This is a genomic window from Actinomycetota bacterium (assembly GCA_041658625.1).
In the GTDB taxonomy this organism is placed as follows: Bacteria; Actinomycetota; JAHEXW01; order JAHEXW01; family JAHEXW01; genus JBAZZW01.
Genome location: JBAZZW010000001.1, coordinates 1 through 461,373 on the forward strand (window position 1 = coordinate 1; position 461,373 = coordinate 461,373).

At 53.5% G+C, this 461,373-nt stretch carries 436 protein-coding genes, 9 tRNA genes, 3 pseudogenes, 1 riboswitch and 1 other annotated feature (1 of these 450 only partly in view); of the genes and pseudogenes, 72 read left to right on the forward strand and 376 right to left on the reverse strand.

The genetic code is table 11. The annotated features are described in order from the left end of the window. From WC891_00005 to WC891_00020, 4 genes are all read right to left on the reverse strand, one after another. Positions 1-238: zinc ribbon domain-containing protein (locus WC891_00005; GenBank protein MFA5866337.1), on the reverse strand; the 238-nt coding region annotated here is incomplete at its 3' end. 8 nt (positions 239-246) lie between these two features. Continuing rightward, entirely contained in the window at positions 247-774 is a 528-nt protein-coding gene (locus tag WC891_00010; GenBank protein ID MFA5866338.1) for a zinc-ribbon domain-containing protein, read from the reverse strand. A gap of 69 nt (positions 775-843) precedes the next feature. Then, a complete protein-coding gene (locus WC891_00015; protein ID MFA5866339.1) occupies positions 844-1,653 on the reverse strand; it encodes a zinc ribbon domain-containing protein in 810 nt (269 codons plus the stop codon). Positions 1,654-1,667: 14 nt separating this feature from the next. Then, complete coding sequence (locus WC891_00020; GenBank protein MFA5866340.1) at positions 1,668-4,181, reverse strand: sigma-70 family RNA polymerase sigma factor; 2,514 nt, start codon at positions 4,179-4,181, stop codon at positions 1,668-1,670. Between the two features lie 337 nt (positions 4,182-4,518). Between WC891_00020 and WC891_00025 the strand changes: the two genes are divergently transcribed. Next, on the forward strand, positions 4,519-5,010 hold the full coding sequence (locus WC891_00025) for a tetratricopeptide repeat protein (GenBank protein ID MFA5866341.1): 492 nt from the start codon (positions 4,519-4,521) through the stop codon (positions 5,008-5,010). Positions 5,011-5,070: 60 nt separating this feature from the next. Continuing rightward, positions 5,071-5,145 (forward strand) — tRNA-Val (locus WC891_00030). Between the two features lie 15 nt (positions 5,146-5,160). Here WC891_00030 and WC891_00035 read toward each other — a convergent pair. The 19 genes from WC891_00035 to WC891_00125 all read right to left on the reverse strand — a co-directional run bounded on the left by WC891_00035 (position 5,161) and on the right by WC891_00125 (position 27,235). Further along, positions 5,161-6,288 carry a site-specific integrase gene (locus WC891_00035; GenBank protein ID MFA5866342.1) on the reverse strand — a complete coding sequence of 376 codons (1,128 nt, stop codon included), beginning with the start codon at positions 6,286-6,288 and terminating at the stop codon, positions 5,161-5,163. Then, positions 6,278-6,520, reverse strand: a complete 243-nt coding sequence (locus WC891_00040; protein MFA5866343.1) for a helix-turn-helix domain-containing protein — start codon at positions 6,518-6,520, stop codon at positions 6,278-6,280. Before WC891_00040 ends, WC891_00035 begins: the two co-directional genes overlap by 11 nt. 756 nt (positions 6,521-7,276) lie before the next feature. After that, positions 7,277-8,428 carry a glycosyltransferase gene (locus WC891_00045; protein ID MFA5866344.1) on the reverse strand — a complete coding sequence of 384 codons (1,152 nt, stop codon included), beginning with the start codon at positions 8,426-8,428 and terminating at the stop codon, positions 7,277-7,279. Continuing rightward, a complete protein-coding gene (gene asnB, locus WC891_00050; protein MFA5866345.1) occupies positions 8,406-10,031 on the reverse strand; it encodes an asparagine synthase (glutamine-hydrolyzing) in 1,626 nt (541 codons plus the stop codon). The genes WC891_00045 and asnB overlap by 23 nt, the downstream gene beginning before the upstream one ends. A 1-nt stretch (position 10,032) precedes the next feature. Further along, entirely contained in the window at positions 10,033-10,755 is a 723-nt protein-coding gene (locus tag WC891_00055) for a prenyltransferase/squalene oxidase repeat-containing protein (protein ID MFA5866346.1), read from the reverse strand. A 43-nt stretch (positions 10,756-10,798) separates the two neighbouring features. Beyond that, complete coding sequence (locus WC891_00060) at positions 10,799-13,999, reverse strand: MBL fold metallo-hydrolase (protein ID MFA5866347.1); 3,201 nt, start codon at positions 13,997-13,999, stop codon at positions 10,799-10,801. Positions 14,000-14,014: 15 nt separating this feature from the next. Beyond that, a complete protein-coding gene (locus WC891_00065) occupies positions 14,015-14,188 on the reverse strand; it encodes a hypothetical protein (protein ID MFA5866348.1) in 174 nt (57 codons plus the stop codon). Between the two features lies 1 nt (position 14,189). Beyond that, positions 14,190-14,486, reverse strand: coding sequence for a PqqD family protein (locus WC891_00070; protein ID MFA5866349.1), 297 nt, complete (start codon positions 14,484-14,486; stop codon positions 14,190-14,192). After that, positions 14,477-15,541, reverse strand: a complete 1,065-nt coding sequence (locus tag WC891_00075; protein MFA5866350.1) for a radical SAM protein — start codon at positions 15,539-15,541, stop codon at positions 14,477-14,479. The genes WC891_00070 and WC891_00075 overlap by 10 nt, the downstream gene beginning before the upstream one ends. A gap of 789 nt (positions 15,542-16,330) precedes the next feature. After that, positions 16,331-16,480 (reverse strand): hypothetical protein, encoded by a 150-nt coding sequence (locus tag WC891_00080; GenBank protein MFA5866351.1) that lies wholly within the window; start codon positions 16,478-16,480, stop codon positions 16,331-16,333. A gap of 140 nt (positions 16,481-16,620) precedes the next feature. Next, positions 16,621-17,175: a PIN domain-containing protein gene (locus WC891_00085; protein MFA5866352.1), complete on the reverse strand. Its 555-nt coding sequence runs from the start codon at positions 17,173-17,175 to the stop codon at positions 16,621-16,623. Then, positions 17,168-17,935 (reverse strand): hypothetical protein, encoded by a 768-nt coding sequence (locus WC891_00090; GenBank protein MFA5866353.1) that lies wholly within the window; start codon positions 17,933-17,935, stop codon positions 17,168-17,170. The genes WC891_00085 and WC891_00090 overlap by 8 nt, the downstream gene beginning before the upstream one ends. Positions 17,936-18,146: 211 nt before the next feature. Next, positions 18,147-18,563 carry a hypothetical protein gene (locus WC891_00095; protein ID MFA5866354.1) on the reverse strand — a complete coding sequence of 139 codons (417 nt, stop codon included), beginning with the start codon at positions 18,561-18,563 and terminating at the stop codon, positions 18,147-18,149. Positions 18,564-18,665: 102 nt separating this feature from the next. After that, the gene (locus WC891_00100; GenBank protein ID MFA5866355.1) at positions 18,666-19,265 is read right to left on the reverse strand and encodes a DUF4145 domain-containing protein; all 600 of its coding nucleotides are present in this window, start codon (positions 19,263-19,265) and stop codon (positions 18,666-18,668) included. A 144-nt stretch (positions 19,266-19,409) separates the two neighbouring features. Further along, positions 19,410-20,294, reverse strand: a complete 885-nt coding sequence (locus tag WC891_00105) for a DUF5655 domain-containing protein (protein MFA5866356.1) — start codon at positions 20,292-20,294, stop codon at positions 19,410-19,412. 112 nt (positions 20,295-20,406) lie between these two features. Beyond that, a complete protein-coding gene (locus WC891_00110) occupies positions 20,407-20,607 on the reverse strand; it encodes a hypothetical protein (protein MFA5866357.1) in 201 nt (66 codons plus the stop codon). Between the two features lie 74 nt (positions 20,608-20,681). Next, a complete protein-coding gene (locus WC891_00115) occupies positions 20,682-22,304 on the reverse strand; it encodes a hypothetical protein (protein ID MFA5866358.1) in 1,623 nt (540 codons plus the stop codon). Further along, positions 22,291-25,317 carry an N-6 DNA methylase gene (locus WC891_00120; protein ID MFA5866359.1) on the reverse strand — a complete coding sequence of 1,009 codons (3,027 nt, stop codon included), beginning with the start codon at positions 25,315-25,317 and terminating at the stop codon, positions 22,291-22,293. The genes WC891_00115 and WC891_00120 overlap by 14 nt, the downstream gene beginning before the upstream one ends. A 643-nt stretch (positions 25,318-25,960) precedes the next feature. Beyond that, entirely contained in the window at positions 25,961-27,235 is a 1,275-nt protein-coding gene (locus WC891_00125; protein MFA5866360.1) for an ATP-binding protein, read from the reverse strand. A gap of 340 nt (positions 27,236-27,575) precedes the next feature. On the opposite strand from WC891_00125, the gene WC891_00130 reads away from it, so the two are divergent. Continuing rightward, entirely contained in the window at positions 27,576-28,226 is a 651-nt protein-coding gene (locus WC891_00130) for a plasmid pRiA4b ORF-3 family protein (protein MFA5866361.1), read from the forward strand. Between the two features lie 9 nt (positions 28,227-28,235). Here the strand turns inward: WC891_00130 and WC891_00135 are convergent, their stop codons facing one another. Both WC891_00135 and WC891_00140 read right to left on the reverse strand, forming a co-directional pair. Continuing rightward, positions 28,236-29,765, reverse strand: a complete 1,530-nt coding sequence (locus tag WC891_00135; GenBank protein MFA5866362.1) for a Fic family protein — start codon at positions 29,763-29,765, stop codon at positions 28,236-28,238. Positions 29,766-30,116: 351 nt separating this feature from the next. Further along, positions 30,117-31,184 carry a replication-relaxation family protein gene (locus WC891_00140; GenBank protein MFA5866363.1) on the reverse strand — a complete coding sequence of 356 codons (1,068 nt, stop codon included), beginning with the start codon at positions 31,182-31,184 and terminating at the stop codon, positions 30,117-30,119. Between the two features lie 215 nt (positions 31,185-31,399). Between WC891_00140 and WC891_00145 the strand changes: the two genes are divergently transcribed. Then, positions 31,400-32,077: a hypothetical protein gene (locus WC891_00145; GenBank protein ID MFA5866364.1), complete on the forward strand. Its 678-nt coding sequence runs from the start codon at positions 31,400-31,402 to the stop codon at positions 32,075-32,077. 194 nt (positions 32,078-32,271) lie between these two features. Beyond that, positions 32,272-33,942: a Stk1 family PASTA domain-containing Ser/Thr kinase gene (gene pknB / locus WC891_00150; GenBank protein MFA5866365.1), complete on the forward strand. Its 1,671-nt coding sequence runs from the start codon at positions 32,272-32,274 to the stop codon at positions 33,940-33,942. 33 nt (positions 33,943-33,975) lie between these two features. Here the strand turns inward: pknB and WC891_00155 are convergent, their stop codons facing one another. The 6 genes from WC891_00155 to WC891_00180 form a co-directional block, all read right to left on the reverse strand. Beyond that, on the reverse strand, positions 33,976-34,854 hold the full coding sequence (locus WC891_00155; GenBank protein MFA5866366.1) for a transposase: 879 nt from the start codon (positions 34,852-34,854) through the stop codon (positions 33,976-33,978). 166 nt (positions 34,855-35,020) lie between these two features. Next, the gene (locus WC891_00160) at positions 35,021-35,398 is read right to left on the reverse strand and encodes a hypothetical protein (GenBank protein ID MFA5866367.1); all 378 of its coding nucleotides are present in this window, start codon (positions 35,396-35,398) and stop codon (positions 35,021-35,023) included. Positions 35,399-35,436: 38 nt separating this feature from the next. Continuing rightward, positions 35,437-36,519, reverse strand: coding sequence for a glycosyltransferase family 4 protein (locus tag WC891_00165; GenBank protein MFA5866368.1), 1,083 nt, complete (start codon positions 36,517-36,519; stop codon positions 35,437-35,439). Further along, complete coding sequence (locus tag WC891_00170) at positions 36,516-37,583, reverse strand: glycosyltransferase family 4 protein (protein MFA5866369.1); 1,068 nt, start codon at positions 37,581-37,583, stop codon at positions 36,516-36,518. The genes WC891_00165 and WC891_00170 overlap by 4 nt, the downstream gene beginning before the upstream one ends. Next, positions 37,564-39,081: a glycosyltransferase gene (locus WC891_00175; protein ID MFA5866370.1), complete on the reverse strand. Its 1,518-nt coding sequence runs from the start codon at positions 39,079-39,081 to the stop codon at positions 37,564-37,566. Before WC891_00175 ends, WC891_00170 begins: the two co-directional genes overlap by 20 nt. A 174-nt stretch (positions 39,082-39,255) precedes the next feature. Then, a complete protein-coding gene (locus WC891_00180) occupies positions 39,256-39,768 on the reverse strand; it encodes a hypothetical protein (GenBank protein MFA5866371.1) in 513 nt (170 codons plus the stop codon). 108 nt (positions 39,769-39,876) lie between these two features. On the opposite strand from WC891_00180, the gene WC891_00185 reads away from it, so the two are divergent. Beyond that, positions 39,877-40,374 (forward strand): hypothetical protein, encoded by a 498-nt coding sequence (locus WC891_00185; protein ID MFA5866372.1) that lies wholly within the window; start codon positions 39,877-39,879, stop codon positions 40,372-40,374. Between the two features lie 13 nt (positions 40,375-40,387). On the opposite strand, the gene WC891_00190 is transcribed toward WC891_00185, so the two are convergent. The 7 genes from WC891_00190 to WC891_00220 form a co-directional block, all read right to left on the reverse strand. Then, positions 40,388-41,563, reverse strand: a complete 1,176-nt coding sequence (locus tag WC891_00190) for an FprA family A-type flavoprotein (GenBank protein ID MFA5866373.1) — start codon at positions 41,561-41,563, stop codon at positions 40,388-40,390. A 12-nt stretch (positions 41,564-41,575) separates the two neighbouring features. Then, positions 41,576-41,737: a rubredoxin gene (locus WC891_00195; GenBank protein MFA5866374.1), complete on the reverse strand. Its 162-nt coding sequence runs from the start codon at positions 41,735-41,737 to the stop codon at positions 41,576-41,578. 5 nt (positions 41,738-41,742) lie between these two features. Next, on the reverse strand, positions 41,743-42,528 hold the full coding sequence (locus tag WC891_00200; protein ID MFA5866375.1) for a thiamine pyrophosphate-dependent enzyme: 786 nt from the start codon (positions 42,526-42,528) through the stop codon (positions 41,743-41,745). Next, positions 42,525-44,093 (reverse strand): 2-oxoacid:acceptor oxidoreductase family protein, encoded by a 1,569-nt coding sequence (locus tag WC891_00205; GenBank protein MFA5866376.1) that lies wholly within the window; start codon positions 44,091-44,093, stop codon positions 42,525-42,527. Before WC891_00205 ends, WC891_00200 begins: the two co-directional genes overlap by 4 nt. 90 nt (positions 44,094-44,183) lie before the next feature. Beyond that, positions 44,184-44,567: a hypothetical protein gene (locus WC891_00210; GenBank protein MFA5866377.1), complete on the reverse strand. Its 384-nt coding sequence runs from the start codon at positions 44,565-44,567 to the stop codon at positions 44,184-44,186. Positions 44,568-44,639: 72 nt separating this feature from the next. After that, the gene (locus WC891_00215) at positions 44,640-45,305 is read right to left on the reverse strand and encodes a DUF5667 domain-containing protein (GenBank protein ID MFA5866378.1); all 666 of its coding nucleotides are present in this window, start codon (positions 45,303-45,305) and stop codon (positions 44,640-44,642) included. After that, positions 45,305-45,853, reverse strand: coding sequence for a sigma-70 family RNA polymerase sigma factor (locus WC891_00220; GenBank protein MFA5866379.1), 549 nt, complete (start codon positions 45,851-45,853; stop codon positions 45,305-45,307). The genes WC891_00215 and WC891_00220 overlap by 1 nt, the downstream gene beginning before the upstream one ends. Before the next feature lie 53 nt (positions 45,854-45,906). Here WC891_00220 and WC891_00225 point away from each other — a divergent pair, with 53 nt between their 5' ends. Together WC891_00225 and WC891_00230 are read left to right on the forward strand one after the other, a co-directional pair. Then, the gene (locus WC891_00225) at positions 45,907-47,046 is read left to right on the forward strand and encodes a PQQ-dependent sugar dehydrogenase (GenBank protein MFA5866380.1); all 1,140 of its coding nucleotides are present in this window, start codon (positions 45,907-45,909) and stop codon (positions 47,044-47,046) included. Between the two features lie 117 nt (positions 47,047-47,163). Beyond that, on the forward strand, positions 47,164-47,373 hold the full coding sequence (locus WC891_00230; protein ID MFA5866381.1) for a DUF2769 domain-containing protein: 210 nt from the start codon (positions 47,164-47,166) through the stop codon (positions 47,371-47,373). A 478-nt stretch (positions 47,374-47,851) separates the two neighbouring features. Here the strand turns inward: WC891_00230 and WC891_00235 are convergent. The 10 genes from WC891_00235 to WC891_00280 form a co-directional block, all read right to left on the reverse strand. Next, a tRNA-Cys gene (locus WC891_00235) sits at positions 47,852-47,927 on the reverse strand. Between the two features lie 311 nt (positions 47,928-48,238). Then, positions 48,239-48,313: transfer RNA gene (locus tag WC891_00240), tRNA-Gly, on the reverse strand. Positions 48,314-48,382: 69 nt separating this feature from the next. Beyond that, positions 48,383-48,763, reverse strand: coding sequence for a response regulator (locus WC891_00245; GenBank protein ID MFA5866382.1), 381 nt, complete (start codon positions 48,761-48,763; stop codon positions 48,383-48,385). 11 nt (positions 48,764-48,774) lie between these two features. Then, a complete protein-coding gene (locus WC891_00250; GenBank protein MFA5866383.1) occupies positions 48,775-50,274 on the reverse strand; it encodes a CheR family methyltransferase in 1,500 nt (499 codons plus the stop codon). Further along, complete coding sequence (locus WC891_00255) at positions 50,271-51,299, reverse strand: chemotaxis protein CheB (GenBank protein ID MFA5866384.1); 1,029 nt, start codon at positions 51,297-51,299, stop codon at positions 50,271-50,273. Before WC891_00255 ends, WC891_00250 begins: the two co-directional genes overlap by 4 nt. Before the next feature lie 26 nt (positions 51,300-51,325). Further along, complete coding sequence (locus tag WC891_00260; GenBank protein ID MFA5866385.1) at positions 51,326-53,113, reverse strand: methyl-accepting chemotaxis protein; 1,788 nt, start codon at positions 53,111-53,113, stop codon at positions 51,326-51,328. Between the two features lie 18 nt (positions 53,114-53,131). After that, the gene (locus tag WC891_00265) at positions 53,132-55,390 is read right to left on the reverse strand and encodes a hybrid sensor histidine kinase/response regulator (GenBank protein ID MFA5866386.1); all 2,259 of its coding nucleotides are present in this window, start codon (positions 55,388-55,390) and stop codon (positions 53,132-53,134) included. 5 nt (positions 55,391-55,395) lie between these two features. Further along, positions 55,396-55,899 (reverse strand): chemotaxis protein CheW, encoded by a 504-nt coding sequence (locus tag WC891_00270; GenBank protein MFA5866387.1) that lies wholly within the window; start codon positions 55,897-55,899, stop codon positions 55,396-55,398. After that, positions 55,883-56,374, reverse strand: a complete 492-nt coding sequence (locus tag WC891_00275; protein MFA5866388.1) for a chemotaxis protein CheW — start codon at positions 56,372-56,374, stop codon at positions 55,883-55,885. Before WC891_00275 ends, WC891_00270 begins: the two co-directional genes overlap by 17 nt. Continuing rightward, positions 56,364-56,654: a MerR family transcriptional regulator gene (locus tag WC891_00280; GenBank protein MFA5866389.1), complete on the reverse strand. Its 291-nt coding sequence runs from the start codon at positions 56,652-56,654 to the stop codon at positions 56,364-56,366. The genes WC891_00275 and WC891_00280 overlap by 11 nt, the downstream gene beginning before the upstream one ends. 230 nt (positions 56,655-56,884) lie before the next feature. Here WC891_00280 and acs point away from each other — a divergent pair, with 230 nt between their 5' ends. Next, entirely contained in the window at positions 56,885-58,894 is a 2,010-nt protein-coding gene (acs, locus tag WC891_00285) for an acetate--CoA ligase (GenBank protein ID MFA5866390.1), read from the forward strand. Between the two features lie 55 nt (positions 58,895-58,949). Here the strand turns inward: acs and WC891_00290 are convergent, their stop codons facing one another. Genes WC891_00290 through hemE form a run of 6 tightly spaced genes read right to left on the reverse strand, consistent with a single transcriptional unit; the run spans position 58,950 to position 64,381 of the window. Further along, the gene (locus tag WC891_00290; protein ID MFA5866391.1) at positions 58,950-59,252 is read right to left on the reverse strand and encodes a DUF1540 domain-containing protein; all 303 of its coding nucleotides are present in this window, start codon (positions 59,250-59,252) and stop codon (positions 58,950-58,952) included. Further along, complete coding sequence (locus WC891_00295) at positions 59,249-60,055, reverse strand: ABC transporter permease subunit (protein ID MFA5866392.1); 807 nt, start codon at positions 60,053-60,055, stop codon at positions 59,249-59,251. The genes WC891_00290 and WC891_00295 overlap by 4 nt, the downstream gene beginning before the upstream one ends. Continuing rightward, positions 60,052-60,936 carry an ABC transporter ATP-binding protein gene (locus tag WC891_00300; protein ID MFA5866393.1) on the reverse strand — a complete coding sequence of 295 codons (885 nt, stop codon included), beginning with the start codon at positions 60,934-60,936 and terminating at the stop codon, positions 60,052-60,054. Before WC891_00300 ends, WC891_00295 begins: the two co-directional genes overlap by 4 nt. Positions 60,937-60,972: 36 nt before the next feature. After that, positions 60,973-62,445: a protoporphyrinogen oxidase gene (hemG, locus tag WC891_00305; GenBank protein ID MFA5866394.1), complete on the reverse strand. Its 1,473-nt coding sequence runs from the start codon at positions 62,443-62,445 to the stop codon at positions 60,973-60,975. Then, positions 62,442-63,356 (reverse strand): ferrochelatase, encoded by a 915-nt coding sequence (gene hemH / locus WC891_00310; GenBank protein ID MFA5866395.1) that lies wholly within the window; start codon positions 63,354-63,356, stop codon positions 62,442-62,444. Before hemH ends, hemG begins: the two co-directional genes overlap by 4 nt. Then, a complete protein-coding gene (gene hemE, locus WC891_00315) occupies positions 63,353-64,381 on the reverse strand; it encodes a uroporphyrinogen decarboxylase (GenBank protein ID MFA5866396.1) in 1,029 nt (342 codons plus the stop codon). The genes hemH and hemE overlap by 4 nt, the downstream gene beginning before the upstream one ends. A gap of 83 nt (positions 64,382-64,464) precedes the next feature. On the opposite strand from hemE, the gene WC891_00320 reads away from it, so the two are divergent. Both WC891_00320 and WC891_00325 read left to right on the forward strand, forming a co-directional pair. Beyond that, entirely contained in the window at positions 64,465-64,854 is a 390-nt protein-coding gene (locus WC891_00320; protein MFA5866397.1) for a prepilin-type N-terminal cleavage/methylation domain-containing protein, read from the forward strand. Between the two features lie 15 nt (positions 64,855-64,869). Continuing rightward, positions 64,870-66,192 (forward strand): glycosyltransferase family 87 protein, encoded by a 1,323-nt coding sequence (locus tag WC891_00325; GenBank protein ID MFA5866398.1) that lies wholly within the window; start codon positions 64,870-64,872, stop codon positions 66,190-66,192. Here WC891_00325 and WC891_00330 read toward each other — a convergent pair. Genes WC891_00330 through WC891_00345 form a run of 4 tightly spaced genes read right to left on the reverse strand, consistent with a single transcriptional unit; the run spans position 66,179 to position 69,706 of the window. Continuing rightward, complete coding sequence (locus WC891_00330; protein ID MFA5866399.1) at positions 66,179-67,381, reverse strand: PQQ-dependent sugar dehydrogenase; 1,203 nt, start codon at positions 67,379-67,381, stop codon at positions 66,179-66,181. The genes WC891_00325 and WC891_00330 overlap by 14 nt on opposite strands. A gap of 17 nt (positions 67,382-67,398) precedes the next feature. Further along, a complete protein-coding gene (locus tag WC891_00335) occupies positions 67,399-68,745 on the reverse strand; it encodes a radical SAM protein (GenBank protein ID MFA5866400.1) in 1,347 nt (448 codons plus the stop codon). After that, the gene (locus tag WC891_00340; GenBank protein ID MFA5866401.1) at positions 68,742-69,479 is read right to left on the reverse strand and encodes a hypothetical protein; all 738 of its coding nucleotides are present in this window, start codon (positions 69,477-69,479) and stop codon (positions 68,742-68,744) included. Before WC891_00340 ends, WC891_00335 begins: the two co-directional genes overlap by 4 nt. Before the next feature lie 5 nt (positions 69,480-69,484). Then, the gene (locus tag WC891_00345; GenBank protein MFA5866402.1) at positions 69,485-69,706 is read right to left on the reverse strand and encodes a hypothetical protein; all 222 of its coding nucleotides are present in this window, start codon (positions 69,704-69,706) and stop codon (positions 69,485-69,487) included. 359 nt (positions 69,707-70,065) lie between these two features. Between WC891_00345 and WC891_00350 the strand changes: the two genes are divergently transcribed. The 6 genes from WC891_00350 (at position 70,066) to WC891_00375 (ending at position 74,786) form a co-directional block, all read left to right on the forward strand. Then, positions 70,066-72,027 (forward strand): cation-translocating P-type ATPase, encoded by a 1,962-nt coding sequence (locus WC891_00350; protein MFA5866403.1) that lies wholly within the window; start codon positions 70,066-70,068, stop codon positions 72,025-72,027. Between the two features lie 76 nt (positions 72,028-72,103). Then, positions 72,104-72,793, forward strand: coding sequence for a hypothetical protein (locus WC891_00355; GenBank protein MFA5866404.1), 690 nt, complete (start codon positions 72,104-72,106; stop codon positions 72,791-72,793). Positions 72,794-72,805: 12 nt separating this feature from the next. Continuing rightward, a complete protein-coding gene (locus WC891_00360) occupies positions 72,806-73,396 on the forward strand; it encodes a Fe-Mn family superoxide dismutase (GenBank protein ID MFA5866405.1) in 591 nt (196 codons plus the stop codon). 12 nt (positions 73,397-73,408) lie between these two features. Beyond that, the gene (locus WC891_00365; protein ID MFA5866406.1) at positions 73,409-74,131 is read left to right on the forward strand and encodes a ZIP family metal transporter; all 723 of its coding nucleotides are present in this window, start codon (positions 73,409-73,411) and stop codon (positions 74,129-74,131) included. Positions 74,132-74,144: 13 nt separating this feature from the next. After that, positions 74,145-74,336, forward strand: a complete 192-nt coding sequence (locus WC891_00370) for a ferredoxin (GenBank protein MFA5866407.1) — start codon at positions 74,145-74,147, stop codon at positions 74,334-74,336. A 111-nt stretch (positions 74,337-74,447) separates the two neighbouring features. Continuing rightward, positions 74,448-74,786, forward strand: coding sequence for a metalloregulator ArsR/SmtB family transcription factor (locus WC891_00375; GenBank protein ID MFA5866408.1), 339 nt, complete (start codon positions 74,448-74,450; stop codon positions 74,784-74,786). 54 nt (positions 74,787-74,840) lie between these two features. Here the strand turns inward: WC891_00375 and WC891_00380 are convergent, their stop codons facing one another. The 3 genes from WC891_00380 to WC891_00390 form a co-directional block, all read right to left on the reverse strand. Continuing rightward, positions 74,841-76,196: an OFA family MFS transporter gene (locus WC891_00380; protein ID MFA5866409.1), complete on the reverse strand. Its 1,356-nt coding sequence runs from the start codon at positions 76,194-76,196 to the stop codon at positions 74,841-74,843. 277 nt (positions 76,197-76,473) lie between these two features. Next, entirely contained in the window at positions 76,474-78,105 is a 1,632-nt protein-coding gene (locus WC891_00385) for an NAD+ synthase (protein MFA5866410.1), read from the reverse strand. 81 nt (positions 78,106-78,186) lie between these two features. Next, positions 78,187-78,999 carry a hypothetical protein gene (locus tag WC891_00390; GenBank protein ID MFA5866411.1) on the reverse strand — a complete coding sequence of 271 codons (813 nt, stop codon included), beginning with the start codon at positions 78,997-78,999 and terminating at the stop codon, positions 78,187-78,189. Positions 79,000-79,092: 93 nt separating this feature from the next. Between WC891_00390 and WC891_00395 the strand changes: the two genes are divergently transcribed. Next, positions 79,093-79,608 (forward strand): CvpA family protein, encoded by a 516-nt coding sequence (locus tag WC891_00395; protein MFA5866412.1) that lies wholly within the window; start codon positions 79,093-79,095, stop codon positions 79,606-79,608. Continuing rightward, complete coding sequence (locus WC891_00400; protein MFA5866413.1) at positions 79,586-80,281, forward strand: HAD family hydrolase; 696 nt, start codon at positions 79,586-79,588, stop codon at positions 80,279-80,281. Before WC891_00395 ends, WC891_00400 begins: the two co-directional genes overlap by 23 nt. A 5-nt stretch (positions 80,282-80,286) precedes the next feature. Here WC891_00400 and WC891_00405 read toward each other — a convergent pair whose 3' ends face one another. The 14 genes from WC891_00405 to WC891_00470 all read right to left on the reverse strand — a co-directional run bounded on the left by WC891_00405 (position 80,287) and on the right by WC891_00470 (position 98,157). Then, positions 80,287-82,845: a cation-translocating P-type ATPase gene (locus WC891_00405; protein MFA5866414.1), complete on the reverse strand. Its 2,559-nt coding sequence runs from the start codon at positions 82,843-82,845 to the stop codon at positions 80,287-80,289. Positions 82,846-82,866: 21 nt separating this feature from the next. Continuing rightward, a complete protein-coding gene (locus WC891_00410) occupies positions 82,867-83,424 on the reverse strand; it encodes a TMEM165/GDT1 family protein (GenBank protein ID MFA5866415.1) in 558 nt (185 codons plus the stop codon). A 62-nt stretch (positions 83,425-83,486) separates the two neighbouring features. Continuing rightward, on the reverse strand, positions 83,487-84,173 hold the full coding sequence (locus tag WC891_00415) for a pseudouridine synthase (protein ID MFA5866416.1): 687 nt from the start codon (positions 84,171-84,173) through the stop codon (positions 83,487-83,489). Beyond that, positions 84,170-84,601 (reverse strand): peptide-methionine (S)-S-oxide reductase MsrA, encoded by a 432-nt coding sequence (msrA, locus tag WC891_00420; GenBank protein MFA5866417.1) that lies wholly within the window; start codon positions 84,599-84,601, stop codon positions 84,170-84,172. The genes WC891_00415 and msrA overlap by 4 nt, the downstream gene beginning before the upstream one ends. A 13-nt stretch (positions 84,602-84,614) precedes the next feature. Continuing rightward, positions 84,615-86,747, reverse strand: coding sequence for a diguanylate cyclase (locus tag WC891_00425; GenBank protein ID MFA5866418.1), 2,133 nt, complete (start codon positions 86,745-86,747; stop codon positions 84,615-84,617). 42 nt (positions 86,748-86,789) lie between these two features. Beyond that, positions 86,790-88,061, reverse strand: a complete 1,272-nt coding sequence (locus WC891_00430) for an ABC transporter permease (protein MFA5866419.1) — start codon at positions 88,059-88,061, stop codon at positions 86,790-86,792. Continuing rightward, complete coding sequence (locus tag WC891_00435) at positions 88,058-88,747, reverse strand: ABC transporter ATP-binding protein (protein MFA5866420.1); 690 nt, start codon at positions 88,745-88,747, stop codon at positions 88,058-88,060. Before WC891_00435 ends, WC891_00430 begins: the two co-directional genes overlap by 4 nt. Further along, on the reverse strand, positions 88,737-89,222 hold the full coding sequence (locus WC891_00440) for a MarR family transcriptional regulator (GenBank protein MFA5866421.1): 486 nt from the start codon (positions 89,220-89,222) through the stop codon (positions 88,737-88,739). Before WC891_00440 ends, WC891_00435 begins: the two co-directional genes overlap by 11 nt. Positions 89,223-89,361: 139 nt before the next feature. Next, a complete protein-coding gene (locus tag WC891_00445; GenBank protein MFA5866422.1) occupies positions 89,362-89,955 on the reverse strand; it encodes an aminodeoxychorismate/anthranilate synthase component II in 594 nt (197 codons plus the stop codon). Next, the gene (locus tag WC891_00450; GenBank protein ID MFA5866423.1) at positions 89,952-90,758 is read right to left on the reverse strand and encodes an aminotransferase class IV; all 807 of its coding nucleotides are present in this window, start codon (positions 90,756-90,758) and stop codon (positions 89,952-89,954) included. Before WC891_00450 ends, WC891_00445 begins: the two co-directional genes overlap by 4 nt. Then, a complete protein-coding gene (locus WC891_00455; protein ID MFA5866424.1) occupies positions 90,725-92,182 on the reverse strand; it encodes an anthranilate synthase component I family protein in 1,458 nt (485 codons plus the stop codon). Before WC891_00455 ends, WC891_00450 begins: the two co-directional genes overlap by 34 nt. A 134-nt stretch (positions 92,183-92,316) precedes the next feature. Beyond that, entirely contained in the window at positions 92,317-92,982 is a 666-nt protein-coding gene (locus tag WC891_00460; GenBank protein MFA5866425.1) for an ABC transporter ATP-binding protein, read from the reverse strand. A gap of 1 nt (position 92,983) precedes the next feature. Further along, positions 92,984-94,381 carry an FtsX-like permease family protein gene (locus WC891_00465; GenBank protein MFA5866426.1) on the reverse strand — a complete coding sequence of 466 codons (1,398 nt, stop codon included), beginning with the start codon at positions 94,379-94,381 and terminating at the stop codon, positions 92,984-92,986. Positions 94,382-94,554: 173 nt separating this feature from the next. Further along, positions 94,555-98,157, reverse strand: coding sequence for a hypothetical protein (locus WC891_00470; GenBank protein ID MFA5866427.1), 3,603 nt, complete (start codon positions 98,155-98,157; stop codon positions 94,555-94,557). A gap of 1,245 nt (positions 98,158-99,402) precedes the next feature. Here WC891_00470 and WC891_00475 point away from each other — a divergent pair. After that, positions 99,403-100,125, forward strand: coding sequence for a hypothetical protein (locus tag WC891_00475; protein ID MFA5866428.1), 723 nt, complete (start codon positions 99,403-99,405; stop codon positions 100,123-100,125). A gap of 243 nt (positions 100,126-100,368) precedes the next feature. Here the strand turns inward: WC891_00475 and WC891_00480 are convergent, their stop codons facing one another. Further along, a complete protein-coding gene (locus tag WC891_00480) occupies positions 100,369-101,208 on the reverse strand; it encodes a GGDEF domain-containing protein (GenBank protein MFA5866429.1) in 840 nt (279 codons plus the stop codon). A gap of 125 nt (positions 101,209-101,333) precedes the next feature. On the opposite strand from WC891_00480, the gene WC891_00485 reads away from it, so the two are divergent. From WC891_00485 to WC891_00495, 3 genes are all read left to right on the forward strand, one after another. Then, entirely contained in the window at positions 101,334-101,855 is a 522-nt protein-coding gene (locus WC891_00485) for a hypothetical protein (GenBank protein MFA5866430.1), read from the forward strand. Between the two features lie 651 nt (positions 101,856-102,506). Beyond that, a complete protein-coding gene (locus WC891_00490; protein MFA5866431.1) occupies positions 102,507-103,061 on the forward strand; it encodes a nitrilase-related carbon-nitrogen hydrolase in 555 nt (184 codons plus the stop codon). Between the two features lie 60 nt (positions 103,062-103,121). Continuing rightward, complete coding sequence (locus tag WC891_00495) at positions 103,122-104,117, forward strand: hypothetical protein (protein ID MFA5866432.1); 996 nt, start codon at positions 103,122-103,124, stop codon at positions 104,115-104,117. Between the two features lie 279 nt (positions 104,118-104,396). Here the strand turns inward: WC891_00495 and WC891_00500 are convergent, their stop codons facing one another. The 9 genes from WC891_00500 to WC891_00540 form a co-directional block, all read right to left on the reverse strand. After that, entirely contained in the window at positions 104,397-105,365 is a 969-nt protein-coding gene (locus WC891_00500) for an NHL repeat-containing protein (GenBank protein MFA5866433.1), read from the reverse strand. A 119-nt stretch (positions 105,366-105,484) separates the two neighbouring features. Then, the gene (locus WC891_00505) at positions 105,485-106,786 is read right to left on the reverse strand and encodes a cytochrome c3 family protein (GenBank protein ID MFA5866434.1); all 1,302 of its coding nucleotides are present in this window, start codon (positions 106,784-106,786) and stop codon (positions 105,485-105,487) included. Positions 106,787-107,093: 307 nt separating this feature from the next. After that, a complete protein-coding gene (locus tag WC891_00510) occupies positions 107,094-107,738 on the reverse strand; it encodes a response regulator transcription factor (GenBank protein MFA5866435.1) in 645 nt (214 codons plus the stop codon). Positions 107,739-107,899: 161 nt separating this feature from the next. Further along, positions 107,900-108,598: a DUF5667 domain-containing protein gene (locus WC891_00515; GenBank protein MFA5866436.1), complete on the reverse strand. Its 699-nt coding sequence runs from the start codon at positions 108,596-108,598 to the stop codon at positions 107,900-107,902. Next, on the reverse strand, positions 108,595-109,140 hold the full coding sequence (locus tag WC891_00520) for a sigma-70 family RNA polymerase sigma factor (GenBank protein ID MFA5866437.1): 546 nt from the start codon (positions 109,138-109,140) through the stop codon (positions 108,595-108,597). Before WC891_00520 ends, WC891_00515 begins: the two co-directional genes overlap by 4 nt. Before the next feature lie 1,025 nt (positions 109,141-110,165). Beyond that, a complete protein-coding gene (locus tag WC891_00525; protein ID MFA5866438.1) occupies positions 110,166-111,092 on the reverse strand; it encodes a nucleotidyl transferase AbiEii/AbiGii toxin family protein in 927 nt (308 codons plus the stop codon). Beyond that, complete coding sequence (locus WC891_00530; GenBank protein MFA5866439.1) at positions 111,089-111,691, reverse strand: type IV toxin-antitoxin system AbiEi family antitoxin domain-containing protein; 603 nt, start codon at positions 111,689-111,691, stop codon at positions 111,089-111,091. Before WC891_00530 ends, WC891_00525 begins: the two co-directional genes overlap by 4 nt. Before the next feature lie 298 nt (positions 111,692-111,989). Next, on the reverse strand, positions 111,990-114,128 hold the full coding sequence (locus WC891_00535) for a Z1 domain-containing protein (protein MFA5866440.1): 2,139 nt from the start codon (positions 114,126-114,128) through the stop codon (positions 111,990-111,992). A gap of 370 nt (positions 114,129-114,498) precedes the next feature. Beyond that, complete coding sequence (locus tag WC891_00540) at positions 114,499-114,885, reverse strand: hypothetical protein (GenBank protein MFA5866441.1); 387 nt, start codon at positions 114,883-114,885, stop codon at positions 114,499-114,501. A gap of 478 nt (positions 114,886-115,363) precedes the next feature. On the opposite strand from WC891_00540, the gene WC891_00545 reads away from it, so the two are divergent. Then, on the forward strand, positions 115,364-116,170 hold the full coding sequence (locus tag WC891_00545) for a DUF3800 domain-containing protein (GenBank protein MFA5866442.1): 807 nt from the start codon (positions 115,364-115,366) through the stop codon (positions 116,168-116,170). Between the two features lie 950 nt (positions 116,171-117,120). Here WC891_00545 and WC891_00550 read toward each other — a convergent pair. Then, entirely contained in the window at positions 117,121-117,255 is a 135-nt protein-coding gene (locus tag WC891_00550) for a hypothetical protein (GenBank protein ID MFA5866443.1), read from the reverse strand. A 33-nt stretch (positions 117,256-117,288) separates the two neighbouring features. Next, on the reverse strand, positions 117,289-117,798 hold the full coding sequence (locus WC891_00555) for a hypothetical protein (protein MFA5866444.1): 510 nt from the start codon (positions 117,796-117,798) through the stop codon (positions 117,289-117,291). Positions 117,799-119,034: 1,236 nt separating this feature from the next. Here WC891_00555 and WC891_00560 point away from each other — a divergent pair. Further along, entirely contained in the window at positions 119,035-119,403 is a 369-nt protein-coding gene (locus WC891_00560) for a hypothetical protein (GenBank protein ID MFA5866445.1), read from the forward strand. Continuing rightward, positions 119,388-120,143, forward strand: coding sequence for an ATPase domain-containing protein (locus WC891_00565; protein ID MFA5866446.1), 756 nt, complete (start codon positions 119,388-119,390; stop codon positions 120,141-120,143). Before WC891_00560 ends, WC891_00565 begins: the two co-directional genes overlap by 16 nt. Here WC891_00565 and rpoD read toward each other — a convergent pair whose 3' ends face one another. From rpoD to WC891_00635, 14 genes are all read right to left on the reverse strand, one after another. Beyond that, positions 120,144-121,409 carry an RNA polymerase sigma factor RpoD gene (gene rpoD / locus WC891_00570; GenBank protein MFA5866447.1) on the reverse strand — a complete coding sequence of 422 codons (1,266 nt, stop codon included), beginning with the start codon at positions 121,407-121,409 and terminating at the stop codon, positions 120,144-120,146. It lies immediately after the preceding gene. Next, positions 121,402-123,243 (reverse strand): DNA primase, encoded by a 1,842-nt coding sequence (dnaG, locus tag WC891_00575; GenBank protein ID MFA5866448.1) that lies wholly within the window; start codon positions 123,241-123,243, stop codon positions 121,402-121,404. Before dnaG ends, rpoD begins: the two co-directional genes overlap by 8 nt. 67 nt (positions 123,244-123,310) lie before the next feature. Further along, positions 123,311-124,312: a deoxyguanosinetriphosphate triphosphohydrolase gene (locus WC891_00580; protein MFA5866449.1), complete on the reverse strand. Its 1,002-nt coding sequence runs from the start codon at positions 124,310-124,312 to the stop codon at positions 123,311-123,313. 23 nt (positions 124,313-124,335) lie between these two features. After that, on the reverse strand, positions 124,336-126,726 hold the full coding sequence (gene ppsA, locus WC891_00585) for a phosphoenolpyruvate synthase (GenBank protein ID MFA5866450.1): 2,391 nt from the start codon (positions 126,724-126,726) through the stop codon (positions 124,336-124,338). A gap of 71 nt (positions 126,727-126,797) precedes the next feature. Next, positions 126,798-127,613: a pyruvate, water dikinase regulatory protein gene (locus WC891_00590; protein ID MFA5866451.1), complete on the reverse strand. Its 816-nt coding sequence runs from the start codon at positions 127,611-127,613 to the stop codon at positions 126,798-126,800. Continuing rightward, positions 127,613-129,700 (reverse strand): glycine--tRNA ligase subunit beta, encoded by a 2,088-nt coding sequence (gene glyS, locus WC891_00595; protein ID MFA5866452.1) that lies wholly within the window; start codon positions 129,698-129,700, stop codon positions 127,613-127,615. Before glyS ends, WC891_00590 begins: the two co-directional genes overlap by 1 nt. Continuing rightward, a complete protein-coding gene (gene glyQ / locus WC891_00600) occupies positions 129,693-130,583 on the reverse strand; it encodes a glycine--tRNA ligase subunit alpha (protein ID MFA5866453.1) in 891 nt (296 codons plus the stop codon). Before glyQ ends, glyS begins: the two co-directional genes overlap by 8 nt. Before the next feature lie 122 nt (positions 130,584-130,705). Next, positions 130,706-131,452, reverse strand: coding sequence for a DNA repair protein RecO (recO, locus tag WC891_00605; protein MFA5866454.1), 747 nt, complete (start codon positions 131,450-131,452; stop codon positions 130,706-130,708). Positions 131,453-131,455: 3 nt separating this feature from the next. Next, on the reverse strand, positions 131,456-132,145 hold the full coding sequence (deoC, locus tag WC891_00610; protein MFA5866455.1) for a deoxyribose-phosphate aldolase: 690 nt from the start codon (positions 132,143-132,145) through the stop codon (positions 131,456-131,458). Positions 132,146-132,158: 13 nt separating this feature from the next. Next, a complete protein-coding gene (gene era / locus WC891_00615) occupies positions 132,159-133,058 on the reverse strand; it encodes a GTPase Era (protein MFA5866456.1) in 900 nt (299 codons plus the stop codon). Then, positions 133,058-133,522, reverse strand: a complete 465-nt coding sequence (locus WC891_00620) for a GNAT family N-acetyltransferase (GenBank protein ID MFA5866457.1) — start codon at positions 133,520-133,522, stop codon at positions 133,058-133,060. Before WC891_00620 ends, era begins: the two co-directional genes overlap by 1 nt. Continuing rightward, positions 133,506-133,916 carry a cytidine deaminase gene (gene cdd, locus WC891_00625; GenBank protein ID MFA5866458.1) on the reverse strand — a complete coding sequence of 137 codons (411 nt, stop codon included), beginning with the start codon at positions 133,914-133,916 and terminating at the stop codon, positions 133,506-133,508. The genes WC891_00620 and cdd overlap by 17 nt, the downstream gene beginning before the upstream one ends. Beyond that, the gene (locus WC891_00630) at positions 133,916-134,491 is read right to left on the reverse strand and encodes an MBL fold metallo-hydrolase (protein MFA5866459.1); all 576 of its coding nucleotides are present in this window, start codon (positions 134,489-134,491) and stop codon (positions 133,916-133,918) included. Before WC891_00630 ends, cdd begins: the two co-directional genes overlap by 1 nt. Before the next feature lie 13 nt (positions 134,492-134,504). Further along, positions 134,505-136,682 (reverse strand): bifunctional (p)ppGpp synthetase/guanosine-3',5'-bis(diphosphate) 3'-pyrophosphohydrolase, encoded by a 2,178-nt coding sequence (locus WC891_00635; protein MFA5866460.1) that lies wholly within the window; start codon positions 136,680-136,682, stop codon positions 134,505-134,507. Between the two features lie 123 nt (positions 136,683-136,805). On the opposite strand from WC891_00635, the gene WC891_00640 reads away from it, so the two are divergent. Beyond that, positions 136,806-138,224: a carboxypeptidase-like regulatory domain-containing protein gene (locus WC891_00640; GenBank protein ID MFA5866461.1), complete on the forward strand. Its 1,419-nt coding sequence runs from the start codon at positions 136,806-136,808 to the stop codon at positions 138,222-138,224. An 88-nt stretch (positions 138,225-138,312) separates the two neighbouring features. Here the strand turns inward: WC891_00640 and secF are convergent, their stop codons facing one another. From secF to WC891_00740, 20 genes are all read right to left on the reverse strand, one after another. Further along, positions 138,313-139,482: a protein translocase subunit SecF gene (gene secF / locus WC891_00645; protein ID MFA5866462.1), complete on the reverse strand. Its 1,170-nt coding sequence runs from the start codon at positions 139,480-139,482 to the stop codon at positions 138,313-138,315. A 1-nt stretch (position 139,483) separates the two neighbouring features. Next, entirely contained in the window at positions 139,484-140,836 is a 1,353-nt protein-coding gene (gene secD, locus WC891_00650; GenBank protein ID MFA5866463.1) for a protein translocase subunit SecD, read from the reverse strand. 27 nt (positions 140,837-140,863) lie between these two features. Further along, on the reverse strand, positions 140,864-141,541 hold the full coding sequence (locus tag WC891_00655; GenBank protein MFA5866464.1) for an HD domain-containing protein: 678 nt from the start codon (positions 141,539-141,541) through the stop codon (positions 140,864-140,866). Continuing rightward, positions 141,531-141,833: a preprotein translocase subunit YajC gene (yajC, locus tag WC891_00660; GenBank protein MFA5866465.1), complete on the reverse strand. Its 303-nt coding sequence runs from the start codon at positions 141,831-141,833 to the stop codon at positions 141,531-141,533. The genes WC891_00655 and yajC overlap by 11 nt, the downstream gene beginning before the upstream one ends. Then, the gene (gene tgt / locus WC891_00665; GenBank protein MFA5866466.1) at positions 141,818-142,909 is read right to left on the reverse strand and encodes a tRNA guanosine(34) transglycosylase Tgt; all 1,092 of its coding nucleotides are present in this window, start codon (positions 142,907-142,909) and stop codon (positions 141,818-141,820) included. The genes yajC and tgt overlap by 16 nt, the downstream gene beginning before the upstream one ends. Further along, entirely contained in the window at positions 142,909-143,457 is a 549-nt protein-coding gene (locus tag WC891_00670) for a flavin reductase family protein (protein MFA5866467.1), read from the reverse strand. Before WC891_00670 ends, tgt begins: the two co-directional genes overlap by 1 nt. 10 nt (positions 143,458-143,467) lie before the next feature. Continuing rightward, entirely contained in the window at positions 143,468-144,364 is an 897-nt protein-coding gene (locus WC891_00675; GenBank protein MFA5866468.1) for a histone deacetylase, read from the reverse strand. Between the two features lie 280 nt (positions 144,365-144,644). Then, a complete protein-coding gene (locus WC891_00680; protein MFA5866469.1) occupies positions 144,645-145,040 on the reverse strand; it encodes a hypothetical protein in 396 nt (131 codons plus the stop codon). Continuing rightward, positions 145,041-145,601, reverse strand: a complete 561-nt coding sequence (locus WC891_00685; GenBank protein ID MFA5866470.1) for a hypothetical protein — start codon at positions 145,599-145,601, stop codon at positions 145,041-145,043. Continuing rightward, positions 145,598-146,623: a tRNA preQ1(34) S-adenosylmethionine ribosyltransferase-isomerase QueA gene (queA, locus tag WC891_00690; protein ID MFA5866471.1), complete on the reverse strand. Its 1,026-nt coding sequence runs from the start codon at positions 146,621-146,623 to the stop codon at positions 145,598-145,600. Before queA ends, WC891_00685 begins: the two co-directional genes overlap by 4 nt. After that, positions 146,620-147,147, reverse strand: a complete 528-nt coding sequence (locus WC891_00695) for an epoxyqueuosine reductase QueH (protein ID MFA5866472.1) — start codon at positions 147,145-147,147, stop codon at positions 146,620-146,622. Before WC891_00695 ends, queA begins: the two co-directional genes overlap by 4 nt. Then, positions 147,144-148,166: a Holliday junction branch migration DNA helicase RuvB gene (gene ruvB / locus WC891_00700; protein ID MFA5866473.1), complete on the reverse strand. Its 1,023-nt coding sequence runs from the start codon at positions 148,164-148,166 to the stop codon at positions 147,144-147,146. Before ruvB ends, WC891_00695 begins: the two co-directional genes overlap by 4 nt. A 31-nt stretch (positions 148,167-148,197) precedes the next feature. Continuing rightward, positions 148,198-148,794, reverse strand: coding sequence for a Holliday junction branch migration protein RuvA (gene ruvA, locus WC891_00705; protein ID MFA5866474.1), 597 nt, complete (start codon positions 148,792-148,794; stop codon positions 148,198-148,200). Beyond that, positions 148,791-149,291 carry a crossover junction endodeoxyribonuclease RuvC gene (gene ruvC / locus WC891_00710; GenBank protein MFA5866475.1) on the reverse strand — a complete coding sequence of 167 codons (501 nt, stop codon included), beginning with the start codon at positions 149,289-149,291 and terminating at the stop codon, positions 148,791-148,793. The genes ruvA and ruvC overlap by 4 nt, the downstream gene beginning before the upstream one ends. A 32-nt stretch (positions 149,292-149,323) precedes the next feature. After that, positions 149,324-150,082 carry a YebC/PmpR family DNA-binding transcriptional regulator gene (locus WC891_00715; protein ID MFA5866476.1) on the reverse strand — a complete coding sequence of 253 codons (759 nt, stop codon included), beginning with the start codon at positions 150,080-150,082 and terminating at the stop codon, positions 149,324-149,326. A gap of 89 nt (positions 150,083-150,171) precedes the next feature. Next, positions 150,172-150,756 carry a pyridoxal 5'-phosphate synthase glutaminase subunit PdxT gene (gene pdxT / locus WC891_00720; protein ID MFA5866477.1) on the reverse strand — a complete coding sequence of 195 codons (585 nt, stop codon included), beginning with the start codon at positions 150,754-150,756 and terminating at the stop codon, positions 150,172-150,174. Positions 150,757-150,765: 9 nt separating this feature from the next. After that, the gene (gene pdxS, locus WC891_00725; protein ID MFA5866478.1) at positions 150,766-151,650 is read right to left on the reverse strand and encodes a pyridoxal 5'-phosphate synthase lyase subunit PdxS; all 885 of its coding nucleotides are present in this window, start codon (positions 151,648-151,650) and stop codon (positions 150,766-150,768) included. A gap of 58 nt (positions 151,651-151,708) precedes the next feature. After that, positions 151,709-152,875, reverse strand: a complete 1,167-nt coding sequence (locus WC891_00730) for a DUF3048 domain-containing protein (protein MFA5866479.1) — start codon at positions 152,873-152,875, stop codon at positions 151,709-151,711. A 6-nt stretch (positions 152,876-152,881) separates the two neighbouring features. Further along, positions 152,882-153,910 (reverse strand): glycosyltransferase family 4 protein, encoded by a 1,029-nt coding sequence (locus tag WC891_00735; protein MFA5866480.1) that lies wholly within the window; start codon positions 153,908-153,910, stop codon positions 152,882-152,884. 150 nt (positions 153,911-154,060) lie between these two features. After that, positions 154,061-154,459 carry a hypothetical protein gene (locus WC891_00740; GenBank protein ID MFA5866481.1) on the reverse strand — a complete coding sequence of 133 codons (399 nt, stop codon included), beginning with the start codon at positions 154,457-154,459 and terminating at the stop codon, positions 154,061-154,063. A gap of 143 nt (positions 154,460-154,602) precedes the next feature. Between WC891_00740 and fusA the strand changes: the two genes are divergently transcribed. Then, positions 154,603-156,669 carry an elongation factor G gene (gene fusA / locus WC891_00745; protein MFA5866482.1) on the forward strand — a complete coding sequence of 689 codons (2,067 nt, stop codon included), beginning with the start codon at positions 154,603-154,605 and terminating at the stop codon, positions 156,667-156,669. On the opposite strand, the gene WC891_00750 is transcribed toward fusA, so the two are convergent. From WC891_00750 to WC891_00775, 6 genes are read right to left on the reverse strand one after another with little or no spacing between them, the layout of a single operon-like run. Continuing rightward, positions 156,670-157,623 (reverse strand): hypothetical protein, encoded by a 954-nt coding sequence (locus WC891_00750; protein ID MFA5866483.1) that lies wholly within the window; start codon positions 157,621-157,623, stop codon positions 156,670-156,672. It abuts the gene before it with no gap. Next, positions 157,620-158,585 (reverse strand): gluconeogenesis factor YvcK family protein, encoded by a 966-nt coding sequence (locus WC891_00755; protein MFA5866484.1) that lies wholly within the window; start codon positions 158,583-158,585, stop codon positions 157,620-157,622. The genes WC891_00750 and WC891_00755 overlap by 4 nt, the downstream gene beginning before the upstream one ends. Continuing rightward, a complete protein-coding gene (gene rapZ / locus WC891_00760; protein ID MFA5866485.1) occupies positions 158,582-159,490 on the reverse strand; it encodes an RNase adapter RapZ in 909 nt (302 codons plus the stop codon). The genes WC891_00755 and rapZ overlap by 4 nt, the downstream gene beginning before the upstream one ends. Continuing rightward, the gene (locus WC891_00765; GenBank protein MFA5866486.1) at positions 159,484-159,768 is read right to left on the reverse strand and encodes an MGMT family protein; all 285 of its coding nucleotides are present in this window, start codon (positions 159,766-159,768) and stop codon (positions 159,484-159,486) included. Before WC891_00765 ends, rapZ begins: the two co-directional genes overlap by 7 nt. Positions 159,769-159,797: 29 nt before the next feature. Then, entirely contained in the window at positions 159,798-161,621 is a 1,824-nt protein-coding gene (gene uvrC, locus WC891_00770; protein MFA5866487.1) for an excinuclease ABC subunit UvrC, read from the reverse strand. Continuing rightward, complete coding sequence (locus WC891_00775; protein ID MFA5866488.1) at positions 161,618-161,848, reverse strand: DUF167 domain-containing protein; 231 nt, start codon at positions 161,846-161,848, stop codon at positions 161,618-161,620. Before WC891_00775 ends, uvrC begins: the two co-directional genes overlap by 4 nt. Before the next feature lie 49 nt (positions 161,849-161,897). Between WC891_00775 and WC891_00780 the strand changes: the two genes are divergently transcribed. Further along, complete coding sequence (locus tag WC891_00780) at positions 161,898-163,208, forward strand: MFS transporter (protein MFA5866489.1); 1,311 nt, start codon at positions 161,898-161,900, stop codon at positions 163,206-163,208. Between the two features lie 2 nt (positions 163,209-163,210). Here WC891_00780 and WC891_00785 read toward each other — a convergent pair whose 3' ends face one another. Genes WC891_00785 through WC891_00795 form a run of 3 tightly spaced genes read right to left on the reverse strand, consistent with a single transcriptional unit; the run spans position 163,211 to position 165,689 of the window. After that, positions 163,211-164,443 (reverse strand): divalent metal cation transporter, encoded by a 1,233-nt coding sequence (locus tag WC891_00785; GenBank protein MFA5866490.1) that lies wholly within the window; start codon positions 164,441-164,443, stop codon positions 163,211-163,213. Between the two features lie 3 nt (positions 164,444-164,446). Beyond that, on the reverse strand, positions 164,447-165,178 hold the full coding sequence (locus tag WC891_00790; GenBank protein ID MFA5866491.1) for a hypothetical protein: 732 nt from the start codon (positions 165,176-165,178) through the stop codon (positions 164,447-164,449). Between the two features lie 7 nt (positions 165,179-165,185). After that, on the reverse strand, positions 165,186-165,689 hold the full coding sequence (locus WC891_00795) for a rubrerythrin family protein (protein MFA5866492.1): 504 nt from the start codon (positions 165,687-165,689) through the stop codon (positions 165,186-165,188). Between the two features lie 158 nt (positions 165,690-165,847). On the opposite strand from WC891_00795, the gene WC891_00800 reads away from it, so the two are divergent. Continuing rightward, a complete protein-coding gene (locus WC891_00800) occupies positions 165,848-166,504 on the forward strand; it encodes a hypothetical protein (protein ID MFA5866493.1) in 657 nt (218 codons plus the stop codon). A gap of 5 nt (positions 166,505-166,509) precedes the next feature. On the opposite strand, the gene hisG is transcribed toward WC891_00800, so the two are convergent. After that, positions 166,510-167,382: an ATP phosphoribosyltransferase gene (gene hisG, locus WC891_00805; GenBank protein MFA5866494.1), complete on the reverse strand. Its 873-nt coding sequence runs from the start codon at positions 167,380-167,382 to the stop codon at positions 166,510-166,512. 144 nt (positions 167,383-167,526) lie between these two features. Between hisG and WC891_00810 the strand changes: the two genes are divergently transcribed. Next, positions 167,527-168,267: a matrixin family metalloprotease gene (locus WC891_00810; protein MFA5866495.1), complete on the forward strand. Its 741-nt coding sequence runs from the start codon at positions 167,527-167,529 to the stop codon at positions 168,265-168,267. A gap of 49 nt (positions 168,268-168,316) precedes the next feature. Next, on the forward strand, positions 168,317-168,610 hold the full coding sequence (locus WC891_00815) for a DUF3467 domain-containing protein (protein ID MFA5866496.1): 294 nt from the start codon (positions 168,317-168,319) through the stop codon (positions 168,608-168,610). Between the two features lie 460 nt (positions 168,611-169,070). Here WC891_00815 and uvrA read toward each other — a convergent pair whose 3' ends face one another. From uvrA to WC891_00905, 18 genes are all read right to left on the reverse strand, one after another. Next, positions 169,071-171,887, reverse strand: a complete 2,817-nt coding sequence (gene uvrA, locus WC891_00820) for an excinuclease ABC subunit UvrA (protein MFA5866497.1) — start codon at positions 171,885-171,887, stop codon at positions 169,071-169,073. Continuing rightward, positions 171,888-173,885, reverse strand: coding sequence for an excinuclease ABC subunit UvrB (gene uvrB / locus WC891_00825; GenBank protein ID MFA5866498.1), 1,998 nt, complete (start codon positions 173,883-173,885; stop codon positions 171,888-171,890). 19 nt (positions 173,886-173,904) lie between these two features. Further along, the gene (locus tag WC891_00830; protein MFA5866499.1) at positions 173,905-174,714 is read right to left on the reverse strand and encodes a zinc ribbon domain-containing protein; all 810 of its coding nucleotides are present in this window, start codon (positions 174,712-174,714) and stop codon (positions 173,905-173,907) included. Between the two features lie 7 nt (positions 174,715-174,721). After that, the gene (locus tag WC891_00835) at positions 174,722-175,345 is read right to left on the reverse strand and encodes an HAD family hydrolase (GenBank protein ID MFA5866500.1); all 624 of its coding nucleotides are present in this window, start codon (positions 175,343-175,345) and stop codon (positions 174,722-174,724) included. Continuing rightward, the gene (gene coaE / locus WC891_00840) at positions 175,338-175,958 is read right to left on the reverse strand and encodes a dephospho-CoA kinase (protein MFA5866501.1); all 621 of its coding nucleotides are present in this window, start codon (positions 175,956-175,958) and stop codon (positions 175,338-175,340) included. The genes WC891_00835 and coaE overlap by 8 nt, the downstream gene beginning before the upstream one ends. A gap of 4 nt (positions 175,959-175,962) precedes the next feature. Then, positions 175,963-177,741 carry a 30S ribosomal protein S1 gene (rpsA, locus tag WC891_00845; GenBank protein ID MFA5866502.1) on the reverse strand — a complete coding sequence of 593 codons (1,779 nt, stop codon included), beginning with the start codon at positions 177,739-177,741 and terminating at the stop codon, positions 175,963-175,965. Positions 177,742-177,814: 73 nt separating this feature from the next. Further along, on the reverse strand, positions 177,815-180,436 hold the full coding sequence (gene polA / locus WC891_00850) for a DNA polymerase I (protein ID MFA5866503.1): 2,622 nt from the start codon (positions 180,434-180,436) through the stop codon (positions 177,815-177,817). A gap of 64 nt (positions 180,437-180,500) precedes the next feature. Beyond that, positions 180,501-181,052 (reverse strand): transposase, encoded by a 552-nt coding sequence (locus tag WC891_00855; GenBank protein ID MFA5866504.1) that lies wholly within the window; start codon positions 181,050-181,052, stop codon positions 180,501-180,503. Positions 181,053-181,202: 150 nt separating this feature from the next. Further along, on the reverse strand, positions 181,203-182,570 hold the full coding sequence (locus tag WC891_00860; GenBank protein MFA5866505.1) for an HD domain-containing phosphohydrolase: 1,368 nt from the start codon (positions 182,568-182,570) through the stop codon (positions 181,203-181,205). 50 nt (positions 182,571-182,620) lie between these two features. Beyond that, positions 182,621-183,886 carry an ATP-binding protein gene (locus WC891_00865; GenBank protein MFA5866506.1) on the reverse strand — a complete coding sequence of 422 codons (1,266 nt, stop codon included), beginning with the start codon at positions 183,884-183,886 and terminating at the stop codon, positions 182,621-182,623. 139 nt (positions 183,887-184,025) lie between these two features. Continuing rightward, entirely contained in the window at positions 184,026-185,255 is a 1,230-nt protein-coding gene (locus WC891_00870; GenBank protein ID MFA5866507.1) for a PocR ligand-binding domain-containing protein, read from the reverse strand. A gap of 103 nt (positions 185,256-185,358) precedes the next feature. Continuing rightward, on the reverse strand, positions 185,359-186,099 hold the full coding sequence (locus WC891_00875; GenBank protein ID MFA5866508.1) for a hypothetical protein: 741 nt from the start codon (positions 186,097-186,099) through the stop codon (positions 185,359-185,361). Beyond that, positions 186,096-187,361, reverse strand: coding sequence for an FAD-dependent oxidoreductase (locus WC891_00880; protein MFA5866509.1), 1,266 nt, complete (start codon positions 187,359-187,361; stop codon positions 186,096-186,098). The genes WC891_00875 and WC891_00880 overlap by 4 nt, the downstream gene beginning before the upstream one ends. Position 187,362: 1 nt before the next feature. Continuing rightward, positions 187,363-187,839, reverse strand: a complete 477-nt coding sequence (locus WC891_00885; GenBank protein ID MFA5866510.1) for a 4Fe-4S dicluster domain-containing protein — start codon at positions 187,837-187,839, stop codon at positions 187,363-187,365. Positions 187,840-187,895: 56 nt separating this feature from the next. After that, a complete protein-coding gene (locus WC891_00890) occupies positions 187,896-189,410 on the reverse strand; it encodes a glutamate synthase-related protein (protein MFA5866511.1) in 1,515 nt (504 codons plus the stop codon). Beyond that, positions 189,395-190,495 carry a glutamine amidotransferase family protein gene (locus WC891_00895; protein MFA5866512.1) on the reverse strand — a complete coding sequence of 367 codons (1,101 nt, stop codon included), beginning with the start codon at positions 190,493-190,495 and terminating at the stop codon, positions 189,395-189,397. The genes WC891_00890 and WC891_00895 overlap by 16 nt, the downstream gene beginning before the upstream one ends. Before the next feature lie 96 nt (positions 190,496-190,591). Further along, positions 190,592-191,923 (reverse strand): glutamine synthetase family protein, encoded by a 1,332-nt coding sequence (locus WC891_00900; protein MFA5866513.1) that lies wholly within the window; start codon positions 191,921-191,923, stop codon positions 190,592-190,594. A 26-nt stretch (positions 191,924-191,949) separates the two neighbouring features. Beyond that, the gene (locus tag WC891_00905; protein ID MFA5866514.1) at positions 191,950-192,735 is read right to left on the reverse strand and encodes an SdrD B-like domain-containing protein; all 786 of its coding nucleotides are present in this window, start codon (positions 192,733-192,735) and stop codon (positions 191,950-191,952) included. A gap of 73 nt (positions 192,736-192,808) precedes the next feature. Between WC891_00905 and WC891_00910 the strand changes: the two genes are divergently transcribed. Continuing rightward, a tRNA-Leu gene (locus tag WC891_00910) sits at positions 192,809-192,895 on the forward strand. Positions 192,896-192,961: 66 nt separating this feature from the next. On the opposite strand, the gene WC891_00915 is transcribed toward WC891_00910, so the two are convergent. The 10 genes from WC891_00915 to trpE all read right to left on the reverse strand — a co-directional run bounded on the left by WC891_00915 (position 192,962) and on the right by trpE (position 203,165). Next, positions 192,962-193,933, reverse strand: coding sequence for an acetyl-CoA carboxylase carboxyltransferase subunit alpha (locus tag WC891_00915; protein MFA5866515.1), 972 nt, complete (start codon positions 193,931-193,933; stop codon positions 192,962-192,964). A 5-nt stretch (positions 193,934-193,938) separates the two neighbouring features. After that, positions 193,939-194,988, reverse strand: coding sequence for an acetyl-CoA carboxylase, carboxyltransferase subunit beta (accD, locus tag WC891_00920; protein MFA5866516.1), 1,050 nt, complete (start codon positions 194,986-194,988; stop codon positions 193,939-193,941). A gap of 130 nt (positions 194,989-195,118) precedes the next feature. Next, positions 195,119-196,477, reverse strand: coding sequence for a TrpB-like pyridoxal phosphate-dependent enzyme (locus WC891_00925; protein ID MFA5866517.1), 1,359 nt, complete (start codon positions 196,475-196,477; stop codon positions 195,119-195,121). Between the two features lie 215 nt (positions 196,478-196,692). Further along, positions 196,693-197,481: a tryptophan synthase subunit alpha gene (gene trpA / locus WC891_00930; protein ID MFA5866518.1), complete on the reverse strand. Its 789-nt coding sequence runs from the start codon at positions 197,479-197,481 to the stop codon at positions 196,693-196,695. Next, on the reverse strand, positions 197,481-198,662 hold the full coding sequence (trpB, locus tag WC891_00935) for a tryptophan synthase subunit beta (GenBank protein MFA5866519.1): 1,182 nt from the start codon (positions 198,660-198,662) through the stop codon (positions 197,481-197,483). Before trpB ends, trpA begins: the two co-directional genes overlap by 1 nt. Then, positions 198,659-199,279: a phosphoribosylanthranilate isomerase gene (locus tag WC891_00940; protein ID MFA5866520.1), complete on the reverse strand. Its 621-nt coding sequence runs from the start codon at positions 199,277-199,279 to the stop codon at positions 198,659-198,661. Before WC891_00940 ends, trpB begins: the two co-directional genes overlap by 4 nt. Beyond that, positions 199,272-200,060, reverse strand: a complete 789-nt coding sequence (gene trpC, locus WC891_00945) for an indole-3-glycerol phosphate synthase TrpC (GenBank protein MFA5866521.1) — start codon at positions 200,058-200,060, stop codon at positions 199,272-199,274. Before trpC ends, WC891_00940 begins: the two co-directional genes overlap by 8 nt. Position 200,061: 1 nt before the next feature. Then, a complete protein-coding gene (trpD, locus tag WC891_00950) occupies positions 200,062-201,090 on the reverse strand; it encodes an anthranilate phosphoribosyltransferase (protein ID MFA5866522.1) in 1,029 nt (342 codons plus the stop codon). Between the two features lie 15 nt (positions 201,091-201,105). Beyond that, positions 201,106-201,687, reverse strand: coding sequence for an aminodeoxychorismate/anthranilate synthase component II (locus WC891_00955; GenBank protein MFA5866523.1), 582 nt, complete (start codon positions 201,685-201,687; stop codon positions 201,106-201,108). Beyond that, the gene (gene trpE, locus WC891_00960) at positions 201,678-203,165 is read right to left on the reverse strand and encodes an anthranilate synthase component I (protein MFA5866524.1); all 1,488 of its coding nucleotides are present in this window, start codon (positions 203,163-203,165) and stop codon (positions 201,678-201,680) included. The genes WC891_00955 and trpE overlap by 10 nt, the downstream gene beginning before the upstream one ends. A gap of 36 nt (positions 203,166-203,201) precedes the next feature. Next, positions 203,202-203,530: a binding site (T-box leader), on the reverse strand. Positions 203,531-203,987: 457 nt separating this feature from the next. Here trpE and WC891_00965 point away from each other — a divergent pair. Continuing rightward, entirely contained in the window at positions 203,988-204,410 is a 423-nt protein-coding gene (locus tag WC891_00965; GenBank protein ID MFA5866525.1) for a VanZ family protein, read from the forward strand. Here the strand turns inward: WC891_00965 and WC891_00970 are convergent. From WC891_00970 to WC891_01025, 12 genes and pseudogenes are all read right to left on the reverse strand, one after another. Further along, the gene (locus tag WC891_00970; protein MFA5866526.1) at positions 204,385-204,618 is read right to left on the reverse strand and encodes an Lrp/AsnC ligand binding domain-containing protein; all 234 of its coding nucleotides are present in this window, start codon (positions 204,616-204,618) and stop codon (positions 204,385-204,387) included. The genes WC891_00965 and WC891_00970 overlap by 26 nt on opposite strands. Before the next feature lie 37 nt (positions 204,619-204,655). Further along, positions 204,656-204,970 (reverse strand): annotated as a pseudogene (gene hisI, locus WC891_00975) (phosphoribosyl-AMP cyclohydrolase). Positions 204,971-205,053: 83 nt separating this feature from the next. Then, positions 205,054-205,809, reverse strand: a complete 756-nt coding sequence (hisF, locus tag WC891_00980; protein ID MFA5866527.1) for an imidazole glycerol phosphate synthase subunit HisF — start codon at positions 205,807-205,809, stop codon at positions 205,054-205,056. Further along, complete coding sequence (gene hisA / locus WC891_00985; GenBank protein MFA5866528.1) at positions 205,799-206,530, reverse strand: 1-(5-phosphoribosyl)-5-[(5-phosphoribosylamino)methylideneamino]imidazole-4-carboxamide isomerase; 732 nt, start codon at positions 206,528-206,530, stop codon at positions 205,799-205,801. The genes hisF and hisA overlap by 11 nt, the downstream gene beginning before the upstream one ends. A 77-nt stretch (positions 206,531-206,607) precedes the next feature. Continuing rightward, positions 206,608-207,219, reverse strand: a complete 612-nt coding sequence (gene hisH / locus WC891_00990; protein MFA5866529.1) for an imidazole glycerol phosphate synthase subunit HisH — start codon at positions 207,217-207,219, stop codon at positions 206,608-206,610. Positions 207,220-207,342: 123 nt separating this feature from the next. Further along, on the reverse strand, positions 207,343-207,936 hold the full coding sequence (gene hisB, locus WC891_00995; protein ID MFA5866530.1) for an imidazoleglycerol-phosphate dehydratase HisB: 594 nt from the start codon (positions 207,934-207,936) through the stop codon (positions 207,343-207,345). Next, a complete protein-coding gene (locus WC891_01000; protein ID MFA5866531.1) occupies positions 207,937-208,977 on the reverse strand; it encodes an HAD family hydrolase in 1,041 nt (346 codons plus the stop codon). Further along, a complete protein-coding gene (gene hisC / locus WC891_01005; protein MFA5866532.1) occupies positions 208,974-210,056 on the reverse strand; it encodes a histidinol-phosphate transaminase in 1,083 nt (360 codons plus the stop codon). Before hisC ends, WC891_01000 begins: the two co-directional genes overlap by 4 nt. Next, positions 210,050-211,294, reverse strand: coding sequence for a histidinol dehydrogenase (gene hisD / locus WC891_01010; GenBank protein MFA5866533.1), 1,245 nt, complete (start codon positions 211,292-211,294; stop codon positions 210,050-210,052). The genes hisC and hisD overlap by 7 nt, the downstream gene beginning before the upstream one ends. A 74-nt stretch (positions 211,295-211,368) precedes the next feature. Further along, positions 211,369-211,602 (reverse strand): hypothetical protein, encoded by a 234-nt coding sequence (locus WC891_01015; protein ID MFA5866534.1) that lies wholly within the window; start codon positions 211,600-211,602, stop codon positions 211,369-211,371. 3 nt (positions 211,603-211,605) lie between these two features. Further along, positions 211,606-212,550 (reverse strand): hypothetical protein, encoded by a 945-nt coding sequence (locus WC891_01020; GenBank protein ID MFA5866535.1) that lies wholly within the window; start codon positions 212,548-212,550, stop codon positions 211,606-211,608. After that, positions 212,528-215,968 carry a DNA polymerase III subunit alpha gene (locus WC891_01025; protein MFA5866536.1) on the reverse strand — a complete coding sequence of 1,147 codons (3,441 nt, stop codon included), beginning with the start codon at positions 215,966-215,968 and terminating at the stop codon, positions 212,528-212,530. The genes WC891_01020 and WC891_01025 overlap by 23 nt, the downstream gene beginning before the upstream one ends. A 47-nt stretch (positions 215,969-216,015) precedes the next feature. Between WC891_01025 and WC891_01030 the strand changes: the two genes are divergently transcribed. Continuing rightward, complete coding sequence (locus WC891_01030; GenBank protein ID MFA5866537.1) at positions 216,016-216,801, forward strand: PD-(D/E)XK nuclease family protein; 786 nt, start codon at positions 216,016-216,018, stop codon at positions 216,799-216,801. A 64-nt stretch (positions 216,802-216,865) separates the two neighbouring features. Here the strand turns inward: WC891_01030 and WC891_01035 are convergent, their stop codons facing one another. Further along, complete coding sequence (locus tag WC891_01035) at positions 216,866-217,477, reverse strand: TetR/AcrR family transcriptional regulator (GenBank protein MFA5866538.1); 612 nt, start codon at positions 217,475-217,477, stop codon at positions 216,866-216,868. Positions 217,478-217,656: 179 nt separating this feature from the next. Between WC891_01035 and WC891_01040 the strand changes: the two genes are divergently transcribed. From WC891_01040 to WC891_01055, 4 genes are read left to right on the forward strand one after another with little or no spacing between them, the layout of a single operon-like run. Further along, positions 217,657-218,637 carry a MetQ/NlpA family ABC transporter substrate-binding protein gene (locus WC891_01040; GenBank protein ID MFA5866539.1) on the forward strand — a complete coding sequence of 327 codons (981 nt, stop codon included), beginning with the start codon at positions 217,657-217,659 and terminating at the stop codon, positions 218,635-218,637. Next, positions 218,638-219,402, forward strand: coding sequence for an ABC transporter ATP-binding protein (locus WC891_01045; GenBank protein MFA5866540.1), 765 nt, complete (start codon positions 218,638-218,640; stop codon positions 219,400-219,402). It begins immediately after the preceding gene. Then, on the forward strand, positions 219,392-220,132 hold the full coding sequence (locus WC891_01050; protein ID MFA5866541.1) for an ABC transporter permease: 741 nt from the start codon (positions 219,392-219,394) through the stop codon (positions 220,130-220,132). The genes WC891_01045 and WC891_01050 overlap by 11 nt, the downstream gene beginning before the upstream one ends. Further along, entirely contained in the window at positions 220,129-221,025 is an 897-nt protein-coding gene (locus WC891_01055; protein MFA5866542.1) for a 1,4-dihydroxy-2-naphthoate polyprenyltransferase, read from the forward strand. The genes WC891_01050 and WC891_01055 overlap by 4 nt, the downstream gene beginning before the upstream one ends. Before the next feature lie 532 nt (positions 221,026-221,557). On the opposite strand, the gene raiA is transcribed toward WC891_01055, so the two are convergent. From raiA to WC891_01115, 12 genes are all read right to left on the reverse strand, one after another. Next, positions 221,558-222,124, reverse strand: a complete 567-nt coding sequence (gene raiA, locus WC891_01060) for a ribosome-associated translation inhibitor RaiA (GenBank protein ID MFA5866543.1) — start codon at positions 222,122-222,124, stop codon at positions 221,558-221,560. A 340-nt stretch (positions 222,125-222,464) separates the two neighbouring features. After that, positions 222,465-222,725 (reverse strand): flagellar biosynthesis anti-sigma factor FlgM, encoded by a 261-nt coding sequence (locus WC891_01065; protein MFA5866544.1) that lies wholly within the window; start codon positions 222,723-222,725, stop codon positions 222,465-222,467. A 43-nt stretch (positions 222,726-222,768) separates the two neighbouring features. Beyond that, positions 222,769-223,467: a ComF family protein gene (locus WC891_01070; GenBank protein MFA5866545.1), complete on the reverse strand. Its 699-nt coding sequence runs from the start codon at positions 223,465-223,467 to the stop codon at positions 222,769-222,771. Between the two features lie 10 nt (positions 223,468-223,477). Then, entirely contained in the window at positions 223,478-224,392 is a 915-nt protein-coding gene (locus tag WC891_01075; GenBank protein MFA5866546.1) for an AEC family transporter, read from the reverse strand. Next, positions 224,392-225,432, reverse strand: a complete 1,041-nt coding sequence (gene mtnA, locus WC891_01080) for an S-methyl-5-thioribose-1-phosphate isomerase (protein ID MFA5866547.1) — start codon at positions 225,430-225,432, stop codon at positions 224,392-224,394. Before mtnA ends, WC891_01075 begins: the two co-directional genes overlap by 1 nt. Then, positions 225,416-226,000: a class II aldolase/adducin family protein gene (locus WC891_01085; GenBank protein MFA5866548.1), complete on the reverse strand. Its 585-nt coding sequence runs from the start codon at positions 225,998-226,000 to the stop codon at positions 225,416-225,418. Before WC891_01085 ends, mtnA begins: the two co-directional genes overlap by 17 nt. A 342-nt stretch (positions 226,001-226,342) precedes the next feature. Next, complete coding sequence (locus WC891_01090; protein MFA5866549.1) at positions 226,343-226,906, reverse strand: nucleotidyltransferase; 564 nt, start codon at positions 226,904-226,906, stop codon at positions 226,343-226,345. Then, positions 226,888-227,097 (reverse strand): hypothetical protein, encoded by a 210-nt coding sequence (locus WC891_01095; GenBank protein MFA5866550.1) that lies wholly within the window; start codon positions 227,095-227,097, stop codon positions 226,888-226,890. Before WC891_01095 ends, WC891_01090 begins: the two co-directional genes overlap by 19 nt. Positions 227,098-227,336: 239 nt before the next feature. Continuing rightward, positions 227,337-228,593, reverse strand: coding sequence for an adenosylhomocysteinase (gene ahcY / locus WC891_01100; GenBank protein MFA5866551.1), 1,257 nt, complete (start codon positions 228,591-228,593; stop codon positions 227,337-227,339). Between the two features lie 84 nt (positions 228,594-228,677). Further along, a complete protein-coding gene (locus WC891_01105) occupies positions 228,678-229,748 on the reverse strand; it encodes a bifunctional phosphoglucose/phosphomannose isomerase (GenBank protein ID MFA5866552.1) in 1,071 nt (356 codons plus the stop codon). A 15-nt stretch (positions 229,749-229,763) separates the two neighbouring features. Then, positions 229,764-231,032, reverse strand: coding sequence for an oligosaccharide flippase family protein (locus WC891_01110; GenBank protein ID MFA5866553.1), 1,269 nt, complete (start codon positions 231,030-231,032; stop codon positions 229,764-229,766). A 69-nt stretch (positions 231,033-231,101) separates the two neighbouring features. Further along, positions 231,102-231,737, reverse strand: coding sequence for a SurA N-terminal domain-containing protein (locus WC891_01115; GenBank protein ID MFA5866554.1), 636 nt, complete (start codon positions 231,735-231,737; stop codon positions 231,102-231,104). A gap of 273 nt (positions 231,738-232,010) precedes the next feature. Here WC891_01115 and WC891_01120 point away from each other — a divergent pair, with 273 nt between their 5' ends. Beyond that, positions 232,011-233,087: a hypothetical protein gene (locus WC891_01120; GenBank protein ID MFA5866555.1), complete on the forward strand. Its 1,077-nt coding sequence runs from the start codon at positions 232,011-232,013 to the stop codon at positions 233,085-233,087. Positions 233,088-233,207: 120 nt separating this feature from the next. Here the strand turns inward: WC891_01120 and WC891_01125 are convergent, their stop codons facing one another. After that, positions 233,208-234,815, reverse strand: a complete 1,608-nt coding sequence (locus WC891_01125) for a hypothetical protein (GenBank protein MFA5866556.1) — start codon at positions 234,813-234,815, stop codon at positions 233,208-233,210. A gap of 117 nt (positions 234,816-234,932) precedes the next feature. Further along, positions 234,933-235,394 carry a hypothetical protein gene (locus tag WC891_01130; GenBank protein MFA5866557.1) on the reverse strand — a complete coding sequence of 154 codons (462 nt, stop codon included), beginning with the start codon at positions 235,392-235,394 and terminating at the stop codon, positions 234,933-234,935. A gap of 168 nt (positions 235,395-235,562) precedes the next feature. Between WC891_01130 and WC891_01135 the strand changes: the two genes are divergently transcribed. After that, on the forward strand, positions 235,563-236,015 hold the full coding sequence (locus tag WC891_01135) for a tetratricopeptide repeat protein (GenBank protein ID MFA5866558.1): 453 nt from the start codon (positions 235,563-235,565) through the stop codon (positions 236,013-236,015). On the opposite strand, the gene WC891_01140 is transcribed toward WC891_01135, so the two are convergent. The 31 genes from WC891_01140 to WC891_01290 form a co-directional block, all read right to left on the reverse strand. Continuing rightward, positions 235,984-238,407: an alpha-(1->3)-arabinofuranosyltransferase family protein gene (locus tag WC891_01140; GenBank protein MFA5866559.1), complete on the reverse strand. Its 2,424-nt coding sequence runs from the start codon at positions 238,405-238,407 to the stop codon at positions 235,984-235,986. The two genes, WC891_01135 and WC891_01140, sit on opposite strands and share 32 nt — an antisense overlap. Before the next feature lie 84 nt (positions 238,408-238,491). Then, positions 238,492-239,676: a glycosyltransferase gene (locus WC891_01145; GenBank protein ID MFA5866560.1), complete on the reverse strand. Its 1,185-nt coding sequence runs from the start codon at positions 239,674-239,676 to the stop codon at positions 238,492-238,494. Positions 239,677-239,860: 184 nt separating this feature from the next. Continuing rightward, positions 239,861-241,213, reverse strand: coding sequence for a radical SAM protein (locus WC891_01150; GenBank protein MFA5866561.1), 1,353 nt, complete (start codon positions 241,211-241,213; stop codon positions 239,861-239,863). Between the two features lie 118 nt (positions 241,214-241,331). After that, a complete protein-coding gene (locus WC891_01155) occupies positions 241,332-242,081 on the reverse strand; it encodes a class I SAM-dependent methyltransferase (protein MFA5866562.1) in 750 nt (249 codons plus the stop codon). Between the two features lie 4 nt (positions 242,082-242,085). Then, complete coding sequence (locus WC891_01160) at positions 242,086-242,946, reverse strand: methyltransferase domain-containing protein (protein ID MFA5866563.1); 861 nt, start codon at positions 242,944-242,946, stop codon at positions 242,086-242,088. Beyond that, on the reverse strand, positions 242,939-244,129 hold the full coding sequence (locus WC891_01165; protein ID MFA5866564.1) for a glycosyltransferase family 4 protein: 1,191 nt from the start codon (positions 244,127-244,129) through the stop codon (positions 242,939-242,941). The genes WC891_01160 and WC891_01165 overlap by 8 nt, the downstream gene beginning before the upstream one ends. Further along, the gene (locus WC891_01170) at positions 244,110-244,730 is read right to left on the reverse strand and encodes an SIS domain-containing protein (protein MFA5866565.1); all 621 of its coding nucleotides are present in this window, start codon (positions 244,728-244,730) and stop codon (positions 244,110-244,112) included. Before WC891_01170 ends, WC891_01165 begins: the two co-directional genes overlap by 20 nt. Continuing rightward, entirely contained in the window at positions 244,730-245,713 is a 984-nt protein-coding gene (locus WC891_01175; protein ID MFA5866566.1) for a GHMP kinase, read from the reverse strand. The genes WC891_01170 and WC891_01175 overlap by 1 nt, the downstream gene beginning before the upstream one ends. Positions 245,714-245,716: 3 nt before the next feature. Continuing rightward, entirely contained in the window at positions 245,717-246,421 is a 705-nt protein-coding gene (locus tag WC891_01180; protein MFA5866567.1) for a nucleotidyltransferase family protein, read from the reverse strand. Then, the gene (locus WC891_01185) at positions 246,418-246,987 is read right to left on the reverse strand and encodes an HAD family hydrolase (GenBank protein ID MFA5866568.1); all 570 of its coding nucleotides are present in this window, start codon (positions 246,985-246,987) and stop codon (positions 246,418-246,420) included. Before WC891_01185 ends, WC891_01180 begins: the two co-directional genes overlap by 4 nt. Then, positions 246,984-247,949 (reverse strand): NAD-dependent epimerase/dehydratase family protein, encoded by a 966-nt coding sequence (locus WC891_01190; GenBank protein ID MFA5866569.1) that lies wholly within the window; start codon positions 247,947-247,949, stop codon positions 246,984-246,986. The genes WC891_01185 and WC891_01190 overlap by 4 nt, the downstream gene beginning before the upstream one ends. Positions 247,950-247,979: 30 nt before the next feature. After that, positions 247,980-248,993 carry a glycosyltransferase family 2 protein gene (locus WC891_01195; protein ID MFA5866570.1) on the reverse strand — a complete coding sequence of 338 codons (1,014 nt, stop codon included), beginning with the start codon at positions 248,991-248,993 and terminating at the stop codon, positions 247,980-247,982. A 43-nt stretch (positions 248,994-249,036) separates the two neighbouring features. Continuing rightward, a complete protein-coding gene (locus WC891_01200; GenBank protein ID MFA5866571.1) occupies positions 249,037-249,708 on the reverse strand; it encodes a class I SAM-dependent methyltransferase in 672 nt (223 codons plus the stop codon). A gap of 201 nt (positions 249,709-249,909) precedes the next feature. Further along, on the reverse strand, positions 249,910-250,782 hold the full coding sequence (locus WC891_01205) for an FkbM family methyltransferase (protein ID MFA5866572.1): 873 nt from the start codon (positions 250,780-250,782) through the stop codon (positions 249,910-249,912). 23 nt (positions 250,783-250,805) lie between these two features. Next, positions 250,806-252,269 (reverse strand): radical SAM protein, encoded by a 1,464-nt coding sequence (locus WC891_01210; GenBank protein ID MFA5866573.1) that lies wholly within the window; start codon positions 252,267-252,269, stop codon positions 250,806-250,808. Next, complete coding sequence (locus WC891_01215; GenBank protein ID MFA5866574.1) at positions 252,266-253,981, reverse strand: glycosyltransferase; 1,716 nt, start codon at positions 253,979-253,981, stop codon at positions 252,266-252,268. Before WC891_01215 ends, WC891_01210 begins: the two co-directional genes overlap by 4 nt. A 19-nt stretch (positions 253,982-254,000) precedes the next feature. After that, positions 254,001-255,287 (reverse strand): UDP-glucose/GDP-mannose dehydrogenase family protein, encoded by a 1,287-nt coding sequence (locus WC891_01220; GenBank protein ID MFA5866575.1) that lies wholly within the window; start codon positions 255,285-255,287, stop codon positions 254,001-254,003. 172 nt (positions 255,288-255,459) lie between these two features. Next, entirely contained in the window at positions 255,460-256,386 is a 927-nt protein-coding gene (locus WC891_01225) for a UDP-glucuronic acid decarboxylase family protein (protein ID MFA5866576.1), read from the reverse strand. A 98-nt stretch (positions 256,387-256,484) separates the two neighbouring features. Beyond that, the gene (gene galU / locus WC891_01230; GenBank protein MFA5866577.1) at positions 256,485-257,345 is read right to left on the reverse strand and encodes a UTP--glucose-1-phosphate uridylyltransferase GalU; all 861 of its coding nucleotides are present in this window, start codon (positions 257,343-257,345) and stop codon (positions 256,485-256,487) included. Continuing rightward, a complete protein-coding gene (locus WC891_01235) occupies positions 257,342-258,916 on the reverse strand; it encodes a phosphoglucomutase/phosphomannomutase family protein (protein MFA5866578.1) in 1,575 nt (524 codons plus the stop codon). The genes galU and WC891_01235 overlap by 4 nt, the downstream gene beginning before the upstream one ends. Positions 258,917-258,936: 20 nt before the next feature. Beyond that, positions 258,937-260,682: a hypothetical protein gene (locus WC891_01240; protein MFA5866579.1), complete on the reverse strand. Its 1,746-nt coding sequence runs from the start codon at positions 260,680-260,682 to the stop codon at positions 258,937-258,939. A 3-nt stretch (positions 260,683-260,685) separates the two neighbouring features. Further along, positions 260,686-261,654, reverse strand: coding sequence for a DUF362 domain-containing protein (locus tag WC891_01245; GenBank protein MFA5866580.1), 969 nt, complete (start codon positions 261,652-261,654; stop codon positions 260,686-260,688). A 23-nt stretch (positions 261,655-261,677) separates the two neighbouring features. Next, a complete protein-coding gene (locus WC891_01250; GenBank protein MFA5866581.1) occupies positions 261,678-262,631 on the reverse strand; it encodes a GDP-mannose 4,6-dehydratase in 954 nt (317 codons plus the stop codon). A gap of 21 nt (positions 262,632-262,652) precedes the next feature. Then, complete coding sequence (locus WC891_01255; GenBank protein MFA5866582.1) at positions 262,653-263,765, reverse strand: NDP-sugar synthase; 1,113 nt, start codon at positions 263,763-263,765, stop codon at positions 262,653-262,655. After that, complete coding sequence (locus WC891_01260) at positions 263,762-264,247, reverse strand: DapH/DapD/GlmU-related protein (protein MFA5866583.1); 486 nt, start codon at positions 264,245-264,247, stop codon at positions 263,762-263,764. The genes WC891_01255 and WC891_01260 overlap by 4 nt, the downstream gene beginning before the upstream one ends. Continuing rightward, a complete protein-coding gene (locus WC891_01265; protein ID MFA5866584.1) occupies positions 264,244-265,194 on the reverse strand; it encodes a Gfo/Idh/MocA family oxidoreductase in 951 nt (316 codons plus the stop codon). Before WC891_01265 ends, WC891_01260 begins: the two co-directional genes overlap by 4 nt. Then, positions 265,187-266,293, reverse strand: a complete 1,107-nt coding sequence (locus tag WC891_01270) for a DegT/DnrJ/EryC1/StrS family aminotransferase (protein ID MFA5866585.1) — start codon at positions 266,291-266,293, stop codon at positions 265,187-265,189. Before WC891_01270 ends, WC891_01265 begins: the two co-directional genes overlap by 8 nt. Then, positions 266,290-267,219 (reverse strand): NAD-dependent epimerase/dehydratase family protein, encoded by a 930-nt coding sequence (locus WC891_01275; GenBank protein ID MFA5866586.1) that lies wholly within the window; start codon positions 267,217-267,219, stop codon positions 266,290-266,292. Before WC891_01275 ends, WC891_01270 begins: the two co-directional genes overlap by 4 nt. 28 nt (positions 267,220-267,247) lie before the next feature. Continuing rightward, positions 267,248-268,585: an FAD-dependent oxidoreductase gene (locus WC891_01280; GenBank protein MFA5866587.1), complete on the reverse strand. Its 1,338-nt coding sequence runs from the start codon at positions 268,583-268,585 to the stop codon at positions 267,248-267,250. After that, positions 268,585-269,757, reverse strand: a complete 1,173-nt coding sequence (locus tag WC891_01285) for a glycosyltransferase (protein ID MFA5866588.1) — start codon at positions 269,755-269,757, stop codon at positions 268,585-268,587. The genes WC891_01280 and WC891_01285 overlap by 1 nt, the downstream gene beginning before the upstream one ends. Then, complete coding sequence (locus WC891_01290; GenBank protein ID MFA5866589.1) at positions 269,754-270,809, reverse strand: glycosyltransferase family 2 protein; 1,056 nt, start codon at positions 270,807-270,809, stop codon at positions 269,754-269,756. Before WC891_01290 ends, WC891_01285 begins: the two co-directional genes overlap by 4 nt. Before the next feature lie 82 nt (positions 270,810-270,891). Here WC891_01290 and wecB point away from each other — a divergent pair, with 82 nt between their 5' ends. Beyond that, complete coding sequence (gene wecB / locus WC891_01295; GenBank protein ID MFA5866590.1) at positions 270,892-271,977, forward strand: UDP-N-acetylglucosamine 2-epimerase (non-hydrolyzing); 1,086 nt, start codon at positions 270,892-270,894, stop codon at positions 271,975-271,977. Here wecB and WC891_01300 read toward each other — a convergent pair. The 22 genes from WC891_01300 to WC891_01405 all read right to left on the reverse strand — a co-directional run bounded on the left by WC891_01300 (position 271,934) and on the right by WC891_01405 (position 304,239). After that, the gene (locus WC891_01300; protein ID MFA5866591.1) at positions 271,934-272,677 is read right to left on the reverse strand and encodes a hypothetical protein; all 744 of its coding nucleotides are present in this window, start codon (positions 272,675-272,677) and stop codon (positions 271,934-271,936) included. The two genes, wecB and WC891_01300, sit on opposite strands and share 44 nt — an antisense overlap. Positions 272,678-272,690: 13 nt before the next feature. After that, the gene (locus WC891_01305) at positions 272,691-274,082 is read right to left on the reverse strand and encodes a glycosyltransferase family 39 protein (protein ID MFA5866592.1); all 1,392 of its coding nucleotides are present in this window, start codon (positions 274,080-274,082) and stop codon (positions 272,691-272,693) included. Beyond that, positions 274,025-275,023: a glycosyltransferase family 2 protein gene (locus tag WC891_01310; protein ID MFA5866593.1), complete on the reverse strand. Its 999-nt coding sequence runs from the start codon at positions 275,021-275,023 to the stop codon at positions 274,025-274,027. The genes WC891_01305 and WC891_01310 overlap by 58 nt, the downstream gene beginning before the upstream one ends. Further along, positions 275,020-276,006 carry an NAD-dependent epimerase/dehydratase family protein gene (locus WC891_01315; protein ID MFA5866594.1) on the reverse strand — a complete coding sequence of 329 codons (987 nt, stop codon included), beginning with the start codon at positions 276,004-276,006 and terminating at the stop codon, positions 275,020-275,022. The genes WC891_01310 and WC891_01315 overlap by 4 nt, the downstream gene beginning before the upstream one ends. Beyond that, on the reverse strand, positions 275,987-277,237 hold the full coding sequence (locus WC891_01320) for a glycosyltransferase family 4 protein (GenBank protein MFA5866595.1): 1,251 nt from the start codon (positions 277,235-277,237) through the stop codon (positions 275,987-275,989). Before WC891_01320 ends, WC891_01315 begins: the two co-directional genes overlap by 20 nt. A 6-nt stretch (positions 277,238-277,243) precedes the next feature. Further along, entirely contained in the window at positions 277,244-278,233 is a 990-nt protein-coding gene (locus tag WC891_01325) for a glycosyltransferase family 2 protein (protein ID MFA5866596.1), read from the reverse strand. Further along, positions 278,218-279,426, reverse strand: coding sequence for an ABC transporter ATP-binding protein (locus tag WC891_01330; GenBank protein MFA5866597.1), 1,209 nt, complete (start codon positions 279,424-279,426; stop codon positions 278,218-278,220). The genes WC891_01325 and WC891_01330 overlap by 16 nt, the downstream gene beginning before the upstream one ends. Next, the gene (locus tag WC891_01335) at positions 279,426-280,226 is read right to left on the reverse strand and encodes an ABC transporter permease (protein MFA5866598.1); all 801 of its coding nucleotides are present in this window, start codon (positions 280,224-280,226) and stop codon (positions 279,426-279,428) included. Before WC891_01335 ends, WC891_01330 begins: the two co-directional genes overlap by 1 nt. Beyond that, positions 280,223-281,065 carry a dTDP-4-dehydrorhamnose reductase gene (rfbD, locus tag WC891_01340; protein ID MFA5866599.1) on the reverse strand — a complete coding sequence of 281 codons (843 nt, stop codon included), beginning with the start codon at positions 281,063-281,065 and terminating at the stop codon, positions 280,223-280,225. Before rfbD ends, WC891_01335 begins: the two co-directional genes overlap by 4 nt. After that, entirely contained in the window at positions 281,062-282,018 is a 957-nt protein-coding gene (rfbB, locus tag WC891_01345) for a dTDP-glucose 4,6-dehydratase (protein ID MFA5866600.1), read from the reverse strand. The genes rfbD and rfbB overlap by 4 nt, the downstream gene beginning before the upstream one ends. Positions 282,019-282,079: 61 nt before the next feature. After that, positions 282,080-282,436, reverse strand: coding sequence for a four helix bundle protein (locus WC891_01350; GenBank protein MFA5866601.1), 357 nt, complete (start codon positions 282,434-282,436; stop codon positions 282,080-282,082). A gap of 47 nt (positions 282,437-282,483) precedes the next feature. Beyond that, positions 282,484-282,939: a dTDP-4-dehydrorhamnose 3,5-epimerase family protein gene (locus tag WC891_01355; protein MFA5866602.1), complete on the reverse strand. Its 456-nt coding sequence runs from the start codon at positions 282,937-282,939 to the stop codon at positions 282,484-282,486. 89 nt (positions 282,940-283,028) lie between these two features. Next, complete coding sequence (locus tag WC891_01360; protein ID MFA5866603.1) at positions 283,029-284,093, reverse strand: glucose-1-phosphate thymidylyltransferase; 1,065 nt, start codon at positions 284,091-284,093, stop codon at positions 283,029-283,031. 81 nt (positions 284,094-284,174) lie between these two features. Beyond that, the gene (locus WC891_01365) at positions 284,175-285,713 is read right to left on the reverse strand and encodes an FG-GAP-like repeat-containing protein (GenBank protein ID MFA5866604.1); all 1,539 of its coding nucleotides are present in this window, start codon (positions 285,711-285,713) and stop codon (positions 284,175-284,177) included. 43 nt (positions 285,714-285,756) lie between these two features. Further along, positions 285,757-288,552 carry an NlpC/P60 family protein gene (locus WC891_01370; GenBank protein ID MFA5866605.1) on the reverse strand — a complete coding sequence of 932 codons (2,796 nt, stop codon included), beginning with the start codon at positions 288,550-288,552 and terminating at the stop codon, positions 285,757-285,759. Next, positions 288,527-291,430: a glucosaminidase domain-containing protein gene (locus tag WC891_01375; protein ID MFA5866606.1), complete on the reverse strand. Its 2,904-nt coding sequence runs from the start codon at positions 291,428-291,430 to the stop codon at positions 288,527-288,529. Before WC891_01375 ends, WC891_01370 begins: the two co-directional genes overlap by 26 nt. A gap of 10 nt (positions 291,431-291,440) precedes the next feature. Further along, positions 291,441-292,097, reverse strand: coding sequence for a hypothetical protein (locus WC891_01380; protein ID MFA5866607.1), 657 nt, complete (start codon positions 292,095-292,097; stop codon positions 291,441-291,443). 119 nt (positions 292,098-292,216) lie between these two features. Further along, positions 292,217-294,763 (reverse strand): S8 family peptidase, encoded by a 2,547-nt coding sequence (locus WC891_01385; protein MFA5866608.1) that lies wholly within the window; start codon positions 294,761-294,763, stop codon positions 292,217-292,219. 228 nt (positions 294,764-294,991) lie between these two features. Continuing rightward, the gene (locus WC891_01390; GenBank protein MFA5866609.1) at positions 294,992-296,869 is read right to left on the reverse strand and encodes an FG-GAP-like repeat-containing protein; all 1,878 of its coding nucleotides are present in this window, start codon (positions 296,867-296,869) and stop codon (positions 294,992-294,994) included. Positions 296,870-296,912: 43 nt separating this feature from the next. Next, positions 296,913-300,278: a hypothetical protein gene (locus WC891_01395; protein ID MFA5866610.1), complete on the reverse strand. Its 3,366-nt coding sequence runs from the start codon at positions 300,276-300,278 to the stop codon at positions 296,913-296,915. 242 nt (positions 300,279-300,520) lie between these two features. Then, positions 300,521-303,370, reverse strand: coding sequence for a cytochrome c3 family protein (locus WC891_01400; GenBank protein ID MFA5866611.1), 2,850 nt, complete (start codon positions 303,368-303,370; stop codon positions 300,521-300,523). A 5-nt stretch (positions 303,371-303,375) separates the two neighbouring features. Then, positions 303,376-304,239: a hypothetical protein gene (locus WC891_01405; GenBank protein MFA5866612.1), complete on the reverse strand. Its 864-nt coding sequence runs from the start codon at positions 304,237-304,239 to the stop codon at positions 303,376-303,378. Positions 304,240-304,419: 180 nt separating this feature from the next. Here WC891_01405 and WC891_01410 point away from each other — a divergent pair, with 180 nt between their 5' ends. Further along, positions 304,420-305,520, forward strand: coding sequence for a hypothetical protein (locus WC891_01410; protein MFA5866613.1), 1,101 nt, complete (start codon positions 304,420-304,422; stop codon positions 305,518-305,520). A gap of 78 nt (positions 305,521-305,598) precedes the next feature. Here the strand turns inward: WC891_01410 and WC891_01415 are convergent, their stop codons facing one another. The 59 genes and pseudogenes from WC891_01415 to WC891_01705 form a co-directional block, all read right to left on the reverse strand. Then, positions 305,599-306,612 (reverse strand): glycosyltransferase, encoded by a 1,014-nt coding sequence (locus WC891_01415; protein ID MFA5866614.1) that lies wholly within the window; start codon positions 306,610-306,612, stop codon positions 305,599-305,601. A 2-nt stretch (positions 306,613-306,614) separates the two neighbouring features. Next, the gene (locus WC891_01420) at positions 306,615-307,145 is read right to left on the reverse strand and encodes a hypothetical protein (GenBank protein ID MFA5866615.1); all 531 of its coding nucleotides are present in this window, start codon (positions 307,143-307,145) and stop codon (positions 306,615-306,617) included. A gap of 41 nt (positions 307,146-307,186) precedes the next feature. Beyond that, positions 307,187-308,122, reverse strand: a complete 936-nt coding sequence (locus tag WC891_01425; protein ID MFA5866616.1) for an EamA family transporter — start codon at positions 308,120-308,122, stop codon at positions 307,187-307,189. 143 nt (positions 308,123-308,265) lie between these two features. Then, the gene (locus WC891_01430; protein ID MFA5866617.1) at positions 308,266-309,012 is read right to left on the reverse strand and encodes a 4Fe-4S dicluster domain-containing protein; all 747 of its coding nucleotides are present in this window, start codon (positions 309,010-309,012) and stop codon (positions 308,266-308,268) included. 17 nt (positions 309,013-309,029) lie between these two features. Next, positions 309,030-311,510, reverse strand: a complete 2,481-nt coding sequence (locus WC891_01435) for a molybdopterin-dependent oxidoreductase (protein MFA5866618.1) — start codon at positions 311,508-311,510, stop codon at positions 309,030-309,032. A 48-nt stretch (positions 311,511-311,558) separates the two neighbouring features. Then, positions 311,559-312,188, reverse strand: coding sequence for a twin-arginine translocation signal domain-containing protein (locus WC891_01440; protein MFA5866619.1), 630 nt, complete (start codon positions 312,186-312,188; stop codon positions 311,559-311,561). 19 nt (positions 312,189-312,207) lie between these two features. Further along, entirely contained in the window at positions 312,208-313,680 is a 1,473-nt protein-coding gene (locus WC891_01445; protein ID MFA5866620.1) for a cytochrome c3 family protein, read from the reverse strand. A 167-nt stretch (positions 313,681-313,847) separates the two neighbouring features. Continuing rightward, positions 313,848-313,989: riboswitch (molybdenum cofactor riboswitch) on the reverse strand. Positions 313,990-314,319: 330 nt separating this feature from the next. Next, positions 314,320-315,897 (reverse strand): 6-bladed beta-propeller, encoded by a 1,578-nt coding sequence (locus WC891_01450; GenBank protein ID MFA5866621.1) that lies wholly within the window; start codon positions 315,895-315,897, stop codon positions 314,320-314,322. 126 nt (positions 315,898-316,023) lie between these two features. Further along, positions 316,024-316,842 carry a tetratricopeptide repeat protein gene (locus WC891_01455; protein ID MFA5866622.1) on the reverse strand — a complete coding sequence of 273 codons (819 nt, stop codon included), beginning with the start codon at positions 316,840-316,842 and terminating at the stop codon, positions 316,024-316,026. After that, positions 316,815-317,909 carry a hypothetical protein gene (locus WC891_01460; GenBank protein ID MFA5866623.1) on the reverse strand — a complete coding sequence of 365 codons (1,095 nt, stop codon included), beginning with the start codon at positions 317,907-317,909 and terminating at the stop codon, positions 316,815-316,817. Before WC891_01460 ends, WC891_01455 begins: the two co-directional genes overlap by 28 nt. Positions 317,910-317,921: 12 nt before the next feature. After that, positions 317,922-318,848 carry a hypothetical protein gene (locus tag WC891_01465; protein ID MFA5866624.1) on the reverse strand — a complete coding sequence of 309 codons (927 nt, stop codon included), beginning with the start codon at positions 318,846-318,848 and terminating at the stop codon, positions 317,922-317,924. Further along, a complete protein-coding gene (locus WC891_01470; GenBank protein ID MFA5866625.1) occupies positions 318,808-319,626 on the reverse strand; it encodes a cytochrome b/b6 domain-containing protein in 819 nt (272 codons plus the stop codon). Before WC891_01470 ends, WC891_01465 begins: the two co-directional genes overlap by 41 nt. 129 nt (positions 319,627-319,755) lie before the next feature. After that, a complete protein-coding gene (locus WC891_01475) occupies positions 319,756-320,346 on the reverse strand; it encodes a sugar transferase (protein MFA5866626.1) in 591 nt (196 codons plus the stop codon). A gap of 234 nt (positions 320,347-320,580) precedes the next feature. After that, a complete protein-coding gene (locus tag WC891_01480) occupies positions 320,581-320,853 on the reverse strand; it encodes a GIY-YIG nuclease family protein (protein MFA5866627.1) in 273 nt (90 codons plus the stop codon). Between the two features lie 134 nt (positions 320,854-320,987). Further along, on the reverse strand, positions 320,988-322,154 hold the full coding sequence (locus WC891_01485; protein MFA5866628.1) for a DegT/DnrJ/EryC1/StrS aminotransferase family protein: 1,167 nt from the start codon (positions 322,152-322,154) through the stop codon (positions 320,988-320,990). Between the two features lie 100 nt (positions 322,155-322,254). Next, a complete protein-coding gene (locus tag WC891_01490) occupies positions 322,255-322,602 on the reverse strand; it encodes a DUF559 domain-containing protein (GenBank protein MFA5866629.1) in 348 nt (115 codons plus the stop codon). A 213-nt stretch (positions 322,603-322,815) separates the two neighbouring features. Continuing rightward, positions 322,816-323,991 carry a TIGR03087 family PEP-CTERM/XrtA system glycosyltransferase gene (locus tag WC891_01495; GenBank protein MFA5866630.1) on the reverse strand — a complete coding sequence of 392 codons (1,176 nt, stop codon included), beginning with the start codon at positions 323,989-323,991 and terminating at the stop codon, positions 322,816-322,818. Between the two features lie 174 nt (positions 323,992-324,165). Next, positions 324,166-325,143, reverse strand: a complete 978-nt coding sequence (locus tag WC891_01500) for a glycosyltransferase (protein ID MFA5866631.1) — start codon at positions 325,141-325,143, stop codon at positions 324,166-324,168. Between the two features lie 253 nt (positions 325,144-325,396). Beyond that, complete coding sequence (locus WC891_01505) at positions 325,397-327,232, reverse strand: nucleoside-diphosphate sugar epimerase/dehydratase (protein MFA5866632.1); 1,836 nt, start codon at positions 327,230-327,232, stop codon at positions 325,397-325,399. Continuing rightward, positions 327,229-328,503, reverse strand: a complete 1,275-nt coding sequence (locus WC891_01510) for an LCP family protein (GenBank protein ID MFA5866633.1) — start codon at positions 328,501-328,503, stop codon at positions 327,229-327,231. The genes WC891_01505 and WC891_01510 overlap by 4 nt, the downstream gene beginning before the upstream one ends. A gap of 57 nt (positions 328,504-328,560) precedes the next feature. Further along, positions 328,561-328,992: a 3-hydroxyacyl-ACP dehydratase FabZ gene (gene fabZ, locus WC891_01515; protein ID MFA5866634.1), complete on the reverse strand. Its 432-nt coding sequence runs from the start codon at positions 328,990-328,992 to the stop codon at positions 328,561-328,563. A 175-nt stretch (positions 328,993-329,167) separates the two neighbouring features. Then, positions 329,168-330,421 (reverse strand): UDP-N-acetylglucosamine 1-carboxyvinyltransferase, encoded by a 1,254-nt coding sequence (murA, locus tag WC891_01520; protein ID MFA5866635.1) that lies wholly within the window; start codon positions 330,419-330,421, stop codon positions 329,168-329,170. A 129-nt stretch (positions 330,422-330,550) separates the two neighbouring features. Next, on the reverse strand, positions 330,551-330,976 hold the full coding sequence (gene atpC / locus WC891_01525) for an ATP synthase F1 subunit epsilon (GenBank protein MFA5866636.1): 426 nt from the start codon (positions 330,974-330,976) through the stop codon (positions 330,551-330,553). A gap of 70 nt (positions 330,977-331,046) precedes the next feature. Further along, positions 331,047-332,456, reverse strand: a complete 1,410-nt coding sequence (gene atpD / locus WC891_01530; GenBank protein MFA5866637.1) for a F0F1 ATP synthase subunit beta — start codon at positions 332,454-332,456, stop codon at positions 331,047-331,049. Positions 332,457-332,550: 94 nt separating this feature from the next. Next, complete coding sequence (gene atpG, locus WC891_01535) at positions 332,551-333,459, reverse strand: ATP synthase F1 subunit gamma (GenBank protein MFA5866638.1); 909 nt, start codon at positions 333,457-333,459, stop codon at positions 332,551-332,553. A gap of 21 nt (positions 333,460-333,480) precedes the next feature. Further along, the gene (atpA, locus tag WC891_01540; protein ID MFA5866639.1) at positions 333,481-335,019 is read right to left on the reverse strand and encodes a F0F1 ATP synthase subunit alpha; all 1,539 of its coding nucleotides are present in this window, start codon (positions 335,017-335,019) and stop codon (positions 333,481-333,483) included. Positions 335,020-335,030: 11 nt separating this feature from the next. Beyond that, positions 335,031-335,579, reverse strand: coding sequence for an ATP synthase F1 subunit delta (gene atpH / locus WC891_01545; protein MFA5866640.1), 549 nt, complete (start codon positions 335,577-335,579; stop codon positions 335,031-335,033). Next, the gene (gene atpF / locus WC891_01550; protein MFA5866641.1) at positions 335,566-336,063 is read right to left on the reverse strand and encodes a F0F1 ATP synthase subunit B; all 498 of its coding nucleotides are present in this window, start codon (positions 336,061-336,063) and stop codon (positions 335,566-335,568) included. Before atpF ends, atpH begins: the two co-directional genes overlap by 14 nt. Before the next feature lie 45 nt (positions 336,064-336,108). Further along, a complete protein-coding gene (gene atpE / locus WC891_01555; protein ID MFA5866642.1) occupies positions 336,109-336,336 on the reverse strand; it encodes a F0F1 ATP synthase subunit C in 228 nt (75 codons plus the stop codon). A 13-nt stretch (positions 336,337-336,349) separates the two neighbouring features. After that, positions 336,350-337,084 (reverse strand): F0F1 ATP synthase subunit A, encoded by a 735-nt coding sequence (atpB, locus tag WC891_01560; GenBank protein MFA5866643.1) that lies wholly within the window; start codon positions 337,082-337,084, stop codon positions 336,350-336,352. An 8-nt stretch (positions 337,085-337,092) separates the two neighbouring features. Continuing rightward, complete coding sequence (locus WC891_01565) at positions 337,093-337,488, reverse strand: ATP synthase subunit I (protein MFA5866644.1); 396 nt, start codon at positions 337,486-337,488, stop codon at positions 337,093-337,095. Positions 337,489-337,490: 2 nt separating this feature from the next. Beyond that, a complete protein-coding gene (locus tag WC891_01570; GenBank protein MFA5866645.1) occupies positions 337,491-337,739 on the reverse strand; it encodes an AtpZ/AtpI family protein in 249 nt (82 codons plus the stop codon). Beyond that, a complete protein-coding gene (locus tag WC891_01575; protein MFA5866646.1) occupies positions 337,740-338,207 on the reverse strand; it encodes a cytidine/deoxycytidylate deaminase family protein in 468 nt (155 codons plus the stop codon). Between the two features lie 109 nt (positions 338,208-338,316). After that, positions 338,317-339,558 (reverse strand): serine hydroxymethyltransferase, encoded by a 1,242-nt coding sequence (gene glyA, locus WC891_01580; GenBank protein ID MFA5866647.1) that lies wholly within the window; start codon positions 339,556-339,558, stop codon positions 338,317-338,319. Between the two features lie 8 nt (positions 339,559-339,566). Then, positions 339,567-340,016: a ribose 5-phosphate isomerase B gene (gene rpiB, locus WC891_01585; protein ID MFA5866648.1), complete on the reverse strand. Its 450-nt coding sequence runs from the start codon at positions 340,014-340,016 to the stop codon at positions 339,567-339,569. Positions 340,017-340,047: 31 nt separating this feature from the next. Further along, the gene (locus WC891_01590; GenBank protein ID MFA5866649.1) at positions 340,048-340,692 is read right to left on the reverse strand and encodes an L-threonylcarbamoyladenylate synthase; all 645 of its coding nucleotides are present in this window, start codon (positions 340,690-340,692) and stop codon (positions 340,048-340,050) included. A gap of 1 nt (position 340,693) precedes the next feature. Beyond that, positions 340,694-341,548 (reverse strand): peptide chain release factor N(5)-glutamine methyltransferase, encoded by an 855-nt coding sequence (gene prmC / locus WC891_01595; protein MFA5866650.1) that lies wholly within the window; start codon positions 341,546-341,548, stop codon positions 340,694-340,696. Next, positions 341,545-342,612, reverse strand: a complete 1,068-nt coding sequence (gene prfA / locus WC891_01600; protein MFA5866651.1) for a peptide chain release factor 1 — start codon at positions 342,610-342,612, stop codon at positions 341,545-341,547. The genes prmC and prfA overlap by 4 nt, the downstream gene beginning before the upstream one ends. Further along, positions 342,605-343,525 (reverse strand): DUF1385 domain-containing protein, encoded by a 921-nt coding sequence (locus WC891_01605; protein MFA5866652.1) that lies wholly within the window; start codon positions 343,523-343,525, stop codon positions 342,605-342,607. The genes prfA and WC891_01605 overlap by 8 nt, the downstream gene beginning before the upstream one ends. Positions 343,526-343,537: 12 nt before the next feature. Then, complete coding sequence (gene thyX / locus WC891_01610) at positions 343,538-344,212, reverse strand: FAD-dependent thymidylate synthase (protein MFA5866653.1); 675 nt, start codon at positions 344,210-344,212, stop codon at positions 343,538-343,540. Then, entirely contained in the window at positions 344,213-344,434 is a 222-nt protein-coding gene (rpmE, locus tag WC891_01615; protein MFA5866654.1) for a 50S ribosomal protein L31, read from the reverse strand. A gap of 99 nt (positions 344,435-344,533) precedes the next feature. Then, positions 344,534-345,937: pseudogene (gene rho / locus WC891_01620) on the reverse strand (transcription termination factor Rho). A gap of 177 nt (positions 345,938-346,114) precedes the next feature. Continuing rightward, positions 346,115-346,765 (reverse strand): fructose-6-phosphate aldolase, encoded by a 651-nt coding sequence (fsa, locus tag WC891_01625; protein MFA5866655.1) that lies wholly within the window; start codon positions 346,763-346,765, stop codon positions 346,115-346,117. A gap of 9 nt (positions 346,766-346,774) precedes the next feature. After that, positions 346,775-347,689: an ATP cone domain-containing protein gene (locus tag WC891_01630; GenBank protein MFA5866656.1), complete on the reverse strand. Its 915-nt coding sequence runs from the start codon at positions 347,687-347,689 to the stop codon at positions 346,775-346,777. A gap of 1 nt (position 347,690) precedes the next feature. After that, positions 347,691-349,046 carry a 2,3-diphosphoglycerate synthetase gene (locus WC891_01635; GenBank protein ID MFA5866657.1) on the reverse strand — a complete coding sequence of 452 codons (1,356 nt, stop codon included), beginning with the start codon at positions 349,044-349,046 and terminating at the stop codon, positions 347,691-347,693. Position 349,047: 1 nt separating this feature from the next. Continuing rightward, entirely contained in the window at positions 349,048-349,770 is a 723-nt protein-coding gene (locus tag WC891_01640) for a metallophosphoesterase (GenBank protein MFA5866658.1), read from the reverse strand. Positions 349,771-349,778: 8 nt separating this feature from the next. After that, on the reverse strand, positions 349,779-350,708 hold the full coding sequence (sppA, locus tag WC891_01645) for a signal peptide peptidase SppA (protein ID MFA5866659.1): 930 nt from the start codon (positions 350,706-350,708) through the stop codon (positions 349,779-349,781). A gap of 17 nt (positions 350,709-350,725) precedes the next feature. Further along, on the reverse strand, positions 350,726-352,939 hold the full coding sequence (locus WC891_01650; GenBank protein MFA5866660.1) for a glycogen debranching N-terminal domain-containing protein: 2,214 nt from the start codon (positions 352,937-352,939) through the stop codon (positions 350,726-350,728). Between the two features lie 7 nt (positions 352,940-352,946). Beyond that, positions 352,947-354,134: a cofactor-independent phosphoglycerate mutase gene (locus tag WC891_01655; protein ID MFA5866661.1), complete on the reverse strand. Its 1,188-nt coding sequence runs from the start codon at positions 354,132-354,134 to the stop codon at positions 352,947-352,949. Continuing rightward, positions 354,131-355,204, reverse strand: coding sequence for a threonine synthase (thrC, locus tag WC891_01660; protein ID MFA5866662.1), 1,074 nt, complete (start codon positions 355,202-355,204; stop codon positions 354,131-354,133). Before thrC ends, WC891_01655 begins: the two co-directional genes overlap by 4 nt. 32 nt (positions 355,205-355,236) lie before the next feature. After that, positions 355,237-356,574, reverse strand: coding sequence for a homoserine dehydrogenase (locus tag WC891_01665; protein ID MFA5866663.1), 1,338 nt, complete (start codon positions 356,572-356,574; stop codon positions 355,237-355,239). After that, a complete protein-coding gene (lysA, locus tag WC891_01670) occupies positions 356,571-357,869 on the reverse strand; it encodes a diaminopimelate decarboxylase (protein ID MFA5866664.1) in 1,299 nt (432 codons plus the stop codon). The genes WC891_01665 and lysA overlap by 4 nt, the downstream gene beginning before the upstream one ends. A gap of 478 nt (positions 357,870-358,347) precedes the next feature. Then, a complete protein-coding gene (locus WC891_01675; GenBank protein MFA5866665.1) occupies positions 358,348-359,094 on the reverse strand; it encodes an ABC transporter ATP-binding protein in 747 nt (248 codons plus the stop codon). Positions 359,095-359,172: 78 nt separating this feature from the next. Further along, positions 359,173-360,294 carry an ABC transporter permease gene (locus WC891_01680; protein ID MFA5866666.1) on the reverse strand — a complete coding sequence of 374 codons (1,122 nt, stop codon included), beginning with the start codon at positions 360,292-360,294 and terminating at the stop codon, positions 359,173-359,175. Next, positions 360,287-361,426 carry an ABC transporter permease gene (locus tag WC891_01685; GenBank protein MFA5866667.1) on the reverse strand — a complete coding sequence of 380 codons (1,140 nt, stop codon included), beginning with the start codon at positions 361,424-361,426 and terminating at the stop codon, positions 360,287-360,289. Before WC891_01685 ends, WC891_01680 begins: the two co-directional genes overlap by 8 nt. Continuing rightward, a complete protein-coding gene (locus tag WC891_01690; protein MFA5866668.1) occupies positions 361,423-362,202 on the reverse strand; it encodes an ABC transporter ATP-binding protein in 780 nt (259 codons plus the stop codon). Before WC891_01690 ends, WC891_01685 begins: the two co-directional genes overlap by 4 nt. Before the next feature lie 99 nt (positions 362,203-362,301). Beyond that, on the reverse strand, positions 362,302-363,036 hold the full coding sequence (locus WC891_01695; GenBank protein ID MFA5866669.1) for an efflux RND transporter periplasmic adaptor subunit: 735 nt from the start codon (positions 363,034-363,036) through the stop codon (positions 362,302-362,304). Between the two features lie 8 nt (positions 363,037-363,044). Beyond that, positions 363,045-364,706 (reverse strand): arginine--tRNA ligase, encoded by a 1,662-nt coding sequence (gene argS / locus WC891_01700; protein MFA5866670.1) that lies wholly within the window; start codon positions 364,704-364,706, stop codon positions 363,045-363,047. Positions 364,707-364,788: 82 nt separating this feature from the next. Further along, positions 364,789-365,970: a trypsin-like peptidase domain-containing protein gene (locus WC891_01705; protein ID MFA5866671.1), complete on the reverse strand. Its 1,182-nt coding sequence runs from the start codon at positions 365,968-365,970 to the stop codon at positions 364,789-364,791. Between the two features lie 106 nt (positions 365,971-366,076). Between WC891_01705 and WC891_01710 the strand changes: the two genes are divergently transcribed. Then, a tRNA-Sec gene (locus WC891_01710) sits at positions 366,077-366,175 on the forward strand. A 142-nt stretch (positions 366,176-366,317) separates the two neighbouring features. On the opposite strand, the gene selB is transcribed toward WC891_01710, so the two are convergent. The 6 genes from selB to selD all read right to left on the reverse strand — a co-directional run bounded on the left by selB (position 366,318) and on the right by selD (position 372,308). Then, positions 366,318-368,210, reverse strand: a complete 1,893-nt coding sequence (gene selB / locus WC891_01715; GenBank protein MFA5866672.1) for a selenocysteine-specific translation elongation factor — start codon at positions 368,208-368,210, stop codon at positions 366,318-366,320. Beyond that, entirely contained in the window at positions 368,207-369,613 is a 1,407-nt protein-coding gene (selA, locus tag WC891_01720) for an L-seryl-tRNA(Sec) selenium transferase (protein ID MFA5866673.1), read from the reverse strand. The genes selB and selA overlap by 4 nt, the downstream gene beginning before the upstream one ends. A 271-nt stretch (positions 369,614-369,884) precedes the next feature. Next, positions 369,885-370,295, reverse strand: coding sequence for a PIN domain nuclease (locus tag WC891_01725; GenBank protein ID MFA5866674.1), 411 nt, complete (start codon positions 370,293-370,295; stop codon positions 369,885-369,887). Next, on the reverse strand, positions 370,282-370,485 hold the full coding sequence (locus WC891_01730; protein ID MFA5866675.1) for a type II toxin-antitoxin system VapB family antitoxin: 204 nt from the start codon (positions 370,483-370,485) through the stop codon (positions 370,282-370,284). The genes WC891_01725 and WC891_01730 overlap by 14 nt, the downstream gene beginning before the upstream one ends. 466 nt (positions 370,486-370,951) lie before the next feature. Further along, positions 370,952-371,284 (reverse strand): sulfurtransferase-like selenium metabolism protein YedF, encoded by a 333-nt coding sequence (gene yedF, locus WC891_01735; GenBank protein ID MFA5866676.1) that lies wholly within the window; start codon positions 371,282-371,284, stop codon positions 370,952-370,954. After that, positions 371,259-372,308, reverse strand: coding sequence for a selenide, water dikinase SelD (gene selD, locus WC891_01740; GenBank protein MFA5866677.1), 1,050 nt, complete (start codon positions 372,306-372,308; stop codon positions 371,259-371,261). The genes yedF and selD overlap by 26 nt, the downstream gene beginning before the upstream one ends. A 148-nt stretch (positions 372,309-372,456) precedes the next feature. Here selD and WC891_01745 point away from each other — a divergent pair, with 148 nt between their 5' ends. Next, entirely contained in the window at positions 372,457-373,341 is an 885-nt protein-coding gene (locus tag WC891_01745) for a selenium metabolism-associated LysR family transcriptional regulator (GenBank protein ID MFA5866678.1), read from the forward strand. Here the strand turns inward: WC891_01745 and WC891_01750 are convergent. From WC891_01750 to WC891_01825, 16 genes are all read right to left on the reverse strand, one after another. Continuing rightward, on the reverse strand, positions 373,336-374,070 hold the full coding sequence (locus WC891_01750; GenBank protein ID MFA5866679.1) for an acyl-CoA dehydratase activase: 735 nt from the start codon (positions 374,068-374,070) through the stop codon (positions 373,336-373,338). The genes WC891_01745 and WC891_01750 overlap by 6 nt on opposite strands. After that, entirely contained in the window at positions 374,067-375,347 is a 1,281-nt protein-coding gene (locus WC891_01755) for a double-cubane-cluster-containing anaerobic reductase (GenBank protein MFA5866680.1), read from the reverse strand. The genes WC891_01750 and WC891_01755 overlap by 4 nt, the downstream gene beginning before the upstream one ends. A gap of 46 nt (positions 375,348-375,393) precedes the next feature. Then, positions 375,394-375,487: transfer RNA gene (locus WC891_01760), tRNA-Cys, on the reverse strand. Positions 375,488-375,509: 22 nt separating this feature from the next. Continuing rightward, a complete protein-coding gene (locus WC891_01765; GenBank protein ID MFA5866681.1) occupies positions 375,510-375,731 on the reverse strand; it encodes a DUF3343 domain-containing protein in 222 nt (73 codons plus the stop codon). Next, positions 375,721-376,869: an aminotransferase class V-fold PLP-dependent enzyme gene (locus WC891_01770; GenBank protein MFA5866682.1), complete on the reverse strand. Its 1,149-nt coding sequence runs from the start codon at positions 376,867-376,869 to the stop codon at positions 375,721-375,723. The genes WC891_01765 and WC891_01770 overlap by 11 nt, the downstream gene beginning before the upstream one ends. Before the next feature lie 66 nt (positions 376,870-376,935). Next, positions 376,936-377,892, reverse strand: a complete 957-nt coding sequence (locus WC891_01775; GenBank protein MFA5866683.1) for a formate dehydrogenase accessory protein FdhE — start codon at positions 377,890-377,892, stop codon at positions 376,936-376,938. Between the two features lie 105 nt (positions 377,893-377,997). Further along, complete coding sequence (locus tag WC891_01780) at positions 377,998-378,669, reverse strand: cytochrome b/b6 domain-containing protein (protein ID MFA5866684.1); 672 nt, start codon at positions 378,667-378,669, stop codon at positions 377,998-378,000. A 2-nt stretch (positions 378,670-378,671) separates the two neighbouring features. Then, positions 378,672-379,445, reverse strand: coding sequence for a 4Fe-4S dicluster domain-containing protein (locus tag WC891_01785; protein MFA5866685.1), 774 nt, complete (start codon positions 379,443-379,445; stop codon positions 378,672-378,674). A 1-nt stretch (position 379,446) separates the two neighbouring features. Then, on the reverse strand, positions 379,447-382,461 hold the full coding sequence (gene fdnG / locus WC891_01790) for a formate dehydrogenase-N subunit alpha (protein ID MFA5866686.1): 3,015 nt from the start codon (positions 382,459-382,461) through the stop codon (positions 379,447-379,449). A 272-nt stretch (positions 382,462-382,733) separates the two neighbouring features. After that, positions 382,734-382,976, reverse strand: a complete 243-nt coding sequence (locus WC891_01795) for a thioredoxin family protein (protein ID MFA5866687.1) — start codon at positions 382,974-382,976, stop codon at positions 382,734-382,736. A gap of 15 nt (positions 382,977-382,991) precedes the next feature. Further along, on the reverse strand, positions 382,992-383,129 hold the full coding sequence (locus WC891_01800) for a hypothetical protein (GenBank protein MFA5866688.1): 138 nt from the start codon (positions 383,127-383,129) through the stop codon (positions 382,992-382,994). Next, entirely contained in the window at positions 383,129-383,743 is a 615-nt protein-coding gene (locus tag WC891_01805; protein ID MFA5866689.1) for a redoxin domain-containing protein, read from the reverse strand. Before WC891_01805 ends, WC891_01800 begins: the two co-directional genes overlap by 1 nt. A gap of 62 nt (positions 383,744-383,805) precedes the next feature. Continuing rightward, positions 383,806-384,468, reverse strand: coding sequence for a redox-sensing transcriptional repressor Rex (locus WC891_01810; protein MFA5866690.1), 663 nt, complete (start codon positions 384,466-384,468; stop codon positions 383,806-383,808). Positions 384,469-384,529: 61 nt separating this feature from the next. Continuing rightward, positions 384,530-387,259, reverse strand: coding sequence for a UPF0182 family protein (locus tag WC891_01815; protein ID MFA5866691.1), 2,730 nt, complete (start codon positions 387,257-387,259; stop codon positions 384,530-384,532). Position 387,260: 1 nt separating this feature from the next. Then, complete coding sequence (locus WC891_01820; GenBank protein ID MFA5866692.1) at positions 387,261-388,532, reverse strand: glycosyl transferase family 2; 1,272 nt, start codon at positions 388,530-388,532, stop codon at positions 387,261-387,263. Beyond that, complete coding sequence (locus WC891_01825) at positions 388,533-389,666, reverse strand: site-2 protease family protein (GenBank protein ID MFA5866693.1); 1,134 nt, start codon at positions 389,664-389,666, stop codon at positions 388,533-388,535. Positions 389,667-389,775: 109 nt separating this feature from the next. Between WC891_01825 and WC891_01830 the strand changes: the two genes are divergently transcribed. Then, a complete protein-coding gene (locus WC891_01830) occupies positions 389,776-390,876 on the forward strand; it encodes a phosphotransferase (GenBank protein ID MFA5866694.1) in 1,101 nt (366 codons plus the stop codon). Next, a complete protein-coding gene (locus tag WC891_01835; protein ID MFA5866695.1) occupies positions 390,873-391,409 on the forward strand; it encodes an adenylyl-sulfate kinase in 537 nt (178 codons plus the stop codon). Before WC891_01830 ends, WC891_01835 begins: the two co-directional genes overlap by 4 nt. Here WC891_01835 and WC891_01840 read toward each other — a convergent pair. Further along, on the reverse strand, positions 391,406-392,995 hold the full coding sequence (locus WC891_01840) for a GGDEF domain-containing protein (protein ID MFA5866696.1): 1,590 nt from the start codon (positions 392,993-392,995) through the stop codon (positions 391,406-391,408). The genes WC891_01835 and WC891_01840 overlap by 4 nt on opposite strands. A gap of 283 nt (positions 392,996-393,278) precedes the next feature. On the opposite strand from WC891_01840, the gene WC891_01845 reads away from it, so the two are divergent. Next, positions 393,279-394,040, forward strand: a complete 762-nt coding sequence (locus WC891_01845) for a MerR family transcriptional regulator (GenBank protein ID MFA5866697.1) — start codon at positions 393,279-393,281, stop codon at positions 394,038-394,040. A gap of 65 nt (positions 394,041-394,105) precedes the next feature. On the opposite strand, the gene WC891_01850 is transcribed toward WC891_01845, so the two are convergent. The 15 genes from WC891_01850 to WC891_01920 all read right to left on the reverse strand — a co-directional run bounded on the left by WC891_01850 (position 394,106) and on the right by WC891_01920 (position 408,475). Further along, positions 394,106-394,537 carry an ACT domain-containing protein gene (locus WC891_01850; GenBank protein MFA5866698.1) on the reverse strand — a complete coding sequence of 144 codons (432 nt, stop codon included), beginning with the start codon at positions 394,535-394,537 and terminating at the stop codon, positions 394,106-394,108. Positions 394,538-394,632: 95 nt separating this feature from the next. After that, positions 394,633-395,937: a phenylacetate--CoA ligase gene (locus tag WC891_01855; protein ID MFA5866699.1), complete on the reverse strand. Its 1,305-nt coding sequence runs from the start codon at positions 395,935-395,937 to the stop codon at positions 394,633-394,635. A 1-nt stretch (position 395,938) separates the two neighbouring features. After that, positions 395,939-397,240 (reverse strand): phenylacetate--CoA ligase, encoded by a 1,302-nt coding sequence (locus WC891_01860; protein ID MFA5866700.1) that lies wholly within the window; start codon positions 397,238-397,240, stop codon positions 395,939-395,941. 8 nt (positions 397,241-397,248) lie between these two features. Continuing rightward, positions 397,249-397,968 (reverse strand): ABC transporter ATP-binding protein, encoded by a 720-nt coding sequence (locus WC891_01865; protein MFA5866701.1) that lies wholly within the window; start codon positions 397,966-397,968, stop codon positions 397,249-397,251. Next, on the reverse strand, positions 397,961-398,728 hold the full coding sequence (locus WC891_01870; GenBank protein MFA5866702.1) for an ABC transporter ATP-binding protein: 768 nt from the start codon (positions 398,726-398,728) through the stop codon (positions 397,961-397,963). Before WC891_01870 ends, WC891_01865 begins: the two co-directional genes overlap by 8 nt. Next, positions 398,715-399,692, reverse strand: coding sequence for a branched-chain amino acid ABC transporter permease (locus WC891_01875; protein MFA5866703.1), 978 nt, complete (start codon positions 399,690-399,692; stop codon positions 398,715-398,717). The genes WC891_01870 and WC891_01875 overlap by 14 nt, the downstream gene beginning before the upstream one ends. Continuing rightward, complete coding sequence (locus WC891_01880) at positions 399,692-400,567, reverse strand: branched-chain amino acid ABC transporter permease (protein MFA5866704.1); 876 nt, start codon at positions 400,565-400,567, stop codon at positions 399,692-399,694. The genes WC891_01875 and WC891_01880 overlap by 1 nt, the downstream gene beginning before the upstream one ends. Before the next feature lie 15 nt (positions 400,568-400,582). Continuing rightward, positions 400,583-401,758 (reverse strand): ABC transporter substrate-binding protein, encoded by a 1,176-nt coding sequence (locus WC891_01885; protein MFA5866705.1) that lies wholly within the window; start codon positions 401,756-401,758, stop codon positions 400,583-400,585. A 144-nt stretch (positions 401,759-401,902) separates the two neighbouring features. Continuing rightward, positions 401,903-402,328, reverse strand: a complete 426-nt coding sequence (locus WC891_01890) for an ACT domain-containing protein (protein ID MFA5866706.1) — start codon at positions 402,326-402,328, stop codon at positions 401,903-401,905. Beyond that, complete coding sequence (locus WC891_01895; protein MFA5866707.1) at positions 402,321-402,920, reverse strand: indolepyruvate oxidoreductase subunit beta; 600 nt, start codon at positions 402,918-402,920, stop codon at positions 402,321-402,323. Before WC891_01895 ends, WC891_01890 begins: the two co-directional genes overlap by 8 nt. Positions 402,921-402,922: 2 nt before the next feature. Continuing rightward, entirely contained in the window at positions 402,923-404,737 is a 1,815-nt protein-coding gene (iorA, locus tag WC891_01900; protein MFA5866708.1) for an indolepyruvate ferredoxin oxidoreductase subunit alpha, read from the reverse strand. Positions 404,738-404,793: 56 nt separating this feature from the next. Next, on the reverse strand, positions 404,794-406,089 hold the full coding sequence (locus WC891_01905) for an amidohydrolase (protein MFA5866709.1): 1,296 nt from the start codon (positions 406,087-406,089) through the stop codon (positions 404,794-404,796). After that, positions 406,086-406,826 carry an S-methyl-5'-thioinosine phosphorylase gene (locus tag WC891_01910; GenBank protein ID MFA5866710.1) on the reverse strand — a complete coding sequence of 247 codons (741 nt, stop codon included), beginning with the start codon at positions 406,824-406,826 and terminating at the stop codon, positions 406,086-406,088. The genes WC891_01905 and WC891_01910 overlap by 4 nt, the downstream gene beginning before the upstream one ends. 192 nt (positions 406,827-407,018) lie before the next feature. Further along, a complete protein-coding gene (locus WC891_01915) occupies positions 407,019-407,942 on the reverse strand; it encodes a DUF5667 domain-containing protein (protein MFA5866711.1) in 924 nt (307 codons plus the stop codon). After that, positions 407,942-408,475 (reverse strand): sigma-70 family RNA polymerase sigma factor, encoded by a 534-nt coding sequence (locus tag WC891_01920; GenBank protein MFA5866712.1) that lies wholly within the window; start codon positions 408,473-408,475, stop codon positions 407,942-407,944. Before WC891_01920 ends, WC891_01915 begins: the two co-directional genes overlap by 1 nt. Before the next feature lie 267 nt (positions 408,476-408,742). Here WC891_01920 and WC891_01925 point away from each other — a divergent pair, with 267 nt between their 5' ends. After that, positions 408,743-409,828 (forward strand): DUF2130 domain-containing protein, encoded by a 1,086-nt coding sequence (locus tag WC891_01925; GenBank protein MFA5866713.1) that lies wholly within the window; start codon positions 408,743-408,745, stop codon positions 409,826-409,828. A gap of 226 nt (positions 409,829-410,054) precedes the next feature. Here WC891_01925 and WC891_01930 read toward each other — a convergent pair whose 3' ends face one another. From WC891_01930 to WC891_02035, 22 genes are all read right to left on the reverse strand, one after another. Further along, on the reverse strand, positions 410,055-410,543 hold the full coding sequence (locus WC891_01930; protein ID MFA5866714.1) for a putative immunity protein: 489 nt from the start codon (positions 410,541-410,543) through the stop codon (positions 410,055-410,057). Between the two features lie 16 nt (positions 410,544-410,559). Further along, the gene (locus tag WC891_01935; protein MFA5866715.1) at positions 410,560-411,126 is read right to left on the reverse strand and encodes a DUF3795 domain-containing protein; all 567 of its coding nucleotides are present in this window, start codon (positions 411,124-411,126) and stop codon (positions 410,560-410,562) included. 687 nt (positions 411,127-411,813) lie between these two features. Next, positions 411,814-412,227 (reverse strand): HEPN domain-containing protein, encoded by a 414-nt coding sequence (locus WC891_01940; GenBank protein MFA5866716.1) that lies wholly within the window; start codon positions 412,225-412,227, stop codon positions 411,814-411,816. Then, positions 412,170-412,847, reverse strand: a complete 678-nt coding sequence (locus tag WC891_01945; GenBank protein MFA5866717.1) for a hypothetical protein — start codon at positions 412,845-412,847, stop codon at positions 412,170-412,172. The genes WC891_01940 and WC891_01945 overlap by 58 nt, the downstream gene beginning before the upstream one ends. Positions 412,848-413,142: 295 nt before the next feature. Next, positions 413,143-413,421, reverse strand: coding sequence for a hypothetical protein (locus WC891_01950; GenBank protein MFA5866718.1), 279 nt, complete (start codon positions 413,419-413,421; stop codon positions 413,143-413,145). Next, complete coding sequence (arsS, locus tag WC891_01955) at positions 413,418-414,392, reverse strand: arsenosugar biosynthesis radical SAM (seleno)protein ArsS (GenBank protein ID MFA5866719.1); 975 nt, start codon at positions 414,390-414,392, stop codon at positions 413,418-413,420. Before arsS ends, WC891_01950 begins: the two co-directional genes overlap by 4 nt. Beyond that, entirely contained in the window at positions 414,376-414,993 is a 618-nt protein-coding gene (locus tag WC891_01960) for a TIGR04282 family arsenosugar biosynthesis glycosyltransferase (GenBank protein MFA5866720.1), read from the reverse strand. Before WC891_01960 ends, arsS begins: the two co-directional genes overlap by 17 nt. Positions 414,994-415,000: 7 nt before the next feature. After that, positions 415,001-415,678, reverse strand: a complete 678-nt coding sequence (locus WC891_01965) for a TIGR04283 family arsenosugar biosynthesis glycosyltransferase (protein MFA5866721.1) — start codon at positions 415,676-415,678, stop codon at positions 415,001-415,003. After that, the gene (locus WC891_01970; GenBank protein MFA5866722.1) at positions 415,675-416,115 is read right to left on the reverse strand and encodes a hypothetical protein; all 441 of its coding nucleotides are present in this window, start codon (positions 416,113-416,115) and stop codon (positions 415,675-415,677) included. The genes WC891_01965 and WC891_01970 overlap by 4 nt, the downstream gene beginning before the upstream one ends. Further along, positions 416,102-416,518, reverse strand: a complete 417-nt coding sequence (locus WC891_01975) for a C-GCAxxG-C-C family protein (GenBank protein ID MFA5866723.1) — start codon at positions 416,516-416,518, stop codon at positions 416,102-416,104. Before WC891_01975 ends, WC891_01970 begins: the two co-directional genes overlap by 14 nt. Then, a complete protein-coding gene (locus WC891_01980; GenBank protein ID MFA5866724.1) occupies positions 416,515-417,471 on the reverse strand; it encodes a lysylphosphatidylglycerol synthase transmembrane domain-containing protein in 957 nt (318 codons plus the stop codon). The genes WC891_01975 and WC891_01980 overlap by 4 nt, the downstream gene beginning before the upstream one ends. A gap of 2 nt (positions 417,472-417,473) precedes the next feature. Continuing rightward, the gene (locus WC891_01985) at positions 417,474-418,166 is read right to left on the reverse strand and encodes a TVP38/TMEM64 family protein (GenBank protein ID MFA5866725.1); all 693 of its coding nucleotides are present in this window, start codon (positions 418,164-418,166) and stop codon (positions 417,474-417,476) included. Between the two features lie 31 nt (positions 418,167-418,197). Continuing rightward, complete coding sequence (locus tag WC891_01990; GenBank protein MFA5866726.1) at positions 418,198-418,863, reverse strand: YdjY domain-containing protein; 666 nt, start codon at positions 418,861-418,863, stop codon at positions 418,198-418,200. 414 nt (positions 418,864-419,277) lie between these two features. Then, positions 419,278-419,646 carry a DUF1844 domain-containing protein gene (locus WC891_01995; protein MFA5866727.1) on the reverse strand — a complete coding sequence of 123 codons (369 nt, stop codon included), beginning with the start codon at positions 419,644-419,646 and terminating at the stop codon, positions 419,278-419,280. Between the two features lie 99 nt (positions 419,647-419,745). After that, positions 419,746-420,435 carry a DUF2085 domain-containing protein gene (locus WC891_02000; GenBank protein ID MFA5866728.1) on the reverse strand — a complete coding sequence of 230 codons (690 nt, stop codon included), beginning with the start codon at positions 420,433-420,435 and terminating at the stop codon, positions 419,746-419,748. Positions 420,436-420,522: 87 nt separating this feature from the next. Beyond that, positions 420,523-420,600, reverse strand: a tRNA-Pro gene (locus WC891_02005). A 47-nt stretch (positions 420,601-420,647) separates the two neighbouring features. Beyond that, the gene (locus WC891_02010) at positions 420,648-422,534 is read right to left on the reverse strand and encodes a sensor domain-containing diguanylate cyclase (protein MFA5866729.1); all 1,887 of its coding nucleotides are present in this window, start codon (positions 422,532-422,534) and stop codon (positions 420,648-420,650) included. A gap of 753 nt (positions 422,535-423,287) precedes the next feature. Further along, positions 423,288-423,363, reverse strand: a tRNA-Gly gene (locus WC891_02015). Between the two features lie 15 nt (positions 423,364-423,378). Further along, entirely contained in the window at positions 423,379-425,760 is a 2,382-nt protein-coding gene (gene lon / locus WC891_02020) for an endopeptidase La (protein ID MFA5866730.1), read from the reverse strand. 121 nt (positions 425,761-425,881) lie between these two features. Beyond that, on the reverse strand, positions 425,882-426,886 hold the full coding sequence (gene hypE / locus WC891_02025) for a hydrogenase expression/formation protein HypE (protein MFA5866731.1): 1,005 nt from the start codon (positions 426,884-426,886) through the stop codon (positions 425,882-425,884). A 76-nt stretch (positions 426,887-426,962) separates the two neighbouring features. Then, the gene (hypD, locus tag WC891_02030; GenBank protein ID MFA5866732.1) at positions 426,963-428,066 is read right to left on the reverse strand and encodes a hydrogenase formation protein HypD; all 1,104 of its coding nucleotides are present in this window, start codon (positions 428,064-428,066) and stop codon (positions 426,963-426,965) included. Beyond that, a complete protein-coding gene (locus WC891_02035) occupies positions 428,050-428,298 on the reverse strand; it encodes a HypC/HybG/HupF family hydrogenase formation chaperone (GenBank protein ID MFA5866733.1) in 249 nt (82 codons plus the stop codon). The genes hypD and WC891_02035 overlap by 17 nt, the downstream gene beginning before the upstream one ends. A gap of 96 nt (positions 428,299-428,394) precedes the next feature. Between WC891_02035 and WC891_02040 the strand changes: the two genes are divergently transcribed. The 15 genes and pseudogenes from WC891_02040 (at position 428,395) to WC891_02110 (ending at position 442,580) form a co-directional block, all read left to right on the forward strand. Beyond that, complete coding sequence (locus WC891_02040) at positions 428,395-429,126, forward strand: hypothetical protein (GenBank protein ID MFA5866734.1); 732 nt, start codon at positions 428,395-428,397, stop codon at positions 429,124-429,126. 120 nt (positions 429,127-429,246) lie between these two features. Next, a pseudogene (locus WC891_02045) lies at positions 429,247-429,429 on the forward strand (glutaredoxin domain-containing protein). Between the two features lie 13 nt (positions 429,430-429,442). Beyond that, positions 429,443-430,354: an FAD-dependent oxidoreductase gene (locus tag WC891_02050; protein ID MFA5866735.1), complete on the forward strand. Its 912-nt coding sequence runs from the start codon at positions 429,443-429,445 to the stop codon at positions 430,352-430,354. A 1-nt stretch (position 430,355) separates the two neighbouring features. Further along, positions 430,356-433,346 (forward strand): ribonucleotide reductase N-terminal alpha domain-containing protein, encoded by a 2,991-nt coding sequence (locus tag WC891_02055; protein MFA5866736.1) that lies wholly within the window; start codon positions 430,356-430,358, stop codon positions 433,344-433,346. Further along, entirely contained in the window at positions 433,343-434,164 is an 822-nt protein-coding gene (locus WC891_02060) for a DUF166 family protein (GenBank protein ID MFA5866737.1), read from the forward strand. Before WC891_02055 ends, WC891_02060 begins: the two co-directional genes overlap by 4 nt. A gap of 113 nt (positions 434,165-434,277) precedes the next feature. After that, the gene (locus WC891_02065) at positions 434,278-435,285 is read left to right on the forward strand and encodes a DUF362 domain-containing protein (GenBank protein ID MFA5866738.1); all 1,008 of its coding nucleotides are present in this window, start codon (positions 434,278-434,280) and stop codon (positions 435,283-435,285) included. A 158-nt stretch (positions 435,286-435,443) separates the two neighbouring features. Next, the gene (locus tag WC891_02070) at positions 435,444-435,653 is read left to right on the forward strand and encodes a hypothetical protein (protein MFA5866739.1); all 210 of its coding nucleotides are present in this window, start codon (positions 435,444-435,446) and stop codon (positions 435,651-435,653) included. A gap of 13 nt (positions 435,654-435,666) precedes the next feature. Beyond that, a complete protein-coding gene (locus WC891_02075; protein ID MFA5866740.1) occupies positions 435,667-436,374 on the forward strand; it encodes a FoF1 ATP synthase subunit a in 708 nt (235 codons plus the stop codon). After that, a complete protein-coding gene (atpE, locus tag WC891_02080; GenBank protein MFA5866741.1) occupies positions 436,371-436,601 on the forward strand; it encodes an ATP synthase F0 subunit C in 231 nt (76 codons plus the stop codon). The genes WC891_02075 and atpE (WC891_02080) overlap by 4 nt, the downstream gene beginning before the upstream one ends. 23 nt (positions 436,602-436,624) lie before the next feature. Then, positions 436,625-437,134 (forward strand): ATP synthase F0 subunit B, encoded by a 510-nt coding sequence (locus tag WC891_02085; protein MFA5866742.1) that lies wholly within the window; start codon positions 436,625-436,627, stop codon positions 437,132-437,134. Next, positions 437,127-437,660, forward strand: coding sequence for an ATP synthase F0 subunit B (locus WC891_02090; protein ID MFA5866743.1), 534 nt, complete (start codon positions 437,127-437,129; stop codon positions 437,658-437,660). The genes WC891_02085 and WC891_02090 overlap by 8 nt, the downstream gene beginning before the upstream one ends. A 574-nt stretch (positions 437,661-438,234) precedes the next feature. Beyond that, positions 438,235-439,845 carry a F0F1 ATP synthase subunit alpha gene (atpA, locus tag WC891_02095; GenBank protein ID MFA5866744.1) on the forward strand — a complete coding sequence of 537 codons (1,611 nt, stop codon included), beginning with the start codon at positions 438,235-438,237 and terminating at the stop codon, positions 439,843-439,845. Then, on the forward strand, positions 439,811-440,746 hold the full coding sequence (locus WC891_02100; GenBank protein MFA5866745.1) for a FoF1 ATP synthase subunit gamma: 936 nt from the start codon (positions 439,811-439,813) through the stop codon (positions 440,744-440,746). Before atpA (WC891_02095) ends, WC891_02100 begins: the two co-directional genes overlap by 35 nt. Position 440,747: 1 nt before the next feature. Continuing rightward, positions 440,748-442,190 (forward strand): F0F1 ATP synthase subunit beta, encoded by a 1,443-nt coding sequence (gene atpD / locus WC891_02105; protein MFA5866746.1) that lies wholly within the window; start codon positions 440,748-440,750, stop codon positions 442,188-442,190. A 3-nt stretch (positions 442,191-442,193) separates the two neighbouring features. Further along, complete coding sequence (locus WC891_02110; protein MFA5866747.1) at positions 442,194-442,580, forward strand: F0F1 ATP synthase subunit epsilon; 387 nt, start codon at positions 442,194-442,196, stop codon at positions 442,578-442,580. Here the strand turns inward: WC891_02110 and hypF are convergent. The 4 genes from hypF to WC891_02130 are packed head-to-tail and all read right to left on the reverse strand — an operon-like array spanning position 442,560 to position 447,164. After that, a complete protein-coding gene (hypF, locus tag WC891_02115) occupies positions 442,560-444,875 on the reverse strand; it encodes a carbamoyltransferase HypF (protein ID MFA5866748.1) in 2,316 nt (771 codons plus the stop codon). The two genes, WC891_02110 and hypF, sit on opposite strands and share 21 nt — an antisense overlap. Then, positions 444,876-445,364, reverse strand: coding sequence for a metallophosphoesterase family protein (locus WC891_02120; GenBank protein MFA5866749.1), 489 nt, complete (start codon positions 445,362-445,364; stop codon positions 444,876-444,878). 34 nt (positions 445,365-445,398) lie between these two features. Beyond that, a complete protein-coding gene (locus WC891_02125; GenBank protein MFA5866750.1) occupies positions 445,399-446,178 on the reverse strand; it encodes an ABC transporter permease in 780 nt (259 codons plus the stop codon). Further along, a complete protein-coding gene (locus WC891_02130) occupies positions 446,175-447,164 on the reverse strand; it encodes an ATP-binding cassette domain-containing protein (GenBank protein ID MFA5866751.1) in 990 nt (329 codons plus the stop codon). The genes WC891_02125 and WC891_02130 overlap by 4 nt, the downstream gene beginning before the upstream one ends. A gap of 37 nt (positions 447,165-447,201) precedes the next feature. On the opposite strand from WC891_02130, the gene WC891_02135 reads away from it, so the two are divergent. Beyond that, a complete protein-coding gene (locus WC891_02135; protein MFA5866752.1) occupies positions 447,202-447,747 on the forward strand; it encodes a 5-formyltetrahydrofolate cyclo-ligase in 546 nt (181 codons plus the stop codon). Here WC891_02135 and WC891_02140 read toward each other — a convergent pair. From WC891_02140 to WC891_02160, 5 genes are read right to left on the reverse strand one after another with little or no spacing between them, the layout of a single operon-like run. Further along, the gene (locus WC891_02140) at positions 447,744-448,262 is read right to left on the reverse strand and encodes a hypothetical protein (protein MFA5866753.1); all 519 of its coding nucleotides are present in this window, start codon (positions 448,260-448,262) and stop codon (positions 447,744-447,746) included. The two genes, WC891_02135 and WC891_02140, sit on opposite strands and share 4 nt — an antisense overlap. 57 nt (positions 448,263-448,319) lie before the next feature. Then, positions 448,320-449,153, reverse strand: coding sequence for a bifunctional DNA-formamidopyrimidine glycosylase/DNA-(apurinic or apyrimidinic site) lyase (gene mutM / locus WC891_02145; GenBank protein ID MFA5866754.1), 834 nt, complete (start codon positions 449,151-449,153; stop codon positions 448,320-448,322). Beyond that, complete coding sequence (locus WC891_02150) at positions 449,137-449,994, reverse strand: CPBP family intramembrane glutamic endopeptidase (GenBank protein ID MFA5866755.1); 858 nt, start codon at positions 449,992-449,994, stop codon at positions 449,137-449,139. The genes mutM and WC891_02150 overlap by 17 nt, the downstream gene beginning before the upstream one ends. A gap of 13 nt (positions 449,995-450,007) precedes the next feature. Beyond that, positions 450,008-450,583 carry a GNAT family N-acetyltransferase gene (locus WC891_02155; protein MFA5866756.1) on the reverse strand — a complete coding sequence of 192 codons (576 nt, stop codon included), beginning with the start codon at positions 450,581-450,583 and terminating at the stop codon, positions 450,008-450,010. Positions 450,584-450,611: 28 nt separating this feature from the next. Further along, the gene (locus WC891_02160) at positions 450,612-450,935 is read right to left on the reverse strand and encodes a YtxH domain-containing protein (GenBank protein ID MFA5866757.1); all 324 of its coding nucleotides are present in this window, start codon (positions 450,933-450,935) and stop codon (positions 450,612-450,614) included. A gap of 137 nt (positions 450,936-451,072) precedes the next feature. On the opposite strand from WC891_02160, the gene WC891_02165 reads away from it, so the two are divergent. Together WC891_02165 and WC891_02170 are read left to right on the forward strand one after the other, a co-directional pair. Further along, the gene (locus WC891_02165) at positions 451,073-452,332 is read left to right on the forward strand and encodes a PLP-dependent aminotransferase family protein (GenBank protein ID MFA5866758.1); all 1,260 of its coding nucleotides are present in this window, start codon (positions 451,073-451,075) and stop codon (positions 452,330-452,332) included. Between the two features lie 8 nt (positions 452,333-452,340). Further along, on the forward strand, positions 452,341-453,285 hold the full coding sequence (locus WC891_02170) for a D-alanine--D-alanine ligase (GenBank protein MFA5866759.1): 945 nt from the start codon (positions 452,341-452,343) through the stop codon (positions 453,283-453,285). A gap of 303 nt (positions 453,286-453,588) precedes the next feature. On the opposite strand, the gene WC891_02175 is transcribed toward WC891_02170, so the two are convergent. The 3 genes from WC891_02175 to WC891_02185 all read right to left on the reverse strand — a co-directional run bounded on the left by WC891_02175 (position 453,589) and on the right by WC891_02185 (position 455,000). After that, positions 453,589-453,912 carry a hypothetical protein gene (locus WC891_02175; protein MFA5866760.1) on the reverse strand — a complete coding sequence of 108 codons (324 nt, stop codon included), beginning with the start codon at positions 453,910-453,912 and terminating at the stop codon, positions 453,589-453,591. 106 nt (positions 453,913-454,018) lie between these two features. After that, positions 454,019-454,222 carry a hypothetical protein gene (locus WC891_02180; GenBank protein MFA5866761.1) on the reverse strand — a complete coding sequence of 68 codons (204 nt, stop codon included), beginning with the start codon at positions 454,220-454,222 and terminating at the stop codon, positions 454,019-454,021. Between the two features lie 202 nt (positions 454,223-454,424). Continuing rightward, positions 454,425-455,000 carry a hypothetical protein gene (locus WC891_02185; GenBank protein MFA5866762.1) on the reverse strand — a complete coding sequence of 192 codons (576 nt, stop codon included), beginning with the start codon at positions 454,998-455,000 and terminating at the stop codon, positions 454,425-454,427. Between the two features lie 383 nt (positions 455,001-455,383). Here WC891_02185 and WC891_02190 point away from each other — a divergent pair, with 383 nt between their 5' ends. Then, entirely contained in the window at positions 455,384-456,154 is a 771-nt protein-coding gene (locus WC891_02190) for a hypothetical protein (GenBank protein MFA5866763.1), read from the forward strand. Between the two features lie 444 nt (positions 456,155-456,598). Here the strand turns inward: WC891_02190 and WC891_02195 are convergent, their stop codons facing one another. From WC891_02195 to WC891_02205, 3 genes are all read right to left on the reverse strand, one after another. Continuing rightward, positions 456,599-457,357, reverse strand: a complete 759-nt coding sequence (locus tag WC891_02195) for a hypothetical protein (protein ID MFA5866764.1) — start codon at positions 457,355-457,357, stop codon at positions 456,599-456,601. A 31-nt stretch (positions 457,358-457,388) separates the two neighbouring features. Next, positions 457,389-457,844 carry a hypothetical protein gene (locus WC891_02200; GenBank protein MFA5866765.1) on the reverse strand — a complete coding sequence of 152 codons (456 nt, stop codon included), beginning with the start codon at positions 457,842-457,844 and terminating at the stop codon, positions 457,389-457,391. A gap of 114 nt (positions 457,845-457,958) precedes the next feature. Further along, a tRNA-Arg gene (locus WC891_02205) sits at positions 457,959-458,035 on the reverse strand. A 60-nt stretch (positions 458,036-458,095) separates the two neighbouring features. On the opposite strand from WC891_02205, the gene WC891_02210 reads away from it, so the two are divergent. Together WC891_02210 and WC891_02215 are read left to right on the forward strand one after the other, a co-directional pair. After that, positions 458,096-458,455: a hypothetical protein gene (locus WC891_02210; GenBank protein MFA5866766.1), complete on the forward strand. Its 360-nt coding sequence runs from the start codon at positions 458,096-458,098 to the stop codon at positions 458,453-458,455. Beyond that, on the forward strand, positions 458,452-458,916 hold the full coding sequence (locus WC891_02215; GenBank protein ID MFA5866767.1) for a hypothetical protein: 465 nt from the start codon (positions 458,452-458,454) through the stop codon (positions 458,914-458,916). Before WC891_02210 ends, WC891_02215 begins: the two co-directional genes overlap by 4 nt. 40 nt (positions 458,917-458,956) lie before the next feature. On the opposite strand, the gene WC891_02220 is transcribed toward WC891_02215, so the two are convergent. The 3 genes from WC891_02220 to WC891_02230 are packed head-to-tail and all read right to left on the reverse strand — an operon-like array spanning position 458,957 to position 459,832. Next, positions 458,957-459,181: a phosphohydrolase gene (locus WC891_02220; GenBank protein MFA5866768.1), complete on the reverse strand. Its 225-nt coding sequence runs from the start codon at positions 459,179-459,181 to the stop codon at positions 458,957-458,959. A 2-nt stretch (positions 459,182-459,183) separates the two neighbouring features. Then, positions 459,184-459,408 carry a 4Fe-4S dicluster domain-containing protein gene (locus WC891_02225; GenBank protein MFA5866769.1) on the reverse strand — a complete coding sequence of 75 codons (225 nt, stop codon included), beginning with the start codon at positions 459,406-459,408 and terminating at the stop codon, positions 459,184-459,186. After that, positions 459,392-459,832, reverse strand: coding sequence for an Rrf2 family transcriptional regulator (locus tag WC891_02230; GenBank protein MFA5866770.1), 441 nt, complete (start codon positions 459,830-459,832; stop codon positions 459,392-459,394). The genes WC891_02225 and WC891_02230 overlap by 17 nt, the downstream gene beginning before the upstream one ends. A 72-nt stretch (positions 459,833-459,904) precedes the next feature. On the opposite strand from WC891_02230, the gene WC891_02235 reads away from it, so the two are divergent. Further along, entirely contained in the window at positions 459,905-460,096 is a 192-nt protein-coding gene (locus WC891_02235; protein MFA5866771.1) for a hypothetical protein, read from the forward strand. Positions 460,097-460,198: 102 nt separating this feature from the next. Then, on the forward strand, positions 460,199-461,373 hold the 5' end (the start) of the coding sequence (locus WC891_02240; protein ID MFA5866772.1) for a GNAT family N-acetyltransferase. 1,513 nt of this gene lie beyond the right edge of the window; the window shows 1,175 of its 2,688 coding nt (coding positions 1-1,175); its start codon is at positions 460,199-460,201; its stop codon lies beyond the right edge, outside the window.

Consider the following 461,373-nt stretch of genomic DNA (forward strand, 5'->3'; position numbering starts at 1 on the left):
TAGCAGCGGTCTGTAAGATTTTAGGACTCTTGGCCACATTTATGTCTTTTGACAGTACTTGACTGGGCAGAGCGACGCCACATTCATTACAGGCTTTTCGTCCAGGATGATTCTCGGCGCCGCATTTTGAACAATACATAAGTTCGGGCGTTTCAGATGACGCATCTATTTCCCCGCCGCATTTCTCGCAGAACTTCGCGTCTTCTTCGTTTTGGGCCCCACATTTTGGACAAAGCATAGGGTCTCCTAGGTTTCCATTTCTTTAGTGATGCTCCATAAGTTTAAGAATGCACCGACAACCATCGCCAAGAAGCCAAGACTGATCCCATAGAAGCCGATGCCGAATCCCGCTATCTCGTTGCCACCTCGAAATATAATTAGAATCTGTGGTGCGTATAGCATGGCGATGGCAATCGTTGCCGCGGTAGAGAAGAGTTTGGCACTCATTTCTCCAATATGAGTAAGATATGCTAGGCCTACGGCAAGAAGTGCATATATAGGCATCAACCACCACAAACCCCCGACAGTTACAGCATTCGCCCCATTGCCGTAATAGGGCAAGAAGAAGCTGATGATGATTACTACGGCGCTGACGCAAATGGTCTTTGAGCCGGGATAGAGACTCCTGATCAGCTCCACTACGAAGGTCTGTGACTCGCTTGACGCGACTGAGCCGCTAGCCGATGAGTTCATCGCCCCCATCTGATTTCCGCACTTCACGCAAAACTGCGCTATATCAGTATTCTGTTCTCCGCATTTCGTACAAAATGCCATAATGCCTCCCCTGTCATCTTTCTTTTCTATCTATATAACTGGCGCCAATATGTTTTATTACGCATAAGGTTAATCTTTTTCTAGGATTGCTCCGCACTCGCGACAGAAGCCGGCCGTCGGTTTGTTTTGCGTACCACACTCAACACAGAAAAGCGGTTCTTCCGGCGAAGGCGCTTGCTTTGGTTTCGATTTTGTTTTTGGCTTGGCCTTCGGCTTCTTTTCTTCAGCTTTTGGCTCCTCAACCGGTTCGGCCTCTGGTTCCGGCTCCTTAACTACCTCTGGTACTTCTTCAACCGCCTCGAGCTTCATTCCACAGCCTCTGCAAAAAGCAGCATCGGGTTTATTGGCAGCGCCGCATTGTAGACAGAAGTGTTGATCGTCAACCGGTTGAGCATCTTTCTTGTCAGCTTCAACCTTTGAGCCGCAGCTCGGGCAGAACTCCATGCCCTTCGCGATTTGGGTTCGGCATTCCAGGCAATATATTGACCCATCTTCCTTTTTCTTCCGCTCTTCCGGTACATTAACACCGCAGTAAGCACAGAAAACAGAATCTTGCTTAATGTCCTTACCGCATTCCGGGCACGGAAATCCAGTTGTGGACGCTGCGGGCACCTTATCCAGCTCATCGAGTTTGTCCAAGAGCATCCTTTCTTGGTCGTCAAGATCAGCAATGACATCACAGTCTTCTGATAGCGTATCGTTGCCTAGCTTCCCGACAACATACTGGCCGTATGCTTTCTCGCCAAGCAAGACCATTCTTTTTGCTTTTTCAGCTTTGATGTCCTTAATCCCGCTTTTTATCTGCGCGGCCGCGACTGCCCTCTTAGATTTTGAGCTTACATCCACCAAAACATCATCGAATTTATCAAGAATGCCCATTTCGCCTCCCGGTTTTACTTAATCGTTTCATAGTCTCTATCCACATATTTGTATTCGTTATTCTGCCATTTGTAAACGTTGATGAAATTATTTCTTGTCGGATCAGCGCCTGTTTCATAATCTCGCCCGTAGACAAGGAGTTCATCGATTCCATCGCCGTCGCGATCCTTGAACTCAAACCTCGGAGTACTTGATGAAAAGACTTCCATGCTTTTGCCTTCTTGGTTTACTGCATTTAACGGACGATATGCATAACCGTCAAACTGATATAAATACATCTGCATTGCGTGAGCACCGTAAATCCACTTAACTATTAGCTCAACTTTTTTGTCTTTGTTAACATCGCGTGCTTCCAGTGCCTCAAAAGCAGTCGGATGCAGATATGTCTTCTCCCACTGGTGGACATATTTATTCCCCTTCCAGTCAATGACAACAACAATACCGTTTCTACTTTTGTATGAGGAACTTGTGTCAACACCAACAGCTGTCGATGCAGCAACAATAATTTCTTTGTAGTTATCTTGATCAATATCGGCAATCAATTTCTTTGAAACCGTAGCATCGCTTGGAAGAAACTTCGTTATATCAACCGCTTCCGGATCCGGTTGCGGTTTCGGCTTTTTCTTAATATAGGTTGCGGGGGACCAGGAGGGTGAGGAGGCATTATCTAGCAGCTTATCTAGACCTTTACCATTATCATTGACTCTCCATACTTCAGGCTTCTGATTCTCTGGCCTCCCGGCGCCGCTGATAATCTTTTCCATAGCTATTGCCTTTCCATCTTGTGACCATGTTGGATGTTGCCAGGCTCCGTTAATCAACTTGGTGTTGCTTCGTTTATTGATGTCAACAATATAAAGTGGACTCTCGTTACCGCCCCAACCTTCACAAACTACAACTCGCTTGCCGTCTGGGCTGCATTCTGGGTCGGAAAACAGTCTGTTTGTTGGTGAATCGTTGGCCTTGTCGACAATTGTCGTCATTCTATATTTTTCTTCTCCCGGGTATAGTGCAAGTTCACCTCGTATTCCATTATTGCCACTTAGGTCAACGGCCATAACATATTTGTCGCCAACTACATCAAAACCGAGCTGCATCCCAGTAGGCATCTCTATTATCTTCTTCGTTTTCACATTTACCTCACACAGCGAAAACGAAGGGTACTGATACCCTGCGCCAAAATATAGTGCTGAATCAGCCTCTGACCACCTCAAATACTTAAGACTGTCCGTAAAGTCTATAGCGCTTTCTTTATTAACCAAAGTTGCTACTTTCGTACCATCGGCATTTATGATATGTACTTCTGGCATAATGGGCCCAGGCCCGGCAAGCTTTGATATAAAGGCAATCTTTTTTCCATCATGCGACCAGACAGGATTAGAATCATCGGCATCGTCTGTATTTGTTAGCTTCTTTTCGGTGTTCAAGACATGTTTGCCCTCTTCGTCCAAATCAACGACCCAAATATCCCCGAATCTGACAAACGCGATCTTGCTGACTCTCTCTTCTTTGGCAACTGTTCCTGTGCCTGAAAAGAGCTGGACAATCTTGTCTTTGATGTGTGCGGGGCCGATGATGACGGTCGCCGCTCCTGAAACGACGATGGCCGCGGTGCCGATGCCGAGGGCGATCTTCGCTACCAAGGACATCCCGGTCTTGGTGATTGTGGCCGCGGCCTGGGTGGCCGTTCCCGTGGCTTGGCTTGCGGATGTGAAGGTGCCTGAGTTGGAGAGGCCATGGCCTGCGAGAGTGCCTGCTTTGGCGAGCACGCCCGTCTTGATGGCAGCGGGCACGGCGAGCGGGATGAGCGAGCGGTAGGACATGGATGCCTCGGTAATCTCATCCAGGGCGAGCTTGCACAGGGGGCAGTCTTTCAAGTGCTGCTTTACCCGTTTGCGCTCTTCCGGGGTGACCTCGTTGTCGTAGTAGGCGGAGATCAGGGGGAGCATCCGTTTGCATTCTTCAGTTAGGTTGTCTTCGTTAAGTTCACCCATGATATAGGCCTCTTTGAACTTCAGCCGAGCCCGCATGAGCAGGACGCCGACGTTGTTTCTGGTCATCCCCATGACCTCGCCGATGTTCTGGTAATCTAGCTCATGGAGCTCTCGTAAGGTCAGGACGATCTGGTGCCCTTCGGCGAGCGTCTTCGCCACCTTCCGAACCTTGTTTATCTGGTCTTTGAGAAGGAGCGCCCGTTCCGGGTCCTGGTAGACGTTCGTGTCCTCCGCTTCCAAGTCATCTTTGGCCACGACCTTGCCTCGGCGGTTCACTTCATTGATGGCCAGGTTTTGGGCGACCCTGTAGATGTAGGCCTGGAGGTTAAGTTCCTTTTTCTTGGCGAGCTCCCCGGCTTTCTCATAGATCCGCAGGAAAGTCTCTTGTGTCACATCCTGCGCGTCCTCGCGCTTGCCGAGGATCCGGTAGGAAAAGTTGAATATCCTCGGTTGATACAGGTCGATCAGCTCCTCGAAAGCCTTCTGGTCGTCGGCCGCTATTTCGATTAAGAGTTTTGTTGTGTCTTCAGCCATATCAGAGTCGACTCTGTCCTTTGTTTAATTCATATGCGCATGCGTTTCTACTCATATAACTAAATAAGAAGGGATTTATTACAAGCGGAAACATGCGGGTTTTTGTTGCCTTGCTCATGGTGCAGTCGCTTGCAGCCAAAATAGTTGCTCCGGATGCGATTCTTTTAACTAAAAGAAAAAGTTGAACAGCCCCTGGTGCTTGGGCACATTCTATCCATTAACCGCAGTTAGTTCAATGTTTTGGTTCTTTTTTACTGCCTAAATGTAATAAAATGAGCCACACGGATGTTTAATACATAGAGACACAGAATTCTAACTTCAATGAGAGGAGCATAAAATGCCTAATGCTGAGATCAATAAGCTAAAGAATGATGCCATAAACCTGTATGGAGCGAAGAAGTTTGATGAAGCGATTGCCAAATACCAGCAGATACTCAAGTTGGATTCCAAGAATGTCAACGCAATGGCCGGAGTAGCAGCATGTCTTCAGAGTCAGGGATACATCGTTGACGCTAAAAAATGGTACAAGAGTACGCTAAAGATTGACCCTGAATACAAGTTTGCCAAGGAAAACCTCGAAGTCTTGAAGGCGGACGATGCTATAAAGGACCAGTCAGAGGTCAAAGTGAATCCACTGGTATGCCCATATTGCCATTCGCCCTTAATCGCCAAGCAAGACAAGACTGTTGGTATTGTGCTTGCTGTAATAGGAGTCCTAACGATGTGCCTCATCGTTGGCATTCCTATTTGGGTCGTTGGTATGGTTCTGATGATGAACCCAAAGATGGTTTACTACTGCCCAAGATGCAAAAGGAACGTACAATTCTAACTCACTCTCTACGCTGGACAAACAAGGCTGTGCTCTTTAATATTGTTTAAGTGCGAATACGGGTGATTAGCTCAGGGGGAGAGCGCTTCCCTGACACGGAAGAGGTCGAAGGTTCAAATCCTTCATCACCCACCATCTCTCAACTGCATATTATATGAGTTTTAGGTGACTTTCTGATCTCATCTTTTCCTTTTTGCCAACACTTTGCCAACAAAAGTTTTCTTCAACCATCCTATCCAGACGCCTCATCGCCTCGTCTCCGGCAGCCGGAAGCAGGTGTCCGTAGCGGTCGAATGTGACTCTCATCGACGAATGGCCGAGCTGGCTTTGGACGAATTTGAGGTTCTCGCCTTGATGGATCAGCATGGTCGCATACGAATGCCTGAGCGAATGCACCGACACGCTCCGCAACCCCGCAAGCGCGAGAGCCGGCTTCAAGATCCTATTCCGGACGCGATCCCTGTCCAAAGGCGTCCCGACACTCGAGACAAAAACATGGTTCGCCTTTGTGATCGGGCTCGTCAACTGAAAGGTCATCAACTCTCGCTTAAGCGCTTCCGGGAACCTGACGACGCGGCGCGAGCCCGCGGTCTTAGGAGAAGTCGCGACGCCGGCGTGCATGGTCTTTGAGACGTTGATCGTCTGCTTTACGAAGTCGACGTCGTCCCACGTTAGCGCGAGCGCCTCCCCTATCCTCACGCCCGTCGTCGCCAAGAGCATGAGAAGCGCGTGGTCGCGGGCCTTCGGTTCAGCGGCATGAAGAAGCCGGCCGATCTCTTCAGGACTCAAGTAGTCGATTTCGGACTTAGGGATCTTGGGCCGATCGACAACGGCCGCTGGGTTCGAATGGACATACTTCCATTTGACCGCATCGGCCATGAGCTTCCGCATGGTGGCAAAATACGTGTTTACGGTGCTCGGCTTCAGACCGCGCCCGGAAAGCACTGTCAGCCAGCCCTGGATCATCTCTGTGTCGATCCTGCTCACCTGGAGGCTGCCGAACCTCGGCACCAGCTCGTTCTTTATCACCACGATATACTTCGAGTATGAAGATACCTTGAGGTTCGGCTTCTGTTGCTCCAGCCATCTCGGCGCGAACTCCGAAAACAGCATCGGTTTGATGTCGACATACTTGCCGCTGTAGATTTCGTTGTTGATCTTGACCAAAAGCGCGTCGGCGTCACGTTTTAGGGGTCCCGCCACCCTTGAATGCTGTTTTCCGTTTACGCGGAAATACACATGATACGTGTCGCCCCGCTTGCGGATACTACCCGACATGACCGCTCATCCCTTGATCGGGCGGAACGATTTCAAATACGCGGCTTTCGAGGTATTCGTCCAGATACTCTTTCCTGAACATTATTTCCTTGCCGGTCTTTATGAATCTGATCTGCCTGTCTCTGGCAATCTTATACATAGTGCTTACAGCTACGTGAAGGTAAGCTGCAGCTTCAGGTATTGAATAGAATTTCTCGGGTTTAAACGGTAGTACTCCTTGCTTGGTCGCCATACGATCCACCTCCTTAGAATGACTCTTTCCTGGAACGTTGACCTATTTGTGCTTTCTTGTCATTGTGCCTATAATTCCTTCCTTCTGGCCGTTCGAAAACAAAACATTATCGAACATCGATCTAAAGCTAAAAAACAAAAACCCCGCAAAGCAGATGCGCGTCAATCTTGCGCTAATCCCTTGCAGGGCATCCACAATCTATTTTGCCTATCAAAACCGCAAGGGACGTTGCTTATTTCAAACGCCCGTCTCCCTTGTCTCCCACGTTTCGCTATTCTTACACGAATACGTTTCGCCTCACTTGCCGATTTTGGCGACATTTACGAAATTCCGTTGGGCGTTTAACTTCGCAAATGTTATTGCAGCTTGGCCATTATGAATGCTGCATATAGTGTTTGTCAACCAAAACGCGATATTTTTTTAAGGACCTTTATACGGCAAGGCAGCCTGATTAATCTCGAGTGATTCTTCAGCACCGCGCGGAGCCATTGCCTCTCCCTTGATGGGAGAGGATCAAGATGAGGATACCGCTTGCAGAAACAGAAACTAGGCGAGAGGCATACAGGAATGCGTCGTCCTGGGGCGCCCCACAAATCTGCCGCAGGAACTGACACGCCGCCCACTATCCAGGAAAAATCGTGTTTGGTGTATCAAGAGTCGTGCTTTGAAGGTCAGAAACAAAATCCAAAATCAGAAACAGGACCCGGAAACTGATAATTCAAGACGCGACTCCGATCATGCTCATAGATAGCCCGTTTATTTGCTGGCATCAGCAATTACATGTTCGTAGGCCTGTATGTTCTCTTTGATATAGCTTATGTAACTTGATTCTTTGTCAGAATCCCTGATCGTGGATGCCTTGTCTTTTTGTTTGAAGTCTTGAATAAGGTGACCTATATAGCCCGCACATGATGACATATTGCTGAGATCAAGTTGGTGAACACTTTCTCCTGCTGGCAGTTTGCGATTTGTTATTACTTCAGTCCCCGAGGCAAGTGCCTCGAGTACCAAGTTCGACGGATCTTCCATTGGCTCATCGACCGCTAAACTGAATATATAGTCCACTGAAGCAAGTAGCCGAGGCATTTCCCATGGCGGAACAAAAGGTCTGAAGATGATCCTTTGTCGCATTTCTTCGCTAAGTGAGTTTCTAAAATCATCAAGACCTGTGCCTTGCGATACGAATAGTAGCTGCCACTTCAGCGTATCAATACCCTCAAAAAGTTCAGCTATTTTGTCCAAACCCCGGCGACGCCAATGATAATTCACTTTGCCAATATATGCGAAAGTCGGAGCGGTACTTGGTCTAAGTGCCTTGGGTTTAAATATGCGTTCATCGGGGATATATGTTGGTTGAATAGGGGTTCTTCTAGACAACTCACCAAGAACTTTTGCATTGTGCCTATCTGTCACCACAAGGTTGGCGTGTGCAATAGCCTGCTTGAGCAAGAACCTATATTCCGGATGATCTAAGAATTTCGCGAGGTCGCTACCACCATGTCTGACAATATAAGGAATAGATGTTATCTGATTTGCTAAGTAAGCAACTACCCCGTATGGAACAAGATAGCCTGAATCAATCAAATCAAATTGCCGCCTGTCGTGAAGTTGGAGCAAAAGATTGAGTAGTCTTGTCTCAGCATGATCTGAGTTAGGAATGTGCCAAGGGTTACTGCTTTCTATGCTGTGAACTTCTAGATTCTTGATGGTCGCTGGTTGTTTATCAATCTTTTGAATCCCGTATTCTCTCTCGACAAGAGAACTATTGGCTACAACTGTAATATCGAGCCCAGCTTCGGCCAGACCCCTCGACATCCAGTAAGTCTTGGCTGCAATTCCCCCCTCAATTGGAGGATACTTGCTAATCAGGCAGATTTTCACGACATTAGCCCTGCCTAGTTTGGGCAAGCAAGCTTGATTCTCTGTATATATCGAGCTGATCCAACTTAAGATGTTCTATGGCGTTTGGCATTGCTTTCTTTTCTCGGTCAATAATATGCAGCAATCCATACGGCTCAAATATCTTGTTAGCAAGCTTGCGCGATACAATTTTGCTCGTGTGGCGCGTGGCTTTATGCTCCATTGGTAATGACCTTGCAACTTCGACAACTGGGTCATACAAGTATGGCACTCTGACTTCTAGCCCATGCCACATTGATGCCCTATCTACAGCCCAAAGATGGTAATTGCTTAAGCCCGTTCCCAGCAAAAGATCAAATACTCCCTGACGATAACGATCAACATCCTCAGGCTGAGCAAACCACTGCTCCAGTTCTTTTTCAATCATTGTTACGTCTTTTTTTCCCATTCGTCCAAGTCTCTCTCGCAAGGAGTCAACATACCCAAGTGGCCATTTATGCATCCAATACCCACCTGTTAATTCATCCGCCCCCTCACCACATATCGCTACTTTGACATGCTTTGATACATATTTTGATAACAAGAAAAAGCAGAAATCGCCATGCATATCAAATGTACCTTCGCTTGGCGCTGTCTCACACGCTTGAAGAAACGTGGGGTATTCTCGCTCGCATTCATCCTTACACACGATAATCTCATGATGGATTGAGCCAATTGCCGTTGCTACTTGACGCGCGTAACGGACATCGTCGTTCTCTAGCGAATCTCCCAGCGTAAATGTATGTATTGGTATTGATGATTCCTCGTGGCATAGCACGCTAATCAATGACGAGTCTATACCGCCAGATAAGTACAACCCCTTTGGTCGGTCATCTTGGTTCATTATGCGTTGACAACTCTCGCGAAGGGCATTCTCAAATCGATCTACACTGCTCCCAATAGATGTCTCTTGTCGAATTATTCCCGTTTCTTGATCAGGACACTTCTGAGCGTAGATGCATTCTTCGATACGAATAGAGCCATCGTGTAGGGTTGCTGTAATTTCCGAGCCGGGTCTTACTTGTTTTATATTTTCGATTAGCGTATCGCTTTCTGAAAGGACATAGCCAAAAACAGATAGTTCATGCCAGGATGGTTCATGGCGAGCATGACTAACATCTGGATGAGCCAATAAGGCTTTAATCTCTGACGCAAAAATCAGCTGTTGATTGTCGTTCACACTTGCATAGAAGAGCGGCTTTATTCCCATTCGGTCGCGTGCTAAGAACAGCTTTTCACCGTCCCAAATCGCAAACGCAAACATGCCCTTCAAATATTGAACGCAATCTTCGCCCAAGTCCTCATAGAGATGTAGTATTACCTCTGTGTCTGACGATGAACGAAAAACGTGACCATTGGATTCGAGGTTGATGCGCAGTTCGCGGAAGTTATAAATCTCTCCATTGAATACGATGCATATAGTGTGGTCTTCATTCCAAATCGGCTGATCATTCTCCAAAGGCCCCGTGATTTGCAGACGTCTAACACCGACGGATATAAAGCTGTCTAAATAAAATCCTTCACCATCATGACCTCGTCTTTCCATCGCCTGTGTCATGCTCTTGGTCATAATCTCACTCGGTTGTCCGAGGATACCGCAAATACCACACACGTTAACTCCTGTTGGCTTGAAGATACTGCAAGCCTTTGATTAGACCAGATAAGGCCCAAGCACTTCCTTGTTCAATATAGTGTGCCGGCCATAAACCGCTTGGGAGCTGGTTGTCCGTTAACCACTGGACTGCTCTAGTGACTACTTTTTCATCTACAATAGCGGGGTATTCTAAGAGACCAGATAATGCAATTCCAGTATATTCAGCAGAGCTTCCTACTGGCTGATCTTTCCAGGGCCCCCAACCACCGTCATTATTCTGTTCCTTTTGCAGTCTAATAACCGTCTGTTTTACAAGACCGTCATCAGAATCCACCGATTGCCCACCAAGTGCCAATAACACGTATGCGGCCTTATAGCTAAGTACTGGCTCCGAGCGTAAATCATTAGTCCACGTCTCTCTTAGCCATCCAATTGATTTCTTGTTAGCAAGTTCGGGTACTAAGTAGAGCAAGATTCCCGTAATCGGGATCCGTCCTCGATCACGACTACTATAACCCCACGACCCGTCTGAAAGCTGTTGCCTCCGAAGCCACCCTAACGCTCTATCTATGCAAGATTGTTCGTTTGCAGATTTTAGAAACACCGTACACCAAACGGTTTCTTCAACGTCAGACCAACCGCCATCTAGCTGTTGGTCAGCAACAACTAAGCTAGAAATATTATTTAGAAAGTGACCCCTAAGAGAATCGGTAGAGTTGACGCCAACGAGCGATATCGACATACAAGCGCGCTCAACTTCACCCTTTTCAATAGCCAGATGGACGCTACTCTGCAGAAGGGCAGAGATCGCTGTGCGAACATACTTCACCAATGCACTCGGGTCTCGGATGTCCAACCTTTAGCTGTCTCCCTTTTAGGTAGAGCTCTTCTAGCCTTTCATTAATCTGCTGTTCTGAAAAAACTGATCGACATTCATCGCAAACGAAGAAGATGGCTTCTTGGAATCCATGGGCTAAAGGAGATATTGCTGCTCTATTAACAAACTGATCGCAATGATGACAATATACTTGACCATCAGGCAACCCTACACGTAATCCTACATCTCCTGGAAAACATCTTGGTTTATTGTTTCCGGCCCGGTTAGTTGATTCATCCTTGAGCCAATCGTCAAACTTGTGAAACAAATCTATCCTCAATCCTGACTTAAGTTCTTCGCCAAACTCAGAAATAATGACAGCTTTTATCTTCTCCTTGTCCATAATCTGCTTTACTAGTAGCGTCATCCCTGATAAATAGAGATGCTTGCAATCTTTAACCTGCTGCCTAATGCCTTTCTCTATCTGCCTTTTATTGCCCAGCAAATTTCTATTAGAACTGTGTTCCTCTATAGAGCCTTCCTTAAGAAGCCTCTTGTTCTTAAAAATTTCAACGACTGAGCCAAGGTTCGCGCAAACTACATCACATTTAGCAAACTTTTCGGAAATTTCAGGAGTCCATTTCGCATCCCCCGTATAGCCAAATCTAAATATGTCGCGTTCACTGTTTCTCATAATAAAATTAAATCCATAGCTGCGGCTCTTTCCAAGGGCCTCGTGATCTGTAGGTATAGGGTCAATTGAAAATTCTAGATTCCCAAATGAAGCCACATCTGCAGTTTTGTTATTTATTTCTTCGAGAACCCATGTATCCTCAATGGCCTCTTGGGCCATATGAAAGTGTTGTTCAAATGTCTCAAAAACTCCACGTGATACTATGAACTTAATATTCTTCTTCCCAAACTTACTGCGGTAACAGGGTTTCCAATCCCTAAGACGATCATTCATTTCATGAAATAGAGCCAGCAATTGAGGCAGACTGTCGGTATGATCTCCATGATTATGAGAAATCACAACATAGTCTATATCTGCTATCGAGAACCCCTCGGAAAAGAAATTTTCCAGAAAATCATATCCAGGGTCAATTACTACCCCTATCGAAGTTTTTTGATTATCTGAACTCGGCATATATTTTTGTAATTCTCTGCGCTTCATATATAAAAAGAATCCTCCCCCTTTGCTAGGGTCTACCGTACTGGCTAGACTGGGCGTAAACGAATTCCATCTCCTTAGAACTGTTATGAATGCGCTAATGTCGTCAGTTGGAGTTGGAAGAACCTGTCTCGATGATAGTAATAATTTGTCAATGAATGCTTCTGCATTAAGATACATTGTTCTGTCGACAGTATGTGGCTTTAAATACATATATTTGAGCTTGTCCGACTCTTCTGGTATCTCAATATTTCCAGGCATAAAATACTTGTCGAAGAAATCGCGAGCAGATGTAAGATCGACTGGCAGGATTGATATTTTTTCCTTTTGTCTAGTCATTGCGTCGGCTTTTTCGGGTTCACCACCCTGCTTGTAGATTTCTGTTAGCGCAGATTGTATTGCGTGAATTATACTGGGATTTTTACTTTTCCGCTTTTGGTAAAGGTTCAGAAAGTCTTTAAGCAGAATCTCGTTGCCGAACCCACGGATTGCATCCTTTGCGATAGTTCTTGTTTCTGAATCTCGAACCTCGATTAAAAGTTCATCTAATGATTTTGAATCTAGACTATGAAACTCATTGAGTCGATCAAGTGGAGAAGTTGGTTTCATAATTCTATCTTCCAAACACAACTTGAGATATCTATTTAACTCTATCTCTTCTATTTGCTTTTCCCGATCCTTAACATCCTTCAACAATGGTTTTCTTAACTCTAGTCCGTCGACCTGCTTCTTAAGCCATAATCTATTTTGCTTTAGATACCGAGCAAATAATCGGTTAGCATAGTAGAAGTTGCCTCGATCTCTACGTTCGACACAGCCTTCCATGAGTTTATTCAATTCTGTAGTAAGACCGACTTCTGTCGTGACCTTAATGGTTTTTTTTATCCAATCTTCTGCATTTTCACCGTTCTTTCGTCCCCCGTTAAGATCAATACTTCGACCTCTTTCTTCTATTTGGCAGTCAATCCTAGTAAGTTGAGCTTTACGAATAATAAAGGCACCCTTTAATTCTCTCTTCTGCTTAATAATTCCATCTAAATTATGTTTTGCTTCTTTGAAATGTTTTTGGTCCAAAAATGCTGAGGCTTTTACCAGCTCACAGTCATGTTTTCTCCAGTCACCATCAAACAAATGATCTGATTTAAGCAATTCTTGAGCAATATCTAGCTGATTAATTGCCTCAGTGCCGCGCCCTTTATCGACGAGAATTGTAGCTATATATCTTCGAGCCTGAATAATTGTTGATAATCGAGACGAAGGAAAGGTTCTGCAATTTTCTCTATCATGTTCATGATTACTTACTATTTCTTGAAACGATGATAGGGCTTTCGCGGAATCTCGTCCGATGCGCTCAGCCTCACCAATACAGAATCTAATATAGTCTTCGATAGCCTTTTTGATATCCTTCTTCTTTGGCAAACTGCTCGTTTTCAATTCTTTGAACATGCATTCAGCTCTTTGAGCATAACCTAGTGCAAGCGAAGCCTCGGGTATGCCCGAGCAGCAGATACTAAGTTCTAATAAACAGAGCATCTGCATAGCACTACTCAATTTGCGAGGTTTTGCAAAAGGTGCCAACCGTATCGTATTTACAAGCCATACTGCAGTCTCATATTTTTTTTCTCTCGCTTTTGGCTCTTCTTCCTTCATTGCATCAAGCCTTAACTTCTTTACTACGAACAGGAGCCCTAACCTTACGGCGAGAGGTTGTTCTTCTCTGATCCTGTTATTTTTGCTATTTAGCCCCTCGTCATATACATCAGAGAAACAAGGCAAGCGTCCCCCTGATGCTGAAGAACATTCAGTGTAGAATCTCTCGATAAGCATTTCTGCTTTTTTTTGTTTCCTAATATATCGCTTGTAACCGATTGTCGTATTGAGGGCGGTTTTTTTATCTACCTCTAAATATGAATCGAAATCGATACCGTCGAGGATAGCATCCAGGTTGACCGTCGCTTCTATTGCGTCGTTGAGAAGCGCTGTCTTAGTGGTTTTCATAAGGTGGATATCAGATTACCGACAGCCGTGGCAGCCACTGCATTGAATACAGAACTTTCCCGCGTTGAACTTCTCTGCAATCTCTTTGGGGAATTCCATGCTCGTCTTTCGTTCTAGCTTGGGCTTTTGATAACTCGAAATCTTTGTTTCCCCTACTGCTTGTTTGGTTTCTGACTTAATCTTTGCCATTTCAATTGCCTCCCTTTATCAAGATACTTTCTTTAAATGATTTTTCGATTAATGTGTCGAAGTCGTTGATGACTATGCCTCTATCTTCATCAGGATATTCAGCGAGAGTCAGCTCTCGTGCTTTAGCTATAGTATGGCTTCCATTAAATTTTGAGAAAATGAAGAAAGAAACGTTGTTCAGGTCGAAATATGAACCCTCCTCAATATCGAACAACCAGCACATACCGTCATCGACATCAAGTTTGTAGAGGACATACTGGTCGTTTAGGCGAAGCATATCTGAGTCATCTATGCCCAACACTGGGGATCCTCCGCTAAGTAGTCGCCGGTCATTGCATAGGCAGTCGCGCGGCAACCGCCACATCGTGGTATTAGCTCGCATTCATTGCATTTGCCCTTAAGGTTGTCCTTGTTTCTTAGCTGCCAAAGCAAATCCGACGTATACCATATTTTGAACACTGAGTCTTCCAGCAAATTGCCAATAGGTATCCCCAATCGCCGGCACGGGAGGACTGTTGCGTCGGGCAGAATACATAGACTATCGATGCCTATTGAACACATCGCTCCCAGATCAGTATGAACCGGAGTTTCTATTGCTGCTTTCGATCTCTCCGGATCAAGAAGTACCCAAAGGGAGCGGAACTTGAGAATCTTAAGCTTCGTGCCCTTCTCGTATTCTTCGTCAGCCCTACCAGCAACATATTGATAAATATCTCTCAGCTCTGTTGGTGATAAGACGAGGTGAGACAAAGCACTGCCAGATCCAGTTGGAACAAACCGCTCTATCGTAATAGCATCCACGTCCTCTTCGATAGCCAACTCAATGAGACGAGAGATATCTTTAGCGTTCCCGCGATGAATCGTGAACATCAATCTCACGGGGATGTTGTTCGCCCTCAACAAGCGGATGCCGGTAATGGCTTTAGCGAAGGAACCTGTGCCCCTGATTGAATCGTGCGTTTCTTCCGTACCGCCATCTAGTGATATTTGAAAGCTGTGAAACTTGCTGAACGTTTTCAGTAATTGTACGGTTTCAGACGTTAAAAGAGTGGCATTTGATAGAACTTCAAACTGGGCTACAGCAGGGGATTCCTGGAGATACTCAAGAAGTTCGGGTAAGTCATCACGTAAGAGCGGCTCGCCACCAGTAATAGCGATCTTGCCTCTCGCGTTCCATTTGGTCAACGCGAGACAAACTTTGTCGGCGATTTTCTTAAGCTCATCAATGGTCAGCTCGCGAGCGTCCGAATACTCCGTTTGATAGCAGTGTTTACAGCGGAGGTTACAGCGATCAGTTATGTGCCACTGGAAATAGAAATCATTATCGACCTTCGCCAAATCATGAATAGGCACTAATTCAGAACCTCCAATAAAGATTAGATTAGTCCATTCATCAGCACTATTCAAATGTTTTGAGATTTAGTACAGATTTATTTCAGAGAGGCCTGCACGGTTTTTCCTGATAAACCATGCCGTTTTTGATACGTATGAGAAATAATACGAAAACGTTTCAAGAATAATACAGTTCAGGATAGACTGCAGGTCTTAATCTTGATTTCTTCATCGGTAAATCCGTAAAGCTCATAAACGAGCTGGTCGATTTGGCGATATTGGGGCGCTTTTTCATAGATGACCCCGTCCACTAAGAAAGGTTAAAAAGCACGACCTGACCCTTTCAAAAAACAATGCAGAGACAAAATCCAGGGAAAATCGTGTTTAGTGGATCAGTAGCCGTGTGTGATAAACCAAAAATCAAGAATGCTAAAAGTAAAGACGCGACCCCTTATATGCGTGGTGGATCAAGATCAGAAACTTAAAATGTTAAAAGGCACGACATGACCCCGTTTATTAGAGTCTAACGTGGGTTTAGTGTAGAATGCAGCACAGTTGGAATTATTTGGGTTCTGGGGTGGGCGCAATAAGGTGGATAACTAGCTTCGAGACAATTGTTTTACTCGGATTCGTCATTATTACCATGATTTATTCTATCGTTTGTTTCATTCATGGCGATTGGGCTTTGGGAATCTTCTTAGCGCTGGTCTCCTGTATGACTGCCGTTATTGGTCAAGGTCTCCATAAAGATAAAACCGCTCGCGACCTCGCCCAGGGGAAGCATCTACGGGAGTCCGAGTATCCCGATACTTATGATAAACTCACACCTGAAATATCAAAAATGCTAGTAGGGGCAATGACTAAAGTAACTGGGCTATTTGTTTTGACCGTGATAGTTATAAGTTGGCGAAAGGCAACTCCTTGGTCGATTATCTTTTTAAGAGGCATAGTTGCTGCCATAGTATTCCCCCTGGTAAGTTCTTTCCTAGTCTTTGTTGCAGAGTCTCTCCCGCGACTGAAAAAGCACTAAAACCTGATAATTCAAGACCTGGCCCAGTTTACGAGCGACCCCGTTTACAGGTAGTCAAATTGTTGATGTCTCATTTATCTTTTGCGCTTTCAGATGCCTGTAACGCGATGACCGGCGCGCCTGTTTTGTCCGGCAGTGGTGCTTGACCCTTGTTAAATATCGAAATGTCATACCCATCATTGAGAACTATTATGCTTGGCCTATAGAGTTTCGCGTCTGATAATTTCTTTACGTATCTCGCCAAGGTCGATCTGTCCTCTGTAATAATAAAATCAATGCCGCGTGTTTCTGCTTGAGCCATAATTTTTAGGTCATCCTTATATTTGGCCTTGGGTTCTCCTCCTCGTTCCAGACCGCCTAGCTGATACGCGATATCAGCTGCTTTAATCGCATCTTCATAGTTAAACGGCAGAACAATGAAGTTGCCCGTATTGTATATGGGCACAATTGTTTGTTTTTGATGAAATTCGGAAATTACGATAGTTGATAAGAACATGCGGTATGAATTATCACAGAAGTATTTATAATATCTTTTTGCGTCCGCATGGTTACCGCGCGTACTGTCAAACACAGGGACCAAGAAACTTGTATCAACGAGGATCGAGAATGTCTCTCCCTTAGCCATTATTGCCCCTTAAGTCTTCTAGCCACGCTGTAACGCTAGGAACATCCTTCCATGCTAGCTTTGCTTGCTTTTCTATTCTTGAAAACTCATCCTCATCGAACCGTGGGTTATAGTTCTCGAAAGAAATGAACCGCTCGTCCTTAAGTTCGCCTGTTTCAATGTTTCTCATAGCGCTAATTCTAACAAGCTGATTTTTATACAATCGGTTTTGTTTATCCGCCATTAATTCAGATGCTCTTGTGCCTATCTTTACTGTCTTTCCGCCTTCAAGTTCTATATGCACATTCGGAATAGTTTTACCGCCCATGTCAAATACCCTTCCATATAGATACAGCTCAACATCTACCCAATAATCCGGCCCCGCCTTAAAATCTGTGTCTTTAGAAATTGTTATGACTGGGGCGATTGAATTGTCTTCCCCGAGAGAAACCTCATATACGACATCCTCATCGTTTTTCGCTTTCTTTTGCCAGAGCTCGATTACTTTTGCCCTACCCGGGTCTAATACTGTTAAGTCTCTGCCTTCTCCAAGTTTCTCTAGCGCATCAAAAGTACTATCTAATTGCCCTGCGTGGTTGTCGACTACATCAACAGCGACTGAGCCATTTTCCATGCCAGCAATCACTTGTGTTAAGTCGATTCGCTTACCCCCCTTAATAAATTCTTCTATTTCAGATAGAAATTCCTTTACTAGAGGGATTGTGAGATAAGCCAACTCCACGTCTATACCATTTATTTTGTTTTGAAGCCGAAATCTCATCTTCCGAGTATCACTCATATATGTCAGCCTTCCGTAACTTTAAACACGCTTTCACGTCAATAATAGACCAAAGGCAGCATTTTGCCTATTTTTCCTTGGCGATTTATATCGCAGTTCAAGACTAAGATAAGGCCTGCTTGAGGTTTTTCGGTTTGGCGGTCTGGTCTTGGTGATTCAAGATTCAAGACCAGACATCATTTAACTACATGCATTACTCATCATCCCATACGACCGCGATACATTCTTCTCCAAACATCGACTCGATAAGTTCAACTCGCTCAGGATCAGAAGGACGCTTGGGAAAAACAATGCCTGGAGATACATCTTTGCCCTGGCTTAACTGAGATTCGACATATTTCCATATTTGTCGTATTTGTCTTTGCACATTTCGCCTAGCACCTTGCGGCGTCATCGCATCCCAATCACTATCTTTTACCTCAACAACGGCAACAAGGTTTCCATCCGACTCCACATGAATATCGATTCTTCCTCTACCACCACCTGGTTTATGAACAGCCTTCTCTGTCTCAACCGTCCCTTCTGCAGTGTTTTGCCAAGTGTTCTGGAGATCTTTGTGAGCCAATTTGCCTTTCTTCAGACGTACAGGCTCCTCGCGCTTACTGCTCACTTAGTAACATCCTTCCACAATCTTGATTTCGTCGGGGGTTAGGCCGTTAAGCTCATAAACGAGCTGGTCGATCTTCATTTCCCGCGCTCTTTTTTCCAGGTTCTATTGTGTTGGATGATCATATTTAGCAGCAAGGTGCTCCATTTCATATACTAGACGCAATAACTCTGCGGTAAACATTACGGTGCTTTCTGCATGGTCTCCATTGGGCGCTTCAAGAACATGTGTGGCATCGTTTCCATGATCCTTAATAAGAGTTACCCATTTTTTCATAGGTGGGGTGACATATCCTTCTTTTTCAAGATGGCTAATATAGTTAATGAACGTATCTCCTTCTTTTGCACCTTTTTCAACAGCGACGTGCATCAATATCTTTCTACATATGAGTTCTGCAGCGGTAAACGCGTTTACTGACATGCAGCGCCTTGCTTCTCCATAAGCAGCATCGGTCTCGCTGGGCAATCCTTCGATTTGGGGTCCGAAAAGCACACCAGGGTATATCGCTTGATCTAAAGCAAGAACAGACGGATTACCACATTCTGTACACCAAAGCCATTTTATTGTCGGGCCACCTGCAACTATGTCCGCTGCGACAACTGCGCCGGAAACGCGGTTATTGCAAAAACTACAAGTGTATGAGTGCCAAGCATCTGCAGTAGAACCATCATAACGCTGTGTATGAAAGCCCCTGTATCTCTTCATGTTGACTATTCTCCTTCCACAATTCCTATTTCTTCGGCGGTTAATCCGTAAAGCTCATAAACGAGCTGGTCGATTTGGTGATTTAATTCTGGCAATTCAAGATTCAAGACGCGACCCCACTTATTATCTCTTGTATTCTGATGTTTAAACGGTCTGATAGCTCGCGTTAATCAATCTCTTTGCTTCTTCGATGCTTTCTGAACGGTCTACTCGCACTTCAAGGTTTCCGGTCCCAAAGTGGCCAATATTCTTTACATTCCTTGTTATTCTTAGGGGATCATCAATCTGATCCGGCGAAATCTTTAGATATAGCAGGACGTTCTGCTTGTGTATTTCCAGGCAACAGAAGTTCTTCAGTGTTCTGTATGCAATGTAGTCCTTTCGGACTGCTTCCTCAACATCGTCACCAAGGTTCGTTATGTATTCGCGAATTTCTTCAAACAGCGGAATCGTGCTTGCTGACCCTCGTTTAACGTGATCCTCTATTGTGGCCTCACGGTCATTGACCCTTGTCTTCCCTTGCTTCTTTTGGGGTTCGCCTTGCCCTGATTCAACTCGATCAAGAAGAATAATGTCGTTTCTAAAGGATTTATACTGAACGAGCTCAATCGGTCGACCGATTTGTGAAATTGCATATTGGTCATATTTCGTAAAACTTCCAACGACACAAATCACACGAGGGCTGCTCCAATCTATTTTTACACCCTGCCCAAGCTTCTTAATCACCAACAACTCAAAATCGGCTTTATGGTCAAGCAACCAGTCCAAATAGAATAGCGCTTGATTCATTACATTTACGCTTTCTTTTAGCTTGTATTCAATGATCACGGGTGAATTGTTTTCATCCAAACCAAGAGTGTCGATTCTTCCACCGTGTTTATCCCCGGTTGGATGCTCCGTCGCTAATAGCTTGGCAGAAAACAGAAGCTCTAAGTTGTTCTCAACAATGTTTTGCAGTTGTTTTTCAAGCAAAATAGGATTCTTCTCAATCTTCTCCGCGCTTTCCTTTCCTATCTTATACAGCTCCATTGTCTCCCCCTTCTATGGTATTTATAAATACGCCAAGATTTAATTCGTATATGAGATAATCTGCTTTCAACTTCTATTAATCCATAAAGCTCATAAACGAGCTGGTCGAAGTCTATTTATTACTATCCTCTTTTGGTCGATTCTCTATCTTTGCAATAAGTTTCTCGACTTGCATAAGCCTATCTAGGTACAAGTCGGCCTCGCCGTCTGTTATCTTCTTGCCGGATCGCTCAACGTATATCTTCTTCATTTTGTCCCTGAGATTTTTAGAAAAGATATAGGGGTTATTCCTACTGCTGGATATCTCGCCCATCTGTTTTTCCTTCCACTATCTTGATTTCTTCAGAGGCTAGGCGGTAAAGCTCATAAATAGGCCAGCATAATTGCTTATTCAAAATCGTGATAATTTATTGTCATGAGTGGAGACTCTACTTTTATTTTGATGGAATCATCATCATCAAGTGCCCTAATTGTTTTATCCAAACAAGATTTGTCTCCACTGATATTTGCATCGTGAAGCAAAATCTTTGACTTCCCTAGCGGTAGTGAGACACCAAAAAGGTCAACTGAAGACACCGCCGTTTCAATCTCCATTGGCTTTGTGCCGTCTACAACTTTTAGCAATTCAGTTGCACCGACTTTTGTCATGGTTAGGGTTACTGACTGATTGCTTCTGTCAATTCTGCCCGACCGTGATACTTCTGCTAAGGTTGCTAGGGCCACCTTGTCTGAATCGGTCATATCATCCGAAAACGTGATTAACATGCCCGATGAAATCTGAATGTTAAGTGCCGCTATGAGACCTTCCAGAAGCGTCTGGCGCCACTCTGGCCATTCTTGTTTCATATTGATCTCTATTTCAGTACTCATTCCGTTTTGAGTATTGATAATCTTCAGCTTCGACCCTAATGCAAGGGATCTAAGAAACCTTTCGCAGTCAACAACTTCCTTGATGTTATGACCGTCGTACGCAAGCTCCCACGCCAACTCGAGTTTTTTCTTTTTCCGATTCATAACAACGCTGAGGAGCAGAGCAGGTTGTTCTTCTTTGTTGCTGATAGCAAACTCTTGCCGACCCTGCCGTTCAATTTTCATGTTAATAGGACCTAACTGGGTATCTTTGGTTTCACCTGGCTGATCGATAACAAAGGTAAGCAAGATTTTGTCAAAAGCATCTGTCGGTCCCATTCTTACCAAAGCTGGCTTAGCGCCCTTGTTCAGCCCCAGGAGATCCTCTAGGTCAGAAGTCCATTCTGCAATATACTCGCCCGGAATTTCAACTGGTACACCCCGGTCAATAAAATCGGTTAGAGCTTTCTGGTTCTTTCGTCCTTCCGTAGTGTTGGGGAACCGAAAAATCGTGTGAACATTGAGTGGTGGTACACTTTCATTTTCAAAACTTCTTGGCCGAATGGCAATCCGCGGGCCATCTTCGGTGATTGATAAATCATACAAGTAACTTGAATTAAGTTGCTGGAGCGAATCATGAAGAACTTGCGCTCCATCTAAGATATCTGCCGCGCTACCTGAACCCAGCAAACCCTTATCGTCAAGATGAGCATTTAAGATCTTAAGCTGCTCAGTCACATTAGGAAAATAATGATTCTTAATTTCTTGATTAGTGTGAAGCAAGTACTCAAGTCTTCCCGCGCCCCAATAATCGATTTCTATTGGATTAAATATCTCTTTTAGACCGTCAAACCATTGCTTTTCCTTTATCGTAAAATCAATTGGAATACACAGCGTCCACGCTACCGGCTTGTTGAATGTAGCCTTCTGCAAAGAATCATGTATCTGTTTCTTTCTTGATGTGTTTAGACGACCAATAAAATACTTATGTTGAAATACGTGCAGCCCATCTGATTCATTTGACACACAACAGTCGATTCCATTGTCTCCGCCAGATCCATCAATAGGTTTTGCCGACGGATACTTAGCAATAACAATTTGATTGCACATTTCTTCAAATTTCTTTGGGTATCCTAGTGTCGCGAAGTCAAACTTCATCAAATGCTCTCTCTATAATTTTGATTTCTTCGGCGGTTAATCCGTAAAGCTTGTAAACGAGCTGGTCGATTTGGCGGTCGATTGCTATGATTTGTCGCTCGCACAATACTTTATTGTGCTGTGACTGGCTTGCGTCATCCTTGCTGTGGAGGCTAACCATATTGCCCACAAACGCTTCCATCTTCGCAGTAGATTCTTTGTCCATTCGTGGTAATGGAAAATCAGATAATGACGCTTTTCCAAATGCATGGTATCCGCCCCTAAAACCCGACCCGACGTGTTTGACATAATAGGTTAGAATACTGGAGTTTAAAATGCCTAGTATGACCCTTTGACTGTAGCTAGTGTCAGCCTTCAGCCTTATTGCATTACCGCCCGCGGTGCCACCACCAAGAAAATAAAACCTTCCGATTTTATCAAAGGCAAAGTTTCCTTGCTTACTTAAAACTTGGACAAGAATCTTTGGTTGACAATACAACGTAAGGTTCTTGGGGTACGGGTACAGCCACCAATTCCCGAGGTCTGTCTTCGACCTCCCTAGCAACCGTGTTTTACATTTCGAAAGATAATCAAAAGTACGCGGATAATTGTCCTTCAGCGCCTCTTCTGCTATCGGGGAAACTGAACTTCCGGTAACAATATATGGAAATATCACAATATATTTGTACTCTGGGCTTGCATACCTAGATATCTCAGAGCCCTTTAGTAGCGGGCGAAGAAGTTCGGATTCAAGTAGTACAGTCTCGCCGCCAAGTTCCGCTGAAGCACATAGCGACATACCATCTTGTTCATTTTCGACTTGCAAGACAAAAACCGAGTCAGCGCTTGTCGCAAGACCTTGATAAATTTTTTCCACTACATTTGTTAACTTTATTGGCATCGACGCGAGTTTTTGAAAGATGCTCGACCCAGTTAACAAAAACCGCCAAGGCTCCTCACTCATTTCGCTTGCGTTAATTGGGGTCGCATCAACGGCTGGATTACTAATCCAAGCACTTACATTGGTTACGGGTGTGAAAAGGAATGAGTCTTGTTTGGCATTGTTGAGGAACAGCAGGCAGGTGTATGTGGACGCTGCCTGAAATATTTGTTGATCACCAAAGTAAACGATACTGCTTAAAGCTCCGAGTCTCGATATCTCACGTCTTAGTGGTCGTCCATATTGCGTGGTGAAGAATTTATGGGGCAAGATTAAGCCAAGCAAACCGCGTTTGTTGAGAAGCTTCTGTCCCTTTTCTACAAAAAGCACATATATATCATAATTTCCCTCTCCAGATGCTACATATTGCTGCCCATAATAGGTGGACACAAACGAGTTGCTATTAACAAAAGTCTGAGTCCTAACATAAGGCGGATTCCCAATTACGACGTCAAACCCGCCGCGGTCCATGATTTCAGGAAACTCGATTTCCCAGTCCATAGGATTTATACTGTCCATTTCTTCGGGATCAGGAATTAATCTATCAGCAAAATAATCCGTCCCGATCAGAGAGTTACCACACTTAACGTTGCCGCTCAGGTCAGGAAGCACGCGCTTATCAAACAATGTTCGCTGGGTCTCCCCCTCGAGTACTTTTAGTAGTAGCGACAGCTTTGTGACCTCGACCGCTTGGCTGTCGATATCAACGCCGTGGATGTTGTTCAAAAGAATCCGACGCCGCTCCGGCAGAGTGAGCCGATATCCATTGCTGGATTCGTATAGCTTCGGATCTTTCCTTTTCAGCAGTTTGGCCGGCTCGTGATTTGAGTAGTCCTCGAGGTACCAGTCGAGCAAGAACTGATATGCGCCTATCAAGAACGACCCTGAGCCGCAGGCAGGGTCAAGAACTTTCAACTTGTCGACGTCTCCCGGCGTCTTGCCCTCAACCAGCTTCCCTACCGTATTCTTGACGATGTAATCGACGATGTAGGTCGGCGTGTAGTAGACGCCGCCGGCCTTTTTAACCTCTGGTTTATCTTCGACCTTGGCTTGATGTCCTTCGGTGAGACGGATTACCTTACCCAGGAAGCGTTCGTAGACCTGCCCTAAGATATCAGCAGATATGACTGAGAACTCATAAGGGCAGTCCGGGTAGTACAAACGTTTGACGATTGCTTTGAGCGGTTTGTCGTCGATGTTGAGACCGGGCGTCAGGTCGTCCGGTTCCTCAGCATTGTCTTTTTCTTTTTTGAAGTGGAACAAACCGGAGTTATATCGTTCGTCCGCCGCAAGAAAGTGCTTTAGAAGTGTTCGATAGACGTCTGTCCCCGCAGCGATCTTTTGGAGATCCCCATAGCTTTCAATGCCCCGGTCCTCGCAGATACGTAGGAATATGATCCGATCTATGGTCTGTTGGACGGCGTAATTGAGTTGTTCGACCGTGAGCTGGCCGTTCCGCAAGGCGATATTCTTCGCCAGTTGTTCGCGCCAAGACTCGATCTCGGTCAAGAACGCGTCGTCGACCGATTGGGTCCCCCGCTTCTTATCTGACGCGGCGTACTTATCGAAGGCGCCCTTTAAGATGGCGTCTTTTGCGAAGATACCGGCGATCTCGTCCCATTTGTCGGCGTATTCTTTGTAGGAGTAGTAGTTCAGGCGTCCGACGCCAGCCTTGTCGGTCGCAATAGGTTTGGTCCGGCAGTCGTAGACTGCAAACTCTTCGAAATCGGTGATTATGCCCAGCGGGAGTTTGGCCGACCAAGCATAGCGGCGGATTTGAAAAGCGACGCCCGCATCATCTTTTAGATTGACAATCGGTTTCTTGGCTTCAACGTAGAATTTGCGAGTGCCGCCGATGCGGAATTCATAGTCAGGCTTCTTGGCTTGCCCTTCTACCGCAACTGACGCTTCGCGGACGACATCCTTATACTGCTCGGCCATGCCGGCCTTATTGGCAATGTCCCAGCCAAGGGCTTCAAAAAAGGGATCAATGAACTCTGTCCGAAGTTCAGCTTCGCTATAGGCGCCGGCCCGCAACGCTTCCCTGTTTTCCTCAAAGCGCGCGACAAGATCCAGAATCTCTTTTGGAGCCGCCATATAATGCCTTTCATCATGTCTCTTGGATGCATTGCAGACAGCGTTATATTACCATTTTGAAGGTCGGGTTTAATAGGATGCGGCCTACGCCTAACTGCGGCCGCCCCTGCGGGAATTAAGTACTTGCTTAGGTGCGCGCGCCCGCGAGGGCGCTGAGGGGTCATGACAAAAGAGGATTAAAAAGCTTTGCCGGCCGTAGGCCGTTAATTCCTTTTACTTCATAAGTCCTACCCCACTCCCCCTTATCCCTTTTCCTTTCCCGTCCAAAAAGAACCACGAAAGATAAAGGAAGATTTAGAAAGAAGACTTCATCATAACCCTCCGTAATAATCCGTCAGGGACGACCGACGTACTTTGAGTGATTACTCTTACGCCGGCAATAGGTTTTAAACGGAGAAGAACGGAGAAAAATGACGATTAGATTAAAGAAGATATTAGTAGAAAAACCCGGGCCGGAAACAAGAAGAAAGACTTTATATATAAAAGTACGGGGTTCGTGCGCCGACGCCCCATTTCGCGTCTGTCCACTTCAGAAGGCATATCTGGCCTCGATTTAGCTCGTTTATTTGAGATATTGTAAATCTCAACCAAAGCCATAGCATTTTCGATGGATTTTAAATTACAGATGCACAGTATTCTATCTTTATAATACTTTGTCTCCAACGCCTTGAAGAAGAAATCGCCACAGCGGCTCGACATCTATGATTGTGTCGCCATGCGTAAAGGATTTCCCGCCTCTACGCGTTACTATTATCGCTCGCTTTGTGCCTGCATGCTCATCGAGAAATAGCTTTAAACCAAGAAAGCGGCGATCTGTCCAATCAAACTCATCAACGTATTTAGCTTCAATCGGTATCGGTGACTGCGCTTCTCCGAAAACGAAATCAACTTCTCGTTTATCCCGCGTATAGTATCCCGGTTTTATTCCGTCCCGCGTGAGTTTTAGATAAACGGCATTCTCGGCTTTTGCGCCCAAGTCGCCCTTGCCTGTGATTATCGTCTTCATGCCTGTGTCCGTAAGATATATCTTCTTGGCCGTGTAGACACGCTCGGTATGCGATGACGTCCATTTTGTCATAGCGCTAACTAGAAATGCCGCTTCGAAATACCCTATATACTCACGAGCCGTGTCTACTGAGATCCCAAGGGCGCGGGCTAGCTTTGTATAACTGGTCCCCGACCCAACCGATGCCGTAAGTAATTGGTATAGGTCCTTCAGCACGTCGGCTCGCCGTATCTGATACAGACGCATGAGGTCCCTAGCGATTATGTCATCAAGCAAGCCGGCCAGATAATCTTCGCTTGGATTAAGGGCGTTTTCGGGATAACCTCCATCTTGTAGATAGTCCTCGACGAGCTGCTCATACTTGTATTCTTCAGCGCCACTTATGGATTCATTCCTGAAAAGAAGGTACTCCGCAAAGCTTAATGGATAGACTATGCTCACGAACTGACGACCCGTCAACTTTCCCCCTTGACTCATCAGTAGAGAAGCTGTCGATCCCGTGCAGACAACCTTTACATTCTCATGATCATAAAGTGCCTTAAGCTCTATCTCCCAATCCTTGCTTTCCTGGACTTCATCTAACAGCAACACAAGTCGTCGATTTCTATCATGAGCAAATATCGCCCGGAAGTTTCGCAGATGATCAGAAATCGAAACACCGGCCAGTTTGGGGTGGTCTAACGCTAGATAGAAGACATCAGTTGCCTTAACGCCGTGTTCGAGAATCGCCTTGATGAGCTGCTTCAAAACTGTTGTCTTACCCACGCGGCGACTACCTATGATGATATCTATTTGCTTCTTGTCGATATGCTCCGACAAAGGTCTAACGTAGCTAGGGCGCAGGATGCCCGTGTCAAAATGGCTTTCTTCCCACCACGGATTAAGAGCGTAATAAGTTTCCTGAACTGTCATTATTCATCACCTGGTTATCATTATATCAAAACCGTCGATTATATTCGACGGTTTATGGCAAAACCGACGATTACGTTCGTTGCTGGAAGAGCTCGCTAGGCTTTGCTTTTCTTACTCTTTGGAGTTGGTGTTACCCCGTTTCCGTTGATAATTTAGATTGACACCCCGGTAAGATCTCGACCCTTGCAAATCTCCTCACGCAGTATTTAATGGTGGTGGTTAATGTAAACCATCTATCATATGAGACTAATGAAACGTACGATTCTAACTATTGAGAGCGTGAACCCTCACTATAGATTGACCGTAAATACAAACAATAGACTGTACTAGATCGGGGAGCTTGCGAATCACCTTAGTCTCCATTATTCTTCAACCAGTAAGGTCAATTAGGGAGGCAACGATTAAAGACTACGACCGGGTTTTTCAGTTCAAGGTGGCGCTTGACGATATCAAGCCGCCGATATGGCGGCGTATCCAGGTGCCGGAAACATACACGTTTTGGGAATTGCATGTCGCCATCCAGGACGCGATGGGTTGGGCTGACTATCACCTTCATTGTTTTTTCCTTACCGATAATGTGACCCGGCAAATGCAAAATGTGGGGATGCCCGAACTCGATTTGCGCCCAGCCGTTATTCCGGATCAGTCATTTCCTATCGCGAACTGGTTTAACATTACGCGAACGCGCGCCCATTACGAGTATGACTTTGGCGATGGCTGGCGACACACAATCGTCTTCGAGGGAGCCCTGCCACGCGAAGCCGGTGTCGTATATCCTGTCTGCCTCGCGGGTAAACGAGCTTGTCCCCCGGAGGACTGCGGCAGTATTCCCGGTTATGAGCGCCTCTTGGAAATACTCAATAACCCCCAACACGAAGAATATGAAGAGATGATCGAGTGGCTTGGCGACGTGATCGACCTTGAATACTTCGATGCTTCCGAGGTCGTTTTTGATGATTTGGTCGAGCGTTGGAGAATGGCAAACGAATGATTCGGCTGCTTATCCCTCTTTCATTAACGACAATATGAACTTGCCAAATGGCAGAATATCGTTATTCAGATGGCCTTCGTTAAGCGCTTTGAAGTATCGCTCACGTTGCTCAGCTCTAATAGTCATCCATTCGTATCCGGATGTCAGTAATACGTAGTTCATCAAAAGTCGTGCTGTTCTTCCGTTGCCGTCTGCATAAGGATGGATTGCCACAAAGAAGTAATGCGCAAGAATTGCTCTTATGACATCGCTGTCAATTGAGTTAATGGATTGCTCATAACTTTCCATAAGATCAAGCAATTTGCTTTGAGCCGGAGGAACGTAACTGGTTCCACGGATAAACGCCGGAGCGTTCCGATAAATCGCAAGGTCAACCGGTTTCACAATGCCGCTGTCGGCAGAAGGTTTGAATAGCTGATAGTGTGTGTCCTGTACCAATTCTTGAGAAACTCTTGCTCTCCCGAAATCATTCTTGACCTTGCCGATGATAAAATCAAAAGCTTCAGCATAACCTAAGATCGCCATACGATTTTCTATCTCTTTGATGTGCTTGTCCGTATCCTTCACCTTAAATGGAACCTTGCCGAAGATAACGGCATCCACATCTTCGGGAGTTATCTGGTAGCCTTCGAGCGTAGTCGAATGGTAGATGTCGTATCGCTTGTGCTCCACGGCAGTCTTAACCAATTCATCAAGAGTCCTCTTTGGCAGCTCCTGGATTTCGCCAGGAAAGGTCGTTTCAAGGCGCTTTTCAAAGACCTGTATGTGCTCTTCTTGCTGGGAAACCCACGGAGCGATAAGCTCGGGTTCCTTAATTGACGCCGTAGGCTCTTTGGTCTTATTCTTCCTACTCGTACGATATATGGTATTAGTTCTAATGATCTTCTCAAGAGCCGACGCTAAGTCACCTCGTCCAGACTCTTCGGCAATATTGATAACGCGGTTCAAAACGATCGGCTGAGGTCTTGTTAAATAGAGCGCTTCGATGATTCGAACATTGAACTTTGTTCCTCGGATAAAACTCATATAAGCAGACGGGACTTCCACCTTCCGAGAAACAGCGTCTGTGAGCACCCTCTCCGGTACGTCTACAGATAGCTTGCGACCGACCACATCAACCGATTTGGTCAATCGAGAATCAAAGTCCTTGTCTTCAACGACCAAAACCTTAAACCCGAACGGTAGCACAAATGTCCTGTTTATTGGTTTAGCGGACCGAACAAGTAGGTGTTTCTGGTCCTGTTCGTTTCCGACCAAAATCTCAAGTGCGGATTCGGCCCTTATCGACCAGGGCTTGTACCGATCAAGAAATCTTTCAATGATTTGCCAGTAGAGCAAGAGAAATAACTGCTCCGGCTCATCTTCCGGTTTCTTAAGAATAAAGTGTCCGCTTATAACCGGAAACAGAAGCTTTTCACGTTTGAGCAGCTCCCGAACCGCGCGATCGGGAATATTATCCTTAGTTGCGACAATATTTCCTCTTTTTAAATTGTCAGCCCACGCTTTAAGGGCTCGTTCTCTTAGTTTGTATGTTCTCATGCGCAACCTTTAGCAATAGGAGTTGATATTCACTATCAAAAGTGTGTAAATATAGGCTATCAATTCTGCGTTAATATCCACTATCAATTATACAGAGTATCTCAGTAAATTCAAGGACTGGAGAGTCGTCATGTTGCGGAAAGTCGCCACTATTTAATATCTGGTGACTTTACGTAACACTTGCTAACCGTCGATTATAATCGACGGTTTATTGCAAAACCGACGATTACATTCGTCGCAGAAAGAGCTCGCGTTGGCTCTTCTCTTCTTCAAATTCCATATTTATAGTCTTTGTTATGATAGTCAATGTATGGGGTGACTATCATGGCGCAAACTATAAAGAAAATGCTTTCAAGCTGGTTGTCTCTCTTGACGCTGGCGCCGCGTGTTGAGCTCGTGTAGGCGCTTCTCTTTTTCTTGTTCTATTATCGCCTCAAGCCTTATCGTCGCGATTTCTTCCAGCGAGAACCGCTCGGGGTTATGGTTTGTACGCCATATCCTGTCCCCCGCAATCGATCGCACTCCATAGAAAGCCGCCTTGGTCGTGATGCAAGTCGTAAAATAGTGAAGCTTGAAGTCGGTCTCCACCTCGGTCCAACCGTGCAAAGAACTCCTTATCTTAGGGTCCCGGAAATCCTTCATGACCCAATCCATCAGGTCTGCCGCCTCTTCCGCTCTTTTCTCCTTCTCGAATATCCAGCAGACCAAAGGGAACTCGTGCTTCTTGAAAAACCACTGGTCGGAAAGATATGCGGCGATGTAGTAGTCTATCTGCCGGCGGATCTGCCCGAGCTTTTCGGTCCCCCTGTCGACTTCTAGGTAGATCGGCACGCGCTCAGAGGGGTCACCAAGCCGGACATCCATTCGAGCGTCCGGCCGGAGCACCATGCGGTCGGCGTATTCGTCTTCCAAGAGATTCAGGTGAACCGTCTCCGCGGCGTCTTGAGCGATCCATATATCAAAATACCCCCGTCGGAAACCGTTAGGCCGCTCTTTTGAACATTCGAGACGCAAGAACTCGATCACCGCATCGTTGGCGGCGAGTCTATGTATAAGATGAGTCGTATTGCCTGTGGGCATCTTCTTCAAGTGCTGCCGGAAATCAACGAGCCAATCCGCTTTTTCCATGGTTCTCGTGCCTTTCGGGCTGAGTTGATAGACAAACGGATGTGTTCCTTCTTTTCTGTCTCGCGGCGGCCTGTACCTGAGCAGCATCCCATCGTCATAGAGTTTCTTCAAGTGTCGCTCGACGGTCGCTGGGCTTGCGCCGTCCTTGAGGAGCCGGTGCGCGTTGTGCGAAGAGAACCGGCCCGTCAAAATAGCGAGATTCCAGATGTCCCTGTCGATCGGGAGCAGTTGGTTCTCGAAGTACTCGAGCGCGCTGTTTCCGTACTTATTTAATCTGGGTTTCCGTCCCATTTGTAACACTCTCCTTTTGACAGCAATTTGCCAACAAAATTCTGAAAAACGGCCAAAACCGTTACAAACTTAAAGAAACAGTTTAGGAATTTCCGCAGGTGAGAGTTAATGGGTGTAACCGGCTAGTAACACGAATAGTGGCCTGAGCTAACTGACACGGAAGAGGTCGAAGGTTCAAATCCTTCATCACCCACCATCGTTGGGAGGCGATTGATATGGAGAAAAAAGGCAAAGTAATTCTCATCGGGTGCGTGGTTGTCTTTCTGCTTTTCTGTTTGATAGTTGCCGCCATAGGCGCGGCTATCGGAATCCCGGCGTACCTTGAGGAACAACAGGTGCAAGCGGAAAAGAAAGCATATTACAGCGCGGCGAGACTTTGGAACTCGACGGTTCCTGAATACGACCAGGCTAAGGCGGATTTCGGGAACAGCTTAGGGGATGTGGGGGTTTTACGCACCGATTTAACCCTTGCCTTGGTTGATGGAGACAAGACAACTGTGTCGCAAAAGGCAACCGAGCTCTCCAAAGATATGGCAAGCTTGGAAAAGGCTCTTCAAGATATGAAATCATTAAATGACGATCGTAAGACAATCGTATCCGACCTTAAGGCGGCCATGCAGATCAATGAGGGCGCTAACCCCAAGGAAGCCTACGTCGATAAGGCCGACGAAACAACAAAAGACACAGAAGCGTTACTGGCCGAATGCGACAAGTTAGTTGCTCTTATGAAGGAAGAACAGACATGGTATGAAAAATACTTGGTCGGTACGGCGGATACCGTGGCAATAATGAAAGCATTGACCGATCTCGGCACTCAGGTGAATGAACAAATTTTGACCATTCAGAGCGCTACGGAGAAAACGACACAACAAGGCACAATGCCGGTTAATTAATGCCGGCTTTCCAGTTCCCTCCCCGTGTATTAGCCTAAGGAGGCAGCAGGTAAAAGGGGTCGGGGTTTGCTATTCAACCTTTTGGTTTTTGTTTCTGCAAGCGGTATCCTCACGCTAGAATCCACCCTCCCTTTAATTCCCTCCCCTCAAGGCCTTACTCCTTATGTATATACTACTGGCTATAAGGAGGATTCTTGAACGACACGATTTTCAACAAACGCTATAAGGTTATCGAGAAAATCGGCGGCGGCGGCATGGCCGACGTCTACAGGGCCGAAGATCTGGAGCTCGGGCGGATCGTCGCGCTTAAGATCCTGCACAAACATTTCGCCTCCGACGAAGGCTTCTTGGAGCGTTTCCGGCGCGAGGCGCGGGCGGCGGCCAAGCTCAACCACCCCAACATCGTCAGCATTCACGACGTCGGCGAGGAAAACGGCGTCTATTTCATCGTCATGGAGTACGTCCAGGGCGTGACCTTAAAAAAACTGATTCAAAAAGACGCGCCTTTGCTGACCGAAAAGGTCGTTCACATCGCTATGCATATCGCCAAGGCGATGGAGTTCGCGCACCAACATGAAATCATTCACCGAGACATAAAACCACAGAACGTCATCATTACCGACACCGGTGAGATAAAAGTGACGGATTTCGGTATCGCCCGAGCCGGCTCGACCAGCACGATGACTCGGACGGGCGCCGTCTTGGGAACCGCGCATTACGTCTCACCCGAACAAGCACAGGGCGGCGTGGTCGGACCGACGACGGACATCTATTCCTTGGGTGTAGTTATTTACGAAATGGCCACGGGTGAGCTGCCCTTCCGCGGCGAAAACCCGATTGCGGTCGCCCTGAAACACATCAACGATACCCCGTTGCCGCCGCGCCGCGTGTTCGCCGCGGTGCCAGAGAGTCTGGAAGCGGTTACGCTCAAGGCGATGGCCAAGAACCCGGTGGACCGCTACCGGTCGGCCGAGGCGCTGGGCGACGACCTGAAACGCGTCGTCGAGAGTCTGCCGGTCAAGGTCATTGGCGCGGTCCCGGCAAACGGTAATCCATCCGATATGACCAAGACAATGACCGCTCAAACATCTCCTCCGGCTGCGCGACCGGCGCGTAAACCAAAGAAGGGCTTGATTGCCGCTATCATCGCTGTCATCGCTGTCGTCGCTTTATTGATCTTGGGGGGCGCCGCTTTGGTTTACACTCTGCTCAGCGGACCATCGGTCGCCGTACCTGACCTGCAGGGCAAAACGCTTATCCAAGCGCAAAGCGCCGCCGAAGCGGCCGGCCTGAAACTCATTGTCGAGAAGGAAGTCTTTAACGATACCGTGGCCCCCGGCCGGGTGGTTAGCCAATTGCCGGCGGCTGGTGAAAAAACCAAGAAAGGCGCCACGATTAACGTTACTATGAGCAAAGGTTTGGAGACGGGGAACGCGCCGGACCTGACGGGAAAAACCCAAACCGAGGCTGAGACTATGCTGAAATCGGCGGGTCTGGCCCTAGGCAACGTCTCTCAGAATTATAGCGATACGGTAGCCGAGAGCCAAATTATTTCCCAATCGCCAAAGGCCGGCACCAAGATGGATAAGGGCGGCAGTGTTGATATTACAGTCAGCAACGGCATCGAAGGCGTTGAAGTTCCCGACGTCTTCAACAATACTGTTGACGCCGCCACGAGCATTCTAGAAAACGCTGGCTTCAAGGTCAGCCGGTTCGACGACTTCAGCGACACGATCGCCAAAGACCACGTGATGAAACAGAATCCGGCGGCTGGCGATACAGCGAAGAGGGGTTCGACGGTGACTATCACCGTTAGCAAAAAGACAGAAACCGGTCACCCTGATCGACCTGACAAGAAAGAATAAGAGGGTCAGGCTTCCCAGTCCAGTCCAGGGGGGTCACGTCTTGTATCTTAACATGCCCCCGATATCTTTCAGGATCCTACTGACAGAAGCATAATGCATCCCAAGGTATTCAGCTATTTCTTTCTGCCTATATCCATAGTCGAATACCGCTTCATATATCTTCTTGTTTCGATTATTCAGCTCGTAATCCGGTTCGGTCGGCAGCAAAGCCGAAAGAGGCGGCCGATTTATGTGTCTATGCTTACGTCTGATCTCCACAATCTCGTCCTTTTCCCATATAGGTTCATCGAACTGTCTAACGAATTCAGCACGACCAAGGATAGCTCCGCTCACCACGTTCTCAAACGGCCTATCGGCCGCCGCCTCGCTCGACTTTACATACTCCATATACCTCTCCCGCGCCACTTTCTTCGATTTCCCGAATTGCGACAACATCCAATCTGTTTGAAGAAACTCCTCGCCCTTCTCCGCTATCCCCGCTATCTGCCGAAAACTGCTCCATTTCCAATCTCCAGGACTCTCGACCAACCCGGCGCGAACCGGATTGAGCTCGATATAGCGGCAAAGGCAAAGCAGGTATTCATCCTTATCAACCAGAATAGCCTTGTACCTTCCTTGGAATATATGTCCTACCGTTTTATTGCGGGCATTGGAACGCTGAGTATAGACTCCGTTTACGTGCCGCATAGCATCAGACAGGTTGCCGTCGGGCGTTTCGATTAATAAGTGATAGTGGTTCGTCATAAGGCAATAGCCGTGGATCAAGAGGTTGTACTTTTCGTGCGCCTCGGCCAGAACATCGAGGAACAGACGCTTATCTTTTTGGGAACGGGTAATCGACTTGCGAGCGTCGCCGCGGCTCATGACGTGATATACGGCACCTGGATACTCCAAGCGAAGAGGACGAACCATGCGAATAGCCTATCAAAATTTCATTAGTTTGTGAAGATAGAAATGAATCATGCTGGTCAAATCAACCCGACGTTAAGATACAAGACGTGACCCCTTGGCTGCCCCTTGGCCTCGCTGTCGGCTTAGGCCACGCCCTTCGCTCGTGTAGCTACGGCTGGCAGGTCACTTAGAAAGAGATTGAATCGCTGGCTATGATATGCGCGAACGTCCTGTCGTCGAACTCTGCTATCACCCGTGCCGTCCTGTCTGAAAGTCCTTTGTTGTCCTCTGGCGTCTGAGTAAGCAAAACAAGCCTATATCGGTTGAAGCTGTTTTTGTTCCTTTCGTGAACTCCTGCTGTTAGCAGTGTTCTTATGACGCTTTCTTGAACATCTTCTCCATCGGTATCTTCATATATATATACTAGCAGGCGCCTCCCAATCACAATCCTATCGCGCAATATTAACCCACCTTCGATAGGTTCGCCTTTCATGTGTTCGATCTGGTTGAAAACTTCCTCAGGGCAGCCACAACCGAGGGTTTCCTGGACGAATTCCTTAATCAAATGCTCATTCATAAATAAAAAACCTTTCTTAATTGGGGTCAGGGCTTTCCGACCCGCTCCAAATAGAGCTTTTCGTATTGCTCAACCATTCTCTCTGTACTAAACATTCTCTCAACCTTTTCTCTACAATCCTTGCGCTTTATTTTTTGAATATCATTAACTTTTTGAGCCATTTCTTGAACAGTGGAGACAACGTAGCCGGTTTTGCCATCCTCTATAATCTCGCTGACAGAGCCGATGTTGAACCCAATAACCGGGGTTCCGCAAGCCATTGCTTCGACGAGCACCAAGCCGAATGGTTCATGCCAGGAAATAGGGAACAGTAGACATTTGGCGTTACTATAGTAATTGATTTTTTCCTCCGCGCTTACCTCGCCTAGATATACTATCTGGTTGCCGTCTATCAGGGGTTTTACCTCTTTTTCATAGAACCCGATATCTGTACTGTCTACCTTGCCGAATATTATCAATTTCTTTCCCACCATCTTGGCCACTTGTATTGCCTCAATAATCCCTTTTACTTTTGTAAGTCTTCCGGCAAAAAGTAGGTAGTCCTCTGGGACATCGTTATACGTAAGGTATTCTGGGTGGATTCCGTTATATATGACAGTTGAATTAGCTAAGAAAGATAACGGGGCGCGATGGTCTTTGCTGATAAAAACATATTCTGCATCTAGCGTATCCTGATGTGAGCGGTAATACTCGATATTAGCGTCTATATAGGTGGTGTTATGGAATGTGTGTACCTTGGGAACAACTATCTCTGAAAAAAGATTAGTTTCCTTGCCGTTCTCCAAGATTCTACCGATCAGGGGTTCGTAATGGAAATGAATCAAATCAAAATCATGTTGTCTGTCAATTACCGTATGCAATTCTGCCAGCTCATACTCTCGGTTCTTCGTTAGGTCCTTTGTAGTTGGCCAGGGCGAACATGGAACTAGTTGAATGTTCTTCCCGGCTATCTTGGACCCGCCGGCTCCAAACACCGTAACTTTGTGGCCCATATCCGACAACCCTTGGGAAAGATCATTGACGATACTTTCTATACCCCCATATCTTTCTGGCGGTATCTCTACCATCACGGGAGCGACCTCTGCTACCTTTAGTTTTTTCTGGCTCACTTCTTTCCTTTCACTAACTTTTCAAACAAGCCAATGTGGTTATCTACCACAACTGAAATATCGAACCTTACTTCTGCTTCTTTCCTGCAGGACTCTCTAGATAATCCTCCGACCTCCAATATCTTGGATTTGAAATCCTCATAGTTGTCTACTATGTAGCCTGTTTTTCCTTCGATTATTATTTCAGGAACAGCGCCATTACCATAGGCCACTACGGGGGTTCCGTGAGTCAAAGCTTCTATGATAACCAAGCCAAAAGCTTCTTTCCACTGGCTAGGGAACAGCAGTGCCTTGGCGCCCCTCAATAATCTGTTTTTCTCCTTTGTTGTGACTTCACCCAATACTTTTATTTGCTTGCCATCGATATAGGGATTTACCTCTTTCTCATAGAAATCTTTCTCTGTTTCCCTGAATTCTCCCGCTAAAAACAGTCTTATTCCGAGTTCTTTGGCCGCCCTAACGGCTATGTCTACTCCTTTGTTTCTAGTTGATGAGCCCAGGAAAAGATAATAATCGCTGTCTCCTGATAATCTGGGTTCATATTCTGAATTCTGCAAGCCGTGGTATATGGTTTCAACATAGTTCAGATGTGGCGCCAGCTCCCTTTGGGCATTACTGATTGAAACAAAATCTTGATCCTTAAATCTCTCCGCCAGATAAGGATAATCAGGTTCTAGACTACTATGCATGGTTGTTACTATGGGTATGTCTATTAGCGGAGAAAAAGAAAGCAACTGAAACCCGAGATGATTATGTATCAGATCAAATTCTCGATTTCTTATCTTTTCGGCTAAGGCATAGTACATCAGAAATTCGTATGGAGATATAGCGTCCCAGGAAAAACCGCCAGTCAGTTTATATAGCGGTTCTTGAATAACCTCTATCAATTTGCCCTTTGTTTTTGATCCCCCGCAAGCAAAGAGTGTGACATCGTGACCTTTTTTGATTAGGCCCTCAGTTATATTACTGACCGCGACCTCAACGCCTCCGTATTTTTGTGGCGGCACTGTTTTCCACAACGGGGCAATTTGAGCAATCCTCATATCACAGACCTTCCTTGGCAAAATCAGCAATCAGTGATTTTGAGTAGAGTTTGGTTGGTTTAATTTTTAGATGAACATAATATACAGAAAACAGAACGATAAATAGCCAGAAATATACCAATGAGGATATGAAATTACTGGCAATAAGATACTGGACAGATATGAAGAGCGCTAAGAGCCCGAGGATAAATTCACATATAGTATTCTTAAGTAGGTTTGGCATAGTGGGCAAGATGAATTTGTTTGTCCTTTGGAAAGACATAGATTTACTAAGAATCCCTTCCAACCAGGCTACTGCATAGAGCCAGCTCATTCCGATATGCACGAAATAGGCACGAATACTATTGATAAGCTTGCCTTGTCCTTTAAAAACAAACAAAAACGACAGTAACTTCAGCAATGAATATGTTAAAAGAGTCGTTGCCGCGGTCAGATATATAAGGTCATAAACCAAATGGCTCGAGGCTGGAACCGCATATTTTTCATAAAAGAAGATTGCCACAAGAGTCAGTATCGGCAATAGGAGAAAATTAATCCAAGCTGTAAGCTGTGTGAAAAAACCTATCTTCTGAAGAATAGTCATTTCTTTCGCGTTGATGATCATATCTTTTAGATTGTTTCTTAGGATCTGAGCATTACCAGAACACCAACGCGACTTTTGTTTCTTAAAGGCCTCAAGATCATAAGGTATCAATCCTCGCGCTAAAACCTTGTTAACGAATATTCCTTTATAGCCAAACCTATTAATTCTGAGCCCGAGTTCAGCGTCTTCGGTAATACATTTTTCGTTCCAAATCCCAACTTCTTTCATCGGTTCAATTTTGTAGAAGGTTATCGTGCCGGTAGAACTAACACAGTTTAAAATATTAGCCATATTCATAAAGCACAAAAAGAAGAATTGATATTCAAGAGAAATAGGTCGGTTCTTTTTAAAAACGTTGAAATAGGCCTGAGGAAATTGGACAAAGGCAATCTTTTCGTCACTGAAGTACCCCAATGCTTCTTGAACGAACTCCGATTTTACCTCATAATCCGCATCTACCACGGCTTCATATTCCGCCATGGGGTTGACCATTGCTTTGATATAGTTCAAGGCTCCGGCTTTGAACCCGTCTAGTTTGTCCACATGGTAAAATCTGAACTTCTCGCCAAGAAGCTCACAGTATTCTTCAACCGGCTGCCAAACCGTCTTATCTTTTGTATTAGTGTCAATTACAATGACCTGATACTTCTGATAGTCCAAATTTGCCAGAGATCTCAAGGTGTTCTTAAGGATCTCGGGGGGCTCGTTGTAGCACGGAACATGAATAGAAACAAAAGGCGTCTCAACAGAAGGGACCTTTACAATCTTGGCTTTAGGCAAAACAGCGGCTACAAAATGCAGTGATTGCGATCCGATATTAAGTAGAAAGTTGAATATTAGGATTACAAGGAAAAGCCAGGGAAGATAGGCAAATAAAATAAGTAACAGAATGCCAAGAAAAATGATTCTGATTTTTACAATGAAGCTTAAACCCATTGAAATTTAAACATTTATTCGTACCCCGGGCCTTTCCTAACGTTCTGATGACGAGAAGCCATCCCCACAATAGTTCGACCGTAGTCTTCACCAACACTTAGGCCGGTCGTTATTTCTAAGCTTAAGCCAACTATAGTATAAGGCATTCGAGGACTATGGACGCAGGGCGGGCGTCTAAGATATAGTTGTTGCCGCGGTGTTTGAACTGACAGGAGAGGTCAAGCCACCGCCCTCGACGGTAAACTGGGCGCTGATGCTGGCGCCTGACGGCGCTCCCGGAATCATTTGCATGGTAATCGTTATCCAGTAGCTCCCTTTGGGATTGACGGTTCCGGCGTCCCAAATCCAGGTGCTCGTCGCTTCGTCAAAGGCCGGTTGAGACCCGCCCTCCTGGCTCATTTGAGTATCCAGGCCGTTTGGATTCGCGAACTTAAGCTTCAGGCCCTCCATCGGCTTATCGGTATTATTCTTTATGAGCAGGGTATATTTCAGCGACTCGCCGGCCTTGACGGTCGTCTTGTCCACCTTGATTTCGGCCGTTAGAGGCTCGGCCGGCTTGACTACTTTTTTCTCGGTTGTTTTTGTCGTGGTTGTGCCGTTTGAGCAACCCGTCGCACCGACAAGGACCATGATCAAACCAATCAACAGCGCCGCTATCACAACCAGGTTAATCCTTCTTGATTTCATTCCTCCCCCTTTAAGGTCCCAAACTTACTTAGACGACTATAGTCTAGCTTACGAAATGCGGTTTTGATAGGCTGGGCTTGGGGGTATACGAATATAAAGGAGCTGGGCATGAAAGCCGTTGTTGTGTACGAATCTTTATGGGGAAATACGGCCGCTGTCGGCAAGGCGATAGCCGAAAGTATCGGGCCGGAAGCAAAAGCGCTGACGACCGATCAGGCGACCGCCGAGGCCATTACAGACGCCGATTTGCTCGTGGTTGGCTCCCCTCTTATAGCTTTCTCCCTGCCCACAGTTAAGATCCGCGATAATATCGAAAGGACAGAGGGCGGCGGCGCCCATCCGCCGGATTTATCCCATCCCCCGATCCGCTCCTGGCTTGATGCGTTGCCCAAGGGACAAGGCCGCGCGGCCGCGTTCGAGACGCGCATCTGGTGGTCGCCCGGAAGCGCCGCCAAGGCAATCTTAAAGAAACTGGAGAGCGCGGGTTATACCGCCGCCGGGAAGCCGGAAAAGTTTATCGTCACCGGAAAGTACGGCCCGCTAAAAGACGGTGAACTGGAACGCGCGCGCCAATGGGGCGCCGAGCTGGCGGCTTCCCTGAAATAACCGTAAGAACTTGCTACAGAGTCTTGTGCTTGGCCGCGATCGCGTCGGCCAAAGCGTCGATTCTGGCCATATCTTCAGGTTTTGGATAGCCCTTGACGTAGACAGGCTCGATTACCTCTACCGGTAACCCCGATAGGATATTGGCGAGCGTCTCAACTGTCTTGCCGCCCCAGCTGTACGACCCGACAATGGAGACGAATCTGGTCTTGGGCTTTAGGGCCGCGGTCAATGTCGCCGCATAGACCGCCAGCGGGTGCGGACCGGCCAAAACCGTGGGACATCCGATAACCACTGTGGCCGCGTCAATCATCGCCGAAGCGAGTTCTCCGGTATCCGCCCGGCTCAACATAAACGGCTTAACGGCGACGCCTCTATCCATTAGGGCCTTGATTAACCGGTCCACCATCGCCTGGGTGGTGCCATGCATAGAAACATACGGGATGACGACGGTGTTTTTAACGTCATCCGACGCCCATTCCGCGTAAGCCTGCATTATCTTTTCCGGTTCGCCGTAAATAGGACCGTGGCTGGGCGCGATCAATTTGATATCCAGGTCCTTGAGCTTCTCTAAGTTACGGATTATCTGTCCGCGAAACGGCATCATGATCTCGGCGTAATACGTCCTGGCCGCGTGGAAAACGCCTGTATGCAGCTGCGCAATCAAGTCGCTCGTCGCGTAATGCGAACCGAAAAAGTCGCACGATATCAGTATCTTGTCCTCCTCCAGATAGCTGACCATGGTTTCCGGCCAGTGTACCCAGGGCGTCATAATGAACCGGACGGTTTTGCCGCCGAGGTCGAGGGTGTCTCCGTCGGCGACCGTCATGAACCGCTCTTCAGGCAAAGGCAAAAGATCCATAAGGATGGGTTTCGCCTTCGTACTGCAGACTATCGTCGCTTTCGGAAAAGCGGCGACTGCGTCCGGCAAGCTGCCCGAATGATCCTGTTCGCCGTGGTGCGCGATGATATAATCGACGTCCTTTACCTTCAACTCGGCCAGGTTCGCGAACAGCTCGTCGCGTTTGGTCGGATCGACGGTATCGAAAAGAGCCGTTTTGGCGCTTCCTTTAACCAGGTAGGAATTATAGGTTGTGCCGTGAGGCAACGGGATGAGTTCGTCAAATAAACGCCGGTTCCAGTCGATAGCGCCGACCGACCAGATGTTTTCCTTAACCTGCCTGACCGCCATGGCCAATCCCCCTTACGTCACTTTTTCAAAGGCGCTCTTCGGGGCGCCGCATTCGGGACAAATCCAATCGTTCGGGACGTCCGGGAACGCCGTTCCCGGGTTTATGCCGCTATCGGGGTCTCCCATCGCGGGATCATAGATATAACCGCAGACCGTGCACCGATACTTATCCATTAGTCTCACGCTCCTTTGAAGACCGTTTTATCCTTTTGGTAGAAGACGCCCAAGGCTATCGGCGCATCGCTGTTATAGTCCCACTCCCTCGCCTTGTGAATCGCCTCTTCATAGTTGCCCGCGTCGTGATCTGTCAATTCGTAAACCCGGTCGGTGTAATATTCATACTGGTTAAAGAACGTTACACACACCTGCAAAACGTCCACAACCGCAAAACCCTTGTGCAAGATGGCTTCCTTGAAAATCTTCTTCAACATGTCGATGCCGTGCGAATAACCCCGGGCGACATAAGTCGCTCCGGAGGCCAGCAATAGCTCCAGCGGATTGAACGGCATCTCGACCGACCCCTTGGGAGTCGAACGGCCCTTAAAGCCAAGCGGAGACGTCGGTGTATACTGGCCGGTGGTCAGGCCGTAGACACGGTTATTGTGGATTATCATCGTAATATCGATATTGCGTTTGGCGGCGAACAACAGGTGCTCCAGGCCCTCTCCGTAAGCGTCGCCGTCGCCGGCAAAACCGACCACCGTCAAGCCGGGGTCGGCGATCTTTATACCCTCCGCGGCGGGCGTCGCGCGTCCGTGGATGGAATAGAAACTGTTTACGTTGATATAGTCGACTATCTTGGCGTGACAGCCTATACCGGAGACAAGAACCGTCTTGTCCAGGGAGCCCTTTTCGTTCCCCAGGTCAGCTAGCACGGATTTGGCCGCGTTCAGAATGGCGAAATTTCCGCAGCCCGGACACCAGGTGTTTTCCGCGTAAGTGCCGAGATCCTTTGGCAAGATCATTTCGTCCACCCCTTAACGACTTTCTCCAACTCGCCGCGTAGTTCCCCGACGCTGAAAGCGCGCCCGTCGTACTTGCGGATATTGGCGTCGACGTCGAATCCGTACCGGTTGATCAGGCTGACCAACTGGCCGGTCGCGTTATTCTCGACCGCGACTATTTTGGCCACACCAGCCAGCGTTTTCCTATATTCTTCGACGGGAAACGGCGACATCACGATCGGCTGGATAATCCTGAGTCCTAGCGGAACGGCCGCTTCCGTTACCACGCCCTTGTTCGAGCCCCAGCACAAGACAGCGTTTTTGGCTTTCGCGTCCCCAGAGACGCCGACCTGGCGGTACTTTGTAAATTCCTTAGCTATAGCCGGAATTTTAGCCAGACGCTTATCCTGCATTCTTATGGTTACGTCGGAATCCTCCGTGGTTATGCCGTTCTCGTCGTGCTCGTAACCGTTTACTTTAAAGACCTTAGCCGCGTCCCGGATTGTCGGCGCCGCCATCTTAACGGTTCCCGCGCCCGCCTCGTCAAAGCTGAACGCGCCTTCGCCAAGGTTCTTATCAGTCAGGAGGATGACCGGCGTCCGGTATTTTTCCGCCACATCCAACGCGACCTGAGCCCAGTAATAACATTCCTCGGGGTCGCCGGGCGCTATAACGGGCCTGGCGAACTCACCTTGGCCCGCGTTCATGGCGAAATGCAATTCGCTCTGGGAGGAATATGTGGGCAGCCCGGTCGACGGGCCGGGACGCTGACCGAGCGCGACAACGATCGGCAATTCGGCCATCCCAGCTAGACTATATCCCTCAGTCATCAGGCAAAAACCGCCGCCTGACGTGCCGATGGCAACCCTTTGGCCGGTATATGAGGCGCCCAAAGCCATCAGGATAACCCCGATCTCGCTTTCCGGGTGGATAACCTTCAGGCTAAACTCATCCGCATGACCAGCCAGGAAATGCAGCAAGGTAGACATAGGCGTCATCGGATAAGCGAAATAAGCGTCCAGGCCGCCTTTGACGAGACCTAAACCCATGGCCTCGTTCCCGGTAGCCACCGGCGGAACGGTTCGTTTCAGATCCCGCATCGCGAGCTTGGTCTCAGCCTGGTCGTAACCTCTCCGGGCGACGGCCAGATTCTTATCCACGGCTTTCGTCATTTCGGCGCGAAAGACCTCCTCAACAATCACCCAGTCTATCCCCAGCGTCTTGGCCATTATGCCGATCATGACGGAATTCGCCGTAACCGGAGGCGCGTCCTCCTCTTTGATGATGCCGGCGATCATATCAGGATCAAACGCCAAGACGGCTCCAGGTTTCATCCTTCCGGAATGCAGGTCGGCCGTCTCCTGGTTCATCGCCAGAACGACGTCTACCTCGTCAAAATGGGCAAAGATTTTGTCCTTGGAGGCGCGGACAATGGAGAATGTGTGGCCGCCGCGGATTAAAGAGGGATATTCGCGGTAGACATAAATAAAGTACCCGAGTCGCTTGAACAACTTTGCGACGACAAGACTGGCCCGGTCTATGCCGTCTCCCGCTTTTCCGCCGAACAGAATGGAAAACTCGTTCACGGTCTCCCTTTCGCTAGTAGCCCTTATATTAGCAAAGACCGGTGGGGTAAACCACCGGTCTTTTACTAGTTTTGTAACCAGGTTCGTTACTTACTTTTTACCCTGAGCTGGCTGTTTACCAGGCTTGGCCTTCAGCCGCTCCAAACGGTCGCAGACTTTCTTGTAGATCGGCTCCGCGGTCTTACCGTCTTTCTCGATAGCGGCTTTGACCTTCTCCAAACGCACTATCCGCTGCTTGACGCGCTGCACCTGGTTTCCGGCTTTGCCTTTCAAACCCTGCTTACCAGCCTGCTTCCGCGCTTGCGGGCGCGGTTTTACGCGCGCGGCCTGCTTGTCTTTTGCGGGACGCGTCACCTGTTTCTGGCCCCCGGTTAAAGCGCTGGTCGCTTTGTCTATAACTCCGCACGCCGCCGCAGGGAGGGTAAAGGCGACGATGAGGGCCACCGCCAAGATTCTAAACATCATTTTCTTCATGATTGCCACCTCCCTTCTAGACAGAATTCAAGTTGCCCTCTGTCAAATAAAACGCCGGAGGCGGCGAAAAGGTTACGGGCGAGCCTTAAGACTCTGCTTGACCTCCCGGATCATTTCGCGATTTCTTTCTATCCTGGCCAAAGCCCTGACAACGACCGCCCTCGGGACGTTCGTATTCTTAAGGTAAGTCTGTAAGACTCGCATCTGTCTGGCGTTTGCCTTCTCAAGCCGTGCCAACATTCGTTCCCGTCTTTCCGGCGGGATCCTGTTGATCGAAGCCTGGGCCAAGTCATACTCACTGCCCATCAATTGCAGCGTCGCGTCAACATTTTTATTCCGCTTGTTCCTGACCAGCGCCTCCGTTTCGGTAAGCCGCTTGTCGGCCAGGTCGGCGTATATCTCCGCCCGCGTTTCGTCGTTGCGCTCTAGAAAGACTCTTCCTTGTTCAACAGTTCGTTTCACCGGATACAGGGTGTCCCCGGGCAAGCTGTTTGACGACGCCGCGGCCACTCCCGAGAGGGCCAAAGCGAACGCGGCAAAAACCGCGGCTAGGCGAAGACCGACTCTCTTATGAACGGGCAGCGAACCCAGAACGCGCGCCCGAGCCGACGCCTTGAACCGGGGGTCAGGCTCAACCGGCGACGTCGCGGCGGTTTTTAGCGCATCCACCGTTTTGGCGAGGTCTTCGTAATCCTCGTACTCTTTGTATTCTTCGTAATCCTTGTTCTTATCTTTCATTATTCCTTCTCCAATAGTCTCTTGAGCGACTTCAGGGCTCGGTGTTGCAGTGCCTTCACCGACGTCTCACTCCTGCCAAAAAAACCGGCAATTTCACTGATTTTCAGGCCGACAAAGAAACGGAGGATGATAACATTCTGCTGTTCGTCGGTTAGTTCGCCTAAGGCGCCCCAGACCTCTTGTCTCGCGTCCGCTGCGACAGCCGGGTCGGGTTCGCGGGACGCGTTAAGCCCGTCTAGAAGCTCGTCCTCGATGTTGACCGTCCGGCTTCTAGCCTGGCGGCGATAATGGTCGTTTACCCTATTCTGGGCGATGCGGAATAGCCAGGCCGAGAACGGAATGTCTTCCCTTTCTTCATAACGGCCTATGGCCTGGAAAGCGTTTATGAACACATCCTCCGTTATGTCTTCCGCGTCTTGCTTCCGGCCGACCCGGTAGAATACGAACCGGTAGACGCTGTCTACGCATTGGTCGTAGATTCGTCCGAAAGCTTCTCTATCGTTCTTTTTGGCCTGTCGCGCCAGGTCTGCCAGAAGGTCGTTTTTCATATGATTACTCTAACATTTACAACGCTTCATCACGGGTTTTGGATACGCCGACAATGATATACTGGCAAAAAGACATGGGGGCGCTTATGACAAAAGATTCTTCATCCAACTGGTGGATATTTCCCGGATTCACAGTTGAGACGGTCTTATCGGGCCTGGATCTTCCGGCAAACATTGCGTTCGTTCCCAAGCCTAAATCCGGCCCCAAAGATCCGCTGCTCTACATCAACGAACTCTACGGCCAGGTAAAAGTGATGACAAATGACGGCTCCGTCTTTGCCTACGCCGCCGGCCTCTTGAATTATGACCCCGACTATAAATTTCCCGGCACCGGCGAATCCGGCCTGACGGGATTATGCGTCGAACCGTCCTCCGGCGATTTGTTTCTATCCATGCTTTATACAGACAAAGATAAATTCAAGGCCAAGGTAATCCGAACAAAATCCAACGACGGCCTTTCGATGAACTCCTCATCCGTCATTTTAGAGGACGTCCCATCGGTCCATGCCGCCCACCAGGTGCAGGCCGTTACGGTCGGTTTTGACCGAAAATTATATGTAAATTTCGGCGACGGCATGATAGACCCTAACACAGCCCAGGACGACAATGACCTGCGCGGCAAGATACTGCGGCTGGAGTTGGACGGGTCGATCCCGGACGACAATCCGAAATCGGGCAGCCCGGTTTTTGCCAAGGGGTTCAGGAATCCGTTTGGCGCCGTTTGGCGCCGGAGCGACCGCAGTCTTTACATAACCGACAACGGACCGCACGTCGACGATCGTGTCGCTCGTGTCGAAGCCGGTGTTAATTACGGTTGGCCCAAGACCATGAGGCAAAACTCGCTGATGTGGTGGCATTTCTGCCAGGCGCCGACGGCGCTTGATTTCATGCAGGACGAACAGTTCCCCGCGGAGTACAAGAACGAGTTGTTTGTTGCCTTGTTTGGCAGCAGCTACGTTATGGGGCGTCCCGGCAGCAAAGGCAAGAAGATCATTAAGATGCGTCTATCGGCCGATTGTAACGGCCTAAAGAGCTACGACGAGTTTGCCACCTATATAGGCGAAGGACCGGCCGGGCCGTGCGGCCTGGCCTTCGGCCCCGACGGACTTTACTTTACCGACCTGCACGGCGAGTTCGACGGCGGCAAGCAATCCAAGGGTCATTTATTCAAAATCATCCCTGTCGTATCGTGAGGGTTTGTCCAATTAATTGGACAATGGGTATATGCGCCTGATGTGCAATTATGACGTTTTGTAATTACGTTTAGTTCAATTAATTAAACAATAGGTTGTCTCAATAAGGAGGGCAAGATGAAAGTACCCGACACCGCGGAGAACGCCGCAAGATGCATCTGTCCCGGCTGTCCGACCTATAACGGTTGTATGGAGAAAGGCGGCCAGACGCTTTACTGCGCCCGCGGCAAATCCGATTGCGACATCGATTCCATGGGGTGTATTTGCGGAGAGTGCCCGGTGGGCAGCGACTACGCTCTTACCGATCTGTACTACTGCGAGAAGTAAGAAGGCGCCCACAAAATCCTGGTCATAAAATCAAAGTAGTGGCCTGTGGAAAACCACTCCAGCGCTTTGGAGTGCTGGAGTGTTCGTTCGTATCCCTCTCACCCGACCCTCTCCTCTCGGGGGAGAGGGATAGCTTTTGAAGCATGTCGCTGAAACCAACTCTTTATGACGAGGCTAATTCATTAGCTTTAATTATGATACGGCTGGGCGTGGAGCCGCATTCCGCGAAACAAAGGAAGTACGGGGGCGTTTCCGGAGGGAAGCTGGGGTCAGGCCCTTTCTCTTTATGCGATAGGGCCTGACCCCATTAACATAAAGCGAGCATGGTCCACTACAACGCTACGTAGCGTTGTAGTGGTCGTAGGATTTACAGGGAGCGAAGATTTCCCAGCTTAAGGAAATCGAGCGTTCTTCCGATGGATAAGACCGGGACTTGCCACGCGGCGGCTTCAAGTGCCAGCCGCACTATTTTGAGGAATGGAGGCGAGGATCGGATTCGAACCGATGAATAGCGGTTTTGCAGACCGCCCCCTTAACCACTTGGGTACCTCGCCCCATCAGCAAAGAGCCGAGGGCTAAGAGCATATAGTATGAACCGCAAGGATCTGCTCTGCGCACTTCGCTCTTAGCTAAAGAAATGGAGCGGGAGACGGGATTTGAACCGCGCTCCCTCGGGCAGCCGCCTAACCGTCTGCCCTCTTCACGGGGGCAACCAACGGTTTCCCCCGTGAGTTCCCCCTTCCTTAATATAGACTCCGGGGGGAGCTTCTCCCCCCGACGATAACCCCCTACCGGTCGCGGGTTCACAACATGTCGTCATTCCATTTTTATTTCAGGCCTGATTGACCGTGGCCTAAAATAAAAATGGAGCGGGAGACGGGATTTGAACCCGCGACCCTCACCTTGGCAAGGTGATGCTCTACCACTGAGCCACTCCCGCTCGTAAACCAATAGTATAAGGGATTAAAACCGCCTCTTCAAGCCCGTTCTACGCGGCTTGACGTAGCTCTTAGGCTTTTCCGAAGACTTCCCCGATCTTATCTAAAAGTTCCGTGCGGAAGAATGGTTTAACCAAAAATCCGTCGACGCCTTCCAGCTCAAAGAGATCTCTCATCTTGTCTTTGCTGGTAATAATAATCACGTGAACATAGTCTTCGTCGCCGGGTTTAGAATCGCGTCTTAAGGCCTGCAGCACGGAATAGCCGTCCATGTCAGGCATCATTACGTCCAGCAGAACCAGGTCGGGCTTCTCTTCGCCGATCTTCTGCAGCGCCTCGGCGCCGTTGTTGGCGGTAATGATGTCAAAGCCCTCTTCCTTCAGCATCGCCTTGGTAATCTCGACAATCGTCGGACTGTCGTCGGCAATTAATATCTTTTTACCGTCGCCCATACTTCCTCCCGTCAATCGTTGCCTGCCAGCTGGCCAAGGCTTCTTTTACAGGCCTCAACCAGAACGTCTCCTAAGAATCCGCCGGCAAAATCCGCCCAATCGCCCCGCGGCGAATGACCTAGCGCCTCTATGGCGCTATTATACTCCCGCTCCGCTTCCGCCGCCATATATTTACCTTTGTAGATCTCGGCCAGGTTCATGTGGGCTAGCGCAAAGCCGCTGTCCAGACGCAGGACTTGTTTATACTCCGCGACGGCGTCGTCAACGCGGCCTTGGCGCTCCTTGATCAAACCCAGGAGGTAATGACCTTTAGCCGACGTCGGTTCCAACATAAGAACCGTGCGCGCCTCTTTCAGGGCTCTTTCGTTGCGCCCCTGATTTATATAGATGTTCGCCAGGAGCACGTGGCCTTGCGTGCTGTCAGGATCCGCCTTGGCGAATTTAACGGCCAGAGCGGCCGCTTCATCAAATTCTTCCCTGACGAAGTGCTCGTATGCCCGCGCGTACACGCCTTCCTTATCTTCCTCGCGCCGAAATTCGTGTCTCGGCGCCGGCTTAACGAGTTTCCGCGTCTTCACATTAGCCTCCGCACCTTTGTCTTTCTCAGTCGCGATAATCAGCGGCGCGACTCCGGTTTCAGGAGAGGCCGCCCTGGCCGCGAGATCCTTTTTATAGACGTAGGCATGGCCGAGGTGAACCGGGATAAAGTCATCGCTGACCTTATACAAGGATTCCGCGTGCCCGATAAACAAATAGCCGCCATCCCGCAGCGCGTTATAAAAACCCCCGACAACCGCTCGCACCGTCTCCAGCTTAAAATAGATGGTTACGTTGCGGCAAAATATTATGTCCCATCCGCCAAGAATAAGGAGAGGATAGGGCTCTTTAACCAGGTTGTGGTAGTTAAAGGACACCATGTCGACAATCGCCGGGTCCAGACATTGTTTCCCATCCCCGCGGGCTTTGAAATACCTCCTAAGAACTACCGGCGGGATTTCCCTAAGCGCGTGGGCGCCATAGCAGGCTTGCTGAGCGTCGCCCAAAACCTGCCGGCTGATATCCGTGGCCAAAATATCAATACGCCAAGATTTAGGATCGGGCAGCGCTTCCATGAGGGTTATGGCGACTGAATAGGCCTCTTCCCCGGTTGAGCAACCGGCGCTCCAGACCCGGATCGACTTTTCCCCGGCCGCCAGTTTCCGATTGATTATTTCCGGAAGCACATGTCTCTTGAGAACCTCAAACTGCGCCGGATTTCTGAAAAAGCATGTTTCGTTGACAGTTACCAGATCAAGCAGCTTCTTAAACTCTTCGTCCCCGTCTTCGCCTCGCTCCAGAAGCCGGTAATAATCCGCGTACCTGTCTAAATCGTGGGGGCGCATCAGCGCGCGCAAGCTTACCTCGAGCGCTTCCTTCTTATAGTCGTCCAAATAGATGCCGCTGTTGGCATGAATAAAATCCCTGAACAGAGTGAATTCGTCGGTTGTTAAGGGATTAGCCGGGGCGCTCATTTAAACTCCCTCAGAATCTCCCAGCCTATCCTGTCTAAAGGGATGGTGCGGTTGACGGCTCCAATTTCCAAGGCGACTTTCGGCATCCCGAACACGACTGACGTTTTTTCATCCTGAGCTATGGTATAGCCGCCGGCTTTTCTGATCTCTTTCAATCCTTCCGCGCCATCACTGCCCATACCGCTTAAAATTACGCCGACGGCGCGATCGCCATAAACCTGGGCGACGGATTTTAAAAGTTTATCGCACGATGGCCGATGCCCTTTGATGGGCGCCGAATCGTCCAAGAGGATTTTGTCTCCCCTATCGACCGAAATGTGATAACCGTCCGGCGAGATATAAGCTATGCCTGGTCGAATAATCTCGCCGTTCACAGGCTCCTTAACCTTTATTTTCACGGCCCCGGCCAACCAGTCCACCAAACCCTTCGTAAAGCCTTGGGTAATGTGTTGCGCGATGACGATGCCCGCCGGGAAAGTGGCTGGAAGGACTGTCAGAACGGCTTTCAAGGCCATTGGCCCGCCAGTTGACGAGGCAATCGCAACCAGCCGGTTTCGCGAACCGTTTTTGCTTGTCTGGCCGCGCTCCCGTTCCCCGGTTCCGCCGTACACGTGGCTGATGACCTTGATTTCCGAGTAGGTTTTAATCGCTTTGAGAAGCGGTGCGCCGGCGGCCGCGTTGGCTTTCAGGTCGAAATATGACGGCTTTTTGACAACCGTTAACGCGCCGGCGGAAATGGCTTCAAAAGCCAGGGCCGCATTCTTGGTCTTGCCGCTCATAAGAATAACCGGCGTCGGGCAAAGACGCATGATGTCTCTAACCGCGGCGACGGAGTCGGGTCCGAACGTGTCCAGATCCAGTAGAACGGCGTCGGGACAGGTCTTGATGATCTCATCGACTAAGCCGGCTTGATCCTTGGCCGTCCCGGCCAGCGAAAAACCGTGTCCGCCTTTTATCAAGCGAGACAGGGCTTCGAGCTCCGGCGCGCCTCCGATGGCTAGAAAGACCTTTTTGTTTTCTCCCACTCCGGGCCCTTTCCCTAAGTCTTGGGTTAGTCTAACTTAAAGACGCTGATCATATCCTTGAGGTCGCCGGCCATAGTAGCTAAATCTTGAGCCGACTTAACAGACTCCTGGCTGCCCAGCGCCGACTGCCTGGCGACTTCACTCACTTCGCTCATGGTCTGAACAACCTGTTCGCTAGCCGTCCTCTGCTGCTGAACCGCCCCGGAGATCTGCATCGCCAGTTCGGCCGTTCTCTCAGTCAACTGGCCGATCCGTTTCAAACCGTCGCCGGCCTCACGGATTACCTTAACCTCTTCCTCGGTGCGTTTCTGACTTTCCTCGGTCGCCATGACCGAGGAATTCACTGCTGTCTGTATTTCCTTGATTTTTTCAGCAATTTCCTTGGTGGACGAGGTTACGTCCTCGGCCAGATTCCTGATTTCTTGGGCGACAACGGCAAAGCCCTTGCCGGCTTCGCCCGCCCTGGCCGCCTCTATAGCCGCGTTCAAGGCCAGGAGGTTCGTCTGCTCGGCGATGTCGTCGATAATGGCCAAGATGCTGCCGATTTCTTGGCTGCGCTCCTCAAGCGCCATGATCTTCTGGGCGTTACCGAACGTGACCTCTTTAACTTCTTCCATTCCTGAGGCGGCGTCGTCAACCGACTCGGCGCCGCTTTGCGCGCCGTCCAGGGCTTCGTTGGCAGCTTCGCTGACGCTCTCGGCTGCTCTGGCTACTTCTTTGGCGTTTGTAGCCAACTCGTTTATCGCCGCTGTGACTTCGCTAACGCTGGCCGCCTGCTCGTTGGAGCCGGAAGCCTGCTGCTGCGCCGTTACCTCTATCTCCGAGGACGCCGAACTCAAGTGATTGATGACCTCCGCCATCTTCTCCGCCAGGCGGCGCAAGCCTGAAGTCATCTGATTGAAACTCTTAGACAAGACACCAAGCTCTCCCTCGTAGTCCGGAGCCGTGACGGTAAGGTCGCCTTGGGCGGCCTGCTCGGCTAAGGTCGATAGTTCGCTGACCTGGCTTTCCAGTCTGTCTCGGGTTTCCGACTCGTCCTTAATCATTTTCTTTAACCTTTTAGTCATCTCACCCAACACGCCCTCGAGATGCCCGATCTCGTCATTGCCGGTTTTCTCAATGTAGACGGTCATGTCGCCATCGCTTATCATAGTCGCCTGGGCGCCTAAGGCCGCCAACGGCTTGTTTATCGAGCTGGCAATGTACAAACCGAAAATCAAGGCCGTGCCTAAGGTTAGCAGCATCATAACGGCTACGATCACCATGCCGAGGGACCTGGTAGACAAGGCGGCCTTCTCGGCTGCGTCAACACCGTCGGTCCCGAACGCGCGAAGGTCGTTAATCGCCGCTACTAGCGTTCCGTTGGTCGCTTTCAGTTCCTTTTCGGTTGTTACCAGCTCCTCATGGATGGCCGGAGCCGGACCTGCTGTGGCGGTTTTTATCGACGCGTCGTGGTCGCCGTAGGCCACTTTAATCTTCTTGACCAGGTTCTTGCTTTCGGTCGTGTCGGCCAGACTCTCCGCTTCGGCAATCAGACCTTCCATGTTCTTCTGTTCCTTGGCGATCTGCGCCAACGCCGCGGGGTCTTTTATGACTAAGTATTCCCTGGCCACAAGATTTTCGAGAACGGCATTTGTAAGGGCGAGTTCGTCCGCTCCCATTTCAATCTTGTGCGCGGTCGCGCTCTGGTCGAACAACGCCCCCATCCGCAGCAATCCGCCCAGCCCCGCGATACTGCCGATCGCGATAATGGCGAGCGTCAGCCAGACCAATAACGACAATCTGGTTTTAATGGCTATGTTGCGAAAGTTCATTTCGGTCAGCCCCTTTCCTCATCCGGCAGCCGTTAGCTGCTCGATTACGCTTAACAGATTCGCCTGGTCAAACGCGCGCTTAATGATATATGCGTCGGCCCCGGCTTCGATTCCTCGTTTCTTGTCTTCTTCTTTTTCCAACGTCGTAACCATCACGACGGGGATATCCTCATAACGTTGATTGCCCTTTATTTTTTTTGTCAGTGTAAGCCCGTCCATTTTCGGCATCTGCACGTCAACGACCAACAAGTCGTATGCCTTCTTGCTCACTTTGGCCAGGGCGTCAATACCGTCGATTGCTTCGTCAACCTGGTAACCCGCCGATTCCAGGATACTCTTCTCCAAGCCCCGCGTCGTTGCCGAGTCGTCAACAATTAGAATTTGTTTTACTACGGTCTCCTTAGACTCCTCCGCCGCGGGTGCTAATTCCACCGGCAATCCTTTGGCCGCCGCCACAAGATCCGGCGGATTAAGTATCAAGACGACATCGCCGTTGCCCAAAACGGTTGCTCCGGCGATGTTCCTTATCGACGACAAGCGCCTGCCAAGAGTCTTGATAACCACCTCGTGCTCCTCCACCAGCTCATCGACAATCAAACCGACACGGACGCCGCCCAAATTAATGATGACGACCGGCCTCTTGTCTAATATCTGACCGCCGCCATTCGCGCCAAGGATTGAGGCAAGCTTTGTAAGAGGTACGGCGTGGCCGCGCAGAAGCATTGCCTCCCTGTTTTCTACTGTCTTTATGTCCTCGAGCTTCAACCGAAGGGTTTCTTCGATGCTTGTCGTCGGAATGGCATAGACATGTCCGCTTGCTTTGACAAACATTACCCTGGCCATCGCCAAGGTCAGCGGCACTTTGAGCGTTACGGTGGTGCCGCGGCCGCGCTCGGTTTGAAGGTAAACCATGCCCTTTAAGCGTTCGATACTTTGCTTTATGACGTCCATGCCGACGCCGCGTCCGGATATATCAGTTATTATGTCGCTGGTTGAAAAGCCTGGTTTGAAAAGCAGCTGAACAAGCTCCGCCTCGCTGAGCCCGGCCGCCTCCGCCTTGTCGATTAGCTTCCTCTTAACCGCTTTGGTCCGAACTTTGGCTAAATCGATGCCCGCTCCGTCGTCGCTCATCTCGATAACCACGTATTCGCCTTCTTGCCGGGCGTCCAGGTGCAGGCGTCCTCGCGCTGGTTTCCCGGCTTTCTTGCGCGCTTCCGGATCTTCGATACCGTGATCGACCGCGTTCCTGATCATATGGATCATCGGGTCGTGCATAACCTCTATCATCCGGCGGTCAAGCTCCGTCTCCCCGCCGGTGATCGACAACTCGACGTCTTTTTTAAATTGACGTGCCAAATCCCGTACCGGTCTTGAGAATGAATCGAATAAGGTCGACACCGGCACCATCCGGGCGCCTAGGACTTCCTGTTTAAGCTGGTTGACCAGCATTTCAAGTTGGGCGGTGTCTTCCCGCCAACCACGTCTTAACGCCTGCAGCCCCGCGTCCATCAGCCCCCGGGAGGCCTCAAGCCTTTCTATCTCCGAGAAATATTCGTCCGCCAGTTTAAGGCGGTTCATCGTTTCAATCAGGTTGCTTATGGCCAGCTCTTGCTCGCGATGAGTGTCAATCAAAGACCGGATGCCTTGTTCTCTTTCCTTCTGGCGAATCTGGCTGATTACAAGTTCTCCGGTTAAGTTGGCCAGGTCGTCAAGCTTGCCGGCGGCCACGCGAATCGTTTCCTCAGGTTTACCCGCCGTAGTGAGCTTGCCTGCCGTGGCAGGCTTAACCGCTGCTGCTGACTTTGCGGGCGCCGATTTGGTCTCTTCTGTTGTCTTCTCGGCTGCCGGTGGTTGTTCCGCCGACGGGTTATCTGTCCCGGCTTCAGCAGCCCCCGTATAACTATTAAGCTTGTCCGTCAGACCGGCCGTGTCAACGGGTTTGGCTTCCTCTCCGGCGCACGCCTTCAACAGATTGTCCAAACCGTCGAACGACTTGAACAAGTCGTCGAACAAGCCGGTTTCCAGCTTGACGCGGCCCTCTTTTACCTCGCCCAGCAGATCCTCGAGTTTATGCGATAAGACCGCGACGTCTTCGGCTCCCATCATTTTTGCGGCGCCTTTAATTGTGTGCGCCGCCCGCACGATCTCGGCCATCGCTTCCTCGTCGCCCGGATCCTCCTCCAGTTTAAGAAGATCCCTGTTAAGGGCCTCCAGATGTTCGCCGCACTCGGCGACAAACTGTCCCGTGAATGCCGAATAATCAAAATCGTCGGGCATCCGCTTTAAGCCTCCAGAATGTTCGTCAGATTAAGCAGTCCTACCATTTCCTTCTCCAATTTGAACTCGCCAACCAGATGGTCGGCCGCCAGTTTCTCCAGCGTAGTCAGCGGCGGATCGATTGACGCCGCCCGGATATCATAGATGCCGATTACCTCGTCGACCAGTAAACCCGCCGAATCGCGCCCGGTCGCCCCCACCAAGACGCGTCCTTCCTCAAAGGACCCGGCTCTCGCCTCTCCCGTAAGCATGGCCTTTAGGTCGATAACCGTGACGATGTCGCCGCGTAGATTGGTGACCCCTTCAATGTATATTGGCGCGCCCGGCACCGGAGTCAGACGTTCCGGCCGGAAAATCTCCACAACGTGCGCAACCTCCAATCCATACAACTCGGCGCCCAGCCTAAATACGACAACGCGCGTTAAATCCGACGGCGGCTCCTCAACAGGTTGGCTTAATCTTGCCGCGCGCTCTCTAAGTATCTGGGTAAATTCAGCTTCTTTTGACATTGGTTTTCGCTCGCTTCTTGGCTTTTGCTATGACGTCTTGGCCGTTGAAATCCAGAATCTTGCCCAAATCCAGTAGAACCAGCAATCTCTCCCCGTCTTCATAGGCACCCGTGACCAGATCTTCGGGCAGAGGGAGTTCGTCGCACGACGCCAGAACACCTGCTTGCTCGACCGAGATTACGTCAAGAACCTGATCAACAATCAAACCAACCAAATGTTGGGAGACTTCGACGATAACTATCTGAGCGTTCAACTCCTTGCTCGCTTTTCCCAGACCCAACCTAGCCGCCAGATCGATGATTACCGCGATTTCACCCCGGTAATCGATAACACCCTTGAGCCAGACAACCGACTCAGGCACGGGTGTGATCTCTACCAACCGTACGATTTCCTTGACGGTATCGGCCGGAAAGCCATATTCGGCGCCGGCCAACTCAAGCACCAGAATCTGTTTTTGTCCGCTGTTATCGGCCACGCCAAGCCTCCCCTGAGGCGGACAGAACCCGCTGCACGCCGGCCAGGCTAAGCCCGTCGACGTGTAACATCCGCTTGATCTCCAGCACCCTGTCGATGTCGTTATCTGAAAATATGCGGTGGCCGCCCGGTGTCCGCGCGGGCGTTATGATTCCGTAACGAACCTCCCAGGCCCTTAAGGTTCCTTCGCTTACACCGGTAATCTTAGACACGGTTCTAATAGGATAGACCGGTAAGGCGCTATCCCCGTTTCCGCGTCTCGCGCGCCCGTTTCTTGTCATGACCTGCCTTTTCGGCTTTTCGCCACCGCCCAAAAACTTACACCGAACCTCTAATAATCTTGCACTGTATTTGTTCGGCAAACAAGCTGAAAACTTTAGAATAAAATAGTTATTTATTTCACTTGCTTTATTGTTTGTAACGACTTAAAATATCCATTGTGTTTATATTTGTTACATGTGTAACAATGTTACAATATAGGACGTACATAAAGTTCAGGAGGTGTTGCACTGTGTCAGACGACACAAAGAAAGCTGGCGGGTCGACTATTGACTCCCTGCAGCAAGAGGGGTTGAAGTTTCCCCCGCCAAAGGACTTCAGCGCGAAAGCGCGGGTCAAGTCCATGGCCGAGTACGAAGAGATGTACAAGAAATCGATCGAGGACCCCAACGGGTTCTGGGCTGAGCAAGCTGAGGCGCTCGATTGGTACAAGAAGTGGGACGCTGTTGAGGAGTACGATTTCAACGAACTTTATGTTCGTTATTTCCGCGGCGGTAAGCTGAATGTATCCCATAACTGCGTCGACCGGCATCTTAAGAACTCCCGCCGCACCAAGGCGGCTATCGTATGGGAAGGCGAGCCGGGTGATACCAGAACCATCACCTACCAGGAACTTTATCATGATGTTTGTAGATTCGCTAACGTCCTGAAAGCCAAAGGCGTCAAAAAGGGCGACCGCGTTACCCTGTACATGCCGATGATCCCCGAACTGGCCATCGCCATGCTTGCCTGCTCCCGGATAGGCGCTCCGCATAGCGTCGTTTTCGGCGGCTTCAGCTCACAGTCTTTGCGCGATCGTATTCACGACTGCAATTCCAAGATCGTCGTCACGGCCGACGGTGGCTACCGCGGCGGCCGCACGGTTGAGCTCAAAAACAACGTCGACCACGCGCTGGCCGAGTGCCCGAGCGTCAAGACTTGTATCGTTGTCCAACGCACAAAACAGCAGATAGACATGGAGCCCGGAAGGGACATCTGGTGGCATGACGAGATGAACGATTCGTCGATCGGTCTTTCGTGCGAGCCGGAGCAGATGGATGCGGAAGACCTGCTTTTCATCCTGTATACGAGCGGCAGCACCGGCAAACCGAAGGGCGTCATGCACACAACCGCCGGTTACTTGCTGTACACCATGATGACTTTCCGGCTTATCTTCGATTACCGGGACGAAGACATCTTCTGGTGCACGGCGGATATCGGTTGGATCACGGGACACAGCTATATCGTGTACGGGCCTTTAGCAGCCGGCGCGACGTCCTTTATGTACGAAAGCATCCCGAATTATCCTGAGCCGGACAAATTCTGGCAATTGGTCGAGAAGTATGGAATCAACACCTTCTATACCGCTCCGACCGTTATCAGGGCGCTTATGGCCGCCGGCGAGGAATGGCCGGCCAAACGCGACCTGTCGTCACTGAGGCTATTGGGCACGGTCGGCGAGCCGATCAACCCGGAAGCCTGGATGTGGTACTACAAGAATATCGGGCATGAGAACTGTCCTATCGTCGACACGTGGTGGCAGACGGAGACCGGCGGCGTTCTAATCACCCCGCTGGCCGGCGCCATGACGCTAAAGCCTGGGTCGGCCAACCGCCCGCTGCCCGGAGTCGTACCGAAAGTTCTGCGTCAGGACGGCACCGAAGCGGACGTCAACGAGGGCGGCATGCATTGCATCATGAAGCCCTGGCCGGGTATGATGCGAGGCGTTTACAACGACAAAGAAAAAGCCCGCTGGCGCGAGGTCTATTTCTCGATGTTCCCGGGTATCTACTTCACCGGTGACGGCTCCCGGGTCGACGAGGATGGCGATTTCTGGCTAATGGGCCGGATTGATGACGTTATCAACGTGTCGGGGCATCGTATCGGCACGGCTGAAGTCGAAAGCGCTCTGGTTAGCCATGACCTTGTCGCCGAAGCGGCCGTCGTGGGTTATCCTCATGATATCAAAGGTCAGGGCATCTATGCCTATGTAACCTTAGTCAAGGACGCGGAGAAGAGCGAGGATCTTAAAAAGATCCTGGGCGGGCATGTGCGTGAGGAAATCGGTCCGATCGCCAAACCTGACGTCATTCAGTTCGCCGACGGCCTCCCGAAAACCCGTAGCGGCAAAATCATGCGCCGTATTTTGCGGAAGATTGCCGAGGGCGACACAGGCAGCCTGGGCGATACATCGACTCTGGCCGACCCTACGGTCGTTCAAGACCTGATCACCAACGCCACACCTGGCTCGGCTTTGAAGTAACAAAGGAACAAGAAAAAGAAATCAAAACCCCGGGTGCTTTGATTGGGCCCGGGGTTTATTTATTTAGCTTTTTCTCACTGTCGCGGCTGCTAAAGTCACCGCAAATCCCGCCCTTGGGCGTCCCGTCGATAGCAACGGTTTCCCGGGTGCAGCTGGACAGCCGGTTGCTGGCACAACCTGACATGCGGCAAGAGCTGACTTGCGACAAAAAATGAGGGCTGACGTTAAACATTACCGACCTGGTAAAACTCTCACAAGACGCGCCGTCTTTACCGATTTCGATGGCAACCGCGTAACAGTTCCCGTTCTGGTTGTAAGCACAGACCTCGGCTTCGCAACGGTCGATGGGAACCCTCATGCCGGAATATCCTTCTCTCTGAAAACTACGACGGCGACCGTTAGAAACACCAGTGCGAAACCGGTAAATAAGAGCACTGGGCCCCATGGGACAGCTCCGTCTCTTAACGCCTCGCTGGGCTGATAGTAATTAAAAAGCGACAGCCAGCGAAAATCTTTGATCGTGTCGTTGAAATCTCCCAGGCTGTTTAATAGATGCGAGCCGATCAATACGGATACGGATACGATTATGGCCTTACCTCGCTCCATAAATGTTCCCATGGCCAGACTGAAACACTCAATCATTAGATACAGGCTGGAAATCAGGACGGTCACGGCCAGAATGCCGTCCACCTTTAGCGGGAAATCAAACATCTTCGTGCCGAGCCAGATCGAGACCATGGTGACGGCGACCAAACCAAGCATCATTGTTATGTCCGCAACTAGCCTAGCGACCAGATATTCCACCCTGTCGATCGGTTGCGTCAGGAGGAGATCCATCGTGTGGTTGTCGATCTCGCGGGCGACAATCGAAGCCCCGGTCGTCATGACGAATCCGGCGATGATAAGCATCCCCCACAGCTGTAGGAATTCAAGAGAGATAAATCCCTCAGGCGACAACATGTCCACACCGGAGCTTCCGGCCAGTAGGCTAAGCATCGCTTTCGGGTAAGCCTTAATAATCTGCGCAAAGGCCGGATTATTGGCAAACGCCGGATAAATGCCGACGATTATGAACACGTAAGCGATAACGGAAACGGCAACGGTCGGCCAGCTTATCGCTCGGTCTTTGATCGTCCGCCAGTAAAGATTTAGGAATCTCACGCTTCATCCCCGTAAAACTCGAGAAAGATTTCCTCCAACGACGCGTGCTCAAAATCGAGATCAACCAGTTTATGCCGGGCCAATGCCTTAATCACCGGATCGATCTCCCCTTTGATCTTCAATTCAATCGAGCGATCGTTTTGTCTGGTAATGCTTACACCCGGCAAATCGAATTCCCCGGTTTTCACTTCGTCTGAAAATATAGCGGTGACGCGATGCACCTTCTTGCTCTCCAGTTCGTGGACCTTCTCGACCGTGACCAGTTTCCCCTCTTTGATGATCCCGACCCGTTCGCATGTCTTATCTACGTCGCCCAAAATATGCGACGACAGAAGCACGGTTTTGCCCCTCTGGCGAAAGTCCTCCATCAACGAGTAAAACTCTTTTTGCATAAAGGGATCGAGGCCGAGTGTCGGCTCGTCTAGAACCAGAAGGTCGGGGTCGTGCATGAAGGCGACCACAATGGCCAGTTTCTGTTTGTTTCCTCGCGAGTAATCTTTACAACGTTTACTGAGATCCAGGTCAAACCGCCTGGTCAGCTCGTCGCGCAACACCGGTGGATTCCCCGGGCGGAAATTGGCCAGGTAATCGAGCAAATCGTGGCCGGTCATTTTAGGATAGAAGCTAGGGTCTCCGGGGATATAGCCAGTCCTGGCTCGGATGGCTACCGAATCCCGGACAATATCCAGGCCGAAAACGGAAGCGGACCCACCGGTCGGCATGATCAAGCCCAGGAGGCTGCGGATGGTGGTGGTCTTGCCGGCGCCGTTAGGTCCCAGAAAGCCGAAGACCTCTCCTTCGTTTACTTCAAGGTCGAGGCCCTCGATGCCTCTGCTTTTACCGTAATATTTCGTTAGGCTTTTGGTTTCTATAACTGCCATACGCCCTCATTATACGGTTATACGCTTACCTTATAACTACTTTTTGCCGCCTATTTTGACGTATTCCAGCGCTTCCAGCGCCGCCTTGCGGGCATTGTTCATGCAATCGGGAACGCCGACGCCGCCATAGGACGCGCCGGCCAGAAACAGGCCGTCATGGGCGGCCAAGCGCTCGTCTATTTTGGCGAGTCTTTCCGGATAGCCCATCGTATACTGCGGCATCGATTTCTTCCAGCGGAAGATCTTTGTCTTCGACGGTTCGGCGGTGATGCCCATCAGGTCTTTAAGGTCCGACTTAATCAACTTCAGAATCGTGGCGTCGTCTTCGTCAACAATAGCCTGGTTGAACGCCCCGCCGACAAAGGCCCTCAGAAGAACAAAACCTTCGGGGGCGCGGTTCGGCCATTTACTGGACGTCCAGGTGGACGCCATCAAGTTCCGGCCCTCAACCCGCGGCACCAGGAATCCGTTGGCGTCAAGCTCCCTCGGTATATCCTCTGTCCGGTATACAAGGTTGACGGTCGCTGATGAAACGGAATTGATTTCACTTAGCGGAGCGGCCAGTTCCGAATCGAAAGGTTCTACGAGCGCCGCCGTTTGAAAAGCCAGCGTGGTCAGCACGACGGCGTCGGCTTCTATGTCTCCTATGCCTTTGACCTGTAGTTTATATGCGGTCTTTCCGCCGGGTATCGTAATCTTCTCGATCCTTTGGACTTCGGTCTTAAGTTTCAGAACGTCCCGGCCGAGCGCGCGGGCTAAGGCGTCGGTCAATGTCTGCATCCCGTTCTTGAATGACACGAACATCGTCCAGCGTTTCGTGCCTGGTTCGGAGGCGGAAGAGGATGATCTTGAGGAGGACTTTATCGTCTTGGCCATTTTCCGCTTGCTTTTGAACATGGCTAGAATAAGGCTGCGGTCATCCTTTTCCATCTTAAGAAATCTGGGGAATGTGCTGGCCAGACTCATGGTGTCCGGATCGCTGGCGTGAATGCCGCCTATCAGCGGTTCAGCCAGAACGTCAAGGATCTCTTGTCCCAAACGGCGGCGGACGAAGCTGGACAGCTCCTCGTCTTCGTCAAGATTCTTCCGTCTGGGGATGAAAACGTCCATCGCGGCGCGTATTTTTCCCGGCCAGCTTATGAGTTTTGTTTTTATGAAGGGTTTGAACTTGGTCGGGATCATCATCATTACGCCTTCCGGCATCCTGATGAGTTGACCTTTCTTTATGATGTAAGTGCCTCCGGAAGCCGAGCGGGTATTGACCATCTCGTCTTCGATACCCAGTTTCTTCGCGAATTCAAACGTGGTGGGTTTATCGCTGATTACGCAATCCGGTCCGCCCTCTAAGATAAAACCGTCCTCTAAGACCGTCCTTATCTGGCCGCCGGCTTTGTCATTCTTTTCCAGGACTAAAAACTCGATATCCTTGTCGCCCTGCAGGCTTTCCTTAAGCGCGTAACCCGCAGCCAATCCGGCCGCGCCGGCGCCGACTACTACTATCCTCTTCAAGATGGTGTCCCCCCGTCCCGCAACCTCTTTTTCACCGCCGAGGCCATTGCCTTAGCTAGCATTTCGTTATCATTCAAACCGCGCACCCGGAAATAATCAAGTCCGAGGTCATGCGCTTGCCGTTTTAAAACAATATCAAGGTCATATAGTGTTTCTACATGGTCTGATATGAATCCGATCGGCGCGACTATGACCGCTGACGCGCCGTCCGCTTTAACCTCCGCCAACATCTCTTCGGCGGTCGGTTTAAGCCACTCGCCCCGGCCGTGCCCTTCGCTCTGCCAGCCGAAAAGCCATTTATCGAGCCCCGCGGTCTTGGCGATCAGGTCAACCGTCTCCGCAATCCGGGCTGCGTACGGGTCTCCCGCGTCGACCATTGATTTCGGTATGCTGTGCGCCGTAAACAAAACTCTAAAGTCGTCGCCCGCGCCGGCCATAGTCCCTTTTAAGCTAGCAGCAAAAGCCGTGATCAGGTCGGGCTCAGCGTGCCAGTCCTCGACTATTTCGAGCGCCGCGACTATACCGGCCTCCTTGACGGCTGCCGACGCCGCCCTCAAGTACTCTCCCGCGCTCATGTGTGAGAAATATGGAGTCAGGCAGATGGCGACAATCCGATCCGGCTTATCCGCGGCGGCCTCCCCGGCCGCTTCGCTTATTCCCGGATTCCAGTACCGCATACCTAAATATACTTTGGCCTCGAGACCGTCTTGCCGCAGCGTCCGTTCCAAAAGAGCCGCCTGTTTGCGGGATACCCCGCACAATGGTGAACCGCCGCCGATGAGACGGTATTTTTCCACCGCCTCTGCCAACCTTTCGGGAGGCAGTTCCCGGCCGGTTATTCGTTCAATAAACGGGCCCACTTCTTCCAAACACTCCGGCCCCCCGAAACCTAACAGCAATACGGCAATCATTTTCTCTGGCTTAAGGTGTGGACCGCGTCAACAAAGAACCGAGCGTTGGCGACAGAAGTCTCAGGTAGGATACCATGTCCCAGATTGAAGATATGCCCGGGTTTTCCCTTGACTCTTTTTAGGATCTCGGCCACCCGCTTTTCAATTTCCTCGGGCCCCGCCAGAAGGACAACCGGGTCGAGATTACCCTGAATCCCCTTCTCCCCGATGGCCTGCCAGGCGTCGTCCAGGTCGATCCGCCAGTCAACGCCGATAACATCCCCGCCGGCCTGAGCGACCGAGTCTAAGAAAGACCCCGCGCCATTGGCGAAATGAATCACCGGGACCCCTTCCCCTTTCAACGCGTCCAGAACTTTCTTGCTGTAAGGCATAACGCGCCGGCGGTAGTCATAAGGAGTCACGCTCGACGCCCACGACTCGAATAGCTGGACCGCTTGGGCGCCGGCTTCGATCTGAGCTTTCAGATAGATAATGACGACGTCGGCCAGCTTGTTCATCAACTTGTCATATATTTCAGGTTCTTTATACATCATCGACTTGATGTGGGTATAGTTCCGGGAGCCGCCGCCCTCGACGGCGTAACTGGCCAGCGTGTAGGGCGCGCCGGAGAAACCGATAAGCGGCACCCGTCCGGTCAGTTCGCGGCGAAGCTGTCTGATAGCCTCGTACACGAAACCTACTTCTTCGGGATCGATGACTCTGAGGGCGTCTACGTCGGCGGCCGTTCTGATCGGATGGTCCACGACCGGACCCCGCCCTTCCGTGAATTCGATGCCGACTCCCATCGCTTCGACCGGCACCAAAATATCGGAAAACAAAATGGCGGCGTCAACGCCGATGATGTCGACCGGCTGCAGCGTTACCTCAACGGCGAGCTCGGGAGTTTTACACATTTCCCAGAACGAATACATCTCCCGGAGGGCTCGATATTCTTGCAGGTAGCGACCAGCTTGCCGCATCAACCAGACTGGGGTGTAATCCGTCGGTTCGCGACGGCAGGCCTTTAGAAAGGGTGATTCTTGCATATCTTTGCGCACTGGCTTTCAACCTCCGGGCAGGAAAACGGGCGAACCTAAAAATATTACCACAACTTTGGTATTATGGCGGTATGTTATTAAACAACGAAGACGGATACACCCTGCTCGAATTAATGGTCGTCATCCTGATTCTCGGTATCCTGTTTTCGCTTGCCGTAGTCACTTATACCGGGGTGCGTAACAGCGGATTTGACGCGGAGGCAAAAGCCAACTTAAGACACGGCGTCACCGCGGCTCAGGCCTATTACACGGGGAATAACGCGGAATTCACCGGCATGGACGCCATTGAGCTTGAGAAACTCGCGCGCGGAATCGGTTTCCGTGACGGCGATATAAACACCGACAATGACGTCTACATTTCGGACGTTACAAGTACGAGTTATACCCTGAAGTGCCGGAGTCGAAGCGGCATTATCTTTATCGCCACCGGGGAACACATAAAAGTGACCTACAATTTTTAAGACACCTTGATAGCCATGAAATCTAACCGCGTCGTCGCTTATCTGGCCGTTTTGTTTCTACCGTCGCTTGGCCTATACCTCGCGATCGGACGGCTATCCGACCTTACCGTGGACGCCGTAACGTTTGTCTGGCTCTACGCCGCGCTATTCGCCCTTTATGCGTTGGCCGTGGTCCCGGTCCTCCGAACGCGCGGGACAAGCCGCGGCCTGCTGGTCATCATTATCGGCGCCGCAATCGTTTTCCGACTGGTTGCGGTATTCTCACCTCCGTTTTTATCTAATGATGTTTACAGATACGCTTGGGAGGGACGTGTCCAGAAAGCGGGGTTAGCGCCCTATCAATATGCTCCGAACGACAAGGCGCTGGCCAAACTAAGAGCCGAAGGCGGCTACCTGGAGATCCGCAACGCAAAAAAAGGTCGTTCCGTTTATCCGCCGGTCGCGCAGACATTCTTTTACGCCGCCGCGTTTGCCGGCAAATACAATGTAACGACGATCAAGGCGCTTTTGGCTATTCTGGACATCGCCACCATATTCTTGTTGCTGGGCTTGACGAGAAGGTTAAAAAGAGCGGACTCGCTAATAATACTGTACGCGTGGAGTCCTCTAGCCGTTCTTGAGATCAGCGGCACCGGGCACATTGACGGACTGGCCGTTTTCTTCATAACGGCGGCAGCTTATCTGGCGCTATCCAAACGGTCATTTTTGGCGGGCGGACTGGCCGGACTGGCCAGCGCTGCCAAAATATATCCGATCATCGTTCTGCCCGCTTTCACGAATCGTCGCGATTGGCGTCCTCTGACAGGAGCGGCCCTGTTTGGCACTGCCGCTTACCTGCCCTTCATTATTTCCGGCGGGTTATTTTTCCCTATAGGAACCGAAGCCGCCACGGCCGGACCGAAATTCAACGCCGGATTAAAAACAGTCGTCGAGTGGATCTGCGGCGGCCCCGGCCCCGGCGTAGATACGGCCTACATGTTGTTGACATTGGCCGTTTTAGCGGCCGCCTGCGGTTATTTTTGGCTAAAACAAAAAGAGCGCCAAGACATGATCCGCGCCGCTTATATACTGCTAGGGATGTTGATAGTCTTTCTGCCTTTCACCGTGCCCTGGTATCTTGTATTGATCTTACCGTTCGCGGCGCTGGAAGCAGCGCCGGCATTTTTTTACCTTTCGGGCACAGTTATGATGTCCTACCTTTTTTACGCTTACCAGCCATGGTCGCTGCCCGACTGGGTAAGGATGGTGGAGTTCGTCCCGTTTGCCGTCCTAATCGGCTGGGAGATTCTTACCCGCGACCGCGTTGCCAGACGGCTTGAAGAACCTACATTTTCGTAACCTTATAAATCGACCCGGATTTATCGTCCGAGATATAGAGCGAATTGTCCGGACCTTGAATAATATCCACCGGGCGGCCTAAGGCTCCATCAGGCGTCAGCCAGCCGGTAATAAAGTCGCTTTGTTGTCCGACCTGGTCGTATGACGGACCCGTTAAATCATATCTGACTACCTTATAACCCGTCGGCACACTACGGTTCCAAGAGCCGTGATAGGCGACGAAAAGATCGTTCTTGTACCCCGCTCCCCAGGCGTTTCCCGTAAAGAACCGCAAGCCTAGCGGCGCCGAATGGGCTTGAATCTCGATTTTGGGCAGTAACGATCCGGCGGCCTTGGCCGCGTCGTCATACATAGGGTCCGGAATCCGGTTGTCGTAGGCGTAAGGCCAGCCATAGTCGCCTCCTTGCTTTACGATGTTGATTTCATCCGGCGGCAGATCGTCTCCCAGATTATCCCTTCCGTTATCGGTCGCCCATAGCTCTTGGGTTACCGGATGCCAGACTAACCCGACCGAATTCCTTAAGCCCGTCGCGAAAACCTGTTCACCCGAGCCGTCCTCGTTATACCGGGTTATGGCTGCTCGCCGGCGATCGATTTCCGGATTGTTATTGGTTGAGGAACCGGCTGCAACGTAAATATTGTCATCGGGACCAAAGGTTACTGTTCTCGTATAATGGCCTCCCCCGCCCGGCAAGGAGGCCACCGGAACGCCGGACCCGACCGCGATAACTCCGGGCCGAGAGGTCTGATAGGAGTATTTGGCCAGCCGCTCCGTTTCGGCGATGTACAGGAAGCCTTTATGAAAGACCAGGCCGTGCGGATTATCCAAACCGGTCAAGCAGGTGACGGTTTGATCGGCGCGGCCGTTCTTGTCCACGTCCGGAAGCGCGACCACATTACCGCCATCCGTTATCGTCGCGATCAGCGTTCCTTGTTCATCGAAAGCCATGAATCTGACCATCCCGAGACCGGCGGTGAAAAGCTCTATCTTGAAACCGGCTGGTATTGTTAACGGCAAGCCTGTGGTATTCACGGCTCCCGGAATCGGCTTCACGGTTTGACTGGTCACCTTCGGTCTCGGCCCGATGGCCGGCTTTAATCCCGGCCAAATCCGCCAATAAAAATAAGCGGCGGCCGCTAGCGCTATGACCACGAACACGGCAGCAATATAGATGATTGCTTTTTTCAACTCGGCTCGCCTCCGTTCTATTTCAAAATACTCAGAACAGCGTCGGTCGCACGCCGGAAAACCGCTTCCAGACGCCGGCCGGCTCCTCCTCCTCTTTTTAACAACACGCGCTGCGTCAAGCCCTTGGCCATGGCGAACTTTAACTTCAGAATGGAAAAATCACCCTTATAAAGGAGGGAATGGCTGCGAGGCGAGGTCCAGGCCCCCGCTTTGAGTTTGTCTTTAACCTTGTCGTACAGATCGGTCCCGGGTAGCGGATACGGGACTGTATAGGATAAATAATCCAATGGTAAGGCTGATGACTGGTTAACGGTTTTGATGAGCGTTTCGTTCGTTTCGCCGGGATAGCCGAGGATGAAAAAACCGCCCGAGCTTAGGCCATGGCTGCCGGCCAGTTCGACCGCCGCCCGGCCTTCGGCGAACGTCGCGCTCTTGCGCATCGTCTTTAAGACCATATCATCACCGGATTCAAGACCGAAGAATAACCGCGCGCAGCCCGACTCGCGCATAAGGTCCAATACATGAGGCTGAAGGCTGTCCACCCGGCTCAGGCACTCCCACTCGACTTTAAGTCCTCTAGAAATGATGTCCTGGCAAATCTCGGCCGTCCGCTTCTCGTTCAGCGTAAAGCAGTCGTCAGCCATCCAAATACGGTCATAACCAAGCTTTGAGATCCGCTCGATCTCATCGACCACGTTCCCCGCGGACCGTTCGCAAATAACGCTGCCGAACACGGGCTTGCTGCAAAAACCGCATGAAAACGGGCAGCCGCGCGTCGTTATCATGGAAGTCGTCGTGTACCCGTAATTCCTTCTCCAGTACTCCTTATATCCCAGGTTGTCGAACAGTTCCCTAGCGGGAAAGGGTAACTCGTCCAACTCCTTAATCCTGTCGCGGGGGTTCGTCCGGCAGACCCGGCCGTTTTCCAAAAAGGCCAGGCCGTCCACCTCTCGCGGCTTATCCCCGCCGGAATCGAGTGCTGCGACCAACTCCGGCAGCGTCCGCTCGGCTTCGCCAATAATCACATAGTCAAAAGCGTCCAGGAATAAATCCGGATCGGCGGAAGGATAAGGACCGCCGGCTACAACGGCGCCGCAATCCTTTTTTACCTCTCTAGCCAGCGATAACGCCGCTTTTTCCATGGTCATCATGCAGTAGAATCCGACGACCGCCGGTTTGGCCAAGGCGATCCGATCGACCACGGAATCGCGAGAGTTGAAACTGCCGTCTAAAATCTCGACGCCATAGCCGGCCCGGATTAGAGAAGCGGCGAGATAGCCTAAGCCGAGCGGGGGGAATTTAAAGATTGAGCGATCTTTTGTCTCTCCGTAGAAATACGGATAGACCAGTATGACGTCTGTCACAGTTTAACCGTATAATGAAAAATGTCGTCAGGATACCGGCTGACGTCGTATATAAGACCTGACCAAGATAATTCACCATCCAGCGATTCCCTGCCCCGATAAAGCGCCGCGCCCGGCCGCTGACAGATCTCAAAACGTCGCTCGCCGTCGCGGCTTATGAAACCAGCTTTCTCGGCTTTGACAAGGTTCCAGCCGCCGATTGCGTGATCGCGTAGTTCCCGACCGTCGGAGTCCCGGAATAAAGGAAATTCAGCAGCGTCCAGTTCGTTCAGGACATAGACCCGCCTCCGCTCCGGCAAACGGCGGACCTCGGATAAGTCCACGGAAACGTCGATCGACCCTTTGCTTTTCCGGTATTCGACGGCCACGGACGCCAGCGCCTCCGTTTGTTTGAAACCCGCCCTTGTGCCGTTGGCGCGCGACGCCGATCTGGATAGCATCAGCCACCGTTGCGCCCAGGCCGAGGCCTTATACAAGGCACCGCGCGCTTCCAGCCATACATAGTCCGCTAACGCGTTAGTTTCTTGCCCTCGCTTATCCAGCTTTTGGATGGCGTCCAGACGGAAAGTCTTATGAACCGTTTCAGGCAACGACACAGGTTTCTCCTCGGCGGTGAAAGAAAGATAAGTGCGCCAGCCGGTGACTATCGCCGGCACGCCGAAACCCATACCCTCCCCGGATAGATCAGAACCGTTCCGCTCAAGAATCAAGCCCTTGGCCAGCCCGGCGGTCAACACGATTAGAATCCCTGGACTTTTACGTGCAAAACGTACGCTGAAAATGCCAGAAAGCCATGGATGAAACCGACAATTAGGATGGCCCACCCGTTGCGGCGATGCCAGACAAACGGGACAGGCAGCCAACGCTTGGCGATTAACACCTGGATTATTACCATCGTTCCCAAGAGAAGTCCGACCCAGAAGTAAAGCGGTAACCCGAAGAAGCTTGGAATAACGAACATCGTTCCCCCTTTCCTAAGACGACGCTCGGTAGAGATTCTATTTTCAGGTTAACCAAACCCCCAATTATTCTCAAGTTAATAAACATCCAGACCGATACTTGTAATAACAAGGGAAAGAAAGCGGGGAATCGTCATGGTACAGCAGATTCACCGAGCGTTCTATAGGAATAAGAAGAGAATCAGGCTGCTTCACGCGGCCATGATCTTCTCGCTGTGGGTCTTTGTCTTCTCTCCGGGTTGGGTATATTTTAAGTAAAGCTTGAACTCGCGGTTTAAGCGATGTGTCAAGATGTTCGACAAGTCCGAAGCGGGCGTCTTTAGACGGCCGCTTCGGATTCTTTATGTGCTATATTAAAAACATGGCTGACCTTCACGGCGATTCCCCACATGAACATGAGCACGATTTCGGCATTAGCTGCGATGACTGCATAGGCGAGGCCGCCGAGGCGCCCGGAATCAAGCCCTGGTATCGGGAGCCTCGCGTCGTTTTCCTGATCGCGGCGGCCGTCGTAACGGCCATCGGCCTGACGTTGGATTGGCTTCTGCCAGGAGTCTTCGCCAAAGCCGTATTGGGCCTGGCGATCATACTAGGCGTCGTTTACCCAGCTCGCGCGGCCTGGGATTCACTCCTCAAAAAAACTCTTACGATAAATACACTGCTGATAGCGGCCACAACCGGGGCGCTCGCGCTCGATCTCTGGGAAGAAGCCGCCACTTTAGTCGTCGTATTTTCTTTAGGCGGCGTCCTGGAAACCTATGCCGTCGAGCGAGCCCGGACATCCTTAAAACAGCTTGTAGATTTAACGCCGCGTGAAGCGCATGTTATTCGCGGGGGCGTGGAGACTCTTGTCGCCGTCGAGGACATTGGCGTCGGCGAGTTCGTTCATGTCCGTCCGGGCGAGCGGGTTCCCTTGGACGGCCGGGTGGCGGCCGGAGTATCCAGCGTCGATCAAGCGCCTATCACGGGCGAATCCATCCCTGTGTTCAAAAAACCGGGCGACGCCGTTTTTGCCGGTTCGATCAACCAGAAAGGATCTCTGGAAATAGAGGTTTCCAGCCTGTCCAAGGACACGACGCTGGCCAAGGTCATTCAATCGGTGGAGGAACACCAAGCGCATAAATCAACTTATCAACGCTTTGGAGAGAGATTTGGCCGCATCTACACGCCGGCCATGTTTGTCGTAGCTTTGTCCGTTATGACGCTGCCTCCCCTGTTGACCGGCGCGCCGTTCACAGACTGGCTCTACCGGGGCTTGGTTGTCTTGGTTGTTTCCTGCTCTTGCGGGATCGCGCTATCCGTGCCGGTCGCGGTGGTCTCAGCCATCGCCAGCGCGGCCAGGCGCGGCGTTCTTTTTAAAGGCGGCGCGTATCTTGAGCTGCTAAGCGGAGTAAAAAACATCGTATTTGACAAAACCGGTACATTAACTTACGGTGAGCCGATCGTCACGGAAATCATACCCTTTCAAAGCATTCCTGAAAAACGTCTGCTGGCCTTGGCCGGAGCCATCGAGAGCCGAAGCGAACATCCCGTCGCCGGCGCCATCATGGCCGCGGCCAAGGAGCGTTCTGTAGAACCCGCGCCTTCAACGAACTGGCGTTCCATACCCGGGCTCGGAGCCAGGGCGGTCATCGACGGTAAAACATATCATGCCGGTAACCAAAAACTCATCGAAGCCCATAATATTTCGCTATCTCCTGCCGAATCGGCTTTAAAACGATTGGACGAGGCCGGTCAGACACTGGTTTTCGTGACGGAAGGCGACGACCTTATCGGCCTGATAGCCGTTGCCGATACGGTTCGCGAGTCGGCCGCCGCGACGATGCGGGACCTGAAGGCCGCCGGTATCAATAGAGTCATGATGTTGACCGGAGACAACGAGGCGACGGCGAAACACATCGCCCTCGAGGTCGGTTTGGACGACTACCGCGCCGGATTGTTGCCTGACGATAAAGCCGGCATCATCGTCAACTTGATATCAGAGTTCGGTCCGGTCGCCATGGTCGGAGACGGCGTCAATGACGCGCCGGCTCTGGCGGCGTCTACCGTCGGTATCGCTATGGGCGCGGCCGGTTCGGATATCGCCGTTGAAACCGGCGACGTCGCTCTAATGTCGGACGACCTTAGCCGCTTGCCGTTTATCCTGAATCTGAGCCGGCGGACCGTATCAATCATACGTTTTAACATCGGCGCCGCGTTGGCGGTTGTGGCCGTTTTGGTCAGTCTGGCTCTCTTGGGACGGATCGACCTCGTTCCGGGTTTACTGATCAACGAAATCGCCGCGTTCTTTATCATTCTGAATAGTCTGCGGCTGTTGGCTTAGCTTAGTGACTTTGCCTTTCACTAGGGACAATGATAATCTTTTGCCAGTAGCGTGATAGCTTGATCCGGGGGCGATTGTGACTTTTATTCTCGACTTGATTGAATTCGCCGTATACGCAGTTTTGGCCTTGGCGCTGTTGATACACTTCCGGCGCGAGCCCGATTTAAAGCGCCTCCATATTTCACTAGCGTTCGGTATTGCCGCGCTGGGCTTCCTTTTTAATGTCGCGGACGATCTTTTGTATTTTGCCGGCTATATCGAAATCGCCAAGTTCGCCTTTAAATCATTCGATATCCTATTGATGATCGGCGCGTTTTATTTCTTCGTTTTCCTTAGCGACTTTAACGAGCGCCTTAAGAAAATCAAGGTTATTTGGTACGTGGCCTTACTGGGCGTTATCGCAGCCATCGCCTACCTTCAGATCGACTATGTAATTCAAGGGTCGTTTTGGACAGTCGTCAGAAGTCCGGCCGCCGGCCTGGCCCTGGTCTTCTACTGGACCGTAACTTTCGCTATCATCAGCGCTTCTTTTGTCCGATACGCCGCCCTGGCCAAGTCAAGAGTAGCCAAATACCGGATGTGGTTTCTGGCGCTTGGCGGCATCGCCGCCGTTTTGTCTTACTTGTCGGCCGTGTTCTTTAAATTCTCGCTGCCGAACCTTTTAATCGCTTCAGAAATGACGTCCAGCACCCTGGCTGTAGTCGCCGGAATCTTTTTCTATCTGGGAGCGGAAATGCCCGCCCGCCTAAAAAAGGCGTTTGAATAAGGAGGTAAGGTTATGAAAGAAATGACCGTAAAACCGTTAGCCTTCACATCATTACCGGGGTTATCAGAGAAGCTTCTCAGTGAGCATCATGATGTCTTATACGCAGGTTATGTCAAGAAACTAAACGAAATCCGGTCAAAGCTCGAAACCGCCGACCGGGCCGAGGCCAACGCGAGCTACAGCCTCTTCGGCGAGTTAAAGCGTGAGGAGACCTTCACCGCCAACGCCGTCAAGCTGCACGAAGCCTACTTCGACAACCTCGGGGGCAACGGCCAGCCGGACGACGCCATTCTGGAGATGATAAGCCGGGATTGTGGAGGCGTCGATACCTGGCGCGCCGAGATGACCGCCTCCGGTATCGCCGCGCGCGGCTGGGTAGTCGCGGCCTACGACCTCGACCTTGCGTGTTTAATAACCTACATCTGCGACACCCATAACTTAGGCTGTATTTGGAACGCGGTGCCGCTGGTTGTCTTGGACGTCTACGAACACGCCTACTACCTAGACTACGCGACCGGACGCAAGAGCTATATCGAGGCGGTCCTTAACAATCTGAACTTCGCCTATGCCAACGATTTGATAAAGCGCTCGGACCTTAGGTAAGATACGCCCGGTATGAATTTTTCAGGCGTCCTGTTCTTTAGCTTTATTGCCGGTCTGTCGACGGTCGCCGGCGTTTATTTGGTTAGGGTTTTTGGCGCCTGGACCCGGCGGAACTCCCTGTATTTAATCAGTTTTGCCGGCGGCGTGCTGGTCGCGACGGCCTTCCTTGAACTTTTGCCGGAAGCCGCGGTCGAGACAAAGATGTGGCCGACCGCGGCGCTGATCGGTGTGGTCGGGCTGTTCGTAGTCGAGCATTTCATGGCGATTCACGAGTGCCAGGACGAGACCTGCGATATCCACAATATCGGTACGATCAGCGCCCTGGGGATAGGCATCCATTCTTTGATCGACGGCGTTGTCATCGGCGCGGGCTTTCAAGTAAGCGTCGCGCTAGGTCTTATCACGGCGGTCGCGGTAATCGTTCACGAAGTACCGGAAGGCGTTTTCACCTATGGCTTGCTTATCGCAAGCCATGAACCGGAACGCAAATCCCTGATCATCTCCTGGATTGTAGCTTTAGCCACGCCCGTTGGCACACTTCTAACTTACTCCGCCCTACAGGGCTTGGGCCCTGACGTTCTAGGCATTATGTTGGCTTTATCGGGAGGCACCTTTGTTTACGTCGGTACTGCCGACCTGCTTCCCCAGATTCACCGCCGGCCAAACGTTAAAGCCCTCTCGATTATGCTGGCCGGCGTCATCTTCGTTGTCTTGTTGGGTTACTTTTTCGGTTGATGAAAGGAGTTTTATGAAGGTCAGTGTTGACAGGGATCTATGCATCGGCGATGCGAGCTGCGCTGAAATCTGCCCCGAGGTATTTGAGATGCGCGACGACGGTCTGGCATATGTTAAAGACAACGCCGACTACGAGGCTTGCGGCGATAAACTCAAGGACGCGGTAGAGGGTTGTCCGGTCGGAGCAATCATAATCGAGGACTAAGAATCCGCGGTTTATTGACTTCTGCTCTGCTATCGTCATATTATCTATGTGCTTATTATCTATGTGCTTATTAGATTATTTGAATAAACACCTTAAGAGAGGCGGTGCCGTTTGGACAAAGCATTCTATTGTCTGCACTCGGAGTTATGTAAGACACTGGCCAACCCCAAGCGTCAGGAAATCCTGGATATTCTACGAAACGGCGAGAAAACGGTTAACGATCTTGTCGCACTGACCGGCATCCCGCAAGCCAATCTATCCCAGCACCTCGCGATTCTAAGGACAAAAGGCGTGCTTGCCAACCGGCGCCAGGGTGCCAACGTCTTCTACGGAGTCGCAAATCCGAAAATCATTCAGGCCTTCGACCTTATTACAGAGGTTTTGCAAGAACAGCAGGCTAAGACGGACAAGGCTATCGACGAGGGTCTGCACCACGAGTTTTACTCATAAAATTAGGAGCGCGGTACCCGGATACCGCGCTCCAATTGTGAACTTGCCTTGCTTTTAACCTTCCGGAGCAAGCTCCGCTTCTTCCAGAGTCGTCATATCTACGACTTTCGGCGCCCTGACCATTAGGGTCATGGCCGCCGCCAAGACGCATAGACCGGCCGCCAAGGCATACGCGCCGGCGTATGAACTGGTCGCGTCAACTATCGAAGCCGCGGTTTGGGCTCCGAACACGCCGCCTACACCCCAAGCTGTAAAAACTAGTCCGTAATTGACGCCCATGTTCTTGACTCCAAAGTAGTCGCCGGTGGTGGCCGGGAACAGAGTCAGGTTGGCGCCGTAGTTGAAGCCGACGCCGAAGGCTCCGATGACCAGCAATAGCTGGCTGGTACTCTGCCAAAGCACGCCCATGAACAGCGCCTGCGACATGAAGAACAACATCATGGCCATCGTTCGGCCGATTTTATCAGACACCATGCCCGCGACGATCCGGCCGCTGGCGTTGCCTATCGCCAGTATGGCCACCAGGAGAAATCCGAGAGCGGCTTGTTCGGCCGGCAACTGAGCTTTCGCTATCTTGGCCATGTGACCGATGATCATCAAACCGGCAAACGACACAAAGGCATACATAATCCAAAGCGCGTAAAACTGCCAGGTCTTGACCATCTCATGCCAATCGTATTCACGCTTTCCAGCGACAGGAGCCCGGGACGATTTTTCTTTGGTGCTTGTATCCTCCGGAACTACGTATCCCTTCGGCGGATTTTTTATGAATTGAGCGACTAGAACGGTAATAACCAGGAACAAGATTCCTAGAATCAAAAATGTCTTGTTGACGCCTAGCCCGAGTCCCGCTATTTCGGTAAACTTCAAGTCAACCTTCGCGCCAAGCAGCCAGGTGGTCAGCGGTGAGATATAAACCGACGCCAGACCGAAACCGGCCACGACAATGCCCGTGATGATTCCTTTCTTTGTCGGATTAAACCATTTAACCGCTGCCGGCGTAGCCGAGGCATAGCCCAATCCTATACCGGTCCCGCCCAGGACACCGAAGCCGACCACCATCATTGCGATCGTGCCCTTCGGAGTGAAACTGGCGATAATGAGACCCAGACCAATCAGAGCGCCGCCTATCGTGGCGACAATCCTCGGTCCGAATTTGTCCTGGGCGCGGCCTGCGAAGACCATAACGACGGCAAAAACGCCTAACGCCACCGAGTACGGCAATGACGCTTGCGCGGCCGTTAACCCCCATGTTGTAGCGCTGGTCGCGCCGGTGACTGGATCTACTTTCGGCGCCGAGATATAGGCGGCGATAACGCTCCAGGAATATAAAACACCAAGACACAGGTTAATCGCCAAGCCAGCGGCCACGACGACCCAGCCTTTGTTTCTTGATACTTTTGCTATCATATAAGAACTGCCTCCCTTAACCTGTCAGTACTTACTATGGATCATCCGGGCTTGATCATCTGTTAATAATCGTGGTTATCCATTGCCCCCTTCCAGGACCGTTATGATTGTTACGTTCTTTAAAGCGAAGCGTTTAGAAACGCATCACCTGACGTGCCATTCTTCGTTGCATGTGTTACTTAATTATTCGATTATGACCTGATTGATACATAATTGCAAGAGGATTTTTGGATTATTTTCCGCGGGATTTGCCTGTTTTTGGCAGTTACCGGATCGTTTAGTCTTGGCCAAGAAAAAGGTTGGTTATCGGCAGACGGCGATCCTTGCCGAAAGCTTTCGGCGTAATCTTGATCCCCGGCGGCGCCTGGCGGCGCTTATACTCGTTCCGGTCGATCATCCCGACAACGCGGTTCACGGTTTCTCTGTCAAAACCCTTCGCCTCGATCTCATCCGGGCTTAAATCCTGCTCAACATAGGCATTAATGATTGGATCCAGTACTTCGTACGGGGGCAATGAATCAGTGTCTTTCTGATCCGGCCGCAGTTCGGCGGTCGGCGCCTTGTCAATGACGGTATGCGGTATAACCCGGCTGAGGCCGTTGCGATAGTCCGCCAATTTGTAGACCATAGTTTTGGGCACATCTTTGATTACCTCGAAGCCGCCGGCCATGTCACCATAGAGGGTCGAGTAGCCTACAGCAAGTTCGCTTTTGTTTCCAGTGGCCAGGACCATCCAATGGAATTTATTGGCCAAGGCCATTAGCATATTTCCGCGAATCCGCGCTTGAATGTTTTCTTCCGCAATATTAAAGGGAAGATTGCCGAAATTCGGGCGCAGCGCTTTTAAATACCTTTCAAAAATATCGTCTATGCCGATTTCTTTAAACTCCAACCTCAGGTTACCGGCAACCTCGCGAGCGTCTTCCCTGCTTTCATCGGAGCTGAAGCGAGACTGCATATAAACCGTCTTAACACTTTCCGGTCCCAGCGCGTCAGCGGCGATAGCCGCCGCCAAGGCGGAGTCGATGCCGCCGCTTAAACCCAAGACCACTATCTTAAAGCCGTTCTTCCGCACGTAATCGTGCAGACCCAGGACTAAGGCGTGATAAATCTCGGCCGCTTCGCCATACGGCGTAGCCGGTTCTGAAACCGCTTCGGCGCGTCCTTCGTCGGTGTCGATGTCCGCCAGTATCAAGTTCTCTTCAAACTGTTTGCCTCGGGTTACCACACTGCCGCGGGGATCAACCAAAAGGCTCTCCCCGTCGAAAACAAGCTCGTCCTGCCCGCCGACCAGGTTTACATAGACAATGAAAGCGCCGGTTTCCGCCGCCCTGTCTCTTAGCATCATCTCTCGTTCTTTCCCTTTGCCGATATGATACGGAGAGGCGTTTATGTTGAAGATTACCTTGGCGCCCCCGGCCGCCTGATAAAAAGCAGGCCCTTTTTCTTCCCAGATATCCTGGCAGATCGACAAACCGGATGTAACTCCGCCGACATCAACAACTGGATATTCGGTGCCGGGTTTGAAATAACGCATCTCGTCGAATACACCGTAGTTCGGCAAATGTACTTTACGGTAGACGTTCATTATCCGGCCGTTGGCCAGCAAGGCAGCTGAATTCCCGGGTAAACCGCCGGTGGCGGATTCCTCGGCAAAGCCGACTATGGCGTAGATATCACCGATCGATTCGGCCAGTTCCTGTAGCGCTTCCTGTGAGCGCCGCAGAAAATGCGGTTTGAGGAGGAGGTCCTCAGGCGGATAACCGGTCAGACAAAGCTCCGGAAAAATCACTACGTCTGCTCCGGCCTCGACGGCCTTAGAGACATTGCCGGCGATTTTTTCTTTGTTACCTTCTATGTCGCCAACGGTCGCGTTGATTTGGGCCAACGCGAGTCTTAAAACACCCAAGAGAAAGCCCCCTTCCTCGATATCTTATCATATGACCGAAGGGGGCTTTCCATCCTGTCATCTTTAACAGGACGCTGTAAATTAGTCTTCTATGATGTTATACGGGTGACCTCTCGGCGGGGTGTCGTCTTCAGGTTCGTGACATCCCGCGCTGCAAGACGCAGACGGTGGCGGTGTCGTCCCGCCTCCTCCTTCGCTCGGGGGCGGAGTCGAGCCGGTTCCCGGATGTCCGGACGGCAAGCTTCCGCTCCTTGGCGAGTGGCAACCTGTGCTGCACGATGTGTTGGGCGGCGGTGTCGTTCCGCCTCCCCCGCCTGGCGGTGACACTCCATATGGATGTCCCGGCCCCGGCGTTCCTGGTCTGGGCTCATGACAACCGGAGCTGCAAGAACCCGAACCGCCGCCGCTACCGCCTCCGGGCTGCGGTACCGCTCCGTAAGGATGGCCCGCACCTGGTGCGGAGCTGCGGGCGCCGTGGCAACCCGCGCTACAAAATGTTGTGGCGGTTCCGGAGCCGCCCTGGCTGGGCGCTACCGCGCCATACGGATGCCCCGGTCCGGGCGTTCCCGCACGCGCCGCGTGGCATTCTGTGCAAGACCCGACGGCCGCGCCGGTCCCCAACGCCGCTGAGGCCAGATAGCCGATGTGGCTTGCCGGCCGCTGACCTTTCGGAACCGTCTTATGGCACTTCAAACACTCCGTTACCGGAACGTCTTCCGTCTTCGCGGTTTTGGAAATGCCGAAACCTGCTAGGTCTGACAATACCTTAGCTGGAGCGTTTGCCAGTTCCCGGCCGACTTGTCCGGACTTGTCTCCGACAACCGCAACAACACCGCTCAACAGTATGGTCATCGCAATGCCGAAAACAAACGCTTGTTTCTCTAATCTCGTCATGCGTTCCTCCTAGATGAGATTATTAGAATACTCTTATATATATTATCGGGCGGTTTTCACAAGTTCTCAAGCCATTTATGCTAGAATGTCGGTATGAACTGGGTAGATCTTGCAATAATCATCCTGTTTGTTTTGAATATTATTAGCGGTTGGCAAAGCGGTCTGATTGCAGGGGCGGCTGAACTTATCAGCCTTTTGGTTTCGATTTTCTTAGCCGTCATCGCTTTGCCCGTCTTGGCAGGCTTTCTGCATTCGATAGGATTTTCCATTAATATGTCGTTGTTCTTCGGATTCGGATTTGTGTTAATCGCGGTTCAGATAGGTTTGGCCATCGCGACCATGCCTTTTACGAAACGGATTAAGAGGAAATTCAAAGATACGGTGTTCGGCGCGGTTAACCGGGCTCTGGGACCGATTCCGCATCTGATTATGTTTTTTGTCAGCACGTCGTTCATATTAGCAGCTTTCCTGGCGTTCCCGATCTTCGGACCCATGAAATCTTCCATCTCGTCCAGCCGGTTCGGGACAAGCCTGGCCGCCCCGGCTGTCAGAATCTTGAATCCGATAGCCGCCGACCTCAACAAAAATGCTAAAAGCTCTCCTATTTGACCTTGACGGCACTTTGCTGCCGCTGGAATTTAACGAGTTCATTCCGGGGTACTTTGCCGAACTTTCCAGAAAATTCAGTGACATCTTTCCGGACGGCAGCCTGCCCGCCCTGATCACCGCGTCAACGGACGCGATGGTCTTCAACGATGGCTTACAATCTAATAGCGACGCTTTCTGGAGTGATTTCTCCAACCGGACCGGAAAATCCCGGCAGTCGCTGGAGCCATTGTTCGAGGAATTCTACCGGTCGGATTTCAGCCGTTTAGGAGACGGTGTAGGTTCTTGGCCGGAAGCGGCTCGCGTCCTGGATGACGCTAAGTCGGCGGGGGCGACAATGGTCTTGGCGACCAACCCTGTTTTCCCCAGACTGGCCGTAGTGCACAGACTGGCTTGGGCTGGAATCGATCCATCCAGATTCGATCTGATAACCGACTACGACAACATGAGGTACGCCAAGCCAAATCCGGAATATTATCGGCAGATCGCTTCCGATATCGCGAAGCCGCCGGAGGAGTGCTTGATGGTCGGGAACGACGCCGGCCTCGATCTGGTTCCCGCCAAGTCCGCGGGCATGGCCACCTTTATGGTAGAAAACGATTATTCCGTCCGCGACGACGGGTTCACGCCGGATTTCTCAGGCCGGCTCGAAGATCTCCTAGAACTCTTATACTAAAGCCTTTATGCCCCTGATCTTGAATCGACCCAGCGGCGGCCCAGCTTTATAATCTCAAACCACAGAATACTGACCATGCCCGCGCCGAAAGCTGTCCCCAATTGCGACGGATAGATCGATGAAAAATGGAAAACCGTCCTGATGAAGGGCACGTAAAGCGCCAATCCTAAGAAAAGCAAAGCCCCGCCTAAAACCCACCATAAGGCCGGGTTCGGCGAAGACATCGTTCTCCATATGGTTCGGGACCACGATCTGTTGGCCAAGATTAGACCGAGATTGGCGATGATCAGCGTAACAAAGGCCATTGCCCTGGCCGTATCGACGTTGTGCCAGACATTGTTCGCGTAGGCGAAGACGCCCAGGGACGCGGCCAAGGCAAATGAACCCTGTAAGACGCTCATCACTAAAGTCTTCTTGCCGAATAGCCTCGCGTCCATGCGGCGGGGCGGCCGCGTCATGACATCCGCCTCTTCCTTTTCAGCCTCAAAGACGATCGAGCAAGCCGGATCGATGATCAACTCCATAAACACGATGTGGACGGGCAGCAGGATCAGCGGCCACTTGAGCAGAACCGGAATCAGCGAAAGTCCAGCGATCGGCACGTGGACGGCGAAGATATAGGCCATAGCTTTCTTGAGATTGTCATAGATACGCCGGCCAAGCTTTACCGCCGCCACAATGGACTCAAAATCGTCGTCCAGCAGGACAAGCGCGGCCGCCTCGCGGGCGACGTCGGTTCCCCTTCCCCCCATGGCCAGGCCGATATCGGCGGCTTTGAGGGCCGGGGCGTCGTTGACGCCGTCTCCCGTCATGGCAACTGTTTCATGATTGGCTTTTAGCGCTTTAACCAGCCGCAGCTTCTGTTCGGGAACGACGCGCGCGAAGATGTTAACGTTAGCGATGTCCTTAGCCAGCTGCTCGTCGGTCATCTCCGATAGCTTGTCTCCGGTGATGAAATCCTCGGGATTCTTCAAGCCGATCGCCCGACCGATGTATTGAGCCGTACCCGGGTAGTCCCCCGTTATCATAATGACGCGGATACCCGCTCCGTAACATTCACGGATGGCTTGGGGCACCATTTCCCTGACGGGGTCGGCCAAACCGATCAGACCGATAAACCTAAAATCAAAGTCATGCTGTTCGTCAGGAAAGCCGGGGCCCTTGTAATGAGCTTTGGCGACACCCAGTATCCTCAAACCGTCCCGGGCCATCCTCTGAATCCTCTCATCAAGATCCTTGGACTCCGCCGCCGACATATGACAAAGGTCGGCAATGGCTTCCGGCGCGCCTTTCGCGGCAATCACGTATTCAGTTCTCTCCGGCGACGCCCAAACGCGGGATAAGGCCAGCAGCTCCTGGGACAACGGGTATTGATGCTCCAGCTGCCAGTCATCGTGAAGATGCTCCGTCTTGGCCAGGAACTTCTCCCCCATTTCCTTGATTGCCTTTTCCATAGGATCGAAGGGGTCGCGATGACTGGATAAAATACTGTATTCAATCAGCTCGTGGAACGTCTCCGGTAGTTCTTCTCCGTCCTCGGACACCGCATAGAACGCTCCGCCCGCGCCGAGTCTTTCAACTTGCATGATGTTCTTCGTTAATGTTCCTGTCTTGTCGACACAGAAAACGGTTGCCGCTCCCAGGGTCTCAATCGCCGGCACTCGCCTGGTCAACACTCGTTTCTGGGAAATGCGCCAGGCGCCTAGCGCCAGGAATATCGTCAGTACGACGGGGAACTCTTCCGGCAGCATAGCCATGGCCAGGGTCAATCCGGCTAATACGCCCTGCAGCCAGTCTCCCCTGGTCAAGCCGTAGACAACAATTACAATCACGCACAGCATCGCCCCGGTCAAAGCGAGGTTGCGCACCAGCCGCCCGGTTTCCTTTTGGAGTCTGGTCGGTTCCGATTTCACCGATTCCAGCGCTTTGCCGATTTTGCCAAGCTCCGCATGCTCACCGGTCGCCAGAACGCGGGCCACTCCCTTGCCCTGGACGACAAGCGTGCCTGAATAGATAAAAGGCAGCTGGTCGCCGCCGGGTCGGGCGATTTCCATATCCGGAGCGCCGGTTGTTTTATGAACCGAAATTGATTCGCCGGTTAATAGGCTTTCGTCGACCATAAGGTTGTTCACGCTTAACATAACGGCATCGGCGGGGACTCTATCCCCCTCGGCCAACATCATGATATCGCCTCGAGCCACTTCCCGGCCGGCGATACGCATCTCCCGACCGTCTCTGATTACGTGAGCCCGCGGGCTGGAGAGGTCGCGCAGCGCTTCCAAGACCCTTTCCGTACGGCGCTCCTGGTAGAAGGTTATCCCCATAATGACGAACACAAAGCTTAAAAGCATCAGAGCTTCTCGGACGTCGCCTAAAATAAGGTAAAGGCCGCCCACCAGGACCAGCAGAAGAAACATTGGTTCCTTGACGACCTCGAAAGCAATGGCAAACACCGTTCGGGGCTTGGATGAAGGCAGCTCGTTATAGCCATCCTCAGCCAAACGTTTGGCGGCTTCCTGTTGGGATAAACCGGTTATCTCCGCTAAGTTAAGCTCTTCCGTCATTGTTCCTCCGAACCCAGTATATTAGAACAAGCCGAACAGCATAAGTATCCCAAAAAGAATGAACAGCGCCGCGGATGTGTATTTGATGGCTTTTTCAGGTAGTTTCTTACCTAGAAATACGCCGGCCGCGATCGCGATTCCGTCGGCCACAACCATGCCCAGGGTGGAGCCCAACCAGACGCCTATGAACGTTTGATACTTTGCGGCCAGCGATATGGTCGCGAGCTGTGTCTTGTCGCCGAGTTCCGCCAGAAAAAAGGCGATGGCGACGGTCATGAACGGACCCAGGCGCCCGCCTCTTTTTTCTCCGTCTTCGTAGGCGTCACCTTTAAGCGTCCATAAACCAAAACCGATAAACGACAACCCGACGATAATCCTAAGGTAATTCATCGGTATAAAGGCGCTGGTCTGTTCACCTATAACGACCGACAGTAGATGAACGACCAGGGTGGCCGCAAAGACGCCGGCCAGGACCTTCCAGGGGTTGTACTTGGTCGCGAAGGAAAGCGCGACAAGTTGCGTCTTATCTCCCATTTCGGCAACCGTAATAAAAAGGAACGAAGCCCAGAAACCTAGCATATGACTCGCCGAACTCTATTTAAAAACATTAGATGATTATACAGGCGGATAGAGCGTAATTACTAGGACAAAAGAGAGGACGTTTCTTCGGCTGTAAGAGAACGGTAATCGCCCTCCTCAAGGTCGTCCAGCTTTAGCCCGGCGATTCTGATTCTCTCCAGCCGGCGTACGCTTTTCCCGAAATACGCGGCAAACCGTCTAACAACTCTCTTGCGGCCTTCGTGAATAACGACTCGATAATTCTTTCCGCCGGCGGGCTCGATGAAGTCCGGTTTAAGTAAACCGTCTTCCAAAACTACACCCGCTCTGGCCTCGGACAACTCATCGTTGGAAAACGCCGTATCCGTAGTTAAAAGATATTCTTTTTCTTTTCCGTAGCTTGGGTGAGTCAGGCGTTGCGTTAGCTCACCGTCATTTGTCAGAAGAATCAGCCCCGAGGTGTCCCGGTCCAAACGCCCGACCGGCCATACCGGCGGATCATTCGGTACCAGTCGAGTGACCAAACGGTCCGCGTGTTTATCGTCTCGCGAAGACGTATATCCGGCAGGTTTGTTAACGGCGTAGTAGATTTTTCCCTTCGGCGCGACGACGACTCCGTCAAATGTAACCTTGTCAACCGCCTGGTCAATGTTGGTCGCGGGGGTTAATGCGGTTTGTCCGTTGACGGACACCCTGCCTTGCTCGATTAATTTCTCGCAATCCCGCCTGGAGCCCAGACCGCAGGAGGCCAGATATTTTGCCAGCCTCACCCGGTCAAACCTTTCAGCTTCGCGTAGTAATGTTGATGATACTCTTCAGCTTGGTAGAAAGGCCCTGCGGGCTCTATTCTCACCCGCAGGAGCAGGCCGGAGTTCTTCTCTTGAACGGCCTTGGACGCCCGGGCTTTCGCTAATTGTTCTTCCCCGTGGGCAAAAATAGCCGACTCGTATTGCGTTTTGTATCTGCCGGTATGGTCACGATAGCTCCAGAAGTGCCGCAGCAAATCTTCGTAAGAAACTTTGGAGGGATCGAAGATGATTTGAATCGACTCGGTGTGACCGTCCAGGTTGGTATAAGTGGGGTTCTTGCTCGTCCCGCCTGTATAGCCTACTTCGGTTCCGGTGACCCCGGATAACGCGGAGAAATGCCACTCCACGCCCCAGAATCATCCCAGTGAGAAAGTAGCCGTCTCGGTCATAACGCGACCTCCTTTAACTATCTAGAGCCCCGGCTTCTTTTACCTGATTCCTGCCCGCCGCTTTAGCCATATAAAGAGCAGCGTCCGCCGCGTTGATGACCACGCCCTTGTCAGTTCCGTCGCTCGGGTAAGAGGACACGCCGCCAGACAATGTTATAGGGCCGATGTTGATACCGTTGAACAGATACTCGACGGTTTCGGCTCTCTCCCTGATATTCGCGGCCCGCTTAAGCGTGTTCTTCTTGCTGCTCCCGGGAAGCACCAGCAAGAATTCCTCACCGCCGTAGCGGCAGACATAATCTTCCATCCTGACGCTTGTCCTCAGAAACATGCCGAGCGTCTCCAGAACCATGTCGCCGGCGGCATGGCCATAAGTGTCGTTAACGTTTTTAAACAAGTCTATGTCCATCATAATCACGCCGATGCCGGTTTTGCCCCGGTCGGCGCGTCTTATCTCGCGCTCAAACAGATTCTCCATAAACCGTCGATTAAACAGCCTTGTCAGAGAATCCGTAACGGACTGCTCTTTCAATATCGTGCGCAATTCTATATTGGTCAAGGCCATGGCCAAATGCTCGGCGACCGTCTGCGCCATATCATACGTCTCGTCGCCGATCTCGTTCCCCAAAGTCAAATAAAGGATTCCGAAAGCTTCATCTTGCGCCAGCATCGGCACACATATGTGACTTGCCGGCGGAGGCTCGCCGACATGGCCGCACTGTAATGTATCGCGGTCCCGGATATATTTATGAACACTGCTCCGCCTTAACGCGGCGCAGGCGTCACGCCGGAAAGATTCCTCCAGATAACCGCCACCCCACATCGCCCGGATTTCGGCGGTGTCCTTCGGCGCGTTGAGCAGATATACGGCACCGGTCAAATCATTGAATATCAAAGGTACGTAGAGAGATATGGCCTCAAACGCCTCAGCCGATTCTTGGCACGCCTGCAGTTTATCGGACAAATCGGCCAGGTGGGTCAATTCGAGCGCCCGCCGGCCTGACGCCTTGGCCGACAACGTTAGCTCTTCGTTGGATTCTTTGAGGGCAATCTCCGCGCCCTCGACCTCGAGAGTTCGCTGGACCGAGGAAAATAAATACACTGCTAACAGCGCAAGAAATATTATTGAGGAAATGATCGCGTACCAGAATATCCGACCGACTACAAACGGTTCGCTCGGACTGGCGACGATATGCCACGTGCGGCCGTTCTGGTCGACGGCTTTTACCAGACTAACCCCGTCATTACGCTTCGACGATAGGCGTTCATTAGCGCTTGTGGTTCCGTCGGTCAGGTTGACGGCCACCGGCTTATCCGGTTCGGCGCTGCCGCTATCGTAGAGATAAACGTTTATCCCCGCATCATCGCTGTTAATCTGACTAAGCAGCTTTATATAAAGTTGATAACCGACGGCAAATCCTATCGGTGATGAGGGTACGCCGTTGGCTCCGGGCGGTCGCGCGCCCGGAGAATAGATGGGCGCCAGCACCGCATACCCCTGGCCATCAGGCAGTCCTGAAAGGCCGGCTATCGGTCCGGTAACGGCCGCCATCCCGGATAGCGTCGCCTGGGCGATGGCAGACGCGAGGGCTGGCGTTGACTGCGCGTTCTGACCGATATAATGGCCTGTTTGTTCAGCCGGTTCGACAAAAACAACAGGGTAATATTCCGCAGCCTCAGCCGCCCGTGCGGCGTGTCCGGCACTGTCGATTGACGTAATCTGGACTGAAGAACCGGTCTCAGCCGACAACGCCGTTTCAAAGGCAGCCCGGCCGCCGGCTGTAACTTTAAGAATGATATCAGCCCTCGCCAGATCTTGATTGCGACCGCCGATATTGGAGAAAAGCAGGTTTAGTCTGGGTTGGTATTCGTTTCTGGCCGCCCTATCTTGCTGAATCGCCAAAACATATGACTGCGCCAGCGACTCGACATCGGCTTTCCGATCAGTCGCGTCTTCGCCAAAGGTTGATAATTCCTCGGAAGCCGTCACGACAAAACGTTCTTCAGCCACGGCCCTGTCCCTGCTTCCGGCGTACCAGGTACCGGCTGCGGCCAGTATGACCATCAAAATCAATACCGTGAGAGCCGGCAAATATCTTTTCCAGCTCTCCCGAAACGAGCTTCTGAATCTAGGTCGCGTATCCATCCCTAGATTCTAGCAGATGAAACGGGGTATATCTAGAAATTCCTACTCGTATCTCAGCGCTTCAATCGGATCGAGCCTCGCCGCCTTGGCGGCCGGGTAGATGCCGAACAACAATCCTACACCGGTAGATACGCCGACAGCCAAGACAATCGCGTCCAGCGTTATCACCGGCGCGAAGCCTAGCATCCTTGAAGCGACTTCAGCCATGCCGTAACCAGCGGCGATACCCAACAAACCTCCGGTTAAAGTCAGCAGGATCGCTTCGACGACAAACTGGCCGAGGATATCGCCGGTTTTTGCGCCGACGGCCTTCCGCAAGCCGATTTCCCGAGTCCGTTCGGTTACGCTCACCAGCATGATGTTCATGATGCCGATGCCGCCGACAATCAAAGATATGGCCGCAATGCCGGCCAGCAGCGACGTCATTATTCCAGTGATCGTGCTAATCGTGGATAGCAGGTCCGCCGAGGAGTTTACATTGAAATCGGCCAGCTTTTCTTCTTTGATACTGTGGTTATCCATGATCGTCCGTTTGATTGTCTTCTTGGCGACGGCGACGTTTGCCTCGTTATCAGCGAGAGCGGTTAATACGTTGAACTTCTCGACCTTGAAGCTATCGAATGCCGACGTGTAAGGAATAAATATTTGACTGTTCGGGTTACTTAAACCTGTCTCGTCAACCTTCTTAAGCACGCCGATCACTTTGTACATCGAGCCTTCGATGGTCAGCTCTTGCTCGACCGCCGTCTTGCCGCCGTATATGTCTTTGGCCGACTGGTTTCCCATGACGATTACTCTTGCCCTGTTGGTTACATCGGCCGCCGTTATCTGCTCACCCTTGTCAATCTTGTAGCCCTGGATCTTGAAATAGTCCAGTTCCGTTCCCGTGACCGAGAATCTCTTCTCCCCCGAGTCAGTCGTAAAAATGGCCGAACCCGAAACGTTACCGGCGGCCAATTTTACGTGCGAATTCTTCTTCTTGTCACGCAGTGTATTCAAGTCGTCAAGAGTCAAAGTAGAACCGGCGCCGCCCATGCCGCCGCTCCCGCCACTCTGCTGGCCGCCGATATTGCCCCCGCCAGCGTGGGCGGACGATGCCCTCTCGGCAATGCCCTCGCCCGGCATAATGATAAGGTTCCTCGTACCTAGCGTCGCGATACGGCTGGAAATCGATTCCTTAACGCCTGCGCCCAGCGCCATAAGAGCAATAACCGATCCGATTCCGATTATTATGCCGAGAGTCGTTAAGAAACTCCGCCCTTTGTTAGCGACTATGGCTTTCAGCGATTGTTTAAAGATAACAAAGCTTTTCATTCCGCCTCACCCGCGCTTTCACTGGCAATCTTACCGTCGATTATGTTCAATACGCGGCCGGCGTATTTAGCCACGCTGGCCTCGTGGGTTATCAGAACAATGGTGGCTCCTTTGGAGTTGATGTCCTTTAGAAGCTCCATAATCTCATGCGATTTCTTGGTATCCAGGTTGCCTGTCGGTTCGTCGGCTAGGATAATCGACGGGTCCATGACCAGGGCGCGCGCGATGGCGACACGCTGAATCTGACCGCCCGACAGCTGGTTGCTCTTATAACCGGCGCGATCGCCCAGGCCGACCTCTTGAATAAGTTTCTCCGCCCGCGCCGTGGCGCCCTTATCCTTGCCGTAAATGGTCGGCAACATAACATTGTCCCGGACTGTCGTACGGGGAAGCAGGTTGAACTGTTGGAACACAAAGCCGATTTCCTTGTTCCTGATCTCGGCTCGTTTTCCACCGCTAAGCCTGCTGACGTCCTGGCCGGCCAATGAGTAGCCGCCCGCCGTTTGCCTGTCCAACAAACCGATGACGTTCATCAAAGTGGATTTTCCGGACCCGGACGGCCCCGTTACCGCGACGAACTCGCCCTTCTTGACATCAAGATCGATGCCATCCAGCGCGACCGTGTCTTCGTCGCCGGTTTTATAAACCTTTCGGATGCCTTTCAACTCGATAACATTATCCGGCATAATCTCCGCGCTCCCCTTCATCAGCGTGCAGGTTGTTGACTATTTTCCTGTGCAAGTCCCGGTAGGTGCGTAGTTCCTCAACGGTTAGCGGTTCGAGCAAAACCGTTAGATGCCGTTTATGATGCCGCTCAAAGATAGTCATTTTCTCGCGGCCTTTGGCGGCTATACTAACCCGGACCGAGCGCCGATCGTTCTCGTCATGTTCCCTGGTGACCAAGCCCGCTCTGACCAAAGGGTCGACAAGCTGGGTTACGGCGCTGCCCGTTACGCCCATCATTTCTGCAGTTTCCTTAACTGTTAGAGAGTCTCGCGTTTTCAGGATGTGCAGGAGTTCGCCTTGCGCGGGTGATATAAGCGAATGTGCCTTTTTAAGCATCAACTTTCCCGCCAGCTTCGGCCGGCCGAACATCGACCGCCTGAACGCGCCCATGTCCTTGACAATATCACTGATAATCGATTCTCTACTTTCCGCCATGGCTTCTCCTTTATCTTAAGGTACTTATTAGCTTAGTAACTTAGGTATCTTAAGTCAAGACGTAACTTTAAAGGGCGTTGTGATGTATTTGGATTTACTGGCGGCGCTTGGCGACGGAACGGCCGGCTTATCCGGGATGTTATGAATTCGTATCTAACCCAGCCTGGTGAAGAAAATTCCTCAGCAGCGACAGCCCGTCCAGCGTAAGAATCGACTCCGGGTGGAACTGTACTCCCTCAACGTTGTGGCTTTTATGCCGTAATCCCATGACGGCGCCCTCTTTAGTCCAGGCCGATATCTCCAGACATTCGGGGACGGTTTCCCTGTCGACAATCAAAGAATGATATCTGGTTGCGGTAAACGGAGCTTTTATAGCCCCGTAAATCGTCTTCCCGTCGTGAAAGATATCCGACGTCTTTCCGTGAACAGGCGCGCCGGTCTGGACGACATTTGCCCCGTAGGCTTCGCCGATTGCCTGATGACCGAGACAAACGCCCAGTATGGGGAGCTTGTCTCCGAACGCCCTTATTGCGTCAAGCGAAATCCCCGCGTCCCGCGGAGTGCCCGGTCCCGGAGATATGACAATCGCGGCGGGATTCAGGTCACGGATGTCGCCAAGGCCAATCACGTCGTTTCTCCTAACAACTAATGTCTGCCCTAAAGCCCCCAGGTGCTGAACCAAGTTATAAGCGAAGGAATCATAGTTGTCGATGACCAGAACCGGCCGCTTCATACGAGCTCCTTGTATCCCGCTCGCAACAATCCGGCAAGTTCGCCGGGGCGGCCTGAACCGACGCTCTTCCCGTCAACCGCGATTACCGGCATTATCTCGAGCACGCTGTTGGTAATAAACGCCTCTTGAGCTTTGGCCATATCCTGAAGCGCAACAAAGGTCTCCGACAGTGGAATCCCGGCCTCCGCGGCCAGCTTAAGCGTTACGCGGCGCGTGATCCCGGGCAAGATTCCACAGCTCAAGCCGGGCGTCATTAACAGCCTTTCGCTAAGAACAAATACGCTGCTCATTGATCCTTCGGTTATAAAACCGTCGTCGTTGACAAAGATCGCTTCCAGCGCCCCGGCTTTATCGGCAGCCAGTTTCGCCAAACGATTAGGCAGGTAGTTTAACGTCTTATAGGCAGCCAAGGATCCACGCGTATCGAGCCCGGTTATGCAGGTGACTCCGTCTCTATACTGGTCTTCCGTATAGGTAATAGGCCGGGTCGTGATCACCACGGTCGGTTCTTCCGCTCCCCTTGTGACGGTCAGCCTGATAATACACTCATCACGACCGTTGGCGTCTATTGTCTGTATAACAGCCGACGACAGAGCATCCGGGTGCGGCGCGTTTCTGATATCCAGTGCCGCCAAACCTTCACCCAGACGCGCCAAATGGTCCTCGAGTCTGAACGGACATCCGCCATAGGCTCGAAACGTCTCGAAAAGACCGTCGCCGAATAAAAATCCGGCATCACCGATCGGTACCGCGGCTTTTCCGGAGGCAACTATGACGCCGTTGACGTAGGCAAAGTCTCCCACTTCACTTCCTCCCGTTTGACGCCGGCCGCTTCCAGCAACGCGGCCGCCTTGCTAACGGATTCATAATATTCCCGCGCCGGATCGGAGTCGGCGACAATACCGGCGCCGGCTTGGACGTACGCTTCTCCCCCGTTTACCGTAAAAGTCCTGATGATAATGTTGAAATCCGCGTTGCCGCTAAAACCGAAATATCCGATGCTGCCCGTATATGGCCCTCTCCTCGTGGGCTCCAGCTCTTCGATGATTTCCATACACCGGACCTTCGGGCACCCGGTTATGGTCCCGCCGGGAAAAACAGCTCTTATCAGGTCGAACTGGTCTTTGCCTTCGTCCATCTCCCCTGTGATGTTCGACACTATATGGATCACGTGCGAATACTTCTCAATTGTAAACAGCTCTGTCGGCTTGACCGTGCCGTACCGGCATACCCGACCGATATCGTTGCGTTCCAGATCAACCAGCATGACATGCTCAGCCCTTTCCTTTTCATTCAGGATAAGGTCGGCCGTCAGGTCGTCGTCTTCCGACTCATCGCGGCCGCGCCGCCTTGTGCCCGCTATCGGTCTGGTCTCCACAAGACCGTCTCTCAGTTTTACCAGCCGTTCCGGTGACGACGACACCAGCTGCCAGTTGCCGAAATCAAGGTACGAAGAAAACGGTGAGGGGTTTATCTTGAGCAATCTGTCGTATAGAGAAAAAGAATCCGCGGGCGCGGGTACCTGGAAGCGAACGGACAGATTAGCCTGAAAAATGTCGCCCGCAAAAATGTATTTTTTAGCCCGATTGACAATTCTCTCATAACTTCGATTGTCCATATTCGCCGAAACCACCGGCACCTCGTTGTTTTCGGGCCGACAGGTCTCAGCCGGCGTCGGCTCCTCGGCCAAACGCGACCGCGCTTCCTCCAGACGCGCGGTCGCTTTCTTTAAAGACAGCCGTGGGTTTCGACCGCAAACCTCGTTAACGATTAGATACTTCTTCCCTGTCAGATGGGCAAAAACCAAGCACACGCCAGGGAAAATAAAAGTCGTCTCAGGAAGTTTGAGGTCATCGTCAGTTAACACGGGGATTCGCTCGATGTATCGAGCCACATCATACGACAAGAACCCAACGGCGCCGCCCCAAAACGGCAGATCGATCGGAAGGGATCCGGGAGAGAATCGGTTTACGGCGGCTCGCAGCTCAGGGAAGGGATCCTTCCCTTTCGTAGATATTACATGGATTGGATCCCCGCCGACCATGGAATACTCTGAGATAACAGGACTGCCGCCCGCGCTTTCCAGGAGAAACGAATCGGGGCGCGCCGCTAGCCTTCGGTAGGCTTCCCGCGGAGTCAGTGAATTCGGGGGAATCTCCTCAACCAGCGGGACGGCTTTGCCCGGTTTCGCGTATTTTAGAAATTCATCCGGTCCAAAAACGAACATCCCGCGTCTCCGTGATCCATTGAAGAGGCGGGATGCTTCTTTTTGAAGCTAGGGCATACCTCGAGAAGATATTAGCACACAAAACGATTTGGGGTCAGGCACGGGGCCAGGCCCCGTGCCTGACCCCTTTAGGCTTAGACTATCCTTCCATCCTTTAGCCGGAAGGTTTTATCGGTTTGACTGGCAATCTCGGCGTCATGGGTGACGGCCAGGATAGTTGTATCCTCCGTTTTGGCCAGGTCATGCATAAGATCGACGATAAGTTTGCCCGTCTCGGTATCTAGGTTACCGGTCGGCTCATCCGCCAGTATCAATTTCGGTTTATTGGCCAGTGCGCGGGCGATGGCGACTCGCTGTTGTTCCCCGCCGCTCAACCGTCCAGGTTTACGGTTTTGCTTTGACTTATCCAAACCGACCTGCTCTAGTAGGTGCTCGGCTCTCTTACGACGCTCGCCCCGTTTGACCCCGGCGAATTCCATCGGAATCATAACGTTCTGGAGAGCTGATAGGTTTGGAATAAGATTGTAGGATTGAAACACAAAACCGACCTTGTCGCGGCGATACGTGGTCAACTGCCGGCCGCTCATTTTGGCAACATCCTTGCCGTCGATCTCGATGGAGCCGTCGCTCGGTTTGTCCAAGGCTCCCAGCAAGGCAAGAAGGGTGCTTTTTCCGCTGCCGCTTGTGCCGATGATGGAGGCCAAAATCCCCTCCGGCAATTCCAGATCGATGCCGTCAACAGCCTTGACCGTGTTGTCTCGAGTCCTAAAATGCTTTTTTATGTCCTTTACCTTGATCATCTTATTCGCTCCTCATCGCTTCGGCGGGACGTATCCTGGCACTCATCCAGGCCGGAATAGCGCTCCCGATCACTGCTATTACAATCGCAGCCAGCAGTCCGTACAGGAGAAGATCGAAACCGACGTTTGCCTGGATATTCTGCAGGGCGCTGCGTAGCCCAGGTCCGCTCATAAAAGCAACCCGCATCGCGCCCGGGCCGCCACCTGCGCCGGGCGCGGCGGCCTGCGCCGCCGTTGACTGACTATTGTTTACCATTACGTTCAGGATCGGGTTACTCAAGAACACACCCAAAACAGCCCCGAAAGCGCTCCCCAGCAGAGTGAGGACGGTCGATTCCGTTACGAACTGGGTGACTATAGACATATTCGAAGAACCGATCGCCTTCAAAACGCCGATCTCCCGCCGCCTCTCGCGAACGATCATCAACATAGTCAATAGTATGATTACCGCCCCGGCCACCAGCGCGCCGATTAAGCTGTACGTCGCAATAGTCTTGATATTCTCAAGCGGCGCCAACGCGGAACTCGATGTATCGGTCGGCGTCACGATGTCGGCCTTCGTACCGAGCTTCGTCTTGGCCGTCTTGGCGACCGCGTCCACGTTGGTAATCGAATCCACTTGCACTGAAGCCGACGAAATTTCTCCGGGTTTACCGCTTAGCGTCTGCAGAGTCTTTAGCGGCATTACTATTCCGCCGTTCGCGAACGTGTTTCCGGCGTCATATATACCGGCAACCTTAACCGTAGTCCCGTAAAGGGTAAACGTGGAGCCGACTTTAAGGTTGTTCTTGGCGGCCAGCGATTTTCCGATTAAGGCCACGATCGCGCCGCTGGTTCCACTAGGCGCTTTGCCCGAAGTGATTTTGAACTGGCTGCCGCCGGCAACTGACGCGGTTGTCAGGTCACTAGAACCGGTTATCATAATCGGCATGGTAAAAGACCTGGTCGTAGTCGCCGTCCCACCGCTTTGCGACTGCCTGTCGCCCATGTCCGGCGGCGGTTGCTGCGTCTGACCGCTATTGCTATTCGTGAAGTTGCGCTGCCGGTTGCCCAACGTACCCATGTCTATGGACGCGGTCAGACTGATGGTGTCATCCGTTCTGGCCCTGTCGGATAAAGTGTAGGTCGTTTTGGCCACGTGAGCGGCAAAGGCGATTGGCTTTAACTCCGTCTGCGTCAGCGGCTCCCCGCCGCCCTCAAAACCTCGGGCGCCGGCCGGCGAGATGGTGATGTTGTTACCGATCTGACTCTTGACGCTGTCAATCCTGGCTTGTACCGCTTTCAGCGATAAAACCATCACCAGGGCTAATCCGATGCTTAAGCCGACGATCATGATTATGGACAACGTCCTGATAACATTCCGGAAGGCGTTCTTCCCTCCCCGAGCGATAGCGCTCATTTGGCCTCCTTATCGTTCCGACAGCATTTACTGACTTAAAGATAACCCTTTCAGATGAATAAAATATGAAAACGGCGTGCGTATGTGAGGAGTTTCTTAAAAGAGTGAAGAGGCCGTCGCCTTGCCGGCCTCTTCACGGGTCGAACACTATCGCGCCGAAACGGCGCTCTTCCTTAAGGACCAGCGGCTAACGTGAAAGCGGAGTTGGCTGTCTCCCTCGGGAAGTTCGGGAACGGCAAGCCCGTCGAGACCAGTGCCCCAGGCGTGTTGCTGGCCGCCACCCGGTAATACCGGGTTCCGGTGAACACATCCGTGTAATTCACGGTCGTACCCGTCCCGGCCACCGCCGGCACCGTAGTCAGGTAGGCCCCTGGCCCGGCGCTCGTCGGCGCCCACTCGATCGTGAATCCGGTTTCCGTCGTCGAGTTGTCGGTCCAGCTGAGCGCGTGTCCGCCCGGACCGGGCGTCGCGATTAATCCGGAAGGAGGTCCTGCCGGCGCCACCGCGATATTCATCGCGTGCATCATATCCATCTCTTCGTGGCTTAGGATATGACAGTGGTAGACATATTCCCAACCGAAGTTGACGTAGCTGTTAGTTATCGTTGTAGGATTGGAAAGCGGGTCCTGGAATCCCAAAGGTCCGCCGGTCAAAACCGTGCCTTCTGGCTGCGTCGGGTCGATCAGGCGCACGCTGTTCGGAACTGCGAACGGCAGTGTTGGCACGACCGGCCTTAAAGCCACGATCGTATCCTGCAACGGATTCACCCTGACCGTTTCCTTCCACCCCAGCTCGTTGGCGTCGGGCAACCTTATCGCGCCGTCCCAGGCCACCCGGTTGATCATCTGGACATTGAACAGGTGGAAATGGATAGTGTGCGTGTCCACGCCGTTATGCGTTATCTTCCAGATCTGGGTTCCATCGCCCGCGACCGGGGCCATCGGCGTCATGGAATTAACGACGTTATCCACCGGCGGCGACGGGTACGGATAGAGCAGGAAGTTCATGTTCGCGAAGTTGGTGCGCGGTACCTCCAGCCCCAGAAATCCGCTCATTCGGCCGTAGTCCTTCTCAAAGGCCTCGCCCATTTCGTCCTGTATAGATTTGTTATCGAATTCTATGGTCAGGGCATAACTGGCGGTCGCCGCGGCACCCGCTCCGCCCGCGCCGATCGGCGTGAATGACACAGTCGGCAAGGTCAGATACCCGCTGCCTCCGTTCGTGACCTTGACAGTGCTAACACCTCCCGCCGCGGTCGCGACGGCTCCTGTGCCGCCTCCACCCGTAAACGAAACATTGGGCATGGTCGTATATCCTGTCCCGCCGTTAGTGATCGTTACAGCCGTTATTGCGCCGCCGACAACAGTCGCCGTACCGGCGGCCCCAGTCCCTCCACCGCCGGTATATACAACGGTCGGATTGGTGTAGCCGCTGCCGCCAGCAGTAACATTGACGCTTTTGACTGTTAACGTCGACGTCGCCGCGGCGCCGGTCCCGCCGCCAGTGGGCGTAAATACCACAATAGGAGCGTTAACGTAACCGCTGCCACCGGCCGTTACGGCCACGCTGCCCACCTTACCGGTCGTAGTCGCGTTAAGAGGCGTAAAGGTAGACGAGAAGTCAGCTATCCTCGCGTATGGATCCGCGGGCAACAGCTTGTTGTAAGCGCTATTATAGCTGTCGTTAGGAACGATTACCGGATCCTGCGACACGGCAAAAACACCTTGCGTTGTAGCCGTCGAAGCGAACGCCGCATCCAGCGGCGCCTTGTTGAAAGCCGGCGCGGGAGTTGTGTTCGCCACTCTGATCTGCATGATTGTCCGCGTGTTCGGACCGTAACCGGCCAGCGTATACGGGGCGCCGCCCGTATCAGCCTTATCCGGCGAGCCCGTGTAGTAATCGTACCTCGGGTCGAGCGCCGGGAACGGCGCAGGCGAATCATTATACAGGATCAAAGTCTTCCCGGCGTATTGCGAGAAGTCGACGATCACGTCAGCCCTTTCGGCGGTGCCCAGAATAAGAGTGCCGCCGTTTACAAGACCCATGTCGAAGTTAGTCTGATCAAGGTTCCATGTAACCGGCTGGTTCGTCAAGGTCACAGGGGCCGGCAGGAAGCCGCCCTCGTTACCGATCTGAACCATGCTCGGACCGGCCGTCGCGGGATCCGGCACTCCGCCCTCGCGTCCGTCCGTCGGCCACGAGGCCGGAAAGCCGGTCGTAGCTGACGCGGGAACCATCTTGACTTCGGTCAGCGTCCGTCCGTCCGGCGTCGCGACGTTCGAATCGGCCACATAGAGCTGAAAGTTGAAGAACCGATCGTCCGCCGCGTTTAGAATCCGGAACCGGTAAGCCTTCGGCTGGACTTCAAGATACGGGTACGCGGTGCCGTTAACGACCGGGGTATCCATGAACGCTTCCATGCCCATCGACGGGCTGATAAGCCGCGCGTCGGGCGTACCCGGGATAAGCGAGTTCTCCAGCGGCGCACCCACCGGGTCGTAGTAAGGGTTGGGAATAGGTCCGTAAGTTAGATTTGTTGTCGGCGGATGGAACCAGGGGCCATAGAACCAACGACCCATGGCGTTCATCCCGCTGATATCGGCCGGATTCTGATTCGGCATATAGACGTGCGGCATCCAAAGACTTCCCGGACCTCCCCATTTAGCCGTATCCCAGGTGGGATCCTGCGCCACTAACTGAGACACGAAAGTGCCCATGACGCTTGTGTACGGCCTGGTATTATCCGGGACGAACGTCTTGTCCTGGATCACCAGAGGGATCTCGTCCGCGGGAATGGTCCCGGCGGCGATAGACCTACCGCCGATGGTCCCGCCTCTAATCAAGGCGTCTTCGACCGCATCCCGCAGAACGTAAGGCGCGGCCTCGCCGGCGTAAACGTTCAGCCTGGTGATGCCATAGGCGTGGTCGTGATAGAACATCAATCGTGCGCTTTGCTGGTTGGTGTAGTAGAACGTCTGGGACCCGTCCCTAGAGCCAGCGTCAGGCATATCCGGAACATTAACGACGCTGACGCCCTGGGGGTAGTTGGTGTTCTCGCCGGCCGGGGTTATCCATTGGTGAGGTGTCCCATCGCTAATCCATGGAGTTGCTCCGCCATGCAGGTGCAGGGTAGCCCTGTTCTGGGTGTACATTTCCATCGCGCTGCCCATGACCGTCGCAGGACCTAACGGATTGGTTGCCAACGTCACCTGGAAGTGTGTCGCGTCTGGCACAGCCGTGATCATGAACATCCCATTATAGGCAGCGGGGGTAAACCCGTGCATATGAACGCGCTGGCCGGGCAAGAAGTTATGAGGATTCACCGTGGTTACCTGCACGGTTAACCCGGCGAGCGGCGCAGCGGCCATAGCCATCGCCATGTTCGACCCCATACCGGCTCCCATAACGGTTGTATCTACCGGGATGAAAAGATCTCCGCCGGTCCCGGTGGGTAGAGAGTTGGTGAACTTGACGCGCACCGGCTTGTCCCGCTGGGCGACGATCGTCGGCCCCAGATAGTGCGCCGCGGTTCCGCCCATGTTCTTCTGCCGGTAGCCGCGTAGCTTGGTCGCCGGCAAATCAGAGTGCATCTTCTCACTGTACTCGACTAGTTCTATTTCATAGTAATCGTACGTGGGATTAGAGGTATCAGGTGTCGCAACCGGGATGTATTGGCCCAGGTTGTTTGCGTTAGCCGCTCCCAAGCCCGGTAACGAATTAATGAATTTTCTTATGCCGGTGCCGGTTACTACATTGCTGCCCGGATACAATTCCATCTCAGCGGTTAACAAAGTGATAATTCGATCCCACCGATACCGGTAAGAATTAAAGGCCGTCGCCGAGATAAAGGTTCTTCTCTGTGCGTTTTCCAGAAGATATACGCTCGCTGAGACTGACGTTTTAACTAGTGCTCCGTTTGGGTGCGGGATGGACGCTACGCTCGGGCCGTCGGTATATCCCCCGATTTCCGCGTCGCTCATAACGATTATGTCGCTCCAAACGTAGCCAAGCGATTCGAAAACAGCAGCGCTCGGAAAAGCGCGTTTGGAATATGTTCCGGTAAGATAGTCTGTCGTATAAACGGACGGTCCTAAGCCTTTGATAAGCGTACCGGGACGAGCGCGCAGCACAGCGCCTTCAGCATATAGAGCTAACTCAGATGCGGAAATAATCGCGATTCTGTCCCACCTCAATCCGTTCGCGATAAAGGCATTCCCCGAAACGATTGAACGACGGACTCCGCCCTCAATTAAGTAAACAGTGCTGGACAAAGAGGTTTTTACCAGCGCGCCGTTCGGGTGAACCGTATCTGTAAAAGCGACAGGCGCCGCATCTGAATATCGGGCAAGCTCGGCATCAGAAACCGTATATATGTCTGCCCAGTAAAAGTCGAATTTGTTAAATGCCGCAACCGACGCGATAGCCCTTTTTTGGAATACGCCACCAATGTAATCGGTCACATATACCGCAGAATTTGACCCTTTAAGTAAGGTCCCGGGCTGTGCTAGCATGTCGATGTTTGGCGCTATTAAAGGCAGCGAGCTTAATGCATAGTTCGGGTAGATCCCAAAGTAATCGGGTACACTGGTCGGACCAGGCGTGAAGACCGCTTGGGTACTCATGCCGCCGCCCAACGAGGCCGGCGCGTTCAACTTAGGCATCAACTCCCTGGCCGCCTTAGCCCTGTCCGCGGCTGCTTCATGCTCCTCTTGGGTGACAAAACGATATCCTTCTTTGTTCTGGATACCGTTGGCTTTTTTTTCGGCCGCTTGCGCTTTTGGCGCCGCATTGATGTCGGTTGTTAACAAGAGTGCGATGATCATAGTCAGCAATATTGATGTGACAATAATTATCTTGCGCGTACCCATAAAGCCGCTCCTTTGTTTAAGGTGATGGCCAAATCTTATATAATCAACATAGGCTCGGAGTTATTTGATTTTCAAGTAATTACATAAATACTAGGGATTCACCCAGGGGGTTCAATGCGCAAGGCTATTTTTCTTTTTTCTATTGTTGGAATAATGCTATTAAGTCAGCCGGCTGCGCTGGCGGCCGACGCCGTACCGAATAATCTGCTGATATCGTTATGGCCGGAGTATAACAACAGCCAGGTATTCTTCATGCAACAGGTGGAAATACCTGGCGACACGCCGCTACCCGCGACGGTTCGTTTTGCTTTTCCATCGGGCGTGCAAGTTCAATGGACCGGAGAGATCCTGGGGCCGGATATTTCAAAAGACATTCAGTCGACGCCGACCGTAATTCAGAAAGACGGCTACGACGAGGTTGCCATAACCTTAACCAAGAGCCGTATCGGCCAGGCTGAAGCCGTTTGGAACGGCCTAAAGATAGACGGACAGAATCGCCTGCTGACGCTGGCATGGATGCAGAGATACGAGTCAAGAACCACCACGTTCGAGTTTCTGCAGCCCAGCAAGTCATCCGATGTTGTTATGACGCCAAAACCGACCGGAAACAGACAATCCCCGGAGGGTTTTACATTCTACGAGACCGCTCCGAAAAGGATTCCCGTCGGCCAAACCGCGACTTTCAACGTCACTTATAAGCGATCCGTCACCACACCCTCGGTAAACGACGCTACGACGTCGGGCGAGCAGGCCGCAGCCGGTCAGACTGCAGGAACGGCGCAGAACCCTATCAACTACTGGATTTTGGCGGCCGGCTTTCTGGTCATCGGCGTGATCGGGGCGTGGTACTTGTACAAGGAAAGCAAGAAACAGTAGGTCGAACTTGGCTCCCCGGGTTGCGTGTTTTTCAAACATTCAGGGTATTGCATAATGCCAGCTGAGGATGTCTATTACGAGTCAACCGGACCAAAGCCCCATATAATGCCGGCGTCAGCGCTGTGAAAAACTGATAATTCAAGACCTGGCCCTGTAGATTTAGTCGGAGAGGCTCTCTTCATCGGGGTTGTACTCTCGGCGTTCCTTGCCGCCCCGAAGGCTCTTTTCTTCGGGGTTGTACTCTTAAGGACTGTGGCGTAGGCTAGCGTCTTTGGCGGCGTCCTTGCGGCGTTGCTTGGCCGCGAACATCCGTTTGTCGGCGCTTTCTAAGACTTGGTCAACCGATTCTGGCGGTTCCAGGAACTCCGCTAGGCCGATACTTGCGCCTACCGGCCAGCCATTTTCTTTAAATAACTCATCAAGTTTAGCCTGCAGCTTGTCGATGACGACACTTGCTTGTATGCCAACGGTTTCGGGAAGCAGGATCGAGAATTCGTCTCCTCCGATACGCGCCGCCAGGTCGGTTTCTCTAATGTTTTTAGTGATCGCCGAACCAACCTCGATCAAAAGTTCATCGCCCTTTGAGTGACCGAACGCATCATTTACGGTTTTGAAATCGTCGAGATCGATATACGCGACTGACATCGGCAGTTTGTACCTTTTAGCTCTGCGTATCTCGGCCTCAGCGCCTTCCACAAACGCCTTGGCGTTGGCCAGTTTTGTCAAGAAATCAATACGGCCTAGCTGCGCTTCCCGGGTAAGTCCATCGTGCAGCAATCCGACCAGGAGCGACACCAGAACGTAGAACACGAAGACCGCAGCCGCGTTCCAGACATGGTTTATGGGATGTATGTAAAAAACCTTTGTCGGTATGTCGCCGATCAGCAATGCCGTGGCGGATACGAATGAAATTGCCAGCGCTCTCTTTGTCCCTTTAAACCAGGCGACGCCGAACACAGGTATCAGGTAAAAGATTGACAAAGAGAAGGCCGCTCCGGTCGCGTAGTCGATGTAACCTATTGCGAACACGATGATATACGCAAGCGGCTCTATGACATATGAATCCATTACACGGTTGGGCATCTTGGTCTTCTCCACCCTCATATTTAGCTACATTAATCATTTCTTAAGTCCGCGCCGATAGTATCAGTATAGAGGTCCAAATCGTAAACAGGCGGCGTATTGAAATTAAAACGATCAAAATTGATTTGCGTTATCTAAATAAGCTTGTTAGAGAATTACTGGCCGAGTCCGCGGTAGGTTTTGTAGCACTTGCCGTCATAGTAACTCTGATGTCCGTATTCTTGCAGTATGCCGCAGCACCGGTCTTAATGAGACAACTGGCTAAGCCTGCATTCAGAGAGATCAATAAGATACTGCGTCCCATTCCCCTCGTAACCGCAAACCAAGGTTCTCAGGAATTGGAACAACGGGGTATTCTAATTGCCAGTGCCGAACCTTTCATCTTGCCGTCATCTTCCGCCGATCCCAGTAAGAATAATCGCAACGATAACAGCGTGGCCACACGGTCGGTTAGCTCAAAGAATATCCGAGCCGCACAAAAAGAGATACAGGGTGTCATCCGAGATGCTAAAAAGAATCTTATCATCACAAAATCATCTCCCTCTGAGGCCGTTGACAAGAATCCCGAGAACAAATCCTCACCCAAGGCTGATGATGATCATCCGGTCGACAAGGTGAAGCTAAACTCCTCGTACCACAGAGATTAGGAAATATCCTCTCTCCCACGGGGAGAGAACAAAAGTGAGGTAAGCAGGGTCAAGTCTTGAATTATCACTTTTTCGACACATGTTCACATGACCCTTTCCTTGTTGCCGCCTCCGCTGTCGTCAGTCTATTTGACGATAAAGTTCATGTCCATTTGGGGTTAAAGGAATGGACATTTTAGGGGATGTTTGTATACGAAGCAATGGGTCATAGTGCTTGAAGTGCGGTAATAGGCTGGCTCCCCGGGTTGTACGATTTTCGCACATTCAGAGTTTGGCATAAGGTAAGATGAGGATGTCCTTTACAGGATTCGGGACGCTGCTCAGGCAATCTCGATGCTAAAATACAAGACCCGACCCCCTGCCTTGCCGATACTGATCTAGGCTGTAATCACCAAACTTCATCCGTGCCCCAATCTGAGATCTATGACAATTGACTAGATAAACGCAAATACTATTGACGCTAATACATAGGTAATTAACGGTACTGCTGAAAAGATAGTGTCTTGATTCTTATTGGGTCCGTTTCCCCCGGCCCATAGGCCATAGCCGAGTAACGACGCATGTGCTCCTGCACCATAGCCCATAATAATCTTCAGGATCAGGTTAGGATCTTGCCATCCAATCAATAGTCGGTAAACAGCCGCAATCAATATGCCCCAGACTATACTCGTCACCATTAGCACTGATACTGGCGAAAACATAGATATTTTGGTCAGTCCCCAACCAAGTCGGTTTCCAAGAGTCATTAGAGGGTTGCTAACATTCGACAAGCGCGCGACAGCGGGCAAGCCGCCTTTGAGGTTCGAGGTACTTATATGTTCGGAGTCTTTGTATTCGTGGTTGGCGCGGTCTTTAGGGGCCATCCGGGCTGAAGCCCTGTTCGTCCTGACCAACGACGCCTGGTTCTATCAAAGCAACGAGGCGGCGCTGCATTTCGGCGCCAGCCAGTTCCGAGCGGCGGAAACGGGTCGCTACCTGGCGCAGGCGGCCAACACCGGAGAGTCCGGGTTTATCGGGATGACCGGACAGCCTATCCAGCGGACCGAGGTCAACGAGGTAAAAGTCATAACGGCCAAGATCCAAGCACGTTTAAGTCCGACTTTTTACTCCCGTTTCGGCTATCTCTTGCCCATCGCGTTGGCTGTGCTAAGTGTCCTGATGATACCGGGTATAGCCTTGGTGAACAATTGCACAAGACGGAAATAAGCGGGTATAATTAATGTGCAGATAGATAGGATTTCACTAGTATAAACCCAAGGTTGGTATATGGCGGAAACACCCAAACAGGAGCCGGCTAAGCAACCGATCAGACGACCCGTTCGTCGGCGCCCGGCGGAGCGACGCGCTCATCCTCTCTTCCGAAGACTTATCAACATCATGGCCTTTATCGGCGTGGCCGTGCTTATCTTCATCTTTCTGGGCCTGCCGAATCTCGTCACGTACCAGCCTGCTTTCTGCGGTTCGTGCCATCCCGAGGTCTACAAACAGTGGTCTACCTCCACGCACGCCAAGATCGGGTGTATGCAGTGCCATGTTAAAAGCGGTTTCAACAACCTTCTGTTAAGCCGGGTCGGACTATTGCAGCGGATTTATCTAAGGTTTAACGCGGCCGAGTTCAAAAGGATGAAACAGAAGAACGAGAAACCGATCGGCTTTGTCGCGTCGCCGTCGAACGAGATCTGTCTGCCCTGCCACGAAGCCAGGAAGCGCATCTCGCCCAGCGGGGACATCATCATTCCGCACCAGTCGCATATCAAGATCAGGAAGCTGGCCTGCACGGATTGTCACGCCAGCTTTGTTTGCGCCCGGGTCGGCAAGGACAAGGCTATCGTGACGATGGAAGGCTGCTACCGGTGCCACAGCGCGACCAACGAATGTACGACCTGTCACAACACGGAAAAAGGCGCGCCGGGCTACGACCTTAAGGACCTGCGTCGTTATCCGGGCCGCCGAGGCTGGCAAATACAGCGGCGTCATCCTGTGCAAGACCGCCGACGAGATGCGCAAGTTATTACCTTCTATGAAGCGCAGCTGGAAAAATATGACTGGAAACTTGAGGAAGTCGTGGTGACGAAGGACGGCCAGATTCTCAGACTTAGTAAGGGCACGCGCAAGACCTCCATCGACCTCGCCAGCGCATACCTTCGCCTCGGCCGGAAAGACGATGCCATCGCCCAGATTAAGCAGGCTCTGGCAATCAACCCCGGCCGTACCCAAGCCAAAACCTGGCTCAAAACTCTAGAAAGCAACAACACAAATTAGGATTACAAGGAGTACGAGGAGCGCAAGGAGTACGAGGAGTAAGCTGCTATTTGCTTAGACTCTCCTGGAACTTCCGTAGAAGCTTGCCTGTTTGTCGAATCAGGCTATCGATTTCGCCTTCCCGTTTATCAAAGTAACTAAGGTCGCGCGCTAACTCAATAAAATATTCGGTCTCTGCTAAGGATCCCCGGGCTATTTCTATAAAACGTCTTTTATCTTTGTCACTCTTGCGCGCCTTGTACCTCAAGTCTGCATCAACCGCATGCATGAGTCTGATGTTTAGGTTTTTTTGAAAATATACAGGCCGGCAAACCGGTCAATAACGTATAAACGACTGCCATCTAACTTAAGGCCGGCAGGGACTTCAAATATCGTAACCGCTTTTTTGGTGTCTCTTTTCCTCCCGACTACTCCCTTATACTTTCCTTTTTTATCAAACATATGGATTATGCCGAGAAGCCCGTCGGATACCAGTATGCTGCCTTCGGAGTTAACCGTCACATATTTTGGCCGGCCTAAATGGATTTCTTTGGTGTTATCCATGCGCTTGACAAACTTACCGTCACGGTTGAATTCCTGAACTCGAGAATTCATAATATCTACAACATAGAATGATCCGTCGCTTCCGTAAGCTACACCGCACGGAGTATTAAAACCCTTGTTCCCTCTTTCTTTCCTGCCTGTGCCGATTGCCTTGACCTCTTCCCCCGACGCGTTGAACATTATGACGCGGTGGTTGTCGGCGTCAGCGACTATAAACTCTCCCTCTTTGTTTACGGCTATACCGATCGGCCGCGGCTCTTTCGCGTCTCCGGGATTCTTTAACATCTGTATTGCCTGTTGAAAGATGCCGTCAACGGTCACGATAACGACCTGATGACCGAGGGTATCAGCTATGTAAAGATTCTCGCCGAAAGAGGCTATCCCCATCGGGGTGTGCAGGGATATCCTGGGGTCGGAAGCGGCGTCGATCTTCCTGATTGTCTTGCCTGTCTTGTCGATTTCCAGCACTCGGTTATTCAGCGTATCCAACACGAACACGCGTCCGTGAGCGATGGCTAAGTCCGCTGGTTGGCTGACGTCGGCAAGCTTTTGTTTCTTGGTCAACCTATATGGTGCTTCAACAATTTTTTTTGACGCCGGTTTTCGCGGAATAAAGTTAAAGTAATAGTAGACAACGCCTACTTCGATTAGTACGGCCATCAGGACAACAGCGAAGATTATCCAGGAGCGTCGGGTCTTATCCATAAGCTAACACCTTTCTATAAATGTCACCCTATAAGCATAGCAAAAGCCCCCCCAACGATATGGGGGCTTTTGCTCACGTTAAGTCAAATACTCAAACGCCGTTCGTCAACCGGGATCTTCTACGGGTGACAGTTCGTACACAGCGCGGCAGACGTCGCCGAATAATCCATCGTATTCAGCGCCGTTCCCGCAACACCGCCGTGCGCGGTATGGCAAGTTAAGCACTTGACAGAGGTACCACCGGACGTGGTGCCAGCGGCATCGTACAGCCTTGTCCCGCTCATATCCGCGGGCGGAGCAAAGGCCGCGTCGGTCGGTGTCATGCTCGCCACCATGTTGACCTGATGGCCTATGCCTATGTCGCCCGAGTGACAGTCATTACACAGGTTCGCACCTGAAGCGAACGTCAGGAACTTTCCGTAGCTGTTGCTGTGCGGGTTGTGACACGTACTGCACTCACCCGCGTGCTGCGCGTAAGTCGCTGAGAAAGCATACTCTTCATGTGCAATCGTACCGTCGTGGCAGCTATAGCACAGAGCCTTGATTCCGGTGAACGTTGTGCCGACCGGACGGGCCCACAGAAAATCGCCCTGGGCATTATGCGCCACATGGCAATTGGCACAGACTCCGGTGCCGGGTATGGCCAGATTATGCACCGTTCCTGTAACTTGGCTGTAGGCGCCAGTTGGGGTTGGCGGCGGCGTTCCCGCTTGCGTAGTTGCAGTTGACACGTTGCTATATGCAGCAGAATAGTTCAGCGCAGCATCATATGCCCGCACCCTGAACCAGTACGCCGTGCTCGCCGTTAAACCCGCAGCCGAATAGCCGTTCGTGGCGGAGGTTCCGGCCAATGTGAAGGGCCCGCCGACCGCGGTGGCCTTTTCAATCTCGTAACCAGTAACGCCCGTAGCGTCTGTCGACACGGTCCAAGCCAGATTAATCTGGGATGAACTGAAAACCGTCGCGCCTAAGTTGCTCGGATTGGTCGGCGCTGTCGTGTCTGCTGCGCCTGCGGCAGTCGTCACAGTCGTTTTGGCCGTGCCGCCTTTGCCCGCGGGAGTGCCTGCCGCGTTGTCGCTATCGTCGGTCCAGTAAACGGTATAAGTCGCGCCGTCCTTGTTGAGCGTAAACGAGCCCGTTCTGGTTCCCTGTTTTCCGGTCGCTACTCCTGCGCTCGTAAATACGGCCCAACCTTCAGGAGCGTCGAAGGCCGTAGAACCGCTGACGCTATATGTTTCCGTGGTTGTCGTCTGGCCGGTCTTCGTCACAGTAATTGACACGGTTACGTTAAGATTGTGACAATCTGTGCAGACCTGGGTTTTACTCGGATTGGCCATTGCGGTGCCGCCCATCATAAACGCGAAGACTGCTGTACAAGAAACAGCCAAAGCTAGCATTAACGCTAGTTTCTTTGTTTTCATTTTTCTTCACCTCCTCTTTTGTTTAGATACGAATTAGAGCTATGTATCGAGTCTTTCCTGGATTTCATCGTTCTTTACCTCTTCTCTTGTTAGAGCTATGTGTCGAGTCGCGGCGCCTCGAGCCACATATGCAATGCAATCCGGGCGCGCGTGAACTGTGTTGGGGTCGGCAATCCGGGCGCGCGTGAACTGTGTTGGGGTCGTGTATACAAGGATGCTACTAAAGAAAAGGTCGTTAGTTAATCGGGCAGCAGTTCGATTTTCATCGGTACGGAAGACCTACGAGCAATAGGTCGATGGTATGAGCCTAGACCAAACCGTCCTTATATGCCTTGATGGCGGCTTGGGTTCTGTCATCTACGGCCAGCTTGCGCAGGATGTTGGAAACATGCGTTTTTACTGTGCTCGTGCTTATGTAAAGCTCTTTAGCGATTGCGATATTGCTACAGCCGCGCTCCATCGACCGCAGGACTTCGGTCTCGCGGCAGCTAAGGTCGTCCAAAGCTGCTTCCTTTGTTTGGCGGTCGACCGATTTACCGCTAAATCGCCCGGCAATCTTTGACGCGATGACAGGATCAAAAAATGATTCTCCGCTTGCTAAGACATGGACCGCTTTTATCAGGTCGGCGGAATCCAGGTTCTTAAGAACATATCCCTTGGCGCCCGCCTCCAATGAGGCAAACACATCGCATTGTCTATCAAGTGAGCTGATCATAAGGATGTTCGCGGCTGGCCTGATCTTGATAATCTCGCGACAAGCTCTGATGCCATCGAAACCGGGCATGTGAACGTTAAGAATAATGGCGTCTGGACAGTAATCGGCGGCAAGACGTACGGCTTCTTGACCGGAATATGCTTCTCCAACAACCTTAATCCGTGGATCTGATTCCAAAATCACGCGTACTCCCGCGCATATTATCCTGTGGTCATCAGCAATAAGCACATTGACCATTTCATTTCCCTCCCGGGTAAACAGAAAACTCCGCGAGGATTCGCGGATACCAACTATATCGACGCGATTCCGACTACCTTTGCGATCATTTTCTTCATCGTTCTCGTCTCCTTATGGTGCGGGGTTATCTACCATGTAAGTCGGGGGCGAACGCAAAAAGGTTACGGCCGAGAATTATTTTTCTTACTGTCGCCTTCGCTGTTGCTGTTGTTCTTAAAATGCTGGAGCTGTTTCTCGGGTTTGGGATTCTTTCTGTTCTCTTGCTCAAGAGGTTTCTCTTGTTGTTTTTCCAGTATCCGCTGCTTACGGGTTTCCGCTTGCGCGCGTTTCTCTTTCTCTTCCAAATCTTCCAAACGCTTAAGTATTACCTCGCGGCGCACGGCCGGCACCTTGTTCAGAAGCGCTTGGGCCTGCCCGAAATTCCCGCTCATCAGCTTTAACGTCGCTTCTATTCTATCGCGGCGGTTCAGGCGTTTAAGCGCTTCCGATTCATTTAACCTCCGCCCCGCGATCTCAAGATAAAGATTTGCTTTAGCTTCATCATTTCGGGTCACGCGCAACCTGGCTTCCTCGATTCCACGTTTAATCGGATACAGCGCGTCGCCGGGCAAACTGTCGGTGGACGCGAAACCGACGCCCGTCATAAGCAGCAACAACGCCACTACGGCGGCCAGAGTTCTGATAACCAGTCGCCGCGGCCGGAAACGAATCACCCTCGCGGACTCGGGTTCTTTGGCAACCGCATCCAACAACCGCTCCCTAGCCTCCGCCATAAACCCAGCATCAGGCCCGGCCTCCGCCGCTTTTTCCAGGACATCGATCACGTCTTTGTAGTCCTCGTGGTCTTCGTAATCTTTCATGTCTCCATCATCTTCCTTAACGCTTCCAGCGCCCTGTGCTGCAGCGCCTTGACCGCGTTCTCATTCTTACCTAGCATGGCTGCCGTCTCGCTCAACTTCAGTCCCGCCAAAAACCTTAGCGCAATCACGTTTTGTTGGTCGGACGACAACCGCTTTATCAAACCGGCTAAGTCTTCCGCGTACAATCCGGCGGCCAGCTCCATGTGCGCCCTAGGGTCTGACATCGACTCCAGCGCTTCGGCCTCCAGGCCTGTTTCGGTCCTGCGCGGCTGCTTCTTGCGGTAGAAATCCGCCACCGCCGCTCGCCCGATTGTGAACAGCCACGCCGTAAAAGGATTCTCGCGCTGTTCATACCGGCCTATCGACCGGAAAGCCCGTAGAAAAGTTTCTTCTGTCACGTCCTCGGCGTCCAGCCGGTTGCCGATCCGGTAAAACGCATACAGGTAAACCGAACCAACGCATATATCGTAGATACGTCCAAATGCTTCTACGTCGCGCTGTCGCGCTTCGTTCGCAAGTTTTGCCAATACCTGTTGATCCATGCAATCACTCTACCATCTACATCGTCTATAATCCTTGTTTGGATACTGCCGGCGCTGTGATAATATTCAATCACCGAGGTGAATAATATGAACGATGCTGCCTCCGCCAATTGAGAGCTGTTCCCCGGGTTTGGAATAGAAACGGTCGCGACAGGCTTGAGTTTGCCGGCCAACATCGCCTTGGTTCCCCGGCCTCAAGATCGGATATACGACAGATGATAAAGGTGAATATCACGGCCTATATCTGCCAGACGAAGACAGGTCAACGCATCTTTATGTTCTAGGATCGTCGGGAGTCGGCAAGTCAAAAGCAATTGCCAACTGGGTAATTGAAGACATAAAAGAAAAGCGCGGATGCGGAGTAATTGATCCGCACGGCGATCTTATCAAAGACATAATCGGCCAGGTCTTTGACTACGACAATGTAATCCTAGTCGATCTATCAGACCCGGACTACGTCATCGGCTTCAACCCGCTAGAGCTTCAGCCGGGAGTAGACCCCTTCACTCAAACCTTAGAGCTGGTCGAGGTCTTTAGAAAGATATGGGAATTGTCCGATGCGACGACCCCGCGCCTGGAGTGACCCCGTTTCTGTTGACACTTTTACTTGACGCACAGGCGGCTGTCAAAGTGGAAGAAAATAGGTCTATTGCGCCCCATTGAAAAGCCGGTTTCCGCTATGCGACTAGCCTAACGAAATATGGAGATTGATTCAAGAGAAAGGATCGGCTGACACGGGCGACTATGGGTTTGAACTATTGAGAACTTTCCCCGCAACATTTGGACTTACGAAGCACCTACCTGATTTCCGCTCGTCTTCTAAATCAACATTCTTATTGACTTTCTGCCTGATAGGAGGTGGTGGGTGCTAGAGGCTTTGAACCTCTGGCCTCTTCCGTGTGAAAGGGATGTTTGTATACGAAGCAATGGGTCATAGTGCTTGAAGTGCGGTAATAGGCTGGCTCCCCGGATCGTACGATTTTCAAACATTCAGAGTTTTGCATAAGGCCAGCTAAGGGGCCTTGCTAAGTCGTTTTCTTCCACGGTCCGCCGGCAGTCCAGGTCATATGTTCGGCACTTCCATCTAGAATCGCCCCAACAACCGGCATCAAAAAGTCCCTTAGCTCATCCACAATCTCAGCTAATTCAGCACTAGCTCCTTTAAGATTTGTCTTATCAGCTATAAACGAGCGCATCTGGGCGATCTTGTCGGTGTCTGATGAGAATTCGTCCGTCAGGGCCACGGGATTTTCAATTGGTAACGACAATCCGCGGCTCTTGAACGTTGCCTCAATTGCCTCTGCTAGGGACTTACCAGCAAAGTCGAATTCTTGGCTCAATAGCCAGACATCGATGAAGTCCTTCATGCGGCTGTTGGCTATACCCTTCTCAACCATCGCGTGAAACTTCTCGGCAATTACGGTCTCCATAGGATACGCGCGCATAACAGGAGCGGGTTGATCGAGCATCGGCCGTAAGGTGATTTCCTCCAGGCGACCTGGCGCGTCTCCGAAACCTATGTCGACTTGAAGCGTGATTGTCGCTTTCCCGAGACAACACTTTAGCTTGGCCCGCATCCCGCCGTACTCGGCTTCTTCACGAATCGGTTCGACCTGAACGCTGCTGGTATCAAAAACAAGGCCATCTTCCTGTACGTGTGTACCCAAAATATCTTTTATCGCAACTGATATAGCGGCGGCTGAGTTTTCGACGAATCCTAACATATCGACATCGCGTGTCGGCCTGTGCGGTTTATCAATCCAATGGATAAGCAGCATGGCGCCTTTCAGGACAAAGCGGTCAGAAAAGCGTGATTTTGTAAGACGATAGAGAAAACGTTCGCTCGCGTACTGCAGAAGAATAAGGTCAAACGGCTCGCCTGTTCGTCGCTGGAGATTTAGAAGCCGCTGTTTGACTGAAGCGGAAATATCGGTTGGCTCGCGATTACTCATATAATTGCTTCCAGGTACGGCCTCATGATATTTGAGACGCGATCAATCTCCGCGTACTGCCAGACCTCATCGACTGAGCACTTCTTCTGCCTTCTACAGTCCCTAAGCGCTTCCAGTGCGACATCCATCCCGATCTTATTCCTATATTTAAAGCAGTCGGCGACAGTCTTAGCCGGGCTGTACACTCGTACTCGAACATTTTCGATAATTGCCTCTTCGATGCCGCTATTAAAGGCCTGCCCGGAGAACTTCACGATTTTTATGAGGGGTCTGTCAATCTTTGGCGTCCTGCTTGTTCGCTCAACAGCCATCCAGACCTCATATGGCGACGCAGTCGTCAGATCATGATATCGAAGCGCCGACAGCAGGCAGATAATGCCGTTCGGCACCTTTTTACTTGCCTCGGCAAGAGAGAAGTTTTCAGAAACGTCAGCGTCCGGTATCCTGTAGAGTCCTCGTGCTGCTCTCTCAAGGAGACCGCGATCAACCATGCGTCGAAGGTACTCGCGCGCAATCCCGTATTCCTCTAGCTCACGAGGTCGAATCATGCCCTTTTCTCTGACTATTTTGAGCGTCTTCGAGATCTTGTCTTTTGCCATGAGGGCACCTCATATCTGTTACTGATAGTCGCCACTTATCTCTTTCTGGTGACTAATAGTAACACTTATGCACTAGGGTGTCTACATATAATAACGGAAAGATCTTTGTCGATACGGGGTATGGTTCAAAGCCATTGAGGTATGTTACCCTCTCTGACCAGCGCTAATTAGCTGGCTCCCTTGTTGAAACAGTATTCGGAAGATAAGAAATTCGGGCAAGTTCAGAAGTACTTTTTAGATTTCAGCAAGGACTAGGCCTATACAAACAATGGGATTTAGTTCTATCAACTTCGATGGATTATACAGTATCTTCTGCAAAGATTAAGGGGTCAGTTCTCAATGGGTTCATGAGGACAGGCCACCAAAACGGAGCGTTATGCCAACCCTTACTTTGTTCTCCGTTTTCCCTAATCAACATAAGGCAAGGAGTATTCTCCGATATTTCTCTCGCAATAGTACGTGCTGTTCGTCCGCTTCCTCCATCCGGGTCATCAGAGAATCGTCCATCAGCTTTAGTCCTCGCCATGTTCTGATCTTCGCGAATCACAACCCAGACTTTGTCCTTTTCGTGAGGCGCCCTTGAGTTGTGTGAGAGATGCTCAAGACTGGCTTTAAATGTTCGCCAGATCCATGGATATAACTGATTTAGCTCCAAAGTTTTTTCAATAAGATCAACCGCTTCTAGTGCATCAGATAAGTCAACCAATACTGCTTCGTTTCTATTGTTACCTTCAAACCATTTATTTACTCGGTGGTCGATTTGTTGAACTGATTTTTCAATATGAGTTTTATATCCTGTTTGAAATCCAACTGGCAACATTGGTTTATGTGGTCGCAAAGTAGCAATAGACGACAACAACAGTTTGTTAGGTGAACACGGGACCAATCTACCGGTAACATCTTTACGTATGAAATCCACACCTTGATCATTACCGCCCTTTTCAAAGGTTTCACGGAGCGCAGTATCGAATTCATATATGCGTCTCATTACTTCATAGATATCACGTGTCGTATAAAAACGAGTGACTGCTAGATCCTCAATCGGCCTGGCACCATACATCCGGGAGTGTTGCAGAACGGTATCTTGTTGGGATTTCTTGGGATTTCTTCCATAATAAAACCCTATCAATTTATCTATTGTCACACCTCGATCCAAAATCTGACCTCCAATATATATATTCATTGGATTCCGTAATTTCAGCTGGCCCTGACTATCAAGTAATTCTTCAACATCTCCATCGGAATTAACAACAGTAACCATTACGTGCTCTTGTATTAAAGCGGCTTTAGCCTGGTCTTCAATTTCATCTAACGGTGGGATGTAGATACCAGGTATCTTTGAAACTGACAACGTCAGGTCTTCATATGAAGTGCTAATGAGATCTGAGATTATCTTCTCGTCTGTCTTGGCAGCATTTGCAAGAGCAGAAATAAGGGTCATGACGATCTCTGCTTGCCACGCGTGTGAAGCTCGACTAATCTCGCTATGTGCGACAAATGCATATTTCTGAGGCTTGCCACCATGCTTAATTTGTTGCATATGACGTATTGATGCGCCGACAATGAAGTTCATGATGGCTTTCCGTAAGCATGCAATTTTGTCCGATGAAAGCACATCATCTAGCTTAAAGCGACGTGCATCAGGTTGTTTTAGTATTTCTCGTTCTTCGGTTGAGATTTCCTCATATATGTTGTAGGCGACCGAGCTTTCTTCATTACCATCTTCGAAGTAGAATTCGCCGCCCACATACTTGTCATGTTCTGGCAAAAGCACAGTAAATGCGGGTCGTTTCGGTAGAAACAGTGAACAGTCTTCTGATATATCCGGTTGAAGATATAATGAATATGGTGTAGCAGTCACCTGCAAATAATCAACCTCTTTAACAATATTTCTCAACTCATCGATTTGCGATGATATGCGACCAACTTCAACCGCCTCTGCGTGTTTACGAAAGCTAATGCTTGCGTAATCCGCTTCATCATCGATAATGAGCATTTTTTTCTCCCTTAGGTCTGGATAGATGCTAGAAAGTTTGGTCAGAAGTCGCCGCATATTATTCACTTCTTTTTTTACTACAATAATGAGCTTCTTCCTTCTCTCATAAGCAGTTAGATTGTCGGGCATATGCATGATGTCAAATACTTCTGCTTTATCATTCTGTATAAATTCAGAAAAGTCTTTTTCCATACGTTGTACGGTTTGGTTGACCAGGGCTTTTGTCCCTTTTGTCAATATGATTGCGGCATCATAATTATTGTCAAATGCCAGGGCCATGACACCGATGAATGCTCGTGTTTTACCGCTTTGAATCTTACCAAGCAGAATTCCTGGATTATTTGAAGATGTATTGTTGTCCAATATCTGCGAGGCCGTATCTTCCATACAGTTGATGAGGTCTTTGGTGTCTTCTCTTTTCTCTACAAGTTCTTTGAACACTATATCCCTCCATAGATTAGAGCCTTTGTTTCATTATGCTCTTGATAATAAAACAGCTCAAGAGCTGGGGAAATGCTGAGATCGTAAGCCTCGAAGTTCGAGTCTTGTTCGGGGTAGATATAAAAAATGGCTCTGTACAGCCATTGTTTTTTAGCTCCCCGGGTTGTACGTTTTTCGCACATTCCGCGTTTTGCATATTGCTAGCTGGAAGCTGCTGTCGAAGACCTAACCGGTAGAGATGTCGATTATGCTGGGTTTGGCGCCACGAAAAACTGACAATTTGACCCGACCCCAATCATTCAAAAAGACGGGGGCCCGCCAGTACGCCGAGCCCCACATTATCCAAGCTTCCCTTGTACACTTCGTACTCTTATTCCTTGATCCCCAACGCATTTGTAAGCCAGTCGACGATCTTTTGATACGCCGGTGTTTTATCCGAACCGTTAGCTTTTTTCTTAGCCTGAATCTCCTGAAACTTATTGATGCGATGCTCCTTGACCTTTTCTTTGACCTTAGCGCGCTTTTCCGCCTGCGTTTCTTTACGTTTTTCGATACGGGCCTTGCGCTCCTCTGCCTTTTGCTCGTGAAGCGCCTGGCGTTCTTCCTTTAGCGCCTTGTGCGAGTTTTTCTTTTCCTGCTGAACCGTCTGCTTGTCCGCTGCCGATCCGCTTCCCTGCGACGCGGCAAAAGCGGCCCCCGGGAACAACAGCGCCGCGATCAACGCAATTCCGATTGTCTTTGCGACCATCTTCTTCATGGCTCCCGCCTCGTAATGATGTAGAGCATTGTACTGTATATTACGGATGCAGACGTGAAAAGGTTACGGGGAGTTATTATTTTCTGTCTTTGACAACGTACCTCGAAGATCAGATTTTAAATTATTACAGCCGCGACCGAGTGTAACTAGGAGCGACTAAAGGGGGAAAATGTACAAAGCATTTGCGCTAGGATATCTTTCATTTGTAAAGGCTGACCTGAGGTTATACTGACTTTGGCTCCCCGTGTTGCACGATTTTCAAACATTCAGGGTTTTGCATAAAGCCAGCTGAAAGTATTGCCTAAACGTTTACAGGAACATAGATCCCGATAATTCTGTTACCGGCGCCTCGAAAAACTGATAATTAAGGACCTGGCCTCGTAGAAATTGATTCCATTCGTTTGACCAACCTAAATATCAAGACTATCATACACGTACAATTACCATTAAGGCTTATCGAAACGCAGAGAGGGTAGATATGGCAACAAACTATGTTCCCGAACAGAGATTATACATAGATGAAAGCGGTGACCACGGGTATTCCCAAGTCGATCGAATCGAGAATAGGTTCCTGGGTCTGCTTGGTTGTGTATTCGAAAGAAGCAATGACTACATATCTGCCACAAACGCTATGAATCGGATAAAGAACAAGTTCTGGCCCAACAATGATCCAGATAACCCTGTTATTTTTCACCGTGAAGAAATGTTAAGGTGCGAGAATCACTTTACAGTTTTGAAAGATAAGGCAATTAGACAAGATTTCGATAAGGAGATTCTTGAGCTCTTGAGAGAGTCAAAATATACAATAATTAATATTGTATTGGACAAACGCATCCATCAAAATCGCTATGATGTCCCATTCGACCCCTATCACTACTGCCTGACAATCATACTTCAGAGATACTGTGGCTGGTTGAATTACTTTTCAACCACTGGTGATGTTATGGCAGAGAGTCGTGGCAATAGGCCGGATAGCGGGGTAAAGAGCCAGTACAGGAAGATTTATGAGGACGGAACGATGTTTCTCGACAAGTCCCTTGCCCAAGAAACCTTGACGAGTAAGAAGATCAAAATTAAGCCAAAATCTCACAATATTCCAGGACTTCAATTCGCTGATCTTCTAGCCTGGCCTCTAAAAGAGAAGCTTCTTTTTGAGCACGGGATTAGAAAAGACAGGTATATGGGCATGTTTAGTGAGTCTATTTATTGTGCAGTTGAAGATAAATTCAATCGAAGATTCGATACTGGAAAAGTTCTTGGTTATGGGGAAGTTTTTGTTAAGTAACGCAAAAAGCTAGCCGCCGGCTAGCTTTTTACTGATCGCAATCTGCGGTCAACCTCCAATAAATTGGATTACTTCTAGTTTAAACAAACATAACAACCTTGTCAACGTTGCCTAATGAGATCAAGACTCGACCTTTAAAGATATTCTTGATAAACCGACTGCACATTTATTATACCTTGGTTAAGACCGCCCCGGCTTGTATCACTTTGGCTCCAAGCATGTGAGTCAGAATGACTACAATCCAATAAGCATCTCAGCTTAGATATATCTGAGGAATCGACCCCTTGATTCTCGGCCTCCTCAGAGAGCTTGTTAATACCCTTCTTCTGAAATCCTATGACCTTACTTAGTGATGCTCCCTTATCACGTAGAATCTCCATGCACACGGTTTCAATCGACTTTCTTAAGTGACCCCCGCCAGTTTCAAGAGATCTGGCATCCCCTTTATTAACCGCATCTCGGACCAGTTCAAGATAGTCTATGATTCCTCCGCGAGCTTGATTTCTTCGGCGGTTAAGTCATAAAGCTCATAAACAAGCTGGTCGATGCCGTAGTCGATAGGCCGATGCTAAAAGTAAAGACGCGACCCCTTATAATGCTCTTCGAGCGAGGAGCGTAGCGACGAGTCGAGAAGTTGAGGGTGCCACTCGCAGAAACAGAAATCAAAAGCAGAAGCCTATCAGAAACAGTCATCCTGGGTGAGCGCTCTTTGCGAGCGCAGGAACTGACACGCCACTTACTTTACCGGCTAATTTCGTGCATGGTGGATCCGGAACAGAAACCTATACTTCAGAAAATTCGTGCGTGATGAATCGGAAGAAAAATGCTAAAAGTAAAGACGCGACCCCTTTATAATTTCCATTACTAGTCCAAGAGAATTGCATATTGTTTCTCTCCCAAACCAAATATACCACCAAAGGAAAGAATGCCAAAAGCTATTCGCTTATTAGTTATGTTTTCTTTTTGTGTTTAAAATATTCAATCTGTTGCAAACGCTTTTCCGCTTCTTCTTTTGTTGGGTACGTTCCCATATTACGTCCGCTTTCGGAAACCACGCGATAGCCTTCCTTGACTTTTCGAATCACAAGAACCACCTCCTTATCATTCTTTATCCTCTCCTACTTGCTCTTCCGCCTGGCTTGCTGCGCCTTTTCTATATTCTCCATTCGTGCTCGTTGTTGCGCAGGAGTTGGTTTTTCGCTTTCAGGAACATTTGGCCTATCTTTTGCTTCAAAGATGTCAGCTTTAATGTGCTTTGGCTCAGAACCGAGTTTCTCTATTACCTCCCGCGCATCATCAGTGTCAGGAATTAATCTATTACCTTCAATGTGAGCATCTTCCTTACTGATAAGCCATGCCTGCGTATCCCATGAGCCACTGCTTCTTTTTCCTGCTAAGCGTTGAATGTGTCCTGGCTCTCCAATATCTTGATTGCGGAATGTAACAAACTCATCTTTTGACCTTACAACAATTCTGAAGTAATCACCTTCGCCTTTTGTTCCAGGCTTTGCTCTTTCTCGTCCTTCAGGCTGAGCTAAAGAATGTTCCCCTGGTGACATATCTTGCCATTTCTTTTGCGCTTTCTTTATATTTTTCTTTGCTGTTTCAGTTTGTTTTCTCGTTGCCATATATTTTTCACCTCCTTTCATTTATTCATCGTCATATCCAATCTTACTCCTTAATCGTTCAAGTTGTCCCGTTGGTCTTGGTCTTCCCCCGTTTCTGTTGACACTTTTACTTGACGCACAGACGGCTGTCAAAGTGGAAGAAAATAGGTCTATTACGCCCCATTGAAAAGCCGGTTTCCGTTATGCGACTAGCCTAACGAAATATGGAGATTGATTCAAGAGAAAGGATCGACTGACACGGGCGACAATGGGTTTGAACTATTGAGAGCTTTCCCCGCAACATTTGTACTTACTAAGCACCTACCTGATTTCCGCTCTTCTTTTAGATCAACGTTCTTATTGACTTTCTGCCTGATAGGAGGTGGTGGGCGCTAGAAGATTTGAACCTCCAGCCTCTTCCGTGTGAAATGGATGTTTGTATACGAAGCTATGGGTCATAGCACTTGAGCTGCATAAATAGGCTGGCTCCCCGGGTAGGACTCGAACCTACAACACCGCGGTTACGATTGCCCTTGAGGTTTCCCTAAAGGATCGGACTATCTCATCGTCCACTTGGGACGTCGGGCGCTATCCCGGGCCTTATCAGATGGGTTCTTCAGCCCGTAGTCTCTGCACGTTTCCGCTTACTTCTATACCCTTCAGCGGACTTCGCTCAGGATTGCCGTGCCGCAACAGCGGTTTAGGTTTCCCTGAATTCACCCGATTTTCCATCCCGCCTCGCGACAGGACGCTGCATCTCTACAGCCGCGTGCTCTACCGATTGAGCTACCGGGGAGTACAATTTGTTGCTAAAGCCAACTCGTTAATTGTAAATGACATCCTGCTACTCGTCAAAGGCACTTCTTGAGACGAACATGTGTTTGTGTTATATTTTCGCTATGGATACTCGTAAATACTCAGACCGAAGAGAATATCTTATTAAAGCAGTCAAGAAAAGAAGGAAACGAGTTAGGGAAAAGGCCATTGAACAGCTCGGAGGAAAATGCAATAGATGTGGCTATCATAATTGTCAGGAAGCTCTCGAATTCCATCATACAGACGCTGCGAAGAAAGATTTCAGCATTTCTCAGAGCGGTCATTCTCGAAGCTGGGATCGTGTCAAACAAGAGTTGGGCAAATGTGTCTTGCTTTGTGCCAACTGTCATCGTGAGATTCACAACCGTCCTTGACATAAGAGGGGCATGTTCATATAGTTGAATTAATGCTTGTGAACATCCGCACGTAGTTAGGATAGCTATGTCGGGCAATGGAAAAGAACTCAGCGAATCGGAAATCCTCAAGTTCGTTGACGCATACATAGATTCCTTCATCGTTTGGGACATTATCCTTTTTTATTATCACAATCCAAGCGCCGTCGAAAACGCTGCCAGCTTGGCCAGCCGCTTAGGCCGGGCTGACAAAGACGTTAAAGCCAGCCTGGTTGAGCTGGCAAAAAGAGACGTTTTGGTGGCCAGTGACGGAGGCACATTCATATACTCTCCCGCTCCCGAATTAGCAACGCGCATCGAGTGCTTCAACAACGCGCTATCCGTCAGTAGCATGCGCCTGACGATTCTAAGCCAGGTCCTTAGCAAAGGAAAGGGCCGGCCGTGGAAACAAGACTAGAGACGGGTATAAAAGGTCTCGACGCGATGCTCGGGGGCGGCCTTTACGCGGGGACAGTCACCATAGTTCGGGGCGCGCCCGGCACCGGTAAAACCAGCTTCGGGATCGAGTTCCTGGCCAATGGCATTGAAAAGTACAACGAAACCGGTTTGTATGTAACCTTTGAGGAGTTCAGCGAGCAGATATTTCGCGACGCCGCCTCGTTGGGTTTCGATTTTCGCAAATACCAGGAGAGCGGTCAGCTCAAATTCCTATTCTCAAGCCCCCGCGTTTTCGCCAAGCAGCTGCAGGAACCGGGCGGCGAATTCGACCGGCTTCTGCTGGAAGGCAATGTTAAGAGAATCGTCGTGGACTCGATCAACAACGTCATCGAGGACATGAAGCCCAAGGACACCAGGGAGTTTCTTTATTCCTTCATCAACGGTTTGCGGCGGCATAGAACGACTGCCATAATCCTGCAGGAAGATACGCAGTTATTAGGCGACGGGTGTGTCGAGGAATCGGGTTTGTCCTATATAGTAGATTCGTTGATCCAACTTAGGTTCATCGAGATTAAGTCAGCTCTTCAGCGGGCCATTGTAGTCATCAAACAACGGGCGACTAAGAACGACAACCAAATCCGCAAGTTCGAAATAACCGATCGCGGCATCGTAATCGAAATGCCTTTCAAAGGCAAAGAAGGCCTGATGTCGGGTTCCCCCAGAGATATCGCCAAACGTATCGAGGAATTCTACAAGTAGTTATTCCAGGTAATCTTTCAACTTCTGACTGCGCAAAGGATGTTTCAGCTTGGCAAGCGTTTTGGATTCGATCTGCCTGATCCGTTCGCGGGTAACCCCGAACTCCCGGCCGACTTCCTCCAATGTCCTTGGATGCCCGTCCAACAGTCCGAACCGGTATTCGATAACGCGCCGTTCGCGCTCGTTAAGCGTGCCGAGGACCCCGCGAAGGTGTTCCTGCAGAAGCGCGAATGAAGCCGCCTCAAGTGGCACGGTCGCTTCCCGGTCCTCAATGAAGTCACCTATATGGCTGTCCTCTTCCTCGCCAATCGGAGTCTCTAAAGATACCGGTTCCTGCGAGACCTTCAAAACCTCCTGAACCTTCTCGACCGGCATATCCATGGCTTCAGCCAACTCTTCGGGTAAGGGTTCGCGCCCCAGATCCTGCAGTAGTTGACGCTGCGTGCGGCTGAGTTTATTAATGGTTTCCACCATATGAACCGGGATGCGGATTGTCCTGGCCTGGTCGGCGATAGCCCTGGTAATAGCCTGACGGATCCACCAGGTGGCGTAGGTTGAGAACTTAAACCCCCGCCGGTAATCGAACTTTTCGACTGCCCTTATCAGACCCAGGTTCCCCTCTTGAATGAGATCCAGGAATAGCATGCCCCGGCCGACATAGCGCTTGGCTATTGATACGACCAGCCGAAGGTTAGCCTCAACCAGCTTGGACTTAGCCCGCATATCGCCTTGCTCGATGCGCTTGGCCAGCTCGACTTCCTCGGCCGCGTTCAGCAGCGAGACTTTTCCGATTTCCTTAAGATACATTTTGACCGGATCGCCGGCGGCGACCTTAACCGCGCCGTCATCGTGACGGGCGGCGGTCTCCGCGGCACGCAGCTTTGCCGCTTCGCGCTCTTCATCTATTTCTTCCAGGTCCTGCCCCGCGATCGGCTCCAGGACGCTGTCCAGCGGCGTTCCGTGCAAGCCCGGCAGGACCTCAGCCTCCCCCTCCTCGGCTACTTCAATGCCCATATCCGCCAGTCTGGCGTAGATATCCTCTATCTGGTCGGCGTTGAGCTCTATTTCCTTGAACGCCTCGGTGAATTCGTCAACGGTAACGAAACCTTTTTCGCGGCCTGTCTCGATGAGCTCTTTTATCTTCCCGGCCGCCGCCTCTTGAACGGCGGCGCCTTCCGGCACGGCGGGCTCGTTTGGCGCTTTCGCTTTATCTTTGACCTGTGGTTCTTCCTTAGTCTTCGTTTGCTTTTTCTTTTTATCAGCCATTCTGGGCTAATATCTCCCTTCGCTCGGCTTCCAGTTTCAGAAGACGGCTAAATAATTCATCGTGCCTCGCCGCGTCTAACGCCGAGTCGACTTTTTGCATTTCAGCCTTCAATGTATTTATTCGCCGCGCGATTTCAAATTCCTTGATGCGCATCATAATATCCGCCGAAAATCTTTCAATGTCGTTCGTTTTTATGTCCTCCGTCGAAAGCGCCGTTACGGTCTGCCGGTCGCCTTCATCCGATAGTCTGCCAACCAGCCGACCGGCGTCAACGCCACCCTGGCCTGCGTATTCCTCTTTTATCAACTCATATACCGATCTAAGATCGGGGTGGGAAAAGTGTTCCGCGGACAGGTTCTCGAGAATCTGCCCGGAGCGTTCCGGATATTGAAGCGTAAGTTTAAGCACCTCGCGTTCGACATTTCTGGCCGGATCGCGTTTGGCCGGTGTGGCCGCCGGCGCTTGGCCTCTGACCGGTTCTTTCTGGCGTGAGTATTTCTTGAATTCGTCAAAAAGGGACTCGTACGACAATCCTAGAAAGTCGGCCACCCGCTTAAGATACTCTTCCCTGGCAACGGGGCTAGGCAGTACAGCGATTATTTCCATAGCCCTGGCGGCGGTCTTTTGCATGCCGGCGACCGTCTTGGTGTCGGCGCCGACAAAAACAGAGTTCAAACAAAAATCGACCAGCGGTTTGGCGCTTTTGATTAGCGCCTTGAACTCCTCTGCGCCTTTCTCAGTAACGAATTCAGCCGGGTCGGAACCGGGCGGCAGGGCCGCGACAAACATATCGAGATGTCGGCTTTCCGTCAGCTCCGCAAAGCGGCGGAACTCCGGACCCAAATAGAACTCCCTCATAAGATCCAGACCGCGCTCGGCCGCTTTCCGCCCTGCTTCGTCGGCGTCGAAGACAAAAACCACCCGGTGGGTGTATCGGGCGAGTAGTTTCAAATGATCGGCGCCTAAGGCTGTACCCAGTGTCGCGACTACATTCTCAACGCCTTTATCCATGAGGGCAATAACGTCCGTGTAGCCTTCAACGATAATCGCTTCCTTTTCTTTCTTTATGGAGTCTTTGGACCAGTTCAAGGCGTATAACGCCCGGCTTTTATGAAAAACCGGCGTTTCCGGGCTGTTTAGATACTTCGGCGTACCCTCTTCGATAATCCGTCCGCCGAAGCCGATTATCTTGTCAGTCAAATCTAAGATCGGGAATATTACACGTCCGCGAAAGCGGTCGTACGCTCGGTCCGGGTTCTTTTCCGACCTGACAACCAAGCCGGCGTCCATGAGTTCGTTTGTCTTGAATCCTTTGGCCGCCGCAAATTTGGCGAACGCCTCCCATTCGTCCGGGGCGAAGCCCAGCTTGAAACGGTCGATAACCGAGGGGCCGAAGCCGCGGCCGGCCAGGTAACCGAGGGCTTTCTTGCCCGACGGCTTCTTCAGGGCTCCGGAAAAGAACGCCAGCGCCGCCGCATTAGCGGCGTACGTTCTGGCCTGTTTGCCCTCGTCGGCCTTACGCCCCGGTGTTCCCTCGACAAAATGAAGCGTGTAGCCGACCCTGTCGGCAAGAGTCTTGACCGCTTCCGGAAAATCCAGGTTCTCCGTTTTCATTACGAAAGAAATGACGTTGCCACCCTCTCCGCAGCCAAAACAATGATATGTCTGCCGGTCTGGATTGACGACAAAGGAGGGTGTCTTCTCGTCGTGAAACGGGCATAAGCCCTTGAAGGTGCGGCCGGCCTTTTTTAGCTGAACCTGGGCGGATATGATATCGACGATATCGGCTCGTTGCCTGACTTCGTCAATGTCTTCATCTCTTATCAGGGGCAAGAATTATCACTCGCTAACAGTCTCTTGTCAGGTATTTTATTTATTATTTCCTATTTATTATTTAATGTTAGCCTTCCCAGACGCCGGGCATAAACAGATGAGTGTATTTCTTCAGCGCGAACGGATCGGTCATACCGGCCAGATAGTCGATTACTCGCGTGGGGAGATCCGCCCCGACGGCCGCGCCTTGTTCTTCCGGTAGCTGATCTGGATGTTCTATATAGTAAGAGTATAGTGAGCGCAACACGCCAGCGGCTTTCGCCTCCTCGGTCTTGGCTTGGGAGCCGACATAGACGTTTTCGAAAAGATATGCTTTCATGGCTTCCATGCTCTCGTACATCCCCGCACTCATCCGGATATCGTCCTCGTCGGTAGAATTCTTAATCAAATCAAGAACCATGTTGTTTATTCTGACGCTCCCAACAAGGCCGAGAACGGCAATCAAGTCAGCCGGCAAGTCCTTTTCTCTCAAAATGCCAGCCATCAGGGCATCTTCTATATCATGGTTAATATATGCGATCCGGTCGGCCAACCTGACCACCCGTCCTTCTAAAGTCGCGGGCATCAATTCTTCGACGTGGCAGCGAATGCCGTCGACTACTTCCCAGGAAAGATTAAGGCCTTCCCCGCCGTGTTCAAGAACCTGGACGACGCGCACGCTCTGTTCATGATGTTCGAATTTCCTATCTGTATACGGCGGCTGCCAGGCGTCTTCTCCGGTGTGCCCGAATGGGCTATGGCCAAGGTCATGGGCGAGGGCGATCGCTTCCGTTAAATCCTCGTTCAAACTCAGCGCCCGGGAAACGGTTCTAGCTACCTGCGACACTTCCAGGGTATGAGTCAAACGTGTCCGATAGTGGTCGCCTTCCGGGGACAGGAACACTTGCGTCTTGTGCTTCAAGCGCCGGAAGGACTTGGAATGGATGATCCGGTCGCGGTCGCGCTGAAAGCATGCCCTGATGTCGCTTTCAACCTCGGTGCGTTCACGACCTTTTGATTTGGCGCTTAACTGAGCTCGAGGAGAGAGAAACTGGGCTTCCCTCTCCTCGATCATTTCTCTGATATTCAAGTGCAGCCTTTCGTTGCAGATATTTACCAGGTGAGGTCGTCTTTCTCAGCCAACTCGTTGCCCGTTAACTTGTCCACCATAATCCGCTGCTCGACCTGCGCGACCAGTTTCCGTGTCGCTTTGACGGCGTCCGGATTAACGGAAATCGAATCTATCCCTGCTTTGACCAGGAAAACCGTGAAGTCCTCATATACGCTGGGGGCTTGGCCGCAGATGGAAACGGTTTTACCGTCGCGGTGCGCGGCTTCGATAAGATGCTTGATGGCACGTTTGACGGCCAGATTCCTCTCGTCGAAGATATCGGCCACGGTATCGTTATCGCGGTCGCAACCAAGGATCAGCATGGTCAGGTCGTTTGAGCCGATTGAGTAACCGTCGATGTACTTATTAAACTGGTCAGCCAGAATGATGTTGCTGGGAATCTCGGCCATCAGCCAAACCTTGAAGTCGGCGTTTCTTTCCAGACCTTCCTCGGCCATTATTCCGACGATCTTCTCCGCTTCGGCAACCGTCCGGCAGAACGGGATCATGACGTGCACGTTCTTTAATCCAAATTCTTCTCGAACCTTACGGACAGCCTTTACTTCAAGCTTAAAGGCCTCCTCGTATTTCGGATCATAGTAGCGGGAGGCACCGCGCCAGCCCAAAAGAGCCGAGGGCTCTTCCGGCTCGAACTCGTCGCCGCCCTTGAGGTCCCTATATTCGCTGCTCTTAAAATCACTGAAGCGAAGGACGATCGGCCGGGGAGCCATGGCGGCGGCGACCGTCCGGAAGGCGTCCGCCAGCTGGTCGACGACCTTTTCCGGGTGACCTTCCTTGATAAGGTATAACGGGTGCTCGTGAATCGAGGTCGTCCAGATGAACTCCTCGCGCATCAAACCGATACCGTCGCACGGCAGAATAGCGTACTTCTCGGCCAGTTCCGGATCGCCCAGGTTCATATATATCTTGGTTCCCGTTACGGGCGCCTGCTCTGCCGCGACGACTTCGCCGACGGCCGCGGCTGCTTGTTTCTTAACCGCTTCCTCAAGGATGCCTTCATATACGACACCGTTCTTGGCGTCGACCGTAATATCGCCCCCGTTTTTGATCGCTTTTGTCGCCGGCGTGCCTTTGCTCTTTGTTCCGACGATGCAGGGGATGCCCATTTCCCGACTGACTATAGCCGCGTGACAGGTCATGCCGCCTGAGTCCGTAACTATCGCCGAGGCCTTACGCATGGCCGGCACCCAATCCGGCGCGGTCATCTCGGTTACCAATACTTCGCCGTCTTTGAACTCGCCGATCCGGTCGGCGGTCGGGATTAAGTGCGCTTTACCCGCGGCCAAGCCCGGCGATGCCGGCAGGCCTCGAACGATTACCTTTCGGTCGGTGGTTGTCGCCACGGTCGCTTCCTCCGCTTGTGGTTCGCCTGCCCTCGCCCAGACGGTCTCGGGACGGGCCTGCAAGATAAACAGCTTGTTAGTGCGTTCGTCAACAGCCCACTCAATGTCCATGGGACGTTTATAATGCTTCTCAATCGCGTTGGCGAATTTCGCCAGTCCGATAACTTGATCTTCCTGAATGCAAGGAATGTCGGCTTTCTTGGCGGGCACGTCTTTTTCGACGGTGCCGCCTTTCGGATCGCGTAAAAGCATGACCGGTTTGTGGACGATGTTTTGACGGACGATTTTCAGGCTTTTTTTGTCTACGGCGAACTCGTCAGGCACGACATTGCCGCCGACTACATATTCGCCCAATCCATAGCTGCCCTCGATTAGGATCACCGACTGATCACCGTTGCTCACATCAAGCGTAAACATGACGCCAGCCGATTTAGAATAGACCATCATCTGCACCGTCGCGCTCAAACCAACCGACATGTGGTCGAACCCTTTCTGCACCCGGTAGTAGATGACGCGGTCGGTGAACAGTGAGCTATAACATTCCTTGATCTTCTCGACAACTTGGGAGTCGCCGTGAATATTCAGATATGTCTCTTGCTGTCCGGCGAAGCTTGCGTCGGGCAGGTCTTCGGCAGTTGCGGATGAGCGCACGGCCACGAAAGGTTCTTTCTCGCCGGCCTTCTTCGCCAAAGCGCGGTAAGATTCTATGATTGATTTTTCCAGGTCGGCAGGCATCTTGGCGTCCATGATCATCTTCCGGACCGCCTTGCCCACTTTCTGGAGAGCGTCACTATTTTCGATGTCTTTGAGTTCGGCCAGCTTGGCGGTCATTTTTTCCCTCAAGCCAGCCTTGTCGATAAAGTGCCAGTAAGCCGTCGCGGTCGTCGCGAATCCGTACGGCACCGGGACCTTGGTCTTCGAGGTCATCTCACCTAGAGACGCCGATTTCCCGCCAACTAGCGGTACGGCGTCGATGCCGAATTCGTCAAACCACAGAACGTATTCCTTAGCTTTATCGCGTACTACCATGGGCCACCTCCGAATCAAGACACGCGTTTTAGAGACTCATTGTATATCAGGCCAAAGGCCTAAACAAGCATTTACGTCAGCGGTTGAGCGACCGCCGGAAAGCCCATGATTATCTCCTGGGCGATCTCCTCGACGGCTTTGCCCGTCACGTCTATCGTCCGGCAACGCAGCCGCCTCATCAGCTCCGTGCTGAACCTGATTTCCTTCAAGATATAGGTCGGGTCGGCGTATTGCGCGTCGGAGAGTTCGGGCATGACTTTAAGCCGCCGGATACGGATATCGTGCAAGCGTTTGGGGTTGATGGTCAAGCCGATTATCTTCTCCCTGTCCATCTTGAAGAGTTCCTTCGGATACGGCAACCCGTAAACCAGAGGAATGTTGGCGACCTTCCAACCGCGATAGGCCAGATAAATGCTCAAGGGCGTTTTGCCGGTTCGGGACACGCCGACCAGGATAATATCCGCTTTTTTTAGGTCGTCGATTTCGGAGCCGTCGTCATGGCGAACCGTAAACTGAATGGCGTCGATCCACTGGAAATATTCTTGGTCGAGACGAACGATCGGGCCGGGTTCCGTTGACGGCGCTTTGCCCGTGACCGTGTCCAGCGCGTCCAGGGCCGGGCTTAGAACATCCAGCGCGTTTATTCCGGCAGCTTTGATCTCACGGCGGAAGAAGTCGCGGAACTCCGGCTTGACCAGCGTGTAAAAGACCACAGCCTTGTCGATCTTAGCCCGTTTGATGACCGTTTCCAACCGGTCTTTGTTGTTTACGGCCGGCACCATGATGATATTGAAATCGGTGTCGGGGAACTGCCCGGTCGCCGCGCGGGCTACGCGCTCGGCCGTCTCTCCTGAGAAATCAGATACGGCGTAGATGGTTACAGGCACTATTCGCCAATCCTTATGATTTTTGAGAAATCGGCAACGGCCAGATAAAGCCGGGTCGTCTTCTTAAGGAGCGACAGGCGATTGGCCCGGATCTTCTCGTCCTTGTCCATAACCAGGACGTCGTCGAAGTACTTGTCAATGGCCGGCCGCATGTTTGCCAAGGCTTTCATATAGGCCAGGACATTACCGGTCTCCAGGTATTTTTCATACGCCGCTTCGCCGGACTCGGCCGCGGCCAGAAGTTTTCCCTCAGAAGGATGCGTGAACCTGGTCGCGTCGACGTGTCCGTCTTTAGCGGCTTTGGACAGGTTGTGGCACCTCTCAAAACCGGTCAGCACGTCGTCCAAGACCTTGGCGCCGATAAGTCCGTTCAGGACCCGAGCCGTGGACTCCAAAGCCGCCAGGTCGTTCAACTCGCCTTCCAGGACGGCGTCGGCTACGTCGTAACGGTAACCCTTGCTGGTGAAATGGAACTTAAGCCGCCCGCGGAAGAAGGTCTCGATGTCCGCGAACACGTCTCCCGCCGACCGTGTCTTAACCTTTTGTCTTTCATAGAGAAAGAAGGCCTTAGCGATGAGCGGTTCAAGCTCCAAGGGCGATCCCTTGTCGAGGATAACGGAAACAATGGCCTGACCTTGCCGCCTCAGCGCGTAAGGGTCTTCGCTGCCGGTCGGAATCAGTCCGATGGCGAAACAACCCACGATCGTATCCAGCTTATCGGCGATGCTGACGGCAATCCCCGTCTTAGTTGCCGGCAATTTATCGCCGAAGTTGCGAGGCAGATAATGCTCGGAAATGGCACAGGAAACGGCTTTGGGATGCCCCTCGTTCCTGGCGTATTCCTCGCCGATGACGCCTTGCAGATCCGGGAACTCCCTGACCATGCTAGTGGTCAAATCGGCTTTAGCCAGCTCAGCCGCACGTTCGGTTTCCGCGACCTCATCGTCGGCATAGTCTAGCTGGTCGGCGATTTCGGCGGCCAACTTCTTGATACGCTTAGTCTTCTCGAAGACCGTGCCAAGTTTGTCTTGAAAAACGATGCCCTTTAAATCGGCGACCCGATCCGCCAGAGTTTTCTTTCCGTCCTCGTCAAAGAAGAACAAGGCGTCGGCCAGGCGCGCTCTGATGACGCGTTCATGCCCGCTTCTGATCAGATCAGCCGAGTCGACCGGGCCGTTATGGACGACAATGAAACGAGGCAGCAGCTTACCTTTATCGTTCTCTATCGGGAAGTATCTTTGATGGCTTTCCATGGCGGTTACGGTTACGCAACGCGGCAGCTTCAAAAACGTGTCGTCAAAGGTCCCGACGATAGCGTTAGGCGTCTCGACCAGGAAATCGACTTCCTGCAGAACCTTAGTGTCGGCGACGCGGCCGCCGGTTATTTTTGCCGCTTCGTCAATTTTCTTGGCAATCAGCTTGCGCCGCTCAATGTGATCGAGGACGATTCCGGCTTTGGCGATTTTCGTAAGATAGTCCGCCGGATTCTTGACTGTAATTGGCTTGCTGTTTAGATTGCGCGGGCCATAGGTGACCGTGCCGGCGTCGATCATCTCAAACTCAATCGGCAGTTTTGTGTCTCCTAAAAGAGCGACAATCCACCTGACAGGCCGGGCGAAACGCGTTTCGTATCCGGCCCAGCGCATGGACTTGTCAAACTCCAACGACATAGCGAGTTTTCTTAGCGCGCCGGGCAGCACCTCGACGGCCTTTGGCGCCGGCTTTTTCTTAATCGCGAATACATATTCCCCCTTGCCTTCCGTCCTGATGACAAGCTGTTTAGGGTCTACACCCTGGGATTTCGCGAAACCGACGACAGCTTGGGTTATCCGGCCGGCCCCGTCGTAAGCGACAGCCCTGGCCGGACCTTTGACCATAACGGTCGTTGCCTCGCCCTCGGCTTTTACGTTCTTGACCAAAACCACCAGACGCCTTGGCGTCGCCATAACCTTGATCTTCCCATGAGGGACGCCGGTTTCAACCAGCAGATTCGGCGCCTTTTCTATCAGCTGTTTAACGGCCGACTCACAGGCGCCGGCGGGCAGCTCCTCCACGCCGATCTCGAATAAAAGGTCCCGCTCAGCCACTGTTATTCTTCCCGGATTTGGACAGGAGCGGAAATCCCATTTCTTCGCGCTGGGTTAGATAAGCGGCGGCGCAAGCCTTGGCCATCCCGCGCACACGGCCGATGAAGCCCGCCCGTTCGGTCACGCTAATGGCGCCCCTCGCGTCCAGAAGGTTAAAGGTATGCGAGCACTTCAGGCAGTAATCGTACGCCGGCAGGATCAAACCCGCCTTGATGGCCGACTTTGACTCGGCTTCGTACATATTGAATAGGTCGAATAGCATAGACGTGTCGGCGACCTCGAAGTTATAGGTCGACCACTCGACCTCGCTTTGGTGATGAATCTCGCCGTACTTTATGCCCGCCTTCCATTCGATGTCGAAGACGCTGTCGACGCTCTGGATATACATGGCCAACCGTTCAAGCCCGTAGGTCAGCTCAACGCTGACCGGTTTGACGTCTATGCTTCCGACCTGCTGGAAGTATGTAAACTGGGTACATTCCATCCCGTCGATCCAGACTTCCCAGCCCAATCCCGACGCGCCCAGCGTCGGCGATTCCCAATCGTCTTCGACGAACCTGATGTCGTGCTTCTTTATGGCGACCCCCAGGGATTCAAGGCTCCTTAGATACAGGTCCTGGATGTCGTCAGGGCTGGGTTTCATGACTACCTGAAACTGGTAGTAGAACTGCAGACGGTTTGGGTTGTCGCCATAGCGGCCGTCGGTGGGACGCCGGCTCGGCTCGACATAGCAGACGTTCCACGGCTCAGGGCCTAGCGCACGCAAAAACGTCGCCGGATTGAACGTTCCGGCTCCTACTTCCACGTCATAGGGTTGGACCAGCAAGCAACCCTGCTTGGTCCAGTAATCAGACAGCTTGAGGATAATCTCTTGGAAGTTCAAGGGTTATTTAAGCTCCTTTGGTATTGGTAAATAGTAGCAAATCACGTGGTCGTCTGTCGAGAACAGGCGTCTGCACTGGGGTCAGGCACGGGGCCAGGCCCCGTGCCTGACCCCCTTTCGGGTTATATGTCCAGGAGCCTGGGGCTTTTTAGCTTGCGGTCAAGGTGGTAAGCGACGAACATTTCCGTTAACCGGGCGATGCCCTTGACGTTGTCAGCGTTAAAGTCCAGCTCCTGCCATCGCGCCAGCGGCGTATCCAAGGCCTGCTCAATGTGGGCGCGGGTTTCCGGCGAAACCGCTACCGCCTCCGGGTCGCGCGGCAGGCAGCCGTCGCACAGCAAACCGCCGTATTTCAGGCTGAAATACGCTTGCTCTGAGGCCTCCGGCAAAGGCCCGGCGCAAGCGGGACAGCGGGACAAGTGCGGCCGGTATCCCAGAATCACCATCAGCTTCAACTGAAAAACAGTCAATAACGTCCGGTAGTTGCCGGCGGCGTCCTTCAGGCACTGCAGCGCGGCCAGTAACAACGAAAAGGAGTCGTACGATTCCTCGCGCTCCTGGCCGACCTTGTCGATCAGCTCCAGCAAGACCGAACCGTACTTGAGTTTTTCCAGGTCGGCGCGGATTTCCTTAAACGACATGATGATTTCGGCCTGCTGGATGATGTCGAGCGATTTGCCCTCGTAGAACATCATATCCGCCACGGTAAACGGCTCCAGCGTCCCGCCGAATTTGCTCTTGGTCTTCCGGGCGCCCTTGGCGACCGCCCGTATCTTACCCCGGCTGCCGCTGTATAGAATGATGATCTTGTCCGCTTCACCCAGTTTGAAGGTGTTCAGAACAATCGCTTTGGCTTTATAAGTAGGCACTTTCTATTCGGCGCATTCTTCCAAAATAGGGACGGCGTGAGAGGTGCCGATGCGGGTGGCGCCGGCCTCGATGAGCTCGAGCGCTTTGTCGCAGGTTTTGATGCCGCCGCTTGCCTTGACGCCGACGTCGAAACCGACTATTTCCCTGATCAACTTGACGTCTTTGGCCGTAGCCCCGCCCGATCCGAAACCGGTCGACGTTTTCACAAAATCCGCGCCGGACATTTTAACGATTTCCGAAGCCTGCCTTTTCTGCTGATCGGTAAGATAGCAGGCCTCAATGATGACCTTGATCGTAATAGTCTGGCCGAGCTGAGGTTCTTTGGCGCGGGCCAGTTTGACGACGGATTCGATACCTCTTTTAACCAGCTCCAACCGCCCCGACTTCAAGGCGCCGACGTTCATAACCATGTCTATTTCGTTGGCGCCCCGCCCGATACAGTCCAAGGCTTCGAAGCTCTTGACCCGGACCGTCGACTGGCCCAGGGGAAAATCAACCACCGAGCCGACTTTCACGTCGCTGCCTTTTAACAGATTGACGGCCAATCCCACGTATGCCGGATTGACGCAGACGCTGGCGACATGGAATTCCTTAGCTTCCGCGCACAGCTTCCGGATTTGTTTTTCGGTGGTGTTGGCCTGCAGCGCCGCGTAATCGATCATTTTGGCAAGTTGAAACCTATTTACCGGCATAGGCTTGTCCTCCTTATTCTTCCGTCAATCGGGTGATCGCGGCCTCTCGTTTGCGCCAGTCCTTCTCCACCCCGACCCATAATTTCAGATTCACCTTGGTCCCCAGAAGCGCCTCAATATCGCGCCGGGCGCGGGTGCCGACTTCCTTCAACATAGCGCCGCCTTTACCGATGATGATCCCCTTCTGGCTGTCCCGCTCGACAAAAATAGCGGCCTCTATGTCAACGATGTTCTTGCCCGCCCGCTCGGACATCTCCTCGATTATCACTGCTACACTATGCGGAACCTCTTTTCTTGTCAACTCCAGGATTTTCTCCCGGATGAACTCGGCAACAATGAAGCGCTCCGGCTGGTCAGTAAGCATATCTTGAGGATAAAGCAAGGGTCCTTCGGGCAGCAGCCCGACTAACGCGGTGACAAGAATGTCTACGTTTCGCCCCGTTCTGGCGGACATGGGGATTATGGCCGCGAACTCTCCGAGCCGCTTTATCTCTTCCTCGCGCGCCGCGACCTCCCGGTTGGTGAGCTTATCGATTTTATTCAAGGCGACAATTGCCGGGGTACCGGCGTTCTTGACATGTTCCGCGACATATTGATCGCCCAGACTGTCTTCACGAGTCGCGTCGACCAGGAATAAGACCGCGTCGACTTCCGATAGCGTCCCGACCACCAGCCGGTTCAGCCTGGCGCCAAACACATTATGGGCTTTATGAAAGCCGGGCGTATCGACGAAAATTATCTGGACGTCAGGACGCGTGATGATACAACGGATAGTGTTCCTCGTCGTCTGCGGTTTCCGGCTGGTGATGGCGACCTTGGCGTGAGCGAATGTGTTGATAAGAGTCGACTTGCCGACGTTGGTGCGCCCGACCACCCCGACAAACCCGGAGCGGTGTTCCTTGAATTCTCCCATCAGCCGCCGTCCCCCATATCCAACCGCAGAACCAAGCGATCCTCGCCCCGGCCGTACTTCTCGCGATGTTCGTCAACGATCTTGAAACCGGCTTCCTCATAGATTTTTATGGCAGCTTCATTGTCAGGCCGGACGGTTAGCTCCAGGCCGTGAACGCCCTCTTCTCGCAATAGTTTGATCATTTCAGCCAGAAACCTCGCTCCCAAGCCTTGCCCCCGCCACTTTTCGATAATCCCGAAACCGGCTAGATAGACGGTTTCGGGGTCGTCCCAATCCCTGACGACTTGCGCGGTCCCGACAAACTTGCCGCCCGCCTCCATGACATAGTTGCGCCCGTGTTCGGCAAATATCGGCAGGTCCCACTGCCTGAAACAACATTCTTGATGAATTTCGCGCTCACGTACGGCCAGTTCCTCAAGCGCCGCCGCGTCAAGCCGGCCCGTATGTCTAATGACGATCTTCACATTTCTTCCCCTCGAGCTTGAATGCATGAGGCAGATACTTGGTGAGTTTTTTTACGGAGATACCGCCGTCGGCGTTCTCGGTGATGATTTCCAACTCCGGGTCGAATTCCGCCAGACTCTGCAGACACGCGCCGCAGGGAACAACGGGGTATTGTTTGCTGTTATAGACAGCGATCTTTAGGAATTCCCGTTCGCCCTCCGAGACGGCCTTTGCCAGCGCCGCCCGCTCGGCGCATAACGACAATGAGTAGCTTGAGTTTTCCATGTTGCCGGCGGTATAGACCAGGCCGCTGTCGGCCAAGAGCGCCGCCCCCACTTGGAAACCGGAGTATGGAGCATAGGCCTTGCCGGCCGCCTCCTTAGCCATGTTTAAAAGCTTTCTGTTCTCTACCATCAACCCCGCCCCCTCACCTGGAAAAACGGATTGACCTTTATCTCCCGCCCGAGCCGCGTCGACGGTCCGTGTCCCGGATAGACGATCGTTTCCTCCGGCAATAGCCTTAGCTTGTCGAGCGAGTCCAGTAATTGATCGACGCTTCCGCCGGGAAAATCGGTCCGGCCGACCGCTCCTTCGAACAGCAGATCCCCGGAGAATATCGCGCCTTCTGTCAAAACAGAGCAGCTGCCCGCGCTATGACCGGGCGTATGCATAATCTTAAACTCCAGCCCGTCTAAGTCGAACTTCATCCCGTCGGCCAGTTCTTTATCAGCGAACGGAAGACTGTCGGCCGGATGACCGTAGATGGCGCCGCCTTTGGCTTGTTTCAGTTCCTTCGCCGCTTGGATATGGTCGAAATGCGCGTGAGTCGTGACGATATAGGTGAGCTGAAGCCGGTCTTCCTCAAGCGCCGAGATTATCTTACCAACGTCTTCGCCCGGGTCGATGACCATAGCTTTACCCCCTTGAACGGAGGCCGCTATATAACAATTCGTCTCCAGGGGCCCCACCACTACTGTTTTGATTATCATCCTAGCTCCCAGTCTAAGTCGGCAGGACGCGGTAAGCGTCGAACACGCCGTCGATCTTCTTTATATTCAGCAAAACGTCCTTTAACAGCGACACGTTGCCAACCTCGAAGATAAGTTTGGTCGTGGTCACGTTCTCGCGATCTATAGCCACGGACGCGCTCATGATGTTGATGTTGTATTCGGCCAGCACATTGGTGATATCGCGCAAAAGTTTGGTCCGGTCCAGCGCTTCCACCTTAACCTCGACGGGAAAGGCCGCCGCCACCTTGTCGGCCCACTTTACCTTGATGAACCGGTCGGGTTCGTTCTTCAAATCCTTAACGTTCGGGCAGTCGGAGCGGTGGATCGAAACCCCGCGGCCACGGGTGATGAAGCCGACGATCACGTCCGGCGGCACGGGATTGCAGCATCTGCCTAAACGTACCAGGACGTCCCCCAATCCTTCGACAACCACGCCGCTGCCGCCTGGTTTGCCGGCTTTCGCCCTGGCCCGAGCCGCTTCCTTGATCGACTCCAGCGTGACTTTGTCTTCCGGCTCTTTCGGCGCCTCCCCGGTGAGTTTGTGCATAATCCGGTTGACGATGTGGGTAGCGGAGACCGCCCCGTTGCCGATGTTCAGGTATAAATCGTTGACGCCTTCAAAGTGCGCCTCGCGGGCGATCTCGGCCAGCAGCTCGTCGGCCATCGCTTTCTTCATCGCCAAGCCTTGTTTGCGGACAGCTTTCTGCAGCGCCTCCCGGCCGAGCTCCAGGTTCTCTTTTTTCTCAATCCTGGCGAAATACTGCCTGATCTTGTTCTTAGCCCGGTTCGTCTTGACCAGGTTCAACCAGTCCCGGCTTGGTCCGCTGCTCGATTTTGAGGTCATGATCTCTACCGTATCGCCGCTATCGAGCTCGTAACTCAGCGGGACGATCCGCCCGTTTATCCGGGCGCCGACGCAGGTATTGCCGACGTCGGTATGAACCGTATAGGCGAAATCAAGCGGCGTCGCGCCGCGCGGGAAGCTTAGGACCTGGCCTTTGGGCGTAAAGACATAAACTTCGTTCTCCATCAGGTCGATGCGCAAGGTCTCCATGAATTCCTTGGGGTCCTTGACCTCGCTTTGCCACTCCAGCATCTGCCGGAGCCAGGCCAGGCGCTCCTCGAATTCGTCCCTGCCCTTTTCGCCTTCCTTATATCTCCAGTGGGCGGCAATGCCATACTCGGCCGTCCGGTGCATCGCCTTGGTCCTGATCTGGATTTCCAGATGCTTGCCTCCCGGTCCGACGACAGTCGTGTGGAGGCCCTGGTACATGTTGAACTTGGGCATGGCGATGTAATCCTTAAACCGGCCGGGTATCGGCTTATAGATGGCGTGGATGGCGCCCAACGCCGCGTAGCAGTCCTTGATCGAATCAACGATGACGCGGATGGCGATCAGGTCGTAAATCTTGGCGAACTCGACGTGGTCGCGAATCATCTTACGGTAGATACTGTAGTAGTGCTTGGCCCTTCCTCTGATCTCCGCCTTGATCTTGCTTTTCTTCAGGTCGTCCTTGATGGCGGCCATAATCTCATGTAAGTACGCCTCTCGCTCCTGAGCCCTCTGACTAACCAGATGAACGATTTCGGCGTACTGCTTCGGATACAGGTTCAGGAATGCCAGGTCCTCAAGTTCGTCCTTGATCTGGTACATTCCCAACCTGTGGGCCAGAGGCGCGTACACATCCAAAGTTTCCTGCGCCTTAAGGCGCTGCTTCTCCGAGCTTAAGTGAGACAGCGTCCGCATGTTATGAAGACGGTCGGCCAATTTGATCAAAATCACCCTGATGTCCTTGGCCATGGCTACGAGCATCTTGCGAATGCTTTTTACCTGGTCTTCCTCGGATTTCTTAAACTTGATGCGGCTGATTTTGGTCACGCCGTCCACCAAAGCCGCGATTTCCGGACCGAATTCCTTCTCGATCTCGGCGACGGTGGCCGAGCTGTCTTCAACCACATCGTGTAGGAGCCCCGCGGCGATTGACGGGGTGTCCAGCTCCAGGCCGGCCAAAATCTCGGCTACGCCAAGCGGATGAAGGATATACTGCTCGCCTGACTTTCGGAACTGGTCCGTGTGGCTGCGGTAAGCGAACTCATAAGCCCGTTTGATGAGCTTGATATCAACGTCTTTGTTGTATTTCTTAACCTTCTTTATAAGGCCTTCTACCATGAGCCAAGTTTAGCATAGGTTGATTGTTTGACTTGGTTTACTAGACTATTCTACAATTAGAGTGCTTGACGAGCGCGAGCGTTCAAGCCGTTGGAGGGAACTGCCGATAAAGAGCTAGTAATTATGAGAACGACGAAAGGATTCACACTGAGAAGGCTCGTTAAGACAAAGGCAGTCCGACTTATTTCTATAGCGTTGATGATGGTCCTGCCGGCCTCGTTTTTCGGCGGCTGCGCAGTGGGTCAGGTCGTCCAGCCTTTTTCTCCCAAGAAAGTAACTCCTGAATCATATAATCCCGAACCCGTATGGAACGGTAACACCGATCCAACGCTACTGGCCATTCAAGGATTGAAACGCCAATCCGGGCAGGCCACTCCGCCGGGTTCCGCCACGCCAGTTTCAACGACAACCGGCGGTACATCGGGTGGAGTCACTCCGGTGCCGGGGCCGGCCCCCGGACCGACGCCGACACCGTCACGTGTCTGGTCCCCAAGCGATCCGATTTGGGGATATGTCTTGGATAGGCTGAGCGGTTTGCCGATTCCCGGCGCCGTCGTCACCCTTTACAACTCACTCGGAACAGTTATTCAGGCCTACTCCACCGGCGGTGACGGAGGTTTTTCGTTTGTCGGTCTCCCGGCTGGGTACTACAAGATTGCGGCCTTGAGCAGCAGTTATACCACAATTCCACTCTCCAGTTACAACTTCTACTACAGCGGCGCGCAAATTATTCACAACCTGGAACTCTTAAGTACGGGGATGCCCACTTTGGTGCTCTCCGACCAGCCCGATAAAGTCGGAACGTTCGGCTACGCCTATCGCACCCAGCAATATGTGGCTTCCCAACAAAAAACATACACGGGCATCTTATTCACAGCTCCGAATGGAAGCGCCATCGATTTTGGCAACCTGGCGACGGGCAATTACACCACCTATGCTGAATACTGGTTTAGCCTACCGGTGCCGTCAGTCAATGACATCGGTTACGAAGGTTATTGGATTACGACAGAGCAGTATGGGATAGTCTCCGGGGTCTGGGGCAGTCTCACACAAGACAAGGTAGAACGGCAATTTTATGATTGGAGCAACTACACGGGACAAACCTGGTTATCCATCGATCGCGACGCGGGCGGCGCTTTCTTGTCATCTACAACAGGCTACGTGCCGTTTTGGGCGATAAACCGCACGACCGGACAAGTCCTGATGCGTGTTTGCCCGAGAGACCCGTTGGTCTTCGTCGCCGCCGCTAAACTGCAGTATGACTATCATAAGATAACGGCAGCGCCCTTGGTCAATAAGGTTCAGACCTTCGGGACAACCCCTAACAACAGCACATATCTTGAGATAAACGAAAACGTCTACGTGAACGCCGCGACCAGCTCAAAGTGGCTGCCGGCAAATTCGGGCATAGCGGTCATACCCTGGGCGTCGTATGTTACCTCGATTCCGGCTTGGTATCGTTTCGATGTCAGTCCCGGACCCGGCTCTACGATAACGGTTACCGATCAAGCGGGCCATACCACACTCGCGACCGTACCTTAAACCGCTTCTCTACCCCTCGACAAGCTCGGGGAAAACTCGCTATAAGCTCGCTCGAAGATTATTTGCTAGTCTCAATCGCAGTCTATTACTAGCGTCTTTTCTTCTTTTTTTTCTTCTTGGCTTTTTGGGCCGCGGACATTTGCGGCTTGGGAGCGGTTAATTCAGCGGATTCTACGGATGTTTGGGCGGGAATCGCACCCTCACCCCAATCCTCTCCCCTCAAGGGAGAGGGAGTTTCAGCAGGTGGAGCAATAGGCGTCTTAGCTTGGGGAGCGGAGGCCAGCTTTTGACGGATCAAACGATAACGTTCTTCCGTTTCCTTCCACATCGCCAGGATGGGGCTGGCGATAAAGATTGACGAGTAAGCGCCGGACATCAGACCGACGAACATGGCGAAAGCGAAGTCCTTCAAGGTCTCCCCGCCGAACAGCAACAGTACAGTTACCGGTATCAAAGCCGTTACCGACGTATTGACGCTCCGCATCAAGACCTGGTTGATGGAGTCATTGGCCATGATCGAATATGTCCGCTTGCCGATCAGCTCCGTGTTCTCTTTAATCCTATGGAAAACAACAATAGTGTCATATAACGAAAAACCGAGGATGGTTAACAGAGCGGCCACTGTATTAGAAGTAATCTCTGTCGGAATCCAGGTCAGGCCAACTTTCGTCTCCAGCAAGCCGACGGCCGCATAAATACCGACAACAATCAGGGCGTCATGGACCAACGCGACAATCGCCGCGACAGCCATCTTAAACTCAAACCTAATACTAATATAAAGAAGCAAAACCAGAAGCGAAGCTAAAAGAGCCTTGACGGCACCTGCGCTGACCGTTTTGCCCGTCAAGAGCGATTTGATACGCACCAAGATGTTCCCGTCGGTGACTTGTTTGCCCCAAACCGGTCCAATCTCACGTGTGCTGATGTCCGCGACTTTAAATTCCTTCTTCAGAGCACTGGTGACCACGGAACGCGTATTGGCCGATAACCGCGGTGTGCGGATAAAATACTCGTTCCCGTCACCAATAGGCTGAATCGTTGCCGACCCGAGTTTGAGTTTATCCAGCACAGCCCGGACTTGCGCCACCGAAGGTGTCTTATCGAACCGTACGGTGTACTGGTTACCGCTCTGGAACTCAATGCCCCACTGCAGCCCGCCCAACAGGACGGCAATCAGCCCGACCAGGATGATTCCCCCGGAGATGCCGAACCACAACCATTTGCGGCCAATAAAGTTAATGTGGAAGCGATGATACACCTTAGCTCGCCCCCTTCATACTGGTAAACCAGCTCTTTTGCAGAGGTTTGTAGTTGAGCACATAGCCAAGCATTGGTTGTAGAAAGAAAAACGTGATGAAAAGGTCAATTACGACGCCTAGCATCAGAGTGAACGCGAAACCGCGAACCGGTCCGACCGCCAGGACATACAACACAAAAGCCGTGATAAAGGTAACGAAGTTGGCGTCGACCATCGTTAGAAAGCCGTGTTTGAAGCCGCCTTCATTGGCAACGCGGAAAGTTTTGCCATCGGCTACCTCTTCCTTGATGCGCTCAAGAATAACGATACTTGAGTCGGCGGCGACGCCGACGCTTAAGATAATGCCGGCCAAACCCGGCAAGGTCATGTTCCAATATAACCCGATAGAGTTGCCGTACGTCCCGAAGAAAGCGGCAACGCCGAAAACGACCAAGGCAAAGGCGGTTAAGGCGAGGGTGGCCAGGATGCCGAGGCCACGGTAATATATAAGAAAATATACGATAACCAGAAGGAAACCAATAATCAGCGCAGTTAAACCAGCCCTGAGCGAGTCTCTGCCGAGCGTCGCACCGACCGTCTGGACGTCGGACATCTCCAGTTTGACCGGCAAGGCGCCGGTTTGCAGAACCAGCGCCAGGGTGTTGGCTTCTTCGGTCGTAAAATTGCCCGAGATTACAGCCCGTCCGTTGTAGGTTTTTGATTGGATGACGGGTGCCGATTGGACCGAATCGTCCAGAACGATCGCCAGCTGTTTTTGATAGGTTTTGACGGCCACTTCGTCAAAAAGTTTACCGCCCTCCGCGCTGAACGTGATGTTGATTTCGGCTTTGTTGAACTGGTCGAATCCGGTCGCGGCCGAAGCCAGAGCGCTCCCTGTCATCAAGGTCGGCCCGACACGGTATTTTTCCTTTTTGTCCTTGTCGACGATAACGGATTCCTTGTCCGATGTCGGATTCTTTGTCACTTTAAGCTTGCTGCCGCCGATCGGTTCGGTCTCCAAAACTTCACGGAACTCAAGCAAAGCCGTCTTGCCGATGATGGCCAGCGCCTTGTCAGGGTCTTTGATGCCCGGCAGCTGAACCTGTATGAATGTCTGACCCTCCCGGATAATACCAGGTTCTGCAACGCCCAGCTTGTCCACGCGCTGGCGGATAATGTTCTCCGCTTGGTCCATGGACGCCGTGGTTACCGGCGCTTTGGCCGAGCCCTTGGCCTCCAGTTGTACGCTAGCGCCGCCCTGCAGGTCCAGACCTAGTTTAATAGATTTATCGACGGGATAAATAAGGTAGGCTGAAACCACTACAATTACCAGCGAGAGTATCAGAAAACCAACGTATTTTGACCTGTCTACCAAAACGCCTCTTTCTAAACTAGTACCGAACTATAAGAGTTTAACACCATTGATAACTAAACTGAAACGGGCGTTCAGAAACTCCGCCGCCCGCTGGCACATCTCCATTCTGGCCAGGAATATCTCAAAGTATTCCATTACGTCGCTAATCGTCGTGTCTATATCGAGTTCCAGGATTAGCAGCCTTTGCGCTTCGTCGACTCGCAGGAAGGACTGCTTGGCCGCGAAGTTTACGCGGTCGTGGATATCAAACGTTTCTTGATCCTGGTTGCGAACGCGCGTCACGTGGACGTCGCTCTTATCGGCGATCACGACCGCCGCGCCGATCTCGCTGGCCGTCCAGCCGGTGTCTTCCTCGTGGTTGCCGATGGCGTTCATAATCAAGGCGATCTCGCCGAAGTCCATTCCCTGGTCCCGAAGAATCCTCTCGGCCAGAACGGCGCCCATCTGCTCGTGGTCCTGGCGGCAGACGACGTTGCCGATGTCGTGCAGATACCCGGCCAGCTCTCCAATGTCCACGGTTCGCTGCGGAAAGCCCAACCTGGCCAGTATGTTCTTGCTGATGCTGGCGACCAAGCCGGCGTGCCGGAAACCATGTTCCGTATAACCGTATTTCTCCATAAAGTCGTCGGCATGGGTGACATAGAGCCTAACGTCAGAGCGTTTCTCGATATCCTTTAGCGTTATCGGATTGATTTTATTTTCCATCCCCGGCTTCTTTCTTGTCCTCGCCGGAATCCGGCTCGCGCCGCATGACAATGGCTTCCTTGGCCGCCTTGATGTCTACGCCGTCGGCGATCGTCAGGATAACCCAGTTCTCCTCGACCTCTTTAACCACGCCGAATATCCCGCCGTAGGTGACGATTTCATCGCCCGGCTGAATCGCCGCAATGACCTCGCGGCGTTCCCTCGACTGTTTCTGTTGGGGGAATATGAAAAGGGCGTAATAGATTCCTAAAGCCACGGCGAAAAAAATCAGCGGGCCTAAGATTTGCTGCATGCTTTGACGTCCTCCTTAACACGCTCAATCAATGTGAACACAAAGTATAAATTATGGCACGTCATCAGGCGAAGAGCAAGGGTCTCGCCCGTCTTGTACAGGTGTTTCACATAGGCGCGGCTGAAATTGCGGCAAGTGTAGCAGCCGCAGCCCTCGTCTAACGGACCGGCGTCGTCTGTATTCTTCGCGTTCAAGATGTTCAGCCGCCCGTCTTTGGTAAAAGCCGTGCCGTTGCGCGCGATCCGCGTCGGCATGACGCAGTCGAACATGTCCACGCCGGCGTGAATCGCTTTCTCGATCCCCTCCGGATCGCCCAGGCCCATAAGATACCTGGGCTTATCCGCCGGCAGGTGTTCGACCGCCGCGTCCAGCGCTTCCCACATCTGTTCCCGCGGCTCCCCGACGCTCAATCCCCCGATTCCGTAACCCGGAAAATCAAGATCGGTAATAGCCAACGCGCTCTCCCGCCTCAAATCCGGGAACACGCCGCCCTGGACGATGCCAAACAAGGCCTGACCTGTATCACTATCGTGCCCTGGAGTACGATAGTATTGGGTGGAGCGTTGGGCCCAATCCAGGGTGCGGGCGTTGGCGCGTTGAACGTGTTCGCGGTCGGCCGGATAAGGCGGGCACTCATCAAGAACCATGGCTATATCTGACCCGATAGCCGCTTGGATGTCGACGACATCCTCGGGCGTCAGGAAATGCTGGGAGCCGTCGATCGGGCTTCTGAATTTGACGCCATCGTCGTCAATCTTGAGGATATGACTTAAGCTGAAGACCTGATAACCGCCGCTGTCGGTCAGGATCGGACCGTCCCAGCGCATGAACTCGTGGAGCCCGCCGAACTTCTTCAATAAATCAGTGCCCGGGCGCAGGTAAAGATGATATGCGTTGGACAGAATCATCGTAGCGCCGGCTTGCTTAAGTTCGTCAGGCGTCATAGTCCGAACCGCGGCCTTGGAACCGACCGGCATGAAGACAGGTGTTTCAATCTCGCCGTGAGGCGTCGTTAAGCGGCCGATCCGGGCTTTGGTTTTTGACGACGTGGCGGTTACCTTAAAACTTATGCCCATTATTGGTTTAAACTGATGATTTCCCGCTCACCCACGGTAAACCGGCGTCCGCCAAGGTGCAGAAGAGGCAAGGCCGTCTGGAAATCCAGTTCGCCGTTTTTCCAGAACTCGTCTTTGACGACCGCGTTGACGACGCGCCCGACGACAATAGCATGATCGCCCGCGTCTTTCTCCCACTCCAACTCGCATTCGAAATAAGCGGCGCTGTCGATAACATACGGCGCCTCAACCTTCTCCGACTTACCCGGCCTGAGTCCTGTGTGTTCAAGCTCGCTCTCCCCCTTCGGCAGCGGATCGGCGCACTTCCACACCGCCGCGACCAGCCACTCCCCGGGGATGTTGATAACGAATTGTTTTGTTTCCCTGATGTTGGCCAACGTATGGCGCTTGTAAGCCGAGGCGATCGCCACCAGCGGCGGATCGACGCTTACCGGCATACAGAAGCTGAACGGCGCCGCGTTATGGTTGCCCTCTTTGTCGACCGTGGTGACCAGCACCGTCAGCCGCGGCGCCATCGCGCGATACCATTGTTTGGGTTCTAGCTTCATAACCTACCCCCTATCTCATTATCTTTTTCTGCACTATGGCCGTATTGACATGAATCTGAATCAGATCATCTAAATCGCTGGCATAGCCGCCCGCCAGCACTGTCGCGACGGAGATGCCCTTGGCCTTAGCCGTTTTGAATACCAGCTCGTCCCTCTTTTTCAAGCCCTCGATGGTCAGGCCTAAGCCTCCTATCTGGTCATACCGGTACGCGTCAGCGCCAGCGACGTAGAAGATCAGGTCCGGGTAGAACCTGGCCAGCGCCCCGTTTAGGCCCGTTTCCAGCTCTTCCAGATAGACCGCGTCACCTGTCTCGTCCGGCAGGCCGATGTCAATGTCGCTGGGCGGCCTGAGCGCCGGATAATTGTGTTCCTGATGAATGGAGAAGGTAAAGACGTCGGACTCATCGGCGAAGATGCCGGCCGTGCCGTTGGCTTGATGAACGTCGCAGTCGATTACCATGGCGTACCGGATGGTCTTCTCGGCAATCAGCTTGCGGATGGCGACGGCGTGGTCGTTGATAACGCAAAATCCCTCGCCGTGGTCGGGAAAAGCGTGATGAAAGCCCCCACCCAGGTGATAACAGGCGCCTGTCTCCAAAGCCAGACGGGCGGCCATTATGCTGCCTCCGGCCCAGAGCCAGGCCGCGGCGACCAGCGCCGGCGAATACTTTATTTCCAGCGCATATAGCTCCTGAGCGGTTAGCGTCCCGGTTTTCAGCTTGTCAACATAGACGGGGTTGTGCGCCAGTAGGATATCGGCGTCGCCGGCCGGCTCCGGCTCAAGAAAGTCGGATTCCGAGAATTCCCTTAAGGCTATGAGTTTCTCTTTAGTGAGCCTGTATTTGGCCATCACAAAAACGTGATGACCGACGTCAACTTCGTACTTAGGCGAGTAGATTATTTTCACAGTCGACTCCTACCGGACAGGTCCCGCACTTGGCCTTGATGAGGTCGGCCGGGCAGTGTCTCTTGCCCAACTCCACCAATAACGCATGATATTCCTTGTATAGTTCGACGTCCACGGGCAGATTACGCTCGAAAAACTTCTGCAGTTCATGATAACCGTCGAGTTTCGTTAAACCGACGCGTCCGACGATGCGCTTGGTATAGGCATCGATGACAAAGACAGCCCGGCCGCCGGCGTATAAAATGATTGAATCCGCCGTCTCCGGGCCGATTCCCGGACGTTACAAAAGCTGATGCCTGAGCGTCAAAGTCGGCGACTTAAACATCTTATCCAAATCGCCGTCCCATGTCTCCATCAGCCAGACGGCCAAGCCCTTTATCCGGCCGGCCTTTTGGCGAAAGTATCCCGCCGGCTTAATCAGCTCAGCTAACGCCGCCTCGTCCGCCCCGGCCATTTCCGCGGGTTCCAGCAAGCCTGAGCGCTTTAACGCCGCGATCGCCTTCTCAACGTTCGTCCAAGCGGTATTCTGGGTGAGGATGGCGCCGGTTATTGTCTCAAAAGCGCCGTCACCCGGCCACCAACCCTGCTGCCCGAAGCTATCCAGCAGACGGGTGTACAAATCGATGACCAGAAAGGGACCTTTGCCCCTCGGTTTAATGCGGCATTGTCGGGCCATTTACCAGTCAACCTCTAGCTTAACGCGGGGATCGGCTCCCGGATCTTCGTCCGCCTTACGCCTGGACGTATACCAGACATAGCCCTTTTGCACCCCGTGCAGATAGACGCCTTTGGTAAGTTCGACGTCGTGCCGGTTGTACTCCTTGACCTCGTCTTTTTTTCCTTCCCGCCAGAGCCTGGGCATATCGCCTCCATACCCGCTTTTGGCAAAGCCGATATTGTTCCGGGTCAGGTTGTTCAGGCTGACCATTTCTTGCGTCCGACAATAAATATAGGCCCACGTGTCCAGGGTTTTCGGGACGAGTTTGGGGAGCAGCCGCTTGTCGTCGTAAGGCGTCAGCACCGGATAGTCGAAACGCAGAAGGTTGTGCCCGACAATGAGGTCCAGGCCGGACAGGACGTCGATCAAGTCGGAGGCGTCTTCTTCCTCGTAGAAGCAGCAGGGCTGGTCGTCGACGATTAGACCGGCGACCGACAACCTCAATTTCTCCAGCCCGCCGCGGCCGCCGACGTCGGCGAACAGATTTTGGGTTTCGATGTCAAAAAAGCCGGTGCTCAAAGTATCACCATCGTGTCGCCGAAGCTATAGAAACGGTACCTTTCGGCGACCGCTTCCTTGTATGCTTTCATTATAAGCTCGCGTCCGGCGAAGGCACAAACCAGCATAAGCAAGGTCGACCGCGGCAGGTGAAAGTTTGTGACCAGAGAGTCTACCGCTCTGAATTTATATCCGGGATAGATGAACAAGTCGGTCGCTCCGGCCCCGGCTCGAACCGTCCCGTCGGCCTTGGCCATAGATTCCAACACCCGGGCTGAAGTCGTCCCGACCGCGAAAACACGCCCGCCGGCGCAACGGCATCGGTTAATAACCCCGGCCGCGGCGGCCGGCAGCTCAAAGGCCTCGCTGTGCATAATATGGTCCTCAACCTTGTTCATCCTGACCGGTTGAAATGTGCCGGGGCCGACGGTTAGATCGACCGCCGCTAGCTCAACGCCTGCTTGTCTGATTCTTTCCAGAAGTTGCGGCGTAAAATGCAGGCCCGCTGTCGGCGCCGCGACGCTTGTCTCCCTGGCGGAATAAACGGTTTGATATCTTTCGGAGTCGGACAGGGGTTGGTGGATATACGGCGGCAACGGCACCATTCCGACCTGCTTGATGACATCCAGCGCGTCGCCGGTGAATTCCAGACGCACGCTGCGGCGGCCTTCAGGCAAAACGCCCTCGATGACAGCCGTTAACACCGGCGGGTCGAACTCTACGCGCGCGCCCGGCTGCAGCCGTCGTCCCGGTTTGACCATAGCCTCCCATGTCCCGTCAGGTAAAGGCGCGATGAGCAGGATTTCAACGGCTCCTCCCGAAACTGCCCTGTGACCGAGCAGCCGGGCCGGCATAACCCGGGTTTCGTTGACGACTAAACAGTCTCCGGATTCAAGATAGTCCGGCAGGTCGTGGAAGACATGATGCGTGATCTCGCCGCTCAAGCGGTCAACCACAAGTAAACGGGAAGAATCGCGCGGCTCAACCGGTTCCTGGGCGATCAGTTCCGGCGGCAGAGAATATTCAAAATCGGCGGTTCTCATCCCCCGGCGAACCTTTCCTCTTCGGAATAAATGCAGCCGCAGTATTTCTGACTGTACAGTCCCATCGTTCTCGCTCTGCGGCGCCCTTCCCGGAAACCATCCCGCCAGTCTTCGTAGAAAAAGGCGACGCCGGTTTCGGCAGCCGCCGCTTCCCCAGCCTCTTTTAACTCCTCATGCCTTTGATATGGGCTGACCAACAGACTGGTCGAGAAGGCGTCATAGCCGCCCTGAGCGGCGGTCTCGGCCGTTTTCCCAAGCCGCATCCGGTAGCAGACGGCACAACGGTTTTCTTCCGCGAAAATCGTCTGGCGCAGGTAATTCTTATAGTCGTAGTCTTCCTCAACGGCTGTCAGCCCGGCCCGGCCGCAATACTCCCGAAACGCCTGGTTACGGCGGGCAAATTCTGAATATGGGTGGATGTTGGGATTGTAGAAGAAAGCGGTCAACTTGTGGCCCTGTTCCCGAAGCGTCTCGGCCGGATAGATCAAACACGGTCCACAGCATGCGTGCATTAATATCTTCAAAACAGTTTGGCCTCATCAGACATGGTCAATCCGAAATGCTCGTAAGCCCGTTCGGTCGCCACGCGACCCCGCTGAGTGCGTTTAAGCAGGCCGAGCTGCAAAAGGTAGGGCTCGTAGACTTCCTCGATCGTCTGGGGCTCCTCTCCGACGGCGTCGGCCAGGGTGTTTAAGCCGACCGGGCTACCCTTGAATTTATCTATAAGCGCCTTCAGAATCCTGATATCAAGCTTATCCAGCCCTAACTTATCGACCTCAAAGAAAGACAACGCTTTGGCGGCCAGCTCGCCTGTTATCGTCCCGTCCCCTTTGACCTGGGCATAGTCGCGCACCCGTTTGAGCAAGCGGTTCGCTATCCTGGGCGTGCCGCGTCCGCGGCCGGCGATTTCCGCCGCTCCGGCTTCGTCGATAGCCACATCAAGGATGCGGGCCGCCCGTTTGACGATTGCTTTTAAATCTTCGGGGCCATAATAGTCAAGACGAGCCGTCATGCCAAAACGGTCTCTCAAGGGGCTGGTGATCAAACCGGTCCTCGTTGTCGCTCCGACCAGGGTAAATCTAGGGACGTCCAGTCTAAGCGAACGGGCGCTTGGCCCCTTGCCGACGACGATGTCGATCTTGAAATCCTCCATCGCCGGATAAAGGACCTCCTCTATCTGACGGTTTAAACGGTGAATCTCGTCAATGAACAGGACATCGCCCGGTTCCAGGTTGCTAAGGATCGCGGCCACGTCACCCGCCCGCTCCATAGCCGGACCCGAGGTGCTCCTTAAGGCAACCTCCAGTTCAGCGGCGATAATGCCGGCCAGAGTGGTTTTACCCAAGCCCGGCGGACCGCACAACAGAACGTGGTCCAACGGCTCCCCGCGGTTCTTGGCTGCTTCGATCAGGACGCCTAAATGGTCTTTTGTCTTCGCCTGTCCGATAAACTCGGTCATCCTGCGAGGACGCAGGGTAATGTCTAGTTCTATTTCTTCCGGTATTTCCTCCGGATTTAATATCCTATCTTCTAAATCTGGCATTTTCTCTTCACTCGTCACTAATCACTCTTCACTATACTTGGGACAGGTTCTTCAAAGCGTACTTTAACACGCTTTCCAAAGCCGGGGATTCTTCCTCGGGATAGCCTTCCAATGCGCGGCCCGCTTCCGCCGCGGAGTATCCCAAACCGACCAGGGCCTCTTTGGCTTCAACGAACGCGGCCAGAGCGCCGGGCGCCGCGGCGGCGGGCAGACCGGCTTCTTCCGCCGGCACCAGCTTCTCTTGCAGCTCGAGCACCAACCGCTTGGCGCCCTTTTGTCCGACGCCGGGAATAGTCGTCAAGGCTTTGACGTCGCTGCCGGCCAGGACCTTTACCAAAGCGGCCGGCGGAAACACGCTTAGGATAGACAACGCCAGTTTAGGCCCGAACCCGCTGACACAGATAAGCTTTAGAAACAGGTCCTTTTCCTCGTCGCTGGAGAAGCCGAAAAGCTGCATCGTGTCTTCTCTGACATGAAGATAGGTGTGAAGGCTTGTCGTTTGGCCCGTTTCCGGCAGACCGGCCAGTGTATTCAAAGAAACGAAAGCCTCGTAGCCGACACCGCCGACATCAAGAATTATTCGATCGGGTTCTTTTTTGACAATAGTGCCGGTGAGGGAGGCGATCATTGGACCGCCCTTTCGATTTTTCCTGTCAAGCGACGGCTAAACGAATGGCAGATCGCCACGGCGAGCGCGTCCGAAATGTCGTCGTGCCCCTTCAGTTCTTTAAGATTCAGCAGCGTTATTACCATAGCCTTGACCTGCTGTTTGTCGGCCGCGCCATATCCGCTGACGGCTTGCTTGACCTGAACCGGAGTATACTCGGCCGTGGCGAGTCCGCTGAGGGCCGCGGCCAGCAAGATAACGCCTCTGGCTTGCCCGACGGCCATGGCGGTCCGAGAATTGTTGCCGTAGAAAAGCTGTTCCACCGCTATCGCTTGCGGCTTATGTTGTGTCAGAAGGTTAGAGAGACGATTATAGATGGCTGTTAAGCGATCGGCGTCGGATGTGCCGGGCGGCGTTTCAATCAGGCCGCATTCCACCAACGACAGAGAACTGCCATTCTCACTGATGATGCCGTAGCCGCATCTCGCTGTGCCGGGATCTATGCCCAGTATGACCATCCGTTCCCCCGTTTCCTGCGGATTCGTATTCGTTACAGGCTCTTGGCGACGGTTTCGAGGATATCGTCGGGGATATCGAAATTCGCGTAGGCGTCCTGGACGTCGTCTTGTTCGTTAAGCGCGTCCATCAGCCTGAGAACCTTTCGCGCGCCGGCTTCGTCCAGCTTGACCGTTGTGGCCGGAAACATGGTAACCTCGGCCGACTCCACGGCCATGCCTTTGCCTTCCAAATAGCTCTTGACCTCAGTGAAAGAAGCCGGATCAGTAAGGATTTCGAAGTGGTCGTTGCCCGCCGTAACGTCTTCAGCGCCGCCCTCGATGGCCGCGTCCATGATTTCTTCCTCGGTCCGGCCGGCCGATTTCTGCACGAGAATCACGCCCTTCTTGTGAAACATCCAGTTGACGCAGCCCTGCTCGCCCAAGCTCCCGCCCGACTTACTGAAGATGTTGCGGATATCGGAGGCCGTGCGGTTACGGTTGTCGGTCAGAACTTCGACCATCACGGCAACACCGTTAGGACCATAGCCCTCATAGACAATATCCTCGTAACTGGCGCCCTCGAGCTCGCCGGTGCCCCGCTTGATGGCGCGATCAATGTTCTCGGCCGGCATGCTGTTCTCTTTCGCCTTATCAATAGCCTGGACCAGCGCGGCATTATTCTTGGGGTCGCCGCCGCCGTTCTTGGCCGCCACGGTGATGGCGCGAACAAGCTTGCTGAACAGCGCGCCTCGCTTCGCGTCGGTCGCGCCCTTTTTGTGTTTGATGGATGCCCATTTGCTATGGCCGGACATAAAACCTCCAGCGTTGCGGTTAGTCGTTAGTTGTTAGTAATTAGTCTAATTAAGAACCGCCAGCTTAAAACCACACTAACCACCAACTGCTAACCACTATTCTTTATCATGTCGATGAAGTATTCGTGGATTCGCGTGTCTTCCGTCAGCTCCGGATGGAACGCGGTCACCAGAATGTTTTGCTCCTCGGCCATGACTATTCTACCATCATATTCAGCCAAAACCGTAACCTTGGGACCTGCTTCCTCGATCCACGGCGCTCTGATAAAAACGCCGGTGAAGGGCTTGTCGAATCCGGCGATTTCCAGGGGGGCTTCAAAGCTTTCCTGCTGACGTCCGAAGGCGTTGCGCCGGGCTTCTATGTCCATAAGTTCCAGCCAGGGCGGCGTCCCTTCATAAACACGTTTCGCTACGATTATAAGACCGGCGCAGGTGCCGTAGACGGGTTTGCCCTGGCGGGCGAAATCCTTGACGGCCTCGATAAAACCATACTTGACCATAAGCTTGCCGATTGTGGTGCTTTCTCCGCCCGGGATGATAAGTCCGTCAAGAACCTCGAGTTGTCCCGTCCGCTTAACCGGGACGGGTTTGGCGCCAGCCTTAGAGAGACAGGCGGCGTGTTCCCTCACGGCTCCCTGGAGGGCGAGAACGCCGATTGACGGGCCGCTAGGCACTCGGCCTCCTTACCGGCCGCGTGTCTGCAACAGGTCTTTTTCCTCGATGTCAGCGATATTCAGTCCTCGCATGGGGTCGCCGATGCCCTTTGACACCTTGACAAGCAGCGCGGGGTCGTTGTAGTGAGTCGTCGCCTCGACGATAGCCTTGGCCATCGCTGACGGATTGTCGGACTTAAAAATCCCTGAGCCGACAAATACACCGTCCACGCCAAGCAACATCATAAGCGACGCGTCGGCCGGAGTCGAGATACCGCCCGCGGCAAAATTGACGACCGGCAGTTTGCCCGATTTTGCGACCTCCCTGACCAGCTCGTAGGGCGCCTGAATCTCTTTCGCCGCGCTCATCAGCTCCTCGTCGCCTAACACCGTCAGCATCTTTATTTCGTTGGTTATCGTCCGCATGTGCCGTACCGCCTCGACAACGTTGCCCGTACCGGCTTCACCCTTGGTCCGGATCATCGCCGCGCCTTCGCCGATACGGCGGAGCGCCTCGCCCAGGTTTCTGGCGCCGCAGACGAAAGGCACCTTAAAATCCCACTTGTTGATATGATTGTCCTCGTCGGCCGGCGTAAGAACTTCGCTTTCGTCGACGTAATCCACGCCCAAAGACTCTAAAATGCGGGCTTCCGCGAAATGCCCGATCCTGGCCTTGGCCATTACGGGGATGGTGACGGCTTTCATAATATTTTCGATGATCGCCGGATCGGCCATTCTGGCCACGCCTCCAGACGCCCGGATGTCGGACGGCACCCGTTCCAACGCCATAACTGATACCGCTCCGGCGTCTTCGGCGATTTTTGCCTGCTCAACATTGGTGACGTCCATAATAACGCCGCCTTTTAACATCTCGGCTAAGCCGGTTTTTACCCTTAGTGTTCCTTCTTTCGCCATGATAGAACGACCTCCAAACACGGGTTTCCGCGGTTTTGATAACTGTGATTATAGCACATCAAGGCAGGAGCGTTTCTCCCGCGGTTAGAGTAATATCCCAGCTTGAGGGTATGATTTCCAGCCAAATCTGGCCGCGGTTAAACTCAATCGGGCGGCCCTCGGCGTCCAGGAACATTGTCCGCCCCGAAGTCGAGGATTTCGTCCACCTTCCTTCAACGGCGACACCGTCCCTAAAAACGACCGCTTTCCCCTCGCCGACAAGCTCCATGCTGTCCGTGCCTCCCAAACCGTACTCCTCGCCGTCGTCGGACGAATAATAATTTACATACATGACGACGACATTTTTCGGCCCGAGTTGTCTGCCGCTGACCGCGTCCGTGAAAGGTTCGCCGGCGACGAATCTGAGATAATTGTTGGTCACGTAATCGTAATCGTATCGGGTGTCGCAGTCGGCTCCATAGGGAATCTCAACAGATACAGTCATCCCGGCCTGCCCTTTCTTGGCCGGCTTATCAGCTTTGAAAGCCCAGCTGTCAAGCGCGGCAACCTTCTCCAGCTCTTCCGCCTGCGCCGCTTTATGCAGCCGCGTCGTCGTAGTGTAAACGTTATGCGGCGCATACTTATCATCGTTTCGCCAGTAAGCGTCGCCGAAAGAAAATTCGTCTAGATCGGCGATCGCGCCGTCTTTGTCACGGACCCAGGCGTCGCTGCCGCCGACGTGCGCGAACAGCGCGTCATATTCGTGAATAAAGATTATGTCCTGCTGGCGGGCGCTTCTGACAGGGCCGATCTCATCGGCGTCCCGACAGAGGTAAACAACCGCAAACCGGGTTATGCCCCCCTCCGCCATCGACTCGATAACAATGTCTGCTTGTTCCAGTCCGGACTGCGGTCTGGCTTCCAATAAGTTTTCGACCTTAACGATCAGTGGCCGGCGGTTGATCAATTTCTCATCCTTGACGACCGAACCGTCTAAAGGACAGGTGGCCAGGCGGCCCGGGACTTTAACGGGATTCAAAGCGGACAGATTTAGCCAATCCTGCAGAATTTTGCCGTCGAAGAAGTAGAAATAAACCGCCGCACCGGCAATTGCCAGCAATAGAAACAAGCTTGTCAGGGCGATGATTAGACGTTTTTTCCTGGATGCGCCGCGTTTCTCGGGCGCGCCGTCGGATGCTATCCGCGTCCGCCGGCCGGACTTTGAGCGTCTGCGTTTTCCTGTCACTCCCGTCTACCTCGCGCTCTTCTCCAGGACTTCGGCGTATACTTCCCAGTAACATTCGGCCATTCTCTCGGGGCAGAATTCACGCTCAACGTGCTCGCGGCAGGCTTTAGGCGAAATCGTATCCACCTTTTTAACGGCTTCAGCCATCTCTTCCGCGTTATCGACGATGAATCCGGTCTTACCGTCAACGATGACTTCCGGCACCGAGCCGTGCCTGAACGCGATAACCGGCGTTCCGCAGACCATCGCCTCTATCATCACCAGGCCGAACGGTTCTTCCCACCGGATCGGGAATAGGAACGCTTTGGCCTTGCTGAACAGCTCGAGCTTCCGCTCCTGGCTGATCTGGCCCTCAAAGACGATCTGCTCGCCATCGATCTCGGGCTTGACCTTTGCGTTAAAGAATTCTTCGCCCTTTGGGTCCAGCTTGCCGGCGATTATGAGTTTCATACCAAGTTGCTTGGCCACTTTGATGGCTGTATCGTGCCCTTTGACCTCCCATAAATTGCCAAGTGACAACAGAAAGTCCTCTTTCTTATCAGAAAACGGATACTTCGCCAGGTCGATGGCGTTATAGACGGTCCGAGTGAAATTAAGGCCGGGGATTTCGCGCTTCTGCGCGTCGCTGATCGGCGTATAGAACTGATTGTCCTTATTCTGCTCAAAGAATACCGGATTCTCGGGCACAAAATAATTGTTGTGCAGCGTCGTCACGACCGGTTTGTCGACTAACCTGGCCATAGCGATGCCGGCTGACCCGGCGTGGTCGTGGATAACGTCGAACTCGTCGGCTTGACTGTAAGCCCAGGCCACGTGGGTTTCAGGGAAACTCGCGGATCCGGAGGAAAAGCCGACCGCCTTCGGATAAATCCAGCGGAGCTTGGCATCGGTAATCGCGTCACCGGTTGCGAACAGGGTTACGTCTTTGCCTTGCCGAACCAATTCCCCGACGGTTAAGTTGACAACAACCTCGATTCCTCCGTACTGCTCCGGAGGGACGCGCACCCAAACCGGCGCGACAACCGCGATCTTCAAATATTTGTCCCCTTTCGCTAAAGATCCGGTATCTGACCTGCCCATAAGAAAAGAGCGGGAGTTGATTTATTATAACACTCCCGCTCTTTTCTTGGAACTCCGGGCCTGTTCGCCCGGGTGTCTTACGGCACGACCCTTTTTACGCTGTGCTTACGGTGTTACAGGGGCGTTGTTCGGGGGCAACTCTTCAGAGCCGCTACCGTATGACTGGTTGCCCGGATAGACCGGACACTGGCCCTTTCCCTGACCTGGGCCATTCTTGTACTGGCCGCCGCCGCGGTTTATCATACCCGGCCCGTTGCCCTTCCGGCCGTATTCCTGGGCGTAATAGCCGCGGCTCATCATTCCCTGGCGCCCGTCGCCGCGCGACGTAAAACGTCCGGCTAAGAAGCCGGTGCCGAACGCCGCAATCAAGATGCTAAAACCGACGAATAAAGCTATCAAACAAATTACTACCTTGGCGGCGATGTGCGCGCAAAAATACGGATGGCCACTCAACGGAACTTCAGGTGTCGCTTCAACCGTTGGCGCTTCCTTTTTTGCTGGCATATCCCCTCCTTCATGAATTTCTTACTCTACATGTCCAATTATCGGACCCCTTTGTTAAGAAGTTATGAATATGGCGTTGGCTTTTGGTGCCGGTTTTCATACAATAGTGTTTATCCGCGTTTACCCCTTTAAGGAGGTCTTTCATGAAGGATCACGCAACTAACGCGATCAGGAACATCGCCCTCGTCGGCCACGGTGCGGCCGGTAAAACCACCCTGATGGAAGCCATGCTTTTCGACGCCAAAGCCATAACCAGGATGGGGTCGATCGAGAACGGAACGACTGTTTCCGACTTCGAACCGGAGGAGATTAAAAAACAATTCTCGATCTCCGCGGCCATAGCGCCGTGTGAACATGGCGACGTTAAAATCAATATCATCGATACGCCCGGGTACGCCGATTTTATCGGCGAGGTTATCGGCTCTCTGCGGGCGGTCGACAACGCTTGTTTCGTAATCGAGGCGGTCCATGGCCAGGGCGTCCAGACCGAGCACGTCGCCGAACTGGTCAAGAAGGAAGGTTTGCCTTCGCTTGTCGCCATTAACGGTATGGACAGGGAGAACGCCGATTTCTTCGCCCGCCTGGAAGAGATCAAACGCTCGCTTTTCAAGGACGCGACTCCGTTGAGTCTGCCGATCGGCAGCCAGGCGGAGTTCAAGGGAGTTGTGGACTTGATCAAGATGAAGGCGATTATGAAAGACGGGTCGGAGAGCGAGATACCCGATGATATGAAGGGACAAGCCGACGAGTATCATGAAAAAATGGTCGAACTAACCGTCGAAGTCGACGATAAGCTGCTGGAAACATACCTGGAAGAGGGCGAAGTCGATGAAGCACAGTTACGCCAGACGCTAAGACAGAGTATCGGCATGGGCCATTTAGTGCCGGTTGTGGCTACCTCGGCGTCTGCCAATATCGGAGTGGCCACGCTTCTCGACGTGATTTCAACGGCCATGGCGTCTCCGGAAGACAGACCGGCCGTTATGGGAATCAATCCCAAGACCAAGGACGAGGTGAGCCTGGAAGCAAGTATGTCCGGCCCGCTCGCGGTGCTTGTTTTCAAGACCGTCAGTGATCCTTACGTCGGCAAGCTCGATTTCGCCAGAGTCTTCTCGGGCGTCCTAAAAGCGGACTCTCAGATTTACAACTCAACACGGAGCAAAAAAGAAAAGGTCGGGCACATCCTCCAGGTAAAAGGGAAAACGCAGGAGGACATTAAGAGCGTCGTCGCCGGCGACATCGCGGCGCTGCCAAAGCTGGAAGGCACTTTTACCGGGGACACGTTGTGCGAGGAAAGCAAGCCGGTGACGCTGCCCGCCATCGACTTTCCGCAGCCGGTCTTTCCGATGGCCATCTTCCCAAAGACACGCGGCGAGGAAGACAAGCTGGCCACCGCCCTTCATAAGATGCTTGACGAGGACCCGACCTTCAAAATCTCACGCGACGCCAGCACCGGGCAAAGCCTCGCCTCGGCCTTAGGCGATATGCAATTGGAAATAATCGTCGACAAATTGAAGCGTAAGTTCGGCGTGGAAGCGAAGCTGGAACTGCCGCGGGTCCCCTATAAGGAGACTATTGCCTCCGCCAGCAAGGCGCAGGGTAAATATAAGAAACAGACGGGCGGCCACGGCCAATACGGCGATGTGTGGCTGGAAGTCGAACCCTTGCCGCACGGTTCCGGTTTCGAGTTCGTCGATAAGATCTTCGGCGGCTCAATCCCTAAAAACTATGTCCCGGCCGTCGAGAAAGGCGTCAAAGAGGCAATGGCCCAGGGCATCGTCGCCGGCTATCCGGTTGTTGACATAAAGGTAACCGTCTACGACGGCTCGTTCCACCCGGTTGATTCCTCGGATATGTCGTTTAAGATCGCGGCGGCTATGGCTTTTCGCAAGTGTATGGAAACCGCCCAGCCTGCCTTGCTCGAACCGATCGCCGACCTGGAAGTCGTCGTGCCGGAGGGCTACACTGGCGACGTGATCGGCGACCTTAACGCCAAGCGCGGCCGAATTCTGGGGATGGAGCCGTCGGACAAGAAACAGGTAGTGCGGGCAACCGTTCCGCTGGCCGAAATGAGAAGATACGCATCCGAACTGCGCTCGATAACCCACGGCCAAGGCGTCTATCATCTGGCTGTGTCTAACTACGAACAAGTACCGCCGAATGTAACGGAGAAGGTCGTCAAGGAAGCGCAGGCGGAGAAGAACGACTAATTAGAGATGCCGGTTGGCGGCGGCCAGGAACCAGACTTTATAACCCTGGCCGATCTGTTGCGCCTCCGCCATTTCCTGCAGCGCGGTAAGCTGCGCGGACGCCCTTTCGGTTGCCTGTTTTAGACATAAGGCGTCCGCCCGGGCGCCGGACATAAAAATCGCTGTTTGCTCGTATGCCTTGGCGGTATCCCCCGCTTTGCTTATAAAGCGTTTTAGGTCCGCGGTGTCTTTCGAATATATGCCGACGTTGGTTAGCTCCAGCTCTCCCACCTGCAGCCAGTCGATGCTGTCCGCCAATGACGTTTTGGCGTCGGCGATCGCGGCTTGCAAAGCAGCATAGTCGGCCGCTTTTAGGGCGGCGTCCGCTCTGGCAACGGCTGTTACGATCTCGCCGTCGGATTTGACGACGACCGCCAGGTGGCCCCAGATATAGTTGTCGCTTTTCAGCTCCTTTAGCGCTGAGCGCGCGGCCGTGACTTGCCGAGAGGTGGCCGCGTTTTCCTTTGCGGACACTTCAAGATCGTTTATCCGGCTAGCCGGTAAGTATGATTTTTGCGCTTCTGCCAGTCTCCGGCGCGCCGCCTGAAGGTCTTTCAATGCTTTCGCCAGCGTCTTATCAGCCGAATCGATATCCTTGGCGACGGCAGCGGCGGCAGGGTCACGATAATTATCTACCTTGTACTGGCGGTTAGCGGCCAAGTCGGCGGCTATGCGGTTCAGCTCCGCCGTCTCGTCGAAAGCCAGGTTCCGCCATCCTTCAGGCAAGGCCGCCGTTGTCTTAAGCGCGGTCTCCGCTTCGGACCGGGCCTTCTTGGCATGCGCTAAAGCCGCGATTGCCTGATTCGTCCGTTTCGTCATCGCCGGCCCGTAGAAGAAGTTCCAGGCGAATACACCGGCGATCAGTAAAATGGACGCGGCCAATGCGCAGACATAGATAACTGTTATTTTTTTCACGCCGGTTCCCCTTGAGCCAGCCTCTTTAAAGCCCGTCCGAGCTTTATAAAGTCGTGCCTCAACGGTTCCTTGTCGTCGACCAAATCGGCGATTATCACATCAAGCCCCATGGCCCGGGCCGCGTCAGCGTCGAAATCGACTGCCTCCGCGATCTCGCCCTCGGACGTGGCTATGCTGTCAGGTATTCGCCCGCCTTGAGCCAATACGGTGTCTATGAGCTCCGGAGGCGCGTGTTTGCCCAGAGCCTCCAGATAGTCGACTCCCGTCATAGCGAAGGTTTCCTGGCGCATATTCATGATGTTAAGGACAAAAACCTTCCTGGCTTGTGACTTAGCAATGGCCTCGGCGACACTGTGAATCAGAAGATTCGGGATGATGCTGGTAAACAGGCTGCCGGGCCCTATCACGATCAGATCGGCTTGATTGATGGCTTGAATCGCCGGCGGATAAGCCGCGGCGTCGCGAGGCTCCAAATGAATGCGCCGGATCTGTTCGGTCCTGGCGATACGGGCTTGGCCGGCCAGGATGGAACCGCCGCCCAAATCGGCGAACAGGTTTACGTCGTCCAGGGTTGACGGCAAAACACGCCCTTTGATATCCAGCATGGTAGACAGCGCCTCGATAGCTTCTACGAAACCGCCTTTATAGTCGGCCAAACCAGCGATAATAAGATTGCCTAGACAGTGTTCAGCCAGCGTCCAGCCCGTCGGAAAACGATACTGAAGTATCTCTACCAGCTCAGATTTTTCAGTCGGGGCCAGGGCGACCAGACAGTTTCTAACATCGCCTGGAGGAAGCATCCCCAGCTCTTGTCGCAACTTTCCTGAACTGCCGCCGTCGTCCGCCATTGTGACAATGGCGGTGATTTCACCGACCCAGTCCTTTATAGCCTTGAGAACAATCGGAAGACCTGTCCCCCCGCCGACTGCGACAGCTTTGATACCTAAAGTCGCCGAATTCACTTAGACGTCTCCCCAGGCATCGATAAGTCCCTGCCGACATCACGATGTCTTAAGTTCACGTTATAGTCCTTGGATTTTAGAAAGGTGTAGATCTCCTCCGCCAGCACTACAGACCGGTGCCGGCCGCCGGTGCAGCCGAACGCGACAGTAAAATGGGTTTTACCCTCCCGCGCGTAATTCGGCAAGAGAAACGATAGCATGCTCTCGGACTTCTTGATGAATTTATCTGTTACCGGCCGGTCGAGGACATACCGTTTGACCTTTTTGTTCTCCCCGGTTAGTTTGCGAAGCGCGTCGACGTAGTAAGGGTTTGGCAGAAACCTGACGTCGATAACGATATCCGCGTCCATCGGCAGGCCAAACTTGTACCCAAACGACATCACGGTGATAGCCAGACCGGCGCTGAAACTTCCTGGCCGGAAACGCGTCATGACTTTTTGTTTAAGTTCCAACGCCGACAGCCCGGTCGTATCGAGGACCACATTGGACGCTTCTTTAATATCGGCCAACAGGTCGCGTTCCCTATTCACGCCCTCGACAATCTCACCGCCTTTGGCCAGTGGATGACGCCGGCGCGTCGCTTTATAACGTTTCACGAGAGTCGCGTTGGCCGCTTCCAGAAACACGATGCGGTACTCGATCTGCTGCGTTTTCAACTCGCGCAACGCCTCCCACAAGGCGTCGAAAAACTTGCCGCCGCGGACATCGATTACCAAGGCAACCTTCGACTTCGGCGTCCCGGGAAGCGCGACCATCTCGGCGATCTTTGGAATAAGCGCGGGGGGCAGATTGTCGATACAAAAATAGCCTAAGTCCTCGAAGCTATGGAGAGCTTCCGACTTGCCCGCTCCGGAGAGTCCCGTTATGATGACGAATTCGACTTTTTCATCCGGTTTGTTTACCATGCTCTATCCTTCCCCTGAGCGGCCCTCTCCTTATTCAATAGCTCCCTTTTACCGTCGGTTCCGCCGCGGAAGCCGCCGATTGTTCCGTCGCTCTTGACGACGCGATGGCATGGCACTTCCGGCGCGAATGGATTCTTGTGCAGCGCGTTACCAACAGCTCGCGCCGCTTTCGGCCGGCCGATCTCGCGAGCCACCCAGGCGTAACTCCGTATTTCGCCCTCCGGTATGCGTCTGACGGCGTCATATACCAGCATCTCAAACTCCGTCGGTTTTCTCATAGTCTTATGATAGCAGACAGGGATGACTGTTAATGGAGAGCGCGGTATATCGTTTCCGCCAGGATTTTTGAAATCCCCTGAACTTGTGCCAGTTCTTCTTCGCTTGCCTCCATAACACCGCCCGGACTGCCAAAATGTTTGATCAAAGCCTTCTTTTTAGCCTCACCGACTCCCGGAATAGTATCGAAAGACGAGGCCAGCATAGCCTTTACGCGTAGGCTCCGGTGATAAGTCACGGCAAAACGATGGGCTTCGTCGCGCAGATATCGGATTACATTCAGGGAGGCCGAATTACGGGACAAGCGGAGCGGTTCGTCCCGGTCCGACATAAAGATCTCCTCTTCCCGTTTGGCTAGAGCAAACGTCGGAATATCCCGCAGTTTTAGCGCGTCTTCGGCGATTAGAGCCGCGGTCAATTGGGGCTTCCCCCCGTCCAAGACCAGCAGGTCCGGCCGAGCCGCGAATTTGTTTCCGGGTTCGTCGACGCCGATGTGCTTAAGCCGGCGCTTCAATACCTCGACCATTGAGGCGAAATCGTCCTGTCCAGAAACCAATTTGACGCGGAACCGCCGGTACTCCGATTTCCTGGGTTTACCGTTCTCGAAGACAACCATACTGGCAACGGTCTCGGCTCCTTGTAGGGTCGAGATATCAAAACACTCTATCCGGAAAGGCATAGAGGCCAGAGCAAGATCCTTTTTCAACTCGCCGAGCAGCCAGGTGGCCCGCTCTTCCCCGCCCCGGCCGCGGACCCGGTACAGCTCGAAAGCGTACTTAGCGTTGGTCATGGCCATCTCGACAAGTTTTTTCTTCTCGCCCCGGACCGGCGCCAAAATAGCTACTTTCCGGCCGCGCTTGGCGGACAACCAAGCCGCCACCACGTCCTGCTCCGCGATGGCTTCGGGCAGGAGTATCTCAACCGGAATCGACTTTGCTTCTGAATAGAACCGCTCGACAACGGCCCCCAGAATGTCCTCGTCCACTTGTTCCTGGTCTAACGCGTACCCGCGGCTGCCGATGAGCTTGCCGCCCCGGATAAACAGAATCCTCGCGTAGACAGCCCCGTCGCCAGAGGTAATCCCGATAACGTCACGGTCGTACTTGTCCCGGCTGACGACCTTTTGCCCTTCCATGAGGTATTCGATGGCCTCTATCTTGTCCCTGACGGCCGCGGCCTTCTCGTACTCCTGAGCGGCGGAAGCCACCGACATCTTAGACCTAAGGTCTTTGAGCACACCGGGGTTTCTTCCTTCCAGAAAAGAAATCACTTTCTTGATGACCTGACCATACTCGGCGGCGTCCATGGGGACCGAACCCGGCGTCAAAGCCCATTTGACGTGGTAATCTAAAAAAGGCCGTGATTTGCCGGCCGGGCGCTGCCGGGCATAAGTGCGAATCGGATAAAGCGATCTTAGGATATCCAGCGTCGTCCGCAAGGCTCGGACATTCGTGTACGGCCCGTAATATAACGTGCCCCGTCGGTGAAGCTCTCTGGTCACAAAGACGCGAGGGTACTCCTCCTCGACCGTAACGGCTAAATACGGATAACTCTTATCGTCGCGCAAATCGCTGTTGAAAGGCGGGTTATGCTTCTTAATGAGAGTCTTTTCCAGAATGAGCGCCTCCACTTCCGTAGTTGTCACGACGATGTCGAAAGAGACGATTTTGTCCATCATCAGTTCGATCTTCGGGCGATCGTGATGGGCTTTTTGCCAATACGAGGCGACTCGTTTGCGCAACTGTCTAGCCTTGCCGACGTACAACACCCGGCCGGTCTTATCCTTAAACAGGTAGCAGCCCGGCGCCATGGGCAGGTTCTTCAATTCTTCCCGATAAGTGTTGTTGGTCCTCAAGCCGGCTCTTTTCCCTTGATCTCGATAGTTTTGTTTCGGGATGAATGCCCGCGGAGAATAGATATCATGGACGGAGCGACTCCAAAGTGTTTCGCCAGAAGTTTGACGACCGCCTTATTGGCTTTACCTTCTTCCGGGGCAACGGTCACGTAAACGCGAAAGACACCGTCTTTCTCGACCACTTTTCCGGCGGCGGCTTTGGGTGTGACCTTGACGTCGATAATCAACGTTTGTCCATACCTATAAATTTTTCGCTGGTCATAGTATCATTATACAATGACCGAGGCAAAGAATAATAACGATATCCTGGAACCGAACACTATCGAAGCCGACGTCGCCACCCCTGAAGCCACTCTGGTCGAACGCGGTTTCCGTCCTGGCGCGCTGTTCGCCTCGCTGACCCATCGCGACTTTCGATTCTTCTTAAGCGGGGCTGTGTTATCGAATATCGGCACCTGGATGCAGATGGTCGCCCTGGGCTGGCTGGTGCTGGGTTTAACCGGTTCCGCTTTCTATGTCGGCCTGGTCAACTTCACCGGGAACGTTCCGGTAACGTTTCTCGTCCTTTTCGCCGGCGTCGCCGCCGACCGCCTGGACCGCAAAAAGCTGATTATCTGGTCCCAGGTTGTCATGCTGGTGCTGGCTCTCATACTCGCGTACTTGACGCAGACAAACACGATCAATATCCCGTCAATTATCTTGCTGAGCATTGGTTTCGGCCTAATGACAGCCATAATGTTCCCCGCCTGGCAAGCGTTTCTGTCGGACATCGTCCCTAAGAACGACCTGATGAACGCGATTGCGTTGAACAGCGCCCAGTTCCACATGGCGCGCCTGGTCGGCCCGGCGGTAGCCGGTTTGGTCCTGGCCGCCTGGGGCGCCGCGGCCAACTTCTACATAAACGCCTTCAGTTTCATAGCGGTCATCCTGGCCTTGATGGCCGTACGTCCCGACCGTCATCCAAAAGCGCCGGAGTTCGGCGTCATGAGTCACCTGAAAGAGGGGTTTGAGTTTGTGCGCGGCAAACCGGTCATCCGAACCCTCTTGCTGGCGGTGGGCACAATAACGTTATTCGGAATGCCGTACGCGACGCTCATGCCCGTCTATGTCAAGAACGTCTTGCACCTGGGCGCCAGCGGCTTTGGCTTCTTGATGGCCGCCAACGGCGCGGGAGCGCTGGCGGGCGCCCTTCTGGTAGGCGCGCTGGCCCCGCATGTGAAACGCGAAACGCTGATCAAGGCCGGCTCCACTATGTTCGGAGTCGCGTTGGTTCTGCTTGGCTTCGTCAGGCACGTCGCGCTGGCGGTGCCGGTGCTCGTGCTGTGCGGCGCCGCTTTTCTGATGACCAACTCGGCCATCAACACCTCGCTCCAGTCTTTGACTCCGCGGCGGCTGCGCGGTCGCGTCATGAGCATGTTCGTGCTGATGTTCATGGGAATCATGCCGTTCGCGGGCCTTGTTTTCGGCGCGGTGGCGGAATGGACGGGCGTGGCCTACGCCATCGCTATCGGCGGTTGTGTAACCGCTTTCGTCGGCTTAACGCTTATTCTTCGTCCCGCTCTGATCAGGCAAGACCAAGAGACATAAAACTAGAAAAACGTCTGCCACAACAGAAGCGCGGAGAAGACGATCATCGTAGCCACCGTCGCCCAACCGACCAGATTGGCCCAGAATCCGTTGGTATTTTCACCCATCACGTCCCGGTTGTTGCTGACTAACACCAGCGCGATAACGAGAAACGGCGTCACTATGCCTTGCAGAACCTGGGAATAGAAGAGCATAGCCATCGGTTTGACGCCGGCCAGACTCAAGGCCGCGCCAATCATCAAAGATAGGGTCAGAACGACGTAGAAACCGCGCGCGGTCGCTGGCTTATCTCTCAGAGATTCGTTCCAGCGAAACGTGTCGCTGACAACATACGACGTGGTCAAGGCCAGAACAGGCACGGCAATCAGTCCGCTGCCAATCACGCCGATGGTAAACAGCAGATAACTGGCCTGGCCGGCCAGCGGTTTCAAAGCAAGCGCGGCATCGGCCGCCGTCCACGAGTTAACATTGCCGACATGACCGTAGAGAACAATCGCGCCGGTCAGGACAATGAAGAAAAAGATGAGCGACGTATAGATCATGCCGATACGAACGCCCAGCGATTCGTCTTTCAGCTCGGCTAAGGTTTTCTTTTCCTCGATTTCTTCGTTCGTCTGCCAGAACAAGAGATAGGCCGAAATCGTCGTGCCCAGCAAGGCCACCGCCGCCGACAGGAAAGTCGGTTTTAGCTGGGCGGTCGGTAAAAAGGTCGCCTTGGCGATCTCTCCCCAATTTGGATTGGTCAGAAAGACAGTCACGACGTAGACAAGCAAAATAGGCGTAATGAAATACAAGACGCGGCTGACCTTGGCATAGCCTTCCTTCAGCAATACCCATAAGAACAGAAGGCCGATGGGTAGCAGAAACCAAAGAAAGTGAACTCCGGTGAAAAGTTGTATGACAGCGGCCATACCGGCCATGTCCGCGCCTAGCGTCGCCGTATTCGCGATGACGACAAGCACCATTACAATCACGGCTACAGTCCGCCCATAGTGATTCTCGATGACTGTGTTCAGACCTTTCTTGGTAATGACGCCGACGCGGGCGGACATGTCTTCAACGACGATTAGCATCGGTAGAGTTAAGGGGATTAGCCAGAGCAACGCATATTGAGTCAGTGCTCCGACCTGGATATACGTTACGATGCCGGACGGATCGTTGTCGGCCGCGCCGGTGATGACGCCATCTTTCGCGAGTATAAAATAATCGCGTATGTGACGGCGACGCTTATACAAGACCTAGACCTCCACTGACGGCGCCTCGGCTTGTTTCGCTCTGGCTAACGCTCCTTGTCTTAGAGATCCGGCTTTCATGAAGCCCCATAGCATTAAAGCGGCGCCTACCATTTCGGCTGGATATAAACCAACACTTTGGCCCGCCCTGGCCATGGAGCCGGCGCCGGCAATAACCAGCGTACCCCCCGCGATCAGCACGTTTGCCCAGGCCCGGTAGGCGTACTCACGTTTGGCGGCGAATAGAATGACCGAGTAGATCGCCCCGCCAAGCAGCGCCAGGGTTCCGGGGATCGTACAGGCAAACGAGAACATCCTGACAGTAGTATCCATGGCAGCGCCCCCGACCGTTATCCCGGGCACCAGCTTATCCATGTTTACTGAAGAAGTGAGGGAGGCAATCAGAAAAATCGTGGTCAGGGTAAGCGCGTAAGCTAAGAACAGATGGCCCCAAATCCTGCGTTTGAATATCAGATAAACGGTTCCCAGCCCCAGATAGAGGACAAGCACCGCGGCCATGACGTAGTAGACCTTATATACCCAGGGGTTCCAGCTTTGCGCGAATTCCGAGTAAGCCTCGATGCAGGCGCTCACGCCGTAAAGGAACATGCCCGCCGCCCAGGCCAGCTGCTGCGGCTTACGGCGCTCCAGATATTGTCTTATAAGCAAATAGGTAAAAACGAGGCCGGTTATTGCCGTTAGCAGCGGCCAGATCCAATGAGACCAAAAGGCATCCATGCTAAGCCTACAAAATTTCTTTGAACTTCGTCTTCGGGGCGCCGCAAACAGGACAATGATCTGGCGCTTCCCCCGAGTGCACGTGGCCGCAATAACCGCAGACAAAATAGGCGATCTCGTCATTGTTCCCCAGACTATCGGCGATTTCCTGGTATAGGTTGGCGTGTTCATGCTCAACTTGGGCGACGAATTTTATATACTGCGCGACGTCGTCGTCTCCGGCCGCGTCCGCGTCCGCCATGAACTGCGGATACATTTTTTCATACTCGTAAGTTTCACCGTCCACGGCAGCTGCCAGATTCATCTGGGTATCGCCGACGCCGCCGATAAAATCCAGGTGTTTGTGCGCGTGGACGGTTTCGCTCTCGGCTGCCGCTCTGAACAGCTTGGCTGCTTGGGCATAGCCTTCTGCGTCCGCCTTCTTGGCAAAGGCAAGGTATTTACGGTTTGCCTGGGATTCACCGGCAAACGCGTCTTTCAGATCGTTGGCGGTTTTTTCTCTGATTCCCATATTAACTGCCCCCTCTTACTTTTACCTCACCGGCTGTGATAACATCGTGCTGGTTTTATGATAACCCAAACCGGTTGTTTGCGTATATGGGCTGTGAAGTGGTATTATGTTATTATTCCCCGACAAGTTGCGGAGGCAAAATGCGCTTTAGAGCGCTGATGGCAACACTTCTGTTGATGAGTTTAACGCTGGCGGCTGGATGTGCGGGCGCCAAAGGGACCGCTCCATCGCTGGACGGCGAAGGTTCTTTAGTCGCTACGGCCAAACCCGCTTCTCCGAGAAACCTTAGGGCGCAGTCAACCGACAAAACCATTACCCTCAACTGGGACATGGCTGCCTGGGAAGATAGATACACTTTTGACATCTACCGCTGGCAACCCGGCCGCGAGCCGATGCTGCTCGATTCGGTGCCGGCGGGCGTCCATGTATACACGGATCCGAGCGCGACGGCAGGCCGCTATTATTTTTACGCCGTTGTTTCCAGAAACGTCGGGGCGTCGCTAAGCGATTCTTCCGCCCAGATCGATAAGATCTGCCTTCAGCCTCCACCTGCCCAACCGGTCTTCGATCCGCTGACCGGTTACCTTCCTCCGGGGGCGTATTATAACGCTTCGTCTAAGGAATCGTGGATCCAACAGCGGTTGGATGAAATCAGAGACGCTCTGCCCTTTGTGTTTGTGACGGAGAAATGCGGAAAATGCGGCGGGGTCGGAATTATTCAGCTTCCTACCTCTACGGATGGTATACCCAATCTGACCTACTGTCCGGATTGCCAGGGGACGGGCTTAATTACAAACACATATCCCAGATCGTAGGGAAGCTACTTTACGATCTTGGAGATCGGCATCTCCAGTATGTCTTCCGCCCCGGCGCCTTTGAGCCGCGGCAAAAGGATGTTAACGCCTTTCTTGTCGACGACCGTGGTTACTTCGACGTAATCCTCGTCCGCCAATGACGAAACCGTCGGCCTCTTCATCGCCGGCAGAGCCTTCAACACGCTGTCCAGGTTCTTCTTAGCAACGTTCATGGATAACAACACCCGGCCGCGCGCTTCAATCACGCCCAGCAGCAAGGTCTTTATTTCCTCGATAGCCTTCTTCTTGTCCGGATCGTTCCAGGCGTCTTTGTTGGCTATGAGGAGCGTCGGGAACTCCCCGATCACGCCGATGACTTTTAGCTGGTTCCGCGACAGAGTAGCGCCGGTTTCCGTCAGGTCGACAACAACATCCATCAACTCGGGAATCTTGGCCTCGCTGGCACCATAGGAATAAAATATTTTGACCGGAATCCCAAGCTTGTCAAAGTAAGCTTTGGTCACATTGGGGAACTCGGTCGTTACCCGGCTGCCCGGTCTGATCTCCTCCGGCTTGGCTATACTTTCGGTATTGGAGACGGCTATTACCATCTTTATTGTGCCGGCGCCGGTTTTGGCATACGGCAGCTCAGCTACCTTAACGACGTCCGCCCCGCATTCCTGTACACAATCCGCGCCGGATATTCCCAGGTCAAAATAGCCCTCGGCGATATAGGTCGGAATCTCCTGCGGCCGTAATATCTTTACCTTCTCGATCCGCGGATCATCAATGGTCGAGGTATACTCTCTGGCGCCCTTCATAACTTCCAGGTCCGCCTGGGCGAATAACTGAAGTGTCTGTTCTCCTAGACTGCCCTTCGGCAGCGTCAACTTTAACATCAAAAACCTCCCGAATACGTAATAACAGATTATACATTAAAGCGGGTCACCGCGTCATCGTCGGAACGGAATGGTCGAGGTTGACAAACAACGCTAAACCTTAAAGAATAACTGTGTGCTTCCCCCAAACAAAGGAGAATTAAGATGAAAGGAATTTGCAGGTTTTTCGTATCTACAACGATTATCGCAACCCTGGTGTTTTCGATCGGCTTGGCGGCGACTGTAAACGCGGCAACCGATAAAGACGGGGGCAAGGATAAAGTTGTCTTCATCCATTACAAAGACGGTACTGTAAAACCGGCCGGCGGGGGCGGCGGCAAGGCGCAAACGTATACGTTCCTGGCCAAGGGTGTGAAGTGGAAGGCCCTGCCGGTGACTTATGTGATCAATCCGACAAACGAAGACGGTCTTAGCAGCGATTTCGTCGCCACGGCGATTTCAGGCGGCGCCGAGGAATGGGACGCTTACACGAGTGACGAGCTGTTCGGCTCTTATTCGATGGACGTTAACGCCAGTTATGACGGCGGCGCTTCGGCGGACGGCCGCAACGAGATAGTGTTTGGAAGTTACCTTGATTCGAGAGTAATCGCCATCACTACGATTTGGGGCTATTTCGGCGGACCTGTCCAATACCGGTCTATTGTCGAGACGGACATCCTTTTCAACAACTACTTCTCGTGGGGTGACGCGGCTGTAGCCGCGACTAAAATGGATCTGCAGAACATCGCAACTCACGAAATCGGGCATGTTGCCGGCCTCGGCGACCTGTATACCACCAGCGCTCTCGAAGAGACGATGTACGGCTACTCCACCCAAGGCGAAACCAAGAAACGCACTTTGAACGCCGGAGACATCCTGGGCGTCAGAGCATTATACGGAAACTAACCTCCTCTTGTACGAGGGGACAAACGTTAAATAATTGGAGATGAGCCGTATGGGTAAGGACGACCAGAAGAATGTCATCAACATCGACATGGGCAGCGTCGAACCGGTCTATTCAAACATGGTCAATATCATTCACGGGCCGTTTGATTTTACCGTTAACTTCTTGCAGGTGAGTCCCCCGACCGGAAAGGTCGCTACTCGGGTCATGATGAGTCCTCAACACGCCAAGGCGTTTCTAAACGCGCTGGCCGACAATATCCGCAAATACGAAAATACGCACGGAGAAATCAAACTGGCCGCGCCCCAGCCTGGCCTCAACGAACCTAAGATCGGTTTTAATTAAGGTTTGTGAACCAGCTTTTGCTTCTTGTTTCTGATCCACAACGCAAGAGAATTAGCCGGTAAAGAAAGCAGCGTGTCAGTTCCTGCGATTCGACTTAATGGGTTGAATCCCAGGATGACGCTTTTAAGTTAGGGTCGGTCTCTGAATTCCGGTTTTTTTCCCAGAGCAGGACTCAAACATCCTTGATTGTGTCTTTTCTTGGACACATTCCCGGGAATGTGTCCAAGAGGTCTTTCATTTCAAAACACGCGCATGTGTCATATTTGCGCAGATGTGAAAATGAATGTCCGCTTGTGCCAATCGTTAGGGTGGGGCGGGACGCCAGTCTTGGGGGCTTTTTGTTTTTAGTCCCGCGGACTAGTCCACGGGTGCATTGGTCTCTGACCTGGCCCCCTCACCTTTCATCCTCTCCCCGTAGGAGAGAGGGATAGCCATTAATAAAGGTGCCTGGCGCACACTTTTATTTCTTCTTGAGTACTTGTTTGAGGAATTTGCCGGTGTAGGAGCCTTTGGTCTTGGCGACCTGCTCCGGCGTGCCTTCGGCTACAACTTCCCCGCCGCCTTCGCCGCCTTCCGGCCCCAAGTCGACCAACCAATCGGCCTTCTTGATAACGTCAAGGTTGTGCTCGATAACGATAATCGTATTGCCTTGGTCTACCAACCGGTTTAAGACCTCCAACAGTTTATCGATATCGGCGAAATGCAGGCCGGTCGTCGGTTCGTCCAGGATGTAAAGAGTCCGTCCGGTCGCCCTCTTGGAGAGTTCAGCCGACAGTTTAACGCGCTGGGCTTCACCGCCCGACAGTGTCGGCGCCGGCTGGCCTAGTTTGATGTAACCCAATCCGACGTCGTTGATGGTATCAAGCTTTCTTCTTATCGGCGGAATCTTCTCAAAGAATTTCAGCGCCTCTTCCACGCTCATATCCAAAACTTCGGCGACGTTCCGGCCTTTGAACCTTATTTCTAAAGTTTCGTTGTTGTATCGGCGTCCCTTGCACACCTCGCACTCGACGTATACGTCCGGGAGAAAGTGCATTTCAATCTTTATCTGCCCGTCGCCCCGGCAGTTCTCGCACCGGCCGCCGGAAACGTTGAAGCTGAACCGGCCCGGTTTATAGCCTCTTAATCTGGCTTCCTGCGTTTCGGCAAATAACTTCCTGATCTCGTCAAAAGCTTTGATGTATGTCGCCGGATTGCTGCGGGGCGTCCGGCCGATGGGCGACTGATCGATTTCAATCGCCTTATCGATTTGTTCCAGACCGACGATATCGTCGTGAGCCCCCGGGATAACTCTGCTTCTGTACAGCTTGCGGGCGATGGAGCGCCATAGGATATCGTCCACCAATGTGCTCTTGCCCGACCCGGAAACGCCCGTTACGCAGATCAACATGCCCAGGGGAAACGAAATGTCCATGCCTTTCAGATTATGTTCGCGGGGATTCACCACCGTTATCGTTTCACCTGCCGGGTGGCGCCTCGACGACGGGACGGCAATCTTTCTTTCCCCGGTAAGATACTTTCCTGTCAACGACTCCGGATTGGCGAGGATTTCAGCTAGCGTTCCCTGCGCGATTATGCGCCCGCCGTGCTCTCCGGCGGCCGGGCCGATATCCACGATATAATCGGCGTTTCTGATGGTCGCCTCGTCATGTTCTACCACGACCAGTGTGTTTCCCAAATCACGCAAAGCCTTTAACGTCTCTAGCAATCGCTGGTTGTCGCGCTGGTGCAAACCTATGCTGGGCTCGTCCAAAACATAAAGCACGCCAACTAAGCCCGAACCGATCTGCGTCGCCAGCCTGATGCGCTGCGCCTCACCGCCGGCCAGAGTGGCCGCGGCGCGATTGATGGTCAAGTAATCCAAGCCCACGTCGACCAGGAACTTAACCCGTCGCTTAATCTCCTTTAAGAGCCGTTCGGCAATAAAAGCCTCGCGCGCCGGTAGCTGTAATTCGTCCAAAAAGTTCATTAGGTCGCGCGATGACTTATCGGCCATTTCCACAATATTGATACCGCCGACCGTGACCGCCAGGCTTTCTTTTTTTAGTCGCGCCCCTTGACAGGCCGGACAGGGCGCCAGGCTCATATACTCTTCCATTTTTTCCCGGGCATAGTCGGAATCAGTCTCTTTGTAGCGCCTGGTCAGATTATTCATGACCCCTTCGAACGAGGTGTTGTGGGCGTGGGTGTAGCCGCTCATGCTTCGAAATTTGACGTAAACCTTGCGCCCGCCGGTGCCGTAAAGAATGACGTCTTGCTCATCTTTCTTGAGGTCTTTCCAGGGTTTATCCAGGTCAATGCCATAATCGCAGGCAACCGCCCTGATCATCTGGGGATAATAGTTAATGGTCGGGCCGGAATATGGCGCAACAGCTCCTTCTTCCAGAGACTTTTCCGGGTCGGGGACGATTAAAGCAATGTCCGGTTCGATGCGCGTTCCCAGCCCGTCGCACTCGGGACAAGCGCCGTAGGGCGCGTTGAACGAGAAGATGCGCGGCGAGAGTTCGCCGAAACTAAAACCGTCGTTTAGGCAGGCAAAATGAGTCGAATAGGTTTCCCGGTCAGGCCCGGTTTCGACGGCGATTATGCCGTCAGCAAGTTTTAGTGCGGTTTCCACCGAATCGGCTAGCCGGCGCTTCACGCCCTCTTTGATGACCAGACGGTCGACCACGACGTCGATGTCGTGTCTGACTTGCTTATCCAGCTTGATGTTCTCTTCCAAACCGTAAACTTTGCCGTCGATTTTGACGCGCACGTAACCTTCCCGCCGCAGCCTTTCCAGTAGGTCGCGATACTCGCCTTTGCGCCCCCGGACGACCGGCGCCAGCACGGATAGCTTCGTGCCCGGCTCCCGGCCCAAAATCTGCTCGATGATTTGCTGCGCCGTCTGCTGAGTAATTTGCGTACCGCAGACCGGACAGTGAGGGACTCCCACCCTTGCGTAAAGAACTCGCAGATAATCGTATATTTCGGTGATAGTGCCGACAGTCGAGCGAGGATTCTTGGTCGTGCCCTTCTGGTCTATGCAGACGGCGGGGCTTAGCCCCTCGATGGAGTCAACGTCGGGTTTGTTCATCTGGCCCAGAAATTGCCTGGCATACGCACTGAGCGATTCAACATACCGCCGCTCGCCTTCCGCGTACAGGGTATCGATAGCCAGCGACGACTTACCCGAGCCGCTCATTCCCGTCATAACGATTAGTTTATTGCGAGGCAGCTCCAGTGAGACATTTTTAAGGTTGTGTTCGCGAGCCCCGCGGATGATTATCTTTTCCATCTACTTCACTTGCCCGTATTCCTCTTCCAATAACGTAATCTCGTCGCGAAGCCGGGCCGCGTCCTCAAATCGTTCGCCGGACGCCGCCTCCAGCATCTCTTCCCGAAGCGCTTTGACCAGCATTTCCAGCTCGTCTTTCGCCGCCCCTTTGACTATTTTGGCAATCTCCCTTTTGCGTCCCCGACCGGGAATTTCGCCGGTCATTTGATTCGCGGCCAGGATGTCGTTAACCGCTTTGCGGATCGTCTCCGGTTTGATGCCGTGTTTTTTATTGTATGCCACCTGTATCTTACGGCGCCTATTCGTCTCGGATATCGCCCGGCCCATACTGGCGGTTATGTTATCCGCGTACATAATGACCTGGCCGTCGACGTTCCTCGCCGCCCGGCCGATTGTTTGGATTAGCGATGTCTCGCTCCGTAAGAAACCCTCTTTGTCGGCATCGAGAATCAAGACAAGCGAGACCTCCGGAAGATCCAGTCCTTCGCGGAGCAGATTTATGCCGACCAGGCAATCATACTCGCCGCGCCTTAGGGCCGTTAGAATCTTGACGCGCTCCAAGGTTTCGACGTCGGAGTGAAGGTACTGGACGCGGAGCCCGAGTTCGGTGAGGTAATCTGTCAGGTCCTCGGCCATTTTCTTGGTCAGAGTCGTTACCAGCACCCGCTCTTTCTTATCGGTGCGCTTCTTGACCTCGTTCATCAAGTCGTCCACCTGGCCAGTTGTCGGCCTTACGATAACCTCCGGGTCGACCAAGCCGGTCGGGCGGATAATCTGTTCGACAATCTGCCCGCTGACTCCCTTCTCGTAATCGGCGGGCGTCGCGCTGGTGAAAACGATCGGCCCCGTCCGCTCAATAAACTCGTCGTAGCGAAGCGGCCTGTTGTCCAGCGCCGACGGGAGGCGGAAACCGAATTCGATCAACGTTTCCTTTCGCGCCTTGTCGCCCCTGTACATCCCGTTCAGCTGGGGTACCGTTATATGGCTCTCATCGATAATCGTTAAGAAGTCCTTGGGAAAATACGACAGCAGGGTATCCGGCGGCTCTCCGGCCGCCCGCCCCGAGAAGTGCCGGGAATAGTTTTCGATGCCGTTGCAGTAGCCGACTTCCCTTAGCATCTCCAGGTCGTATTCGGTCCGCATCTTCAAACGCTGCGCTTCCAGCAGCTTGCCTGCGTCGTGAAGTTTCTTCAAGGTCACGTTCAGCTCTTTTTCTATAGAGGCCAGAGCTTTATCTACTTTCTCCGGCGCGGTTATGAAATGCGACGCCGGATAGACAACCGTATTGTCTAAGATGCGAAGCGTTTTCCCTGTCAACGGATCGATCTCTTCGATACTTTCCGCCGTATCGCCATCGAAGGCGACGCGGAGCGCGGTTTGCTGATAGGCCGGAAACACCTCCAGGACGTCGCCTTTAAGTCGAAACGTGCCGCGTTCAAGGATGTAATCGTTACGGTTATATCGTATCTTGATTAGTTTGTTTAAGACCTCGTCCTGGTCGTAATCGCGCCCCTTGTTGAGCAGGACGACTTGCGCCAAGTAGTCCTCGGGGGAGCCTAAGCCGTAGATACAGGAAACGGAAGCGACGATGACGACGTCGCGGCGGCTGAAGAGAGCCGACGTCGCGGCATGGCGCAGCCTGTCGATCTCATCGTTGATGCTCGAATCTTTCTCGATATAAGTATCAGTCTGCGGAACATAGGCTTCCGGCTGATAATAATCGTAATAGCTGACGAAGTATTCGACCGCGTTGCTCGGGAAGAATTCCTTGAACTCGCTGGCCAGCTGAGCGGCCAATGTTTTATTGGGGGCGATGACCAGAGCGGGCTTGCCTTGTTGCTCGATTAAGTTGGCCATGGTAAACGTTTTCCCGGAACCGGTGACGCCCAGCAACGTCTGAAACTCGTATCCGAGGTCGAACCCGGACTTTAGCTGCCGGATGGCTTGCGGTTGGTCTCCCGTCGGATTAAAGGGCGATACTAAAGTTAATTTGTCCATTATTACCTCTGCGGAGTGCTTAAGAAGCGAAACGTTTGACCGATTTAATCGACAGCCACAAGGACGCGCCGGCGATGAAGCCAGTGAAGCTGGTGATTATGGCCAGCTTTATGGAAAAACCGATTACGGACAGCACGCCGGTCGGCGCGGCCGTCCCGAAGACGGGCGTTATGGCATATGAAGCGGCGACGACCGCGGCCGTCACGATACCTGACAAGAAACCGCCGATAGCGCCCCATAGCGCCTGGGACGGCTCTAAATCCTCACCGAACGATTCGCTTAACCCCAGGAACATCGCCGCGAAAGGCAATGACGCTAAGGCTAAAATAATCCCGGTCGCGCCGTCCGTCAACCAGACGATAAGCGCGATGTCGGCCGGCTTTAACCACACAATAAGGCCGGCCCATATGCCCAAACCGGCCAGCGCGGCGACTGACCGGATGACCGGAACAATCTCGCGTTTGTTATCAAGGTTCCCGCCCACGCCGCCACAAAGCAGCGCGAACATACTTATCAGTAGTATGAAAAACGACAGATTCCCTTTGTTGACGCCCAGACTAGAAAACAGGAAATCAAAAACCTTGACGCCCGAAACATGAATAATCGTTAAGCTGGTCAGGAAAAGCAAACTTCCGATTACACCGGCGCCGCCGCCTTTCAAGACCTCCGAGCGCGCTTCTTCGGTCAAGAAGCCTGTTTTGCCTGGCTTTCCACTTGCTTCCTCGCCGGCCGTTATGGTGGTCGGCGGCCGTTCGACAAAACTATAAAAACAGAGATTACAGTTGGCCGCACCAACGGGGTTTTCCGCCCCGCATTTTGGACACTGCACTAAAGGTTCAGCTCCCTTTGAAGAAATCCAGAATCTTCGGCAATGATACGATGACGTGGTCGGCGTCTGACTCTTTATAAACACCTTTGTAGTTTAACAAGACTGTCTCGCACCCGGCGTTTCGTCCTGTGGCAACGTCTATTAAGGTATCTCCGGCCAAAATCGTTTCACGCGGTTCGACGCCAAGCCGCCGACATGCTTCAAAAACCATCGCCGGGTCGGGCTTCAAGGGCCACCCTTCGCCATCCCCAATCAGCGTATCAAACAAATCGTCCAGGCCAAAATGCGCCACAATAGTTACAGCTAGATCCTTGTTCCGGTTGGTCACGAGGCCGGTTTTTATGCCCGCTTTACGCAGGGCAGACAGAGTTACCGCGGTCCCTTCATAGACCTTAGTTCTGTCCCCGAATCCCTGGCGATAAAGTCGTTGATACTCGGCGACATGGGCTTCCGGTTCGGGCATAAACTCCTTAAGGAGCGGGGTTAATCCGACTCCGATCAGGCCGATGATCTCAGCGGGATCGGCCGGCGGCAGGCTTAGACGCCGTAAAAGCTCATTGACGCACCAGACTACCGCTGCGTCCGACTCGACCAGCGTGCCGTCGAGATCAAACAGTGCGGCCTTAGCCACTTTTTTCCTTTTGTCGTCGGCGCGCCTCGGCCAGTACACTCTGTGCGGCCTTAGCCAACGTTTCCAGGGAGCCGTCGTTAACGATGACAAAATCGGCGATTTTTGCTCGCTCCGCGTCCGGGAGCTGGGCTTCGATAACGCGTTGGGCGTCGTTCTCGGTCGATCCGCGACGCTCCACCAAACGCCAAATCCTGGTCTTTCGGTCAGCCATGACCACAACAATCATATCGGCCAGGCCGGCCAGGCCGGCTTCGACCATCAAGGGGATTCTAAGCAGAACAAGACCGTCCTGGGGCACCTTCGCCTCCGCCTTCTTAAGATCGCTTTGGATCCTCTCGGCGATTGACGGGTGCGTCAAGCCGTTGATAAACTCGATGTTCTCGGCCTCGGAGAATATTATTTTGCCCAGCTCAGGCCGGTTTATCGTTCCATCGGATTCAAGTATGGATCGGCCGAAACGTTCCACCAACGCGGAGTAAGCAGGAGTACCGGGAGTGACTACCTCCCTGGCGATTTCGTCGGCGTCAATTATGGCGTCCGCGGACGGCTTGAGATACTCCGTAAGAGTGCTTTTCCCCGAAGCGATGCCGCCGGTTATACCGATGACAAACACGGGTTTAACCCTCCGAGCCCTTGGACTCCTTCTTCATGTCCTCAAGAATAGCTTCCAGGCTGCCCGGTTCGGGCTTGTCCGCCGTCTCCTCTTCGGAGGCGGGCGCGGACTCTTCGTCGGCCTTAGCTTCGGGCTCTGCTTCCGTCGGCTTCTGCGCTTCTTCTTTCTGCGCTTCCGCAGCTTCCGGTTCCACTGCTTCCACGGCTTCCGGCGCTTCAGGTTCTTCCGCCTTCTGTTTACCCGCCGTATCTTCAGCGGAGGCGGGCGTTTCCGCCGCTTCCGCAGCCTCGGCGATTTCAGACGTCATATCCGGGTTGGTGAGCTCGGCCGCGTCGATTGCCTCGATGTCGCGGTCAACCGACTCGATATCGCGCAGCGCTTTTTCGGCCGCCGACTCTTCTTCCTCAACGGCTGGCTTGCCCTCCGTAACTTCAGCGGAGGCGGGAGGTTCCTTGATCGAAGGCTCCTCTTCAAGCGCTTCTGTTACTTGAGGCGCCTCAACAGCCTCAGGCTGCGTTTCTGCTACTTCAAGCGCTTCCACGACTTCGGGCGGCGCTTCTGCTGCCTCAGGCTCTGCCGGCTTCTGCACTTCTGCCTTCTGCGCTTCTACAGCTTCAGCGGTTTCAGCTTCTTTCTTGGCCAAGGCCTCGGCGGTCGCCGCCTTCTCCTCCGGTGACATAGCTTGTTTTAGACTTAGCGACAGTCGGTGGCGGTCCAGCTCTACGTCCACAACCTTAACGGTAACGGTCTGGCCGACCTCGACCACATCACCCGGGAACTCTACGCGGCTTTCCGCAAGTTCGGAGATATGTATTAGACCCTCTACCCCGTCAGAGACGGAGATGAAGGCGCCAAAAGGCACCAGTTTCATAACCGTGCCCTCGACAATCTCTCCGGTCTTGAACCGCTTGACGGTCTCCTTCCAGGGATCGGGCTGACACTGTTTTAAGCCTAAGGAAATCCGGTTGCGCTCTTTGTCTACGTCTAGAATCTGTACGGTGACCTCGTCGCCGACCGCCAGCACTTCAGACGGATGGTCGACATGTCCCCAGGACAATTCGGAGATATGTACCAGACCGTCCATTCCGCCGATATCGACGAAAGCGCCGAACGACACGATGGATGATACGGTTCCCTTTACAGTCTGGCCTTTTTCCAGCGTATCCAGCAGGATTTTCTTTTCTTCTTTGCGAAGCGTATCCAGAAACGCCCGGCGTGACAAAACAACGTTATTTCGGCTGCGATTGAGTTCTACAATCTTGCACTCGAACTCCTGGCCGATATATGTTTTCAGGTCTTTGACTCTGGTCGTATCGACAAGCGACGCCGGCACGAAACCGCGCAAGCCGATATCGACGATCAGACCGCCTTTTACGACCTCAATGACCTGTCCTTTAACTGTGCCGTCGATTTCTTTGATGGCGTCGAGACGCTGCCAGACCCGCTCGTATTCGGCCCGCTTCTTGCTCAGGATTAAGCGGCCGTCCTTGTCTTCCTTCTGCAGGACTAGAGCGTCGATAGTTTCGCCGATTTTGACGACTTCCTCAGGCGAGACGCCGTAGCGGATTGAGAGTTCTCGGGCTGGAATTACACCTTCGGATTTGTATCCGATGTCGATGAGGACCTCGTCCCTATCGACTCTGACGACGGTGCCTGTTACGATGTCACCGTCACTAAAATCCTTGATTGTCCCTTCATAATCCGGTTCGATCTTTCCTGTCTCTGCGTTCCTTAAAAAACCTTCTTCTAAGACTTCCTTCTCATTCTCTATATTCTCTGTCATTTGCAAATACTAGCGACCTCCTCTCGCTAGAATATAGTAACACATACGTTCACCTTGGCCATAGTCAGAAAAATTATTTGTCAATCGCTCCCCAATTCTTACCTACCCCGATATTGACCAATAATGGCGCGCGAAGAGGATAAGCGCTTTCCATACCACTTTTGACCAGCGTATACAGCTCCGTTTTCTCCTCAGGCGGCATCTCGAAAAGTAGTTCGTCGTGAACCTGCAGAAACATCCTGCTCCGGAGCCCTGTTTCCCGGATATCCCGGTCGATCTTAATCATTGCGACTTTTATGATATCCGCGGCGCTACCTTGGATGACGGCGTTTATGGCGAATCGTTCTCCCTGTCGCTTTACGTTGAAGTCCGACGACTTCAGCTCCGGGATATACCGGCGCCTGCCCAACACCGTCTCGACGAATCCATCTTCAGCCGCTTTGTTAATGACCTTATCGATAAACTCCCTTATGGCCGGGTATCTCTCAAAATATGTCGTGATGTACTCTTCCGCTTGGCTCGGCTCAATCCCTAAACGTTGGGAGAGGCCATAAGCGCTCATGCCGTACATCAATCCGAAGTTAATCTCCTTGGCAACACGGCGCTGGTTCTGCGTCACCTCCGCGGGCTTTACGTCCAACACCTCCGCGGCCGTGGCCGTATGTATGTCTTTTTCCGCTTCGAACGCCCGCAACATGTCACGGTCTTCGGCCAGGCTGGCCAGCACCCGCAATTCTATCTGAGAATAATCGGCGGCCATTAGGTTCCACCCGGGCACTCCCGGAACAAACGCGGCCCGGATCATCGTGCCCCATTCGCCCTTGACCGGGATATTTTGCAGATTCGGTTTTTCCGACGCCAACCGGCCGGTTGAGGTTCCTACCTGGTTAAAATATGTATGTATACGATTCGTTCGGGGGCTGACGAGCTTAGGTAGCGCATCCAAATAAGTAGATTTTAGCTTGGTCAGCTCGCGATATTTCAATATTTTGGCGACAATCGGGTGTTCCCCGGCTAATTTGGTCAGAACCGAAGCGTCGGTCGAGAAGCCTGTTTTGCCCTTCTTGACCGGCTTTAAACCGAGCTTGGCAAACAGGATACCGGCCAGTTGTTGGGTCGAGCTGATATTGAAATCCATGCCGGCCATTTCATAAATCTCACCTTCAAGCAGATCCAGGTCGCCGGCCATCCGGTCGCTCAGTGATTTCAAGGCCGCGATATCGATAGCCGCGCCGTAAGCCTCCATGCCTGCCAAAACGGTGCTTAGCGGAAGCTCGACGTCGTATAGCAGACGGGCCAATCCTCGCTCCTCCAACAGTTTTTCCAGCACTTCTTTTAGCTTGATCAGGCTGCCGGCCGAGGCGGCTGTTGTCTCCTGTTCCCCTTTTTCCGGCAACGTAGATTCAAGATAATACCCAACCTCTTCAGCGAGCGTGTAGGAACGGCGCCCCGGATCCAACAAATACGCGGCCAGCATGGTGTCGAAAACAACGTTCTCCGGAACAATGCCGAAAAGAGTCAGCAAATGCGTCTTGTCCTTAAGATTATGGCAGACTTTCGCGGCCTTTGGGCTGTTCATATACTCTTTCACGGCGACATCCTCGGGGTCGCCCCAAAAAGCGGCGCCGCCGGCGCAAACGATGACAATCCTTAAACCAGCCTCAGTGTCGTCCAGCTCAAAGCCCGACAGTTCCCTGGTTACACAACTTCGAAACTTGTCGGGATCTTCCCTGATGGTCTTAATGTCCAAAGCCGGAGGGGTCGGCCGCCGATCTTGCGCCGCTCCGCCCGAGAACAAAGTACCTTCAGGAAAGAGAACCGGATCGTCTAAACGGTTCAGTAGCGTTTTGAACTCGAGCTGCTGAAAAAGGGCTCTTAGTTCATCCTTGTTAGCGTTATGGCGCCCCAGGGCGTCGTAGCTGACGTCAACAGGCACATCGGGTTGAAGAACGGCCAGGTCCCGGCTTAGATATGCTTGCTCCTTGTTGGCCAGCAACGATTCCTTGAGTTTGGGTTTCGTGATTTCGTCGACGTGTTCGTAAATCCCGTCCAGCGTACCGAACCTTTGCAGAAGTTCGGTCGCCGTCTTATCGCCGACGCCGGGAACACCGGGGATATTGTCGGAACTGTCGCCTTTTAAGCCGAGGTAATCGGGAACGCGCTCCGGTCCGACGCCAAACCGCTCGGACACCCGGGCTTCGTCGTAGACAAACGTGTCGGTTATGCCTTTTTGCGTTGTCATAACCTGTACATGCGGATTAACCAGCTGCAGCGCGTCTTTGTCGCCGGTGACGATGAGGACATCGAAGCCCTCGGCCGGCGCCTCGACGGCCAGCTTGGCCAGGATATCGTCGGCTTCATAACCGTCAATCTCAAAACTTGCCACGCCAAGACCTTCAAGTACCTCTTTAGCCAGTGGGAACTGCGAAGGAAGATTGGCGGGGATGGCCGCCCGGTTAGCCTTATAGTCTACAAAGGCATGGTGGCGAAAGGTCGGCGCCGCCCGGTCCCAGGCAACGGCGACCGCGTCCGGCTTTTCCTCTTTTAGCAGCTTAAGCAGCATGGTGGCGAATCCGTAAACCGCGTTCGTCGGCTGCCCGTCGCGGGTAGCTATAGAGACAGGTAAGGCAAAGAACGCCCTGAACAGAAGGCTGTTGCCGTCAATAGCGATAAGTTTCTTGCGTTTAGGGGTCATATTGACAGTGTATCTTAAAAACCTTGTGGGGTCAGGCACGGGGTCAGGCCCCGTGCCTGACCCCCTACCAAGCGCAATCATTAACGAAAGTTGCATACCGTTCAATCATCTTGTCGACTGGTCCTGCGAACTGACTAAGAACCCAAGAAATCGTTAACCACCCTTGAGATACAGTCAACCCAGCTGTCTGTCTATAACTGCTCCAAGTATAATCCCCGGCCTCTTTCACCAATCCGGCGCGAACAGGATTGTTGACAATATACCGGCTGACCTCCAATAGATGCGCGTCCTTCTCTATCAAACGAGCCTTGAACCGACCCTGAAAAACATGACCAACTGTCCGATATCGCTTGTTGTATCGCTGAGTATATATCTGGTTGATATGCCGCATCGGCTCAGAGATATTCCCATTAGGGGTTTCGATGAGAAAATGATAGTGGTTAATCATAAGGCAATAGGCATGAATAATAATGCCATACCGCATAACCGCTTGCGCCACAATTTCCAAGAAAAGATCCGCGTCTTCTTCGTACCGAAATATCTCTTGCTTGTTGTTTCCTCGAGAGGTGACGTGATATATTGCGCCAGGAAACTGAATACGTAGGGGACGACTCATAACATATTAGAGAATATACGCTAAATAATGAAATAGCAATAGTCGTTGCGTAGAGCATGGGTCATTAGATGTCTTGGGGTCAGGCACGGGGCCTGGCCCCATGCCTGACCCCCTGTCTAAATGTTAAGATACGAGCCCTACCCCCACTGTTTAAAACTTAAAGCCTTTCTTCCGGAATAGCTTCAAGCAAGCGTCGACGACTTCCGGGTCGTAAAGTTTTCCCTTGTTCTGTTCAATCTCTTCCAGCGCCTTATCGATGCCCAAGGCCGCCCGGTACGGCCGGTGAGAGCTCATAGCTTCGACGACATCGGCAACGGCCATTATCTTGGCGCCGATTTGGATGTCATCTGCCTTCAGCCCGTTAGGATATCCGGATCCGTCTATCCGTTCATGATGTCTCAACACTATTTCGGCTACCTGGCAGGGAAGTTCGGCTGTTTTTAAGATGTCAAATCCGACCCGTGAATGAACTTTTACCATGCTGAACTCAATATCCGTCAGTCTGCCTGGTTTCGAGAGTATCTCTGACGGGATTTCTATCTTTCCAATGTCGTGGAGCTTGCCGGCGATACGGATGTCGTTGTATATTTCCGGAGACAGCTTCATCTCTTCCGCGATCGCGCAAGCCAATTGGGTGACCCTCTCCTGATGACCAGCAGTATACGGGTCTCGATGCTCGCCAACCGCCGACAGCGCGTTCACGGTGCCTTCAAGTGTTAATTCCAGCTGCCTGTATGACCTCGCCTGTTCTTTTTCGGCAGCCCGTCGATCAGTTATGTCATGGGATACAACAATAATATTACTGACGCCGTCCTCCTCAGTGATAGGTATCGCCACGTCCTCAAATAATCGGTAAGTCCCCTCATCCCCCAACGCTTTGTGCTCGAATTCCTGTTTTTTGTTCTCCGAACGACCCCACTTCAACGCATCCCTAAATATGGGAATAGACTTTGGCTCAACATAGTCATAAACAGAGTTACCTGTAACGTCCTTTTCGCTGTAACCTTTCGCATAATGATTCAAAAAGATATATCGGTCATCATCGTCGAGAATAGCCACGTAGTCTGGTATATTCGTAACAAGCAGTTTCCACCGCTTTTCCGATTTCCTTACAGCATCCTCGGCATGTTTGCGATCGGCGTTCGCTTTATGTTCGTCCAGAGCTCGTTCCACAGCGGCCGGCAGCAACGCTAAATGGTTCTTGCTGACATAGTCGCTCGCGCCCGCTTTCATCAGTTCGACCGCGCCCGTCTCTCCGATCTTCCCGGAAACCAAAATAAACGGCGCCTCAACATCTAATTTCTTCATAACCGCCAAAGCTTCCCGGGAATTAAAGCCCGGCATTTGATGGTCGCTTAAGATGACGTCGTACTTATTGCGCTCAATCGCCGCCATCATGACCTTTTCGTTTTCGACGCGGTCGCTGCTAACCTCATAACCGCCCTTTTCCAGAGCGATCTTCATAAGTTCACAATCATCGGCAGAGTCTTCGACCATCATCACGCGCAGTTGCTTCATCGTTCGTTCTCCTTATGTCTTGCCGACCTCTTGGCCACCGCCACTGTTATTTATTGTATTGGAAGGCTAAAGCCGATTGTCGTTCCCTTGTCTTTTTCGCCCTCCGCCCATACTTGGCCGCCCAAACGGTGGATGATTCTGGCGACCGTCGCTAAACCGATTCCCGTACCGGGAAATTCTTCTTGTGAATGCAGCCGCTGGAACGGCGTAAACAGCTTATCGGCGTATCGCATCTCAAAACCCGCGCCGTTGTCCCGGACATGAAACAGAAGTTCATCTTTATCTTGCGAGCAGTCAAACTCAATCTCGGCCACCGTCCGGCCGGCAGTAAATTTCCAGGCGTTGCCAAAAAGATTTTCCAACGCGATGCGTAGCAAGACGGGGTCTGTCCGCGCCGTCATATACTTTTGGATTTTGATGCTTGCCTTCCTCTTGGGATCCTTATCCCTCAAGAACTGGACGACCTCCTCGGCCAACTCGCTTAAATCGATGTCGCTTTTCACTACTTCCGTTTGGGTTGCTCGCGATAGACTCAATAAATCGTCAATCATCAAAGCCATCCGCTCTGTGGCGGCGCGTACTTTACGCAAATAATCCAGGGCTTTTTCGTCAAGGTCCGCCGAATAATCTTCCATAACTACCTGGCTGAACCCGTCAATACTGCGCAAGGGCGCGCGCAGGTCGTGGCTAACCGAGTAAGTAAACGCCTCGAGCTCAGCGGTCCGTTGCTTTACCATCTCTTCGAGATGGTCGCGGTGCTTTTCCAGCTCAGTTTCCGCGTTTACGCGCTCGGTGATGTCCCGGTTACTGGCTCGCCGACCCAACCACTTCCCCTCGTCATCAAAAACAGCTTGGCACACGTGCGAAACCCAGCGTTCCTCTCCGTCTTTCGTGATAATACGAAAGTCAATGGAATGGGGTGTATGAGATTCTAGGCTTTTCAGGTGCTCGCGGAAATCTTCCCGGTCATCCTGGTGCACAACCTCAACAAGCAGTTCAGGTTGTTTGTAGAACTCATCGGCTGTGTATCCTGTGCAGCGCTCACATGAAGGAGAGATATGGGCAAAACTGCCGTCGGGGTTTCTCCAGTATTCCCAGTCATAGGTGTAGTCGGAAAAAATCTGGAATTTGAGCTTACTCTCCCGCGCCTCTTCTTCGGATCGTTTGATCTCCGAGAAAAGAGGCTTGATCAGTACGATGCCCGCAAGCATGCATAAGGACAATACTAAGCCGATGTATTCCTGCAGGGGGTTCATCGTTATGTCTGTGGTGCTAAAGATTATGTAGTACGCCGATATTGCTCGACGGACTGCCATAAGGAACCATCCTGTAGATAACAAGCCCCAGGCCAGGCGGGTCTTTGTAATGCTTATTAACCTTAGGCCCATGACGGCCGCGGCAAGCTGGATCCCGCAGGATAATATCACTACCCATAACAGACTCATATGTTCACCTTTAGTCTTCGGAGAACGCGAAGCCTTTCTCGGTAAAAAGGATGACGCAGATATCGACTATCTTCGCGTCGTAGAGTTTTCCGCGGTGTTTCTTTACCTCGCTCAAAGCCGCGTCGATTCCCAAAGCCGGCCGGTAAGGCCGGTGGGACGCCATCGCCTCGACAACGTCGGCGACGGCCAGAATCTTAGCTTCGGGAATGATGTCTTTTCCCGTCAGCCCTAACGGGTATCCCGACCCGTCCAAACGTTCGTGATGCTGGTGAACAATGTCCGCAACGGGACGCTTGAAGTTGATTCCTTCGATAATCTTATACCCGGCGTCGCAATGTGTCCTGACAAGCCTATATTCAATATCAGACAACTTGCCCGGTTTGCTTAGAACCTCGCCGGGCACGTAAATCTTACCGATATCGTGAATCAATCCCGCCATATACAAACCGTCGGCTTCGTCCGCCGACAAGCCGGCTTCCAACGCGATCGCCATCGCTAGTTCAGTCACGCGGTTCTGATGCAGCGCGGTATAAGGGTCGCGTGTTTCCACTGTAGCCGACAAGGCCTTGATCAGGCCGATAAATGATTCCTCAAGCGACCCTATCGCTTTCTTAAGCTTCAGATTATGTTGACCTTCCTGCGCGACCATCACCGTGAACCCTGTTAGGAAATCCATCAGGTTCTTGACCTGTTCGTGAGTGACACGCGGCACTCGTTGCAAAGCCGCAAGATACTCGTCCTCATTAAACCCATACTTTGCCGCCTGGTTGACGAAATAGTCTGAATCGATTTTGTCATCAACGTAGAAGAATTGACCGGTGTAGATATTGCCGGCATGTTTGTCGCCGATAAATAGCGGCGTCACCACATCCCACAGACCATTCCTGCATTTATACTCCACATACTCACCGGGGCGAACATTCTTGGCGAGAAAAAGGTCACTTTTCGTACAGTTCTGTGATGTATGCAGGTTTAAGCGATGGAATCTGGTGCAGATGTCTTGCCAGCCCGTGGCCACCAGAATATGTCCTTTTGCGTCAAGGATGGCGGTCGCCATATTCGTCATCTTGGTGATGCTTTCAAGGATTAGTCTTAGGGCCGGCACATCAAGGATGTCCAGCAAGTCAGGTCCGACCCGAGCCCTTTTAAGTAAGGTAACAGAACTGGGCAAGTGTATTCGTTCACCGGAGGTTTTTCTCGCCTGTCTTGAGGTCTTCTTGCTCTTGGCTTTCACAGCCATTGCCGCCGCCTCACTCCAAAATGAAATATCGAGGGTTCGCCAGTATCCTAGCCCTGGAATGATTATTCGGCAAAATTGGGCAAAACATTAATATTTGCGCAGACTAATAAGCGTAGTAGCCGCCATAGGGACGCGACGAGGGGGGTGTCAGTTTGGTGAAATCGCGCTTCATTATGTCGTCGATGTCGAGATCAAAACTCTTGCAGAAGTCTTTGACGTGTTTCCTAAGCAGTTTATGGTCGGCGTCGGTCATCTCTCCGACCGCCGCCTCTTTGGCAAGGGTATGTTCCTCATAGCCGCCACGCAGGAAGATAGTTCCCCCATGCATGCCGGTGCCGGTAAAGTGGCCGGCGATGTTCTCACCTTTCTTCGCGTTCAGGCCTAATAGAATCTGAACACCCCCGGCCATGTATTCTCCGTAGAAATCGTGGGCTTTGCCTCCTACGACTATAACCGGGATCTGGTCTTCGTAGTCCTTCATGTGGATGCCTACTCGATAGCCGATATTTCCCAGAATATGGATGGTCCCGCCCCGCATGCCGTAGCCGATTACGTCGCCGGCGTCCCCATGTACGACGACCTTGCCGGCGTTCATCGTGTTGCCGACGCCGTCTTCGGCGTTATTGTTAACGACCACTGTCGGTCCGTCCATGAAGGCCGCCAGATCGTTGCCGGGAACTCCGATAATTGTTATTTTTACGTCCGCCCCTTGAAGGCCGTCCGCTATAAAACGCTGGCCGTTGACATTAAAAAGACGAATATCTTTCTCGCCAGCCCGGACGGCTTTCCGGACCATTTCGTTCAGTGGCCGATAATCAAGTCCGGCTGCGTCGATCTTTTTCATCGGCTCAAACGTTCCTTTCTAAGCGTTTCAGGAAAAATGGCGTATCCGAAGTTGTCGCTGATCAAGTCGTGCTTAAACGCTTTCACATTGACGCGGTCTTTAATCAAACCGGTCATAATGCCCGCGCGATCGATATCGCCGACGAAAACCGCGCCGACTACGCGATCTTTGTCCAGGATAACTTTTTTGTATGTGTTTGTTTCAGGATCGCTTTTCTGCAGTATCTCGTATTTCGGTCCGACAGCGTCATACATGCCGACCGTAATTGTCGGCAAACCGGAAACCTCAATAGAGTTCATCCCAAAGCTGCCGATATAATCCGTTATCCGGCCAGCCATATTCAAACCGGCCTTCTGACCTTGCTCGTAGGCGTTCGGCCAGATGGGCTGCGGGCGGCGTGTTTTTCTGAGGACGTCGAAGGTTTCCACGCAATCGCCCGCCGCGTAAACGTCTTTGACTGACGTCATGAGGTGTTCGTCGACCAGGATTCCGCGTTCTTTCGTGATTTTGGTGCCGTCGGTAAGCGCTGTGTTCGGCACTACCCCGATAGCCACGACGACCAGGTCTCCCTCGACATTACGGCCGCTTTTTAAGGAGGCGCCGACAACACTGCCCTCTCCGTCGCGGACGATGCCGGTCACGGTGTCGCCGGTCAATAGTGTCACGCCCAAGGCCTTCAGGTGCTCGCCGAACATCTTGCTGCCCTTCGCATCCAGAATCGTTGAGAGAACGCGGTCGGCCAGCTCGACTACGGTTACCTTAATACCGACATTTAACAGGCCTTCCGCCGCTTTCAAGCCGATCAACCCGCCGCCGATAACGATAGCCGTTTCGGCCTGGCGCGTCGCCTTCAGCAAGGCTTTGGCGTCGTCCCATTTGGTGAAGGTGAAAACGCCCGTGCCTTCCAGATTGGTGATGGGCGGAACAAACGGCGTACCGCCGGCGGCGATCAGCAGCTTTCCATACTTGATCTGCTTGGTCTTGCCTACGCCGACGGTGACCGTTTTGGCCGTCGTGTCTATTTTGGTCGCCGGAACGCCGAACATCGGCTCGACGGAATAATCTCTGTAGAACGTTTTAGGGCGATAATACATATTGTGCTGCTCGACCTTACCGCCTAGATAATAGCTTATCAAAGGCCGGGAATAGGTATGATAAGGCTCGTCGGAAATAACCGCGATGGTACCTTTTTTGTCGACCGAGCGGATGCCCTCGACGGCGCCGATGCCGGCGGCCGAGTTTCCGATGATGACGTAGTCCATCTTAGTCCTCTTCCTCTTCGATGATTATTAAGGCCTCGTTCGGGCAAGCCGCAACGCAAGCCGGTTCGTCCAGTTCTAAGCAAAGGTCGCACTTGCTGGCCGCTTTCTTGATCCTCTCGTCACGCTGGATGCCACCGTAAGGACAAACCATGACGCACATCCAACAGCCGACACAGCGTTCTTTGTCGTGCAGGACCGCACCGGTTTCCGGATCTTTGGTCATTGCGCCGGTGATACACGCGGTCACGCAAACCGGATCCTCGCAATGCCTGCACTGGAGGGCGAACGTCAGCGGCCGGCTTTCTTCGACGAGAATCCGGGATAGCGCCCGGGGCGTTTCTTCGTTAAAAGCGCGGATGATATCCTTCGATTTACTATGCGCGACGATGCAATGGATCTCGCAAAGCTTGCACCCGATGCAGACCTTCTCGTTGGCTATGATCTTTCTCTTCTTGGTCTTCTGTTTTGCTTTTGCCACTTTACTAGCGGCCCCCTCACCTTAATCCTCTCCCCGCAGGGGAGAGGAGACTATTATCATTCCCCGGCGTGCATGACGCCGAGGACGTCCATCTCACGTTCGTTCAAGGCGACCGCCCGTAGATGCAGACGGTTGCCTCGCAGCGACTCGACAGCGTTTATACCCATGCCGCCCAGAATCTCCTTGATCTCCAACGACCAGGCGCGCAGAAGGTTGTTCAGCCGGCGTGTTCCGATATCGGGATTGACTCTTTTGGTGAGGTACGGATCCTGCGTTGTAATCCCCCAAGGGCACTTGCCCGTGTAACATTTCTGGCACACGGTGCAGCCGACAGCGATCAACGCGCCGGTGCCGATGTATACGGCGTCGGCGCCTAATGCGATTGCCTTAACGATATCCGTCGAGTTTCTAAACCCGCCGGCCACGACGACCGAAGCCCACGTCCTGATGCCTTCGTCTCTTAAGCGCTGGTCGACCGCAGCAAGCGCCAGCTCTATCGGCATGCCGACGCTGTCTCGCGTCCTTGAAGGCGCGGCGCCTGTGCCTCCCCGCAAGCCGTCCAACGTAATAAAGTCGGCGCCCGCCCTGACAATGCCGCTGGCTATCGCCGCCGCGTTATGCACGGCGGCTATCTTCACGCCTACAGGTTTTGTGTACTCTACCGCCTCTTTCAGCGCGAAAATCAACTGTCTGAGATCTTCAATGGAATAGATGTCGTGATGCGGCGCGGGGCTAAGCGCGTCAGTGCCTTTGGGTATCATCCTGGTCACGGAGATTTCCGCGTCTACTTTCTCGCCCGGCAGGTGGCCGCCGATTCCCGGCTTGGCGCCCTGACCGATCTTAATCTCTATCGCGGCGCCGGCGTTCAAATAGTCCCTGGTGACGCCGAACCGCCCGCTGGCGCACTGGACGATCGTGTTAGGCCCATATTTGTAGAAGTCTTTATGTAAGCCGCCTTCGCCGGTGTTATACATCGTCCCGGAATCCCTGGCCGCGCGAGCCAGCGACTCGCAGACATTATAGCTGATAGCCCCATACGACATGGCGCCGAACATTATCGGCGTCTCCAGTTTCAGCTGGGGCGGCATTTTTGTTTTAAGTTTGGCTTGGCCGTTCTTGATATCAAACTCCAGCCTGTCCGGTTTGCGACCGATATACGTACGAAGTTCCATCGGCTCCCGCAAAGGATCGATTGAAGGGTTAGTGACCTGGCTGGCGTTTAATACAAGATGGTCCCAGTAAATCCGATGCGGGAGTTCGTCGCCGCAACTTGACAACAGCATCCCGCCGGTATCGGCCTGTTTATCAATATCCTTGACATAACGGTAGGTCCAGTTGGCGTGGGGTCTGATTGTCGAGGGGTGCGGGCGGACCACGATCGCTCTGGTCGGACAGTATTCGACACAGCGCTGACAGCCGACGCACTTCATCTCATCTTCACGCATCCTGTCGGCTTCAGGGTCATATGAATGTACCAGGAACGAACACTGACGTTCGCAAACGCGGCAGCGGATACACTTGTAATCGTCTCGTGTTACCTGGAATTCCGCTTTTGTTAAACCTTTAAACATACCTTAACGTCCTTAGAAATCTTGGCGCCCTTTTCCGGCTTGAGCCGCCCGATGACTGGTTCGCCGGCCGTCGGCATCCAGACTTTGTCCGGAGAAGCGATTTCCCTGATGGCCGCCTCTTCATTGGCGATGTAAAGGACATCGCCTTTCTCCGCGGCGACCAGGGGCCGTAGCTTTATGCGGTCATTAATGCCGATCATTCCCCCTGTGTGGCCGAGAATGAAGGCGAAAGGTCCGTTCAATAGACCTGAGCCATAGACCTGACGCAGAGCCGTCAGGGCCTTTCTTTGCTCTTCCGGCATGTGGTCGATCTGAACCCAGAAGGGCGCGGCCATAGCCATCGCCGCGATCTCGATCGGTAACCGGTGGCGCCGCAGCATCAAGTCGAACAGATAAGCGGTTACCTCCGTGTCGGTCTGCAGCGTGCATCTATAGCCGAACATCTCCAGGTAACGGCGGTTAATGCCGTAAGACGAGATCTCGCCGTTATGGATAATGGACCAGTCAAGCAAGGTAAAGGGGTGAGCCCCGCCCCACCAGCCGGGAGTATTGGTCGGAAAACGCCCGTGAGCCATCCACGTCCAAGCCTTGTATTCATCCAGACGATAGAAACGACCGATCGGGCCGGGATAGCCGACCGCCTTGAAGGCGCCCATGTTCTTGCCGCTGGACATGACGAAAGCGCCGGGAATCTCTGCGTTGATCTTCATGACCGCGTCAACGACGTAGTCTTCTTCCTCGCATTCGCTTAGACCTAGGACGTCCTCGTCAACCGAGAGGAAGTACCGCCACAGAATCGGCACGTTGGTAATGGACGGCGTCTTTCTGGTCGGAATCTCTTCCTCATGCTTAATCAGAAAGTAACTGTTGATGAGCTGTTCGGTTGCTTCTTTAGCGTCAAGATCTTCATATAGCATATGGAAGGCATAGTAATCCTTAAGCTCCGGATAGATACCGTAGGCTGCGAAACCGCCGCCCTGGCCGTTGCTGCGCACGTCCATGTTGCAGATGCTGGCGATGATGGCTTCGCCATCGACGCGCTCGCGGTTGCGGTTTATAAAACCTGTTAAACCGCAGGCGCTCATATCTTTTTCGTAACGATAGGTCACTTAATAAGTCTCCTTAAGATTAAAAATAGCCTAATTAATTAATCTTATGGCATGAAGGGGCGCTCGGTCAAATCAGAGTACAGGCAGGTATTTGTTGAGCTCGTACTCTGTGACTTGGATGCGATATTCTTCCCATTCCTTCTTCTTGATTTCGACGAAGCGGTTGAAGACATGGTCGCCCAGGGCCTTACGGACAAGCTCGCTCTTTTCGGTAAGCGCGATGGCCTCGCCCAGACTTCCCGGCAATGACTCGATCCCCAGCTTGGCGCGTTCCTTATCCGATAAATGATAGAGGTTTTTTTCCATCTGATCAGGCAGTGGATATTTCTTCTCGATGCCTTCCAGGCCGGCGGCCAGTAAAACAGCGAAGGTCAGGTAGGGATTGCAGGCCGGATCGGGGCTACGGAACTCCGCCCGCGTCGCTTTTTCTTTGCCGGGTTGGTATTCGGGCACCCTGATCAAGGCGCTTCTGTTACGCCGCGACCAGGCCACATAGACCGGGGCCTCGTAACCTGGGACCAGACGTTTGTAGGAATTGACCCACTGGGCAAAAACAGAAGAAATCTCGCGGGCGTGCTTGAGCTGACCGGCGATAAAATATTCCGCCGTCTGGCTCAGGAAATTCTCATCCTTCGCATCATAGAAAGCGTTCTTGCTTCCTTTGAACAATGACTGGTGGGTGTGCATGCCGCTGCCGTTCTGGCCGAAAATCGGTTTCGGCATAAAGGTCGCGTAGACGCCGGCTTTTTGCGCGATTTCCTTTACCACCAACCGGTATGTGACGGCCGCGTCAGCCATCGAGATCGCGTCGTCATAGCGCATATCGATCTCGTGCTGGCTCTCGCCTACTTCGTGATGGCTATATTCGATTCTGATGCCCATCTGCTCAAGGGCCAGGACAGTGTCGCGGCGCAGATCGGACGCAACGTCCAAAGGAGTCAGGTCGAAGTACCCGCCCTTGTCCAGAGTTTCCGTGCCGCCGCTTGTCCGGAAATAGAAGAACTCCAGTTCCGGCCCAACGTAGAAGTGGTCAAACCCCATCTTTTTGGCTCGCTCTAGTTGCCTTTTCAATACGTAACGGGGGTCGCCTTCGTACGGTTTCTTATCCGGCGTCAACACATCGCATATCATCCGGGCGACGCCCTGTTCCGTAGGCCGCCACGGCAGGATTTCAAAGGTCGACGGGTCAGGCATAGCGATCATATCGCTCTCTTCGATGTCCTGATAGCCGGTGATGCTGGAGCCGTCAAAGCCCATGCCCTGTTCTAAAGCCAGCTCGAGTTCGGATGCGGTAATCGCGAAGCTTTTCAGCATTCCTTGGATATCTGTGAACCATAGCCGGATGAACTTGATGCCCTTGTCTTTGACGGTCTTTAAAACGTAGTTCTTGTCCTTTACAGTCATTTTTTACCCCTTCGGTTTAATAGGTCTTATTTACCCGTATATGGCAGCGTAACCGTCTGTGAGAAATTCGCCTGCCCGGAATTCATGACACCACCGGTCACGGCTAGCGTAATTGGCAGACTCTCCTGCAGGCTGCCGTCCGGCAAAGTCGCCCTGACGCTGAAAGTGCCCGCCGGCAGGAAATTGAAAGCGTAGGTTCCATCGGCCCCGCTTGTCGTGGTGAGCAATATGGCCAGGGCGCCGATATTCTGCGCGTCAACTAAACCTCCGGGGACAAATGGTGGCTGAATTGCGCCCAACAGTTCGACGGGCGCGTTCGGGATGCCGGGTTCGCCCGGGTCCTGGATATGATTGTCGTTGTAGTCCCAAAAAACCGTTCCGGTGATGTTCCCGGAAACGTAGGACCCGATTATTATGGTCGGACCCGTCGGTGTGAACGGTAGGCTGGCCTGGGGGGATATACTAAGACTCCCAAAATTGTAGACGCCGAGCGGAGCCGATACGATGGCCGGGTAGGTGATACTCGAAAAAACAGAAGACGCAGGGAACGACTCCGTGTATGGAGTGCCGGCGTACATCGGCTGGCCCACCCCTAATGTCACGGTCCAGGTTATGGTATAAGGCGTGCCCGCCGGCAAGCCGGTTTGGTCAAAGGTAACGGGGATACTACCAATGACAACCTCGGCGTCAATAGCAATCGCGGCCGGCGCGCCGAAACCGTAAATCAGCATGGTCGCCGCCAACAGGATTCCGGTAAAACGGTATTTAGACATCATGATTCCCTTTTCAATGACAAATCCTCCGGTGAACAAACTCTATTGTACACATCTGGAGCGCGAGACTCTATACGCTTAGTGTTTCTTTGCTGGTATAATTTTGTGGCGTGCCGAGGTGGCGGAATAGGTATACGCGCCGGTCTCAAAAACCGGTGGGGGTGACTCCATACGGGTTCGATTCCCGTCCTCGGCACCATTCTTCGCAGTTGGACTCCGATATTCGTCTCCGTCCTTATCGGGCGCTACGAACGGCAGGCCATCTCTAGACTGTTTCTTTAGGTTCCTCGTAGACGCCTATGGCGCGAAGACGATCGTACCTCTGGCTCACAAGATCCTGGACAGGGATGGTCAGTAGCTTGGCCAGGTGTTTGTTTAAAGCCTTGTGAAGGTTCTCGGCGGTTTCGGTCGGCGAACGATGGGCGCCGCCGACGGGTTCTTTGATTATCTCGTCGATTAAGCCCTGTTTCTTCAACGCTTCCGCGGTCATCTTCAAGCGCTCCGCGGCTTCCGGGGCTTTAGCGGCGTCTTTATAGAGAATAGAAGCGCAGCCCTCCGGGCTGATGACCGAATACCACGAGTTCTCAAGCATTAGGAGACGGTCCGAAACACCGATGGCCAACGCGCCGCCGCTGCCCCCCTCGCCGATGTTGACCGCGATTATCGGGACTTTAAGCCGGCTCATCTCCAAAAGATTCTCGGCAATCGCCCAAGCTTGGCCGCGTTCCTCGGCGCCGACGCCCGGGTAGGCGCCCTGCGTGTCAATTAGCGTAATAACCGGCATATTGAACTTCTCGGCCAACCGCATCAGCCGCAACGACTTCCGGTAACCCTCCGGATGGGGGCTGCCGAAATTGCAGGCCACGCGTTCTTTAGTGCCCCGGCCTTTGTGTTGCCCGATGATCATTACCGACTGGCCGTCCAGAAAAGCGGGGCCGCCGATTATGGCTTTGTCGTCGCCGAAAAGTCTGTCACCATGGAGCTCGGTGAAATCGTGCCAAAGCATCTCTATGTAGTCGCGGGCTAGCGGGCGGTCGGGGTGCCGGGCGATCTGGACCCTCTGCCAGGGTGTCAGCTTGCTGTAGACCTTTGTCTTCAACTCGCCGATCTGCTTATCCAGCTCGGCAATCTCCGGAGACAGGCCTTCTTTGGATCCAGCTGACAATCTCTTCAGCTCCTCTATCCGCTTCTCAAGTTCGAGAATCGGTTTTTCGAAATCCAACGCGTATTCGGACAAATGCGTTAATTCCCTCCCGGCTTGCCTTGCAGCCGTTTGACTTGTTTCTTTATCGTTTTGGCTCCGCTGGTAACGCCGCGTTTGACTGTTTTTTGGACGCTCTTTTGCACTTTCTTGGCGGTCGCCGCGCCCGGAACGATATCGCCGACCAAAATAGGCTGGCTTCCGGCCGCTTCCGGGTTGCCCAACAGGAACAGGTCGAGCAGGGCGGCGATGGTGCCCTTTATCTTGCGGCGTTCGATGACCATATCTACCATGCCGTGGTCCAGCATGAACTCGGCGGTCTGGAAACCGTCCGGCAGCTTTTCACGAATCGTCTGCTCGATGACGCGGGCTCCGGTGAAGCCGACCAAAGCGCCGGGTTCGGCGATGATGACGTCCGCCAAAGCCGGAAAACTGGCCAGAACGCCGCCGGTTGTCGGGTGGGTAAGGATCGAGATATACGGCACGTCTCGATCGGACAACTTGGCCAGCGCGGCGCTGGTCTTAGCCATCTGCCCCAGGCTGAACATGCCTTCCTGCATCCGCGCGCCGCCCGACGCCGCGATTACGATCAGCGGATACTTTTTCCGCGCCGCGTATTCGATCGCCCGGGTGACTTTCTCCCCGACTACGCTGCCCATGGAGCCCCCGATAAAGCGGAAATCCATGACGGCGACAATGACGTTGCGCCCGTTAAGTTTTCCATAACCGGTGACGACCGCTTCATTCAAACCGGTGTTCCGCTGCGACGTCTCCAGGCTTTCCTCATAGGTCTTCTTGCCCGCAAAACCGAGCGGATTGGACGGAGTGATCTCGCCGAAAAGTTCCCTGAACGAGCCTTTATCGAGCATGAACTCCAGACGCTCGTGCGCGCTTAAGGGATAGTGGAAGGAGCAGCCCGGACAAACTTTCTGCGCGGCGTAGAACTCCTTTTGAAAGATTATTTCACCGCAAGCGGCGCACTTCGACCAGATACCTTCGGGAATGCCTTTCTTAACGCCGTCGGTGTCTGATTGCCTTTCGGGAACTTCTATGTAGGAGTCTTTGCCTTTAATCCAGTCGCTTATGCCCATTGGACTTATATTATGTTCCATCAGCCATTGATTATCAACACCGCCTGCAACTGCCTAAACAACAACCACTCCAGCGCTTTGGTGCGCTGGAGTGGTCTGTGATTGTTTATAAAATATCCTGTATTTGGTTTTAGCCGACCTGCGGCAGGGCGGCGATGGCGCGGGCTTCGTCCGCTTCTGAATACTCGTCGTCCTCGAGCTTGCCGTTCAAATAAGCGTCGTAGGCCGACATGTCGAAGTACCCGTGCCCGGTCAAGAGGAAGCAGAGGGTTTTTTCCTCGCCGTTCTCCTTGCAACGCATCGCTTCGTCAATGGCCGCTTTGATAGCGTGGGCCGACTCCGGCGCCGGGATGATACTCTCCGTCCGGATAAACTGCAGCGCGGCTTCAAAGACACCGAGTTGCTTATATGCTATAGCCTCGATGATGCCCTCGTGATGCAGCGCGGAGATAATCGGGCTATCGCCGTGATAACGCAAGCCGCCGGCGTGAATCGGGGCCGGCACGAAATCGTGGCCCAGCGTGTACATCTTGACGACCGGAGCCATCTTGGCCGCGTCGCCGTAGTCGTAGGCGTACAAGCCCTTGGTTAACGTCGGGCACGAAGCCGGTTCCACCGCAACTAAACGGACGTCGGTCTTGCCGGCTAGCTTGTCCCGAACGTAGGGCATGCTGATACCGCCGAAACTCGAACCGCCACCGACGCACCCGAAGATAACGTCGGGCTCGTCCTCAACCAGCGCGAACTGCTTCTGTGTCTCCTCGCCGATGATAGTCTGATGCAAGATGACGTGGTTCAATACACTGCCCAAAGAGTAGTGCGTGCCCGGATGCGTCACCGTATCCTCGACCGCTTCGCTGATGGCAAGGCCCAAACTGCCCGGATGGTTAGGATTCGCCGCCAGAGCAGCTTTGCCAGCGTTGGTTTCTGTGCTCGGGCTGGGCGTTACTCTCGCCCCATAGGTCTCCATCATCATATGCCGGTACGGCTTCTGCTCGTAGCTCGACTTGACCATATAGACCTGGCACTCCAAGCCCATGAGCTGGCAGGCCATAGACATGGCGGAACCCCACTGTCCGGCGCCGGTCTCCGTCGCCAGCCGCGTCGTGCCTTCCACCTTATTGTAGTAGGCCTGGGCAACCGCGGTATTTGTTTTATGAGAACCCGCCGGACTGCCGCCCTCGTACTTGTAGTAGATCTTAGCCGGCGTGCCCAAAGCCTGCTCCAAGCGCTTAGCGCGGAAAAGCGGACTAGGCCGGTAGAGCTTATAGACGTCCAGCACCTCCTCGGGGATATCGATGAACCGATCCTGGCTCATCTCCTGCATAATCAGCCCCATCGGGAACAGCGGCGCGAAGTCCTCCGGCCCGGCCGGCTTGAGCGTCTGCGGACTCAGCGGCGGATCCATGGCCACCGGCATATCCGGCAGAATGTTGTACCATTTCCTAGGCATGTCCTGTTCTTCTAAAATAATCTTCGTTCTATCCATACAAATCACTCCCTTCTTTTGTCTTTGCTTTTTGTTTTTGCTCTACCAAACACGTGACATTAGCCGGATGTTATTGTTTCTGATCCACCATGCACGAGATTTGCTGGTAAAGTAAGCCTCGTCTCAGTTCCTGCGATTCGGCATAAACAGCCGAATCCTAGGATGACTGTTATTGTATTAGGTTTTGCGCCATCGCGCCTCCTCGCCAATATACTTTACCGCATTTCCGCTTTAAGTTCGGAAATGAATCCGGCCGCCGAGGCGACGCCTTCCGCACCGCCGGCCGCTAACCTATCAATCAACGCGCTGCCGACAATCACACCGTCGGCCAACCTTGAAAGTTCCGCGGCCTGGGCCGCCGTCGACACGCCGAATCCGACCGCGACCGGCTTGTCCGTTGTTTGCTTAACTGTTTCTATGAAGGCGGGCAGGCCCGGCGCCAGTTTCGCGCGGCCCCCGGTCACGCCGGCCAGAGAAACGCAATAAACAAATCCGTCGCTGGCCTCGGCCGCCCCCCGGATCCGCGCCGGCGAACTTGTCGGCGCGACCAAAAAAACCGTGCCTAAACCCTGCGCGCCGGCGGCCGTCTGCCACTTGCCTGCTTCCTCAGGCGGCAGATCGGGCACAATCGCCCCGTCTACCCCGGCCGCGGCGGCGGCTTCGGCGAAAGGCTCCAGGCCATACCGGAAGATAATGTTGTAATACGTCATGACCAGGATCGGCGTTTGCGTTACCTTCCTGGCTTCGGCTACGGCTGCCAACGCTTTATTGGGCGTCATACCGCCGGCCAGCGACTCTTCCGACGCTTTCTGGATAGTCGCCCCGTCGGCCAACGGATCGGAGAACGGAATCCCGACTTCGATTAAGTCCGCGCCCGCGTCAGCGATTGCCGTAATCGTTTTGGCGGAATCGAGACCGCGTGGATATCCGGCCATAATGTATGTTATCAACGCGGCGTGCCCTTCCTTTTTAAGCGCCTCGAAAGTCTTGTCTATCCGGTTCATCAAGCTTCACCTTCCGAAGAATTCTGCCTTACGATATCCATATCTTTGTCGCCGCGCCCCGATAGATTAACCACGACATAGTCGCTTTCCCGCAGTCGCGGCTTAAGGATTTCCAGGTACGCCAGCGCGTGCGAGGATTCCAGAGCCGGGATTATCCCCTCCAGGCGGCACAAGCGATGAAATGCCTCTAAAGCCTGGTCGTCGGTCACCGTAACGTATTCGACCTGGCCGGTGTCTTTCAGATGGGCGTGCTCGGGGCCGACGCCCGGGTAGTCCAAACCGGCAGAAATGGAATGGGCTTCCTTAATCTGACCGTTCTCGTCCTGGAGAACGTAGCTTAACGAACCGTGCAGAACGCCGGGGTCGCCAAGCGTCATCGAAGCCCCGTGCTTGTCGGTATCCAAGCCAAGACCCGCCGGCTCCACGCCTATCAAAACGGTTCCCCGGCCTATGAACGGGTAGAATGCGCCGATGGCGTTGCTGCCGCCGCCTACGCACGCCACCAAATAATCCGGCGCCCGCCCCTCCGCTTTTTGCGACTGGCGTTTGATTTCCGCGCCTATGACCTTTTGAAATTCGCGGACGATTGTCGGATAGGGATGCGGTCCCATGACGGAACCTAAAACATAAAATGTTGTTTGCACGTTGGAAACCCAATCGCGCATCGCTTCGTTGATGGCGTCCTTTAAAGTCCGGCTGCCCGAGGAAACGGGAATCACCTGCGCGCCAAGCAACTTCATTTTGTATACGTTCAGCGCCTGGCGGGCTATGTCTTCCTCGCCCATATAGATCTGGCATTCCAGGCCGAATCTCGCCGCCGCCGTGGCTGTCGCCACGCCGTGCTGACCGGCGCCCGTTTCCGCAATTACCCTTGTCTTGCTCATCTTCTTGGCCAGCAGAACCTGGCCGATAGTGTTGTTGATCTTATGCGCGCCCGTATGGGTCAAGTCCTCGCGCTTTAAGTAGATCCGAGCGCCGTACCGGTCTGATAAGCTGTCCGCGCGGTAAAGCGGCGTCGGCCGTCCCGCATATTCCCTTAAGTAATAACCGAGCTCGGTTTGGAAAGAGTCGTCCTGCTGGTATCCGGTAAACGCCTCGTCCAGCTCTGCCAGAGCCACCATCAGAGTCTCTGGCACAAACTGTCCGCCATATTCTCCAAACCGCCCTTTTCTGTCTGTCATGAAAGTTCCTCCGTCCTTTTTACCGCCTTGATGAAATCGCGGATTTTCCGCGCGTCTTTTTTGCCCGGCGCTGATTCGACGCCGCTGCTTACGTCGACCGCATAAGGCTTAACCTTGGCAATCGCTTCGGCTACGTTATCGGGATTCAATCCGCCGGAGAGGATTACCGGATTATGCCCGGCCGCCCGGCCGGCGAGATTCCAATCAAATGTCCGGCCCGTACCGCCGGCCAGTCCCTCGACGAAAGCATCCAGGACGATCGGACCTTGGCCGTATTCTTTAAGCCCGGCCAGGCTGGTCTTATCCTTGATACGAAAGACCTTGACGGCTTTCCGTCCGAAAAGCTGGCAGTAGCCCGGTGTCTCAGAACCGTGAAACTGCAAAAGGTCCAGCCCGCATTGTCCGGTAATGTCCCGCACGGTGGCCGCGTATTCATCCACAAACACTCCGACTATCGATACGAACGGCGGCAATCCTTCGCAGATGCTCGCCGCTTCCTCGGGCGTTACCCGCCTGGGGCTGTCGGCGAAAACAAAACCTAAAGCGTCGGCTCCAAGCTCGATAGCCGTAATCGCGTCAGCTTTATTTGTAATCCCACACACCTTTACCTTAACCACTGACAACCGCCTGCTTGATGTCATCTATCAGCGCCTGCATATTGTCCGCTCTGATCAAGCTCTCGCCGACCAGGACCGCGTCAGCCCCGGCCGCTCTGACTCTGCCGGCCTCGCCCCGTCCGAAGATGCCGCTCTCACTGACCTTTAATATTCCCTCAGGCAAGCCGGGCAGCAATCGCTCAGTCGCGGCGACATCGGTTTCAAACGTATTTAGGTCGCGGTTGTTAACGCCGATGATACCGGCGCCCGCCGAGACGGCTTTCGACACGTCCTCCTCCGTATGTGTTTCGACCAAAGCGTGGATGTCGATGGCGTCGCATAAAGCGAGAAACGAGTTGAGGGTTTGTGCGTCCAGAAGACCGGCGATCAGCAGGACCGCGTCGGCTCCATATGCTTTCGCCTCGTAGATCTGGTATTCGTCGATGATAAAATCTTTTCGCATAACCGGCAGATCGGTAACCGCCCTGGCGGTCACCAGATCGTCTAAACCCCCGTCAAAGAATTCCCGGTCCGTTAAGACCGATAGCGCGTCGGCCCCGGCTAACTCATAGGAAACGGCCAACACGCCTGGTTCCATGTCCTTGGATAAGACGCCGCGGCTTGGCGAAGCTTTCTTGATCTCCGCTATCAAACTCAAGTTAGGGCCGCCAAGCGCGTCTTTGAAATCTCGGGCGGGGGCGATAAAGTTCGCGCGCAGCATCAAGGCCTCCGCCGAAGCCCTCTGCTTCTTATCTTCGATTTCCCGACGTTTGTGGGCGACGATTTTCGCCAAGATAGACATGTTAGTTTCCTTCCTCCGCGTATTGCCGGGACACGGCTACCAGCCGCGCCAGTTTGGCGCGAGCCGCGCCGCTATCAATGGACGTCGCCGCAAGCTGCAGACCGGAGCGCAAGTCCGTCGCCAGGTCGGCCGCCACCAGCGCCGCGGACGCGTTCATTATGACAATATCCCGCCGCGGACCCTTTTCTCCGTCCAGGACGGCTGTAAGATACTTGGCGTTGGCGGCCGCTTCTCCCCCTTGCAGGTCGGAGATGTCAGCGCGCGGCAGACCCAAATCTTCCGGCCTTACAATATAAGTTGATACCGAACCGTTTTTCAGCTCCGAGACCTGCGAGCTACCCAGCGTCGACAATTCATCCAGCCCACCGGCCCCGTGCACGACAAGCGCGTGAGTCGCGCCCAGATTACCAAGCACCAAAGCCATTGTCTCCGTCAAGGCCGGGCTGTATACGCCAAGTACTTGAGCCGAGGCGCCGGCTGGATTGGTCAACGGTCCCAGGATGTTGAAAACCGTCCTGATGCCCGTCTGTTTCCGCGCCGGCATTACGTATTTCATCGCCGTATGCAGAATTGGCGCGAACAGAAATCCGATACCCGCTTCCTCAATCACCTTGCTTGTGGCCTGCGCGTCCAGGTCGATAACAACGCCCAGCGCTTCCAGAACGTCGGCGCTGCCGCACTTCGAAGACACCGACCGGTTGCCGTGTTTGCCGACGCGCGCTCCGGCCCCCGCGGCGACGAAAGCGGCGGTTGTCGAGATGTTAAATGTCCCCGTTTCGTCCCCGCCGGTGCCGCAGGTGTCGACTATTGAACCGTCGCTTAACTTGACCGGTTCCGCTTTTTCCCGCATGACGGAGGCGAAAGCGGTTATCTCCTCAACGGTCTCCCCCTTCATGCGCAGCGCGGTTAAAAGCGCCGCGATCTGCGCGTCGGTCGCCGCGCCGCTCATAATCACGTCCATGACCTCTCTGGCTTCGGCACCGGACAGATCTACGCCGGAGACTGTCTTACCAATGGCTTTAGTTATCATTTGACTCGACTCCCTTTAGTTCGACTCGCCTTTAACGAGTCTGATGAAATTGGCCAGCAGGTTTTTACCTTCCTCGGTGAGGATGGATTCTGGATGAAATTGCACGCCCTCGATAACGCCCTGAACATGCCTTAAGCCCATGACGGTTCCGTCTTCCGTCCGGGCGGACACCTCCAGAAAATCAGGCAGACTCCCTTCATCCACAATCAAGGAATGGTATCTTGTCGCCTCGAAAGGCTGGGAAAGACCTTTGAAAATCGTTTTGCCGTCGTGGTGGATTGACGATGTCTGTCCGTGAACAGGATGGCCGGAACAGTAGACCCGCCCGCCCAACGCTTGCGCTATCACCTGGTGGCCGAGGCAAACACCTAGAATGGGGACCTTGCCGCCGAATCTCTTGACGATGGCTAAGGATATCCCGGCTTCGTCAGGCGTACACGGCCCCGGTGAGATTATTATTGCCTCCGGCGCCATATCGGCAATGATGTCGAGGGTTATTTTGTCGTTGCGGCAGACCTTCGTGGCGCAGCCCAGCTCAGCCAGATACTGAGCCAGATTAAAGACAAAGGAATCGTAGTTGTCGATTATCAGGAACACGACGCCTCCTCCGCCATCTCGATCGCGGTCAATAAGGCTTTCGCTTTGTGTCCGGTCTCGCGGTATTCAAAGGCAGGCTCAGAGTCGTAGACTATACCCGCGCCCGCCTGAAAATACGCCGACCCGTCTTTGACTACAATCGTCCGGATCGTTATGCAGGCGTCCAGGTTTCCGGCGTAACCGAAGTAGCCGACGGCCCCGGCGTACGGGCCGCGTCGCGTCGGTTCCAATTCGTCGATTATCTCCATCGCCCTGACTTTTGGAGCGCCGGAGACCGTACCCGCCGGAAAGCAGGCTCTAAGCGCGTCAAAGGCGTCCTTGCCTTCATCCAGGCGACCGGTGACCGTGGAAACCATGTGCGCGACATGCGAGCACCTTTCGATCTCCATCAGCTCGTCGACCTGAACGGTCCCGGGGCGGCAAACACGTCCCAAATCATTGCGTCCCAGGTCTACCAGCATGATGTGCTCGGCTTTTTCCTTACGGTCGCCGAGCAGCTCTTTCTCAAGCCGGGTGTTCTCCGCCGCGTCCGTTCCCCTCGATCTTGTTCCGGCGATCGGCCTGGTCATAACCTTGTCGCCCTCTAGCCTGACCAGCGGCTCCGGCGACGAGCCGGCGATCTGGAAGTCTTTTAACGACAGATAATACATGTAAGGAGCAGGATTAACCGTGCGCAGCGCCCGGTAAACGTCAAATGCCGAGGCCTCGATCTCCGTTTTGAACCTTTGGGACAGGACCACCTGGAGGATGTCGCCTTCGATAATCTTCCGACGGGCAGCTGAGACGACGTCGCGGAAATCGCTTTCAGAAAAAGTCGACTCCGGCGTTTTCTTCGGTGGCGATCCGTTGAAGGAAATGGGTTTCAGCCGGACGCCCGGCTTTTCCAGGCGGCTAACCATTTCTTCGATTTTCGCGGTCGCCGAGGCATAGGCCGCTTCGGCGTCGCCGTTGACGTGAGCGTTGGCGACCGCGGCAATGCGGTGTTTTAAATGGTCAAAGACGAATAGGGTGTCGGCCAGCATAAAAACCATGTCGGGCAGAGACAGATCGTCATGTGTGGCGTCCGGGATGTCCTCGAAATACCGAACGGCGTCATAGCTGATATAGCCGACGGATCCCCCGAAGAAAAGGGGTAAACCGTCGATAGCCGCCGGCGTGTAAGCCGACATGATCTGCTTTACGACTTTCAGGGGGTCTTCGGTCCGGATCGTTTCGACAATACGTCCGTCGCCGTCTTCTACGATGACTGTTCCGTTTTTTGCCTTGATGACGCGGCTCGGTTCGGCTCCCAGGAAAGAATAGCGTCCGAAACGCTCTCCTCCCTCCGCGCTTTCCAGTAGGAACGCGTAGCCGTCGGTCTTGAGTTTTAGAAACGCCGATACGGGCGTCTCCATATCCGCGACCACTTCCCGGTAGACGGGAATAAGATTATAACTGGCCGATAATTTTTTAAATTCGTCAACGTCTAAGTTGTACATGTCGCTCCCGCAAAAATAAAAATACCTCTCATCCCATATTGGGACGAGAGGTTTATCTCCCGCGGTGCCACCCAACTTCGTCCCGGTGTCTCGACCGGAACCTCGTTAAGCCACGCTAGCTTCGCTAGTTGTTAGCTATTAGTTATTAGCAATTAGTCTACTAAATACCAACTACCAACCACTAACTGCTGTTAATGGCCCTGCCCTTGATAACGGGGGCTGCCGTCAAAGCCTACTCGCCAAGTCTTTCGCTTTCGGTTTGCCTCTCCGGGGCCCAATCGACCGACGACTTGCGTTCCGCTTCCACCATCCGGAACTCGCTAGATGCCGTCTCTCCGGCCTACTTTCCCCTTCATCGAGTTTATGGCTATATTCGATTAATTAATAATTCTACAGGCATTTTTGCAATCTGTCAAACTTTAAAAAACCGCTTGATTCTCTCATCCTAGGAGTATAATTAAATTACAGTACCGGATATCCGGGAGCAGATATGGCGTGCGAGAATCCAACTGTATGGGGCGACATGATTTCGCGCTATACGGAAACGGGGGAACGGCGCCGGGCAGAAGCTATCAGGTTTGAAGGAACGTCCTAGAGCCAAATTCATGGAGTTCCTTGAGAGAAAACCCTGTAGGGTCGCTGATAGCGGTGCGAAGGCTCCCGGATTTCATTTCATGAGCGCCTCGATGGCGCGAATGAAATCGTGAACCCTCTCCCCTGGGGGAGAGGGCCTGGGTGAGGGTGATAACCCGACCCGGGAACCTTAGACGATTTCCTGGGTGAGGGGAATGCCCTGACCGGGAAACCTGGACGAATTCCTGGGTGAGGGGGATAACCCGACCCGGGAACCTTAGACGATTTCCCGGGTGGGGGGCGCAACCAATAGCCATAATCCTTTGGACACTCACGATTCTCTGGGGCGGGGTCATCTTTTATTTTTCCTCGCTGGCCGGGTCGCAGATCCCGTCCGTCATGCCCGACTTTATTCCTCACTTCATCGAGTATTTCATCTTCGCCGCCTTGACCGCGGCCGCCGTCTGGTCGACAAAAAAGGAATTGCCCGCCGGCCGTTTGGGCCTTTGGGCAATTACCATAACCGCTATATATGCCGCGTCGGACGAATTCCACCAGGCTTTCGTCCCAGGCCGCACCCCCGATGGCAAGGATTGGGCCGTTGACGTAGCCGGCGCCATCGCTGTCGCGGGGATTATCTATCTGGTCAGAGTTCTACGGTCACGCAGGTAAGCGTGCGCGAGACTCCTTCGATCTTTTGAATCTTGGCGACGATCAAGTCGCCGATGGCGCTGAAATTAGTAGCCTCGATATAGGCGATCGCGTCGTATGGACCGGTGACGGCGTTGATCATCTTAACACCCTGGATCTTGCTGATCCCTTTAACGATATCCGTCGCCTTGCCCGGTTCCGCGCTAATCAAAACAAAAGCTGTTACCATTGTGGATCACCCCCTTGCTGGAATTCTATCACTAATCCTCGAGAATACGGAAGAAACAGCTTCTTTCGCCTGTGTGGCAGGCCGGTCCGGTCTGTTCGACCTTTACCAACAAGGTATCCGCGTCGCAGTCGTACCTGATTTCCTGAACGCGCTGGACATTGCCCGACGTTTCCCCTTTGTGCCATAGAAGTTGACGGCTCCGGCTCCAGAACCAGGTATCGCCGGACTCGATCGTTCGAGCCAGAGATTTCCTGTTCATAAAAGCCAGCATCAGGACCTCGCCGCTGGACGCGTCCTGAACAATCGCCGGAATCAAGCCTTTCTCGTCAAACTTCAGCTCATCTAGGTTCATACGACCTCCTGAACAACAGAAAGACCGCGAGGAGTACAAAAACCGCGATGACTAGTTTCAAACCTGTGCATATCATCTCTGTTTTATAATCTAACCTCAATGCCGTTGTCTTTAAGGTACTCTTTCACTTGTCTGATGGTTAGCTCGCCGTAGTGGAACAGGCTGGCCGCCAGGACCGCGTCGGCATTCGCCTCAACAATGACTTCCAAAAAATGCTCCAGTTTGCCTGCGCCGCCGGATGCGATGACCGGCAGGTTTACCGCGTCGGTAATCGCCTTGGTTAGCGGGATATCGTAACCGTCTTTGGTACCGTCCCGGTCCATGCTGGTCAAAAGGATCTCGCCGGCGCCCTTCTCCTCGCACTTCCGCGCCCATTCAATGGCGTTGATCCCGGTCGGTGTGCGGCCCCCATTCAGGTAGATTTCCCAGCTGTCGCCGGTTTGTTTCGCGTCGATAGCGACAACGACGCACTGGCTGCCGAATTTCTCGGCGCCTTCGGTGATCACGGAAGGATCCTTGACGGCCGCCGTGTTGACCGAGATTTTGTCGGCGCCCGACTCCAGCATCCGTCTCATGTCTTCGATGTTCCTGATACCCCCGCCGACAGTATAGGGAATAAATACCTTTTCGGCCGTCCGCCTGGCTACGTCATACATAAGATCACGTTTCTCGTGCGAGGCCGTGATATCAAGAAACACCAGCTCATCGGCATCCTGGCGGTTATACTCGTTGGCCAGCTCCACCGGGTCGCCGGCATCCCGCAACTGGACGAACTCGATGCCTTTGACGACGCGCCCTTCCTTCACGTCCAGGCAAGGGATGATACGCTTAGCCAGCATCGCCGGCCGCCTTAATCGCTTCTTCCAGGGTAAACGCCTTTTCATAAAGCGCCTTGCCGACGATGACGCCTTCCACGCCTTCCGACTCGATGGCTTTCAAGGCTCTGATATCGTCGAGCGTTGCGATGCCGCCCGACGCCGTAACCGGAACGCCGACAGCCCGCGCCAAAGAACGCGTCGCCTGTACATTCGGGCCGACCTGCATGCCGTCCCTGGCTATATCCGTGTATATGATTCGCGACACACCCAACTCGGCCAGCTTCCGGCCGGCCTCGATGATGTTTTGGCCGGTGTCTTTCGTCCAGCCCTCCACGGCCACCTTGCCCTGTCGGCCGTCCAGGCCGACGACGATCCTCTCCCCGAACATCTCCAGGGCGCGATGAAAAACGGTCGGTTCGGTGATTGCGATGGTGCCTAGCACGACCTGACCGACGCCCATGTCCAAGAGGCGTTGTATCGCCTCGATTCCGCGTACGCCGCCTCCGAACTGAACGGGGATGTCCAGTTCCTGCACAATCTTCCTGACCGTCTCCAGATTCTTCGGCAGACCCTGAAACGCGCCGTCGAGGTCGACGACATGGATAATGTCGGCCCCGTGTTTCTGCCAGCGAAGGGCCATCCGGACGGGATTGTCGTCGTAAACGGTAACCTTGTCAGCCTGGCCCTGAAGTAGCCTTACGCATTTGCCGTCTTTAATGTCGATCGCAGGATAGATAATCATCGTATCACCATGTCTCTCTCGTTGGGCAGTTAGTAGTTAGTGATTAGTAAAACCAACCAACAACCAACTGCTAACCACTAACCACAGGCGGTAAGTCCGGCAAAATTCCTAAGAACTTGCAGCCCATGCTCGCCGCTTTTTTCAGGGTGAAACTGTGTGCCGAACACATTGCCCTTGTATACCGCCGAAGCGTAGGTTAAGCCGTAATGCGTCGTCGCCGCGATATTCCGGTCGTAGTCGGGCAAAAAATAATACGAATGCGCGAAATAGAACCTGGCCCTGGCCGGGATATCCTTAAAGATCGGAATGCCCGGCGTAACTGTTATTTCATTCCAGCCCATCTCAGGAATCTTCTCCGTATCCGGCAGCTTAACGACCTGCCCGTTAATCAAGCCCAGCCCTTCCAGGCGCCCGCCTTCCTCGCTTCTGTCGGCAAACATCTGCATTCCTAAGCAGATCCCGAGAAACGGGGTGCCCGCGTCAACAACCTTTCGTATCACCGCGTCCAACGACGTCTCTCTTAAAAACGCGATGGCGTCGCGAAATGCCCCTACGCCGGGTAACACGACGGCGCGGCTACTTAATATCTCAGCCTCGTCACTCGTGATAGCGGCCTTTATGCCAATGAATTCAAAAGCCTTTTGGACGCTTCTTAAGTTTCCGATCTCGCAATCGATTATCGATATCATGACAGCAAAGAGCCGAGAGCAGAGGGCCTAGAGCAATTCTCCCGGTCTTCGGCGTCTTTTCCTGGCAGCACGTTTTCTCCGGATTTAAGCATTTTCTCTTCGCTCTTAGCCCTACGCCCTAGGCTACAGGCTGCCTTTCGTGGATGGAATACCTTTGACGCGCGGGTCTAAGGCGGTGGCCATATCCAACGCCCGGCCGAGCGCCTTGAAAACGGCTTCGATGATGTGGTGCGCGTTATTGCCCGAAGCGAGCGCGCGAATGTGCAGCGTAAGCCCCATGTTTCCAGCCAACGCCTTGAGAAACTCCTCAACCAGAGAGGTGTCGAACGTTCCGATCAACTCGACCGGTAGATCGATGTCGTAGTTTAAATGCGGGCGGCCGCTTATATCCGCCGCGGCCAGGACCAGACACTCGTCCATCGGCAGCAGAGAATAACCGTATCTGGCAATGCCGGCTTTGTCTCCCAAAGCCTCGCCAAAGGCTTGGCCCAGGCAGATGCCGGCGTCCTCGACGGTGTGGTGCGCGTCTACTCCGGTATCCCCATCCGCTTTTATCGTCAGGTCGAAAAGACCGTGCTTGGTAAACAGGTCGAGCATGTGATCGAAAAACGGGATGCCTGACTCGATCGACGCGCTGCCTGAGCCGTCGATATCAAGTTCCACCGATATCTTGGTTTCCTTGGTCGCCCGTTCGACGACCGCCTGCCTGTTGCCCATCTATTGCCTCCGCGCGATAACCGCTTTGATGGCCTCGTTCACTTCTAATGATACTATATCCGCCCCTTCTTTCATGAACAACGCCGCCTCGTCGCGGCGGAGTGGATTAACGATAATCGCCGATAGAAACACGCAAGGCGACGCCGGGTCTACGTTGGCGTTCTTAACGGTCAAAAGGTCATCCATGACGTCGCCGACATACAAGGTCACCGCTCCGTCCAGTTTGGCGGCCAGCTTATGCAGCGCCGTCGGGCGAGGTTTGCGCATATCGGGATCGCTGCCGTTGTCGTAAAAAACCGCCTCGGAAGCGATGAATCCGTTTAGCCCGGCTCTTTCCAAGCCGACCTCCGCTTCCTCCTTGGTCCGGCCCGTTAGTATGCCTACCTTGGGCATGAACGGCTCCAGCAACGTCTTGTCCAGCAGGACCCTTTCCTCGTTCAAAAGCCCTTTGCGTTTGTTGAATTTAGGCTTGTGTCCGTAGAGCCGCTCGCAATAGTCAACGCCGCCATATAACTCCTGAAACAGCGTCTCTATCTTCTGCCTGTCAAAGCGCGCTTCCGCTCGCTCCCGCTTCCGTTTGTCCAAAAGAGGGAACAAAACGGTCATCGCCCCATGCATGCCGCCTCCGGCCCGGCCGGCCGCCGCTGTGAATTCCTCCAGAGTCATGCCCTGGGTGCGCAAGAGGTTGAGGTCTTCGGTATCTAGAAGCTCCGCTTTGGCCAGGTAGAACATAATGGCCGCGCTGGATAGATCCCAGTCGTTGTTATAGCCTCCGGCCAGTTTGAAAAGCTGCGTTTCCGAAGGCAGTACCAAAATCGCGTCACCGCTAAATCCAACCTGGCGCGTCAGGTACAACTGAACGGTCTGGCTGATGGCGACGCGGAATGAAGCCGAGACGTCGATGACGACGCCGTCAATGTCCAGGATAACGCTGTCGATCTGCGAGATCAGTCCGGTTTGGTCGCTCTTTAGCCAGATACGCGGCGTCGCGCGCTCATAACCGTCGGTAAGCTCGGTCGGCCTGTCGGAGACTCCGCTCACAGGGATTCCTTTAAGGCCGCCAGAAACGCGCTGTTCTCATCGGGAGTCCCGATCGTCACCCGCAGGCAATTCTCAAGATATGGCTTGCCGCTGAAGTTCCTTATCTGCACGCCTTTACCAAGCAGACCGTCGAATACCGCGTTGGCGTCGCGCTCCGTCCGAAACAGGATAAAGTTGGCGTAAGACGGAAACGGCTTGTTGCCCGCCATTTCTTCCAGCGCCATCAGCACTCGATCCCTTTCGTCGACTATCTCAGCGACCTTCCGCAGGACGGCGTCTTTTCTCTGCCAGACCAACGCGGCCGTGATTTGCGACAGCCCGTTTAGGTTGTAAGGCAGCTTCACCTTGTCCAATCCGGTGATAATCCCTTCGTCGGCCAGCGCGTACCCGACACGAGCCGCCGCCAACCGGAAGGCTTTGCTGAACGTCTTGACGACGACCAGATTCTTGTATTGTTTGATAAGCGACAGGCAGGTTTCGCCGGAGAACTCCCCATAGGCTTCGTCGACGACGACCAGGAAATCCCCCATCCGGCAGACTTGTTCGATATCGCTTTGAGGAATGAGGTTTCCCGTCGGATTGTTCGGACTGTTTAAAAAGACAATGTCCGGCTTATTCCGGTTGAAGGCCTCGCGCGCCGCGTCGACGTCAAAGCTGAAGTCTTTCTCCAGAGGAACTAAAACGGCTTCCGTTGAGGCGATCCGGCATAACACGTCGTGCATCGAATAGGTCGGCTCGAACAGCATGGCTTTGCGTCCGGGACCGCCGAAGGCCAATAAAAGGTCCAGGATGACCTCGTTGCTGCCGTTACCCGCCATGACGTTTTCCAGCCCGAGTTGGTACCCGTCAGCCAGGTTTTGCCTGAGCCACTTAACCCCGATATCCGGATAACGGTTGAAGTCAGTGCCGGCCAGCGTATCCAGGACGTCTTTGATAACTTCGTCCGGCAGATTCCAGGGATTCTCGTTGGAGTCCAGCTCAACCTGAGCGCGCGTCACCGGCACCGCGTACGGCTTAATGCCTTGTAGGTCGTCTCTAACGGGCGGCGTCTTCCTCCCGCCCGTGAACAGCGTTACCATTTTTTGATCCTAACGTCTATTGCCTTGGCATGTTCTTTCAAGCCTTCCGTTTCGGCAAGTTTTTTAACGTCCTTCGCCGCGGCTTTCAGCGCGTCCTTGGAATACCTGATCACGCTGGTTCTTTTAACGAAATCATTGACGCTTAGGGGCGAGGCGAAACGTGCCGTCCCGTTGGTCGGCAGGGTGTGGTTCGGCCCCGCGATGTAATCGCCAACGACTGCCGGCGTCCAGGGTCCTATGAAAATAGCGCCGGCGTTGGAAATCATCCGCGCGACCGCGTCGGCGTTCTCGGTAAGAATCTCCAGGTGTTCGGGCGCGATGATGTCGCTGATGGTCACGGCATCGTCAATCGACTCGACCAAAAGTATCTTGAAATTACCGTCGCCGACTTTCGCTCTTACGCTTTCAGCCAGATATTGGGCATTCGTCACCAGGATGGACAGCGCCCTCGGGTCATGCTCTGCTTGGGCCTTCATGTCCTGGGCGACGAAATCCGCGTCCGCGCTGGCGTCGGCGATAATCAGAACCTCACTCGGGCCGGCCAGCATATCGATGCCCGCCTCCCCGAACACCTCCCGCTTGGCCATCATCACGTATACGTTGCCGGGGCCAGCGATTTTATCGACCTTAGGAACGGTCGCCGTACCGTAAGCCATGGCGGCGATCGCCTGCGCGCCGCCGATCCGGAATACTCGGTCAACAGCCGTTACGGCGGCTACGGCCAGGATATTGGAATCGACCTCGCCGTCCTCGTCAGGCGGCGTGCACATGATTACTTCGGGCACGCCGGCGGTCTTGGCCGGCACGGCGTTCATAAGCACCGTCGACGGATACGGAAAACGGCCTCCCGGAATGTATAGGCCGGCGCTGTTCAGAGGCGTTACCCACTCCTCAACCAGGATATTTTCGTCCTCGAGCCTTACCTCGCCCGCTTTGGACGCTTCGCAGAAGCGGCGGATGTTGCCGGCCGACTCCCGCACGGCATCCATAAACGACATGTCGGCGCGACTCCTCGCTTCATCAAGCTCTTCTCGGGTGACTTCGAACTCGTCCGGAGCGATCTTGACGCCGTCGAACTTCTCCGTATACTCGGCCACGGCCTCGTCGCCACGCGTCCGCACGGCCTCCACAATCTCGCGAACGACCGGCAGCACCGACTCGTCGACAAGTGGTTTTCGACCTAATAGTTTTAGTATCTCGGCAGGCTTAACGCCGCCTACCACCTCAATGATTTCCATAATAATCTCAGTTTAGCATAGCTGTTGTTCTCGTTTTTTGTATATGTTCTTGCGGGACGCCCAGGATGACTCTTTTAGGCTGGGCCGTGTTTGCGGTAGACGTTGAGGTAGTAGCCGAAAGGCCAGCCGATAATCATCTGGATTCTGTACCGCTCATTCGTTGCGGGATCGGTCTTCTCGCGTTTGTTCCAGTCGTTCAGCAGCCACACCCAAACGGCCATCAAAACGATAGCGAAAAGAAGAATAAACCCGGCCAGGCAAAACAGGCAGAAGAGGATGGTTAAGTCGGATGTTGCCAGGACGTCCATCGGCTAGAAGCGGTATTTTTTCTGGAGGCTGTAGATTTCCTCCCTGGCGGATTGTCGGTAGTCCCTAATAAGCTTCGTCTGGCCGCCCATCATGAGCGATTTTACCGCGTCGACATCGGCTTTCAATTTGTCGCGTCCTGAATGCAGCACCGTCTCCCCTTCCTGGCCGAGCACCTCCAATTGAATGCGACCGCTGTTCGCGACATAAGCCGCTGTTGTCTGCTGAGCGATAGTTATGTAGTCGGTCAGGAAAGCGACGGTGTCGTCGTGAAACTTTTTCATCATCGGCGGCGGTTTGAGTACCTTTATTTTCTCCAGTCCCGCCGCCAGGCTGGCATCCCGCTGAATCAACACGTCCGGCGCGACGTTCCCGCCTCCCAGTTGGACCGCCCGTGCCGCGTCGTTCATATTGGCCTCGATTAACGCCAGGTCATGTAGATATTGAATGGTATCCAGCATGACAGTGGCGTAGTTATCGGCCGTCCTGACATAAGCTCCTGTTTTGTCCATGCACGGCTGGCATGGGTTTGGCGCGGTTGGCTGATTCATGAAAACGTTGCGCGTTTTGTGCAGCTCGCCTGCGTCCTTGCGAAGCTGATCGTTTAACGATGACGCGGTTAATCGAAGGTTGACCGGGTCGATTTCCGGATTCAAGGGGTCGGGTGTCTTGGTAACCAGCTCTGAGTCCCAGACTTTTTCGACTCTCTGGACGAGCTCGTCGGTCTGGGTGATAACGGGGTCTATCCGGCCCTCGCAATAAGCTTTGACGGCGTTACGTTCATAAAGGAAGTAAGCCAGAATAAGGACGATTGTCGCCATAGAAAGAGCGACTAACGACATAAGAGCGTCGGTTTTTATCGACAGGCCCCGGCCCCGGATTCCGCCCCAGCTTAGCCAGCGAAACATGCCCCTCCGTTCCTCGATGTCAACCTTGAATCGCCTTGTCACCTAAGAGTTCTTTTATTTCGGCAAACAAACCGTTGGCCCGGGTGATTTTGTAACCCTGACCTAACTCTAATACAGTTTCGGACGTTTTTCCTTTCACCTTTAGCACCACGGGACAGACCCCTGGATGAGAGGTCAGAATCTCTTTCAGCCGCTCCAGAAGTTGGTCGGAGAAGCGTCCGATATCCAGGTAAATCGTAACCGGACGCTCGGCGTCTTCCCGTCTGTCCAAAGGTTTTATCTCCATCGCCGCCAGCTTGAGCCGGCCCTCGGCTTCGTCCCCGAAACGGCCCCGACCTTCGTTTTGGTCGATCTTCGCCCGCACTAAAACGATGCCGTCTTTCTTGATCAAGTCTCCGGCTTTCTCCAGGGTGTTCGGAAACACGACCACCTCAGCCGTCGATTCCAGATCCTCCAACGTCATAATGGCCATGACGTCGCCTTTCTTAGTCATCTTTTTCTGCAGCTCGGCGACGATACCGCCGACCCATTTGATCTCGCCCTCCCGCATCTCCCTAAGCTGGCTAAGCGTCGCGTCCGCCTGGTTCTTCATTTGTTTTTCCAGGCCGTTCAGCGGGTGGTCGCTGACATATACTCCCAACATCTCTTTCTCGTATCCGAGCTTGACATCCTTGTTGAGCTCAACAATGTCTTCCCCGTTCGATTTGTCCCCCGCTTTAGACCCTTCCGTCGTGTCCTCGCCGAAAAGAGACCCTTGCCCGATCGCCCGGTCACGCTGGGTTTTGGCGCCGCTATCCATGGCCGCCTCATAGTTGGCCAGCAGCGCCCGGCGCGTACCGGCGAAATCAAACGCCCCGCTCTTAATCAGGCTTTCAACAGCCCGTTTATTGACAGCCTTCATGTCTACGCGCGCGCAGAAATCCTCGAGCGACTTGAATTTACTCTCGGTTCGGGCCTTGATGATGGCCTCCACCACATTATGGCCGACGTTCCTGACAACGCTTAGGCCGAACCTGATGGAATCGCCTACGACCGTGAAGTCTTTGTAGCTTTCGTTAATGTCTGGCGGCAAAACAGGGATTTTCAGACGCCGGCACTCGTTGACGTACATGACGACCTTGTCTTTGTTGCCTGTGACGCTGGTCAGGAGCGCCGCCATGTATTCGGACGTATAGTTGGCTTTAAGATAAGCGGTCTGGTTGGCGATATAGGCGTAGCATGTCGCGTGGGAAAGGTTGAAACCATAGCCGACGAAGAACTCGATCTTCTCAAAGACGCTGGCCGCGACCTGCTTGTCGTATCCTTTGGCCAGAGCGCCCCCGATAAACTTCTCCTTCTGCTCCGCCATGACGTCTTTGACCTTCTTGCTGATGCTTTTGATGAGCTTCTCAGCCTGGCCTAAGCTATAGCCCGCCATGACGTTGGCGATCCGCATAACCTGTTCCTGGTACACCATAATGCCGTAGGTGTCCTTCAGGATCGGCTCCAGGCTCGGGTGCGGGTATTCGATGGCCTGCTTCCCCTGCTTACGCGCGACGAAGTCCTTAACGACGCCGGCGCCCAGCGGGCCCGGCCGGAACAGCGCGATAAGCGCGATTATGTCTTCCAGCCGCTCCGGTTTCATTTCCCGCAGGAGCGAACGCATCCCCGAACTCTCCAACTGAAAAACGCCGATGCCGTCGCCCTTACGCAGCAGCGCGTAGGTTTTCTTATCGTCCAGCGGCGGATTGTCTATGTCCACTTCCACGCCGCGCGTCCTTTTAATGATCTTTAAAGCGTTGTCTATAACGGTCAGGTTTCTTAAGCCCAAGAAATCCATCTTCAGCAGGCCGATCTTGTTGGCGGAATCCATGTCGTACTGGATGACGATTTCCCCGTTGGACATGAGCTGAAGCGGAGCGTAATTCGGCAGGGGTTCCGGACTGATGACGACGCCGGCCGCGTGGATGCCCGCGTTCCGGTGCAAGCCCCCGATCGCCTTCGCTGTGTCCAAGACCGCCCGGGCCGATTCGTCCCGCTCGTATTCGTCGCGGAGTTCCGGCGACGCGCGAAACGCGTCCTCTATGGAGACGTCGATACCGTCCGGAATCAGCTTAGCCAGGCGGTCGGCTTGCGCATAAGGCATGTTTAAAACCCTGGCGGCGTCTCGAACGGCCATTTTTGCTTTCAGGGTGCCGAAGGTGATGATCTGGGCAACGTGGTCGGCCCCGTATTTTTCCGTAACGTAATCAATTACCTCTTCCCGGCGGCTATCGTCGAAGTCGATATCAACGTCGGGCAGGCTCACCCTTTCGGGATTGAGGAACCTCTCAAAGACCAGGTTGTACTTAATCGGGTCGATGTCCGTAATCTTCAATAGATATGACACCAGGCTGCCGGCGGCTGATCCGCGGCCCGGGCCCACCCTGATTCCCTGGCTTTTCGCGTAGTGAACGAAGTCCCAGACGATTAAAAAGTAGCCCGGGAAACCCTTCTCCATGATTACCGACAGTTCCATCTTAAGCCGGGCCTCAAGTTCCGGAGTAACCACCGGGTACCTTTCTACCAACCCGTCCCGGCAAAGTTTCTCCAGGTAAGAGTTGAGGTCGTAACCGTCAGGCACCTCATAATGCGGCAAGAGGTCGGTGTCGAAATCGATTTCCACATGACACATGTCCGCGATCTTCAATGAGTTGGCGACGGCCTCCGGGATGTCTGCGAACAGCTTGGCCATCTGTTGGGGAGTTTTTAAATAGAACTCATCGTTCGGCAGTTTCAGCCGGCCCGGATCGTCAATCGAAACGCCCGTCCCTATGCACAGAAGGACGTCCTGGGCCGCGGCGTCCTCCTTCTTTACATAATGACAGTCGTTGGTGGCAACGAGCGCTATACCGGTCTCTTTAGCGAGCGTGACCAGTGCCTCATTAACCTTTTTCTGCTCCGGCAAGCCATGGTCCTGGACCTCCAGAAAGAAGTTACCCTCGCCAAAGATGTCCTGGTATTCGGCGGCCAGTTCTTTAAGGGTAGCGGTCTGCCCGTCCGTAACAGCCTTCGCAATCTCCCCCTTCAGACAACTGGACAAGGCCACAAGGCCTTCTTTGTACGTCCTTAAAAGGTCTTTGTCCGTCCGCGGCCGGTAATAATATCCCTCGGTATAGCTCCGGCTCACGATGTGCATCAGATTCCGGTAGCCCTGATTATTCTTGGCCAGCAGGATAAGGTGGTTTAATCCTTCCTTGTAGCCGGTGCTTTTCTCCAGCCGGTTTTTGGTGACGTAAACCTCGCAACCTATGATCGGTTTGACGCCGGCTTGTTTGGCAGCCCGGTAGAATTCAATAGCCCCATACATAACGCCGTGGTCTGTAAGAGCGATAGCCGGAGACCCCGCGTCGCGGGCCGCGTTTACCAGTTCAGAAATACGGGAAGCCCCGTCGAGCAGGGAATACTCCGTGTGGACATGCAGGTGGGCAAACTCTTTCATGTTTTTTAGGATACCATTCCGAGAGCCATAGCTGATACAATATTTACATGTTTAAGATTTCCTACTCGGGCATCTCCGCCTACCAGCAGTGTCCCCGGAAATACCAATTCATTTACATTGACAAAGTCCCGACAAAGCCCGCGCCGGCGCTTTTTTTCGGCAGCGTCATGCACGAATGCCTGGAATATCTGCACCGCCCCGATGACGAGCAGGCCGAACCGCGCACCCTGGCTCACCTTCTGGACCGCTTGGATCAAGTATGGTCGCCGCCGGAGGAATTCGACGAGCCGACTTTGGAGGCGGGCGGATATAGCCGGGACCGGGCTGAGTTGCTGCTGACGGAATACTTTGAAAAAAACGTCGGTTTGGACGAGGGACGTAGCCGTGAGCCCGCGCGGGCGCTGGCGGTCGAAAAATATTTCAAGGCCGCGTTGGACGGGGACGTAGTAAGCGGTCTTATCGATCGGATAGACAAGGTTGACGGCGGGTATGAGGTCATCGATTATAAGACCAACAAGAAACTGCCGCCCGGTTATCATTACGAACGCGACCTGCAACTTCCCATCTACAAATGGGCGGCGGAGGAAGCTCTGGGGTATGCCCCCATCAAAAGAGTGTCATTCTTCTATGTCGTGCCTGAAATCAACAAGAAGGTCACGCCGCACGTCCACTACGATATCGAGGCAACTAAGCAGACAGTTCGGGACGTCATCGCCGAAGTGAAACGCGATATCGCCGCGAAAGAGAAGGAAAGCAAAGATTTCGAGGTCAAGCGCAATAACCTCTGCGACTGGTGCGACTTTAAACCCCTCTGCCCGCAGTTCGGAGCATAGAGCAGAGGGTGTAGAGCGGAGGGCAAGAACATACTCTTCGACCGAACTCTTGAATCCTTCAGGCTCATCGGTTTTCTCCTAATCCGTATTTGAATATGTTTTTTAAGCCCAACCCGGCTCTTGGAAGAGAGACCGCAAACGACCTTGATTCTACGGCATCGGATTCTTTCAAAACCCAGCCTAGCAAAATGCCTTGGGCCGCCCCGAATATAACCATCTTGGCAACCTTTGCGTCCAGGTCTTTGCGGTATATCCCTTGGCGCTTCCCCTCCTCCAGAATCTCTTCAATCATATCGATGAAATCCACGACTCTGTTTACGGTGTAATTGTTCAGGAAGATCGAGCTTTGCTTGACGTCGACAAGAAATATCTCCGCCAGCTCGCGGTCTTTTCTAAACAGATTGACTACCGTGGTGAACATCACCTTAAGCTTGTCGTTCGGGTCGTCGAGACGCGACATCTTGCGCCGAAGGTCGTCTAACATTCCGCCCCATTTCTCATCGAATAAAGCCAGCAGCAATTCCTCTTTACTCGCGAAGTAGTTATACAGGGTCCCCTCGGCCACGCCCGCATGACCCGCAATCTCGCTGACCTTGGTGTCATGGTACCCTCTGGCAACAAATGTCGTTAAAGCGGCGTTGAGTATCGCGGCGCGATTAGCCTTCGGTTTTGCCATGCTTAACTCCGATCTTTGATAAATGAGCAGTCATTCATTCCAGTTTAAGCGCCCCCCTTAGCGGTGTCAATTTACGATTTATCTGCGAGTTTGCGATAAAACCTGCTACTCGTTACAATACGTTAAGTGAGCCATTGCTCATTTATCTGACGGGTAACCAATCTAAAAGGAGGATACAAATGGCAAGAAGATTTAGTGTCGGGATGGTCGCGGTGATTATCTTGATCGTAGGGGCCGCGGGCTGCACGGTCACCAAAGAAACCACGGTCAAAAAGGTAGAACCGGTTAAGACGGTTAAGATCAGATTGGGCGTTTTGCCGGTAGAGGACGCGCTGCCGATATTTGTGGCCGAGCAAAAGGGTTACTTTAAGAAAAACAACCTGGATGTTGAGATCGTCAATTTTGAGTCGGCTTTGGAATGCGACGCGGCCTTGCAGGCCGGACAGATCGACGGGTTTATGGGAGACATTCTGGGCGCGGCTCTATTAGAAAACGCCGGTTTCGACGTCTCCATCGTGACCACCGTTCTCGGCGCGACTCCCAAGGAAGGCCGCTTCGCCATAGTGTCCGCTCCCGGGTCCGGAATCACCAAACTGGAACAACTTAAAAACGTTCCGATCGGGATCGCCAGCAATACCGTTATCGAATACATGGTCGACGAATCGCTCCAGGCCAAGGGCTTGAAGAAGGACGAGATCAAGACGATCGAGGTTAAAAAACTGCCGGTGCGGCTGCAAATGCTTTTAGGCGGCCAGCTGCAAGCCGCCGGATTGCCGAACCTGATGGTCGTCCTGGCCGAAAAGCAAGGCGCCACGGTCGTCGTCGACGACACGAAGGGCAACAACCTAAGCCAGACGATCGTGTTGTTTAAGACGGCTTTCGTCAGGGACAACAAACCGGGAGTCGAGAGATTTCTAAAGTCGTTGAATGAATCCGCGGCCGCGATCAATAAGAACCCGAAGTCGTTCCGGAGCTTGCTGGTTGAGAAAGCCAAGCTTCCCGAAACGTTAGCCGGCACCTATGAAGTAAGCGTGTACCCGTCGGCGGCTTTGCCGAAAAAACCCGATGTTGACCGCCTGCTGTCATGGATGAAGGACAAACAGCTTATCAAGAGCGGAATTACATACGACAAGATCTCCATGAAGGTCGAAGCGCGGTAAATGGATTCGGTCAGCGTATCCGACCTGCGCGTTACTTATAAGGCCGGCGAGGGCGAGGTTGAAGCCCTGGCCGGCCTTTCCTTTTCCGTCCAGCCTGGCGAAACGTGCGCCATAATCGGCCCGTCGGGCTGCGGCAAAAGCACCCTCTTGTATTGCCTGGCCGGTCTGGTCAAAGCGGATTCTGGTTTCGTTGAGATAAACGGGACGCCGATTACCGGAGAACGGCGCCAGACCGCCGTTATTCTGCAAGACTACGGCCTTTTCCCCTGGAAAACGGTTCGCGCGAACACCGCCCTGGGGCTGCGCCTGAGGCGGGCAAACCGTGATTCCGCCAACGCGGAAACAGAGAAAATCCTTAAGGCGTTCGGCATCTGGGACTATCGAAACCATTATCCGTCGCAAATCAGCGGAGGCCAACGGCAGAGGGTCGCCATCGCCCGGGCGCTTACTCTTAGGCCGACGCTGCTCCTTATGGACGAGCCGTTCAGCTCGCTTGACGCGCTGACGCGCGAAGACCTGCAGAACGTCTTTCTCGACGTCTGGCGGCGAGACCGCCTGACCACCTTTTTTGTCACTCACAGCATTGAGGAAGCGGCGTTTCTCGGCCACAAGATCATGGTCCTGTCCAATCGGCCCGCCTCAATAGTCAGCGTCATCGATAATCCGCGAATGGGCGACCCGGATTACCGCGACAGCCAGGCTTTCCTTGAGACCTGTTCCGGCCTTAGGAAGCTTCTGACGCGGGCGCATCACAATGTGGCGTAAAGCGGCCGGATACGCGGCCGCGGCTGTCGCGCTTCTAGTTTTATGGTGGCTGGCCGCCCTTGCCCTGAATACTCCCGCCCTGCCCCTTCCGATTTCAGTCGTATCCCAACCAGGCCTTTTGTTTAACGCGGCTATGGGACGCCATTTCGGCGTCAGCCTCTATCGGGTCGCGTCAGGCCTTTTACTGGGAACGGCTATAGGGTTGCCGCTCGGGCTGATTCTGGGCCGTGAGCACGCTTTGGACAGGATTAGTGCGCCTCTGATTTTCATAACCTACCCGATTCCGAAAATCGTATTCCTGCCGATCCTGATGATTGTTATGGGATTGGGTGACGGCTCAAAAATTACGCTGATCACGATCATTGTTTTCTTTCAGATACTCGTAACAGCCCGCGACGCGGCCCGGGCTGTTCCCGAAGAATCCATCCTGTCGCTTCGTTCGCTGGGGGCAAGCAGATGGCAGATATACCTTCATTCCGTTTATCCCGCGAGCCTGCCGCGAGTCTTCACCGCTTTGCGCATCAGCACCGGGACCGCCATCGCCGTCCTGTTTCTGACCGAGACCTTCGCTACCCAGGAAGGTTTGGGATACGTAATCCTGAGCGCCTGGAGCAGCCTCGACTATACCCGTATGTTCGCGGCCATACTGGCGCTGGGCATTATGGGGGTCTTAATTTTCGAGTCTTTGGGGTTCGCGGAACGCAAACTTTGCCCCTGGGAGACGAAATGATAACCGGGATTAAAAACCAGGTACGGATATGGTACATGGCAACGCGCCCCAAGACGCTACCGGCGGCGGCTTCGGGCGTCGTGATTGGCGGGGCGCTCGCCATAAAAGACGGACTATTCTCCTTCTGGCCCTGGCTGGCCGCGGTCGGAGTCGCGTTTTTGCTGCAGATCGGCAGCAACTTGGCTAACGATGTCTATGACTACGAACGCGGGACCGATACGGCGGAGCGAAAAGGCCCGACGCGAGTCACCCACGCCGGTCTGCTTACCCCGGGCGCAGTCAAACGGGGAATGCTGCTCGTATTGGGCGCGGCGTTCCTCCTGGGCGTGTACCTGACATTTGTTAGGGGATGGGTCGTCATGGCGATCGGGTTGGCGGCCATCGCGGCGGCGGTCGCTTATACAGGTGGCCCTTTTCCTTTAGGTTATCACGGCCTCGGCGAGGTTTTTGTCTACGTCTTCTTCGGGCAAGCCGCGGTCACCGGCACATATTTCGTCTTAACCGGCACTACCTCCGAACTATCCTGGCTGATGGCAGTTCCGGTCGGACTGATAATTACCGCCCTCTTGGTAGTCAATAACCTGCGCGATATCAACGAGGATAGAGCCGCCGGTAAAGGAACGCTCGCCGTCCGGTTGGGCGTCTCCTTTACGCGCGCGGAATACCTTGCCTGTATGGGAATCGCCTATGGCTTTCCGGTCGTCTTGGTTGTCGCGGGAAAGCTGCCTGTCTCGTCCCTCGCCGTGTTCTTATCCGCGCCCTTAGCGTATCGCGCCGCCCGCATTGTACTGTCCGAGAACGTACGGTCGTTGAATCCGGCTCTGGCCTTCACGAGCCAAACAGCGTTTGTGTACAGCATTTTCTTTGCCGCGGGAATTCTACTTCCAAAATAACGGGGTCACGGGATGTGCGAATACGAAACAATGGGTCACTGTGCTTAACCTGCAGTAAATAATATGGCGCCCCAGGTAGAACTCCAACTTCCTCGTTTGTCTTTCGTGGACACATTCTCGAGAATATGTTCTGGCAGGTATTAAAAACTAATAAATCCGAGCGTCTTTGTCTGCGAGTCTAGATTTAGGGTGGGTGGGAGCCTCGAACCTGGGTTTCCTTCCTCTCCCGCAAGGGGAGAGGAATAGCCATTAATATTATGCGGCTGGGCGCGGAGCCGCATCCCGCGAAACGAAGGAAGTACGGGGGCGTTTCCGGAGGGAAGCTGGGGTCAGGCCCTTTCTCTTTATGCGATAGGGCCTGACCCCATTAACATAAAGCGAGCATGGTCCACTACAACGCTACGTAGCGTTGTAGTGGTCGTAGGATTTACAGGGAGCGAAGATTTCCCAGCTTAAGGAAATCGAGCGTTCTTCTGAGCGGATAAAACCGGGACTTACGACGCGGCGACTTTAGCGGTCAAGCCGCACTTTTTTAGGTAGGTTCTATCAGGCCTAAATTGCCGTCGCGGCGCTTGTAGATTACGTTCGGGACTTCCGTCTCCGAATTCCTGAAGAAGAAAAAGTTATGGCCGAGGAGTTCCATCTCCATGGCCGCTTCCTCCAGAGACATCGGCTTGATGGTGAACTGCTTGGTTTTGACGATTTCGGGGCCGTCCGACTCGAACTCGAATTCTTCTTCGGCAAAGGTCTCTACGAAACCGTTGTTGCGGATGGTTTCCTTGTGATGCTTGCTGTGCTGGCTGTCCAGCTTTTCCTTGTATTTCTTAAGCCGTTTGCCCAGCTTATCTATGATGGTGTCTACGGAGGCATACATATCGGGGCTGCTCTGCTTGGCCCTGATCACCGAGCTGTGGTTGGCGAAGACGGTCACCTCCACCGTCTGGTTGTCGGCGATGCTGGGATTTTTCTCTACGCTCAGCTCGACCTCTATCTTCGTGCCCTTGTCAAAATACCGGCCGATCTTACCGATCTTCTCTTCCACATAGCTCTTCAGAGCGGGCGTAAGATCAACATTGCGCCCTTTGATAATAACCCGCATTATTTACCTCCGGTGGGATTGACAACGGAAGGCTTCCATCCAGGCTGACCTGGTCTTTGACCCCACACTCGCCTGCCGGGAACTCCGCAGTTTTCACCACTCACGTTCCTCTCCCCGTACTCGCGGCCAATAGACCGTTTTCCCGAGGCAGGACTTACTCCTAAACCGCACCATGCTCACCCGCCAAAGAACTCTGGCGGACTTACGTGGATCCTTTTGCCTGCGACTGGCATGGACTTGCCCCGCTAAAAGCGGGAACGCAACCACAGACCCGGGATGGAAGCCCTCTAACTAGATTCTAACAACCTCGCTTCAATAGTCAACTTTCAGACTAGTCGACCTATCGCACTTTGTCGCTGATGACGCGGCCGAGCATTTTTTCCGCCACTTCATCGCTGGCGACACGGTATTGGCTGGACGCGACCGCTTCCTTAACGTCTTTCAGGCGTTCGTTTTGCTTCGCCTCAACGGTCTCAAGACGTTTCTTGAATATCTCGGCGTACACGCGGGCGGCCGGCGTCATGCCCACACTGGGCGACGCGCCGGTCTCAACCGCGATTATATCCATGCATTTTACGATCTCGTCGTGACTGATAATCATAATTCCCCTCTTTTTAATTTCATCGGCAGAGGAGGCCGATGCCTTAAGCGTAATCGGCGCGCGCCAGGATAAGAACCGTTACGCCTGCCACACCGGCTTCTTTCAACGCTTTCGCGCAGGCCGAGGCGGTTGAACCGGTTGTCATGACGTCGTCGATCAGGATCAGGTCGCGCCGGGAAATAACCGGAGCGTTCCTCCTGACAACGAAAGCCGACTCCACGTTGGCCTTTCGTTTTTCCTTGTCCAGCTGTCCTTGGTCCTTGACGGAGCGTGTCATCTTTAAAGCGTCGACAACGGGGCATCCGGTCAACTGGGAGACCGCCTCCGCCAGTTCTTTGGCCTGATTAAAGCCGCGTTTGCGCAGGCGGCCGGGGCTTACGGGTACATAAGTCAACCAGTCCGCTCCGGCGATGTCATCCCGGAAGGCGCGGACAAAACGGGGCGCCAGAAACTCCGCCAGACCGCGCCCTTGTCTGGTTTTCATGCCCAGCACCGCTTCCCGCATCGGAAAATCGTAAACGGACAGCGCCCTGGCCTTGTCAAACGGTGGAGCGTCAGCGCGGCATTTAGCGCACATCTCGACGTCGTACATGACCGGTCGGCCGCAGACCGGACACACCGGCTCCTCGATCGGTTCGATCGCGGTCGCGCAGCCGCGGCAAAGGACTGTCAAAGACCTCTCTCCGCAGGCAAAACAAACGGGAGGGATAACGAGTTCGTAGAAACCGCGTAGAATACCCACTAATTTGCCTTTAAGCGGTTATAAGTCTGAAGACAGCCTGAACGGCCGGAATGGTAACCAGGCTGGCGATAATTGAAACAAGGATGGCGAGCGAGGTGAATTCCGTGTCAAGTTTATACCTTAGACCCACTACTAGCGACAGCATGACCGCCGGCATCGACGCCTCCAGGACGACAATGCCGAGGTCCGTGCCTGACAAACCGCCGGCGGCAGCCGCCAGGTAGCCGAAAACCGGGCTTAATACCAGCTTCAACAGCAACATCGCCATCAGCGGCGCCGCGTATTTTCCGATCTTCTTACCCTCCAAGGTAAGACCGACCGTCAACATGATGACCGGTACGGTCGCCTGGCCCAGATAATCCAGTGTCTTGATCAGGAAGTCCGGCAGGGGCACCGGATTGAACAGCAATCCGGCCGCCAGGGCGAGAACGGACGGAAACATCACGAACTCCTTGGCCGCGTTCATCTTGCGTTCCGGATCGCCGTAGTAGCCGGCGATGATGATTCCCAAGGTGAAAAGGAGCGCGACTGTGCCAAAATCGTAGAAGACGCTTTTGATCAGGTTCTGCTGTCCGTACAATCCGATAGTCATCGGGAAACCCAGATAACCCGTATTGCCCATCGCGGCAACCAGCAGAAACGCGCCTTTGAGGGCGGGTGAAAGTTTAAGCAACCGGCCGGCGGCAAAAGCAACCGCCAGAGTAAGCAGCATTATAACGATGGCAAATAACGGGAACTTGGCCACAGACAGGCTTAGGTCAGCCCTCTGAACCGCCAAGAATATCAGCGCCGGCAAGCTAACGTAAATGATTATTTTGTTAAGGACTTCAACGTCCGCTGGACCTAAAAACCCGATTCGCTTCAGGCCCCAGCCGATGCTGATGATGATAAACATCGCGGGGATAAAAACCAGCAGTTCGCGCATTACCGGGCCTTTCCTAAAAAGATGCCGGCTATAGATTCCACGTACGGGGGATAAACAATACCGCCATTGGTAATAATGGCTGAAATCAAGCCGGCCGGCGTGACGTCAAAGGCGGGATTGCGCGCCTCGGCGTCGTCGGGCGCCACGCGTACACCGTTGAAGCCCGTCACCTCGTCCGGCCCTCGTTCCTCAACCGTTATGCGTTCGCCGTCGAGGGTTTCCAGATCGACCGTAGATACGGGCGCGGCGATGTAAAAAGGAACTTCGTGCCGGTCGGCCAACGCGGCCAGGGTATACGTCCCGATCTTATTGGCGGTGTCTCCGTTGGCCGCGATCCTGTCGGCGCCGGTGATAACCTTTGAAATCTCCCCCCGGCGCATAAAATGTCCGGCCGCGGAATCGACGATCAGTTTGGCCGGGATCCCCAGCCGGTCAAGCTCCCACATGGTCAGGCGGGCGCCTTGCAGCAACGGCCGGGTTTCACAGGCGAAGACGGAAATCTCTTTGCCCTGGTCGTAAGCCGTTCGAATCACTCCCAGCGCCGTACCGTAAGCTCCCGTCGCTAGCGCCCCGGTATTACAGATGGTCAAGACGGTATCGCCGTCGTTTATCAGATCCGCGCCCAGGCGCGACAACTCAATATCGGCGCGCTCCGTCTCCGCGAAAATGGCTTGCGCCTCGCGAACCGCCGCGTCTTTCATGCTTTTGCTCGAGTTTTGAGACGCCGCGGCGTTAAACACCCTGCCAGTGGCTTTGAAGAGGTCGACGGCTGTCGGGCGCGTCGCGTCCAGAGCCGCCTTGGCTTCTTCAAGCTCACTTAGCAGGTCCCGGGGATCGGCGGTTCGGGAAGAAACGGCGGCGGCGGCCAGGCCGTAACCTGCGGCGACGCCGATCAGTGGCGCCCCCCTCAAGCGTAACTGCTTGATGGCTTCAACTATCGCTGAATAGTCATCCGTTTCGATGTAGGATTCGCTTCCGGGTAGCTTTGTCTGGTCGAGAAACTTGATGCGGCCGCCGGCCCAGTCAATCGGTTTCGGCATTAGCCCCCTCAAATCGCTCGATCAAGTAAGACATCTTGCAGGCTTCTTCCAGATAGAAAGCTCGGTTAACGGCTTCGCGCATATTGATACCGACGGTCAGCGCTCCGTGTCTTTCCATTAAAACAGCCCCGTTGGAACCCAGCGCCTTGGCGACGGCGACGGCCAGCTCCTGCGTCCCGGGAGCCAACGCGGGCACGCGTCCGACCTTTCCGACAACATCACTCGTTTCCGGATTCACCTTTAACAGCGGAAGCTTCAAATACGCGGCAACGCTCGCATATGTGGAATGGGTGTGGACGACCGCGCCGACATCCGGACGGGTAAGATATACAGCCAGGTGGGCCTTGAACTCGGTCGAGGGCTTATGTTCACCTTCTAGAATGTCCCCCTGCAGGTTAATCACCATTAGCCCGTCATCGGCTAGGCTTCCGAGGCACGAACCCGTATGGGAAATCAATATCCTGTTTTCCGGCATCCTGAGGCTGATGTTGCCCGCCCTCCCTTTGACCAGGCCGCCTTCAAAAACATCCCGGCCTGCCTCAATTAAATCCCGTCTTGGGTCAGACATAACTAAATCCTAAATAATAAATAATAGACAATAAACCCATAGTGCTCCCTCCAAACTAGGATACTCGAGCTTCATATTATCGGAATCAAGGTAAATCAGGCAAGGCCATCTTCTGTGAGAAACTTCTGGGGTTATTTCTGGGGCCAGTGCAACCTGGGGTCAGGACTTTCTTCTTAGGTGAGAGTCCTGACCCCAAAGCATTAACGATGGTAGACCGCGAGCAGCGTACGAGACTATTTCGGGGTTACTTCTCGACTCGCTTCACTCGCTCGAAGAGTATCTATCAACCCTAACCGCTCTAGGCTCTTCGTTCTCTGCTCTTGGCTAATCACTCTTCACTAATCACTGTGGCTCTCTGCTGTCTGCTAAATCCTTAAAGGTGCCTAGAAACCGCTTTTCGGGGAAAGTGCTGTCGAATTCTCTCAACCAGCGTTCAATGTACACGAAATCTAAACCTTCCTGTTTGATTAATATGCCACGGACGTCTTCAATGTCGCGTGGCCGTCCGGCAAAGATCTTATGGACAATCACGTCCTCTGGGGCGGCAAAAGCGACCTTGACGCCGCCGATCATAATAAACCGCGCTCGTTTGATTGCCTCAGCCTCATAAGGCGTAAACGATAAGATGAAATCGACGCGAACCCCTGTGTCTTGGTCTCTAGCTGGCAAAACCATCGTCTCCTGGACAAAAGCCGTCGGGTCATCAGTGAGTACGATTAATCCGGCTTCTTCGACGGCAACAAGTAGATCCGACAGGTTGTCGGCGGTTATCCCGACAGTCATATCGATATCTGCGGTTAATCGAGGTTCACCGTATAGAAGGACTGCCTGACCGCCTATAGCGATATAGGGGATTTGGCAATGGGAAAGGCTGGTGGCGATGCGCGCTATGATTTCTTGGAACATGAATTCAGGATATTTGCCAACGCGATATCGGTCTCTAATCCGGCAAGCGGGTCACGAAGAGGCAAGACGCCGAGAGCGACCGCCTCGTCCCAAAGGGCTTCAAATATCGTCAACCCTTTCTGATAATCCGGCGCTTCCTTCGCGTATAACCTGTCTTCAAATTGGTTCCATGCATGGGGATTTTTAATCATTATCCACCTTGTTTACGATGATTATATTATACCATAGATATTGATATATGACCTCGTCAACAGCATGGTTTAGGGTGCCTCTCGGTTTCCCCGCCCTTGAGGCCTGCCTGCCGGTAGGCAGGGGCGGGTGGTTATCTTGCCGCGCAAGCGGCACCCCCACCTTTTATTCCTCCCCCCTCCAAGGGGGAGGAAACTGCTCTTCAATAGTTCTTCGCTCTTGGCTCTATGCTCTTAGCTTTCTAGGTTCCCATCTCCCAGGAGTTTAAGTACTTTATCTGTTCCTGTGTTAACGAGTCAATCTTGATACCGGAAGCGTCAAGCTTCAAACGAGCCACTTCCTGATCGAGGTCTTCAGGCATCGAGTAGACGATGTTCTCGAGTCCCCGACCGTGTTTGACGATATATTCAGCCGCCAGCGATTGGTTGGCAAAGCTCATGTCCATAACCGAGGCGGGATGTCCCTCGGCCGCGGCCAGGTTGACCAGGCGGCCTTCACCCAAAAGATACAGCCGGCGGCCGTCCGCCATCACGAACTCCTCGGTAAATTCCCGGATTGTCCGGGTGGACTTAGCCATCTTACGAAGTTCGGAAATCTGGATTTCCACGTCGAAATGGCCTGAGTTACAGAAAATCGCGCCATCCTTCATCAGGTCAAAGTGTTCCTTGCGAATAACGTTGATGTCGCCGGTCACGGTAATGAACAAATCACCTATCTTAGCCGCGTCCGCTATCGGCATGACGCGGTAACCGTCCATGTTCGCTTCCAGCGCCTTAAGCGGATCGACCTCGATGATGATGACATTAGAGCCGGCCCCTTCAGCCCTCATTGCGCAGCCGCGGCCGCACCAGCCGTATCCGCTGATGACGACGGTCTTTCCGGCCAGCAGGATGTTGGTCGCCCGCAGCACGCCGTCCAGCGTGCTCTGTCCGGTGCCGTAACGGTTGTCAAACAGATGCTTGGTCATCGCGTCGTTGACGGCGATGATCGGGTACAAGAGGACTTTTTCCTTGGCCATGCTGCGCAGGCGGATGACGCCAGTCGTCGTCTCTTCCGTCCCGCCCAGAACCTCGGCCGCCTGGTCCTTCCGCTCGGCGTGGATGGTGGAAATGACGTCGGCGCCGTCGTCCATGGTTATTTGCGGACGGTGGTCCAGCGCCGCGTTAAGGTGTTTATAATAAGTGTCGTTGTCTTCGCCCTTGATGGCAAAAACCGGAATCTCGTAGTCTTTGACCAGCGACGCCGCCACGTCGTTCTGCGTGCTAAGCGGATTACTGGCGCAGAGAGCGACATCGGCGCCGCCGGCCTGAAGCGTCCTCATGAGGTTGGCCGTTTCCGTCGTCACATGTAAACAGGCGCTCAAACGGACGCCCTTGAGCGGCTGTTCCTTGGTAAAACGCTCCCGGATAAGCCGTAAAACGGGCATCTGCATCTCCGCCCATTCAATCCTTAATTTGCCTTTTTCAGCCAGACCGATATCCTTAATGTCGTAATTCAAAAAATCCTCCCCAATAATCTTCGAGTGCCCGCAGGGCATCGAGAAGTAGTTCTCGACAAGCTCGAACAATATTTTCTACTATTCCTATTTCCCTTCTCTTAGCTTCTTTTTCAACAGTTGTATCCGTTCCACAGGCGTCGGGTCGACGCCGTTTAATATAGCTAGGTAAACGCTGGTAAAATCACCCAAATAAATCAACGAGTATAGCCTGGCTAGTTCGGAATCACCTTCCGACCAGACCTGAAGCGATTCGCCGACTACTCCCTCAAGAAGCGGTAGGGATATCTCGACCCGCTTCCGCGTGCGCGGATTCTCGCCCGGCGAGCGCAAGGTAATCAGGCAGCACCGCTTCGCTACTTCCCCCAGTTCCTGCCAGCCGACAATCTCGTTATGATTTAACTCCGGGAACTGATGCCAAAAGGCCGGTACCTTACTGTTCTCGTTGAACTGACATTTCCACCGCAAAGCCGCGACCGCCGGTGTTCCTTCGGAACCATAGACCACAGGCATTTTTTCATATAGCCTGCCGGCCAGCTGCTTGGCGATGTTGTTGCCGGCCGGACTGTCCGGGCTCATGTGCTCGCTCATCATTTCCAGGATCCCAAGTGTTTCTTCGATATCCGCCCTGACGTCCTCTATAAACCCAAGTTTTTCCAAAACGACCACAACCGTCAGGGACAGATAGCCGAGCGCCGCTCGCGGTTGCAGTCCCCCCGGAACTTTGATCACCGGGAAACCGCGTTTTTTCGCTTCTTTCTCTAAACTGCCATCGGACGTGACTGCGATTATTTTCGAACCGACGTCCGCGGCCCGCTGCAAGGTCGTCAGCGTCTCTTCCGTCCCGCCCGAATAGCTGATTGCGAAGACCAGGGTGTCGGGCCCGACAAACGCCGGTAAAGAATAACCTTTACACACGTTAACGGGAACTTTTGACTTCGGCTCAAGTAAAGCTTTGACAATATCGCCGCCGATACCCGAGCCGCCCATGCCAAGAGTTACGATCGACGAAACGTCGCCGCTTAACTTACCGAAATCGAAGGATTCCGCCAGCGACACGGCTTCCCGGCACTGGGCCGGAAAGGCGCCGATGACGCCAAGCATATCGGAAATATCGATTGATTTTATGGTTTCGGGGTCGTTTAACCGCTCAAGCATAGTCGTAACAGTATATCAAAACTCGGTCGGCAGAGTGACCAATGGCGATTCTTCCGGTTCGCGGCGCGCCAAGCCCCTGACGGCGACAAAATAGAAGGCGCACAGGGAAACAAACAGGAGCGCCATTGTTCCGACCATCACGTTTACGATCTGGGCAAGCGATGAATGGAAAACCCACAAGAGCGCTATCTGTAGAATTGCCGCCCCGACCAGAATTGCCACGAACTTTGTCTTATCGATTGCAAGATAGTAGTTAGATAACGCGCTGGAAAGCGCCAAGAGGAGCATGGCCAGGCCAAACCAGCCCAAATAAGAAGAAACGGCAAGGTATTTTGTTCCGAAAAGCAGGCTGATAATAAACTTAGGCGCTACCGAATAGGCTAGCACGATAGATCCGGATATCAATATAATCAAACCCAAAGTGTAACCCAGTAAATGTGAGTGCTTCTGGTCTGCCTTATGTCGTCCGGCAACCATTGGAAACATCACCCCAACGATTGCCAGACAGGCAAATACGACGATCTTGCCTAAGATGGAAAGGCCGGAATAATATCCCGCTTCAACTGGTGACAGAAAGTGCTTGACCAGAATAATATCTGAGCTGTAATAACTGTTAAGGCAAAGAAGAGCAATAAAAACCGGGACCGAGTATTTCCACATCGCGCGAACCGAAATTGATATAGGTTTCTGATTGCGGAGGATCCCTTGTAACGGAATAAAAGATATTGCATAAGCGATAAAGCCTGCGGAGACTATGCCTAAGACAGCACCGTTTACGGCATACCCGGTTAGTACCAGCCCGATACCGATGCTTAGCTTGGCCACTGTTTCTACAACAAGGTTTATCGATAACGCGCCGAATTTCTGTAAACCTTGTAAGATACCTCGATTTATCGGTACTACATAACCCACAAGCATCGTCGTGCTTAATATAAGCATCGGCCAGGCAGAATCGATCTTTAGAAACCGGCTGATAAGCGGGCTGGCTGCCGCTAAGAGAACGAATAGAATAATCCCGACGGGCAAGAGTATTTTGGTGAGGCGTATAAATAGGCTATAGATCTTGCCGGGCATGCTTTCCGCATCATACTCGGCTGTGTATTTCATCACTATCGTCGTAATTGTCGCGAGCGGTACTAACAAGTAGTAAAGTACGGAGAATAGTGACGCCAGGACGCCGTAATTGATTGGCCCCAGAAAACGACCCATCAATAAATGAAAGACGTAGTTAGAAACATTCGCGGCCATCATGCCGATCCAGAGGACCGCACTGGCCCTAAACAACCGACTATTCAATAGCCTTATGGCTCTTTCCTTTATTGAAGACATTCCAGCAAGGCGCGCCTTTCTCGCCTACCAGCCGTACAGTCTGATATTTGAATCGCGTCTCGCCTCATCAAACCATTCTGTTCTAGCCTGAGCAGTTTTTGTTTGCTGAAGCCGCGGCATAATCAACGCTTTGGCTTCTTTATAAGTCATATCCGGGAATTTCTTCCGGTTCTTCTTATAATAGTCCTTGGCCTCCTGTTCCGTCACCTTTCGCGGTTTAATAACCTTAAAGAACAGGTTTTCTTCAATCGCCTGGTCTTTGATATAGTGCAGGAGAGCTTGCTCGTTAATGCTTGATTTTTCCAGCTCTTTTATCAATTGCTCCTGGGTCCGGCCCATTCTGAACAACTTATATCTCGTCTGAATTTGCTCATCGGTGACTTTAATGTCTTCCTCCTCGGCTTTTTGCCTGACAATCGTCCGGTCAATCAAGTCGAGCATGATGATCTTCTTTCGCTGCTCCGCGGAGAAACCAGCCCGGCCGAGTATCGCTGTCATAAAGGGCTCCAGTTTATACTCGTTGTCAAGATCCGTTCTGGTAATCTTCGTTCCATTGACTGTCGCAACTAGATTCTTGTCTTGACCGCCTAGGCAACCGCTAATAATAATCCCGGCAATCAACAAAACAAGAATGGGAAACATTTTGAACAATCTCTGCATGAAAACCTCCTTAGGAACAACCAGGTTGAATTGTGAAATAGAAAGAAATCATAAGAGCGTAAACAAACCGCCTGCTCAAAATAGCAAACGGCGTCCTTCTTGTCAATGCGCGTTAACAGTGGGCGCAAATATAATATAATCCCACAAATAACTCTTGGTAAAACTTGACATAGTATTTGTTGATTGATAGTCTGTAGCCGGTTAATGTGTCCTTATATGTAGTGTGAACTGCAAAAAAAACGATAGATAAATCTATTTTGAGAGGGGGTGGAAATGATTAAGATAGAAAAAAGTAAATTCTCGTTCGCAATCGTATTGGTGTGTCTGCTTGTGCTAGTTAGCGGGTCAACTGCCATGGCTAATCTTCTCCAAAATCACCGGGCAGCTGTTACGACTGGCTACGGCTACGGTTACTTTGCTAACAACACCCGTGCCGAGTTGGATTATGGTTATAACACATATAGCGGGGTAAACCCAATCGCCGATACGCATGGCGGATGCCCGAACGGGAGCCTGGTCAAGACGGCTACGTCTAGCACGGTCTGGTGGATTCAGGACGGTCGCAAGCACGCGGTAATATCGTCAGTAGTCTTTATGAGCTGGGGATTTAACTGGGCTGATATCGTTACTGTTACCCAAGGTCAACTGGACCGAACCCCTCTATCGGCCTCGCCGCTTAAAGCGCGTCCCGGCACCCTGCTCAAGATGTTCCATGATCCGACTATTTATATTGTCGGATGGGAGGGCGAGGGAGTTGAAGCTGTCCACCCAATCATTTCAATGGGACTTTTTAGCAGTCTTGGATTGCAGATGGCCGACATTTTCGAAATCTCTGTTTATGAGATGGGTAACTATCTGGATGGAGCTCCTATCACCAGTGGAGCGTTACTGGCCGACGGCACGCTTGTCAAAGGCTCAGGTCCCGCTGTCTACCTGTGGGAAGGAGACGAAGCTGGGAGGGCTATTAACAATTACACCTTAGAGCCGTTCGCCTCGACGACATCCTTCAATAGCTGGAGCTTCAAGTGGAGCAACGTGATGACCATCAGCGACGTGGAGTTGGGTGATTACCTGCTCAATAACACTGTTGTTGGTAGGTCCTTACTGGCTAAGCCTGGTACTCTGATTAAAGGCTCAGCCGCTACAGTCTATGTTACCGACTTCCTGGCCCGACCGACAAAGAGCGGTCCGGCAATCGCAAGTCCTTGGGTAGGCAACAGAAATTGGGCAGTACGTCCCATTTCATCGATGGCAGCTTTCAATGGCAAAGGCTACAGATTGAGTAATCTCTACACCGTGCCTGATGCAGAAGTGGGTCTATATTGGTTAGACAGTTCCAGCATTAACTAAGAAACATCTGTTTTAGCAGTAAAGAAAAAGCACCCGATTTCTTGGGTGCTTTTTCTTTACTGCTTCCGATTTAGGCCAACTCCCGCTATCTCCTAAGACATCCGTAGTTATTATACCTAATCATTTCCATGCCTTATTTAAGTAGACAGATAGGGTTTCCGTGTCCTTAACAAGCTCCAGGTCCTCTTGAGAGTCTAGGTAGTCATATTGCTGATAATCCGCCTCCTTAGCCAGAACAATATATTTTATGTCCAAGCGGCGCATCCGAATGCCAAGATTGCGCCTGTCCAGATCCGAGCCAACAAACATCTTGGTAATCTTCTCCGAAACCGGATTTTTCGATTCGGAATATATGGGTCCAAACTCCATATTGTCGCCGGTAATAACCTGTTTATCAAAGAAGTTACTCGCCGGATTGGCTACTGTCTTGTCTATGAAAGAAAAACTCATATACTGATGCCAAGGCAGGAACAGCACCTTGTAGTCAGGCTTGTCTTGGTTAAGAAAATCATTTACCCGATACCAGTCTTTTGGATAATCAGGCGTTACGTGAAGATGCCCGCCAAACCCCCACAACATCGGATATGTATAGAAGACGGGAATCAGTAAAAGAAGCGCCGGAACAAGCATCGAGAACTTCTTTAACCTGCCTTCCTTGAGCTTATCAAGTCGAGCCAAAATATCATCCACTCCGATACTGCCCAGATACGCGTAGCTGACAACCAGAATGGCCACAAACTTATGTGCGTCCCTAAAGCCGGAGAACAACGGCACATGCTTGACAAGAAACCAGAACGTACCGGCCGTATATGGATGCGCTACGCCGACAGCCAGCACATAGGCAACGAACCCGGTAATGCCAAAGACTGCCGCCCTCCACCGACCTTCCTTTCTTCTGATCCCGCTTATAAGCCCCCATAACGCAAGTAGTAGAATTGCCAGATACAAAGCCTGCCAACCGGGAATGATTTTCTTAGGCGCGACAAATCTGCCCGAATTCTCCCCCCAAAACCCATACATGGCCGCAACATTGAACATAACGCCCATCTTTGGATCAGCTGCGCTTTGAAAGCCTATAACATCCTTTGATGTGAAGCTTTTCATGCTTTGGGCTCCGGACGCATCTCCCCGAACAAAAGGTACAATCCAAAAAGAGTTCAAGAACATAAACAGCAACCCGGCAACAACCGCCCACTTTATCGCCATCCGTGCCGAGCGCGGTCTTCTTAGCCCAAAAAGCAAATATATGATTGCCGCAATACAGCAGAATACAGCGGCCATAACACCGCTTTGATATCCGAAGGCGAATACGGCCGACATCAACACAGCGACAAGTAAAGCTTTTGTCCATCTGGGATTATCAAGAAGGTCTAGAAACGCCTTTATCAAGAAAGGTGTTAACGCATAGGCCTCCAATACTCCCAATTGTCCGGCAGTGAATCTCTGGAAGACGAACGGGTTCAGTACATATAGTATTCCCGCGAAGTACTTTGGCCATTCCCGCCTGCCGGGCGCCAATAAATGCATACCGACGCCAGCCAAAACGAGAACCAAAAACATCAATATTTTCTGGATTACGCAACTTGGTAGAATGAGGTTTAGCAGATGTAAAAGAAGGCCGAACGGATAATATCCTGTTAGCTCAGTGGGCATCCTTATTGTAGGCGTAAAAACCATGTCAAGCGCAAAAACATAACCTGGTTTCAAGAGCGGTATCAAAATCACCAAAGCCAACACGCTATATTCAATACAGATGATTGTATTCGGTTTTCGCAGGAAGGCTAAGAATTTTTTCGTTTGCAGGGCAACCTCAGCTGTCACTAAAGAGAAGGCCGAATCGGCGCGTTATTCTCGTATAAACTCGATTATCTGCTCAACAACGCCAATGACCAGAAAGTAAAAAACCGACACAGCCGCCTGTTCAGCCAAGGCCCGCTGCTCCATGACGATCAGAAAGGGACACGATACCAGAAGACCTACAGCGATAGCAATCGCGCCGCGGGAATCCACCCGCCAAAGCAAAGACCAAATGAAATAACCCAGAATAAAGTACTCTCGCCCTACGAAAAAACCAAAAACATTTACGTTTCCACTATAAGTTAAATAGACACTACCAGTAACTAGGAAGAGTCCGATAACAGACCGTGTTGGCCGGGCCTTCAGGGCATTTAGGCCCTTCTCGAACAATTGGGTGTAGCGGCCAATCAGCGTTTCAACCGGTACATCTTCAATCCCCGACTTAATCGCCCTTATGTAGATATTAAACCCAAGCCAGGTGATACCTAACCCGGCAATCAATCCAATCAATGCGATGATACGAACGATACGTCGTCAACCATCCTTTCTGTCTTTTTTACCAGCGTTTTTATAGTAGCATATTGAGCTTTAAGCAAGCGGCCTTATTAAAAGCCATAAAATAATAGTAGAATGTACAGGTAAATATACTCTGGTACGGAGTTACCAAAAGGAGATGCTGTGAAAAAAAGCATCGGACTAGTACTTGCCGGAACCGGGCTTTTGATTATGATTGCTTCAGTAGCTGGTTTCCTATATTTCAACAAACCGGTTGGATCGGCCTTTGAATACTACAAAATGGGAGTTTTCTACGCCGGCGAACAAAATTGGGATAAAGCGATTGCCGAATTCAACAAAGCAATCTCCCTTGACGGCAAGTATGTCAACGCCTACCGCGAGCGGGCATACGCCCGCAGCGCAAAAGATATGCTCCCTGAGACCATCTCTGACTTTGAGCGGGTCATTGAACTCGATCCCAACAATACCGATGACTACCGGGCGCTAGGCTCCCTTTACAGTACGCAAGGCAACAAATCAAAAGCAATCACAGCGCTGAAAAACGCGATAAAACACACCGATGACAAAGCCACAATCGCCGATATCAAGAAGGAGCTTGCTGGTCTGGAGAAATAGCTTCAAGAGCCCGTTTTGCAGTAGGTTTGCGCTGTCTTCGCCAATCCCAAACCAAGTATCCAACACAACTTAAGAACGCCATGCCTGAAACGAATGCTCCAACGTTCACTAAGCTCTGCGGCCAGAAATACAAAGTCATCTCATAATCACCCTTCTTATCAATGTACCATGAGTTGGCATATCCATTTGCCCGCAAGTGCCTGTTCTCATCAATTGGCTTCTTCCACAAAGCCTGAAACCAGTTCACATTACCTTCATAGGCTTTCCAATAAGGGTCGAATGTTTCCGAAAACGTTAGATAAAATGGCGCGGTTGAGTTCTTAATCTTTACCTTGTACAAAGTCGGACTTACTCTTTTGAAGCTCACCACGGCTTTTTGCTTGCTGCTTAGGGGTCTCTTCACTTCTCTATAGTTTTTTGTCTCACTCGGATCTAGCAAAAAGAAGACTTGAGACTTTGAACTGTCTTGTTCTTCAACCATTTTAGCCAAGCTATCCACTCCACGAACGCCAAGTCTCGAGCTACCCCCAGCGTATATCTGGGGTACAAATAATTCTGATTTCAGCGTGTAAATGGCAAGGTCGCCAAAAGCACCTGCAAACTGAAACTCCTTGTGTGCTCTCAGATTCTTCTCCAGATTCTTAGGGGCAAGCTCAACGGAGTACTGTCGTGGACTAGGGAATGCGTAGCGCATGTGAAAGTCTCTGTGGACTAAAATGTATTTGACATTCAAGAGACCCAACATTTTACTGGCCGTTTCAGAATTTTGGGTAAGAAGATTTATAATAGCCTCTTTCTGAAACTCGTCCGCAAAGTCTGACCCGGTAAGTAGTCCCATTAATGGTCGCTGAACAAAATACTGATCAAGGGGATCGCTTCCAAAGTACCCGTGTTTCCATTTATAGGCATAACCCCCCACGAATAAGCTAGGTGGTAAAGTTAGAACTTTGTTTTCTTTAGGTTGCTTTTCAAACCATTTGGCGGCTTCGTGGTAATATTCAGGTACTTGAACTCGGTAGGACGGTCTCCCGGCACTACCCGCCCACAAAACTTCACCAGTCCAAAAGGGAAAAACCAGGACACCGTACAGGATTGTAAAAATCAAGACTATGAACAAAATGGGTGTGATTTTGATAGTCTTAATCCTAAAGACCTTTGGTTTCGTTCTTAAATACTCAAAAATTCCTGCAATACTTGTGCCGATTAAAAATGCATAGCTGAGTACAACAACTGGGCCCAACTTTTCATATGTGCTTCTAAACATGCCTGAAAAAGGAAGTACGTTAAACCATACAGTATTAAGCCACCCCAAGGGTACATGTGGCCCTTTGATCAAGAAGAGTCCAGCTATAGCGAGGAACGCAAAATAAACCGCATATCTTCGCATAGACTTAAAGAACAAAGAAGCGAACGCCAGTAGCGGAGGAATAAAACTGATCAGAACAAAAAATGGAGTGAAATAAACTAACGCCCATGAATAGTAAGGTTCGGAGCCATATTTTTCGTAAATGGTCCAATCGCCAAGCAAGCGAAAGGAATTCACCAGCGTTGCGCTTAAGCTCGTCCACTGAAATATCGCGGCTGGTTCTCCCGCAGTATGAGTGCCAGCGTATACACCACTAACCAAAATTGAGAGAGGTAATATCCACCAAAGATTTAAAACAAACCATAACAATGCAAGCAAGCCAGAAAAACGTAGAGCATGAAGAACGGTGGCTTTATCGTTTCTGTTACGAGCCACAAAGAAGATTAAGAAAGATAATTGTACCATCCAAATGGGAAGCCAATAGCCAGGATTAATCATTGAAATGGGCGCCAAAAACCAAATTCCGAGAATTAAAAATAGATATCTAATATAGCCCTTTTCAGAACATAAACCCTTGGCAAATAGAGCTAAGAATAAGGGCAGTAATGCATAACTATATAACCCACCTTGCCTACCCCATAGACTCGAAAGAGCAAACAGATTCATCATATAAAAAAGAGCAGCAGCTAAACCACCTATTCGCTTATTATCGTTGGTCGCCAAAGTAGAAAATAAAGCGTACATACCCAAACCACCTATGGTGAAAAGGGTATAGAATAGCATTTTTTGTTGAACAACTAGCGAAATGCCTATGAATTTTAAAATAGACATTTGTAGAAAAAAGAAATAAGAAATAACACTTAGGGGTGAGGGCACCCCTGTTGCCCAAGGAGCCCAGACCTGACTTGAGAATTCGCGCAGACTGAAAGCCGCATCAAGTGAAAAAAAACTATCGCCGACTTTTATCAGATAATTCCCCCTAAACCACGAAATTGAAAGTAAGCCAACTAATAGAATCAATCCTAGGTCGAATAATATCAACCTATGCTCAAAAACATACTTTTTCGCTTCCTTAAGTATGTTCACGCTTCCTGCCCCTTGTGTCTTACGAAATTCGTTTCAGATACAATCAAGCTTTTTCCTTAAGTTGGGAATATATAAGCGTTCCCGTCACACCTGCTCCTCAGCCACTAGACTCTTAATCAATTCCAAGTCTCTATCAGCTATCTTGTCCCAGTCATAACGCGAAGCTATGGTGTAACCATATTCGCCTCTTCGGCTTCCCGATTCCGGGTCTTGGAGAAGATAAACTATTTGATCCGCAAACTGCTCTATGCTGCCACTGGGAACTGCTACGACTGCGTCGTCGAACAGTTCTTTGTATACAGGTAGGTCATATGCCACAACCGGCACCTTACATGCCATTGCCTCACAAACTGACATTCCCCATCCCTCTTCGTAGCTTGGAGAAATAAACACCCTGCTGCTCTTTAGTGTCAACCACACCTGCCGATCCGGAAGAAAACCGGTAATCGAAACGTTGTCATCAAGCCCTCTTTTTTTCAACTCTCTTTCTAGTCGTCTCACTCCTGCTTGGGATCCAGAACCTATTATCATAAGCTTGGCGTCTTCTACAGTCTTAACTACTCTTTCCCAGATTAGAGGCACATCAAAAACGCCCTTCGTCGGGTTAAGGCGCGCCAAGAAACAAGCGTCAAAAACCGATTCCGATTGGGAGTCTATCTCATCAATTTCACGGAACCGTATTCCCGCTCCCGCAACCTGCATTTGTTCAGGCAAGAAGCCGAGTGTTGCGAGTTGCTCTTCCACGCCCCTGTTGAGTAGAAAAACACTATCTGCGAACCGCTTGATAAAAATAAAGCTAAACCGTTGGAGAAAGAATGATACGGTGCTAAACAGGAAAGGATTGCTCCTCCGTTTAAAGGGAAACTCATTGACATGATAGATTCTCGCAATCCACTTAGCCTCAGGGTTTCTAAGTTTGTAGTAAGCCGCGGGAATGACGTCACAGAAGAAATCACCGGTCGTGTAGACCACGTCACACTCGATCGAGCGCATAAGAGCACAAGCCTTTATGGTTCTTATAAGATATGCAGGGAGTATAAAGCAAAGGTACCGACTAGCCAGTCCATGGCGATCAATTATAGTGTCAATAGAATAGATCCTCGAAGGCGCGATTTCATCTTGACACTGCTCAACGGCCAGCGCGGGTATCAAAACCATAGTTTCTGCCCCTAAAGTCTTCCAGCGTTTTGCCAGCTCGACAAACACCCGGTCTCCACCAGTTGCAACACGTGATGTTAGTAGGTGGTCTGCTATAATCAAGATTCTCATTTCTCACTCACCTGGCAATTGAAATCTATGATTTTCTGGCTATTGTCCAATGCGCATGAAAGCGCGAATGCCACCGCTGAGTCTTCATGGTGTGGGAATCTGGATGAGTTCGCATGACATTGAACCCACTTTCGCGCAAGAGGACCATTAATTGTCCTCTAATTCACCCCAAAACTTCTAGCTATTAGTGTTTCAAACTGCTTCGAACACGATCTAATGATTGTTCATAAAAGAATCGGTGTCTCATAGCAGAAACTATTGTCAAGTATTTAGCGATCTTCATATCCAGAATTGAAATATTTGGATGATTCAGAATGGAATCGTCCGCATAAGAACATATCATTTCTTTCTTTGTGAAATTTATCAGTCCCTCTCTATAGCAAAGGTCTCCCATCTCTGTTCCTTTGAAAGGGTAGAATATTGAAGTCATTGCAAAATCAGGACCAATTCTCCAATTAAGCAATACTGTTTTTAGCAGATGCCGTCTGGTCTCACCTGGCATGCCTACCATATTAAAAGTCCAGAGAAGCATTCGGCGATTCTTTATTTTTGTGCAAGCGTCAGTGATTTGCTTATTCGTCATCTTTCTATTCATCATTTCTTTTCTATAGGTCTCGTCTCCACTCTCAAGTCCAATTAGCACCATAAAACACCCTGCTTTTTTAAGATTATCTAAGTTCTTTTCTGAACAGGTTTCTATCCTTGCCGCACAGTAAAATGGGATATTGATTTTCTTACGATAAAACTCACTAAATTCTTCCAACCAATCGGGAAAGAGGGTCAAGTTATCATCATGAAAACCGACATAATCGAAATCAAAATTATTCTTCAAATATATTAGTTCTTCAATGAGATGTGCTGAACTTCTTATGCGAACATACTTTTTTCTATTAGGATAAAGTTTTTTAAAATATTGATTAGAACAATATGTGCAGTGATAGGGACAACCTCTGCTTGCCATCACCTTTACATTCCTACCACCCTTTTTAATAATATTTAGGTGACTTTGATAATCGAACATTTCTCTGTCCCAAAATGGTAAATCGTCCAAGTTTTCAATAAGTGGTCTAATTTCGTTTTGATAAATCTTACCCTTTTCTTTAACCCATAAGTTCCGTATTGTTTTTATATCGCTATTGCTTTCTAGACTATTTATCAACTCCAAAAGAGCATATTCACCTTCGCCTCTACAAATTATGTCTATCGAGTCATGATTAAGTACATCCTCAGGGGACAACGTTGGATAATATCCACCGGCAATGGTGAGTATCGAAGGATCTATCTTTTTAATAAAATCACATATTTGTTTAATCCAATGGAACCCAGTCTCAAAAACAGTAAATCCAACAAGCCTAGGCTTGAAACTGTTCACTTCTTTCTTAATATATTGATATTGACCCTCTTCAATCACCGACTTATTTGTGACCACATCGAGCATTTTTGTAAGATGACCATTTCTTCTTAAAAAGGCCGATAACGCACCAATTCCTGTGGGGTAGGTGTCGTTAGATCCGATATTAATAAACATTACATTCATATAATCCTCTCTTAGTCTCTATACCTTGAGCTTTTCCCCATCTTTTGCTAACTCCCGTAATAAGGTCGTTCAGCTGAAAATGGGTTAGGATGGAACAAAACAAGGGGGTTCATTAACTTCATGTTCTACTCCTGCAAATAAGGAGATATTCTCTTAAAAACCAATCACTCAAGAAAACATATCTATTCAACCATGCTATAACCTTGTTTAACAAAGGCTCACTCATATGTACATCTTGTTTTCCGTAATCAATGGAATTTTTCCCTTCAAAGATTATTTGTTCTTCCAAAATCTCAAAATCTTTTTCGCACAATTTCCTAAATCGACCTTGAGTAAAAGTAAAGGGATGCTCAATGTTTCTTAAGAAAGGAATATGTTCAGTGGTTGTTTTCAAGAAGAAAATAAAGGGCGCATACACATATACGCTTAGGATTATTACCGCATTTTCTTTAGCGACTCTTTTCATTTCAGAAAACACTTCTTGAAGGTTATCCATGTGATCCAACGCATTACGACAAAGTATTACATCAAAATAATCATCTGCAAAAGGGATTTCCTCACCCCGCCCCTCAGAGAGATTTATCTTGCCATCTAGTTTCTCTTTATCTGTCTGTAGAAAAGATCCAGCTAAAGGGTCGACTCCATACTTTTTGCCTCTCGTAAAAAGGATAGAAGGACAAGTCGCGCCACAACCTAGGTCTAATATCTTGAAACTGTCATCAAAATAATAATCTTTCTCAATCCGAGCAAATAGTTTAGAATACTTGGTAACTAGTTCCTTGAACTCACTATCTCTGAACGACTCTTGTTTCCAGTATTCGGCTTCTTTTTTCTGTGCTTCTTCCCATCTTTCTGTATGAAGATTCATAGATTCACTTTTCTAATCTTAGTGATATTGAAACGGATGTCCCGTCAAGATCTTGATATCTATCGTTTCTAGAATCAACTCTTTTGAACACATTGAATGTTGCTTTGATCAGACTATTCCCACCATCGTTTTTCTCACTTTCCCACTCGAATTTTTCCATTGACTCTTTTGTCCCTTTCGATACAGGGAGCCTGGTATAAAACAGTTTCCCTAATCTAAGGATGTGATAATTAAAAGGGAAGCAAAAATGTGTCAGTGTTTCGATTTTTGTAACTTTAAACCCGGCTTCTTCGGCTAGAGCCTTTATCTCGTCTGGTAAGTATAATCTCTTGTGGTCGTAGGACCATACGCCACCTAAAACAGTGTTTCTTGAGCTAAAGTGCCCCAATCCAATATGTTCTCTAGTCCAGTTTAACGGGTCCCACATAAATGGGTAATGCTTATTAGGTACCGTCAGACCGGTAACGCCCCCAAACTTCTGTACCCGATATATTTCCTTAAGCGCTTTCTTGTCATCGTCTAAATGCTCTAGTACTTCAGAGAAAACGATTTTATCAAAACTTTCGTCTTCAAAAGGTAATCCTTCTGCAATATCACCGTCCACAAAACGAATGTTCTTCTTATTGTTTATTAGATTTCGCGCTTTTTTTAACAATTCGGTATCAAAATCAAATGCTGTTATCTGCGCGTCATGTAATTCGCTGATTATCATCGTATAGAAGCCTTCGCCGCAACCACAATCCAAGATAGCGTCACCGTCGTTTATGTCAAGGTATTCGATCAGTTTGACAACGCGTCTCCTAAATCCGAGATCGCCGACTTTCGATAACATTTTATTGAGCAAGACACTATTCCGATCAGTCATCTTGGTAACTATTTAAAATAATCTCAGCGTTCTTCTCGCTGAAATGCTCTAGAGCATACGGCCTGCAGTTCCTTGCCTTTTCTTTCAATTTGTCCCGGTGCCGATAGAAATACTCGAAGATCTCTTTTAGATTGTCTTTCGTTGGATTCAGAAGAACACCTACAGATTCATCAATTATTTGCGGTACGCAACCGGTATTGGTGGAGATAATCGGAGTCCCGCAGGCGATGCCTTCTAGAATGACACTGGCAAAACCTTCGGGATATTGAGAGGGTAAGACAAACATATCAGCGCTATTGTAGTACCTGCTTATTGCCTCCTGTTTAGGTTTTCCAGCAGCCGGCAATCCTTTAACATTAATGAAGCTTCCAAGGGTTTCTGCGGCTTTGTCAACTTGGGAAGATTCGGGGCCCTCGGCCCCGACAATGACGAAAACCATTTCACCGGAAACCTGCTTAGCAATTTCAATTAAGAGCAGAATCCCTTTTTTGGCAATTAATCTACCTACAAAAAGAATGATGAATTTATCTTGTGGAAGGTTTGATAATCTCCTTGACTCCTTTTTACCATGAGGCTTAAACGTATCCGTATCAACCCAGTTGGGGTGGACTCGCACCTTCCCGCTATCGATACCAATTCTAATTAGTTCTTCTTTGGATGCTTCCCCAACCGCTAATATAAAGTCGAAGGAAGACAAGAGCCATCTAACTAGGCTAGCTAGAACTTTTCTTTTTTCTAAGTTATAGACTGCATGCGTGCTAACTACGGTTCTTTTCTTATGTATCCGTTTAAGAACCTTGGCTACAAATGCTGCAGCAAACCCATGCGCATGAATAGTGTCAATCTTTTGATGGTTCTTCAAATAGAAGATGATATTTCTATACAATAACCCCGGAACCAAATAAAGAAAGGTTAGGGGGAAATATTTTTCAATCCTATTGAACCATCCTTGACCGAACCAGTTAATCCGATAAATCACAAAGTTCTGTCCTTTTTCAACCGGTTTCCCTTTTGTGCTCGTCGTCAAGGGCTGATAACTTATCAGATAGACAAACACCTTGTGTCCAGCCAGATAATCTATTAGTTTGTCTAAATGAGACTCCACCCCTCCCTCGTTTGGACGAGCGAAAGGACATATCATCAGGATGCGTTTCTTCGCATTCTCAGGGGTTACGGTTGTCAAAATCGTCCTTTAACTCTGCGATACAGAAGGTAATGAGGTGACTTAGAACTAAGTGAAGGTCTTCTATCGGACCATAATTACTGCTCTGAATTATGATTGCGTCGTCCACAATCTTGGCTAGTTCTCCCCCAGTTCCGAATCCGAGAAAGCCAATAGTCTTTGCCCCGCAACGCTTCGCATATTCTATCGCCTTGATTACGTTCGGGCTATTACCGCTGCCACTAATCGCAATAACCAAATCCTCTCTCTGGACATGATTCCTTAGCTGCTGAACAAATATGTCATCATATGACAAATCGTTAGCCAACGCTGAGATCAAGGCGACGTTGTCGGTAAGGGACGCGACCCGAAATCTCTTCTCTTTTTCGTCATACACACGCTTAAGCGTTCCTTTGCCAAGATCGCAAGCGAAATGTGAGGCCGCGGATGCGCTACCTCCATTACCTAAAATAAATATCTGTTTTTCTCGCCGGTAGGCGTCAATGATTTCTTCAATAACCTTTGCTGTTTCCAGTTTTGGTAAGGTCGCTAAAGCTTCGTTTAAATCCCTTAAGTATTTTTCAATAAGTACTGGAACCTGTTTTTTGATTGTCTCCGGCATTATTCCTCCACGTATATAATTTTGCTGCCTTGTGATTCATATGTGAAAGGCATCAACCTCAACATCGATAGGGATTTTCTGATCTGCTCGTGTCTTGAACGAGGAGCACAAATAAGCAAGAATCCTCCGCCACCGGCTCCGAGTATTTTCCCGCCCGTTGCACCGTTTTGCCGAGCTGTGTCATACCATTTGTCTATTTGGGGAGAAGAAATCCCCTGGGCCATTTTCTTCTTGAGTATCCAATTCTTATGGAGCAACTCACCCACTTGAGTTGGATTATTCTGTGTTAATGCCCGCTTCATTTCTCTAGCCAGTTCCACCATCTCTTCCAGGATCTCGTTTTTTTCTTCCTGCGTTTCCATATTCTTCTTTTGCTCGGAGAGAATTAAGTCAGAAGAACGAGCTATGCCAGTATAGAAAAGCAAGAGGCTCCTCTCCAGTTCCTCTTTTATCTCTTTCTTACAAATAATGGGTTCGATAAAAACACTCTCGTCAGGATTGAATTGAGTGTAATTCAATCCTCCATAGGCAGCTGCATATTGATCTTGTTTGCCAATCGGTTTATTTAATGCTTCGATCTCGATTTTACAGGCCTCTTGAGCCAGTCTCTCCGCGGATGCGTGCTCCCCCTTATGAGCGTGCAGAGCATTCAGCAAACCTACGGTATAGCTGCTCGATGAACCTAGCCCCGTCCCCCTTGAAGTTATGTCAGAGATGGATGTAATCTCGATTCCACCATCTATATTCACCAACTTCAGGCATTCTCTGATAAGATCGTGTTTCAATTGGTTGACGTCATCCACAATCTCTGTAATCGAATAGCTTGCCCGAATTCTATTATCAAATTTCTTGTTTACCGTAACATAGATGTATTTTCTTATTGTTGTTGACACTACTGCTCCGGGCTGCAGGTTATAGAAAGTACTTATGTCGCTGCCGCCACCCACAAAACTGATTCTCAATGGGGTTCTTGAAATAATCATTAGCTAAAACTCCTCGGCCACCCTTTTGTATCTCTCGAGTGTACCAATATCTTCCATATAGTCCTCTGTGACATAACCAAAAACTCTGTCGCTTTGGGCGCTTAACGGGGCCAATAATGAGTGAGAGATGCTGTCGTCAGGATCTAATCCTGTCTTAACGAAATCGAAAACCTCTGGCGAAAAAACTACCGTTCCTGCATTTCCTAGGTTCATTTTTCCGCAATCTAAATCAACATGCGGCTTTTTATGAAATCTTAAGATCCGATTGTTTTCATCAACCTCAACCAAGTCGCTATCCTCTGGATGATTTGATACATGTAGAACAAGGGTAGCTAAGGCATTCTTGCTTTTATGAAATCTGATGACGCTTGACAGGTTTAGCTTGCTTGCGACGTCTCCATAAAGGACAGGAAAATCACCCTCGAGTTTGTCCTTGAAGAGAAGAAGTGCTTCAGCCGCATTGACGAGTTTGCTTAAAACAGTCCAGCTTACCTTTATTCCTAAGTCTTTATCCTTAAAATAGTCGATTATGATTTCGGGTAGATAATAAAGGTTTAAGAAGACTTCATCTACTCCGTGCCGTTTGCACAACAAGATTTGATGCTCTAAAAGCGGTTTTCCAGCAATTGGAAGCATGACTTTTGGAACATCATTTGTTAGAGGGTGAAGCCTTTTCCCTTCTCCTGCAGCCAAAATAATCGCCTTCATAGACTCGAAATAACTACCTTAGCGGCTTGATAAAGATCCTCGCAAAAGAAATCAGGTTTTGACTCTTTTATGATTGCCTCAACTTCCCGATCACTCCTTCTTCTGCTTTTTACCAAAAGCGTGGTGCAGCCGGCCCTTTTACCGGCCTGAATATCCCAAGTAAAATCTCCAATCATAAAACATTTATCCAATTCTAAGTTAAAACTCTTAGCCGCTTTGACTAAGAGCCCGATTTCCGGCTTCCTGCATTGACAGACTCGCGTATATTGGCTGCTCAATCCGCTAGTTGGATGATGCGGGCAATAATAAAATGCGTCAATCGGACAACCATTTGCTTTTAGTTTCTTGTTTAATATTTGATGAACCATTTCTACATCTTTACTGGTAAATGCACCTTTAGCAATTCCTGGTTGATTCGTAACTACTATTAAAGCTAAATCATATTTCTTAAGCAGTCTCAAGCTGTCGACAACTTTAGGCAATATCTTAATCTCTCTATAGCTTGAATCTGCAATATCTTCAATGATTACACCATCTCTGTCTAAGAATACTGCTGTTTTCCTCATAATACTTCCCTAGTAGCTCGCTTGATCGCCTCGGTAGAATTGTATTTACTTTGCCAGCCAAGCTTGCTGAGTTTTCCAGTATCCAGCATCATATTAGTGACATCCCCGGGCCATCCTCTTTTTTCTCTACCTTTGTTTATCTGGACGTCTTTTAGGTTCATCTCCTTAATCACTATTTTGGCAATCTCGTCGACCGTAGTTTGCCCTAGTGAAGCTAGATTAAATAAGTTTATACTCTCGTTGGCATTTTCAAAGATAAATATCATTGCTTCAACACATTCTTGAACCAGCAAATAGTTCTTGTTAGGAGTACCGTCACTTAACATTTCTATTTCTTGAGGATGTTGTTTTAGCTGATTAATAAAATCGACCAAAACACCGTGGGTTCCTCGTTCACCGATAATGTTGGCAAAGCGGAAAATCCAAGCTTGAAAACCAAAGGTTTCTACATAAGCGGAAATCAATCCCTCGCAGGCCAATTTGTTTGCCCCATAAAGCGAATGAGGAAATAGAGGGCCATAATCCTCGGATGTCGGGATTTTATCCGGTTGCCCAAATACAGCAGAAGTGGAAGAAAACGCAATCTTCTTAATTCCGTTTTGTCGCATCGATTCAAGAACATTGTAAGTAGCGATAGTTTCTTGCTTTAGATCCCAATCTGTATGATCTATACCATAAGATATGTCCGGATTAGCCGATAGGTGAAAAACAATATCGTGGTCTTTTATCGCTTTTTTCAACTTACTAGAATCAAGCAAATCTCCTTTGACAAATTCAAAGCGCGCGCTCTTCAAGTGATGTTCTATAAACTCTTTTCTCCCAGAGCTTAAATTGTCATAAACGGTTACATTGCCTATCTTTATTAATCTATCCGCCAGGTGACTGCCTATAAATCCCGCCCCTCCCGTCAAGAAAAACCTGATTGTCTTCTCGCTCATCATTTCCCCCATTTTCCTTGCCAAAATCTACAAACGTTGTTTATCGTTTTCTTGTTAGACAGGTCTGCGATGCGAACTGACAATCCCTAAAAACCCCCGCATCGTTCCCCAAGCATATATCAACAGTGTCAACCAGCAGGCAACAATGTGAAAAAACCAGGCGCGGTCTCGGATTCTCATATAGCCGCGCAGTGCGCTAAATATCAGCGGGAACGTGAGAACCGTTGCTAGGATAAACTTTACCAGGCCCTTTTTATTTGTCTTCTGCCAGGGGTAACTCCGCATATCCTGCTTCTTGAAGTAGAGATAGTCATTTATCCTTCGGCGTTGTTTCCCGACAAAATCCCTTGTTCTGTCGGCAAAAACGTGGATGATCCCGATGTCAACCTTGGCGAATCTCGTTTTGCCGCTTTCCACCAGTTGATGGACAACATCTATATCAAAAAGATATGGCCGGTAAGCGGTCTCAACCAGAAGATCTCTTCTGACTAGAAAACCATTCGCGCCAATGGTGGGTATGTTCCGACTGTTAAGTTCAACTTGCAGGTAGCTGTCTTTTTGAATAACGTCTATCTTCATCCCCGTCCATTTTCCTGTTAACTGGCTGAATCTATCGTAATTTCCCAAATATAAACATAAGGGATCGTTCATGCCGAGCAGCGCGCAATACCTGTTAATAAGCGTATCTTCTTTTCTGTATGAATAATACAAGGGTTCACTGCCGACGATGACTGAGTCGTTGAAAGGGGCGACCATCCGCGTCAGCCAGTCCCGCCCATCAAGAATATTATCACTGTCTAATAGCGCGATAACCTCATTTGACGCCGCCTCAACCCCGACCGCCTTACCCGCTTCTCCGGTTATCAAGAGGTTGGGTAAAATCTTGTCGACCCCGTGTTTCTTCAAAATCTCCAAAGTCTTATCTGACGACCCAGCATCGGCAACAAGTATTTCAACCAAATCTTTTGGGTAGTCCTGGTCTTTAATTGAATCCAGACACGCGTCAAGTGTCCGATCAGAGTTCAGGGTTGGAATAATAATTGATATGGACGGGGGCTTATCTCGCACTATTGCCAGTCTTTTATGTATCGTCTCATATAGACAATCAGTCCTACTTAAAACCTTGGGCAACTAAGAAACGCCCATGTCTTTTGTCAATCCAGCAAAAGGAATCTGAGAGCCTCCCCCAAAGGGGAAGATAACCTTTGGAATAAACATCTACTTTAGTGAATCCGGTTTTTCGCAACAACTCTCTCAGCCCAATAAAAGTTAGAACTCTCACATGACCTGTGATGCCGCTCACTCCAGTATCTTGCCACCTGGTCAAGAAGTCTTCATCTTTAGATTCATGTTTATGCCAAATATAGGGATTACCTAAATGCCAACCATTTATGTTTGTTGTCGAAAAGGGTTGCCAGCCAAAGACCAAAGATATGATATTATCCCAAGAGGCAAGATTCTCTGTGAGTATTATTACTTGTCCTCCTGGCTTTAAACACCTATGGCATTCCTCAAGATAAAGTCTTGTATTGTGCATATGCTCAATACTTTGGCTGGATAGAATAACGTCAAAGTAGTTGTCATCGAAACCCCATCTCCCGTTTAGGTCATATTTAAAACACTTTATTCCCTTTCTTTCGGCTTCTGGTCGAACCTCGTCGACAAATTCTATGCCGTATATTTCCCTAGGGTTTATGACGCTGGCAAATTCCATCGTCAACTCACCATTTCCGCAGCCGACATCTAAGAATCTGTCAACTTTCTCTTTTACAATGAGTCTCATGCCTAGTTGGTTACACCTGGCTAGGCCATCGTTAAAAGACTTCTGCGCAATAAACCTTAAGAACCGCCCCAAGTCTCTGCCCTCCCGCAGGCATCCTAAAATCAATCTCCGCGGAAATCCATTAGATGTCCGGCCACTTTCAAGCCGGCGCGCCAAGAAACGTAAATACCATGTTGTGCTCAATAAAAGCCCTTAGTCTCATTAACCGCTCTTGTTACTTTTTACACACAACAGGTTTGTATCATTCTTTTTCGCAGAATCAAAAATCGCCAGTACCTCGGAAACACTTACTACATTAACCTGTCTTCTTGTTTCATCAATATCCTTCAGCTGGAAACCTAAACTAACAAGGAGTTCAAGATAATCTCGCGGCTGTGTTCCCATAAGTTCCAGCAGTGCAGGTGCAAACTCGGTTGTCAATGTCAGACTATCGTTATGCTGTATGAGACCAGTCATGCCCTTTAAAGCGTTAGCCTCTGCACCTTGTATGTCCATTTTTATGAAATCAATTCGTTTCTCCTTATTAATAAAATAGTCATCCAGCTTGATGGCTTCTATTTCAATCGACTCGCGCCCATCATAAGAGTTAAAAATCCGATGATCGCCCTTGCTCCGATCTGAGACGTATAACTTCAGTGTACCTGTCTTATCGGTTACCGCTTTCTGAATCGGCGTTACGTTATGATAATTGTTCACCTCAATATTACGTTTCAATAACGCAAAGTTATTAGGATCCGGCTCAAAGGCATAAACTCTACCCTTTGAACCAACTGCTTTAGCTGCAATCAGTGTATAGCAGCCTATGTTTGCTCCAACATCTAAAACAACATCACCTTCTCTAAGCGTTTTTTCTACAATTTCTGATTCAAATGGCTCATATTTGCCTTCGAACGTCAAGCGAAGACTATCAAGCTCATCAACGTATATCGTATGTCCGTCTAAAACTACTTTATCCGCTTTTAACCATCGTTTAAGAAAGCTGCTAAAGGAGAGTGTGGAAAGAAACACTCCTAAAGGGGTCCTATGCAAATAACTATACGCTTTCATGTAAAAGTATCTTAAGATCTTACGCACGATTCATCCTTCATCATCAATGCTCACGATGTACCTCTGGAAAATTCCCGGAGCCGGCTGATAACCGAAAGTCCGGCCCTCCCTAAGAATTTGATGTCTTGAAAAGACCTAATAGCTAAGAGTTTTTTAATGATAAATCTCGGCGTCAGAAATGATTTGTAGAGTCCTTTAGTCAAATCCTTGATATCTTCATTGCTCAAGGCGCTCTTTATCACAGACTCGGTCATGTCATAGCGATCCCAGTCTTCCGTTACCAACCACCCGTTCTTTTTGCATTCGTCAAATAAGGGCGTCCCGGGATACGGGATGATTATCGATGACTGCAAGCTGTCTACCCACCCTTTGGCAAACAAATCGCGGGCAAAATCGATTGTCTTCGTGGCGCTTTCCTTAGTCTCCCAGGGATAGCCGACCATCGTGGTTATATGCGGCTGTAAACCGGCTTGCTTGGCCATCCGACATGCTTCGGCTATTTCTTCCGTGGTCGTACCTTTATTAACACGATTCAGCACTGTTTGATCTGCCGCCTCTAATCCATAAAGGAGCATCCGGAAACCGGCTTTAGCCATCATATCGTAATGTTTCTTCTTGAGAGCGCCGGCTCTCATATTGCAGTTCATCGTGACTTTCTTGTTGTAGCCCCGGTCGATCATCCCTTGACAGAACGTCTCCAGCCATTGACCAGCGGGAAACGTCCCGGTATCGTCCATGATTTCGCGTACCCCATATTTCCCTATCAACTCGCCGATTTCATCAAGGACGTTTTCCGGTTTCCTCACCCGGTATTTGGGAAATATCGTCGTCCAGGAACAGAATGTACACTTGCCCCACCAGCAATCGCGGCCTGCCATGACATAAGCGCCCGGTCGTTTCCTGAAATTCCCGTTCTTGTAGGCGTAGAGGCGCCATTTTGTCAGGTCCCGGTCGATTGTCGGCTCGTCATTCAAGTCATGTTTGAGCTCGAACTTGCCCGTATTATCTATGTCACTGTTCCGCCTGTACCAAACCCCGGGTTCCAGCGCGGACCCGCGTGACAAGTGGTCGGCCAAGTTTAACAGGGAGAAATCATAATCGCCGCCGGTCAGAACAAAATCGACCCGGCAGTTCTCCATGCTTTCACGTGGCAGCGCGGTTACATGGTCGCCCAACAGAACAACATTGGGTTTCCAGTCATCGGTCGCCAAGGCCTTGAACTCGTCAACAATCCGCCAGTGTTTTTTAACAACCGGCGTCTTGGTCTCGATTGCTATTATGTCCGGGTTCTCTTGCCGGACCATATCGACAAAGCGCGAGTAGGTCAAACCCTCCGCGATACCGTCTGCCCAAACCACGTCGTACCCTTTTGACTTCAGCAAGGTCGCCGCCGTGGCGGGCACCACCGGATAAATATAGGTCGGTTTGTTGAACCACTGGAACTGCCGGTTCTGGGTGAGAAGCGGAATACCTTTCCCATCCTCAATCGGCGGATATGCGATCATTACTTTCATTGTTTAAGTTCCCTCATGAATAGGCCTTTCATGAAATAGACGCCATAGGTGATATGTGTTGAGACGATCCCGGGTATGAACAACAGACCCACCTTCAGATTGTTCTTCATAAACGCAACCCAGGCCGCTGAAAACACGACGGCCGTAGCATAAACAGTCAGACATAACAGATAGACAATCGCCAGCCACTTACTGGCAATAGCCAAAGGAATACCGCCGGCCAAGCCGACGACAAACAGTGACGGGACAAAGTAAGCCAGCTTAAGAGATGTGCGCGGATATGTCTTGGCAAAATATCCGCGATGTTCAGCGTATCCGGCAATCTGTTTGAGATGCGGACCGAACAGACGCCTTCTGTGGTGCCAGACCAATACGTCCGGATCGTATATTATTTTTTTGCCTAAATTGACGACGTCCAGGCAAAGTTTCGTATCCTCGCCGGGCCAGTAGTGAGTGTCAAACCCTCCAACCTCGGAAAACACGTTCTTTCTAATGAGCAGGTTGACGGAAGGAAAATCGTAGACTTCGCGCGGGCCTTTCGGTACATAGCGATACGTCAAAGTGCCGGCTCCCAATCTGCTTTCCAACACGGCCCCGGAGGCTTGCTGACGGACATCGTCGTCGTCGGGCGTAACGGCAGGCCCAACCACTGCGGCCACGTCATTATTGTGGAAATGCCTGGCCGCGTTGATTAACCAGTCGGCTCTAGGATATGCGTCGTCGTCAAGAAACGCCAGAATCGAACCGTCGGCGTATTTAAGGCTTAGGTCTCTCTTTTCAGCCGGTCCGATCGGCCCCGAGGGAATGACCCTGATTTCCTCGGGAAAATCCGCGGGTTTTTGTCCTTCGTCGGGAAATATGATTACCTCATAATTCCGATACCCCAGGTCATGAAGGTGACGTACCGACGTTCCGACATAATCGTTGATCTCTTTAACGGGAATGATTATCGAGACCGACGGCTCGGACTCGGCTACCTCAATGAAAATATGGTCTCTATCATAGTATTTCAGGATCCGCGAACGGTAGAAAATAGCGGCCGTGTCCAACAAAACTCTCCAAGCTGCGCGCAAGTTGGTCGTTGTCGAGAATTGTTGCTTGATCTCGATCGGAGCCTCCAACACCTTCTTGTATCCCAGACGGTGAGCGACAACAAGAATCTCGAGGTCAAACGCATATGCCTTGACCAGCACTCGAGGTAACACTTTCAAAAGCACGTCCCGCCTGAAGAGCTTTAAACCCGCCTGCGTGTCCTTTACGTTGATTTGGAATAGCATCGTGATCAGCATCTGATAAGCAACGCTCTGCATCCGGCGAAACAAAGGATAGTGAACGTTCGATTGAGGGTGTCTCTTTGACCCGATGACAATATCGGACGCGTATATGTCCATAAGTTTGATGAATGTGTCTATTTCGTGAGGATCGATGCTCATGTCGGCGTCGATGAACGTAACGAGTTCGCCTGTCGTGCGGACGGCGCCGTATTTCAAGGCATATCCTTTGCCCATGTTGTGCTCGTAGGAAAAAACTTTCAGGTTTTCAGAACTGTTCTTAACGGCCTCGCGAAAAGTATCCTGGCAGCCGTCACAGACGACGATGACCTCGTAAGGTCGGTTAAGTGTTTTTAATTCTTCCTCAAGCCGGACAAGGTTCTCACTTATGTGCTCGCTTGCCTTGTACGCGGGTACGATGACCGAAAGTTTTCGACTCATGACAGTTTCGCGTTCGTCATTATCTACCTACGCTTAGGTAGCAGAAACCAAGATTTGCCATCTCTCGTGGGTCAAAAATATTGCGTCCGTCAATAATCAACGGCCTTGCCAATCGCTGTTTAAGTTCGAGTAGATCAGCTTGTTTGAACTCGGACCATTCCGTCACGATCAGTAGACAATCACTTCCATCGGCCGCATCCATGGCTGTTCGGCAATAATCAATATCCGGCAGCGCTTTTGCCATGTTCGCGGCGGCAACCGGGTCATAACCTTTAACGTTGGCTCCTGCCGCAAGCAACCACTCGGCAATGTCGAAAGCGGGCGCTTCGCGGATGTCATCTGTCCCCGGCTTGAAAGACAGTCCCCAGATGCCGATAACAGCACCTTTTAGTTCGGGCATGACCGTCCGGATCTTGTCCATAAATCTCTCGCGCTGACGTTTGTTGATATCATCAACAGCTTTAAGCAAGCAGGCGTCCGCGCTGTTTTCTTCCGATATCTGTATCAATCCTTTTACGTCTTTTGGAAAACAGCTGCCGCCGTAGCCTAATCCCGCATTGAGAAAGGCGTGCCGGCCGATTCTCTTATCAAGACGCATGCCCTCGGCGACTAACTCGACATCGGCTCCTATCTTCTCACATACCTCCGCAACCATATTGATAAACGAAATCGACATCGCCAAGAACGAGTTGCTCGCATACTTGATTATCTCGGCGGTGACCATATCCGTTACTAGAATTGGGCAATCGAGTTTCTCGTAAATGGAGCGCATTGTCTCCGTCGCGCGTTCAGATTCAGCGCCGATGATGACACGATCTGATTTGACAAAGTCCTCGACGGCCGAACCCTCCTTCAGAAATTCCGGATTTGATACCACGTCGAAGTCACCTTGATAAAGCTGTGCAATTATTTCCCTGACTCGCGCTCCCGTTCCGGGAGGAACCGTGCTCTTGTCCACGACCAGCTTGTATCCTTTCATGTTGCCGCCGATTGTTTCCGCCACCGTCATGACCTGACTCAAATCAACCGTGCCGTCAGGCGCCGTCGGTGTGCCGACGGCAACAAAAATCACATCGTTCTTATCGACCGCCGACGCTCCGTCAAGAATGAAGCTGATCCTGCCACTCTCGCGGTGGCGAATAACTAGCTCCTCCAAGCTCGGTTCGTAGAACGGAATCTGACCCTGGTTGAGTCCTTCAATCCGCGCATCGTCTATGTCGACGCAGGTCACATTATGCCCAAGTTCGGCAAGACACGCGCCGGTCGTCAGGCCGACATAACCCGTTCCGAACATCGCGATGTTCATTCTGTCTCCTGCTTCTCGACCCCTCGACTTCGCTCGGGGATGATTTAGGGGCAGACTTTGGGGTCAGGACTTTCTTCTTACGCAAGAGTCCTGACCCCTAGATGGGTCTTGTCCCCCTCACCTCAATCCTCTCCCCGTAGGGGAGAGGGAGATGTTTCTTTGTGCTCCTATCCTACTGCTTCCTGAACCATTTGATTGTTTCTTTAAGCCCGTCATCTAAGCTGACGCTTGGATTCCAGGCAAGTCTTTCTTGAGCCAACGTTATGTCGGGACGGCGCTGAGTCGGATCATCTGCCGGCAACGGTTTATTGACAGTCCGCGATGACGAACCGGTCAGGTCAAGAATCTTGTCTGCCAGCTCGCCTACTGTCATTTCAACCGGGTTGCCCAGGTTAACCGGACCCGTCTCACCCGAGGCTGTTATCGCTAAAATTCCGTTGATCATATCCGCAACGTAACAAAATGACCTGGTCTGCGTGCCGTCTCCGTAAATCGTCAGGTCTTCACCCTGCAAGGCTTGGTTGATGAAGTTAGAGACAACCCGGCCGTCATTTGCCCTCATCATCGGCCCGTACGTATTGAAGATGCGGACGATCTTCGCGTCCAGATCATACTTCTGTCGATAGTTGACGATAAGACTTTCCGCGAACCGTTTGCCCTCGTCATAGCAGCTGCGAGTGCCGATGGGATTTACGTGTCCCCAATATGTTTCTTTCTGAGGATGTTCCAACGGGTCCCCGTAGACTTCCGAAGTTGACGTGTGTAAGAACCTGGCCTTATGTTTCACGGCCAAATCGAGAACATTTTTAACCCCTGCGGCGCAAACCATTAAGGTCTCTACCGGATGGGCTTGATAGTCAGGCGGTGAGGCCGGGCAAGCCAGATTGTAGACCTCATCGAGATTTTGTCCGACATCAAAGGGTATGGTGATATCGTGTTCGATATAAGTAAAACCGGGCTCGTCAAAGACGGCCGAAAGGTTTTGCTTATTGCCGGAGATTAGACTGTCCACACATATGACATCGTTCTGTTGAAGCAACTTGAGACACAGATGCGAACCGATAAAACCGGCCCCGCCGGTGACTAAAACCGTACCCAAAAGACCTCCGCAACATCATAATCAAGCAGAAAGACAGCAGTATTATACCACTTCAAGCAGGACTATCGAAGCAGAGAGGGTTTAGGACGGACGTCGCCTTAGTCGTTACATATACTTTTTAAGTACTCTTTAAGAGGTTTACTTAAGTCCTGGCGTTCCAGGGCGAGTTCGATGGTCGCTTTCAACCAGTCGAGCTTATTCCCTATATCGTAGCGGCGACCAGTGACTTCATAAGCGTAGATATCCTGTTTCTCAAGTAATAGCGATAGGGCGTCCGTTAGCTGAATCTCGCCGTTCTTACCCGGCTCTGTTTGTTCGAGAGCCGTAAAAATCTCCGGCGTCAATACATACCGTCCGAAGATCGCCAGGTTTGACGGGGCCTCGTCTTTAGCCGGCTTCTCGACCAGTGATTTTACCTTAAAGATGCCGTCGCCGTCGGTCTCTTCTACGTCTACAATGCCATAATTTGATACCTTATCATCCGGCACCCGTTCTACGGCGATTATCGAGGCGTTGTATTTCTTATAGTTGGCAACCAGCTCTTTTGTACAGGGCGTTTCGCACATCGTAATGGTGTCTCCGAGAAGAACCGCGAACGGCTGGTTTCCTACGTATTTCTGCGCGCAGAGAATCGCGTGACCCAAACCCAACTGTCGCTTTTGGCGAATGAAGTGGATATCCGCCATATCGGCCAAACTTTTGACTTGATCAAGCGCTTCCGTTTTTTGGTCGCGCTTCAGTGTCTCCTCTAGTTCAAACGATTTATCAAAATGATCTTCGATTGCTCGCTTACCGCGGCCGGTCACAATCAAGATATCGTCGATACCGGAGGCGACGGCTTCTTCAACCACATATTGAATTGTCGGTTTGTCAACGACGGGCAACATTTCTTTCGGTTGCGCTTTGGTAGCAGGTAGAAAACGGGTTCCAAGTCCCGCTGCCGGAATAACGGCTTTCATGCCAAGGCCTCCTTGATGATGGTTCCGCCCCTGGCCAGGAGCTGCTCGACGCGCGTCCGGCTGCCCGCTTCGGCGTAGATTCTGACCACGGCTTCGGTTCCGGACGGCCTGATCATCAACCAACTGGCGTCCGCCAAGCAGAATTTGAAACCGTCCGTCGTATTTGTAGCGTCCACAACAACTCCGTCGAGCTCGGTCGGGTTGAATCGTTCAAGATACCCCAGTATAGCATCACGGTGATCCTCGTCTATCTCCACATCCGTCCGGTCGTAGAGAAAGACGCCGTGCTTTGTCTCCAGGTCGGCGTAAATTTGGCCCAAGGGTTTTCCGTAGTAGTTCATCATCTCCGTCAAGAGCGCCCCGATGAGCATGCCATCCCGTTCCGGCAGGTGTCCCTTGACGCCGATCCCGCCGCTTTCTTCGCCGCCGATCAGAACGTCCCCGCTGATCATAAGGTCGCAGACATATTTGAAACCGATCGGCGTCTCGTGGAGGTGCAGGCCGTAAGCCGCGGCCATGAGGTCGATCAAGCCCGTCGTCGACACCGTCTTGACGACGTCTCCGGACAGGCCTTTAACCTTGTGGAGATATTGCAGGATGAGAGCGAAAATCCGGTGCGGGTTTATGAAGTCGCCGGTTACGTCGACGGCGCTGACCCGGTCGGCGTCCCCGTCCAAGGCGACTCCCAGCGGATATTCGGCCGAGACCGCCCGGCCCAAATCTTCCAGGTTGGCATCCAGCGGTTCAGGCGCCACTCCCCCGAAATAAGGATCCCGCCAGTCGTGTATCTCACTGACCGGACAGCCGGCTGCCTGGAAGAACTCCCGCAGATATCCCTGGCCGGCGCCATACATGGGGTCGACGACTACGCCCATGCCCCCGTTCTTGACGATCTCCATATCCACCAGTTCGGCGAGACGGACTAGATACGGGGTTTTCGGATCGAACAGCTCAATCGAGCCGCCGCGGATGGCTTCATCGAAATCAACAAGCAACGGCTGCCGGCCGGCGGCGATGTTTTTCCTTAAACATTTTTCTATCGCGCCCGTGGCCACGGGCGAGGCGGAACCGCCATAGGACGCCTTGAACTTGAGTCCGTTGTACTTATAAGGGTTATGGCTGGCGGTAAAAACAACGGCCCCGTCGGCTTCACTATCGACCACGGCCTGGGAAATGGCCGGCGTCGGTGCGAATTCCTCAGTCAGGAGAACTTTTATGCCGTTAGCGGCGGCCACGCAAGCAGCCTCTCGGGCAAACTTGTCGGAGAGAAAACGGGTGTCGTAACCAATTACGAGTGTCGGTGCGGCCCCCTCACCTTTATCCTCTCCCCGCGGGGGAGAGGGATCTGGGGAGGAGCTCCCGTTTTTTGTCATCTGCGCTGCGGCCCCCTCACCTTTATCCTCTCCCCGCGGGGGAGAGGTAACGGTTACGCGCTTCCGTGATTCAGATATTACATAATCGCAGACTGCCTGCGTCACCAGGCGGACGTTATCGAACGTGAAGTCCGCGGCGATAACGCCGCGCCACCCGTCGGTGCCGAAAGTTATTTGTTTTATTCCGTTATCTGCCAATGGTTTCCTTTGATCAACGTCTAATTTAACTCATATAGAATCATATCTGATTCTCTGGTTATGTATTTGACTTTTCCAGAGAATTCCAGGTTTCGTCTGAATTCCGCAAATGGCGGATCCATCTCTGCGTTAAACTCTTTGGGATAAACGACAATATACTTAACTCTCAGCTTCTTTAATTCCCCGTAAACCTTATCGTCCAGCAGTCCCTGCCCCGCCGGTCCTATCTTCTTTAAAGCCTGAAGCCAAGTCTCCGGTACCAGCGAACCTCTTCCGTTAACCATTCGCGTCTGAGATATCGTCAAGTAGTATTCATAGTACGTGCTCGCGTAATGCCAAGCAATCGGGATATTCAGCACTTTTCCGGATTTCGCGTTTTTCTTTACGAACTCATATACCGGGCTCCGTGCCGGTAGAACACTGATCCTGGCGGGCGGGGGAAAATAATCGAACAGCAGCAAGGCGACGACCGTGAGCATAACAACGTTAAAGAGAATGCTTCCGGTTCGCGCTTCTTTTCCCGAGAAATACTGTGCCGTTAGATCCCTGAATCTCATAACCGCAAACCCGAGAAGCACGGCCAGCGACAGATGCCCGAGAACCATGATGCGAGCAGGCGTCCTTGAGTAATTCAACAAAGGAACGCGATCGAACAAGAACCTGTACACTGGGAAATAACTATCAAGCGACGCGCCTAGCGCTAAGGTCGCGCTAATAATCAGAACGAATATATAGAAGTATTCCACGCCCGTAACACGTCTTTCCTTGGCACGGCTAACCGCGGCTCGAAGGCGATCGAACAAGTATATGCCGGCGGTAAAGCTTAGGGCTCCGACGCTCATATAGATGTTCTTTTCCCACGAAACATTTCCATACCACTGCTTTATAAAGAGATTCGCCAACCGTGGAGAGAACTCCGCAACCGACGCCCATGGTCTGCCGCCAGATATAAAAGACTTATCGATGGCGATAAACTTCGTTATAAGCAGGAAGACGGCACCGAGCGCCGCCAGGCCAAAAAATATGGACAGACTCTTTATGCCTGCCATCAGGCTTTCTCCGTCACGATATTGCTTCGACAACCTGAAAACAACGTACAGCATTATAAAAATGAAGAAATAGAAAGATAAGCTCGGGTCGGTTAGCGCAATCAATAAAGCCGAGACACCGGACAGCAGGCCGAACAGAAGACGTTTGGAATCGAATGCTTTCTCCAACCAAAATATCGCTAATGGGACCAGGAAAATCGCCAAACTATAAAGGTGGCCGACATATAATTTCGATAGGAAATAAGGCGCCAGAGAGAAGGCCAGACCGGCAGCTATCCCGGCTTGAACACTCTTCGTGTAATAACGAACCAATGCATACATCGAAACCCCGGCCGCCGGGATCGAGAGCAAAAAAATCAGATTGTATGCCGCTATGGCTCCAAGAATCGATAAAAACGCAAACAATACATTTGTGGGAAGTCCCCAAAAATGTATCAACGGTTTTGCGTCAGATATACTGTACTGGTAATTGTCTGCAAAAAGATATTTGGGGTTTCCGTGAGACTGCTGAAAGTTCCAAAAATAGTAATACTGTTCAAGGCTGTCGCTCGCCACTAACCCTTCGCTCTTATATTGACCCGACTGCTGATAACCTACGGGAATTCCCTTATCAAAATGGGCGACAAGAGGATAGGTCCAAACTACTGCGACAACAGTAAAGCCGATGAAAAGCGCCATTATACCGGCTAGCGGTTTCTTACGGTCTGTTTCCGTCATGTCCTAACCGATCTTTTTTCGTCTCAAGATATTAGCGGCGGCATAGGCCAACCCGGTCAGCGGCGAGTCGTAAACTAATTTAGACAACCAATAGCGTCGAAATACCAGGTACGAGAACTGGTTCAGCCAGGTCCTGGTATCTTTAAAACTCCAGGCTGCAAAGTCTTTAATGTCCGCATTCAATTCCACATCTTCGATTCCGGCTACCAGACCTTCCTCTCGCGCGAACTTCAAGTGCGGCACTTGATCCATATCAATTCCCATTAAGGCGCAAGCGACCGGCTCAGAGGCTCTGATGCCGTTAGTCACGATGAGCGTGTCCATCAACACGGGCTGGCCGAAGAACGGGCCGTTTCCGTCTTGAGCATAGGTCGCGTCGACGACGACTAACCGAGGGTTCAAGTGCCTATTAGCAACTGCAAGAACCTCGTTGATCATATGGTGATATAAAGGCAGAACAGCATGTTGGACACAGCCATATTGGTTCTTCATCCCCGCGGAAATGCCGGTCAGAGAGTGCGTCTTAAGAACGGGCATCGATATGAATATGACATCATCCCCGAGCAGCGGTTCGGGTAGCGGAATCTTGATTTCCTTCCCTCGCACCGTATCCGTTACTTCCCTTACCGGCATTTCAGAAAGATTAACGAAGGACACGCCATGACGCTGCAGAATCTCGTCAAGACCGTTCCCGCGAAGCGATTCAATACATGATTGGTTGAGATAGCCTTTGTCGGATTCACAAAGGTAAATGGCGTCGGTGCGGCGTTTGAGGACAGATAGGAAAGCGTCTATCACAAGCGGTGACGTGGTCACGCCGGGTTTATAGGAAGGCCAGGTTAGATTGGTTTTTATAAAGACTTTGGAGTTTTGCGGAATAATTGAATGCCAATCAATCCCGTCCAACGCGGTCTGAATGGTTTCGATCAGATCGACATCCGACCTTGCTAAGTAAGCCCTGTCATTGGTCATCGTTTAGAATCGGATTGAAGAAATCAAACGCGTTCTCTCCAGAAATCAAGCAGATCCGTCAGCGTGGCGGCGAACTCGATCTCCGGTTTCCAGCCGGTCGCCTGCCTGAACTTGCTGGAATCTCCAATAAGCACCTCGACGTCGGATGGCCGCATCCGAGCGGGATCCTGCCTCGTCTCGATCTTGGCCGTCGACATTGTCAGCAGAGTATTCAGCATGTCCCCGATCCTGACCCCGGTGTCGGAGCAGATATTGTAAACCTCGCCTGGCTGACATTTCTCCAGTGACAACCAGTAGGCGTATACCATATCCCTAACATCAGTAAAATCACGAATAGCCTCCAGGTTGCCGACGTGGAGAACAGGTTCCGTTTTGCCCTTTTCAATCTCGGCGATCTGCTTGGCGAAGTTGGAGGTGACAAAGACGTCGCCGCGCCGCGGACCGGTGTGATTGAAAGCGCGGGTCCGGACGGCCAGGATGCCGTAGCTGGCATGATATTGGTAACCCAGCAGGTCCTGCGTCACCTTGCTCACCCCGTAGGGGCTCAAGGGCCGAAGCTGATTGGTCTCCTTGATCGGCGTTTCGTTCTCGTACACCATCCCGTATTCTTCACTGCTGCAGGCGAGTTGGATGCGCGGGTTGATTCCCAGTTCGCGGCAGGCCTCGAAGATATTGACCTCGCCTACGATGTTGGTTGTCAGCGTCTCGGCCGGGGCGCGCCACGACGTCGGCACGAAACTCTGCGCGGCCAGATGGAAGATATAGTCCGGCCGCGTCTTTTCTATGACGTCCCGGACGGAGGCCGCGTCCCTGATGTCGCAGTCAAGCAGCTTGACTTGCCCGACCAGATGCGTGATGTTGTCCATCCGGCTGCGGGGTCGGACCGTGCCGAATACCTCGACGTCCCCGCGCTTCAGACAGAATTCGGCTAGATGGCTGCCGGCGAAGCCGGTTATTCCGGTAATCAGTGCCTTCATGTTCGCTCCTTTTCGCGGGTATCAGAAACGGATCATGCCGCGGCCGACCTTCGTGTCCGGCCAGATCTTGACGCCTTTCTTCAGAACGTTTTCCTCGTCGACAACGGTATTGTCCCCTAGAATCGCTTCTTCCTCTACTCGAACTTTCGCGCCGACCGTGACGCCCTTGCCCAGGATACTGTCTTTGACGACTGCTCCCTCGCCGACGGACACGCCTTCATAGAGGACGCAACCTTCCAGACGAGCTCCTCCGGCAATAACGCAGTTGTCGCCGATAACCGTTTGGCCGAAAATGTCAGCGTCGGCGGCGACCGATACTCCAGCGCCGATCAGCGTCGGTCCAAAAACCATCGCTTTGTCGGATATGTCCGCTCCGTCGCACGCCCAGACGCCCTTCTTGATTTCGTCGCCGGCAACATCGATACCGACCTTGCCATTCAGAATATCTTTATGGGCTCTCAAATACTTTGAAGGCGAACCGATATCGATCCAGTACGCGCCGGTCGGCATCCCGAAGACCGGCTTCTCGGCCCCCAGCAGCTCAGGAAACAGGTCCCGCTCAAAAGAACAATGAACACCCTGGCTGACGCCGTTCAACACCTCCGGCTCGAGGATATAGGTGCCCGCGTTGATGAGATCGGTCGTGACCTCGTCCCAACTCGGTTTTTCCAGGAATTCGGTAACACGTCCCTTGTCGTCTATGGGCACAAGCCCGTATTGAGTCGGATCCTCGACGCTTGTCAGCGCGATGGTCACGGACGATTGTTTCTTCCTGTGGAACTCCAGCATATGCGAGATATTGAGGTCGGTCAGGATGTCGCCGTTGCAGACAACGAATGAATCGTTCAGCAGTTCGGCTACGTTCTTGACCGCGCCACAAGTCCCCAGGGGACGCTTCTCGACGACGTAGGTGATCTTGACGCCGAATTCGTGGCCGTCGCCGAGGTGCGAGTCAAATGCCTGCGGTTTGTAGCCGGCGCTCAGAATAACCTCGTCAACGCCATGCTTGGCCAGGTGCTTGATAACGTGCTCGATGAAAGGTCGGTTCATCATCGGCAGCATCGGTTTGGGGATATTACAGGTAAGGGGGCGAAGACGCGTTCCTTCCCCGCCGACCAGGATAACAGCTTTCACCGCGGCCTTCCCCGCTCGTCCACATAACCCTTTAAGGCGGCCGGATTCCCGACTACCAAACCGTAAGGCGGTACATCTTTGGTCACGACGCTGCCCGCCCCCACCATCGCGTATTCGCCGATGACGACGCCACAGACAATCGTCGCGTTAGCGCCGACGGACGCCCCCTTCTTAATCAAAGTCGGGGTAATCGTCCAATCCTCCAAGAACGCCCGTGGATGTTTATCGTTGGTAAAAGCCACGTTGGCCGCGATCAGAACATCGTCTTCAATTGTAACGCCCTGATAGACGGACACACCGTTCTGGATTTTTACGCGATCTCCAACGGTCACATTTTGGTCGATATAAACGCTTTTTGACAATACGCAGCCCGCGCCGACCTTGGCCCCTTCGCGAATCTGGACGTAGTGCCAGACCTTGGCGCCGTCGCCGACGACGGCGCGGTCGGACACCTCGGCCGTGGGATGGATGAAGGCGGTCATGAGGCGCCCGCCACAACTATGTCCAGCGCGGCTTTTAACACGTCGCGCCCTTGCGTCCCGGTAACCAACGGTTCCGAGCGTTCCTCGACCGCGTTGACGAAATGGTCAAGCTCGATCCACAACGGTTCGCCGCGGCGTTGCAGGAACGGAATCTCCGTAATTACCTCCTGGCGGTACTTGACCTCGCCTTCTTGTATCATGTCCGCCGAAACGTAGCGGTAGATGACCAGTTCTTGCTTCATGTAGTCCACGGTTATATAGGCGTCCGCCTCGGCAATGTTCAGCTGTCTGACTTTGTTCTGGTGAACCCGGCTGGCAATCAGGCTGGCTGTCACGCCGTTCTCGAACATGATGGAAACTTGGGCCAGGTCCTCCGTCGGGGAATCGTCCTTCACGTTCGCGCACATGCTTTTAACGCTTTTGATCGGCGAACCGGCCAGGTTCATGACGATATCCAGGTCGTGCACCATAAGATCAAGGACGATGCCGCTTGATATGCGCGCGTCGTAGGGACTGAAACGCCTGGCTTCGATGTGGACCGGTTTAGTCACGATATTGGCCAACTCAAGTATCGCCGGATTAAACCTCTCCACGTGTCCTATCTGCAAGATCCGTCCGCCGGTCCCGGCGATGGCGATCAGTTCGTCGGCTTGGGCGACCGTCTCCGTGATTGGTTTTTCCAGAAGGACGTCCAAGCCCGCCTCCAGGCACTCCTTGGCAAGTTCATAGTGGTGGGCGGTCGGGACGACAATGCTGACCGCGTCAACCTTGTCCATAAGTTCACGGTAATCGGCATACGCCTTGGTGTTATACTTGGCCGCCACAGCCCGCGCCTTCTTCGAGTCGACGTCAAAAACACCGACGAACTCCGTCCCTTTCATCATTGAATAGATCCGGGCGTGGTTGGCGCCCATCGCGCCGCAACCGATTACTCCGACTCTAACCATTCGCAATCTCCTTAACAGCGGCCGCTATGCGCTCCAGGTCGGCCGGGCCGACGTTTGGATGGACGGGCAGGCTAACGACCTCTTCCGCCATCATATCGGTTACCGGCAGGTTGACCTTATATCCCAGGTCCAGATAGACCTGTTGCCGGTGTATCGGTATCGGGTAGTAGATGCCGTTGCCGATTCCTCTATCCCCTAACGCTTTGACGAAATCATCGCGCTTTAAGGCAAACTCAGGCGTGATTCTGACGGTGTACTGATGGAACACATGCGTCCTATCAGGCAATATGCTAGGCGTCACCAGGCCTTTTACATCCGCCAGTTGTTCGTTCAGGAACATCGCGTTTTGGAACCGACGATCGTTATACCCGACCAGTTTCTCCAGTTGAACAAGCCCGATGGCGGCACCCATGTCCGTCATCCTGTAATTATAACCCAGTGTTTCGTGATGATAACGGACTTTCATGCCGTGCGCCCTGACCAACCTGGCTTTATCGGCGACAACCGCGTCGTCGGTTGTCAGCATGCCGCCCTCGCCCGTAGTCATGTTCTTGGTCGGGTAGAAGGAAAAACAGCCGGTCCCGAACGTGCCGGCGCACAGCCCGCGATAAGTGGCGCCGTGCGACTGGCAGGTGTCCTCAACCAGCGCGAGTCCGCGGTCCAGACAGATGTCGTTAATAATCTCCATGTCGCAAGGCTGCCCGAAGAGGTGGACGGGCATGACGGCTTTGGTTTTCGGGGTAATGGCGGCTTCGACGGCGGCCGGGTCAATATTAAAATCCTCTTCCCGGATATCGGCGAAGACAGGTTTGGCGCCGGTGTACAAAATCGAATTCCCCGAGGCGATAAAGGAGAATGACGAGGTGATAACCTCGTCGCCCGGTCCGACGCCCAGCGCGAGCAGCGCGGTGTGCAGCGCGGCTGTGCCCGAATTGACGGCGACGGCGTGCTTGACGCTCATGAATTCGGCGAACCGCTCTTCAAACTCCGCGACGCGCGACCCTTGGGCAAGTGATTTCGCCTCCATGGCCGCGGTGACGGCCGCGATTTCGTCCGGACCGATATCCGGTTCAGCTATCGGGATATGCCTGCCGCTCAAGAATCCTCTCCTTTATGCTTGCTTTTAAAATACTCAACGGTTAATGACAAGCCGGTCTTTAGTTCATTCATGGGCGACCAACCTAGTATGTCCCGCGCGCGAGAAACATCCAAATAACTTTTTTCCAGCTCGCCGGCTCGCTTGTCCTTGAACACGGCTTGGCCGGTAAAACCGGCCAGTTTCTTGACGGCCTCGAACAGCTCCAGGACCGATGTCCCGCGGCCGGTCGCGATGTTGAACGCGCCGTTGTAGCCATGATTAAGCGCCAATAAGTTGGCGGCTACGACGTCACTTACATAAACGTAATCCCGCAACTGCTTCCCATCGCCGTAAATGTTCGGCGTCCGTCCGTCCAGCATCGTCTCCGAAAAGATGGCGATGACGCCAGCGTCTCCGTACGGATTCTGCCGGGGACCGTAAACATTACCGTACCGAAGAATAGTATATGACAGACCGTAAGTTTCGTGGTAAAACCGCAGGTATTGTTCCGATACCGATTTTGTGATGCCGTACGGCGAGATGGGACTGACGACCGCGGTTTCGTCGACCGGCAGACGTTCCGTTTCCCCGTAGACCGCGCTAGTCGACGCCAGGACAAAGCGCGCGCCGAGACTCTTGGAACTCTCCAAAAGGTTGAGGAAACCCAGAATGTTCACGTCGGCGTCGAAGACCGGGTCCTCTGTCGATACCCTGACGTCGATCTGGGCCGCGTGATGGCACACAGCGTCCGGCCGCCAGTCGGTTAGCACTTTGCCTACACCTTTATCGCGGATATCAAGCTGGAAGAATTCCGCGGACGGGTTAATGTTGTCCAACAAACCCGTCGACAGATCGTCGACAATGGCTACGGCGTGACCCGCGTTCAGCAAAGCGTCGACGATGTTGGAACCGATGAAACCGGCGCCGCCGGTAACAAGGACTTTCAACTGTTGTCATCCCCCAATTGGTCCGGTCTTAACCGGACAGACTCTGTCCCAGCAATTCCTCGATGGTGTGCACACCCTGCATGAAGGCTTGGTCCATACTGGCCAGTTCATATTTCCAGGCGCCCATCCGGCCGCTCGAAAAAACACCTCTGGAGTTCAGATATGGCAGAATCACATCCAAGGCCTCTTCACGTCGGAGCGTGGGAATCGGATAAGCGTCCGGCACGTCGTTATAATACCGCGACACGAGATGATCCCGACAGTCGGGTCCGACGACGCCGGCCGCCTTGATGGCAGCCAGACACCCCTCGAAAGCGGCCTCGCGGTCGACGGTTTCGCCCGGCCGGTACGCGACCTCGAACATGTATGATTTATATTTCTCAGCGTCGCCGTCCGGTACCGTGTAAGGCGAATAATTCGACAGGTGTGTGCACCGGTAGAAAGGCGCGGTTTCTTCCGGGTAATAAACCCAGGCCCGGCTGTTTTTTTCCTCGTCGCGGAGTCCGGCGCCGACGACCAGAACGTTGGTCGATTTTAATTCACCGGCCGCAGATTTTACCGCTTTATCGGTCACGCCGCACGCCTCCAGCAGCTTTGTCAGCGGCATCGTTGAGATGAGATTATCGTAGGCGTCTCCCCCACCGTCCGCGAAGGAGATTTCTTTTTTGTCCAGGTCGATGGACTGAATCCGCTTATTCACCGCGACCTTGTCCGCAAACGGCGCCGCCACGCGCCGCCAGATTTCGCCCGTGCCTCCGTGTAGCGGATATTTAAAATACTTGTTGGCTCCGAAGCCAGTGTCGTCCCGGCCGAAGATGACGTCCGAGAGAACATGTCTGACGTTTATGGCGCTAACCGACTCGCCGGTCCAATAGGCGCCGACTTCGTCTAAGGGAACGGTCCATAATTTACCGTTGTGTCGGAAAAGGAAGTATTCACAGATGCCGGAACCGAAGTTGGCCAACAACCAGTCTTTGAACGTCTTTACGGATTTCTCCCGCCTGACGGCCAGCTCGGTCAACCCCTCCAGGCAATCAAGCAGGGCTTCCTTCGGGAGATGGCGCAGGTTGTTTTGGAAGGGATATGGAACCCATGAATTCAACAGATAGATCCAGGCGCTGCGTTCGTAAGGGAGAAAGTCGTCGCCCATCGCCTCGTCGATAACTGCGTCGACGTACCTATATCTGGAGAAAAGGACGTGCCCGCCTTCGTCCCAAAGGAAACCGGCCTCGTCAACATGGCTGGCCGACATGCCGCCGACGTAACCGTGGGCCTCGTAGACCGCCCAATCGGTTTCTCCCGCCTCCGCCAAACGTCGGGCTGCACCCAGTCCGGCCGGGCCGGCCCCGATAACGACAGTGCGCATTACCGCTTGGTGACCTCCTCATAAACCTTGACAACCCGCCCGGCGGCCACGGTCGCGTCAAACTCGGGCAGAAGCTTGGCCCCCGCCCGCAAGCGCTCGTATAGTTCCTTGTCGTCCAAAATGGAATTGAACGCGGCGGCCAGACTGTCGCCGCTGCCCGACTCTACAATCAGGCCGTTTTCTCCGTCTTTGATGATTTCCGGAATGGCGCCGACGCGCGATCCGACGATCGGCAGACCGATCGACAGGGCTTCCAAGCCGACGCGCGGGCGGCCCTCTGACAGACTGGGAATCACCAGTACATCGGCCGCGCTCATCCAAACGGGGATATCGTCGTGCGGAATCGAACCGACCAGGCGAACCGATTCCCCGACGTTCAATTCTTTCAACCTTGCCTTGACCTCGCCCTCCAACGGCCCGTGACCGGCCATAAGGAACAACACGTTATCGTGGCCTGCCGCGACTTTCGGAATCGCCTCCGTCAAGTGCCTGACGCCCTTTATCTCCAGCATGCTGCCCAGGTAAAGGATCAACGTTTTATCGGCCGGCAGTTTCAATTTCCGCCTGGCTTCGGCTTTATCGATTCGTTGGAACAGGTCTTTGTTTATCCCCAAGGGGATGAACCTGACCTTGGCCGGGTCGATATGAAAGTAGTTCTTGACCCTGTCTTCGAGAAAGTGGTTTACGCAAATAATCACGGCGGCGTGGTTCAAGGCATATGTAATGCATTTTCCGGCAATCTTGCTCTTGTCCGGGAAGGTGGTTATGTCAGCGTCGTGCACCGTCAGGACGACCGGCTTGCGCGTCAGTCTGCCCGCGACGGTCGCGATAAAGCCGGCCGGAATGGCCCAATGGGCGTGGATGACGTCGCTTTTCTCCCGCCGGACGACGCGCACCGTCCTTAATATGCCGGACAGAAGATACACGCCGACGCGAAAGACGGGGATATTATCGTATTCGGCCAGGAGCTTCCGTTCGGACGGGAACCAGAATCTGTTGACCTTTACGTCGCCGTCCAGGAAAAAACTGGGGTCTTCGCTGAAAACCTTTGAAGTGACCACGGAAACATCGCAGCCGGTGCGGCTTATGTTACGGGCGTCTTCCTTAATCAGGATCCCGTTCCAGGGGTTTACGTTACCCGGATAACCGGGACTGACCACGCAAATCTTCAACGACCGTCTTCTCTGTTTCGCCAGCTGTCTTTCAGCATCGCCTTAAGTTCCAAGTTTTCCTTTTGGACCCTGTATATCTCGCGCCGCAGCTCAACAATCTGACTTGATATGAACCCGAAAGACAAGAACAAGGCACCGATGACGAGCAGAAGCATCATAAGATACATCAGCGGCCGCGTCGGGTCGAGGATGCCCTCCTGCCACTGAACGACGATATAGACGCCGCTGGCGACACCTATTGTCATCAAAACGACGCCGACAAAACTGAAGAACAGGGACGGCTTCTCCAGAAAAGAAAAAAGCAGATGCGAATATATGGCCATCGGAATCTTAATGGTCGACCGGCCGCGTTCCCGTCCTCTCAGCACGGCCGGAGTCTCCGCAGCGTTATAGCCTATGGCCAGAGCTTTCGAGACTATCTCAAAGTGAATTTCCTTGCCGTCGGCTTCGAGTTCCAGCGCTTCTATGACTTCTTTTCGGTAGGCACGCAACATCCCCGTGACGGTCCGCAGGTGGCCCGGCAGGGCTACGCCAAGCAACAAGTTGGCGACGCGGCTCATTAAAAGGCGGAAGAACGGCACGTTCTCGGTACCGCCTCCTTCCATATACGGGGAGCCCATCACGATATCGACCGACGGGTCTTTTATCAGCATATCGACCATGGGCGGCACGAATTTAGGGTCGTAGCTCAAGTCGGCGTCGACGGTGACTATAATGTCCCCCTCGGCCGCGGCGAAGCCGGTTTTTATCGCGTAGCCGGACCCGCAGTTACGCCCGTAGGATAGCGCTCTCACCCTGGGATTCTTGGCCGCCTCCTCCCTCAATATCTTAAGGGTATCGTCGGCGCTGCCGTCGTCGACGCATATAAACTCCCAATCGTATCCGTCCATCGCCGCGGCCACTTGCTTGACGGCTTCGGCGACGTTCTCGGCTTCGTTGTACATAGGGGCGATAATGGAAACTTTCAGTTCTTCGTCCTCCCTGGCAGGGAAATAAAATACCCGCGGTTCAACCCGGCCGGCGGGCGCGTTTCGGGATGGTTTACGTTTCAAAGATTAGCATATACCAAACCGGTTAGTCCAATGGGCACGTGTGCTATAATTCTGATTTGTACTGCTGAAAAGAGGGGGTATCTTGAAGGTCCTCACTGTGCTCGGTACAAGGCCCGAAATAATCAAGCTATCGTCGTTGATTCCGCTACTGGATGATTCGGTCGAGCACGTCCTGGTTCATACCGGTCAGCACTATTCGTTTGAGATGGACAGCGTGTTCTTTCACGAATTACGGCTGCGGCCGGCCGACTATACCCTAAAGATCGGGTCGCAGAAACAGATCGCCCAGACGGCCGGCATAATGCTGAAGCTTGAGCCGATCCTGGAAAAAGAACAACCTGATTTCCTGGTCGTGCAGGGCGACACCAACAGCACCCTGGCGGGAGGACTGGCGGGCGCCAAAACCGGCGTTCCGGTGGCCCATGTCGAAGCGGGCTGCCGGTCCTTTAACCGAAGAATGCCCGAAGAGGTCAACCGGATTTTGACCGATCACTGCTCCACACTCCTGTTCGCTCCCGACCAGACCAGCCGCCGGCACCTGCTGGAAGAAGGCATCGCGGAAGAAAAGATTCACCTGGTCGGCAACACCATAATAGACGCCTGCATGCGAAGCCGCGAACTGGCTGCCGGATCGGATACTTTAAACCGCCTGGGACTGGTCAAGAACGGTTATGTTCTGGCCACGATGCATCGCGCTGAAAACACCGACGAAGCGGAGGCCCTGCGCGAAATCGTCAACGCGTTGGACGACGTAGCCGAAAGAATCACGCTGGTCCTGCCGATACACCCCCGCACCAAGGCGGCCCTTAAGAAGGCCGGCATCAAGCTAAGCCAAGAGATGAAAGTCGTTGAACCGCTGGGCTACCTGGATTTTATCAGCTTGCTGTCCAACGCCAAGTTCGCTATGACCGACTCGGGCGGTGTTCAGGAAGAAGCTGCGATTCTAGACACGCCGGCTTTGGTGATGAGAAACGAGACCGAATGGGTTGAATATATCGAGGCCGGAAAGAACATCTTGGCCGGCACGCAACGGCGGGAAATCGCCGAAATCGCCTTTGGTTTGATCGACGATCCGGAACGACTGAAGAGCCTTCGCGGGGCGAAGATCGCGATAAAGCGCGATGTCAGTCTGAAGATCCTTGAGACTCTTCGTCGGGCCGCCGGATAAACATCTCATTTAATAACCAGGCAAGGACATACGCGAGAACCACGAAAGTCAACAGAATCAACGCCGGAGACAGGGTAGTTTTATAGAATGTCTCGCCTTTGAGGAACGACACGAACAGGTCCTTAAGCGAGACTATGTACTGTACTTTAAAGATGTAGTCGGCGCTATACTGGCCTTTGATCACCGGAAGACGTTTGCCGTCGATATAACCCGTGCCCCCGATGTACTCGTTGGTCTTGTTGGCCTGCCATTTCGGATTCTCTCCAGGCTTAGCCCCCACCAGTTCGACTGAAAACAAATAGTCCTTGGCAATATCCAGTCTGACCGGGTCAAAGCTGGCCGAATACCAGCCTGACAGTCGGCTGTCCTGTTTGAACCAGTTATTCGACAGGGCGACCTCTTTCGTCTCAAAGCTATTGCCCCGGACGCCGACGATCCGGTATAACCTCAACCTCAGGCGGCCTGATTCCGGTAGAGTACCCTGCGCGACGTTTATGTTGATCGAGTCTATGTAGCGCTCCCGGGCGCGGAACGTCTGGGTGAGTTTGTGATCGCGGACCGACCAGCGCATGTCAGGCGCGTCGACGTCTGCTCCGATTCTTGTCGCTTTGGCCCACCGTTTATTGACCACATACACCGACGCCGCGGTCGCGGCCAGCAGCAGCGAGCCGATCACAAACGCGCTTAGGATTCTTTTCATCAAACTAAGCCCTCTATCCATAGAAGAACGGAGTCACGTAAGCCCAAACCGACAGGGACATCAAGAGAAACGAGGCCACGCCCACTATCGCGGCGCCGGCCACTCTCATCTTTTCCGGCACCCAGGCTCTGATCCCGTAGGCGAACAATATCAGGAGCGGCACCATGGTAAGCAGCATATGCCGCCCTTGCGCCCCTCCCCTCGTCGATACATCAAGCTGCGCCAGGCTCAGGTAATTAACGGCGCTAAGCACGATCAACAGAAGGAAGAAAGCGATCTGCCGAGCGGAGATCTTATCCTTGCCCAATCGGATCTTTGCCACCGCGATAATAAAGCCAGCCGCCGCCGCGGCCATTGAGGCAGCCGGCAAGATATAGATCGGTTTGTCCAGCGGTATCATCAACCAGCCGAAATTCCCCCAGAAAGTCTCGATTATCTTGATAACATATGCAGGTTTGACCGACTGGACAAATAGATTCCCGGCCACCGTATGACCGTAAGGCGCGGTAAAGGGTCTTGTAAACCAGCCGTGCTTGATGTAGTTAAACAAATAAAACCAGCTGCCCGAGATCATAGCGATAGCGCCGGTCATGAAGGTGAATAGGAAAGCCCTGACCGCCGGCTGCTTCTTTATCAAACATGCGACCAGAACGAACAGGATGACCGGCGGGCCCATAAACGCGAAGCTCGCCTTGGTCAACAAGCCCCCGCCCAGGAAAAGACCCAACCAAACCCCGATACTTGTCTTCGGCCCTTCCGTCAACAACCGGGCGATAAAATAAATGACGCCGGCCATAAAGAAGATCATCAGGTTGTCGTTGTTGACCGCCGACCCGACAAACGCGTTCATCGGCTGGAAGATTACCAGCAACGCCACGGCGTATTTCATGAACTCGTCCTTAGGAAACATGATCCTGGTCGTCATATAGGCAAACCAGGTGACGCCCAAGGCAAAAAGTACGTTAAATAGCCGCAAAATAACCAGGGTCATATCACCGGCGCCGTAAAATATGCGGTATAAGGGCGCCATCAGATAGTAGTAAAGCGGCGGATGCGCGGCCGCCCCCAGAGTCAAATAGCCCGGGCTCCAACCGGCGTGGACATACCAGTCATGCCACCAGCGGCTGCGCTTCAAAGACTCCTCGACGCGCTTGGGAAGCTTCTCGCTCGTGGCCGGCATCCTTAATTCCATTCCGACGACGTGGATGACCCCCATATGAATCGGTTCGTCAGGGGATTGGTAGGCTGGCATAATACCGGCCCAAACGACTCCCCGCAGGAATGTAAGGAGCAGAAGGAGGACGATTAGCCTCCGTTCATTTTTTACCTCATTCTTCTCGTAATCGTTCAAGATAATCTCAGCTTTCGCTTGACGTCGCTCATCCAAGAGTACGGTCGGAACCATTGCTCGATATCGCGGCGGGCGACGCGCCGGTTCTTCTTGATGAAACTCCGCTTCTTGAGCGTCAGCGGGGTCAAACGCGCCAAGTCGCCCCAGGCCTGCACCAGCGCAATCGGGCTAGTGAACATAATATCAGTATTCAGATAGATGTCCATCAGCGTTATCTGCGGCAGGTGTTTCAGCCAGCTTAGCCAAAAATCGTTTTTCCAGATGGTCAAATAGCGGTTCTTGTAATAGTGCCTCTGGATTAGCCGGGATTTAGACACCGCGGAAGCCGAGCGAAAATGATACGCGACCGCCAGGGGCGCGTAGGCGCATTTCCAGCCGCGAAGCTGGGCGCGCCAGTCCAGATCGACGTCTTCCAACATAATGAAAAAAGACTCGTCATAATATTCGCCGTTCCAGGCGATGTCATCCAACATTTTCCGCCTGTACAGCGGCACCGCGCCCGTCGCGCCGAAGACAAGATCGGCCGCGTCGAACTGCCCGGTGTCAAGTCGGTCTTCTCCCCGGTTTATCACGTAACGGTTTTTGAAAATCACATGGCCGGTCGAATCGATGATGTCCGTCTTCCCCGTTTCGTTAAAACGAAGCAGTTTGCCGGTAACCGACCCCCGCCGCGCGTCCGCTGTAAGCGCTTCGACCATTCGGGAAACAAAATCCGGCTCGAGCAGGATGTCGAAGTTCAACGGCATTATGAACTCGCCTTTGGCCAGGCGAAAGCCCTGGTTCATCGCCCGGCTGAAGCCGGTATTCTCGGCGTTCTCAACCAGAGTGACGCGTCCGCCGTAGCGTTCATTAAGAAGCGGTACGGAGCCGTCGGAGGACGCGTTGTCGATAACGATTATTTCCAGGTCGGCGTAGTCCTGGGCGAAAACGGAATCCAGGCAGCCGGTCAGGAACTTTTCGCCATTCCAGTTCAACAAGACGACGGAAACGGTCACGCGCTTGCTCGCCCTAAGAATGACCGGTAGAACTCGACCGTCCGTTTAAGACCGTCCGTCAGCGCGGTCTTAGGCCGCCAGCCGATGACCGTTTCTATCTCGGTCTTGTCCAGAAATATGTCGCCGACCTCGGTCTTGTCCGCGTCAGGCGGCCACGGCGCGTATTCCAGGTTGCCCGAGCCGACCAGGTCAAAGACCATCTTGGCCATGTCCCCGAAGCGTGCGGGTTCGGGTCCGCCCGTATTGAAGACGCGGCCGGCCGAGCCATCGGCGGCGGCGGTCATAAGAATGGCGTCGACCAGGTCGCTAATATATATGTAATCCCTGATCTGGGAACCATCACCGAAGACCTTGATCGTTTTGCCGGCCAGGAGTTCGGTGATAAAGAAATTCACGATGCCGTAGGTCAGTCCAACTTTGTGACCGGGTCCGTAGGGGTTGGGAATCCGCAAGACCGAAGTACTCAAGCCGTAAAGATCGTGATAGAGATGAAAATATTTCTCAACAGCCAGTTTGTGTATACCGTAGATCGAGATGGGCTCGGTGGCGTGCGTTTCCTTGACCGGCTCGCCGTCCGCTGGTCCGTAGACCAGCTGCGAACTGGGAAAGAACACCCTAACGTCGCTATCGGCGGCCCGGCACGCTTCCAGAACAGTCAGCTGGCCGCCACAGTTAACGCGCATATGTTCCAAAGGCGCCGCGTTGCTGGCCCCGGCGCCCGACAAACCGGCCAGGCTGAAAACGTAATCCTGGCCCTTGACCAATCCGGCCATCGCCGCGGCGTCGGTCATGTCGGCCTTTTTAAACCGGAAGTTTCCGCCGTCGGTTAGCAGGCCGCGCCAGCGGTCGCCTTCTAAAGCGTCGGTTACCGTGACGTCGGCGCCCATGGCGACTAAGGCGGCCGTTACGTTGCTGCCGATGAATCCCTGCCCGCCCGTAACGAGCGCCTTCCGGCCGGTGTATTTATCGAGGTATGACGGCATTCTTATCCCCCAGATTGCGCCTGATGATGGCCTCGACTTCCCTGGCCGATTTCTCCCAATTATAGTCGACGAGATATTCCAAAGCCCGCGCCGCCAATTCGTCGCGGCGGGACTCGTCTTCAATCAACGAGCAGATGGCGTTGGCCAGGTTAATCGGATCCGGCTCGGCCAGCAGAATCGTCCCCTCGCCGAAGAAGCCGTCGGTGGAATCGACCTTGATATCCACGACCGGCAGGCCGCAGGCCATCATTTCTTTATTAACCAGGCTCGGGTTGGTTAAAGAGATGACAAAACCGAGCGTCGCCTCGTTATAAAGCTCGGCCAGTTTGTCCTGGGATAATATCCCTAAATTCCTATAGGGAAACGTCAGCTTGGACGCGTGCGGCCAGCCGACAAAATCGAATTCATACTCTGGGTGCCGTTCCTTTACCAGCTTGAGGGCGATGACTCCCAGTTCATAACCGCGTCTCGGCGTTACCTGCCGCGCGTAAAAAACGATCTTCTTCTGGCGGGGCAGGTTCATCGGGTAATAAATGTCGGGGTTGTAAGCGAAGTCGAAGTAATCCGCCCGCTCGTGATATTTCTCGCGCATTATCTTGGCCAGCCAAGGTCCGGCCGTTATACAGTCAAAGCCGAACATATAGGTGTTTTCGGCGAATCGTTCCTGCGCGCTGGCCGGATAGAACAATGTCTCCAGGTCTTGAATGAAATACATCTTGCGGCGCGTGTTGGCCACCTTATAAACGGGATAGGCCGTCTGCCAGGAAGTCGCGATGACCGCGTCGCTGTCCGGCATCCCGTCGACGCCGATCGCCACCTCCGCGCTCACCTTGGCGAAATGTTTGTTTATCGAAGCGTTAGCCTTGTCGCCATGGAAATGGTTGACGGGTTGGTAGATGAATATCCGATTGGTGTGGCCGAACGACTCCAGATAAGAAATCGTCCGGAAGATATTCAGGTGGCCGCCGCTCCCGATATTAAAGTCGGGAATAACCCAGTTCAGAACCAAGTTGTCGTAGTCGATGTCCCGCCGCGGCGGCATAAGTTTAGTCGGAGAGGTCAAGTCGACTTCCGCGACAAACCCCTGATGCTCGTCGATCGGAGTCACCCGGTTGGGCAGGTTCCTGAAGAACCTCACCATAGCGTCGAACAAGCCACCGATGCCGCCGTCCCGCAAAGAGCTTATCGCCCTGCCTATCAAGTATCCGATGCCGTTCTCCGGATTACCCATCGAAGTCTAACGACCCCTTTCCAGTGACATGCGCCGTTCGAATCCCGGCGGCAAACGATCGTATCTGGCCGCGAAATAGGCCCCGACACGCCGGCCGAGATTCATCAACCAGGCGTACCAGTACCAGCGGACGCGCCTGAACAGCTTGTACCGTCCGGTACCCTTAATGTATTTGACGTCAGCCCGCCAGCCCCGCCAAGCCGACGGTAAGAGCCTTAGCAACGTGATATTCTCCCGGTAGCCGATGGCGATGTTCAATCCGCGGTATTCGTCGTAAAAACGCCGGACGAACGTCGCCGGACGGTAGTTATGCGAATGCAGCACCGCCGCTTTGGGACTGTAAGCGATTTTATGCCCGCTCAAAAGAACCTCCCGACCGAAGACCTGGTCTTCCGCGTAATCGAGCGGCTTGTAAGGGTGCTCCTTCCAATAGCTCTTCCTAAGACACGAATTGACGTCGGAGTAGAAACCTTTCATGCTCCGAAAGTTCTCCAACTCCTCTTTGTCCCGGTCGGACGTAATCACCCGGACTACCGGTCGGTCGTCCGGGCTGATGGCCGCGAAAACGCCGTTGGTGTCCCGCTCCGTAACCGGATTGCAGTCAGCCCGGGGTACGTGTTTGCCGAAGACCGCGACGATCTTCTTGTCGCGCGAGAACGGCTCAATCATAGATTGAAGCCAGGTCTCGTCCCTCGGCGTCGCGTCTTGCGTAAGGTAGCAGACGAATTCGCCCCTGGCTTCAGCCGCTCCTTTGTTGCGCGTCTCGCCGTGGTTGAATTCACCTTTATCGATTTTCATCAGCCTGACGGGATAAGCCTCGGCCACAACCAGCGTCTCGTCAGTCGACCCGGAATCGATCATTAAAACCTCGTAAGGAAAATCGGTCTTTTGTTTAAACACCGAGCTTAGAACCTCACCTATATATTCAGCGCCGTTATATGTCAGGATAACGATGGTGACGCGAACGTCGGAGCTCATGATCAGCTGACTTCCCATTCATGATTTAAGTGGAAGAAACCGCTTTCTCCCTTCTTGCCGCCGCGAACCTTGAAATCAAAAGTCCGGCTGAGATAATCGTACGGATGTTTGGCGTTCTGATCGAACAAACCGATATCCAGAAGATACGTTCCGGCCATCAAAGGCAGTGACTCAAAGACCAGAGTAACCGTGCCCTTGCCTTTTGAAGAGGATATCGTTAAGCCGTCGACGCCGGTGTTGGTGCCGAAACAATAGGTTCCGTCCTTGGCAAATATGGAGACGCCGAATATCAGTTCCCCCAGATCTGGCCGGGCTTCATAATCCATCACAACTTTGACAGGCTCGCCCAGGTCAAAGCCCCTAACCGATTGCCCGTTTTTATCGAGCATCTCCAGCTTGGTTACGCGGGCTTCGCCGGAACCGTAGCGGTTGCCTCTAGGCAAGATCTCATCCACGCCCTGAAGCATCTTCTCCCGTTCCTTCTTGTGTACTTCCACCCTGTAGGCGTCGATAACGTCGCCCGTCGAGCCCTCCCGCATCAACCTGCCGCCGTCCAGCCAGACCGCGGAATCACAGAATTTACGGACGGCCTCCAAGTCGTGCGTCACCAGGATAATCGTTTTGCCCCTGTTTTTGATATCGATGACGGCGTCGTAGCATTTGGATTGAAACGCCTCGTCGCCGACCGCCAGAACCTCGTCGATCAGCAACACGTCAGGATTAACGTTGATAGCGATGGCAAAACCTAACCGCATATGCATGCCGGACGAATAGTTCTTGACGGGGGTGTCGATGAACCGTTCCAGTTCCGAAAAAGCGATGATGGAGTCCACCTTCGCGTCTATCTGCTTCCGCGTCATCTGCAGAATCGAACCGTTCAAGTAGATGTTTTCCCGGCCCGTCAGGTTGGGCTCGAACCCGGCCCCCAGTTCCAGCAGGGCCGATATCTTCCCGTCAACGGCGATGGCGCCTTTGTTCGGTCTCAGGATTCCCGTGATGCACTTCAACAAAGTGCTTTTGCCTGACCCGTTTTCCCCGATAATGCCGATGGTCTGGCCTTTGGGAATATCCAGGTTAATCTCACGCAGACTCCAGAATTCTTCGTATGCCGTCCGCCCGCGGCCCGACAGGATGTCCTTCAGAGAGTCGCGCCTCTCGTGATATATGCGGAACATCTTCCAGACGTCGCGAATTTCGACTGAGTGCTCCATTACACCTCTTCCGCGAATCTCGGTTCCATCTTGTGGAAAATGAAGTAGCCGAGGAACAGGACGGCCAGGGAAACTCCGATGGAGAAACCGATGATCTTAAGCGACGGCAGCGCCATATTGTAAAGCATGTTGCGATACATCGTAATCAAGGCCGTCAGCGGATTGAGCTGGTAAACCGTCAATAACCAGGGGTGTTCTTTCATAAACGACATATTCTGGATCATTTCCAGGCTGTAGATGATGGGCGTCGCGTAGAAAAGAATCAGCATGATGACGCCAACAATGTACTGGATGTCGCGAAAGAACACGTTGAGGCTGGATAAGATAAAGGCGAAACCGAGCGTCAGGCACACCTGAAGAACGATCACGACCAGCACGAGCGGGATGTATATATAGAAGTTGTAGCCGTAATAGATCAAGAACGGGATAAGCACCAACATGGCTAGCAGGAAATTGACCAGGTCGGCCAGCACGTACGAAATCGGCAAGATCTCCCGGGGAAAGTAGACCTTCTTTACCAGATGGCCGTAGTTGATGATGGAACCGGTGGACGAGGACACGGCGCCGCTGAAAAAGTTCCAGGGCAACAAGCCGACCAGCAAGAACACCGGAAAATCCTTGATGCCCAGCTTGAAAACATTGGCGAAGACAAAAGTAAAGACCAGCATCATGAGGAGCGGATTTAAAAGCGACCATAAGAATCCGAGCACCGACCCTCGGTATCTTAATTTAAGTTCCTTCTTAACCAGGTTCAGCAAAAGTTCACGATAGGCGTATAGCTCTCTTAACTTGGCGATCATGGGCGGTCGCTCCCGAAGTAAGCGGCCAAAGCTTGATGGTAATCCCTCAGGTCTGCCAGGCCCCTCAGCCGCGTCATGCGGTTATCGAGGACCGAATTCGCGGGCCGCGGCGCCGGGCGGTCCAGGTCTTTTGTTTTCATTGGCCGCACGTTAACGCCTTCCTTGCCGACCGCTTTCAGGATCTCCTTGGCGAATTCGTACCAGCTGGCATTGCCGGAATTCGTCACGTGATATGTGCCGTACCAGCCGGTCGTCATCAGTTCAATAATCCGGCCGGCCAGGTCGACGGAATAGGTCGGCGAGCCGATTTGGTCGTCCACAACGGTCAGCTCGTCGCGCTCCTCCGCCAACTTGAGAATCGTCTTAACAAAGTTTTTCCCGGTCCGGCCGTATAGCCAGGCGGTGCGGATAATGTAATGTTCGGGGCAGATATTTCTGGTCAGAATCTCGCCGGCCATTTTTGACCGGCCGTAGACGCCGGCCGGATTCATAGTGTCGAATTCGTCGTATGGAGTAGCCTTTGTCCCGTCAAAAACATAGTCCGTGCTGATGGTTACCAACGGCACGGACAGGTCTTTCGCGGCCAAAGCCAGGTTTTGCGGACCGACGGCGTTGGCCAGGTAAGCCGCGTCCACATTGGTCTCGCAACCGTCTACATCGGTGTAAGCGGCGCAGTTTATGATTATTTCCGGCTTTATGTCCTGTGTCTTATGCCAGACCGCCGCCCCGTCTGTTATGTCCAAATCGAGGTCGAACGGATATAGGTCGTGATTACCGCCGAGCGCAGCGACCAGGTCCCGGCCGAGCTGTCCTTCCGCGCCAGTGATTAGGATCTTCATTTAAGGGGCCGCCACCAGGCCTCGTTCTCCTGATACCATCTGATGGTCTCTGACATCGCGTCCCTAAAGTCGCGGCGTGGGGCCCAGCCCAGCGCTTTGGCCTTTGTGGAATCCAGCGAGTAGCGGCGGTCGTGGCCCAAACGGTCGTCGACGTAGGTAATCAGGCTGTCGGGGGCTCCTGTTTCGGCGACGATCTGTTTGACGATTTCCAGGTTGGTCTTCTCGTTGCCGCCGCCTATGTTGTACACTTCCCCGATCTTGCCTTTGTGAAAGACCGCGTCAAGCCCCTCGCAGTTGTCCATCACGTAAATCCAGTCCCGGACGTTCAGGCCGTCGCCATAAACCGTCAGCGGCAGACCGTCGATGGCGTTCGTCGTCAGCAAGGAAATCAGTTTTTCCGGATACTGGTAGGGGCCGAAATTGTTCGACGACCGGGTAATCATGACCGGCGTTCCGTAAGTCTCAAAATAAGCCCGGCAGAGCAAATCCCCGCCGGCCTTGCTGGCCGAATAAGGGCTATTGGGCTCGATGGGATCGGTTTCGACCGACGACCGGCCCTCGGGAATGGAGCCGTAGACCTCGTCGGTGGAAATGTGAAGGAACCTTTCCACCTTGTTGTTCTTGACGGCTTCCAGAATGTTTTGGGTGCCCAGGACGTCCGTGACGACAAAGGATTGCGGATCCTCGATAGACCGGTCGACGTGGCTCTCAGCCGCGAAGTTTATGATGGCGTCGACGTTCTTGGCCAAGTCGTCTATCCACTTGGCGTCGCAGATGTCGCCCTTAACGAACGAATAGCGGGGGTCTTTCTCGACATCCCGGAGGTTCTCGAGGTTCCCGGCGTAAGTCAGTTTGTCCAGGTTAACGATCTCGTAGTCGGGATATTTGTCGAGCATATAGCGGATGAAGTTGGAGCCTATAAATCCCGCCCCGCCAGTCACAAGGAGTCTCATTTTATGAGTCTCCTTGTAGCAATTAGCAGTTGGTAGTTAGTCGTTAGCAAAAACATAAACATCATCCTGTCTTGTTCATTAACGAGCTTATCATCTTGGCTATCACAGCACCTTCATCATAGAGTCGAGTGAAGTCTTCTTCGCTTAGCAGACCTCGTTGCCTTGCCGCATATAGATTGGTTACAGTCTCAAAAACTGAGCCTCTAGCAATTCCCAAGAATTGTTTGAACTCCTTCTTGTGTTGCCTTCCCGAACCTTCAGCGATATTCAGTGATATTGAAAGGGCCGAGGACTTTAACTGAGATACTTGTCCAAACATCTCGTTTCTCGGAAATACCTTCTCTGTATCACAAACTCGCGTATAATAGCTGACGGCTCTTTGCCAAACTTCTAGCCGTTCAAACCCGAATTCTCTCAATCTCTAACCGCCAACAACTAACTACTAACTGCCATCAAACACGGCATCTAGCCGTGTTTGATGCCCCAGTCGTACGGGATCTCGTCGGAATCGTAAGGCAACCGGTATTCATCCGGATTCTTATAATCGTAGAGTTCGGTCGGGCAGTTCACGACGACGGATTCCGTCTCGCTGACGCACTTCCAACCGTGGTAGACGTTATCCGGTATCTGCACGAGCATCGGATTGTGATCGCCGATGAAGAGCTCGTTGATCTGGCCTTTGGTCGGGCTGCCGTCGCGTGAATCAAACATGACCAGCTTAATCACGCCCTTAACGCAGGCGACGTTATCAGTCTGGTTTTTGTGGTAGTGCCAGGCTTTAACGACTCCGGGATAGTTGGTTGTCATGTATACCTGGCCGAACTTGTCAAACAGTTCGTCGTCGCTGCGCAATATCTCCATCAAACGTCCCCGCTCGTCGGGCACTACTTTGAGCTTCTTGACCTTAACCCCTTCTATCATAATGACCTCCGGTCATAGTTGTTAGTGGTTAGTTGTTGCCTCTGTGTCCAACCGCTTGCTGCTAACTACTAACCACCAACTACTAACTACTAAATAATGTCTATCTGACTGTTGTCGCCGACCATGAAACTATAAGCGTCCGGCCGGTGATCGACCGTTTGTATCTCCACATTCTTGCCGATCAGGCAATCCACCAGGCGGCTCTTCGGGCCGACAATGGAAGTGCCCTCCAAAACGACGCTGTTCTCAATCTGCGCGTTCTCAATCACGGTGTCGAAGTATATGCTGGCATAAGGACCGATTACGGCGTCCTTGATCCTCGCATTGGCGCCGATTATGGCCGGTCCGATCAACCGGCTGTTGGTGACGACCGCTCCGCTCTCGACGACGACGTTGCCTTCTATCACGGTGTCCGCGTCGACGCTGCCGTCCTGCCTGGTCTTTATATCCTCCAGCATGATCCTGTTGGCCTCCAGGATGTCCTCACGTTTGCCGGTGTCTTTCCACCAGCCGTCAATAATGTGCGGGGTGACGATCAGGCCCTGGTCGACCATATATTGGATGGCGTCCGTTATCTCCAGTTCATTGCGCCAGCTCGGTTTGATCGCCTTGACCGCGTCAAAAATGTTCTTATCGAACATATAAACGCCGACCAGCGCGAGATCAGTTGCGGGTTCCTTAGGTTTCTCAACCAAACAGACGATTTTGCCGTCGCGCAACTCGGCGACGCCGAATCTCTCCGGCTCCCTCACCCGGGCTAGCAAAATCTGGGCGTTGGGCTTGTTTTTGGCGAATTCCTCGACCAAAGAGGTGATTCCGTCTTTGATCAAGTTGTCGCCCAAGAACATGACGAAACTGTCGTCTTTTAAGAAAGGTTCCGCGATTAAGACCGTGTGCGCCAGTCCCCTGGGCGCGTCCTGCTCTATATAGGTGGTTTTAATGCCCCACTGGCTACCGTCGCCGACCGCGGCCTTTACCTCTTCGCGCGTGTCGCCGACGATGATGCCGACATCCGTTATGCCGGCGTCCCGAACCGCCTCGATGGCGTAGAAAAGAACCGGTTTATTGGCTATAGGCACCAGCTGCTTGGCGCTGGTGTGGGTTATGGGACGAAGCCGCGTACCGGTGCCGCCGCTAAGTATCAAAGCTTTCAAAAAGGAGCCTCCTTAAGACAATACAGCTTATAAGGATAGCATAAATCGGCGATTTTGGGGGTAACTGTGCAGATGAGATTGCTAATAGTGGACGTATACCGGCGTCCCGATCGGCGCCCAGTTATAGATCCAGGCGGCCGCGTCCACCGGTACGTTTACGCAACCGTGGGAGCGGACGTTGCCGAAGTCGTTGTGCCAGTACGCGCCGTGAATCGAGTAGTTGCCGGTAAACCAGAGAACATACGGAACGTTGGGAACATAGTAATACTCGGCCGTGCCGCCGAATCCGGACATATCCACGGTCGGATCCTTGGCGTAGACGGAGAAATAGCCCGCCGGAGTGTTGAACGGCGGCCGCCCCGAGGAAACAAGCGTTGAGAAGATGGGGGAGAAATCATAGAAGAATACGCCCTCGCGCCATTCGCCGTAATAGGTTTCACCGCAAAGTAGCGTCTGCGTAGACAGATTGATATCGATCTGCTGGCCGCCGACCGGGTAGCGTACCGGCAAGAACGTGTTTCCGCCGGCCAGACGGCTCTTTTTGACGTCCCAGGCGCCGGATTTACTGGCCCAGACGGGATAGACGTTAAAGGAATAGCCTGTTGAATCCGCTTCCCACAAAGCGGCGCAGCTCAACGGATAATCGTATAAGGCGTAAAGCTCATCCCTGGTGTCGTTATCCGTATCTCCGGCAACGAGTTTGGTCTTAGTCGCGTCCCAAGCCCCTGATTTACTGGCCCACCAGGGAGTATATGTAAATCTGCCGCCGTCCGATTTGAACATCCAGAGAGCGGCGCAATTAGCAGGGTACTGGTATTGCGCGGCCAGGTCGTCAATGCCGTCGCCGTCAAAATCGCCGGCCACCATCTTGGACGAGGCAACGTTCCAGCCGCCCGACGGGCTGGCCCACCAAGGCCTCGCCGTCCAGGAAGTCGCGCCCTTATCAAACACCCATATGGCGGCGCAGGACTGTGGGAATGGCTGAAGGACGGAAAACTCCGCCGCGCCGTCGTTGTCGAAATCCCCTGCGGCCACCTGACAGCCGGGAACGGAGAACGCGCCGGAAGCGCTGGCCCATATAGGGTTGCAGGTCCATTTGGAGCCGTCATAGTCGAAGAACCAAAGCGCGGCGCAGGACTGAGGATATTCGTATAGGGCTATAATCTCCGACCGGCCGTCGCCGTCGAAATCTCCGGCCGCTATCTTGGCCAGATCTACGTTGAATCCCCCTGACATGCTGGCCCAGACCGCTTGCTGGGTAAAACGGCCGGCCCCGTTTGAGGAGAATTGCCAAAGGGCCGCGCATGACAAAGGATAACTCTGCAAAGCCAGGACGTCGTCGTAAGCGTCTCCGTTGAATTCGCCGGTGACGACCTTGGAATTGGTCGCGTTCCAGCTGCCGTAAGTGCTGGCCCACCAGGGCGTTGGGTTCATCATCGAGCCGGATTTCGACCATACCCATAAGGCACTGCAGTAAAGCGGATAATCGTACATCGCGGCGATCTCGTCGCTGCCGTCGCCGTTGAAATCGCTATCCACGGCCAGGGCCGCGGGCGAAAACAAGGCCAAGAAGATAAACAGGGAGACAAAAAGACAAATGGTAAGTTTGAATATTTTCATATCACCTATTAAACAACATTCTCTCTTATGTCGGCAATCAGCATTATTCCAGAGCCGCTCCGTTGTTATACCCTCCCAGTTCCGAGTCGGGGACTACATAGAGGTCGGCGAAGTTTAAGCCTAAGGCGTTGAAAGCCGTGATGGAATTGATCGGGCGTTTCTCGTATGTGCCGCCGGCGTTTATGTCGGAGACGTAGACGGTCGAAGAATTGGGGCTCTTGATGAGGGATCCCGGAGCGGCCTGCAGGGTCGGTCCGGGCTCGTAACCGTTCATCTCGGAAGTGGAGATGGTGACCACGCGGTCCCATCTTAAGGCGTTAGAGTTGAAGGTGGCGCCGCTCGCGATGGGGCGCTTCTTGTCCTGGTCTAAGAAGTAAACGGCGTCAGCGCCGGACACCTTGACGAGCATGCCGTTCGGATGCGTGGCCGCGCTGTCTAACGAGGGGACGTTCTCGTAGCTCGACACCTCGGCGTCGGTGAGCTGGCGCACGTCCTCCCAGCGAAGCCCCAAGGATGTGAAGACGGCGGCCGAGCCGATGGCCCGCTTGGTCTGAACACCACCGGAGAAGTCGCTTATGTAGACGGCCGAAGAGCTGCCCTTGATGAGCGTGCCGGGACGAGCCTGACAGAGGTCCCCCATCGTGTATTGGGCAAGTTCGGTCGCGGTCACGGTGTGGATACGGTCCCAGCGGAAACCGTTGGAGGAGAAGACGGTGCCGGAGGTCACGGGCCGCTTCTTCCCCTGGTCGATGAGATATACGTCGGGGGCGGAGGCCGTCTTGACGAGCCTGCCGTCGGGATACTTGGGCCGCGCGGTCGTGGTCGCGTAGTAGGCGGCGGGAGAACCCGAGGCGCTCAACCAGCCGCCGTCTTTCAAGACGTCCCATTTTAGAACGTATGTGCCGGTGGCCGCGGGAGCGACGACTGTCGCCGTCAAGTTCGCGCTGCCGCCGGAAGGTATATCGGACCCGATCGCGGTCGTGACTCCGTTGGTCACCGTCCCGCTCCAGACGTCTATCCACTGGTACGACAGGCTGGTCACGGCGGCCGGCCAGGGCAAGTACCCGTTGTTCTTCAGGGTGACCGGCAGGTTGATCGTCGAGCCCTTGACGACGGTCGAGAGCTCGGAGGACTCGAAGCCGGAGACGAACGCGGATATGTACGGGTCGGTGTATAGATACTTGGCGAGCTTGCGTTTCATCCCGCCCTCTATCAGGTAGACCGAATCCGGGTCGGCCGCGTTCCTCACGATCGCGCCGTTCGGGTGCGTCGCCGAGGATGAGACCGGGGCTCCTTCGGTGTAGGAGCTAAGCTCGCCATCCGATACGGTCATGATATCTTCCCATCTGTACCCCAGGGAGTTGAAAATCGCGGCTGAAGTGATTGCCCGTCTGGCCGGCGACGAACCGTTGATGTCCGTCACATAAATGACGGAAGAGCCGCCTTTTACCAGGGTTCCGGCCCGCATCGGGAAGACCGCCCCGGTCGCGTAGATAGCCATCTCGGAATCGGAGACAGTAAAGATCCTGTCCCAGCGGAAATCGTTGGCGATAAAGGAGGCATAAGAAACCGGCCTCTTCTGTAGATTATCCAAGACACAAACCGCCGGTGAAGTAGACGTTTTGATAAGGGCACCGTTGGCGTGGACGCCGGGCGTGACGGACGACCCGACGATATACCCGTTTATGTCGGCGTCGCTCAAAGTGATTATGTCCGACCAGTTATAACCAAGATCGTCGAAGACGGCCGCGCTTGGAAAAACTCTCCGGAAATAGAGGCCGCTTAGGTATTCCGTCACGTAAACGCTCGACGAACTGCCTTTCACCAGCGTGCCGGCACGGAAACGAACATCGCTGCCGCCGGTGTAACCAGACAGCTCCGCCGCTCCAACGGAGACGACCGGTTCGTCGCCATACTCCATCGGCGGCAATACGGTTACGGGAATATCGAGCGTCTTACAAAAAAAGGTGCTGAACAGGCCGACGCCTTCGTGCAACAGATCGTATTTCAGGAGGTATTCCCCGGGCTCGACCGGCGCCACGACCTGAACATTCGCGAAGATCTGTGAATTGAAAGGAGCGTCGGCCGGCAGTCTCACCTTCGGAGTCGGTACGCTGTCAAAGACTGCCCCCGTGCTCCGGTTCTGCCAGTGGGAAGTCACATAGACGGGATTAGCGCCCCCTGTTCTCCAGGTCAAGGTACCTTTATTTTGTAATCTAATCGTCGCGTTGTAGGTCCGGCCGCCGATCATCCGGTCGGGAGTATCGATATCGCCCTGGTTGACCGCGTAGGCGCAGCTGTTGTCCCCGTCCGGCCAATTATACGCCGGGATGCGCCCGTACCAATCCCACGGAACGGCGTGCAGGGGTTCCCTGACGACGCCGCGGCGGCTGCTGGCGTGGATGACCTCGCCGTTGCCGATATATAGGCCGACGTGGTAGCCCGTCGGGAACTCGTAGCCGGGCCTTGTCTCGTAGCCTTGCCAGACGGTATCGCCCGGCAATAACTCCGCTTCTGAAATGGGATACGCGACAAAATCAAGGATGGAGTTGCTGATATAGACGCCGGCATGTGAATAAGCCATATAACATAAGCCCGAGCAGTCATAATAATTGGGACCGAGCCGTTTATCCAGATCCATTGAATAAGGCTTGCCGACTTGGGCCATAGCGAAATAGACAATCTGTGCCCTTGCTTCATAACCGCTTGCCAAGGCGGGCGCGGCCGGCAGCAACGCGAAAAGCGCCGCGACAACGAGGCCGAAAACAAACCGTCTCATCATGCGGACAGGTTCTCTTGTTCGCTTGGCGACGTTATTCCAGAGCCGCTCCGTTGCCATAGCCTCCCAGTTCCGAATCGGGGACCACATAGAGGTCGGCAAAGTTCAAGCCTAAGGCGTAGAAAGCCGTGATGGAGTTGATCGGGCGTTTCTCGTATGTGCCGCCGGCGTTTATGTCGGAGACGTAGACGGTCGAGGAACTCCCCTTGATGAGGGCGCCCGGGGCGGCCTGCAGGGTCGGTCCGAGCGCGTAGCCGTTCATCTCGGCGGTCGAGATGGTGACCACGCGGTCCCACCTGAGCGCATTGGAGTTAAACGTCGCGGCGGACGCGACCGCGCGTTTCGCCCCGGCCTCCAACAAAAACACGGCCGGGTCGCCGGCCGTCTTGACGAGCATGCCGTTGGGGTGCTTGGCCGCGCTGTCTAAAGAGGGGCCGTTTATGTAACTGGCCACCTCGACGTCGGAGAGCTGGCGCACGTCCTCCCAGCGAAGCCCCAAGGATGTGAAGACGGCGGCCGAGCCGATGGCCCGCTTGGTCTGATCCCCGCCGGAGAAGTCGCTTATGTAGACGGCCGGAGAGCTGCCCTTGATGAGCGTGCCGGGACGGGCCTGACAGAGCTCTCCCGTCGTGTATTGGGCAAGTTCGGTCGCGGTCACGGTGTGGATGCGGTCCCAGCGGAAACCGTTGGAGGAGAAGACGGTGCCGGAGGTCACGGGCCGCTTCTTCCCCTGGTCGATGAGATACACGTCGGGGGCGGAGGCCGTCTTGACGAGCCTGCCGTCGGGATACTTGGGACGGGCGGTCGTGGTCGCGTAGTAGGCGGCGGGAGAACCCGAGGCGCTTAACCAGCCGCCGTCTTTCAGGACGTCCCATTTCAAGACGTAGGCGCCGGTGGCCGCGGGGGCGACGACGCTGGCGGTCAAGGTCGCGCTGGCGCCGGATTGTAAGTCGGACCCGATCGCGGTCGTGGTTCCGTTGGTCACGGTCCCGCTCCAGACCTCGATCCACTGGTATGACAGGCTGGTCGCGGCGGCCGGCCAGGGCAAGTACCCGTTGTTCTTCAGGGTGACCGGCAGGTTGATCGTCGAGCCCTTGACGACGGTCGTAAGCTCGGAGGATTCGAAGCCTGACACGAATGCCGAGACGTAAGGGTCGGTGTAGAGATACTTGCCTAGCTTGCGTTTATACCCGTTCTCGATCAGGTAGACCGAATCGGGGTCGGCCGCGTTCTTCACGATCGCGCCGTTCGGGTGCGTCGCCGAAGACGAGACCGGGGTCCCCTCGGTGTAAGTGGCCAGGTAAGCGTCGGAGACGGTCAGGACGTCCTCCCACCTGAAACCGAGCGCGGTGAAGACCGAAGCCGAGGTTACGGCCCGGCGCTGCGGGGCCCCGCTGTCGATGTCCACAACATAGATGGACGAGCCGCCGCCCTTGATGACCTTGCCGGAGGGCAGATAGACCGGATTTCCCGCCGTGTACATATTGGCCATCTCCGAATCCGAGATGGTCTCGATGCGGTCCCAGCGGAAGCCGTTGGCCTCAAAGACCGTCGCCGAGGCGATAGCTCGTTTTAAAGCGCCGCCGGCGCTATCCTCGATGAAATATATGGTCGACAGAGACGCTGTTTTGACCAGCGAGCCGCTCGGGTGCGCGGCCGTCGAGACTGCCGACCCGGTAGTGTAGGCGCCCAGATCGGCCGCCGACAGATAGACAAGGTCTTCCATATGATATCCGAGCGTGTTGAAGTCGGTCATGTTGTTGAAGGCGCGCTTAAAGTAGATGCCTCCTCTGAATTCGGTGACGTAAATCGTAGTGTCGGGAGCAGGCCCCTTAATGAGCGTGCCGGGGCGGAAATGGAATATAGCCGGGCTGCCGTCAACCAGGGCGATGTCCCCGGATGTCGCGGCGCCGAACTTTGTTTGGTCATAATGCGTCTTGGTGACCGAAGACGGAATACTGAGCGTGGGTATCCAGCGGTGGGAGAACCACAGAATGCCCTGCCTTGACATATCGAAAACAAGTTTATAGTTACCGGAGCCCTGGGGCGCGGTTACGCGCGCCTTCAGGAAAGCGGTTTGTCCGGGATATAGGTCGGACGGCAACCAGGCCGCCGCGTTGCCCGCGCCAACCATTGCCCCGTTTTGCGTCCAGTAATATCCCAGGTAGAAGGGGTTGGCGCCGCCCGCGTTCCAGCCGAACTGGCCGTAGTTGGTAACCTGTACCACCAGTTCGTAGGTTTGGCGAGCTTCGAAAACCTCGGGCGAGGCGTCGTTTATGGTCCTTGACTCAATCAACTTATAGGTCGCGTCATAGTCACCGTAAGTCGGCGGGAACGGATAGTTGCTGAAACCGGGCCAGCCGTAACTCGACCAGCCTGACGCGAAGCTATTCATGATGTCGGCAATCGTATAACGCCACGTTTGGCTGGTTGCGTAGTTTACATTCATGCCCTGGAGAGTCGGGCCGTATTGGGTATAGTAACCGCCGCCGGGCGTCAGATAATCGCGCGATATCCAATAGGACACCTTGTCTATGCAATCCTGATAGCTCGTGAAATGATAAGCGCCGCCCACCGGGTCCGAATCGTACGCGCCATAACCATATATGTTGTAAGGAGCGATTTGATCGTTACCCCAGGCAGATTCAACCATCGCATGGGCCATAAGGTAAACCGGATCGATATTGTTGCTCAAACCGGCGTTTACCCAAAGCTGCCCGACACTGGTACCGCCATTGTTCTCGGGCAAAAGAGGACTCTCCGGATGCACGTGACGAACGAAGTCGTCCAGCTGCGCGCCGCTCACGCCAGGATTATGACGCAGAATCGTCAGCGTCGTGTACTGGTTGGCCGCACCGGCCGCACCGCCGGTAAAGGCCAGCAAGACCGCGGCGAGAATCGCTATTAGTATTGTTTTCCCGAAGAAGCCCTTGGTCACTTTCAATCCCCTATTTCAACTTGAAGGTCGACGCCAGTTCGGTAAAATAGCCGGCAAATTTTTCGTAAGATCCGGCTTCCGCCGTGTATTCCAAGGCGTAGCCCGCCTCGTCCTTCAACGAGTAAACAACCTTTTTACGCAGCTCCCCGGTCAACGGCGCGTCTTCACCGACCGCCGCAAAACTCCAAACGACCTCAAGCGCCGGATGGCCGTCGATTATTATTTCCGTCCTGGATGTCTCCGCCACGCCCGGATGGGTCTGCCTTTCCGACTCGGCCATCTGATCGGCCGTCTTAGTCAGGCTGAATGTTGAATTATTAAACCCGTAAATCCGTATGACGGCGGTTTTGTCCGGCGCGGTCGCCGTTATGCCGTCGCCGTTGGCGCTCTGCACTACGGTCCATTCGGCCGGTTCGTCAACCGCATAGCCGTACCTTGAATTTACGTACGAGGAATCGGCGCCGGCGGTTTCCGTCGTTCCGGTGTCCCGGCTTCTGTCCGCGGTCGCTGAGGCGGTAACCTTGGAGTTATTTTTAGACGATGACTTCGCCGGTGTCTGGTCGTCCAGCCACCCGGCGAAGTATCCGTAAACCGCTACCGCGGATAAGCCGGCGACAGCAATAGTCGTCAGCCAAAAGGCCGCGATTTTCTTTGTCTTCTTCTTCATGGCCGAACGACTCCTTTAATCAGGCTCGCGCTGGTCGTTTGGCCCAACTAATAGCATACCTTATCTATCTGACCTCGTCAAAAACCTATACGGACGATTGTCCCATTAATTGGACTAATTTATTCAATCGGCGGCCAGTCGAAAAGATCATGGATCTCAGACGGTGTAACGACAACTATGTCTTCCCAGCGAAGGCCGTAAGCCGTGAATTTTTGGGCCGAGACGACCGTCCTCTTATACGTGGTGCCGGTGGCCGGATCGTAATCGCTGACAAACACGGTGGGTTCGTCGTCCTTGATGACCGCGCCGGGTCTTGTGTTCAAAACCGGGCCGACCGGATAGCCGTTCATCTCTGTTTGTCCTATAACGATGATTTTGCCCCAGTTCAAAGCGTTAGAAATGAACGCGATAGCCGACGAGATCGGCCGCCTTAAGCCTTTTTCCATGATATAGACGTCCGGGGCGCCGGCGACTTTTATCAGACAGCCCTCAGGCTTCGGCGTCGCGTTGACAAGCGGATCCTCGATCGTATATCCGCTGGCGAGTTCACTGTCGGTCACTAGCAAGATATCCGACCATCCCAAACCGACCTGCGAGAAAACCTGCGCCGAGACAATAGGCCGGGCGATATAATGCAAGTTTACGTAATCGTAATCGGTTACATAGACGTCCGGTTTTGACGGCGTTTTAATCAGAGTGCCGGGACGGCAACCCAGGGCCAGGCCGTCCGGGTAGCTGTTAAGCTCGGACTGCGATATCTCGATAACGCGGTCCCAGCGGAGGCCGAAGGCGTTGAAGGCGGTCGCCGAGCCGATCGGCCGCTTTAAGCCCATTTCCAGGAAATAGACGGCGGGAGCGCCAGCCACCTTTACAAGCATGCCGTTGGGATGGGCGCCGATCAAACCGACCACGACCGTCGCGGTCGCGCTATACCCGGAGGCGCTCGCCGTTAGCAGGAAACTGCCGCGCGTCGAGCCGGCCGTATAGGTCGTGCCGACTCCGGTGGCGGGATTGACCGTCCCGCCCGCCGGGCTCCAATTAAGTATCTGGCCGGAAATGGGATTATTGTAAACGTCATAAGCCGAAGCGGTAAACGCCTGCGTCTGACCAGGCTGAACGGCAACCGACACCGGAGCGATCGACAGATGGTTCAGGGCGGCCGGGTTGATTGTAATCGTTGAGCTGGTTCCCGTCCTGGGTGGGTATCCGTACGAAGCGGTTATCGCGGTCGCGCCGGATTTGGTGATCGTAACGTTGCCGGTCCAAACGCCCGCTGTGAAATTACCTGTTTGAACCGGAGAGATCGTGCCGGAGATATCGGTCAAAGACGCCAAGCCGGCAAAGCCCGTCTTAACCGCGCCGGCGGGGTCTCTGGCGGTAACGGTCACGGAAAACGAGCTGCCGGCCGTTTGAGGGCTGCCGGCTTGGACGGTGAAGTGGTCGACGGCAAAACCGCTGTAATTGAGCGCGGCGTAGGAGTCGATCCGTCCGTAGCCATAGTAATTGTCGGGGCCTGGGGTTCCCAGGTCCACCGCCGTGGTCTCGATGGCCGCCTCCACCTGGTCAAGTGTGGCGCTCGGATACTGCGCCAGAACCAGCGAAGCCAAGCCGGCGACGTGCGGGCTGGCCATCGAGGTGCCGCTGCCCGTCCCGTAGGTGTTTGCGCCGGCTGACCAATAAGTGCTGGCAATACTGACCCCCGGAGCGGCCACGTCAACAAAAGAACCGTAGTTCGAGAAACTTGCTCTATTGTCAGTGCTATCCGTCGCGGCTACCCCAATAACGTTACTGCAAGCCGCGGGATAGGTTATCTCCCCGGTAGGATTATTGCCGGACGCGGCTACAATCGTAACACCGCGGGCATAAGCGTAGTTAACGGCGTTCTGAAGAGTCTGGGGATAGCTGGAGGGTCCGCCCAGACTCATGTTGATAACCTTTGCCCCGTGGTCGGCCGCCCAGGTAATTCCGTTGGCGATGTCCGAATCATAGCCGTTTCCGCTGGCGTCCAGCACACGCATCGGCATGATCCGGCTGTACCAGGACATACCGGCGACCCCGATGCCGTTATTCGTGTTCGCGGCCGCGATGCCGGCTACATGCGTCCCGTGACCGTTTTCGTCGGTCGGATCAGGGTCGCCGGCGACAAAGTCATAACCGGCTACCAGTTTGCCGGCGAAGTCGGGGTGGGTTAAAGAAACGCCGGTATCAACAATCGCGATAACCACGCCGGAGCTGCCTCTTTGGATGTCCCAGGCATAATCCGTCCTGGTCTTAGGCATGTTCCACTGATAAGAGTAGTAATAGGTATCGTTGGGAGAGGTAATGGAAACGCTCCGCCGGTAGTCAGGTTCGGCGTATTCGACGGCGGGGTCAAGCTTTAGCTCCTGAATCTTTAGCTCAAGCGGCATTATGTCCGTTATGTCAACGGCTTGCGCACCTAGCCTGCCGATCGTCGCTTCAGTCTTCAGACCGTGTTTCTTATTAATCGCCTGCGACTGTGCCGGCAGCACCCCGGCTTTGTATTTAACAATTATCGCGTCTGAAGTGCGTTCATGTCCGTAGACGGACGCGACTGGCATAAACGCCAAAATAGTCGCAAAACCGGCAATAGCGGCCGTCATCAGCAGTTTTTCGATTTTTACGGGACGAGCGCACAGACGCTTCATGTTTCCCACCTCATAGTTAATATCGGCGCGCTAGCAGGCCATGTTGAGAGATATCGCGAAAAAAGTAAGTATTTACTTGCACATCTTTGAGGAATTATAAGCGGTGTTACTCCTTTAGATCGGGTCGGAGGTCATGTAGTCGGCGATCTCTCCGCCTGTGAGGACGACCAGGTCCTCCCAGTGCAGGCCGACCGGTACATCATATTAATTTTATCAGAAAAACCCAGGCTAATAGCCCAGCGTCTCCATAAATGCAGGCAGGAAGACGTTAAAGGTAGTGGTAGGACTAGCGTAAACCTGTTCTTCCGTCATCTCCACGGTAATCGCCGGGCTGCCATATGCTTGACCTATCCATCTTGTAGCGTCTCCGGATATGAAAAGCCCTCCGGCGACCGGGAGTCCTGTCTTGGCCGAGTAGAGATACGCCAAGTCTTGCCCATGCTGTCCCCAATAAACGTTCCCCTCCATGTCGTGGATTGAAATCATAGCCCGGAAACTTGTCCCCGCGCAAAGATTGGCGATAGCCGCGGTCTCCGGTTCAGAAAAAGGCTGTGGCCCAGGGTAGTTAAACGTAAACGGCGTTCCGGTAACAATCGCCGACATATCGCTCATCGGAGCAAGGCCCGACATCTCCAGTATGGACAACGAGGTTACGTCATATAAGCCCCAATCATTTGTCCAGTAGTTACGGTTCAAGTTAACGCCGCGCGCGTTCCAACGAGTACCGCTTGCCAATCCATCTGGATTTAAGTAAGGCAGGATCCATACCTCGACGTCCGCCGGGATTACCTCAGGGTGTGCTATCAGATGGTTACGGAAGAGTTCCAGCACCCGGCCGCCTTGCGGTTCGTCGCCGTGATGCACGCCGATAAAGAGATACCGGCGATTTCCGTAGCCTATTCTCGTTGCCATAATAGGACGTCCGAGAACCGAGTACCCGATTACATAGTCGATCGGGCGAGTCATAAAGACGTCGTCGTCGGCTTCGTCGGCCAGTTTTGAGCGGGGGGCCGTGAACCAGCCCGGGTTGCTGGCCCATGAGATAGCCGGGGTGAAATTAGTGCCGTCGCTTTTGAAGGTCCAGATCTTGCTGGTGCCTCCGTCGTAGTCGTAGAGAACAGCCAGATCGCTTCTGGTGTCGCCGTTGAAATCGCCGCTGACTATCTTAGAGCGGGAGGCTGTGAACCAGCCGGGATTGCTCGACCAAGAAATAGCCGGGGTGAAGTTCGTGCCGTCGCTCGTGAAGGTCCAGATCTTACTGGTCCCGCCGCCGTAGTCGTAGAGAACAGCCAGATCGCTTCTAGCGTCGCCGTTGAAGTCACCGCTGACAACCTTGGACCGCTTGGCGTTGAACCACCCCGGATTGCTCGCCCAGGCGATAGCCGGTGTGAAGTTCACACCGTTGCTGGTGAACGTCCAGATCTTACTGGTTCCGCCATCGTAATCGTAGAGCACGGATAAGTCGTCAAAACCGTCGTTGTTGAGATCGCCGGAGACAAGCTTGGAACGGGAGGCAGTGAACCAACCAGGTTCACTAGCCCATGAGATAGCCGGGGTGAAGTTCGTGCCGTCGCTCGTGAAGGTCCAGATCTTACTGGTCCCGCCGCCGTAGTCGTAGAGCACGGCGATGTCGTCCAGGCCGTCGTTGTTGAAGTCGCCGCTGACGACCTTGGACCTCTTGGCGTTGAACCAACCGGGATTACTGGCCCACGAGATTGCCGGGGTGAAATTGGCGCCGTCGCTTGTGAAGGTCCAGATCTTGCTGGTGCCTTCGTCGTAGTCGTAAAGGACTGCTAGGTCGCTTTTAGCGTCGCCGTTGAAGTCGCCGCTGACGACCTTGGACCTCTTGGCGTTGAACCAACCGGGATTACTGGCCCACGAGATTGCCGGGGTGAAATTGGCGCCGTCGCTCGTGAAGGTCCAGAACTTGCTGGTGCCCTGGTCGTAGTCGTAGAGTACGCCCAGGTCGCTTTTGGCGTCGCCGGTGAAATCTTTCTCAAGGGCAATCGCTTCAGGGGACAGTCCCGCGCCCAGGGTGAACATAACAGAGGCAAAGAAAACCGTGAGAAACATTTGTCGCCAAACGCGACCTGACCCCCGGCCCATGATTCTCCCCTCGTTAACGGTTATTCCTTGGTTCTATTTTACATCAGAGCGGAGATATCGTTACATAGGCATCGAGTTCCGGGTCCGAGATGGTTTTGATATCCGACCAGGAGAGCCCGTAGGTCGTGAAGACGGCGCCGGACGAGATCGGGCGCTTGTAGGGCACCGGGCTGTCGCAGTCGATGATAAAGACGCCGCTGCCGGAGCCTTTTACCAGCGTGCCGGTGCGCAGGGTGAGGAACTCAGAGGGTGGGGTATACTGCGTGAGTTCGGTGGCAGATATCTTCAAGACGCGGTCCCAGCGCAGGCCCCATGAGTCAAAGGCAAAGGCGCTACCGATGGGACGGGCGTGCCCGTTCTCGATGAAATAGACGGCGGGGGAAGGGTCGACCTGCACCAACATCCCGTTGGGATGTGTCTGCATATATGATATCGGGGGTCTGTCGTAAAGCGCATCTATCTCGCCCTGGGTGAGGACGATGAGGTCCTCCCAGCGCAGGCCGTAGCTGCTGAAGATGCCGGCGTCCCCTATCGGATGTTTCGTTGTCAAATCGCCGTCGTTGTCGGTCACGTAGCAGGCGGGGTCATTCGGTCCCTTGACGACCATCCCGGGCCTAACCATGACCGGTTCGCCTAGCGGAATGTTGTCAAACACAGGTTGGGTGACGGTCTTGATCTTGTCCCAACTGAAAGCGTTGGAAATGAAGCTCAAGCCGCTGGAGATCGGGCGCTTTTTGCCTCCGTCCACGAAATACACGGCGCTGCTTCCATCCAGTTTTATGACACGCCCGTTGGGGAAGTCAGTGTCGATGGCCGGAATCGTTACCGCGGATGATCCGGGAACCGCGTTCGCCGTCGCGGTGACTTGATATGTCCCCGCCGTCGTCCAGGCCGTATAAGTCATCGAAGGCCCGGTCGCCGAAACGCCGCCGCCGGTCGCGGACCAGATGTATGGGAGTCCGCTGATGGCGTTGTGATAGACATCTTGCCCGCTGGCCGTGAAGTTCGACGTCGCCCCAGACAACAAAATGGCTGAACTAGGCGTAACGTCGATGTGGTTAAGCGGTCCTGGATTAATTGTGATCGGAGCAGGGGTTGAAGACTTGGCGCCCGAACTCGCGGTGATGGTGAAGCCGGAGCCGGGCGTGGTTTGCGCGGTAAAAGTCGTTGAAGATCCCGTGCCGGGTGAAACGCTTCCGCCGGTCGCGGTCCAGGTATACGTCAAACCTGATATCGAGTTGCCGAATATGTCTTCCCCTTGGACCGAGAAAGGTTGCGTCCCGCCGGCGGAGACCGCCGCGGCGGCGGGGGTGATATGCAAACGATCAAGCGGTCCTGGATTAATGGTGATCGGAGCAGGGGTTGAAGACTTGGCGCCCGAACTCGCGGTGATGGTGAAGCCGGAGCCGGGCGTGGTTTGCGCCGTAAACGTTGTCGAGCCGCCGGTGGCGGGAAGAACCGTCCCGCCCGTGGCCGTCCAGTCAAAGAACAATCCGCTGATGACATTGTTGTCGGCATCGTAGCCGACCGCGCTAACGGCCTGGCTGGTTCCCGCCTGCAGCGTCAAGGAACCGGGTGTAAGGACGATATGGTCCAAATAAGTCAAGGTTATGATGGCGTTTTGCGTTTTTACGCCTGAAGTAACGGTAATTGTGCCGCTCGTTCCGGTTGCCGGGGCGGTATATGTCGTTGCCGACCCGGTTGTGGGGGCAACCGATCCGTTGACCGCGCTCCAGTTGTAAGTCAGGCCGGCAATGTCGTTGTGGTAAACGTCCTGGCCCTGGACGGAAAAGTTGAGCGAGGCGCCGTGTAAGACCCTTGCGGACCCGGGGGTGATATCCAGGTGATCCAGAGGCCCGGCATAGATGGTTATGCCTTTTGTGGCCGTCTTCGTCGCGCCCGAAGTCGCGCTGACCGTTATCTGGCAGGGACCGGTCTCGGGCGGAGCCGTAAACACGCCCGTCGGCGCTATGGAACCGACGCTCGCGCTCCAGTTGTACGTCAGTCCGGGAATCTCAATCCCTGCATCGTCGTAGCCCTTAGCACTATAGGTCGCGGTGCCGCCTGCTTGAACAGTATCGGGTCCGGCGATTATCGTAACGTGGTCCAGAGGGGTCTGCATTATCGTTATGGCTGACGAGTCTTGAAAACCGCCCGAAGCTGCCGTTATGGTGAAGAAGTCGCCGAACGTGCTTCCGGCTGTATAAACCGTCGCATCCCCGGGGGTCGGACTAGCCGTGCCCCCCGTGGCAGACCAGCTGAAAGTCGTCACTACCGGGTTGAAGTTAGCGTCATGTCCCTGGGCGTAAAATGCCTGCGTCCCGGCGGCCTTCAAGGTCGCGTCGGCCGGGGTGACCGTGACGCTGCTTAGCGCGCCCGAAGCGGGTGCGCTCCCCTGCATTATGTCCCAACTGTAAGAGCCTGAGTTGAATGCTTGTTCTTCGTAAATGAGATTCTGGTGCATGGAAGGATTGCCGTGGTCCAGCCCATTGGTGGTGGTCACTCGAGTCTCGGCTCCGCCTATCGGCCGCAGGTAGATATCCGTTATGGGATTGCCGTCGTAGCTCCGCGTCTCGAGCCAGGCGATGTTCCGGCCGGACACGGTCGGCCGGGTTTGGTTTGCCGAAGTGGAACTTAGCCTTGTTCCCGCGGTCACCGGATCAAGCGGCAGGCCGGCCTTCAGGTCGTAATAATATATCTGCTGGACCGGACGGTTGTCTATGCCAATAGGACCCGGGTCCCAGTCGATTATGATCCTGCTATCAACCCAAACTGCAACGGTTCCGTAGATGGCGGGAGCAACCTGGTCTTCCGTTGCCGTACACAAGCTGCCCGTAGTTCCAGTCGTGATATTCTTGGCCTTTAGGTTGAACCCTACTCCCCCGTACGGGCTTTCCGTCCAGACGACATAGTCGCCATAGATGACGGGGCTGCCCTGGTTAAAGCCGGCGTCCGGTGCCAGCGGGGTGCCGTTGCCGGAATCCCCCAGGCGTTTGGTGTAGATTTGATTCCGGCCGCTTTCGGTTTGCGCCCAAACGACGCGGTCGCCGAAGATCTGCGGCGACGATTTGCTGGTTGAGGAGGTTGTCGTCAAACGATGGGCGGGCCCGGCTGGAGCGTCCCTGTTGATATCCTTGTAATAGAGGTCTCCGAGTTCATGCCAAACGATAATGCTTCCGTAGATGGCGATGCTGGCCTGAAAATTGCCGCTAGGATAGAGCGCCACGTCCGCGCCCGATGGTAGGTTTCTGTAATAAACTTGCGGGTTGGAGCCGATCCGAAGGTCCGTCCAGGCGACGGTGTTGCCGAACGTCGCGCTGGATCCCGAGACAACGGTATGCCCGCCCCCGTTGACAACGGCAACCGCCGATCCTGAAACGAAAAAGTACAGGACTGCCGCGATTATCAAGGGGAGTAAGAATAGCCGAGTCCGGGTAACTCCCGGGGTTTCTACTGTTCGCATAGGCCTTCCAGGCATACCGTAGTCTAATGGCTCGATTTATTGTTACAGTTGTTACGATTCTATCTCAAAAACCGGTCCGTTGTCAAGTCTGAACAGGAGAAATTGTGTAATTACTAGAAGGTTTGAGGGCTTCAGAGAACTTTGGCCCCCTCACCTTTATCCTCTCCCCGCAGAGGAGAGGAGATTCTTTAGTGGCAGGCGACCGTGCAAGTGAACGGACCGGGCGGGGAACCGCCCATATTCATATCCGGCCGAATCATTCCGGACGTCGTCGCGCTGCCGTGCATGTTATGGCAAGTGGCGCAGTTGACGCCGCGGTTGCTATGCAACCGGTGGTCCTTTTCGCTTTCAATTCTGTTCCACGTATAATTCCCCGCCGGCGTCGCCGCGCCGGGGCCGTAGAATGTCACATTGTGGCACGTATAGCACAACAGATATGAATTGGATGGCGGCAACCCCGCGTACGGTTTCCTTAAGAAATACGCGTTGGCCGAGCCGTGCCGCATCTGCTGCGGCGCCAAAGCGTCTTTGCCGTGACAGTCGCCGCACAAGAGCCGGCTTGTCTGATTCCACGCGCCCACGAACGAACCGGCCGGCATGTCGCTCCGTTTTCCGGCCGCCATGACAGCATGATAGGAGGCGTTGTTCGGGTTCAGTTCTTCGGCTACGTCGCGCGGCCCGACCAGCGGAACCGACGCGCCGGAGTGACATTTATAACAGAGCTGGTAGTCCTTAACGACGTGGGGCACGAGCGTATAGGTGGTTGTCGCGCCGTAAACAGGCTCGTACCCCGTCGAGCCCCAGACGGGAGCGGCTTTCGTCACGGAATGAGGGTCATGACAGCCGGTGCAGACGCCCATAGCTTCAATACGATGTCCGTATGGATGCGCTTTGACTACATCACCGAGCGCAATCGGGCCCGGTTCGTCGGCCAGGCCTACCGTGTTCATGCCGGCCATCGAATATACGGACGGCGCCGCCAGATCGGCCACACCGTGTGAAAAAACGGACACCGCGTTCGCGCTCAACACGACGACATCCGGGCTTCCGTCCGCGTTCACGTCGCCGATGGCGACGCCTTTGCTGTCGGTCGCGCCGGCGTCATAGGCGCGCGCGCTATTGTCGTTCATATTGAAGACGGCTATCCTGCCGTTAACTGTCTGTCCGCTGGGCCACATCGGATGGCCGACGACGACGATCTCTTGGCCCGGCGCGTTATCGATGACATTACCGACGGCCACGTCCCAAGCGGCCGTGGCGTCCCCGTTATCCAGAGTCCCGGCCAAGGTGAGATTTCCGTTCAGGTCGGCGTTGAAAACGGTAATATTGTCCGCCGTATAAGGCGGATTTTCGTTGTAGGCGGTTTGGCCTTCATAGCCGTGATTGGCGACGACCACCTCGGCGGTACCGTCACCGTCAACGTCGCCCAAAGCCAGCCCGTAGGTATACGTGCCGCCGGCGGCAAACGGCCCCACTCTCGTTAAGACGGCGCCTGATTGCTTAAAGACCGTTATGTTATTCGTCCCGTAATTGGTGACCACAACCTCGGGTACGCCGTCTCCCGTAATGTCGCCGATGGCCACCTTTCTAGGTTCGTTGCCCCCTGTAAGGTAGTTAGTCGCGCCGGTCACGGCATCACCGATTATGTTCAGAACGCTGATTACTCCCGGCGAGCCCATCAACGCGACGACGGTTTCGTTGCTTGTGTCAGAATTGACGTCGCCGACGGCAACTCCGTAACCGCCCCGGTTGCTAAACATCTTGGCCGCCGTCAACGAAAAACCGTCGACGGACCTGACCCAGACGCCCAAGGTGCTCGAAGCCCCGCTGGTAATCGTCCCGACGACGGCGTTCCGGCCTACATTGGTCGCGTCACCGACGGCGATACCGCGCAACCTGGGAGGAAACGACAGGGTCGGCGTCCTGTATTCTTTCGGTCCTTTTAGCGCTGCTCCGGAAACTGTGAAAGTGTCTTGCGAGAAGACTCGCGTCCCGGCGTAGAAAGGTTGGCCGAAGACGGTTTCAGGATACCCAACTCCGGTTATGACTTCATTGTCGGCTCGTATGGTATATGGGGATGGTTCCGGATGACAGGCGCCGCAAAGATCCTTATCCGCGTTGACCCTGAGTTTGGCTTGCGTGCCTCCGTGCGGCTCGTGACATATGCTGCACTTGATCTTTGTGCCGGTCGTGGGATCCGGAAATACCGTCGTCTGGCCGGCGTCGGTGTTGTTGTGTCCGTTGTTGGTTTCAAAATAACGGCGGTCGACAATGATCCCGTTTACTCCGTGACAGGCATAGCAGTACGGATTGCCCTGGTAGGATACGCTGCCGTCCGCGGCTTTGCTTCTAAGCAGCGCCGGATAGGAGCGGCCGGCCGTTTCCTGGCTGCCGTGCGGATCGTGGCAATCCGTACAGTTCATGGTATGTTGGGCGTCGCCCGCATAAACGGTGTCCTGAATCGGATGATGGGCGGAACCCGTGTCAAACTCCGTCGCCACGTCGTAGACACTTCCGGTACCGTTATGGCAGGTATAACAAAGTTGCGACTGGAATCGCGTCGCTCCGAAGCGGAGGATGCCGGGCGCGAAAATGCCGGTATGGGTGCCATGGCACAGCGCGCACAGATCGCTGTCAATCTGATAGTTGCCGTGCGGGAGGCCCGGCCTCGTCGTATTGTTAACCGCTACGGAGACGGTCGCGGACGATTGATTTCCCAACGCGTCGAACACCGTTAGCCTGAACGTATACATCTCGTTTTCCAGCCGGTAGGTGTTGAACGTCGCCAGGGTTCCCGCGGTAACCGGAGTCGTGTACGTTCCGTGTTTCAGCCAGGACACCGGCGACGTACCCTTACCGTACTCGAGCACGTAATGGTCGAAAGCCGGCATATCCGCGGACGCCGTGCCGATCAAAGGTAACGGCCCGCTGACTGCCTGGCCCGACAACGGCGACGTAATCTGAGCAGTGGTCGCGGCCAGGTTGAAGATTCCCATGACGAGAGCGAGAATCATGATGATTTTTCTTAAGACGCTCATCCGCCTCATGGTACGTCCTTGGACAATTCGACTAGATCGCCGTAAAGATCCTTAGGGGCACCTCCGGTTGATTGCATCTCCAACATGACGACAACCCCGCCTACTTTGTAGGCCAGCACCGCCAGTTTCTGACTGTCCGTACCGAAAAAAGCGGTTTGGCCGTTGATCTGCGGCGTCCTCTGGTCGGCCGCATAGTAGGTTTTAATCTGAGTGTTGATGAACTCGCCGGCCTCCGCTTCAGACCCGGCTTGGTCAAGCTGAATGGTCAGAAGCGATACCTTCGGATGAACAGCGACGTTCGACTGGTATAAACGGCTGGCGTTAAGGCCGCTGCTACTCGACGAAATCTGAGTATATCCGGCCAGACTGCTGGGGAAAAGGCCGTTTAAGTCCCCGGAGTAACCTGGCGGCTGGTCTTCGGCGGGCGGCGGATTGCTCGGCGTTCCGCCGGGTTGGCTTCCCGGTGAAGATCCGCCCGCCAGCACGCCGACGTCGGCGATTTCCTTGTTCAGGCCAGGAAAAGACGGGTCGGTAACCTTGATAGTCTGTAGGATGCTGGCGGCTTTTTTATAGTCGCCTTTTTTCTTAGCCGCCTTTTCTTTAGCCCACAACCTTTCCAAATATTTATGTTTCTGACAGGTCGATTCCTTGACGTCGACATTATATGAACCGGCATTCCAGCGGAAAACCCATTTCGTATAGGTACCGTCGTCGATCAGGTGTTTATACTTGCAGACCGTCTCCGTACCCGTCTTGACCGGCGTGATAAGCGCGAATACAAGAAGGGGGAGGATAACGACAACAGCGATGATTGCCGTGAGCACGCGTTCGCGCCGCACGAACTTTAAGATTCCGGTAATTAATGTCACCACAGTCTCCAGGCTCGGATAAACCAGGGAGGGTTTTCTTGTAGCAAGTATAACAAGCTTTTGACCATATGTAAATGGTCATATACTGTTCCATCAGCGAATACGGTGATATCGCCGTCCCTTTTACTTGTATCTAAAGGCACGTAAAATAAGCCGCGACGTGGTATAATGGAGCATAATATGAGTCCAAAAGTCACCAAGGCCGTCATCTTGACGGCCTCTGTCATCATCATCGCCGTCATCCTGGGCGCGTCCGCTTGGTTATTTTGGAAACCGTCCAACCGCGCGCAAACCGGTCAACAGGTAGCCTTTGTTTCCCGGCGGGATTTCCCCAAATCCGTCACGCAAGAAGAGTCGGCCATTTATGTAATGAACACCGACGGAACCGGCCAGACCAGGATTACGGACAACTCGCTGGCGAATTCCAGCCCGCAATGGTCGAAGGACGGAAAGGAAATCGTCTTTGTCCAGAAAGAGGACGTCTACGGGATGAAAGGCGACGGCTACGGGCGGATGAAACTGGCGGTCCGGGGCGCTTTCCCCCAGTGGTCGCCCGACGGAAAACGAATTATCTTCACGCGGCAGACCACGACGCAGGATTTCCATTTGTTCATCATGAACAGCGACGGTACTAAGAAACGCGTCCTGGTCACAGGTCACGTTACGCAGTTTCAATGGTCCCCGGACGGGCGGAGCATCGCCTATACGCAAGGACGGTCCGGCCCGACCAGCCAGGCCGCGATTCACGTAATCGATCCGGATTCCAAGGCCGACATAACGCTGCCTTCCCCCGAAGGCGGCGACGCCAACAGCCCTTGCTGGTCGCCCGACGGTAAGCAGATCGTTTTCGGATCGTTCCTGGGTGAACAAAGGGCGGACATTTACGTAATCGACGTCGCCACGAAAGAGACGCGCAAGCTTGACTTACCCGATGACGTCGGTCCCTGGCGCTGGCAACCGGCCTGGTCGAGCAACGGTAGACAGATAGCCTTTCTGTCGTCCGTCAATCCGCCCTGGAGCGCGAAAAAAGAGTCGGTCAACATGGCGGCGGTCATGGCCGACGGAACAGGCGCGAGATTGCTTACAAACCTGAAAGACTGGCGGTTCGCTTCGGACTTCGTGTGGGCGGACGACGCCCTGATCTTCGTACTGGGCGAGATTAAAGAGAAAAACGGCAAGAAAGAAACATCCACCAACATCTGGTCGGTCGGTATAGACGGAAAGACCAAACGGCTTACCACAACGGGCAAAGACTCCGCCCCTAACTGGGCACTCCGATAGTAAGTTCTCGATTCGCTGGCGCTCACTCGAACAATATTAAGTATTCCTCGACCGAGCGTAGCGAGTGGAGAGGTGCGGTTAGTCGATTTTTCTAGTTAGCCCGTAGGCGGTTTCCCACAAACCGATGTTTTTTTCAATCATGCGGGTAGAGGCGAATTCTTTCGCCTTGGCACCGATTCGAATCCGCAGGTCTTCTTCCTCGATTAAGCGGCGAAGATACTTCAGCCAGTCCTTGGCGTTGCCGGCCAGGAAACCGTTTACGCCGTGGATGACGCTTGCCTCATACGAATCAACTTTAGACGCGACCGTCGGGATACCCAAGGCGGCGTACTCCAGAAACTTTAAGTCGCTCTTGCAGTTATTGAAATGTACATCGGCCAGCGGGACTAGGCCGATGTCAAACCCCCGGAGCAGCTTCGCGTAGTCCTCGATCGGCACGGACTCCAATCCTACGGCTCGCTCGTGCTCATTAAGCGGAACTTCACCGGCGCCGGCGATATGGAACTCGATGTCCGGATATTCCTCCAATAAGTGATCGATGACGCCCTGCAGGACCTTTAGATCATCCCAATGCGCCTCGCCGCCGGCCCACCCGATCACCAACCGCTCGCCTTTTTTCTTATTTTTCTTTTCGACCCGCCACTGTTCTTCTGGCAACATATTCGGTAGAATCGCGACACTGGGATTAAAGCGGCCGAGCAGCGTCGCCAGACGGGGCGTGGTCGTCGTTACCACCTTGACCCTCCTGATTGCTTCTTCGGTCATCTTAAGGCTTCCCGGCCGATTCCAAAACTCGTAAGCCGGATTCGTTTTGCTTAAGTTCCACAGATTATCGTCAATCTCGTAAACGGTTGTTTTTCCCATTGAATTAGCAGTCTCGATGGCTTCGATTACACTCGAGCTGCATTGTCTTTGCCAAACGATTACATCTAAGAGGGAGATTTCGTTTGTCTGCAGCGCGCTGTTCAGCATAACGTGGTGCCCGCGCTCGCTAAGCACCAGGCCTGGTACGTGGCAGCGGTACCATCCGCACGCTCTGTAGTCGCCGACGACGTAAAATATCTCTTTGCCTTTTTGGCGTTTCTTACCCACGCTTATCTCCTGTGCGGACGATTCGCCGTAAATGAAATGCTTGCGTACAAGACCGCGGCCGCTATGTAAGCGATTATGAAGCCTACGGCGACGAGCAGCGGGACGTTCGTCATCCCCTTTTCAATCACCTTAACGTACGGCGTGCTTATGCCGTGCTGGATTTCCGCCGGGATACCCGGCAGCCAGGAAACGACCGGCGTATCACCGATAAACGGGACGACTGCCAGAAGAAGGCCGGAAAACACCGCCCACAGAAAGGCCTTGGGGCCCGAGTAGGCGCGCTGGAACAACCGCAGCGCGACAGAGAGATTGACCGAGGCCGCCAGCAAAACCAGCAATCCGAAAAGGCTATTGTAAGCGAACGTCATAAACGTCGTCGTGTAGGGCTGTCCGGAATCCAAAGCGCCGCTCAAGGTAGTCGTACTGACCGGCCAGAAAAGACCCAGAAGAGCCCAGGCGAGGCCGGCGGCGCCCAAAGCCAATAGAATCCTAACGAAAATTCCGGCTGCTGTTTGCTTGTTGGGCCCCCTCACCTTAATCCTCTCCCCCCGGGGGAGAGGATTCTGTGGAGACTTTATCCTTTCCATACGGCCGTCACCCCCGTTACCGAGATAAGACATCCCACGACAATCGGAACCCACAAGAACGGCGTCGGCAAGAAACCCCCGCCGACGGATTGCTCCACGCCGATCAAAAGGGTGATGATGACCGGGCTGAGGAAAATCGCCGACGAAGCCGTCGAGGCGGGCAGCCTCTTCGCAAGCTTTGATAACAGGAAAATGGGCAGCGCCACGCCGATAGCTCCGGTGGCGGCCAGGATGGCATATCCTTCCGGCGTGATGGCTAAGAATCCCCTTACACCATTAAAACCGATAGCGGCGACCAGGAGAACGGGCACGGCCAACCAGACGGTGAGCGTCGTTAGGTCGGCAACCGGGCGGGTCTTGGCCTGACGCCAGAGGAGAACGATGAACCAGGCCACCAGCGCGGCCGATAAAACCAGGATTGTTTCCTCAAAAGGTAACCTGGAGAACGGCGAAAACGAGCTCGGCCGCTCCCAGTTGCCGACGACGGCTATCCCTCCCAGAAGCGCCGCCGCCGAGCCGGCCATCATGCCCAGCGTCGGCTTTTCGGCTTTAGACAGCCAGGCGATCACCACGACGAATATCGGAATAGTCTCCAAAAGGAAAACAACATCGCTGCCGGACGGGGCATAACTGTAGCGTTTGACGACCATCAAAAGGTAGCCGAGGCCGAGCGACAGCGCCATCGCGATGGCGAGCGACGGTTCTTTCCGCCGGCCCTCCTTCCAGTCTTTAATCAGCTCATCGAGGAGGCGGGAGGTGTGCCGGCTGTAAAATAAACCCAGAATCACGGCCGCCGACACGAACTGGACGGCCACGCCGGCAGCCGGCGGTGCGATGTTCCACGTAAGGAAAGTCAAGGTAACGCCCAGCGCCCACGCGACGGCGAACAGCAACCATATAAAGAACGTTTTAAGTCCAGACATGTCTTTAATCATACAGGATTGCCTCTTTATTGTTTTGGGGTCAGGCACGGGGCCAGGCCCCGTGCCTGACCCCAAACGCTGAACGGGGCGGAGAGTTAACTCCGCCCCGTTCAAGCAATGCTTTCAGACGCTTACGAAAGAACCTAGATGGCTTCTTCCGGCGCGCCTGCCAGTTCCAAACGCCTACGGTATAGGGCGTAAATGCCGCCGAACAATAATGTCGGCAGAACTAGCGCCTTGGATACCGGTGCGTTCATCAACCGCCCAAGCATCGGGGAGATGTGATCCTCGATATATGGGTCAGTCGTCGGCGGATTGAAGGGCTTGTTGCTGGCCCAGAACATGTGGCCATCGTTGCTGTCGCCCACTATGTACTTATAACCTGCCTTCTTGGCATTGATTTCAGTCATAGTACCGTAAGAAAGGGCTTTGGCCGGGCATGTCTCTACGCAAGCGGGGCCTCCGGTCCGGCTGTAGCACATGTCACACTTATATGCTTTCAGACCCGGATCGGCTGTTCCCACTTTCGGGTAGCCGCCGCGGTGGCATTTACCGGCACAAGGCCGGCCGGCCGCGACGCACTTCGCATCCGCAGGGTTACAGACCGCTCGGTCCACATAGACAGCGCCGTTTGACGCTTTCTTGATGGCATAGAGCGGGCACGCGGTAGCGCATGTCGGTGCGTTGCAGTGCCAGCAGCTATACCGAACGAACGGAGGACCGTCGTTGGACTTCTGTGCCTTGATGACCGTCGGGTCGTCGAACTGGACCGACTGGGCGTTTCCGGACACATTTCCTAAGCCCTGGGCTCGCTGGCAAGCAACCTGGCAACCGCGGCACTTCATGCACTTATCAATCTCTTGCAGTATCGCGTATGCTGTATTTCCCATTAGGTATCACACCTCCTTTATACTTTAGCTATGCTGCATAAGCAGACTTTGAACTCGGGCATTTTGATGTTCATGTCCATAGCGTCGATGGTTACCAGGTTGGCGCTGGGGCCTGTGCTTAAGCCTTTATTACCCCAATGCCACGGGATAGCCACGACACCTGACTTGACCAGCTGGTTCGCCGCGGTTCCGGTGCCTACGATGGCTTTGAACGGACCCGCGGTTGCCCGCGCCGTGGTGACGTTGACCGAATCGCCGTTGCTGATTCCCTTGGCCGCCGCGTCCAGCGAGTTGATCTCGATGAACGGTTCAGGCACAAGCTCGTTCAGCCACGGAACGTTCCGCGTCGTCGGACCACCTTGGAAGTGCTCCGTAACGCGAATGGTTGTCAAGACGAGAGGGTACGTCCCAACCGTTCCGTCGATGCCCGTCGAAGCGTTGCCGGTCTTGCCGTACTTGGCCAATGCGACCGTGTTCGGCGTTTCGTGATTGTCCCAGTGCTTCGGCATCCTGGCGGGATCCGCGGCCACGCAAGTGGTCCCGTCTCCGCCGTTGACGTCGCTCAACTTACTGTAAGCGCGATAGAACCAGGAGTAAGCTACCGGGACCGGGGCCGCCGTAGTGCCGCTGTGGACGTAGAACCTGCCCACGCTATCCGGCGCTACGAACAAGTCGGCCTGGTCGCCGGCTACTGAACCGTTGTTGTAGAAAATACGACGGTTGTTGAGCCACGCCCATCCCCAGCTCGGGTATATACCCTTGTTTGCGCTGGAGTCTGTCGTGCTCCGGCTCTTGGCCTTGTTGTTCGGACTGCGGCTGTAATCCCAAGGTACAGTGGATCCCCAGTCGGTAACGGCAGTATTGTGCCAGGCACCGCGGTAGATCCAAAGCGAACCCCAATCTCCGGATGTCGTTTGGTCCGAAGCAAGCTGCTTGAAGATGTTCTCAGCAACCGTCGGAGCGTTAAACGACGGGTCGCCCGGCGTCCAACCGTACTGACTGCCGTATAACCCCGCGTAAGTCGCGCCTGGAATATGGGAGAACGCGCTTCCGCCGACGTTGTCGAACAACGCTTTGGCCAAACGGAGCAGAATCTCTGTGTCGTTCTTGCTATTCCCCTTAGGAGGGATAGCTTGATAGCGCCACTGGATCCAGCGACCCGAGTTCGTAACCGAGCCTTCTTCCTCGACAAAGCTGCAAGACGGCAGGAGATAGGTTACCCCATCAGCCTTCCTGTCGCAGCCGGCCGTCTCAGTCACGAACATGTCCGAAACGACCAGTGTGTCCAGATCGCGCAGGCCTGTGGTGATCAAGTTGAGGTTCGGCTCCGTTACGGCCGGGTTCTGTCCGAAGACGAACATGGCCTTGACCCGAGCTGCTTCCGGTGTCGCGGCAGCGGCATTCTGGAACATCTCGCGATGGTTGTAGCCGTTGCCTTTCGGCAAGAGGTCGAAGTTGCTGTTATTGGTCGCATCATATTCCGCGGCCACAGGCGTCGCCCCCTGGCGGAACCAGTGCCAGATCAGGTTCCTGAAGCCAGTCTGCTGTAGACCGGTCCAGTACGGAGGAGCAGCTGCTTTTACGTTACCGAACAGCTTGTCCATGTAGTCGTTGTACACCGAGCCTGAGCCGGTTGCCGGAGGAACGTCCGAATAACCAGGCATGCTGGAGTACAGCACACCCATGTCGGTCGAACCCTGAACGTTGTGAATACCCCGAAGGGCGTTCACGCCGCCGCCGGCCATACCCATGTTGCCCAAGAGAAGCTGCAGCATGGAATAAGCGCGCAGGTCCTGCGCCGCGTGGGAGAACTGAGTTCCGCCCATCGCGTAGAGGATAGTGCCCGCGCCCTGGCTGGCAGGATCGGTCACGTAGGCCGCGAATGCATCAAAAGCCGCGGCTCCGCCGGGGATGTCGCAAATGCTCGCGACCTCGGCCGAGGTGTAGTGCGACGCGCGCTCCTTCATAACGTTGAACACGCTGTCGGGATTGGTTTGCCAATCCGTCAGCACTACGGGCATACCGTAAACCGTGCTACCGTCAGTAAACGTGACGTCAGCGCGCTCGTAGTCCGTACGATCCACCCGTAACTTGAACGTCGCGTCCGTCCATTTCGGCCATCCACCCAACAGCGATCCGTTTTGAGTACCGTCGATCGTTGTTATGAATTTCTGGATATCAACTCCACCGCTGGTTTTACCCCAGAACTTACGCGTCGCAATCTTCTCGCTGATATAGGTGCTAGCGAAGCGATTGTTCGCGATCGCGTAGTTCAACAGGCCCTGCGTGAGGGCGCCGTTCGTACCGGGGCGCATCCTTAAGTGGAAGTCCGCAGCGGATGCGGTGCGGGTTCTCCGCGGGTCGGCAACGACGATCTTCGCTCCGGCGGCTTTCGCCTCCATCACGTATTGCCAGACTACGGGGTGGTTCTCGGCGGGGTTAGCCCCCAACACCATGATCAACTTAGCGTTCTTAACGTCGATCCAGTGGTTGGTCATACTTCCTCTTCCAAACGTGCGGCCAAGACCGGCCACAGTGGAAGAGTGTCATATGCGGGCCTGGTGTTCGGTGTTGTTGGTGCCGAAGTTGCCGATCATCTTACGATACAGCCAGTTCTCCTCGTTGGTCGCGTGCGAACAACCGAGGAAAGCGACGCCCTTCGCCGAACCGGAAACCCTACCGCTGACGTCGACCGGAACAGCTCCACGGGCGGTAACCATCGCCGCGGCGATCTCACTCATCGCGTTATCCCACGGAATGGCTGCCCAGGCTCCATTTCCGGTGCGCTTCATCGGTCCGTTAGTGCGGCTGGCTGTCCAGACGCTATCGGCTGTGCCGACGCGCTGTGTGTTGTTAACCAACTGGATGGCCGCGCTGCCTTTGCTGCAGAGCGCGCCTTTGTTGATTACACAGTCGGTATCACCCTTGATATCAACGACGTTTCCGCCCAGCGTGCCGACTTTCATATTGCAGCCGACCGAGCAGTAAGGACACGTCGATATTACGTTGTAGTTGTTATCTACGGTGATCTCGTACGCTGCCGCCGACATCGGTGTAACGGCCGTATCCAGAAGCGACGTAAATCCGCCCGCCGCGCCTGCCGCCGCAGTTACTTTCAAGAAATCTCGCCGGGTTAAACCGGTCTGCTTCTTGTTTGTTTTGTCTTCCTTTGCCATAAACTATCTCACCTCCTTTTTACTTATTGTGGCAGCGTTCGCAAACGCCGCGGTTGTCCGCGCGCAATAGAGCGCTTGAGTTCGCCGGTGGTACGCCGTCAGCGTTTAGATAAACAGGACTGTCTTGACCGTTGTAGTCCCTGTTGGGCAGCGTATTGCTGCTGCTGTCCGCGTAACCGTCCATGATCGCGTTCGTGCCGTGGGCCCGGTGACAAGTCAGACAACCCATCCAGTCAGACGTCAATCCTACTGTGCCGTCATTGTCGTGAATGGTGTTGGTCTGGTTGGCAGCTCTGTCCAGCGTATTGAACGCGTCGTGCTCCAGCGGTATCCAGGTCTGGTCGCCCCACGGTGTGTTGGCCGCACTAAGATTGTCAACAATCAAGTGGCGGTCGCCGTAGAAAGTACTCAACGCGACATTGACCGGGTGCCGGTGGCGTACAACGTCACCGTAACCGATTGCCGGATCATAACCGTCGGCGTTGTACTCTAACTGGCCGCTCGACGACGTTGTGTTATACGTCGTGTGGCAGGCCGCACACCAACCGCTCAGGCCTTTGGCCGTGCTGTTCGACCGTGCGTACATAGCCTCGGTGTAGTTCGGCTGGTAATCGCCGGCTTCGGTTATGCCGTCGCCGTCCAGGTCGCCGTAGTTCCGGTGAAGCCTGAATCCGGGAGGACCGGTCGGCACCGGGAGAGTATCCGTGTAGATCGGATATCCTACCTCATTCGAGATGACATAAGGATTAGGCGTCGGATCGACAGCGTTAGCCAGATCGGTATAACCGCCAACTGTTACGCCGTTTACCGTGTCCTTCAGAATCCGGTAGTTGCTGGAACCGTGAGGATCGTGGCAAGCCGCGCAGTCCATAACGGAGATCGCAGTACCGGGACCCGCGTTCGGTATCCCGTCCGCGCCACCGCCGTAGGCGATGCCGCCCGCGCCGTCAATCGTGTGCGCCGACGTGACAGAACTGGCAGTGGCTCCCAATGACATGAAACCGCCGCCGTTCAGGATTCCACTTTCGGTGGATTCGGTCGTTCCGTAACCAACGCCCGTAGGACCGCCATTGGTACCCAGCGTGTCAAAAACGCCGGATTGCACGTTCGTCGAAGCGCCTATGCCCGAGTCGGCGTGACAGGTATAGCAGAACTCTTTAAGAGTCGTTGCCGTCGTGCCGATCAAGAGGGCGTTCTTGGTCAGATTGCCGCCCGGGTTGCCTGTTTCCGTCCAGGTGACTTGGCTGACCGCGGTGTGCGCCCGGTGGCAACCGGCGCAAGCGTCGGTGTCCGGATCAACGAGCTCGCCGGTGTCTATTACGCCGTTGCCGTTGGTGTCAGCGCCGATCGTAAAGACTCCGTAGCCGCCGTGCGGACCCCAGTTCGCTAGGGCTGTTCCGCTCATTAAAAAAGTCATAGCCGCTATCGCAACGATAACAACCATGACCCGCGTTGTGCTCAACCCTAACTTACTCGTAGTCTTTTTGCTCATGTTTTAACCCCCTTTCATGTGTGGATTTTTGTTACTCTTTATCTGCTTTACGCAGCTTGTTTTTATTGCCTTTCTTGCTTAAATCGCTCCTTTTCCTTGTTCGACGCGCGCGGCCAAAAAAAATATCCCGGCACCACCTCCTCGAATCAAGAAAGCGCGCGCGCCCTTATGCGCAATTACGCTCTCCTTTCCTAAAACGAGGGAGGCGCCGGGATTACTCCCTTCACCCTGACCCTCCACCTTAAACCGGCGGGGGGATCGCCCTGTGCCTCCCTCAAGGGACACACAGGGTCGGAGATTAAACACTATTAAATTGTCTGTTCCGCTTGACTCTTTTGTTTCAACGCCTCCCGACATCCTATGCCGGTCGACTTCTGCTTTTTCATAATGTTTGATACTTTTGTTACGTGCTTATAAAAGACAGAAATCCTTAACCCTTTGTCTTCGGGGAAGTTTAACGTCTCTTTTGTTTGGTCTTTAATATAAGTTACAGCGCCTGTCTAGGTTCTCTTAACTTAGTAACAATTTGTTACTATTGTGTCATCTGTTACATATTTATGGGGATAATCTATTACAATTCGATTTAAATGTCAATACTTTATGCAACAAAACTTACACTCTTTCTTTACAAGCGCTTCATTACTTCTTCACCTTCAAAGGAAGGTTGTTGAATTCCGCAAACAGATCGTGGTCCATGCTCTCCATGTTCAATTCCAGGGCTGCCTTGTGGGCGGCTTCGGTTTCCGCCAGAATCCGAGGCCTGGTAATGCCCCGTTGCGCGCCGGCGAAAATAACCGCCGTTTCCTCGTCAAGCTGGTGTGTCTTTTGATTTAACTTGATCGCGGTTTCGTCCGGATTCACCCGTACCATAAGATCCGCCGCTTTGACGTCTCCTTCCTGGTAGCCCTTGAAGTATTCGTAGGTCTCCGGAGCCACGAAGACCTTCTTGACGTTGTTCTGTAGGTCCGACAGGTGGTTGTAGCGCACGATATTCGACATGAATTGCCGGTCGGCGAAGAAACGGCGGCGGCGTCCGACGATGGCGCCCAAAAGGAGGCCGAGAGGTATCAGCAGTCCGGCCAAGGGGATGGCTTTTTTCGCCGGCTCCAGAAGCGACACTTCGCTTTCCGGCCACTCGAATACGTCCACGCGATTGTTTTCGCGGTCGGCGACGAATATCCGCCGTTGGTTTCCGCTGAGTCGTAGCCCGTTCGGATATAGCATCTGGCCCAGCTGGACGCCCTGTCCGCCAAAGACCGTCAGAACCGGTCCGTTCTTGGTGCCCTTTTTGAACACGCTGACGTCATGGCCCAGCGCGTCCACAACGTATAGACGATTCTTGGCGTCTACGGCGATGCCGCGGGGCAAACCGGTGGTCTCAACGATCCGCTCGAACTTACCGGTGGACGAGAATACCTGCACCCGGCGATTGTTGCTGTCGGCCACGAAGATTTTGCCGTCGCGATCGACCAAAACGCCGTTCGGGAAATAGAACCTGCCCGGGAACTGACCTTTCTTGGTCGCCATGGCCATCGTGCCGATCTCCCGCTCCAGTTTGCCGGACTTACTGAAGACGAGCACCCGGTGGATTAAGCCGACATCGGTCACGTACAATTTGCCTTTCGAGTCAAACGTCATCGCCATCGGAACCCAGGCGAAATCACTGTTGTTGTCCGGCACGAACCGCTTCTTGAACGTTCCGTTGGCGCCGAATATGAAGATTGTCTTAAGGCGTTTGTCGGAAACATAGACGTCGCCCGACGGACTGGCCGCTATGTAGTTGGGCGCTTTGAGTTTCTGGTCTTTGTCGATCGTGTCGAACGAGAACATGTAGGTGCCGTTCGGCTGAAAGACCTCTATTCTGCCGACCCCGAATTTCTGTGTCGACGTGGTTACGTATATGTTGCCGTTGGGATGGATCGCGACGTCGAGCGGTTTTTTAAGCGCCAGATCGCCCGGCCCGCCGGTAATGGCGAACAGAAAACCGGGCGGCGGCAGAGTCTGCCCTTTGGCCGCCTGTTCTATCTTCGGCAAGGGCTCGGCCCGGACGCTCACGTAAGCGCCGAATATGGAGATCAGCGACAATAACGCAATGGTCATCAAGGCGATAGCTATTAGCTTGTTGCGTCTTTTCCGGGCGTAATACCTCGGCAAGGCCATCGTCGGCAAAACGACCGATTTAGGCGTATTGGCTATGTTTGGCAGTTCTTGTTCCATGTGTTGCTCCTTGTTGTTGCTCTTTGGGTTTGGACCCCTCACCTCAATCCTCTCCCCGTTGGGGAGAGGGACAATCTTATCGGACCCCTCACCTTAATCCTCTCCCCGTGGGGGAGAGGGAGTCTCTTATGTCTTCTTGTCCGTTTTTTGTATCCGGGCGACGGCGTCCTTCGCCGGCTGAAAATCGGGCTTTGCTTTCAGCGCCGCCTTATAGTTCTCCAGCGCTTTCGCTTTATCTCCCTTGGCCTCGTAAGCCAGACCCATCCCGTACAGAGCGTCGGGATAGGCGGGGTCCAAGCGCAAAGCCTGTTGGAAGGCCGTAATCGCTTCGTCATTTTGCTTCTTATCCATATAGATGCGGCCGGCCAGCAGGTGAGAATCTGAATTCGATGCCTTGATCTGCAGAGCCTTGATTACATAGTCAAGAGCATGATCGTAATCCTTCAGTTTCCAGTAAGCGACGGCGCCGTAATAATAAGACTGCTCAAGGGACGGGTTTGTGCCCGCCAAAGCCGTATTTCTGTAGTATTTGATCAGCTTGTTGAAATACGTCAGCGCCTTCTCGTATTGCTCCTTATTCATATAAGCGATACCGGCGTACAGCAAGGCTTCCTGGTCGTCGCGGGCGATCTTCAAGGCCTCGTCGAACTGGTCGATCGCGTCGTCCACCTGCCCGGCCTGCATATATAGAACACCCAGCCGGACGCGCGCGCTAGAATTGCGGGGGTTGTCCCGGATATCCTTGGTCGCCTTGGCGATCTCTTTTTGTTCGGGAGTCTCCTGGCGTTGGACATATTTCGTATACGAATAGTAGCCGACGAAAAGCATCGCGAGAATGATGAAAGTGAAAGCTAGAACTCCCAGAACCATGTTCAGCCGCCGGGCGATTTTTCTATTTCGCTCCAGTTCGATATAGGCTACTTCGTTCTGTGGCACCGATAGCACAGTTCTTGGCCTCCCCATTTGGCGATCATCGAGCCGCCGCGCAATTTGCCGTGACATGTGTAGCATAGCTCGAAGCTGAAGCACCCCTTCGCGCTCTCGAAGCCGCGATCGTGGCATTCATTGCACTCAAATGGGTCGGTTTTTGTCATCTCAAAGTGAGCTTTATGAATGATTATGCCTTTACTACGCAGACGCACCGGCTCCGCCCAGGTTAGGGTGGATAACGGCGCCTTATAGTCGTCGTGGCACGGGGTACAATTGGATTCTACTAGTAACGTATTACCCTTGAACTGGTGGTGACACGAAGAACATTCCTTCTCCGTATCGGCGTGACAAACCTTACAGTCGCTCTTCATAGCCTTCGCCGTCGATTTATGCTCGCCTTCCCAGCGGGCCGGATGGGGCATCGGCGTCACGTGGCACTCGTTGCAGAAATCCTTTGTATGACAGATTTCACAGTTGGCGTCGTCGCGCTTGGTGCCGTGCGCCTTAAGCCACTTGAAGACGTTCTTGTGGTCATCCGGCTTAACCGCCTTGGCGGTGTGACAGCCGGCGCACATGTCGCTAATGTGACACGTCAAACAAGGGAAGGTGTCTGTCTTGGCTTCGTCCTTGTGTCGGCCGCCCTTGAATTCCACCGTGTGCGACGCGGGAGGATCGCCGTAGCCTTGAGGGTGGCAGTAGGCACAGGCTCCCGAGGCGACCAGGCCTTCGTCGCCGTGGCCGACATTATGGCAATTATAACAGACCGTCATGCTAGGTTTGACCGTTCCCCCGGGCTCGTGCGGGAAGCTCGTGTGGCAGACGCCGCACCTGATGCCCCGGGTAAGATGAGGGTCGTGCTTGAAGTAAAGGATCGGGTTGCTGAAATTATCCAGGTTGCTGCCGTGGCAGAACGCACATTGCGATGGGCTGACAAACGGAGACAGACTGACCGTGATCGGTACCGCCACCACCGGACCTGCCGCGGCCGCGGCCGCGGCCGCCGGCAAGCCGACAACCAGGACTATCGCCGCGACGACGACCAGAAGAAATGAATATGACGGTTTCCAGAGTCTTTGATGCATTATTTTGCCAGCCTATTTCTTCCCGGACTTGCCGCCGTTTTTCTCCGCGGCGTTGGCGCTTACCTTTCCGGATACCTTGTCGCTGAACCACGTGACAAGCATGTCTTTATACTTAATGACGATATTCTTCTTCATAAGCTTAGGCCGGCCGTGAATCATGTCGGCGAAAGCAACAAAGGGTTCGTGCGAATCGGCGTGACAACTGCCGCAAGTCTTGGCCAGGTTGCGGTCCGCCACTTTCGACGTAGAGTCCTTGGCGGGCAATATCTCATGCGAGCCGTGACAGTCCCAACACGCCGGGGCGTCCGGGGCGTCCGTCTTGTAAGCGGCTCCGTGGTAATAATCGTTGTAGGCTTCGTAGTAATCCTGATGGCATTGACCGCAGACCTGCGCGGCCGTCGCGTGAAACTCCTGCTTGTAGGCCGCGTTCTTCTTGAAGCTCTTAATGCCGTGGGCACCGTGGCAGTCGGCGCACGTCGGCGCCTTAGAGTCCCCGCCGAGAGTCAGCCGGCCATGAATACTCTTGTCATAGATCTTCAGCTGCTTGGAATGCTCGTGGCAATTCTTGCACGCCAGTCCGGCGATTGTGCGGGAGTCGGTGGTCAGCCCCTGATGAGACTGGGCAGCCGAAGCCGGATTGAAATCCGTATGGCATTTAACGCAGGCAAGTTCCTTGTGAACGGAGGACATCAGTTCGATGTCGCTGATATACAACGAGCGCTTGGCTTTGACCTGCGTCAGCTTCGGGTCACCGTGACATACAAGACAGCCTGTCTTACCGGGAATGCCGATTGTAAAATCGGATGGCGCGGCCAGAGCCGGAGTTTGTGTCGCCGTCAGGCCGGCCAGCAAACCGATTAAGACAAGCGGGCGCAGATACCAACCGGCCGTTCTTGCTTTAGTGCGTTTCAATGCTTGGAACATTTCCCGTATGCCCATGGCCCTTGCGCTCCTTGTTGTCTTTTTCTTTGTTTTCTTCGTGTTCTTCATGGCCGTGATCGCCCTTGGATAAACCAAAGAAGATCAGCAGCGCCGGATAGTCCTCAATAAACGACAGACAAAGGTGAATCATCGTGAACATCAAAAGAATCGCGGCGCATAAGAAGTGAATGACGCGCCCCCACGCCGCCGCGGCCGCCGCGCCTCCCGTGAAGTTGGCGGCCCAGCCGTAAACCGACGTCGGCCACATCAAACCGAAACCGGTTATCGCCATTATGGTCAGAAACACCGGGAACAGATAACCGTACGTCATTTTTTGCAGCGGGTTGTACTTCATCAAATGCGGGTAGGACTTGCCTAGGAACATGTAGTACATCAAGACTCTGGGGAAGTTCTTAACGTCTTTGAGTGTTATGACGAATTCCCTGCCGTCGCGGGTAAAAGCGTACCAGAGTCGCATTACGAAAATGATTATGACGGCGTACATGGCCACAAAGTGGATGTACTTCATGATGTCGCGTCCGCCCGAGAAGAACGGGAACCGGATGTATAAGCCCGACACCCAGAGGGAAATCATGCTAACGACGTGAACGCCGTGCATGATTTTCGGCATCGGCGGGACGATCGCGTCATGGTGCGGCCATTCTCCCCCGACGAATTTCCTTTTAAACCTGCCTGTAACAATATTGCCTACGATCTGAAAGACCCAGAAAAAGAGGGCTATTCCGACCAATGCCGTAGCAATAATATCGGCCCAGACGTTCACTTCAGCAAGCATTTGCTACCTCGTTTCAAGTATTCTGCCAGGTCGCGCCATTGCGAGATTGTTACAATCATTACATTGTCAGATGGCAATAATTTATCATAATGAAACAGGTATTACAAGGGACTTTGCTTAAAATACCGGCTAGCGAGCGCCCCGGCGTGCAAAAACGGTAAGGGGGGTCTTACCAAGTATCAAAAGGTCGTAACAAAAAGAGCGTTTATCAACGTATTCCAGGTCTTTAGCAATAACGTCTTTCAGCTGCAGTTCCCCGCGACCAGAAATCTGAGCCAGTCCGGTTATACCGGGTTTTACGGACAGGCGCCGTTTCATTTCCCCAGTGTAGTGCTCGACCACTTCGGGCTCTTCCGGACGCGGCCCGACCAGGCTCATGCTGCCACCCAGGACGTTGAGGAGGTTCGGCAGCTCATCCAGGCTGGTCCGGCGCAAAAAACGGCCGACGCCGGTAATCCTGGCGTCGTCCTCCTTTTGAAAAACGAACTCGTCGATTCTTTTCGGATCGAAATGTTCCATCCAGTCCTTCTCCCCGCCGGTCCGCATGCTGCGGAATTTATACATGGTAAACGGCCGGCCGTTCAAGCCGACGCGAACAGGTTTGAAAAAGGCCGGCCCGGGCGACGACAGCTTGACCAGGACGGCGAGGAGAAGCATAACCGGCCAAAAAAGGAGAATTAGTAAAACCGATATCGTAATGTCCATTAGTCTTTTAATCATGTGCGCCTCCGGCGCTATTTCGATGGTTCTTGTGACATGGGACTTCTCGACTCACTCCGTTCGCTCGAAGAGCAATTTTGCCTTGTTCGCTCGAAGAGCAATTCAATGCGTTCGCTCGAAGAGCAATATTGCCTTGTTCGCTCGAAGAGCAATATTCTATCCACTCACATGAAAAACACTTCTGTTTTTGCTGTTCGAGCGAGACCGCCGAAGGCGGACGAGTCGAGAACTGACTTATTGCGGACCCCATTCTCCGTTAATCAACTTCATCTTTTTCTCTCTAGACCAATCCTTAATCTGAATTTCCCTATGTCTGGCAGTATCGTAATCTTCGAATTCTTCCATATATGCCAACCGTCTAACACCATGTCGTGAAGTATATTTGCTCCCTAGTCTTGATACATGTTGATCGAATCTTGTATCCGGATTCCAGGTCATCCCTGTGTAGAAAGAACCGTCCTGACATTCTAAAATGTAAACGTACCACTTCCATGGTTCTTGTGACATGGGACTTCTCGACTCACTCCGTTCGCTCGAAGAGCAATTTTGCCTTGTTTGCTCGAAGAGCAATTCTTGTTTCTTTTATATTGGGGGCGGGCTTGTCCGCACTGTTATTTTGGGGCGGGCTTGTCCGCACTGTTTTATGGTTTTGTGTGTTTCTGTAAAATGTCCAAGACGGCGGCGATGACGTCTTTGACGTCGTCGTCTGTCATCCTGGGATAAATCGGTAAGGAAACCAGCCGGTCATACGCGTCCTCGGCCACCGGGTAGTCGCCCCGCTTAAAGCCGAAGGCGTCCCGGTAATAGGGATGGAGGTGGACCGGGATAAAATGCACGCTGGTCCCGATGTTCCTGGCCTTCATCTCCGAAATGAACGCGGCCCGATCCAGCGTCAGGTTCTCGAGGCGCAGCCGCACCGGATAGAGATGCCAGACGTGCCGGACGTGATCCCGCGCGACCGGCACGATAAGCGCCTGATGGCCGGCGAAAGCCGCGTGGTATGCCGCCGCTATCTCGTCCCGTCTGGCCTGGAGCCTTTCATACTTGTCGAGTTGCGCCAAACCCATAGCCGCCTGGACGTCGAACATGTTGTATTTAAAGCCCGGGTATATGACCTCGTAGTACCAGGAACCTGTCTCCGAATACCGGTCCCAAGCATCTTCGGACAAACCATGCAACGATAAGGCCGAGGCTTTTTGGTAAAGAGCCTGGTTGTTCGTTGTGAGCATGCCGCCCTCCGCTGTTGTCAGGTTCTTGGTGGCATAGAAACTAAAGCAGGTCGCGTCCCCTATCCCACCCAAAACAGTGCCTTTATACTCGGCAAACGGCGCATGGGCGGCGTCTTCGACGACTTTCAATCCATGCTCGCCGGCGATTTCCATAATCGAATCGAGCGCGGCCGGATGGCCCGCGTAATGCACGGGGATGATGGCCTTGGTCTTAGAGGTAACGCGCTTCTTTATCTCGGCCGGGTCGATGTTCAGCGTCTCCGGGTCGATGTCGGCGAAGACAGGCGTCGCGCCGACATGCACGATTACATTGGCCGTCGAACAGAAGGTCATCGGCGACGTAATCACCTCGTCGCCCGGGCTTATATCCAGCGCCGCCAGCGAAAGATGCATGGCGGCCGTGCAAGAATTAACAGGTACGGCATATTTGGCGCCGCACGCTTTCGCGAATCGCCTAGAGAATTCCGCGGTCTTCGGCCCCGTGGTGATCCAGCCGGATTCCAGGGAGTCCGTTACCTCGGCTATCTCGGCTTTGTCTATCGACGGTAAAGCAAACGGCAGAAAGTTGTCTCTCAACATTCGCTCCTTGTGCCTAGCCAGTGATCCACACGTGCTACTCTTACTGGCTATGACCTGTACTTTTCCTCTCCCCCCACGGGGAGAGGGTAGGGTGAGGGGGTCAGCCGCAATTATTGAAGATCGAGTCGACCGCGCCCTCGATATTTCCCAGTACATCATTATTCCATATTCTGACTACCTTGTATCCATTCTCGGCAAGCCACGCGTCGCGGACGACATCCTGCTTATTCTCGTTATGCTGACCCCCATCAAGCTCGACGACAACACGTTTTTCAAGACAGACAAAATCCGCAATATAGTTGCCGACCGGATATTGGCGTCTGAATTTGAGACCGTTGATTGCCCGCCCGCGGATATGCTTCCACAACAGACGCTCGGCATCCGTTGAGTTTGAACGAAGGTTCCGGGCTAGAGAAACGTTCTTGCGTTTGATGTTCGGCCCCCTCACCTTAATCCTCTCCCCGCAGGGGAGAGGATATTAATAATTTCGAGCTCGTCGATAGCAGCTAGGTCTGAATCTGTTTAAGCGGGCTCGTCATTTGTAAATAGAACAGAGCCCCCTCACCTTAATCCTCTCCCCGCAGGGGAGAGGATATTAATAATTTCGAGGCCGCTGATAGAAACTAGAAATAGATGTTCACACAGCTCGTCACTTTTTTATTTAGACGATGTCTTCGTATACTTTCGCCAGGACTTTGCCGGCCGATTCCCAGCTGAAATTCGATTTTACGAATTCCAGCCCGGCCCGTCCAATCTTATCGCGCCGCTCCGGATCCTGCATCAAATCGATAATCAATTCGGAGAATGTCATCGGGTCACTGGCGAAAAGCACATTGACCCCGTCCTCGACGTCTATCCCCTCGCAGGCTTCGGGCGTCGCTACAACCGGGAGACCCATGGCCATCGCTTCGAAAACCTTGTTGTTTAGGCCGGTGGCCGCCCTGATCGGGCAGACGAAAACGGTCGCGGGACCGACGATCGGCCTGAGATCCTCGACAAACCCGGTCACGGTAACATATGGATCGTGGCCTAACCTTTCTATCTCAGGCGTCGGACTGCTGCCGACGATGTTCAGTTTGACCTTCGGGATCGTCCGCCTGATAATCGGGATAACATCCTGATAAAACCATTTCATGGCGTCGACGTTCGGGAAATAGTCCATCGTGCCCATGAAGGCCATTGTGTTCTCCTGCCTCTTTGCCTTAACCGGTTTGAAATAGTCAAAGTCCACGCCGTTGGGCACGATCTCCAGTTCGGCGTCGGGACACAGGCTTAGGATGAAATCCCGGTCGTGCGGGGATATCACCAGGCTGACGTCGAACTCCAAAGGTATCAAACCTTCATAACTTTTTGTCCGGATCTTCTCTAAACGATAGACCAGACTCATCAGATCGCGGCGGTACAAAAGGAAGCGTTCGTAGTTGAGCGTCATAGAGTCGCATATATCCAGAACTTTTGGTATTTCCGGATATGGTTCCGCGTAAGAGGCCATCCGTATCAGATGGGCGTGGATGACATCCGGGCGCTCCTCCTCCACCAATTTGGCGACCGTCTGCCGCATTTCCGGAGAGGAGTAGTAATGGACCTGCAACGGTTTCTTTGAAAACAGTCCGAGGCCCGCGTTTAGGTAGGCCCTTTTCTTGTTGAAAGGTACCCGTTCGATGCGCTTGACGTATGGCAGAAGGCCGGAATAGTAGCGTCCGTCATCAGGTTCGGCGAAGGTCGCCAGGATGATCTCGTGTTTCTTGGACAGCTCCCTTATCAGGTTAAAAACCCTGAGCTTGTCGCCCCGGAAAGGCGGATACGGGAACCGGCTGGTTAAGAACAATATTTTCAATTTATCCCTTTGGCTGCTTCTCCACTCAGACAGCTTCGCTGCCCTCGGTCGAAGAATATTTTATTAATGTTCAGTGTTTCTCTTCGCTCTCGGCTCTAAGCTCTGCGCTTCTTAGGGCTGCTTCTCCACTCAGACAGCTTCGCTGCCCTCGGTCGAAGAATATTTTATTAATGTTCAGTGTTTCTCTTCGCTCTCGGCTCTAAGCTCTATGCTTCTTAGGGCTGCTTTTATAATTTGACTGTAAGCCCGGCGGTGGCGGCTGAACGGCCAACGGATGGCAAATGCTTTAACCATCATGACACGTTCCACAAACCGCGCGCCCTTGCCGCGGTGTTTTTGGAAGAAGTAGAGCCGGGATTTATACTTTTCCACCAAGACCTTCTCGGACGTCGCCGCGTCAGGCTCGCCGCTCATCCCGACATGGTGCACGACCTCCACCTCCGGAACGTAGTATACCTTGGCGCCGGTTTCCTTGATACGGACGCACCAGTCCATGTCCTCCATATACATGAAGAACTTATCGTCGAGGCCGCCTACCTTCGCAACAATACCGGCTCTGGCGATAACGCAGGCACCGCTGACGCAATCTACTTCCCGGGGTTCCAGGCTGCCGCTGTACATATCGAAGTAAGTACCGACCGTTTTACCGAACATTTTGCTGAAAACGGGAGCGGCCAGGCGGCGGGCGGTTTCGCCCGGCACCAGCCGCCTTAAACCGAACAGATGCAGAAACTCGGTCAGAAGATTGGGTTCCGAGTCAGCCGACGGCTGAGTCGTGCCGTCGTCATAGACAAGCCTGGGACCGGCGGCGCCGGCCTCCGGGTGGGCGTCCATGAACTCACGCAAGAGCTTTAAGCCGTCGGGCCTTAGCTCGGTGTCGCTGTTTAACAAAACCGCGTACGTTCCGCTCGCTTTCTCCAGCCCGATATTGTTGGCGGCCGAAAAGCCCATGTTGAACCGATTTTCGATAATCTTAACCGACGGGAATTCCTTGCGGATCGCGTCGCGGCTGCCATCGTTGCTCGCGTTATCGACGATTATGACCTCGATTTCGCCGGCGCCGCGGCTGGCGAACACCGACCGCAGACAGGCCAGAATAAGCTCCCGCGTATTAAAACTGACGACTATTGCGGATATGTCTGGTTTTGGCATTTGATTACTTCTCCACTCGCTTATGCTCGGTCGAAGAAGATTTCTATTTTGGGGTCAGACCCTTTCGTCTACGGCAAGGGGTCTGACCCCCTCGCCCTGCCTGACCCCCTCACCTTTTATTCCTCTCCCCGTCGGGGAGAGGGAAGGGAGAGGGGTTCATTGCTCTTGGCTCTTCGAACTTGGCCCCCTCACCTCAATCCTCTCCCCGCAGGGGAGAGGAAGGGTTTGCTCTTGGCTCTTGGCTCTTGGCTGTTCACTCTTGTTTTTGTTTCCGGTATGTCGGCACCATCTTGCTCATCTGGTTATTGATGCCTCCGCCGTCGTGTTCGGCGACAAGCTTCTCTAAACGATCCAGGTCGCTGGGGAATGCCGCCATGTCGAAACCGCCGTCCTGGACGATGAGGACCTTGTCTTGTTTAGTTTTAACGACGGTTTCCTTGACGCCGACCAGGTCTTCAGTGATTTCCTCGCCTTCGCGGAGCCCGGTGAACTCGATTTTGATATCCATATCCGGACGCAAGCCGCTAAGGCGGATGAGGTTCCTGGCCAGGTCGATGATTTTAACCGGTTCGCCCATGTCGAGAAGAAAGACCTCGCCGCCTTCGCCGATGGCGCCGGCCTGAAGGACGAGCTTGGTGGCCTCGCTCACACTCATGAAATACCTGGTCGCCTCCGGGTGGGTGACCGTGACCGGTCCACCGGCTTCGATTTGTTTGCGGAAGATCGGCGCTACGCTGCCGTTGCTGCCGATCACGTTGCCGAATCTGACCGCCATGAACTTTGTCTTGCTGTCCCGGCAATAATACTGCATCACCATCTCGGCGATGCGTTTGGTGGTGCCCATTATCCCCGTCGGATCGACCGCTTTATCGGTTGAGATCAGCACAAACCGCTCGACGCCATATTCTAAAGCCGCCTCAATCAGGTTTCTGCTGCCCGTAACGTTATTGCTGACCGCCGCCGCGATGTTCTCCTGCATGAGGGGAACGTGCTTGTGAGCGGCCGCGTGAAAAACGACGCGGGGCTTGTACTGGGCGAAGATGTGATCCAGCAGCGGCGCGTCCTTTATATCGCCGATGATGACGCGCAGATCCAATTCCGGGTACCGTTTCTCAAGCTCCAGGAGCAGATAATATGTGTCGTTCTCGTTGTGGTCCAGGACGATCAGGCGTTCGGGATTATACCCGGCAATCTGGCGGCAAAGCTCGGAGCCGATAGAGCCCGCTCCGCCCGTAACCAGGACGTCGGCGTCCTTCAGATACGATTCGGCTTCCGCGATATCGATTCTGACAGGTTCGCGTCCCAGCAAATCCTCAACATTGATGTCGCGGATCTGGTTTAAGTCGACCGTACCGTCGATAAGCTCGAAAACGCCCGGCAAGGTCTTGCAGTTGACTCCGGCCGCGTCGCACATATCCACGACATCCCTGATGACGGAGCTGGGCGCCGACGGTATGGCGATAATCACCTCTTCAACCTCATGTTTCGCCGCGAGAGCTGGAATATCCCGGTGCGCGCCCAGAACTTGCACGCCATGGATGCGGCGGCCTTTCTTGGCCGGGTCGTCGTCGACAAAACCGACCGGATCATAAGTTGATTCGGGATGTTTAAGCATTTCGCGGACGATGACCTCTCCGGAGTCGCCCGCGCCGAAAATCAGGACCGGTTTGGATTCCGCCAGAACGCTGCGGTGCTTCTGCAGTTCATAAATATACCTGACGCTGAAGCGCGCCCCACCGACAAGCATCACCGTTAACAAGGCGTTGATTATGAGAACAGACCTCGGAAAACCGCTGAGAGCGATATAGTAGAGCGGTATCACCGCCAGCGCGGTGCCGATGACAACGTCTAAGGCCAGGACGCGCAGCTCGCGCGTGCTGACATAGCGCCACATACGGTCGTATAAACCAGACGCAAAGAAGACGAGTAGCTGGATAAGGACGATGGCCAGGACGCTGTTGCGGAACAAGCGCATGTCCGCCGCCGGAATGCTGCCCTCGAACCGGATTAAGAAAGAGGCATACAGAGAGAAAGCCAATACGACTGCGTCGAACAGGATTTGCGGAAGGTGGGTCAGCCGGAATTTCACTTATAATCCTTGCCGACGATGACGATCACGGTCACGGTCGGATCGATCGTGCTCGATTCGGTCAGCCGGATATCCGGCAGGTCCTCCTTTAAGTCGCTCTTGACCTTGAGCGCCTTGGCGTGATTCTGTTTGTTATAGTAAATAACCGTCTTCGGGTAATCGGACCTGTCCGCGTTGCCGATTGTGGCGATATTGTAGCCGCTGTTGGCCAGGATGTCGGCGACTTCGGTGCCGACGCCTTCGGTGCCGCCGCCGTTTAGAACCTTTATCGTCACCTCGGAGGGCTCGACGTCTTCCAGAAGAAGCGGGTCGATCGGCCGGTTGTTCTTAAGGGCGTCCAATATCAGGTCGACCTTATCCTGTGTCGGCCGGACATAGCTTACCCCGTCGATCATATCGGGAACACCGGGCAGTATGACCGTCGTCAGGTTATCCTGTTTGAAAGACCTCGCTTCGTTGGCGTAGTCCAGCATCTGCGTCAGGCTCATATCGGTTTTGATGTTCTCCGTCAGGATATTGATGAGCGCGGGTATCTTAAAGGCGTTCTGAATCCTGGTCGATTCGTCCACCAACGCCCGGGCGAAATTCTGCTGATCCTCGATCCTGGCAAAATCGCCTCTCCCGGTATTGCGAAAGCGAACATAGAAAAGGGACTGGTTGCCGTCGAGCTTTTGGACGCCCGTGTCCAGCGGTTCACCCAGCTCGTCGTCAACCATCCGCTCCTTGACGTTTACGGTCACCCCGTCCAGCGCATTGACGATGTTGACGAAACCCTGGTAATCAACAACAACGTAGTGGTGAATAGGCAGACCGGTGTATTCCTGGACGGTTTTAATGGTGAGCGCCGGTCCGCCGTAGTTGAACGAGTGGTTGATCTTGTCTTTTCCGTTTCCGGGGATCTCCACATAAAAATCGCGGGGGATGGAAACCATGGTGGCTTGTTTTGTCTCGAAATTGACTCGGACGATGAACAAGGTGTCGGCCCGTCCGGTCGGATCCTCTTCGGTCACGTCCGCCCCCATGACCAGGAAGTTTACCGGCTCCTTAGGAACCGGTTTGCTGATAACGGCCGCGATGGCCTTGGCCATCAAGCCTGAAGGCTGCATCTTGCCCTCGAGGTACTTTACATAAGCGAAAGCCGACCCGGCGATGACCAGGAAAATGACCAGAACGGCTATGACGACGCGCCTGATGATAATGCTCTTGCGGGATTTCTTCGGCTTGTCGGTGCTGTCTACTGAGGGTCCTGCGGACCTAAAATGTTTACCCATATCAAAGATATAAGGTTAGCACAGACAGGGCTTTCTCACAAGGCGCGCCAAGGACGGTTATTGAACGGCGAACATTAATTCGCCCTGTACAGCGAGCTCACCATTGACAGTCGCCCGGGCGGCGCCTTTGCCAACGGGACCCTTAACCTTGATGATTTCGCACTCCAGGCGGATTTCTTCCCCGGGCAGGACCTGCCGCTTGAACCGCAGTCTGTCTATGCCGGCGAAGAAAGCTATCTTACCCTTATTCTCAGGCATGCCCAGTATGGCGACGGCGCCGGTCTGCGCCAAAGCCTCGACGATCAGTACGCCCGGCATCACCGGATAGGCCGGGAAGTGGCCCCGGAACCAATCCTCTTCACCGGTCAGCCTCTTGAGACCCACCGCCTTCTTGCCGGGGACAAGCTCGATGATTTCATCAATCAATAAGAACGGGTCGCGATGAGGGATAATCTTTTTGATAGCTTCTTTATCTAAGGGTAGATTCATACAATTCTCCTTTTGGCCCCCTCACCTTTTATTCCTCTCCCCGTCGGGGAGAGGGAAGGGAGAGGGGTTCCCAGCTCTTGGCTCTTGGCTCTTGGCTCTTGGCTCTTGGCTCTTGGCTCTTGGCTCTTGGCTCTTGGCTCTTGGCTCTTGGCTCTTGGCTCTTGGCTCTTGGCTCTCAGCATTCTCTGGTTATGTCCGCGCCAAGCTGTTTCAGTTTTTCGTCAAGGCTTTCATACCCGCGGTCGATATGGCAGTTGTCGTAAATGACAGTTTCCCCGTCAGCCGCCAGACCGGCGATCACCAAAGCCGCGCCGGCCCGTAAGTCGGGAACCCGCACTTCGGCGCCCGATAATTTATCGACTCCGTGGATGACGGCGTGGTGGTCGTCCAAGCGAATGCTCGCGCCCATCCGGTTCAGCTCGTCGATATACAGAAAGCGGTTCTCAAAAACATTCTCGGTTAAAACGCTGGTGCCGGAGGCCGTCGACAGGAACGCCGCCATCATCGGCTGCAGATCGGTCGGGAAACCCGGATAAGGCAAGGTCGAGACGTCAACAGCCCGCGGGCGGCCCTTCATGGTCAGGGTGATGGCATCTTCGCCCTCGGTTACCGTCACCCCGGCCTGTTTAAGTTTCTCTAAAACGAGCTCCATATTCCGGCCGGAAGCGCCGGTTACGGTCACTTCTCCCCCGGTCATCGCCCCGGCGATAAGAAATGTGCCGGCTTCAATGCGGTCGGGTAGAATTTTGTGTTCGGCGCCATGTAGCTTTTCCACGCCCTCGATGGTTACGACGGACGTGCCGGCCCCGTCGATTTTCGCGCCCATCTTGGTTAAGAAATCGGCCAGATTGATGATCTCCGGCTCGCGGGCGGCGTTTTCGATGACGGTTTTACCTTCGGCCAGCGCCCCCGCCATAAGGATGTTCTCGGTCGCTCCGACGCTCGGGAAATCAAGAGGAACGATCGCGCCGCGCAAACGTTTGTCTTTGCCTTCGATGTAACCGTGCTCCGTAGTGATGTTCGCCCCCATAAGTTTCAAGCCCTGAAGATGCATGTCTATCTGACGGGAGCCGATGTTGCAGCCGCCCGGCAAGGCGACGTGGGCCCGGCCCAACCTGGCCAGCAGAGGACCCAGGACCATAATGGAAGCGCGCATTTGAGATACGAGTTCGTAAGGGGCTTTGTCCCGAAGGCCGCCATCGGCGGTGACCGTCAGCGTGCCGTCGGGATTGAAAAAGACGTCGGCGCCCAGACAGCTGAGCACCTCGAGCATCGTGTTAACGTCTTTGATGTCGGGAACGTTGGTAAAAACGCAGGTCTCTTCGGTTAGAATGGAGGCCGCCATCATCTTCAGCGCCGCGTTCTTAGCGCCGCTGACGGAGACAGTGCCGTTGAGCGGATTCCCGCCCCTAATTATGTAGGTAGACATGAGCGTCGGGTGATTAGTAGTTGGTGATTAGTAGTTAGAATAAGCATGACTATAGAATTATAGCAGAGCAGACAAATGAGAATTGGGTTTACTAACGACCAACTTCTAACCGCTAACCACTAGTGGCTGCTACTTTGCCGATATGCGTTTGGCGATCCGCAACCGGGACTCGGCGCGCAGTAGTTTCGCGTGGGCCTGATCGACGTCGACGCCCTCGCGTTTCTTAAGCTCCGCCTCCGCTTCCGCCCTGGCTTGTTTGGCCCGTTCAATGTCGATTTCCCGGGCAAACTCGGCGGCCGGGGTGATGACCGTGACCTTGTCCTCGAAGACCTCCATGAAACCGCCGGACACCGCTACGTATTCCTCGACTTCCTTGCCGTCTTTTTCTTGTTTGAAGCGAAGCTCACCGACGTTCAGCTCCGACAAGAAAGCGGCGTGAAGAGGCAGTATGCCAACCTCGCCGTCCGCGGACGGAGCGATGACCATCGTGGCTTCGCCCTCAAAAAGAAGCCGGTCGGGAGTAACTATATCTAATAGTAGAACTTTGTCAGGCAAAATGAACTCCGTTCATGGTTGTTGGTAGTTTGTGGTTAGTAGTTAGAAAGTACTTGCCAACCACCAACATCTAACTACTAACTGCCATCTTGGCGGCGCGCTCGACGACGTCCTCAATCGTTCCGGCCAGGCTGAAAGCCTGTTCCGGCAGATCGTCGTGCTTGCCTTCAACGATTTCCTTGAAGCCTTTGATGGTGTCTTCCAGCTTGACGTATTTTCCTGGAATGCCGGTGAACTGTTCGGCCACATGGAACGGCTGGCCCAGGAACTGCTGGATGCGCCGCGCACGGCGGACGGCCAGCTTGTCGTCCTCGCTTAATTCGTCGACACCCAGAATGGCGATGATGTCCTGGAGGTCCTTGTATCGCTGCAGAATCTCCTGAACGTTCCGCGCCACCGTATAATGCTCCTCGCCGATGATGTTCGGATCGAGGATCCGGCTGGTTGAGTCCAATGGGTCAACAGCCGGGTAGATGCCCATCTCAACGATCTGGCGGGACAAAACCGTCGTCGCGTCCAGATGAGAGAAGGTTGTCGCCGGCGCCGGGTCGGTCAGGTCGTCGGCCGGTACGTAAATGGCCTGGACGGAAGTGATCGAGCCCTTGCTGGTCGAGGTGATTCTTTCCTGAAGTTCGCCCATCTCGCTGCCCAGCGTCGGCTGGTAACCGACGGCTGACGGCATCCGGCCCAGGAGCGCCGAAACCTCGCTGCCGGCCTGGACAAAACGGAAGATGTTATCGATAAACAGCAGAACGTCCTGGTTCTTATAGTCGCGGAAATACTCTGCCATCGTCAGAGCGGTCAAACCGACGCGCAGCCGGGCGCCCGGCGATTCGGTCATCTGGCCGTAGACAAGCACGGTATTCTTGATGACGCCGGACTCCGTCATCTCGGTATACAGATCGTTGCCCTCACGGGTCCTTTCACCGACACCGCCGAATACCGAAATCCCGCCGTGCTGCGTAGCGATATTGTTAATGAGCTCCATGATAATGACGGTCTTACCGACGCCGGCGCCGCCGAACAGGCCCGTCTTGCCGCCCTTGACGTACGGCTCCAGAAGGTCGATAACCTTGATACCCGTTTCAAAAATCTCAGTCTTGGTGGCCAGTTCGTCGAATTCCGGGGCTTCACGGTGGATAGGCAGCCTCATCTCGGTCTTGACCGGTTTGCCATGGTCGACCGTCTCTCCCAATACGTTAAAGATTCGGCCTTTGGTCTCTTCCCCGACGGGTATAGTGATTGGCTCGCCCCGATCGAAGACCTCTTGACCCCGGACCAGACCGTCGGTCGGCAGCATGGCGACGGCGCGAACAACTTCGTTCTCCAGCTGCTGCTGCACCTCGGCGACGATCTTGATCTCGCCCTCGTTCGTCTTAACCGTCATTTCCAGCGCATCATAGATTTCAGGCAAGGTTTCGGGCGTAAACTGGACGTCGACTACCGGCCCAATGACCTGGATTATCTTACCGACATTCATATGTTGTCCTCCTCTTTAAAGCTAAGAGCTAGGGGCGAAGCGCTAAGAGCAAGTACTTGCTCATCGCTCGTGGCTCTTGGCTCCACGCTCAAGTTCAAGCTTCCTTTGCTTGGATATACTTCAGGGCTTCGACGGCGCCGCTGATCTCCGCCAGTTCCTGCGTGATCTGGGCTTGCCGCGCCCTGTTAAACGACATTGTCAGGCTATCGATCATGTCCACGGAGTTGTCCGTCGCCGACTTCATCGCGGTCCGCCTGGCCCCGTGTTCGCTGGCCGCGGACTCCAGAAGCGACCGGTAGGTGACGGTTTCCGCGTAGGCCGGCAGAAGCTTCTCGATGATTTTCTGCGCGTCCGGTTCATACAGATAGTCTTTGGACCGCTCCACCGTTTCCTCGTCGGCGTGCCCGGTTTCTTCAGGCTTCGCCAAAGGGAACAGGGTGAACACCAGCGGCTTCTGTTCGGCCACACTCTTAAAGTGGTTAAAAACGATATAGACCGTGTCGGCTTCCATGTCCGTGTACATCTTCATCAGCTTTCCGGCAATCATCTGCGCTTCTTCAAAGGTTGGCGCGTCGGAAATGTCCAGATAGGCCTCCGCGACATCGTAACCCCGGTAGCTGAAATATGAATAGCCCTTCTTGCCGACGGTTAGAAGTCTAACGGTCCGGCCGGCTTGCTTTTCGGCCAAGGCCAGGTCTTCGGCTTTCTTAAGCGTATTGGTGTTGAACGCGCCGCAAAGACCGCGGTTGCTGGTCAAAACCAGAATGGCCGTACTTTTAGTCTCCTCGTGAGCGTCCAGTAGCGGGTGGTGAAAATCACCCGTAACGGCCGTCAGATTGGTCATGATCTCAACCATCTTCTGGGCGTAGGGCCGGGTGGCTTTGATCCTGTCCTCCGCCTTTTTGATCTTAGATGTCGCGACAAGTTCCATGGCGCGCGTGATCTGCCGAATCTTATCGACGCTGCGGATCCGTCTCTTTATCGCTCTTGTCTGACCGGCCATCTCTTAAGCTCCCGCGCCCGGCTAACCGGCGCTTTCCCCTTCCCAAAGCTTCTTGTATTCCTCGACGGACTTATCCAGAGACGACTTTATCTCGTCGGTCAGTTCCTTGCCTTCGACGATCTTCTTCGCGATGTCCGGATGCGTCAGGTTCATAAACTCCAGATAGCCCTTTTCGAAGTGGGATATCTTCTCAACGGGGATGTCGTCCAGATGACCCTGAGATCCCGCATAGATGATAATGATCTGCTCCGCCACCGGTACCGGTTGGTACTGCGGCTGCTTCAGCACCTCGACCATGCGGGCGCCTCGGGCCAGTTGGGCCTGCGTCGCCTTATCAAGGTCGGAACCGAACTGGGCAAACGCCTCCAGCGAGCGGTATTGCGCCAGGTCGATCCGGAGCGTTCCGGCGACCTGTCTCATCGCTTTGATCTGGGCCGACCCGCCGACGCGGGAGACCGAGATACCGACGTTTACGGCCGGCCTAACGCCGGCGTAGAACAAGTCCGGCTCCAGATAGATCTGGCCGTCCGTGATGGAGATGACGTTCGTCGGAATGTACGCGGATACGTCGCCCGCCTGCGTCTCAATGACCGGCAACGCGGTCAGCGACCCGCCGCCCAGCTCGTCGGAGAGCTTGCTGGCCCGTTCCAGGAGCCTTGAATGCAGGTAGAAGATATCGCCCGGATAGGCTTCGCGGCCCGGTGGGCGGCGGAGCAAGAGCGACAGCTGCCGGTAAGCGGTGGCGTGCTTCGACAGATCGTCGTATATGACCAGGACGTGCTGCTTGTTGTACATGAATTCCTCGCCCATGGCGCAAGCCGCGAACGGGGCCAGGTACACCAGCGAAGCGGGATCGGACGCCGGCGCGTTGACGACGATCGTGTAATCCATGGCGCCGGCGGAACTCAAGCGCTCGACAACCTGCGCGATCGTCGAAGCCTTCTGGCCGATGGCCGCGTAGATGCAGATTACGTCCTTACCTTTCTGATTGATGATGGCATCGACGGCGATGGCGGTCTTGCCCGTCTGCCGGTCGCCAATGATCAGTTCGCGCTGGCCGCGGCCGATCGGGATCATCGAGTCGATACTCTTAATGCCGGTTTGCAACGACTCGCTGACTTTCTGACGGTCGATGACTCCCGGCGCCAGCTTTTCAACGGGACGGAAGGTCTTGGTCTCAATCGGACCTTTGCCGTCCAGCGGTTCGCCCAGCGCGTTGACAACACGTCCGATGAGCGCCTTGCCGACCGGGACTTCCATAATGCGGCCGGTCGTGCGCACTTCGGCGCCTTCCTCGACCGACGTCGCCGACCCCAGCAGAACACATCCGATCTGGTCCTCCTCGAGGTTTAAAGCAATGCCATACACGTTGTTCGGGAACTCCAGCATTTCGTTGTACATGGCGCTCGGCAAGCCGGTGATCCGGGCGATGCCGTCTCCTGTCTCAACGACCTTGCCGACCTCTTCGATTGCGGCCGCCGGCTTATACTCCTCGATATACTTCTTCAGCACCTCGGAGATCTTGTCCGGGGAGAGTATGGCTTTGTTCTTTTCAGCCATTCCATCCACTCCTAACTTAAGCTCGCGTGCAGGCTGTTCTGAAGATCATCCAGTTTTCTCTGCAGCGACAAATCGATTATCTTATTCTCCATCTTGATTACGAGACCGCCGAGGATGCTCGTGTCCACGACGTTCTTGACGTTGACCTTCTTGCCCGTAGTCTTGCCAAGCTCGGCCGACAAGTGGTCGGTCAGATCCTGCGTCAGCGGGATAGCCGACGTTACTTCGGCCAGTACTTGGTTCTTACTCTCTTGGACAAGTTTGATAAAGGCTTCGGCGACATCGGAGATCAGGCCGGCTTTGCCCGTATCGATCAAAATATTGGTGTAACTGCGGATAAGCGGCGACGCCGACGGCGTCAGTATCTCACCCAGAGCCTTCTTCTTTTCAGCGGCCGGGATACCGGCGTCGGCCAGGAAATCCCGAAGCTTCGGGCTGGCCGCGATCCCCTTATTCAGTTCGAATAGTTGGTCTTCCAGGGTCTCGACGGAGTCTTCCAACGCCGCCATGCCGAACATGTTCTCGGCGTATCCCCGGACGACCTCGCTATGCTTTGCCAACCCCGCTCACCTCGGCAATAGCGTCCTCAACCAGCTTGCGCTGGCCGGGCTCGTCCATGGTTTTCTGAATTACTTTCGCGGTCGCCATGATGGTCAAGTCGGCCACCTTCGACTGCAAGTCCGCCAGGGCGCGATCCTTTTCTCGCTCGATCTCGGCCTGCGCCCGCTCGATAATCTGATGGGCCTCCTCGTTGGCTTTGGCCGTGATCTCGGCTTTGACGCTTTCCCCGACTTGCTTGCCTTGCTCGATCGTTGCCTGCGCTTCCTTGCGTGCTACCGCTAGCTGCTGTTTGTACTCGTCAAGCAGTTTAGTCGCCTCCACGCGGGTATTCTCGGCCTCCGTGATGGCGTCACGGATGTTATCCTCCCGTTTCTTGAGCATGTCCATCACCGGCGGAAAAGCGAACCGACCTAGCACCGCGACCAGAATCAGGAACGCCAGAATCGAGTATATGAGTTGGTTAATTTCAGGTGTGAGTGTCAATGTTTCCGTTCACCTTCCTTTATATGATCTATAAGCGTTTCTTGCTTACTTAAATGACAGCAGAAACGCAATGACAAGCGCGTAAAGCGCGATGGCCTCAGCGAACGCGACACCGATAAACATCGTTGTCCGAACCATACCGGCCGCCTCAGGCTGCCGCGCCATGGCTTCGACGGTCTTGGAAACCAGTAGACCGACACCAAGGCCCGGACCGATGGCGCCAAGTCCGATCGCCAGACCAGCCCCAAGCCACGCTAATGCTTTTGGATCCATGAATCCTCCTTTTCTAGTGCTCTTGTACTGCCTGGCCGACGTAGATGCCGGCCAGGATCGCGAAGATATACGCCTGGATAAAAGCAACAAATACTTCGAACATAAGCATTATGACCACGCCGACAAACGGCAGCGGTTTGATGAACCAAGCTCCGGTCGCCGCCATGAAAGTGAAGACGAGGATAATCATGTGACCGGCGGTCATATTGGCGAAAAGACGAACGGCCAGCGAAAACGGACGAAGCACCATAGTGCTGATGATCTCGATCGGGACAATAACCGGCAGCAGCCAGGCCGGCACGCCGCCCGGGGCGAAGCTCTTAAAGTAGCCAAGGAAGCCCTTTTCCTTAAAGGTCGCCACGTTATACATGCCGAAGACTATCAAAGCCCAGGCCAGGGTCGTTCCGGTCTGACCGGTAATGGCCATGGAGTGCGGAATCAACCCGATCAGGTTACTGACCAGCACCAATAAAAAGAGTGTCGCGATCCAGGGGAAATAGCCCATGCCCTTCTCGCCGATAACGTCGACGACCATTTGCAGCCTGATGAAATCCAACAGGGCTTCCATCATATTCTGCAGTCCGGTGGGGACCTCGGCGCGTTTTCTTCCGGCCAGCCAGACAAGCAGGAAGACGATGAACGCGGCGACAAAAAGAAGGATGACAGCGTTTGTTATTGAAAGGTTGACGCCGAAGAGGTGAAACTCGTAGTAAAGCTTGGGTTGAAGTTCTTCTAACAGTTTTTCCATACGCACCTCTACCAGGATTTTAACTTGGACTGGGATTCGCCGTGCAGCGAGGCAAAACGCAACTCACTAAACGCAAACATCGTATATACTACCACAAGCGTAACAACTGTTGTAAAGATATTTATCGCATCTATTCGGGAGATCAAATAGAGTGCGACAGCGATGGCAAACAGCCTGGTCGGGAAGCTGAATAGAACCAACAAAATCGAGGAGGCGGGACGTTCGCCCGAGACGCCCAGAACGGTAAACAAAGTGGCGTAAATGTTGACTATCGCGATCACATAACCGGCGATGACGCCGAACATGACCGAGAGCCCTCCGAATATCCAGGCCAGGGCGACGGCCGGGACCGCCGTAACAAGCCCGAGCGTCGTTGTTTTGATAAAGATTGCTCGAAAACCCAACCCTATGTCCCTTTCTTGCGTTTGATATCGGCGTCATCCATGTTTCTGATCTGTAACCAGACGTCGACCCAGCCGATCACGGCGCCAACGACCAGGCCGCCTAGCATCAACCAGGGCTTGGTATAAAACCGGCCGTCCAGCCACCAACCCAGGAAGCCGCCCAGCAAAGTCGCCACGGCAACTTCGATGCCTAAGCTTGAGGCGGCCAGATCCTGGAAACGCGTCGGCTTCTTGCCAGTGTCGGCGGTCACTTAACGCTCCAACCGGTGAACCTTTACGCCGGCTTCATTCAGCAACTCATCGGCCAGCTTATCGGCGTACCCGTCGAGATAGAGTATTTGGGTGACGCCCGCGTTGATGAGGATTTTGGCGCAAAGGGAACAGGGTTTATGAGTCGAATAGAGGGTCGAGCCGGCAATCGGTACGCCGTGCAGCGCGGCTTGAATAACGGCATTCTGCTCCGCGTGAAGCCCGCGGCAAAGTTCATGCCGCTCGCCCGAAGGCACGCTCTTTTCTTCCCTTAAGCACCCGACCTCGCCGCAATGCCGGATTCCCTGGGGCGCGCCGTTATATCCTGTGGCCAGAATGCGCCGGTCCTTGACGACGACCGCGCCGACATGGCGCCTCAAGCAGGTCGACCGGGTGGCCACCTCCTCGGCGATCTTCATGAAATAGTCGTCCCAGGAAGGCCGGGAAGATCTGGGGTCAGGTCTTGTCATTTAAGCGTCACTTCTCCAGAGAGCTGGGGTCAGGTCTTGTATTTTAACGTAACCATTTTCCCCAGCGATCAAGCCTGATGTTAAAATACAAGACCTGACCCCCATCACTTTACAGCTCGGGATACAACGGGAAGCTGTCGCAAAGCTCCCGGACGGTTTTCTTCGCTTCGGTCATAACCGCCCTGTCGCCGAGGTTATGAAGGACTCGGCTGATGGCCAGGCCGATTATCTTCATCTCGGGTTCTTTCATACCCCGACTGGTGACCGAGGGCGAACCGACGCGGATGCCGCTGGTGACCATCGGACTCTGCGTTTCGAACGGAATCGTGTTCTTGTTGACCGTGATCCCGACTTCATCCAGGGTTTCCTGAGCGGCCTTGCCGGTCAGACCCTTAGTGGACAAGTCCATTAAGAAGAGATGGGTGTCGGTGCCGCCGGCGACCAAGCGGAAACCTTCGCCGGTCATAACGTCAGCCAGGGCCTTGGCGTTCTTTATAACCTGGGCTTGATAATCTTTGAACTCGGGGCGCATGGCCATCTTGAAAGCGACGGCTTTGGCCGCGATCACGTGCATCAAGGGTCCGCCCTGGATGCCCGGAAATATCGTCTTGTCCAACGCCCGGCCGGATTCCTGTTTACACATGATCAGACCGCCACGGGGGCCCCGCAGAGTCTTGTGCGTCGTGGACGTGACAAATTCGGCGTACGGCACCGGAGAGGGGTGCAAGCCGGTCGCGATCAGCCCCGCGATATGCGCGATGTCGACCATCAAGACCGCGCCGACCTCGTCGGCTATTGACCTGAATGCCTCGAAATCAAGAGTCCGCGGATAGGCGCTGGCCCCGGCGATGATCATCTTGGGCCTACTTTGGCGAGCCTGTTCGCGGATCTCGTCGTACTCGAGGACCTCCGTCTCCCGGTTAACCGTGTAGAAAACGATATTGTAAAGCTGACCGGAAAAACTGACGGGCGCGCCCATTGTCAGGTGGCCGCCGTGCGACAGTTCCAGCGCCATAACGGTATCGCCCGGTTTAACGGCCGTGAAATACACGGCCATATTGGCCTGGGAGCCGGAGTGGGGCTGGACGTTGGCGTAGTCGGCCCCGAACAGCTGCTTGGCCCGGTCGCGGGCCAAATCCTCGACGATGTCGACGCACTCGCAACCGCCGTAATAACGTTTGTCCGGATAGCCTTCGGCGTACTTGTTGGTCAGGACGGAACCCTGGGCTTCCAGAACGGCCGGCCAGGTGAAATTCTCGCTGGCGATAAGCTCGATGGTGTTTCTCTGCCGGTTTAGCTCGGCGTCGATCGCCTCAGCGACCTCCGCGTCGATTTTCCGCAGTTCATCCAGTGACACTCTTACTTCCCCCATTCGTTTTCAATGGCCATGATCTGGGCGACCCGGCGCGCGTGACGTCCGCCCTCAAACTTTGTGTTTAAAAATGTCTCAACGATCCGTCTGGCTTGCGCGTCGTCGACCACCCGCCCGCCGATGGTCATGATATTGGCGTCGTTGTGAGCCCGGGCGTGCTCCGCGCAGAATATGTCGTTGCATACCGCCGCCCGGATCCCGGATACCTTGTTGGCGGCCATGCTCATACCCAGTCCGGTGCCGCAGACCAGGATACCCAAGTCCGCCGCGCCGGAAGCGACCTTTCGGGCGACCGCGACCGCGTACGCGGGGTAATCGACAGGCTCGGTCGAGTCGCAGCCCATATCGTCGGCCTCGTGGCCGGACTCATTCACCCAGTCCTTGACCTGCTCTTTTAAGTCGTATCCGCCATGATCGCAGCCAATCGCTACTCTCAACGTGATTCCCCCGTATGTCTAAAGAATGGCCTCATTTTATCACACGCCCGACAGCTGTCTCTATCGCCTCTTTGGTCACCGGACCTTGACGCAGGACGCGCCACACAGGACCGCTGACGTCCAAAATGGTCGACGGAACGCCGTAAGGACAGACCCCGCCGTCGATGATGATATCAACGCCCTCGACGATGGCAGGATCCAGATCCGCCACTGCCCGGGGCGCCAGGCCGCCGGTAAGGTTGGCGCTGGTGCCGGTCAACGGGCCGCCGACTTCTTTTAAAACTCCCTGGCAGACCACATAACCGGGTTGGCGCACGGCGATGGTCGGCCGTCCGCCGGTCACGGCGTCGGGAACTTGCGGGTTTTTCTTTAGTACGATTGAAAGAGGCCCCGGCCAGTACAAATCCATCAGAATCGATGTTTCCTCGGGGATTTCAGCCGCCAGATTGTCGAGTTCGGAGCGGTCGCCGATAAAAACGGGCAGCCCTTTGGCCGCCGGACGTTCTTTCAATCCATACAGGCGTTCGATTGCTTCGAGACTGTAAAGGTCCGCGACCAGGCCGTAGACCGTGTCAGACGGTAAGACTGCCAGACCGCCGGCTTTGACGACCAAGGCGGCCGCGACAATCGCTTCCTCCGAAGGCCGGACGGGATCCGTCCGGATGATATCGGTCACGCTACTTAAGCACTCCCTTGATAACGCGGTCCCGCCCCGCGAGGTCCAGTAATATTTCTACATCCGTATATAATCCGGTGACAGCCAACGCGTCCCGCGCGGCCTGACCCGAATTGGCGCCGATCTCCAAAACCAGCAGGCCGCCGGCTTTCAGAAAGCGCGGCGCTCCGGCCGCGATTATCCTGTGAGGCGCCAACGGATCCAAACCCGGCGACAACGCCACAACCGGTTCGTGATACTTGATTTCTGGATCCAGCCCCGGCAATTCGTGAGACGCGATGTAAGGCGGATTGCTGACGATAACGTTGAAGTGTTCCTTGTAATAAGCCGGTACGCTTGAAAAATAATCGCTGACGATAAAACGGATGCGGCCGTCTACGTTATGTCTTTCGGCGTTCTCCAGCGCTAAAGAAACCGCTTGCCGGGAAATATCAGTCGCCACTACCTCGGCTTGAGGAACCTCGCTGGCAATGCTGATGGCGATAGCGCCGCTGCCCGTGCCGATATCCAGGACCGCCGGTTTGTGAAGGTTGCGGACGGCGACGATTGCTTCCTCGGCCACCCATTCGGTCTCGGGGCGAGGCACCAGGACATCCGGCGTCACCCGCAGGTTCAGGTGACGGAAAGCGGCCTCGCCGGTAATATACTGGAGCGGTTCCCGCGCCTGCCTTCTCTCGACCAAAGAGAAGTAGGTGTCCTGCTCGGCCGGGGACAGCTCGCGGTCGGCCATGGCCAGAAACTCGGTCTGGTTGATGCCTAAAACGTATTGAAACAACAGTTCGGCGTCTAGCCTGGCCGTTTTTATGCCGGACGCCCTAAGGGCGTCCGCGGCCCGGCCGATAGTGTCGTCGATCACTTCATCTTCTCCAGTTTTCTGACGCGGTCCTCCCGCGCCAGCGCGCTCATTATCTCACGTATGTCGCCCTCCATCACCTGGTCCAGGTTATGGACGGTCAAATTGATGCGGTGGTCGGTGATCCTGTTCTGGGGGTAATTATAGGTCCTGATCTTCTCACTCCGGTCGCCGGTGCCGACCTGCGTCCGCCGGTTCTCGGCGATCTTATTCTGCTGGGTTTCCAGGGCGTGCTGATACAGCCTCGCCCTCAAGACGCGCATTGCCTTCTCCCGGTTTTGGAGCTGACTGCGTTCGTCCTGACAGGAAACCACCAGGCCGGTCGGCAGATGGGTAATTCTTACCGCCGAGTCGGTTACGTTGACGTGCTGGCCGCCCGCGCCGCTGGAACGGTAGGTATCGATTTTCAGGTCGCCCGGATCGATGTTAACCTCCACGTCGTCGACCTCGGGCATAACGGCGACAGTCGCGGTGGACGTGTGGATGCGGCCGCCCGATTCCGTCTCCGGGATTCTCTGGACGCGATGCACGCCCGACTCGTATTTGAGCGTCCCGTAGACATCGGCGCCTTTGACCGAGAATACGATCTCCTTGAAACCGCCCGCGTCGCCCTCACTGACGCTTAAGACTTCCGTCTTCCACTTGTTGTCCTCGGCGAACCTGGCGTACATCCGGTAGACGTCCTTGGCAAAGAGGGCGGCTTCTTCCCCGCCGGCCCCCGCCCTGATCTCCATAATCACGTTTTTTGAATCCGTCGGGTCCTGGGGAAGGAGCAGAATCTTAAGCTTCTCTTCCAGCTGCGTTTTAATCTCAGCCGCCTCGGCCGCCTCTTCGGTGATAAACTCCCGCATCTCGGCGTCCTTTTCCTCGCCCAGCAGCTGTTCCGATTCGTTAATCCGTGAGACGGCGTCCTTGAGTGCCCGGATGGTCTCCATGATCTCTTTCATCCCGCTGAACTCTTTGGCCAGGGCGGTGTATTTTTCCTGGTCGGCCAGAACCTCAGGCTTGGCTAGTTCGTTTTCTATTTCAGCGTACCGTTTCTCGATGCCGGCTACTTTATCAAGCATCTTCAGCGCCTCCGCCAGAGGCGGACCCGTCTGTATGAGCGCCGGCGGGCGCGCCTTCCATTTTTAAGGCTTCCTCTAGGGCGGTCACCGCCACCTCGATTTGATCGTCGTCGGGTTCCCTGGCCGTCAGTCTCTGTAGAAGGAGCCCTGGCGCCATCAGGATCTTAACGGCGGTCGAATGCTCATAACGGCGGGCCAGCCTGATCAATTCGTACGTGAACGAGCCGATTACCGGCACCAGACAGATCTGTATCAGGACCCGCAGCCAGATCGTGGTCGGCGGGATAAAGGCAAAAACAAAGATGGAAACGACCATGACGATAAGCAGAAAACCGGTGCCGCAACCGACGTGAAGAGCGCTGAAACCGCGGATGACTTCAGGCTTCAATTCCATGCCCTCCTCGTAAGCGTGGACGGTCTTATGCTCCGCGCCGTGGTATTCGAACACGCGCTTGATGTCCCTCATGTAAGAAACAGCCCAGACATAGATCAAGAAGATGCTGATGCGGATGACGCCTTCGACTCCCGATTTCCAGGCCGACGACGGCAGATAAGACTTGGTGAAGTTGGCCAGAAAGGCCGGGAGGACGATGAACAGCAAAACCACCAGGACCATCGCGAAGATGAAACTCCCGGCGATCTCTTTGGCGCCGAAATCTTCCTCTTCTCCCGTCGCCTGCTGGGCGGAAAACGACAACGCCTTAAGACCGAGCGTAAACATCTCGATTAAGGAAACGACGCCGCGAAGCGGAAACCAGGTGAACGGGAAATATTTATGAAAAACGGTGTCGATCCGGCTGGCCGTGGTCGTGATGGTGCCGTCCGGCCGCCTGACCGCTACGGCCATGGCGTGGGGGCTGCGCATCATAACGCCTTCCAAGACGGCCTGGCCGCCCATGCGTAGTTTAGGCATTTGATTTAGTCCTTAATAGTTGTGTTTGGGCCAGGGTTCGCCGCAAGTCATCGAGCCTTCGGGGCAAGCTCCCCTGACACAGGCGGGTCCGGCGGCCGCGAACACCGTCGGCGCTTTATTTTTGACGATGTTCAGCATAGCCAGGCTTAAGTCGCGTATTTCCCACTGAGCCCGGTTGCAGCAGCGCAGGGTGAAAAAGTGCAGAAGTTCGCGGGCGTTCATGGTGACCACGATCTTGGTTTCGGCCGCGTTCGGCAGAACGTACCGGGCGTCCTCGGCCGGCACCCCCGCGTCCAGAAGCTCTTTATAGAGGGCCAGCGCCGCCTGGTTGCCTTTATCGAACGCTTCCGCCACGCCGTCCGTTCCCGCGATAGTAGGCGGGACTATGAACTCCAGCGAATCGAAGGTTACGTAACGCTGAGACTGTTGGTTATACGAGGCCACACGATGTCTGACCAGTTGATGGCTACAGGCTCGCGAGATGCCTTCGATGGCGAACGTGAAGACGGCGTGCTCGATAGCGCTCAAATGCCCGGCTTTGATTAGAAAGGTCAGGAGTTTTTTAATCTCGGTGTCAGACATCTCGTCGAAAAGCTCGTCGGCGCCGACAGGAGCGTAACATAAGCGCCCGGCCGCCGCGATGGTCCGCTCCGGATCGGGCGTATGCTCCAGGAGCTTGACGTTCATTTAGGCTTTACCGGCTTTTTTAGGGGTGGTGCCGTATTTCTTCTGGAAGCGCTCGACACGCCCGCCGGTATCGACGAATTTCTGCTTGCCGGTATAAAACGGGTGGCATTTGCTGCAGATCTCTACGTGCAATTCTTTCTTGGTCGACCTGGTGGTAAAGGTCTCGCCGCACGAGCACTTTACCTGGGTGTCATAGTATTCCGGATGTGTTTCCTTTTTCACTGTCTTTATTCCTCCCATAAATGTTTCTTATAGCTTGCCTTTTCCAGCACTATTATAGCATCTACTTATATGCGGAGAAAGGCAGCCAAACCCTGGGAGCTAGCCGGCCGACGGGCTTTTGGCGATCTCCTTCAGGAACAACGCGTTGGATTTGGTGTCCCTAACCTTGCCGATCAGAAGCTCGATGGCCTGGCTGGGCTCTAAAGCGTGCAGGACGCGGCGAAGTTTCCATATCTCCTGGGCTTCGGCTGGGTCAAGCAGCAATTCTTCCTTTCTCGTCCCCGACTTGTCGATGTCGATGGCCGGGAAAACGCGCTTGTCCGCAAGCTTTCTGTCCAGATGGAGCTCCATGTTGCCGGTTCCCTTAAACTCTTCGAAAATGACCTCGTCCATCCGGCTACCCGTATCGATAAGCGCCGTAGCGATGATCGTCAGACTGCCGCCGTTCTCGATATTGCGGGCCGCGCCGAAGAAGTGCTTCGGCGGGTATAAAGCAGTCGAGTCCACGCCGCCGGACAGGATCCGGCCGCTGGTCGGACAGGTCAAGTTGTACGCGCGCGCCAAACGGGTTATGGAGTCCAGAACGATGACGACGTCGTTCTTGTGCTCGACCAGGCGTTTAGCCCGCTCCAAAACCAGCTCCGCCGCCTGGATGTGATTTTCAGCCGGCATATCGAAAGTCGAAGACACGACGTCGCCGTCGATGCTCCGCTCCATATCGGTAACCTCTTCGGGCCGCTCGTCGACTAGAAGAACCAGCATCTGGACTTCCGGATGGTTGGCGGTAATGGAATTGGCGATTTGCTTCAGGATCGTCGTCTTGCCGGCTTTCGGTGGGCTGACAATCAACCCGCGCTGGCCCTTGCCTATCGGCGCGACCAGGTCGATAATGCGGGCGGTGATGTTTTTGGCGTCGGTTTCCAAGCGAAACTGATCTTCAGGATAGATGGGTGTTAGCGTTTCAAAGGTCGCCCTGGTCCTGGCGTTCTCCGGATCTTCCTCGTTGACCGCCTCGATTCTTAAGAGCGCACTGAACTTCTCAGTGTTTTTAGGCGGACGGACTTGGCCTTTAACCTTGTCGCCCTTGCGAAGATGGAACCGCCTGATTTGAGAGTTGCTGACGTAGATATCGGAGTCGCCCGGCAGATAACCCTTAGTCCTCAGGAATCCGTAGCCGTCGGCTAGGATGTCCAAAACGCCTTCCTTGCTAAGCAACGCCTCGTCGCCGGGTTTGCCTTCCCCGTTTGACGGCGCGCCATTGGTAGAGGGTGGCATCGGCGTAATGGTTGGCGCGGTTGCGGCGGTTGACGTAACCGGAGCTGCCGCCGGCTTGTCCACCGGAACCTCCGCGAAGTCCCTCGCTTCGACTTGTGACGCCGACGGCGGCTTGTCCTCCGTAGCTTCAGCGGAGGCGGGAGCTTCGGCAGGCGCCGGATCGGGCGCCGGATCGTTAGCCAACTGCTTGATCAAGTCTTCCTTTTTCATCCCCGCGATACCCTTAAGTCCGGCCGCCTTGGCGATCACTTGCAGGTCTTTTAGGGGTTTGTCTTGTAAATCGATTTTCTGCACTGCTTAAAGCCTCCCTTTCTGTTAGTGATTAGTGAGAAGTGATTCGCTCGGCGTTTCGCCTCGCTAGTGAAAAGTCCTGATCACTATTTACTTCCATCACTTCACATCTCACTACTTTATGTTCTTTATTTTGTCCCAGTCTTTATTAAAAGCGTCGATCCCGCTGGTCGTCAGCGGATGCTTGACCATATTTTTAAACACGTCGTAAGGAATCGTGGCGATATCACAGCCGATCAGGGCGGCTTCGACCACGTGTTGGGCGTGGCGGACGCTGGCGCAGATAACCTCCGTCTGGACGTCGTAGTTATTGTAGACGGCCATGATCTCTTCGATGATGACCATGCCGTCGTTACCCGCATCGTCGACGCGTCCGACGAACGGGCTGACGAAGGCGGCGCCGGCATGCGCAGCCAGCAGCGCCTGATTGGCCGAGAAAACCAGCGTCATGTTGACGTCGATCCCCTCTCCGTTCAGAATGCTGGTCGCGGCCAAGCCTTCCGGCATGCAAGGAATCTTGACAACGACGTTATCGGCCAGGCTGGCCAGCTCCCTCGACTCTTCCACGATACCGCCGCAATCGGGGCAAACGGCTTCGGCGCTGACCGGTCCGTCCACAATGGAAGCGATTTCCTTGATAAGTTCGTGAAAGTTGCGCCCTTCCTTGGCCGCCAGCGAGGGATTAGTCGTCACCCCGCTTAAGACGCCCCATCCATTGATCTCCTTGATCTGCTCGACATTTGCCGTGTCGATAAAAAAGTCCATTAATCCTCCTTAAACACGTGACTCGCCGAATATTGAATCCAGCGTGTGCTTCATTATCTTGCTGACGGTCTGGTCCAGATTGTAGCCGCCGAAACACGGTGTTTTGTGCTCTCTGGCCAGTTTCTTGATGTAGTCCTGAATCTTCCTGATGCTCTCAAAGTTCTCAATATATTTGTCGTGCGGCCGGTCCGGAGCGCCTTCTATCTCGCGGACGAGAAAATGGCTCCGGTGCTGTTCCTCATCATTGACCACGACGACCAGGTCTATCAGGAACGCTTTATCCCGATATTCGGGTTTTATGAAACCCGGCAGGAGATGCGCGCCCTCGACGACTATGTTCACGCCCTCCTTGATGGACCTCTCGATAATCGCCTCGACGCCGATCGTTACCAGCTGACATTGTTCCTGACAGGCGACAATGACGGGGTCAGCGGTCTTGGGCAGCGGAAACCTTAAGAATTTCCAGGCCGTAAAGGTTGAGCCGTATAGCGCCGGCATCAGTTCCTTGGAAAACTGGCTCCGCATTACTTCGCGAATGCTGTCGGTTGAGACGATTCTGACGATTCCCAACCGGTGGGCCAGTTCGGCCGCGATGGTAGACTTCCCGACTCCTGTCGTCCCGCCGACTAAAACGATAACCGGCTTATCAAGCTTGCCGAGTTTCCGCCAATGTGTATAGTTGGCGGCGAAACGCTCCCCGTAAAACTTGGTCAAAAGATCGGTCACCATCGCGTCGAGATCAGGTACCGAAATCGAGTGAACGTTCTGTTCCCGCAAGGCGTCTTGGATCTGCTGAGCGACGCGGTAAGACTTGGCCGGCGCCAAGCCCGTGGCCATGATCGACGTCGCCATCATGCCCTTGGAAAACGGCAATGACCGTTTCTTGCCGCTGATCAGGATGGGTCTATCCGCGCCGTTCTTCATTCTATTCGCCCCGGCCGGCAAAGCGCCGCCGCGCCTCAACCGCCGCCTCGATCAAAAGTTCTTTCACGTCCCCGTCGCCCCCGACAGTCACCGGGCTGTTGTCCATGTAAACTACTTCCTTGCCTCGCTCCAAACCATACTCCGTAACTACGTCGACGCTGGCCGCCTTAAGTTCGGTCATGACAACGTCGAAATCGCCCGCCGCCGCCAGGTCGGCCCGCAAAAGCGGCCGGTTGGACAGATGATGGCTTATCCCCGCCACCTGACAGCCGTACTCTTCCTCCAGATATCCGGTGATTACCCGGCCGACATCCGCCGGAGCCGTTGTGGCGACGAATACCCGCTTACCGGCAACATCGTTCAAGGGCTTAGGCCGGAAAACCGTCCGGACAACCTTTATGCCCGGCTTTACGGCCTTGATGCCCGCTTCCAGCCGATCGATCTTTTCCAGATCCGCCAGCGGTTCCTCGCACATCGTCAAAATAACCAGGTCGGACAGCGATATCCTATACGGGCCGAAATACCCCGTGATATATTCCTCAGGCTGGCTCGCGCCGGCGATTAAGACGGAGAAATCCGTTCTAACCGGAGGCAGGGCCGCCCCGCTTCCTTCAAAGACGATCATCTCTTCCGGGAGTTTGTCGGCCACCCGCGCTCCGTCAAGCACGTTTGAGATAAAAACCTTGCCGGCCATGCCCCCGCCGCAACGCCGGCAACCGACCGTCGTGATACGGCTCATCAAAGCATCTTCGTAATGATCCGAAGCGGCATGCTTACCCTGCCTGCTTAGTTCCAACAGGTATTCCGGCTTGAGATTAATCTCGCCCCCGTGAATGACTTCGGGGGCCGCCGGGCCGCCCCGCCCCATGGCGACGACACAGGGATTATGTCCTTCACTCTTCAGTTCACGACATATAAAAGCCGACACGGCCGTCTTGCCCGTTCGTTTGCCCGTGCCGATGATTGAAATAGAGGGTTTGTGTACTACATCAAAAAAGGTTGGCGGCTCAAAAAGGAAGTCCGAACCCTTATATGATATATTTCGAGCCAGGATCCGGCAAGCGAACTCGAATCTTTCCCTGTATCCTACCACCGGCTCGTCGCTTAAGTCAATGAAAACCGCGGGCTTAAACCGTGCGATGGCCTGGTCTATTCCTTTCAAAGCGTCGGGATCGAGAATCACCGGAACCTTGAATCCGTCCAGCCGCGTGGCGTCGGTCACCTTCTCCGTGCCGCCGATAAAGACAGCGCCCTTAAGATCGTAGGCCGGGTCGGAGGCAATCGCTTCTAAGGCCTGTTCGATAACGGGAAAGTAATGTTCTCCGTCGATTAAAGCGACGGCGGCCAGCCTGCCCAACCTACCCCATCCTTTCTTTGATCTCGCCGACGCCTTTTTTGTAGACGGCCGCTTTACCGTCTTCGAGCTCGATGATGTTGTAGCAAGGTTCGGCCGCCCCGCGCAGCCGTAGCGAAGAGGCCGCGCCGGCGTTAACCAGAGTCATATTGCCGAACTCCCAGACGTGGGGCACGTGTTTATGCCCTGACAAGACAAGGTCGACCTTTTGTTCGAAAAGCATCTCCAGAACGTCGCCGGCGTCTAAAACGATATTCCTTTCCCGGCCGGTGCCGGGCACCGAAACCAGATGGTGGTGCAGCACCAGAACCCGGTAGTCAGCCGGTGTTTCGAAGTGTTCCCTGATCCACGTATACTTGTTCCGCCCCACACGGCCGTCTTTACTGTCCGGCATGCTTGAATCTATGCAGACGAAAACGATGTTATTGTGTCTAAGAACCTGATAGCGGGAGCCGAAATTGTCCTCAAAATGCATGTAGCCGACGTTGCGGCTGTCATGGTTTCCGGGGATGACAACGATTCGTGGACATTTAATCTTTTTAACGTACTCCCGCGCCTCCTCGTACTCGACACGCAAACCGAGCGTCGTTAAGTCTCCTCCGACAATAACGACATCAGGTTTTAAGTCGTTGACCTCTTCAATCGTCTCTTCCAAAAGATCCGGACGAAAATACTTGTCGCCGACGTGGAAGTCGGAAATCTGCGCGACTACGGTTTTCTTACCCATCTGCCCTCCTACCGGCTTACCGGCATGCTCTGGGTTCCGTTTAACAGCCCCAGAAGCTTGGTCAGATCTGATAAAGCGCCGGCCGACGACACGCCGGCCAGGATGTCCCAGATGGAAGTCTGGTCGTACGATATGACGGACGGTTCCCCTTCGATCTTTCCCAGCTGGCCGGCCCGTTTTACGGCGTCGCGATAGTTGCCGATGCTGTCGATCAAGGCAAGGTCCTTGGCTTTGCTGCCGTTCCACGTTTGGCCGGTGGCCAACTCGCGCACCGTCTCCTCGGGAATGTTCCGCGAAGAAGCGACATCGGTGATGAACTGGTCGTATACCTCTTCCGTTTCCTGCTCCAGGAGTTTGCGCTCCTCGTCCGTCAAAGCCCGGTCGCCGCTGCCCATATCCTTATATTTGCCCTGCTTGATGGTCACATACTGGATGCCGAGTTTCTTGTACAACTCCTCCAGGTTCGCGACTTGAATGATGACGCCGATGCTGCCGACCGAAGAGGCCGGGCTGGCCATGATCTCGTCGGCGCCGCAAGAGATGTAGTAGGCGCCGGACGCCCCGATGTCGGCAATCGAAACCATGACGGGTTTTTTCATCCTGCTGACTTCCTTAAAGATTTCCTGCGAAGCCGCGGCGCTGCCTCCCGGGCTGTCCACGCGCAACAAAACCGCCGCGACATTATTATCGTTGTCAGCCCGTCTGAGCTGGACAATTAGGTTCTCCGGTGTGGCCGTAGCCGTAGCCGACAGCAAGCCGCTTTGCGGCGAGGACGCGATTACCCCGCTAATATGGATTACCGCGACGGCTTTCCGGCCGAGCGGCACCGACGACGAACCGGCTGAGACCAGCGCGAGCAAAGCCGCCAGACCGACACAGGCAAAAAGGAACAACACCGCCGTAATCGAGATTCCGATCGCCCAACCCTTCTTTGACATTTAGGCCCATCCCCTTTCTAGATGACTTTCAAGCCTGTCGTATTCGAGACTACCTTGTATTCCGTCCGATCGCCGTCACGACTGAAAACCAAACTGACGACGCCCGTGCCAATGCGAAGATTGTCAATCATGACGTAGTTTAGCCACTTGGGCAGCTTCGGTTCGTCGATTTTAATTTCGCCGCGCGGCACGTCTGGCATCAATCCCAACATGCATCTTAAGAACAGGAACATGCTGCCGGCGGCCCAAGCCTGCGGCGCGCAGGAGACGGGGTAACCGACGGGCGGATGCGGCATCCGCCTGGTAAAACCGCAGAAAAGCTCCGGCAGACGGTAATCGGTAAAGGTCAGGGCCGCGTCGAACAGACCTGTCGCCAGACGGTTGGCTTCCTCCGCGAAACCGTATTTCTTCAAACCCCAGGCGATCAGGCTGTTATCATGCGGCCAAATCGTCCCGGAGTGGTACTGCATCGGGTTATAGGTCGGAGCGGTCTTGGAGAGTGTCCTGATGCCCCATCCGCTGTACATATCCGGCTGCATAAGCCGATGGGCCAGCTTTCTGGCCAGGGTTTTCTTAACGACGCCGCCGAACAGACACTGGCCGGCGTTGGAGGTGACGACTTCAACGCGGTCTTTGTTCTTGTCCAGCGCCTGCGCGAAACAGTTTTCCTCGGTCATCCAGAAGACCTCGTTGAACCTTTCCTTAAGCGCTTTGGCCTGACGCCGCAACTCATCCGCTTTCTCGCCGAAATCCAGATATTCATAGATATCCGCCAGCTCCGTTTTCGCCAGGTAAACATAGCTTTGAACCTCTGCCAGAGCGATCGGCGGATCGGCCGGCGACGCGTCTTTATGGCAAACGCTGCCGGCGGAATCCTTCCATCCCTGGTGGATAAGGCCTCGGGCGCTCCGGCGTTTGTACTCCACGAAAAGGTCGCCGTCGGTATCACCGTATTCGTCGAGCCAGTTGACCGCCAAGTCTATCGGCTCTTTAAGCGAGTTAAGGATCCCGGCGTCGCCTGTCCATTTGAAAAGCTCGCCGACTAATATGAGGAAAAGCGGCGTCGCGTCGACGGTCCCGTAGTAAGGCGTGTGGGGAATTTCGTGCAGGGACGCCAGCTCTCCCCGCCTGATCTCGTGCATGATCTTACCGGGTTCTTCGTCACGCCAACCATCAGTAACGGTTCCCTGCATTCCGGCGAACATCTTCAGTGTTTCGTACGACGGGCGCTTGTTTAAGATCATGGTCTGCAAACAGGTGATTAAGCTGTCCCGGCCGAACGGCGCGACAAACCAGGGTACCCCGGCCGTCATAGTCGTCCCCTCTTTGGTTTCGGTCAATAGCTGACGGATGTCGCGCTGGCCGCGTTCCAGAACCGAATTGAACAACTCGTTGTCGGTAACGATCTTGGTCGATTCCGTTTCCCAGCTTTGGTAAGAACGATGTAAAACGGACGACACGGTATCAAACGACAAGGAGCGCCGTCGTTCCGTGCCGACGACCGGCTTAAAGGTCAGATTAAGGTTCTTGGTTTCCCTCGCTTTGAAAGCCAGCTGGTAGGACACGGTGGCACCGGCCGGGCCGGTCTGAATCATGCTCGGCTTAGGAAAGAATTCTACTTTGGTTTGGCGGAAAACGTCGTCTAAGCCGACGTAGGCAAGGCTTAAGAAGCGGCCGTCATATTTGGGTTTCAAAACCGAACCGCGCCGGCTGCGGCGCAAGCCGCGAACCTCGAAGATGTCAAAGAAATCCGCGCCCAGGACGAACTGTATAACGACCTCGATCGGAAACTGATTGTAGTTCTTGACGCGGATCCGCTCGTAGAGATTGTCTTTAATGGTGCGCAAACGCCGGATGTTCAGGGTATCTTGCGGTACCCTAACGGCATTCGAGATGCGGATGTCGGGGTTGGTTAGCTCGATGAACGAGCGATAGTCCAGGCCGGCCGACGAGGACAAAAGAAGCGGCTTTTTCCCTTCCAGATAGATTTCATAGGTCGACAGGAACCGGGTGTCCTTATGGTATAAACCCAATCCGAAGGGGTTGCCCTGAGGAATGTTGCCTTCGGCGTTCGTGTATAGGAACGCCTCACCTTCCTTAAGGACGAGTTTCTCCACCTCGACGCCCGCGGTGATGAAGGGGACGCCCTCGTTCAGTATGCGGATTATGTCCTCGGAGGCGATTATCTCGAACTCTTCGCCGTGAGGGCCTTTGACGGTCCGTTCCTGCATAGGATTCCTATTCGAACAGCAGATTGATCAATTCATACCCGTTGGCAAGTTTAAGCGAACCTTCGGTTCGCGCGCTGCTTTCGTTGAAGGCGCTCAGCCTGTCTGTCGGCCCGCCGGCTTCGTAGATCAGGAACGGCACCGGTCCGCTGGTGTGCGTCCTTGTCGCCACGGGCGTTTCGTGGTCCGGGCTGACCAATACACGATAGTCGTCATATTTCTCCAGCCCCGCCAGAATCGGCGCCACCAATAGCCTGTCAAAATTCTCCAGGGCAACGACCTTCTCCTCGGCCAGGCCCTCGTGGCCGGCCTCGTCCGTCGCCTCCAAGTGGACAAAAACAAAATCCTTGTCTTCCAGGGCCTTAACGGCAAACGATGCCTTCCCTTCGTAATCGGTGTCAAAATAGCCGGTCGCGCCGGGCACTTCCAGAATCTCCAGACCCAGATAGTAGCCTAGCCCCTTGATGACGTCGACGGCGGAGATAACCGCGCCGGATACACCGAATCGGTCCATAAAAGTCTGCAAGGCCGGCGCGCCGCCTTGTCCCCATGGCCAGATCAGGTTGGCCGGATTCTTGCCCCTCTCCCGCCGGCCTTTATTAATGGGATGCTCGGCCAAAATAGGCCGTGACTTAGCGATAAGGTCGAGCAGAAGTTCCGAACCCGGTCCGGACGGCAGCACCTCGTTGACCGGCCGGTCCATTACGTCATGAGGCGGCCGGCAGACGGTCTCCTTACTTCCGCCGTCCTTTAAAATTAGCAGGTGGCGATAACTAACGCCGGGGAAAAAACGGACCGACTCATCCCCCAGCTCCTGGTCAAGCGTTTCAATGAGAACCGTCGCCTCCTCGCTGGTTATATGGCCGGCGCTATAGTCTTTAACAATTCCTTCGCGCTCGGTGATAAGGTTGCAGCGATAAGCGAATTCACCGGGTTTTAATCTGATGCCGCGATAAGCGGCTTCCAGCGGACCCCGACCGGTGTAGTACTTGCGCGGATCGTAGCCCATCAGAGACAGTGTCGCGATGTCGCTGCCCGCACTCATGCCCTCGGGGATTGTTTGCACCGTGCCGCCCCGACCTTCGCGGGCCAGACGGTCAAGATTAGGGGTGTCGGCAGCCTCCAAAGGAGTCAAACCGCCGAGCTCATCAACGGGACGGTCGGCCGCGCCATCGGGTACCAGGAAGACGTATTTCAATCCGTTTTGTTCACCTCTCGCAGTATGGCTTCAGTATTTGCCTCGACCTCGATTACCTGTCCGCCGCCGCGTTTTACGGCCGTATCGGGGTCTTTCAAACCGTGGCCGGTAAGAACGCAAACCGCCGACCCGCCTTTGGCCACTTTACCTTGGCCGCAGGCTTTAATCAGGCCGGCGACGGACGCCGCCGAGGCAGGCTCGGCGAACACGCCTTCCGTCGACGCCAGGCGCCGGTAAGCAATCAATATCTCCTCGTCGCTGACCATATCAATCAAGCCGCCGCTGTCCTTGCTGGCGGCCGCCGCTTCTTCCCAGCGGGCTGGGTTGCCTATGCGGATGGCCGTAGCCAGCGTTTGCGGATCCTTAACCACCTCACCACGGACGATCGGCGCCGCGCCTTCCGCCTGCCAGCCCATCATCTTCGGCAGTCTCTTGACGTTCCCTTCCTCTTTGTACTGCTGAAAACCTTTCCAGTATGAGGTTATATTGCCGGCGTTGCCGACCGGAATAAACAGGTAGTCGGGGGCTTCGCCCATCGTGTCGCAAATCTCGAAGGCGGACGTTTTCTGGCCTTCGATACGATACGGATTCAATGAGTTGACCAGAGTAATATCGGTGTCCGCCGTGATTTCCTTAACAATTTCCAAAGCCTTGTCGAAATTGCCCTTGACGGATAGTACTTTCGCTCCATGGACCAGCGCTTGGGATAGTTTCCCGTAGGCGATCTTGCCTTCCGGTATTAGCACGATGCATTTGATGCCGGCGCGCGCCGCGTAGGCCGCGGCCGAGGCGCTGGTGTTGCCGGTCGACGCGCACATAATCGCTTTCGAACCTTCCTCAACGGCTTTGCTGATAGCCACGGTCATACCTCGGTCTTTGAACGAGCCTGTCGGATTGGCGCCTTCGAGCTTTAGCCAAACGGTCAGACCGAATTCCTTACTTAATCCCGGCGCGTAGACAAGCGGGGTGTTTCCCTCCAGTAGGGTGACCACCGGCGTATCGCCGGTAACCGGCAGAAACTCATGATATTTTACGATTAGCCCTTGCCAGGGTTCGGTCGGCCCGCACATATCGTTCTCCTTTGTTAGCCTATAGCTTATAGTCAAGAGCAGTTGTCTATTACCCTACTATTAGCTCTATGCTCTGCGCTTTCGACTCTGATAACGCTAATGACCTTCTTGACCACGTCCAGCTGCTCGATCTTCTTGACGGCCGCTCGAAGGTTTTTCTCCCGCACGGGATAGGTCACAAAAACCAGCCGGGCGCGGTTACTCTCGCTATTTTTCTGAATCACGCTGGCCAGACTGACCTTCGCGTCGCCGAAGACTTTGGAAATCTTGGCCAATACTCCCGGCTGATCGGCCGATTCGATACGCAGATAGTACGAGGTAAAAGCGTCCTCGATCTTCTTGACCGGTTTCTTTTCATAACAGGTGCAGCCGATTTTGCCGCTCCGGTTGTATTGCAGGTTACGGGCGACCGCAACGACATCGCCAACGACTGCGCTGGCCGCCGGCAGACTGCCCGCGCCTTTGCCAAAGAACATCAGCTCGCCGACGGCGTCGCCTTCGACGAAAATGGCGTTGTATTCTTCCCTGACGCCGGCCAGAGGATGGCTCTTGGGCAACATGGCCGGATGGACGCGCACGTCCAACTCACCGGCCTCTTCGCGGCCGGTGGCCAGAAGCTTGATGACGTAGCCCATCTCGTCGGCATAACGGATGTCGTCGGGGGTGATCCCGGCTATGCCCTCCCGATAAACCTGGGGGGCCTGCACCCTGGCGTTGAAAGCGATTGAGGACAGGATGGCAATCTTGGCCGCCGCGTCGTGTCCTGCTACGTCTTGAGCAGGGTCGCGTTCGGCGAATCCGTTCTTTTGGGCCTCGCCCAAGGCTTCTTTAAACGAGCTGCCGTCCTCGCTCATCCTGGTCAGGATGTAATTGGTGGTCCCGTTGACGATGCCCATGACGCGCGAGATCTTGTTCGCGGCCAGGCCTTCCTTCAGCGGGTGAATGATTGGAATCCCCCCGCCCACACTGGCCTCGAAATATAGGTCGACTCCCTGGCTGTCGGCCAATCCCAGAATCTCCTCGCCATCGTTGGCCAGGACCTCTTTGTTGGCGGTCACCACCGACTTGCCATGCCGGATGGCCTCTACAATAAGCGACCGGGCCGGTTCGCGGCCGCCAATAACCTCAACAATGATATCTATGTCCGGGTCGTGGACGATCGATTCGGCTTTCGTGGTGACGAGGGTTCGGTCGACCTTTAAATGCGCGCGGCCATTCAGCTCGCTCATCGACTTGATGGCGATCGACTTGATAACTATATCCGCGTTGACCAGACGCTTGAATTCGGAGCGCCGTTTCTTCAAGATGCTATAGACGCCGCTGCCGACGGTCCCCAAACCAAGTAAGCCGACGTTTATCTTTTTCTTCATTTTTCCTCCAAACGGACCAGGTCTTCGTACGTTTCCCGGCGGATTATCGTCCGCACTTCACCGTCTTTGACCAGCACGACAGCCGGCCTCGGCAGACGATTGTAGTTATTGGCCATTACGTAGCCGTAAGCGCCCGTCGCCGGGGTAACCAGAATGTCGCCGACCTCGGGCGTCGGGATAACGGCTTCCTCTATCAGAATATCGCCGGACTCACAGTGTTTGCCGGCTACGGTCACCTTGGCCGAAGCCGGCGCGTCGGCTTTGTTGGCGATGACCGCGTCATAAACGGCTTTGTACAGCATCGGCCGCAGATTGTCGCTCATTCCGCCGTCCACTGAAACATAGGTGCGGATGCCCGGAATCTCTTTGATGGTGCCGATCCTGTAGAGGGTCACGCCGGCGTTACCGATAATAGACCGCCCCGGCTCGACCATGATTCTCGGGACCTTCAGGTCGTGTTTCTTTGCGCCGTCCGCGACGCCTTGTACTATGGTCCTGGCAAACGCGTCGATCGTCGACGGCTCGTCGCCGGCCAGATATCTTATCCCCAAACCTCCGCCGGTATCCAACTGCCTGACCTCGTAGCCGAGTTCGTCTTTGACCTTTTTGATAAAGTCCATCAATACTTCGACAGCTTTGTCGTATGAATGCATCGCGAAAATCTGGCTGCCGATGTGGGCGTGGTATCCGGTTAAAACGATGTTCTTTTTTTCCAACGCCCTTATGGTCGCTTCGCGAGCCTGGCCGCCCTCGATGCCGAACCCGAATTTGCTGTCTTGCTGGCCGGTTTGGATATAGGCGTGGGTGGACGGCAGAATTCCCGGAGTCAGCCGCAGCATAACATCCGGTTTCTTGCCCATGTCGCCCGCCATTTTGTCCAGCAGTTCCAGCTCAACCATGCTGTCGACAACAAAGTGGCCGACGCCGACGCCCAAGGCCAGTTCGATTTCGTCCGGTGATTTGTTATTGCCGTGGAAGTACATCCTGTTGGCCGGAAAGCCCGCCTGTCGAGCCGTATAAATCTCGCCGCCGCTCATAACGTCCAGGCCTAAGCCCTCCTCGGCGATGATTTTGATAACGGCCAGCGACATAAATGCCTTGGCGGCGTAAATGACCTCGTAATCCAAGCCTTGTTTTTTAAAAGCGCTCATATAGGCGCGGCAACGATCGCGAATGGTCGCCTCGTCATAGACGAATAATGGCGTGCCAAACCGTTCGGCCAGTTCAACTACGTCGCATCCGCCGATATTCAAGTGCCCGTTTTGCGCGATTTTAGCGGTCAAAGGTAAGACCATGGAGAGCTCCGTTCCAGCCGCGTGCGCGGGGATAACACCGTAAAGACTTTCAAGTTAAAATTCTAACATAGTTTGATGTACAGGTTAAAGGCTAGGACAATAGACTCGCATGCTACTCGCGGCCCACCATCGTTAGTGCTTTGGGGTCAGGCCCTTTCTTCTTATGCGATAGGGCCTGACCCCGTGTTTTTCCTGACCCCGTGTTTTTCTTATGCGATAGGGCCTGACCCCGTGTTTCAGGTCGATTCGTCGAGCGAACCATGCTCTCCGCTCGGTTGTGATTCGTCCGCATGCTCGATCTTTCTATTCAAAAGCTATCCCTTCTGCCTAAGTCTAACGTTACGTCATGCCTGTTCCTTAAAAGTCGTAGCGCCACAGTCTTTTTACCTGGGTATTTGAGTCTACTTTGTGATGCTGCTCTGTTCAGAGGCACTCCAGCGCTTTGGAGCGCTGGAGTGGTTTTCCACAGGGTTGAAGGCTACGTTTTATGAGCTTCGTCTGGTTTTAGGCGTTCGCGGGTGAGGTTGAGGAAGGCTTCTTCGAGGGTCACGGCACCGGCTTTGACTTCGGCCGGCGTGCCCAGGGCGATGATTTCCCCGTTAAAGATGAATCCGAGTTTGGTGCAGCGTTCGGCTTCTTCCATGTAATGCGTAGTCACCAGGCTTGTCCGGCCCTGTTCTGCCATCTCGTAAAGCATCTCCCAGAAGTGGCGGCGAACCTTCGGGTCGACGCCGGCCGTCGGCTCGTCCAGAAAAATCAGTTCCGGATTGTGGATGGACGCGCAGGCCAGCGCCAAGCGCTGTCTGAAACCGGCAGCCAAATTGTCGGCCAGCTCCTTCTCGCGGCCTTTCAAGCCGGCGTCTTTGATGCCTTGCCGGATCCTTACCGCCCGCTTCCCCTCCGGCACCTGATAGATGCCTGCGTAAAACTCGACGTTCTCAAAAACGGTCAAGTCGCCATACAGGCCGAAGTGCTGAGACATATAGCCGATGGACTCCTTGACAGCTTCTGCTTCCGTCGCGATGTCGCGGCCGAGAACCGTCGCGGACCCAGATGTCGGGTCCAGGATTCCACACAACATCCTAATGGTTGTCGATTTGCCGCTGCCGTTCGGGCCGACAAAACCAAAGATCTCGCCTGCCTCGATATCGAAAGAAATACCATTGACCGCGACAAAATCCCCAAATTTCTTTGTCAGATTGTCAACAATTACTGCTTTATCCACTTCTCGACTCGCTCCGCTCGCTCGAAGAATATTTTTTACCTGCCTCTCGGCTCTCTGCTCTCAGCCCTTCGCTCTCGGCTATGTCAGCTTCTTTTGGAATCGCCAGATGCTTAGCGCGAAAACAACAGCGCCGTACGCTGACAAGAGCAGGATATTCTGCCAAAGGTCCATGAAGCCGGAACCTTTTAGAAAGATGCTCCTGACGATGATCAGGAAATATCTCAGAGGCACCAGATAGGTCAGCGCCTGGATGAACTTGGGCATATTCTCAATCGGAAACATCAAGCCCGATAGAATCATCGTCGGCAGAGCGATGAAATAGGCCGTCATCATGGCCTGTTGCTGGGTGCGGGACGTCGTCGAAACGAATAAGCCGACGCCCAGCGAGGTCGCGATAAAGATCAGCGACATCACCATGAGCAGCAGGATATCGCCCCGGAAGGGCACCCTGAACCACAGCAAGCCTACCGTTGTCACCAGTATAACGTCGAAGAAGCCGAAAACGACGAACGGTAAGAGCTTACCTAAAATAAGTTCCCACCGGCGGATAGGCATGACAATAAGGTGCTCCATCGTGCCCCGCTCCCGCTCGCGGACGATGGCCGCGGCCGCCAGCAAAGTCGTAATCAACATCAGGAGCATGCCGATTAAGCCCGGAATCATGTAATTAACGCTTTTGAGGTCAGGATTATAAAGAACTCGGAGCCGCATATCCAGCGGATTCGCGGGTGTCCTGCCGCCGAAAGACCTGGTCGAAAGCTTTGCGCCCTGGGCCGCGACGACGCGTGTCAGATACGAGACGGCCGTGCCCCCGGTATTGGGGTCGGATCCGTCAACGATCGCTTCCACACTGGCCGTCTCCCCCCGCGCGATTTTACGGGCAAAGTCCTCGGGAATTACGATGCCGACGCGGATCTTACCGTTTTCCATCATATCCGCGAGGTCCGAGCGTCCTTCGGGGCGGCCGGTTACCGTAAAATAGCCGGCGCTCCTTAAAGAAGAAACCAGCGCGCGGCTTTCCACTGACAGGCTCCGGTCAACTATAGCCGTTGAAATGTTTTTCACGTCTGTCGAGAAAACATAGCCGAACAAGATGAGTTGGACCAACGGCATAACGATTAACAGCGGCAGCAAGCGGCGGTCCCGCCTGATCTGTATGAACTCTTTCTTAATCACGTAAAAAAGGCGGCCCTTATTCATATCTAAACATCGTCTTTCTAAACCGCAGAGTCGCGATAGTCAAGACAATAACTCCGAAGACGAACAAGATCAGGGCCTGCTGCCAGAACGCCGCGATCCCGACGCCTTTCAGAAATATGGCGCGCAAAGCGACCAGGAAATATCTGGCCGGAACAAACAACGAAACATACTGGATGACTACCGGCATGCTCTCGATGGGAAAGACAAAACCGCTCAGCATAAAGGCCGGCAACATCGTGCCCAGGAACGCCCCTACCTGGGCTGTCATTTGCGTCTCGGCGACTGTGGAAATCAGCAGGCCGATGCCCACCGTCGTGATCATATACAGTATGACCATGGCGGCCAGGAGCAACGCGCTGCCGTTGAACGGGACCTTGAACCAGAGGATGCCGACCAGCGTTATCAAAAGGGCGTCCAGCCCTGAGATGATCAGATAGGGGCTGACCTTGCCGAGCATCAATTCGTACGGGCGCACCGGCGAGACTACCAGCTGTTCGATGGTATTGGTTTCTTTTTCCCGGACGATGGCGACAGACGTAATGATAGCCGGGATCATCATCAGAATAAGAGCAATCAGTCCGGGCACAATAAAATTTATGCTCTTCAGGTCGGGATTGTATAGAATCTGCGGCTTAACCTGAAGGGCCGGCTTGGAGGCGGCGGCGAAAACCGCGGGCGGCGCCGTCTTCCGCATGACAGTCATGGTAAACCGTTGGGAGATAATCAAAGCGTATCTGTAGGCGGAGTTGGCAATCACGGGATTCGACCCGTCGACCGACATTTCGATTGCGGCCCTCCGGCCGGCCGACAGATTATGAGAAAAGCCTCGCGGAATGATAATGTGCGCTTTGTAATCGCCTTTCAGGAACCCCTCGTTGGCCGAATCAAAACCGTTAACCGACCCGTAATAGTCAAAATACCCGGACGAGGTAAAAGATTTAATGAGTTCCCGGCTGGCGGCTGTCTTATCCATGTCGTCTACAGCCAGCGGGATGTGCTTTACATCGAAGGTCAGCGCGTATCCGAATAGTATAACCAGCATCGGGGGAACCACCAGCGTCGAGATGATCGTCCGCGGATCCCTGATGATATGCAGAAATTCTTTCCAGGTTATCGCCCAAATGCGCCTCATGGCTGGCGGCTCCTTCTGCCCCGCTTGGGTCTTTTCTCTCCCTCGTCAGCCAGCATAAGCCAGGCGTCTTCCAGGGAGGCCGGTTTCTCAGGCGTGGAAAACCGCTCTTTAATGGCGGACGGACTGTCGGTCAGAATAATGCGCCCTTCCTCCATGAAGGATACGCGCGAGAAATGTTCGGCCTCGTCCATATAGGTTGTCGTAGCGAACAGTGTAACCCCTTTGTCATGCAGACCCAGCAGGATCTCCCATAATTCAAGCCGGGACAGCGGGTCGACGCCCGACGTCGGTTCGTCGAGGAACAAGATTTCCGGGTCGTGGATCAAGGCGCAGGAGACAGCCAGCTTTTTCTGCATCCCGCCCGATAACTGGCCCGCCCTCCGGTCCATGAAATCAGTTAACCGGCTGAAATGCAGCAATTCCTTTTTCCGCTCCGTCAAGAATTTCTTTGAATCGCTGAAGATCCGGGCGAAAAAATCCATGTTTTCGGAAACGGTCAGGTCGGGATAGAGGTTGAAGTTCTGGGCGACGTAACCGATACGCCGGCGGACTTGGTCCGCCTCCCGGCTCGTATCGAAACCGGCCACCGTCGCTACACCGGCCGAAGCCAAGAGAATCGTCGTCAGCAACCGCACCGTGGTTGTCTTGCCGGCGCCGTCAGGCCCCAGTAATCCGTAGATCTCCCCCTTGTTAACCTCGAGAGAGACGGAGCCGACGGCCGTAAGCCCGTCGAATATCTTTGTTAATCCATTAGTCTGAATTGCAAGGTTAGACATGTTCTTGATCCACCAAACACGATTTATCCTGGAAAGAAAGCTTCGTCTCAGTTCCTGGGCTCCGAACGATCATTCGGAGCCCAGGATGACACTTTCGGTTCACTTTAAGGTTATGGTCGCGTCCGCGGGCATCCCGGGCTTAAGTTTATGATCACTGTTGCTTAAGGAAATCGTTACGGCAAATACCAGGTTAACGCGTTGTTCTTTGGTCTGTATATTGGCCGGGGTAAACTCGGCCTGGTCTGATATCTTAGTGATTTTTCCGGTGAACGTCCTATTGGGAAAACTGTCGGTGGCGACGTCAACCTCCTGATCCAACGAAATCCGGCCGATCTTATCCTCTGGGACATAAACAACCAAAGTGACTTTAGCCAGATCCGCTACCGTGGCCACGACGCTGCCCGCATTAACCAATTCGCCGACGTTATAAGGCAGATCCAGAACGGTGCCTTTAGAGGGAGCTGTTACGGTCGCCCGTTTAAGGTTCTGTTCGGCCAGGTTCACATTCTGTTGGGTTAAATTGGCTTGCGCCGCGTTGCCGGAAAGCGCGGCCGCGTTATAAGCCGCTTTTGCCTGGTCAAGCTGAAGTTGCAGGAGGGAATCGTCCAGGACGACCAGAGTCGCGCCCCTCTTAACATCCTTGCCTTCGCCTGTTTTAAGCTCCTTTACCTGACCGCCTGTTTGCGCCGCCACCTTGATTTGAATGGCTTCGATGTTGCCGGACAGCTGAAGTTGATTTGGATCGGGCGCCGTCGCCTGCGCGTACCACCAGTACCCGCCAAGGGCCAGTAAAACCACCAGAATGATAACGACCGGGATAATCCTCTGTTTCATGTCTCCTCCTACATACTCTCCGGCGCGCTGACGCCGATAAGAGCCAGCGCGTTTTGAAGTACGATACGGGTACACTCTACCAGGTTAAGCCTGGCTTTGGTAAGCGCCTTGTCGTCGCCGACAACACGGCACTTGGTGTAGAAGTAATGGAACGCCGCCGCGGTTTCTTCGGCGTATTTGGTCAGCCTGTAAGGCGCGCGGAGTATGGCCGCGTCCTCGACTGTTTCCCTGAGGCTCAACAGTTGTTTGATCAAATCCAGCTCCGCTTCCTCGGTCAACATGACCGGAACTTCGTTTTGGCCGAGCGATTCCGCGCCCTGGTCGCATGCATATCGTAGAATGCTGCAGATCCGCGCGTGCGCGTACTGGACGTAATAGACGGGGTTGTCCTGCGATTGTTTCTTGGCCAGCTCAATGTCAAAATCGAGCGCGCTATCGGTGCTTCTGGTCAGGAAAAGATATCGGGCTACATCCGGTCCGACCTCTTGCACAAGTTCCTCGAACGTGACCATCTCCCCGGTCCTCTTGGACATCCGCACCGGTTCGCCGTTACGGTACAAGTTGACCAGTTGCCCGATAATCACTTCCAGGCGGTCGGGTTCGTATCCGAGAGCGGCCACGGCCGCCTTCATCCGGGCGACATAACCGTGGTGATCGGCACCCCATATATTTATGACCCGGTCAAAACCGCGGGCAAATTTATCGATATGGTAGGCGATATCCGCTGCGAAGTAAGTTGGCTGCCCGTTTTCCTTGATGACGACTCGGTCCTTGTCGTCGCCGAACTCAGTCGTGCGAACCCAGATAGCGCCGTCTTTATCATAGGCGCGGCCTAGTTTCTTTAGCCGAGCGACCGTCTTATCAATCGCGCCCGCCTTATGAAGAGAACGTTCTGAAAACCACACATCGAAGACAACATTGAATGTGGACAGAACCCGTTTAATATGTTCGATGACCTGCTCTTCGGCGTGGCGCCGGAAGATATCGTGCCGCTTTTCCGCGGGATGCGCCAGATACTTCTCGCCTTCGCTGTCTATGATTTCCTGGGCGATTTCCGTGACGTAAGCGCCGTGGTAGCCCTCTTCCGGAACCGCCTCGTCTATCCCGAGAAGCTGGGCATAACGGGCCGCAACGGAGACGCCGAAAACATCCATCTGGTTTCCGAAATCGTTGACGTAGAACTCGCGCTGGATATCGTACCCGGCCGCGCTCATGACGTTAGCCAGAGCATCTCCGACGGCCGCCCATCGGCCGTGCCCGACATGGAGCGGCCCGGTCGGGTTGGCGCTGACAAACTCGATTTGAACTTTCTCGCCCCGGCCGACGTCGCAGGTCCCGAAGGAATCACCCAATTTGGCGATGTCAGCCAGGCTGTCGTTAAGGTATTTATCCGAGAACCGGAAATTGATGAAACCGGGTCTAACAGCTTCTACGGATTTAAAAACAGCCGTTTCCGTTGACAGGTATTCGGTCAACGCTTCCGCTATTTCCATCGGATTGCGCTTCGCCTGCTTGGCCAGAACCATGGCCGCGTTCGTCGACCAGTCGCCAAATGACTTGGCGCGAGGCCGCTCGACGTCGATGCCAACGACGTCCCCAGCTTGAATCTTGCCTTCGCTGACGTATTTCCCGACCGCCGCTTGCGTTAAGCGTGTGACCAGTTCCCGCATAAAAAAGAGGCCCCTTTCGATAGTTTGCCTGTAAACATACTATCTGAGGGGCCTCTTTGTGGCAATTATCGGGTTTTGGAGACTAAGTCTTCGGTTTGTCAGCCAACGTCAGGGTCGCTTCTTTCTGATCCTTATCGCGGTAATAGGTTATCGTTGCCTTGTCCCCGACACTCTTAGCCCTGATAGCCGCAATCAAGTCTTCCATCGACTGGATTGTCTCTCCGTTGAATTTGACGATGACGTCGTTCTTCTGCAGACCGGCTTCCGCTGCCGGGCCGCCCGTGACGACCTCTTGGATAATCGCGCCGGCAGTCACCGGAAGACTGAGCGTTGCCGCCAAATCTTTGTCAACTGTCTGGCCGACAATACCGATGTAAGGATGCGTTACGGCGCCCTTATTGATGATTTGGTTGGCCACGGACTTGGCGGTATCGATCGTTATCGCGAAGCCGACGCCTTCCGATCCGCCGCTTTGCGAGTAGATCACGGCATTTATGCCGACCACGCGGCCGCGGCCGTCAGCCAGCGCCCCGCCGGAATTTCCCGGATTTATAGCGGCGTCGGTTTGGATGAGGTTAGAGTAGGTCTGACCCTGGCCGGCTGTGGTATCGGTCTGAAATGTTCTGTTTAGACCGCTGATGACACCGGTCGTTACTGTATGTTGGAAGCCGAACGGACTGCCGATAGCCACGGCCAGCTCGCCGACTTTCAATGATTTAGCCGAACCCAGCTCCGCGGCTTGCAGGCCTTTCTTATCCACCTTGATGACCGCTATATCTGTTTCGGCGTCACCGCCGACCAGCGTTCCCGTCAGCTCTTCTTTCCCGATAGTTACGGAAATGTTCTTGGCGCCTTCGACAACATGGTTGTTGGTCAGGATGTAGCCGTCCGCGCGGAAAACCACGCCGGAACCCTGCGCTTCGCCCTCCAGATTGCTGTGAAACTTATCGTTCAAAACGCTGGTGGTTCTGATGCTTACGACCGACGGGCTAAGTTTCTTAACGACAGCGACGATTTGATCCGACGATGTTGATTTCGCGTTGATGGTCACTTGATCGGTCCCTTTGCCGCCAAAGCTACCGCGCAGCAAGGTGGCCGGAGAAATGCTTGTCACCGCCGAAACGGCCAGCAACATTAGAAGCCCGCCGACCAACAGACCGACCAGCGCGGTCGCTCCGTACCCCAATCCGTGCAGAAAAACTCTCGCGAAACTTGGGTTCGTGGCTGCTCCCTGAGGCGGCGTGCCGGCGTTTTCGTTTTTCATTTCCACTTTAAAACCTCCTGTTCGAGATCCGCATTTCGTATGTTAATTATCCACAACGTGTATGAAGAGCGTATGAAGAACTTGTATAATGGTTCTTACTCTACGCGGGGGCGGCTTGGCGCCTGGTGGGCTGTCCGGACTTCAAATCCGTGAGGGGGCGGCAAACACCGTCCTCGGTGGGTTCGATTCCCACACGCCCCCGCCAACCTTCGCCGCGACTGGGCTCCAGCTATCGCTTCCGCCCTATGGGGCTACGGCTGGCAGGCCAGTCGGAATAATTGGCGAAGGTTGTCCTCCGTAGCTCATTTGGCCGCTGCGCTAGCGAGGCCGGTCACAGCGTAGGAGGGCTACACCAACACCCTATAGTCCCCGTCGCGTTTTGTAATCTTCTGTCGGTCAAAATATTCCAATAGCGGCACGGCGTATTTGCGCGTCGTGCCGGTTTTGTCTTTGAATTCGGATACGGTCATTTTGCCGTTCTCTTCAATCAGCTTCCGGGCCGCCGCCTCAGCCGCCACGATAGCCGCTTCGTGCAAATAGACGCCGTCGGCGACCTGTATCAGAACACCGATTTTCTTGAGAGCTGAAATAACCGTATTGACCTCTTTCGCCGTTAGCCGGAAGTTTTCCTGTAATTCGAAATTAGTCGGCGGCGCGAGGCCGGCCCTTTGGAATTCATCACCGACTGCTTGTGTCACCTTGTCGTGCTCCGCGCCTTCCCCGGGGGTTCGCGACGGGTCCATAACCGCGTCGCCTTCCATTTTGATCGAACCTTTGGTCGCCATTGAAGTCAACAGTACATTGGCCGCTTTGGTGTCAAAGCGCCTAAGCAAACGCGACCGAAGCGTCTCCTTGCCGATTCCTGCCTCCAGCGGCTGAGCGACGTGGTGCGCCTTAACGGCTTCGGCGACCTTGTTTTCCAGCTCGGTCAAAGCCGTTGAAGCAATGTAATATGGTTTGTCGCCCTTGAAAAAGGCGACGCGGCCATCGTCGATCAGCGTATTCAGCGCCGCTTCAATAGCAGGCGGTAACGCGTCGGTCAATCTGCTCAACTCGTCGGCCGCGATAGGACCTCCCCGCTTATTTAATAGGAGCTGAAGCACGGACGTAAGATCGTCTGAATAGGCGGCATCCAGTAAAGCGACAGCGTATTCGTCAAAGCGCTTACGCCGCCGCGCGTGGCCGAACAGGATCTCCCCGCCCCCGATCGTCGTCATCGGCGAATAGCTCCTAATGATAAACCTGTCGCCTCGCAAAGGAACCAGAGGTTTTTCTAGCCGAAACTGGACATAAGCCCGGCCGCCCGGTTTGACGTGTTCGGCGTCGAGAATTACTACCCTGCCCATGACTTCGGCCGTGCCGTGATGCACTCTGACTCGCGTCCAGTTCTTTAGCGGGGCTGAGGCGTCGGCTAGTAGGGTGAATTCGGCGTCGAACATGTATGAAGACCTGGCGGAACCGGCCGGAACAAGTATCTCGCCGCGGTGAATCGCGCTTTTATCGATACCCGGAAGATTAACCGCGACGCGGTTGCCGGGAAAAGCCTCTTTAACCAGCTTCCCGTGAATCTGGACGCTGCGCACGCGAGCCGGCAGACCGGCCGGCATGATCTCCGCGTTATCGTCTTGTCGTAATGTGCCCGACCAGAGCGTTCCTGTGATAACGGTGCCGGCCCCTCTAAGCGTGAACACCCTGTCAACCGGCAACCTGAAATAGCCTTCGGACTGCCTCGCTTCTATTTCGTCCGCCGCCTTGTCCAGCGCGGCCATGAGGTCCGGCAGACCGTCGCCCGTAACGGCCGAGACGGCGATTACCGGAGCGTCTTGCAGTGGGGTACCTTTTAGAAAGTCTTTGATATCCGCCTTGACGAGTTCAATCATCTCGTTGTCAACGAGATCCGCTTTGGTGATGGCAACGACGGCCCGCTTGACGCTAAGCAGGTTGATTATGGCGACATGCTCGCGCGTCTGCGGCATGACGCCGTCGTCGGCCGCGACGACGATCAAAGCCAGGTCAAAGCCGCTGGCTCCGGCCAGCATGTTCTTAATAAAAGCTTCGTGGCCGGGGACATCGACGACTCCGACCGTTCGGCCGCTGGGTAGATTGAACTCGGCAAAACCGAGATCGATGGAGATGCCCCGCTTCTGTTCCTCGGCTAGACGATCTGTGTTGACGCCAGTCAGAGCTGTTATGAGAACGGTTTTTCCGTGGTCGATATGACCGGCGGTACCGATTATCATCGCCGGGCCGCCGCGACGACCGCCGCGACAATATCCTTTTCGTCCCTGAACAGAATCGTTCTGAGGTCCAGTAGAAGGGCGCCGTCCTTTATGCGTCCGATGACGGGAGGTTCATGCCGGCGCAAAGCCGCCTCCAGTTTGTTGGCCGAAAGACCGTCGACGCTAAGTCTTACGGCCGCGGTCGGCATCTCCGCCAAGGGCAAGGCGCCGCCGCCCGCTTTCGAGGTGTCTTTGACGCTATCGGCTTTCACGCCGGAGCCGGCCGCCTTCTTAATATCCGCGGTCAGTTTGTCCGCCCGCTTCATAAGGAAAGCCGGTTTGGCGAACAGCGCGGCCAGCGTCGGTATTTCCTTAATGGCTTTCGCCTCGTCAAAGTATAGTTTCAGCGTCGCTTCCAAGGCGGCCAGCGTCATCTTATCGATGCGAACCGCCCGGGCCAGCGGGTGCTTTTTCATCTTATTGATAGCCCTGGCGGAGCCCACGGCGATACCGGCCTGCGGCCCGCCTAAAAGTTTGTCTCCACTGAAAGTAACGACATCGACGCCGGCCTCAACGCTTTCGTTGACGGTTGGCTCCGGCGGCAAACCGGCTTTACCCACATCGATCATGACGCCACTACCGAGATCGTCCAGAACCATCAGGCCGTTCTCTCGGGCAATCCCGACCATCTCGGCCAAAGGAACCTCGGCCGAGAAACCGACTACCTGAAAATTGCTGGGATGCGCCCTCATGATAAGACCGGTCCTCGGGGTGATGGCGGCGCGGTAATCCTTCGCGTGGGTTTTGTTGGTCGCTCCGACTTCCACCAGTTTGGCGCCGCTCTGACGCATGACGTCGGGTATCCTGAAACTGCCGCCGATCTCCACCAGTTGTCCGCGGGACACAATCGCTTCCTTGCCTTTGGCCAAAGCGCTTAGAGCCAGCAACACCGCGGCGGCGTTATTGTTGACCGCGATGGCGGCCTCCGCACCGGTCAGCTTGGTTAATAGCCCGGCGACGTGATCGTGCCGGCTGCCGCGCTTGCCCGCCTCGACGTCAAACTCCGTGTTCGAGTAAGCCCCGGCAACCTCGCGGATGGCGTCAATCGCCGCCTCTGGCAGAATGGAACGGCCAAGATTGGTGTGAACGACAACACCGGTCGCGTTAACGACCCGTCTTAAGCTCGGCCGCATCACCTTGTCGGCTAGTTTCTCGGCTTCGCGAGCGAGCGCTTTGGCCTCTACGGCCTTTTCTGCCATCTTCTCTTCTTGATTTACCTGGTCGCGAGCGTTATTAACGGCCTGGCGCACCGCGTCGACGACAACGCTCCTTGGATATTTCTTTAGCAGCCTCACGACGGCCGATGCTTTCAGCAGTTCGTCCACTTTCGGCAACCGCCGCAAGAGTTCTTGTTTAGTCGGCAAAAGCCCTCCTAGTGACAAGATTTAGTGACTTTTATCGTAGTCTAAGCAGGTGATTCAAGCAAGCAGGAAAACAATAGAGCGGCTGGTTCCAAAATAGACTCGCAGCAGATGGCACTCGATCTTGATAACAGTTCTCGGCTTCGCTCGAACAAAACTATTAATATTCTTCGAGTGAGCGAAGCGAATCGAGAAGCACGAGCAACCGTCGCCGAATATTCATACAGTAACCACTCCAGCACTCCAAAGCGCTGGAGTGGTTTTTCACAGGGTGCTAGGCGCTTTGGCTAAGGTCGTAGAGTTTGAGTTTGCCGGTTACCGTGGCGATGACTTCGAAGTCGGCGTCGTTGTGGACAAGCGGCAAGTCGTTCTCGATCGCGATGGCCGCGATAAGACAATCCGAAGATGTTACGGTTTTTCCTTTCTTGCGACATTGACGGTACAGCTTGGCGGCGTAAATGTAGGTGTCTGGATCTGACGGCGAAACGCGCGACAATGACAGAAGCGTCTTTTCCGCTTTGTCAAATTTACGGTCGCTGCGGAAACCCTGCAGGAATTCCATGATCACTTGCGGACAGACTGCTATCGGTTCCTCATCCGCTATGAAGGCCTGGATGGCGGCATCAGCCTTCGACCCAGTCCTGTTTAGGAAATCGATCCAGGCGGACGTGTCAATAAGAACCAACGCGGCCCTTTCTCATTTCCTTTAGGTCGCCGTCCCAGCCGGCGCCACGGAGTTTCAGCAGGTCGCGCTGCTTGCGCCTCGCCACATACTCCTGCAGAGCCCGGTCGATTACCTCGCGCATGCTCTTGGCGTCGCCCAACCGCATCGCTTCGTTCACCAGGTTTTTATCCAAAACAATGTTTGTTCTCATAAGAAGATTATACATATCTATATGTGTATTTTCAATACACCTTGACGTAATGACCCACTCCCCTAACCTCTCCCCGTCGGGGAGAGGGATAGCTTTAAATAGAAATGCCGGAGGCAAGGCGTAGCGAGTGGTTGTTATGGGGTCAGGACTTTCTTCTTATGCGAGAGTCCTGACCCCATAACATAAGTAAAGACCTCGGTTGCCAGAAACAGTCATCCTGGGGCTGCGGTTTTTGCAGCCGCAGGAACTGACACGCCGCTTTCTTTGCCAGCTAATCTCGTGCGTGGTGGATCGGGAACGCGACCCTTCTTATACCTTGATGACTTTGTCGGCCGACATCATCAGACCGGTAATCTCGCCGAAGCGACTTGAAACACGGGGTCAGGCCCTATCGCATAAGAAGAAAGGGCCTGACCCCAAAGCACTAACGATGGTAGGCCGCGAGCAGCATGCGAGTCACTTGTTCTTATACCTTAATGACTTTGTCGGCCGACATCATCAGACCGGTAATCTCGACGGCGTTGGTGGGGCCGCCGACAGCCAGTTTGTCTTTCAAATCGAAATAGTCCAGGCAAGTCCCACAGGCCAACAGTCTAACGCCCTTGGCCTCAAGTTCTTTTAAGGCGGTCAGCGCCGGTGATTCCGCCGTCAGGAGCTTCACGCCGCTATTTACGAAGGCGATTACATCCGGGAGATTCTCTCCTTTTAAGAAAGCATTTAAGTAGGCGGGCGTCAGAATCTTGCCGAGTTCGTCACTGCCGTGTCCGATGGCCTCAGACGCAACGTATAACAGCATCATGCCTTTCCTCCTGTTCTTCAATGGCTCCGATTACGGCCGCGGCGGGCGTGCCGGCGGCCCGCAACAAATCCACCAGTTTTGTGGCTTTATCCGCGGCTACCGCTATCAGCAAACCGCCGGAAGTCTGCGGATCGCACAGAATCGCCTGTTGCACGGAATCGATATCCCGCGAAAATTCGATTTTACCTTTCAGGTGGGCGCGGTTCTTACCCGCCCCGCCGGCGATGTATCCGGCCTTCGCCGCTTCGTAAACGCCGTGCCAGACAGGCACCTCGCTGGCGTCAACGACGGCGACTACGCCGCTTTGCATAGCCATATTGTATAGATGGCCCAGCAATCCGAAACCGGTCACGTCCGTAACCGCCTTGGCGCCGACTTTCTTGGCGGCGGCCGCCGCCGATTCGTTTAGGACGCACATGTCGTCAATGGCTTCGCGCATCGCTTTCTCGGTGATCCCGCCGGCCTTTAACGCTGTCGCCAGGATGCCTGAACCGATCGGTTTGGTCAGAATAATGGCGTCATGCGGTTTGGCTCCGGTCACCGGCGTTAAATCCTCGTATCTGACCAGTCCGGTAACTGCCATGCCATATTTCGGTTCCGGGTCGTCGATCGTATGTCCGCCGACAATCACCGCGCCGGCTTCTTCGACTTTGTCCCGGCCGCCTTTCAGGATTTGCGCCAAGATCTTCAAGTCCAGCGCGCAGGGAAATCCGGCCATATTCATGGCCGTTAACGGACGCCCGCCCATCGCGTAGATATCTGACATCGCGTTGGCGGCCGCAATCTGGCCGAACAGGTAAGGATCGTCGACGATAGGGGTGAAGAAATCCACCGTTTGGACCATCGCTTCCTTGTTGTTCAAGCGGTAAACCGCCGCATCGTCGCGAGTTTCCAGCCCCACGATCAATTGTTCGCTGAGCGTTGCGGGAAAGTCTTTTAAAATTTTTTCCAGATCCGCCGGACCTAGCTTAGAAGCTCAGCCGGCTTTACCGGAGAACCCGGTCAATTTGATCTTGTCAGCCATCAACCCTCCTTAACGCTTTGGAGTTAAATCTCCCTAGTGGTGGAAGTGATTATAGTGATATTGGTGATTATCTATCACTGCTATCACTTTCCTCACTATCATCACTTCTTGCTTTATTATGTTATCCTACCTATAAGGAGAGGTAAATATGAATATAAGTTACCTGAATACCTTTATCACCGTCGTCGAAGCCAGAAGCTTCTCGGCCGCCGCTCGTTTACTCGGTCTTTCGCAACCCGCCGTCAGCTTCCAGGTTCAAGCTCTGGAAAAGGAGCTTGGCGCGGTGTTACTGGAGCGGCGAGGCGCCGGACTGGCGCTTACCGCGGCCGGTGAAACCGTCCTCATCGCGGCGGGCCGGATCGTTAAGAACTACGAAGAACTTGTTCTATCCGTCAACACAGCCCGTGATATGGTTACCGGCCACCTGGTCTTGGAGGCCAGCACCATACCCGGCGAATACATCGTGCCCGGCTTGATCGGCGTCTTCAAAGAGAAATATCCAAAGATCGACGTAACCTTAAACATAAGCGACAGCGGCGAAGTTGTTCGGCAAGTCCTGGCTAGGGCCGCCGACGTCGGTTTCACCGGCGCCCTCCCCGATAAATCCGTTAAAGGTCTTAAGACCATGGTTCTGGCGGAGGACAACCTGGTTCTTATGGTCCCGGCTTCCCACGCCCTGGCGGGAAGGAAATCGGCCCCGATCAAAGCCGTTCTCGACCAGACTTTTATTATGCGCGAACCGGGCAGCGGAACCCGAAAGACGTTTGAGCGGTCTTTAAAAGACGCCGGTTTAAAACCCAACGACATAAAGATCTCCATGGAGCTAGACAGCAATCAAGCGGTTATATCGGCCGTTGAGGCGAACCTGGGCATCGCGGTGCTTTCCTCCTGGCCAGCCAAGAAAGCCGCCAGACTGGGCGGCGTCGCCGTTTTGACGGTCTCTGACCTAAACCTGAAACGGGATTTGTACGCGGTTTACGACAGTTCCCGTCCGGAAACGCCTCTTAGACGGGCCTTTCTTTCCCTGCTATGACAGGGCCGCGCCTAGGGCGCCGATAATCTGAGGATTCTCAGGCACATACACGTCCACGCCCAACCTCTGGGCAAGGATCTCCCGCATCGCCGCGTTACGCGCGACACCGCCCGCAAAAAACAACGCCCCGTCAACCTTCACCCGGTTCAACATGGCGATAACCCGGTCGGCAACGGCTTCATGAAGACCTAGCGCGATGTTGTTCCGCGGCTCGCCTCTGGCGATAAGTGAAACCACCTCGGATTCCGCGAAGACAGTGCAGGTGCTGTTGATTTTAACCGGGGATGAAGCCGTCAGCGCGGCCTCGCCGAATTCAGGCAAGGGATACCCGAGGGCCGTCGCCATAACCTCCAGGAATTTGCCGGTGCCGGCGGCGCATCGGTCGTTCATCTCAAAATCGGCGACGCGTCCGATCGCGTCCAAAGCGATAACCTTAACATCCTGCCCGCCAATATCAAGTATCGCCCTGCAATCAGTGTTTACATGCCTCGCGCCGACAGCGAAAGCCTTTATCTCGGTTATAACCTTGGCGCCGAAAAGATCGGCCGCCAAATGACGCCCGTAACCGGTCGCGGTCAAAGAAGCGAAATCCCTGTCCGCGATCAGCCGGCGGCATTCAGCGGCCGGATCATACGTTGTGTCTTGCACGTCCGCGGAGACGATACCGCGCTCGTCCATCTCGATGAGAGCGATCGTCCGCGAACCTATATCCAGTCCTGCTTTTATCAACTGACCGGCGTTTTCTCCTTCACTTGTTCAAGAAAGGCCTCGACGCGCGTCCTGATCTGACCGGCATCTTCCATGCCGTAGTCGGTCTCGATCTTAAGGACCGGGATTCCGGCTTTATCCAGAGCGTCCTTGACCTTTATGTACTCGACGGCGTATGGGTCGCAGAACATAAGCGACGTGTAAACGACTCCGTCCACATTATACTCTTTGGCCAGCTTGAGAATATTGTCTATCCGTTCGTCATTCGGGCTGAAACACGCGCAATCGGTCGCGAAATACCGGTCGGCAATAGCCGTCATTGTATCGCTGTTTGATTCGTCCACCAGCTCCCGGAAATACCGCTGCCCGGTGCACGATTCCTCGACTACGACGGAGCCTCCGCTGGTCTCGATGATATGAGGTATTTTCCAGTTGGGGACGGTCATCGGGGTGCCTGATATCATCAAACGAGGCGTTCCCGCCGGGAAAACGCCGTCGCCGCGAGCGACGCGTCCTTCCAGTTCTTCGGCAATCTCGTTCGTCTTCGCCGTAAACCGGTCGACGTCGTCGTAGAAGGCAATCTGCTCGATCAAAAGGGCGTCTTTGCCGCTGATCGGCGCGGGGTCGGCCTTGCGAGCGTCGCTAAGACGCAGAAGCGCCCTCCGCTTACCGTTGACCTTGGCGGTGGCCGCTTTCAGGTCCGAATCGCTGCCGGTCTTGCCGGTTGTCTTCTCGACTTCGTTCTTAAAAGCCTTGACCTCTTCCTGCCAGAGCTTTCGACTGGTGTCCCTCTTCATTGACGGCAATTCCATGACGTAGGTTGGCGTCATAGTAGCCAGAATCTCCCACGCCTTTTGCTTACCGTCGCAAGTCGTCTCCCCGATAATCAGGTCTGTCGACTCGAAATACGGGCAGATTTTTGCCATTTTAAAGCCAATGGAAGACTTGATAAGCGGGCAGATATTGCGGGGCAGCACCTTCTCCGCCTCGCCGGCCGCAACATCCGCGCCCGTGCATAGACCGATGCACGTTCCGCCGGCCGCTAGGATTATCTCCTCCGGCACATAAACGCAGAAAGTCCCGATAACTTTCCCCCCATTCTTCTTAATCTCCTGAAGCTCGTGCACCCGGATCCCGTGAATGTCGCTTAAGACGAAATCGAAATAATCCATCTTCTCCGGACGGTTCTCCTGTTTCAGGAACGTTTCCTGCACCAGCGGCGGAATGACCTGCATAAGCTGGTCGTGCCCCTCCATGTTAAGACCGATGCGTTCCCACATCTCGCAATTGTCAGGCATCTTCTTCTCCTTTTTAGGTACTATTGTTGGGACTCGCTTCTTTATATGGAGAGGGCGCGTGAGAATCGAACTCACCCCGCCTGATTTCGCATGCAGCTAATGGGTTTGCAGCCCACAGGGTCCCCTGGACCGGCGCCCTCGCTTACTTCCGTGCTCTATTGTTTAAGAATCTGGATATATCCCTCTAAAGTTGATTCCGTTATCGCACATTATGTTTATGACTGACTCTTCGATTGAGTCGTCGATCTTTAGCGCTATGCCGCAATCGCTGCTTAGGTGCCTCGGTACGCTGATGGCGTCGGCCTTAAGACCGGCGGCGCGGACGACTTTTTCCGCTTTAAGCGCCTGGTGAACTGATTTGAAAGTGACTATCCTAGCCGGCACCGGCAATCTCCTTTATGGCGGCTATCGCCGCGTCGATCTCGTCAAGGGTATTGAAATATCCAAAGCTGAACCGGACCGCCCCGGCCGGATAGGTATCGATTGTCTGATGCGCCCACGGCGAGCACTGGAGGCCGGCCCGGACCAGGATACCGTAGTCTTTGTCCAGCCGGTCGGCGACTTTCGAACACTCGAACCCGACGATGTTAAACGCGACGACCGGCAGGCGAGCCGCGTCAGCCGGCTGACCGTAGACAGCTACGTCTTTGATGCCCGCGAGGCCGTCTAAAAAACGCCCCGCCAAAGCCTTTTTATGTCGTTCTATTTCGGCCAGCCCGGTCGTGGCAATAAACTGAAGGCCGGCGGTCAGGCCGGCGGCGCCGACCGTATTCGGCGTCCCGCTTTCCAGCCGGTCGGGCATGAAGTCGGGCTGCGTGTCTTCTTCGGAGCGGCTGCCCGTGCCGCCGCGCAATAGCGGCGATAGCTCAAGCCCCGGCCGGACATACAATCCACCCGTTCCCATGGGTCCGAAGAGGGATTTATGCCCCGTATACGCCAGCAGATCCAGGCTCATCGCTTCGACGTCGATGGGAATCGCCCCCGCCGTTTGGGCCGCGTCGACAAGCAAGGCGACACCGCGTTTGCGCGTTGCCGCGCCGACTTCCGCGACGGGCATGATCGTCCCCGTAACGTTTGAGGCATGCGTCATAGCGACCATCGTGGTAGACGGATTTATCGCCTTTATGATATCGGCGGGATCGACCTCCCCAGTCTTGGGATCCGCCGGGACGACGGAAAGACCTACACCCATCGATTCGGCCCAGCGCAACGGCCGCGCGACCGAGTTATGCTCCATAGAGGTAGTCACGACGTGATCGCCGGATTTCAAGTAGCCGCGCAGCGCGATGTTCAGGGCCATGGTGGCGTTTAAGGTGAAAGCGATGTCGAGAGGGTCGGCAATACCTAAAAGCGAAGCCAGACGATCGCGGGCGTCATATAAAACCCGTCCCGCCTCAACTGACATATGATGGCCCGACCGGCCGGGATTGGCGGCAGCGGTGTCCTGGAAGCCGGCCATTGCGGCCGACATCCCGGGGGGTTTCGGAAAAGTTGTCGCGGCGTTGTCAAAATAGATAGCCATAGCTATCTATAAGTATATCTAATATGAGTTATAAAGCAAGCTTATTTATCTGAGTATTTCCGGGGTTCAGTCGACCGTGATTTCTTCCGGCATCTCAGGTTCGTTGTCACCTTCCGGCATTTCCAGTTTCACCGCGAAGGTGACCCGTCCGCCCGGTTCATAGCCGCGTTGTTTGGCTACGTAATCCAACACCAGGGTGGCCAGATCCTCAACCTCCAGATCGACGTCCCGGTCATACGCCCGGCAATCGGTTGACTTGGTGTATTTCTTACAGCTGTCGCAGACGTAGACCCTATGAGCCGCGTCGGCCTCGTCATATATGTACTTATAGGTGTCGTTGTTGAAGTTCCCGCAGACCAAACAGGTCGCGCGGGGATAAACCCATTGGGTGCGGCAAACCTGGCACTGTAATACATTCTGACCGTCGTCGGCGCGAATAAAGGCCATGCCCGGCTTCCGTCCGCAGACAGGGCAAAACGTCTTTTGCCACTGCTGGTAATTTATTTTATCGCGGAATGGATAAGAGGCTTTCTCCATAAAGGGACTGATCGCGTGATAAATAAGAAAGAACATTACATCGCTATTAAGATCGATCAGCTCCGCCACCTTGGTAAAATACTGGGTGTTAAACTTAAGAAGGTTCTTAATGAAGAGAGGATTTTCCCCGGCCGTGTCGACATTTAGGTCGGGATAGTCAATCAACCGCTCCAGCGGCTCCTCGAAGTCCGGATTGGTCTCGACGATAACCGCCGCCATACTTTCCAAAATCTCCTTGAACAGCCCGGCGTCGACCTTCAGTTTGCCGGCGTCCATCAAAACCTCTCCCGCTTGAATCTTGGCCGGAATATCTTCATCGTCCAGGAAATCGACGTCCATCTCGATTTTCGGCAAATACTCCGCCTCTATCGCGAACAGCTGCTCATATAGATCCATCAAGTCGGCTAGATCGGGCCGGCCGGTCTTGTAGAAATCCATCTCTTGTCTGATATGGTCGATCGTCCACGGTTTCTGATTTAGTTCCAAGATATTCGTCCTCCCGAAATGCGTTTTGGCCAACGGAAAGCCCGGACAGTCATAAGATTATAACATGCCCGGGCTCATCCGTCGGTTATTGAGCGACCGCGTTCCTTACGCTTGTCCTGCCTCCTTCTTCACTTCGTCATACCACTTGCGCCAGCCGTGCTTCGCCTCTGATTCCGGCACATAACCGGTGATCATTGAGGTGATGCCTTTCATGGTCGGCGGGAAGAGCAGGCCCATATAGGCGTGCATGATGATAAAGAACAGTAGTATGACAAAGCTCAGATCGTGGACGACGACAGCCCATCTGGTTATTGCCGGGCTGACCGTCTGTCCGGCCCACATCAGAACGCCTGAAATCGCGATCGTGATGCTGAACGCGAGGATAATCCAGGCGCTGAATTTCTGACCGGCTTTTTCCTTACCCTGCGGCGGCAATTTGACCGCCTGCGGCCTTATAAGCCAGGGCAGGAATTTAATCATCCACTTGGTGTCGTCCTTGTCCCATGAGAAGAGCTCCTTCAAAAACTCGATGGCGCCCTTCGGGAACAAGACAATCTCCACAGCCGGGATAGCGATGAACAAGACCGCCGCGATGTGATGGATGGTCTGTTCAAGCACCAGATTGTTGCCGACGAGAACATGCAACGCCGGAAACATCCTCGACAACCCGGTGTAAGTCAGTGTGAGAAAAGCGAAGAGATGGACAGTATGCAGGATCCTCGCGGCCAGCGAGAATCTCAGAACCTGGCCGTCTTTAAAAACGGGCATTTTTACCATCTCTACTCATCCTCCCCGTGCTTGTAGCCGATCGAACCGATGCGGCTAATAACGGCGGCCGCCAGGCCGCCGACGCCCGCGATAATGGTCAGCGGTTTCAGCCAATCCTGCCAGAGTCCGACCGACAGCGGGATTGCCGGATCCGTCGGCAAGCCATAGACATCCGGCGCTTCGGTCATGACCGTCATAACCCCTAGGCCGCCCAGCGCCGTCTCGCCGTACAACATGGCATTGGCGTGGCCTTCCTTCTTCAGGGCTTCAACCCGGTTCTGACCGGCGCGCAACATGACTTCGCGCTCGCCGAATCTAACGGCGCCCGGCGCGCAGACTTTGGCGCAGGCCGGGATCAAGCCGTTGGAAATCCGGTCGATGCACAGGGTGCACTTCTTGGCCGTATTAGAGCCCGCGTCGTAACGCGGTATGCTAAACGGACAAGCCGAGATGCAATACTTGCAGCCTGTGCACTTATCCTGGTCGATGACGACCGCGGTTGTTTCCATGTGCGAGATCGCCTTAGGCGGACAGACATTCTGACAAGCGGCGTTCGTACAGTGCTGGCATATCATGCGCCGGAAGAACCACTGGTTATCAGGATTCTTGCCTGTCTCGATGAACTTGATCTTCGTCCAGGTCTTGGACGAAAGATCCGGCGGATTCTCGAAGGTGCCGGTGTTCTCGGTTACTTCACCCTCGTTCTGGTTCCATTCCTTGCAGGCCACCTGACAAGCGCGGCAGCCAATGCAGAGGTTGAAATCGAGAAGCATTGCTTTCGCCATTTTACGTCACCTTCCTTACGTCAACCAGGAACGCCTTGTATTCGGGCATACCCGTGTTCGGCTCGGCGACGTGCGGTGAAAGCTGGTTGGCGCCGTAGCTCTTGTCCTTGTCCGGACCGCCGGTAATCAGGCCCATATAGCCGTAGTGGAACGGCATCCCCGCGAGCTCGGGTTCACCCTCGCAGAGGGCAAAACCTTTCAGGCGCTCGGTAACGATGGCGCGGCACATGACCTCGCCGCGGGCCGACGCCACCTTGACCCACTCGCCGTTCGTGATGCCTTTCTTTTCAGCCAGAACCGGGCTGATCTCGACGAACATCTCCGGCTGCATTTCGGCCAACCAGGGTAGTTGGCGCGTCATGGAACCGGTCTGCCAGTGCTCCGTCACCCTGTAGGTGGTGGCAATAATCGGACACACCTTATCTCCGAACTTGGTCAGCTTATCCGCGTCAGCGCCCCAAATGATCGCCCCTGGGTTGTTCTGCGTCTTCGACAGCGGATTCTTGATGACCGATTCTATGGGTTCGTAGTGCTCGGGGAATGGGCCGTCCTTGACGCCGCCCTTCGGTACGAATATCTTAGCAACGCCTTCAGCGTTCATAATGAACGGCGCGGCGGCCGTCTTGTCCGGAGTGTTCGGTGCCGGAGGCGTACCAGCTACCGCGGCGAAGTCGGGCACGTCGTTGGTTATCCACTTCGCGCCGTCCCAGGCCACCAGAACCCTCTTCGGATTCCACGGCGTTCCGGCCGCGTTGCAGGACGCTCTATTGTAGATGATCCGGCGGTTGACCGGCCAGCTGAACGCCCAGTCTTTGAAGATTCCAAGTCCGGTCGTGTCCGTCGTGTTATCGCGTCTCTTACACGGAGCTTTGGCGATATCCGCGTTGTTGAAGTAGCCGGAATAAATCCAGCAACCACAGGCGGTCGTCCCGGTGTCGGTCAGAGCGGCGAAACTAACCATCGGCTTTTTGTCCGCTATGGTGTAGCCGTTGATCTCCTTGGCGACTTCGTTCGGGTCGATCTTGTCGCCGTAGTTCCACGTCAGGTTGACGATGGGATCCGGGAACTTCGCTTTGGCGTCGGCCTTATACAGAGCCTGAATTTCCTTGCCTAGCTGATTCAGAATCTGCAGATCGTCCTCCGCCTCGCCGGGACCCTGGGTGGCTTTATACCGCCACTGAATCAAACGGCTGGAGTTGGCAATGCTGCCTTCCTTCTCGTACGAACCTACCACCGGCAATAGGAAGACCTCGGTCTTGATATTGGCCGGTGTAGCGCCCGGACGCTTCCAGAAAGCCGCCGTTTCTGTTTCCCAGAGGTCAGCGACCATCAGCCAGTCCAGCTTCTCGAGAGCTTTAGCCTCTAGATTGCTGTTAGGACCGGAGATAGCCGGGTTCTGACCCCAGCACATCAAGCCTTTAATCTCACCCGCGTACATGGCTTCGAAGAGCGCGGTCCAAGTGTAACCTTTCTTCTGGAAACCGGCTCCGTTCTTCGGCAGCCAGTCATACCGGAAGTCGTTGCCCGCCGCCGCCGCGTCGCCCCACCAGGACTTGAGCATGCTAATAACCCACTTGGCACGGTTCTGCGTAAAGCCTGTCTTGGTGACCTCGACCTCTTTGTACTTGGCCAAAGTCGGCGTGGTCGCCGCGTTCGGCAGGTTGTTGTAACCAGGCAGCGTGCCTGCCAGCAGGCCAAAGTCGGTCGAGCCCTGGACGTTGCTCTCGCCGCGCATCGCGTTGATCCCGCCGCCGGCGATACCCATGTTGCCCAGGAGACACTGGATGATGGCGAACGCCCTGATGTTGTTGACGCCGGTCGTGTGTTGCGTCAGACCCATCGCGTACAGGAGCGTACCCGCCTTGTCCGGTTTGCCGGTCGAAGCGTAGAGCTTGCAGATCTCTTCGAACTCGGCCTTCGGCATACCGCAGGTCTTAGCGATGATGTCCGGCGTATAGCGCGAGTAATGGGTCTTCATCAACTGGAACACACACTGCGGATTCTGCAGCGTCGGATCCTTTAGCGTCGCGCCCGCGGCGTCCGTCTGGTATGTCCAGGTGTCGAACTTGTATTTCTTCTCTTTCTCGTCGTACCCGCTGAACATACCGTCTTTGAATGAATAGTTCGGATTGATGAGATACGAAGCGTTGGTGTACTGCTTAACGTACTCGTCAAACCAGAGGTTGTTGCTGAGTATGTAGTTGATCATGCCGCCGAAGAACGCGATGTCGGTGCCCGGCCGAAGATGGGCGAACACGTCCGCTCGCGAAGCCGTTCTTGTAAACCGTGGGTCGACGACGATCAACTTGGCGCCGTTGCTCATACCCTTGGTCATCCATTTAAAGGAAATGGGGTGATTCTCAGCCGGATTACCGCCGCAGACCATGTAAACATCTGCGTTCTGGAGGTCGTTCCAGCTGTTGGTCATGGCGCCTCTGCCAAACGTCGGGCCTAAACTGGCCACGCTTGGTGAGTGTCATATACGAGCCTGGTGTTCCAGGTAGACGATTCCCAACGCCCGGCCAAGCTTAGAGAGCAGATAGCACTCCTCGTTGTCGTGCGCGGCGCCGCCTAGTTGCGCCAGAGCCTCGGTCCGGTTGACCGTGATGCCCGCCTCGTCTTTTTCTTTAAACGACGCGTCCCGGGTCGCCTTGACCTTCTTGGCGATTTCTTTAAGGGCCCAATTCCAGTCCCTGGTCTGCCACTCCGTAGCGCCGGCCGCACGGTACATGACCTTGGTGATGCGTTTCTTGTTGTTGGCCAGCTGGTACATGGATTGTCCCTTGGAACACAACGTTCCTTCGTTAATCGGGTTGGCGGGATCGCCTTCAAGGTTCAGCATCTTGCCTTCCTTGGTGTGCACGATAGCGCCGCAACCGACCGAACAGAAGCAGCAGACGGTGAAGTTTTCTTTGGCCTCGGCGATCCTTAGCGTCGTCGCGACTTTCGCGAGCGCCGACATATCGAATCCGAGATTGGTCAGCGCGGCCGTTGTTGCGCCGGCGGCCGTTACCATTAGAAATTCTCGTCTAGTCAGTTTTGTTGCCAAGCTTGTCTCACCCCTCTCCTAACATCTCTTGATCCGTCATTGTTTTAGCTCTTGTAGCAAAAATCCCGGTACCACCTCCTCCTTAGGAAAGACACGTGCGCCGACAGGCGCGCGTCCTCCTTTCCTAATCGAGGGAGGCACCGGGATCGCTCCCGTTACCCTGACCCCGACAATCATGCCGGGGATCGCTCTAGCCGTCCGCGAGGGACTGACTAAAGTCGGAGAAACGTTTCGTCTATTTAGTTGGACTTCCCGTGTTTCTCGATATTGCCTGTGATGAATTTTTCTAGAGTGGCCTTCGGCACTTCGCCGATCAACCGGTCGATTTCTTTTTGATCGCTGTCAATGATGACGAAAGTCGGCGTTAGATAAACCTTGTACTTGGTCGCTATGGCGTCGTTCTTGCCGTTGGTAATGTCGTACAGTTCGAAGGTGATTTTGTCGGAGTATTTTGACTGAGCCTCATTCACGATGGGCTTCATATTGATACATCGCGGTCAGGTCGGATCGAAGAATTCATAGAAAGTGAGGCCGGTGCTGCCCTTCTTGGCACAACCTCCAGCCGCCAGGCCGAATAGTGCCAGGCAGCACATTATTAATAGCAGACTCTTAAGAGCCGGTCGCCTAAGCGACATTAGCCGCCGCCTTTCTTAGCAAGATCCTCGATAGCTTTCATCATCGCCGCGTGGTCGCGGGGTTTGGTTAACTCGGCTTCCTGCGTAAACACGACCTTGCCGGTCTTGTCTATTAGAAAACTCTTGCGCGTCGAGGTTAGTTCGGTTTCATCCCACGCGCCATACATCGGACTAACGTCTCGTTTCCAGTCGGACAGCAAATCGAACGGAAGCTTTAACTGCTTACTGAACTCCGCATGGCAAGGCCAGTTGTCCGCGCTTACACCGAGGACCTCGGTGTTCATCCCTTGTATCCGCGTGTAGTCATCGCGGTACAGGGACAGCTCGCCCGTTCAGACGGGCGTAAAATCAGCGGGGTAAAACACCACGACGACGTTCTTTTTTCCCTTGAATTCGGAGAGGGATACCTTTAATTGCGCCTGGTTGCGCATTTCAAAATCGGGGGCAACATCTCCGACTTTAACGGAACCGGATATTTTAGTTTTGTCTTGGGAGGTTGTTTCTTGGGTGCTACCGTTACCGGTACAGGAAATGCCGCTTATGATAAGGACAATGGCGAGCAAAATTAAGCTTGTCCGCTTAAGACGACGCAAAAACTCCCCCCTATTTACCAACGCCGGGTATTTTGACTTCGCCTAAAAATTACACCTAAGGGTAAGTTGTTGTCAAATCATCGTTATTTCTTGGTGACTCTCGTGATGTAGTAAAGGGTGTGGAGAAGTTCTCTGGCTGGGTCAGAGGTATGCAACTGGATGTCTTCGGGCACGGCAACCGGCGTCGGGGTGTAATTCAGGATTATCTGGACGCCGCTTTCCACAAGAATGTCGGCGATGACCTGGGCGGCCTCACCAGGCACGGAGATGATACCGATTGAGACTCTGTTTTTCTCGATTGTCGGTTTGATGTCGCCGATACCCTGGATCTTGACCCCGCCGATGGTCTTACCGATCTTGGAGCGGTCGTTGTCAAACGCGTAGGCAATGCGGAAACCTTGCTCTTTCAAGCCGGAATATCCCAAGATGGCACGGCCCAGCATACCAACGCCTACCAACGCGATATCGTTGATGTGCTTGACGCCAAGAATATCCGAGATTACGTTGATCAGACCATCTATATCGTAGCCTAAGCCCCGTCTTCCGAATGAACCGAAATACGACAGGTCGCGGCGGATCTGGGCGGGGTTTACCCTAGCTGACATGCTCAACTTTTGGGAAGATACGACAGTTAGGCCGTCACGCTTGAAACTGGTTAGACACCGTAAGTATGTCGATAACCGTTGTATTACGCCCTCGGGTACTCGGGTGCGTTCCAAGACCTGCCTCCTTCCAGTTTCTGTCATACTATGTCATTGTAACCATAATTACAATCAATTGCGAACAAATTTAGGGCGTTTCAGTAGTTTATTGATTCTGCGCCTGCTGGAGCTGGATCAATGTGCCCCGTAAGGCTTGCAACTCGGTTCCGTAAGTCGTCCAATCGCCGGCCTTCTGCGCCTCGATCGCCCGGTTATAATGATCCAGCGCTTCGGCGATTAAAGCCTTCACCTGAGGTGAGGCGGTCGCCGCCGCGCCAGTAGCAGCCCCGGCCGCAGGCGATTCGACCTGCGTCCCGGTGGGCGCGCCGAATAATCTGGCCAGCGCGTCGGGCAACGACGCCTCCATGACAACCTTGTCGCTATAGGAGACAAAAACCCGTTTGAGTTCCGGCAATTCACCCTGTTCCGCTTGGATATACAGAGGCTGAACATAAAGCAGAGACCCGGCCAACGGAATAACAAGCAGCGGCCCTTTGGATATGGTGGAACCGCGCTGGCTGACCAAGGTCAGAAACTGGGAGATGGCCGGGTCCTGATTGATGCGGGCTTCAATCTGCATCGGCCCGAACACCAGCTTGTCCTTGCTGAATTTATAGACGACCAGTTCTCCGTAGGTCGGACTGTCGCAGTTGGCCGACAACCAGGCGACCATGTTGTTCTTCTTGGCCGGGGTAAACGGCGTTATCAGCATGAAGTCCTCGCGCTTGTCTCCCGGCAGCCGCATAATCATGTAATAAGGATCCATCTGCTGGGCTCCACCCTGAAAAGTCTCCTTGGCCACCTGCCACATATCCTCCTTGTTGTAGAAGACTTGCGGATCGAGCATATGGTAGGTCGCATACATGTAGGCCTGGACGTTGAAGAGGTTCTCGGGGTAGCGCCAGTGTTTCTTAAGCGCTGCCGGCATCTCTTTCGTTTTAAACAAGGTCGGGAAGATCTTGGCGTAGGTCTTGATGACCGGGTCCTTCTTGTCCACGATGTAGAAATCCGTCGTGCCGTTATAAGCGTCGATGACGACTTTGACCGAGTTTCTGATGTAGTTCCAGCGCCCGCCGTCCGAATACGGCGTCGAGTAGGGATACATGTCGGAGACCGTATAGGCGTCGTAGATCCAGAAGAGACGGTTCTTGCCCTTGCCGTCCGGCGCCGCCACGATATACGGGTCTTTGTCATAGTAAAGGAACGGCGCCAGGGTATCCGTGCGAGTCGTAATGTTCCGGTTGAATAGAACCTTGCTGTCCGCCGTCAATGTCGACGACACCAGCAATTTTAGGGACGCGAACCGCCACGCGTACATAAGTTTATTAAAGAAGGAACCGACCGGCACGCCGCCCGTGCCCTTGTACTTCGTGTATTGGTTTTTATCGCCTTTGGGGTAGTCGAACTCGTTGGTATTCGTATTGATCAAAACATAGTCGTTGGTCTTCTCCCCGTAATAAATTTCCGGCCGGTCGATCTTGAGAACCTTTGACGACGGCGGTATGTCCTTGACTACCAGGTCCGGCAATCCTTCGGCCGTCACCTTATTGACCGGATTCATCACGATCCCGTAGCCGTGCGTATAAACCATATGCTGATTGACCCAGGTCTTAGCCGTCTCAGGCAGCTGGTCGATGTTCATCTCACGCGCCGCGAGCGTCGTTTGCGTGTAGGCGCCGTCCAATGTATAGCGGTCGATATCGACGTCGGCGAAATCGTAGTATAGCCGGATGGCCTGCAGCTGATTGAAGGTCTTAGTCAGAGGCCTCCAATCCCATAGGCGGATATTCTGGACGGTGGCTTTGTTCTCTTCCAGCAGCTGCGCGGTCATAGGGGTGTCTGCCGAATAAGGCCGGCTCTTCACGTTCTCCAGGCCGTACGCTTTTCTCGTGAATTCAATATTCCGTTTGATATACGGATTCTCTACCGCTATCTCGTTCGGAGACACCCTGTATTGCTGAACGAAAGCGGGATAGACGCCGGCGAAGACGACCAGCGAGACGACGAGGATCGCCAAACCGGCCAAAGGCAGCTTCCAGCCTTTAACCCGGATGTTGACCAGGAACAAAGCGGCTGTAACCAGAGACACGACAATCATTATTGAGAACACCGGTAGTTCGGCATGAACATCGGTGTAGCTCGCGCCGAAGGCGACGCCTCTGTCGGAATACAGCAAGCCGTACTGCAGTAACCTGAATCCAAGCGCCAGCATCACGCTTAACGCGGCCGCGAGAATCGAGATATGCGCTTTGACGTGGTCGGCAAACTTCTGCTCTCCCGGCACCACCCTTATACCGCCGTCCAACACGTGAACGGCCATGGCAAATATAGCGCTGACAACCAACGCCGCGAAGAAGAAACCCCAGAGAAACTGCCAGAAAGGTAACTTGAAAACGTAGAACGAGATGTCGTTGCCGAAAATCGGGTCGACGGTGCCGAAGGGCGTAGCGTTAAGAAACAGAAGCCAGCGTTCCCAGACTCCGGAGGCGCTTGAAGCGGCAATAAAACTTAGAACTGCGGCTATAGCCAAGAGGATCCGGTTCAGATATTGTTCTAGAAACACGCCTTTTAGCTGGATCACCCCGGTCAAATACGACACGCGGAACTTGGGTGCAAGCCGTCTGGTCAAGAGAACGTTGGAATAGAATATCGCGAAAAACGCGGCTCCGAATATCAGGCCTAGAGAAATCTTGGTGATGAGCACCTTGATGAAGACAGCCGAGTAGCCCAGTTCTTTAAACCACAGAAAATCCGTGTAGTATGTCATCAACATAGTCCCGAACACTAAGAAGAAAATGATAACGACGCCGGCTATCCACCGTATCCACTTATCCATGTTACGTCCCCTTTTCCATTAGTTTCTTCGCTTCGTTCCATCTTTTAATAAGGTAACTCTTATTATCCTCGTATAGCAGCGCCTGCCCTTCGATCAGCGACTCGACCATGATGTCGCTCATGCCTTGGACCTCCAGGATGAAAGAGGCCGTCCGGCCGTAATAAACCGGCGTCAGCAAACCGACCACCATTTCGGGGTCCTCGCCCGAGAAATTATAGGCGACCGCGAAATCGTAAACGACCCTGGCCCATAGCTCTTCGGGAAAGTGGAACACGTCCTCTCCGGCCGAGGCGATATTGGTGAGCGCCTGGAAATTGGCCGGGCTCAAGTAGTGTTTTAAGAACGCCTGATGGGTGCGAAACCCAGCCTTGAAGTGCTCGACCAGCTTTCGCGGACGTTCCGTCCTGCCGGGCGGCTCACGCCAACGCCTCTTCGCGCCATAGGTGAAGATGTGGTTGCTGCCGGTGATCGCCTTCCACCTGACCTCATTCTCGCCCATCAGTTTAAAACACGTCCCCGTGACTTGCTTAAACATCGGCGCCAAGTCGCTCGCCGGGTCTTTGTCGTCGTGCAGTTTAACCCCCATGCTGGCCTGCGCCAACCGGAAACCTTCTGTAATCGCCGTGGTTGTCATCCAGACGTCGATGCCGAACCGCGCGATATCGGTGCTCCAAACCTGCTGGTGCGCGTAAATCTTGGCCAGCGCCCCGCTGAAACAGAACTCCCCGCCGATCGGTTGACGGACACGGCGGCCGTATAAAGCGCGCGTTAACGGGTAAACGATGCTATTGGTGATGGTCCCATCGTGTTTGTGTCTCAGATAATATGGGGTAACGAAGCCGTAGCTCAACTTGTAGACCGGGTCGGCCAGAAGTTTTATCCAGGTCGGTTTGATACTTTTCAGGTCGGCGTCCAAGGTCATAACGATGCGGGCGCCCAGCCGGTCAGCAATCTCGAAAATCATCCTGAAAGCGCTGCCTTTGCCGGAAATGCCGGTGTAGTGGGCGACGATCTTGTCTATGCCGAATGGAACGACCGCCGCCTGGGCCGCTTCGTGGGTGGTACGGTCGCCCGGCCTGGCTCCGTAAGAATTTACAATCACGCCCTTTAGCCCGGGATAAAACCTGGCGATGCCTGCTCCGGCGGTGGAAATGACGTGATTGATCGTCTCCGAATCTCCGTAGCTCGGAATACCGATCAAGATATCGGCCCGCTTGATCTTGTGCAGCTGTTCCTGGACTGATTTAGTGAGAATGGAGTTGGAATGGTCCATCTAAACCCCCAAATTGCGGCGCATCTGAATCGCGCCGGCCAGGTCCCGCATAGTCAGAATCCCTTTGATATCCCCGTCCTCCATAACGAGCAGATAGCCGACATGGATGTCGGTCATCCGGGCGATGGCCTCCTCCGCCATCATCTCAGGCAGCACCTCGGCTCGCTTATCAAAAGACGGCGTCACTGCCCGGGTCCGCGTCCTGTCCCACTCGTCCCGCGGTACGTCTTGAATGCTCTGCAGGGTTACTACGCCTATTACCGCTCCGCCCTCGACAACCGGGAACTTGCTGTGTTTATAACGCATAAAGTAGTCATTTACAAGGTCGTTCACCATCGTAGCCGCCCCGACCGTAACGACGTCCGGAGTCATTATGTCTTTTACCTTTACCCCGGAAAGAGTCAAATGCATCACGACTTCCTCGTAACCGGCGGCGGCCACCTGCTGCAAGAAAATGCCGATGAAGATAAACCACAGACCATTCACCCAGAACGCCCGCTCGACAAAAATCATATAGAGCCCGCTGAAAATCAACAGCATGGCAAAGGCCTGGCCCATTAACGAGGCGATCCGCGTGGCCCGGCGGATATCTTTGGTAATCGCCCAGAGAAAGGCCCGCAAAACGCGGCCGCCGTCTAAGGGATAACCGGGAATCAGATTGAAGACTGCCAGGTAGATGTTGATGATAGCCAGGTACAATAACGGGCCGGTGAAGAGCACCCCGAGCTTTAACGTCCCCGCCGTCAGGTAAGCGCCGGCGAATAAGCCTGATAAGATGATGCTCGCGAAAGGTCCGGCTACGGCCATCAAGAACTCCGCTGCCGGTGTAGAGGGGTCCTCGTCCATGTGAGCCACGCCGCCAAAAATAAACAGGGTTATGCTCCTGATGTTGATGTGGTTAAAACGCGCGATGACGGAATGCGACAACTCGTGCAGGAGGACCGACACGAAAAACAAGAATGAAGTGACAAAACCAAGAATCAGGTACTCGTTACGCGGGAGGTTCGGATAAGCTTGGGGGAAGTACGCCGTTGCCAGCAGGACTGTCACCAGCCCGAAAATTACGAACCAGCTGAAAGACACCCTTATCTCGATGCCCATTAATCTACCGAGTCTGATACCTTGGCTAACCATGAGATAATGTTATCATTGTTAGAGGTTGAAGCGGAGGTTGCCCGCCAAAGAACTCGGCGGGTAAACTTCACGGGTCTTGCAATGACGGAATCACACGATAAGGATTCTTATGCCTGAATTAAAGCACGACGAAGTCCAAAAGTATCTGAGCTATGTTGTCGGTCCCGGCTCTAAGTTAATATCCGTCGGCGGCATGCCGTCTACAGGAGAAAACGACGAGCTCAAGGGCTTCGGATACGGCGAGCCTGTGTTAATTGAATACGAGCTGAACGGTGTGATCCAGAAAGCCGTCCTGGGCAGCGCCCGAACCGACGGCGGTTTCGGACACGATTTCTTGGCCGACCGGGCTCACGGCGTCGTGCTGGCGGGAGAGACGTTCAATAAACTGCCGCGGCATATAGAGCTGATGGATACCGGCGCGATTACGAAGGACGGGCAGCTTATTTCGATAGGCGCGGCCGACAACTTCTTCATCTTCGACAAGTATGCCGGGGGGAGAGAGTATTTCCGGGACCTGGAACGTATCAAGAGCGACGGGGCGCTGACCGATAACGACCGTGAACGCTGCCGGGCTTTGAGCAAATACCTGACAGAAATTCACGCCGTTAAGAAAGACGCCCCCGAACTCTATGTCAGACGGATCCGCGACCTGGTCGGACAAGGCGAATGCATTATGGGCCTGATTGACAGCTACCCTGAGGACTGGGCCTTCCCCTACGCCGGCGTCTTGCGCGATATCGAGATGAAGTGCGTTGACTGGCGCTGGCGGCTGCGGGACCGAGCCAGCCGTCTTTGCGTCGAACACGGAGATTTTCACCCCTGGAACGTACTCTTCCTGGAGGACACGGGGACGGACTTCATGGTCCTTGACAGAAGCCGCGGCGAATTCGGCGAAGCAGCCGACGACGTGGCCGCGATGAGCATAAATTACATTTTCTACGCGCTGCAGCAAGGCGGCGCCTTCGAGGGTCCGTTCAAAGAGCTGTTTGAGATATTCTGGCGCGAGTATCTGGAGAATAGCGGCGACGGCGAGGTCATGACGGTCATCCAGCCCTTCTATGCCTGGCGCGGCCTGGTGGTCGCCTCACCCGTCTGGTATCCGAACCTGACCGATGAAATCCGTCAGAAATTATTCAACTTCGTCTTAAACATGCTGGCCGCGGACAAGTTCAGCCCGGCCGATATTGGACCTTACCTGGAGAAACCATGAGACAGGGTTTCGCCGTCTGGCTCACCGGCACCCCGGCTTCCGGCAAATCGCGGCGGGCCCGGACTCTAAAGTCTTTGCTGGATCAGGAAGGCGTTCCGGCCCAACGGTTGGAATCGGACGAGTTGCGCAAGGTGCTGACGCCTAACCCGACCTATTCCCCGGAAGAACGTGAATGGTTCTACAACGTTATGTTGTATTTGGGGAAGATACTAGCCGACAACGGGGTGAACGTCATCTTCGACGCGACCGGCAATCTGAATCGCTACCGGGACGCCGCCCGGGACTCGATAGACCGTTTCTGCGAGGTCTACGTTTATTGTCCGCAGGAAGTCTGCGTCGACCGCGATCCGAAAAATATCTACGCCGACGCGAAGATTGACAAAGCGAAAAACGTGCCCGGCCTCGGCTCGACCTATGAACCGCCGAAGAATCCCGAGGTTACGGTCGAGGGGCACAAAGAGGAACAGAACGAATCAGCGGCGAAAATCCTGGCTTGGATGAAAATCCACTGGCCGGACGAGTTCAAGGATTAACTTCCGTTTTCCGCAACGTCCCCGCTCTGCCCGATTTGGCCCATTTTCTTGGCGTTAAAGACCGCGACCTGGTCCCGGCCATGAGACTCCGCCCATTTCAGCGCTATCTCCGCGTTATCCAACAGCGTTTGCCGATCCTCGCCATGGTCGGGGTAGGAGCTGATACCGCAGCTGACGCCGTTTAAAAAGACGGAAACCGCGGAATGATTCTTGTCCTTCAGCGTCTCCTTGATCCTGTTGCATACCGTCTCCGCGCCGTCCAACCCCGTCTGCGGCAGAATAATCGCAAACTCGTCGCCTCCGATGCGGCAGACGCTGTCCGGCAAACGCAGGTAAGTACGTAAAACCTTGGCGAACGACTTGAGGATGGCGTCCCCCATGGCGTGGCCGCGTGTCTTGTTGACCTCGCTGAATTTATAGAGATCGATCAACGCGATCGACAGAGTCTCATTGTATCGCATGGCACGCGACAGTTCGGCATCCAGTTTGGTTTGAAGATACTGGTAGTTGTTTACGCATGTTAACAAATCGACTAGAGAGGTTAAAACGAGCTTGTTGGTCGAGGACACATACAAGAAGGCTCGCAGGATAACAAGCAGCACGAGCATTACGGTGCAAACCAGGATTACCCAGTTATCGTAGGCGGCCGGATTATCCATGAAGGCCAGCGGCAAGAACAAAAGAATCGAACCGAGAATCGAAATGTAGATGAGAAGTTCGCGAGGCATGCTGAAGAGCCTTGGTTCGCGCACCTCATCGACTTTATGGATAGATTTATCGTCGGCCATAAGGTATGAGGCTCCGGCCAGGAAAAACATGAAGTAACCGGCCATCCAGCCGATATCGGGCAGTGCGGTCACCGGATTCGCCGGCGAGTAGGCGCCGCGAACCGAGAGATAGGTAAATCCTACGCTGGCCGCGATCAATGAGCTTACACCGAGCGCGATTAAGACGTCCCACGGGCGCCAGCGGCCGCGCTTAAAACCGACCGTATTGGCGGCGACGCCGAAGACCAGCGCGAGAATTAGGATCGGGGCGACGGCGACTATTATGTTCGCCAGATTGGTAAAGGAACTAATCTTTAGAAACACATAGCGGAAGTTGATGTTCCACACAAGGAGGGCCGTGAAGAGCAGGTATAGATAAACGTCGACCAAGCGCCTCAAGTTGGTCTGGAAGCGCAGATTCTTAAACCTAGCCATTGAAAGGAGAAGCGCCCATAAAAATAAGTAGCCGCCGGAAATCAGATAATCGCCCAAACCCGTCCGGGCCGCGACTGCTCCCGCCTTGGCCAAAGACTGCGCTATCCAAACGGTTTCGCCGGAGACCATAAGTACAGTAGCGACGGCCAAGAAAAACATTGACCGCTTATAAGTCCGTTCGGCGAAGATCCAGGCGACAAAGGCCGTGAAGGCGGCCAGCGCCGGTACCGCCAGGTACATCGCCGCCTTAACGACGGCGAGGGTCGAAGCCGGCAGACCCTGATATCCCAACCAGTAATAAGCGCCGGCATAGCCGGCAATTATTAATGAGCAGATTGCGTAAGTCAAGTATGCTTTTGTGTTCGATTTCTTGCTGTCTTCCAATGTTCAACCTAGCTTGTAATCATCGTTACTTATGCGAAAAGATTAGCACATCTTCTGTCGTTAATATACGGTTCGACAATGATAGACGGTTGCACCACTCCAGCGCTCCAAAGCGCTGGAGTGGATTATCTGGTTGTTTGATTTTATCTTCCTGTAGTCTATCCGCTTTTATCTGCTGGTTTATATTTAATTGGATTATTAGTGCTTTGCTTGACTATGACGTTACGTTAGGGTTTATCCTATTAATTGGACAATTGATTAGTTGGACCACAGGAGGATTCTCGTGTTGAAAAGAATCAAGGAAGTCGCCGATATCGCCGGCGTAAGCGTCCGAACGTTGCACCATTACGACGAAATCGGCTTGCTAAAGCCGGCCGCCGCCAGCCAGGCCGGCTATAGGCAGTATTCCGAGGCGGACTTGATCCGCTTGCAGGAGATTCTTTTTTTCAAAGAGCTGGGTTTCGGGTTAGGCGAGATAAAAGAGATTCTCGACCAGCCCGGCTACGAGCGTCAAGATGCGCTCTTGACGCATAAACAAATCCTGCGGGAGAAGAACCAACGGATCAATAAACTTATCGGAGCTGTGGATAAAACTCTAGATGCCATGGAAAGGGGTTCAATAATGAGCAACGAGGAGATGTTTGGCGCCTTCGACGAGGCGACTATCGAAGAATACAAGAAAGAAGCGCGGGGGCGCTGGGGCGGTACCGAGGCCTATCGGGAAAGCGAACGCCGGACCGCCAAATACACCAAGGCGGACTGGGATAGGATCGGCGCCGAGAGCGCCGAAATTCACCAGCGGTTGGCCGACGTTATGGAGGCAGGGGTAGCGCCGAGCGACAGCGAGGCGCAAGAGCAGGCGGGGCGGTGGTTTAAACACATTGATAAGTACTTCTACCCTTGCACGGCGGAGATCTTTAAAGGTTTAGGAAAGATGTATGTCGCCGACCCGCGTTTTAAGAAAGTCTATGAAAACATCAGACCGGGCCTGGCTGAATTTATGAAACAGTCAATGGCCGTCTACGCAGACAGCGTGGGCGCCTAATAGGAAAGGTCGGGAGAATTATCTCCCGACCTTAAGGGCTTGATCCCCTTAGGAAAGTCCGGCAATTATAGATTTTGAAGTTGAGCTGCGTCCAGAAGCGTGTAGCCGGCGGCGGTTAAGGCGAATTCGGCCGCGTCGACATCCTCGACGCGCATACTGACGATGGCTTTATCTCCGCTTCTCGCCACGAAGGCGTAAGCGTATTCTACGTTGATCCCTTTGTCTTTAAGAGCGCCGAGAACTTTGGCCAGGCCGCCCGGAACGTCCGGTATCTCGACAGCCAGAACGTCGGTTTCAGCGACTGTAAAACCCGCGTCGGCCAGCATTTTACGGGCCGCGGCCGGGTCGTTAACGATCATGCGAACGATACCGAAGTCAGCGGCTTCGCCGATGGACAGCGCCCTCATGTTGATGCCGGCCTTGCCCAGTTCGTCGCAGAGTTCATATAACCTGCCCGAACGGTTTTCTAAGAATACTGATATTTGTTTGACTGACATTTTGGCCCCCTCACCTTAATCCTCTCCCCCCAGGGGAGAGGAATTAATATTTTACGTTCGTCTTCTCTCTATGGTCTCTGTCGTCACTTCCGCCTCTACTTCTTCAGGTCGCGTTTGTCGACGACGCGTTTGGCTTTGCCTTCGCTGCGCTGGATGGACTTCGGTTCGACCAGCTTTATCGTAACGCCTATCCCCAGCTCATCCCGGATCGCGGCGGAGATCTTCTTCTCCAGCCTTTCCAGCACCTTAATCTCGTCCGAGAATATATCCGGCGCGACCTCGACCTGGACCTCGACGTCGTCCATAACCCCCGACCGGTCAACGACTATTTGGTAATGAGGCTCGACGCCCTCGATGGCAACCAGGATATCCTCAACCTGGGACGGGAAGAAGTTTACACCCCGGATGATCAGCATATCGTCGGAACGGCCGAAAACGCGGGCCATCCGGGCGTGCGTCCGGCCGCAGGTGCAAGGCTCGTGACTCAGCTTCGTAATGTCTTTTGACCTATATCTGATAACCGGGGTCGCCTCCTTCATCAAGGAGGTAAAGACCAGTTCCCCGGGCTCCCCTTCCGGCATCCGCTCACCCGTTTCCGGATTAACGATCTCCGGAATGAAGTGATCCTCGAAAACATGCAAACCGTTCTTGGCCGAACACTCGCAGGACACGCCAGGCCCTAAGACTTCAGACAGACCATAAATATCGAACGCGTCGATGCCCATCTTTTCTTCGGCCTGCTTCCGCATGCTTTCGCTCCACGGTTCCGCCCCGAAGACTCCGATCTTAAGCGGAAGCTTGCGGATATCCACGCCCATCTCGGCTGCGGCTTCCGCCAAATGAAGGGCATATGAAGGGGTGCAGCATAAAACCGTCGCCGCAAAATCCTGCATAACCTTGATTTGCCGCTGGGTGTTGCCGCCGGACATAGGGATAGCCATGCCGCCCAGTTTCTCCACGCCGTAGTGCAATCCCAAACCGCCCGTGAAAAGTCCGTAGCCGTAGGCAATCTGCATCGTATCGCTTTTACCGGCCCCGCAAGATACAAGGCATCTGGCAATCAACCCGGCCCACTCGTCGATATCTTTCCGGGTGTAGCCGACCACGGTTACCTGGCCGGTCGTCCCCGACGACGCGTGCACCCGCACGACATCGTCGCGAGGAACCGCAAACAGCTTGAACGGGTAATTATCCCGCAAGTCTTGTTTCGTGGTAAACGGGACTTTGGTCAAGTCGGCCAGGTTCTTTATGTCATCCGGTTTGACGCCGGCCTCATCGAACTGCGCTTTATAGAACGGGACATTGCCGTAGACGCGCTCAAGCGTGTCTTTCAGCCTCGCAAACTGCAGCCTCTCCAGGTCTTCCCGGCTCATGGCTTCGTGTTTCTCGTCCCACAGCATGTCAGTCCCTCCTGTCCACTATCCGTTGGGCTTTGCCTCCGGTCCGCTCGATGGACTTCGGCTCGACCAGTTTGACTTTAACGAATATACCCAGAGCCGTCTGCAGACGGCTCTCGATTTCCCTTTCGAATTCAACAAGTTTCCGCATGGCGTCGGGAAAAACATCCTCGCGGACTTCCACATTAACCTCAATGTCATCCAAGACGCCCTTCTTTTTAAGGATTATCTGATACTGAGGCTCAACGCCCTCGATTTCCGTTAAGACCTGTTCGATCTGCGACGGAAAGACGTTGACGCCCTTGATTATAAGCATGTCATCGGTCCGGCCGAGAACCCTGGCCATCTTAATAAGCGTCCGGCCGCAGGCGCAAGGCTCGTCGATGAGGTAAGTCAAATCCCGCGTTCGGTACCTGATCATTGGAAATCCCTCTTTGGTCAAGGTGGTTATGACCAGCTCGCCTTTCTTTCCCGCCGCGGCCGGTTGTCCGGTTTCGGGATTGATTATTTCCGGGATGAAATGGTCCTCGTTGAAGTGCAAGCCGTTCTGGTGCTCGCACTCGCCGGCCACACCCGGCCCCATTACCTCGGTCAGCCCGTAGTTGTCAGTTGCCAGGATACCCATACGCTGCTGGATTTCCTGACGCATACCTTCACTCCAGGGCTCGGAGCCAAACATCCCGACTCTCAAAGGAAGTTCCCGGATGTCGATATTCATTCCCGCGGCGACCTCAGCCAGATGAAGCGCGTACGTCGGCGTGCCGATCAACAACGTCGTGCCGAAATCGCGCATGATCTGAACATGCCGTTCTGTGTTGCCGGTGGACGCCGGCAGAACAGCCGCGCCGACGCGTTCCAGCCCGTAATGCAATCCGAAACCTCCGGTAAACATGCCGTAACCGAAGGAGACTTGGGCCAAATCGTCCTCGGTAACACCGGCGGCCGTAATGAGGCGAGCCACCAGCTCCGACCAGGTATTAAGGTCGCCTCGCGAGTAACCGACGACGACAGGCGTCCCGGTCGTACCCGAAGTTGAATGAATACGGACGATCTTGCTCATCGGAAGCGCGAAGAAACCGTACGGATAGTCTTCTTTGAGTTCGTCTTTCGATGTAAACGGCACTTTGGCCAGGTCGGTAAGCGACCGGATGTCTTTCGGTTTCAGGCCGGCGGCGTCGAATTTCTGCTGATAAGCGGGTACCCTTTCGTAAGCCCATTTAACGACCCATTGCAGGCGCTGCAACTGCAGCTCCCTAAGTTTCTCCCGCGGCATCTGTTCATATTCGGGATTCCAGATTCTACCCATGCGCCCCCCTATATCTTCTTCCCAAAGTAGATTTCCTTGACCGCCGGATCGTTCAGAAGATTCTGTCCCGTATCGTCCATGACACATTGACCTGTCTGGAATACATAACCGCGGTCGGCGATATTAAGCGCTATATTAGCATCCTGCTCAACGAGCAATATAGTCAACCCTTCTTTATTGAGCCTGTCCAGAGCGCTAAAAATCGATTTAATGACTTTCGGCGCCAGTCCCATCGACGGCTCGTCCAGCATCAACAGACGCGGCCGGCTCATCAAAGCCCGGCCTACGGCCAACATTTGCTGCTCCCCGCCGCTTAACGTCGAGGCCGGCTGGTTTGTCCTTTCCGCCAAAACGGGGAATAGGTCGAGAACGAAAGCCAGCTGCTCGTCAAAGGCGGCGCGGCGGCGGCGTTTCAAAAAGACATAGCCGCCCATCTCCAGGTTCTCGCGAACAGACATATCAGGGAACAGCTGCCTGCCTTCGGGAACAAGGCTTAAACCCGCTGTGACGACCTTCTCGGCCGGCCGGCCCGTGATGTTCACACCCTCGAATTCCACTTTCCCTCTTTGCGGTTTTAGCTGGCCGGAAACGGTTTTCAGAAGCGTGCTCTTACCGGAACCGTTGGCCCCTATAACCGTGACGATTTCGCCTTGTTTGACCTCAAGGTCGACGCCTTTTAAAGCTACGACATGGCCGTAACCGGCAACCAGCCGTTCGATTTTAAGCATCGTCGGCGCTCCCTAAGTAAGCTTCGATTACCCTTTCGTCCTCTTGGATGAGAAAGGGCGGCCCCTCGGCAATCTTCTCGCCCTGGTCCAGCACAACAATCTCGTCGGATACGTCCATAACCAGACCCATATCGTGCTCAACTAGCAATATGGTTATGCCCTGGTCCCTTATCTTCCGGATAGCGCTTTTCAGGAGGTCCGTCTCGGCATTATTCAGTCCGGCGGCCGGTTCGTCCAGCATGATTAGTTCCGGGGTAGCCGCCAGAGCCCGCGCTATCTCCAAAAGGCGCCTTTCACCGGCCGGCAGATTTCCAGCCTCTTCTCTCGATTTCTCGACCAGGCCGACTATTTTCAACGCTTGGCGCGCCGTTTCCCGCCTGTCCCTTTCCGTACGCCAAACGGCGGGCAACCGCAACATATACGTCCAAACCGATAGACGGGTACGAGCTTCACTGGCGACCATGGCGTTCTCTTCCACGGTCATTTCGTCAAACAGGAGTGTATTCTGGAATGTGCGCGACAAACCGAGGCGCGCCCGCTTATGAGGCTTCAGTATCCCCAATTCCCGGTCTTTGAATTCAACATGGCCTGCGTCCGACTTCAAAACACCGCTTATGAGGTTGAAGACCGTTGTCTTACCCGCACCGTTCGGTCCGATAACGGATTTAATCTGACCCGCCGACACCGAAAAAGTCAGGTCTTGAACCGCCGTGACGCCGCCAAATGCCTTAGATAAGCCCTCGACTTTAAGCAGGCTCATCGCGCTTCACCAGATTTCGAGTCAGCCTCTTGCCCAACATCACGAGCTCGACAAACAATCCGCGCGGCGCGAAGATCATCACCAAAACCAAAGTCGCGCCGAAGAAGAACAGGCTCCAGTCCTGATATTGCCGGAAATATTCCGAAATCGCGGTCACCAGAACCGCTCCCAGCGCCGCCGCCAGCAGGTTTTCACTGCCGCCGATAACAACCATGATGACCAGGCTGATCGATAAAGCGATACCGAACGTGTCCGGGCTGATATAGGTTACGTAATGGGCGTACAGACCGCCGGCCAGGCCGGCGAAAACACCGCTGAGGGTGAATATGATCATTTTCTGACGTTCAATGTTAATGCCGATTGATGCGGCCGCGATCTCGTTCTGATGCATAGCCCTTAGCGCCCGGCCTTTCTGCGACCGGACAAGATTCAGCGACAGGATCAGAGACAGGAGAACCGCCGCCAGGACTAGATAGTAGAATGATGTATTTGTGTCAAACACGAATTTGCCGGCGTTGAAGGGCGGAATCATGGAAATCCCCGCCGGGCCGCCCGTAAGTCCGATGAGTTCGACAAGAAATATCTGAATGATTATGCCGGCGCCCAATGTCGCCATGGCCAGATAGTGGCCTCGCAACCTGAGGGCCGGCAAGCCGATTATATAGGCGGCCAGGCCAGCTAAGATTGCCCCGGCAATTATGGTCAGGAACGGATTAAGATGCAGTTTCGTCGACAGGATCGCGCTGGTATAAGCGCCCAACCCGTAAAGACCGGCGTGGCCGAGCGAGATTTGTCCGGCATAGCCCAAGAGAAGCGACAAGCCGAACACTATGATGACGTTTATGCCGATGAAGATACAGATGGTTAAGAGAAAATCGTCGAGGAACAACGGCAGCACGGCTAAAAGAAGAAAAAGGGCCGCCAGTCCCCCCATCAGCATGAGACTATTCCGATTGAGCTTCATTATCGCCTCATGCCCACTTTCCCAAAGACGCCGCTGGGTTTGATAAGCAACACGGCCAGGAGGACGATGAGCGCAATGGCCTCCTTGAAAGCCGAGGAAATCAAGCCCGCGCCTAGTGATTCGATTAAACCAAGGGCGAATCCGCCGAGGACCGAACCAAGCGGATTGGCCAAGCCTCCCAGAATGGCGGCGCTGAATCCTTTGATCCCTAAGCCCGCGCCGGAGTTGAAGCTCATCATAACGAGCGGCGCGATGGCCACGCCGGCGACCGCGCCCAAGGCGGCCGAGAAAGCAAAGGAATACATGACCATCCGGGAGCTGTTAATGCCCATCAGCCGCGCGGCCGAGGAGTTCATGGAGCTGGCCAGCATGGCCTTTCCGGTAACCGTAAACCGGAAGAATAGTTGCATGGCCGTTACGATGAGAACGGTAAGTCCGATAATGAACAACTGTTGAGGCAGGATCGTCGTGCCCAGGAAGACATAAGGTTTGTCCCCGAAGAAATGGGGCAAGGAGAGAGCCTCCTTGCCCCAAATCAACATAGCCAACGTTCTAAGCAGTATGGACATGCCGATGGTCGCGATGATCAACGACATAGCCGCGGCGTTCCTCAAAGGGAACACAACCAACCGCTCGAACGCGATTCCGAGAAGCGTTACCGACAGAACCGCCAGTATCACGGCCAACGGCAGCGGCAGATGCAGCGTAGCGTAAAACATGTATGCAGCCAGACCGCCGATGACCACAAACTCGCCCTGGGCGAAGTTGATGATCTGCCGGGCGTTATAAATCAACGTAAAGCCCAAAGCGATCAGGGCATATATGGCTCCGTTGGCAAGCCCCGTGATGACAAACTGAAGCAGTTTACTTGCCAGCTTGTTTCCCCGTCCTTATTTGGCTTGTGTCCACTTCCCGTTTTCAATCTTGATCATAACAAGATCGGTGATCTTCAAACCGTCGTGATTCGTGGTCGAATAGGTATAGATTCCATCCGGACCCGCGAATCCCTTGGTCTTCTCGATTTCATTGCGGAGCTTGGTTTTATCCGCTCCCGATTTCTTCAACGCGCCGGTCAAAATATATAGCGCGTCATAAGCGTGACCCGCGAACGTATTCGGCGCTTCGTTGTTGTACTTGGCCTTGTAGTCCTTGATGAACTTGTCCACGGCCTTTTTCTGCGCGGCATTCGTGATCGAAGACGGGATCGTGATCTTGCCGGCCGGGAAAACAACGCCGTTGCCGGCGTCGCCTGCCAGCTCGATGAACTTGGCGTTGGCGATGCCGTGGCTGCCGATAAACGGCTGCGTCATGCCAAGCTGTTTCATCGTCTGCGCCGCTTTAGCCGGTATCGGGTTGGTGCCCCAAACGACAACGACTTCAGGATTCGCGGCCTTGATGTTGGTTAACTGCGCCGTGACATCTGCCGCCGTCGTCTCATATTTCTCCTGGGCGACGACTGTCATGCCCTTCTTAGGCGCAACCTTGGTAATCGTGTCGATGCCGTCCTGGCCGAACGGATTGGAGTCGTAAAGAACGGCGATCTTCTTTACCTTCAAGGTCTTCTCAATGTAAGCCAGCGCCGCTTCGGCCGCTATAGCGTTCTTGGCCGGCGCGCGGAACGTCCATTTGTTGTCCGTGTCGGTGATGATGTTTCCGGCCGCTACAGAGAGAAACGGAACCTTCTTGGATGTCAGGATCGGCTTGATCCCCATCGATGTTCCGGTTCCCGTCCCGCCGATAATGGCAATGACCTTATCCACCTGAATCAGCTTGTTAACGGCCGCGACCGCTTTGGCCGTATCGGACTCGTCGTCCTCCAGCACCATTTCGAGCTGGTGGCCGTCTACGCCGCCGCTCTTGTTGATGTTGTCTACCTCCAAGGTCAACGCTTTCTTCTCAGCCTCGCCCAAAGGCGCGTTCGCGCCTGTCACTGAGAGGATGGCGCCGATCTTGTACGGCTCTTTCTTTGTTTCCGTTGGCGGCTTTTCCGTGGTCGTCGTGCAACCGGCCAGGACCAGCCCCGCCAGCGCGAACAGCGCCAGCAGGCGTACAACCTTTCTGCTCATTCTTCCTCCTTTTTACGTTGTTCCAAGATGACCATCAAAATACTTAGGGGAGTAATTAAAGACGTTGCCAGCCAACGTCGAAATCCCTGGTCTTCTCGTTTATCAGCCGTATATCAAAAGCGTCCCTCGCACAGGCCGCGAAATTTAAAGCGCCGAAATATCAGCCTGAGACAACAAAGGCATACCGGCGCCAGTCAGCGCTTCGACCGCTTTGTCGATGTTTTCAACGCTGAAGGCGATCTTTGTATCAGCTATTACGTACATATACTCTACACTAATCTCGTGCTCAGAAAAAACTTTAAGGATACCGGCCAGGCCGCCCGGTTTATCCGGTACATTAACGCAGATGACGTCCGACTCCTTGGCCGTGAATCCCAGGTCGTCCAGGACCTTCTTAGCCTTGTCGGCGTCGGCCACAATCAGCCGGAAGATGCCATAATCAGCCATGTCGGCGACGGAAAAGCCGCGGATGTTGATGCCGTCCTTCCCTAAGGCTTCGGTGATCTCAGTTAACCGGCCCGGTTTGTTCTCCATAAAGACGGATAATTGCTTGATAACGTAATCAGACATTCTTTACCTCCCAGCCGAGTTCGAAAGCTTTTAGGTTTATCTCCAGAGTTTTTTGCGGAACACGCCCGGTAATCGTCTCGATCCATTGTTTCTTATCGAAAGGCAGGCCGGAGGCCAGGGCTCCCAGCATAGCCATATTGGCGGCGCGGACATTCCCGGCCTTCTTCCCCAGTTTATTGGCTTCAACAACCAAAGTCTTCTTGAAAGTGGATTTAAGCCGGCCAACCGGGTCGTCAGGATAAGCGGCTACGCCCAACGCGACCGGAGCCGGCGCGATCCTTTGAGTATTAACGATAACCGTTCCCCGCGGGCGGACAAACGGCGCCCAGCGCAGCGCCTCCAGTTCCTCATAAGCCAAAAGGTAATCGGCCTCACCCCGGCTGATTAGCGGAGATTCGATCTTCTTGCCGAAGCGGACCATCGAATGAACCGAACCGCCCCGCTGGCTCATCCCGTGGATCTCCGCTTGCTTAACGTCGTAACCATTATCCACGAGCAGCCTGGCCAGGATATCGGCCGATAGGAGGATGCCCTGGCCGCCAACGCCGACGATGAGGATGTCGGTAATCCTATCAGTTGTCTTTCCGGCCATGACTATCCCTCCTTCTTTTGTGAGATCGCGTCGAACTTGCAGGCTTTGAAGCAGAGGGCGCAGCCGACGCAGACGGTCTCGTCGATTTGCGGCAGACCGTCGATGCGGGCGATCGCGGGGCAGCCGATATTTATGCAGGCGCCGCAATCCTTGCATTTCTCTCGGTCGATGACATAGGGCGGTTCGCTGAACCGTTCCGTCAGCAAGCAGGGCCGCCTGGCGATAATCAACGAAGACGCTTCTCTTTTCATCTCTTCTTTAATTACCTTCTCCGTTTCTTCGACATCGTAAGGATCGACGACCCGGACGGACGCGACGCCTACGGCCTTGCCAAGCTTCTCGAAATCAAGTTCGTGGGCAGGCGTACCTTTAAGGGTGCGGCCGGTTGCCGGGTGATGCTGGCGCCCGGTCATCGCGGTGATCCGGTTATCCAGAATGATGATGGTATTCTGCCCTCCGTTATAGACATTGTTGATCAGCCCGGTTATCCCCGAGTGGATGAAGGTCGAATCGCCGATGACGCCGACGGCCTTTTTCTTGAACGCCGGATCGGCCTGGCCGAAACCGTGTACGACGGTGGCGCCGGTACCCATGCAAAGCTGTGTGTCCAGAACAGATAGGGGCGGCAGCGCGCCTAAGGTGTAACAGCCAATGTCGCCGTTGACAATCGCTCGGAGCCTTTTCAGAACATAGTAGACGGCGCGATGAGGACAGCCGGCGCACATGACAGGCGGCCGCATCGAAACATCCGAGAAGGAACCGGCCAGTTTGTCGCTGGTCTCAAGCGCGGCGGCCAAACCGGGTTTGGCCAGATCTTTGGCCAAGGCGTAGGCGCCGGTTAGACCGAGATAAACGATATCCGGGTTTAGCTCGCCGACCATCGGCAGAACCGCTTTGCCAATAACCGGACGCCACCAGCGGTGACGCGACGATACGATGTCCATGGCTTTGATCTGGTCCTCCAGGAATGGGTCGAGCTCTTCGACAACGAACAATTGGTCAACGGTGGCGGCAAAAGATTTGATCGTCTCGACCGGCAGCGGGTAGGTCATCCCCAGTTTCAAGTGGCTGGCCCCGGGAAACGCCTCAACAGCATATGTGTGAGCGGCGCCCGCCGCGATTATTCCCATTTTCGAACTGCCCTCTATAACGGAATTGAGATCACTCGCCTCATTGTATTCGGCCAGGCGCCGGAGGCGTTCTTCGACAAAAACGTGTCTTTTCATCGCATTGCCCGGCAACATGACGTATTTATCGAACCGCTTTTTGTATGGTTTATTGCTAACTTCGGTTCGTTCGCCTAAGGCAACGATCGATTTGGAATGAGAGATCCGCGTCGTCGTCCGCAGCATGACCGGGGTGTCGAATTCCTCCGAAATCTCGAAGGCGCGAATCAGCATGTCTTTGGCTTCGCCGGAATCGGCCGGCTCAAGCATCGGAATCTTCGCCGCCCGCGCGTAATGCCGGTTGTCTTGTTCGTTCTGGGAGCTATGAAGCTGCGGGTCGTCGGCGTTAACAAAGACAAATCCGCCGTTAACCCCGGTATATGAGAAAGTAAATAGCGGGTCGGCGGCAACGTTAAGGCCGACTTGCTTCATCGTCACGAGCACCCGGGCGCCGGCGATGGACGCGCCGATCCCGGTCTCGAATGCTACTTTTTCGTTGGGGGCCCATTCGGCATAGACCTCGTCGTATTTGACGAGCTCTTCCAGAATCTCCGTCGAAGGCGTGCCCGGATATCCGGAGGCGACCGTTACGCCCGCTTCCCAGGCTGCTCGCGCGAGCGCCTCGTTTCCCGACATGAGAACGCGTTCCATAAAGCCCCCTTTTTCATCAATCACTCTGATTCTCCGATTAATCGGAGAATCAGAGATTATTTACGTTTGATAAGGTCGGCCGCGGTTTCCCGGCCGCTCTTTAGAATCGAGGATTCGTTCATCGATTCAAGTATTCTATCTCGCATTAGCCAGCGGCCGTCGACCATTGTGTCCGAAACATCGGCCGCGCCGGCGCTATAGACAAGATTCGCGACGACACTGTGCTGAGGCGTCAGATGCGGTTTGTTGGTATCGACAAGTATGATATCAGCTTTAAAACCGGGTGTCAGACGGCCGATTTTGTCCGCCATACCGACCGCTTGCGCCCCGCCCCGCGTGGCCATATGTAGAGCCTGATATGCGGAAACCATGGTCGCGTCGAAAGTCTCGATTTTATGGATAAGCGCCGCCAGGCGGGTTTCTTCGAACATATCCAGGTTGTTGTTGGAGGCCGCCCCGTCGGTGCCCAGCGCCATATCGATATTGTGTTGCATAAAATCCCAAACCGGCGCGATACCGCTGGCCAGTTTGAGATTGCTGCCCGGGGTATGCGCCGCCGTATAAGGGGCGACGGCGGCCAGGTCCGTTTCTTCGTCAGTTAAGTAAACCGAATGCGCCGCCAGAAGCGGGAGACCCAAGAGCCCGGTGTCTTTAAGAATGTCAAAGGGTTGTTTGTTGTTCAGTTTGAGGATCTCGTCGCGCTCCGTGCGAGTTTCCAGAAGGTGGGTGTGTACCCCGGCCTTCAATTCGCGCGCCCGCTCGGCAATCCTTTTTAGTATGTTTTCATCGCAGGTGTAAAGGGAGTGCGGCCCGAAGACGCCGGTAACGCGATCCTCTCTGGTTTGCCATTCGCCAATAAAACGAGCCGCTTTCTCCAGGTCTTCGTCAACGCTCGGCAAGAATCCGAGGACGACGCCGCACACGCTGGCTCTCAGGCCGCTGTCCATTACCGCTGAGGCGATTTCGTCCGCCGCGAAATACATGTCGGCCAAACACGTCGTACCGCCCTTGATCATCTCTGCCGCGGCCAGCATCGTGCCGTCGTAAACGTCGCCCTCACGCAAGAACGCTTCGCGCGGCCAGATCTTGGTCTCCAACCATTCCTGCAGGGGCATATCATCGGCATATCCTCGCAGCAGCGTCATGGCCGAGTGCGTATGAGCGTTGATCAGCCCCGGCAGCGCCACTTTGCCGCGGCCGTCGATTACCTCCGCGCCGCCTGCCGCCAAAGAACCGCTCGCGCCCAGGCCCGCGATTTTGTCTCCGTCAACCAAGATATCGGCGTCTTTCAGGATATCCGCTTCGTCGTTCATGGTGACGGCTGTTACGCCTTTTACTAGATACCTGCTCACAGTAGCTTCCCTGTCGCTGCTGCCTTAAGGAAGAGGTCCAAGAGAGTCGCCAGCCATTTTTCCATAACATCCGCGCATTCTTTATAAGTGAGATCATGTCCGGCCATGCCGGCGGCGTAGTTGGTCGCGACGGCCATTGAAGCATACGGAATCTCCAGCTCGTTGGCTAGGACGACCTCCGGGACGCCGGTCATACCGACGACGTCGCCGCCGAGCGTTCTAAACATCCTGATCTCCGCCGGCGTCTCAAAACGAGGTCCTTCCGTGCAGACATAGGTGCCGTTTCTATGCAATTCGATGCCCTTTTCCGTAGCCGCGGTCAGAAGAAGTCGCCTGAGAGTGCCGTCGTAAGGTTCAGTCTCATCGGTGTGTTTAAGCAGCGCTCCCTCGCCCGAAAACGTTGAAGCGCGCGTCTTGGTAAAATCAATAAAATCGTCTAGCAGGACAAAATCGCCGGGGCTGATCTCGTTTTTCAGCGAACCGACAGCGGCGGCGGCCAGGATATGCGTAACGCCGGCGCCTTTAAGCGCCCGTATATTTGCCCTGTAGTTGATGAGATGCGGCGGAATGTCGTGATTCAGCCCGTGGCGAGCCAGGAAGATGATTTCGCCGCCGCCCCACCGGCCGCGAACCAGAGCGGCCTCGCCGTACGGCGTCCTGACCGTTTCATCTTGTCTTTTATCGAGACTTCCGGCAGCCTTTTCCAGACCGGTGCCGCCGATTATCGCCAGAGTCAAATTAAGCCTCCACTATGAAAAACGCGTTTCGCGGGCATAGCATAGGCATATATCTTACCGAAAACGCCCTGTTTACGCTAGCTGTGGCAACACTTCAAAGGATTTATTCTTGCCGGAGATATTTATGCGGGATGCGAATGGAGGGCGTCAGGAAGGCGCGCTTCAAGCGTCTTCCTGACGCCTGGGGTTCTACTAGTTCTTGTTTGTGTTTGTGTTTGTGTTTGAATTCTTGTTTTTATTGCTTTGGCCAGTGTAGGAGCCTTTATCCTGGCCTTGCCCGTTTGATTTGCCGGATTCCTTAGCCTCGGTGTTTTCTTCATCTTCCGCGTTTCGCTCTTCCTCACGCTCCGTCTCCTGCTCGCGCTCTTTCTCCTGCTTCATAACCGCTTCGGAGGCTTTGTCTAAGCCGCGTTGCGAGTCCGTGATCGCCCGCTCGATTGCCGGTTTGGCCGAATCCGGAGCCCGCTCAAGGACCCCTTCCAGCACCAGCATATGCCGCTGGGATATGACGGCGAATTTCGCCAGCAGGATTTCCCTGTCGTGGCCCGGCACCATTCCAGCCAGCTTATATGCGGCGCGCATCTCTTTCATCATTTCGTTCAAAGCCTGGCGCGCCTCCTCGGTTTTGCCCTCTTCGGCCATGGCGTCCGCTTCGGCCAGACGCTCTTCCGCGTTCTGCAGGTGCAGTTCGACCTCGGCCTGGTTATCCGTCGTCACCGCTAGCCGGATCTTCTCGATCAGCTGTTTGACCGGATACAGCGGACTGTCGGGCAGGCTGTCCGTAGACGCGTAACCCACACCGCCCAAGACTAAAGCGAAAGCAACCGTCGCCGCGGTCACTCTATACAGAAACCGACCTGGGACGAAAGCGTGTTTCTTACCGGGCGCGCGGGTGGTCACCATTCGTTCTTTGACGCGCGCCCGGTAGGCATTGTCCGGCGCGACGGCCGGCCCGCTCTTCATTGATAAAGCCGCCGTGAGCGCCGGCTCCAATTCCTTTTTCATCTCGGGATACTTTGCCAGACATTCTGTTGGCGACGTTCCTTTGTTCCCGAGCATATCCAAACAATCGTTAAAAGCATCGTCCAACATTGTGTTCTTATTCGTCTTTGGCATCACCACTCGCCTCCCAAAGACTTCGCCAGTTTGAGCGAAGCCCGCCTTTGCAGGGCTTTAATCGCGCTTTCCGGCTTGTCCATGTGTTCGGCAATCTCGCTGATCTTCAGACCCGCGTAAAACCGCAGAACAATCACTTCTCTCTGCTCCTCAGTCAAGTCGCCCAGTGCCTGCCTGATCATCTCGACCACAAAGGCATCCGTTTCATCGCCGGCTTTTTCCGTCCGCCGGGCGGCTGCCGCTTCGACTACCGCCGTTTCCCGGCGCACCAATCTGAAGTAGTCGATCACGGTATTTCGGGCTATCCCGTACAGCCATCCGGTGAAAGAGCCTTTGTCGGCCTGATATCCGGCGATGCCGTTCATGGCCTTGATGAAGACTTCCTCGGTCACGTCCTCGGCGTCTTTCTTGTCAAACAGCCGGTAAAAAACGTAACGGTAAATGCCGTCGACATATAACTCGTAGATCTCGCCGAACGCGTTTCTGTCAAGATTCCTCGCCCTGTCGATAAGCTGATTCAGTTTGTCGTCCATGGCGTCCCACCCTTTATTACGAACATTACGGGGAAAACGATACTCCTTTATCGGCATTTCTTTATCGTAAGCTAAGCCGGCGCACCTCACTAGCTATCGCCCACGCTCATGCCATACAATCGGTCTTAACAGAGCTTTACCATTATGGTAGTCTAGAATGTATCGAACAAATGTTTGTGTCCTTGGAGGTTAGTCATGTCTGATCAAACAATTACCTGCCCTAAGTGTGGCCATGAATTTCCATTATCAGAAGCATATTCCACTCAAATGAAAGAAGAGATTGCGGCCGCGAAAAAGCATTTCGAGCAAGAGTCTTTGCAGCAACTGGAGGCTGAGAAGAAACGCATTTCAGAAGAAGCCAACAAGAAAGCAAAGGAAGACGCGGCCCTAACCATGCAAGACCTTGAGGAACGACTCAAAGAAAAGGACGAGAAGGTCAAAGAGCTTGCCAATCAAGAACTAGAGCTGCGCAAGAAGCAACGTGAACTAGTGGATAAAGCCAAGTCCACAGAACTAGAAATGGCACGCAAGCTCGATGAAGAACGCGACAAGATAGCCTTAGAGGCGCAGAGAAAAGCCGACGAGGCCTACAGACAAAAAGCTTTAGAAAAAGATAAGAAGATCAGCGATATGACTACGCAGATTGAAGAGTTAAAGCGCAAGGCTGAACAGGGTTCTATGCAAACCCAAGGCGAAGTGGTCGAGCTCGAGCTGGAAGAAATCCTCAAAGCGAATTTTCCCTTGGACGACATCAAGCCTGTTGCCAAGGGCGTATCCGGAGCAGATGTTATCCAGACAATTAAGAATCGTGTGGGACAAGAATGCGGCTCCATAATGTGGGAATCCAAACAGACAAAGGCATGGACCGAGGGCTGGGTTACAAAACTTAAAGACGACCAAAGAGCCGTCAACGCAGACATAGCGATAATCATGACGGTGGTATTGCCAAAAGAGATTAAGAACTTCGGTCCATATAAAGGAATCTGGGTAACCGACTATGCGTCCGCCATAGGTCTGGCAGTCGCTATCCGAGCCGGTCTCGAGGAAGTCGCGATGGCGAGACTTGCCGCGGTCGGTAAGAACGAGAAAATGGAAGCCATCTACAACTACCTATCGGGCACTGAATTCAGGCAAAAGGTTGAGGCAATAGTCGAGGCTTTCACGACCATGAAAGAAGACCTTGAGAAGGAAAAGCGAGCCACCCAGGCTCAATGGGCCAAACGCGATAAACAGATCGATCGCGTAGTCGCCAATACAGTCGGCATGTACGGCGACCTCCAGGGCATAATCGGCACTTCCCTACCCCAAATCGAAGCCCTCGAGATGAAAGAACTGGAAGAGGGAGAAGCGTAGACTTTCCTTTTTCAGGGTGAAGTGGGACTCCAGTCCCAGAGGCTTTTTGTTTTGGTTTTTGATCCACCATGCACGATTTTTCCTGGAGTGAAAGTAGCGCCTCAGTTCCTGCGGCTGCACAAACCAGCAGCCCCAGGATGACGCTTTTAGGTTATGGTTTCCGTTTAGGCAAGGAGGCAGCCAGAGAATCGTCATCCTACGGCGTCCGGCAACAGCGCCATCACCCTTACGTAACAGCCGAGTCTTTATTCTTTATTAATTCAAGCAAGTGACGGTATTGCCATTCGCTTTCTTTGGCTACGGCAGCATCGGTGTCAGAGGAGCTTGAGGCTCTAAAAATTGCCTGCAAAGCATAAATCGCGGCGCCAACAGAATGAGTGGGAACGTGCGCTGTCGCCACCGCTTGGCCCGCGGCGCGGGCGGCATAGCAGGCCGAATTATCTTCCCCTACTTCACGAGCGGCAGCGTGGGAATCAAGCGAAGCTTTGCGTATAACAGCCATCTTAAACACGCCTGTATTTATCCATGTCTTGAGTGTTTCGATAGCTTGACGAGGACGATGGTCTTCCGGATATCTTTCCTCAAAGTACGGCATGACACGCTCGGCGCAATCAATTGCCCAGACGGCTAAGATTTTATGGTCGGTCTTTCCGACAAGCTCTAGAATTCGCTCGTCTTTGTGTTGCGTAAGGGAGAATTTTGGCTTTTTTATTATTTCTCACCAGGCTTCATTAATGCTTCCTCAATCGCAAGCAGTAGTTTTTTCGAGCCGCTATTTCGTCAAGCGCCGCGTGAAGGGCATTCGATTTATCCTTAATGTCCAGGTCTTTAGAGAGTTCTGCGGCCCTGGCGAGCCCCTCTTTTAAATCCTCAGTAGTCATAACCGTGGCCGCAATGCAGTAGTAGCTTTTCGAACGGCCTTCGTTGAATTCATCCAGCATCCGTTCCAGAAACTTCTCTTTGGCAATTTGCGACTTCACAAAACTCTCGACGCCGCTCTCACTGGCCGTCCGTATGTTTTCTTCAAGCCCCTGGTAGCAGATGAATGAGTCGTACAGCTTCCCGAGCTCTCGATGCTTCAGCCATTTCTGACAACTTTCACCTTCCTCGCAGTCCCAGCAGAATTCGATGCCCTTCTTCTTAACGGCACAGGTGATAAAGGGGCACCCCGCGCCCATCCGTGATTCTGTCTTACAGCCATAACATCTGCTAAAGCCGTCAGTGTGATACCGCGGGCAAAACCTGCACGACAATCCGCAGACTCCGATTTGAGGATATTTGATGTCCATAACCCACATCCAATAAGTGATAAGAAGCCCGAACCTGCCGCCAGTGTAATTAAAGGAAAGGTTCGTGTCAATTTGGGGTTTATGAAATGGGGATTGCTTATGAGCGCACTTGGTGGACACATTCCCGGGAATGTGTCCACCTATTACCGCATTCTCGAATATTCGAGAATGCGGTAAAGGAGAGTATTTGATAATAAATCGAGCGACCTTTTCCGCGAGTCTAGACTGAGGTGTGGGTGGGAGCCTCGATCCTGGGTTTCATGTTTCCTGGGAGGTTGCTTCGTCGCCGCGCTTCTCGATTCGCTACGCTCTCTCGAAGAATATTGATGGCTCCTCGCCTGCCTACCGCAGGCAGGCAATGACGGAACGACACGAGACTTGTTTCGGTTCTCGTTTCTGATCCACCATGCACGAGAATTTGCCGGCAGTTATTGTTTCTGTCTTCCGGGTACGATTATAGCTGGAGCGAAAGCAACGTCTGAGTTCCTGCGATTCGACTTAGTGGATCGAATCCCAGGATGACTGTTCACGTGTCGGTTCCCTGCCTGCCGGCAGGCAGGCTGCGGTAGACTTGCAGGGCGCCCCAGGATGATGCTTTTTAGGTTTGGGTTTCTGACTTCGGTTTTTGGCTCCCTGGGTTGTACGTTTTTCGCACACTCAGGATTCAGCATATGAAGACTGTTAGTGTCTTTGCGATTAAGGTTTTATGTGTTTGAGGGCCCACGATAAGATAGCTTCAGCATCGGAGACTATTTGCTTGGCCGGTCCCTCTCTTACGAGATAGTCATCATACTCGACGTCGTTTTTCGAATCTAGCGATCGCGCTACCCTTCGCTTAATTTTCTTGAGCTCATCCTTGTCAGCCAAGGGAAGCTGCGCCACAACATCGAGGACGCCGAAATGGTCGGAGCCAGCATGACGATAAGAAAGAAACTTTGCTGACATTGCATCGCAGCTATTTATTATTGCGTGTATTCCTGCGCTCGCAGCTGGATCCCAATTTCTCTTCTCGATTGCCTCTTGGGCTGCTTTTAAGAAGTTCTCGGCTTTGATCAAGAAGATCTTTTCGGCACCTGGGGCTGTCGCTCTTGTTTTTGATTTCTTTGCCATTTCTTCTCCATGTCATCCAAGGTCTTTCCATAAACTAGTTCGGAGTTTTGCATTATGCCTTGCTTTGTCGCCTTGTTGAGCTTGGGCAGGTGAGATATTGTCTCAGTAAAAGGATGCATCTGTGTTCCGCTTATCGTTGTTATTGTCGTTCTTATCTGATCCTTCCACCTGTCCAGATTTTCATGATCGTATGCGTCCTTAAGAACGAGAAAAACATCGATGTCACTATCTACTGATTCCTTACCAGCGATCATGCTGCCGTAAATTGAGGCATGCACAAGATCATTACGCAATCGTTGGTTTTCCTTAATTGATTCCTCTACTTGTGATTTGATTGTCTGACGAACTGTGCTTTCCTGCTTGAAAAGATTTTCAAGAACCGAATAAAGCACGCTATCTCGATTCAGAGAATATATTTTGCTGCGGGCAACATGCTTATTCAAAAGAACCTTGCTATTACTTAGGACATCTAATTGTTTGTGAACCGTCGCGTGTGGAAGCTCACACAATCTTGCCACCTGTCTTCCCGTAAATTCTCCAGGATACTTAAAGAAAGTGCGCAATATCTCTATGCGAGTCTCGTTGCCCAGCACATTGTTTAGTGGTTTATTAATATGCATGTCAGTGATGTCTCCTTTTTAATCCATATGTATACTTATTGACACATATGTCTACTATCATAGACACTTATAAGTCTATAGTTTTCATCCGCCTGATTCAAGAGATTAATTTAAGGAGCAGTGTCTTACAGGACGCATTCTCGAGTAAGTAGATGGGGTTAGGTCTTGATTCTTAACATCTAGATGTTGTTCCTGATCGTCACGTTTGTTTTTGATCCACCATGCACGAGAATTAATCGGCAAAGAAAGTCCTAGTTGGTGCAGAGGGAATTCCCATAACGGACTATCTCATTTCCTAGGGCAGGGAGCTTGTTCTGGCGCCGCCGCCGCCGCCGCCGCAACAATCGTCGGAGCTTTCCTCGCTTACTTCCTCTTCGCTTATTGTGGTTGGCGTAGCTTGGTTCGATTTGTCACGATTCTGTTCTAGCGTCTTGGCTTGCTTGGCAGACTCCGCGGCGCGTACTGAAGCGGAGTGCCGTGCATAGTTGGTATAGGCGACTGCCGATACGGTCGCGACGATAATCAAGCAAGCAAGTGTCACGATAGCGATAACAAGGTATAGCTTCCTGATCATGTGATTTGCCCCGAACAAGAGCTACCCGTTCCCGCCGTGCAAACAAAGCAATGTTCGGCACATCTAATTTGTCTCTTCATTAGGGTGTCATAGTCAAAACTGTCTATGGTCGCGCTGCTTTCTATTCCGACGCCCATCTCAAGCATCTGGTTGAAATCGCAGTCAAACAACCGTCCATCATATCCCACATTGATTTGGCATCGGCACATAACATGTTCCGCGGCCTTGGGGTTGAACTCCTTCCGCAACAATTTCGCGTATTCCTCACTACAGCCATCTGCGGCAAGCTGGTCCGCGAAGCGGTTAATCGGCACATTAGCCATGGTGTAGAGGTGGTTAAAATTGATTCCGTAGGATTTTAGTAACTCGCTGCGGTACGCTTCTTCGAGGCTCGCTTGTAATCCCGGCAGAACAGCATTCGATGGATTATACACTAGGTTCAATATCAAACCTGTTCCAGTCACACCATAGCCGATTTCGTTTAAGTTACACAGAGCCGCGATGCTTTTATCAAAGACACCCTCACCCCGTTGAGCGTCGACGTTTTTATGGCCGTAGCAAGGTAAGGACGCCATCAGCTCGACACCGTTATCCGCGAAGAACCGGGGTAGATATGTCATATCGCGGCCGACATACTTGAACGCATCCGCTGAGACCGTCAGATTATGCCGGACAATTACGTGCTTGCCGATATCGGTAGCCCGCGAAACCAAATGTTCAAAACGAGGGTGCAACTCGGGAGCCCCGCCGGTTATATCCAGAACCGAGATCTCTTCGTGAGCCCTCAAAACCGCTAAGCAACGCTCGATCGTCTTGTCATCCATCTCCTCGGTGCGGGCAGGTGAAGCGTTAACATGGCAATGACGGCAGGCCTGGTTGCAGCGCCTGGTAATATTTACTTGAAGAACGCTGATTCCAAGGGGTCTTATCAGAATACTGTGCCGTTCTAATGCGTCATAAAACGCGCTCATCTCTCCCCCTTTTTCTCCACGCCTCAAGGTCGGCTATCGTGTCAATATCGTGCAACTCGCCAAGGACCGCGACGCTAAGGTTGTGCGCGGCCGCGCGCTGTTCCGCTTCCCGGCGAACTGTATCCGTTCCCATAACCGCGTTCTGAAAGAGCTCGGGTCTTCTCTGTTTCATTCCGATCAGGTAATACCCTCCATCACGCGCCGGGCCGATCACAATGTCTTTCGCGGCCAGCGCCTCCAATGCCTTGTTTATAATATCGGCCGACAAATCCGGCGTGTCGGTCGAGGCGACTATAGCTTTATCCGCGCCATCGCTAAACATAAACGCCAGAGCACTATCCAGCCGCCCGGCTAAGTCGATTCCGTCCTGCGCCAGATATTCGAAACCGGGACCGATCCATTCCGTCATCAAACTGATATCATCACCATCGGAGCAGAAAACATACCGTTTTACGTTTATTGCCTCCCTCGCGGCCGCTACCGATAGTTCAGCGCATTCCTTATAAACGGCCGCGGCTTCATCGTTTCCCACTGAAGCAGCTAGGCGTGTTTTGACCCGGCCTGGAGTCGGATATCTCGCGAATAATCCAATTGACTGCATTATTTCGCTAGCGCCCCTTTCCCGAATACATATCCGCCAGCCGCGAAGGCGGCACACCCAGCAAATAATAGAGCCTAATCTTCCACATCAGCAGAACCGTCCGCAGTGTTCCGTTCTCTTTCCATCGGCGGGCGGACGTCTCAACGGCTAGCGGGATTCTTACCACCCGGCCGTGGCGCCGCAACCGGCGCGCCAGGTCCAAATCCTCCGTCAGCGGCACCGCGGCATATCCACCTAATTCGTTAAACGTTTTCTGGCGCACGAAAATCGCTTGGTCGCCCGTGAATCCTTTGGTTATGCCGTCACGAATGTTTATCATCGCGCCGATAACGCGGAATCTCATCCTGCGGTCATCCAGATTCACCCTGAAGCGACCGCCGATCACGCTATTCTCTGTCAACGCCTGCTCGATTGCTGGCAGCGCGCCAACCGGTAACGTCGTGTCGGCATGTAAGAAAAGAAGGATGTCGCCTTGGGCGATTTCCGCCCCGGCGTTCATTTGAGCCGCGCGACCTTGTTTAGCTTTGATGGTAATACCATACTGCCCGGCCAGTTCGGCCGAACCGTCTGTGCTGCCGCCGTCTACGATAATCACCTCGTGCGCGGCGTTCCTTTTTGCCAGTTCAGGCAATAGTCTTGACAAAGTTTGTTGTTCGTTTAAGACAGGAATAATGATGGAAATCATTCTTTGACTGCACTTTCGCGCTGCCGAACTAAGTAAAACACGGACCACGTCAAGCTAGAGACAAGAAATAGGAACGCCGCCCACAGAAACACGGCTGAATTTATACCCCGCGCCATAAGCCCGTCGCGTATCAAAATCGGCACGACTATGGAAGCCGCGTGCGGATTTATCATAATCTGCAAGAACGGCATAATGCTGAACAATCCCACCGCCACTAGCGCGGCGATTGTTATTGACCTCGGTATTCTAAAACCGAACCAAGCCTTTGCTCCTCCGACGAGTAACCCGATCAATAGCCCTGCCGGAATCATGAGACCGGTATTAAAGGCCATGTCGATCCTCGGATTCTTCATAAGCGTCCAAGCGATATCAAATCCTCCGATTGCCGCTAAAGAAAACGGAATGACAAAAGAATCCAACCGCTTAATAACTTTCAATGATGTCTACCACCTTTCTGGCAGTTCTGGCCGTGTATTCGCCACACTTGCCTTTGGTGCTCCTAAACGATTTGCCTTCTCTTAATTCATAGCAATTCGAGACGCCAAATTCCTCCTTAAACCATCGCAGAAATCGCGCGCCGGCCTTCGGTATCGCTTCTTGTTTCACGCCTTTTCGGCTTAAAAAGACTCCCATGGCAATGACGCCGCCGCTAACGGATCCGCACGCGTCGCCGGAAAAACCGATGCCTCCGCTAAAACCGGCCGTCCCCGTGATTAATTCTAGCGGCACTTCCTCGCCTTCGGCGTCAGATACGGCCATGATAACGGATTGCGCGCAATTATGGCCTTCCCTGAAGTAGATAAGCGCCCTTTCGTAAGCAATATCACCCTTACCAATCATATGGCAGCCTCTTTTTGCGCTCGTCGCAGAATCAGTAGAAACCACCCTGGTATGCTGACCAGCGTCACAACAATGAGAAATCCAAGCGATTGCGCCGTCGCTTGAGTCGACGTCAAACCGATTGCCCCGAACAGCACGACCGACGCACCTTGTTGCACCCCAAGACCGTTTATCGAAACCGGCAACATAGAAACGGCGCTAATAATCGGCACGAAGATTAAGAGATAAATGAAGCTCGCTTCGATTCTTAAGGCCTTGAAAACGGCTAGATTAACAATCACTACGACAATTTGGAAGACAAAAGAGAGCAGCAACACGTTAACCAGTATCCCCTTATTGCGGATGGGCGCTTGCAGTGCCTCTCTGGACTCCTCCAATTTCGATCTGATTCTCTCGGTGTTGATTAACGGAATTCGCCGCGCTAAATATCCAACCCACCTGATATCCAGACATGCCCAAACAAGAAAGGCGCAGCCGGCGCTAAAGGCAACAACCAGCCAGGCAAACTTGCCGGCAATGCGGAATCCGAAGATCAATCCCGCTAACGCGGTAGCCGCCAGCGTCGCCGTCGCCAAGACTCGTTCGGATATTACCGAGGCCACCGCCTTGTGCGACTCCCCTGACAAACTCGCCACATCATAGGCCCTGAACACATCGCCACCCATGCTGGTCGGCAGGAAATTATTAAGAAACAACCCGATAAAATAAGAAGACACAAGTTTTGTCAACGGGGTTTTGACGCCTTGAGATGTTAAGACAAGTTGCCATTTATAAGCGCTCAGGATAACGGCGCCAACTGTTATCAACATGGCGATAATCCACCATAAATAGTCGGAATGCCGCACTAAATCAATTGCCTTGCCCCAGTTAATCTTGAGGGTAATAATTGCCAGCAAGACAAGGCTGACCGCGATTCTTATTATAGTTCCGCCTGACGCATACCGTTTTTTCATTTTTATTCTTCCAGCAGGCGCCGCTCGAAACCCTTTCTCATCGCTGCGCTAATCACAATTAATGAAACCACAATGGCGAAAACAAGCAGAAGAACCTTGACCGTGCCAGTCGCGCTCTGGCCAAGATACGAATAGACGATAGTTGCGGGCAGCTGGCCGATACCTGTTGCGATAAAAAAGCCCCAAAACGACATACCGGTTAATCCGGCGCCGTAACTAATCGGATCAAAAGGCACAAAAGGAAGCAGCCGCGCGATTATAATCGCGTGCTTCCCGTAACGTTCGAAGAATTTGTCGGCTAAATCAAGGCTATGTCCACCGACAAGTTTGGCGACCAATGGCCGGCCAAAAACGCGGGAAAGATAGAAGCATACCGCGGCTCCCGCCATGGCGCTGCTCCATGAAAGAAGCGCTCCCCACCACACGCCGAATACCAGTCCGTTCGTGAACGTGATTACGAACGCCGGAAGCGGCGCGACAACCGACTGAAAAATCATAAGAAGGGCTGAAACAACCGGAGCCCAAGGCCCGAAGGATAGGAAATACACGCGCAGCGCCTTGACGTCGGCTTTCGACAAGATCTTGAAAGCGTTGTTGACAAAAGTGTTGATGTCCGGCACTACAAGATAAAGTAACGCCAAGACCGCTAATGCCGTTACGCTGCCGACTATCAGATCCTTCTGTCGCCTCTTCACCGGCGTTCAGCCCTCCCATGGTTAATATGAGCTACTTCTTTATTGAAAAAATAACTGAAACCGGTGAACCGTCGGATGGCAAAACATCTTCTTTGCCGAAGAATTTCACTTTGCCTTCCTTGAATGAGGACCAGCCCCACCCTGCGTTGCTGGTGATCCCAACCGCGCAGGCGTCCAGACAAAGAATGCAACCTGTCTTCAGCTCTGACGCGTTCTTGCGGTTTCCTCCGAAACGAACATCGAATTTTTGCGTCGCCGGCTCCGCCTTAACGGCGTCAGCGAAATTAAAAGTCCTGCTTCCGGATTTGACCTTAACGTCCAACGTCGTACCCTCAACAATAGTTCCGGCCGGTGAGTCGAGCTTGATGTTATCCCCGGGCTTGGCGCCGATTTTAACCAACGCTTCGTTGAAGACGATCGGATCTACATACGAGGACAAGAGTGACTTGCCGCCGTTCGATCCGAGCGTTGAGACAATGCCGTGACGCGTCGGCTCCGAGAAGTATTTTCCGTTTACCTCGGCATAAATCGTAACGGTCTTTGCCTTCGTGTCCGTTATGATCGGTATTTCCTTGCTTACCTTAAGCTCAGCCTCTTTCACCACCGTCTTTGTTTGCGTTGTACATCCGGCCAACGCCGCCCCCACTACAACGACCAACATAATCGCTGCAATGGTTAAAACTGTCTTTCTTGCCATTTTTCCTCCTTCATGTGTACGGCCGTATAAATATTACTTATCACTAGTATAAGTGTTTCTTAAGTTTTTGCAACTATTAATCTCAATCAGAATGGGCAGAAGCCTCGAACCTGGGTTTCCTTATCAGTAATTAATAAGATGCGGCTGGGCGCTTGAAGCCGCATTCCGCGAGACAAAGGATGTACGGGGGCATTTCCGGAGGGAAGCTGGGGTCAGGCCCTTTCTCTTTATGCGATAGGGCCTGACCCCATTAACATAAAGCGAGCATGGTCCACTACAACGCTACGTAGCGTTGTAGTGGTCGTAGGATTTACAGGGAGCGAAGATTTTCTCGCTGGGAAATCGAGCGTTCTTCCGAGCGGATACGACCGGGACTTGCCGCGCGGCGACTTAAGTGCCCAGGCGCACATTTATTCAGACCGCTTGGGCGTAGGCGAGTTTGAGGTTAGCGACGGTTTGCCGGTAGGCGTTGGCCTCCTGCAGGTCCATCGCCGGTTCGATTGCTTTCAGGAGGGCGTCCAGGCAATCAATGGCCTGCTTGGCCTGCTCGGTGTCTTTGTAAGCGGCGTTGGTCTCCGCCGGCAGGCCTAGTTTCACATAGGACGTCGCCGCCAGGTTCATCAGCATACTGCCAATCAGGTCTTTGACCGGCATTCTGTTCACGGTATCCTGCAGTTTCTTAAGCGCCTCGTCTTCGGACATCTCTTCTTTTTTAGGCTGTTCCTCGGACGTTTCGACCGGTTTTTCTTCCTTGGCCGGTTTGGCATCTTTTTTCTTGGCCATGATCTATCTCCTTCTCTTTCAAGTATGAGATGCTGGTGATGCTAGTGATATTGGTGATGATTACTATCACTTCCATCACTGTTTTCACAACCATCACTTCTATCTAGCCAGCAACTTCTGCAACAAATACCAGTGCATATAGTAGGCGGCCCCGAGTTCCGCGAATCCCATAACGGCGGCAATCAGCGCCGGGACGGCAAGCTGCCGAACACGCTCGGCTTTTCTGGCAAACCACGGCAGCAGCATCACTAGAATCATATTGACATAAACGAAGGCAAACGCGACAGAAAATCCCGTTATGGCGAACATCGGCCAAAAGAGCCAGCCCGGTCTGTACTGGAACAAAAATACTGTCACCAGGGCCGCGGCCAGATATGCCAGGAAATGCCACCCGTCTTTGATAACACGCTCTTCCGATCCTTCTTTCCAGGCTTGATAGTTGAACATCGGGACCAGGACCATCGGCAAAGCCATGCCAGCGAGCGCTCCGGTGATTAATCTGATCTCGTTTGTCGTCGTCCGAAAACCGCCGTATGACGTCAAACCGTCCAGGCCCATCAGTCCGATCCCGCATATCCCTACGAGTATCGCCCACCAGGGCGGGAAGCCGTGCTCATGCTTTCGGTTAATGATTGTCAGGAAGATAAATCCGACCAGCAATCCCATATAGATGCCGGTATCGCGGGCGCAGATGGCGATTATCTGGCTGCCATAGTTGAAGGAGCGCTCCGGCAGTTGATGGCAAACCGCAAACCCAAGCCACTCGACAATGATGAATATAAGAGTCAAAACCCCTCCGGATTTAGGAAAGATGGCTTGCCATCCGTAGCGCCCATAAGGACGGAGGCCACCAGGCCGTAGTCCAACAGCGAAGGATGGTCGGGATGGCCGGATTCGAACCGGCGACCTCCACGTCCCGAACGTGGCGCGCTAACCAAGCTGCGCTACATCCCGACTTCATGTTCTGCAGGACTAATTATAAAGGTGAGCAGGAAAGCAGGTCAAATGGCGGGTCTATCTGACGATCTGGCCGCGGAGCTGGCGCTAACAACCATGTTTCGCTTCGTTTTGGCGGCATAGAGCGCGTCGTCGGACTTTCTTAAGAGGTCTTCCTGGTTGCCGGCGTTACCGGGATATGCGGCGACGCCTATGCTGATGGTGATCTTGACCGAATGGCCTCTTTCTCTGGCGTAACTCGCCTTAGCGACGGACGTCCGCAGTTTCTCGGCAACTTCCAAAGCGTCCTCCAGGTCGGTCTCCGGCAGAATCACGCAGAATTCCTCGCCGCCGTAACGGGCGACAACATCGGTTTCCCTGGTGTTGTTGACCAGGGTCTGCGCCAGTCCCTTTAAAACTTCGTCTCCCCGCTGGTGCCCGTGTGAATCGTTGACGTTTTTAAAGAGATCTATATCGATCATCATCAGGGAGACGCTCCGGCCGTATCGCTCGGCCCTTTTGATCTCCTCGTCCAGTTGTTTCATGAAATACCGGTAGTTATAGATACCCGTCAATCCGTTATGGATGGCCAGTTCCTGAGCTTGGGTATAAAGGCGAGCGTTCTCGACCGCGATGGCCGCCTGGCCCGAAATCGTCTCAATAAATTCCTCGGCCGACGCGCTGAACGGCTCCTTGACGAACTTGCCTAGGAACAGAACGCCGATGTCATAGCCGTCGGTCGATAGCGGCGTCACCAGGAAAGATCTGACGCGACCGTTGAACGGAGCCGAGCCCGGCCTCTCCTCGCTTAAATCGACGATGTTCAGCGTCTTTTTCTTAAGAAAGACTTCGCCCAGAATCCCCTCGCCCGGCGTAAAGGTCGTGCTGTTAATGACCTCTCGCTCTTCCGAAGTGAACCCGCGCAAACCGGCCACCGTCATCAGGCCGGTTTTGTCGTCGTACACTAGCGCCCCGGCGATGTCGCCATGCAAGCCCTTAGCCGAGATATCTACGACCGTGTCCACGATTTCTTCAAGAATCAGGCTGGCGCCCAGGGCTTTGCTGGCTTCATGCAAAGTTGACAGCTCCGAAATCTTCTCCCGTAGCATCCTGGTATCCAGAACAGATGTCGGCGGTTCACTTGCCGGCACGGACACTGTCTCCTCGGGTTCCGACGCGACGCCTATCTGCTCAGCCAGTGTTCCGGCCGCCGGCGTTTTATCGGCCGCGGCAGGTTTATCCGCTACGGTTTGTTTTTCAGGCAAAACGGTTTCCTCGGCGGGCGTCGCGACTTCTTCCCTTATCGGGGCGCTAGTCACCGCCGCCAGCTTCTCTTCTTGAGGGGCCGGTTCCGGTACCGGCGGTGCGGCCGCTTCAACTGGTTCGGGTTCTGGTGTGGATTCGGGTTCCGGTTCAGCCTCGATTTCTGGTTCAGGTTCAGGCAGACTCGGCTTCTCCGCCGCTTCCGTTATCTGAACATGAGTTTCGCCGCCATGTCTGGCGTCAAGCAACAACGCGCCCAGCGGAGCAATCATGAAAACGACGACTCTCGTCAATACGGCCGCTTGAATCTCCGCGCTGGGGGAACTGAAATAATAGACGGACAGGCCGGCGCTGGCCAAAACGGCTAAAGCCAAGCCAATGGTGACGGAGTGTCGCAGAGCGACCGAGAACAGATAAATCGCCATGTAAAGAACAAAAATGCTGTTAGGACCACCGGTGAAAACAATCAGCAACGTCAACCCGGTAATATCGACAATGGTTGACAAGGTTTTCAAGAATTCCGAATATTCAGGGAGTTTGACAGACGCAAGCAGCAGGTTATATAGTACTCCCGCCGCGACAAGCAGAAGCAAGCCCCGGATCTGGCGGACATCCATAATGGCGAAGAACGCCAGCGCCGACCCTAGGGCCAGCCATCTGATCTTTACCATCGATCGTTCCGATAACATCTAATCCTTCCTGACCCCTCCATGATGCTATGAGAATCCGAGAAATACGGCACTCCACATAGAATATCGGCAAGGGCCGAATAAAAGTTGACAAGCAATACGGAGTAAAACAAGGGAGGTTTCCTCTGTGTATTACACGCAACGCCATTAGTAATATTTAAACATTGACGCGCGCAAGTCAAGGCTTGCACTTCATACAGTGGAGCGGGAAACGGGTCGTCGAACTCCGCCTGAGGCGGACCGGCCTGACTAAACCCTGGCCGGCATCGGCCATTCCCCAATCCTCCCTTAGCCTACGCATGAGATTTTTGTATGATCGAGCTATTTGCGGGTGACGCAATTCTTACGAGCATGCAAGCTAATCGTCGTTCGAGCGGAGAGCATTGTTCGCTCGCCATAGCGACTTAAAACACGGGGTCAGGCCCTATCTCATAATAAGAAAGGGACTGACCCCAAAACACTAACGATGGTAGGCCGCGAGCGGCATGCTAGTTCCATTCGCGGCAGGACCCGCGCGCACTATTTTAGAAATGGAGCGGGAAACGGGTCGTCGAACCGTCGGCCGGTCACCTAACTGCCCGGCCTCCTTAAGTGGGCAACCAACGGTTTCCCCCTTAATATTCCCCCTTCCTTAACATAGACTCCGGGGGAAGCCTCTCCCCCCGGAGAATAGCCCCCCTCGGGTTCGAGACCCGCTGTCTTCTTTCCAAAATAAACAACCCACCGTCTTGGTGGGTTTTGGATTATTTATTTTGGAGCGGGAAACGGGTCTCGAACCCGCGACCTTCAGCTTGGGAAGCTGACGCTCTACCTACTGAGCTATTCCCGCCCGCCCCCGATTATATCAGGATTTCTTGGCCGATTTCGGTTTGACCGGCTTGTCCAAAGTAAGCTTGATGACCTCGTCCATCGTCTCGACGAACTTAAACGCCAGATCCTTGATTACGTGTTTCGGAATCTCTTCCAGGTCCTTTTCGTTCTCCGATGGCAAGACGATTTCTTTGATGCCGGCCCGGTGCGCCGCCAACGACTTTTCCTTAATGCCGCCGATGGGCAGAACCCGGCCGCGCAAGGTAATCTCGCCCGTCATCGCCACTTCCTTTTTAACCGGCCGCCCGGTCAAAGCGGAAATCATGGCGACCGCAATGGTGATGCCCGCCGACGGGCCGTCCTTCGGGATGGCTCCGGCCGGGACGTGGATATGCATGTCGTAGTCGCTGAAGTATTTCTGCGGTATTTTAAACTTTTCGGCGTTGGCCCGGGTGTAGCTCAAGGCTGCTTGCGCGCTTTCCTGCATTACCTCGCCCAGCTGGCCGGTTAAAGTCAGGTTGCCGCGACCTTTCATGGTCGTCGCTTCGACTGTCAGGATATCGCCGCCGACTTCCGTCCAAGCCAGCGCTGTCGCAACCCCGATCTGGTCCTTCTCTTCCGCCATGCCGTACTTGAAACGCGGCACGCCGATAAATTTGCTCAAGTTCTTTTTGGTCACCCTGACCGTGGCTTTCTTACCTTCTACAATATCGCGGGCCGTCTTGCGGCAGATGGTGGCAATCTCGCGCTCCAGATTACGGACGCCCGCTTCCCGCGTATACTCCCGGACCACGTCGACCAACGCGTCTTTGCTGACTTTCAGCCGGGCTTGCTTGATGCCGTGTTCCTTTAATTGCTTTGGCACCAAAAACTTATCGGCGATGTTCAGTTTCTCGTCGTCCGTATAACCCGGGAAGGAGATGACCTCCATACGGTCGCGCAGCGCCGGTGGAATCGGGTCCAATAGATTAGCCGTCGTGATAAACATCACGTCGGATAGGTCGAACGGCGTTTCTAAATAGTGATCGCTAAAGACGTTGTTTTGCTCCGGATCCAGGGCTTCCAACAGGGCCGCCGTCGGATCGCCGCGAAAATCCGCGCCGACTTTATCGATTTCGTCCAGCATAAACACCGGATTCTTGGTACCGACTTGGTGGATGGACTGGATGATCCGTCCGGGCAGCGCTCCCACGTATGTTCGCCGGTGGCCGCGTATCTCCGCCTCGTCGCGGATACCGCCCAGCGACATCCGGATGAATTTTCGGCCGAGCGCCCTGGCAATCGACTTGCCGATCGAGGTCTTGCCGACTCCCGGCGGACCGACAAAACAAAGAATCGGCCCCTTGGTTTTCTTGTTAAGCTTGTGTACAGCCAGGAATTCCAGGACTCGTTCCTTGACCATGTACAACCCGTAGTGGTCCTCGTTCAAGATCTTCTCAGCCCGTTTGATATCCAACTTCTCACGACTAGTTTTCTGCCACGGCAAGCCGATCAGCCAGTCGAGATAAGTCCGGATAACCGGCGCTTCGGCGGATACGGGCGACATCTTGCTCAACCTGTCGACTTCTTTCAAGGCTTTTTCTTTAGCCTCGGCCGTCATGCCAGCTTCCTCGACCTTGGCGGCCAAGTCTTCCATTTCGCTCACGCCGCCCTCGCCGCCCAGCTCTTCCTGAATCGCTTTCATCTGCTCGCGCAGGAAGTATTCGCGCTGCGTTTTGCCGAGACGTTCTTCGACTTTATTGCGGATCTTACCGCCGACCTCCAGAATTTCAATTTCCCGCGTGACGAAATCGACGACTTTCTCCAGCCGCGCGGCCGCGTCCGCGGCCTCCAAAATCTCTTGGCGCTCGCTTGTTTTCAAAGACAGATGGAAGGCGATGAAGTCGGCCAACCGGCCGGGCTCGTCGATATTAAGGGCGGCCACAATTACCTCTGAGGGAATCGGTTTGCCAAGCTGCGCGGCCCGTTCGAACTCGTTAACCGCGTTTCGCATCAAGGCCTCGAGTTCAATGGTCTTTTCCTTGCGCCTTTCCACAGGTGAAACCAGTTGCTCAACGCGGGCTTTTAGATACTGGTCATTCTTAAGAACCTTAGCGATTCTGCCGCGGGCCAAGCCTTCGACAAGCGCTCTGGCCGTGCCGTCGGGCAACCGCAAGACCTGAAGGATCGTCGCGGCGGTGCCGATCTGATAGAGATCTTCCGGCTCCGGTTCGGCGTCTTCGGAAACCTGCTGCTTCTGCGCGACCAAGAATACCACGTGGTCTGTGCGCATCGCTTCTTCCAAGGCCTCCACTGATTTTGGCCTGCCGACAAGCAGCGGAACGACCAGATATGGGAAGACAACTAGCTCTTTCAACGGGATAACGGGTAGTTCTTCGTTGATTTTGACTTCTTCGACGGCTTCTTTGGCGGCCATAGACGTATGTCCTCCGGTTTTTAGGGATATTTTTGATGGTTTAGGTACTATACCACAGAAATATTGCTCGATACTACGTATTTGGGGTTAATTTAGGAGGCTTCTAAGGCGTTTTTCTTGGCTAACAGATGCGCGGAAGTTGCTCCCCGATTAACATATCGAGGATGCGGGTGGTGCCGACGGCGGTCTTTATATACACGCGGGCGGCGCCGGTGTTAACCTCGCCGATAACGGCGGCGTCCCGGCCATACTTATCCCCGTGCATCGCGGCCAGGGCTTTTCCCGCATCCGCAGCCGGAACTACGGCGACCATTTTGCCTTCATTGGCTACCTGATAAGGATCGAGGCCGAGCATTTCGCAAGCGCCCCGGACCTGGTCGGCGATTACAATCGCGCTCTCATCGATGGTGATGGACACATCCGAACGTTCGGCAAACTCGTTTAGCGTGCTGGCCAGACCGCCGCGCGTCGGATCTCGAAACGCGTGGACCTCCGCCCCGCTCATAAGAATCGAGGCGGCCATGGCGTTCAAGGGTGCGCAATCGCTCTCAATCGCCGTCCTGAACGAAAGGTTCTCCCGCTTGCTCATTACGGCAACACCGTGGTCGCCAAGGCTTCCGGAAAGCAAAACCTTGTCGCCCGGTTTTAGGTTCGAAGCGGAGACGTCGACGCCTTCACTTAATATACCGACGCCGGCCGTGTTAATGAAGATTTGATCGGCGCTGCCGCGCTCGACGACCTTAGTGTCGCCGGTAACGATATCCACGTCCGCCTCCTTGGCTGCCTTGGCCATAGAATCGACGATCGTTTTCAAATCATCCAGCGGGAATCCTTCCTCGATGACAAAAGCCGCGCTCAAGTGTTTCGGCCGGGCGCCGCTCATGGCCAGGTCGTTGACCGTTCCGCAGACCGCCAGTTTGCCGATATCGCCTCCGGGAAAGAAGACGGGTTTCACAACATAGCTGTCAGTGGTAAAAGCGAATCGGGCCGCGCCCTCCAGTACGGCCGCGTCGTCTTCCTTGTTCAGCGCGGGATTGGCGAACGCCTTCATGAACAGTTCGGATATCAGCCGGTGGGAAACCTTGCCGCCGCTGCCGTGCGCTAATAATATTCGGTCATCACTCATAGGTACCTCATATAGTTGTTAGTAGTTGGCAGTTAGTGTTTAGTGGCCAATGTTCTTAACAACTAACTACTAACCTCTAATCACTGGTTGGTTTTTCGTCATAGCGATAATAGGCGGCGCAACTGCCTTCACTGGATACCATGCAAGGGCCGACCGGGTTTTCCGGGACGCAGGCTTTGCCGAACAACTTGCACTCGTAAGGATAAATAACGCCTCGCAGTACCTGGCCGCACTGGCAGCCTTTATGCTCTTTGACGGGCGGTATGGCCACGTCCGCGAACTTGCGTCGGGCGTCGAACTCGGCGAACTCCGGGCGGACGTCCAAACCGCTGCCGGGAATCACCCCGATGCCCCGCCATTCGCCGTCGCCCGGCTGAAAAACTGTGTCCATAATCTCAAGAGCCTTTGGATTTCCGTCAGCGCTGACAATCCTTTTATAGGCGTTCTCCACCCTGGCCTCCCCGGCTTCGGCCATCTCGGTCAGCATAAGCACGCTTTCCAGAACGTCGAGCGGCTCAAAGCCGGTAATGACACACGGGATTCCATAATCCCGGGCTATGAATTCATACGGTTTGGTGCCGATGACCATCGATACATGACCCGGACAGATAAAACCGTCAAGCTTGATTTCGCCCAGGTCAAGAAGGGCTTTCATCGCGGGCGGAACGAGCTTGTGAACCGACAGCACGCTGTAGTTCTTTAGGTTGCGTTTCCTTGCCTCGAGGATTGACATGGCGACAGTCGGCGTAGTCGTCTCAAATCCTACGCCGAAAAAAACTACTTCCCTATCCGGATTGGCGGCGGCGATGTCCAGCGCGTTCAACGTGGAATAAACGACGCGGATGTCGCGGCCCCTGGCCTTCTCCTCGCTGAGCGACGAATAAGAACCGGGCACCTTCATCATGTCGCCGAAGGTCGCCATGATAACACCGGGTTCGCTGGTGATTGCAATCATTCGGTCGATGTCAGAATTCGCCGTAACGCAGACGGGGCACCCCGGACCGGATAACAAACGGATATTTGAGGGAACCGCGTAACGCAAGCCGTTCCGGCTGATGGCAACGGTATGCGTGCCGCAGACTTCCATGAAGCTAACGGATTTGGTAGAAACCGCCGCGATTCTTTTCAATAATCCGGCCGCGATCGCCGGGTCGCGAAACTCGCTAAGAAACTTGACCATCGGCCTCTTCGCCCAGGCGGGCCATCTCCTCAAGGAGCTCGAGGGTTTCTAACGCTTCGCCTTCGTCCATCTTATGCATGGCGAAACCGGTATGCACCAGAACGTATTCGCCGACGGCAACGTCCGGTACGAACTGCAACCCGACCTCGATAACAACGCCGCTGATGTCTACGTCGGCGCGCTCCCTTTCCTTATAAACGGCGACTACTTTCCCTGGTACTCCCAAACACACAACCAAAGACCTCCTTCAAGGTAACGGCTATAAGAAAGATTCTAGCATCCCCTGACGTCTTGACGCTACGAAACAACCGCGATTATGCTTGAGTATATGACTCTCTTAGTGCAGTCGACGGTTGTCGCGATTCTTCTCGGCCTGGTCGTCTATGTGGGCAGAAGCTGGCCCCGGCGCGTTATCCTGGCTATTAACGCGCTGGCGGGAGGCGTAATCCTTTTCCTGATCGTTAAGACGGTTTCCGACGTGGTTATCAGGATCGGCGAAATATTCCAAAGCGGACAGCCGGCCCCCACACTGGCTTTTAACCCGGTGATATTCACGGTCGTGGCGCTATTCGGTTTAGTGGGAGTGCCTCTTTTACTGGTCTTCGCGATTCGAGAAAGACGCCGTTCGGTTGTTTTATCCGTCGCGTTCGGGCTATTCAACCTCTCCTTGGCCCTTGTCATCGGAGGCGAGGCGGCAACCGGTATCTATTCCGCTGGAGCGGCGGCGGCCGGCGCACTGTTCCTGTTGTTTCTTCTAGAGGGCGTCTCCATCGGCGCGTTGCTTATAAAAGGCCAGCCGTCGCCGATGTACGTCCTAAGCCTAGGCTTGATTGCCGGCCTGCCGGCTTTGGCCGGATTCAACCTTAGCGCCGCCGCAAACAACGACCTAATATCGCCTTTCCTCCAAGCGGCCAGCGCCGGTTTCTTCATTTTCTATCTTCCCTTTGTTTTGACAATCGGCAAAGACCAGAACGACGTCAGGTGGCAGTTCATAGGGATGTTGACCGGGCTTGTCTTGGCGGGCGCACTGCTCACCGCACTGCCGATCCTGGGCGGTTAATCGCAGGGTCATACGCCCGCCTTATGCTACAATTTGTTTGAATGAGTCTAAGGAGGGATCATTATGTCTCCAGCCAAAAACATCACCATCTACTCCACCCCGACCTGACCTTACTGCCACCAAGCCAAGGATTGGCTTAAAGAGAAGAACATCGCTTTTAAGGATATCGATGTCTCGGTCGACAAAGCCGCCCTGCAAATTATGATTCAGAAGAGCGGACAAATCGGCGTACCGGTCATCGACATCGACGATACGATTGTCGTCGGCTTCAACCGGGGTAAAGTGGAAAAGCTATTGAAGTGAGCTGTCTTTAGAAATGTACGACGTCGCGATACTTGGGGCGGGACCGGCAGGCATGACTGCCGCCGTCTATTGCGCCCGCAAACAATTGAAGATCCTGCTCTTGACCGAGAATGTCGGCGGCCAAGCCCTCTGGAGCAGCGCCGTTGAAAACTATCTTGGCTACGAGTATATCAGCGGCGCCGACCTGGTTGCCAAGTTTGAAGAACACTTAAAGAAGTTTCCGATGGAAATGGTTTACCAGCCGGCGATCAAGGTCGAGCGTTCGGGGAAGACCTTTAAAATGACCGGCCGGGACGGCGCCCAATATTCGGCCCGAGCGGTAATCGTCGCCAGCGGCAAGATTCCGCGGGAATTGGGAACGGCCGGCGAGGCCGAGTTCAGAGGCCGCGGGATTACTTATTGCGCGACCTGCGACGCGCCCCTTTTCGCGGGAAAAGACGTAGCGGTCGTCGGCGGAGGCAATTCCGGATTGGACGCCGCCATACAACTTATGCAGCTGTCGCCAAAGGTTTACGTCATTGAACTTGGACCCAAACTGCCGGCGGATGAGACCTACATCGCGAAAGTCAAAGCCGCGCCGAATGTTGCCATCTTAGTTAATTCGCAGATAGTCGAGATATCCGGCGACATTATGGTAGAGGCGGCCAAGGTCTTGAACCGGGTCACCGGCGAAGAGAGAATCCTGGCGGTCGGCGGGATATTTGTCGAAATCGGGCTGCTGCCCAATTCCGGTCCGGTCGCGGGATTGGTCAAAACCAATGAGCGGGGCGAGATTATCGTCGACAAAACCGGTCGGACCAGCCTCCCCGGAGTCTTCGCGGCCGGAGACGTGACGGATGTGCCGGACAAACAGATCATCGTCGCCGCGGGCGAGGGCGCCAAAGCGGCTCTCTCAGCTTACGATTTCCTGATTCGCGGTGAATGACATGAAGGTTTCCGATAACGCGATGGCTGTATTGAAAAAGCGGTACCTCCTGAAAAACGAATCAGGACGCGTTGCCGAAACGCCGGACGAAATGCTTAAGCGGGTTGCTCGCGCGGTATCAGAACCCGAAGAAGACTATGCCGGAACCGCTGGCCGCGCCCATTGGGAACAGGAATTCTACCATCTAATGGCTGACGGCCTGTTCCTGCCCAACTCACCGACGCTTATGAACGCGGGTACGCCTGTCGGCCAGCTGGCTGCCTGTTTCGTTGTCCCGGTCGGCGACTCGATTGCCGAAATCTTCGAGGCCTTGAAGGATATGGCCATCATCCACCAGAGCGGCGGGGGCACCGGGTTCAGTTTTTCGTCGCTGCGTCCCGACGGCGATATGGTCAAGTCGACCAGGGGCGTCGCGTCCGGCCCGTTATCTTTCATCAAGGTCTTCGACACCGCGACGGACGTAATCAAGCAAGGCGGACGGCGGCGCGGAGCCAACATGGGCATTCTGCGTGTTGACCATCCCGATATAGTCGATTTCATAAAGGCGAAAAAAGAACCCGGCGTTTTGGAGAACTTTAACCTTTCCGTGGCGGTAACAGACGCTTTCCTGGAAGCGGTCAAGCATGACGGCAAGTTCGAACTGATCAATCCAAGAACCGGAAGAAAGAAGAAAACTGTCGAGGCGCGAAAGCTGTTCGACCTGATCGTGGAAACAGCCTGGGCCACCGGTGATCCGGGTTTGATTTTTATCGACGAGATGAACCGGCACAATCCGACGCCGGCCCTTGGCAACTTCGCCAGCACCAATCCTTGCGTTTCAGGCGACGCGTTGGTCGCCACGGACCGAGGTCTGCTCAGAATGGACGATATCGCTGAGTCACGAGCCGGAGGCCGATTATCGGTAATCACTGACGATAGGGTTTCCAGTGAATCGCGAACGTCGGAAAACAGCACGACAGTAATGGTAAGAACACGAGCTGTCCCAAAAACAGGCGTCTCGGTAAATCCGGTTGCGGCCGCCTGGCTCACCGGTATTAGACAAACCATTAGAGTCGTCACAAAATGCGGATATGAAATTGATGTGACTCCCGACCACAGGATTATGACGACTGACGGATGGAAGGCAGCCGGAGATCTGATACCGGAAAAAGACCGCGTGTTGATTCAGTCGTCACGCGGCGGATTCGGTCAATCATGCAGTCTGCCGTTTTTAGTTGAACGAAAGACGCGGGGTCGCAACGGGAGAACCTATACCAACAATCTGCCGTACGTTTGGTCTCAAGAATTGGGCTGGACGCTGGGCTGGCTGACCGGCGATGGTTGGTTGAGAGCCGGCGACAAGGATTGCAGGGTCGGTTTCGTGTTCGGCAGCAAGGACAAACGCGTTCTTGATTTACTGCGACCCATTTTAAACGATTGGTACGGGAAGGATATTCGGGCGATCGCGCGGAACGATTCGACCGTTCACTTGTCCTATCACAGCCGAATGTTTGTCGAATTCTTCCAGCAATTAGGCATAAAGAATGTTAAGTCCCGAGACAAAAGAGTACCTGACGCCCTGTTCGCCGCGCCGGAGCAGGCCGTAATCGGTTTTCTGCAAGCTCTTTTCACGGCGGACGGTACGATTGGCATCCAGCAGAAAAATCAGACGACATACATCAGGTTGACGTCCGTGTCCGAGTACTTATTAAAAGATGTGCAGAAGCTTCTTTTATACTTGGGAATCAAATGCAAGATCTATGACCGGGCGCGCAAAATGACTTCAACCTTCACTTATGTTAATAAGAAAGGTGACGTCAAGTCCTATCAAGGAAGTAGTCAACTCTACGAACTGCAAATCTCCCGAAATAACTTGCCTGTTTTTCTGAAGGAAATCGGCTTTTTGGGTGGCCGCCATGCTGACAAGGTTGAGCGGCTTGCTCAAAAAACATATTATTCGGATAAATTCGAGGATGTCGTTGATGATGTCTTTCTCTCAAAATCGCAAGCAGTCTACGATCTGACCGAACCGATAACGCATTCATTCATCGCCAACGGTTTCGTCGTCTCAAACTGCGGTGAACAGCCACTTTTACCGTATGAAAGCTGCAATCTCGGCTCGCTTAAGTTAACCTCATTTATCGACCAGGGCGTTTTGGATTCGGACAGGTTGCGCGAAGCCGTCTTCACGGCCGTCCGCTTCTTAGACGACGTTATCGACGTGAACCGGTTCCCTCTGCCGGCTATTGAAGAAATCACCAGAAACGGCAACCGGAAGATCGGCCTCGGCGTGATGGGGCTGGCGGAAGCATTTATCGAACTTGGTTTGGCTTACGGGTCGCCCGAATCGCTCGATTTCGCCGGACATACGATGCATTACATCCAGAAGACCGCCTGGGAAGCGTCGGCCGAACTGGCCGAGCAGCGGGGTTCGTTCCCCAATTTCGCCGGCAGCGTATGGGAGAAACGCGGCTATGAGCGCTTCCGCAACGCTACGGTTACGACCATCGCTCCGACCGGCACGATCAGCCTTATCGCCGGGACCAGCAGTGGAATCGAGCCTTATTTCGCTTTGTCTTACACTCGCCGCGCGCTCGACGGCGCTTTGCTCCCGGAATATAACGCTCAATTCGTAAAGGCGGCCGAGAAGCGCGGTTTCTTAACCGACGAAATTAAAGCGGCTGTAGCGGCCTACGGTTCGCTGAAGACGATTGAAGGGGTTCCGGACGATGTCAAGAGACTGTTCGTGACGGCGCTCGACCTTGAACCGGATGTTCATGTCCGCATGCAAGCGGCCTTTCAGCTCCACACGGACAACGCGGTCAGCAAAACCGTCAATCTGCCGGAAGACGCCGGCGTCGACGATGTTCGCCGGGTATATCTGCTGGCTCACGAGCTGAAATGTAAAGGCATCACCATCTACCGTTATGGCACTAAGAAGCAGCAAGTCCTGGTCTTAGGCCCGGATTTCGACAGCCCCGAAGACTGCCGGTCTCATTATTGCCCGGCATGAACAAGACCCGCCAAACCGCCGCGCCCAAGCGATCAGCAAAGTCACGAATCGTTCTGGTTCAAAGCGGCGAGCCCTCAGATATCAAGCCCGGTCCGTTCTCGCTGGTCTTCGACAGCGCTTACGCCGACCGCCTGGCCGCCAGGCTGAAGAATTCAATTGTCCAATTAATTAGACAACCGCAGGTCTTGCCGCAATATCTGGACGACCCAGCCGAGTTTCTGCCGGAGAAGCTGCCGCCCCATGACGTAATCATCGCCGTCAACGTGCACGAAGAGATTCTGCTGGAACTACCGGCTTTTGTCCAGGCCGCCGAAGGAAAAGCGCTCATCGTGCCGCGGGAAGACCCGAATTGGACGACTCCATGGCTTCGCGGGGAGCTTGCCAAGCGGTGCGAGACACTTGGCTTAGAGATTGCCTTTCCGAAACCGTTTTGCTCGCTGGCTGAAGATCCGTCGCATCCGGCCATAAATGCCGTGTTGAATGACTTGAAGATCGGCCGGCCGGCAATAAGGTTTCAGGTCACGAACGGAATCATCAAGCGCGTCGAAGTCCTTCGCTCCGCGCCTTGCGGCGATACATATTACGTAGCCGAGAAGCTGAAGGGTAAGCCTTATGATGAAACGCTGGAGCACTGGGCGTTTAAATTCTGGGCGAGCTATCCCTGCCTGGGCGCCATGGTTTTCGACGACGACTACCAGGACCTTCTTCAGCACGCCGCCGGCCACATTCTGCTGGAAGCGGTCGAAGAAGCCCGCCGTTATTCCTCTCCCCCGGAGGGAGAGGATCAAGGTGAGGGGGCGGGGCAATCCAAGCTTTAGTATCCGTCGTCAGCACCCCTATCGATTATTCGGACATCGAATCGGCCGTCGCCGAGGCGATCGACCGATGCGGCGGCTCCTCCGTTTTAAATGACGCGGCCGGCAAGAATGTTTTGGTAAAACCTAATCTGGTTGAAACAAATGACGGTGAGTCAGGGAACACCACAGACAAACGGGTAATCGGAGCGCTGGTCAAGATGGCGATAGCGCGCGGCGCCAAGGTCACCGTCGGGGATTCCGGCGGCACGCGCTGGCATGGCGCGACCGACCGGGCTTTCCAGGAAACCGGAATCAGAGACTACTGCGAGGCGCTCGGCGCCGAGGTTTTAAGCTTTGATAAAACCAACCCCACTATGGTGAAAATCCCGGACGGCCGGATCCTAAAAGAAGCCTACCTCGCCTCGCCGGCGGTCGAGTCCGGTTTAATCATCAACGCTCCGAAGATGAAGACGCACGTTCTCACTAAAACGACCGGCTCGGTCAAGAACCTCTACGGCGTTGTGCCCGGAGGGCTAAAGAGCGTTTATCACAAGGTCGGCGGTAATTCCGTCGACTTCGCTTCGCTCCTGGTCGACCTGTATTCGGTACTTCGACCGGGGCTCAACGTAATGGACGGAGTTGTCGGTTTGAGCGGACAGTGGCGGCTTCAGGACCGTATCTACCCTGGTGTTATTCTGGCCTCTACCGACGGCGTCGCGGTCGATGCGGTCGCCGCCAGTTTGTTCGGGTATAATCCGATGAAAGTCCCCACCCTGGCGGAGGCGCATAGACGCGGATTAGGTGTTGCCGACTTAGGCGAAATAGAGATTTCCGGACAGCCGCTAACGCCGCTGATAAAGGCGATTGCCGGGAAAACAAAACGCCTCCGCGTCCCTTCTTTCGGCAACACGGTTGGCGGTTGGTTGCTCGGCCGTGAGAGCCCCGAGGTCGACACCCAAATCTGTACCGCCTGCGGTCACTGCCCGAAAGCCTGCCCAGTCGGCGCCGTTACCGTCAAGGACGGTCGTCCCGTATTCGACCTTGAGAAGTGCATAAGATGTTTCTGCTGCGCTGAATTGTGCCCGGAAAGAGCTATCCGGCCCACGCGCGGCCGCGTCGGGAACATGATCTTCAAACGCTAGACATTGACTTAATTTGTGAATAAACCTACGATGTAGCCACAGCCATAGCGACACACCCGCATTCTTGCCGCAGCTACGAGGCCTTTCTTAACTCTTCTCTTACGTTTCAAATTTGGCTTCTCTATCGCAAGCGGTCCGACCGCTGGAGAGGAGCGGTCATGGCAACCATGATTCCCGGGAGTTTCTTGAGAATCCTCGCCGTCTGGTCGCTTATTCCTGCGTACCTGGCGGCCGGAGGCTTAATCGGTTTCGCCTTGGATAAATGGTGGGGCACCTTCCCTTACGCAACCGGCCTGGGGCTTATCGTCGCGCTGGCGATAGCCGTCAAGGACATGCTCCGGCTGCGCGATTATTTCATGAAAGGCTAGCGGTGAGATAGCCATGTCCGAGGGCGCCATTGCCGAATTCACTCCATACATAGTCATCGCCAACGCCGTCATGGTCAGCCTGCTCTTAATTGTCGGCGCAACAATAGCCGCCCGGCAAAAGTTAACGCCCGTACCGGGACCGGTGCAGAACGCGGCGGAAGCCGTCATGGAATGGTTCATCAAACAGGCCAAGAACGTCCGCCCGGATGCCGTTAAGACCGTTACCGCGTTTCTGGCGACGTTCTTCCTGTTCATCTTCTCTAGCAATCTGCTGGGCTTGATTCCTGTGCCGGTTATCAGAATCCCGCCGACCTCTTTTTATAGTGTGACGCTCGCGCTATCGCTATGCTCGGTTTTCGGAATCCTGATTCTGACCACAGTCTTTAAGGGCGTCAAGGGGACGCTGAAACACCTGGTTTGGCCCAATCCTCTACAGATTATCTCCGAAATCAGCCATGCCTTGTCATTATCCTTGCGGCTCTTCGGAAACATAGGCGGAGAATTCATAGTCGCGTCGCTGGTTATGGTCGCGGCGCCCTACGGCATTCCGCTTATCGTTCATATCCTGGGATTGATACCGGCTTTTCTGCAGGCGCTGGTCTTTACCCTACTGACCGCCAGCGCTCTCGGAATCGCCATCGCGATCGAGGAAGAACCAGTCAAAGAAAAAGCGGAACCAACGACCGGGACCATTGATGAACAGGGAGGTGTTCAAGCATGAAAGACGCGTTACTCGTACTGGCCCCACCGTTGTCCATCGTACCTGCCGCCATCGCCGCCGCCATCGCGATGAGGTATATCGCCAGCGCGGCTATCGACGGGATGACACGGCAGCCGGAAATATCCAATCAATTGTTTACGTCGATGCTTATCGGTATGGCACTGGTTGAAGCACTTGTGATCTATTGCCTGGTCGTAGCGCTTATCCTGGCCAATAAAGTAACTTAAGCGAAAGCTCAAAGACCATGAACTTGAATCCGCTAACCCAGCTCAACGCGATTACGATAGTCTCCATCATCGTTATCTTCTCGATAACGTATTTCGCCATGAAAAGAATATATTTCGACCGCTATGTTGACTTTATGGAAGCCCGGGCTGCGAAAATCAGCAAAGGCCGGGCGGCCGGTTTGGAAGCGGAATCGATCGTCGTCAAAGCTACGGCGGAGGCGGAGGAGATTGTAAGATGCGCCCGCGTGGAAGCCGACGATATCGCGGCTCAAACAAGAACTGACATCTACGAGCTGCGGGAACGAAGAAGGATCGCGGCAACCACCGAGGCTGAGAAAATCGTAGACGACGGACGCGGCCGACTTGAGGCGGTAAGAGACAAGGAGCGCGACCTGCTGGAAAAAGAACTAGTCGCGAACGTTTGGCGCATCGTATCCAAACTGGACGGAGAAATAAAACGTGATACCGTCGAGGCGGTCGTCCGCAGAAACATCGCTGTCGTTGGCGCTAAAGCGGGTGGCGTAAATGGTTGAGATACTGACTGAAGCCTGGGCGGAAATAGCCCACAACCCGTTATTATTCCTGATAGAAGTCATTCAATTCGCGGTCCTGGTCGTAATCATCGCCTATGGCGGAAGAAAAATAATCGGCGGCTACCTTTCCAGGCGTCGGGATAGGATTGCCGCGGACGTCGCCGAGGCGGCCAAGGGCCGGGAAGCCCTGGCCTACGCCAAAAGCGAAGCCAAGGCAATAGTCGCGGAAGCTGTTAAAGATGCCAAGAACATCGTGCGCCAGGCGAAAGCGGAAGCGAAGAAAAGCCACCAATCCGCGCAGGCTAAAGCCGACGAAGAAGCGGCCTTGATCATCCGGCAGGCCGGAGAGACGATTGAAGCCGAGAAGCGAGAAATCGCGGAAGAGAGCTCCCGGCAGTTTGTTGAACTGGTGCCGATCTTGGCCAGACGATTTATAGAAGAGGAACTGGCCGAATCGGACCGGCGCGTCATGATTCAGAATATCATCCTGTCCGGCCTTAAAGAACTAAAAACCGCCGGCACGTAACTTAAGGCATAAGGCGGCCACACCGATGGCAAAAACAAAGCCAAGCCGTTCTTCCATCGCTATCATAAGGACGCCTGTACAACTTACCGATGCCGTCTGCAAGGAAATCGCCGGAAATATTGAGCGCATAACCGGCCGCGACTACACTCTCTGCGTCCAGTTGGACAATACGGTTAACGGCGCCGTTATCTACCTGGACGGGGGCATCAAGATTGACATCGACCTGAATGCCAACCTTGAATGCCTTGAGTCGGAGCTGACGGAGATAGCTGAAAAACAGGCGTTTCGCCTGAAGGAAGTAGCCGACTCAACGCGCGAAGCGGCGCGCGATTATTCTCCCGCACCTTCCGTCGGAATCACGGAAACGGGGTTGCGGGAAATGCTGCGGGCGGCCGAGTCCGACGACATCGTATTGGAGACAAAGATGCAGTTGGATACGGCGGTTATCAATCGATTGAACGCCGATTTGAGCGACGCCGCCGGCCGCTCCGTTTCCGTTAACCAGCGCATTAACTCGAAACTTGACACGTCGGGCAGGTTGCTCATCGGCCGCGGCGCCGAGGTCGACTTGGATATGCGAAAAAACCTTGTCGACGAGGTCGCCAACCGGTTGGACCGTGCGGTCTGGCCGAAAGATATTGGTTTGGACAAGCTATCAACGGATATCGGCGCTTTGATTGACAAGGTGGACCCACGCCTCGCCGTCGCCGACAGATCCATGCGCGGCACCGTTACCGAGGTCGGAGACGGTATCGCTAAGGTCAGCGGGTTAAACCGTATCGGCTCCATGGAAGTCGTCAAGTTCCAAAGCGGCCAGCGCGGCCTGGCCTTTAATCTATTGAAGGACTCCGTTGGCTGTCTGGTCCTCGGACCGGAGGAAACCATCAAGGAAGGCCACGCGGTTGAAAGGACCTGGACGCTCTTGGAGGTTCCCGTCGGAGAGCCGCTTCTGGGGCGAATCGTCAACGCCGCGGGAGAACCGATCGACGAGGCCGGCCCGCTCGAGACAAATGACTATCTGCCCGTCGAAAGGATCGCGCCCGGTATCGTCAAGCGCCGCCCCGTCGACCTGTCCCTACACACCGGAACCAAAGTGATTGACGCCCTGGTGCCTTTGGGCCGGGGCCAGCGCGAACTAATCCTCGGCGACCGGAAAATCGGCAAGACCACGCTGGCGATCGATACTATCCTAAGCCAAAAAGACACCGGCGTAATCTGTGTATACGCGGCCATCAGCCAGAAAGCCTCGTCTTTAGCCCGGGTTGTCCAAGTGCTCGAGGAAGCGGGCGCCATGGAATATACCATAGTAGTCGCGTCGTTATCCGATGAACCGCCGGCTTTCCGCTACCTCGCCCCATACACCGCTTGCGCCATCGCCGAATACTTCATGGATAAAGGCAGCGACGCGTTGGTTATCTATGATGACCTTACCAAGCACGCGGCTACCTACCGCGAAATATCCTCGCTGTTCAAGCGGCCGATCGGCCGCGAGGCGTACCCGGGCGATATTTTCTACATCCATTCGCGCCTCTTGGAGAGGGCGGCCTGTATGCGGGAGGACCTGGGCGGCGGCACGTTGACCGCCTTGCCCATTGTAGAGACACTGGCCGGAGATATTTCGGCATTCATACCGACCAACGTCATTTCCATCTGCGACGGTCAGATATTCCTGGAAACCGGACTTTTTAACGAAGGGTTCCGGCCGGCCATGGACGTAGGTTTGTCCGTCTCCCGTGTCGGGGGCATGGCCCAAACGTCCGTCATGAAATCCGTGGCCGGGCGCCTGCGGATCGATCTGGCCCAGTATCACGAGATGGCCCAATTCGTTAAATTCGGCGCGGAGGTCGATCAGACGACGCTTGATCAGCTGTCCCGCGGCGAACGCGCCAGGGAGGTTCTGAAGCAGGATCAACACCGGCCGATGCCGCTGGAACATGAGATTGCGATCCTGTTCGCCGTCGTCAACGGCTATCTGGACGACGTCCCGGCGAACAAGGTAAGCGAATTTGAGTCCGGTTTCTCCGCTTATCTGGACGAAAGCCATCCCTCGCTCATGAAGGATGTAAGGCAACAGCGGGAAATGACGCCCGCGTCGAAAGAGGAATTCGTAACGGCCTTAACCGACTACAAACAAAAAGGGAAAGTGTGCTTTGCAGAAACTGACGGAACTCAAGCAACAGATTAAGACGGTTCAGAATATCGAGATCATGGCCAGGACGATGGCGACTGTGGCCGCCGCCAAGATATCGAAGGTAAGGCAGCGCGCGGCCGGCATGCGGACTTACACGGCCGCGATGCGCGACATGATCAGAGACCAGCAAGCATACCTGATCAGAAGCGGCGGGGACCTTGAATCCCTGTCGCCCCTTTTGGTCGCCCGGCCGGAGCCAAAACAGATAAGCGTATTTCTCATAACGGGCGACCGCGGCATGTGCGGCAACTATAACATGGCCGCCAATCACTTGTGTCTTGAGTTCATAGAGAGTCAAAAGGCCGCCGGCCATGAAGTTTCATTGGTCGTTAAAGGCCGCAAGGGCGAGTTGTACTGGCGCAAGCGGCGCGTGCCGATCGTTCACGCCGAATACTGGCAACGGGAAGGCGTAGTTTACGAAGAGGTAGAACGTCTGCTGGCCATGCTCACTGAACGTTTTATTTCAGGGGAGGCCGATGAGGTCCACACGGTTTACACTGAATTCTATTCCCCGATAAAACGGCAGCCTCGGATGGTCAAACTTCTGCCGATGTCAAAGGAAGTTAGCGGAGCGGTCGCCGGCGGCGTCTCCAAATGGTTCTACGAACCGTCGTTTGACCTCATAATCGACGATCTTCTGTATGTATACGCGAGGGCGCAACTCTACGATATCTTGCTCGAATCCTTCGCCAGCGAGCAAGGGGCGCGGATGATAACCATGACCGAGGCTACGGAGCGAGCGGAAAAAACGCTCAAAGACTGCCGTATGCAATACAACAGGCTGCGCCGCGAGGTAATCACTATAGATCTCCTAAGCGTTCTGTTCGCGTCACGCGTCGTAGAGGAAAGCGAACCGGCTGAAGCGGACTCGGGGTATTCCGTGGAGGGAGATTAAGATGCCGCCGGACGATCATGCCTTCGGAGAAGTCACCCAGATAATGGGACCGGTCGTAGATATCGAATTCTCGGGAGAGCTGCCAGGCATTAATAACCTTCTGAGGGCGAACAATCCCGTAAACGGCCTGCCTCTGGAAACCGTCCAACTGCTTGGGGAACGAACGGTTCGGGCGATTGCTCTTGATTCGACTGAAGCGCTGGAGCGAGGCGCCCCCGTTTACGATTCGCGCCGGGCGATTTCCGTGCCGGTCGGACCCGAGATACTCGGCCGCCTTTTCAACGTGCTGGGCGAAGCGGTAGACGAGCTGCCGGCTCCGGGTACGGCGCTTACATCAGAAATCCATAAACCGTCGCAACCGTATGCGCGCGTCAAAACCTTTCCTGAGATCCTGGAGACGGGCATCAAAGCGATCGACCTTATGACGCCGTTTCCCAAAGGCGGCAAAATCGGCTTGTTCGGCGGGGCGGGCGTTGGCAAGACGGTCATAATCATGGAGTTGATCCGCAATATCGGGGTAGAGCATCATGGAGTATCGGTCTTTGGCGGCGTCGGGGAAAGAACCAGGGAAGGCAACGAACTTTGGCAGGAAATGAAAAAGTCGCGCGTCCTTGAACGGGCCGTCCTGGTTTTCGGCCAAATGAACGAACCGCCGGGGGCGCGTTTCCGCGTCGCCTTAAGCGCCCTGACTATGGCCGAGTACTTTCGCGACGAGCGCAAACAAGACGTCCTGCTTTTCTTCGATAATATCTATCGCTTTATTCAAGCCGGCCTTGAGGTATCCCTGTTGCGCGGCCGGATCCCTTCGGAAGTCGGCTATCAACCAACTCTCGCGACAGAGATGGGTTTGCTGCAGGAGCGTATTTCATCGACACAAGACGCCGCCATAACGTCGGTCCAAGCCGTCTATGTTCCGGCCGACGACTTAGCCGACCCCGGACCGGCGTCAGTTTTTTCCCACCTGGACGCGTCTCTCGTGTTATCGCGCCAACTGGCCGAGCAAGGGCTATACCCGGCCGTCGATCCTCTGCTGTCTTCTTCCCAGGTCCTGGAGGGCTGGATCGTCGGTGACGAACACGCTGAAATCGCCCGCAAGGCCAAGAGCTATCTCCAGCGTTACGGAGCGCTTAAGGATTTGATTGCCATCTTAGGCATTGAGGAGCTGTCCGAAGATGACAAAATCGTCGTCCGGCGGGCCCGCCGGCTGCAGAAATATCTGTCACAACCGTTCTTTGTGGCGGAAACATATTCTTCTATCCCGGGTTCTTATGTCCCCCTGGCGGAAACCATACGCGGCTTCAAGGAAATCGTCGAAGGAGAACACGATGATGTGCCTGAACAGGCCTTTTATATGGTCGGCACAATTGATGAAGCGTTAAGGCAGGCCGAGTCATTATCCGGGGCCGCGGCCCAAGATATCTTCAGCGCCAAAAAGGAGGGATAGATCATGGACAAGACCAAGCTCAGCCTAGAAATCATAACCCCTGACGGCACGGTCCTTCGCGAAGTGGATGTCGATGAAGTTGTTTTTCGCCGGTTGGAAGCGGATTTTGAGAACGGTAGCGAGGTGGCGATCTTTCCCAAGCACGGACCGATGATGGCGCGCGTGCCGATCGCCGCCTTACGCTGTCACGACCACGGCCGTTGGCACTACGTCGCCGTAGCCGGCGGTTTCGTCGAGGTAAGGAATAACCGGGTGCGCATCGTCACGGCCGATTGCGAGGTAGCCGATCCAGACGATCCCGATTCGGCCGAAAGGTCTCGCGAACTGGCCGACGAATGGCGCAGAACCTCCAGCGACGGGAGAGAAGGCTTAGTCGGCTATCGCCGCTAAGGAGTGGGCGACGATAGCTTGCCCCAGTGAGATGCCGCCGTCGTTGACCGGCAGTTGCTTATGAAGAAGGACCTTGAATCCTTTGGCGCGCAGACCGGTCATTACCTTATGATACAAGGTCGCGTTCTGGAAAACGCCGCCTGATAAGGCGACCGTGTTGATGTCCGTCCTTTCCTTCAGCGCCAGGCAGACGTCGATAACCAGCCTGGCCATCGTGTCGTGAAACTTGGCGCCGATAACCGCCGCCGTTACACCGTTTTGCAGGTCCTCGACAACGCCTCGAATAAGCGGTTCGGTATCGATCACCAAAGGATCGGCGTATGGCAAGGCAAAGTCATAAACGCCGTGTTTGCCCTCGTCTGACTGCATCTCCAGGTCGATGGCCGCCTGGCCTTCAAACTCGATCTCGTCCCTGACGCCGATCAGGGCTGAGACCGCGTCGAAAAGCCGGCCGGCGCTTGAGGTCATGGGAGACAACAAACCTTTCTTTACCTGTTTCTTCATTATCTCGGTTTCGACAGGATCGAGCCGCTTTTTGAACGGCAGATCGAGTTTCTCGTATTCGTCGCCGAATATCGTGTAGAGATAAGAGAAGGCCGTTCGATACGGCTTCTCAACCGCCACGTCCCCGCCAGGCAGCCGGAACGGCCGCAAGTGCGCCGCCCTGGTAAAGCCCTTCCAATCGGCAATCAGAAACTCGCCGCCCCAGATAGTGCCGTCTGTTCCGTAGCCGGTACCGTCAAAGGCAACGCCGATGACCTTGTCGCGGACGTGGTTCTCCACCATACAGCTGACGATGTGCGCATGGTGGTGCTGGACCTCGACTAGCGGCTCTATCCCTAGACTGTGCGCGAATTTCGTCGAGAAATATTCCGGATGCATATCGCAGGCAATAATCTCCGGCTTGACCCGGAAAAGCCGCTCGTACAGCTCCAGCGTGTTCTCGAAATGCTCGAACGTTTCCATGTTCTCCAAATCCCCGAGGTGCTGGGAGACGAAAGCATAAGCGTCTTTGAGTAGGCAAAAAGTACTCTTGAGCTCACCGCCGACAGCCAGGATTTCCTTCTTGGCCTTGAATGGCAGATGGACGGGGTAAGGCGCGTAGCCGCGCGCCCGTCGAACCATCACGACATGCCGGTCCACAACCCGTACGACCGGGTCGTCGTAGCGGGAGTAGATGTCGCGGTCGTGCAGTAGATAACCGTCGGCGATGTGCTCCAACCGGCGAACGCCTTCCTCGTTCTCCGCCGCGATCGGCTCCTCGCTTAGATTGCCGCTGGTCATAACCAACACCAATCCGGAGTCATACGTTAGCAGATGATGCAGCGGCGTATAGGGCAACATGACGCCCAGGAAATTATTATTCGGCGCGATACCTGAAGCCAATGTGTTCTTGGGCTTCTGTTTTAGCAGGACGATCGGCCGCTCCGGCGACACAAGAAGGTCCCGCTCCGTAGCGTGCACTTCGCAGAATTCCTCGACCTCCTCCAGGTTGGCCATCATGACGGCCAGCGGTTTGCCATAGCGCCTCTTCCTCGTTCTTAGTCGGCCAACAGCGTTCTCGTTCTCCGCGTCGCAAGCCAGCTGGAATCCGCCGAGCCCCTTAACGGCGACGATCTTGCCTTCCTTGAGCATCGCGACGGCCTGTTCAATGGCTTGCTCCCCCTCACCTTCTATTCCTCTCCCCGACGGGGAGAGGGTAGGGTGAGGGGTCCCACCTTTAACAAACGTCAGTTTCGGCCCGCAGACCGGACAGGCGTTCGGTTGGGCGTGAAAGCGGCGATCGTTGGGATTGTCATATTCGGCCTGGCATTGGGGACACATAATGAACTTGTTCATGGTCGTCTTCGGCCGGTCGTAAGGCATGTCTTCGATAATGGTAAACCTGGGGCCGCAGTTGGTGCAGTTGGTGAAGGGATAACGGAATCGTCGATCGGCCGGGTCGAACAGTTCCGCGGCGCACTCGTCGCACGTAGCGATATCCGGGGACACCAGCTGGAACAAGTCGGGTTTCTCCAGGCTCGGTTTGATGACAAATTCAGAGTCGCCCCGTACATGCATGATGCGCGGGCTGATGGAGTCGATCGAAGCTCGAGGCGGAGCGCTGTGTTTCAACCCGTACCGGAAGGCCTCCAGGTCTTTAAGCTCCCCCTCGACCTCGATCTCCACGCCTTCGCCGGTGTTCAAAACAAATCCCGCCAGTTCGTGTTTGTGGGCCAGCTGATAGACAAACGGCCTGAACCCGACCCCCTGAACAACACCTTTAACTAATAACCTGATTCTCTCTCTCGCCATTTACAGCTCAATGATCCTTCCCTTGATTCCCTTTTCATCGACCTCCAACATCCCGATAGACAGCTCGTGTGAGAAACGGTGATCGGTCGCCGTCCCCGGGTTGAAAAACAACACCCCGTCGATCACTTCGTTCATGGCGTGATGGCTGTGTCCAAAAACAATCGCGTCTACTTTCTCCTCCTCAAATTGTTTCTTCACCCAGTCAAGTAGGTTGCCGGGCGCGCCGTAACCGTGCGTTAAGCCTATTCTGAATTTCCCCGCTTCAACAATGGTCTTATGGGGCAGTTCCGCGCAGACGTCCAGATGATCCATATTGCCGCAGACGGCGATAACCTGTGATAGTTTGGCTAACGATTCCAGTACCGATAATGACACGCTGTCTCCGGCATGTAGAATCATATCCACGCCGCGGAACTCCGCGAATACGCGCTCAGGCAACTTATCCGTTACTGAAGGAATATGAGTATCTGAAATAACACCTATCTTCAAAATCTTCCCTTATTCCCTTTTCCCTGATTCTCTGTTATTCCGTCCTGCCGAACTCAAAAACCGCCAAGCCGATCATCAATACGCCGAAACCGATGATGACCGCGAGGTCCCGCCAGATCGGATAGGTGTTAACTCCAATGACCGTATACCTCATAATATCGACACCATAGGATAACGGATTCACTTCAACCAGCATTTTCATCCATGTCGGCAGGTTCTGCAGCGGAAACATGGCGCCGCTCAGAAAGAACATCGGCATCAAGAAGAAGTTCATGATCATCTGAAACCCTTCCATGGACTTCATTCTGGCGGCGATGACGATTCCCAGCGACGTCAGCGCGAAAGAGGTGATAAACATCAAGCCCAGCATCTCCACAAACTTCAGGGGAGTCAGCGAAACCTTCAAGATCGGGGCAAACAGAAGGATCAAGGTGCCCTGGAACATAGCGACCGTGCTACCGCCCAGAGCTTTACCGACAACCACCGCCCACCGGGACAACGGCGCCACCATAACTTCTTTTAGGAAACCGAACTCGCGGTCCCAGATGATGGAGATGGCCGAGAAGATCGAGGTGAAGAGGACGGTCATGCCGATGATTCCTGGAAAGATAAAGGTCACGTAATCGAATCCACCCGGTAGCGCGCCACCCTGGCCGCCGGACAAGGCACCTCCGAGTCCTTTGGACAGGCCAACGCCGAACACGAACAGGAACAGCGCCGGCTGGGCGATCGCGCCGATTATCCTGGGTTTGTCCCGCCAAAACCTTAATATGTCCCGCCACCAGATTGTGTAGATGCCTTTAATATTATTCATCGCTTCGGACGGCTCCACATCCGTCCCGCCGCTCGCATCTCGGCCATCGCGTCGGCTCCTTCATCCCTAATGGCTTTCCCTGTAAGTTTAAGAAAGACGTCTTCCAGCGTCGGCCGGTTAACCGTAATGGTTTTTAATGGCACGTTGATCTCCTTGGCCAAACGTGGCACGAATTCCGCCCCACCTTCGACCTCGAAATGTAAGCCGTTCTTGTCCCCCACAACTTCGAGCCTGTAGTTGCTGCCGATGAACTCGGCGGCCTTGGCATTGTCCTCGGTCTGGATTGTGACGGAATCCCCGCCGACCATACTTTTCAGCCCGTCCGGCGTGTCTACCGCGACAATCTTGCCGTTGTCGATGATGGCGATGCGATCGCAGTGCTCGGCTTCCTCCATGTAGTGCGTGGTCAGGAAGATCGTCATCTTCTCCCTGTCTTTCATCGTATGGATGTATTCCCAGATGTGATTGCGCGTCTGCGGGTCCAGACCAAGCGTAGGTTCGTCCAAGAACAGCATCTTAGGGTAATGCAGAAGACCGCGAGCGATTTCCAGCCGGCGCTTCATACCGCCGGAAAAGGTATTGACGATATCATTGACACGGTCCTTCAAGTCCACCATATCCAGAACTTCCGCCATCCTCGGTTTGAAAACTTCAGTTGGCAATCCGTAGATCATGGCGTGGAATTTAAGGTTCTCTCCGGCCGAAAGGCGGCTGTCCAGACTTGGGTCTTGAAATACCAATCCGATGGACTTACGCACGTCGGTATGCTGTTTGACGATATCGAAGCCGTTTAACGTAGCCGTGCCCGAGGTCGGCTTCAAAAGCGTACAAAGCATGTTGATGGTTGTTGTTTTGCCGGCGCCGTTCGGTCCCAAGAACCCGAATATCTCGCCAGGATAGACGTCAAAGGACACGCCGTCGACGGCCGTATGCTCTCCGAATTTCTTAACGAGGTCAGTCGCGCAAATCATGCAGGAATCGGTCATAGATTTGATTATAACGGTTTTATGTTATCGTTTGGTTATGGATTTCGAAGAAAAGCTGGCCGCGGCGGAAAAAACTCGGCTCCGTCTGCAAATGCGGGAAGCTCGAGACAACCTGGACGACGAAACGCGGGCGGCCAAGAGCGCGGCCATCACTGAACGAATCATGAGCCTCGACGAGTACCGGTCGGCCGACGCTATCATGGCCTACGTCGCTTTCGGCAGCGAAGTGGATCCGGAACCGGCTATGCGCGTCGCCGCCGGAGAAGGTAAGCGCATAATGATTCCGGATTTTTTCGGCCTTCTGGAATTGACCGGCGTTTATGCCGGCCGCGCCGAACCTTCTGAAATAGACCTGGTTTTGGTCCCGGGTATTGCTTTTGACGAGGGCGGTTACCGGTTGGGCTACGGCGGCGGTTGGTACGACCGTTTCTCGACCAAACTCCGCGAAGGCGCTAAAACGGTCGGAATAGCGTTCGAGGAGCAAATCGTCCGGACGATTCCCAATGAACCGCACGACCTGCTCCTCGAATTAATTATCACGGACCAGCGAATTATCCGGCCCGCCGCGACTTCAAAACCTTAAGCGCCTGATTCCGCGCCGTTGTACATAATCCCGATGTCGGTCTTGTCGCCCGACTTGCTAACGTTAACGGTGGCGGTTGTTTCGTTGTTATTCTTGCCGTAAGTTATCATTTCGCCACCGTCTGTTCCGGAGACAGTCATCGAAACTGTCCAGCCCAGGCCGGCCATCTTATCTTTGTACCAGCTGACGACCTTTGAGGCGCTGTCTGTTGTCTCATAATTAATGCTGACGCTGATGTTACCGTCGATAGGCTCGCCTTTGATGTACAGCGTACGCGTCGCGCCGGGATAGCGCGGGACGCTCTTCAGGTCCTCGCCAGTCGCTTCGGTGGTCTTTTCCGTATCGATTGTCGTATTTGTGGAATCCTCGATACCCTTCTCAACGCCTTTTTGAACCGTGTCGCTAACCTTTTGTCCGATCAAGTCGGAACAACCCGACGGCATACAACATCCGGAGACCAGGAATGCCCCCAGCGCGGCCACCAAGCCGATTGCCAGCACAGCCGTCAATTTCATCCACAACACCCCTTTCGTTTGCCCCATTCAATCTCTACTCATCTTGTGTAGTTTATCTTATTTCTGGCATTTCGGGCAATAATGCGTCGAGCGCCCCCCGACAACCACTCTTTTTATTTTTCCCTCGTCACACCTAGGACAATACTCGCCGGTCCTCCCATAAACCTTCAGATGCTCTAAATATCCGCCCGGTTCTCCTTCGGCGTCGACGAAATTCCTCACCGTCGTGCCTTTTTTGGCGATGGCCGCGTCTAGGACGGTCTTGATGCCGGCATAAATCCGGTCCTTTTCTTTGGCGGTTAAGACGCCCGCGCGGCGCGTCGGACGCACCCTCGCGTAATACAAGACCTCGTCAGCGTAGATGTTGCCTAAACCGGCGATAAACGATTGGTTCAGAAGCAGTGATTTTATCTTGGGCTTGGGATGTTTCTTTAGCTGCCAGTCGAGAACGCCGCGGGTAAATGACCGGCTCAGAGGCTCCGGGCCTAGACCTGGCATTTTTTCACCCGCCTCGCCTATCTCGGCGGTTGGATATAACTCCAGGTAACCGAACTGCCGGATATCCCGGAAGCGAAGGTCGCGGCCGTCGCTAAGATGGATAATAATATGCGTCCATTTCTCGACCGGATCGGAGGCTTTGACTACGAGCAGCTGGCCCGTCATCTTAAGGTGGCCGACTATGGTCAATCCGTTGCTAAGGTTGATCAACAAATGCTTGCCGCGCCGGTTGACGCCGGTAATCTTTGTCCCTGTGACCGAGGCGGAGAACTCCGATAAGGTCTTGCCTCTAATCATTTTCGGCAGATCCGTCTCGACGCCTTTTATCTTCTTACCGGTTATCAAGGCGGCCAAACCTCTTTTTATCGTTTCGACCTCAGGCAGTTCCGGCATCCCGGCCTCTCCTTTTGAGCTTGATAAGGAGCCAGATGATGCCCGCTGAAAAAGCGATCGTCGCGGCGGCGCCGCCCTCCGGCCCGAACGAGCCCCCCAAAAGCCAGGCTGGCGCGCCGACTTTGGTTATGAACAGACTGACAGGGGTGGCCGAGACGCCGCTAATAGGAAACCCGAACACGTAGCCCTCAAAAAAGTTCCAGGCCAAGTGAAAACCAAGGGGCCACCAGATATTTCGCGTGACCACCACGCCCAAAGCCATGAGAACACCCGCCAGAACCAGGTTGGCCGCCACAAATACGGAAAATCCCGGATTGAAGAAGTGTGATAATCCGAAAAGCACCGAGGTCACAGCCACGGCCGCGGCGGCGCCCCAGCCTTTTTCCGTCGTCACGAACAGGTATCCGCGGAAGACAATCTCCTCGGCGAAAACCTGGAACAGCATTCCGATAAAGAAGAAGACCAGGACACCGAAGAACGCGTAATTCAGCATGCCGCCGCTAAAATGGCTCTTGAAGGTCAGGCCGCCGGCCAGCGCGGTCGCGGCGAAGATCGTCGAGATTAAGAATATCCCGACGGCGAAGCCTGAAATAAACTCATATCCCCAGGTGGGGGTGGATGCCAGGCCCATGGTCGCAACCGGCTCCCGGTCCCAGAAGACGCGGAAAACAATCGCCAGGACGATCAGCATAAGCACCGGGGCGACCGGGTTGAAAACATCCATGACGCCGGCCGGCAAAAACCGGATAAGTATCCCCAAGAGGAAGGCGGCCGCGATATAGGCGGCAATAAAAGCGGCGACCTTAACCGTCGCCATAAAACGGGGGTTGCTGATGTCCAAAATGCTCCTTTTCCTAGATGATCGCCGGCGCCTTAGCCGGCGCTTTCCCCGCGCCCTTCGCGGTGAGTTTTTCAAAGGCCTCGCCGGCTTTGTCGCGCCAGGCCGCGAGGCTGGCGATTTCCAGCCTTACAAGCGGGTGCCGGCGGTCGTCTCGAAGTATGTAGAACCCGTTGGCGATGAAGAATTCTACAGGCATTGCCGGCGGTTTGTCCTCATCCCGCCCGGCCAGCGCTTCCAAGGCCGTAAACTCCCGGTTTAGAGCATCTTTCTCAACCGCGTTCAGGAGCCGCTTGCCGGCGCCCGTCGCTCGCGCGCCGGGTTCGACATATAAACACGAGACAAATATGGCATCCTTGCTGACGGGCGCGGCCGGGTATAAGCCGCTTTTGGGAAAGTATTTGGCCGGCCCGTATAAAACGAAGCCGGCCGGTTTTTTATCGTCGTAAAGTATGAATCCGCAAGAACCCCACTCGCGCAGTAAGCGCTCGACATTATCGCGGGTCTTCATATTCCACTGGACGCACTCCCGGCACTGGGCCGGAATATCGTCCAGATTTCCCGCCTTGAGGGGAACCGCTTTTCTGGCCATCGGTTTTTAACGCAACCCGAGGCGCTAGTTACTTAGCCTTGCTTTTTCCTCCGGCCGGTTTCGTCTCGGTCTTGCGCAGCATCGCGGCGCCTTCTTCCAACTTCGATTTAAGCTCTTCCGTCTTGGCCGTCAGGGCTTCTTTACCTGTCTCGATGGCCTCGTCAAGCTTTTCGCGCTGCTCGGAGTACACTTCCCGGCCCTTATCGTAGACCTCTTCCGCTTTTTCCTTGATGTCTCGCCTGGTTTCTTCGCCAGATTTCGGCGCCAGAAGGATACCGGCTATGCCACCGGCGACAGCTCCGAACAAGAAGCCCCCTAAGAAGCTATAGAACTCTCCACCTTTGTCTGACATATCGCGCTTCACCTCCGTTGAAATAAAATTTCCCTTTTGACCTGTATATTTTATTTTATGTCTCGTCCGATTAATAAGCAATATCAATTATAGTATAATGTTTCATTACATATCGACCACTCTAAGAAGGTACTGTCTTGGCTGATAAACGCCCGTCCCACGAACTCTTTTTCGACAAGTGGACCCATCTCTACGCGGATAGGATCGCTTCTATGCGCTCCAGTGAGGTTCGTGACCTGCTGGCGGTTACCGAACGTCCGGATATCATCGCGCTGGCCGCCGGGGCGCCTTACACCAAGGCGCTGAACATGGAAAAAATGAACCGAATCATGCAGGAAGTAATGAAGAAGAACGGGCCGGCCGCGTTGAACTACGGTTCCAGCGAAGGTTACGAACCGCTCCGCAAATGGCTGACCGAGTTCATGGCCGGCGAGGATGTGACTTGTACCCCTGACGACATTGTCATAACCGACGGCAGCCAACAGGGTCTGGAGCTATTGGCTAAGATCCTTGTCAATCCGGGCGACACGATCATCTGCGAGGCGCCCAGCTATGTCGGCGCCTTGAACGCCTTCCTGAGCTTTCAGGCGAACATCATTCAGATACCGTGCGACGACAACGGAATCAAGACGGAGAAGGTCGCCGAGACGCTGGCCTCGCTTAAGAAAAAAGGTATCACACCGCGATTCATATATGTCATCCCCAACTTCCAGAATCCGAGCGGAGTCACGATGTCGCTGTCGCGCCGCAAGAAACTTATCAAGCTGGCCCGCGAGTACAACACGATCATCGCCGAAGACAACGCTTATCGGCGCTTGTCCTTCGAGGAGACGCCGACGCCGTCTTTAACATCCCTGGATGACGAAAACGTAATCTACTTGGGCACTTTCTCAAAGATGCTCTCTCCGGGACTGCGAGTCGGTTGGTTGATTGCGCCCCGCCCTATCCGGGAAAAGATCGTTTTCGCCAAACAAGCGGCTGACCTGTGTTCCTCCAGCCTGACACAAAGGATTGTCGAGGAGTACTTCAGACAGACAAACATGGACGCTCACTTAAACAAACTGATCGCCATATACGTTAAAAGGCGCGACAAGATGTTGTGCGCGATAGAGGAATTCTTCCCGAAAGGCGTTAAGTGGACCACGCCGAAAGGCGGGTTCTTCATTTGGGCGACACTACCGTCGTATCTGGATACGACGAACATGTTGGCCAAGGCGATTGAACAAAAGGTCGCCTACGTCCCCGGCAAGGCGTTTTTCGCCGACGGTGTGACCGGGCGGGACTCAATGCGCCTCAACTACTCATTTATGAAAGAAAGCGATATCCGCGAAGGTATCAGAAGGCTGGGCGAGGTCATCGAAACCGAGATGGAACTCTACCGCAGCCTGAAAGGCTAGGAGGAGAAATGAAACCGAAAATCGCCGTGCTCATGGGCGGTCATTCGTTAGAGCGGGACATCTCTTTTCAAAGCGGCAAGCGGGTAGCCGCCGCGCTTAAGAAGCTCGGTTACCGCGTGGCTAGTCTGGATGTAGACGAGCATATCGCCACGCACCTTAGAAAGGAACGCCCCGATCTTTGCTTCATCGCCCTACACGGCCGTTTCGGCGAGGACGGCGCCATCCAAGGCCTGCTGGAAATCATGGGGCTGCCTTATACCGGCAGCGGAATCTTGGCCAGCGTCCTCGGCATGGACAAATCGTTAAGCAAAGATTTCTTTCAAAAAGAGAACATCCCGACGCCTGACTTCGTCGCCCTGAGCACCGGCGCGGTCAAGGAACTTGGCGCGGCTTCGGTTATCAATGACATTATTGCCCGGTTGGGCTTGCCCCTGGTCGTCAAACCATCGAACCAAGGTTCGGCGCAAGGGATCAACTTCGTTAAGTCGGAAGACCAGATGACAAGCGCTCTCTTGGGCGCCTTCAGCTTCTCAGACAAAGTTATTTTGGAGCAATATATCCAGGGCATGGAAGTCGCCGTCAGCGTCCTAGGCGAAGACCGGACGCGCGCTTTGCCGCCGGTCGAGATCGCGCCGAAAAAAGGTCATTTCGATTTCGAGGCGATGTACACGATGGGCGCAACCGAGTATTTCGTCCCCGCGCGTCTGCCGGCCGACAAAATCAAAGAGATCCAAAAAACCGCGGTCAAAGCGCATAAGACGCTCGGCTGCCGCGATTTCTCCCGCGTTGATTTCATCGTGGATAAGAAGACCGGCGTGCCGTATGTGTTGGAGCTCAATACGATTCCAGGCCTGACCGAAACATCGCTCTTCCCGATGGCGGCCGCCGAAGCCGGCCTGGACTTCACCGAACTCATCGGCAAAATCGCCAAAGCCGGCCTAGCCAGAAAATAGGACAAGAGACTCGCATGCCGCCTGCCTGCCGGCAGGCAGGCTCGCGGCCTACCATCGTTAGCCCGCCTCGCTCCCAAGAACTCAGGTCGCCACGGCGAGCAAACAATGCTCTCCGCTCGTTCCGTGACTTCCCTGCCTGCTCGACCTTTATTACGAATTTCCCTCCCTTGAGGGGAGGGATTAAGGGAGGGTGCCGCTTGGCGATTCCTAATCAAAAGGAACCCCAGGGTCGAGGCTCCCGCCCACACCTCAGTATAGACTCGCAGACAGGGCGCTCGGATTAATCACGAAGCTCGACCATTGTTAGTTTTTCCGTCGTCGGCGTGAAGCTATCTTTAGCAAGTGCTCTCGTTCGATCTGAAGCTTTGCGAGTTCCCGCGTTTCATCATCTTCAAGCTTCTTTATTTCACCATCTGCAGTACTACTGGATGAAATACCTCTTCGCGCCATCTCGACTTTGCTTTCACCTTTAAGTCGCTTGTATTTTAGCTTGATCTCGTCTTCTTGGATGTCGAGAAGCTTCAGTGTTTTGTCGGCATCCAGTTGCCTCAGTCGCCTGTTATCAAAGAAGAGGTAGACTGCGATTGCACCAAGAGCAAGATTCAAGAGCCATGAGATGACCTGCATAGGGCCTCCTAAGCTACACTATATTTATTCTATCTGAGCTGGGGAAATACATCTATCTGTTGGCTAGCTGAAAGGCTACAAAGCCCTTAATGATATCAAGCAAGTATTAAGCGTCTGGATAGACTTCTCTGAACTTCTTGCAGTAAGGTTTCAGAGCATCAAGCCAGTTTTGTAAGAATTTACTGATATCACCATAAGGCAAACCTTGGTGCTTCTTGCGCTCCTCATCAACATATCTTAGAAAAGCCTCGTGTGCTTCCTTCTCCAATCCTTCGAGTTCTTTGATGATTTCATAATCTGATTCTGGCATTATTGTCTCCTTCGTCTATAGGTAATCAACAATATTATATGCAGATGAGACCTTTGAAGTAAGATGCGTTGTCCTTGTTTCTTTCGAACCGAATTAGATAACAGAAGCAAGGGTTACGAGAGAAAACAACTCCGCTTGTCAATCTTTTATGAACTTCGACAACAGAGTAATCCACAAAAAACCATCTGGTAGTCTTCGTCATCTAAAGAATGCCTTTCCCAACGAGGACGTTATCGAATTCATACAGAGATGCAAACCTATTGAGAACGTTCGTCTCACGTTTTGTTGCTCTTCCGCGAGTGAATATACTGCCAGAGACCTTAGCGATTGTAAGACCAAAAATAATTAGGTTCTTCATAAAATCCTGGTATTCTTCGGGTGATAATTGTTGTCTTAATAATGCTTTTATTTCCACAGCCTCAGCAGCTTTTTCTGTTCGAATATTATAGTTCGAACCATCAGTGTCCATACTGGGGAAAGTATAGAGCATTATTTGAAAAGAATCAGGCACCGTTTCGGATCCATAAGATTCTTCAAATGAGGTCGCGCGCGCCTGTCCTTCGCTAAGCATATCCTTAAAAAGCTCACGGGTCAGCGGGTCATGAAGTTCTGAAGCCTGTGCAAATATTCTATACGCTGAATTATATATACGCCTTACGATCTTATCGGCCCTTTTCGAACTCGCGAATAATGTATCAGTCCCAAGTATCATTACAAAAATATGATATGGCAGATACTTTAACAGGGTCCACTCTTCGTCAGTAAATCGTTCCTTCATAATCTTTCACCTTGATTTGTTGATGACACCCTTATATCAGCCTCTTTTTTCACGACGTTACAGAAAGTCTTCACGTTAGTGTTTGTACTCATAAAGAAGACCACGTCAGCGATAATATTAGTCACTATAACGACCTCTATTCTTTCTCCTTACTTCTTAAGAAAGCAACAGCATTTCCATGTCCAAGACTCAATCCTGTGTCTTTAATGGCAGAAGTCTACCACATCAGATGCTCTGAAATCCAAGTCTTTACAGAAACAGAATCCGGGGCTAGAGGCAGACAGAGAAGTGTCATCCTGGGGCGCCCCAAAAATCAGCCGCAGGAACTGAGACGCTGCTTTCTTTTGCCGGCTGATTCTCTTTGGATGCATTATTATATGCTTATGAAAGAGACAACAAAGCAACTTATTCGTCAATTCGTAAAGCACTACAATCATTTCCCAACTCATCGTCTTGTCATTACAAGATGGCCTGATGATCAGCCTACCCAGGAAGAAAAAACCGACAAGAAGTGCGACATGATAGCGGAACAAGGCGACCTTAAAGTTGCGATTGAACATAAGACAATTGATTCTCTTGTAGATCAACGATTAGATTCAGATAAGTTTATGCGTGTAGTCGGTCACCTTGAGCAAGAGCTCAAAGGCCGCTTCACATACCGCCTCGAACTCAGCATGGCCGTTGGCTCGGTTCCTACGGGTATGGACTGGTCTGCGATCAAGGGAAATATCGGCAAGTGGCTCCTCGAAAGCGCGCCAAGTCTTCCATGCAGGCTCCAAGACCACACAATAGCAGGCGTGCCGTTTACTGTCTCTATCAGCAAGGAAGAAAGCGACCAGCCGGGCTTGTTTGTCTCAAGAGTTGCTCCTGCCCCGGAAGATCGTGAAGAACAGATGGTTGAGGTCATGAAGAAGACCATAGAGAAAGCCGATGACCAGCTTGATTCCTACCACAGTGCTAGGAATCACACCATTCTCCTTCTCGAAAGCGACGATATAGCGTTGGCAAATATACCGGCGATACGATTGGCAACAAGCAAGGCCCTTGATGCCGGCGTGCCAAGCGACAACATCGATGAGTTCTGGCTTGCTGACACTTCAGCTGGCGAAAGCAGGTTTCATTTACTCTTTGATCGGGGGACAGGGCCATCCTAAAGTGTCTTCTTGGATGACCTGGGTTAAATCGCCGGAGCGACTCTTTTATCTGTGAGCCTGTGCGGAGGCAAATCTTTAATATATTGCCGCGAGGGTGAAAACCGCGAGCGATACAAAGGAAGTACTGGGGCTCTACCGAGAAAGGCCTTGGAAATCCGTCGCGAGCATGGTCCACTATCGTGCCCTGGTGCACGATAGTGGTCGCAGGATTTCCACGGAGTGAAGATTTCCTCGCTGGGGAAATCGAACGTTCTTTAGAGCGTGGAGTACCGGGACTTGCCACGTGTTGGTTTTCACCCTCGCGGCACTATTGTGTTAAGGGATTGGCCGAGGCCTTAGTGAGTGGTGCCCCCGACAGGAATCGAACCTGTACCTAGTTTGGAAAAATGCGAGGCAATTCTTTCTCATCAACGGATTATTCTTAGCAACCGATCTGAAAGAATCTTATATAATTGGGTATTTTACGATGACATTGTCTACCAGGTCTTCAACGAAGTTTATTGCCTTCGTCTCATGAACTTCAACCGAAGCTGGATGGGCACAAGTATTTCTAATACCTAGTTTCTCATCCAATATCTTCCTTACATCTTTAGTAATAATCCTCGCTGAGCGGGCAACTTCGATGAATACAACATCTGGTATATCCATGAAATCATCCTTATTGCGTATGATTGTGGTGGCAAACTTGTCTGTTCGTCTGCTAAGGGCCGTGTTAAAGTCATGCAATTTACGCTGGATAATATATTCACGAAGATGATCAATAGTCACGATCCACACCATAATAATTGTTGCCCGCCTTGCTTTTACGGCCATACAAGCTGAGGCTTCAGAAAGAAACTTCTTTTGGTTGTCATCAGAAACTCTTGAAATCAACTTCTCTAAGTATGGTTGGGTATATGAGGAGAATCGTCCTTCTACGACCTCGGTGACGTCTTTCCCGCTAAGGAATTCCTCTATTTCTTCAATCCCAGTTTGCGTTAAGCAATATGAGTAGCGACGACTTCCAGCCATTAATGGGGAGTTTTTACCTTTTGAAAGAGATTTTAGGAGCGTGCTCAAGTCTGTAGGGGGTTTTACCAAAGCAGAGACATACTCTCTTTTAAGCTCACTGCTATTTATTTCCAGCAATCCCCTGTTATTAAGTACATTGTAGATTAGCAGGAGAAGGATTGACCGCCGTGAAAGGTCGCTTGTTTTTCCCACCCGCGCTAGAAAATCCCTACTGTTCACAACTCTAGATCTTGCTTAGGTATTCATCTGCAGATAAAGTTAACGAATACGCGCCTTTCCCATGTGCCCTAAGAAGTCCACGTTGCACGGCGTTGGTAAAATACTGGGCATGTATATTCTTTGCCAGCCTGGCCTCCTTGGCGATGTCATTTATGTCAGACTGCTTAAAGGGGCTTTTTGCCTTGAATTCCTCCAAGTATTTTCCAAAAATGAGTACTCTGGATATCCCATCCGCCTTACTACCTTTTGTCTTAAAATACTCTGCAGGCGTTGGAGCCTTCTGTTTTGGTTTTTCTGTAGACGATGCCTTATATATACTTTCCTTGAGCTCGGGCTTTACTACATCGCCTCTTTCCTTAGAAATCCTGCTGTGAAATTCCTCAATATAGGTCTTAACAAACGCATCTGTACCTTCTACCTCTATTTCATTATCTCCGTATCTTAGCCACACCCTCGACATGTACCCTCCTAAGACTGTTCGCATCGATCATGTTTGACACTCCAAAGATATGCTTGAAGACCTAGTAAGTCAACATTTTAAAGAGACAAAGCGCCCTTGGAGTGTATTAACCTGTGGTGCCCCCGACAGGAATCGAACCTGTGGCCTACCGCTTAGGAGGCGGTCGCTCTATCCGACTGAGCTACGAGGGCACTTCACAATTCTAACACGCTGCCGGCGCCGCTGGCCCCTGCCATCTGTATAATGAGGATATGGCGTATTTTAAGACAACCGAGCAGATTGGCAGGATGTGGCGGTGGAATCTTCTGTTCGCGTTGTCGGTGGGAGTGACCGCCTTCCTGGCTTTCGCCATCCCCAACCGGTTCTGGCCGCATGAGACTCCGATGTATGTCGCCCTGAACTCTATGATTGCTTTTTTGTGGGGCTTTATACCCGGCTTTTACCTGGCTTTTGTCGCCGCCATGTTCCGCGACTGGTTGTCGCGGGCGGACGACGAGTGGCCGAAAGGTATCGAACAGAAATGGCGGCGGCCGTTCGGCCAACCGCCGCGCTGGTATTATAGGGATGTAATCTTAACCGACATTTGCGGACCACGGGAGGACCTGCTATGAAAACCGCGTCAAGAATCGCTCTGGGCTTATTCATAACCGTGTTGATAATCGTGGCTGTGGCCGGCGTCGGCGGGAGCGTTTACCTGTATTCGTCGTATAAATCCATGAAAGCCGATAAGGCGAAAGCCGAGGCGGACGTCAAGAAAGCGCAATCAGAACGGGAGGCGCTAAAGATAGAACTGGATGACGTCAAAGAAAAGTTGGCAGGCAAGAAAGATGGAACAAGCGGACCGGTAACCAGGCACCCCTTAACCGGGATGACGCCCGTCGATATCGTCAAACTGGCTCTGACCCTCAAAGGTGAAGACGTGACGAAGTTTGCCGTAAAGCAGAACAGCAACGACGGCTCCAAGGCGGAGGTCTGGATCGGCCCGCTGAACTCCGAGTTCGGAAAGGCTTATGATTTTGCCAAACAGGACGGTGAGTGGATCCTTTATGACATCCGCAACCTAGGCACCTAAGAGACCTGCTTATATAAAGCTCGCGTCCAACAACATCGCCCTAATGGCCCGATTCTTTATAGGCCTCGCCGAGACACTCCTTAGCTTTAACGCACCAGTCCATGCAAGATTGCTGCATTTCCCTGACGACAACATGCCCGCAGTTTCGGCAGCGCGCCCTGGTTTCGTCGGTCCAGATCTCCACAGGCTGTTTACACCAAGGACAGTTTATCTCCTCCGGCGTCGGATCTTTGATTAGTTTTGAGCCTGGACATTCTTCAGCCATTTCTATCCCCTAGTTCCCGACAATTCTTCCCGCCAGTGCTGGCGGCTGATTATGGAAATCGCTCCACTTGGGCAAGCCGGCAGACACTTGGCCGCCCCGTCACATACTTCGCGCCGCGTGACCTTGGCCACACCATCGACAATTTCGATGACGTTGCGGGCGCAACCCTCCACGCAAGCGCCGCAGCCGATGCATTTTTCTTCGTCGATCTCAATTACGTTTGGCATTCTTGCCCCCTTTGGGTTTTGTATTCCTCGCCAATTTGGCGACTGTCGCAGTTTTAAACAAATCGATTACGTCGTCCTGAATCTCGACAAGGTTCCGGCGTATCCGGCAAGCACCTTGGTCAACGCATTCCCGGTCGGACAGGAAACACTTGTTGATGGCCAGCGGGCCTTGAACCGCTTCAACTATTTCAAATATGCTTATCGCCTCCGGCTGCTTTCGGAAGCTGACTCCTCCGCCGACGCCCCGCTTGGTTGCGACGACGCCGGCCGCGTCAAGTCTCTGGATGACCTTCCTTAGAAAGGTCTCGGGAGCCCCCGTTGCGGTCGCGATGTCACCCATCGGATAGGGCTTTTCTCCGCCCATTTCCGCCATGTAAACCAGTGCCCGCAGCGCGTAATCCGTGTTCCGTTTGATGAATTCCATTCATCCTCCTTGATATAGGACTAATTTAGTCCCATTTAACTTCAATGTCAATCCCCAATGTATAATGTTGATATGATTTCGGGAAAACTTGTCGCCGCTTTGCTTCTCGGCGCCGGCCTCATAATCTTTATGATTCCTCAAAGCCTGCCCCGCCGTTGGTTAGACAGCTGGCCGCCGGGTTTGTCTTTCGCGTTCTGGATGACCAGACTGGTCGCTTTGACGATGATCGCCATCGGCTTCATCGGCATCATCGCCGCCAAATAAAAAGCAACGCTGGACGCCCAAGGAATCGCCAGATAAATCACTCAATGCTACACTTCAAATAGACACCTGACGCGAAACCATGTTTTTCGAGAAAGGATGTTTATGGAAAGTGAAGTAATCCTGCGAACCGGACAAAGCCTTGTCATCAGGCCCATTAAACCCGCCGACAAGCCGCAGCTAAAGGAACTTTTAGACCAGATGAGTCCCCAGGCCAGTTATTTCCGTTTTCATTATTCCAAACAATATACGAGCGACGAAGAGCTGGCTGACTTCACAGAGGTAAAACTCCCTATGCGCTGCTCCTATGTGGCGACCCAAGACGGAGGCAATGCCCAGAAGATCGTTGCGGTCGGCGGTTATGACGCCGCGCCGGATATGAAAACCGCCGAGGTGACCTTTGTGGTCGGCGGTGACTGGCAGCTACAAGGCATAGGGTCGGCGCTATTAGAAAAGCTTACGCAGACGGCGGAGCAGTATAGAATCAAGGAATTTATTGCCAGGGTCATCCCGGAAAATACCAGCATGCTAGCATTGTTCGACGAAAGCGGTTTTAAGATGACCAAAGAGTTTTCAGACGGCGTCTACAACATCACCATCGACCTGGAGGCCCAGGAGGAATACGCAAAACGGCAGATTATCCGGGAACATATCGCCCGGACCGCCGGCGTTCGCCGGCTGCTGTATCCGCACAGCGTCGCCGTAGTCGGCGCCTCGCGTAATCCGGATAGCGTCGGTGGCGCCTTATTTAGAAACCTGCTTAAAGAAAGCTTCAACGGCCCGGTCTTCCCTATCAATCCCAGCGCCACGTCCATTGCCGGCGTGCTTTCTTATCCGTCGGTTCTCGACGTGCCCAGCGATATCGACCTGGCCGTTATCGTGGTGCCGGCCGAAAAGGTGTTGGACGTTGTCGATGAGTGCGGTAAAAAGGGTATCAGCGGAATAGTTATCATATCCGTAGGTTTCGGAGAAGCCGGCGCGAAGGGCAAGGAGCGCGAGCGTTTACTCAAAGAAAAAACATTGGGTTATGGAATTCGCGTCATCGGACCCAACTGTCTGGGCGTATTCAACTCCGACCCTAACGTTAGGTTGGACGCTACATTCTCCCCGGTTACTCCCCCGGCAGGTAATCTGAGCATCGGCACCCAAAGCGGCGCCTTGGGTTTGGCCCTTTTGGATTATGCCAACACCATCAATCTCGGAATCGCGAATTTTGTCAGCATCGGCAATCGCATCGACATCTCCAACAATGATCTGCTTGAATACTGGGAAGAGGACGA

What these genes read in the sequence shown, in the direction of transcription:
- WC891_00010 (MFA5866338.1), bottom strand. Translation starts at nt 774, where the DNA reads ATGGCATTTTGTACGAAATGCGGAGAACAGAATACTGATATAGCGCAG.
- WC891_00015 (MFA5866339.1), bottom strand. Translation starts at nt 1,653, where the DNA reads ATGGGCATTCTTGATAAATTCGATGATGTTTTGGTGGATGTAAGCTCA.
- WC891_00020 (MFA5866340.1), bottom strand. Translation starts at nt 4,181, where the DNA reads ATGGCTGAAGACACAACAAAACTCTTAATCGAAATAGCGGCCGACGAC.
- WC891_00025 (MFA5866341.1), top strand. Translation starts at nt 4,519, where the DNA reads ATGCCTAATGCTGAGATCAATAAGCTAAAGAATGATGCCATAAACCTG.
- WC891_00035 (MFA5866342.1), bottom strand. Translation starts at nt 6,288, where the DNA reads ATGTCGGGTAGTATCCGCAAGCGGGGCGACACGTATCATGTGTATTTC.
- WC891_00040 (MFA5866343.1), bottom strand. Translation starts at nt 6,520, where the DNA reads ATGGCGACCAAGCAAGGAGTACTACCGTTTAAACCCGAGAAATTCTAT.
- WC891_00055 (MFA5866346.1), bottom strand. Translation starts at nt 10,755, where the DNA reads ATGTCGATATCGCTCGTTGGCGTCAACTCTACCGATTCTCTTAGGGGT.
- WC891_00060 (MFA5866347.1), bottom strand. Translation starts at nt 13,999, where the DNA reads ATGAAAACCACTAAGACAGCGCTTCTCAACGACGCAATAGAAGCGACG.
- WC891_00065 (MFA5866348.1), bottom strand. Translation starts at nt 14,188, where the DNA reads ATGGCAAAGATTAAGTCAGAAACCAAACAAGCAGTAGGGGAAACAAAG.
- WC891_00080 (MFA5866351.1), bottom strand. Translation starts at nt 16,480, where the DNA reads ATGGCAGCAACTATGCCTCTTAAAAAGATAATCGACCAAGGAGTTGCC.
- WC891_00085 (MFA5866352.1), bottom strand. Translation starts at nt 17,175, where the DNA reads ATGGCTAAGGGAGAGACATTCTCGATCCTCGTTGATACAAGTTTCTTG.
- WC891_00090 (MFA5866353.1), bottom strand. Translation starts at nt 17,935, where the DNA reads ATGAGATTTCGGCTTCAAAACAAAATAAATGGTATAGACGTGGAGTTG.
- WC891_00100 (MFA5866355.1), bottom strand. Translation starts at nt 19,265, where the DNA reads ATGAAGAGATACAGGGGCTTTCATACACAGCGTTATGATGGTTCTACT.
- WC891_00105 (MFA5866356.1), bottom strand. Translation starts at nt 20,294, where the DNA reads ATGGAGCTGTATAAGATAGGAAAGGAAAGCGCGGAGAAGATTGAGAAG.
- WC891_00110 (MFA5866357.1), bottom strand. Translation starts at nt 20,607, where the DNA reads ATGGGCGAGATATCCAGCAGTAGGAATAACCCCTATATCTTTTCTAAA.
- WC891_00120 (MFA5866359.1), bottom strand. Translation starts at nt 25,317, where the DNA reads ATGGCGGCTCCAAAAGAGATTCTGGATCTTGTCGCGCGCTTTGAGGAA.
- WC891_00125 (MFA5866360.1), bottom strand. Translation starts at nt 27,235, where the DNA reads ATGACAGTTCAGGAAACTTATTACGCTCTTAATCCGTGGTGGGAAGAA.
- WC891_00135 (MFA5866362.1), bottom strand. Translation starts at nt 29,765, where the DNA reads ATGAGAACATACAAACTAAGAGAACGAGCCCTTAAAGCGTGGGCTGAC.
- WC891_00140 (MFA5866363.1), bottom strand. Translation starts at nt 31,184, where the DNA reads ATGGGACGGAAACCCAGATTAAATAAGTACGGAAACAGCGCGCTCGAG.
- WC891_00145 (MFA5866364.1), top strand. Translation starts at nt 31,400, where the DNA reads ATGGAGAAAAAAGGCAAAGTAATTCTCATCGGGTGCGTGGTTGTCTTT.
- WC891_00155 (MFA5866366.1), bottom strand. Translation starts at nt 34,854, where the DNA reads ATGGTTCGTCCTCTTCGCTTGGAGTATCCAGGTGCCGTATATCACGTC.
- WC891_00175 (MFA5866370.1), bottom strand. Translation starts at nt 39,081, where the DNA reads ATGGGTTTAAGCTTCATTGTAAAAATCAGAATCATTTTTCTTGGCATT.
- WC891_00180 (MFA5866371.1), bottom strand. Translation starts at nt 39,768, where the DNA reads ATGAAATCAAGAAGGATTAACCTGGTTGTGATAGCGGCGCTGTTGATT.
- WC891_00185 (MFA5866372.1), top strand. Translation starts at nt 39,877, where the DNA reads ATGAAAGCCGTTGTTGTGTACGAATCTTTATGGGGAAATACGGCCGCT.
- WC891_00190 (MFA5866373.1), bottom strand. Translation starts at nt 41,563, where the DNA reads ATGGCGGTCAGGCAGGTTAAGGAAAACATCTGGTCGGTCGGCGCTATC.
- WC891_00195 (MFA5866374.1), bottom strand. Translation starts at nt 41,737, where the DNA reads ATGGATAAGTATCGGTGCACGGTCTGCGGTTATATCTATGATCCCGCG.
- WC891_00200 (MFA5866375.1), bottom strand. Translation starts at nt 42,528, where the DNA reads ATGATCTTGCCAAAGGATCTCGGCACTTACGCGGAAAACACCTGGTGT.
- WC891_00210 (MFA5866377.1), bottom strand. Translation starts at nt 44,567, where the DNA reads ATGAAGAAAATGATGTTTAGAATCTTGGCGGTGGCCCTCATCGTCGCC.
- WC891_00215 (MFA5866378.1), bottom strand. Translation starts at nt 45,305, where the DNA reads ATGAAAGATAAGAACAAGGATTACGAAGAATACAAAGAGTACGAGGAT.
- WC891_00220 (MFA5866379.1), bottom strand. Translation starts at nt 45,853, where the DNA reads ATGAAAAACGACCTTCTGGCAGACCTGGCGCGACAGGCCAAAAAGAAC.
- WC891_00225 (MFA5866380.1), top strand. Translation starts at nt 45,907, where the DNA reads ATGATATACTGGCAAAAAGACATGGGGGCGCTTATGACAAAAGATTCT.
- WC891_00230 (MFA5866381.1), top strand. Translation starts at nt 47,164, where the DNA reads ATGAAAGTACCCGACACCGCGGAGAACGCCGCAAGATGCATCTGTCCC.
- WC891_00245 (MFA5866382.1), bottom strand. Translation starts at nt 48,763, where the DNA reads ATGGGCGACGGTAAAAAGATATTAATTGCCGACGACAGTCCGACGATT.
- WC891_00250 (MFA5866383.1), bottom strand. Translation starts at nt 50,274, where the DNA reads ATGAGCGCCCCGGCTAATCCCTTAACAACCGACGAATTCACTCTGTTC.
- WC891_00260 (MFA5866385.1), bottom strand. Translation starts at nt 53,113, where the DNA reads ATGAACTTTCGCAACATAGCCATTAAAACCAGATTGTCGTTATTGGTC.
- WC891_00265 (MFA5866386.1), bottom strand. Translation starts at nt 55,390, where the DNA reads ATGCCCGACGATTTTGATTATTCGGCATTCACGGGACAGTTTGTCGCC.
- WC891_00270 (MFA5866387.1), bottom strand. Translation starts at nt 55,899, where the DNA reads ATGTCAAAAGAAGCTGAATTTACCCAGATACTTAGAGAGCGCGCGGCA.
- WC891_00280 (MFA5866389.1), bottom strand. Translation starts at nt 56,654, where the DNA reads ATGACAAGAAACGGGCGCGCGAGACGCGGAAACGGGGATAGCGCCTTA.
- WC891_00290 (MFA5866391.1), bottom strand. Translation starts at nt 59,252, where the DNA reads ATGAGGGTTCCCATCGACCGTTGCGAAGCCGAGGTCTGTGCTTACAAC.
- WC891_00300 (MFA5866393.1), bottom strand. Translation starts at nt 60,936, where the DNA reads ATGGCAGTTATAGAAACCAAAAGCCTAACGAAATATTACGGTAAAAGC.
- hemH (MFA5866395.1), bottom strand. Translation starts at nt 63,356, where the DNA reads ATGATTGCCGTATTGCTGTTAGGTTTCGGGGGGCCGGAGTGTTTGGAA.
- hemE (MFA5866396.1), bottom strand. Translation starts at nt 64,381, where the DNA reads ATGCAAGAATCACCCTTTCTAAAGGCCTGCCGTCGCGAACCGACGGAT.
- WC891_00320 (MFA5866397.1), top strand. Translation starts at nt 64,465, where the DNA reads ATGTTATTAAACAACGAAGACGGATACACCCTGCTCGAATTAATGGTC.
- WC891_00325 (MFA5866398.1), top strand. Translation starts at nt 64,870, where the DNA reads ATGAAATCTAACCGCGTCGTCGCTTATCTGGCCGTTTTGTTTCTACCG.
- WC891_00345 (MFA5866402.1), bottom strand. Translation starts at nt 69,706, where the DNA reads ATGTTCGTTATTCCAAGCTTCTTCGGGTTACCGCTTTACTTCTGGGTC.
- WC891_00350 (MFA5866403.1), top strand. Translation starts at nt 70,066, where the DNA reads ATGGCTGACCTTCACGGCGATTCCCCACATGAACATGAGCACGATTTC.
- WC891_00360 (MFA5866405.1), top strand. Translation starts at nt 72,806, where the DNA reads ATGAAAGAAATGACCGTAAAACCGTTAGCCTTCACATCATTACCGGGG.
- WC891_00365 (MFA5866406.1), top strand. Translation starts at nt 73,409, where the DNA reads ATGAATTTTTCAGGCGTCCTGTTCTTTAGCTTTATTGCCGGTCTGTCG.
- WC891_00370 (MFA5866407.1), top strand. Translation starts at nt 74,145, where the DNA reads ATGAAGGTCAGTGTTGACAGGGATCTATGCATCGGCGATGCGAGCTGC.
- WC891_00380 (MFA5866409.1), bottom strand. Translation starts at nt 76,196, where the DNA reads ATGATAGCAAAAGTATCAAGAAACAAAGGCTGGGTCGTCGTGGCCGCT.
- WC891_00390 (MFA5866411.1), bottom strand. Translation starts at nt 78,999, where the DNA reads ATGACGAGATTAGAGAAACAAGCGTTTGTTTTCGGCATTGCGATGACC.
- WC891_00395 (MFA5866412.1), top strand. Translation starts at nt 79,093, where the DNA reads ATGAACTGGGTAGATCTTGCAATAATCATCCTGTTTGTTTTGAATATT.
- WC891_00400 (MFA5866413.1), top strand. Translation starts at nt 79,586, where the DNA reads ATGCTAAAAGCTCTCCTATTTGACCTTGACGGCACTTTGCTGCCGCTG.
- WC891_00405 (MFA5866414.1), bottom strand. Translation starts at nt 82,845, where the DNA reads ATGACGGAAGAGCTTAACTTAGCGGAGATAACCGGTTTATCCCAACAG.
- WC891_00410 (MFA5866415.1), bottom strand. Translation starts at nt 83,424, where the DNA reads ATGCTAGGTTTCTGGGCTTCGTTCCTTTTTATTACGGTTGCCGAAATG.
- WC891_00425 (MFA5866418.1), bottom strand. Translation starts at nt 86,747, where the DNA reads ATGGATACGCGACCTAGATTCAGAAGCTCGTTTCGGGAGAGCTGGAAA.
- WC891_00430 (MFA5866419.1), bottom strand. Translation starts at nt 88,061, where the DNA reads ATGAAAAGCTTTGTTATCTTTAAACAATCGCTGAAAGCCATAGTCGCT.
- WC891_00435 (MFA5866420.1), bottom strand. Translation starts at nt 88,747, where the DNA reads ATGCCGGATAATGTTATCGAGTTGAAAGGCATCCGAAAGGTTTATAAA.
- WC891_00440 (MFA5866421.1), bottom strand. Translation starts at nt 89,222, where the DNA reads ATGGCGGAAAGTAGAGAATCGATTATCAGTGATATTGTCAAGGACATG.
- WC891_00445 (MFA5866422.1), bottom strand. Translation starts at nt 89,955, where the DNA reads ATGAAGCGGCCGGTTCTGGTCATCGACAACTATGATTCCTTCGCTTAT.
- WC891_00455 (MFA5866424.1), bottom strand. Translation starts at nt 92,182, where the DNA reads ATGTTCGTTTTTGGACCGGATGAATTTCTAAAATACGCGAAACCGGGC.
- WC891_00460 (MFA5866425.1), bottom strand. Translation starts at nt 92,982, where the DNA reads ATGATCAAGGTAAAGGACATAAAAAAGCATTTTAGGACTCGAGACAAC.
- WC891_00465 (MFA5866426.1), bottom strand. Translation starts at nt 94,381, where the DNA reads ATGAGCGCTATCGCTCGGGGAGGGAAGAACGCCTTCCGGAATGTTATC.
- WC891_00470 (MFA5866427.1), bottom strand. Translation starts at nt 98,157, where the DNA reads ATGGAATTGTATCCGGGCAGCAATGTAGTAACCGGCACCGGCATAAGA.
- WC891_00475 (MFA5866428.1), top strand. Translation starts at nt 99,403, where the DNA reads ATGCTATTAAGTCAGCCGGCTGCGCTGGCGGCCGACGCCGTACCGAAT.
- WC891_00480 (MFA5866429.1), bottom strand. Translation starts at nt 101,208, where the DNA reads ATGCCCAACCGTGTAATGGATTCATATGTCATAGAGCCGCTTGCGTAT.
- WC891_00490 (MFA5866431.1), top strand. Translation starts at nt 102,507, where the DNA reads ATGCCCCAGACTATACTCGTCACCATTAGCACTGATACTGGCGAAAAC.
- WC891_00495 (MFA5866432.1), top strand. Translation starts at nt 103,122, where the DNA reads ATGGCGGAAACACCCAAACAGGAGCCGGCTAAGCAACCGATCAGACGA.
- WC891_00500 (MFA5866433.1), bottom strand. Translation starts at nt 105,365, where the DNA reads ATGGATAAGACCCGACGCTCCTGGATAATCTTCGCTGTTGTCCTGATG.
- WC891_00505 (MFA5866434.1), bottom strand. Translation starts at nt 106,786, where the DNA reads ATGAAAACAAAGAAACTAGCGTTAATGCTAGCTTTGGCTGTTTCTTGT.
- WC891_00510 (MFA5866435.1), bottom strand. Translation starts at nt 107,738, where the DNA reads ATGGTCAATGTGCTTATTGCTGATGACCACAGGATAATATGCGCGGGA.
- WC891_00515 (MFA5866436.1), bottom strand. Translation starts at nt 108,598, where the DNA reads ATGAAAGATTACGAAGACCACGAGGACTACAAAGACGTGATCGATGTC.
- WC891_00520 (MFA5866437.1), bottom strand. Translation starts at nt 109,140, where the DNA reads ATGGATCAACAGGTATTGGCAAAACTTGCGAACGAAGCGCGACAGCGC.
- WC891_00525 (MFA5866438.1), bottom strand. Translation starts at nt 111,092, where the DNA reads ATGAGTAATCGCGAGCCAACCGATATTTCCGCTTCAGTCAAACAGCGG.
- WC891_00530 (MFA5866439.1), bottom strand. Translation starts at nt 111,691, where the DNA reads ATGGCAAAAGACAAGATCTCGAAGACGCTCAAAATAGTCAGAGAAAAG.
- WC891_00540 (MFA5866441.1), bottom strand. Translation starts at nt 114,885, where the DNA reads ATGAAGAAGATGGTCGCAAAGACAATCGGAATTGCGTTGATCGCGGCG.
- WC891_00545 (MFA5866442.1), top strand. Translation starts at nt 115,364, where the DNA reads ATGGCAACAAACTATGTTCCCGAACAGAGATTATACATAGATGAAAGC.
- WC891_00555 (MFA5866444.1), bottom strand. Translation starts at nt 117,798, where the DNA reads ATGGCAACGAGAAAACAAACTGAAACAGCAAAGAAAAATATAAAGAAA.
- WC891_00560 (MFA5866445.1), top strand. Translation starts at nt 119,035, where the DNA reads ATGTCGGGCAATGGAAAAGAACTCAGCGAATCGGAAATCCTCAAGTTC.
- rpoD (MFA5866447.1), bottom strand. Translation starts at nt 121,409, where the DNA reads ATGGCTGATAAAAAGAAAAAGCAAACGAAGACTAAGGAAGAACCACAG.
- ppsA (MFA5866450.1), bottom strand. Translation starts at nt 126,726, where the DNA reads ATGGTAGTACGCGATAAAGCTAAGGAATACGTTCTGTGGTTTGACGAA.
- deoC (MFA5866455.1), bottom strand. Translation starts at nt 132,145, where the DNA reads ATGCCGGTAAATAGGTTTCAACTTGCCAAAATGATCGATTACGCGGCG.
- era (MFA5866456.1), bottom strand. Translation starts at nt 133,058, where the DNA reads ATGGGAGAATTCAAGGAACACCGCTCCGGGTTTGTCGGGGTGGTCGGG.
- cdd (MFA5866458.1), bottom strand. Translation starts at nt 133,916, where the DNA reads ATGGTAGAGAACAGAAAGCTTTTAAACATGGCTAAGGAGGCGGCCGGC.
- WC891_00630 (MFA5866459.1), bottom strand. Translation starts at nt 134,491, where the DNA reads ATGATAATCAAAACAGTAGTGGTGGGGCCCCTGGAGACGAATTGTTAT.
- WC891_00635 (MFA5866460.1), bottom strand. Translation starts at nt 136,682, where the DNA reads ATGGTAGAAGGCCTTATAAAGAAGGTTAAGAAATACAACAAAGACGTT.
- WC891_00640 (MFA5866461.1), top strand. Translation starts at nt 136,806, where the DNA reads ATGAGAACGACGAAAGGATTCACACTGAGAAGGCTCGTTAAGACAAAG.
- WC891_00655 (MFA5866464.1), bottom strand. Translation starts at nt 141,541, where the DNA reads ATGGAAAATAAAATCAATCCGATAACGCTAAAGGATATCGAGAAACGC.
- yajC (MFA5866465.1), bottom strand. Translation starts at nt 141,833, where the DNA reads ATGCAGCAAATCTTAGGCCCGCTGATTTTTTTCGCCGTGGCTTTAGGA.
- tgt (MFA5866466.1), bottom strand. Translation starts at nt 142,909, where the DNA reads ATGGGCATAAGTTTTAAGGTAACCGCCACGTCGTCAAAAACCAAAGCC.
- WC891_00670 (MFA5866467.1), bottom strand. Translation starts at nt 143,457, where the DNA reads ATGAAGCTAGAACCCAAACAATGGTATCGCGCGATGGCGCCGCGGCTG.
- WC891_00680 (MFA5866469.1), bottom strand. Translation starts at nt 145,040, where the DNA reads ATGGCCCGACAATGCCGCATTAAACCGAGGGGCAAAGGTCCCTTTCTG.
- queA (MFA5866471.1), bottom strand. Translation starts at nt 146,623, where the DNA reads ATGAGAACCGCCGATTTTGAATATTCTCTGCCGCCGGAACTGATCGCC.
- ruvB (MFA5866473.1), bottom strand. Translation starts at nt 148,166, where the DNA reads ATGCCAGATTTAGAAGATAGGATATTAAATCCGGAGGAAATACCGGAA.
- ruvA (MFA5866474.1), bottom strand. Translation starts at nt 148,794, where the DNA reads ATGATCGCCTCCCTCACCGGCACTATTGTCAAAAAAGAACCCGATCGA.
- ruvC (MFA5866475.1), bottom strand. Translation starts at nt 149,291, where the DNA reads ATGGTCATACTGGGCATAGATCCCGGCACAGCGAGATGCGGCTACGGC.
- WC891_00715 (MFA5866476.1), bottom strand. Translation starts at nt 150,082, where the DNA reads ATGTCCGGCCATAGCAAATGGGCATCCATCAAACACAAAAAGGGCGCG.
- pdxS (MFA5866478.1), bottom strand. Translation starts at nt 151,650, where the DNA reads ATGGCGAAAGAAGGAACACTAAGGGTAAAAACCGGCTTAGCCGAGATG.
- WC891_00740 (MFA5866481.1), bottom strand. Translation starts at nt 154,459, where the DNA reads ATGCCAGCAAAAAAGGAAGCGCCAACGGTTGAAGCGACACCTGAAGTT.
- fusA (MFA5866482.1), top strand. Translation starts at nt 154,603, where the DNA reads ATGAAGGATCACGCAACTAACGCGATCAGGAACATCGCCCTCGTCGGC.
- rapZ (MFA5866485.1), bottom strand. Translation starts at nt 159,490, where the DNA reads ATGGTAAACAAACCGGATGAAAAAGTCGAATTCGTCATCATAACGGGA.
- WC891_00765 (MFA5866486.1), bottom strand. Translation starts at nt 159,768, where the DNA reads ATGAGAAAACCGACGGAGTTTGAGATGCTGGTATATGACGCCGTCAGA.
- WC891_00780 (MFA5866489.1), top strand. Translation starts at nt 161,898, where the DNA reads ATGACCGAGGCAAAGAATAATAACGATATCCTGGAACCGAACACTATC.
- WC891_00790 (MFA5866491.1), bottom strand. Translation starts at nt 165,178, where the DNA reads ATGGATGCCTTTTGGTCTCATTGGATCTGGCCGCTGCTAACGGCAATA.
- WC891_00795 (MFA5866492.1), bottom strand. Translation starts at nt 165,689, where the DNA reads ATGGGAATCAGAGAAAAAACCGCCAACGATCTGAAAGACGCGTTTGCC.
- WC891_00800 (MFA5866493.1), top strand. Translation starts at nt 165,848, where the DNA reads ATGGCAACACTTCTGTTGATGAGTTTAACGCTGGCGGCTGGATGTGCG.
- hisG (MFA5866494.1), bottom strand. Translation starts at nt 167,382, where the DNA reads ATGTTAAAGTTGACGCTGCCGAAGGGCAGTCTAGGAGAACAGACACTT.
- WC891_00810 (MFA5866495.1), top strand. Translation starts at nt 167,527, where the DNA reads ATGAAAGGAATTTGCAGGTTTTTCGTATCTACAACGATTATCGCAACC.
- WC891_00815 (MFA5866496.1), top strand. Translation starts at nt 168,317, where the DNA reads ATGGGTAAGGACGACCAGAAGAATGTCATCAACATCGACATGGGCAGC.
- uvrA (MFA5866497.1), bottom strand. Translation starts at nt 171,887, where the DNA reads ATGGAAAAGATAATCATCCGCGGGGCTCGCGAACACAACCTTAAAAAT.
- uvrB (MFA5866498.1), bottom strand. Translation starts at nt 173,885, where the DNA reads ATGGACAAATTAACTTTAGTATCGCCCTTTAATCCGACGGGAGACCAA.
- rpsA (MFA5866502.1), bottom strand. Translation starts at nt 177,741, where the DNA reads ATGACAGAGAATATAGAGAATGAGAAGGAAGTCTTAGAAGAAGGTTTT.
- polA (MFA5866503.1), bottom strand. Translation starts at nt 180,436, where the DNA reads ATGACCCCTAAACGCAAGAAACTTATCGCTATTGACGGCAACAGCCTT.
- WC891_00855 (MFA5866504.1), bottom strand. Translation starts at nt 181,052, where the DNA reads ATGAGTCGTCCCCTACGTATTCAGTTTCCTGGCGCAATATATCACGTC.
- WC891_00860 (MFA5866505.1), bottom strand. Translation starts at nt 182,570, where the DNA reads ATGAAGCAACTGCGCGTGATGATGGTCGAAGACTCTGCCGATGATTGT.
- WC891_00865 (MFA5866506.1), bottom strand. Translation starts at nt 183,886, where the DNA reads ATGGCAGTCCGTCGAGCAATATCGGCGTACTACATAATCTTTAGCACC.
- WC891_00870 (MFA5866507.1), bottom strand. Translation starts at nt 185,255, where the DNA reads ATGGCTGTGAAAGCCAAGAGCAAGAAGACCTCAAGACAGGCGAGAAAA.
- WC891_00875 (MFA5866508.1), bottom strand. Translation starts at nt 186,099, where the DNA reads ATGAAAAAGATCGACGCAGCCGGACTTGATTATCGGCCACTGAACGAA.
- WC891_00880 (MFA5866509.1), bottom strand. Translation starts at nt 187,361, where the DNA reads ATGGACTACGTCATCATCGGAAACTCGGCCGCCGGCATCGGCGCCGTC.
- WC891_00890 (MFA5866511.1), bottom strand. Translation starts at nt 189,410, where the DNA reads ATGTTTAAAGGTTTAACAAAAGCGGAATTCCAGGTAACACGAGACGAT.
- WC891_00895 (MFA5866512.1), bottom strand. Translation starts at nt 190,495, where the DNA reads ATGAGCGCCTGCGGTTTAACAGGTTTTATAAACCGCAACCGCGAGCGC.
- WC891_00900 (MFA5866513.1), bottom strand. Translation starts at nt 191,923, where the DNA reads ATGACTGTAAAGGACAAGAACTACGTTTTAAAGACCGTCAAAGACAAG.
- accD (MFA5866516.1), bottom strand. Translation starts at nt 194,988, where the DNA reads ATGGGCATAAGCGACTGGATTAAAGGCAAAGACTCCTACATAGAAGTT.
- WC891_00925 (MFA5866517.1), bottom strand. Translation starts at nt 196,477, where the DNA reads ATGGATAGAACGAAGATTATTTTAGAAGAACAGGACATGCCTAGGAAA.
- trpA (MFA5866518.1), bottom strand. Translation starts at nt 197,481, where the DNA reads ATGAACCGGATAGACAAGACTTTCGAGGCGCTTAAAAAGGAAGGGCAC.
- trpB (MFA5866519.1), bottom strand. Translation starts at nt 198,662, where the DNA reads ATGACAGACAGAAAAGGGCGGTTTGGAGAATATGGCGGACAGTTTGTG.
- trpC (MFA5866521.1), bottom strand. Translation starts at nt 200,060, where the DNA reads ATGTCTATCTTGGCGAAAATCGTCGCCCACAAACGTCGGGAAATCGAA.
- trpD (MFA5866522.1), bottom strand. Translation starts at nt 201,090, where the DNA reads ATGATAACTAAAGCCATTGGTAAGACAGTCTCCGGCGTAGATCTGTCC.
- trpE (MFA5866524.1), bottom strand. Translation starts at nt 203,165, where the DNA reads ATGTACAACTTAGACGTTGACGAATTTAAAAAATTATCGGCCAGTTAT.
- WC891_00970 (MFA5866526.1), bottom strand. Translation starts at nt 204,618, where the DNA reads ATGGTAACAGCTTTTGTTTTGATTAGCGCGGAACCGGGCAAGGCGACG.
- hisF (MFA5866527.1), bottom strand. Translation starts at nt 205,809, where the DNA reads ATGCTGGCTAAGCGTATCATCCCTTGCCTGGACGTGAAGGAAGGGCGC.
- hisA (MFA5866528.1), bottom strand. Translation starts at nt 206,530, where the DNA reads ATGATTATCTATCCTGCGATCGACATTAAAGACGGCAAATGCGTAAGG.
- hisH (MFA5866529.1), bottom strand. Translation starts at nt 207,219, where the DNA reads ATGATATCGATAATCGATTGCGAGATCGGAAACTTAAGAAGCGTCCAA.
- hisB (MFA5866530.1), bottom strand. Translation starts at nt 207,936, where the DNA reads ATGGGCAACAGGCAGGCGGTCGTCGAACGGGCGACCAAGGAAACCAAG.
- hisC (MFA5866532.1), bottom strand. Translation starts at nt 210,056, where the DNA reads ATGGTAACGCTGTTCACGGGCGGGAGGAAGACGCCGCCCGTTAGAGAC.
- hisD (MFA5866533.1), bottom strand. Translation starts at nt 211,294, where the DNA reads ATGGAAATCATTGAGGTGGTAGGCGGCGTTAAGCCTGCCGAGATACTA.
- WC891_01015 (MFA5866534.1), bottom strand. Translation starts at nt 211,602, where the DNA reads ATGGACGTCCTGGCAACATCCGACTTAACCATCCTCTTCTGCCTGTTT.
- WC891_01025 (MFA5866536.1), bottom strand. Translation starts at nt 215,968, where the DNA reads ATGAAAGAGTTTGCCCACCTGCATGTCCACACGGAGTATTCCCTGCTC.
- WC891_01030 (MFA5866537.1), top strand. Translation starts at nt 216,016, where the DNA reads ATGTTTAAGATTTCCTACTCGGGCATCTCCGCCTACCAGCAGTGTCCC.
- WC891_01035 (MFA5866538.1), bottom strand. Translation starts at nt 217,477, where the DNA reads ATGGCAAAACCGAAGGCTAATCGCGCCGCGATACTCAACGCCGCTTTA.
- WC891_01040 (MFA5866539.1), top strand. Translation starts at nt 217,657, where the DNA reads ATGGCAAGAAGATTTAGTGTCGGGATGGTCGCGGTGATTATCTTGATC.
- WC891_01045 (MFA5866540.1), top strand. Translation starts at nt 218,638, where the DNA reads ATGGATTCGGTCAGCGTATCCGACCTGCGCGTTACTTATAAGGCCGGC.
- WC891_01050 (MFA5866541.1), top strand. Translation starts at nt 219,392, where the DNA reads ATGTGGCGTAAAGCGGCCGGATACGCGGCCGCGGCTGTCGCGCTTCTA.
- WC891_01055 (MFA5866542.1), top strand. Translation starts at nt 220,129, where the DNA reads ATGATAACCGGGATTAAAAACCAGGTACGGATATGGTACATGGCAACG.
- raiA (MFA5866543.1), bottom strand. Translation starts at nt 222,124, where the DNA reads ATGCGGGTTATTATCAAAGGGCGCAATGTTGATCTTACGCCCGCTCTG.
- WC891_01065 (MFA5866544.1), bottom strand. Translation starts at nt 222,725, where the DNA reads ATGATTATCAGTCACGACGAGATCGTAAAATGCATGGATATAATCGCG.
- WC891_01075 (MFA5866546.1), bottom strand. Translation starts at nt 224,392, where the DNA reads ATGCGCGAACTGCTGGTTTTTATCCCCGCGATGTTTATCATCATCAGC.
- mtnA (MFA5866547.1), bottom strand. Translation starts at nt 225,432, where the DNA reads ATGCCGAAACCGATTGACTGGGCCGGCGGCCGCATCAAGTTTCTCGAC.
- WC891_01085 (MFA5866548.1), bottom strand. Translation starts at nt 226,000, where the DNA reads ATGTCTGACCCAAGACGGGATTTAATTGAGGCAGGCCGGGATGTTTTT.
- WC891_01090 (MFA5866549.1), bottom strand. Translation starts at nt 226,906, where the DNA reads ATGTTCCAAGAAATCATAGCGCGCATCGCCACCAGCCTTTCCCATTGC.
- WC891_01095 (MFA5866550.1), bottom strand. Translation starts at nt 227,097, where the DNA reads ATGATTAAAAATCCCCATGCATGGAACCAATTTGAAGACAGGTTATAC.
- WC891_01105 (MFA5866552.1), bottom strand. Translation starts at nt 229,748, where the DNA reads ATGCTTGAGCGGTTAAACGACCCCGAAACCATAAAATCAATCGATATT.
- WC891_01115 (MFA5866554.1), bottom strand. Translation starts at nt 231,737, where the DNA reads ATGCAGAGATTGTTCAAAATGTTTCCCATTCTTGTTTTGTTGATTGCC.
- WC891_01120 (MFA5866555.1), top strand. Translation starts at nt 232,011, where the DNA reads ATGATTAAGATAGAAAAAAGTAAATTCTCGTTCGCAATCGTATTGGTG.
- WC891_01145 (MFA5866560.1), bottom strand. Translation starts at nt 239,676, where the DNA reads ATGAGAATCTTGATTATAGCAGACCACCTACTAACATCACGTGTTGCA.
- WC891_01150 (MFA5866561.1), bottom strand. Translation starts at nt 241,213, where the DNA reads ATGAATGTAATGTTTATTAATATCGGATCTAACGACACCTACCCCACA.
- WC891_01155 (MFA5866562.1), bottom strand. Translation starts at nt 242,081, where the DNA reads ATGAATCTTCATACAGAAAGATGGGAAGAAGCACAGAAAAAAGAAGCC.
- WC891_01160 (MFA5866563.1), bottom strand. Translation starts at nt 242,946, where the DNA reads ATGACTGATCGGAATAGTGTCTTGCTCAATAAAATGTTATCGAAAGTC.
- WC891_01170 (MFA5866565.1), bottom strand. Translation starts at nt 244,730, where the DNA reads ATGCCGGAGACAATCAAAAAACAGGTTCCAGTACTTATTGAAAAATAC.
- WC891_01175 (MFA5866566.1), bottom strand. Translation starts at nt 245,713, where the DNA reads ATGATTATTTCAAGAACCCCATTGAGAATCAGTTTTGTGGGTGGCGGC.
- WC891_01180 (MFA5866567.1), bottom strand. Translation starts at nt 246,421, where the DNA reads ATGAAGGCGATTATTTTGGCTGCAGGAGAAGGGAAAAGGCTTCACCCT.
- WC891_01185 (MFA5866568.1), bottom strand. Translation starts at nt 246,987, where the DNA reads ATGAGGAAAACAGCAGTATTCTTAGACAGAGATGGTGTAATCATTGAA.
- WC891_01200 (MFA5866571.1), bottom strand. Translation starts at nt 249,708, where the DNA reads ATGAGACTCATTGTAAAAGAGAAAGTTGACAGATTCTTAGATGTCGGC.
- WC891_01210 (MFA5866573.1), bottom strand. Translation starts at nt 252,269, where the DNA reads ATGAAAGTAATGATCGCATATCCGCCGATTGAGGATGGGAAAGGTATT.
- WC891_01215 (MFA5866574.1), bottom strand. Translation starts at nt 253,981, where the DNA reads ATGAGTCGAAAACTTTCGGTCATCGTACCCGCGTACAAGGCAAGCGAG.
- WC891_01220 (MFA5866575.1), bottom strand. Translation starts at nt 255,287, where the DNA reads ATGAACATCGCGATGTTCGGAACGGGTTATGTCGGCCTGACGACCGGC.
- galU (MFA5866577.1), bottom strand. Translation starts at nt 257,345, where the DNA reads ATGAAAGCCGTTATTCCGGCAGCGGGACTTGGAACCCGTTTTCTACCT.
- WC891_01240 (MFA5866579.1), bottom strand. Translation starts at nt 260,682, where the DNA reads ATGACGGAAACAGACCGTAAGAAACCGCTAGCCGGTATAATGGCGCTT.
- WC891_01245 (MFA5866580.1), bottom strand. Translation starts at nt 261,654, where the DNA reads ATGACCAATGACAGGGCTTACTTAGCAAGGTCGGATGTCGATCTGATC.
- WC891_01250 (MFA5866581.1), bottom strand. Translation starts at nt 262,631, where the DNA reads ATGAAGGCACTGATTACCGGAATAACCGGCTTCGCCGGCAGCCATCTA.
- WC891_01260 (MFA5866583.1), bottom strand. Translation starts at nt 264,247, where the DNA reads ATGACCGCCTTCATCCATCCCACGGCCGAGGTGTCCGACCGCGCCGTC.
- WC891_01265 (MFA5866584.1), bottom strand. Translation starts at nt 265,194, where the DNA reads ATGGTTAGAGTCGGAGTAATCGGTTGCGGCGCGATGGGCGCCAACCAC.
- WC891_01280 (MFA5866587.1), bottom strand. Translation starts at nt 268,585, where the DNA reads ATGCGCACTGTCGTTATCGGGGCCGGCCCGGCCGGACTGGGTGCAGCC.
- WC891_01300 (MFA5866591.1), bottom strand. Translation starts at nt 272,677, where the DNA reads ATGAAAAGAATCCTAAGCGCGTTTGTGATCGGCTCGCTGCTGCTGGCC.
- WC891_01305 (MFA5866592.1), bottom strand. Translation starts at nt 274,082, where the DNA reads ATGGTTCCGACCGTACTCTTGGATGAGCGACGTCAAGCGAAAGCTGAG.
- WC891_01315 (MFA5866594.1), bottom strand. Translation starts at nt 276,006, where the DNA reads ATGCCGTCATACCTCGATAAATACACCGGCCGGAAGGCGCTCGTTACG.
- WC891_01320 (MFA5866595.1), bottom strand. Translation starts at nt 277,237, where the DNA reads ATGGGTAATCCGGAGAACGGCATCGGATACTTGATAGGCAGGGCGATA.
- WC891_01325 (MFA5866596.1), bottom strand. Translation starts at nt 278,233, where the DNA reads ATGGGAAGTCAGCTGATCATGAGCTCCGACGTTCGCGTCACCATCGTT.
- WC891_01330 (MFA5866597.1), bottom strand. Translation starts at nt 279,426, where the DNA reads ATGGAGCACTCAGTCGAAATTCGCGACGTCTGGAAGATGTTCCGCATA.
- WC891_01335 (MFA5866598.1), bottom strand. Translation starts at nt 280,226, where the DNA reads ATGATCGCCAAGTTAAGAGAGCTATACGCCTATCGTGAACTTTTGCTG.
- rfbD (MFA5866599.1), bottom strand. Translation starts at nt 281,065, where the DNA reads ATGAAGATCCTAATCACTGGCGCGGAAGGACAGCTCGGCCGGGACCTG.
- rfbB (MFA5866600.1), bottom strand. Translation starts at nt 282,018, where the DNA reads ATGAGACTCCTTGTGACTGGCGGGGCGGGATTTATAGGCTCCAACTTC.
- WC891_01355 (MFA5866602.1), bottom strand. Translation starts at nt 282,939, where the DNA reads ATGATAGAAGGGGTTAAGGTCAAGAAGCTCAAAGTAGTGCCCGACGAG.
- WC891_01365 (MFA5866604.1), bottom strand. Translation starts at nt 285,713, where the DNA reads ATGAAAATATTCAAACTTACCATTTGTCTTTTTGTCTCCCTGTTTATC.
- WC891_01370 (MFA5866605.1), bottom strand. Translation starts at nt 288,552, where the DNA reads ATGGCAACGGAGCGGCTCTGGAATAACGTCGCCAAGCGAACAAGAGAA.
- WC891_01380 (MFA5866607.1), bottom strand. Translation starts at nt 292,097, where the DNA reads ATGAAGAAGAAGACAAAGAAAATCGCGGCCTTTTGGCTGACGACTATT.
- WC891_01385 (MFA5866608.1), bottom strand. Translation starts at nt 294,763, where the DNA reads ATGAAGCGTCTGTGCGCTCGTCCCGTAAAAATCGAAAAACTGCTGATG.
- WC891_01390 (MFA5866609.1), bottom strand. Translation starts at nt 296,869, where the DNA reads ATGGGCCGGGGGTCAGGTCGCGTTTGGCGACAAATGTTTCTCACGGTT.
- WC891_01400 (MFA5866611.1), bottom strand. Translation starts at nt 303,370, where the DNA reads ATGAGCGTCTTAAGAAAAATCATCATGATTCTCGCTCTCGTCATGGGA.
- WC891_01410 (MFA5866613.1), top strand. Translation starts at nt 304,420, where the DNA reads ATGAGTCCAAAAGTCACCAAGGCCGTCATCTTGACGGCCTCTGTCATC.
- WC891_01425 (MFA5866616.1), bottom strand. Translation starts at nt 308,122, where the DNA reads ATGTCTGGACTTAAAACGTTCTTTATATGGTTGCTGTTCGCCGTCGCG.
- WC891_01430 (MFA5866617.1), bottom strand. Translation starts at nt 309,012, where the DNA reads ATGGGAAATACAGCATACGCGATACTGCAAGAGATTGATAAGTGCATG.
- WC891_01435 (MFA5866618.1), bottom strand. Translation starts at nt 311,510, where the DNA reads ATGACCAACCACTGGATCGACGTTAAGAACGCTAAGTTGATCATGGTG.
- WC891_01440 (MFA5866619.1), bottom strand. Translation starts at nt 312,188, where the DNA reads ATGGCAAAGGAAGACAAAACAAACAAGAAGCAGACCGGTTTAACCCGG.
- WC891_01445 (MFA5866620.1), bottom strand. Translation starts at nt 313,680, where the DNA reads ATGAGCAAAAAGACTACGAGTAAGTTAGGGTTGAGCACAACGCGGGTC.
- WC891_01450 (MFA5866621.1), bottom strand. Translation starts at nt 315,897, where the DNA reads ATGGAACAAGAACTGCCAAACATAGCCAATACGCCTAAATCGGTCGTT.
- WC891_01460 (MFA5866623.1), bottom strand. Translation starts at nt 317,909, where the DNA reads ATGCATCAAAGACTCTGGAAACCGTCATATTCATTTCTTCTGGTCGTC.
- WC891_01465 (MFA5866624.1), bottom strand. Translation starts at nt 318,848, where the DNA reads ATGGGCATACGGGAAATGTTCCAAGCATTGAAACGCACTAAAGCAAGA.
- WC891_01470 (MFA5866625.1), bottom strand. Translation starts at nt 319,626, where the DNA reads ATGCTTGCTGAAGTGAACGTCTGGGCCGATATTATTGCTACGGCATTG.
- WC891_01475 (MFA5866626.1), bottom strand. Translation starts at nt 320,346, where the DNA reads ATGATTAAAAGACTAATGGACATTACGATATCGGTTTTACTAATTCTC.
- WC891_01480 (MFA5866627.1), bottom strand. Translation starts at nt 320,853, where the DNA reads ATGTCACAAGAACCATGGAAGTGGTACGTTTACATTTTAGAATGTCAG.
- WC891_01485 (MFA5866628.1), bottom strand. Translation starts at nt 322,154, where the DNA reads ATGTTGAGAGACAACTTTCTGCCGTTTGCTTTACCGTCGATAGACAAA.
- WC891_01500 (MFA5866631.1), bottom strand. Translation starts at nt 325,143, where the DNA reads ATGCCAAAACCAGACATATCCGCAATAGTCGTCAGTTTTAATACGCGG.
- WC891_01510 (MFA5866633.1), bottom strand. Translation starts at nt 328,503, where the DNA reads ATGGGTAAACATTTTAGGTCCGCAGGACCCTCAGTAGACAGCACCGAC.
- fabZ (MFA5866634.1), bottom strand. Translation starts at nt 328,992, where the DNA reads ATGAATCTACCCTTAGATAAAGAAGCTATCAAAAAGATTATCCCTCAT.
- murA (MFA5866635.1), bottom strand. Translation starts at nt 330,421, where the DNA reads ATGTCTACCTACATAATTAGGGGCGGGAATCCGCTCAACGGCACTGTC.
- atpD (MFA5866637.1), bottom strand. Translation starts at nt 332,456, where the DNA reads ATGAATGTCGGTAAGATAATCCAGGTCATTGGGCCGGTAGTCGACGTC.
- atpG (MFA5866638.1), bottom strand. Translation starts at nt 333,459, where the DNA reads ATGGCCGGTCAGACAAGAGCGATAAAGAGACGGATCCGCAGCGTCGAT.
- atpA (MFA5866639.1), bottom strand. Translation starts at nt 335,019, where the DNA reads ATGGCTGAAAAGAACAAAGCCATACTCTCCCCGGACAAGATCTCCGAG.
- atpE (MFA5866642.1), bottom strand. Translation starts at nt 336,336, where the DNA reads ATGGATCCAAAAGCATTAGCGTGGCTTGGGGCTGGTCTGGCGATCGGA.
- atpB (MFA5866643.1), bottom strand. Translation starts at nt 337,084, where the DNA reads ATGGAAAAACTGTTAGAAGAACTTCAACCCAAGCTTTACTACGAGTTT.
- WC891_01575 (MFA5866646.1), bottom strand. Translation starts at nt 338,207, where the DNA reads ATGACAAGACCTGACCCCAGATCTTCCCGGCCTTCCTGGGACGACTAT.
- prfA (MFA5866651.1), bottom strand. Translation starts at nt 342,612, where the DNA reads ATGCTTGATAAAGTAGCCGGCATCGAGAAACGGTACGCTGAAATAGAA.
- WC891_01605 (MFA5866652.1), bottom strand. Translation starts at nt 343,525, where the DNA reads ATGCCTAAACTACGCATGGGCGGCCAGGCCGTCTTGGAAGGCGTTATG.
- thyX (MFA5866653.1), bottom strand. Translation starts at nt 344,212, where the DNA reads ATGAACGTCAAGCTCCTGGAGCATACGCCCGATCCGGAGCGGACCATC.
- fsa (MFA5866655.1), bottom strand. Translation starts at nt 346,765, where the DNA reads ATGGACTTTTTTATCGACACGGCAAATGTCGAGCAGATCAAGGAGATC.
- WC891_01630 (MFA5866656.1), bottom strand. Translation starts at nt 347,689, where the DNA reads ATGAAGAACGGCGCGGATAGACCCATCCTGATCAGCGGCAAGAAACGG.
- WC891_01640 (MFA5866658.1), bottom strand. Translation starts at nt 349,770, where the DNA reads ATGGGTAAGAAAACCGTAGTCGCGCAGATTTCCGACTTCCACGTCGGC.
- sppA (MFA5866659.1), bottom strand. Translation starts at nt 350,708, where the DNA reads ATGTCAAAGAAGGGTTGGGCGATCGGAATCTCGATTACGGCGGTGTTG.
- WC891_01650 (MFA5866660.1), bottom strand. Translation starts at nt 352,939, where the DNA reads ATGCAGGAACGGACCGTCAAAGGCCCTCACGGCGAAGAGTTCGAGATA.
- thrC (MFA5866662.1), bottom strand. Translation starts at nt 355,204, where the DNA reads ATGTGCGGGCCGACCGAACCCTGGCAAGGGCTAATCGTAAAATATCAT.
- WC891_01665 (MFA5866663.1), bottom strand. Translation starts at nt 356,574, where the DNA reads ATGAAGAAAAAGATAAACGTCGGCTTACTTGGTTTGGGGACCGTCGGC.
- lysA (MFA5866664.1), bottom strand. Translation starts at nt 357,869, where the DNA reads ATGGTCTTACCTTTGACCGCTAAAATCGCGCAAAACGGGCACTTGAAT.
- WC891_01680 (MFA5866666.1), bottom strand. Translation starts at nt 360,294, where the DNA reads ATGAATAAGGGCCGCCTTTTTTACGTGATTAAGAAAGAGTTCATACAG.
- WC891_01685 (MFA5866667.1), bottom strand. Translation starts at nt 361,426, where the DNA reads ATGAGGCGCATTTGGGCGATAACCTGGAAAGAATTTCTGCATATCATC.
- WC891_01690 (MFA5866668.1), bottom strand. Translation starts at nt 362,202, where the DNA reads ATGTCTAACCTTGCAATTCAGACTAATGGATTAACAAAGATATTCGAC.
- WC891_01695 (MFA5866669.1), bottom strand. Translation starts at nt 363,036, where the DNA reads ATGAAACAGAGGATTATCCCGGTCGTTATCATTCTGGTGGTTTTACTG.
- argS (MFA5866670.1), bottom strand. Translation starts at nt 364,706, where the DNA reads ATGCGGGAACTGGTCACACGCTTAACGCAAGCGGCGGTCGGGAAATAC.
- WC891_01705 (MFA5866671.1), bottom strand. Translation starts at nt 365,970, where the DNA reads ATGAAAAACGAAAACGCCGGCACGCCGCCTCAGGGAGCAGCCACGAAC.
- selB (MFA5866672.1), bottom strand. Translation starts at nt 368,210, where the DNA reads ATGATAATCGGTACCGCCGGTCATATCGACCACGGAAAAACCGTTCTC.
- WC891_01730 (MFA5866675.1), bottom strand. Translation starts at nt 370,485, where the DNA reads ATGAGAACAAACATTGTTTTGGATAAAAACCTGGTGAACGAAGCGATG.
- yedF (MFA5866676.1), bottom strand. Translation starts at nt 371,284, where the DNA reads ATGATGCTGTTATACGTTGCGTCTGAGGCCATCGGACACGGCAGTGAC.
- WC891_01745 (MFA5866678.1), top strand. Translation starts at nt 372,457, where the DNA reads ATGAATATAAGTTACCTGAATACCTTTATCACCGTCGTCGAAGCCAGA.
- WC891_01755 (MFA5866680.1), bottom strand. Translation starts at nt 375,347, where the DNA reads ATGCCTGACAATTGCGAGATGTGGGAACGCATCGGTCTTAACATGGAG.
- WC891_01770 (MFA5866682.1), bottom strand. Translation starts at nt 376,869, where the DNA reads ATGGCTATCTATTTTGACAACGCCGCGACAACTTTTCCGAAACCCCCC.
- WC891_01780 (MFA5866684.1), bottom strand. Translation starts at nt 378,669, where the DNA reads ATGGTAAAAATGCCCGTTTTTAAAGACGGCCAGGTTCTGAGATTCTCG.
- WC891_01785 (MFA5866685.1), bottom strand. Translation starts at nt 379,445, where the DNA reads ATGGCGAAAGCAATGCTTCTCGATTTCAACCTCTGCATTGGCTGCCGC.
- WC891_01795 (MFA5866687.1), bottom strand. Translation starts at nt 382,976, where the DNA reads ATGAAGCCCATCGTGAATGAGGCTCAGTCAAAATACTCCGACAAAATC.
- WC891_01800 (MFA5866688.1), bottom strand. Translation starts at nt 383,129, where the DNA reads ATGTCGCTTAGGCGACCGGCTCTTAAGAGTCTGCTATTAATAATGTGC.
- WC891_01810 (MFA5866690.1), bottom strand. Translation starts at nt 384,468, where the DNA reads ATGACAGAAACTGGAAGGAGGCAGGTCTTGGAACGCACCCGAGTACCC.
- WC891_01815 (MFA5866691.1), bottom strand. Translation starts at nt 387,259, where the DNA reads ATGGATAAGTGGATACGGTGGATAGCCGGCGTCGTTATCATTTTCTTC.
- WC891_01820 (MFA5866692.1), bottom strand. Translation starts at nt 388,532, where the DNA reads ATGGACCATTCCAACTCCATTCTCACTAAATCAGTCCAGGAACAGCTG.
- WC891_01825 (MFA5866693.1), bottom strand. Translation starts at nt 389,666, where the DNA reads ATGGTTAGCCAAGGTATCAGACTCGGTAGATTAATGGGCATCGAGATA.
- WC891_01830 (MFA5866694.1), top strand. Translation starts at nt 389,776, where the DNA reads ATGCCTGAATTAAAGCACGACGAAGTCCAAAAGTATCTGAGCTATGTT.
- WC891_01835 (MFA5866695.1), top strand. Translation starts at nt 390,873, where the DNA reads ATGAGACAGGGTTTCGCCGTCTGGCTCACCGGCACCCCGGCTTCCGGC.
- WC891_01850 (MFA5866698.1), bottom strand. Translation starts at nt 394,537, where the DNA reads ATGTCAGTCAAACAAATATCAGTATTCTTAGAAAACCGTTCGGGCAGG.
- WC891_01855 (MFA5866699.1), bottom strand. Translation starts at nt 395,937, where the DNA reads ATGCTGTGGGACGAGAAACACGAAGCCATGAGCCGGGAAGACCTGGAG.
- WC891_01860 (MFA5866700.1), bottom strand. Translation starts at nt 397,240, where the DNA reads ATGGGTAGAATCTGGAATCCCGAATATGAACAGATGCCGCGGGAGAAA.
- WC891_01865 (MFA5866701.1), bottom strand. Translation starts at nt 397,968, where the DNA reads ATGCTTAAAATCGAACGGCTGGTTGCCGGTTACGGCCATGTCGTAGCT.
- WC891_01870 (MFA5866702.1), bottom strand. Translation starts at nt 398,728, where the DNA reads ATGAGCCTGCTTAAAGTCGAGGGCTTATCTAAGGCATTTGGCGGCGTC.
- WC891_01875 (MFA5866703.1), bottom strand. Translation starts at nt 399,692, where the DNA reads ATGAAGCTCAATCGGAATAGTCTCATGCTGATGGGGGGACTGGCGGCC.
- WC891_01885 (MFA5866705.1), bottom strand. Translation starts at nt 401,758, where the DNA reads ATGAGCAGAAAGGTTGTACGCCTGCTGGCGCTGTTCGCGCTGGCGGGG.
- WC891_01890 (MFA5866706.1), bottom strand. Translation starts at nt 402,328, where the DNA reads ATGTCTGATTACGTTATCAAGCAATTATCCGTCTTTATGGAGAACAAA.
- WC891_01895 (MFA5866707.1), bottom strand. Translation starts at nt 402,920, where the DNA reads ATGGCCGGAAAGACAACTGATAGGATTACCGACATCCTCATCGTCGGC.
- iorA (MFA5866708.1), bottom strand. Translation starts at nt 404,737, where the DNA reads ATGGAACGCGTTCTCATGTCGGGAAACGAGGCGCTCGCGCGAGCAGCC.
- WC891_01915 (MFA5866711.1), bottom strand. Translation starts at nt 407,942, where the DNA reads ATGCCAAAGACGAATAAGAACACAATGTTGGACGATGCTTTTAACGAT.
- WC891_01920 (MFA5866712.1), bottom strand. Translation starts at nt 408,475, where the DNA reads ATGGACGACAAACTGAATCAGCTTATCGACAGGGCGAGGAATCTTGAC.
- WC891_01925 (MFA5866713.1), top strand. Translation starts at nt 408,743, where the DNA reads ATGAAAGAAGAGATTGCGGCCGCGAAAAAGCATTTCGAGCAAGAGTCT.
- WC891_01935 (MFA5866715.1), bottom strand. Translation starts at nt 411,126, where the DNA reads ATGTGGGTTATGGACATCAAATATCCTCAAATCGGAGTCTGCGGATTG.
- WC891_01940 (MFA5866716.1), bottom strand. Translation starts at nt 412,227, where the DNA reads ATGGCAAAGAAATCAAAAACAAGAGCGACAGCCCCAGGTGCCGAAAAG.
- WC891_01945 (MFA5866717.1), bottom strand. Translation starts at nt 412,847, where the DNA reads ATGCATATTAATAAACCACTAAACAATGTGCTGGGCAACGAGACTCGC.
- WC891_01950 (MFA5866718.1), bottom strand. Translation starts at nt 413,421, where the DNA reads ATGATCAGGAAGCTATACCTTGTTATCGCTATCGTGACACTTGCTTGC.
- arsS (MFA5866719.1), bottom strand. Translation starts at nt 414,392, where the DNA reads ATGAGCGCGTTTTATGACGCATTAGAACGGCACAGTATTCTGATAAGA.
- WC891_01960 (MFA5866720.1), bottom strand. Translation starts at nt 414,993, where the DNA reads ATGCAGTCAATTGGATTATTCGCGAGATATCCGACTCCAGGCCGGGTC.
- WC891_01965 (MFA5866721.1), bottom strand. Translation starts at nt 415,678, where the DNA reads ATGATTTCCATCATTATTCCTGTCTTAAACGAACAACAAACTTTGTCA.
- WC891_01975 (MFA5866723.1), bottom strand. Translation starts at nt 416,518, where the DNA reads ATGATTGGTAAGGGTGATATTGCTTACGAAAGGGCGCTTATCTACTTC.
- WC891_01980 (MFA5866724.1), bottom strand. Translation starts at nt 417,471, where the DNA reads ATGAAAAAACGGTATGCGTCAGGCGGAACTATAATAAGAATCGCGGTC.
- WC891_01990 (MFA5866726.1), bottom strand. Translation starts at nt 418,863, where the DNA reads ATGGCAAGAAAGACAGTTTTAACCATTGCAGCGATTATGTTGGTCGTT.
- WC891_01995 (MFA5866727.1), bottom strand. Translation starts at nt 419,646, where the DNA reads ATGGCCAAGAAAAAAGATGCCAAACCGGCCAAGGAAGAAAAACCGGTC.
- WC891_02010 (MFA5866729.1), bottom strand. Translation starts at nt 422,534, where the DNA reads ATGTTATCGGAACGATCGATGGTAAAGATCAGATGGCTGGCCCTAGGG.
- lon (MFA5866730.1), bottom strand. Translation starts at nt 425,760, where the DNA reads ATGGCCGCCAAAGAAGCCGTCGAAGAAGTCAAAATCAACGAAGAACTA.
- hypE (MFA5866731.1), bottom strand. Translation starts at nt 426,886, where the DNA reads ATGAGTGATGACCGAATATTATTAGCGCACGGCAGCGGCGGCAAGGTT.
- hypD (MFA5866732.1), bottom strand. Translation starts at nt 428,066, where the DNA reads ATGGTCAAGTTTCTTAGCGAGTTTCGCGACCCGGCGATCGCGGCCGGA.
- WC891_02040 (MFA5866734.1), top strand. Translation starts at nt 428,395, where the DNA reads ATGACTCTCTTAGTGCAGTCGACGGTTGTCGCGATTCTTCTCGGCCTG.
- WC891_02050 (MFA5866735.1), top strand. Translation starts at nt 429,443, where the DNA reads ATGTACGACGTCGCGATACTTGGGGCGGGACCGGCAGGCATGACTGCC.
- WC891_02055 (MFA5866736.1), top strand. Translation starts at nt 430,356, where the DNA reads ATGAAGGTTTCCGATAACGCGATGGCTGTATTGAAAAAGCGGTACCTC.
- WC891_02060 (MFA5866737.1), top strand. Translation starts at nt 433,343, where the DNA reads ATGAACAAGACCCGCCAAACCGCCGCGCCCAAGCGATCAGCAAAGTCA.
- WC891_02070 (MFA5866739.1), top strand. Translation starts at nt 435,444, where the DNA reads ATGGCAACCATGATTCCCGGGAGTTTCTTGAGAATCCTCGCCGTCTGG.
- WC891_02075 (MFA5866740.1), top strand. Translation starts at nt 435,667, where the DNA reads ATGTCCGAGGGCGCCATTGCCGAATTCACTCCATACATAGTCATCGCC.
- atpE (MFA5866741.1), top strand. Translation starts at nt 436,371, where the DNA reads ATGAAAGACGCGTTACTCGTACTGGCCCCACCGTTGTCCATCGTACCT.
- WC891_02090 (MFA5866743.1), top strand. Translation starts at nt 437,127, where the DNA reads ATGGTTGAGATACTGACTGAAGCCTGGGCGGAAATAGCCCACAACCCG.
- atpA (MFA5866744.1), top strand. Translation starts at nt 438,235, where the DNA reads ATGCGAAAAAACCTTGTCGACGAGGTCGCCAACCGGTTGGACCGTGCG.
- atpD (MFA5866746.1), top strand. Translation starts at nt 440,748, where the DNA reads ATGCCGCCGGACGATCATGCCTTCGGAGAAGTCACCCAGATAATGGGA.
- WC891_02110 (MFA5866747.1), top strand. Translation starts at nt 442,194, where the DNA reads ATGGACAAGACCAAGCTCAGCCTAGAAATCATAACCCCTGACGGCACG.
- hypF (MFA5866748.1), bottom strand. Translation starts at nt 444,875, where the DNA reads ATGGCGAGAGAGAGAATCAGGTTATTAGTTAAAGGTGTTGTTCAGGGG.
- WC891_02125 (MFA5866750.1), bottom strand. Translation starts at nt 446,178, where the DNA reads ATGAATAATATTAAAGGCATCTACACAATCTGGTGGCGGGACATATTA.
- WC891_02130 (MFA5866751.1), bottom strand. Translation starts at nt 447,164, where the DNA reads ATGACCGATTCCTGCATGATTTGCGCGACTGACCTCGTTAAGAAATTC.
- WC891_02135 (MFA5866752.1), top strand. Translation starts at nt 447,202, where the DNA reads ATGGATTTCGAAGAAAAGCTGGCCGCGGCGGAAAAAACTCGGCTCCGT.
- WC891_02140 (MFA5866753.1), bottom strand. Translation starts at nt 448,262, where the DNA reads ATGAAATTGACGGCTGTGCTGGCAATCGGCTTGGTGGCCGCGCTGGGG.
- mutM (MFA5866754.1), bottom strand. Translation starts at nt 449,153, where the DNA reads ATGCCGGAACTGCCTGAGGTCGAAACGATAAAAAGAGGTTTGGCCGCC.
- WC891_02155 (MFA5866756.1), bottom strand. Translation starts at nt 450,583, where the DNA reads ATGGCCAGAAAAGCGGTTCCCCTCAAGGCGGGAAATCTGGACGATATT.
- WC891_02160 (MFA5866757.1), bottom strand. Translation starts at nt 450,935, where the DNA reads ATGTCAGACAAAGGTGGAGAGTTCTATAGCTTCTTAGGGGGCTTCTTG.
- WC891_02170 (MFA5866759.1), top strand. Translation starts at nt 452,341, where the DNA reads ATGAAACCGAAAATCGCCGTGCTCATGGGCGGTCATTCGTTAGAGCGG.
- WC891_02175 (MFA5866760.1), bottom strand. Translation starts at nt 453,912, where the DNA reads ATGCAGGTCATCTCATGGCTCTTGAATCTTGCTCTTGGTGCAATCGCA.
- WC891_02180 (MFA5866761.1), bottom strand. Translation starts at nt 454,222, where the DNA reads ATGCCAGAATCAGATTATGAAATCATCAAAGAACTCGAAGGATTGGAG.
- WC891_02185 (MFA5866762.1), bottom strand. Translation starts at nt 455,000, where the DNA reads ATGAAGGAACGATTTACTGACGAAGAGTGGACCCTGTTAAAGTATCTG.
- WC891_02190 (MFA5866763.1), top strand. Translation starts at nt 455,384, where the DNA reads ATGAAAGAGACAACAAAGCAACTTATTCGTCAATTCGTAAAGCACTAC.
- WC891_02200 (MFA5866765.1), bottom strand. Translation starts at nt 457,844, where the DNA reads ATGTCGAGGGTGTGGCTAAGATACGGAGATAATGAAATAGAGGTAGAA.
- WC891_02210 (MFA5866766.1), top strand. Translation starts at nt 458,096, where the DNA reads ATGGCGTATTTTAAGACAACCGAGCAGATTGGCAGGATGTGGCGGTGG.
- WC891_02215 (MFA5866767.1), top strand. Translation starts at nt 458,452, where the DNA reads ATGAAAACCGCGTCAAGAATCGCTCTGGGCTTATTCATAACCGTGTTG.
- WC891_02220 (MFA5866768.1), bottom strand. Translation starts at nt 459,181, where the DNA reads ATGGCTGAAGAATGTCCAGGCTCAAAACTAATCAAAGATCCGACGCCG.
- WC891_02225 (MFA5866769.1), bottom strand. Translation starts at nt 459,408, where the DNA reads ATGCCAAACGTAATTGAGATCGACGAAGAAAAATGCATCGGCTGCGGC.
- WC891_02230 (MFA5866770.1), bottom strand. Translation starts at nt 459,832, where the DNA reads ATGGAATTCATCAAACGGAACACGGATTACGCGCTGCGGGCACTGGTT.
- WC891_02235 (MFA5866771.1), top strand. Translation starts at nt 459,905, where the DNA reads ATGATTTCGGGAAAACTTGTCGCCGCTTTGCTTCTCGGCGCCGGCCTC.